The sequence below is a fragment of the Sphingomonas sp. DMC8 genome, from assembly GCF_056314185.1.
This window is the reverse complement of the sequence record NZ_JBQUYV010000002.1, coordinates 400,236-801,528: the sequence shown is the minus strand read 5'-3', so window position 1 is coordinate 801,528 and position 401,293 is coordinate 400,236. Positions and strand designations below refer to the sequence as shown.

Here is a 401,293-nt window from a genome sequence, read left to right as displayed (position 1 = left end):
GCCCCCGTCACCACGACCTCCCTCGTCATGGTCACCCATTGATTCAGAACATGATCAAAAACGCAACTGTAATGCTAGGTTGGGCGTGCGACACAACAGTCCGGCACCTTTTGGGGTTGGCGTCTTGGCGGGAGCGGCTATTGCCGGTCTGGAGGGAGCTGCAGGTTGACCGAGCGTGAGGCGTCGGGAAAGGACAAGGATATCGCCGAGGCGTTGCCGCCCATGGCGATGCTGCGGGCGTTTGATGCAGTGGGGCGCACGGGGGGCACTCGTCGCGCTGCCGAGCATCTCGGCATCGATCACGCTGCAGTCAGCCGGCATTTGCGTGCGCTCGAAGCCCTTGTCGGAACGCCCTTGATAGATCGTCACGGTGGCACCGCGCTCACCCCGGAAGGCATGCGCTATCATCGCGCCGTTTCTACCGCACTGGCGGACATCGCCGCCGAGACACGGCTTCTGCGCCATCGCGGCGATGGCCAGCTGACCCTATGGTGTGTTCCCGCTTTGCCTTCCACTGGCTTGCGCTGCATTGCTGGCGTTGTGACACTCAAATTCGGCCATTGACCGGGCTGCGTTGGGTGGTGGAACGCCTTCCGTTTCGTCCCAAAGACGGCCTTCCACTTCCCGTTTCTGACCGCTGCCGCAACGCTGCCTAGGCGGTGCACATATAATCAAGCGCGCGTGGGCGTGGTCTGAACGCGGGTGGAGCGCGGGCAGGTCAGCGCCAGTGCGCTTCCGATGCATAGCGCTCCGACGGCAAACATCAGCACGGCTCTTTGCAGCGAGCCCGATGCAGCGGTCAGCGCAACGATGATAATGGGACTCGCGAACTGCCCCGCCCAGAAGCTCGACTGCCAAAGGCCGGCGCCTTGGCCGCGTCTATGGAAGCTGAGGACTGCCATGGCCCCGTTGAGGAGCGTCGGCAGTGCAATGCCCCCCGCAAATCCGGCGAGTACCAGGCCGACCACGACCATCGCATGGGTTGTGGCGCAGGCCGCTATCGCAAGTCCGCCTGTCAGGAACAGGAACATGCCCATGCTCGTCAAAGGCAGAGGATACCGCCGGACCAGCGGGAAACACGCCGTTCCCGCGACCACGGCGGCGTTGGTGAGTGCGGAGACGAGCCCCACGGTGGAGGGTGGCACCTGCCCGATCGCGTTCAACAGGAAGGGAGTCTGGATCTGCCCGGCATAGAAGGCCAGCGACATGATTATGGTCGTCAGGCAGATCGTGGCGAGCGGTCCGATCGGGAGTGGGGCGGCGTCGGTTGTGTCGCGCGTGACGGATCGGCGATCGTTCGGCGCATCCGCCGGGACGAACGCAAGTACGAGCGGCAGCACCAGCAATGCGATTCCGTAAACGCCGATCGGTCGCGCCGTTTCCGGCATCGATCGTGGCGGCACGATCAGCTGGACATTCGGGCGCCAGCGTTCGGGGCCGGAGATTGGCAGGTTCTGAGAGTCCCCAAAGAGGTACCGGGATTCACCAGCCAGGACCTGTAACGGAAGCGGGAACAGGCGGATTCTGCACCACATGCAGACGCGCAAGACCCGCCATCAATTCTACCTTCCCGACGAGCTGTCGGCGAAGCTCGACGCGATGGCTGCGCAGCCGGGATCGTCGAAGACCGCGATCCTGACCGACGCGCTGACCGCCTGGTTCGATCGCCGTGCCGGTCATGAACTCGACCAGCGCTTCGGTGCCCGGCTGGACCGCCAGAACCGCGCCGCCGACCGGATGGAGCAGAAGCTCGACTACCTGACCGAAGCCCTCGGGCTCTTCGTCCGCCACCAGCTCACCCTTACGGCGCACCAGCCAGCCTTTGATACCGAGACCCAGCGCCTCGGACGGCTTCGCTACGACGCCTTCGTCGAACTCGTCGGTCGAGCAATCGCCCGGGGCGACACGAACAACCGCATCGCCAACCGTCAATCCCCAGAACTGGGGAGGGACAGATGAAGGAGCATCCCATGCGTCCTACGCTGAGCAAGCCGAATGTCCACCTGTCGCCCATCACGCTGCGGATTGCTGACGCCTGCCGCATCACCGGCATCGGCCGCTCTAAGTTCTACGAGCTGATCAAGGCTGGTGAGATCGAGGTGATCAAGGTGGGGGCAATCACCCTTGTGCCGATGTCCAGCATCGACGCGCTGCTTCAATGTGGCAGGCCGACCGCGGGCGACATCGCCAAGCCCCCCTTAGACGAGGTGATGCACCCATTCCTGGCCAACGCCATTTTGACAGCGAGCATTGCCTCGACCCCCGAGGCCGTCCGTCGCGATCTTTCGTCATCTGACGAGGGGAGGCGGGGGAAAGCTGAAGACGGCGTTGTGAAGCGTCTGATTTTGGCGCTCTATGGTCAAGACGACCAACCCGACGTAGTTCGTTGATCCCGCCTGATGGCACAGAGAGTAAGTTGATTGGTGACTCCTGCTCGGCGTGCAGATGAAAGTGGACGATCTACAGCTTATCTGAACGAACGCCCGCTCCTAAGGGGAATCCCGAGCATCGTGGAAGGTCGATAGCGGGCGCCTAATGGTCAAAACATCCCGTGATCTTCCAGCTCATCGAACTCTACTTGGATTGGGTGAGTAACGTAGCGAATACCATCGACTCGCATCCGCCACACATCATTGTCACCAATGCGCAAGGCAGGACCAAGATTGGGAACGGCGTTTATCGGGTCCCATAGGCCGGCCAGCCACTTATCCTCATTGTTCGGATCATGGGCTGGGGCGTTCGCATCGTCGGCGGCCGGGGCTTCGAAGGAGACTATGTCGCGGTCGCGCTGCTCGTCCTCGTCGGCATCCTCGTCATTACGCGCTGGGCGATGATGGAAGTAGCGGATCTTTCTATCGGTCTCCTCGTCTGCACCTTCGACCGAGGCCGCGTTCGGGAAGAGCACGACATTGTTGGCGGAGCCGGTGATCTGAGCAGAGCCGAACACGATTCCGTCGATCCTCGGCTCGGCGCGCGACCAGAGATATTCGGCGATGACTTGGGTCGGCAGATAGTCGAGCGTCTCACGCCCGGGAATGACCGCGCGCCTGATCTCAGCGTGGAAGCCGCGCATGAATGCCGAATAGGCCATGCGTTGAGCATAATGCTCGTCGAAATAGCTCATTCGCTCGGGATCGGCTTCGAGTCGGGTCAGGTCGAGCACACGCAACGGTTTCAAGATCTCGAACCGGCCGACGATCGCGAACCCGCCGACAGGAGTGCGCAGTTCGGCGACGCAGGTGTCCCGGTCAAACGAGCCGTAGAACACGCTGATCCCCGCAGCATTCATCCGCCCCGACCCTGCAACGCCGGGTGGTGGCGCGCCGAGCTGTCGGCGGCGCTGGCGGTAGATCTTCTCCTGCTCGCCGCGCTCGTTGGCTTCGCGGGCCCGAAAGATGTGCGTGTGGTCGGTGTCGGGGCCGATAGTGCGGATCGCGCTGCCCGGCGGCCATTCTTGTCGCAGTATCGGCCCGAAGATTTCGTCGAGAACATGCACGCTGTGGTCGAGGAAGAAGCGCCGCTGATGCTTCAGCTCGTCTGCAGAAGCTGTTCCAGCCGCGTCCGAACCTGTCATCTTCAGCGTCGAGGATGGTGTAAATTTCAGAGGTATCGTCATAAAAGTCGAATCCGCCATCGTTGACGTGGAAGCGGTGGTGTTTGGCGAGGGCAGAGACGAGGTCGCGGCCGATCTCGTCGGTGTCAGCCTCGAGGATCTCGGTCATGATCTGGCTGGGGTATTCGCCATTCGGCGCCCAGTCGGCATTGCCATCGCGCCCCACGAAACCGGCCTCGGCTTCGCCGACGATGTTCTGGAACACCGGATCGACCCGGCGAGCGAGATCGTCGATGCGTATCGCCGCCCTGCGCGTCCGGCAATAGCTGCAGGTGCGTCGCGGTTGATCGAGTCGGATTTCGGCGCTGACAATATCTTCGCCAATGCATTGCCAGCAGACGTTCAGCGGTGCTTGGCGGTTACGGTGGAGCGGGTGGCGCATCGTTTCAATTCATCATCGCGGTGATGCGATCGCAAGACAATTCACGAGCGCTACTTGTCATTGGGCAAGATGAACCAATCTTCTTTCTGGCATGGCAGCGGCAAGCGACGCCAGTTGGGGGAGGCGCGGGTCTGAGCAAGATTACATCGTCAGTCCGGTTCTCGCGGCATTTCGGTATCGATCCGGCGCGGCTTGCTGCAGCAGGCGTGCTCGATCCGACCCTCAACGTCGACACCGCCTTGTTCATCGACCCGATGCTACTCGAGCACAGTAGCCATGCCGAAATCCGCGAGGGAGCGCGCAACTCGTATGAGAAGCATTTCTCTATGGCGATCAAGTTGCTCGCTGCGACCAAGGGAAAAGGCGACGTGGCCTGGCGCAATGCCGAGCGGCTCCTTTCCTTCCCCGAGATCAACGGTACTTGCCTCGGCTATGGGACCGCTTCGGTCGCTGGAAGCGGATCGGGGCCGCAGGCGACCGCTAGCCTGATAGAAACAGCCCGCGACATCGTCGCGCTCGAAATCACCGATCCCGACCTCTTTGCCGCCATGGCGTTGTTTGAGGAAGGCTTCGGACCCGACCGCATCAGCGACATGACCACCAACGTCATCTTCGAGGACCTGCTGAGGTTTAACGCGCGCATCCTCGCAACGCTCGACGTACCCCTACAAGTACATATGCTACGTTTGAAGAATGGCAAAAGCTATTCCGCGAAGCTGCCCGTCAATCCGTTCATCCGGGGTGATGGCCCCGTCATCTTGGTGCCGGCGGACATCCTGCGGGCGCTACCGATCGCCAAGGACTGGGCCGACATTAGCACAGCCGCCTCACACAATGCCGAGTTGCGCTCGCGGGTGAATGATCACGTCGCCGCACTTTGGCAGGCCAAGACGCTCAAGGACAAAGAAGAACTCAAGCGCTGGGCGATGTCTGGTACCAGCGCGTTCGAGATCGTCCTAGAGATGCTGCACGGGGCAAACCCGAAGCCGTATGACATGGCAGGCGATCCATTCGGCGAGCTTGTCTGGCGCAGCATCGCCGAGGAGATCGCCGCCAGCGAACCGCGGTCGATCACCCCACTGCGGTCGCCGGATACCGCCGGCGTCTGCGCGGTTGTCGAGGACATCATTGCCCAGTTCCGCTTCCTGATCGAGGATCGCCGCTTGTCGGAAGAACTCTATTATCAGGGCAAGCCGCGCCCAGAGAAATCGGCCCAGCGCATCTTCTTCGCGATCGCCTACGCCTATTGCAAGGCGAACAATATAGACCTCACGCCCGAGGCCGATACTGGCAATGGTCCGGTCGATTTCAAACTCTCGAACGGTTTCGCCTCACGCGTGCTCGTCGAGATCAAGCTATCAACCAACACGAAGCTGGTCTCGGGCTATACCAAGCAGCTCAAACGATACTTAGCCGCTGAGGAAACTACCGCGGGCTATTACGTCGTGCTTGACGTAGGTCAAATGGGCCAGAAACACGAACGACTGATTGGAGCGCGCAACGATGCCATGTTGGCCGGACAGAAAGTGTCGGTGATCGAGTTGATCGATGGAACGCGCAGACAGTCGGCGAGCAAGCTCTGAACCGCGCGCATAATATGCCTCGTTGACCTCTATCAAGCCATCGCGGGTAGCCAACCCACGTTCCGAGTCACCGGTAACTGTACTCTCCTCTACTCGTTAAATAATGCACCTCGATAAACCGCGTCCTCGAGGGCGACTCCAGCACCTTTCACAGGCGCAAGAAATGGATGTTCTGCAACTCTAATCGGCAATCCCGTCTCGTCGCGGAGAATTCTAGGCATATCACTTAGAAGCGAGCCACCCCCGGTGATCATTATCCCATTGTCGACCACGTCCTCCACCAGCGCGGGAGCAAGCTTCATAAGCGCCGTCCGGACAGTTTCGATGATTGAATCGATAACTGGCGAGATCGCCACCGCTACATCGGCTTCGCTAACTGCGACTTCCTCCTGTAAGCCGCTTGAGAAATTGCGGGCACTCACAACTATGACCCGTCCCGGACCATCGTCCAGCCGGTCGGCGCGCGCCAGCGCAAGTTTGATTTCCCCGGCCGTCCGCTTGCTGATCTGCAGATTTTTCTTCCGCCTGAGATATCCGGCGATCTGCGCGTCGATTAGGTTACCGCCGCCCCGAGTAGCGATTGCATAAGTTTCGCTCCGCAGCGCTAGCACTGTCGCTTGGGTCTTGCCGCCCCCTAGGTCGACAATCATCGATCCGATCGGCTGTAGTACCGGCAGGTCGGTCCCAATCCCGGCGGCGAGGGCGGAATCAATAAAGCGAACTGTTCCTACGCCGCTATTCTCGATTGTGCGCCGCAAGGTCCGCCGCTCCAGCTGGGTCAAGCCACCGGGCATGCACGCAAGAACGCTAATCGACCGCAGGAAGCGGCGGGTGCCGGCGACCTTATTCAACATGTGCCGAACGAGGGCGCTCGCGGCCTCCTGATCAACTACAGCGCCCTCGCTCAGTGGCTCGATCAGATCTAGCGTGGCGTCGTTAGCTGCAAACGTAATTGCCGCTTCGCCAAAGGCCCGGTACGTTTTCCCGTCGCTGCCCTTTGAGACAGCTACGACAGACGGTTCGCTGAGCGCGATTCCATAGCCTTTCGCATAGATTCGGATGTTGGATGTCCCAAAATCGAGGGCAAAATCGTGCACGCGTGACAACACCCGCCCAGGTTTGGCGAAACCTGGTTCTCGAGGCGCGCCGTCGTCCAGCACGCTGGGGCCCCGCGCAGTTTCGCTCACTAAATTTCGGATTGGCGTAAGCGCCATTCCGATTGCCGTGCTGAATTCGGTAGTTGCCTCAGCAAAGACCCTAAAGCTTTCGTCCTGACCAAGCTGGCCGATTCTTCCTGTCGACAATGTGACCTCAAATCGAGGGCCGGCCAGAATGCGGAAATCGAGCTCTACGGATTCAGATAAACTCTGCCGCCCGATCGGATATTGGGTTGCCAAGCATCGTCGGAGCGCCAGCACAATGCCAGCGCGCAGCACGACGTCTTCAAAGCTTTTCGTTCCTAACGTTCGTCCGAGTTTATCAGTGAGGAATTCAAGGGCAGAACGGCTGGCCTCCGCCGCGGAAGCACCAGCTCCTAGCGCGAGGTCTAGAAAGGAGAGGGGTGCTCGTACGCGCAGCTCAGCCTGAGCTTCGCTAAATGCCTCAAGAATCTCGACCGGCGTGCCGGCTTCGATCTGGCCATTCCACAAAAAAACATCTTGCCAGGGGTCGCCCGGCGTTACTGTGATCCTTTTGGAAAGCAGACACGTGATTGGCTCATTGATGATTTCGAAGTAAGCAATCCTACTGCGGTGATCGCCGTCAATTTCCGGACGTGCCGCATACCAAGCGTTCGCTCCCTTCCCGTCAACTTGGTAGGCTGGGACGGCGAAACCATGCGGAGCCATCGGAAGATAGCCAGCGAGCAACATGCGCTCCTCCGGCGCACTCATGGCATAATCCCCTTTCGTCGATACCACTCACGGCAAATCCGCATGATGTCTTTCTGAAATTCATCCGGGGCGCGGTTGGGCTGCCAGTCGTAAATCTCAATGTCAGCACCGAGTGGAACCAGGCTGTCGAGGAGCGGCTGATTGCCTTCGAGATATTGTTTAGGTAGCACGATGAGCTGGACGTTCCCGGCTAGTTCGACGTTGTGCGAACTTGCTATCTCGACGGTCGATGCGCGCTTGTCGTGTTCGTTGCTTCCCTCAACGCCCATTCGGGCGATATCGAGGTAGCTGACGACCACGCTCTCATGGGGCTTAACCTCATCCTGCAGCGTTGCGCGTAACCGGCCGTCGAAATATGCGTCAAGGGTACCAAATGCCCAACTGATAAACTGCGATACGCCCCGATGACTAGGATCAAGCGCATAGTCTTCCAGCGGCACATACTTATCCGCCTGCTTGGAAAACGCGCCCTGCGCGGCTCCGCCGGTGTCGAATGGATAGGCGTGGCGCGGGTGCTTCACGGCGCCAGCGCGTAACACGAACACCACAGGAAAGCGCGAAATCTGGTGGGATTCCTCGGCTCCGAAGCGGCTCCGGTATGCGGGACGCAGTGCGAAGAAATACAGCAATTCGCTGTCGAAAACGGGACAATTCTTTGTAACCAGCTTCCCTGCCGCGACGATCTCTTTGGCCGGCCAGGCGGCGGTGACGTGAACCAGTGGAAGGTCTTCTCCCAGTGGCGCTTCACCAGCTCGTGCGATCAGCTGTCGATCGTAATTGCTGTCCGGTCGGCGCGGTACGCCACCGGGCCAGGTCTTCTTTCGCTTCGCTCCGCCCACCTTCGCCCCATACAGGCGGCCCCTCGCACGAGGGCCGCTCTTACATGCTGAATAACAGCCACCATAAGGGCCAATGTTGAAGTGAGTCGAGGCTGATCCTCCCGCCTCATTCTGGCGAGCACGCGGGCAGAGAAACAGTAGTTGCCGCTATCCCGCAGATCGTGGTGCCCGCTCGCTCGCGCCGATCCCGAAATTTGCCAGGCCGCATGGTCGTGATCCTAGTCGTGACGCTTTGGCGTATTCCGATCAACGCAGAGCCGCAAGCGGAGCGGACCCGCCGGGATTCTCCCCTTGTTGGGCGGGAGCCGCTAGAGCGGGATCATGATTTTCAGGCGCTGCCGCCCGTTGGAGCGATTAGAGCTGCCTATGGCCGCGTTCGGCCCGAGCGGTCGTTCCGACCCGCTGATGGGAATGGCTTATGTTGGCGAGAACTGTCGGAGCGACTCACCCATTGATGGTTCCCGGCGGCACGGCGACACCACGTTGAAGGGTTGAGCGTAACCATGAGTACCGGTCCAGCAAAGTCCGCTCGCGCCCGCACAAGAATATTTGATGAATATTTGACACCGGAAACGCATCAATGGCTAAGCCATTGAAAACGTTGGTGACCCCTACGGTTGCCGCAAAATCCAATTATGGCATTGATAATGAATGACAAAGTATAGGTGGTGATTGCTTGATACCATCAGAAGTACCATCAATTCCCGGCCCCATTTCGTTTCGATGAGCGGGGAAGGGGCCAAGGTTCAGACAGGAGGCAAGAGGCAAGCTCACGAATCGTCCGAAGGGGGCTTTTACGCATCTTCGTCGAACTGTCTGTGCCACGCTGAGCTTCGGTTCGCGGCTGCTCTCGACCAACTTAGGCCGTTCCTATGCTGGCTGGGAACGACCGCCCAGACCGAAAGCGGCCATAGAAGTCCTATTCGCCATCGAAGGCCGCGCGCTGAAATCGTGATCCACCCTGGCTGCCCGCGCCCACAACCGACGCGCAAAGTCCCCGCCTCCGCCTCGATCTCCACAACGTATCCCGCAAGGATCGGATCGCGGAAAAGGTCCGGACGGTCCCCAGCAAGGACGGACGGCATCGCGCACCTGAACCGCGTACAAGCAGGGCGGCCGCGCTTCGATCACCGCCGCGCTCAACAACCTATCACTTAGAACTTGGCCGAGAGGTTCACGCCCAATGTCCGCGGCGAACCGAACGCATAATTGTACAGGTTGATGGGCGGCCCCGCCGTAAATTGCGCGAACGTGATCGGCACATAATTTTCGACGTTGCGTACAAAAGCTTGAACGCTGTATTTTCGGCTGGAGTCCATCCAGGTTATTGACAGATCCGTTTGCGTATAGGCCTCTTGAAGATCGGCCGCATAGTTATACGACGTCAGGTGGTAGTCCGACTTGAAGCGGGTATAGGCGCCGGCACGAAGGCTTCCTGCCATGCCTAGATCGAATGTGTGGTCGTATCCAACCGCAATCGTGACCTTGGGCGCCTGTGGCGGCCGATTGCCCTTGAGATCAAGAACCGCCGTTCCTCCGTTCACGCCGGTCGCGAAGGCGTTGAACTTCGTGAATTTGGCGTCCAGATAATTAAACGTGACGCGGAACTGGTCGTTGGGCGTCAACGCTGCCGAAAAATCCGTGTCGACACCGTTGAAACGCGCCCTTCCGGCGTTGACGGTCGCGTGCCCGACCGTGGTGTTGATGAAGTTGTCGATCTGAAGATCGGTATAGTCATAATGGAATGCCGAGACGTTGAACTCGACCGTGTTGTGCAGGAAGCGATTTTTCGTGCCGATCTCGTACGACGTGATCTTCTCGGGTTGGAACGTGCCGACCGTTTGGCCATTGACGACGACGTTGGTGAGATTGTCGAAGCCGCCCGAGCGATAGCCCGTCGAAACCTTGGCATAGAGCAAATGACCCGCGCCCGGCGTCCACTCGGCGCCTGCCAGCCAGTTGACCTCGCTATGGTTGTAACACTGGTCGAGCGACTGGTAGTTGCCGCTATCGGCTTCCTTGCAGCGGCCGGGCCGGCCGGTCACGGCGAGAATGTCCGTGGCACTCGGGAAGGTGAGTCCAAAGCGAGCATTTACGAACCCAAGGCCGGAATTCACGTAGAGCGCGTGCTTCTCGTCGCGGGACCATCGCACGCCACCCGTGAGTTTCAACGTATCCACGATCGGGATGTCGCCCTGCAGGAACAGACCCGTGGAATCGAGATTGACGAACGGCCGATAGAAAATGTTGACGTATGCGTACTCGGAGCCCGGAGGGCCGAAGGGCGGGTTCAAGATTTGAATGCTCTGCGTGACCACCTGCTTTTCATGGAAATAAAAGGCGCCGCCCTGCACGAACAAGCCGCGTGGGCCGTGGTAGCTCAGGCGGAGTTCGTTGCTCCAATCCCTGGAGTCCGCATTCGGCTGGTTCGACACGAACTGCAGATAGTTCGGCGTTCCACTCAGCGGGACATAGGTGCCTGTCTTGTTGATCAGATAGCCGCCGACATACGACAATTCCAAACCGTCGCTGATGGTGTAGCGCAGGCTGCCGCGAAAGCTGATATTTTCGATGTTGGTGAAGCCGTCCGTGACAAGCGGGAAATCATGCTTTGGCAGCTTGAACGAACTGTTGCGCGGGATGAAATCGCTCCCGCCGCCGACGGTGGGTACTTGAACGACGCCCGGCGTGGTGGTGGTGATCGGAACGCCATATTGCGCGAAGGCAGAGGATCGCGAACGGACATATTCGCCCTGAAGGAAGCCGCTTAGCGTGCTCCCGGTATAGGCGAGCGTGGCCCTGCCGGCATCGGTCCTGTTGCCGTCGTTTCTGCCGGCGGTCCCGCCGTCGACGCTGTTGTTGCGATAGCCATCATGTTGCGTGTGTATCCCGGCTACGCGGAACGCGAGGCCGTCAGCGATCGGCAGGTTGACCGCGCCCTCGACATTCCACGCGCTGTAGTTGCCGTATCCGGCGCTCACATACCCGTCGAACCTGTCTTCCGGTTTCTTGGTGATGATGTTGATGGCGCCCGCGGTGGAATTGCGGCCGTAGAGCGTTCCCTGTGGTCCCTTCAGAACCTCGATGCGATCAAGATCGAAAAAGCTCGCATTCAGCGCCGCCGGCCGATTGATATATTCGCCATCGATGTTGACCGTCAGCGCCGCATCGGCGCCCTCCGCGATCGACTCCGCAGTAACACCCCGCAAGGACAGTTTCGTGTAGATCGTGTCCGTCGTCACGCCGAGATCGGGCGCCAGCCGCTGCAACCCGTTGACATCGGTGATGTTGGACGTCCGAAGATCGTCGCCACTGACGACGCGGAGCGCGATGGGCGTCTTCTGGACGCTGGACGCGGTTTTCTGGGCGGTGACGATAATTTCCTGAAGCCCGCCGCTGTTCGCGGACTGGCCTGCGGGATCCACCGTGTTCGCGACGGCTGGACCGTTGGCTGCCGCAGCGGCGTTTGCGGTGGTGCCGTCCGAGGCCGTCGAGCCCGGCGAAGCGGTGGTTTGGGCTGACGCCGCGCTGATGCCAATAAATGCGGCTGCGGTGCCGGAGAGCAATAGTATACGGCGCCTCATCAGTACATCCTCCCTATATCGTCGCTCGATTTCGGCGATCTATTTTTAAGGAACGGGCAATCGTCTGGAATTGGTCGTTATTTGATTATGAGGATCGAGTGATTTCGATCAGTTCCACGCCCGGTGCCGCCAGCGTGCCTTGGATGGTAATCGAACCGCCTTCGCCTTCCTGCGAGTCGAGGATGTCGCCGAAGTGATCCGCATCTGCCCGGTACCGAACCACTTTGTGGCGGCCCTGGCCCCAGGGCAGGTCGGTGATGTCGAGCGTATAGCCGGTATAGCCGGCACTTCCGGCGTGCACGCGCCTGGAAGGAACATTCAACGACATGTTCACCCGTTCGGTGCCGATCGGCACCTGGAATTCGAACACGTCGCGCTCTCGGGCGATCAAGTACGGATCGGGGATCGCATAATTGGCGATCAGCACGCGAATGACGTCCCCATTTGCGGTGCGGCCGGCCAGCACGGCAAATCCGTTCTCATCGCCACCCGTGCTGGGGAGGCGCTCCGTCGCGGCCAGCGTCTGTCCTACCAGGCGGAATGCGCTCGTTCTCGCATTCTCGCTGCCGTCGGCCTCGAAAATTCCGGCGGGATCCCTGAAATTGTAGTGAAAGTCGGTGCCAGTATCGGCGCGGAAGAAGATCGCCTGGTCGACCGCAGAGTCCTGCAAGTAGACGGCTGCTGCTGCGATGAACGCTGCATTTTCGGAATCCTCGAACTTGGCCGTCGGGATGCCGGTCATGCTCCAGTAGGAGAGCAGGAGCTGCGTATCCCCGAAGCCGTGCTTGTCGAGGATCGCGCGAACGTCTGCTGCAATCGTTCGAAAATCTAGTGGGTCGCGGGAATTGTCGGCGTACCACATCCAGGACAGGAAATCCAAAGGCAGCGACTTGTCTTTGATGAAGCCGAGAAAACCTTCGCGGAACGGACCTTCGTTCAGCGGAAAGGCGACACAGGGGCCGCCGAACTTCAGGCCGGCGTCGACACGCTTCACGGCGCGCGCGGCGGCCGCGTACATCGCGTAGAATTGATCCGGCGTGCCGGAGAAGTGCAGCGTCCCGAAGTCCGGCTGATCCCCGAATTCCCAGTGCGTCACAGCCCCCGTAAAGCCGTTGCCCCATCCGCATACATAGTGGCGGACGATATTTTCTACGACTTGCTCATACTTCGCCAAGTCCCCGATCGGTTGCTTGTTCGACGGGATCTCGCTGGCGATCGTGAAGAGGATATCCGCCCCGATCGAACGGACCTGCCGCACCCAGGAATCGGTCGCGTCGAAATTGTAATTGGCTGGATCACTGGGATCCGCCGACCAGTCGGGAAACAGGCTTCTCGGGTTGTCGACGGTGTCCAGCCTCGAAACCCAATCATACGACCGAACGAGCGTTACGTGCGCAGCCTTCCACACGTTCAGGATGTCGGGAACGCCGTCCGTTCCGGCCGCAGGGCCGGGAATGCCCGATGTTCCGTGCAGCTTGCGCATGTCGCCGATCGAAACGCCCGCATGGATCGACACCTTCGCGATACGGTTCGTGTTCATCAATATTCACTTTCCAGAATGCGGTGAATGTAATCGAGGACTTTCGGCTCCTCGTGCACGAGATATGCGAGGCGTCGATCGAGCGCCTCGGGTGTCGCGGAATCGAATTCCTCGTGCATCATCTTCAGCGACTGGTCCCAGATGGCTTTCACGCGCGGGTACCGTCTTGCCATGAACTTGGTTTGTACGTCGTAGAGCGTGTCGTCCGAACGCAGGAGCTTGGCAAAGACCACGCCGTCTTCAATGGCCATCGCCGCGCCCGATCCGAGATAGGGCGTCATGGCGTGGGCGGCGTCGCCCATGATCATGACCCGCCCCCGGTGCCACGGATAGGGAACCAGGACCGTATCGAGCGGCGTGTACGCAACGTTGGTGGCGGCGCGCAGCGAGTCGATTTCCGCCGCCATGAATGCGGAGTCTCCCATCATCTCCCGCGCTCTCTGATGCATGATTTGCGGGAAGGCAGCGGGGTCGTGACGCGGGCGGCCTGACTCGTAATGGGTGACGATCACGTACATCATGCCGCCGGCCAGCGGTACGAAGCCCACTTTGCCGCCAAAGCCATGGCAGAATATGGCGCCCTTCAGCGAGTCCGGGGCGCGTACCGGCGCACGCCAGGCGACGCCGCCGCTGCGAACGGGGACGTAGGTCTCGCCGAACAGGTAACGGCGAATACTCGAGTTGATGCCGTCAAAGCCGATCACCAGATCATATCGGTGCGACGATCCGTCGCTCAACTCCACCGTCACGCCGTCGGCATCCTCTTGGATGTCGGTTGCCGTCGTCGACATCCTGATCGAGCAGCCGGCCTCCAGGGCGCGGGCGCTGGCCATCTCCAGGAAGCCCAGGCGGGGGAGCTGGACGTTGTTGGGCATGCCGTCGAGCTGGCGCCCGTACGGGATGTCGACGACATGGTGGCCGTTCCTGTCGAAATAGGAAAGTGGCGGCGTTGGAAACCCGATCGACAGCGTCGGTTCGAGAAGGCCGATCTCGCGCAGCGCACGAAGGCCGTTGGTCCGCAGCCCCCATCCCACGCCAGCCACCGCGTTGTCCGGCTTGATATCGATGACGTCGACTTCCGCGCCGATCTGCGCAAGCGCTACCGCTGTGCACAGGCCGCCAATGCCCGCGCCGACAATGAGAATCCTGTCAGGCCTCGCCAATTCGACCTCTCCCAAAATTTCCGCGTGCGTAAGGCAATCGCCGGCCGCACTGCGCTGGTGATATATTACGATGGCATGCGCGCAAATTTAGGTCAAGGGTTCCAATCTTGCCAGTGCTGCTGGACGGGGGCATGGTTCGCCCTCGGCACGGTGCCGAGCAGGAGGTGCTGGATGGCAGAGGCCGAGGGACGAAAACAGACGCTGGCGGACCAGGCCTATGCGGTTCTGCGGCAGCGGATCGTGTCCCTCAAAATGCCACCCCGCATGCGGTTTACCGAGCGAGAGATATCAAAGGACATTGGCTTCGGGGCGATGCCGGTGCGGGAGGCCTTGGACCGCCTGAACCATGATGGTCTCGTCGAAACGATCCCCCGCCGCGGCTACCGCGTGGCTGGGCTTACGTTGAAGTCCGTGGATGACTTCTTCACGGCATGGAGCGCCGTGTCGCCGTTGATCATGCAGCTGGCACAGGAGCGAATCACGCCCGAGCAAAGCGCCTCTCTGGACGCCATCCAGCGCGAGCATTTGCGGGCGATCAGAAAGGCGAAGCTCAATCCCGAGCACTGGATTCAACTCTCGCGGCAACGGTTCGATCTGCTCGTGGAGGCTACGCGTAATCCGTACCTCGGCGCGATCTACCGGAACCTGTCTGCAGAAATGGACCGGATCTTCCACTCCATCAGCAATCACGGCGAGGATGTCCGTAGCATCTTCGAACTCGCAACGCGGTTCGACGCCGCCATTCCGTCGGTCGACGACACGAGCGAGTTCATCAGGATAAGCCGCGCGAAAATCGCGGAGATCATCATCGAGAAGGGATTCGACTACACGCAGGGCAGCTAGGCTTGGGCCTGACGAAGCATCCGCCTTGCCGCCTGCATCCTGAGGCGTTTGCGAGCCCCAGCGCTAGGTCGCGACGACAGGTCCCTTTGCCGAGTTTCCGCGCAGCAGTAGCGACCCGAGCGCGATCAGCATCCCCGCAAAGGCCATGATGCCGGCGACGGCAAAGGTGCCCTGCATGCTGCCGGTGGCGGTCTGCGCCAACGTGACGAGCGGCGGGCTCAGGAACTGCCCGAGAAAGAAGCAGCCGGTCCAGATGCCCATGCCGCGCCCGCGATGTTGGACCGGAAGCTCGCGCTGCGCCCATGCGACCAGCGCCAGGATCATCATTCCAGCCCCGGTCTGCTGGATCATCACCCCCGCGCTCATCCACTTCCAATCAGGAGCGAAACCGATCAAGCAGAGGCCCGCACCCACCAGCCCGAGCAGGAGGACGAAGGCGACTTCCGAGCGACGCTTGCCGGTGAGCCAGAAGATGCCGGCCCCGACGGAAACCATGAGGCTCGGCAGGAAGGTGATGCGGCCGAGTTCGTCGGACGAAGCCACGCCGACCTCGCGAAAGGCCAGGCCGCCATTCACGGCGTAAACATAATAAAGCGCCGAGCAGAACAGAGTCACCAAGCCGATCCGTCCGATCTTCCGGACCGGGAACGCAGGCCGGTCGTGCGGCCCCTGCTCCGCCGTCGCGCGGGGGGCGTCGACGTTCGGCTCGAAGACGAATGCCAGCATGGCGAGGAAGATCGGGAAGGCGGTGAGGTAGATGAGGAACACCCCGTTCCACCGCATGCCCGTGAGATATCCGGACCCAAGGATCAGCGCGCTGCCCAGGAACGGGCCAATCATTCCCTGGAGGCTGAGCCAGTGTCTTCGGCCCTGCTCGTCCCAATAGTCGGCGATCAGGGTGTTTACCGTGGTGAGAATTGCCGCTTCGGCGATACCGAGCGCGATGCGCGACAGGAACATGGCATTCAGGCTGGTGAGGAAGAAGGGCGCCGTCCCCGCCATCGCGTAGAGCAAGGTGGACCAGACGACCAAGGCGCGGCGTCCGAAGCGATCGATGAGCGCACCGGCGAAAGGCGCGATCACCGCGATCGCGAGGCCCGGGGCCGTGACCATCCACGGCACTTTCCAGCCTGCCGTCGGATCGTCGTGGAAATGGTCGATGATCGAAGGGACGGCGGGAAACATCGAGACGACCGCGATCATCGGCAAAAAGCCCGCGACCACCACGGTGAGTCCCTGCGGCACCCCCGCCCGGGGGCTCCGTTCATGCTGCAAGCTTGCCACGAGCCTCTCCACTAAGCCTGATTATCGGATATGTTTCCCGTAATATATCAAGAGGCGAGCGGAAGGCAACTAAATGGCTCGCTACCCGCCCCAGGGCGTGTTGTGCGCTCGATGGCGCTATCGCCGTTCAATGCGTCGCACCTTGCTCTGACGCTGACGTGAAGCGTGGAAAGGAACCATGACCGGAATGTCCGAAATTGGGCCCTTCGGCTTCCGTACTCATTGACGCTCCCTGACGTCTGGATGCGAACGTTCGAGGGCAGATTGGCAGCCCATCATCTGGCGCCTCTGGCGCTAATCTCCGCGACGAATCTGAGAGCGGCCAAAGCTGCAACCGGTCAGAGTCGGACAGAGGCGTGCGCCCGCAACCGCAGGGGTCCGGCCGTGTATATTTGACGTATATTTGACAAGTTTGCTGCTGATCCAGCTAAGCCATTGAAAAATGGCGCACCCGACAGGATTCGAACCTGTGGCCTCTGCCTTCGGAGAGATGTACCGAGCGAAACCTGCGCTGTTTCGCCTCGCTGGTGAGCAAGCATAGGCGCGAGTCCGCACCCGCAAGTGCAGAAACAGGCCTTCGTTACCTATGTGTTACCTAGAACCAGGATGCGCCCTGTTAGGTAACACCCATTTTCCCGATTTTTATGGCGCGCCCGGCTGGATTCGAACCAGCGGCCCCAAGCTTAGAAGGCTCGTGCTCTATCCAACTGAGCTACGGGCGCGCGCTCGATTCCCCTTAGGCGCAGATTGCGCGTCGGGCAAACCGCACGCATAGTATGGGCATGACCGAGGGGGCAGCAAGGCCGGCGCACGTCGCCGCGAGCAAGGTGGCCGGGGGCCATTTCCGCTATTATGATTTCGTGATGGCCGCCTTTGTGGCGATCATCCTGCTGTCGAACGTGATCGGCGCGGGCAAGGTCGCGCAGATCTGGTTGCCGGGAATCGGCTGGTGGCCGTTCGGGGCAGGCATCCTGTTCTTCCCGATTTCCTATGTGATCGGCGACGTCCTCACCGAAGTCTATGGCTATGCGCGGGCACGCCGGGTGATCTGGGCGGGGACCGGGGCCGTGATCTTCATGGCATTCATGTCGTGGGTGGTGGTGGCGCTGCCGCCGGCGCCGACCTGGACGAATCAAGCCGCCTATGAAGTGATTTTCGGTCAGGTGCCGCGGATCGTCCTCGCGTCGATCTGCGCCTTCTGGGCGGGCGAGTTCGTCAATTCCTATGTCCTTGCGCGCATGAAGCTGTGGACCGGCGGGCGCATGCTGTGGACGCGCACGATCGGATCGACGGTGGCGGGGCAGGCGGTCGACAGCCTGATCTTCTATCCACTCGCCTTCTGGAATGCCGAAGGGTGGACGCATGCGCTGGTGATCCAGGTGCTGATCACGCAGTGGGTGCTGAAAGTGAGCTGGGAAGTGCTGCTGACGCCCTTCACCTATCTGGTCGTCAATTTCCTGAAGCGGCGCGAGGGCGTGGACGTGTTCGACGAAGGGACCGACTTCACGCCGTTCGCCACCCGCGTCTGACAGCCCATCTGCGGCAGACGAGCGCGTTTCGCGGGCGCTGAAACGAAAACTATCTGGCATTGGCGGGAAATCCCGCCACTGTGGTAGGAAATAGATCAGGAACGGCCGTGCTCGCGATCAATCCGCTATATTCCCTTGCCGGGGTGCTCGTGGGGCTCCTCGTGGGCCTGACCGGTGTCGGCGGTGGTTCGCTGATGACACCGCTGCTCGTGCTCGTCTTCGGTTTTCACCCGGCTACGGCGGTCGGCACCGATTTGCTCTATGCCTCCGCGACCAAAACGGTCGGCACCGCAGTGCATGGCTGGCACGGCACCGTCGATTGGCGCGTGGTGCGCCGGCTGCTGGCCGGCAGTGTGCCGGCGACGATATTGACGCTACTGTTGCTGTCGTCGCTGCCGCCGTCGAGCGCGAAGGGCAGCGGTGTCATTACCACCGTGCTCGGCTGTGCGCTGGTCTTGACCGCCATCGCTACTTTCTTCCGCGCGCGGCTGATGCGCGTGCTCCAGCCGCGATTCGAGCGGATCGGGGAGGGCGGCATTGCCGGGCTAACGGTACTGCTCGGCGTAATCCTGGGGGCGCTGGTCTCGCTCACCTCGGTGGGCGCGGGCGCGCTGGGTATGACGGCGCTGTTGATCCTTTACCCGCATTTGCCGGTGAAGCGGCTGGTCGGGTCGGACATCGCCCACGCCGTGCCGCTCACCTTGCTGGCGGGCGCGGGACACTGGCTGCTGGGGTCGGTCAACCTCTCGCTGCTGCTGTCGCTGCTCGCGGGATCGGTGCCGGGGATCGTGCTGGGCAGCTTCCTCGCCACTCGCACTTCGGAACGAGTGCTCGTGCCGGTGCTGGCAACGACGCTCGCCGTCGTCGGTATCAAGATGCTGGGCTGAGCCGCGGTCAGGCGACCGCGGCGAGCAGACCTTCGAACAGGCGGCGGCCGTCGGTGCCGCCATGGGCGGCTTCGATCCGGCGTTCCGGGTGCGGCATCATGCCGAGCACATTGCCGGCGGCGTTGATAACACCGGCGATGTTGCGCGCCGAGCCGTTGATCGGATGGCTGTAACGGAACGCCACGCGACCTTCGCCTTCCAGCCGGTCGAGCGTCTCGGCATCGGCGAAATAATTGCCGTCATGGTGTGCCACCGGAATGGTGATCTCCTCGCCGGCGCGATAGGCGCTGGTGAAGATCGACTGCGAGTTTCCGACCGTCAGTGGCACGTCGCGGCAGACGAAGTTCAGCCCGGCATTGCGCATCAGCGCACCCGGTAGCAGCCCGGTTTCGGTGAGTATCTGGAAGCCGTTGCACACACCGATCACTGGCACGCCGCGTTCGGCCGCTGCCACCACCGCTTTCACGATCGGCGAGCGACCCGCAATCGCGCCGCAGCGCAGATAATCGCCATAGGAGAAGCCCCCGGGCAGGGTGATCAGCCCCAGGCCCTCGGGCAGTTCGCTGTCGCCATGCCACACCATGTGCGGCTTCTTGCCAGTCACGCTTTCCAGCGCGACGGCCATGTCGCGATCGCAGTTCGATCCCGGAAAGACGATGACCGCGCTCTTCACAGCTTTTCGATCCGGTAGTTTTCGATCACCGTGTTGGCCAGCAGCTTGCGGCACATCTCGTCTATGGCGGCATCGCTGGTCGCGTCGGCGACGTCCAGCTCAAAAATCTTGCCGGCGCGGACATCTTCGACGCCCTCGAAACCGAGGCCGCCAAGCGCGTTCTGAATGGCCTTGCCCTGCGGATCGAGCACGCCGTTCTTCAAGGTGACGATGATGCGGAGTTTCATGGCCGCGCCTATGGCGCGACAGGGCGAAAGTCGCAATCGGAAATCGTCGGGGGCGCCGATCCTCCCCGGAACGCGGAGAGGAATCGCGCGCCACCGGCGCGTGGTGGAGGGGGAGAACGACAAGGGACTCGCCTGTGGCGAGCCCCCCCACCATTCGCTGGCACGAATGGTACCCCTCCCCGTGCCGGGGAGGATCTAAAAGCTTACTTCCCCCGCCGCTTGCGGTGGGTTTCCAGGTCGAGCACGGCCGAGGCGTCGCCTTCCGGGAACAGGCCCAGCCGGCGCGCGACTTCCTGATAGGCTTCGACTTCGCCGCCCAGGTCGCGGCGGAACCGGTCCTTGTCGAGCTTTTCGCCGGTGGTCATGTCCCACAGGCGGCAGCCATCGGGGCTGATTTCGTCCGCCAGGATGATCCGAGCATAGTCATTGTCCCAGATCCGGCCGAACTCCAGCTTGAAGTCGACCAGACGGATGCCGATGCCGGCGAACAGGCCCGACAGGAAATCGTTCACGCGGATGGCCATGTCGGCCATGTCGTGCAGCTCTTCCTGGCTGGCCCAGCCGAAGCACAGGATGTGCTCATCGGTGACCATCGGGTCGCCGAGGGCGTCGTCCTTGTAATAATATTCGATGATCGTGCGGGGCAGCGGCGTGCCTTCCTCGATCCCCAGCTTCTTCGCCAGCGAACCGGCGACGACGTTGCGAACCACGACCTCGATCGGCACGATCTCGACCTGCCGGATCAGCTGCTCGCGCATGTTGAGCCGGCGGATGAAGTGAGTCGGGATGCCGATACCGCCGAGCAGCGTGAAGACATGCTCGCTGATGCGATTGTTGAGCACGCCCTTGCCGTTGATGGTGCCCTTCTTCTGGGCGTTGAAGGCCGTTGCGTCGTCCTTGAAATACTGGATCAGCGTACCGGGCTCCGGACCCTCGTAGAGAATCTTGGCCTTACCTTCGTAGATTTGCCGGCGGCGTGCCATGTCGGCCGTAACCCCTTGGAAATGCGTTGCCCCGGCGCTGCGGGATTTCTCCGCGCGACCGCCGGGGCTTTGGAAGGCCTCGCCCTATACCGGAAGGGGGGCGGGCGCGCAATCAGGCTTGCGGCGGCACGGTCCCGCGCCGACGCAGCAACACGACGATTGCCGCGCCGCCGCCGAATACTGCCGCCCAGGGCAGCAGATAAATTGCCAGCCACAACAGGGTCTGGAGGCCGCTGACGAACAGCGCTGCAGAGCCCTGGGCCGCTTCGCCGAGCACGGCCGTGGTTACGGTCGCCGAGGCGGGCGCTGCGATCCCGCTATAGTCGATTTGCACGTCGGCCATTGCCACGCGGCCCCGCAATTCGGTCAGCCAGGCGCGGGCCTTGTCGAGTTCCTCCTGCGCATTTGCGACGGTGCGTTCAGCCTCCACCAATTCGGCGACGCTGCCCTTGCGGGTGCGGAGCATCTCGGTGAGGCGGGCGACGAGGAGCTCGCGCTGACGGATGCGCGCGCCGGTATCGGTTATTTCCTTCGAGACATCCTCACCCGTTACCTTTGTATCGGTTGTGCGGCCGCCCGCAGCGCTGACGATCCCGCCGGCTTCGGCAGTGAAGGCGCGGACATCCGCAACCGCGACACGAAGCTTCCGCGAAGCGCCACCGTTCGCGGCGCTCCGATCGAGCGCGACAAGCTGGCAACGGGTGGGGCCCAGCTTTTCGCACAGCGCCTGATGGGCATCCTGTGCCTCTGCAAGGCGCGCATCGGGCAGCGTGAAGCCGAGGCGATAGCTATAGGCCAGTTGCGGTAGCGAGACCTGGAGCGGCGCCGCGCCGGGTTTGGCGGGCTGATCATCCTCCGCGGCGACCGTCTCCGTGGGCTTGGCGCCGCCTTGCTGACCTTGCGGAGCCTCCTCGGCCGAACAGCCGGCGAGCAGCGCGGCGCATCCCAGAATCATGACTTTGCGCATTCAACCCCTCCCTAGATGGTGCGGGTGAAATCCCATCATGGAAGTAGGAGAACGTCAAGCCATATTTTGGCCGTAATTGCGCCCAAAGTGTGGCGGCGAGTCGTTTCGTGCCCGATGGCGCGGCGCCGCATCGCCTGCTATTCAGCGCGGCGATGACACTCGACACCGACGTTTCCGAACCCTCCGGCGCCTCCGACGTCCCCTTCGACAGCGCACTTTCCGAGCGCTACCTTGTCTATGCGCTGTCCACGATCACTGCGCGGTCGCTGCCCGATGTGCGCGACGGGCTGAAGCCGGTGCATCGCCGACTGCTATGGGCGATGCGGCTGCTGCGGCTCGATCCGGCGAGCGGCTACAAGAAGTGCGCCCGCGTCGTCGGCGACGTGATCGGTAAATACCACCCGCATGGGGACGCCTCGGTCTATGACGCGATGGTCCGCCTCGCCCAGACCTTTGCGCTGCGCTATCCGCTGGTCGACGGGCAGGGCAATTTCGGCAATATCGACGGCGATAACGCCGCTGCGTACCGGTATACCGAAGCCCGGCTGACTCAGGTCGCGATCGATCTGATGGACGGGCTCGACGAGAATGCCGTCGATTTTCGCCCCACCTATAACGGGGAAGACGAAGAGCCGGAGCTGTTCCCCGGCCTGTTCCCGAACCTGCTCGCCAATGGCGCGGCAGGCATCGCGGTGGGCATGGCGACCAGCATCCCGCCGCACAATGCCGCCGAGCTGATGCAGGCCGCGGTCGCGCTGATCGACAATTCGCAGGCCGATGTCCTCGAATATGTGAAGGGCCCGGACTTCCCCACGGGCGGCATCGCCGTCGACAGCGCTGCCGCGATTGCGGAGGCCTATGCCACCGGGCGCGGCAGCTTCCGGGTGCGGGCGAAGATCGAGAAGGTCACCGAAAAGGGTGGTGGCTGGCACCTGATCGTCAGCGAAATTCCCTATGGCGTGCAGAAGGGCAAGCTGATCGAGGGCATCGCTGCCCTGATCAACGACAAGAAGCTGCCGATCCTGGGCGACGTGCGTGACGAATCCGCCGAGGACATTCGCATCGTCCTGGAACCGCGCAGCCGCACCGTCGATGCCGACACGCTGATGGACAGCCTCTACCGCCTGTCCGATCTGGAAGTGCGGGTGCCGCTCAACCTCAACGTGCTCGACAAGAACCGCACGCCGCGGGTGATGAGCCTGGCCGAGGCGCTTTCCGCTTGGGTCGAGCATCAGTTCGTCGTGCTGCGCCGCAAGTCCGAGCACCGGCTCGGCAAGATCGCCGATCGGCTGGAGCTGCTGCGCGGCTATATCGTCGCCTATCTCAACCTCGATCGCGTGATCGAGATCATCCGCACCGAGGACGAGCCCAAGCCGGTGATGATGGCCGAGTTCGACCTGACCGACCGCCAGGCCGAGGCGATCCTCAACATGCGGCTGCGCAGCTTGCGCAAGCTTGAGGAAATGGAGCTGCGGCGCGAGCAGGAAGGGCTGGAAAAGGAACAGGCCGAGCTGGAGACGCTGCTTTCCTCCGACGCGCGCCAGCGCACCTGGATGAAGCGCGCGCTCGGCAAGATGATCACCCGCTACGGGCAGGATACCCCGCTGGGGGCACGCCGTACTGCGATCATCGAAGCGGCGCCGACGCGCGAAATTCCGCTGGAGGCGATGATCGAGCGCGAGCCGATCACCGTCATCCTCTCGCAGCGCGGCTGGATCCGCGCGATGAAGGGCCATGTCGAGGATACCAGCGGCGAGGCGATGAAGTTCAAGGAAGGCGACGGCCCGTTCCTCGCCTTCCACGCCCAGACGACCGACAAGCTGCTGCTCGCCGCCGACAATGGCCGTTTCTACACGCTGGCGGCCGACAAGCTGCCAGGCGGCCGCGGCTTTGGCGAGCCGGTGCGGCTGCTGATCGACCTGGAGGCGGAGCGGCAGATCGTCGCCCTGTTGCCGGCGAGCGCGGCCGCCAAGCTGCTCGTGGCAGCCAGCGACGGGCGTGGTTTCGTGGTGGCCAGCCAGGATGTCCTCGCCGAAACGCGCAAGGGCAAGCAGGTGGTGACACCGCGCGCCGGCGCCCAGTTGAAGCGCGTGCGGCCGATTGCCGCCGAGCACGACATGGTCGCGGTGGTCGGCGACAACCGCAAGATGCTGGTCTTTCCGCTTTCCGAAGTGGCGGAAATGGCCCGCGGTCAGGGCGTGCAGTTGCAACGCTACCGCGATGGTGGCCTGTCCGACGTCGTTACCTTCGCGCAGGCCGAGGGGCTGCGCTGGCGGATGGGCGGAGAGCAGGAACGCTATCGCTCTGAAACCGACCTTACGCTGTGGCGCGCCGCGCGGGGTGCTGCGGGGCGGATGCCGCCTACCGGCTTTCCCCGCGATAATCAGTTTTGAACTGATAAGTCTGACCGGTCAATTTTGAACGGTCGAGTCCGAGAAGCGCGTTGCTTCAGTCGGCTTTAACCAATTCGGGTTAGCACCCGGATCGTGATGCCGTTTCTGAGGCCCCGGCCGGTTCCCAGGCGCGTTGAGGAGTGCAGTTCCTCGACGATGCCGGATAATAGCCATGGCCCAAGGGCTTATGGCGCGGTGCTCGATCTGTTGCCGGTGCCGTGCGCAGTCGTGTCGCTGGAGGGGGAGGCGCTGCATTTCGAGGCGCTCAATCGCGCCTTCCGGACCGCAGGCCTGGGCGTTACGCCTGCCGAATCACCGCTGATCCGCTTGCTGGGCAGCCGCATTCGCAAGTTCCTCGGCTCGGACGAAACCCAGTGCGAAATCGCCTGGCAGTTCGGGGATGAAGTCGACAGCCGTCATTTCCGGGTGATGATCGCGCGGCGGCCGAGCTCGCGCGGCACCGGTCGCTGCCTCGTTACGCTGGTCGACCAGACCTCTGAGCTGCGGACCGAGCACAGCCTTCGCCGCGAAATGGCGACCGACAGCCTTACCGGACTGCCCAATCGCGCCGGCTTTTCCGACGAAATAGAAAATCGTATCGGCCCCGATGATGCCGCGCGCCATGCCGTGCTGGTGATCAATCTCGACCGGTTCAGCCGTGTCAATGCCTGTGCCGGTGGTCTGGCTGGCGACGAACTGTTGATTTCGGTGGCGCGCCGGTTGAAGGGGGCGCTCCGCAGCCGCGATGTCCTCGCCCGGATGGGGGGCGATGAATTCGGCGTGCTGATGGTGCTCGACGACGGCACGAACGACGCGCTGCATGTCGCCAAGCGGATACACGCTGCTCTCGGCAATCCGTTCAGGCTATCGGACTTCGAGATTCGCGTAGATTGCTCGGTCGGCATTGCGCTGGGGGCCGATGCCGATGGCGATCCCGAAGACCTGATCCGTAACGCCCAGTTCGCGGTGAAACGGGCCAAGAAAAGCGGCCGTACCGAAATCTATCACACCCGCGCCTTCGATCTGGCGCGCGAGCAATTCGCGATCGAAACCGAACTGCGTCGCGCGATCGAGAATGGCGGGCTCACCTTGTGCTACCAGCCGATCTGCGACCTGGCGACGGGGCGGATCGTATCGTTCGAGGCGCTTGCCCGCTGGACCAACGAACATGGCGTGCGGGTGTCCCCCGACGAATTCATCCCCGTTGCCGAGGAATCGGGGCTGATCCTGCCGCTCGGCCGCTGGGCGATGGAAGAGGCGGCGCGTACGCTGGCCGGCTGGGATGCGCAGGCCGGCGGTGACTGCGGGATTCGCGTGGCCGTCAATCTTTCCGCGATCCAGCTCCAGCGCGACCAGATCCCGGCGATGGTTAAGGCCGCGCTCGACGCCCATCGGCTGTCTGGCGACCGCTTTACGCTGGAGCTGACCGAAAGCGCGATCGTCACCGATCCGGATCGCATCGCCCAGACGATGAAGGCCCTGAAGGATCTGGGCACCACGCTGGCGATGGACGATTTCGGTACCGGTTATTCCAACCTTGCCTATCTGCAGAAGCTGCCGATCGACATTTTGAAGATCGACCGCAGTTTCGTGACCGGCATGCTGGCCGACCGCGACAAGATCGCCATCGTCCGGGCGATCCTCAGCCTCGCCCAGGCGCTGGGCATGCGCACCACGGCAGAGGGCATCGAAACCAACGAGCTCGCCCAGACACTCGCTGCGCTGGGGTGCACCTTCGGCCAGGGCTTTCTCTATTCGCGGCCGGTGCCGGCGGACGAGGCCTTTTCGCTGATCGGCGTGCCCAGCATCTGAGCGACGATCGTGTCGGCGATGGCGTCGGCTCGGGCGGCATCGGGGAAGCTCTCCGCAATCCACTGATCCTCGACAGCGCGGAGCGCGCGCGCCACGTCGGGTCCGCGCGCCAGCCCCCGTTCGACCAGCACGCCGCCGCTGATCGGCAGCGTCGGGACCGTCCATGCCTCCAGTTCGCCCAGACGCGCAGGATCGGCATCGGACAGCAGCAGCCGATCGACTGCCTCGGCCACGCCGATGCGATAGGCAAGCGCGCGGATCGGCTCGCCCTGATAGGGCATCAGTGCCAGCACCAGCCGCTTGCGCTGCGCGTTTGAAAGCTTGAGCCGGGCGCCGATCGTCTCGCCCAGCATCGCATCGCGTGGCAGCAGCGAGGCCAGCCGGCGGATCGGGTCTGCCGCCGTGCCCGTCGCCGTCTCGCGCGCTGCGAGGCGGGCAAGCAGGTCGGCATCGGTGATCTCGGGTAGCACGGGCGCGAAAATGCCGCGTTCCAGCATCAGCCCGACCACCCTAACCGCATCGCGCGCAACGAGCAGCTTCAGCAGTTCGTCGCGGATCCGTTCGCGGCTGAGCGCCATCAGGTCGCGCGCGCGGGCTGTGCAGGCGTCGAGCCCGGCGGGATCGGGCGCGTCGCCGAACCGGGCGAGGAAGCGAAAGAAGCGCAGGATGCGCAGATGATCCTCGGCAATGCGGCGGAGCGGGTCGCCGATGAACCGCACCCGGCGCGCCGCCAGATCGTCGAGGCCGCCGAAATAGTCGTAGAGCGTGCCCGACAAGGGATCGGCATAGAGCGCGTTCATCGTGAAATCGCGCCGCGCCGCGTCTTCGCGCCAGTCATCGGTGAAGGTTACGGTCGCGCGCCGCCCGTCGGTAGAAACATCGCGGCGCAGCGTCGTTATTTCGACCGGACCGCTGTCCAGCACGGCAGTCACGGTACCATGCTCGATACCGGTCGGCACCGCGCGAATACCGGCGGTGCGGAGGCGGGCGATCACGGTTTCGGGGGTGAGCCGGGTGGCCAGGTCGATATCCGCCACTGTCAGCCCCAGCAGCGTGTCGCGCACCGCGCCGCCTACGAAGCGCGCGTCACCATCCTCCGCGCCCAGCACCTTAGTCAGCTGCGCCAGCCCGTCGCGGCGGCACCATTCGGCATCGGGCAGGATCATGGCTGCCACTGCAACCGCCGCGAAAGATTGACCAGCATCGCTGCCGTCGCGCCCCAGATTCTCCGCTCGTTCCACAATATCTCGTAATAGCGCCGTTCGCGGTCCTGGTAGAAGGCAGTGCGTTCGGCATGGTTGGCGGCGTCGAGCAGAAAGGCAAGCGGGGCCTCGAACACGTCGGCGACTTCGGCTTCGGAGGGCACGAGCGGCAGGTCGGGCGGCACGACGCCGATTACCGGCGTCACCTGATAGCCGGTGACGGTGCGATAATGCTCGACCGTGCCGATCACGTCGACGGTACGCCAGGGCAGGGCGATTTCCTCCTCCGCTTCGCGCAGGGCGGCGGCGACAGGGCCGCTGTCCTCGGGATCGATGCGGCCGCCGGGAAAGGCGATTTGCCCGGCGTGGCGGCGCAGATTGGGATTGCGCTGGGTGAGGATCACCCCCGGTTCGGCACGGTCGGTAACGGCGACCAACACGGCGGCGGGCCGGGTTTCCGCATCGGGATCGAAATCATAATGATCGCCCGGCAACAGGATCGGTGCCACCGCATGTTCCGTCGCCAGCGCTGTCCGCAGCCGTTCGGCCAGGGTCATGCATCCGGCTCCAGCGGAAAGAAGGCGCCATTGCTCCACACGCCCGGCGGAGTCGATCCATTCGACAGCGCCATATGGGCAAGCTCGTAATAGGCGGCGCGCGTAACCAGCGCCTCCAGGCCGCCGCGGACGTGCAGATAGGGGTGTGGTCCATCTTCGCGCGATTCGAAGCGCAGACCATGCTCCGGCCCCGCGACCACCAGCTCTTCGGTATTGAGCCGGAAGGCGAGCCGCGCCTGGGCGCCTTCGCCTTCCACCTTGAGTTCCACTGCCAGGAACGGCGCGTCCTCGACGGCAATGTCCAGCTTTTCGACCGGCGTGACGAGGACATGGCGGCCATCGGCTTCGCGCCGCAAAATGGTGGAAAACAGCCGTACCATCGCGGGCCGGTTGATCGGCGCGCCCTGATGATACCAGGTACCGTCGCGGGCGATTCGCATCTCGCTGTCTCCGCAATGCGCCGGGTTCCAGCTTTCGACGGGCGGCAGGCGATTCGCCTCGGCGAGCCGGGCAATCTCGGCGAGCGAGAGGCTGGCGAAATCGGGCGGGGGCGTCATCGGCATGGCAAACCCCTTAGACCGGAACCGCAGCCTTTGTCGAAGCCGGCGAAATCCCTAGGGCGCGGTGGTCAGGCTGCCTGGCGCAGTCGTGGCCCTATCATGCCGCTGCCTTCGGGCACCGCATCGCCGCGCGCGAGCAAACGGCGCGGCTCGAAAGGCCCGGGCAGGCGCCAGCCGGCCGTTCGATCGGCCGTGAAGCCGAAGAAGCGGCCATAATATTCCGGATCGCCTATCAGCATCGCGGCATCGGCGCCGGGATCGGCGGAGCTGGGCAGGGCAGCGAGGAGGCGTTCCATGAGCGCGCGGCCGATGCCGCCCTGCTGCAGCCTGGGTTCCACCGCCACCGGGCCGACCATCACCATAGGCGCGGCGCCGCCCCGGTCGCAGACGAGTTCGACCGGCCAGGCCTGTATGACCCCTGAAAGGCTGTCGTCTTCGCCCAACCGCGCAAAGCTCAAGCCCGCAATCGGCAGAGTCCCGCTGCGCACGCGATAGGCCGTTCGCTGGTGCCGGTCGACGCCGAACGCGCGATCGAGCAATGCCTCGACCGCGAGCGGATCCACCGAAGAGAGCGGCACCATCTTGTCCACGCCTGGGCCTTTCACCCTGTGTCCCCGGCACCAGTTGCAAGGGGCGGGGCGCTGTACCGTCCCGGCGGCGCGGTGCAAGTGCAAATTGCTGCGGGTGCGGTGCGCCGCATGCACCGGGCTTTCGCCCGCCGCCGCATCTGCTATGGCGCGCGCCAGTTTTTCGAAAGGTCCGTTGATTGCCCGACCTATTGCAGCTTCAGGTTCACGACCTGGAAGTGGACGTTCTGACCGGCGTCTATTCCGAGGAGACGCATCTGCCGCAGCCGCTCCGTATTTCGGTGACGGCCGACCTCGACCTTCCTAAGCGATTCGCGCCGGATACGCCGCTCAGCGCGTCCAAAAGCTATATCGATCTGAAGCACGCCGCCACCGACGCGCTGCCCAAGGACGTGCATTTTACGCTGATCGAGGCTGTGGCCGACCACATCTGCGAAACGCTCTTCATCTCCGATTCGCGTGTGCGCCGCGTCGAGGTGCGGATCGTGAAGCTGGCGATTGCCGAACAAGGCGAATCGATCGGCATCCGGCTCGTGCGGCACCGCCGCTGACGGACGGGCAGGGCGCTTTGGCCCCGCCCGCCGCAAGGGGTATCAGCTGCACGGCCCCAGGTCGCGCAGCACCAGCGCATAGTCCTCGCGCGCGGCGGCAGCGTTTTCCTGCTCTTCGGACGCGACTGCATCGTCGGGCAGGGTACGCGGCAGCCCGCAGGCCAGACGATACCAGAGCAGCGTGTCATGCGCCGGGGCACCGGCGGCATTGTCGACGATATCGCCCAGCGACACTGCCCAGCGCGTCTGTTCGCCCGGGCGGCGCAGGATTTGCAGCGAAATGGGCGCGCCCGTGGACGTTTTCAGAAACACCTGGGTCTCGCCTTCGCCGGGCAGCGTGCCGGGGACATGGAAAGCATTGCCCACACCCGTGACGGCCGGCGGCGCATTGGCGGCCAGAAGGTCACGCACGATCGTGCGCACGCGCTCGTCGAGCAGCGCCGACCAGGCGAACTGGCGGTCGAGCCCGGTGAGCTGCACCTGCCCGGGCTGTCCCGCGACGTCGCGCGCGAAAAGTAGCACGCGCTGCTTCTTCAGCTTGGGTACCTTGCCGCGAGAATCGAGCGGCACTTCTGCAAGGTAGCTGATCTGCGCGGGCAGCGGATGCGCGCCGCGAATCAGTGCCAGAACATCGGCCTGAACGTAGAGGCGAGCCCGTCCCGGGGCCAGTCCGGCAGCATCGCTGTCCTTGATTTTGATCACATCGGCAATGCGCGCGTCGATCACGAACGGGGCACTCGCGACAGCCGTGGCGACCGTGACATAGGTTGGTAAGACAGCCGGGGATTCCTGGCGGTTTTGCGGGATTTGCGCGGCCGCCGGCAGGGCCGCCACGCAACAAAAGACCATGGGGAGGAGGCGCTTCATGGCGCCGCCGTTAGCCGATTGCGCTGTGGTTATACAGAAATAATTCTGCCATGGTCCGCTTGTAGGACCAATTCGTCCGACAAAGAGTTTGCGTCGTTCGGATGCCCACGATACAGACTCGGCGCTCTCGCCGAAGAGGACGCATCTGCGATTCACGGCGGGCGGACTTGTGCGCGGCAGCCAGCCGTCCAGGGTCGCATGCAGGATTAGAGGGAGTGACGTTGCCGAATGGCTTACGCTGACCGTAATGTAAGTGGCAGCCGCGTCGTCGCGATCGTTATGGTCGCGATCATCGTCGCTGGCATGGGTTATGCCTTCGTCACAGGTCTGGCATACCAATACATCAAGAAAAAGGCGGAAGAGCTGAAGACCTTCGAGGTCGAAGAGCCGCCGCCCCCGCCGGAAGAGATTCCGCCGCCGCCGCCGCCGCCGGATACGCCGGTGCCGCCGCCCCCGACGCAGGTCGTGGTGCCGCCGGCCATCGTGCAGACGGTGTCGCCTGCGCCGCCGATCCCGACCACGCCGGTTATTCCGCCCGCGCCGCCGATTTCGCCGCCGGCACCGCCTGCTCCTCCTGCTCCGCCGGCGCCTGCCGCTCCGGTGATCAGCAAGGCTGCGGCTGCCAAGGGCAATCCGTCGTCGTGGGTTACGCCGGATGACTATCCGCCGTCGGCGCAGCGCGCTGGCGAGCAGGGCAGCGTGGGTATCGCGTTCCAGATCACTGCCGATGGCCGTATCGCCGATTGCTCGGTGACCAAGTCGTCCGGTTCGCGTGCGCTGGATGAAGCGACCTGCCGTCTGGTTACCCGCCGTGGGCGTTATTCCCCGGCACTCGACCAGGCCGGACACCCGACCCCGGGTGGCCGCAAGGCGCTCACCTTCACCTGGCGTCTCCAGGATCAATAAGGCCAACCTGGTTGGCCTCGGGTCAGCCGTGACAGATATTCTTGCAAGGGAAAGAATCGACCAATGCTCACGACCATTCTCGCTGCCGGCGCTACCGCAGCCAAGGGCGACAATCCGTACGGCCTCATTCCGGCGCTGAAGGAAGGTGGCCTTATTTCGCAGACGGTTTTCAGCATTCTGGTGCTGATGCTGTTCGTGTCGCTCTACATCTTCTTCACCAAGATCTTCGAGCAGCAGAAGATCATCAACCAGGCGAAGCGCGTCCGCGCAAGCTTCTGGAGCAGCACCAGCCTGCGTGAAGGCGCTGCGAAGCTCGAGAAGAACTCGGCCTATCGCCAGATCGTCGATGACGGCCTGGAAGCCCAGGATCACCACAAGCTGCTGACCGATCCGGTCGAAGCGCATGACTGGCTGCACGGCTCGCTGGCGCGTTCGGAAGCGTCGATCAACTCGGCGCTGAACGGCGGCCTGGCCTTCCTCGCGACCGTCGGTGCTACTGCGCCGTTCATCGGTCTGTTCGGTACGGTTATCGGTATCTACCGCGCGCTCATCAAGATCGGTGCGCAGGGTCAGGCTTCGATCGACGCCGTCGCCGGCCCGGTCGGTGAAGCGCTGATCATGACCGCGCTGGGGCTCGTCGTGGCCGTTCCGGCCGTGCTCGCCTACAACTTCCTGCAGCGCCGCAACAAGGCGATCGCGGAAGGCCTCAACGCCTTCTCGAACGACGTGCTCGGCTACCTGGCTTCGGAAGGCAAGGTGAAGCCCGCTGCCGCTGCGGTGAAGAAGGCTCCGGCCGCTGCCGCTGCCAAGCCGGCGACCACCACCGCCGGTCAGGCGGGCGGTGTCCAGACTCCGCGCTCGTAACGACTGAGGCGCGGGGCTGCCGGGATCGCGCAGCCCCGCCGCCGGTCCTCCCGGCCCGGCGAACAAGAAGGATAGGATAGCGCCCAATGGCGATTAGCACAGGCAGCGGTGGCGACGACACCCCGATGTCGGACATCAACACCACGCCCCTCGTGGACGTGATGCTGGTGCTCCTGATCATCTTCCTCATCGCCGTTCCCGTTGTGATCCAGACGGTCAACCTCACGCTTCCCAAGGTGCAGTTCGAGCCGACGGTCACCAAGCCCGAGAACGTTTCGCTCTCGGTCAAGTCGGGTCCGGATGGCTGCGAGGTCTATTGGGGCATGACGCGCGTCAACCATGGCGAACTGCTCGACAAGGCAGTTGCGAAGCTGAAGGCGGAGATCGAGCGCCAGGGCGGTCCGAATGCTGCCGGCCTCGAACTTCCCGAAGTGCACATCCGTGGCGACATCAACACGCCCTACAAGTGCATCGGCGGCACCATCTACACGATGCAGATGGCAGGGTTCGTGAAGGTCGGCTTCATCTCGGAACCGGAACCCGGTTCGACGACGACCCGGCTGTGACCGGCACCGTTTAGGGAGTTACTGAAATGGCAATGAGCGGTGGCCGCGACGACGGCGAACCGATGATGGAGATGAACACGACGCCGCTTATCGACGTCATGCTCGTGCTCCTCATCATGTTCATCATCACCATCCCGGTCCAAACCCACGCGGTGAAGGTCGACCTGCCCCAGCCGAACAACACGCCGCAGAACGTGGTCGAGCCGGACAAGAACAAGGTATACATCGACCCGCAGGGTAATGTGTACTGGAACAGCATGCCGATCGACGATGTGACGCTGCGCCAGTATCTGGACGCATCGCTGACCAAGTCGCCGGAGCCGGAGCTGCACTTCCAGCCCGATCCGCAGGCCCGCTACGACGTGGTCGACCGCGTGCTTGCGATCATCAAGCGCGCGAACGTGACCAAGCTCGGCTTCATCGGCAACGAGCAGTATCGCAACGATTTCTGATCGCGCTTCGGCCGTCGGAACGTGAAGCAAAGGGCGGTCCCGAAAGGGGCCGCCCTTTTTTTCGCATATGCAGATTTCCGGGGTTGCGAGCCTGCAACCAAAGTGTCACAAAATAGTCATTCCAGTGACATGAAAATGCAAGGCTGGTGTAACACGATCTAGGAGATTGCGATGCGTATCGAACTTGTGGTCGCGGCCGCTGCGCCGCTGATGCTGATGGCTACCCCGGCTGCTGCACAGGATGGGCCGATGGCGGCGAGGCAGATCCTCACCGGCGCCTTCCCGCAGGCCGAAAAGACCCTCGTCTCGGAAATGCAGGTGAACCCCGGCCGTCCCGAAGTGAAGCTTAACCTTGCCGCTGTCTATTATGCCACCGGCCGTCGCGACGAGGCGCGTGCCCTCTATCGTCAGGTGCTGGCGCAGCCCGACGAACAGATGCAGGTTTCGACCAACCATTGGCGCGGGTCGCACGAAATCGCCCAGACGGGCCTCCGTTATCTCGATTCTGCCCAGCGCACTGCTTCGCGCTAAACCATAGACCCCAGAGGGCGGCTGGCGACGTATTCGCGAACCAGCCGCACCGGGCAGACACTCCCCTTCATGTCGAGCCCACTACGCCGGATAATCTGCCCGTAGAAAGAACAGTCCGTCGGGTGGCGCATTGAGGCCCAGCTTGGTCCGGTCCTGCGCAGCCAGCGCGTCCCGTACATCCTCCACTGACCATCTTCCCTGACCGACCAGCGCGAGGCATCCGACCATCGACCGTACCTGATGGTGCAGGAACGACCGGGCAGAAGCGAACACGCTGATCCGCTCGCCTTCCGCTACCACGTCTAGCCGATCAAGCGTTCGCACCGGGCTTTCCGCCTGGCAATGCGCCGAGCGAAACGTGGTGAAGTCATGCCGTCCGACGAGATGCCCCGCCGCCGCCTGCATCGTCGCCACGTCGAGCGGGCCGACCACGCGCCAGGCTAGCCCTTTTTCCCAGGTGAGTGGCGCCCGCCGCGTTACGATACGATATTCATAGTGCCGGCCAAGGCACGAGAATCGCGCGTGCCAGTCATCCGCGACTTCCTCACACGACAGGATCGCCACCGGATCGGGCCGCAGGCGCGCGTTGAGCGCTTCCATCAGCCGGAACGGCGCGATCGGCTTGGCGATATCGAGATGCGCCCGCATGCCGAGGCCATGCACCCCCGCGTCGGTGCGGCCGGCGGCATGGACGACCACATCCTCGCCGGTCACAGCATAGGCTGCGTCCTCGATCGCCTGCTGCACGCTGGGGCCGTGATCCTGCCGCTGCCAGCCCATGAACGGGCGGCCGTCAAACTCCACGGTCAGGGCAAAGCGCGTCAAAGCTGTGTTCCCGCTGGAATCGGGAAACCGCGCAGCAGCTCGCCGACAGCCATCGCCCCGCGTCCGGCGCGCTGGATGAGCGTCGGGCGAATCGCGCCTTCGCTGCAATGGATCAGCAGTTCTTCCCCCACCGTGCCCGCTGGTCCGGTGGCGTCCACCAGATCGGCGGCATGGACCCGGAACCGCTCGCCACCCAACTCGAAAAAGGCGCCCGGCGCCGGGTTGAGCGCGCGCACCGCCCGCTCGACCTCGATCGCGCTGCGGGTGAAGTCCAGCCGCGCCTCCGCCTTGTCGATCTTCGCGGCATAGGTGATGCCCTCGTCCGGCTGCGGTACCGCCGGATGCGCATCGAAATCGGCGAGCACCTGCACCATCAGCCGCGCGCCCAGCTCGCTGAGTTCGGCCCGCAATTCGCCGGCGGTCTTGCGATCGATCGGCGTGCGCCCCTCCAGTCGCACCGGGCCGGTATCCAGCCCGGCCTCCATCTCCATGATCCCCACGCCCGTTTCCGCGTCGCCGGCCAGGATCGCCCGCTCGATCGGCGCCGCGCCCCGCCAGCGCGGCAGCAGCGAACCATGGACGTTCAGGCAGCCGAGACGTGGCGCATCCAGCACCGCGCGCGGCAGGATCAGGCCATAGGCGGCGACCACCGCGACATCGGCCTCCAGCGCCGCGAAATCGGCCTGCTCCTCAGCGCCCTTCAGGCTGAGCGGCGTGCGCACTGCGATCCCCAGTGTCTCGGCACGAGCATGGACCGGCGAGGGCGTCAGCGCCTTGCCGCGCCGCCCGCCGGGGCGCGGCGGCTGGCTATAGGCGGCGACGATCTCGTGCCCGGCGGCGACCAGCGCGTCGAGCACCGGCACGGCGAAATCGGGTGTTCCCATGAAGACGATGCGCATATGTCCCCTCAACCGCTTGGCAGGGCCGGGCGCAAGCCCCTATGTCTGCATTCATGGCGTCTCCCGAAATCGAAGCGCTCACCCAGGCCTTGTCGCGGCTGCCCGGATTCGGCCCGCGATCGGCCCGCCGCGCCGTGCTGCACCTGCTGAAAAAGCGGGAGACGGCGCTCGACCCGCTGCTCTCCGCCCTGTCGGCGGTCAGTCAGCGGCTGACGACGTGCCGCACCTGCGGCAATGTCGATACCAGCGATCCTTGCGCGATCTGCGCTGATCCGCGCCGCGACGATCGTTCGCTGTGCGTGGTGGAGGAAGTGGCGGACCTCTGGGCGCTCGACCGTGCGCGGCTATTCCCCGGCCGCTTCCATGTGCTGGGCGGGCGGCTCTCGGCGCTGGACGGCGTGCGGCCGGAGGATCTGCGGATCGACGCACTCGTCCGCCGGGTGGGGCAGGGCGGCATCGACGAAGTTGTGCTGGCGATGAACGCCACGCTGGAGGGCCAGACCACCGCCCACTATGTTTCCGAACGGCTGGAGGCGTTCCCGGTGCGGGTGACGCAGCTTGCCCACGGCCTGCCGGTGGGGGGCGAGCTCGACTATCTCGACGAGGGCACGCTGGCCCAGGCGCTCCGCGCGCGGCGGCCGGTTGCTTGACGCTGCGGGAGCGCGCTCCTAAATTTGGGGGATGGCCATCCTCCCCATCGTCGAAGTACCCGATCCGCGTCTGCGCCTTGTCTCCGAACCTGTGGAGACGGTGGACGATGATTTGTGTGCGCTGATCGGCGACATGTTCGACACGATGTACGACGCGCCCGGCATCGGCCTGGCCGCCATCCAGGTCGGCGTGGCGAAGCGCCTGATCGTGATGGATCTGCAGGAGGAAGAGGACGAGGAGGGCAAGCCGGTCCGGCACCCGCGCGTCTTCATCAATCCCGAAATTCTGGAGCCGTCGGAGGACCAGTCGGTCTATACCGAAGGCTGCCTGTCGGTGCCGGACCAATATGCCGATGTCGAACGCCCCGCGCGCTGCCGCGTAAAGTGGCTCGACGAGAATGGCGCGGCGCATGACGAAGTCTTCGAAGGCCTGCTCGCGACCTGCATCCAGCACGAGATGGATCATCTGCAAGGCATCGTGTTCCTCGATCACCTGTCGCGGCTGAAGCGCGACATGCTGATGAAGAAGCTCAACAAGGCCCGTCGCAGCGCCGCCTGAGGGCCGGGGCTTTTCGTTTCCCGCAGAGGCGCGGAGACGCGGAGAAGAATTTTTCTGCCGCGTAGCGGCTATTTTCCATTCGATTACCGCAGCGGTTGCGACCTGAAAAGCGGCTGACGCCGCAGCATGGCGTGAAACCTCCGCGTCTCCGCGCCTCCGCGTGAACATCCTTTTCTTATTCTACTCTGCGCTCTCTGCGCCTTTGCGCGCATAGTTCTTCTCAGCGTGAACCCATCCCCCGACCGGCTACCAGATCCACCCAAGCCAAGCCCAACCGAGCCCGCCCACCCTTGCGGGAAATCCCCCCGCGCGATAGGTTCGCCTTCTGTTCTGGAGGCGTGATTTGAACCCGTTGCTCATCGTTTTCGTGATCGTTGCCCTTGTCGCCGGCGTGGTACTCGGCTGGCTGCTCGGTGCCCGTGGCACGGCAGAGGCGCGGGCGGAGAGCGCGCGGCGGGAGGCGGATTTCAAGGCCGCCATCACCGATCTTGCCATGGCCGAGGAGCGCGCCCACCAGATCCCCGAACTGCGCGAGGAAGTGGCGCTGCTGCGCGACGAGCGTGACGCCGCCCGCATCGAGCTGGCCGAGCTCAAGGCCAAGGCCGGCGCGTTCGAGGAGCGGCTCGCCGAGTTCATCAACGCGCGGGAGGCGATGTCCGGCCAGTTCCGCGAAACCGCCGCCAAGATGCTCGACGAAACCCAGCGGGCCTTTCTCGAACGTGCCGAGGCGCGCTTCCACCAGGCTGGCGAGAAGAATGAGGAGCGGCTGCGCACGCTGCTCCAGCCGATCGACACCACCCTCAAGCGCTATGAGGAAGGTCTGCAGCGGGTCGAGAAGGATCGCAGCGACAGCTATGGCCAGCTCCGCGAGGCGATCAGCGCCGTCCATGCCAGCCTGGGCGAGACGCGCGCGGAAACCTCCAAGCTGGTCAATGCCCTGCGCGCCGCGCCCAAGACGCGCGGCCGCTGGGGCGAGCAGCAGTTCCGCAACCTGATCGAGATCGCCGGGCTGTCCGGCCATGTCGATTTCGCGTCCGAAGTCTCGGTCACCACTGAGGACGGCATGCTGCGGCCGGACTTCATCATCCGCTTGCCGGGCGACCAGCAATTGATCGTCGACGTGAAGTGCGTGCTCGACGGCTATTTGCAGGCGGCCGAGGCGATCAGCGCCGAGGAGCGCGCGGCGGCGCTCAAGGCGCACGCCAAGGCGATGAACACCCATGCCGAGGCGCTGTCGCGCAAGGCCTATTGGGCGCAGTTCGAAAAGGCGCCCGACTTCGTGATCATGTACATCCCCGGCGACAATTTCCTGTCGAGCGCGCTGGAAGTGGACATGGAGCTGTGGGAGCGCGCGGCGCGCAACCGGGTGATCATCGCCGGCCCCTCGGCCTTCCTGCCGCTTGCCCGCACAGTTGCGTCGATGTGGCGCCAGCAGAAGCTGACCGAGGACGCCCGCGAAGTCGGCAAGCTGGGCAAGGAACTGTACGAGCGGCTGGCGACGGCGGCGAGCCATCTAAAGCGCGTCGGCGGCGGGCTGAACAGCGCGGTGGAGAATTACAACAAGTTCGTCGCGAGCTTCGAAGGCCGGGTGATGGTATCCGCGCGGCGCTTCCAGGCGCTCAACGTGGATATCGGCAACAGCACGCTGGACGCGATCGACACGGTCGACGTGATCGCGCGGGCGCCGACGGCGGAACTGCCGGCGCCGGATGGGGGCGATGTGGCAGAGGAAGCGGCCGCGGCGGAGTGAGGGGGCTACTCGTAAGGTTGCTCCTTATCACCAGCTTCAAAAATCGGAGTTGTCGAATTGCTGGCGCTTCCTCGCGAAGCTTTGTATCGGTCTGAAATTTCTCGCAGTGTTTGTTTTTTTCGTACTTGTCGGACGACCTCAGCAATCGTGGGTAGATGGTTATTGGTTCCATATCTTTCAGGTTTATGGTGAGATTTCCAATATTGGTACCCTTCCTCATCGCTTTGTTCGAGAGGGTTGATTGGAGGCGACTTATTGTTATCAATTGAGTTTATCGCAGCTAGCTGATAAAATGATCTATTATGTATCAAGGAATTAAGCGATTATATTTGATTGCCTGTAGAGTTTTCGTATATAATTGCGAGCTCTATGTCGGCTGCGCTCGCTATTTTGTTTTGTTCTGCAAGAATTTTTGCCCGAGCAATGCCGTGTAATTTTTGCTGAATAGCTTTTTGTTCTTCTTCTCTTTCGCGCAAGAGGTGCTCCTGGTACTTTCCTTCTGTTTCTCGCTTTCTGTATTCGGCTTCTGCCGTTTCCGTAGATCTTATCGCGGCTTCTCGTTGTATCACCGCGTAGCCGATAAGCGCGCATGTAGCAGAGAGAGCGAGCAGCCCGCCGGCCGCAAGATTGCGGCGATTGCGCCTTATAAATGCTGGCGCTTGTCTTGCGGACTTTGCGAGGCGATTGTTGCCCGTTAGCGCAAACGTCAGTGCAAACGCTGCGCCAGTTAAGAGATCAATTGGCGCCCATGTGTCCTGTTGAAAACGAACTGGAAAGACTGGGTTGAACAAAAGTGCGAAAAACCCGAAACCAATTGAAACATTGCGCCAGCTTCTATGCCATAGGTAAAGGCACGTCCAAGTAGATGATGCGGACACAATCAGCCTCAGCAGCGTGTAATAACCGTAATCCGGATCGACGGGATTGGATGCGGCGATAAAAAGCGCGATTGAGGTTATTAGAAAGATTACTCTAGGCGGAGTTGGGAATTTCAAGACGGCTATCCCCCGGAAGTTTCGGGTGAAATATACGCTACCACTTGCACCAGCACCAGCGCATTTCCTTTGCTTCCAGTGCAGCAGCCGCCCAGCGCTTTGCAGCCGGTATAGCCGCTGATCCGCAGCCCCTCCAGTTTCAGCTGCGCATGGTTGCCGGGGAGGGTCGGGTGTCCCCCGATCCCGGTGATGCGCCAGTCGCCCAGGAGGCGCTGTTCGTCGGGGGAGAGCGGGGGTGTCTCGGCGCGGGGCTGCTCGCGGGCGGGGTGGGCTCGACGAGTTGCGCGGCGGCGGGGAGGGGGAGGAGGAGGGCGGGAGCGAATGCTTGCCCCGTGTTCCCCTCACCCTTCCCACTGCATTCGGCAGCGGGCCCCTTCTCTCTCCCACAGGGGAGAGGGAGAGATGGCGTCCTGCTCCCTCTCCCCTGTGGGAGAGAGAGGGAGCGCCGAAGGCGCGGAAGGGTGAGGGGGAGTGGGGTGAAACGGGGGCACCCCCATCCCATCACCCCCGCCGTATCTGGTTCCGCACCTCATAGGCCATCACCGCCGTTGCCACTGCCGCATTGAGGCTGTCGGCTTTGCCCAGCATCGGGATCTTCACCAGCAGGTCGCAGGCGGCTTCCATGTGCGGCGGCATGCCCTGCGCCTCGTTGCCGGTGAGCAGGAAGGTCGGCGCGGCGTAGCGCGGGGCCTGATAGTCATGGTCGGTATCGAGGCTCAGGCCGACGAGCTGGCCGGGGCCGGCGCGCAGCCAGGGCTCGAACTCATCCCAGCGGGCGCGGGCGACGGGGACGGTGAACAGCGCGCCCATGCTCGCCCGCACCGCCTCGACCGAGAAGGGATCGACGCAGTCGTCGAGCAGGATCAGCCCGCCGGCGCCAACCGCGTCGCCGGTGCGCAGGATGGTGCCGAGGTTGCCGGGATCGCGTAAGCGCTCCGCGACCAGCCAGATCGGCGCGGCGCTGCGGTCGATCTGGTCGAGGGACAGTGCGAACTCGGGGTACACGCCGACCACCGCGCCCGGATTGTCCTTGCCGGAGAGCTTCGAGAGGATGTCGGCATTGGTCTCGATCGCCTCGCCGCCCTGTGCCTCGGTGGCGGTGACGAGCGCCGTGACCAGCGGGTGGCGGGCGCTTTCGGCGGTGTAGAACAGATAGTCGGGGATACGCCCGGCCTCGCGTGCCTCGGTCAGGATGCGCAGTCCCTCGGCGAGGAACAGCCCCTCGTCGCGGCGATGGCGCTTGTCGCGCAGATTGCGGATGCGCTTGATGAGGGGGTTGGAAAAGGCAGTGATTTCGCGTGGCATCGGGGCCGTATAGGGCCGGATGGGGGCGGGGGCTAGCTGGGCGCGGAACCCTCGCCGCGCGCGTTCCCCTCCCGCTTGCGGGAGGGGCCAGGGGAGGGGATGGAACGTCGCAGCGCTTCTTCCGCGTCAGTCCCTCCCCCGACCCCTCCCGCAAGCGGGAGGGGAGCGTAAGTGGGAAGGGCTTCCCGCCGTTATTCCTCGTTGAACCGCGCTTCCACCAGTTCCACCACCGCCTGCACGGCGGCTTCGGCGCCTTCGCCTTCGGCGCTGATCGTGATCGTGTCGCCCTTGGCCGCGCCCAGCATCATCAGGTCGAGGATCGAGGTGCCGAGTGCGGTGTTGCCGTCTTTTTCCACGGTCAGCTCGACCGGCTGGGCGCTGGCCAGTGTGACCAGGGCCATGCTGGCGCGGGCGTGGAGGCCCCGGCGGTTTTCGATGAGGACGGTGCGGCTGATTCGGCTCATGCGTTCGGCGGCCCCAGCATTTCGGAAGCGACGGTGACGTATTTGCGGCCTGCATCGCGCGCGGCGAGCACGGCGTCGGTGACCGACATGGTCTTGCGGGCGCTGCCCAGGCGGATGAGCATCGGCAGGCTGATGCCGGCGATCACTTCGACCTTGCCCGCCTTCATCAGCGAGATGGCGAGGTTCGACGGGGTGCCGCCGAACAGGTCGCTGAGGATGATGACGCCTTCGCCCGAATCGACTGCCCGCACGGCGGAATCGATGTCGGCGCGGCGGCCTTCCATATCATCCTCGGGGCCGATGCAGATCGCCGCGATCTGTTCCTGCTTCCCCACTACATGTTCCATCGCGACGACGAACTCCTCGGCGAGTCGTCCATGCGTCACGAGCACCAGCCCGATCATTCTATTCTCCGCCCCTAGCCATGGACACCGGCGCCCCCTCCAGGGAGTCCTGTGGCGCGGTCTGCAAGTCTCGATGCGTCACCGTGGGCGAAAATCCTTCTTCGCGCAACCGGCGGGCCATCCGTTCGGCGACATGCACCGAACGGTGCCGCCCGCCGGTACAGCCGAACGCTACAGTAACATAGGATTTTCCTTCGGCCTGATAGCGCGGCAGCAGCAGGAGCAGCAGCGCCTCGATCTGCGCCATCGCCTGGTCGTAGGCGGGGTCGGCGGCGATATAGGCCGAAACGTCCGCGTCGAGCCCCGTGCCGGGCCGCAGCGCCGCATCCCAGTGCGGATTGCGCAGGAAGCGCATGTCGAGGACCAGATCGGCATCGCGTGGCAGGCCGCGGGAGAAGCCGAAGGATGTGATGGTCAGTGTCGTCTTGCCCGTGCCTTGCTGGCCGAACGTGGCGCGGATGGTGTGGGCGAGCTGGTTGGCGGTGATGTCGGTCGTATCGATCAGCCGATTCGACCAACGTCGCAGCGGGCTCAGCAACTCGCGTTCTTGGGCGATGCCGTCGGCGGCCGGCCGGTCCTGCGCCAGCGGATGGCGGCGGCGCGTTTCCGAATAGCGGCGGTCCAGCTCCGCGCCCGAGCATTCGAGGAACAGCGTGCCGACATCATGGCCATGTTCCTCGCGCAGCTTTTTGATTCGGCGAACGATGCTTTCGGCGTCGAAGCCGCGAGTCTGCGCGCCGATGCCGATCGCCAGCGGGCGCTCGTCATCCGGCTCGGCCCCTTCGCTGGGCGAGGTATCGAGCAGGCGGTTGAGCAGCAGCAGTGGCAGGTTGTCGACGACTTCCCAGCCAAGATCTTCCAGCGTGCGCAGCACAGTCGACTTGCCCGCACCGGACATGCCGGTGACGAGCAGAATCTGTTTGGGGCGACGGCGGCTCATCGGGCGAAATGCTGTAGCGCTAGCCGCGCCTTGGCAGCAGCGGCGATATCATTGGCGCGCAGGCCGAGCAGCGGGAGCTCGGCGCCGGCGATCCGGCGCACGGGAAGCAGGGTGGCGAGCTGCGGCTCTGGATCGAGCAGCGTCACGCACAGACGCACGGCAACGCGGTCCTGATGCGGTACGGTGATGCTGCCCAGGCCAGGCAGCTCGATACTCCCGCCGGTGCCCGCCGGCGCGGTGGCGAACAGCGCGTTGCCCTGGCGCTGGCAGATGCAATGCTCCGCCGCCACCAGCACGCCGCCGCGATCGATCAGGCGCAGCGCCAGATCGGTCCGGTCTGCCGCGCGGCCCTCGATCAGCACCGCAGCGCCGTCAAACGCAACGCAGGTTGCGCCCAGTGTCTCCGAAGAGACATCCGGTACCCGGAATTCCGCCATCAGCCGTACACCGCCATCGGCAGTCGCACTACGAATCGAGCCCCGCTCAATCGATCCTCCCGCGCTTCCACATGGATGCTCCCCTGATGGCCTTCGACGATGGTGCGGGCAATGGCAAGGCCCAGACCCGAATGCTGGCCGAATGCCTCGGTTTGCGGCCGTACCGAATGGAAGCGGCGGAAGATCGCCTCGCGCGCTTCCTCCGGGACGCCGGGGCCTTCATCCTCCACCCGCACTTCCAGCGTGCCGCCGACCGGCTCGGCCGAAAGCGCGACGAGCCCGCCAGGCGGCGAGAAGGACAGGGCGTTCTCGATCAGGTTTTCGAACACCCGTTCCAGCCGGGCCGGTTCGCCGAGCACCAGCATCGGTTCGGTGCCTGTCTGGTCGAACCGCAGGCGGATGTCGCCCGGCAGCCCGCGCGTCGCACGTTGCTCGACCAGGGCGCGGAGCATGCCGACAAGGTCGAAAGGCTCGAAAGTGGCGCGGCTGAGCTGCGCGTCGAGGCGCGATGCTTCCGAAATGTCGGTTATCAGCCGGTCGAGCCGGTGGACATCGTCGCGTGCAACGTCGAGCAGCCGCGTGCGCAGATCCGGATCTTTAACGTTGGAAAGCCCTTCGACGGCGGACCGCAACGAGGCGAGGGGGTTCTTCAGCTCGTGCGTCACATCCGCGGCAAAGGCCTCGGTCGCGTCGATCCGCGCGCGGAGGGCCTGGCTCATGTCGGATAGGGCACGGGCGAGCATGCCGATTTCGTCCCGCCGGTCGGGCAGGCGGGGGACGACCACTTCGCGCGCTCGGCCGAGCCGCACCCGGATCGCCGCACGCGCCAGCCGCCGCAGCGGGCGAACGATGGTGCGCGCGAGGAACAGCGACAGCAGCACCGACACCAGCGAGACGATCGCCAGCACCACGCCCAGCCGGTAGCGTTCCAGCCGCACCGTCTGGGTAATATCGCGCGCGTTGAACGTCGCCATCACCACGCCCAGTCCCGTGATAGGGGCGGCTGCCGTGATGACCGGCGTGCGATCGGGTGCGCGCCATACGGTCGCGGCGGCCGCATGGGTGTCGCGCGCGGTACGCACATCGGGCCAGTCGAATCCCTTGTCGCGATTATGCTCGCGGTAGAGCGGCGCGCGGTCGGCACCCGCCACCTTGTCGATCACCGCATCGAGGAAGCGCGCGGCCGTCTGCCCCCAGGGGTCCTTGTCAGGATCGCGCAGCACGACGTTGCGCAGCCCGAGTTCGCGGCTGTCGGCGATCATCTTGCCGTCTTCGTCATAGAGGCGGATGCGCGTGCCCATGTCGCGCGCCAGGCTGAGCACCAGCAGGTCGCGGCGCTTGTCGGTGGCGGAGGCAAGCGCCTGCGCAATCAGCCGTACTTCGCGGCTGGTTTGCTCCACGCGACTATCAACGATGCGACTGCGATAGCTGTCCAGATAGAAGAAGCCGCCGCACAGCAACGCCAGCGCGAATATGTTGACCGCCAGAATGCGCGGCGTGAGGCTGACCCGGCCCGACCATTGCAGCGCCAGGTCGCGCTCGTCATTCGTCCGAAAAACGGTAGCCCGCGCCATAGAGCGTCTCGATAGCATCAAATTCCAGATCGACCTGCCGGAATTTGCGGCGGACGCGCTTGATGTGGCTGTCGATGGTGCGGTCATCGACATAGATGTCGTCTTGATAGGCCGCGTCCATCAGCTGGTTGCGCGTCTTGACGATGCCGGGGCGCTGGGCAAGCGTCTCCAGGATCAGGAATTCGGTGACCGTCAGCGTGACGTTGGCGCCGTCCCAGGTGACCTTGTGGCGAGCGGGGTCCATCGTCAGCCGCCCGCGTACCAGGACTTCGGCCGGCTCGGCGGGTTCGCCCTCGCTGGTGGGCTGCATCGGCTCGGTCCGGCGCAGGATCGCGCGGATGCGGGCGATCAGCAGGCGCTGTGAAAAGGGCTTGGCGATATAGTCGTCCGCACCCATCGCCAGCCCCAGCGCTTCGTCCAGCTCGTCGTCCTTGCTGGTGAGGAAGATTACCGGAATCATGCTCTTTTCGCGCAGGCGGCGGAGCAGTTCGAGGCCGTCCATCTTCGGCATCTTGATGTCGAGCACCGCCAGATCGGGCGGATTGTCGATCAGTGCCTTCAGCGCGCTTTCGCCGTCCGAATAGACTCGTGTCAGGAACCCCTCGGTCTGCAGCGCGATCGAGACGGAGGTGAGGATATTGCGGTCGTCGTCGACCAGCGCGATCGTAGCGGTCATCGGGTGACGCGAACCTGGCTCTGGATCATCGTTGCAAGCGTTAGACGAAAGTTCGTGCCGCCTCAACCGACTGACAACGTTAACCCGGATTGACCCCCGCGACGGGCGCGTGCGAGGGGGGCGGCAATAATATTGCTCCACATGCGTGCGCATGCGGGTGCCCGGCCGTCACAGCGGCGGAAAATGATAAAGGAGAACTTGGGTGACTGATCGTGTTTCGCGCCATGGCCTCGATGCGCAGGGCATCGCGACAAAGGCGTCTCTCCACTGGAATTTGATCACTGCGCCGCTGGTCGAACATGCGATCCGGCGCGGCGAAGGCAGCCTCGCCGCCGAAGGCCCCCTCGTCGTCGCAACCGGCAAGCACACCGGGCGATCGGCGAAGGACAAGTTCATCGTTCGCGATGCCGAGACCGAGCAGACCGTGTGGTGGGGCAAGACCAACCAGGCGATGACGCCCGAGCACTTCGCCGCACTGAAGGCCGATTTCCTTGCCCAACTGGGTCAGCGCGAAGAGCTGTTCGTGCAGGACCTTTATGGCGGCTCGCAGCCCGAGCATCGCGTGCAGGTGCGCGTGATCAATGAACTCGCGTGGCACAGCCTGTTCATTCGCACCATGCTGGTCCGCCCGGAGACGGAGGCTCTGGCCGGGTTCGTTCCCGACTATACGATCATCGACCTGCCGAGCTTCCGCGCCGATCCCGCGCGCCACGGCACGCGCGGCGAGACGGTGATCGCTGTCAATTTCACCGAAAAGCTGATCCTGATCGGCGGTACTGCCTATGCCGGCGAGATGAAGAAGAGCGTGTTCGGGCTGCTAAATTACCTGCTGCCGGTGGATGGCATCATGCCGATGCATTGTTCGGCCAATATCGGTCCGCAGGGCGACACCGCTATTTTCTTCGGCCTGTCGGGCACCGGCAAGACGACGCTATCGGCAGATGCCAGCCGCACGCTGATCGGTGATGACGAGCATGGCTGGTCGGATACCGCGGTCTTCAACTTCGAAGGCGGCTGCTACGCCAAGATGATCCGCCTTTCGGCCGAAGCCGAACCTGAAATCTTCGCAACGACCAAGCGGTTCGGCACCGTGCTGGAAAATGTCGTTATGGACCCGGAAACGCGGGCGCTCGACCTCGACGATCCCAGCCTCGCCGAGAATAGCCGTGGCTCCTACCCGATCGACTTCATCCCCAATGCCTCGCGGGGCAATCTCGGGCCGGTGCCGCGCAACATGATCTTCCTCACGGCCGATGCATATGGCGTGCTCCCGCCCATCGCCCGACTGACGCCCGAACAGGCGATGTATCATTTCCTGTCGGGCTACACCGCGCGCGTCGCAGGTACCGAAATCGGCGTGACCGAACCTGAGGCGACTTTCTCCACCTGTTTCGGCGCGCCGTTCATGCCGCGTCATCCGTCGGTCTATGGCAATCTGCTGAAGAAGCGGATCGCCGAAGGCAATGTCGCATGCTGGCTGGTCAATACCGGCTGGACCGGCGGCATGTACGGCGTCGGCCACCGGATGCCGATCAAGGCGACCCGGGCGTTGCTGAACGCCGCGCTGGACGGCAGCCTCAATCAGGCGGAGTTCCGGGTCGATCCCTTCTTCGGCTTCCAGGTGCCGGTGGCGGTGCCGGGTGTCGACTCGGGTATTCTCGATCCGCGTGAGACCTGGGCGGACAAGGATGCTTACGACGCGACGGCGGCGAGGCTCGTCGACCTGTTCGTGGAAAACTTCGCCCAGTTCGAAGACCATGTCGAGCCGGGCGTCCGCGCGGCGGCGCCGAAGGTGCGCTTGCTGGCGTAAATCGGCCGACTGCCGCTGTCTTCGCTCCCCTCCCGCTTGCGGGAGGGGATGGGGGAGGGGAGAATGCCGAGCCCAGGGGGAAGCCCAGCTGGGAGCCGCCACGTCGCCCCCTTCCCTGTCCCCCCGCAAGCGGAAGGGGGATTAAGCTATTACCCCTTCCGCGCAGCAATGTGCCGGTCGACGATATGGCCCAGCACGGTCATCGGCACATTGCCCCCCAGCACCAGCGCATCGTTGAACGCGCGGAAGTCGAACTTCTCGCCCAGCGCGTTCTTGGCGCGGCCCCGCAGGCGGTTGATCTCGCTGTGCCCGACCTTGTAGCCGCAGGCCTGACCCGGCCAGGAGCAATAGCGATCGACTTCGCCTTGCACTTCATCCTCGGATGAGCCGTTGGTCTCCACGAACCACTGGATTGCCTGTTCGCGCGTCCAGCGCTTGGCATGCAGGCCCGTATCGACAACCAGCCGGCAGGCGCGGAAGCCCAGCGACTGAAGATAGCCGAGCTTCGCCGCCGGATTGGCGGCATAGACGCCCAATTCGTCGGCAAGCTGCTCGGCATAGAGCGCCCAGCCTTCGGAATAGGCGTTGAATTGCAGCATCGAGCGGATCAGCGGCATCTTGAAGGTGTATTCGCCCTGCCAGGCATGGCCGGGAATTGCCTCATGATACGCAAGATCGGGCAGGCTGAACCGCGTCCAGATGCCGGTCGAGCGCAGATTGATCCATAGCCGGCCTGGCACCTTGCCGTCGATCGTGCCGGGGCCACCATAGGCACCCGCAGCGCCGCTTTCCTCCACCGCCGGAATGCGCTTCACCTCGACATTGCCGGGCACCAGCGTGTGGAATGCCTGCGGCATCCGGCCGCGCATGTCGTTGATGCTGTCCTGCAGGATCTTGATGATCTCGGCGCGGCCTGCATCGGTTTCCGGGAAGGCGAAACGCGGATCCTTGGCAAGCGCGCGCATGCGGGCACCAACGCTACCCTGGCTATAGCCCTGCGCTTTCAGGATCACGTCCATTTCGGCTTGCAGCGCGCGGAGCTGGTCGAGGCCCATCTGGTGGACCTCGTCGGGCGTCATCGTCGTCGTGGTGCCGGCGCTCAGCGCCCAGGCATAATAGGCGTCGCCGTCCTTGAACTTCCACACACCCGCATCATGGGTGGCGCGGGCGCGATGGCGTTCGAGTTCCTTGATCTGGCGGTCGAGCGCGGGGGCAACGCGCTCGGTCGCAATCTGCCAGGCGCGCTGGCCATAATCGCCGCCCATGCCGGCACTGCGATTGGCGACGGAGGTGACGATGTCCCAGCCCGCCGGGTTGCCGCTGCGTGCCATGCGAATCTGCTTGAGGCATTTGTCGAGCAGGAAGTCCGGCGCGATCACGCCAAGGCCGGCTGCCTGTTTCAGTCGTTCCGTCTCGCCGTCGAGCTGATCCGGATAGGAATCGAGCCGGTCGCAATAGGCTTCTGCGTCCTCGCGCGACGCGATCTGGTGATCGCTGTCGAGCATGCGCGGCGTGTCGATATAGGCGCCGACATTCTGCGCGACGACATAGGGTGCGTTCCGCCAGCTGCCCACGGCGACATCGCCATAGGGGAAAGCCATGCCCTTCAGCGCATTGGCGTAGGCAGTCTGGATGACGTCGAGATGGACGCGCATGTCCGGCGAGACTGCGTTCACGTCGATCCGATCGATATCAGCGAGCGTGGCGCGGAGATGGGCGGCCATTTTTGCGACGCCGCCTGGGCTCCGGTCGCCGAGCGCATGCTTGAGGGCTTCGCGCTCCCCCTTGTCGATGCCCAGTGCCGTCGCGCCTTCGGGATTCAGTCGCAGCATTTCTTCGGCAGTGCGGTCGATTAGCCCCTGCGCCTGGGTTTCGGCGGGGGTGGCTCGCGCGGTAGCGGCCACCAGCCCGGTGGCCAGCGCTGCGCCGGATCCAAGCAACATTTCGCGACGGGAAGTACGCATCAATTCTACCTCAGGGGAATAATCAGGAAAGGGGAAGGGTCGCTACCGGCTCAACCAGCAAAGTGGCACCCATGGCGCCGGTGATCCGTACCCGGGCGCCGGCGGGCGCGTCGGCACCGCGCGCTGGCCATTCACCATCCGCGACCCGCACGCGGCCTTCGCCGGCCTCGATCGCGATGGTCACGGTGACCGTCTGGCCCAGTAGCTGCGCCACGCGGTCATTCAGCAACGGTTCGCTGCTCGGAACCGGAAAATCGCGATACCAGCGCTTGCCGATCAGCACGACAGCAAGCGACCATGCGGCGAAGCTGATCATCTGGCCGCCAAGCGTAAGCGCCGGGAAAAGCAACGCGATGGTGCCGGTAAGCACAGCCGCCACGGCGAAGAAGACGAGATAGACGCCCGGCAGCAGCAATTCGGCGATGGCGAAGGCGACGCCCGCGATCAGCCACAGTACTGCCGCCTGGTGCAGCCAGTCCATTGCGCGATCAGCCCTGTTGCTCGAACGGGCCCGGTCGGCGCAGCGGGGCGGGCGGAGTCGGCGCGTTGCCCGACAGTGCCTCCTTGGCCAGTTCGCCAATGCCGCCCAGCGTGCCGATGAGCTGCGTCGCCTCGACCGGGAAGAGGATCGTCTTGGCATTGGGCGAGGTGGCGAATTTGCCCACCGCTTCCACATATTTCTGGGCGATGAAATAGTTGAGCGACGCCGCGCTGCCCGACTCGATCGCATCGGAGACGAGCTGTGTCGCCTTGGCCTCGGCCTCGGCGGCGCGTTCTCGGGCTTCGGCGTCACGGAAGGCGGATTCGCGGCGGCCTTCCGCTTCGAGGATGCGTGCGGCCTTCTGCCCTTCCGCACGCAGGATTTCGGATGCGCGGGCGCCTTCGGCTTCGAGAATGTTGGCGCGCTTTTCGCGCTCGGCCTTCATCTGGCGGCCCATTGCGTTGACAATGTCAGCCGGCGGGCGGATGTCCTTGATCTCGACGCGGGTGATCTTCACGCCCCAGGGCGTGGTCGCATGGTCGACAACCGACAACAGCCGCGCGTTGATTTCGTCGCGCTTCGACAGCGTCTCGTCCAGGTCCATCGACCCCATCACTGTCCGCAGGTTAGTGGTGGTGAGCTGGAGCAGCGCGACATAGAGGTCGGATACCTCATAGGCGGCCTTGGCGGCATCGAGCACCTGGAAGAAGACGACCCCGTCGGTGGAGATCATCGCATTGTCCTTGGTGATGATTTCCTGGCCCGGAATATCTATCACCTGCTCCATCATGTTCACCTTGCGGCCGACGCGATAGAAGAATGCGGGGTAGAAGTTGAAGCCGGGGGTGGCGACCGTCGTGAAGCGACCGAAATGCTCGATCGTGTACTGATAACCCTGGTTCACGATCTTCACGCTGGACATGATGTAGAGCAGCACCAGCACCGCCAGCGCCACCAGAAACGCGGAAATGAGTTCCATTTTCCCCGACTCCCCTCGCAATCGGGTGCATTGCTAGCATAGAGAGGCGCCATGACCAGCATGCCTCTCGCGCCGCGCACCGCGCTTTTCCTGCCAGCATCCAATCCCCGTGCCGTCGCCAAGGCGCGGACGCTGCCGGTCGATATGGTCATCCTCGATCTTGAGGATGCCGTGAAGTCCGAGGACAAGGCCGCTGCCCGTGAAGCGGCGGTAGCCGCAATGGCGGAGGGGTTTGGCGAGCGGATCGCCGCTATCCGCGTCAATGGCATAGGGGACAGCGCCCATGCAGCCGACATTGCGGCGGTGGCCGGATCGGCGTGCGCGATGCTAGTGGTCCCGAAGGTGGAGGATGCCGCCGGTGCTGCTGGCGTGGCTGCCGCAGCGGGCAAGCCGATATTGGCGATGATCGAGACCCCCGCGGGCGCACTTCAGGCATCGGCGATAGCGGCGGCGCCGGGCGTCGCCGGGCTGATCGCGGGCACCAACGACCTAAAGGCGACGCTGGGGATTCCCGCCGGCGCCGGGCGCGACGGTCTGGCGCTGGTGCTGCAGACGATCGTGCTCGCTGCGCGTGCCGCAGGCGGCTGGGCGCTGGACGGCGTATTCAATGCGCTTGCCGATACCGAGGGGTTGGTCGCCGAATGCAGCGCGGGCAGGGCCATGGGGTTCGACGGCAAGACGCTCATCCATCCCGGCCAGATCGCGCCGGCGGCCGCGGCATTCGGCCCCACGCCCGAGGAAATCGCCGATGCTGAGGCGCTGATCGCTGCCGCCAGTGGCGGGGCAGAACGGTTTCGCGACCGGATGATCGAGGCGATGCACGTCGCCCAGGCGCAGGCGCTCCTTTCCCGAGCATTGCGCGAACGGAACGAATAATTTCCTCGTAAAACACCGCGTCGGGCCAGGCCCTTGCTATGTCTCCTGTATGATAAACATGCAGGAACTCGATACTACGCTGCTCCAGGCGATGGGTGCCGAAGAGACGTTCATGGCACGCAAGACCTGTGACGCTTCAGAGCTGTCGCGCCTGCGCTACCAGACCGCGCGCGTCATCTCCGCGCGCCGCCGGATTATCGACATCCTGTATAATCAGGCGCGCGGTCGCGGTGGCCGCCAGGCCGATGCAGCGCGGGAAGTGCGCGCCGGCGATCTTGATGTCCGCATGCGCTACAGCGAGCATGTCAGCGAATGGCCGATCACGCGCGTCGTCGAGGAGATGGATGAATATCGGCGTGCCTGTGCGCGGCTGGGAGAAGTGATCCGGCAGCAGCTCGCGGCGGAACGTGCGGCGCTTTATCCCGACCGAACCTATGTGTCGGACGTAAACCACTAGCGCAGCCCACTAGCGCACCCGCACCCTTGCGGTTACATGGGCCGCCAACTCTCGACTCAAGGATTTGGCGCTCCCCATGGAAATCCCTCTCGGCCTGACTTTCGACGACGTTCTGCTCTATCCGGGCGAATCCGAGATCGTTCCGAGCATGGCGGATACCCGGACGTTCGTCACCAAGAGCCTTGCGCTCAACATTCCGATCCTGTCCTCGGCGATGGATACCGTCACGGAAGGCGATATGGCGATCGTCATGGCCCAGCTGGGCGGTATCGGCGTGCTGCACCGCAACATGGAGATCGACGAGCAGGCTGAGGCGGTACGCGCGGTCAAGCGCTTCGAAAGCGGCATGGTCGTCAATCCGATTACAATGGCACCGAACGGCACGCTGGCAGAGGCGCAGGCGCTGATGGCGCGGCACCGGATCAGCGGCATTCCCATCGTTGAGGCCGACGGCAGGCTGGTCGGCATTCTGACCAACCGCGACGTGCGCTTTGCCGAGAACCCGCATCAGCCGGTGTCGGAGCTGATGACGCACCAGAACCTCGCGACGGTGAAGCTGGGCGTTGCGCAGGAAGAGGCGCGTCGGCTGCTCCATCAGCGCCGGATCGAAAAACTGCTAGTGGTCGACGATGCCTATCGCTGCGTCGGGCTGATCACGGTGAAGGATATCGAAAAGGCAGTCACCTATCCCCACGCCACCAAGGATGCGAGCGGCCGGCTTTGCGTCGCCGCCGCCACGACGGTGGGCGACAAGGGCTTTGCCCGTACCGAGGCGCTGGTTGACGCGGAAGTCGATCTGGTGGTGATCGACACCGCGCACGGCCACAACAAGGACGTCAGCCGCGCCGTCGAGCGGGTAAAGAAGCTGTCGAACCGGGTGCAGGTGATTGCCGGCAATATCGCGACGGCCGAGGCTGCCCGTGCGCTGATCGATGCGGGCGCGGACGGCATCAAGGTCGGTATCGGCCCGGGTTCGATCTGCACTACCCGCGTCGTCGCCGGCGTCGGCGTGCCCCAGCTTACTGCCGTGATGGAAGCGGCCGAGGAAGCCGCCAAGTCGGGCGTGCCGGTGATTGCCGATGGCGGCATCCGCACCTCGGGCGACATCGCCAAGGCGCTCGCGGCAGGCGCGGGCGCGGCGATGATCGGCTCGTTGCTGGCGGGCACCGAGGAAGCGCCGGGGGAAACCTTCCTGTATCAGGGCCGCGCCTACAAGTCGTATCGCGGCATGGGGTCGGTCGGCGCGATGGCAAAGGGCTCGGCCGATCGTTACTTCCAGCAGGACATCAAGGATCAGCTGAAACTGGTACCGGAAGGCATCGAAGGCCAGGTACCGTACAAGGGCCCGGCACGCGATGTGATCCACCAGCTGGTGGGCGGCGTGAAGGCTTCGATGGGCTATGTTGGCGCCGCGACGCTGCCGGAGTTCCAGAAGAAGGCGCGGTTCGTGCGCATCACCAATGCGGGCCTCAAGGAAAGCCACGTCCATGACGTGACGATCACGCGTGAGGCTCCGAACTACCCGACGCGCTGATGCTATGCCGGGCGCGGGGTTATCCCTGCGCCCGCAGACTTTCCGGCAGGGCGGGGGCAATCATTTCCGGTGTCGGCCGGACGATGCAGTTGCGACCTGCGCGCTTCGCCGCATAGAGGCCGCGATCGGCGATGCGATACAGCTGCTGGAAGTCGGTGGCGCCCTGTGCCTCGGCGACGCCGATGCTAACGGTGACGCGGCGGTCGCCCAACGCGGCGCCGTGATCGCAGGCGCCGATCTCGCTCCGGACATGGTCGGCGAACTGCATCAGCGGCATTCCGCCAAGCCCCGCGACCATCACCGCAAACTCTTCGCCGCCCAGTCGCGCGACCGCGCACATCGCCGATTCCCACCGCTCCAGCCGCGCGGCAATGGTCGAAAGCACCGTATCGCCAGCCTCATGGCCGAGCAGATCATTGATCGACTTGAAGCGATCAATGTCGATCAACAGCAGCGCCACCGGCGCATTTTCGCTACGGGCGAACTGCAGAAGCGGTCCGATCATGGTGATGAAGCCGCGGCGGTTGCGCAGGCCGGTCAGCGGATCTCGGCCGGCGAGCTCGCTGGCCTGCGCTTCCGCCGCCCGGGCGCGGTCGCGTTCGATGCGCAGGCGGGCGAGCCGCCGGCTCGCAGCGACCGATAACCAGATCGTCTGCCAAGATGCCGCGAAGAGCACCAGTAACTGTGCACCGCCACCCCACAGGCTCGATCCCAGATCGATGAATTGCGTAAGCGCGAGCGCAGCCATTGGCACGGCCCAGGCACCGGCAAGTGCGCGCGCATCACTGCTACCGCGCCGCCACGCTAAGCCAAGGCATAGTGCCACGGCGCCCAGAACGGCGAGCGTGAGGATGCTTAGCACCGCGCCGATCCATTCGATTGCCTGACTACGGACGAGCGCGGCGGGTATTCCCAGCAAGCCAATCGACAGGCCGAGCGCCAGCGTGGTCCAGCGCAGAAGGGGCGGGATCTCTTCGCCTTCGATCGACGTGACCGCGCTGATCGTCGCCAGCGTGACAGCCAGCGTGGCGAGAAAGGTGCAACATTGCGATGCCGGCGCCCCGGCCAGCCCGGGAAAGAGTAGCAACAGCAGTTGCGACCAGGTCGCCCCCCACAAGAGCATGCATGCTGCCCAGACGCCCTGCCAGGCCAGAAATTGTCGCCGTACGGCGAGGGCCAGTGAGCCGTTGTACAGCGAGCCTACCAGCAGCAGGGTAAGTGCCGCGCCGATCAGTCCGCCGAGCGAGGCGGACTGGATTTCGCCCCAGCCGTCGCGTTCCATCCGGATACGCAGAAACTGGTAGCTGGCGAGCCTGTCGAACCGCAACACCACCGCAACGGGCGCCACCTGGCCTCCCGGCGCGCGGAAGGCAATTTGAGCGCCGGGACGCCAATGCGTGCCGAACGCGCCGCTTCGCACGCTTTGCCAGGCAATATCGCCGTTCGAAGCAATGAAACCGACCGAGAGGCTGTCAAACCGGCTATGGTGTACGAGTATCTCGACCGGTTCCTCCGATCGGCCCGTTTTGGGAAGCGGCGCGCGGAGCCACAAACTGCCTTGCTGATAGTTGCTTGGCGTCCCGGTGCACCGAAAGGCCAGGCGCCTGGCGGCCGAAAGTGGCGCATTCAGGGAAGAGACGGCGTGACATAGCGGATCGCCCAGCGCCAGCGGGGTTGCCGCGGCCGGGCAGATGCCGGCGAACACTAGCGTCAGCACGAACAGCCATGTCGCACCGACAGCGCGCAATACGCTCCCCCCAGATCCCATGGGCAGGGGATGCCACCAGTTGGTGAGGAAATGCTTACCAACATAGCAATGCAGGCAAGGGCGCTAGGAATCTGCCGGCAATCCGCCTAGCGGGATGGCGTGATCCTGTCTTTCCTGCCCGAACCCTCTCTGTCGGCGTTTGCTTCCGGTTCCCCGTTACCGGAGAATCTCGCATGACACCGGCCGCAAGGCTGCAAATGGCGATTGACCTGCTCGATCGCATCATTGCCGCCGCGCGCGATCAGGGCGCGGCGGCGGACGTGCTGCTGGCGCGCTGGTTCGCCGAACGCCGCTTCGCCGGGTCGAAAGATCGCCGGGCGGTGCGCGAGCTGGTCTATGCGGCGATCCGCCATTGCGGCGAGCGGCCGGAAAGCGGCCGGGCGGCAATGCTCGCCCTTGCCAAGGCGCGGCCAGAACTGGCGGCGCTTTTCAATGGCTCTCCCTATGGACCTGCGCCGATCCGCCCCGATGAGTCCGTCGCCGAAGCCGGGGCCCTGCCGCGCTGGCTGGCGGAGCGCTTCGCCCAGTCGGGCCTCGGACCAGAGGAACAGGCCGCTCTGCTGGACCGCGCCCCGCTCGACGTGCGCATCAACCGGCTCAAGGCTTCCCCAGCTGCCGTGGCGGCTGAGCTACCGGAGGTGCAGCTGCTGCCGTTCGCGCCCGATGCGCTGCGGCTCGCCACAGAGCTGCAGGTTGAAACGCTCCCTGCATATCAGACCGGCGCCCTTGAAGTGCAGGATGCGGGTAGTCAGCTGGTGACGGCGCTCGCTGGCGCCCGGCCCGACGATCGCGTTGTCGATTTATGCGCGGGAGCAGGGGGCAAGACGCTGGCGCTGGCCGCGGCAATGGCAAATCGCGGCACCATCCTGGCATGTGACGTCGATCGACCGCGCCTGTCGCGACTGATGCCGCGCGCCGCGCGTGCGGGTGTCACGATTGCGGAGACCCGGCTACTCGACCCCAATCGGGAGGCAGAGGCGCTGGCGGACTGGCGGGAGACCGCCGATCTGGTGCTGATCGATGCACCCTGTTCGGGCACCGGTACCTGGCGACGCAACCCCGAAGCCCGCTGGCGGCTGACGCCGGCGGCGCTCGAACGCTATGTCAGCATTCAGGCGCGGTTGCTGCAGGTGGCAGCAACGCTGGTGCGGCCTGGCGGTACGCTGGTCCACATCGTCTGTTCGCTGCTCGATGCCGAAGGCGCCGGGCAGGTGCAGCGCTTTTTGGACGAGCATCAGGACTGGTCGGCCGTTCCGCTCGATGCCCCTGCCGGTACACCGCGCGGCCCGGGACTTCGGCTAACCCCGCTGAAGGACTCGACCGACGGCTTTTTTGTCGCGAAGATGGTGCGGCAATGATAGCGACACGACACTCGGTTTTGGAGAATGTGATGCGGATCACCGCAATTTCGGCGGCGGCCGGCCTGCTGTTGCTTTCGGTTTCCACCAGCCTGAGCGCGCAGCGTCCCGATACGCAGATCGATCCCCGCTCGATCGCGCTCGTCAAGGAAGCGCGCGCGGCACAGGCGGCCGGCAACGTCGAGGGGGCCAATGATCTGCTCGAAAGCGCTGCCACGGTCGATCCCCGCAATCGCGAGGCGTTCGTGCTGCTGGGCGATATTGCGCGTGCGCAGGAGTTGCCCGGCAAGGCGATCCGCTTCTATGGTGAGGCGCTGAAGCTGGAGCCGAACGATCCCGCCGCGCTGCGCGGTCAGGGTGAGGCGATGGTGGCCAAGGGCGCGATGCAGCGGGCGAAGGACAACCTCGCCACGCTCAAGATCATCTGCAAGGCAGGCTGCGCTGATTCTACTGCGTTGGCAGCCGCGATCGCCAAGGGGCCGCCGCCTAGCCCGCTGGCAGCCGCTGAGCCGGCGACGAAGGACCAAGGCGAGCCCTGATCGGGGTGCAGCCGGTCAGTTGCCGAGGGCGTGCGCGATGGCGACGAACTCGGCGACGCTGACCGTCTCGGCACGGCGGCTGGCGTCGATGCCCAGTTTTTCCAGCGCCGCCAGCGCGCCGGGGACGGGCTTCAGGCTCTGCCGCAGCATTTTCCGCCGCTGTCCGAAAGCCGCTGCCGTTACTGCCTCCAGCAGTGGCAACCGAACCTCCGCCGGCGCTTCGGTCGGGGTGATGTGGACCACCGCCGACATTACCTTGGGCGGGGGCGTGAAGGCGGAGCGATGGACATTCATCGCGATGCGGGGCGTGCTGCGCCATTGGGCCAACACCGCCAGCCGGCCATAATGTTCGGTGCCCGGCTGCGCTACGATCCGCTCGGCGACTTCCTTCTGGAACATTAGCGTCAGGCTTGCCCACCAAGGGTGCCATTCGGCGGAGAGCCAGCCGATCAGGAGCGCCGTGCCGACATTATAGGGAAGGTTGGAGGCGATGTGCGGCTTGCCCGCAAACAGCGTCGGCGCATCGACCTGCAGCGCATCGCCTTCGATGATGCGAAGCTGGCCGGGGAAATAGCCCGCCAGTTCCTCCAGCGCCGGAATGCAGCGCCGGTCCCGCTCAACCGCCGTTACCTTCGCCCCCGCCTGAAGCAGGGCGCGCGTAAGGCCGCCGGGTCCAGGACCTACCTCGAACACTTCGGCGCCCGCCAGATCGCCCGGCACCCGGGCGATGCGCGCCAGCAATTGCCCGTCGAACAGGAAATTCTGCCCCAGCGCCTTGCTGGCGCTGAGTCCGTAGCGGGCAATGACGTCGCGGAGCGGCGGCAGATCGGTCACTGGGCGCCGTCTGCCCTGCGCTGGGCGGCCTGCGCGGCCATGCGGAGCGCGGCAATCATCGCGCCGGGATTGGCTTCATTCCGTCCGGCGATGCCGAAGGCGGTGCCGTGATCGGGCGAGGTGCGGACGATCGGCAGCCCCAGCGTCATGTTCACGCCGTCGTCGAAATGCAGCGTCTTGATTGGGATCAGCGCCTGGTCGTGATAGAGGCAGAGTGCCGCATCGTACCCGGCACGCGCGCGGGCATGGAACATCGTATCGGCGGCATAAGGCCCGGTCGCATCGATGCCTTCCGCACGCAGCATCTCGATCGCCGGCGTCAATATGTCGATCTCTTCGCGGCCCAGCGCACCACTTTCGCCGGCATGGGGATTTAGCCCGGCAAAGGCCAGGCGCGGGCGCTCGATACCGAAGTTGCGGAACAGTCCACGTGCGGTCACACGGGCCTTGGCGACGATCAGTTCCACCGAAATCAGCGAAGGCACGTGTGCCAGCGCGACGTGAACGGTGATCGGTACAACGCGCAGAGTAGGGCCGGCCAACATCATCACGGCATTGTCGGCAGCAACACCGCAGCGCTCGGCGATGAATTCGGTCTGCCCTGGATGGGTAAAGCCGACCTTGTAGAGCTGGGCCTTGGAAACGGGCGCCGTCACCAGTCCGTCCGCCGCCCCGGCATTGGCAACGCCCACCGCAACTTCCAGCGATTGCAGCGCAGTGCGCGCACTTTCGACATCGGGCTGGCCCGGCTGGACGTCACCGGAATCGCTGATGGCAAGAACCGGCAGCGCTTCGGCGAAGACGCCCGCCGCTTCGGCCGGATCCCGGATCGCCGTTATCGGACCGTCCCAGACGCGCTGGACCGCCCGCAAATCGCCGATCGCGAAGAAAGGCGGCACCGAGTGTTCGGTGCGGGCGGCCCAGGCCTTGGCAGTGATCTCCGGGCCGATACCGGCCGAATCTCCCATCGCCACGGCAAGCGGGCGAGCCTGGGCTGCGCCCGCCGGCATATCAGCGATATTCGACGAGAGCGTCGCGGCGCAGGTCGCGCAGCATACGTTCGGCGCGCAGGTTGACGCGCTGATCTTCCATCTGCTGCTGCACCTGATCCACCGACGGCGTGTAGCTGGGGGGCGGATCGTCGCGACCGCAGATCACCAGCACGCGCACGCCATCTTCAACCGAGCCGAACGGCTGGGTTGCCTGACCGACCTGGAGGGGCAGGATCAGGTTCTGGAGCGCGACGGGCAGCTGGTTGATGACAACGCCGTCGCGGTCGACGACATCGGCGCGCTCGGCGGCCGCAACCTTGGCGACGTCACCGCAACCGCGAATGCCCTGGGTCGCCTTCGCGAAGTCGGCAGCGCGGGCGCTGGCCTGTGCTTCGGTCGTGCCCTTGGGGAATGCGATTGATAGCTGACGCAGGCTCAGCTTCGCCTCGCGCGGATCGGGAATGCCGACCTTATGCTTTTCCGCCAGATAAATGATGGAAAATCCAGCCGAGAGCGGGATTGGCCCGGCTACCTGGCCGACCTGCATCGTCTGCACGGCCTGCGCCAGCTGATCGGGCAACATTGCCGACTGGATCCAGCCGAGATCGCCACCGCGTGCGCGGGTCGAGCTCTGCGAATAGGTGCGGGCGAGATAGTCGAACGGCGTGCCCTGACGCATCTGTTCGATCAGCTGCTGCATACCGGAGGCGACTTCCTGCGCGCGATCCGGCGTGGCGTTCTGATAGATTTCGAAGACGTGATACTCGTCAGTGCCCCTCTGGGCGGTCATACGATCGATCATCGCCTTGACCTCGGCTTCGCCGACATTGACGTTTACCTTGCGACGCAGCAGCTGGCTCCAGGCAAGTTCGGCCTCGATCTGGCGCTTGATCGACCGTTCCGACGAACCGATCTCGCGCAGCCAGCCGCGCATCTGCTCCGGCGTGCGCTGATAGCGCTGCGCGACGCGAGCAAAGCTTTGCTCGATCTGTTTGGGGTCAACCGTGATGTCGTTCGACTTGGCTTCCTGAATTTCCAGGGTTTCGTCGATCAGCTGGCGCAGCATCGCAAGGCGCAGCTGGTCGCGCTCTTCCGGCTTCAGCGTCAGCTTCTGCATCGCGATCACCAGCGCAACCCGCTGGTCGACATCGGTGCCGGTGAGCACATAGTCGTTCACGATGGCGGTCGGCTTGCGAATATTGGGGTTCGCCTTGCCGAAAATTTCCAGATTGCTGGGCAGGTCCAGCGCTGTCGTCGGCATCGACTGGCCAGACGTGTCGGGAACCGTCTGCGCGATCGCAGTCGTTGCCAGCACCGCCACTGCGGCACCGGAAAGCAGCGTACCTCCGGCCAAAACCATCTTGCGAATGCCGATATTCACGTGAGAACGACCCTCATCCCAATTTGCCGGAGCGTTGCGCTTAGTCGCGAATTGTGCCTGAACCAAGGCTTAGCGTCGGGTAAGCCGATACGTCTAGCGTCCCAGATTCTTGAACGCGAGCGTCAGCAGATACGAATTGCCCGCCTTGGCGTCGCCGGTAGTGGCGTAATCGCGCCGCCACGTCACGCCGATGCGCAGGCAATCATCTTCATAATTGATCCCGAACCGGTGTCGCACGGGCTGAAAACCGTCGGCATTGGATAGGGGATCGGCGCTGTTTTTGGTAAGGTCGATCAGAGTCGATCCCGATGCCGACCAGAAACGGCCGATCTGGATGCGCCCCGCGAGGCGGATTTCCGATCGGTCCTGCAAGTCCTCGAGCGCGCTCGAGATGTTGCGGTTGAGGTTGATATAGCCGATCTGCGCATAGGTTGCGCGCGAACCGATCGACATGTCGATTTCGTTGCGCCGGACGGCGAAACTGTCCTTATCGATGCGGAAGCGGTGCGTGACGCTGAAGAAATCGCGGAAGCGGATCACGGTGCGACCCACAATGTCGGATACGCGCCCGCTCAGCCCCGTGCCGTCTGGGAAGAGGGACGCGCGCGACGACAGGCGATAGCTCTGGCCAATGTTGGAATCGATGCTGAGGCCAGGCAGATATAGGGCATAGTCCATGCCCCAGGTGAAGCGCGACGAATCCTCGAACCGGTCATAGCCGGGGAAGCGGTTGAGCGCGAAAAGGTTCGAATCCTCGAGATCGACTGCGCGGGCATCCTCATTGGGAATGCTCATATTGGCGATGTTGGGCGCCGCAACCACCTGGACGCGGGGCGTGATACGCTGGGTGCCGCCGAACAGCTCGCCGATCAGCGGCCATTTCATGTCCACTGCCGTCGCGGCGATGCCGCGAAACTGGAAGCCGGAGTTGCCGCGATAGCTCGGTACGGACGTCGCATCGATGTTCGAGGTGTTGTAGATGTCGCCCCGCGTATAGGCGGTCAGGGTGATTTCCTGCCCCCATGCGGTGAGCTTGCGCAGATGCCACTGCGCGACGGCAAAGCCTCGCTGCGTGTCCTGCCCGCCGGTGCGGGTGAGGGCCAGCGTGTTGAGCTGGAAATCGAACGTGCCGCCGATCAGACCCTCTTCGGCGCGGCGCCGATAGTCGATCTCGGGCAGGGCGACCGGCTGGAGGCCCTGACGATCGCCGACGCGAAGCGTTTCGACGAACCAGGCGTTGATCGACAGGTAGCTGTTCTCGTCGACCCGTTCGACCCGGACGTTGTTGCGCAAGCGGTCGTCGCGCGAAATGTCGTAGCGGCGCAGAAAGGTGCGGTCGCTGCTGAGCCGCAGCGAGCTGCTGACGCTCCAGTTCGGATCGAGCTGGAAGGTGCCGGCCAGGTCGAAATAGCCGCGGAAGTCGTTCCGCGACGTGGCGGCGGTCACCGGCACGGTCAGGTCGTCGGCGCGCCGGCTATAGGTGGCGTAGGCGCTGACGCGGAATGCGCCGAGGGTGTTCAGGTCGCGGAAATCGACCTGCACCAGCGGCAGCGCGGCCGAGTAGATATGCGGCGTGATGGTAAGGTCGCGGTTTGGCCCCATGGTGAAGACGTAGGGGGCGGCAAGCTGCAGACCGTTGGTGCCGCCATAGCGCACATCGGGCGTCAGAAAGCCGTTCTCGCTGCGATTGCCTGCCGGGTGAGAGAAGGCCGGCAGCGGAATGGTGACCACATTGAAGATCGAGATGCGGGCGCCGTTGTAGCGGATGCGCTGTCGTTTCGGGTCGTAGACAACACGATCGGCCGTGATCTTCCACGAAGGTTCCTTGGGGCAGCCCGCCGTGTCGGTCACTGCGCAGGGCGTGTAGGCGGCATGTTCCACCGTCACCAGCCCGCTGGGACTGCGAACGCCGCGCTGGGCGGCAACGCGCCCGCCCGCGTCGAGCACCAGCATCATATTGTCGACCACGCCATCCTTCAGCGAATCGGTCAACTCCATGCGGTCGCCATAGGCGGCATCGCCCTGCGGATTGGCGACGACGATATTGCCTTCGGCAAAGACCTTGCCGGTCTTGCGGTTCCAGGTCACCTTGTCCGCGCGCAACCGGTTGCTTTCGCGGTACATCAGCACGTCGCCGCTTGCCGTGACGACATCCTCGTTGGTGTCATATTCCAGCGTGTCGGCGCTGAACTGAACCTGTTCCGGGTCTTTCGGCAACGGTGTAGCCGATGGAGGAGGCGTTTCGACCGGGCGATCGTTCAGGTCCGGCCCGCGCGCCTGTTGCGGCGCCGCCGGCTGGATATCGCCCGACTGGGGGCGCTGGTCAGCCGCTTCCTGTGCGTGGACCTGGCCCGCAAGGCACAGGCCAAGTGCAGCCGGGAAGAGCATGGCCTGGCGCGTCACGTAATTTCCCACCTTTGATTTCAACTCCCCGGCACGCGGCATGCACTGCCCTATCGCAGCGGTTGCGGCATCGCAACGCCATGCACGTTGGCCCGAACGCGCATCGCGGCTATCAGGGGGCATGCAGGTTGATTTCTATCATCTTACCCGGCTGCCGCTGGATCGCGTGCTGCCGCAGATCGCCGAAAAGGTGGTCGCGGGCGGCGAGCGGCTTCTGATCGTGGCAGAGGATGCGGCGTTGCGCGCGCATGTCGACCAGCTACTCTGGACCTATCAGCCTGACTCGTTTCTGCCGCACGGCCTGGCTGGTGGAGAACAGGATGCCGACCAGCCGATCCTGATCAGCGAAGCGGCAGTGGCGGCCAATGGCGCAACCCATATCGCGCTTGTCGACGGACGCTGGCGAGACGAAGCGCTCGGCTTCGCGCGCGCTTTCCATCTGTTCGATGAAACCAATATCGATGCCGCCCGCACCGCGTGGCGAAGCTTGGGCGAACGCGCCGATGTGGAGCGGCGTTATTGGAAACAGGACGAAAATGGGCGTTGGGCCAAGATGGCCTGAGCTTGCATATCGGTCGCATGGGGACTAGGGAGCCGCGACTTCCCATAACACCAACTGCAGGAGCCGCACGGCCATGGCCGCGACCCGGACCTTTTCGATCATCAAGCCCGATGCAACCCGCCGCAACCTGACCGGCGCCGTCACCAAGATGCTGGAAGAAGCAGGCCTTCGTGTCGTCGCTTCCAAGCGCATCCAGATGACGCGCGAACAGGCCGAAGGCTTTTACGCGGTCCACAAGGAACGCCCCTTCTTCAACGACCTCGTCGAGTTCATGATCTCGGGTCCGGTCGTGGTGCAGGTGCTCGAAGGTGAGAACGCCGTGCAGCGCAACCGCGACATCATGGGCGCCACCAACCCCGCCAATGCCGAGCCGGGCACGATCCGCAAGGAACTGGCCGAATCGATCGAAGCCAATTCGGTCCATGGTTCGGATTCGGAAGAGAATGCGGCGATCGAAATCGCCTTCTTCTTCAAGCCGGAAGAAATCGTCGGCTGACGATCCGCTCCCTTTGCAAGAATGAGGCGGGGCCGGAAGGGAACTTCCGGCCCCGTTCTTTTACTTGGCGGGCGCGCTCGGCATTCCCGGGCACGCGGTGATTTCCTGGCCCGCAATCCGCTTGCCGCCGGCGCTGATATCGGGCCGTACGCGCATGCCCGCGGCGAACAGATGCGCCATGGCTGCGCGGGTGTCGTTGTCGCCGCACATGCCCTGGGTAAAGCCTGCTGCCAGCGCGCTGCTGTTGTCGGCCATTTCGGCGGGTACGTCGATCAGCACGATGAGCAGGGGGCCTTCGGCACGCGCTTCCATCAGGCGAACGCCTTCTCCCATATCCTTAGGGAGCGGTTGCATCATGCTTGCAATCTGCTTTGCCGCATTGGCGGGATCGATTGTCGGCGCGGCCTGCGCGGGCGCGGGGGGCTTGGCGGCGGTCGCGGCCTTGTCCTGCGCCCGGGCAGGCGTCGCGGCAAATTGCGCCAGCGCCAGCGCGCCGGCGGCGACCATGAACTTCAACATTTTAGGTTACTCCCCCTGCGGTTATTTGCGCAGGCTATCAGCCAGGGCAGCCCGCAACAAGCGGTGTGCGATCAGCGGGGGAGGGTAATTGTCGCCGCGAGGCCGCCGCCATCCCGATTGGTGAGAGCGATGGTACCGCCCGCGTCGTGCACAATGGCGCGGGCAAGCGCGAGGCCCAGGCCGATCCCGCCGGTTTCGCGATTGCGAGACTGTTCCAGTCGCGTGAAGGGGATGAAGACGGAGTCGAGCTTTTCTTCGGGAATGCCCGGTCCTCGATCGCACACTTCGATTGTGATCTGATGCCCTTCGGCGCGCAGCGCGACTTCCGCGCGGCCGGCATATTTCACCGCATTTTCGATCAGGTTGCGGACGGCGCGCCGCATCAGCGTCGGCCGTAGCCGTGTCGTTAACCGGGGCGATTCCTCGAAATGCACTTCGTGCCCCAGATCGCGGAAATCCTCGACGACAGCATCGACCAGCGCGGCAAGGTCCACGCCCGTGATCGGTTCGCTCGGCCGGCCCAGCCGCGCAAGCGAAAGAATGTCGTCGAGGGTCCGGCTCATCTCGTCGATCGTGTCTGCCATCCGGGCCCGGTCGTCTTCATCATCGACCGATTCTATCCGCACGCGCAGCGCCTGAAGCGGCGTGCGCAGATCGTGGCCGATGGCGCCGAGCATCCGGTCCTTTTCCTCCAGCATCGCCGTCACGCGGCGGCGGAGGGCATTGTACGCACCGATCAGCGCGCGGATGTCGCTCGGGCCCACCTCTTCGAGCGGCGAGGTGCCGTCGCCCGGGCGGAAACTGCGTGCCGCCTGCGTCAGTGTGCGGAGCGGACGCGCGATCCTGCCGCCGACGAGAAGCACCGGGATCAGCACGACAATGTAGAGAATCAGGGTTTGGGCAGCGAGCTGCCACACCAGCATCAGCTCCGTACGTGGCCAGGCAGAGCCCAGTGCCAGCCATCCCCGGCCGGGCAGCTCGACGGCAATCAGCAGCTCCGCACCCATTCGGCGCAAGCGCTCGGCATGAAAATGGTTGAGCCGGCGCAACGGCAGCTTGTTGGGGTCGACCGGCCGGATCACCGCGACGATCTGCCCGACATGGAGGCCCGCTTCCTCTAACCCGCGGCGAATATCGTCTTCGACTTCCCCCCGGCGCTCCATCGCAGGCGAGATCGGATTGGCCGGGTGCAACTGCACATGGGTGCGCTGGTCTGCGATGAACGTGCCGGGTGCCATACGCAGCGGGCCGGCATCGCCGCGCGAAACCACCAGGCGGTCGGCGGCGTCGGTCAGCCGCGTCACCGACGGCACGATCACTTGCGCGAAGCGTACGGCCTGACGCTCGCGCAGCAGCATCGCGAAATTGATCGCCTGCGCCGCAAACAGCGCGACGGCGACGAGAACCGTGATCTGCGCGATCAGGCTGGTCGGATAGAAGCGCTTCAAAGGCGGGTGACCTCGGCCGCAAGGGTATAGCCGCCGCCCCACACGGTCTTGATGATCGTGGGATTGCGGGCGTCGGGTTCGATTTTCTTGCGCAGCCGGCTGACCTGATTGTCGATCGCGCGGTCGAACGCGGCTGCCTCGCGGCCCTGCGTCAGGTCGAGCAGCTGGTCGCGCGTCAGCACCTGGCGCGGCCGCACCACCAGCGCATGCAGCAGATTATATTCGCCGGTCGAAAGCGGCACCGACACGCCTTCGCGGTCGACCAGCGCGCGCTCACCCGTCTTCAATACCCAGCCGGCAAAGGCGAAGGAGCCGGATTCCGGCGCATGCTGTTTCGCCACGCCGGCGGACCAGCGGCGCAGCACGACCTTGATGCGTGCAGCTAGTTCGCGCGGGCTGAACGGCTTTACGACATAGTCGTCGGCGCCCATTTCCAGTCCGACGATCCTGTCGGTTTCCTCGCTGCGCGCGGTCAGCAGGATCACGGGCGTGTCGCTGCTTTCGCGGATGTGGCGGCACAGGCTCAGTCCGTCCTCGCCCGGCATCATGATGTCGAGGATCACGAGGTCGATCGCGTAGGCATTCAGCCGCGCCCGCGCACTTTCGGCGTCGGCGCATTGGGTAAGGCGAAAACCCTGCTTGGTCAGATATTGCGCAAGCGGCTCGCGGATCGATCGCTCGTCATCGACGAGCAGCAGGTGCGGAACCTCGGACATGGCGGGACACTAGCAATTTATGGCGCAGAGGGAAGCGCCGGGCGGGAGGGAGGAGGTTCCGAAGTGCCGAAAAAAGAGCAAACGGGGTGCTCCTGATCCTGCGGGTACAGGTTCCGATCGGCGGCTGCGGCTCTCCCGCCCGGCACCGGGCGACTGGCGTCAGTCGCCCTTGGGCGCGTCGGCGGGCGGCGGCGGCGGGGGCATGTCGCCCTGCGCGTGCGGACCATGGTGGCCGCGCATCGACATCATCCGCTCGCGAAAGGCCTTGCGCTCGGCCGCGTCGATCTTGCCGTCGTGATTGGTGTCCATCCGGTCGAACATCTTGGCGGCATGGGCCTGCGCTTCGGCAAGCGTTTCGGGCTTCGGCGCGCGGCCGCCCATCCGGTCGGCCATGCGGGCACGCTGGGCCTCGTCATAGGCGTGCCGTTCTTCGGGGGTGACGGTGCCGTCGTGGTTGGCGTCCATCGCGGCGAAGCGCTTGGCCACCTGCGCCAGCATTTCGTCGCGGGTGATGACGCCGTCATGATCGGCATCGGCCTGCGCCATCGGACGATCCTGCGGCACTTCCTGGCGGGCATAGGCAGCACCGGCGAGCAGCGACGCTCCCAGGGCAGCAACGGTGAGGCGTTTCAGCATCGGTGACTCCGTTGGAGAAAAGGGGGTGCCGGGGAAGGGGGGCGGCTTCCCCGGCACGTCCTGTTTCTGCGGGCGGGCTGTCGCACGGGTTTGTCATTTCGCCGCCATTGTGTCGCAATTTGTCGCGCGCATTTCGGCGGCGGCTTATCCGAACAGCGCGACTGCCTGCGTACCTTCGGCCACCAGCATGCCCTCGCTGTTCCAGATATGCATGCGCTGGCTGGAGCAGCCGGACTGCGCCCAATCGGTGCGGCTGCCCAGCAGCCACCAGCCCCGATCGGTCGTGGGCGTTTCCGTCAGCAGGTTGAGCTGCCAGTTGAGCGAACTGACCGGCACCTTGCGCGATTCGACCAGGCGAAAGGCCGCTGGCGGCAGGGCATCGCCCATCAGCAGCAACTCGATCATCGGGTATAGCCCGGTGCGTTCGACCAGGCGCCCCCAGCGCAACCATTCTGCAGGGGCGGTTTCGGCGCGCGGATCGAAAAACTCGAAATTGTGCGTGAAGAAAGTCGGGTCAGGCGTGCGATGGAGCTGCGCGTCGGGCGCCGGGGGCGGGATGGGCGCCGGCGTCGTCGTCGAAAGGCGGGCGCTCGATTCCAGCGCAGACATGAACACGAAGGTCGCGCGCAAACCGAGGCCTGCCTCCGCATGAAGGTCCGTTTGGAGGAAGGCGGCGTTCCTGCCGCGCCGCAACCGGGTGGCTCGGGCCTGCACGGTGCCGGCAAGCGGCCCGATAAAGGCGATCTGCGCCGATCGCAGCGGCGGCAGATCAGGCTCCAGACGAAGCGCTGCATCCAGCGCAAGTGCCGCCGACACTCCGCCGAAAGCGGTGCGACCCTGCATCCAGTTGGGTGGAATCGTACAGGCAACGCCATCGTCTGCGGGGACTATGGCAGCGAGAATCTCGGCAACGCTGGTCATGCCCGCAAGGCTAGGCTGGCTGCTCCCGCAGCGCCATACGCAAAATTCGAAAGCCTTAGCGTGGTGCTGCGCGGTGTACTTTCGGTGCCACGCGCAGTTCGATGATCAGCAGCGCGGTGAGGGCGAGTCCGGCTGCGATCACGAAATTGCCGGCGGCGAACCCGCGCGCCGCGCCGAACGCCAGCGCCTGACTTAGGATCAGCGGCGCGAGGATCAGCGCGACGCTGTTCAGCGCCGACATGCCGCCCTGCAACGCGCCCTGATGCGAAGGATCGGTGAGCCTCGAAAGGAGCGCGTTCATCGACGGATAGGCCAGCGCCGAGAAGGCGCCGATCGCGATCAGGCAGTAGATCATCCAGCTTTCGCGGGCGAAGATATAGCCGGTGAAGGCGAGCAGTCCGGCGAGCATACCCAGCATCACCGTCCGTTCCTCGCCCAGCTTCTGAATAGCCCTGCCGGTGATGAGCGTTTGCACCAGGGCCATGCAAAGGCCACTGGCGGCCAGCGACCAGCCGATCTGCTGTTCGTGCCAGCCAAGCGCAATCTCGCCGAAAAAGGCCCAGGTGGCGGGATAGACCATGTGCGCGAACTGCCAGACGAATCCGGCGAGCAGCAGCGGCTTTGCTTGGCCGGCTTCGCGCAAGGGGCGGAAGGCTGCGAAGATATGCGCCTGTTTCAGGGAGAAGGCACGGCGACGATCGGCCGTCATCGTTTCGGGCAGCATGGCAATGATCCAGAGCGTGTTCAGCCCTGCCAGCGCCGCGGCCGCCAGGAATGGCGCACGCGGTCCCCAGGCGGCGAGCAGCCCGCCCAGCGCCGGGCCGAGGATGAAGCCGACGCCGAATGCTGCCCCCATAAGGCCGAACGTGGCGCCGCGCCGCTCGGGCGGTGTCACGTCCGCCAGAACGGCGTTCGCGGGGCCATATACTGCGCCCGCTGCCCCCGCGATCAGGCGGCCGACGAACAGCCAGCCGATGCTGGGCGCGGCCGCCATGAACAGATAGTCGATGGCAAAGGCGAGCATCGAGAAGAGCAGCACCGGCCGCCGCCCGACGCTGTCGCCCAGGCTGCCGAGAAGTGGTCCGGCAAAGAACTGGGTCACAGCGAAGGCTACCAGCATCCACCCGCCGATCCGGGCGGCATCATCCAGCCCGACATGTGCCAGTTCGACGATCAGGCGCGGCAGAACCGGCATGACGATGCCGAAGCCGATCGAATCGATCAGCACTGCGGCCAGCACGATCGGCACCGCGCGATGATGAAACGTCATGGCGTGCATTCTCCCCCGGTTCTCCCGCGCCAGTCTAGCGTGCGATCTCCTTTCCGTCATGCCCGTGCTTGACGGCTGCGATGGCATACCGCATCTTCGAAAGACAAGCAGAACGAGATGGAGAGGCGGCCATGGCCACCATTGCCGAACCGACGCGCACCGTCGAACCGATCGATGCCTTTCGCGCCCACGCCCGCGCTTGGCTCGCGGAACACTTCCCGCCTGCCTTGAAGGGCAAGGACAATGCGATGTCGGCGGTCGAGGGGCCGCACGAAAATTCGCCGGAAGAGGCTGCATGGCGGGAGGCGATGGGCGACAAGGGCTGGGGCGTGCCGACCTGGCCGGCCGAATATGGCGGCGGCGGGCTCAGCCGTGCCGAGGCGCGGGTGCTGCAGGAGGAAATGGCGCGGATCGGCGCGTGGAACCCGATCGGCGGCATGGGCGTGATGATGTTCGGCCCGACGCTGCTCGAATATGGCAGCGAGGAACAGAAGCACGAGCACATCCCGCCGATCGCGCGCGGCGAAGTGCGCTGGTGCCAGGGCTATTCAGAACCGGGCGCCGGCTCCGACCTCGCCAGTCTCCAGACGTTCGCCGAGGATGCCGGCGACCATTATATCGTCAACGGGCAGAAGACCTGGACTTCGGGCGGCCAATGGGCGGACAAATGCTTCATGCTCGTGCGCACCGACAAGACGCGCAAGCATGAGGGAATAACCTTCCTGCTCGTCGACATGGACACGCCTGGCATCGAAGTGCGGCCGATCCGGCTGATTTCCGGCGCGTCGCCCTTTTGCGAAACCTTCTTCACCAATGTTCGCGTGCCCAAAAGGAACCGCGTCGGCGAGGAAGGGCAGGGCTGGACGATCGGCAAGCGGCTGCTCCAGCACGAACGGACCAGCCTGTCAGGCGGCGGTTCGACCGCCGGCCGGATGTTTTCCGGCAAGCCGCTCGGGACAATCGCGAAGCAGCTGTTGGGCACGGATGCCGAGGGGCGGCTCGCGGATGGCGACCTGCGCAGCCGGATCGCGCGCCATGAGATGGACCTGCGGGCATTTATGCTCACCCTCCGCCGCATCGCCAGCGAGACGAAGTCTGCCCAGGGGCCGAGCGCGGCATCGTCGATCATGAAGAATGTCGGCGCGCGGATTCTGCAGGAGCGATCGGAACTGCTCATTGAAATTCGCGGCCTTGCCGGCTTGGGCTGGGAAGGCGAGGGGTTCGGCGAAGAGGAGCTGCGTGATGTTCGCAGCTGGCTCTTCGGCAAGGCGGTGTCGATCTATGGCGGCTCGACCGAAATCCAGAACAATGTGATCGCCAAGCGCATCCTGGGGATGCTCGACCACCAATAATTGTCTGCGGGCCGGCGGCCGGAAGGATCAGCGGAAATGGCACATCTCAGCGAAGAACAGACAATGCTGCGCGACATGGCGCGCGAATGGGCGGACAATGAAGCGCCGGTCAGCGCCTTCCGTGCGCTGCGCAACGCAGTACCCGCCACGGGCTATGACGGCGCGGCCTGGCAGGCGCAGGCCGAGATGGGCTGGGCGGGCATCCTCGTGCCTGAGGCGCAGGGCGGTTCGGGCATGGGCTATGTCTCGCTCGGGCTGGTGCTGGAGCAACTGGGCCGCAATCTGGTGGCGACGCCGCTTGCCGCCACGGCGGCAGCGACGAGTGCGCTACTGATGGGCGGCAATTCCGAGCAACAGGGTCGCTGGCTGCCGCAGATCGCCGGCGGTGAGGTGGTTGCCACGCTCGCGATCGACGAAGGCCCCCGGTTCAACCTCGATGCCATCACCACCAGGGTCCAGGACGGCCGTATCACCGGCACCAAGGCCTTTGTGAGCGAAGGCGACAGCGCAGACCTGTTCGTGGTTGCGGCGGTCGACGGCCTGTACCTCGTGCCGGCCGGGGAAGGCGTGACGCGATCGCCCCGTCATCTCGTGGACTTCCGCAGCCATGCCGAAATCGGTTTCCACGGCGCAGTGGCGGAGAAGCTGGGCGACCGCGATCTGGTCGTGCAGGTCGCGGACCGCGCCGCCGCGGCGCTGTGCGCCGAGATGCTGGGCATGGCCGAGGCCGCGTTCGAGCGCACCAACGACTATCTCAAGACCCGCGTCCAGTTCGGGCAGCCGCTGTCCACCTTTCAGGCGCTGCAGCATCGCATGGCGAAGATGTTTACCGAGCTGGAGCTGATGCGTTCGGCAGTCGAGGGTGCGCTGGAGGCAATCGATTCCGGTCGGGCCGATGTGCGTCAGGAAGTCAGCCTTGCCAAGGCGGTAGCCGGTGAAACGCTGCACCTTGTCAGCCGCGAGATGATCCAGCTCCACGGCGGCATCGGCATGACGGATGAGCATGATGCCGGGTTTTACCTGAAGCGCGCGCGGATAGTCGAAACGCTATGGGGAAATGCTGCATGGCACCGCGATCGCTTCGCGCGACTTGGCGGTTACTGACTGCTGAATGTTGCAAATTACCTCGTAACTATTGCAATTATGCAACATTGTGGAAACAGTCGCTTTTTGAAACCATTGTTTGGCTTGACGCCTCTCAGAAAACGCATTGTATTCGAGCTTCCGGTATGGAGCCGCCAAGTGCTCCAGCCGCGGTGGAGAGAGATATATGATGCGTCTATGCCTTTTGTCGGCCAGCGCACTTCCCGTGCTGGCCCTGACGCTTGCAGCAACACCGGCCAACGCCCAGCAATCGCCTGCCGCTGACAATGGTCGCGCCGCCGATCAGGCTGTCGATACCAACGAAATCATCATCACGGCGCAGGGACGCGCGCAGGTACTGGCGGATGTTCCCGTCGCCGTCTCCGCGATCAGTGCCGAGGCGCTGCAGCAGACGGGCGCCAACGACATTCGCGCGCTCAATCAGGTGGCGCCTTCGCTGCTCGTGTCCTCGACCGGCAGCGAGGCGAACGGATCGGCGCGCATTCGCGGCATCGGCACCGTCGGGGACAACCCCGGTCTGGAAAGCTCCGTCGCGGTGTTCATCGACGGTGTCTATCGCTCGCGCTCCGGTATCGGCCTGAATGAGCTGGGCGAGATCGACCGCGTCGAAGTGCTGCGTGGGCCGCAGGGCACGCTGTTCGGCCGCAATGCCTCGGCCGGTCTTATCAACATCGTGTCGAAGGCACCGTCGCCGAATTTCTCGGCCGGGGCCGAGGCGACCTATGGCAATTACAACCAGATCCGCCTGCAGGGGTATGTCAACGGGCCGGTGAGCAGCACCGTCTCGGCGCGGGTCGACGGTGTCTATGTGAAGCGCGATGGCTTTTATCATGATGTGACGAACAACCGGGACGTCAACAATCGTGATCGCTATTTCCTTCGCGGTCAGTTGCTGTTCGAGCCCTCGAGCGATCTGCGCATCCGGGTCATCGGCGACTATACCAAGCGCACCGAGGATTGCTGCGGCGCGGTCTATGTCACCAACAGCATCAATCCCTATATCGGCGGGCTGAACGATCCCGCGCAGAACAACATCGTGCGTGTGCTGCGCGATCTGGGCCAGCCGATGGCGGCGTTCCAGGACCCGTACAGCCGCAATATCTATGTTTCGCCGGGCCGAAGCTATGGCGGCAAGACCGAGGACTGGGGCGGATCGATCCAGGCCGACTGGACGCTCGGCAATGCCACGCTCACGTCGATTACCGGCTATCGCCACTATTTCGCGAGCCAGGGGTCGGATACCGACTATAGCTATGTCGACATTCTCTACCGCGCGCCCAATGCCAATTCGTCGCGCAAGTTCGAAACGTTCAGCCAGGAACTGCGGCTGAACGGCAAGGCGCTGGGGGACAAGCTCGACTGGCTGGTCGGCGGCTATTACGCCAACGAGGATCTGACGGTCGTCGATAATCTGCGCTTCGGCACGCAATATGGCCGGTTCGCGACCTGTCGTATCGTCTCGGGCAGCGCGCTCGCGGGACTCTATTCGCCTACTTCGGCGGGCTGTCTCGCCGCCCGACCGGCTGCTTTCGGCGCCGCCTCGCCGCTGATCTATGCCGCATTCGATCGGCTCGACAGGCTCAACGATCTCGGGTCGACGCGCGACTTCTATCTCCAGAACAGCCGCAACTGGGCGCTGTTCACGCATAATATCTTCCACGTCGCCAAGGGCTTGGATTTAACGGTCGGCCTTCGTTACACCAACGAGCGCAAGCGGCTGACCGCCACCTTCGGGAACGACAACACGGTCTGCACGGCGAACCAGTCCTCGCTGCTGCCGCTGCGATCGGTTGCGGCGCTGACCGGCGTGGTCGATGCGATTGTCGGACTTTCGTGCCAGGGCAATTCGACTGCCGAGCTGAACGGCGTTTCGATCCGTGACGTGCGCAAGGAGGACCAGTTCACCGGCACGGCGATCGTATCGTACAAGCCGACCAGCGACCTGCTTGTCTATGGCAGCTATTCGCGCGGGTATAAGGCCGGCGGTTTCAACCTCGATCGTTCGGCGCTCAAGGCTCCCATTGCGACCTTCGCATCGGTTGGCGGCGCGCAGGCGCTGGTCGGCAACCTGCAGTTCGCGCCGGAAATCAACGACGCCTTCGAAATCGGCCTGAAATATTCGACCCGCCGGTTCAGCCTGAACATCGCGGCCTTCCGCCAGCAGTTCAAGAATTTCCAGCTGAACACCTTCAACGGCACGGTCTTCCTCGTACAGAACATCAATGGCTGTTCGAGCGACCTGGCCGGCGGCGATCGGGACCAGAGCAAGTTCTCGACGGCGTCCAATTTCAACGCTGCGGCCGCCACGACCGGCGCCTGCAGCTCGGGCAATGTCGGCTATGGCGTGCTGTCGCAGGGTGTGGAGCTGGAAGCCAGCCTGGTGCCCGCGCGGGACTTCCGCGTCGGGCTGGGGCTGACCTATGCCGATACCCATTACCGCGACCAGCTTGTCGGCAATGAATCCGGGGCGCCGCTCGATCAGGCCCTGCGGATGCTGCCGGGCAGGGATCTGTCGAATGCGCCGGAGATCGTCGCGACGGCCTCGGTCGCCTGGACGCCGCCGCTTGGTAATTCGGGGCTGAGTGGTCTCGTCTATTTCGATACGCGCATGACCGGCGATTATAACACCGGGTCGGACCTGTTCCCGCAGAAGGGGCAGGACGGCTATGCAATCGTCAACGGCCGCATCGGCGTGCGGGGCAAGGACGAGCGCTGGGCAATCGAGCTGTGGGCGCAGAACCTGCTCAACCAGAACTACACGCAGGTCGCCTTCAATTCGCCGTTTCAGGAAGGCGCCGCCAGCGCCCCCTTCACCGATCCGCGCTATCCCGGCGGGCGGCAGCTGTTCTCTGCCTATCTTGCCGAACCGCGTACTTATGGCGTGACTTTGCGCACCCGCTTCTGACTTTCCTGGGGAGGAAAACCCTGGCCGGAGGGGCGACCCTCCGGCCTTTTTCGTGCTGTAGTGGCCTGAGTATCCTCCGTTTATTGTCTCGCGGAACTGCGATATGCTGACGCGAAAAATTGAGGGGGTTCCATGATGCGTCGTCGTGTCTTTCGTCTTGCGCTGCTGTTGGCATCCGCTCCGCTGCCGGCTCTGGCGCAAACCTCCGCCGATCAACTGGCCAAGCCGCCCGCCGATGCCCGCCACTTCGTGATCGAATCGACCGGCGGCAAACATGGTGATGCCTGGCTGTGGCGTGCTGGCGACGGCGGGCTGCTGTCACGTGAAAGCATGAACCTGCGCGGTCAGGTCTGGAACATGGACATCCGGATCGTGCCCGGCGCCGATGGTACGCCGCAGGTGCTGGCCATTCGCGGCGTGGCGCCTTCGGGCGACGCGACGGAAAGCTTCGAGCGAAAGGGAGCCCGTGGCGACTGGAAAAGCCCGGTGGATTCGGGCGGCAGCGACGAGGCGGCCGGCCGCTACTATATCAGTTACGGCGGTCTGGTCGCGACGAATGTCGATCTGGTCGAACGCCTGCTTGCAGCACCCGGTCAGCGCCTTAAGCTGTTGCCGGGCGGGGAAGCGCGCGCAGTGCGGTTGACCACTGCCGATGTCGGGGCGGCGGCAACGCGCCAGACGGTAACGCTTTGGGAAATATGGGGTCTTGGCAACACGCCGGTAGCGGTCTGGGCCGATGGCAAGGGCGGCTTCTTCGGGACGAGCTCGGGCATTGGCGTTTTACCGGAAGCCTATGCAGGCGAACTTGCGCATCTCGAGCAGGTGCAGACCGCAGCACAGTCTGCAAGCGCGGCGGCGATCGCAAAACAGTTTGCCGCGCTGCCCACCGGGCCGATTGCCTTCACCCATGTCCGGTTGTTCGATGCCGAGGGCCTGCGCTTTCTCGATGACCAGACGGTTGTGGTTGACAAGGGCCGGATCGTCGCAGTCGGCGCCGCTGCCACCGTAGCGGTGCCGCAAGGGGCGCAGACGATCGACGGCAAGGGCAAGACGCTGTTGCCGGGGCTGTGGGATTGCCACATGCATGTCGGCGACGACTATACCGGGCCGCAAGAGCTTTCGCTGGGCGTTACCTCGGTGCGCGATCCCGGCAACAATGACGCGCTGACGATCGACCGGCGCAAGCGCGTCGCGGCCGGCACGCTGCTGATGCCGCATGTCTATGCCTCGTCGCTGATCGACGGCAAGGGCGTCTATACGGCGCAGGTCGCCAATGTCGCGACCAGCCAGGACGAGGCGATTGCGCTGGTGCGAAAGGCCAAGGCGGGCGGATTCATCGGCGTCAAATTCTACGGCACCTTCGATCCCGCCTGGCTGCCCGCGGCTATCGCCGAGGCGCACCGGCTGGGCCTGCATGTCCACGGCCATATTCCGCACGGCATTCGCCCGAGTGAGGCGGTGCGCGACGGCTATGACGAGATTACCCATATCAACTGGATCGTCATGGAGGGCGTGCCTGCCGAGGTGCTGCCGGTCGACAATGGCATTGCCCGTTTCCAGGCGCCCGGTCGCTATGCCAAGGACATGGACATGCGCCATGGCCCGGTAGCTGACCTGGTCGGGACCATGGCGCGCAAGCACATCTATTCCGATCCCACCATGGTCGCGTTCGAGGGGCTGTATGTCGTCGATGGCGCGACGCTTGCGCCCGCCTATGCACCGTTTGTCGGCACCTTGCCGCCGACGACCGAGCGCGGTTTCCGCGGCGGTGCCTTCGCGCCGCCCGAAGGCGTGACCCGGGCCGATTATCGCGCAAGCTGGGCAAAGATGATCGCGCTGCTGGGGCAGATGCACAAGGCTGGCGTGCCGATCGTCGCCGGCACCGACGGGTCTGGCATCGAGATTATCCGCGAACTGGAAATCTATCGCGAGGCGGGGTTTAGCCCTGCTGAAGCCATTGCCGCCGCGACGATCGTGCCAGCGCGGCTGGTCGGCAAGGATGCCGAGACCGGATCGATCAAGACCGGCAAGGTTGCCGATCTCGTGCTGGTCGAGGGCGATCCCGAAAAGCGGATCGGCGATCTGCGCCACACGCGGCTGGTGATGCTCGACGGGCGCCTGCTCGATGCCGATGCGCTGCGCAGTGCGGCGGGCTTTGCCGGAATGCCGAAATAGGCGACGCCGGCGTCAGCCCGTCAGCGGGCGGTCGTCGAACAGGCCGAAGGCGAGCGTGGAAGCATAGAGCGCGACGGCACGCTCGCGCGGCATGGTGCTGGCCCATTTGCGCATGTCGAACGCAGCGTTCTGGATGGCCATCAGCGCCTGGCTGGCGACCAGCGGGTCGATCGGGCGGATCGTGCCTTCGGCGATGCCGTCGGAGAGCATGCCGGCGAAACGCCGCGCGATGCGGTTCGATCGGTCGATCATCGTGTTTCGCACTACCAGCGGCAGGCCGTGCAGCGCCGTCGTCCGCAACAGCGGGCCGCGCTCCGAAAACTGATAGTCGAGCAGCGTGGCAACGGCGCTTTCCAGCCTTTGCCAATGGCTGCCCGGATGGCGCTCCGCCAGTCGCTGCGCATCGGCGAGGATGTCGAAGCTGCGCTTGTAGCAGGCGATGACCAGATCGTCCTTGGCGTCGAGATGGTGGTAGAAGCTCCCCTTGGTTACGTTCAGTTCCGAGGCGATCCGCTGCACCGACGCGCCGCGATAGCCGAGCTCGTTGATCAGCCGGGTGGCGGCGAGCAGAAAGGCTTCGCGGCCTGGCTCCGGCTCCTCATGCACCAGCTCGAACAGGCGCGGTTCCCATTGCTGGCCGGGGGCGGCGACGCCGTGGCGGAACACGTCCATCAGCCGCGCCTCGACGCGCGGATATTCGTCGATTTCGTACCGGGTGATCCACACGTTCAGCCAGAAGCTGTTTTCCAGCAGCACATGCGCGCGGGCGCCGCGCAGATCGGTCTCTGCCCGGCTGCCGTCGCTGCCCCAGATGCTGCGCGTCTTGCGGAAGATGTTGCGCCAGCCGGTCATCAGATGGCTCTTCAGCGGCTCTTCCATCGCCCGCAGGTCGGACAGGATTGCGACTGCCTTTTCCTCGCCCCGGGCAATGCGCGACAGCCGCTCCATGTTGATCGCGAGGAAGCGTGCTACCCGCGCCTCCGGCGTCGGTTCTGCCAGCGCCTGATCCAGCACCGCGTCCAGCCAGGCCAGGGTCTGTTCGAACGCCGCGGCGGCAAGGTCTTCCTTGCGCTTGAAATAATAGGTGACCGAGGTGGTATTGAGCCCGACGCGCCGCGCCACATCGGCAAAGGTCATACCCTTGGCGCTCTGCTCGTTGATGGCATCGGCGGCGGCCGCCAGAATGGCGTCGCGCTTGGCCTGAAAGCGCTTGGTGCTGCTTGTCTCGTTCTTTTCTGGACCCTGCATCCGGCCAGCTTAGCCGTTTCCGGCGCCGGTCAAAACGGCTTTTTTGAAGATTGCGTGTGGCATTTTTGACCGCACGCAACCCTTTACCGAATATGCGGTACGCTATAAGCCGGTGTCCAAGAACTACAGGAGAGCGATGCCATGGACTTCACGCTGAGCGCGCGCGAAACGCAGTTCCGCGACCGGGTGAGGGCCTTTATCGATGCCGAGGTGCGGCCGCGCGACGCCGAGTATCGCGCGGCAGCCGCGGCGGGCGAACGCTGGTCAGTCAATCCGGTGCTGGAAACGGTGAAGGCACGGGCCAGGGCGGAGGGCCTGTGGAACTTCTTCATGCCGCCGCATTCGGGCCAGGCCCATGTCGACGACAGCTTCGTTTTCGAGGGCGAGCAGCTCACCAACCTCGAATATGCCCTATGTGCCGAGGAAATGGGCCGAATTGGCTGGGCCTCGGAGGTATTCAACTGCTCGGCACCCGACACGGGCAATATGGAAGTGCTGCACCGCTATGGCACCCGCGCACAGAAGGATGCGTGGCTGGCGCCGCTGATGCGGGGCGAAATCCGCTCTGCCTTTTTGATGACCGAGCCCGCGGTCGCTTCCTCCGATGCGACCAATATTGAAACCCGGATCGAACGCGACGGCGATCACTATGTGATCAACGGCCGCAAATGGTGGTCGTCAGGTGCCGGCGATCCACGCTGCAAGATCGCGATCCTGATGGGCAAGACCGATTTCGGTGCCGCGAAACATGCCCAGCAGAGCATGATCCTGGTGCCGCTCGATGCCCCCGGCGTCACCATCGAGCGGATGCTTTCGGTTTTCGGGTATGATCATGCCCCACACGGCCATGCCGAAATCACCCTGCGCGACGTGCGCGTGCCGGTCGACAATCTGCTGCTTGGCGAGGGGCGCGGGTTCGAGATCGCACAGGGTCGGCTAGGGCCGGGGCGTATCCACCATTGCATGCGCACCATCGGTGTCGCGGAGGAAGCGATTGTGGCGATGGCGAAGCGGCTGGTCAGCCGCATCGCGTTCGGCAAGCGGATCGCCGACCATTCGATCTGGGAACAGCGCATCGCCCGCGCGCGGATCGATATCGAGATGACCCGGCTGCTTTGCCTGAAGGCCGCCGACATGATGGACAAGGCCGGGAACAAGGCGGCCCAACTCGAAATCGCGATGATCAAGGTGCAGGCGCCGCAAATGGCGCTGCAGATCCTCGACGATGCGATTCAGGCGCATGGCGGGGCAGGGGTGTGCGACGATTTCGACCTGGCGCATAACTGGGGCAGCGTCCGCACGCTGCGGCTGGCGGACGGGCCGGACGAAGTCCACGCCCGCGCCATCGCCCGCGCCGAGTTCGGCAAATATGCGCCGGCAAAGGCGGACCGGGCGTCCTCGGGTGATCTGGGGGTTAGCCGGTGAAAGCCGCTGTTCTCTTCGAAGCCGGAACGCCGCTCCAGATCGAAGACGTCGCCGTCTCCAACCCCGGCCCGCGTGAGGTACTGATCCGCACCGCCGCGGTGGGGGTGTGCCGGTCCGACCTCCATTTCGTCGACGGCGCCTTCCCGCACCCGGTGCCGACCGTGCCCGGGCACGAAGCGGCCGGAGTGGTCGAGGCGGTGGGGTCGGACGTCGCGCATCTGCGCCCGGGTGACCATGTCATCACCTTCTTCACCGCATTCTGCGGATCGTGCGAGATGTGCGTCACCGGGCGCCCCTCGCTCTGCGTCGATCCCTCTACCCGCCGCGCGCCCGATGCCGAGCCGCGGCTCAAGCTTGCAAACGGGACGCCGCTCGCGCCCTTCCTCAATCTGTCGGCCTTTGCCGAAATGATGCTGGTCCATGAAAATGCCTGCGTCGCGATCAGCAAGGACATGCCGCTCGACCGCGCGGCACTGCTCGGCTGTGCGGTCATCACCGGCGCGGGCTCGATCTTCAACGACAGCCGGGTACGTCCGGGCGAAAGCGTCGCGGTTATCGGCGCAGGCGGCATCGGTCTCGCTGCGATCAATGCCGCAAAGATCGCCGGGGCAGGGCAAATCCTCGCGCTCGACCCGGTCGCGGAGAAGCGCGAACTGGCGCTGAAGCTGGGCGCCACGCACGCACTTGATCCTTTGGCTGACGGCATTGCCAAGCAGGTGCTGGGCCTGACCGGCGGCGGCGTCCATTACGCGATCGAGGCCGTCGGGCGCCCGGCTACTGCCGAACTCGCCTGGCAGATACTCCGCCGGGGCGGCACCGCGACGATTCTGGGCATGATCGCGCCGGGCCAGAATGTCAGCCTGCCCGGGCCGACCTTCCTGACCGGCAAGAAGATCCAGGGCTCGCTGCTCGGCAGCACCCGCTTCCCGATCGACATGCCGCGGCTGGTGCAGCTCTATCTTGACGGCAAGCTCGACCTCGACACGATGGTCGCGGAGCGGATTCGCCTGCCGCAGGTCAACGATGCGCTCGACAAGCTACGCCAAGGCACCAGCGTCCGCTCGGTGATCGAATTCGCATGAGCGATCTCGACGAAGCCCGCCTCGCGCATTGGGCGGTTGACCATGTAGTCGGCTTCGCGGGGCCGCTTACCGTCACCAAGTTCGCCGGCGGCCAGAGCAACCCCACCTACCGCATCGACGCGGCGAGCGGCGCCTATGTACTGCGCCGCAAGCCCTTCGGGCCGATCCTGCCTTCTGCCCATGCGGTTGAGCGCGAATATCGGCTGATCGCGGCGCTCCACCCCACCGGTTTCCCCGTCGCGCGGCCCTATGCGCTGTGCGAAGACACGGGCGTGATCGGTGCGCCCTTTTACCTGATGGAGATGGTCGAGGGGCGGACGCTGTGGGACGGGTCGCTCCCCGGCATGGCTCCGGCGGAGCGCACAGGCATCTACGAAGCGATCGTCGATACGCTCGCCGCGCTTCACAGCATCGATTATGCGGCGGTGGGTCTGGGCGACTATGGCAAGCCCGGCAACTATTTCGCCCGCCAGGTCGAGCGCTGGACGAAGCAGTATCGGGCCAGCCAGACTGACGATCTGCCCGAGGTGGAAGGGCTGATCGATTTCCTCCCCCGCACCGTGCCGCCGCAGACGCGCACCAGCATCGTCCATGGCGATTACCGCATCGACAACATGATCTTCGCGCCCGAAGGGCCGCGCGTGCTGGCGGTGCTCGACTGGGAATTGTCGACGCTCGGCGATCCGCTGGCGGATTTCTCTTATTTCCTGATGAACTGGGTGACCGACCCCGAAGGGCGTTCGGGCGTGAAGGGGCTGGCCGGGCCGGACACCGGTATTCCCACGATCGAGGCGATGGTCGCGCGGTATTGCGCCGCGTCCGGGCGCGACGGTGTGCCCGATCTCGACTGGTATTTCGCCTATAATCTGTTCCGCCTGACCGGCATCGTTCAGGGCATCAAAAAACGGATGATCGACGGCAACGCCTCCAGTGCCAAGGCGGCGGAGACGGTGGCGCGGCTGCCGGGGCTGGCGGCGGCGGCGTGGCATTTCGCGCAAAGGGCAGGGGCATGACGGCGCAGTTCGCCTTTACCGGCAAGGTGGCGGTGGTGACAGGCGCCGCCTCCGGCATCGGCCGGGCGACGGTGCGCGCCTTCGCGGCGGCCGGCGCGCAGGTGGTGGCGGCCGACCGGTCCGCCGCGGTGCACGACACAGTTGCCGGCCTGCCGCACGCGCTGGCGCTGGAAATCGATGCCGGCGACGAAGCCGATGTCGCGCGGCTGGTTTCGGCCGCGTGCGACCGGTTCGGCGGCATCGACATCTTCTACGCCAATGCCGGCATCTCCGGCGGCACGGCGGGAATTTTCGACGCGACCGTAGAGCTTTGGACCGAGGTGCTGCGAGTCAATCTCATTGGTCCGGCGCTGGCAATCAAGCACGCCGCGCCGCGCATCGTCGAGCGCGGCGGCGGGGCAATCCTGTGCACGGCCAGCGTGGCGGGGCTGCGTTCCGGCGCTGGGGGCACACCCTATTCGGCGTCGAAGGCAGGCGTCATCAACCTTGTCCAGACAGCCGCGCAGCAGCTCGCCACCTCGAGCGTCCGCGTGAATGCGATCTGCCCCGGGCTGATCGAAACCGGCATGACCCAGCGGGCCTTCGACTATGCCCGCGAACGCGGCAAGGAAGACCGGCTCGGCCAGCTCAACCCGCTGCGCCGCGCAGGCCGGCCGGAGGAAATCGCACAGGTGGCGCTGTTTCTCGCCTCCGACGCCGCCAGCTATCTGAACGGCCAGGCGATTGCCGTCGATGGCGGTCTTTCTTCGAGCCATCCGGTCACGCGGCAGGAGTTCGGCAAGGCAGCGTTTTGACGCCCACCACGGCTGGCCTTCCCGACGGCCGCGATAAGTGTTAGCGTTAACGGCAACACGAGAATTGCGAACGGGGGAGAGAATGCGCCACGGGCTGTTGCAAATTGCGATGATCCTTGCATCCGGGGCGCCGGCGATCGCCCAGGCGCAGACTGTCGCCCGGCCGATCACCATTGATGTCTCCGCGCCGCAGGGCGCCGTCGATCGCTTCTTTGATCTTTCCGTCGGGTCCGATTTCCCCGGCACGCTCGCCCGGCCCGACAGCCAGGCACAGCTCCAGACCGCGGTCGACGAACTTGGTTTTCGGTACATCCGCTTCCACGCGATCTTCCATGATGTGCTGAAGACCGTGCAGCGGCGCGACGGCAAAATCACCTATGACTGGTCGGAGATTGACCGCCTGTATGATGCCCTGCTGGCGAAGAAGATCCGCCCGTTCGTCGAGCTGAGCTTCACGCCCCAAGCGCTCAAGACGTCCGACAACAGCGTCTTCTACTGGAAGGGGAACACCTCGCACCCGCAGCTCGAAGGTTGGCGCGATCTTGTCGATGCCTTCGCGCGGCACCTTTTGCAACGCTATGGCGCCGAGGAGGTGCATCGCTGGTTCTTCGAGGTTTGGAACGAGCCCAATCTCGAAGGTTTTTGGGAAAAGGCCGATCAGGCCGCCTATTTCACGCTATATGATCTGACCGCGCGGACGCTGAAAACGGTGGACCCAGCGCTGCGCGTCGGTGGTCCCGCCACCGCTGGGTCGGCGTGGGTGCCGCCATTTCTGGCGCATGTCGCCGCGAGCAAGGCGCCGGTCGATTTCGTGACGACCCACACCTATGGCGTCGACGGCGGCTTTCTGGACGAAAAGGGCGAGCAGGATACCAAATTGTCGCCCTCGCCCGACGCGATCACTGGCGATGTGCGGAGGGTGCGGAGCGAGATCGGCGCGTCGGCCTTTCCTTCGCTGCCGCTCTATTTCACCGAGTGGAGCACCAGCTACACGCCGCGCGACCCGGTGCACGACAGCTATGTCAGCGCGCCTTACATTCTCACCAAGATCAAGGGCGCACAGGGCTTTCTCCAGGGAATGAGCTACTGGACCTATAGCGACCTGTTCGAGGAATCAGGGCCGCCGCCGGCGGCATTTCATGGCGGCTTCGGGCTGATGAGCCGCGACGGAATCCGCAAGCCGGCCTGGTTCGCCTACAAATATCTGAACGCTGTGCGCGGACAGAATCTGGCGACCGGCGACGCCTATAGCCTTGCTGCAACCGATCGGGGTGGAGTCACGGCGCTGGTGTGGGACTGGCACCAGCCTGTACAGGCGGTGAGTGACCGCCCCTTCTACAGCGCTTTGGTACCGGCGAAGGCGGAGGTGCCGGCGGTGCTGACGTTCACCGGGCTGAAGCGCGGCAGCTATCGGTTGCGGGTGCGACGGACCGGTTATCGTCACAATGATGCCTATTCGGCTTATATCGACATGGGACGTCCCAAAGACCTCAGCGCAGCGCAGCTGAAGCAATTGCAGGCGATGACTCAGGATCGGCCTGAGTTCGAACGCCTCGTCCAGGTCGGCGCACGCGGTCGCTTCGAATATCGCGTGCCGCTCCAGACCAACGATGTGGTGCTGGTAACGCTGGAGCCGGCCAAGCGCTGATGAGGCAGCGCGCTACGGAGCGTCTTTATCCGCTTAGGCCGGCTCCACCTTCGTAGCGGGCGCGGTGACGCTGCTCGATTTCCGTCGCACGAGTGACGTGATGGTCTCCGCGAAGGTGTAGATCGACGCGCGCGACCGTACGTTGACCATTGCGCGCAATGCATAGGGCAGGGCGCGGGCGGGATCGTCGAATAGCTCGAGATAAATCTGGGCTGTTTTCAACATATGGTAGGGGCGTATCCGGCGATCATAGTCGGGCGTGCGCTCTCGCATGGCGCTGAAAAAGGCTTCGTGTCCGGCCAGAACTGCCGCAGCGTTCCTGGATATCCGGTCGTTGGAATGGAGATGAAAGCGGACAAGTGGCGTCTGCTCAATCGCGAAGGGCCCCAACTCGAGGAGGCGCAGGTAAAGATCCCAGTCCTGACACGCCGGGAGGTCCGTGTTGAATGCCCCGGCTTCGATCAAAGCCTCTCGTTTTGCCAACAGGGATGATGTTGTTCCCAGTATGTTGCAGCGGGCGAGGTCGATTCTCTCCAGATGCTTAGGCGGGATACCGTTGGGTAAAACGCGGTCCGGGGCGGAATATTGCAGCGCAGTAAAGGCCGCTATCGCCGTGGGATTATTGGCTAGCGCTGCGCACTGTGCGGCGATCTTGCCGGGCAACCACTCGTCATCGGAATCGAGAAAGGCGATCCAGTCGCCTGTGCTGGCCTGAATGCCGGTGTTCCGCGCTGCTCCGCCGCCGCAGTTCACCTGATGCTGGATAATTCGAATGCGAGGGTCGATTGCCGCAATAGCGGCAGGGTCGATCGGATTTGGCGATCCATCTTCGACGACGATGATCTCGCAAATGCCAACATCGCCTTGCGCGATCACGCTCGCTAACGCCCGCTTTATCAACTCGGGTCGATTATAGACAGGGATAACAGCCGAAATACGCAGGCCCATCTCATGATTCCCCACAGATAGAACACGCTCAATGCAGGCAGAAGCCGAAGGCTTGCTATGCTCCTCTCGCACCATAGATCGGTACGTCAGGCATGCCCTTTTGTGCTCTAGGCGCTACGTTCCCGCCCATTGCTGCTGCGGCAGCAAGGTCGGAGCGCCGGGGGGATAATTTGTCAGTCACCAACGCCTCCCCCATGCCACCGCGACTATGTTTGGGACGGTAGTCCACGATTCACGCGATCTGATTCGAAGGTATTTAATGCAAAACCTATCGACACGCCAAATTTGATGCAGGCTTCTCTCTGTCAGGCTTGTCTAATTTCGATCGCGAGGGCGCTGGAATGTTTGGAATTGCGTGGCATCGGATGGGGTTAGCTAACATATCTGGGAAATTAATTGGCGGTCGCCGGCGTGCTCCAGAATCTCGACATGGAGGGCAGGGGAGGGCGATCCGACAGCGGGCGAGCCTTCTACCTGCTGCGTCTGTTCAGGGAGATTCCTATACGTTCTGCGATCCGGAAAGCTGCACCAGATCAACCGACGCATCCTGCAACTGCACGCCCGTGCGTTGGGAGCGCCGTGCCGCATGAAGCAGCGCAACGAGCGCCTCCGTTGCTTCCGGATAGTCCAGCCCGGCCGGGGGACGAATGTTGGAAATGCAGTTGCGCTCGCTGTCCAATCGGCCGGGGCGGGGGTTCCAGGTGAGATACATGCCGAGACTGTCCGGCGCGCTGAGACCGGGGCGCTCGCCGAGAATGATCAGCACGATACGCGCCTGTAGCGCCGCACCTGCTTCGTCACCCAGCGCCACCCGCGCGTGGCGGGCGATCACCAGCGGGGCGATCTGCCAGTCGGGCAGTGCCTCCAGGATGTTCGCGGTGAGCGCCGCCCCATGGGCATGGAGCGCGGTAGCCGAAAGCCCGTCCGCCAGCATGATCGCCAGATCATAGGGACCGTCCTTTCCGGCCTCCATCAGAAGCGCGGCACTATCGGGCGCCAGCCGGCGGCCGAGATCCGGACGGGTGAGATAGGTGGCGCGGTCGCTTGCCTGGCTTGCGACGAAAAGCGCCGGTCGCGGGAGCGCTGCCGCCACGCGGTCGGCGTCGAGCGGGCAGTGCACGGCGTCGCGGGCGCGGGCATGGTCGAGCTGGAAGGCCAGCGTTGCGTCCGTTGGCACGCCCCGCCCGGCGCGCCCAAGCCCGATCCGGGCCTGCGTCACCATTTGCCAGCGGGTGCGCAGGTCGGTCGGCGAACTCACTGGCTCTCCTCCGGCTCCGGCAACAGGGCATGGAGCGGAAAGGCGGGCAGCGCCAGCGCATCCGCCATCGCGTAGCGGGGGGCGCCATCGGCCGAAAGCAGACCCATGGCCGACAGCCAGGCGTCAAACTCGGGTGCCGGCTTCAGGCCCAGCAACTGGCGGGCATAGAGCGCGTCGTGAAAGCTGGTCGATTGATAGCCGAGCATCACATCGTCCGATCCGGGTACGCCCATCACGAAATTGACGCCGGCCACGCCGAGCAGCGTCAGCAGCACGTCCATATCGTCCTGATCGGCTTCGGCGTGGTTGGTATAGCAAATGTCGACGCCCATCGGCAGGCCGAGCAGCTTGCCGCAGAAATGGTCCTCGAGCCCCGCGCGCAATATCTGCTTCCCGTCGTAGAGATATTCGGGACCGATAAAGCCGACGACACTGTTGACCAGAAACGGGTCGAAGGCGCGGGCAACGCCATAGGCGCGCGCTTCCAGCGTCTGCTGATCGACGCCGTGATGCGCATCGGCGGAGAGGGCCGATCCCTGGCCCGTCTCGAAATACATCACCTGCTGGCCGACTGTGCCGCGGCCGAGCGCGCTGGTTGCCTCCCACCCTTCGTGCAACATCGCCAGCGAGATGCCGAAGCCTGCATTCGCGCCTTCGGTGCCGGCGATAGACTGGAACATCAGGTCGAGCGGCGCGCCGCGTTCGATTGCCGCGAGGCCCGAGGTGATATGGGTCAGCACGCAACTCTGGGTGGGAATATCGTAGCGCGCGCGGAGCGCGTCGAGCCGATGCAGCAAATCGATGGTCGCAGGCAGATCGTCACGGGCGGGATTGATGCCGATTACGGCATCGCCGCACCCCATCAGCAGTCCGTCGAGGATCGAGGCGGCGATGCCCGCCGGATCGTCGGTCGGGTGGTTGGGCTGCAACCGCACCGCCAGCGTGCCCGGCAGGCCGATAGTTGAGCGGAACCGGGTCACGACGCGGATCTTCGCGGCGACCGCGATCAGATCCTGGTTGCGGCAGAGCTTCGATACGGCGGCCGCCATTTCCGGCGTGATGCCCGGCGATACGGCGGCGATCGCGGCGCCGTCGGTCTCGTCTTCCAACAGCCATTCGCGGAATTCACCGACCGTCAGATGCGCAATGGCGGCAAAGGCGGCCGCATCGTGCCGGTCGATGATCAGCCGCGTCACCTCATCCCGTTCATACGGCACGACCGCATGGTCTATAAACGTGCGGAGCGGGAGGTCGGCCAAGGCATAGCGCGCCGCAACCCGTTCGGTGGCATCGGCCGCAGCGATGCCGGCAAGCACATCACCCGAACGGAGCGGGGTCGCCGCGGCAAGCAGGCGCGCGAGATCGGGAAAGGAATAGCGGGTTCCACCCAGATCGGCCGCGAGCCGCATCGCTGTCACACCCGCCCGGTCACGCGGTCTAGAAACCCGGTCAGCACGGCGAAATAGGCATCGGGCTCCTCGTAAAAGGGCATGTGCGAACTGTTGGGGAACACATGGATGCGTGCGTCGGGCATGGCGCGGAACATCTTTTCCGAACAGGCGGGCGTCAACTCGTCATGCACGCCGGTCAACACCAGTGCGGGCGCGCTGATGCGGTGCATGTCGGGCACTCGGTTCCAGTTGGTCATGTTGCCGGTGAAGGTGAATTCGTTCGGACCCTGCATGGTGTGGTAGGGGCCCATGTTCCAGTCCTCCAGCGCGCGGGTCAGCGTTTCGGGCCACTGCTTCAGCCGGCAGACGTGGCGATAGTTGAGGATCGTGATCGCCGCCTGATATTCGGGATGATCCATGGTGCCGGCGGCTTCGTGCGCGGCCATCATCGTCACGGTTTCGTGGCCGAGGCCGAGCTTAAGGCGCTTCAGTTCCTCGACGAGATGGGGAATGTCGCACGCGCCGTCGGCGAGGATCAGGCTGGCGATGCGTTCGGGATGCGTCAGCGCATATTCGGTGCCGAGCCAGGTGCCCCAGCTATGGCCGAGGAAATGCACCCGCTCCGCCCCGAAAGCGTCCCGCACTGCATCTGCCTCGGCAACATAGCGTTCGAGCGTCCAGAGGCTGGTGTCCTCGGGTCGGTCGGAATCGCCGCAGCCAAGTTGGTCCCAGGTGACGACGCGATAGCCCGCCTCGACCAGCCGCATGTGCGGAGCGCGCAGATAGAGGCTGGGCAGCCCCGGCCCGCCATTGGCGAGCATAACCGTTTCCGGTCCCTCGCCCGCGCAATAGCCGATGACGTGATGGCCGCCGGGAAGGGCGATGCGGATGCGGTCGGGGGTGGCGGACATGCGGGTCTTTTCCTGCTGGTTTGGATATTATGCGGAGACGGCTGCCGGTCGGGTCATGCGGCCGCGTGCACGCCACAGCATCGCGAGCGGCAGCAGCGCCGCGCACGCAACAAGCGACGCGCCGGCGTCAGTCGCCAGCATGGTCGGCAGCCCGCCATGGTCGAACGCCTGCCCATCGACCGCCTGCATATAGGTGATCGGCAGGCAGGTGGCGGCCTGCAGAAAGGCGAACTGGGTCGCCGCGAGCGGATTGTCGTTGCCGATGCTGCGGAACACGATTGTCGCCTCAACCGCGAAGGCCGCCGACTGGAAGATGTTCTGGCCGATAAGGGCCAGCGTGAAGATCGCCGGCGTGCGCGGCATGCCGATCAGGGAAAGCGTGAAGAGAGCGCCAGTCGTGCCGATCGCGAGGTAGAGATAGAGCGGCTCGATTTGTCGTACGAGCCGCGGAATGCACAGGGAGCCGACAATCCCCGCGCCGGTCACGCCGATCCCAGCCACTGTGGCGACGAAGGCTTCGGTAGCGCCGAAGCGCGCGCCGAGCCCGCCCAGCGTGTTGGTTAGTGCGAAAGAGGAGGCCGGCAGACAGAAAAGGAACAGCGTGCGCAACACCACCGGTTTGCGGACCAGCGCCGCCAGATCGCGCCCCAGCGTGGCGAAACTTTCGCGGGCACCGCGCTTCTCGCCGCTGGAGGCCGGGACGAACGGAAACAGCGCGAGCGGCAGCACGATCAGCAACGCACAGGCAATCGGCCCTGCAGGTTCCGGCAGGCCGCGCAGGAAGCTGATGAACAGGATCGCGCTGAGGCCGAAGCCAGCGACATTGCCGATGGTAAAGCCGGCCGCGAGCCGCCCTTCCTGCCCGGCGGGTACGACCAGGCTCAGCCAGCCGCCAATGGCGTTGTAGTAGAGATTGGAACAGAGATAGCCCGCGAACAACAGTATCGCGAGCCGATCAGGATGATCGAGACTGTGCAGCGCCGCCAGCGCGAAAAGCGCGCTCAGCACTGCAAAGACGATCGCATAGCTGCGCCGGTTGAAGCGCACGTCGAGAATGGGAGCCACCAGAAAGCCGGCAAAGGTGGGGAACAGCGCTATCGCGGTGATCGAGGAGATCATGCCCTGCGGCACGCCCTTGGCCGCAAGCAACTGCGGCATCGTCATCAGGCACAGGGCGCCATAGCTGCCGAAGCTGAGGTTGGTCAGTCCCATCAACGCGGGCGACAGATGAAAGCGTCTGCGGCTGTTCGACATGCATGCTCCCGCCAGCGCCGGGTTGACGCATTTGGTATTTAGTATCCGATTGTGATCGAAGGTCCAGCCTGATTGTTCCCCCGCCCATCATGCACAGGCTTCTTTGCGCCCGACAATGCCGATAAGGGGCGGGGCGGGGAGATAGACGCCAATGTCGTTGCCTGCTTCTGCTTCATCCGCCGGAACCGGCGCGGAACCCGACCAGCGCCGTAACGCTATCGCCGCCGCACTGCTGCTCGTGGCCACCTTGCTGGCGTTGGTGACGTGCGGCGGCCTGCTCGTTTATGGCGCTGGCCGGGGAATCGACCTGACCGACGAGATTTTTTACCTCGTCTGGGCGCGTGACCCGAACGCTTATCCGCTGCTGTATCAGCCCTTCGGCTATCTGCTGCATCCGCTGTTCCGGCTGGTGCAGGGCGATCTGCACTATTACCGGCTGGCGGGCTTCGGCGTCACTGCAGTTGCGGGCGGCCTGTTGGGGGCAAGCCTTGCGCCCGACGCAGGCGCGCGGCTGCGGTTCGTGCTTTTCGGCGCGGCAGCCGGCCTGACCATCTATTTTCCCTGGATCATCACCCCCAGCTATAACTCCGCCGCGAATGTCGGGGGCATGCTGCTGGTTGCCGGCATGGCTGCACTTTCCTCTCCGCGCGCAAAGATGCTGGCGGCAGCGTGTCTTTCGCTGGCGGCCGGGCTATGTCTCGCCCTCTTCGCCAAGCCGCCGCTGTTCGCGCTTTCGGTCCTGCTGATCCTGGCATTGGCGGGGTGGTGTTGGACCCGTGACCGCAACAAGCGCTGGACGCTATTGCTCGCGCTACTTCTGGGCGCAGGGCTGATCGCGTGTTTCCTGCCGCCCTGGCAGATGCCCGGCTTGATCGCACGGATGGCTAAAAGCCAGCACATACTGGCTCTCCCGAACACACCGCTGCGCTTGCCGATCAAGATCGCCCTCGATTGGCTGGCAGTGCCGCCGGCGCTCAGCGTCGCGGCGATCGCGTGCCTAGCCGGGCTGGTTCTGTGGCGGCATCGCTGGTCCGGCTGGCTCGGCGGAATCGCGATGGCGGCGGCGGCGTGGCATCTCGCCAGCGGCCTGCCGGATGTGCTGGATGCGAGCATTCCCGAGTTTGTCGGCCTCGCGCTCGTCCTGATCGCCTGCGGATATGCGCTCGTGACGCGCCCGGCAGCGCTTCGGGATCGACTGATGCTGCTCCTGCTGCTGGCCATGCCGACGGCGGTGGCGTTGGGGACGTTCAATAACCAATGGGCGCAGCTCGATTTCAGCATGGTCTTCCCGTTGCTGGCGCTGTTCCTGCTGGCGGCGCGCGATCCTGTTTGGTGGCGCAGCGGTGCGGCGCATCTGTTTTGCGTGCTGGCGCCCGGTGCGCTGATGCTGCTCGCGGCCAGCGCCCCCTACAGCCTGCCCGCGCCGATCTTCGCCCAGCAGATCCCCGTGCGGCACCCGATCACTGGCACGCGCATTCTGGTCGATCCGGAGACGGCGGATTTCGTCCGTGAAGCCGCAGGGCAGGCAAAGGGCGCGCTGCTGGTCGACCTGTCGGGCACGGGCCCCGGAGTGGCGGCGTCGCTGGGCGCCCAGGCGCCGGTGCTGCTCTGGCTCAATCCCGCCACGCCGACCTGGCCGGATGTCGTCTGGTCGCAGCTCGATGCCCCGGCGCGTGCCCGCGCCTGGTTTGTAACGCCGGTCTGGCCGCTGTTTCGCAATGGTGCGCCCGCGCGCTGGTTCGCCGCGCACCGGGCGCACTATTGCGCGACCGACTTGCCGGAGATGACCTTCTGGGAGGAGGAGCGCCAGCTTCAGCTGTGGCGCCCCTGCTCCGGGGCCAGATGACGGTCAGTGCGCCGCGCTGGTATCGACCGGTCGGGTCGGGCGCGGCGTGAACCAGATGATGCCGGCCGCGAACACGAAGATGATCGCCGACAGCAGGAAGATGTGCGTCGTCGCCAGTGTCAACGCTTCTCGGTCGACCTGCGTCGCGACCAGACTGCGCACCTGATCGACCGACATGCCATTGGCAGTGAGTGCGCGCAGCGTTGGATCGGTGTTCAGCCGGGATACGATTTCGCTGCGCGCGACCCGCGAACTGTCGTCCCACATGCTGGTCGAAATCGACGTGCCGATTGCGCCGGCCATCGTCCGCAGGAAGCTCATCACCCCTGCTGCCGAAGCGGTTTCGGCGGGCTCGACCGCGCCCAGCGCCAGCGTGGTGAGCGGGATGAAGAAGAACGGCATGCCGAAGCCCTGCAGGAACTGCGGGAAGGCAAAGGTCCAGAAATCGGCGCCGCTTGTCCAGTAGACGCGCAGCATTGAGGAGAGCCCGAGCCACAATATGCCGAACGATACCAGCAAGCGCGGGTCCATCCTGGTCGAAAGGCGAGCGACGATCGGCGACATCACCACTGCCGCCAGCCCCGACATCGCGGTCGCATAGCCGGCATCGGTGGCGGTATAGCCCAGGCTCGATTGTAGCCATTGCGGGATGATCACCGCCGAGGCGAAGAAGGTCGCAAAGGCGAAGGACAGCGAGATCACCGATACCGTGAAGCCGCGATGACGGAAGACGCGCAGATCGACGATCGGCTCGCGTTCGGTTCCTTCCCAGGCGAGGAAGACCGCAAAGCCGATTGCTGCGATTACCGCAAGCGACACGATCATGCTGCTGTTGAACCAGTCATGGTCACGGCCAAGGTCGAGCAGGATCTGCAGCGCGCCGATCCACAGGATCATTAGCGCCAGCCCGTACCGGTCGATCGGCAGCTTCGCGGTGTCGGTTTCGGCACGCAGCAACAGGCGGACGCCGCCTATCGCGCAGATCGCGGCAATCGGGATGTTGATGAAGAAGATCCAGTGCCACGACCAGTTGTCGCTGATCGTGCCGCCCAGGATCGGCCCCAGGATCGGCGCGACCACCGTCGTCATCGCCCACAAGCCCATTGCCTGCGCATGCTGGCTGGGCTTGAAGATGCGCAGCAGCAGCGTCTGGGTGAGCGGCATCAGCGGCCCGCCGCAAAGCCCCTGACCGATCCGGCACACGACCAGCATTGCCAGCGAGGTCGACATGCCACACAGCATCGAAAACACGCCGAACCCGATCATCCCGAAGATGAAGGTACGCACCGTGCCGAACCGCGCGGCCAGCCAGCCGGTCAGTGGCACGCACACCGCCTCGGCAACGGCATAGGAAGTGATGATCCAGGTGCCCTGGCTCGCCGAAATGCCGAGGCTGCCGGCGATATGCGGCACCGAGACATTGGCGATGGTGGTATCCAGCACGACCATGAAATTGGTCAGCGCCAGCACCAGCCCGGCAAGGATCAGTGACGGCCCCTCGAGGAAGCCGCCGCGCTGCATTTGCCCGTTCATGGGACCGGGTTCCTTACTTGGCCGAGGTATCGATCTCGGCGTCCATCGACAGGCCGACGCGCAGCGGGTGCGCCTGCAGCTCCTTGGGGTCGAGTGCCACGCGCACCGGCAGGCGCTGGACCACCTTGATCCAGTTACCGGTCGCGTTCTGCGCCGGGATCAGCGCGAAGGAAGACCCGGTACCGCCCGAAAAGCCGACGACGCGGCCATGGAACTTGACGCCGCCGCCATAGAGGTCGGAGGTCAGCTCGACCGGCTGGCCGGGCTTCACCCGGGTCAGCTGGCCTTCCTTGAAGTTGGCATCAACATAGAGCTGGCCGATCGGCACGATCAGCATCAACTGCGCGCCAGGTGCGACGCGCTGGCCCACCTGCACAGCGCGGCGCGTGATGACGCCGTCCATCGGCGCGCGGATCACGGTGCGCGAGAGGTCGAGCTTGGCCTGTTCCACCTTGGCGCGGGCGGCCAGCACCTCGGGCGCGGTCGTGGCATTCACGCCGCGGATCAGCGCTTGGTTCGCTTCAAACTGGCCGGTGGCGGCGCTGCGGGTCGAACCCGCCTGTGCGAGGCCGGCGCGGGCGAGCTCCAGATTGGCGCGTGCGGATTCGAACGCGTTGGTCGCGGAGGTCAGCTCTTCACCCGACACTGCGCCGTTCGGGGCAAGGCGCTGGCGCCGTTGCAGGTCGATACGGGCCTTGTCGTAATCAGCCTGCGCGGCGGCAACTTGCGCCTTCGCACGGATGATGTCGGCTTCGCGCGCCTGCACTTGCGCGGCGAGAGCGGAACTGGTGGCGCTGCTCTGGCCGAACTGGCGGCTGGCGCGGGCCAGCTCTGCCTCAGCCTGGGCCAGCGCAATGCGCGCATCACTGTCGTCGAGCTGGACGAGCACGTCGCCCTTGTGCACCATCTGCGTATCGGAAACCGCGACGCTGATGACCGGCGCGGCGACCAGCGGAGTGATGCTGGCGGTGTCGGCGCCGACATAGGCATTGTCGGTGCTGACATAATGGCTGCCGACAAGCGCATACCATCCACCAAAGCCGGCGGCGGCGAGTACCACTGCACCGCCAATGCCAAGCATCAGCCGCTTGCGCAGCGAAGCGCGGCCGGTGGTCGCCGCAGGTTCGCTGGCGGTCGGGGCAGGGGTGTCCGTATGGCGCGCGGCGTCGTTGCGGGCGGCGTGGATAGCGGGTTCGGCATCAGCCATGGGTCGAGACCTCGGAAGCGGCCGCAGCCGCATGGTTGGTGGAAAAGCCTCCGCCGAGCGCGCGGACGAGCTGGACGTCGAGCGCAAACGCGCGCGCTTCCAGTTCGGCAACGGCCTGACGGTTCTGCAACACCCTCTCCTCGGCGGTCAGAACATCCAGAAATCGCGACAGGCCGCCTTCATAGCGTTGCCTGGCGATGGAATAAGCCTGTTCGGAATCAGCGAGTGCCTGGCGGCTGTCGGCAAGTCGCGTGGCGAGCGCCTTCTGGCTGGTCACGGCATCGGCGACGTCATGGAACGCCTTGGTGACGCTGTTATCATAATTGGCGACGGCTTCGTCATAGGTCGCACGGGCACCGGCATATTGGCCGCGCAGCTCGCCACCATGGAAGATCGGCAGGCTGATCGCAGGCCCTGCCTGCAGCAGCGTGGCACCGTTGCCTTTGACAAGGTTGTCGATGCCCGGTGCGCCATAGCCGACCAGCGCGCTCAGCCGCAGCGAGGGATAGAAGGCGGCGCGCGCAACCTTGATCCGGCTGGCAGCGGCTTCGACGCGGGCGCGTGCTGCGGCGATGTCGGGGCGGCGACCGATTAGATCGGTGGTCACGTCCGCGGGCAGTGCGCGGGCTTCGGCCGGGGTGGTGGGCAGTGCGATGTCGAGCCCACGGTCCGGTCCCTGACCGAGCAGCGCGGCGATGCGGTTGCGGGTCAGGCCGATCTGCTCGTCGGTAGCGGCGAGGTCGGCGCGGGCGGCAGGCACGGCGGCGTCCGCCTGCTTCACTTCCGCACGCGTTTCCAGGCCATTGGCATAACGGTCGGCCACCAGCTTTTGTGTTTCCAGCCGGACCTGCAGCGCCCGTTCCTGCACCTTGCGGTCGGCGGAAAGGCGGACCAGATCGGCATAGGCAGCGGCGATGTTGGTGGAGAGCGCCAGCCGTGCCTGCGCCAGTTCGAGCCGCGCGGCGTCGGCGTCCGAAAGTGCAGCGCGCAGTGAAGCGCGGTTCTTGCCCCACAGGTCGAAGTCAAAGCTGAAATTGGCCGCGCCGAACCCGACATCCTGCCAGCTCGAGGGCAGCACGCCGGAAGGCAGCGCCCGACCGGCATTGATCTTGGCCTCGACAACCGATGCGGTGGCGTCGACGCGCGGCAAGCGTGCAGCGCCCGCCTGGACGGCATAGGCCTCGGCGGAACGCAGTCGCGCTGCGGCGACGTTCAGATCGGGCGTGCCGCGCAGCCCCTCTTCGATCAGCGCGGTCAGCTGCTTGTCGCCATAGGCGGTCCACCAATTGTCGGCCGGCCATTGCGCCTGAGTTGCGTCGCTGGCTAGCGAGCGGCTGGCGGCAAAGCTGTCTGCCGCGCGCATTTCCGGGCGTGCGCCCAGATTGGGCACCGGCGCGCAGGCGGACAGCGCCGCAGTCGCGACGGAGGCGAGCAACAGGGAGGCATGCAGCGGGCGAATCATCATTGATGCTAAAACCGTACTAATGGGTACAGGTTCCAGATGGGGACAGGGTCGAGCCTTGTCAACAGAAAATCGTACCCTATAGTATGGTTATGGAGAGTATGGTGACCCCGGCCGTTAGCAAACGCGAGGCACGCAAGCAGGATCGCCGTGCAGCGATCCTCTGCATCGCAAAACGGCATTTCATGGAACATGGCTATGCGGCCGTGTCGATGTCGGCGATTGCGGCCGAACTTGGCGGCTCGAAGGGCACGCTGTGGAGCTATTTCGCTTCCAAGGAGGATCTGTTCGCCGCCACGATTGACGAGGCGACCAAGAGCTATCGCGAGCAGTTGACCGCCTTGCTGCGCCCGTCGGACGATCTGCGAGGAACGCTCAAGGCTTTCGCGCTCAGCCTGATCCATAAAGTGACTTCGCGGGAAGCGGTGCAGCTGCACCGGGTGATTGCCAGCGAAGCGGCATGGTCGCCCGAACTGGGCCAGATTTTCTATCGTCGAGGCCCGCTGCGCACCCGCGAACTGGTGGCGGGGCTCCTGGCTGACGCCATGGAGAAGGGGCAGCTTCGTCGTACCGATCCGCTGCGCGCGTCGTTCGTTCTGTGCAGCCTGTGTGCCAGCGACCTGCACCAGCGTGCAGTGCTGGGCTGTGCGTTCAGCGAAACCGATGTCGAAGCGGAGGCCGATTATATCATTGACGTCTTCATGCGGGCATTCGGGCCGGAATCGGAAGCCGGCGCGTAAACGGAACAAGGCCGGCTTTCGCCGGCCTTGCCGCATCGTCCGGTATCAGGCGTCGACATCGCGCCGGAAGGTCTCCGGCAGGAAGAGCAGCCCGAACACCAGGGTCGCCGTCGCCACCACTACGGGGTACCAGAAACCGTAGTAGATATTGCCGTTCGCGGCGACCATCGCGAAGCCGATCGCCGGCAGCAATCCGCCCAGCCAGCCATTGCCGATATGATAGGGCAGCGACATCGAGGTGTAGCGGATGCGGCTGGGGAACAGCTCGACCAGCATCGCTGCGATCGGGCCATAGACCATGGTCACCAGCAGCACGAGGTAGAAGAGCAGCGCCACCACCAGCGGCTTGTTCATCGCGGCGGGATCGGCCTTGGTCGGATAGCCCACCTTGGCCAGCTCACCGGTGACCGCGGGCTTGGCGGGCTCGCTGCCCTTGGCGGGCACGGCCGGTGCGCCGATCACCTGGGCGGTGAAGGCGGCGATGGCCTTTTTACGGGCGTCGCCGGTCACCTGTTGCGGATCGGGCGCGGTGAAGCGCTTGCCGCCGATGGTGATGGTCGCCAGTGTGCCCGGTGCCGCAGCGACATTCTCGTAATTGATACCCGCTTTGGCGAGCGCATTCTTGACGATGTCGCAGCTGGTCGTGTCGAACTTGTTCTGGCCGACCGGGTCGAACTGCGACGAGCATTCGCCCTTATAGGCGGTGACGGTGACGGGGGCCGATGCCAGCGCCCGTGCAAGCCCCGGGTTGGCAGCGTTGGTCAGGGCATGGAACACAGGGAACAGCGTCAGCGCCGCCAGTGCGCAGCCGGTCAGGATGATCGGCTTGCGGCCGATCTTGTCCGACAGCCAGCCGAAGAACAGGAAGAACGGCGTGGCGAGCAGCAGCGCCGTGATGGCGAGGGTATTGGCTGTGAGGCCGTCGACCTTCAGCATCTTCTCGAGGAAGAACAGCGCATAGAGCTGGCCAGTGTACCAGATCACCGCCTGACCTGCGATCGCGCCGAAAAAGGCGATCAGCACGATCTTCAGATTGCCCCATTTGCCGAACGCTTCGGTCAGCGGCGCCTTGGATGCCGTGCCTTCCGCCTTCATCTTCTTGAACACCGGGGATTCGTGGAGCTTCAGGCGCAGCCACAGACCAACGGCCAGGAAGATGCCGGAAAGCAGATAGGGGACGCGCCAGCCCCACGCCTTGAACGCTTCCTCGCCCACGCCGGTCACGGGCGAGCGGACGGTAATGACGATCAGCAGCGCCATCGCCAGCCCGGCAGTGGCGGTGATCTGGATCCAGCTCGTGTAGAAGCCGCGCTTCCCCTCCGGAGCGTGTTCGGCGACATAGGTGGCAGCACCACCATATTCGCCGCCCAGCGCCAGCCCCTGGAACATGCGCAGCACCACCAGCATGATCGGCGCGGCGACGCCGGCCGTCTTGTAGGTAGGCAGGCAGCCGACCAGGAAGGTCGAAAGGCCCATCACCAGCAGGGTGATGATGAAGGTATAGCGACGCCCGACCATGTCGCCGATGCGGCCGAACACCAGCGCGCCGAACGGCCGCACGATGAAGCCGGCCGCGAATACCAGCAGCGCCATGATGAACGAAGTCGTCGGGTTCAGTCCGGTCAGGAACTGTGCGGCGATGATCGTCGTCAGCAGGCCGTACAGGTAGAAGTCATACCATTCGAATACCGTGCCCAGCGAACTGGCGGTAATCACCAGCTTCTCGCTGCGCGTCGCCTCATGATGCCGTGGCAGGGCATCGTCATAGGTGATTGCCATCGCACTCTCTCCCGTTGGGCGGGCGGCTGTTCTGTGTGATCGCCCGCGCTTGTTTCCGGCGCCGCTCAGAACCCGTATTTTGCGGCGAACTCTACGCGATCCAGTTGGCCCTTTGCGCCCGAGACCAGCTCGCGCTCGCCATGGCGATATTCGATGCCGACATCGACATTCTTGACCGGCGAGTAGAACAGGTTCGCACCCACGCTGAAGGCACGCTTGTTATACGCTGCGATACTGGCAAGCGGCAGCGCGCTTGCATAGTCGGCCTTCTGATACGCGCCCATCAGGTTGACGCGCCATTGTTCGGCCAGCGGAACCCGCACTGCCGCCATGGCCGCCAGCACATTGACATGTTCCAGCACGCCGCGGGTCGGGACATAGACCGCGTCCGGCGCGAAATTGAGCCCGACATAACGGCTGATGTCGCGCCCATAGGTGAGCATCAAGCGCAAGTCGGCGGTCTTGGCACCGTTGAGCCACAGCTTGCCGGCGCCCGACAGGCCATAGCCGCCCTGGGTCAGGCCGGCACCGGCTGCATCGACGCGGATCTGGCGGACCAGCCCGGCCAGCGACAATTCGCCGAAAGTACCGGCATAGGTGAGCCGCGCGGTCGCGTCGGGCAGATGGTCGGTGCCGTTTTCGACCAGGGTTGCGGTCCCGAGCGTGGCCGTGGCGCTTTCGGGGTTTTCGACCGAGACGCTGAGCGTCGCCGCCTTGGACAGCGGCGCGGTGTAGCGGATCTGCGGCTGGCGGCTGAACACCGTGCCTTCGACGCCGCCGACATAGTCGGTGCTTTCGGGCAGCGCCGCGACATATTGGAAGTTGGTCCATTCCTGGCCGATCAGCACGCGGTCGACCTGCAGCCACGCCCGTCGCAACGCCAGCGTATAGCCGTTGGTCGTACGCTGCGATCCGCCACCGGCAATCGCCGGGGCGGCATTGGCATCGACCTGAAAGTCGGTCTCGACATAGCCTTTCACTTGATGCCCGGCGACAGTCGAGGCCAGATTGAGCCACAGTCGTGTCTGCTTGGCGCTGAAATCGGTATCGGTGGTCGCCTTGCCGCCCACCGGGATTGTCTGCGCGAGGAAGAAGTCGCGGCCCAGCGAGTTGGTAGCGACCGTGCCGTCATCAAAGCGGCTGTTCGACGCCACCAGCTTGACGAAGCCACCCAGCTTGATCGTGGTATTGCCGCTGCGCATGCCCTCCGGCACCGGTTTGGCTTCGAGCGCGGCGACCTTGGCGGCGGTAGCATCGCTTTTTGCGGTCGCGGCGGCGGCGCTTGCCTTGGCTGCTTCGGCGATTTCGGCGCTGCGCTGGGCAGTGGCCGCCGCCTCGGCATTTTGCTGTGCCCGGCTGGCCTGCAGCGCCGCGCGCATCTCTGTCAGCTCCGCTTCCAGCCTGGTGAGCCGTGCTTCCAGCGCCGCCTCGCGTTCGCTTTGCCGCGCGTGGCGCGTGGATTGTGCCTGCACCGCAGCAGGCGCCACCAAAGCGGTCGCACCCATCAGTGCGGCAATCATCCTCTGTCGAGTTACGGCTTTCGAGCTAGCCATCATCCTCTCCCACTATGCGTTTTTCTGTGGGGGAGTGTGCGCCCCCCGGCCGGGCGCCGGCCAGCGGGACCATGGTCGACCCTCCTCGACCTTGGTCGGGGGTCCGAAGCGGCGTGGTGCGTCCTAGACTGGGCGAAATTGAAATGCCGGGGCGCGTTGGCCCTGCCCGTGAGGAGAGGAGAGCCCAATGTCAGAACTCGTCCATCCGGTGCCCGAGGCCTGGGCCAAGAATGCCTTGATCGATGCCGATCGCTATCAGGCGCTGTACCAGCAGTCGCTCGACGAGCCGGAAGCTTTCTGGCGGCAGGAAGCGCAGCGGCTCGATTGGATGCAGCCCTTCACGCGAGTGAAGCGCACGAGCTTCCATGAGGAGGACTTCGGTATACGCTGGTTCGAGGATGGCGCGCTCAACATCGCGGCCAATTGCCTCGACCGGCATCTTGCCGCCCGGGGCGACACCATCGCCATCCTTTGGGAAAGCGACGACCCCGCCGAGCCGGAGCGCCGGATCAGCTACCGTCAGTTGCACGAGGAAGTCTGCCGCTTCGCCAATCTGCTGGCGTCGCGCGGCGTCCATCGCGGCGACCGGGTGACGCTCTATCTGCCGATGGTGCCAGAGGCGGCGGTGGCGATGCTCGCCTGCGCGCGGATCGGCGCGATCCATTCGGTGGTATTCGCCGGCTTCTCGCCCGATGCGCTGGCCGGTCGCATCCTCGATTGCGGCTCGCGGGTCGTGGTGACGGCAGACGAAGGGCTGCGTGGCGGGCGGCGTGTGCCGCTCAAGGCCAATGTCGACGAAGCGCTGACGCATTGCCCGGATGTCGACAGCGTCATCGTACTGAAGCGTACCGGCGCCGGGGTGCCGATGCAGGCTGGCCGCGATGTCGACTGGCATGACGGCGTCGCCGCACAGCCGGTCGAGTGCCCGCCTGCGGCAATGAATGCCGAAGACCCCTTGTTCATCCTCTACACGTCGGGTTCCACCGGCAAGCCCAAGGGCGTTCTCCACACCACCGGTGGCTACGCCGTCTGGGCATCGATGACGCACCAGTACATCTTCGATTATCGCCCGGGGCAGATATTCTGGTGCGCGGCGGACATCGGCTGGGTCACGGGCCACAGCTATGTCGTCTATGGCCCGCTGATCAACGGCGCGACCACGGTGATGTTCGAAGGCGTGCCGAACTGGCCCGATCCCTCGCGCTTCTGGCAGGTGGTCGACAAATTCGGGGTCGAGATTTTCTACGGCGCCCCCACCGCACTACGGGCGCTGATGCGCGAGGGCGATAGCTGGGTGCAGAAGACCGGCCGTTCCTCGCTCAAGCTGCTCGGTTCGGTCGGCGAGCCGATCAACCCCGAGGCCTGGGAATGGTATCACCGCGTCGTCGGCGAGGGGCGCTGCCCGATCGTCGACACCTGGTGGCAGACCGAAACCGGCGCGGCGATGATCACGCCGCTTCCCGGGGCGACCGACCTGAAGCCCGGCTCCGCGAGCAAGCCGATGTTCGGGGTGCGGCCCCAGCTGGTCGATAATGACGGCAATGTCATCGAAGGTGCGGGCGAGGGTTGCCTGGTCGTCACCGATAGCTGGCCCGGCCAGATGCGGGGCGTGTGGGGCGATCCGGAGCGGTTCTTCCAGACCTATTTCACCACCTTTGCCGGCAAATATTTCACCGGCGACGGCTGCCGCCGCGACGCGGACGGCTATTACTGGATCACCGGCCGGATCGACGACGTGATCAATGTGTCGGGTCACCGCATGGGCACGGCCGAAATCGAAAGCGCACTCGTCGCGCATGAAGCCGTGGCCGAGGCGGCCGTGGTTGGGATGCCGCACGCGATCAAGGGGCAGGGCATCTACGCCTATGTCACCACCAATGCCGAGATCGAGCCCGACGACGCGCTGCGCCGTGCACTGGTGCAGTGGGTACGGCACGAGATCGGCCCGATCGCCACGCCGGACGTGATCCAGTTCGCACCCGGCCTGCCCAAGACCCGCTCGGGCAAGATCATGCGCCGCATTCTGCGCAAGATCGCGGAAAATGAAGTGTCGAATCTAGGGGATATCTCTACCTTGGCGGACCCGTCGGTTGTCGACAATCTGATCGCCAACCGTCCGCAACTCGCGGAGGCATGAACCGGAGAGGGATTTGCCCGGCGCCATCCTGATCGCCGACGATCACCCGCTGTTCCGCCAGGCGCTGGGTCTGGCGGTCAGTCGGGTTCGACCGGAGGCGCGGGTGATGGAGGCGGGTACGCTCGCGGCCGCCGCGCGGGCAGTTGAAGAGGTGAAGGCGTCGGGTGAGCCGCTGGCGCTTATCCTGCTTGACCTGAAGATGCCCGGCGCGGTCGGCTATTCGGGGATCGCGCTGCTTCACGCCGAATGCCCGGATGTGCCGATCCTCGTTATCTCTAGTGCCGAAGGCGCGGCCGCTGCCGAGGAAGCACGGGCCTTCGGGGCGATCGGTTTTCTGCGCAAGGACAGCGATCTGGGTGCGATTGAAACCGCCATCGGCCGCGCGCTGAGCGGCAGTGCGCGGCCCGTACCGGTGGAGCCCGCCGATACCGAGCTGGCGCCGGTGCGCGAGACGGTCGCAAAGCTGACGCCTACCGAACTCAAGGTGCTGCTCGCCGTGCTCGACGGCCAGCTCAACAAGCAGATCGCGCACCAGTTGGGCATCGCCGAAACGACGGTGAAGGCGCATATGACGGTTATCATGCGCAAGCTCGACGTCAGCAACCGCACCCAGGCGGCGCTGGTCGCGCGTTCGCTAGGGCTCGACCTGCGCCACTGACACCGTATCGAGGAAGCGTCGCAGCGCTTCCGGGTCGATCGGTTTCGCGTAAAGCGCGATGCTTTCCGCCGCCGCACGGGCGGCGAGCGCGGCGCCGGTTTCGGCGGTAACAAGCGCCGCGGGCAGGGCGGGCCAGGTTTCGCGCAGCGCGGCAATCAGGTCGAAGCCGTCGAAGCTGTCGTCACCCAGCCGCAGGTCGGCGATCACGGCATCAAACGGGCCCGGCGCCGCCAGCGCGGTTCGGCTGCCCTGTGCGGCAACCGGCATATGCCCCAACTGGTGGAGCAGTGCGACGCTGGCCTCGACAATTCGCGGGTCGTCATCGACCACCAGCAGCCGCAGCGATCGCCCGTTGGCCGGCAGGGCGTGCTCGGCGGCTGTGGTGGAGGGTGCGGGCGGGCTGTGCATCGCGAGGCGCAGGCTGAAACGGCTACCCCGGCCGGGCGCCGACCGTACTTCCACTGTGCCGTCGATCAGCCGGGCGATGCGATCGACCAGCGCCAGCCCCAGCCCCTGACCCTCGACATCGACGGTGCCGAGCCGAGTGAATTCGCCGAAGATGCTGCCGATCTGCTCTTCGGCGATACCGACGCCGGTATCGACCACATCGATCCGCCATTCCCGCCCGTGTCGCCGCACCCCGATCAGCACGCCGCCCTTGCGGGTATAGCGGATCGCGTTGACCAGCAGGTTCTGCACCACTGAACGGACCAGCCCTGGGTCACTCTTTACCGCGCCGGGCAGCGGGCCGATGCGCAGCGCCAGGCCTTTCGCCTCGGCCATCGGCCGCAGCCCCTCTGCAATATCGGTCAGGAACGGCGCCAGCCGGATCGTCTCCGGCACCGGCTGCACCCCGCCCGCATCGATCCTGCTGATGTCGAGCAGCGCGCGCAGCAGATCCTCGGCACCCCGGATCGATCCGTCGAGCCGCGACAGGATCGGTCGCATCGTCGGGGCGATGTCGCGCTCGAGTGCCGCCGCGAACAGCCGGGCGGCGTGGAGTGGCTGGAGCAGATCGTGGCTGGCAGCGGCGAGGAAGCGAGTCTTTTCCCGGTCGGCGGCCGCCAGCCGGCGATTGGCCTCCGACAGTTCGTGCGTGCGCTCCGCCACCCGGTCTTCCAGCGCCTCCAGCGTCTCGCGCAGCGCCTCGCGGGCGCGGGCCTCGCTGGTGACGTCGGTGAAGCTCATCACATAGCCGCCGCCGGGCATCGGTCCGCCGACGGTCTTGATGACGCGTCCGTCGGATCGCTTGCGTTCGAAGCTGTGCTCAAGACCGCGCCGCAGATGCTCGAGCCGCTTCTCGACATGAAAGTCGACACTGCCCGGCCCAAAATCGCCGCGCCGCGCATTGTGGCGGATCAGATCGGCGACGGGCGTGCCGATCCGGACCAGCCCCTCGGGATAATCGAACAATTCAAGATAGCGGCTATTCCAGGCGACGAGGGTAAGTTCCGAATCGACCACGCTGACGCCTGCGTCCATATTCTCGAAGGTCGCAGCGAGCAGCGGACGCGAGAAGCGCAGGCTCTGTCCCCCTTCGTCGAGCAGCCGCGTCACCTGGTCGAGCCGCATCGTGCCCCCGGCCAGTGCCGAGGCGACCAGCGTGCGTGCGGATGCTGCGCCGATCACGCGGGCGATCAGTTCCTGCGCCTTGCGGGCGGCGGCGCGCGTGACGGGCTGGTCGGCGGGCAGGTCGGCCAGCTCACTGGCGGCGCGCTCCTCGCCAACAAAGCTCGCCGTCAGTCGGGTCAGTTCGCCGATATTGGTGACGGGGCGCTGCTCGCGCAGGAAGCGGGGCAGGGCGGGCGGTGACAGCGTGCGCGCGGCCAGCACCGCATGCACCAGCAAATTGGCGCCCAGACTCCACGCCACCCCATGGACGAGCGGGGAGAGACCTTGCACGCCCAGCAGGTGGATGGGGTCGATCGGCGTTGCGGCCAGCGCCGCCAGCCACGCATCGGGCAGCACCGGCGGCAGCGCCAGCGTGTAGAGCCATAGCAGCAATCCGGTGGCGAGGCTGGCGCGCGCGGCCAGCGGGTCATGGTCGCGGCCATAGGCAGCGAGGATCAGGTGCGGCGTATATTGCGCGGTGGCGGCAAAAGCGATCAGCCCGATCGATGCCAGGGAGTTGCGCGCCGAAATGGCGAGGCCCCATGCCAGCGCCGCGAACATGATAGTCCCGATCGACGCCCGGCGAACGAACAGCATCCGCCGCCCGATCGAGCCCGCGCCGCTCGGCAGTCCCCGCCGGATGACGCTGGGAAAGATCAGGTCGTTCGAAACCATGGTGGCGAGCGCCGTGGTCTCGACCACCGCCATCGATGCTGCTGCACTCACGCCGCCCAGCAGCGCGCAGGCCAGGACCAGAGATGCGCCGCCGGCGGCGGGCAGGGCGAGCACATAGAGGTCCGGCGCCATGCCTGCCGGGAGGACGGTGATCCCCGCCAGCGCAATCGGCAGCACCAGCAGCGCCATCAGTGCGATATAGCCGGCAAGCGCAAAACGGGCGCGGACGAAATCCTGCGGCCGTTGGGCCTCGACCATACCCATATAGAATTGCCGGGGCAGGCCGATCACCGCGAGCGCGGAAATCAGACCGATCGTAATCGTGTCGACCGAGAGATGCTCGCCGCCGAACAATGCACCAAAGCGTGTGATGCCCGCCATGGCCACGGCACGGCCCTGGCCGAGCAGCACCCAGCCGGCAAACAACGTCACGACGCACAGCGCGGCGATCTTCACCAGCGAGTCGACTCCGATGGCATAGACGAGGCCCTCGCTCCGGCCCGACAGTTCGAACCGCCGCGCGCCGAAGGAAATCGCGAACAGCGCCAGCAGCAGTGCGGCCGCGATCATCACCGGCTGGACCATGTCGATGCCCGAAGCCGCACTGAGCGCGATGCCGATCGAGCGCAGCTGGAGCGCGACATAGGGAATCGAGCCGAGCAGCGCGATCACCGTCACCAGCCGTGCAACCACCGGATCATTGGCAAAGCGCGCGGCGATGAAGTCGGACACATTGGTTGCCTGCTCGCTGGCCACCGCCTCCCCCAGCCGGCGGAAGAATCGCGGCGCGAGCAGCAGTGCCAGGATCGGCGCGGCATAGATTGGCAGGTAATTCCAGCCGTCGCGCACCACGCTGCCGACGGCGCCGTAAAAGGTCCAGCTTGAACAATAGACGCCGAGCGCCAGCGCATAAGCGAGGTTGCGCATGCTGGCACGCGCAGGTCGTGCGCCGCGCCGTTCGACGATCGCGGCGATGCTGAACAGCGCCAGCACCAGGCCGATTGCCAGCAATGCCGCAGCGCCGGGGCCGATCATTTCCGCCCGTCTCCCTCTCCCGCCAAAAGCCTAGAAGCTCGCGAAAGGGGCGCAAGCGAAAATCAAAATCATGCCGATTCGGTGGTTTTGATTGGCCCGCGAACCGGCGGCATCGCACTGGTCCGCTCGAAACGCATGGAATTGCGCACCTTTGTAACATCTTTCGCCGCGGCAGACAAGAAAAGATGAAAATATTATGATGAATTTGCGCTGCAATGCGTCATGAAACCTTCCCGATCCTGAAATCTGCGGCGCCTAGAGCGCGCTCGGCCACGTAAGAACGGCTGGCACTCAGGGACGATATTCCACTAGGGGAAAATGAGATGAAGATTACCTCTTCGCAGCGGCGTTGGCTGCTCGCGAGCGCTGCGATGCTGGCGGCACCCCAGTTCGCCTACGCCGCGCCCGATCCCGAAAAGCAGCAGGCTCCGGCGCAGGCGCAGACCGCAGATCAGACGCCGACCGAATCGCTCGGCGAGATCGTCGTCACGGCGACCAAGCGCGAAACCAACCTGCAGCAGACGCCGATCTCGATCAGCGTGCTCAACACGCAGGGCCTGCAGGATCGCCACGTCCTCAGCCTGTTCAACCTGGCCGACGGCACCATCCCGTCGCTGCGCGTCGCGACCTTCGAAGCCCGCCAGTCGGCGCTGACGATTGGTATCCGCGGCATCGTCCCCTACGACCAGAACCAGACTGCGCGTGACGGCGGTGTCGGCGTCTATATCGACGGCGTCGCGCTGGGTAAGACGCAAGGCCTGAACGCCGCGCTGTTCGACATTGAGCGCATCGAAGTGCTGAAGGGCCCGCAGGGCACGCTGTTCGGCCGCAACACCGAAGGCGGCGCGCTGTCGCTGGTTTCGCGCGCGCCGAGCGGCGAATTCGGCGGCCGCGTCAACGCGGGCGTGGGTAATTATGGCAGCCACAATGCCGACGTGCACCTCGACCTGCCGGCCTTCTATAACGTCGCGCTGAAGTTTGACGGCGTCTACCAGCACCAGGATCCGACCGTGAAGAACCCGCTCCAGGGCTCGACCGGCTGGAACTATTATGACCGCAAGGGCGGTCGCGTTGCGGCACGCTGGAAGCCGATTGACGGCTTCACGGCCGACTTCGCCTATGACTATGCGAAGGACGAGAACACCCCGCAGTACAGCCAGCTGATCAACTACAATCCGAATGGCTATGCGGTCGGCACCTTCAACAACGGTGTGCTGCAGCTGAACGGCGTCAACTGCGGCGGCACCATCGCCGCGGGCAGCACCAAGCCGGTCTGCATCGCGCCGCGCGGTCCGCTCGTCGGCGTCCACTCCGATCGCCAGACGGTCGCCGATGTCGGCGTGCCGCAGCAGCCGAGCGTCGACATCACCCATGGCTTCTCGTCGAACCTGAAGTACAAGGCGGCGCCGTGGCTCGAACTGCGCTCGATCACTGCTTGGCGCGGCGTCAGCACCGATCAGTGGGATAACTCGGGCGGTCCGGAGCGTAGCTCGTTCGCGCCGTTCGTGCCGAACACCGCGAACCCCACCGCGATCAACACCACCGGCACCTTCAGCCGTTACAGCCTGTCGTTCCTGCGCCAGCACCAGTTCAGCCAGGAATTCCAGGCGGTCGGCAGCGTGCCCGAATTCGACTATGTCGTCGGCGCGTACTATTTCACCGAGCACGCCACCGAATATGCCGCTACGCCGCTGAGCAACCAGTGGAATTCGGACGGCACTGCCTACACGATCCGCAGCCCCATCCCGGGCAACTCCAGCGCGATCACCGGTGCGAACTCGGGCTATCAGCAGTTCGATCCGTCGTGCAACAACACGCTGGCGACGACGGTGCCGCAGTTTGCGAATAGCTGTCAGTTCATCACCCGCGCGAGCCAGGCGGTGGACCACAACTACTCGCTGTTCGGTAACCTGACCTACACGCCGGCGGCGCTGGGCAATGTGGTGCACGTCACGGTCGGCGGTCGCTGGACCAAGGACAAGCGTCATGGCACGCTCTATGTCGTGAACAACCGCGCTGATCTGGCGGTCCCGGGTACCGTGTCGCCGTTCGGCTTCAGCAACAGCATCAGCCGCTTCGATCCGATGATCAACATCGCCTTCGACGCGAGCCGCGACGTCCACCTTTACGCCAAGTATGCGACCGGCTTCCGCGCCGGTGGTGCGAACGACCGTTCGCTCCAGTTCAACGCCTTCGGCCCGGAAGCGGTGAAGTCGTATGAAGTTGGCGCCAAGATGGAATTCTGGGACCGCAAGGCACGCCTGAACCTGGCGGGCTTCATCATGGACCGTTCGAACACCCAGTTCGACTTCGACTATTTCGACACGAACGGCCAGAGCCCGACCAACGGCAGCCACATCGAGCAGACGACCAACGCCGGCCAGAGCAAGATCCGCGGCATCGAAGCGGATCTGACCGTGGCGCCGGTGCAGGGCCTGACGCTCAACGCCTCGTACGCCTACACCTACTGGCGTGCGCCGTCGGCGGTGAACCCGCTGACCCCGGGTGCCCCCGCGCAGCAGCTGTACATCGTCTATACGCCGAAGAACGCAGCGTCGGGCTCGATCGACTATGCGGTGCCGGTCGGCAACGGCGATGCGACCGTTCGCCTGCACCTCGACGGCAACTATTCGAGCAGCCAGTACAGCTTCCAGCTCGAGCCGACCAAGACCGATGCCAGCTTTGTGATGAACGGCCGCATCTCGCTCGCCGACATCCGGGTGTCGGATCACAACAAGGTCACCTTCTCGATCTGGGCACGCAACCTGCTCGACACGACCTACATCTATCGTCGCTCGGCAGCGAACTCGTCGCCTGTCCTCAACTATGGTGCCAATGGCCAGCTGGTTTCGACCAGCTACGGCGGCATCCTGGGCGACTATGCCAACTTCAACTCGCCGCGCACCTGGGGCGGCGAAGTCAGCGTGAAGTTCTGATAGGTCCAAACGGAAAAAGAGAGGGGCCGGCTGCTGTTGCAGCCGGCCCTTTTTTTGTTTCTCAATCAGTTTCATATGCGCATCCTGCGTGGATGGCGGCCCGTCCCCCATCCCCCGCGTCATGCCAGCGCAAGCTGGCATCCCCGCAGTTGCGCTTTTCCGGTATCGCCCAGCCCTGCGAGACCCCAGCTTTCGCTGGGGTGACGGCCGGTTGAGCGGATTGCGACACGCGGATGGGGCAGCATCACGCGCCCTCCATGCTCCGTCCCGCGCGGCTTGGTATCAGCTGCGGATCAGATAACCCACGCCGCGTACCGTAATGATCGGGCTGCTGCCGCCCTCGGGCGCCAGCTTCCGCCGCAGCGCGCGCACCTGCGCTTCGACGATGTTGGTGGCAGGCGGGCTTTCATAGCCCCAGATGCGCTGGAGCAGCACCGCGCGCGTCAGCACGGTGTCGCAATTGCGCACCAGTTCGGTGAGCAGCGCCAGCTCCAGCTTGGAAAGGTGGAGCGACCTTTCACCGCGCCAGGCGCGGTGGCGGGTGGGGCTGACGACAATATCGCCCGCGCGCAGGCTGTCGCCGTCGCCGGCCTGCCACCGCCGCCCCCGCACCAGGGCACGCAGCCGCGCTTCGATCTCGGCTGCCGCGGTCGATTTGAAGACCAGGTCATCGGCACCCGCATCCAGCGCTTCGATTGTCTCCAGTGTTTGGCCGCCTGCGCTCATCATCAGCACGGGCAGCGTCTTGCCGCCCCCGCGCAGACGCTCGATTACGCTGAGCCCGTCGAGCCGGGGCAGGGTGCGGTCGAGCAGTACGGCGTCGAACTGGTCGCGATCGACTGCCTCCAGCACCGCGCGGCCGTCTTCGACGCGCTCGACCTGATGGCCCAGCCGGGCCAGTGCATCGGCCAGCGTGTCGGCGAAAACCGGATCGTCATCGGCGAGCAGGAAATTCAAGGGGTCGCCTCGCAACATGCCGGTGCGGCGGTCATTCGCCTGTCGCCGGCGCATCACCCGCATCGAGCGCCGCCTTCAACGCCGTGCGGTCGAGCCCGCCTTCCCAACGGGCAACGACCAGCGTCGCGACGGCGTTGCCGATGTAATTGGTGAGGCTGCGGCATTCGCTCATGAAACGGTCGACCCCCAGAATGAGTGCCATGCCGGCAATCGGCACCTTGGGCACAATCGCCAGCGTGGCGGCGAGCGTGATGAATCCGGCACCGGTAACACCCGCGGCGCCCTTGGAACTCAGCATCGCCACGCCGAGCAGACCCAGCTGCTCGCCTAGCGTAAGGTGCACGCCGGTCGCCTGGGCAATGAACAGCGCCGCCAGCGTCATATAGATATTGGTGCCGTCGAGATTGAACGAATAGCCGGCGGGTACGACCACGCCGACGATTTCGCGGGCTGCCCCAGCACGCTGCATCTTTTCGATCAGCGCGGGCAGGGCTGCTTCCGATGAGGACGTGCCGAGCACCAACAGCAATTCAGCCTTCAGGTAGCGGAGCAGCTTCAGGATCGAGAAGCCGTTGAGCGCGCAGACCGTGCCTAGCACGACGAGCACGAACAGCGCGGACGTTAGGTAGAAGGTGCCGACCAGCGCCCCAAGGCTCAGCAGCGTGTGTATGCCATACCGGCCGATGGTGAAGGCCATTGCGCCAAAGGCCCCCACCGGCGCGGCCCACATCACGATTGCGACCAGGCGGAAGATCACTTGCGAAAGCCGTTCGAGCAGGTCGGTCAACGGGCGCGCCTGCTTTCCCACTGCGCCCAGTGCCACGCCGAACAGGATCGCCACCAGGAGCACCTGCAGGATCGAGCCGCTGGTGAAGGCTGATACGAGCGTGGTCGGGATGATCGCCAGCAGGAAACCGCTGAGCGTCGATTCATGCGCCTTTTCGGCAAAGCCGTGCACGGCACCGGCATCCAGCGTGCGCGGATCGACATGCATCGCCGCGCCCGGTTGCAGGACATGCGCGACGACCAGGCCGACGATCAGCGCCAGCGTCGAAAAGACGAGGAAATAGCCGAAGGCCTTTGCTGCTACGCGGCCCAGCCGTCCGACGCCGTGCGAGCCCGCAATGCCGGTCACGACGGTGAGGAAGATCACCGGCGGGATCACCATCTTCACCAGCGCGATGAACCCGTCCGCCAGCGGCTGCAGCGCCGTGCCCATGCCGGGCAGCCAATAACCGACCATCGCACCAGCGGCGATGCCGATCAGCACCCAGCTATAGAGCAGGCGCCACCAGGGGCGGCGAAACGCGGAATTCATCGAGCGGCCCTTTTTGTCGGCAAGCGTGCGCGGGTTCTTAGCCAGCGGCGGGGGAATACAAAAGGGGCGCCCCCACCGGGAGGCGCCCCCTATCGCATCTGCGCCGCGCTACAGGGCGCGGAGCCGGCAGATTACATCGCGTTGCCGGCCGGAGCAGTGGCGTTCGCGTCGGCGGCGTTGCCGATGGCGGCATCGGCCGCAGCATTGGCCTGATTGTCGGCGCCTTCCTGATAGATCGAAGCATTGGCTTCGGTCTGGTTGGCGGTGTCGGCAGTGTTGGTCTCGCCGCCGCCGCAAGCCGAAAGCGTGATCAGGCTGGCGACCGCAGCCATACCGAGAAGCTTCTTCATCCTGGTGCTCCTTTTTATCGTCGAAACGTTTCGCATCCGAGCCGAAAGCCCCGTTGCGTGCGCACTGACATAACGCCAGAGACGCAAGCGTCAATCACGAACCAGCCGCGATTGCCACATTTTGGTCAAAAATGGGGCAATCGCGGTCCTGATCTGCCGTCACTCGCGGCTGGCTGAGGCCACGGCGCCGATCTCCTCGGGGGCATTCGCGGCAATAGTCAGCATCGCCGCCCACGCTGCCACATTTTGTCGCAACTGCGCCGGATCGATCTTGTCGAGTGTATCGTCGGGGGTGTGGTGATAGTCGAAATAGCGCATGCCCGACTGGGAAAGGCCGATCGCGCCGACCTTGCCACGCAGGATCGGCTCCACATCGGTGCCGCCGCCGGCAACGCTGCGACCGCGCGAGATGCCGAGCGGTGCTAGCGCGGTCTCGATCCGGTCGGCGACGGCCTTGGCGCTTTCTGGCAGATTGACTTCGAACTTCCAGATGCGGTCGGCACCGAAATCGGATTCCATTGCCAGCACATGGTTGTCGGCCGCATGCGCCTTGGCATAGGCTTCGCCGCCGAAACCGCCCACTTCTTCGGCGCCGAACCACACGACGCGGATCGTGCGGCGCGGCTGGCCCGCCTTGGCGGCCTGGAGCGCGGCGGCGGTGGTGATTGCCACGCCGGCGCCGTCGTCGATCGCGCCGGTGCCCAGATCCCAGCTATCGAGATGCCCACCGACAACGATGATGCCGGCCTTGGGATCGCTACCCGGAATGTCGGCGATGACATTGCCCGATTCCGCCTCACCCTCGAATTGCGGCGTAACGACGAGGCGAAGCTTCACCGGCCCGCGCTTCACCAGCCGCTCGAGCTGTTCGGCATCGGGCACGGAGAGCGCGGCCGCCGCGATCGGCGTCACGCCCTTCGGCCAGTTGGTAACACCGGTGTGCGGGTTGCGGTGATAGTCCGTGCCGATCGACCGGATCAGGATCGCCGCGGCACCTTTCGAGGCTGCAAGCGCGGGGCCGGACCGCCGAACCGCGCCATAATAGCCATATTGCGAGCCGTCCTGGGTGGCGGTCATGCTGTGGCTGACAAAGGCAATCTTGCCCTTCAGGCTGCCCGCGGGCGCCGCCTGCAGATCGGCGAGCGTCGGGAAATAGACCACCTCCGCCTCCAGCGGCATTGCGCCGGTCGAGCCCGAATAGCCGAGCGCAGTGATCGTCAGCTTCTGGGCGGAGGAGCCGAGCACTTCGGCAGTCTCCACGCCGCGTACCCAGACCGGCATTCGATAGGTTTCGATATGGACGTTCTGGAACCCCAGCGCGGTCAGTTTCTTCACGCCCCAGGCCCGGGCCCGCGCCTCCGCCTCGGTCGCGGCGAGGCGCTGGCCCACCTCGGTGGTGAGACCCTCGACAACGTCCCAGGCGATCGTATCGTTCAGCGCCGCGTCGCGAACCGCCGCCGGATCGGGCGCAGTTTGGGCGAGAGCGGGCAGAGGCAGGGCGAGCGCGGCAGCGGCCGCGAGCAGTAGGCGTTTGGTCATGCGGCGGATGCTAGCCAGCGACGGCCCGATTGCAATGGGGCGCGGCCCTCCTCGTTGCCAACCCGCGCCCGCATCGCTACATGCCGCACGACTTTCCAGCATCCCGAATTTCGCAACGGAGACCCGCCACCGTGGCAGCGCAATACGCCTTCGTCATGAAGGACATGACCAAGACCTTCCCCGGCGCCCCCAAGCCGGTGCTGAACAACATCAACCTGCAATTCTATCAGGGTGCCAAGATCGGCATCGTCGGCCCCAACGGCGCCGGCAAGTCGACGCTGATGAAGATCATGGCCGGCATCGACAAGGATTTCGCCGGCGAGGCATGGCCGGGTGAGAACATCACCGTCGGCTATCTGCCGCAGGAGCCGCAGCTCGATCCGACCAAGAATGTGCTGGAGAACGTCAAGGACGGCGCGCGCGAAGTGGCGGACATGGTCGATCGCTTCAACGCCATTTCGGCCGAGATGGGCGATCCCAAGGACGACACCGATTTCGACGCGCTCATGGAAGAAATGGGCGAGCTGCAGGCCAAGATCGACGCGGTCGACGGCTGGACGCTCGACAACCAGCTCGAAGTCGCAATGGAAGCGCTGCGCTGCCCGCCTTCCGACTGGCCGGTCGAGAACCTGTCGGGCGGTGAAAAGCGCCGCATCGCGCTCACCCGCCTGCTCATCCAGAAGCCGTCGATCCTGCTGCTCGACGAACCGACCAACCACCTGGATGCCGAAAGCGTCCGCTGGCTGGAAAACCACCTGAAGGAATATGCCGGTGCGGTGCTGATGATCACCCACGACCGCTATTTCCTCGACAATGTGGTCGGCTGGATCCTCGAAATCGACCGCGGCAAGTATTTCCCGTACGAGGGCAACTATTCGACCTATCTCGAAAAGAAGGCCAAGCGCCTCGAGCAGGAAGACCGCGAGGCGACCGGCCGCCAGAAGGCGATCAAGGACGAGCTGGAGTGGATCCGGCAGGGTGCCAAGGCGCGCCAGACCAAGTCCAAGGCACGTATCAAGAAGTTCGAGGAACTGGTCGCCAGCCAGGAAAACCGCACGCCCGGCAAGGCCCAGATCGTCATCCAGGTGCCCGAGCGTCTGGGCGGCAAGGTGATCGAGGCCAAGAACATCTCCAAGGCGTATGGCGACAAGCTGCTGTTCGAGAACCTGTCGTTCATGCTCCCCCCGGGTGGCATCGTCGGCGTGATCGGGCCGAACGGCGCCGGCAAGTCGACGTTGTTCAAGATCATCACTGGCCAGGAAACCCCGGATTCGGGCGAGATCGATATCGGCTCGACCGTGCGCCTGGGCTATGTCGACCAGAGCCGCGACCACCTCGACGACAGCAAGAATGTCTGGGAGGAAATCTCGGACGGGCTCGATTATATGAAGGTCAACGGCCACGATATGTCGACCCGCGCCTATGTCGGCGCGTTCAACTTCAAGGGCCAGGACCAGCAGAAGAATGTCGGCAAGCTCTCTGGTGGTGAGCGCAACCGCGTCAACATCGCCAAGATGCTGAAGCGCGGCGGCAACGTGCTGCTGCTCGACGAACCGACCAACGACCTCGACGTGGAAACGCTGGGCGCGCTGGAAGAGGCGATCGAGAATTTCGCGGGCTGCGCCGTGGTGATCAGCCACGATCGCTTCTTCCTCGATCGTCTCGCCACCCATATCCTCGCTTTCGAAGGCAACAGCCATGTCGAATGGTTCGAGGGCAACTTCGAAGCCTATGAAGAAGACAAGCGCCGCCGTCTGGGCGATGCCGCCGATCGTCCGACCGCGCTGGCCTACAAGAAGCTGACGCGCTGAGCCGGCGATAGGGAAGGGGCGGGTTCACTCGCACCCTTCCCACTGTCTCGGTGGCGGCCCGTTTCCCTCTCCCTTTGGGAGAGGGAGGGAGGCGCGAAGCGCCGGAAGGGTGAGGGCGGCCGCCCGGCCCTCAGGCCGTAAACCGCTTGGTGAAGCCCTTGTGCGGCCGGTCTTCCGGAATCACCTGTGCCTCGACATGCTCGACGCGGGCGAGCGGGGGGCCTTCGCGGCAGGCTTCGACCAGCGCCTGCACCGCTTCTCCTTCGCCCGACGCCACAATCTCTACCCGGCCATCTTTCAGATTGCGGACCCAGCCAGTCACGCCGCTGCGCTGTGCGGTCCGCACCACCCAATCGCGATAGCCAACCCCCTGCACACGTCCCGAAACCAGAATACGCTGTTGCGTCATACGCCTCTTTCAAACGCACCGGTTCGCCCGGCGCCAATTACCTTAGCAGCCATGCCGGGCAGGGGAGCCGGGTATCGCCACCGTCCGCCGCAGCTTTGGCAGGCCCCATCGCGTCATGGGTAAACGATGGCAATTACTTCATATTCGCGTTCGCCGGCCGGCAGCATCACCTTGCGCAGATCGCCCACCGCCGCGCCGCGCAGCGCGCGCGCCAGCGGCGCATTCCAGCCGACCCGGCCCTTCCCCGCATCGGCCTCGTCATCGCCAACCAGCGTCAGCGTGCGGTGCTGGTCATCTTCATCGGCAATGGTGACAGTCGCGCCGAAGAAGACGCGGGTGCGATCCTCCTGCCGCGCCGGGTCCACCACCTTGGCTGCCTTCATCCGTTTCGCCAGCCAGCCCAGCCGGCGGTCGATCTCGCGCAGCCGCTTGCGGCCATAGATGTAATCGCCATTTTCGGAGCGGTCGCCATTCCCCGCCGCCCAGGCGATGGTGTCGACCAGCTTGGGGCGTTCTTCCGCGAACAACTGGTCATATTCCGCCTTGAGCGCGGCATAGCCGGCGGGCGTGATGTAATTGGGCCGATCGTGCATCGCCCGACCGCTATCAGCCCGGCTGGTTCTTGCCCAGATACCAGCTGAGATTGGCGGGGCCGCGGCTGCGGGCATGTTCCGGGTGCATCAGGTCGTACACCACGGCATTTTCCAGCACGCGCTGGACATAGTTCTTCGTCTCGAAGATCGGAATCTGTTCGACCCAGCGCACCATGTCACCGCCCGGCAGGCGCGGATCGCCATAGGCGCGCAGCCATTTGTTCACATTGCCCGGCCCGGCATTATAGGCCGCGACTGCCAGCGGATAATTGCCGCCGTACAGGTTCAGCATCCGCTGGAAATAGGTGGAGCCGAGCTGAATATTGTAATCGGTATTGGCGTTGAGCGCCGACGGATCATAGCTCATGCCCAGCTTGCTTGCCGTCTCGCGGGCGGTGCCGGGCATCAGTTGCATCAGTCCGCGTGCACCCGCATGGCTCACGGCGTCGCGGTCGAACTGGCTTTCCTGCCGGGCGATCGCATGGATGATCGTCCAGTAATCGCGCTGGTTCTCCGGCACCGGCACGGAAGGGTAGCCGGCGGCGGTATAGTCGGACAGGCCGTTCTGCAGCGCGCTGCGCCCTACCATCACGCCCAGATCAGGGCGGCCGATCGTGCGGCTCAGTTCGGCGGCGAGGATATGGTCGTCGTCGGTGCGGGCATCCTGCGCGATCTGGCGGATGAACAGGCCCTGGTCGGTGCGGTTGCCCATCGTGCCGAGTATCTGCGCCGCGCGCACCACTTCGCTGCGGTAAAAGGCGTCGCGTGCCGCAGCGCTGGCCTTGCGGGCGCTGAGATCGGGCGGCCCCTGCAGCGGGCGGCCGCTGCGCTCGACGGCCAGCTGGCCGTAATACAGGTCCGGATAGCCGCTGGCGCGGGCGTAATAGCCCTGCGCCAGTTCGCGGTTGCCTGCCATCTCGGCAGCGCGACCCGCCCAGTACAACCCCTTGGACTGAGTCTGCGGCGTCCGCGATCCGCGTGAATAGCGATCGAACATCGCAATCGCATCGGTCGGCCGGTGCAGATCGTACAGCGCCGTGGTGCCCGCGAGCCAGACCAGGCTGGTATAGTCGTCGCGCGGGCCGAGCGGCTGCTCGCTGATGTTGGTGCCGAGCGGATAGGCATCGTCGACCTGCGAGGCGATCCGATAGGCGAGGTCATATTGGCCGTCGCTTGCCGCGCCGCGTGCCGCGCCCAGCAACAGTTCAAACCATTTCTCAGGATCGGCCGGTACGCCCATCATTTGCCGTGGCTGAGCGAGATAGGCGCGCATCGCCTGAACCTGCCCGGTCTCGCGCAACCAGCGGGCGCGATCGGCAATGAAACCCGGGTCGCTGCGGCCGCGGGCCTCCGCCAGTGCCGCTTTGGCGGCGGCATCGGCGCTGTTGCTGCGCAAGGCGATCCGCGCCTCAAACAGCGGCCGGTTTTCCGGCGAAGTATAGGCAAGCTGGCGAACGGCGCTGGTGATTGCGCCCTGCCAGATCAGCTTGTCGGCCCGCGCGTCGTGGTCGGCGGGGCGCAGCGCACTGCCGAACATCGCGAACAGGCGGCTTTCATCGGCGACGCGCAGAATGCCCGATTGCCACGCGCGGCGCGCCTGATCCTCGGCATCGGCGCGCTGTCCCTTGGCGGCCAGCGCTTCGGCATAGCGGATGCGGCCGGCCGGCGTGATCGGTGGGAATCGCGTGAAGTAGCGGATCGTCAGGTCCGGCGCTGTGGCGCCGCTGTCGAGCACGGTCTCCGCTGCGGCACGCCGGCTCTTCTCGCCCGGCCAGCCCGGATGGGCGAGCAGGAAATTGGCATAATCGCTGAACGGCCAATTGTCCGATTGCTGCAGTCGTTTCCAGTCGGCGAGCGCTGTCGCCACCGGATCATATTGTGCCTGTGCCTGCGGCACCACGCCATGGGCAAGCGCCGCCAGCATCGCAGGCGTCACCTGCGAGGATGCTGCCAGTCCCGAAATCCCGGCAAACAACAACGCGCCTTTGATTACCGTACCGACCATGCTGGACATGATACGGAATCGCGCCCTATGCGCCAGCCCGTAATCGACGAAATAAGGATGATTCCGCGGATGTTTTCAGGTTCGATCCCCGCGCTGGTCACTCCGTTCCGGGGCGGCAGCTTCGCGGAGGAGGATTTCCGCGCCCTTGTCGAATGGCAGATCGAGCAGGGCTCGGCTGCGCTCGTGCCCTGCGGCACCACCGGCGAAGCGGCGACGATGCCCAAGGACGAGCATTTCGATGTCGTCCGCGTCTGTGCCGATCAGGCGAAAGGCCGGGTGAAAATCCTCGCCGGCGCGGGCTCGAACGACACCACCGTCGCGATTGCCAATGTCCATGCCGCGAAGGACGCAGGCGCCGACGCGGTGCTGATGGTACCGCCTTATTATAATCGCCCCAGCCAGGAAGGCATTTTCCGGCATTTCGAGGCCGTTGCGAACGCCACCGATCTGCCGATCGTGCTCTACAACGTGCCCGGTCGCACGGTGACGGACATTCTTCCGGCAACCATGGCGCGAATCGTTCAGGCATTCCCTGACCGCTTTGTCGGCGTGAAGGATGCGACCGGCAATCTCGGCCGCGTGTCGGAACAGCGCGCCTCCTGCGGCAACGGCTTCGTCCAGCTTTCGGGCAATGACGAAACCGCGCTGGCCTTCAATGCGATGGGCGGGGTAGGCTGCATCTCGGTGACGGCGAATGTCGCACCGCGCCTGTGCGCCGATTTCCAGGCCGCCTGGGCAGCGGGCGACACCGCAAAGGCGCTGGAACTGCACGACCGGCTCTATCCGCTCCATATCGCAATGTTCACTGATGCCTCGCCGGGGCCGGTGAAATATGCGCTGGGCCGTGTGCGGCCGGGGTTCCCGCAGGAGCTGCGCCTGCCGATGACGCCGGCGGGCGAGGCGAGCCGCAAGGCCGTCGATGCCGCGCTGGAATTTGCCGGCCTGATCTGACCGGAGTGCCCGGGCGCCAACAAACGTCTGGCGCTCGGGCCCGGCTGTCCCTACATCGCACGGCCTTATGGCCCGTCCGCGTCCCACAACTTTCGACAAGGTGAAGACCGTCGCCGAGAACCGGCGCGCGCGTTTCGACTATTTCATCGAACAGACTTATGAAGCCGGCCTGGTGCTGAGCGGTACCGAGGTGAAGTCTTTGCGCTTCGGCGAAGGCTCGATTGCCGAGGCCTATGCCGAAATCAAGAACGAGGGGGTGTGGCTGGTCAATGCCAACATCCCCGAATTCAGCCACGGCAACCGCTTCAACCATGAGCCGAAGCGCCCGCGCAAATTGCTGTTGCACGAACGCGAGATCAACAAGCTTCATGGCGCCGTTGCCCGCGAAGGCATGACGCTGGTGCCGCTCTCCATCTATTTCAACGGCAAGGGCCGTGCGAAGGTGGAACTGGCGCTGGCCAAGGGCAAGAAGACGCATGACAAGCGCGAGACGATCAAGGAACGGGACTGGAAGCGCGAGCAATCGCGCCTCCTGCGCGACCGTGGCTGAGGCGCCGCGCCCGGGGCGCCTGCAGCGGCTAGCCGACAAGGCGGTGCCCAGCCGCGAATCGATCGAAGGCAATCGCTGGCTGCGTCCGGTTGCCGGCCGGGTGATGCATTCCTCGCTGTGGCGTTTCACCCGCCGCTCGGTGCCGCGCGGCGTCGCTCTGGGCATGGTGACGGGTATCCTGATCCCGATGGGGCAGATTCCCGCCTCGGCTTTGCTGGCGCTGCCGCTCCGCGCGAATATTCCGGCCGCGGCGGCGACGACCTTCCTCACCAATCCCTTCACCACGCCGCCGCTCTGGGTGGCAGCCTATTGGCTTGGCAGCTGGATGCTGGGGCCGGCGGTGGTGGCGGAAGCGAGTGCGGCGCCCGGCTGGCTCGACTGGCTGCTGCGCGAGGCAGGGCCCGCGACACTTACCGGGCTGCTGACGATCAGCCTGGCACTGGCGACCATCGGCTATTTCGGCAGTGCATTGCTGTGGCGGCTGTGGATCGCCCGCAAGCGCCGGCGGCGGCTGCGCGATCGGCTACGCGGTGCGGCCATCGGGGCAGATTGACGGGCCGTATTAAGCGGTTAAGACGCGACATATTCTTTCACGAGAGGTTGTCGATGCGCCCGCTTCTGCTTGCCACTACCATTTTCGCCGCGCCTGCATTGCTGACTGCCTGCGCCACCGCGCATCAGGAAGCGCCGGCCCAGACTGCCGCTGCTGAACCTTCGCCCGCGCCTGCGCCCGCACCGGCGCCGAAGCCCAAGCCGCAATATGGCGATTTCGGTTTCGACACGGCCGGCATGGATGCCTCGATCCGTCCCGGCGACGATTTCTACGGCTATGCCAATGGCACCTGGGCGAAGAACACGCCGATCCCGGCGGACAAGTCCAACTATGGCGCGTTCAACGTGATCGACGATCTGTCGAAGCAGCGCACGCACGACATTCTCGAAGCCGCCAAGGCGGACCCCGCCTCGAAGATCGGCACGGCCTATGCGACCTATCTCGACACCGCCGCGATCGATGCCAAGGGCCTTGCGCCGATCCAGCCCTGGTTCGGCACGATCAAGGCCGTAAAGGCCAAGGCGGGGCTCCCCGCGCTCTATGCCCAGGCGGCACGCAACGGCGTCGCCGGGCCGTTCGGGGCCTATGTCGGGCAGGACGACAAGGAGCCGGAAACCTATGCGCTCTCGCTGGGCCAGGGCGGTCTGGGTCTGCCGGATCGCGATTATTATCTGCTGAAGGACGCGAAGTTCGCCGAGACGCGCGCCGCCTATGAAAAGCACCTCGCGGCCATGCTGACGCTGGCCGGCGAAGCCAATGCCGTCGCGCGGGCCAAGGCGATCCTCGCCTTCGAGACCAAGGTTGCCGAAGTGCAGTGGACCCGCGAGCGCAGCCGCGACGTCAACAACACCTATAACAAGATGACCGTCGCCGCGCTGGCCAAGCTGGCCCCGGGCTTTGACTTCAAGGCCTATTTCGCAGGCATCGGCGCGCCGGTCGATACCGTCATCGTCGCGCAGCCCAGCGCCATTGCCGGCATCGCCAAGCTGCTCCAGACCACGCCGATCGAGGTACTGAAGGACCAGCTGCTCGTCCGTTCGCTCAGCGCCTATTCGGACGTGTTGCCCAGCGCGATCGACAAGGAGGATTTCGCCTTTGAAGGCACCGTGCTGTCCGGCACGCCGGAGCAGGAAGCGCGCTGGAAACGGGCCGTCAACTTCACCACCGCCGCGCTGTCCGACGAAGTCAGCAAGGTCTATGTCGCCAAATATTTCCCGCCGGAAACCAAGGCTGCGGCCGACCAGCTGGTCAAGAACGTCATCGCCGCGATGGACGCGCGCATCGATCAGCTCGACTGGATGTCGCCCGAAACCAAGGTGAAGGCGCATGCGAAGCTCGCCGCCTTCACGCCGAAGATCGGCTATCCCGATCGCTGGCGCGATTATTCGGACCTGCAGATTGTCGCCGGCGATGCATTCGGCAATGCGCAGCGCGCCAACCAGTGGCAACACGCCTATAATATCGGCCATCTCGGCAAGCCGTTGCAGCGCTGGGAATGGGGCATGACGCCGATGGAAGTGAACGCCTATGCCAATTTCGGCATGGTCGAGATCGTCTTCCCGGCTGCGATCCTGCAGCCGCCCTTCTTCGATCCCAATGCCGATCCGGCGGTCAACTATGGCGGCATCGGCGCGGTGATCGGCCATGAATTGAGCCATCACTTCGACGACCAGGGCGCCAAGTACAACAAGGAAGGTCGCCTGACCGACTGGTGGACGCCGGCCGATGTGGCGGCGTTCAAGGCCCGCACCGATGCGCTGGTTGCGCAGTATGACGCCTATGAGCCGCTGCCCGGCATGCACGTAAAGGGCCGCAACACGCTGGGCGAGAATGTTGCCGACCTCGCCGGCCTCACCGTCGCCTATGACGCCTACAAGAAGTCCCTGGACGGCAAGGAAGCGCCGGTGATCGACGGTACCACCGGCGACCAGCGCTTCTATCTCGGCTGGGCGCAGGTATGGCGCCGCAACTACCGCGAGGCGAATCTGCGGCAGCGGCTGCTCACCGATCCGCACTCGCCGTCGCAGCAGCGCGCCTGGGTCGTGCGCAATCTCGATCCCTGGTACGGCGCCTACCAGCCTGCACCGGGCGAGAAGCTGTATCTCAGCCCGGACAAGCGCGTCCGCATCTGGTGATGCGCGCCTGTGTCCCCGCGCGATCTGCGGGCGGGGACACACTCGGCGCTTGACCCGCGTCGGGCGACCGAACATCGATAGCCCATGGCAACCTTGCCCGAAGACGTCGACCTGCCGCGCCCGTCGGTGCTGCTGCCGCTGCTTGCGGCGGCCGCGGCCGGCGTGCTGGCCGCCGGCGTCGTGCTGCTCACCATCGGCGAGCGCGCGGTAGCGGCAGGGTTCGTCGCTGCGACTGTCGTTGCGACGGGGCTGATGCTCGCGGCGACGCGGCTGTTCCGCGCGCCGCCTTCGCCTGCGCTGGTGACCGACTGGACGATCGCGCATGCCCTGGCTGCGGCAAGCGATGATGCCCTTGCCGTTACCGATCGCGCCGGCCAGCTCGTCTGCGCCAATCCGCGCTACGAGGCGTTGTTCGGCGGCTGGCCGACGCCACCCGGGCTGCCCGTGGGAGAGGCGGGGGAAACGGCGCTCGGCGCCTGCGCCCGTGCCGCCTGGCGTGACGGGGAGGCGCAGTGCGGCGAAATATTCGCCTTTGGCGCGCCGCTCACCGTACGGATTTCCCGTGTAGGCGACGAATCGCTTGTGTGGCGATTCATTGGCGTGCAGGCGCTCGATCTGGCCGTGCAGGTCCAGGCGCTGATCGGCGGTCAGGTGGGCGACCGGCTGGCTGGCGCCGGCGTGATGGCGGTGCTCATCTCGCCCGAAGGCCGCATCCGTTCGGCCAATCGAGTCTTCAGACTACGTGCGATGGGTAGCGCCGAAGCCACTGTAGAGGGGCGAGATTTCGCGCGCTTGCTGATCACGGATTCAGCCGGGCAGGTGCGTTTCGAGCGAGAAGGGGTGAAGGGCACGCCGCTGCGCGTGCTGCAGATCCCGTTCCTGGAGGGCGAGGACGCGCCGCTGCTCGTCGCGCTGCTCGACGAGGAAGTCAGCGCCGCGCCAGCCCCGGCGATCGGCGGCAGCGTCTCTGCGCATGTGCGCTCGCTGATCGCGCTGCTTCCCTCCGGCTTGGCGCTGGTCGATCGCGATGGCCGCTTCAGCAGCATGAACGACGCCTTTGTGCGAGCCGCCCGTGTCAATCCCGCCGCGCCGCCACTCTATCCGGGTGATCTGGTGGTGCGCGAGGACAAGGCGACGCTGGCGGATGCCGTGCGCCGCTTCGCCGCCGGGGCGCCGCAGTCGCTGGAAATCACCGTCCGTCTCAACGACGCGCCCGAAGAGCCGATCGCCATTACCATTGCCGGCGCGCGCGGGCTGGGCGACGCGGCGGTGCTGCTCAGCGTGCGCGACACGGGTGAAGAAGGGAAGTTGAAGCGCCAGGTGGCACAGGCGACCAAGATGCAGGCGGTCGGCCAGCTTGCCGGCGGCGTCGCGCATGACTTCAACAACATCCTCACCGCGATCATCGGCCATTGCGACCTGATGCTGATGCGCCATTCGCCCGGTGACAGCGATTATGACGACATCCAGCAAATCCGCGCCAATTCGAACCGCGCCGCCAGCCTGACGCGCCAGCTGCTCGCCTTTTCACGCCAGCAGACGCTGCGCCCGCAGGTGCTGCAACTGCCCGACGTGATCTCGGAAGTATCCAATCTCCTCAAGCGCCTGCTTGGCGAAACGGTGCTGCTCGACGTCAAGCATGGCCGGAATCTGGGGCCGGTGCGCGCCGATCCGGGTCAGCTCGAGCAGGTGGTAGTCAATCTCGCCGTCAATGCCCGCGACGCGATGCTGGCAAAGAACCCGAGCGGTGGCGGCACGCTGACGATCGAGACACTGGCGGTGCCGGCTGCCGAAGTGCGGCAGATGGATGAGGACGTGCTGCCGGTCGGCGACTATACCGCGTTGCGCATTTCCGACACCGGCACCGGCATTCCCGCCGAAATTCTCACCAAGATCTGGGAACCCTTCTTTACCACGAAGGAAGTCGGCAAGGGCACCGGCCTCGGCCTTTCGACCGTCTATGGTATCATCAAACAGTCGGGCGGCTACATCTTTGCGGAGAACGGGCCGGAAGGCGGCGCGCAGTTCACCATCTACCTGCCGGTCCATGCTGCGGCCGAAGCGGCGGTGGCCAAGCTCCCTGTTGTCAAGGAAAAGCCTGCCGATCTGTGGGGCACCGGTACCATCCTGGTGGTCGAGGATGAGGACATGGTCCGCGCCATTGCCGACCGGGCGCTCAGTCGTCAGGGCTATACGGTGATCACGGCCGCCAATGGCGAAATCGCGCTGGAGACGATAGAGACGATCGAAAAGCCGGATCTGCTGGTTTCGGACGTCGTGATGCCGGTGATGGATGGTCCCAGCATGGCGCGAAAGATCCGCGCGCGCTGGCCTGACCTGCCGATATTGTTCATGTCGGGCTATGCGGAAGAGCAGCTTCGCAAGTCGATTGATCTCGACAATGTCGCTTTTCTGCCAAAACCCTTTTCGGTCCAGCAACTTGCTGAAGCGGTACGGGATGTTCTCGCCGCCAAATAAGCACTTGGCGCTGGGCGCTTTTCCTGCAAAGGGCAAGACATGCAGGGGCCTCGCCAAATTCTCATCGTCGAAGACGAACCATTGATCGCGATGATGCTCGAGGATTTCCTCGATGCGCTCGATCGCGTCGCCGCCGGCACCTGCGACAATGTCGCCGATGCGCTGGACCGGATCGGCGAGGGCGGAATCGACGCGGCGATCCTCGACGTCAATCTGCGCGGCGGCGAGCAAAGCTGGCCGATTGCCGACATGCTGGCGGAACGCGGCATTCCGTTCGTGCTGGCCACGGGCGGCGCCGATGACAGCATCGTCGAACGCCATCGTGACCGGCCGGTACTGGCCAAGCCCTTCACGCTCGACCGCGTCGATCAGATCCTCGCCACGCTCGGCTGATCCGGCGGCTTATCAGGCCGGCAGCACGCGCACCGGGTCGCCCAGCCGGATCAGGCCGGGGCGGGCGGGGCCGGCATAGAGGCCATAACGATTGGCGAAGTGGCGGGCGAGCGTGCGCAGGATCGTCGGATTCTTGGCGCCGGTATCCGGATCGATCGTCACGAAAACGCAGCGGTCGATCGGGTCGGCGCATTGCACCACAGCGCCGTCCTCGCCGCTGCCGAAGGCCAGCCGCATTCCCTGCCACAGTTCGGGCACGAGTTCGCTTTCGATCGTAACGTTGATGCGGAAGCGGCGGGGATCGATGGCGCTGCCATGCGCGGTTTCCAGCGCGCGGTGGCCGGCATGGGTCTGGATCGAGACCGGCATCGAATCATAAATGCCGCGCGCGACCTGTATTAGCGTGGCAGGCTCGCCGGCGGCCCTTTCCAGGCGGGCAAGCAACTGCGGATCGTGTAGCGAACAGGCACCGCCATCGGGCGTGTCGACCAGAACGGCGCTGCGCTTGGGGCTACCGGGGTCGACGAATCGGGCGCGGTGCAGCGCCATTGCCGGCACCTGTCGCGCAGTTAGCCACGGAAAGCGTGTTCCGTTGGCGGCGCGGACAAAGGCATATTGCCGATCGCCCTCAATGCCCTGCCAGTCCATCTCGGCCACTGTCAGTGCTTCGCCCGCCATCGATTTGACCGGAAAACGCGCAAGCGCGGAGACATGGCCGACGATGCTGGTCATCGTAGCCCGGCTAGCGGGCGGGCAGGGGCATCGCAACCGTTATGAATGTGCCCAGCCGAAATTGACGAGTTCCCCTCTTGTTCTCGTGGAACAAATCCGATACACGCTTTTCCAACACGGTTGAATGCGTGGCACAAACCCTCTAGCGACGGGGCCTTCCAATGGCAGCATCCCTTAAGGTGATCGACGGCAATATGGCCATTTCCACGGACAAGCAGAAGGCGCTCGACGCCGCCCTCGCACAGATCGACCGCGCTTTCGGCAAGGGCTCGGCAATGAAGCTCGGCTCGAAGGAGACGATGCAGGTCGAGGCGATCTCTACCGGCTCGCTCGGGCTGGACATTGCGCTGGGCGTCGGCGGTCTGCCGCGCGGCCGCGTGATCGAAGTCTATGGGCCGGAAAGCTCGGGCAAGACTACGCTTGCGCTCCATGTCATTGCCGAGGCGCAGAAGAATGGCGGCGTCGCTGCGTTCGTCGATGCTGAACACGCGCTCGATCCGGTCTATGCGAAGAAGCTGGGCGTCAATATCGACGAACTGATCGTGTCGCAGCCGGATACCGGCGAACAGGCGCTGGAAATCACCGACACGCTGGTTCGCTCGAACGCGATCGACGTGCTGGTGGTCGACTCGGTCGCCGCACTGGTGCCGCGCGCCGAAATCGAAGGCGAAATGGGCGACAGCCATGTCGGTCTGCAGGCGCGGCTGATGTCGCAGAGCCTGCGCAAGCTGACGGGTTCGATCAGCCGCTCGCGCTGCATGGTGATCTTCATCAACCAGCTCCGCATGAAGATCGGCGTGATGTACGGCAATCCGGAAACGACCACCGGCGGCAATGCACTGAAATTCTACGCCTCGGTCCGCCTCGACATCCGCCGCACCGGCCAGATCAAGGACCGCGAGGAGATCATCGGCAACACCACCCGCGTCAAGGTGGTGAAAAACAAGGTCGCTCCGCCGTTCAAGCAAGTCGAATTCGACATCATGTATGGCGAGGGCATTTCCAAGATCGGCGAAATCCTCGATCTCGGCGTCAAGGCCGGGCTGGTCGAGAAATCGGGCGCCTGGTTCAGCTATGACAGCATCCGCATCGGCCAGGGGCGCGAGAATTCGAAGAATTTCCTGCGCGACAACCCCGAAGTCTGCGCCCGCCTCGAGGCTGCAATCCGCGGCCGCACCGAGCAGGTCGCCGAAGGGCTGATGGCAGGGCCGGAACCTGAGGACGACATCTGATCGGGATGGTAGTCGTCCGATGACGATAGCGCCTTTGTGCAGCGAGGGAGCGGCGGGAAGCGATCTTTCCGCCCGCACCCTCGCCGCACGGGCGTTTCTGCGCGGAGTATGGCCGGAGGCGCAGGAAGCGTCTGGCGAAGGGCAGCGCGGGCGCTATCTGTGTCTGCGCGATGTCGGGATGCTTGCCGATCCTGCGGTTCTCGCTCTGATCACTGCTGCTAAAGACAAGGCAGAGGCGCGATGAGCGTGAAGGACTGCGTGCCTCCGCCTTCTCGCAAAACGTGCGCGGGCCGCAACTTCCTAAACTTCGCAATAAAATTACACGGTTTTGAGCGGCAGAAACGCGCCTTGCGCGTCCGATGCGCCTGGCGCACCCTGCCGCAGTTCCGCCACTGCCGCGCCTGAGGGAAAGCCATGACGATCACGGTCCACCACCTCGAAAATTCCCGCTCGCAGCGGATACTCTGGCTGCTTGAGGAACTTGGTCTGCCCTATGAGGTGAAGCGTTACGAGCGGAACAAGGCGACGATGCTTGCGCCGCCCGAACTCAAGCGTGTTCATCCACTCGGCAAGTCGCCGGTGATCGAGGATGGTGGCACCGTCGTCGCCGAAACCGGCGCGATCATCGAATATCTGGTCGACAAGGCCGATGGCCGGCTGGGCGCACCGGCGCACCGGGACGACGCGCTGCGTTATCGCCATTTCCTCCATTATGCGGAAGGTTCGCTGATGCCGCCTTTGCTCGTCATGCTGGTGCTCGGCCGGGTGCCGGTGTTCGGCAAGTTGGGGCTGAAGAAGTTTCGCCCGATGGCCGAGGTGCATTTCGACTATGTCGAGGGCGAGCTTGCCGCCCGGCCTTGGTTCGCCGGAGACAACTTCACCGCAGCCGACGTGATGATGAGCTTTCCGCTGGAAGCGGCGGTGGCGCGTGCAGGCGCGCTGGATGGGCGCCCGCACATCGCCGCCTTTCTCGAGAAGATCCACGCCCGCCCGGCCTATCAGAAGGCGCTCCGGGCGGGCGGGCCTTATGCCTATGCGTGAGGTGCGCCGGGCTCAGTGCCCGGCATAGTCGCCGAAGCTGCGGGCGTCGCTCGGTCCTCCGGCGGGGATCGGCGTCACCGCCGGCTCGGCTTCGTCGGGTGCATCGAGCGTGCCTTCCCAGCGCGCCACAACTGCGCTGGCGACGGCATTGCCGATCACATTGGTCGCGGTGCGGCCCATGTCGAGGAAATGGTCGACCGCCAGGATCAGCAGCACGCCGGCTTCGGGGATGTTGAAATGGGCCAGTGTGCCGGTGATGACGACAAGGCTGGCGCGCGGCACCCCGGCGATGCCCTTGCTGGTGATCATCAGGATCAGCAGCATCTGGATCATCGTGCCCCAGTCGAGATGGATGCCGTATGCCTGGGCAATGAAGATCGACGCGAACGTCATATACATCATCGAGCCGTCGAGATTGAACGAATAGCCGAGCGGGAGGACAAAGCTGGCAATGCGCGGCGGCACCCCGAACCGGTCGAGCGCGTCGAGCGTGCGCGGATAGGCTGCCTCGGACGAAGCGGTCGAGAAGCCGAGCAGGATCGGGTCGCGCAGATAGCGGATCAGCTGGCCGGTGCGCGGACCGACGACCAGGAAGCAGGCGCCGAGCAGCACCGTCCACAGTACGGCCAGGCCCAGGTAGAAGCTGCCCATGAAATAGGCGAGGTCGCCGACGACGCCCAGGCCCTTGGTAGCGAGCGTCCGCGCGACGGCGCAGAACACCGCCACTGGCGCGAACAGCATCACATAGCCGGTGACGGTCAGCATCACCGAAACCAGCGCTTCCAGTCCGTGCAGCAGCGGCTTCGCCTTCTCGCCCACCGCGGCCATGCCGACGCCGAAGAACAGCGAGAAGATCACCAGCTGGAGGATGTCATTGCTTGCCATCGCGTCGATGGCGCTGGTCGGGACGATATGGGTGAAGAACTTGGCGGCATCGAAGGCGGTGCGGTCGACGCCGCTGGAGGCATTGGCCGGCGGCAGCGGCAGGTGCAGCCCCGTGCCGGGATGCAGCAGATTGACGAGAATCAGGCCCAGCGTCAGCGATATCAGGCTGGCGCAGACGAACCAGAAGAACGCCTTGAAACCCACCCGGCCGATGGCGCCGCTGCCGCCCATATGGGCAATGCCGACCACCAGCGTCGAAATCACCAGCGGCGCGATGATCATCTTGATCAGGTGGAGGAACATCTGGGTCGGGATGTCGAGCCCATAGGCGATGCGCTCGAGCAGCGCCTTGCCCTCCGGCGTGCCGCCATAGCCGAGATTCAGCCCCCAGCCGATCAGCCCGCCCGCGAGCAGCGCCGCCAGAATGAACCAGGTAAGTCGTTTACCCACAAATGCTCCCCCGAAGAATCGTCGCGCGACGGAACGGGATTGTCGGCGTCGGGTCAAGCCCGGCGGCCCTGTTGCGGCGAGGCCGCGCGGCGGACGAAGGGCGAAGCGCTTGCTGTCACGCCCTTATTCCCTCTACCCAGGCACCCGGTTCGAGATGGGGGGCGTGGCATGATGGCATGGGGAATGACGCGGCGGCATCTGCTGGGCGGCATGGCGACGGCGCCTTTGCTGGGTATCCCGGCGATCGTCCGCGCCGCCGAGCCCGATCTTGCCGGGCTGCAGGACATGGCCGGCACCGCGCGCCCGATTGGCCCCGAGGAACGCCGCGCCCGCCTGGTGAAGGCGCAGGCGCTGATGAAAGCTGCCGGAATCGGCGCGGTGCTGATCGAGCCGGGTGCGAGCCTGGTCTATTTCACCGGCATCCGCTGGGGGCGCAGCGAGCGGCTGACTGCTGCGGTGCTTCCGGTCGAAGGCGAGCCGTGCATCGTCACGCCCTTTTTCGAGGAGCCGCGCACCCGGGAGACGCTGGCGATCCCGGCGGAGGTGCGGGTGTGGCAGGAGGATGAAGATCCGCTCGAGACTGTCGCGGGATTTCTGCGTGACCGTAAGCTGGCGGGCCTGCCAGTCGGCATCGAGGAGACGGTGCGCTTCTTTGCGGTCGACGGGCTGCAGAAGAACGGGTTGCGTGTCACGTCGGCGAACCCGGTCGTGCGCGGCTGCCGGATGATCAAGAGCCCGGCCGAACTGGCGCTGATGCAGCTCGCAACCGATATCACTATTGCTGCCTATCGCTTTGTCTATCCTCGCGTTGAAAAGGGGATGCGTCAGCGCGACGTTGCAGCATTGATGGACGCGGCGACGCGGAAGCTGGGCGGCGATCCGGAGTTCAGCCTGGTGCTGGTGGGGGAGGGGGCCGCCTATCCGCACGGCACGAAGACGCCTTCCCCGGTCGCCGATGGCGCGATCGTGTTGATGGACTGCGGCTGCAACGTGATGGGCTACCAGTCGGACGTGTCGCGCACCTTCGTCCATGGCACGGCGAGCACTGCCCAGCGCAAGGTGTGGGATCAGGTGGCGAAGGGCCAGCAGATCGCCTTCGCCGCCGCAAAGCTTGGCGCTCCGGCGGGCAGCGTCGACGATGCGGTGCGTGGCTATTATGCGTCGCTCGGCTATGGCCCGGACTACAAGCTGCCGGGCCTGTCGCATCGCACCGGCCACGGCATTGGCCTCGATGGGCACGAGCCGGTCAATCTGGTGCGCGGGGAAAAGACGAAGCTGGCACCGGGCATGTGCTTTTCGAACGAACCCGGCATCTACATCCCCGGCAGTTTCGGCGTGCGGCTGGAGGATTGCTTCCACATGACCGAGGCGGGGCCGAAATGGTTCAGCACGCCGCCGCGGTCGATCGATGCGCCAATGGGCTGAGACTGTGATGATGCGTCCCCTTGCTGGCATACTGGTGCTGATCGTCGCCATCGGCGTCGGCGGTACGCTGTCGTCGGTATTCCCCGGCGACTCGGGCCTGCCGTTGCGGCTCGCCGCCGATCTCGCGCTTCTGTTCGTCAGCCTTCTCGTGCACGAACTCGGCCACGCGGCAATGGCGGCGCGGCTCGGCGCGCAGGTGCGGACGATCGCGGTGCTGCCGTTCGAATATGGTGTTGCCCGGGGGAAGATCCGGCTGCGGTGGCGGATGGGGCGCGGCGACCTCGGCGGGTATGTCAGTTACACGCTCGACGCGATCGATGCCCGCCGCAAGCATGGGCTGATTGCGGTCGCGGGGCCGGCGGCGAATATCGGCCTGGCACTTGCGGCTGGGGCGGTGGCGGGCGCCTATGGCAGCGTGATCGCGGCGGCGCTGGCCTTCCAGTCCAGTGGCATGGCGATTGCCAACCTGGTGCCGTTCGATGGCAGCGATGGCGCCGGGGTCATGAAGTGGCTTTTGCCCAAACGAAGGAAGGGCGCGGCGCGATAACGATGCGTTTTGCTTGAGCGAAACGCATCGAGCCCCTAAGTCGGCGGCTTATGACGTCGACCAATGATATCCGCCGCTCGTTTCTCGACTATTTCGAGGGCCAGGGCCATGCCCGCGTCCCCAGCGCGCCGCTGGTGCCGCACAACGATCCCACGCTTATGTTCGTGAACGCCGGCATGGTGCCGTTCAAGAACGTGTTCACCGGCCTGGAATCGCGTCCTTACAGCACCGCGACCAGCAGCCAGAAGTGCGTGCGCGCGGGCGGCAAGCACAACGATCTCGACAATGTCGGCTACACCGCACGGCACCACACCTTCTTCGAGATGCTGGGCAATTTCTCGTTCGGCGATTATTTCAAGGAACAGGCGATCACCCATGCCTGGACCTTGCTCACCAAAGTGTGGGGCATCCCGGCCGAGAAGCTGACTGTCACGGTGTACCACACCGACGACCAGGCGTTCGAGCTGTGGAAGAAGATCGCGGGCCTGCCCGATCACAAGATTATCCGCATCCCGACCAAGGACAATTTCTGGGCGATGGGCGCGGATGGCCCCTGCGGTCCCTGCTCGGAAATTTTCTACGATCATGGCGAGCACATCTATGGTGGCCCGCCCGGATCGCCGGAGGAGGATGGCGACCGCTTCGTCGAGATCTGGAACCTCGTCTTCATGCAGTTCGTGCAGGAAAATGACCAGATTATCGGCGACCTGCCGCGACCCAGCATCGACACCGGCATGGGGCTGGAGCGCATCGCCGCCGTGCTCCAGGGCGTCCACAACAATTACGACATCGACACGTTCCGCGCGCTGATCGACCAGTCGGCTGCGCTGACCGCGACCCCCACCGATGGCGAGCAGGCCGCGAGCCACCGGGTGATCGCCGATCACCTGCGCTCGTCGGGCTTCCTTGTCGCGGACGGCGTGCTGCCGGCGAACGAGGGGCGCGGTTATGTGCTCCGTCGCATCATGCGCCGCGCGATGCGCCACGCGCACCTGCTTGGTGCCAAGGATCCGCTGATGCACCGGCTGGTGCCGTCGCTGGTCGCCGAGATGGGCGCTGCCTATCCCGAACTCGTCCGCGCCCAGCCGCTGATCGAGGCGACGCTGCTGCAAGAGGAAACCCGCTTCCGCCAGACGCTCGCCAACGGTCTGCGGCTGCTCGATGAGGCAACACAGGGGCTGAAGGCCGGCGACACGCTGCCGGGCGCAACCGCGTTCAAGCTCTATGACACCTATGGCTTCCCCTACGACCTGACCGAGGACGCGCTGCGCGCCAACGAGATCGGCGTCGACCGCGCCGGTTTCGACGCGGCGATGGCCGAGCAGAAGCGCGCCGCGCGCGCTGCCTGGAAAGGCTCGGGCGAGAAGGCATCGGAAGAGCTCTGGTACGATCTCGCCGACGAACTCGGCGGCACCGAGTTCACGGGTTATGTCGGCACCGAAGGCGAAGGCCAGGTGGTCGCGCTGGTGAAGGATGGCGCGCGGGTGGAGAAGGCAGTCGCCGGCGACACGGTTACCATCCTGACCAACCAGACGCCGTTCTACGGCGAGAGCGGTGGCCAGATGGGTGACGCCGGCGTAATCTCTAACGACAAACTCCGCGCGGTCATTGACGATACGTCGAAGCCGCTCGGCCGTCTCCACGCGCACCACGCCAAGATCGAAAGCGGCGACGTCGCTGTCGGTGACGCGGTGCATCTATCGGTCGATGTCGAGCGTCGCGATCAGGTCCGTGCGAACCACTCGGCGACGCACCTGCTGCACGCCGCGCTGCGCAAGCGGCTCGGCACCCATGTCAGCCAGAAGGGCAGCCTGGTGGCGCCCGAGCGGCTGCGCTTCGACTTTTCGCATCCCTCGGCGCTCACGCCGGCCGAAATCGCCGACATCGAAGCGGATGTGAACGCGCAGATTCGCCATAACGGCGTGGTCGAGACCCGGCTGATGACGCCGGATGACGCCATTGCGGCGGGCGCCATGGCGCTGTTCGGCGAGAAATATGGCGACGAGGTCCGCGTGCTGTCGATGGGCCGCGGCGAGGATGCGTCTTACTCCGTCGAACTGTGCGGTGGTACGCACGTCAACGCCACGGGCGACATTGCGATCTTCAAGATCATTTCGGAAAGTGCGGTCTCCTCTGGTGTGCGCCGCATTGAGGCGCTGACGGGCGAAGGCGCGCGTCAGTGGCTCAACGCTCGCGACGAGCGGCTGCGCGAAGCGGCCGCCGCGCTCAAGACGTCCCCCGACGACGTGCCGGCGCGCGTGGCCGCGCTGGTGGAAGAGCGTCGCAAGCTCGAGCGTGAGTTGGCCGAGGCGAAGAAGGCACTGGCACTCGGCGGCGGAGCAGGCGCTGCGCCGGCGGGTCCGGAGCAGGTGAACGGCATCAACTTCGTCGGCCAGGTGCTCGACGGGCTGGAGGCCAAGGCGCTGCGCGGCGCAGTCGACGAGGCCAAGACGCGGATCGGCAGTGGCGTCGTAGCGCTGGTCGCGGTAAACGAAGGCCGTGCATCGGTCGCGGTCGGCGTCACCGATGGCATCGGCGTCAGCGCAGTCGATCTGGTGAAGGTCGCCGTCGCGGTACTTGGCGGTCAGGGTGGCGGCGGCCGTCCGGACATGGCGCAGGGCGGCGGACCCGACGGCACAAAGGGCGCGGAGGCGCTCGCGGCTGTGAAGGCGGCGCTGGCGGAAAGCCCGGTCGCCGCCTGACAGGGCAGGGGATCAGCCCGGGGCGTAACCGTCCTCGGGCATCACCCAGATGGCGTTCTGCCCCATTTCGGGGTGGAGCACGCCGTCGATGGTCACGTTGACGGTCATGCCGTCCCCGGTAGGCACGTCGCGATAACAGCGTTCGTGCCCGGCCAGCGGCTGCAGCGCCAGCATCAACTTGCTCCGGGTGCTTGCGGCCGCAACCGGGGCCAGCGGCGCACCGGCGCTGCTGAGCTTGCCCGCGTTGAAATCGGCCGGCCGGATGCGGCTGCACACCGCGCCGTCCCGGACCTGCCCGAAGGTTGTGTATTCGAGAACAATCGTGGGATCGCGACTGACGATACCCGTCACGAGCGCATCGAAGCTCCCGTCGCCGCGCGGCGTATAGCGGACGATCGTATTGCAGGTGCGGTTGGTGCGATCCGGATCGACACAGCGAATCCGCCCTGTCTTGGCAGGCGCCAGCGGGTCGGCGGCGAGATCGGACTGGAGCGGCGAAAGCAGCGCGAGGGCGAAAGAAAACAATATCATATTCAGGCCTTTGTCGGGTCGGCGGTCTGGTTCAGGCGGGACCGGTTCAGGCGGGGCTCGCGCTCGATTCCGGCCGCTTCCTTGATCGCACGCCGCATCTCATCGCGCTTCTCGTGGATCGACGCAATCACCGGACCAACCGGGATCCCGACATCGACCAGCAGCGCTTCGGACAATTGCAACGAGCTTTCCAGCGTCTCTGGCACGGCATCGGTCGCACCTGCCTTGTATAGTTCGGCGGCATGGGTCGCGTCGCGGGCACGGGCGATGATCGGCAAATGCGGTACCCAGCCGCGCACACGCTTGGTCAGCCGCACGGTCAGCACCGGATCGTCCATCGTCAGAACCAGCGCCTTGGCGCGGCCGAGCTGAAGCTGGTCGACCAGTTCGCTGCGTGTCACATCGCCGAACAGCACGTGAAAGCCGTCACGGCGCGCCCGGGTCACATTGTCGATGTCAGCGTCAACACCGACATAGGGTTTGCCGTGCCTTCGCAGCATGTCTGCCACGGTGCGGCCGACTCGGCCGAAGCCGATGACGACCGTGCCGCCTTCTACCTGTGCCACTTCCTGCTCCGTGATATCCTCGGCGCGCTGGCCCTCGATCAGCCGGGCGATCATCTCCCCCGCCTTGGCCAGCAGCGGCGTGGCCGTGAGGCCAATTGCCGTTACGGAGGTCCAGAAGGCAGTGGTGGCGGGCGCGATCAACCCGGCCGCACCCGCGACACCCAGCACGATCAGCGTCGTTTCGGACGGGCTGGCCATCAGCACGCCGGCTTCCGCCGCGGTTCCCATCCGTGCACCGGAAAGCCGCAGCAGCAGGGTTGTGACGCCGACCTTGACCACCATCACCAGCAAGCTTGCGCCGAGCAGCGCTGCCCAGTTGAGAACCACAAAGCCCAGGTTGAGCCGCATGCCGACGGTGAGCAGGAAGACGCCCAGTGCGAGGCCCTTGAACGGCGCGGTGATGGCTTCGACTTCACCATGATATTCGGTCTCGGCAATCAGCAGTCCGGCGATAAGGGCGCCGACGATCGGGGACAGGCCCGCGGCTGTGGTCGCAAGGCTGGCGACGATCACCACCAGCAGGCTGGCCGCCAGGAATAGTTCGGGGCTTTTGGTGCGCGCGGCCTGGGCGAACATACGGGGCAGGATCATCCTTCCGCCCAGAAACAGCAGCGCAACTGTGGCGATACCCACCCCCAGCGTGGTGAGCAGACCCGTCACGCCCGCGCCACTCGCCGACGGCCCGAGCGCGCCGAGCAGAAAGATAATCGGCACCAGCGCAAGATCTTCGAACAACAGCATCGCGAACGCCGCGCGTCCGACCGCGCTGGTGGTACCGGCGATCGGGATCACGAGCGCGGTCGAGGACAGCGCGAGCGCAAGCCCGAGGCCGATCGCGCCGCCCGTACTCAAACCGGTCAGATAGAGCAGGGCGGCGAGTATCAGCCCGGCGCCGAAGAGTTCGGCGGCGCCTACGCCAAACACCAGCGTGCGCATCGTCCAGAGCCGCCGGAACGACAGCTCCAGCCCGATCGAGAACAATAGGAGGATTATGCCGAATTCGGCAAAGGGCTCGATCGAGTGCGCGTCCGAGATGGTGAGATAATAGAGCCACGGCGCCTTGCTGACGAGGCTACCAAGCCCGAACGGCCCGACCAGCGCGCCAACGAGAATGAAGCCGATCACCGGGCTGATGCGAAAGCGCGCAAAGGCGGGGATAACCAGGCCCGCAGCGCCCAGAATGACCAGCGTATCGCTGAAGCCGTGGTTGGACAGGTTCAGCATGGCTGTATGCCTGGCAAGCAGGCGCTATGGTCAGCATCTTGAAGGAAGGAAGGCCGATGGCCGGCGGCGAGGGGAAGGCGCTCGGTCATGGTCTAAGGGCAGCACGCGGGGCCCGAAGATGCAAGGAAAAAGGCCGCCTTGCCCGCTATTTCGTCATGAAGCGATGGGGAGCCGTGCGGCTCCCCATGCGTTGCCAGCCGCAGCTTACTTCCAGCTGCCCATCGCGGTTTCGAGGTTGACGCGGATCGCCTCGAAGAACTGTTCGGTCGTCATCCAGGCCTGATCCGGGCCGATCAGCAGCGCGAGGTCCTTGGTCATCTTGCCGCTTTCGACGGTCTCGATGCACACCTTTTCCAGCGTTTCGGCAAAACGGGTCACCTCGGGGGTGTTGTCGAACTTGCCGCGATACTTGAGACCGCCGGTCCAGGCGAAGATCGACGCAATCGGATTGGTCGAGGTGGCCTTGCCCTGCTGGTGCTGGCGGTAGTGACGGGTGACAGTGCCGTGGGCGGCTTCCGCCTCGATCGTCTTGCCGTCCGGGGTCATCAGCACCGAAGTCATTAGGCCCAGCGAGCCGAAGCCCTGCGCGACCTGATCCGACTGGACGTCGCCGTCATAGTTCTTGCACGCCCAGACGAATTCGCCGTGCCACTTGAGCGCGGAGGCGACCATGTCGTCGATCAGGCGGTGCTGATATTCGATACCGGCGGCCTTGTACTGCTCGGCGAACTCGGCCTCGAACACTTCCTGGAAAATGTCCTTGAAGCGACCGTCATAGGCCTTGAGGATGGTGTTCTTCGTCGACAGATAGAGCGGCCAGCCGCGGCCGAGCGCATAATTCATCGAAGCGCGGGCGAAATCGCGGATCGACTCGTCGAGATTGTACATGCCCATCGCGACGCCGGCGTTGGGGAAGTTGAACACTTCCTCCTCGATCGTCTCGCCATTCTCGCCTTCCCACTTCATGGTCAGCTTGCCCTTGCCGGGCACCTTGAAGTCGGTCGCCTTGTACTGGTCGCCAAATGCATGACGACCGACGACGATCGGCTTGGTCCAACCGGGAATCAGGCGCGGTACGTTCGAGATCACGATCGGCTCACGGAAGATCACGCCCCCCAGGATATTGCGGATCGTGCCGTTCGGCGACTTCCACATCTTCTTGAGGTTAAATTCCTCGACGCGCTGTTCGTCAGGAGTGATCGTCGCGCACTTCACGCCGACGCCATATTGCTTGATCGCGTTCGCCGAATCGATCGTGATCTGGTCGTTGGTTTCGTCGCGCTTCTGAACCGAAAGGTCGTAGTATTTCAGGTCGATGTCGAGATAGGGGAGGATCAGGCGCTCACGGATCCATTCCCAGATGATCCGCGTCATTTCGTCGCCGTCGATCTCCACGACGGGCGTTGCTACCTTGATCTTCGCCATAAGCTCGCTTTCCTGAGACAGTGGTTTTGGCGAGCGTCTAGGGGCAAGGGCGGGGGGGATCAAGCGCCCGCTGAACGGAGGCTGCGATGATCCCCTGATCTACTAACGCTTCCACGCCCACCAGAGCTGGGCAGGCGGCAGGTTCCACCATTCGATCGCGTGGTCGATCTCATCCCAAAGGGGCGTCAGGAAGTGCCGGACATTGGGATTGTATTGATAGACGAGAAAGGCCCCGCCCGGCCGCAATGCCGCATGGGTGGCGCGAGCTATCGCGTCGCCAACCCCATCTGGCAGCGTTGAAAAGGGTAGGCCGGAGGCAATGAAGTCTGCATGGGCAAAGCCGTTGTCGTGCACGATCTGTTGAACGTCTGCAGCAGAGCCGAGCACAGCCACGAAGCGCGGGTCGTCGATCGTCTGACGCAGATAACGGATGAAGTCCGGGTTGGTATCGATCGCAATCAGTTTGGCGTCGGGGCCGAGATGGTCGAGGATCGGGCGGGTAAAGGTGCCCACCCCCGGGCCATATTCAACAAACAGCCGGGTATTTTCCCAATCTACTTTCCCGAGCATGCGGCGGATCAATCGGTCCGAGGATTGGGCCACCGCGCCGACCATCACTGGCCGCTTCAAAAATTGCTGGAGAAAGAACATCCATGGCGAAGGAACGTCTGCAGGGCGGGTGCGGCGATGGCTGCGTCGCTTCGCGGCGGCGGTTGGAAAAGGCATCGGCATCCTTACGATTGTTACAAACAGGCGACAGCGCTGCGCAAAATCCAACGAACATGCAAGCGGCGCGGTTGCATGGCGCATCGGAGTGCGAAAAATTCTGCGGAAAACTGCGTGCGGCGGAGGCTGGCAGCCTGATACGGAGCGGCTCGGTCTAGGAAATGAAGGCCGAGGGCGCTAGACCGGGCCGTATGACGTCGCTCGACAAGACCCCGCTCGGAACCACCACTGTGAAGTGGCGCTTCCCGGACATCCATCCGGAAGGCCGCAAATATGTCCTGATCGCCGCTGCGATCACTCTCGCCAGCCTGTGGATCTGGGATTTCATCACCTGGCCGTTGGTGTTCCTCACGCTTGGCGTCGCTGCCTTCTTTCGCGACCCCGTGCGTGTCACACCGGTTGGCGAGGGGCTTATCGTCTCGCCCGCTGACGGTCTGGTCACGAAGATCGAGCGGGTGCCGCTGCCGCCCGAACTGGCGGGACCGCATGCGCTGGGCGACGAGCCGATGGTGCGCGTGTCGATTTTCATGAGCGTGTTCGACGTGCATGTGAACCGTACGCCGATCACCGGAACGATCCGCCACGTCATCTATATCTCCGGCAAGTTCATGAACGCCGATCTCGACAAGGCGAGCGACGAGAATGAGCGCCAGCACATGGTGGTTGAGGACAAGAACGGCCTGCGCGTGGGCTTCACCCAGATCGCCGGGCTGATCGCACGCCGGATCGTCAGCTTCGTGAAGCCGGGTGATCTCGTGGTGACCGGACAGCGGGTCGGGCTTATCCGCTTCGGCAGCCGCGTCGATGTGTTCATCCCCGAAGGCTATGGCTGCCAGGTCGCGCTGGGGCAGCGCGCCGTGGCAGGGGAAACGGTAATCGCACGCCGCAACGTACCGAACGTCGCAGGCGTCGCGCAATGACCCCAACTCGTCCGCGCCCGGGGCGCGGAATACCGCTGCGGGCGGTGTTGCCCAACACCGTGACGGCGCTTGCGCTCTGTTCGGGCCTCACCGGTATCCGCTTCGCCATTCTCGGCAATTGGGAAGCGGCGGTGCTGATGGTACTGGCGGCAGCGGTGCTCGACGGCATCGACGGGCGCATCGCCCGGCTGGTCCGCGCCGAGAGCCGCTTCGGAGCCGAGCTGGACAGTTTGTCCGATGCAATCTCCTTCGGCGTGGCACCGGCGCTGATCCTCTATCTCTGGTCGCTCCAGACGCTCGGACGTTTCGGCTGGCTGATCGCGCTGCTGCACGCATTATTCTGCGCGCTCCGCCTTGCCCGCTTCAACGCCCAGATCGACCTGGAACATCAGCCGCACAAATCCGCCGGCTTTCTGACCGGCGTTCCGGCGCCGGCGGGGGCGGCGCTTGCGCTGACGCCGCTCTATCTGTGGCTGTGGACAGGGGAAGATGCCATCCGTCAGCCGGTGCTGATCGCAGCATGGGCCGCGTTCATTGCCGTGCTGATGGTCTCGAGCGTCGCTACATTCGGTCCGGCTATCCGGTTGCGGAGCCGAGTGCGGTTCGAGGCGATCGTTATCCTTGTCGGGCTGGTTGCGGCGCTCGTATCCGCGCCATGGACGACGCTGGCGATACTCACCCTTGCCTATCTGCTTTCTATCCCGTTCAGCATGCGCGCCTATCGCCGGGTCAGGCGGCTGCGCGCTGCGGCTGCGGGCGACGGAGCGGCAACCGGGCCGGCACCGCGCGAACCCGAACACGGCTAAGCTGCGGCGGGGCAGCGACAGGCGCGGACGCGGCTGCAAAGAGCTCGGCGAAGCGATGGCGCTGGGCGGCGATGCTCGTCACCAGCGTCCAGAGGGCGAGCGCGAAAGCCGCGCCGAAGAGCAATCCGATAGCGATCCCAGTCATCTTCCGGCTCCCAACCACACGCCACCACCGGCGAGAATCCAATATTCTCAACCCATTAGCGCGTCGTGCTGTTCCATGTGCGTGTTGTGAACTCTTTATGTTCCATTAACGTTCCATCGTCAAGCGGTGTTCTGAAAATGTTCTAGGCTTGCGCAGCTTTGGCAATTCGAGTAAGCGCGCCGCCTCAACCCCGCATGGGAAGCACCATAACCCGGTGTCCGGCGCTGTTCGGATGTCCGCTTCCCAGAGGATCAACCGGAAGGAGATATCCCTATGGCGGCACCTGTCGTCACCATGCAGCAGCTGCTCGAATCGGGCGCGCATTTCGGCCACCAGACCCACCGCTGGAACCCGAAGATGAAACCGTACATCTTCGGTGATCGCAACGGCGTTCACATCATCGACCTTTCGCAGACCGTTCCGCTGTTCGCCCGCGCGCTCGAGTTCGTCAGCTCGACCGTTGCCGCCGGCGGCAAGGTGCTGTTCGTCGGCACCAAGCGCCAGGCGCAGGAGCCGGTTGCCGAAGCAGCCCGTCGCGCGGGCCAGCACTTCGTCAACCACCGCTGGCTGGGCGGCATGCTCACCAACTGGAAGACTATCAGCCAGTCGATCAAGCGCCTCAAGACGCTGGAAGAGCAGCTTTCAGGTGACACGCACGGTCTGACCAAGAAGGAAGTGCTGCAGCTCACCCGCGAGCGCGACAAGCTGGAGCTGTCGCTGGGCGGCATCCGCGACATGGGCGGCATTCCCGACATCATGTTCGTGATCGACGCGAACAAGGAAGAGCTTGCGATCAAGGAAGCCAACACGCTGGGCATCCCCGTCGTCGCGATCCTCGATTCGAACGTGTCGCCGGACGGCATCGCATTCCCGGTTCCGGGCAATGACGACGCCAGCCGTGCGATCCGCCTGTACTGCGAGGCCATTGCGATCGCCGCGACCCGCGGTGGCCACGAGGCGCTGGCGCAGCAGGGCTATGACTTCGGTGCTGCCGAGCAGCCGCCGGTCGAGGAAGCCGTCGAGGCCGAGCGTCAGCTCGACGCCTGATCGCCTGCGTCATCGAACCGTAATCGGGGCGGGGCAGGGCGATACGCACTGCTCCGCCCGAATTTTAGCTGAGGAATAGGAAAATGGCCGAGATCACTGCAGCCGCCGTCAAGGAGCTCCGCGAAAAGAGCGGTGCCGGCATGATGGATTGCAAGAAGGCGCTCTCCGAGACCAATGGCGACATGGAAGCCGCAGCCGACTGGCTGCGCGCCAAGGGGCTCGCCGCCGCCGCCAAGAAGTCGAGCCGCACCGCCGCTGAAGGCCTGGTCGGCCTGGCCGTTGCCGGCACCAAGGGTGTTGCCGTCGAAGTCAACTCGCAGACTGACTTCGTCGCCAAGAACGAGATCTTCCAGAATTTCGTCCGTGAAACGACCGCGCTGGCGCTGGAAGCTGGTGACGACATCGCCACGATCAAGGCCGCCAAGATGGCGTCGGGCCAGACCGTTGACGAAGCGCTGACCGCCAACATTGCCACCATCGGCGAGAACCAGGTGCTGCGTCGCGCCAAGAAGGTCGAAGTCGCCAACGGCGCGGTGATCCCGTACGTCCACAACGCAGCGGCCCCGGGCCTCGGCAAGATCGGCGTGCTGGTCGCGCTCGAATCGGACGCCGGTGTCGACGTGCTCGAGCCGCTGGGCAAGCAGCTTGCGATGCACATCGCCGCGGCCTTCCCCCTGGCGCTCGACGAGAGCGGCTTGGACCAGGACGTTCTCGCCCGCGAGCGTGCGATCGCTGCCGAAAAGGCGGCCGAGAGCGGCAAGCCGGCCGAGATCATCGAGAAGATGGTCGATGGCGCGGTGAAGAAGTTCGCCAAGGAAAACGCCCTGCTCAGCCAGCTGTTCGTGATGGACGGCAAAACCCCGGTGTCTGACGTCATCGCCAAGGCGGCGAAGGACTCGGGCTCGGCGATTGTGCTGAAGGACTATGTCCGCTTCCAGCTCGGCGAAGGCATCGAGAAGGAAGAGAGCGACTTCGCAGCTGAAGTGGCGGCGACTGCCGGTCTCACCAAGTAACAGGGGCGCCGGGGCGGGCCGTCTGCACGGCTTTTCCCCGGCATCTCCGCTTGTTCGCGCGGCGCGGCACCTCTAAGGTCCGCGCCGCTTCGTTATCTGCCCCTTACCAAAGGCTCCCATGACCGCTCCCCGATTCCGCCGCATTCTCCTCAAACTGTCTGGCGAGGTCCTGATGGGGCAGGGTCAGTTCGGGATCGATCCCGCCACCTGCGAGCGGGTTGCGCTGGAAGTGAAGGAAGCCAAGGATAGCGGCCTGGAAATCTGCATGGTGGTCGGCGGTGGCAACATCTTTCGGGGCCTGGCCGGGGCGGCGCAGGGGTTCGACCGGGCAAGCGCCGACTATATGGGCATGCTGGCGACGGTGATGAACGCGCTGGCGATGCAGAACGCGCTGGAGAAGGTGGGCGTCGATACCCGCGTCCAGTCCGCCATTCCGATGGCCAGCGTGTGTGAACCCTATATCCGCCGCCGCGCCGAGCGGCACATGGAAAAGGGCCGCGTGGTGCTGTTTGCCGCGGGTACCGGCCTGCCGTTCTTCACCACCGACACCACGGCTGCGCTGCGCGCCGCCGAAATGAATTGCGATGCGCTGTTCAAGGGCACTTCGGTCGATGGCGTGTACGACGCCGATCCCAAGAAGGTGCCGACCGCAACGCGCTATGAAACGCTGAGCTACGATCGCGTTCTCGCCGATAATTTGAAGGTAATGGACGCCTCCGCCGTGGCGCTGTGCCGCGACAATCATATTCCGATCGTGGTGTTCAACATCCGGGGCGAGGGCAATCTCGCTTCGGTGCTGCGGGGCGAGGGTACTTCCACCATCGTCCAGAGCGCAGACGCCGCCTGAACCCTTTCGCAGGACTGAAAAGGAGAGCCGACAATGGCCGCTTACGACAAGGCCGATCTCGAACGCCGCATGGCCGGTGCCGTCGAATCGCTGAAGCACGATCTTGCCGGTCTGCGCACCGGCCGCGCTTCCACCTCGCTGCTCGACCCGGTGACGGTCGAGGTCTATGGCGCGCAAATGCCGATCACCCAGGTGGCGACGGTGTCGGCGCCCGAGCCGCGCCTGCTTTCGGTGCAGGTGTGGGACAAGTCGAACGTCGGCCCGGTCGACAAGGCGATCCGTTCCGCGGGTCTGGGCCTCAACCCGATTGTCGACGGTCAGACGCTGCGCCTGCCGATCCCGGATCTGACCGAGGAGCGCCGCAAGGAACTGGCCAAGCTCGCCGGCCAATATGCCGAAAAGGCCCGCATCGCCGTGCGCAACGTGCGTCGCGACGGCATGGACAGCCTGAAGACCGACGAAAAGAAGGGCGTGTTCGGCGAGGACGAGCGCAAGCGCCATGAGACCGAGGTGCAGAAGCTGACCGATTCGACGATCGCCGAGCTCGATGCGGCGGCGGCGGCCAAGGAAAAGGAAATCCTGGGCAAGTGATGCGCGGGGGCTCTCCGGTGATCGCCGGAAAGGCGCGTGCGCGTGGCTGCTAGGCCTGCCGAAGCGGCAGGCGACGGCACACCGCCGCCGCGCCATGTCGCCATCATCATGGACGGGAACGGGCGCTGGGCGAAGAAGCGCCTGTTACCGCGCATTGCCGGGCATCGCCAGGGCGTGGAGGCTGTGCGGCGTGTCAGCCGTGCCGCGCGCACGCTCGGCATCGAAGTCCTGACGCTCTACGCCTTTTCGTCGGAAAACTGGCGGCGTCCCGAAGACGAGGTCCGCGACCTGATGGGGCTGCTGCGCCATTTTCTGGCGAGCGAGCTGGACGAACTGGTGAGCGAAGGCGTGCGCCTGCGCGTGATCGGCGACTGGCGGCGGCTTTCCCCTGACCTGGTGGCGATGATCGACGCGGCCGTGGCGCGCACCGCCGACAATCCCGGCCCCACGCTGGTGATAGCGCTCAATTACGGCGCACAGGCAGAAATATTGACGGCGGTCCGCAGCCTTGCCGAACAGGCACGCGACGGCACGCTCGATCCGGCAACGATCGACGAACTGCGATTCGAGAATGAACTCGAGACGGCGGGGCTGCCGCCCCTCGATCTGTTGATCCGCACCTCGGGCGAGCAGCGGCTGTCGAATTTCCTGCTGTGGCAGGCGGCCTATGCCGAATTATTGTTTGTTGATACGCTGTGGCCAGACTTCACTGAACGTACGCTGGCCGAGGCGCTGGCGCAGTTCGGGCGGCGGCATCGCCGCTTCGGTGGATTGTGAGCAAGACGTCCGATCTCAAGACGCGGCTGATCGTCGGGCTGGCGCTGGTCGCGCTGGCGCTGGCGGCGCTATGGGCGGGCGGTTTCGGCTTCTGGCTGGTCATCTGTGTGGCGGCGATCCTGATGGTCGGCGAATGGGCCGGGCTGGTGCACGCCTCCGCGCGTGAGACGCGGCTCAGCCAATATGTGCTGTCGGTGCCGCTCGCGATACTGTGTCCGCTCGCGGCGGGCGTGAGCGCTTTCGCGCTTGGACTGATCGCGGGGGCCTTCTTTTTCATCGCCATCGTCACCCGCAATGCGAAGCTGGCGGCGGGACAGCTTTATGTCGGCATCCCCGTATTCGCACTGCTGCTGCTGCGCTCGCACCCGAACGGCTTTGCGATCACGCTGTGGAGCATGGCCATCGTCTGGGCATGCGATACCGGTGCCTATTTCGCCGGTCGGGCGATCGGCGGACCGAAGCTGGCACCGGCGATCAGCCCCAACAAGACCTGGGCGGGGCTGTGCGGCGGCGTTGCGGCTTCGGTGCTGTTCACCTGGGCCTTTGCTGCATCGGTGCCGGCGCTTGGCATGACTGCGGCGATGCTGCTGATGGCGCCCGTGCTGGCGGTTCTTTCGCAGATCGGCGATCTGTTCGAGAGTCATTTGAAGCGGGTTGCGGGCGTGAAGGATTCGGGCACGCTGCTGCCTGGCCATGGCGGCATTCTCGACCGGCTGGACGGGCTGGTGTTCGCGGCCCCGGCTGCGGGACTATTTTTCGCGCTGTACCATTGGGTGGCGCTGGGAGGTTTCTGGTGGTGAAACGCATCACCGTCCTGGGGGCGACAGGATCGGTGGGAAGCTCGACGCTGGATCTGGTCGAGCGCAATGCCGACCAGTTCGAAGTCGTCGCGCTGACCGCCAATAGCGACGTGGAAAAGCTCGCTGCCGCTGCGCTGAGGACGCGCGCGCGTTGTGCCGTGGTGGCGGATGAGCGCTGCCTGCCGGCGCTGCGCGAGCGGCTTGCCGGCTCTGGCATCGAGGCTCGGGGCGGGGCGGATGCCGTGTGCGAGGCGGCCCGCATGGGCGCCGACTGGACCATGGCCGCGATCGTCGGCACCGCCGGCCTGAAGCCGGTGATGGCCGCGCTCGAAGGCGGCGGCACTGTCGCGCTGGCGAACAAGGAGTCGCTGGTGTCTGCCGGCGACGTGATGATGGCGGCGGCGCAGGCGCACGGCACGACGCTGCTGCCGGTCGATTCCGAGCATAATGCCGTGTTCCAATGCCTCGATCGCACGGCGCCGAAGGGCGTTCGGCGGATCATCCTCACGGCCAGCGGCGGCCCGTTCCGCGAAACGCCGCTGGAGGCGATGGGCAGTATCACCCCGGCACAGGCGGTGGCGCACCCCAACTGGTCGATGGGCGCCAAGATTTCAGTCGATTCGGCGACGATGATGAACAAGGGGCTCGAACTGATCGAGGCCTTTCATCTGTTTCCGGTGCGGGCGGAGCAGCTCGGCGTGCTGGTCCATGCTCAATCGGTCGTGCATTCGATGGTCGAGTATGTCGACGGATCGGTGCTGGCGCAGCTCGGCACGCCGGACATGCGCACACCGATCGCCTATGCGCTTGCCTGGCCCGAACGGATGGAGACGCCGTGCGCACCGCTCGATCTGGCGGCGGTGGGGCGGCTGGACTTTGCCGATCCCGATTTCACGCGCTTTCCGGCGCTCAAGCTTGCCTTTGAGGTGCTGGCGGCCGGCGATGCCCGTCCGGCGATCCTGAATGCGGCCAATGAAGTTGCGGTTGCAGCTTTCCTTGCCGGGCGGCTTCGGTTTCTTGAAATTGCCGCAATCTCTGCCGATACGCTTGCACGCTATGACCCGGCCGCTCCGGATACGCTCGACGCCGTACTGGCCATCGACGAAGAAGCGCGGCGCTATGCGGTCGAGCGAGTGAAGGACTGCGTCGTTTGATCGAGACTCCCGGCATCCTGCTCACCGTTCTGGCGTTCGCGCTGGTGATCGGGCCGCTCGTTTTTCTGCACGAGTTGGGGCATTATCTCGCCGGACGGCTGTTCGGCGTGAAAGCCGAGGAATTTTCGATCGGCTTCGGCCGCGAAGTCGCCGGCTTTACCGATCGTCGCGGCACGCGCTGGAAATTCGGCTGGCTGCCGCTGGGTGGGTATGTCCGCTTCGCCGGCGACATGAACCCGGCGAGCCAGCCTTCGCCCGAATGGCTGCAACTGCCGCCGCAGGAGCGTGCGCGGACCTTCCAGGCAAAGCCGCTCTGGCAACGCGCGATCATCGTCGCGGCGGGGCCGATCGCCAATTTCATCATCGCCATCCTGATCCTGTCGGCTTTTGCGCTCGCCTTTGGCCAGAACCGCACGCCCAGCGTGGTGGGCGGGGTGGCGCCGCACAGCGCAGCCGCTGCGGCTGGGCTGCGGACCGGGGACCGGATCGTCTCGCTCGGCGGCCGCCCGGTCGAGACGTTCGGCGACATGGTGCAATATACCCAGCTTCGCCCGGGCGAGCCGGTCCGGATCGTCTATACGCGCGGTGGTGTCGAGGCGTCGGCCGATACAGTGATCGGCGTGCGAACCGAACAGGACCGGTTCGGCAACCAGTTCCGCATCGGCGTACTGGGCATCGCCGCCGGCGCACCTGTCTATGAACTGGTGAGCCCGCTTCAGGCCCCGCTGATTGGCCTTCGCATGACCGGCGAAATCGTTCAGAGCACGCTCGATGGGCTGGGCCAGATCATCAGTGGTCGACGCTCGGTGTCCGAACTGGGCGGGCCGCTGCGAATCGCACAGGTATCCGGCGAGCGGCTGGCGATGGGGCCGACCGAATTCGTTTTCCTGATTGCCCTGATTTCAATTAATCTGGGGTTCATCAATCTGTTGCCAGTCCCGGTTCTGGATGGCGGGCATCTATTATTCTACGCAGTCGAAGCGGTCCGCCGGCGCCCGGTGGAACCGCGTGTGATGGAATGGGCGTTCCGTGGCGGCATGCTCGCGATTCTCGCGCTCATGCTGTTGGTGACGCTGAACGATCTGGGCGCATTCGGTGTGTGGAGAAAACTGGCCGGCTTGCACGGCTGAAGGGGTTCGGGCAGGGGCGATACGCGCCTGTGCTGACCGGCATGAATTGGATTCCGACTGGGGTGGGATGGTGACTGCGATCAAGGCAAGCAATTTCGGCGCGCGGGCGACTGCCTCGCTTCTGGCGGGGACGATCCTGTCGGGCATCGCGGCGCCGGCAGACGCGCAGACTGCCGCTCCGGCAGCTGGCGCCAAGCCGCAGGCGGCCGCGGCGGCTCCGGCGGTGCCGCAGGCGGTGGTGCGGACGGTAAAGTCGATCCGCGTCGAAGGGTCGCAGCGTATCGAGCCGGAAACGGTGCTCAGCTACACGCGCCTGCGCGTCGGCGACAGCTATACGCCCGAGACGATCGACCAGACGATCAAGGAACTGATGGCGTCCGAGCTGCTCGCCTATGTGACGGTCGAGGGCGTCGAGAGCGGCGATCTGGTGTTCCGCATTCGCGAAAGTCCGGTGATCAACCGCGTTGTCTTCGAAGGCAACAAGCGGCTGAAGCAGGACAAGATCGACAAGGAAATCAAGCTCAAGCCGCGCCAGATCTTCACCCGCACGGCGGTGCGGGCAGATATCGCCCGCATCATCGAGCTCTATCGCCGTCAGGGCCGCTTCGCTGCGACCGTCGAACCGAAGATGGTCAGCCTCGACCAGAACCGCGTCGACGTGATCTTCGAAGTGCATGAGGGGCCGAAGTCGAAGGTCCGTCAGATCAACATCATCGGCAACCAGGTCTTCTCCGACAAGAAGCTGCGTGCGCAGATGTACACCAAGGTGGCGAGCTTTGCGCATCTGCTCAGCTCGAACACCTCCTATGACCAGGACCGCCTGACCGCCGACCAGTCCAAGCTGCGTCAGTTCTATCTGACCAATGGCTATGCCGACTTCCGCGTGATTTCGGCCGTGGCCGAGCTGACGCCGGACAAGAAGGACTTCATCATCACTTATGTGATCGAGGAAGGTCCCCGCTACAAGTTCGGTCCGGTCACCGTCGACAGCGCGATCCGCGACTTCGACGACAAGAAGCTCGCCTCGGCGCTGTCGATCAAGCAGGGCCAGTGGTATAACGCCAAGGCAGTCGAAGATACGGTCGAGCAGCTGACCGAAACCGCCGGCCTGTTCGGTTATGCCTTTGCCGATGTGCGCCCCGAGTTCCAGCGTGACAAGGACACGCTGACCATGGGGCTGAACTTCCACATCGGCGAGGCGAACCGCACCTATATCGAACGCATCAACATCACCGGCAACCGCCAGACGCAGGACAAGGTGATCCGCCGCGAAATGCGCGTGGCGGAAGGGGATGCGTTCAACACCTTCCTGGTGAAACGGTCGCAGGACCGCATCAACAGCCTTGGCTATTTCCAGGACAAGTTCGAGATCGAGCGCAAGGAAGGTTCCGCGCCCGACCGCATCGTGCTCAACGCCAATGTCGAGGAAAAGCCGAACGGCGAACTCACGCTGTCGGCAGGCTTTTCCAGCCTGGAGCGGTTCCTGCTGCAGGCGTCGATCCGCCAGCGCAACTTCCGCGGCATGGGCCAGACGATCGGCCTTTCGGCGGACTATTCGAGCTATTCGAAGTCGGTCGAGGCGAGCTTCACCGAACCCTATCTGTTCGACAGCAATATCGCGCTGGGTGGCACGATCTTCCGTCGCGATTACAACGCGTTCAACTATCTGGGTACGACTCGGAACACCACCTACAAGCAGGTATCGACCGGCTTTCAGATCGTCGCGGCGCTGCCGATGACCGAATATTGGACGCTGTCCGGGCGCTATTATCTCGCCAAGGACAATGTGACGCTCGATCAGAACACTTTCTACACCAACGGCCAGTGCGATCCGTTCAAGGCGGGCCGCTATTATTGCGAAGCAGTGGGCAACCGCCTGACCTCGCTGGTCGGCCTGTCGCTGATCTATGACAGCCTCAACAGCCGTATTCGGCCGACGCGAGGCCAGCGCCTGTCGTTCAATGCCGATGTCGCCGGCCTGGGCGGCGACGTCCATTATCTGCGCGGCAAGGTGAATGCCGACAAATATTGGGGTCTGGGCAAGGGCTTCGTCTTCTCGCTGAGCGGCGAGGGCGGCTATATCAAGAGCCTGGACGGCAACGATATTCGTATCACCGACCGCTTCATGCTGGGCGAACCGCAGTTCCGTGGCTTCGATATTCGCGGCGTGGGCCCGCGCGTGCAGCGCTACAGCTTCACCGGCGACCCGACCGCGGGCACGCAGATGCTCAACACGAACAAAGACCAGATCATCGACGACGCGCTGGGCGGCAAGGCCTATTACCTGACCAAGGCGGAGCTGGAACTGCCGCTGGGTTCCGGCGCGGCCGAACTGGGCCTGCGTCCGTCGATCTATGTGATGGCCGGTTCGCTGTTCGGCATTCGCCGGCCTGCGACCAATACCTATTTCACCCAGGCGACTGACTCGAACGGCAAGCCGCTGTTCAACAAGGATGGTTCGCCGACGCTTCTGACCAAGCTCACGCCCCAGTTCGATTCGACCGGCGCTCCGCTCTATGTCGTCAGTTCCGGCACGTCGGCCAATCTGACGACGCATTGTAAGGTCGGTTATGCGGCAGGCGCTACGGATCCGTGCGTCGGTACCTCCGTCAATTCGCCATATGTCATTCCGACGTCACCTTTCTACGAAATCTATCGCGACAGCACGGCCTCGCCGCGCATCACCGTGGGCTTCGGGGTGAACTGGAATTCGCCGTTCGGCCCGCTGCGTATCGACGTCGCAAAGGCGCTGGTATCGCAGCCGGGCGACGACAAGAAGCTTGTTACTTTCAACGTAGGGACGCAATTCTGATGATGACCAAGCGTATTTTCGCGGCGGCGCTCGCAGCTTCCGCGTCGATCGTCGCCGTCGCGCCGGCGCACGCCCAGGTGGGCGGCCTCGCGACGGTGAGCCAGATCGAAGTACTCACCCGCTCCAAGGCGTTCACCACCGCCGAAAAGCAGATCGAAACCACCTTCAAGCCGGTGCAGGATCAGATCAAGGCGCGCCAGGACAAGTTCCAGGCCGATGCCAAGGCGCTGATCGCCACCATCGACACCAACAAGGACGGCCAGGTTTCCGAGGAAGAGGAGCAGGCTGCGGCTGCCCGCAAGGATCCGAACTACGCCAAGCTGCTGACGCTGCAGAACCAGGCGAATGAGGACATGCGCAAGCTGCAGATGCCGTCGGTTCTGGCGGAGCTGTTCGCGTTCGAAAAGGTGCTGGCGCTGTATGACGCGGCCCAGATCCAGGTCGTCAATGCGCGCAAGATCAACGTGATCTTGCAGCCGGAAGCGGTGCTCTACGCGCCCGACGCGATCGACATCAGCGACGCGGTGCTGGCGGAGGTGGACAAGACCCCGACCGTTTCGATCACGCCGCCGGCAGACTGGCGCCCGCAGCAGCGGACCGTGCAGTTCCAGCAGCAGGTCAATGAGCTGAAGCGTCGTGCGTACCAGAACGCGCTGGCGCAGGCCCAGGCGCAACAGCAGCAGGGCGCAGCCCCGGCCGCCGGCGCCGCCAAGCCCACGCCGGGGAAGCCCGAGCCGCGATGAGCGAGGGCGAGGCACGGGGCAATATCGGCCCGCTCGATATCGGGCGGGTAATGGCGGCGTTGCCCCACCGCTTTCCGATGCTGCTGGTTGACCGGGTCGAGGAACTCATCCTCGACCAGTCGATCGTCGCGGTAAAGGCCGTGACGATCAACGAAGCGTTTTTCCAGGGGCATTTCCCGGGCCGGCCGATCATGCCGGGTGTGCTGACGGTGGAGGCGCTGGCTCAGGCGGCCGGCGTCCTCGCGGTGGAGTCGCTCGGCCTCGCCGGTTCCGGCAAGCTCGTCTATTTCATGGCGATCGACGGCGTGAAGTTCCGCAAGCCGGTGGAACCCGGTGTGTTGCTGAAGCTGCACGTCGAATTCGTCCAGAAGCGCGCCCGCGTCTGCAAATTCGCGGGCAAGGCGACGATCGACGGTGAAGTGGCGGCGGAATGCGAATTCACTGCCATGATCGCCGATCCGCCTAGCGCCTGACGGCGGCGACGATACACGCATAGTTGCATGGCGCGCGTTGCTCTGCTAGGCGCGCGCGTCCGCTGCCGGTCGGAAACCGGCGGCTTTTTCAAGGAATTCGATGTGAAGCAGAATATCCACCCCGATTACCACATGATCAAGGTGCAGATGACCGACGGCACCGTGTTCGAAACTCGCTCCACCTGGGGCAAGGAAGGCGACACGATGCAGCTCGACATCGATCCGCTGGCGCACCCGGCCTGGACCGGCGGTTCGCAGCGTCTGCTCGATCAGGGTGGCCAGGTCGCACGCTTCAACAAGCGTTTCGGCGGCCTTTCGCTCGGCAAGAAGTAATTTCATCGCGGGCGGGTTGCTTTAACTCGCCTTTAGCGCGCCCAGGCTAGTTTCTTTCCTGCGGGAGCAGGGAAGGGCGAGCATGGGCGCGTCTATTATATCAGGGCCGGCTAATAGTGCGACGCCAGTGTCGGGTGAGTCCGGCGTGGTTCGTCGGACCGACGTCTGTTTAACGCCGCCTGCATGCATTTTCCCGCATCGCCGGCGTGGATCCGGTCTTGCACGCGGTAGCCACCTGCGGCACTCTGTCGGTCCAACAGGCCGGGGAACGGCAATGGTTCGGGCAACGTGCGCGGTTATCCTGTTATGTTGCGTGCCGCTGCGGGCTGCGGCGGCCGACCGTGTGGGTTCCGCGCACGATAGCGCGGCGCATGGCGATGCCGATCCGGCAACCGCCGCGGCTGCCTCTACCGAAACGGCCAAAAGCGCGACTGCGCCCGCTGCAGCGCGGTGGCACGTCGTTACGCTGCGCAGCCCCGCCTTCGATCTGCGCACGGTCGACCGCCAGGCCTGGTCTGCGCCGGTCGACACGGACCTGACGCTCCATCACAGCGAAGCGGTGCCGGTCGAAGCCCACCCGCATGAGGCTGGTCTCGCCGAGGTGCGCGACAGCGCTCGCCAGGCAGTCGACGCCACGCTCGCAGACCACGCCCGCACCGGCCCGCCGCCGAGTGCACTGGATGCGCTGCTGGTGCTCCATCTGGACGGCCAGCCGCATCGCCTGCCCATCGGCCTTGGCGGCGGTGTCGCCGGTGCGGTGTGGGAAGCAAGCGCCAACCGCTGAGGGCGGGCAAGTGGCGGAGAGGGTGGGATTCGAACCCACGGTGAGCTTCCACCCACGGCGGTTTTCAAGACCGCTGCCTTAAACCACTCGGCCACCTCTCCGGATTCGGCCTCGCTAGTCGGTGTCGGGCGGCGGATCAATCCGGATGATGCCGCCGTCTGGCCGATTGTCGCGCAATTTCGTCGTTTTCCGCCTCCCGCGGGGTTTTCGTGACGCGATAGGGCGTGCAAAGGTGCGCGCATGCGGGGTTTGCGTTTCAAGTTCGCCCAGATGGTCGCCCTGGGCCTCTCATTGTCGCTTTCACGTGCTGCCGTCGCGCAGTCTGCGGGGCAGGAGGATGCTGGCTTCCAGACATATCTGCAAAGCCTCGCGCGTGATGCGCGGGCGCAGGGTGTCAGCCAGCGGACGATCGATGCGGTGGTGCCGGGGCTCAGCTTCAACCCCCGGGTTGTGGAGCTCGATCGGCAGCAGCCGGAGAGCCGGCCCAATGCACCGGTGCCGGCATTTGAACCCTATCGCGTCCGCCATGTCGATGCGGATCGCATCAACCGCGGTCGTGCCGCCTACCAGCGCAACCGGGGCCGTCTGGCGGCGATTGAGGCGCAGACGGGTGTGCCCGAATCGATCATGGTTGCCATTTGGGGGCATGAGACCAATTACGGCACGGTGATGGGCGGCTTCGATCTGCCGCGCGCATTGGCCAGCCTGGCCTATGAGGGCCGGCGCCGCGCCCTTTTCGCCGACGAATTCATCGATACGCTGAAGATGATCGATCGCGGCGTCCCGCGCGAAAAGCTGGTGGGCAGCTGGGCGGGGGCGTTTGGCGGTCCGCAATTCCTGCCGAGCGTATATTTGCGACTGGCGCGTGATGGCGATGGCGACGGCGTTGCCGATATCTGGAACAGCGATGCCGATACGCTGGCGTCGATCGGCAATTACTTCGTTAATGCCGGCTGGCGCGCCGGTCAGCCCTGGGGGCTGGCGGTTTCGGTCCCGCCGACTTTCGATCGCAGCGACTTGCGCAGCCGTGTGGTAAGCCCGCGCTGCCCGCGCGTGCACGAGCGGCACAGTCGCTGGCGTACCATCGGAGAGTGGCGAGCACTGGGACTGACGCCGCTTTCGCGCGCCTGGCCGGCGGACAATGTGCAGGCGACTCTGCTCGAGCCGGACGGGCCGGGCAAGACCGCCTATCTGCTAACGGGCAATTATCGCGTCATCCTCGATTATAATTGCTCGAATTTTTACGCTTTGTCGGTAGGCCTGCTTGCCGATGCAGTGGAACGCTAGCCTTATCATCGCCGCCATCGCTCTTGCCGGATGCAGCAAGGGCGAGGTTCGTCCCGAATATGGCATGGTCCCGGCGCCTGCCTATGCCCCCGATCCGCCGCCCGTGCCGGTGCAGGCCGCGCCGCCGCGACGAGCGCCCGATCCTGCAGACCCGACAGCGGGTATGGTGGGGCCGCGCGGCACGTCGCAAAGCGGACCGGGTGAGCCGCGCTATGATGCGGTCGGCTATGCCGGGATGCGCGGCGTCGACGGCGGCGGTACCCGCGAAGCGGCGGTGCTGGCGATTCACCCGAGCCTGCCGGCGAACAGCTATGTTGAAGTGACCGCACTCGACAGCGGCAAGACGATATTGGTGCTGGTGACCGGCAAGGGCGATACGGGCGGCGATGTGATCGAGCTGTCTGGCGGTGCTGTCCGTCAGCTTGGCCATGACGGCAGTCAGCCGATCCCGGTGCGGGTCCGCCTGGTCAATCCTCCGCCACAGGATCAGGCGGCATTGCGCGCCGGGGGGGCTGCGGATGCGCGGGTAGACGCGCCGGAGTCGCTGTTGCGCGCGCTGCGGAAGCAATTGCCGCCGCTGCCGGCGGCCGCGCGGACGCCGCCTGTCTCGAATCCCGACCGTACCGTTGTGCTCCGCACGCCGCCGGCGCCCGTGCGTGGGCGTTCGCCCGCGCCCAAACCGCCTGTTCATGCGGTCGCCGTGGTCGCGCATGGCAGATACCTGGTGCAGGTCGCCGCACTTTCTTCATCTTCGCGTGCACAGGCGCTTGCCCAAAGGCTTGGCGGGTCCGTAAAGGCGGGGGGCGGACTGTACCGCGTTCAGCTTGGGCCGTTCGCCACCAATGGCGAGGCGCAGGCGGCGAAGGCACGGGCCGCCCGGGCGGGATATGGAGATGCGCGCATACTCCCGGTCCGGTAGGGGATTATCACGCGTTCTGGACCGTATCGTATGAAGAAGCTCGCCGCCGTTTCGTTCCTGGCGCTCGCCATCGCCGCTCCCGTTCAGGCCGCCGGACCCGATTTCCCGACGCCTGCGCCGATCGCGTACATGGAAGACATGTCCTCGGGCGCGATCCTGTTCGCCAAGGATGCGGATCGCAAGATGCCGCCGGCATCGATGGCGAAGATGATGACGGTCTATGTCGCGTTCGACCTGATCAAGAAGGGGCAGCTCAAGCTCGACCAGAAGATCGAGGTGCGGCCCGAGACCTGGAAGAAATGGCATTCGCAGGGCTCCACCATGTTCCTCGGCGTCGGCGAGCAGCCGACCGTGGCGGACCTGCTCAAGGGTATTGTCACGCTCTCCGGCAACGACGCTTGTGTGGTGCTGGCCGAAGGCATTGCCGGTACCGAGGAAGGCTTCGTCAACCTGATGAACGATCGGGCGAAGAAGATCGGCCTCACCAACAGCCATTTCGGCACGTCGAACGGCTGGCCGGACGAGGGCCGCACCTATGTGACCGCACGCGATCTGGCGCATCTCGCGGCCGCGACGATCCGCGACTTCCCCGATCTCTACAAGCAATTCTACTCGCTGCCTACCTTCAGCTGGGGCAAGACGCTGGGCGCCGGTGCTGACATTACTCAGGCCAACCGCGACCCGCTGCTCGGCAAGGTACCGGGCGCCGACGGCCTCAAGACCGGCCATACCGAAGAAGCGGGCTATGGCTTCACCGGCTCGGCCGAGCAGAATGGCCGCCGGCTCGTGATGGTGATCGCCGGGCTCGACACGTATAGCGGCCGCGCCGATGAGTCGGTGCGCTTCATGCGCTGGGGCTTTGCCGCCTGGAGCACCAAGCCGGTGGTGGCGAAGGGCAAGGTGGTTGGCGACGTTCAGGTGCAGGGCGGCGATGCCAGTCATGTCGCGGTGGTGGCGCCGAACAACCTCAACATCACGCTGCCGTCCGGGCTGAACCCCAAGCTGACCGGCAAGATCGTCTATCAGGGACCGGTCAAGGCCGGGTTCCACAAGGGCGACCATATCGCCGACCTGATCATCGAAGGCGAAGGCATGCCGCAGCAGGTGCTGCCGCTGGTCGCGGCCGAGGATGTCGGCCAGGCCGGTTTCTTCCGCCGTGCCTGGGTTGGCCTGTTGTCGCTGGTGGGCCTCGCCTGACCGGCTTGCCCCGGGCGCCGGGCCGGGGGATAGTGGCACCATGACCGCTTTTGTCGGCAACCGTTCCGCGCGCGACGCGCTCGCCGCTGCCATGGCGAGCGGCGCGCTCCACCACGCCTGGCTGATCGCCGGACCTGAGGGGGTGGGGAAGGGGACATTCGCCCGTATCGCCGCCGCGCGGATGCTCGCGGAGGCCGGTGAGCCAGACCGGTTGATGCCCGGCTGGGACGTACCCGCCTCCACCCGCACAGCGGCGCTGATCGCCGCGGGCAGCCATCCCGACCTGAAGGTGCTGGCGCGGCTGCCCAAGGACGTCGACAAACCCGATGAGGCGCTGGCGCGTTCGATCACTATCGCGCAGGTCCGCTCGCTTCAGCCGCTCTTCGCGACCAAGCCTTCACTGGGGCCGCGGCGGGTGGTGGTGATCGATGCGATCGACGACCTCGAGCGGGCCGGTGCCAACGCGCTGCTCAAGAATCTCGAGGAGCCTCCGGCAGGCACGATCTTCCTGCTGGTGAGCCACGCGCCTGGCCGGTTGCTGCCGACGATCCGCTCGCGCTGCCGCCTGCTCCGCTTCGATCCGCTGTCGGATGATGAGGCCAGGGCCGTGCTTCAGGCACAGCTTCCCGAAGCTAGTGCTGCAGAGATTGCCGCACTGGTGCGTGCAGGCGAAGGGGCGCCGGGCCGCGCATTGCGGTTTGCCGGGCTCGACCTGTCGGCGCTCGAGGCGGATATGGCGGCGCTTGCCGATGGCGGTGATCGGGATAACGCAATCCGCAGCAGGCTGGCGCGTAGCCTGGGCAGCAAGGCGGCGCAGCAGCGTTACGAGGCTTTTCTGGAGCGAGCGCCCAGTTTCATCGCTGCCCGTGCGAAGCAGCTGCAGGGGGAAACACTGCGCTCGGCTCTCGATGCCTATGCTGCGGCACGCGAGCTGGGCGGTGCAGCGTTGGGCCTGTCACTCGACGCGGGCGCCACTGTGTTCGAAATGGCAGGAATCCTGACGCGGCTGGCGGCCCGCTAAGCGTACAGGTTGCCCCGTGCTGCGCCGCATCCTAAAGCGCGGGCATGGCTGACCCCTTCTATATCACCACCGCGATCCACTATCCCAACGGCAAGCCACATATCGGCCATGCCTATGAGATGATCGCCGCCGACGCGATCGCCCGCTTCCAGCGGCAGCAGGGTCGCGACGTATTCTTCCAGACCGGCACCGACGAGCATGGCCTCAAGATGGTGCAGACGGCCCGTGGCCGCGGCATGACGGCGCGCGAGCTTGCCGACGAAATGTCGAACTATTTCCGTGTTATGGCGGAGAAACTCGATATTTCGTGCGATCGGTTTATTCGCACTTCGGAGCCCGATCATTATCGTGCCAGTCAGGCGATCTGGGAGAAGATGGCCGCCAAGGGCGACCTGTATCTCGATCGCTACGAGGGCTGGTACTCGGTTCGCGACGAGGCCTTCTACGAAGAGAAGGAACTGGTCGAAGGGGAAGGGGGGCAGAAGCTCTCACCCCAGGGCACGCCGGTGGAATGGACCAAGGAAGAGACCTGGTTTTTCCGCTTGTCCAAATATCAGCAGCCGTTGCTCGACTTCTACGCCGCCAACCCGGACTTCATCCGCCCGGAAACGCGCCGTAACGAGGTGCTGCGCTTCGTCGAGGGCGGGCTTGTCGATCTCTCCGTCAGCCGCACCAGCTTCGACTGGGGCGTACCGGTGCCGGGTTCGCCCGGCCATGTGATGTATGTCTGGGTCGATGCGCTGACCAACTATCTGACCGGTGCCGGCTATCCCGACGATGCCGAGCGGCTGGCGCGCTACTGGCCGGCGGACCTGCACCTGATCGGCAAGGACATCGTCCGCTTTCACACCGTCTACTGGCCGGCCTTCCTGATGTCCGCCGACATCGCGCTGCCGAAACAGGTGTTCGGCCACGGCTTCCTGCTCAACCGGGGGGAAAAGATGTCGAAGTCGGTCGGCAATGTCGTCGATCCGATGGAACTGGCCGAAACCTATGGCGTCGATGCGCTGCGCTATTTCCTGCTGCGCGACGTCAGCTTCGGGCAGGACGGCACGTTCAGCGACGAGGCGATCGTCACTCGTGCCAATGCCGATCTCTCGAACAGCTTCGGCAATCTGGCGCAGCGCACGCTGAGCTTCATTGCCAAGAATTGCGAGGGCGCGGTGCAGGCCGGACGCGCCGACGATGCCGATGCGGTGCTGCTGACCGAAGTCGACACCGCCTGTGCCGCCTTCACCCGCGCCTTTCAGGACCTTGCGCTCAGCCAGGGCGTTGAGGCGTGGATGACCGGCGTGTTCGCCTGCAACCAGTATATCGACGCGCAGGCGCCGTGGACGCTCCGCAAGACCGATCCGGAGCGGATGCACGCGGTTTTGGGCACGCTGCTCAAGGCGATCCGGCGTCTTGGCGTCACGATCGCGCCGGTGGTGCCGACCTCAGCCGCCAAACTGCTCGCGCAGCTGGGGCCGGACGGCGATGCGGACTTCCGGATCGCGCCACCGACGCCGATCTTCCCGCGCCTTGAACTACAGGCTTCCGAGGACGCATGAAGCTCGCCGACAGCCATTGCCACCTGATCTACAAGGGTCTGGGCGAGCAGCAGCCCGAGGTGCTGGCGCGCGCCCGCGACGCCGGCGTGGTCGCGATGCTCAACATCTCGACGCGCGAGAATGAGTGGGACGACGTTATCGCCGTCGCCGAACGCGAGGCGGATGTGTGGGCGAGCGTGGGCGTCCATCCGCATGAGGCGGACACGCATCCCCATGTCGACACCGCCAAGCTGGTCGAGCGGGCGCGGCATCCGCGTGTGGTCGGCATCGGCGAGAGCGGGCTCGACTATTATTACGACCATAGCGACCGCGATCGCCAGCGGGCGAGTTTCCGCGCACATCTGGCGGCATCCCGCGAAACGCAGCTCCCGATCATCGTGCACACCCGCGATGCCGAGGCCGACACCGCCGAAATCCTGCGCGACGAAATGGGGAAGGGGCCCTTCCCCGGGGTGATCCATTGCTTCACCGCCAGCCGCGAATTTGCCGAGGTGGCGCTGGAACTTGGCTTCTACATTTCGATTTCCGGTATCGTGACCTTCAAGAACGCCAAGGACCTGCAGGAAACCGCGGCAGCGCTGCCGCTCGAACGGCTGCTGATCGAGACTGACGCGCCATTCCTTGCTCCCGTGCCGCACCGGGGCAAGACCGGCGAGCCGGCCTTTGTCGCCGATACCTGCCGTTTCCTGGCGGGTCTGCGCGGCGAGAGCCCGGAGGCACTGGCGGAGGCAACACGCGCCAATTTCCACCGCCTGTTCGCCAAGACGCTGGCCTGAACGGATCGGGGAGCGGCTTTTGCTGAAGGTCCGTATCCTCGGTTCCGGTACCTCCTCCGGCGTCCCGCGCATCGGCAATGACTGGGGGGCGTGTGATCCTGCAAATCCGCGCAACCGCCGTACCCGTGCCTCGGTACTGATCCAGAGCGCAACGACGACGATCCTGGTCGACACCAGCCCCGACATGCGCGAGCAATTGCTCGCAGCCGGCATTGCGGACGTCGACGCAGTGCTCTGGACGCACGACCATGCCGACCATTGCCACGGCATCGACGATCTGCGGCAAGTGATGCATGCCCGCGAAGGCAAACCGGTGCCGGGCTATGCCCGCCCTTTCACGCTCGAACAGCTCGGCAAGAGGTTCCCTTATATCTTTGAGGGAAGGGGGAAATTTTACCCTCCGGTGGTCAGCATCGCGCCGATGGCGGATCATTTCGTCATCGGCGACATTACCGTCCGCGTCGTCGATCAGCCGCACGGCGGCATCACATCTGCTGGTCTCCGTTTTGAGAGTAACGGAAAATCAATCGGTTACGCTACAGACTTCCATGAAATGACGAACCCGATGCTGGCCTTGTATAAGGGCCTGGACCTGTGGGTGGTCGATGCCTTGCGGAGAACGCCGCATCCGACGCATCCGCATCTGGCGGCCGTACTCGAATGGATCGTTGCCTGTGCGCCGCGCCGTTCGGTGCTCGTTCATATGGACAATAGCATGGACTATGCCGAGCTCGCGGCAGTGTTGCCGGAGGGGGTTGAGCCGGGCTTTGATGGCCTTGAGGCATGGGCATGAGCGGTTTGGACTCGTTTGACGGCATCAATCTGATCTGGCTCGTCGGTGGCCTGGTGCTCGTCGTCAGCGCGCTGGCGACGCGGCGCATTGCGTTTGGCGTGCTGCTACGTGCGGCTCTTGGTTGGGCCGCGATCGGGGTGCTGGCGGTATTTGCGGTGGCGCATCGCTATGAGCTTCAAGCAGTTGCGACTGCGGTCACTTCGCGGCTGGGCATCGATGACCAGTTCGTCGAGGGCGGCGTTGTGCGTATCCGGATGAGCCCGGACGGGCATTTTTGGGCGCGTGTGTCGCTCAACGGCGTCGAGCGGCGCATGCTGATTGACAGCGGCGCCACGATAACGGCCATTTCGCCCGAGACTGCGGCTGCCGCGCACCTGCAGGTCGGCGGTGGGCTGCCTGCAATCATCGAGACTGCCAATGGCAGCGTCACGGCGCATCGCTCGATCGTGGACCGGGTACGCATCGGTTCGCTCGGCACGCACGATCTTGGCGTCGTTGTGTCGCCGAACTTCGGCGATCTCGATGTCCTTGGTATGAATTTCCTCTCGCGGCTGCATAGCTGGCGTGTGGAGAACAATGTGCTGGTGCTGGAGCCTCGGGCTAAATCCGGTACGGGCAACGATGCCGGAAAACGGGGTGACAGCGACCTCGCCGCCTGATCGTGAATTTTACATAATGTATATTATCATTCCTATGGGCGCGTTGGCGCCGCAGGTAACCCGCGTTTTCCCCCTGGGCACAGCGTCGGGATAAAAACGCCACTTGAAAAGCGCGTTGCGGCCAATCTTTCACTAAAGTAGATCGCACTTCGCAGATCGCCGTTAGTGCTGAGTGCGGGTCAGAACCGTGCGGCGTCCGTTTGGTGAACTTTCTAGTTCGGGGTGCAACGGCGTGAGCAAAGCTTTTCCTTCGTTCCGGTTTCTGGCGCCGTTGGCGCTCGCGGCAGCCATGGCAGCGCCTGCCGATGCGGCCGCTGCCCCGTGCAAGGTCGGTATGATCGCGCAGTTGGCCGTGACCATGCAAGGTCTGCGGGCGATTGTTGAAACCAAGATCAACGGCCAGTCTGCGCCTTTCATTCTCGACAGCGGCGCGTTTTACAGCACGATTTCACCGCCGGTGGCCAAGGCGATGCATTTGCCGGCACAGCCGCTTCCGCCTGGCTTCACGGTCCGCGGGATCGGTGGTGTAGCCGAAAGCTGGGCCACGACCGTCCGCCATTTCGAACTCGCCGGTGTCGACATCCCCAATGTTCAGTTCATCGTCGGCGGCAGCGATGTGGGTCAGACGGGTGTTCTGGGGCAGAATGTGCTCGGCCTCGCCGATGTCGAATATGATCTTCCCGGCGGCGCCGTGCGGCTGTTTCGTCCGCAGGGATGTGGGAAGCTCGCCATGGCCTATTGGACCGATGGCAAGCCCTTCTTCGAACTGCCGATCGAGGACAAGGACACTTCCAGAAGCCACACCGTCGGCGAAGTCATGCTGGAAGGGGCGAAAATGCGCGCCGTGTTCGATACGGGCGCGCCAACGACAGTCGTGTCGTTGCGCGCCGCGGCGCGGGCCGGCGTGAAGCCGGGCGATCCGGGTGTTGAGGAAGCTGGCTGGTCCTCCGGGCTCGGCAAGCATGTCGTTCGCGGGTGGATCGCCACATTCAAGGTACTCGAAGTGGGCAATGAAGAGTTGCACAATGTGCGGCTCCACATTTCCGATCTGGGCGGGTTGGATACCGACATGCTGATCGGTGCCGACTATTTCATTTCGCACCGCGTCTTCGTCTCGAACGCCCAGCGGCGCATGTATTTCACCTATACTGGTGGACGGCTGTTCAGCTCGGCCGCGCATGTGGACGCGAAGAGCGAGATTGCTGCGCAGGGGGCGCCGGAAGCGGCTCCGAAGGACGCGGAGGGCTTTAGCCAGCGCGGGGCAATGTACCAGACGCAGAACGACCTGCCCCATGCGATCGAAGCCTTCACCAAGGCGATCGAGCTGGCGCCGAAGGAGCCGCGCTATTCCCGCCAGCGGGCCTTTGCCTATCTGGCGCAGCGGCGCCCGATCCTCGCGCTCGATGACCTCAATACCACGCTCTCGCTCGATCCGGCCGACACGCGGGCGCGGTTGGTCCGCGCCGAGATTCGGCTGCGGGCGGGCAATCCGGCAGGTGCCGTCGCCGATCTTGATGATGTTTCGGGACGGCTCCCGCGCGAGGATGCCGAGCGGTTGCGGGTGGCGCAGCTTTATTCGTCCGCGGACGCCTTCCCCGCAGCCATTGCGCAATTTGATCTGTGGCTAGCCGTGCGCCATCAAGATGCGCATCAGAGCTCGGGCCAGAACGGTCGCTGCTGGGCGCGTGCGCTCGCCAATATTGAGCTCGATCAGGCAAAGCGGGATTGCGACGCCGCCGTACGTGCCATCCCGAATAATCCCAATTTCCTCGACAGCCGCGCGCTGGTGGCCTTCCGGCGCGGCGACTATTCCGGGGCAGTTACTGACTATAGTGCCGCGCTTGCTATCAATCCGCGGATGGCGTGGGGACTGTACTGCCGCGGCCTTGCGGAGCGACACCTCGGCAAGACTGCTGACGCGGATCGGGATATCGCCGCCGCGACGGCGCTTGAGCCCAAGGTCGCCGCTCGCGCACAGCGTTATCACCTGGAGTGAACGCCAGCTAGGTAGTTTCCCGGTGGCATACATTATGCCGCGCGCAACCCTGGCGGTTCATGCAGGAATGCCAATGCCCGAAGGAAGCAGGCTGCCCGCGTGGATATTTCGCTCCAGAACACCATTCTAGAGCTCGTCGCCAAAGGCGTCGATTTGACCTCGGTGGCGGATCGCTTGTGCCGCGAGGTGGAAGTGCGGGCTCCGGACGTGATCTGTTCGGTGATGCGCGTCGACGTTGCCGGTCGTTTGCATCCGATTGCAGCCCCAAAGCTGCCGGAACATTATATGCGTGCCATCGACGGGTTGATGAGCGGGCCGAAAGTGGGTTCCTGCGGTGCGGCAGCCTTCCATGGCGAGCCGTTCATCGCCGAAGACATCGCGACCCACCCCAACTGGATCAAGTTCCGCGATCTGGCGTTGCCGATCGGATTACGCGCATGCTGGTCGAACCCGATCAAGAATGGGCGCGGTGAAGTAGTCGGCGTGTTCGCGCTCTATTACCGGGTGCCCCGCGGGCCGACGCCACTGGAACGCCGCATCATTCAGGTTTGCCTTCACCTCGGTGCCATCGCGATCGAGCATGATATATGGCGCGCGAAGCAGTTGCGGCGCGGTTTGCAGGACGGATTGACCGGTCTGCCCAACCGGGCGGCGTTCAACACGTCCGTTAGCGAATTGGATTGCAGCGAGGCAGGCGCCTGGGGCCTGATCCTGGTCGATCTGGATAACCTCAAGATTGTCAATGACACTTTTGGCCACGTCGCCGGAGATTCGCTGATCGTCCACGCCGCACGGCGCATCGCTGAAACCGTTGCACCGGATCGCACCTACCGTCTTGGCGGAGATGAGTTTGCGGTGCTGGTCCAAAGCGCTGACGCGGTTGCCGATCTTGCTGGCACTGCCAATCGCGTACTTGCGGCGGTGGCGGAGCCCATTCACGAAGGCGAGCGTAACCTGCTCCCCCGTGCGACGGCGGGAGGCGCGACAGTCGAACTGGGCGATACGCCCGACCAGGTGCGCCAGAATGCCGATCTCGCACTCTATCATGCCAAAGAAACCAGCCGGGGCGCGTTCGTCCACTTCTGGCGAGGGATCGCCACACGCATGGCCCGCCGGCTGGACGCAATCTCTTCCGTGGAGCGGGCTTTGGCGGAGGGGCGGCTCCTCCCCTATTATCAGCCGATCTTCGATTTGCGCAGCCGTGAAATCCTGGGCTTCGAGGCGCTGTGTCGGATGAAGGCCGCCGACCGTATCGTCCCGGCAGCCGAGTTTTTCGAAGCGACGACGGACGGACAGGTTGCCGGCGCGATCAGCGAAAGGATGCTGGACCTTGTCGCGCGGGATATGCGTCGCTGGTGCGACATGGGGATCGCGCCGAGGCACGTCGCGATGAACTTCGCGTCGGGCGACTTTCATGGCGAACGGTTGCGCGAGATCATTCCGGCCGCGCTCCGGCGGCATGGCGTACCCCTCCACCAGCTATCGTTGGAAGTCACCGAGAGCGTCTATCTGGGCCAGCGCGAAAGCGTGGTCGTCGATACGCTGCGTTGGTTCCGCGCACAGGGGCTTACTGTCGCGTTAGACGATTTCGGCACCGGCTATGCTTCGCTGACACATCTGCTTTCCATGCCCGTCGACTTCCTGAAGATTGACAAGGCGTTCGTCGATGGCCTGGTCGATTCCGGTCCGGGGCGCGCGATCGTAGAGGGGCTGGTGCATATCGCCCGTGAGCTGCAGATCCGCGTGATCGCAGAAGGCGTGGAGAGCGAAATGCAGGCAGATCTGCTCCGCGGACTCGGCTGCGCCTACGGACAAGGGCATCTTTTCTCGCCCGCGGTGTCGGCAGAGCGGGCAACCCAGTTGCTGCTGGACGCTACCATCCCGCCTGCCCTCGGCCGTGCAGCCGCCGGCTAGACCCCTTCCCCGTTACAGATGGCGCTTGTCGAGCTTGCGGGCGAGCGTACGGCGGTGCAGGCCCAGCCGTCGCGCCGCTTCGGATAGATTGTAGTTCGTATCCTCCAGCGTCTGGTGGATATGCTCCCACTCCAGCGTCTTGATGGAAGTCGGCCTGGCCTTCAGTTCGGTTTCGGCGTCGCCATCGACGCGCTCGAACGCGGCCTCGATGTCGTCCGTATTGGCCGGCTTCATCAGATAGTTGGTCGCGCCCAGCTTGATCGCTTCAACGGCCGTACTGATACTCGCGAAACCGGTTAGGACGACGATGCGCACCGCCGGATCGAGCTCGTGCAGCAATTTCACACAGCTAAGCCCGGAGGTGCCGCCGAGCCGCAGATCGACGACCGCCCGTGTCGGCGCGAACCGCTGGGCGGTTTCCTCCAGTCCATCGGGGCCGTGCAGCATCTCCACGGCATAGCCGCGGCGCTCGAACGAGCGGCCGAGCGTGCGCGCGAAAACGGCATCATCCTCGATGATAAGAAGCTTTTCGCTCATGCATCATCCTTTTCGAGCGCCAGAGCCGTAATCGGGACGCGCAGACGAACTTCTGCTCCGCCGGTGTCGGGATTGCGTGCCTCTAGCGTTCCTCCCAGCGTGCGCAGTACATTATGGGCGAGGAAGAGGCCCAGCCCCGCCCCCTGCCGCTGCTTGCTGCTATTATAGGGATGGCCGAGCCGCGGCAGAACCGTTTCGGGAAAGCCGCGACCGTCATCCCGCACGGTGAGTAAGAGCAACTCCCCTTCCCGGGCGACGACCAAACCGATGCGGGTGGCGCCAGCTTCGATTGCGTTGTCGAGCAGATTGACCACTGACTGGGCGAGCGCCCGATCGGCGACAATCGGCAGTTCTGCACCGATCCGGTAATCGAGCGTGACTGTGTCGTTGCGCGGCCAGGCTTCCAGCAGCCCGGTGACGAAACGGCGCAGTGTGGTTCGTTCGGGCGCTTCGCCGCTGACTTCTCCGGCCGCAAACAGGATACCGGCGACGATCGCCTTGCAGCGCGCGACCTCAGCCTGCATGTCAGCGACCTCGCCGGCCAGCTGTGGATCGGCCGCCACCTTCGCATCCGCGCGCCAATCACCCAATGCGACGGACAACGATGCCAGCGGGGTGCCGAGTTCGTGGGCGGCGCCGCTGGCTAGGAGACCCATGCGAACGATATGTTCTTCCTCGGCGGCGCGTTGTCGCAATTCGGCGAGGCGCTCGTCGCGGTCGCGCAAATTGCGTGCGATGCGGGTTACGAATTGCACGAGCAGCGCCGCCGTCAGCGTGTAGTTGAACCACAGCGCGAAGATGAAGGGGCCGGACAGCGTGCTGTGGATCGGCTGCGGCAATGCCAGCGGCCGATGCGCCAGCGCCAGCATCGCAACGGCAGCGCTGGTGAGCACGACCAGCCCCCAGCTCGACGTCGTATCGAGCAGCACGGCACCGAGCACGACCTGCAGCAGATAGAGCGACACAAAGGGGTTGGTGGCCCCGCCGCTGAGGTACAGGAGCACCGTGAGGCAGGCGACATCGACCAGCAGCCCGGCCAGCACTTGCCGGTTCGTCGCCGGACGCAGCGCGCGTGCCGGGAACATGACGAGGTTGAGCGCGATCAGCACGCCCACCGTGGCGAGCATCGGCACCAGCGGCAGCACCACGCCCAGCAGCAGATGCGCAACCAGGATGGTGGTCAGCTGCCCCGCCACTGCCAGCCATCGCAGCTGCACCAGCAGCAACAGGTTGCGCCGGGCTGCATCCTCCGGTGCGAAGGCCGTCATTCGCCGGCTCCGCTCCGCCATATCTGCACCGCAAACCAGCCGACCATCCCCGCCAGCGCAAACCAGGTCAGCGCATAGACAAGGTGGTTGTTGGGAAACCGCACCACGGTCATGCCGCCGCGGGGCCAGCCATCGCCCTGCCGGTCGGCGTCGATGAAATAGGGCGCAAGCGGCGAAAGCCCCTGCCCCATCGCCTGCACATCGCGCGAGAACCAGCGGTTCGCCCCGGGATCATTGCGGCGAAGAAAGCCGCCCCCGGGTTCGGTGAGGCGCAAAAGACCCGTGACGGTCACGGTCTGCGGGGGCTGGCTGCGGCAGGCGGGCAGCTGCTGCCCCTCGGGCAGGAAACCGCGATTGACGAGGACGGTGAAGCCGCTGTTCGCCACCAGAGGTGTCATCACCCATTTGCCGGAGCCGAGATCGGTAACGGCCTGCGACAATTTCGTCCGGCAGGGAAGGAAATGGCCGGTGACGCGCAGCTTGCGATAGGTGGCGTCGGTGCCGATGGCGTGCCATTCGGCCGGTCCGGGGGCGGGAACCGGCGCCATCGCCAGCCCCCGCTCAACCCGTTCGATCAGTGCGAGCTTCCATGTCCGCCGCTCGACCTGCCAGATGCCGAGACCTGCCAGCAATGCGATCAGCGGGATGAGCGCGATCGCGAACAGCGGACGGGAAGCGCGCCGGGTCACATGCCCGCGGTGCCCGGGGCCATCCCCGGCATCATGTTGAGGTTCATGTTGTACATGACCCACAGCGAGCCCGTCAGCGCGATCACGACGATGATGACCGTGAAGATCAGCGCCATCAGCGTCCAGCCCTGCTCGGACTTGCTGTTCATGTGGAGGAAATAGACCATGTGGACGACGATCTGAACCATCGCGAAGACCATGCAGATCCCCGCCGCCAGGTTCTTGTCGCTGATCCAGCCGCCCATCACGATCCCGAACGGAATCGCGGTCAGCACAACCGAAAGCAGGAAGCCGGTGATGTAGCCGCCGCGCGTGGAGTGCGGGGCGCCATGATCGTGATGGTCATGGTCGTGGTGGCCGGCGTGGCCGTGGGTATCCGCGCTCATCGCATGGCTCCAAGCAGGTAAACGAAGGTGAACACGCCGATCCAGACCACGTCGAGGAAGTGCCAGAACAGCGACAGGCATTGCAGGCGGCGCACATTTGCCGGGATCAGCCCCTTTTGCGCGACCTGCACCATCAGGGTGAACAGCCAGATCAGGCCGAAGGTGACGTGCAGACCGTGCGTGCCGACCAGCGTGAAGAAGGACGACAGGAACGCCGAGCGCCACGGACCCGCACCCTCATGGATGAGGTTCGAGAATTCGTAGAGCTCGATGCCCAGAAAGGCAGCGCCGAACAATGCGGTCAGGAGCAGCCAGGCCTGCACGGCACCCTGGCGCTTCTCCTGCATCGCGATCATCGCGAAGCCATAGGTGATCGACGAGAACAGCAGCATCGCCGTGTTCACCGCGACCAGCGGCAGCTCGAACAGTTCGTGCGCCGTCGGGCCGCCGGCATAGCTGCCTCCATAGACGCCCCATGCCGCGAACAGCATCGCGAAAATGAGGCAGTCGCTCATCAGGTACATCCAGAAGCCGAGCATGGTGCTGCCGCCGGCGTCGTGATGATGTTCCTCGGTCTGGTAGAAGACGGGCGTTTCGCCCGTATGTACGGTCGTTGCGCTCATCGCGTCATGCTCCCAGCCGCGCGAGCACCTGGGTGCGCGCATTCTCGGTTTCGGTCACTTCTTCTGCAGGGATGTAGAAGTCGCGATTATAGTTGAAGGTGTGGATGATCGCAGCGGCCACCAGCCCGACGAACGATGCCGCCGCCAGCCACCAGATGTACCAGATCATCGCCATACCGAACACCAGCGAGAAGCCCGCCAGAATGATGCCAGCGCCGGTGTTCTTCGGCATGTGGATCGGCTGGAAGCCATCCACCGGGCGCACCGCACCATGCGATTTCATGTCGTACCAGGCATCCAGATCGTGGATGATCGGCGTGAACGCGAAATTATAGTCCGGCGGCGGCGACGAGGTCGACCATTCCAGCGTGCGGGCGTTCCAGGGATCGCCGCTTTCGTCCTTCAGCGCCTCGCGATTGCGGATGCTGACGAAGATCTGGAGCAGGAAGGCCGCGATGCCGACGGCGATGATCGCGGCGCCAATGGCAGCGATCACGAACCAGATCTGCAGGCTGGGGTCTTCGAAATGGCGCAGACGGCGGGTGACGCCCATCAGGCCCAGGATGTAGAGCGGCATGAACGCCACCCAGAAGCCGATGACCCAGCACCAGAAGGACACCAGGCCCCACTTCTTGTCGAGCTTGAAGCCGAACGCCTTGGGCCACCAGTAGTTGATGCCGGCGAACAGGCCGAACAGCACGCCGCCGATGATCACGTTGTGGAAGTGCGCGACCAGGAACAGCGAGTTGTGCAGCACGAAGTCGGCCGGCGGCACCGCCAGCAGCACGCCCGTCATGCCGCCGATCACGAAGGTCAGCATGAACGCGACCGTCCACATCATCGGCAGTTCGAAGCGGATGCGGCCCTTGTACATGGTGAACAGCCAGTTGAAGATCTTCGCACCCGTCGGGATCGAGATGATCATCGTGGTGATGCCGAAGAAGCTGTTCACGCTCGCGCCCGAGCCCATCGTGAAGAAGTGATGGAGCCAGACGAGGTACGACAGGATGGTGATGACCAGCACGGCGTAGACCATCGAGGTATAGCCGAACAGGCGCTTGCCCGAGAAGGTCGCGGTGACTTCGGAGAAGATGCCGAACACCGGCAGGACCAGGATGTACACCTCCGGGTGGCCCCAGATCCAGATCATGTTCACGTACATCATCGGGTTGCCGCCGGCGGTGTTCGTGAAGAAGTGCGTGCCGACATAGCGGTCGAGGCTGAGCAGTGCGAGCACGGCGGTCAGCACCGGGAAGGCAGCGACGATCAGGATGTTGGTGGCAAGCGCGGTCCAGGTGAAGACCGGCATCTTCATCAGGCTCATGCCCGGCGCACGCATCTTGACGATGGTGGCGATCAGGTTGACGCCCGAGAGCAAGGTGCCGACACCCGCGATCTGCAGCGACCAGACATAATAGTCGACGCCCACGTCCGGCGAGTAATCCAGGCCCGACAGCGGCGCCATCGCCAGCCAGCCGGTCCGCGCGAACTCACCGATGAACAGGCTGGCCATCACGATCGCCGCACCCGCCGCCGTCATCCAGAAGCTGAAATTGTTCAGGAACGGGAAGCTGACGTCGCGCGCACCGATCTGCAGCGGCACCACATAGTTCATCAGGCCGGTGACGAACGGCATCGCCACGAAGAAGATCATGATCACGCCGTGGGCGGTGAAGATCTGGTCGTAATGGTGCGAATTGAGGTACCCCTCGTTCGCGCCGAACGCCATTGCCTGTTGCAGGCGCATCATGATCGCGTCGGCAAAGCCGCGCAGCAGCATCACCAGGCCCAGCACCATGTACATGATGCCGATGCGCTTGTGATCGACCGTGGTGAACCACTCCTTCCAGAGATAGCCCCACAGGCGGAAATAGGTGAGCGCGCCCACCAGGGCGACGCCGCCGAGCGCCACGACGCAGAAGGTCGCGACGACGATCGGCTCATGCAACGGCAGGCTCTCGAGAGAGAGCCGACCGAAGATCATTTTGATCAATGTGTCAGACATGGGGGTGCTCAGGCCTTGTGCTCGCCCGCGCGGCCGGGAAGCGCCGGCTGGTCGAGGCTCGTCATATTGCGGTTCGAATCCGATCCGGGCGCGGATTTGCCTTCGGGCTCGCCGTGCGGATGGGTCATGTGCGGGCTGTCGTGCATCTCGTGCGGGCCCTGCATGATGGCGCCCTTCGCGCCTTCGCCGGCCTTGTCGTTTACCGGCGGGGCCATTTCATGGGCACCTGCATCATGGTGCATCATCTGGGTGGTGCACACGCTGCCCGGCTTCACGCACATCTGGACGATCCGGTCGAACAGGCCGCCTTCGACAGTGCCATATTCGGTCGCCGGCACCTTCTCGCTCGGCTTTTCGAGCTGGAGATAGGTTGCCGCATCGAGCTTCTGGCTCGCGCCCTTTGCCTTCTGGACCCACTGGGCGAAACCGGCATCGTCGGTCGCGATGGTCGGGAAACGCATGTCGGAGAAGCCGGCGCCGCTATAGTTCGCGCTCACGCCCTGGAACTTGCCTGCCTTGTTCATCACCGCATGAAGCTTCGTCTCCATGCCCGGCATCGTATAGACCATGCCTGCCATCGCCGGCACGTAGAAGGTGTTCATCACGCTCGACGAGGTCATGCGGAAACGGACCTGGCGGTTGGTCGGCAGCACCAGCTCGTTGACGGTCGCCACGCCCTGTTCGGGGTAGATGAACAGCCACTTCCAGTCGAGCGACACCACCTGGATCTCCAGCGGCTTGTCGTTTGCGGCGATCGGCTTGCCCGGCGCGATGCGGTCGAGCGGCCGGTACGGATCGAGCTTGTGCGTCGCGAGCCAGGTGAGCGCGCCCAGTGCGATGATGATCAGCAGCGGCGCCGACCAGATCACCAGCTCGATGCGGGTCGAGTGGTCCCAATCGGGCTTGTACTCGGCATACTGGTTGCTCGCGCGATACTTGAACGCGAAAACGACCGTGAGGATCATCACCGGAATGATGATCAGCAGCATCAGGAAGGTCGACCAGAGGATCAGGTCGGCCTGTTGACGCGCGATATCGCCCGACGGGTTCATCACGACGAGATTGCATCCGCCGAGCAGCATCGGCGCCGCGACAGTGGCGATGCGCGCCATCGTGCTGCGGGCAGCACCATGGGCAAAAGAGAGGGGTCCAGACATAGCGCTCGCGAGTTAGAGTCGTTTGTGCGGGTGCGAAATAGGACAATTTGTCCCATGTCAATGCACCCGTGTTTTCCCTATGTGCGTTGGAGGTGCCGTTGGAGTATAACGGCACCATGGCTACCGCTGATTTTGGTTCGACCCGGATCGAACATGACGCCCGCCTGATCAACACCTCCAAAGGTGACGATCACCTCCGCCCCGGCGACATCGCCATTGGGGTAATCATCGGACGAACTAGCGAATTTTTCGACTTCTTCGTCTACGCCATCGCCTCGGTGCTCGTCTTTCCGGCGCTGGTTTTCCCTTATCTTGATCGACTTAGTGGCACGATCTGGTCGTTCGCCCTCTTCCCGCTTGCCTTTGTCGCCCGTCCGCTGGGCACCCAGATTTTCATGCGTGTCGACCGCCGCCATGGGCGCGGCGCCAAACTCACCCTCGCTTTGTTCCTGCTTGGTACCTCGACTGTGTCGATCGCATTCCTGCCCGGCTATGCCGAAGTCGGCCTCTGGTCGGCCGTGCTGCTGGGGCTTTTCCGAGTCGGCCAGGGCATCGCTCTGGGCGGTGCGTGGGATGGTCTGGCTTCGCTGCTGGCGCTAAACGCACCTGCAGCAAAAAGGGGCTGGTACGCGATGGTGCCGCAGCTCGGTGCCCCGCTAGGCCTGATGGTGGCCAGCGGCCTGTTCGCCTTCTTCGTGGGGCTGCTCGACAGCGCGGATTTCATGTCCTGGGGCTGGCGCTATCCGTTCTTCGTCGCGTTCGCGCTCAATGTGGTGGCGCTGTTCGCCCGCCTGCGCATGGTCGTCGCGCAAGAATATGTGTTGATGTTCAAGAGCCGCGAACTGACCCCCTCGCCCGTGCTGGCGACGATCCGGGCGCAGTGGCGCAACATCATCATCGGGGCATTCGCGCCCCTCGCCAGCTTCTCGCTGTTCCACATGGTAACGGTGTTCCCGCTTTCCTGGGTGTCGCTGTTCACGCAGGAAAGCGTGACGCGGTTCCTGCTCATCGAAATGATCGGCGGCGGGTTCGGCGTGATCGCCATCGTCGTGTCGGGGATGCTGGCCGACAGGATCGGGCGTCGCTCGCTGCTGGGCTACACTGCGGCCGCGATTGCGATGTTCTCCGGCTTCGCGCCGCAGCTGCTCGATGCGGGCAGCGTCGGTGAGACGGCGTTCATGATCCTGGGCTTCATTCTGCTCGGCCTGTCGTTCGGGCAGTCGTCGGGCGCGGTGACGAGCAATTTCCCGAAGCGCGCGCGCTATACCGGGGCGGCGCTCACCTCGGATCTGGCGTGGCTGGTGGGTGCCGGTTTTGCGCCGCTCGCCGCGCTGCTGCTCGCGCAGCATTTCGGGCTGATCGCGGCCGGCGCCTATCTGCTCTCCGGCGCGCTGGGCACGCTGGTGGCGCTCTACCTCAACAAGGAACTGGCGCGCCGGCTCGATTGAGCTGGCGGGCTTCCGCCCGGATCCGCGCGATCCGGGCGGCAGTTTCGGGTGCTGCCGCGAAGTCTTCGATGGCAGCCTCAAGGCTCGGCATCAGCCGTCCATATTCGCTTGCCAGCGGCACATAAGTGGGGCGTACCGCGCGCCATCCGAGCGATCTGCCGGGGGCGCTTTTCACCAGATCGGCGTTCAGGCCGCACGCTTCTGCCAGCGCGCGCGCGAAATCGTCCCAGCGGATCGCAGTGTGGTTGGTCAGGTGCAACAGCCCCGTCATGCCATCGATCAGCGCGTCGAGCGCGGCATTGCACAGATGCGGCACATAGCTGGGGCTGACGACCTGATCCTCCGCCGCCGCAAAGGCATCGCCGCGCGCTAATGTCTCGAGCGCGTGCACCGCGAAATTATGCGCGTCATGGGGTGAGAAGAAGGCGGCGGTGCGGACGATCAGGTGGCGCCCGGGCAGCGCACCGATCGCCGCCTCTGCGGCAGCCTTGCTGCGGCCATAGGCGTTGCGCGGGCTGGCGGGGTCGGACTCGCGATATGCTCGCGCTGCCGTTCCGTCGAACACCAGATCGCTGGAGAAGCCGAGTGTCGGTATGTCGCGTGCCGCGCAGGCCGTGGCGAGACGCTCTGCCCCGGTGGCATTGACGGCGTGGCATGCCGCTTCGGCCGCTTCGGCTTCGTCGACCCGGACCCAGCCGGTCGCGTTGATCACCGCCCAGGGCTGAAACCGGTCGAGCGCCGCATCGATGCTGGCCGGATTGCCGAGATCGAGGCGCGCGCGGTCGGTCAGTACATAGGCGAGATCGCGGGCAGTACAGGCACGGGCAAGGGCCTGGCCAAGCGTTCCCGTCGCACCGGCGATGAGGATCGGATGGGCGGGCTGTGCGGGTGCATCCATGCGCCGGTGCTCGGCCATGGGCGCGGGGCGCGGTACGGCGGGATGGACCAGCCGGTGCGCGCGGCGCCACCATCCCTGACCGGCAAGCGCCGGATGGTCGGGCGCCCTGCCCGCCGCAAGCGCCTGGAGCAGCGGCACCATCGCCGTCGCGCGCGGCGTGCCGGCGCGGACATCGAACACGCCGCATTCATAGCCGCCGGGCGCGGTGAGCAGCGTATCCCAGCCGACATTGCCGAACAGCGCCCAGGCGGTGACGGCCTCCACTTTTACGCCCTTCCGTCGGGCCGCCTGCGCATCCTCCCAGGCATCGCGCATCCAGCGCATCTGTTCCTCCCGCGTGCAGCCATTATGCACCTCGGTAATGGCGATGGGCGTGGCATAGCGTTCCCAGGTCTGGGTAAGCGCATGGGCCAGCCCCGGCGGCGGCGGATCGAGCGCGCGGACCGCTTCGGTATCGGCATAGCGCATCCTGCCATTGCCACCGCGCAAGTACGCCGGATAGCGGCGGATACGGTGATCGAGAAAGCGGTCGCTGGTCAGATAATGGTTGAGCCCGATCACGTCGGGCGGACAGGGCGCGGCGGCCAGTTGCTCCAGTCGCTGCGCAAGGCCGAAGCCCGCCAGATGTTCCCATAGCGGATGGCCGGGGACGGCGCGGCCGAACAGCAAGTCCCACCCCATCCAGCGCCGCGCATTGTCGAAGGCGGCCTGGTCCCGCACCGCCGCGGTGGCGTGGCTGGTGCCGAGATCGTCGGTCTGGATCAGCCGCGCATCGGGGCGCACCGCCCGGATCGCCTTCATGGCGGCAGCCGTCCCTTCCACCTGATGGACGAGCGCGCGCCAGAAGGCGCCTTCGTCGCGCGCATGGGGATACCAATGGCCGTACAGCGCGCTGAAACGGGCTGTCGTCAACGGCTCGTTGACCGGAGTCCAGTCGCGGACCCAGGGATAGCGCTCCGCCACCCGGGCAGCATAGTCGCCGAACTTCCGCGCAAAGTCGGGGTCCAGCAGGCTGGTGCGGCGCGGGCCGCTGCCATGATGGAGCAGCCCGACGATCGGCCGCACCCCCAGCGCGTGCAAATGCGCCAGCCGGACGTCGCTCCAGTCCCAATCGCATCGGGCCGCCGCTTCAGGCGACACGCGCTCCCACAAGACGGGAAAGCGCAGCGCCTGCACGCCCAGCGCCGCCACCCGGTCGAGATCGTCGAGCCGCACGGCGTGGCCGGTGTCGCGCAACTGGTCGCGATACCGGTTGCCGACCCGATTCACGGTGCATTCCGCGCCGCCCCATAGTTGCAAAGGTTCCAGAAATCCTCCGTCCCGCCGATCGCGTCTGTGCCCGAACGCGCCGCATTGCTCTTGCGTTCATCCCGCAAAGAATAGGCTGCAATTGATGCAAGTTAAGTGATTGATACGAAATGCTGTTTCGGAACATTGCCGGGGCCGCGCCGTTAAACCTGCCTCATCACAAAAGGTTCATGGCCATGGCGTCTGACGCGATTCATTCTTCCGCCCGAATTCAATCCCGCGTCGGCGATGATCCTGGCCTTCTTCTTTGTTTCAGTCATCTCCGATGGAATTTCGTCTTCCAGCGACCGCAGCATCTGATGCTGCGCTTTGCGCGGCAGCAGCGGACGATATTCTGGGAAGAGCCGATCATCGCGGACGTGCCGGCGCCGGAACTCGAGGTTCGGACCTGCCCGGACACGGGCGTCGTCGTCGCCACACCGCATCTGCCCGAAGGACTGGACGCAGCCGAAGTCGAGGGCGCGCTCCGCACGCTGCTCGACGGATTGCTTGCTGCCGAGAAGCCGCGGTCGCTGGTGCGCTGGTACTACACGCCGATGATGCTGCCCTTCTCGGCGCACCTTGAAGCGGACTGCGTCGTCTATGACTGCATGGACGAGCTGTCGAATTTCCGAAATGCGCCGCCCGAGCTGATTCCGCTGGAGAAGCGGCTGCTGGGCGAAGCCGATCTGGTGTTCACCGGCGGCTATAGCCTGTACGAGGCGAAGCGCGACCAGCATCCGGCCGTTCACCCCTTCCCTTCCAGCGTGGACGTCGCGCATTTCGGGCGCGCTCGGTTTGCGCAGGCGGAGCCGGCCGACCAGGTTGGCCTTCCGCATCCCCGGCTGGGCTTTTACGGCGTGGTCGACGAGCGGATGGACCTGGACCTGCTGGCGGCACTTGCCGATGCGCGCCCCGACTGGTCGCTCATCATTGTCGGCCCGGTGGTGAAGATAGACCCGGCCGATCTGCCGCAGCGGCCGAACCTCCATTATCTCGGCGGCAAAGCCTATGCCGAGCTGCCCGCCTATCTCAATGGCTGGGACGTGGCGTTGATGCCCTTTGCGATCAATGCGGCCACCCGCTTCATCAGCCCCACCAAGACCCCGGAATATCTCGCCGCCGGCCTGCCGGTGGTGTCGACGCCGATTACCGACGTCGTACGCCAGTATGATGCGCTGGAAGGTGTCCGCATCGCCGCTACGCCCGAAGCCTTTGTCGCTGCGTGCGAGGCAGCGCTGGCGTTGGCCGAGGGCGATGACGCCTGGCGCGGCGAAGTCGATGCGATGCTGTCGCGCATGTCGTGGGACGAGACCTTCGCCCGCATGGTTGCGCTGATCGGGGCAGTGACCGCCCGGGCCGGCGCGGTCCAGCCGATCGTCGCGCCGGCGCTGTGGCCGGCAGAGCGGACGCGGCGCTATGACGTGATGGTGGTCGGCGCGGGCTTTGCGGGTGCCGTGATGGCCGAGCGGCTTGCGGCGGGATCGGGTAAGAAGGTGCTGGTGGTCGATCAGCGCCCGCACGTCGCCGGCAATGCCTATGACTGCCGTGACGATGCAGGGCTGCTGATCCATCAATATGGACCGCATATCTTCCACACCAACAGCCGCGACGTGTTCGACTATCTCTCGCGCTTCACGGAATGGCGCGACTATGAACATCGCGTGCTCGCCGAAGTGGACGGGATGCGGGTGCCGATTCCGATCAACCGCACGACGCTGAACCGCCTCTATGGCCTCAACCTGCAGAGCGACGAAGACGCCGCTGCGTTCCTCGCAACGCGCGCGGAACCGCTGCCCGAAATCCGCACTTCGGCGGATGTCGTCATCTCGGCGGTGGGCCGCGACCTGTATGAGAAGTTCTTCCAGGGCTATACCCGCAAGCAGTGGGGCATGGACCCGTCCGAACTCGACAAATCCGTGACCGCGCGCGTGCCGACCCGCACCAATACCGACGATCGCTATTTCGCCGATACGTTCCAGGCGATGCCGGCCAAGGGCTATACGGCGATGTTCGAGCGGATGCTCGACCATCCGAATATCGACCTGTTGCTGGGCGTCGATTATGTCGAGGCGCGCGAGGCCTATCCCCACGACCATCTCATTTTCACCGGGCCGATCGACGAATATTTCGGCCATTGCTACGGCCGACTGCCCTATCGTTCGCTGCGTTTCGAGCACCGCACGCTGGAGCAGGAATGGTTGCAGCAGGTCGCGGTGGTCAATTACCCGGACGAAGCGGTGCCCTATACCCGCGTGACCGAATACAAGCACCTCACCGGCGAACAGGCTGCGCAGACCAGCATCACCTATGAGTATCCGAGTGCCGAGGGCGATCCCTATTACCCGATACCCCGGCCGGAAAATCAGGCGCTGTTCAAGCGTTATGAGGCGCTGGCCCTGGCGCAACGCGACGTCACGTTCGTCGGGCGACTGGCAACCTATCGCTATTACAACATGGACCAGGTTGTGGGTCAGGCGCTGGCCACCTGGCGCAAGCGCTTCGTCCAGCCTGCCCCTGCGCAGGTTGAGGCGGAAGCTGCCGCGGCATAATGGTTAACGGCTACGTTACTCCGCCCTAAGGAGACATCCTCAATTCACAATTCCGCGCTTAGATTCAAAAGCATGTCAACGAAAGTTGAAGGCCGGATCAGGCGCGGAGCAGTGACGATGGGCGATCGGTGGACGAAAGCAGCAGCGGCGGCGTGGCATGCGGCGCATCCCTGGATCATGGGATGCAACTTCACCCCGTCGAATGCCATCAACCAGCTGGAGATGTGGCAGGCCGCCACGTTCGATCCGCAGGCAATTGCGGACGAGCTTGCCCTGGCCGCGTCGGTGGGAATGAACGCCGTGCGCGTGTATCTGCACGACCTGCTGTGGGTGGACGATGCCGCCGGCTTTCTCGACCGCGTGGACCAGTTCCTGACCATCGCCGACGGCCATGGCATCCGCACCATGCTGGTGCTGTTCGACTCGTGCTGGAACCCCGAACCGGCGCTGGGGCCGCAGCCGCACCCCGCCCCCGGCGTCCATAATTCTGGCTGGGTCCAGTCCCCCGGCGTGCCTGCACTGCGCGATCCCGCGCAGCTCCCGCGCCTCGAAGCCTATGTGAAGGGCGTGGTCGCCCGCTTCGGACGCGATCCGCGCGTCCTCGCCTGGGACGTGTGGAATGAGCCCGACAATGGCCCCGAAGTGTCGCTGTGCGATGCCGGCGAACTGGGCGCGAAGGCCGATCTGGTACTGCCGGTGCTGGTCCAGGCGTTCGGCTGGGCCAGAGCGATGGCGCCGATGCAGCCGCTCACCAGCGGCATCTGGCTGGGCGACTGGTCCGCGCCCGAGCGGCTGACGCCGTTGCAGCGGGCGCAGACCGATCTTTCGGATGTCATCTCGTTCCACAATTACGGCGTCGCCGAGGATTTCCGCCAGCGGATCGGCTGGCTGCGCGCCTTCGGGCGGCCGCTGCTGTGCACGGAATTCATGGCCCGTCCCGCCGGCAGCACCTTCGAGGCGATTTTGCCGATCGCGCGCGAGGAAGGCGTGGCGGCGTTCTGCTGGGGGCTGGTTTGCGGCAAGACGCAGACGCACCTTCCCTGGGCCGCGTGGGAAAACCCGAATTTCGCCGGCCTGAAGGACAAGTGGTTCCACGACATCTTCGACACGGGCGGGACGCCGCATGATGCCGAGGAAGTCGAATTTCTTCGGTTGCTCGCCGCCATCGACAAGGGCGCGCCGCACTGGCCGATCGTCGCGGTTCGACCCACGGCATTAGGAAACAAGGGCTGGCCGGACTCCACCGCCGCCGCAGCCTGAGGTGGTTGCGGCGACGGGTGCTATTGCAGGGTACGCCTGAGCGCATCATGCCATCCGGCGAGCAGGGCATCGCGGCGATCGTCGGGCATGTGCGCTTCGAAACACGCCTCACGCGACCAGATTGCAGTGAGCGCGTCGAGCCCTGACCACAGACCCACGGCGAGGCCGGCCAGAAAGGCGGCACCGCGCGCGGTGGTTTCCAGATCGTCCGGCCGCTCGACCGTGACCCGGAGGATGTCGGCAAGGAAGCCGCACAGCCAGTCATTGGCCGCCATGCCGCCGTCGACGCGCAGCATCGCCGGACGATTGCCGCCGTCCTGCACCATCGCGGTCAGCAGGTCACAGGTCTGGTAGGCAACGGCCTCGAGCGCGGCGCGGGCGAGATGCGCCTGTGTCGCACCCAGCGTCAGGCCGAAGATCGCGCCCCGCGCATCGGGGTTCCAATGCGGGGCGCCGAGGCCGACAAAGGCAGGCACCATGTATACGCCGTGACTGTCCGACACGCGCGTCGCCATGTCGTTGGTCTGGCTGGCATGGGTGATCACGCCGATCCCGTCGCGCAGCCACTTGATCGCGGCCCCCGCGACGAAGATCGAGCCTTCGAGCGCGTAGCGCGTCTGCCCACCGATGCGATAGGCCGGGGTGGTCAGCAAGCGATGGTCCGATACAATCGCCTGCTCGCCGGTATTGAGCAGCATGAAGCAGCCGGTGCCATAGGTCGACTTCACGTCGCCCGGCGCGAAACAGCATTGCCCGAACAGCGCCGCCTGCTGGTCGCCCGCCATGCCGGCAATGGGAATGGCCGCGCCGAACAGATCGGGCGCGGTCGTGCCATAGACATGCGCATTGTCGTGAACGCGCGGCAGCAGCGCGGGCGGGATGCCGAACAGGCGGCAAAGTGCCGCGTCCCATTCGCCGCGATGGATGTTCCATAGCGAGGTGCGCGATGCGTTGGTGACGTCCGTTGCGTGCACAGTGCCGCCGGTCAGTCGCCATAGCAGGAAGCTGTCGACCGTGCCGAAGGCGAGTTCGCCCCGTTCGGCGCGTGCCCGCGCGCCCGGGACATGATCGAGTATCCAGCCGATCTTGGTCGCAGAAAAATAGGGGTCTAGGAGCAGGCCGGTCCGTTCGCGCACCAGCGCCTCCGCGCCATCCCCGCGCAGCCGCTGGCAATGCTCTGCGGTGCGGCGGTCCTGCCATACGATCGCGGGATAGAGCGGTTGACCGGTCGCACGGTCCCAGATCAGCGTCGTCTCGCGCTGGTTGGTGATGCCGATCGCCGCGATTGCGCCTGCGCCAAGGCCGCTTTTCGCCAGCGCATCGCGCGCGGTGGCGAGGGTGGCGCGCCATATCTCTTCCGGATCATGCTCCACCCACCCTTGCGCGGGATAATGCTGGGCGAGTTCGGCCTGCGCGGTCGCGACGCGGCGGCCGCGCGCATCGAATATCACGCTGCGGGTGGAAGTCGTTCCCTGATCGATCGCCAGGATGTGCGTTTGCGTCACGCGGGCCCCTCTCCTTTACTGTCCGAACGCTCATCGAGTTCGGCTTCCGGGTCAACGCTTTCGGTGCGGCGATGCGGCGGAAATGCAGTGGCCGGGGACGGGAGCGCGCGTTGCCGGGAGCTACGCCTTCAGGATGAGGCCCTTGCTGTCCATCCACCATCCGACCGCCCAGCAGAGCATCGTATAGGCGAGCGCACAGAGGAGCGAGCCCAGCGCGCCGGGCGCTATCCGCTGGAACAGATCGATGCCCGCCACCTCATACACATCGTGATCCGTGCCGGTGGGAACGAGGTTGATGGCGGTGACGAACAGTTCGGAAAACAGATAGATGGCGAGCGGATTGCGTCCGAGGATGGTGAAAAAGCGCGTGCCGCGCCGGAAGCCCGCCAGTTCGATGAGCGCGATGGTCGCGCCGAGCAGCAGCAGGTCGAGCCCAACCGTCAAAAGCACGTAGGAGCCGGTCCACAGCTTCTTGGCGATCGGGAACCATGGGGCCCAGGCGAGGCCCGCGACGATCAGCGCAGCGCCGACCAGTGCCATTGCCCGCACCGTGCGCGACAGGCTGGGACCGCGCACGATCGCCAGCCCGGCGAGGTAGCCGGCGAGCACGTTCACCGTTGCCGGCAACGTGCCGAGCAGCCCTTCGGGATCGAAACCGCTGTCCTTCTTGTACAGATGCCCCGGCCCCAGCAGCCACAGGTCGATCCGCGTGCCGATATTGGCGAACTTGTCAAAGGCCATGCCCGGCGGGCTGAACGCGACGAGAATCGCCCAATAGCCGGCAAGCAGGGCGATCGACGCCAATACGAGTTGCCGCGTCGACAACCAGCGGACCATCAGGCCCGCCAGAACATAGCAGAGCGCCAGCCTCTGGAGCACGCCGGGAACGCGGGTGAGCGCGAAGGGCTTGAACGCCCACCCGTCCGCCCCGTGCTGCACGAACGGGAACCAGTACATCAGATAGCCGAGCACGAAGATGATCGCGCCGCGCCGGAACAGCCGCGCCAGATAGGGACCGGTGGCGACAGGCTTGCGCAGCGCGAAGCTCATCGCGTTGCCCATCGCGAACAGGAAGGTGGGAAACACCAGATCGGCGAGCGTGAAGCCGATCCATTTGGCGTGGACCAGTTGCGGATAGGCCGGCGCGCCCGGGCCTGCGGTGTTCACCAGGATCATCAGGAAGATGGTCGCCCCCCGGAACACGTCGAGCGCGAGGAAGCGGGGCTTGCCCTGGAGCGTGGCAATGGTGGCGGCCTGGGTTTCGGTCATCAGCGATCCGTTTCGGCGAGGAGGGTGCGGGCAAGGGCAAGCGGCGCGGCAGGGCGGCGGCGGGGCCAGAGGCGCCCGTCCTTCAGCCAGCCGCTCTGCCAGTCGCGAATGGCGCGGGTGGTGGCTGCGGCATCGAGCGGCACATGCGCCAGCGCCGCGCGGCGCTGTGCGGCGAGGAATTGCTGCCAGCGCGGCAGGTAATAGCCTGCGTACAGCCCTTGCCACGCGCGCGAGGCATAGTCGGAAAGGTGGCCTGTGCCGCCCCAGACGGTTACGACGGCCTTGGCCTGCTCGACAAAGGCAGCTTTCTCCGCCGGCGTGTCGCCATAGGCGCTGGCGTCGGCCAGCCAGCTGCCCAGCGTTTCCTGCTGGTTGCCGGCCAGCGCGTCGATGGTGCCGGCAAGCTGCGCCATGCTTTCCGCCGCACGGTCGCCCGCGGGGACATCGCCCGACTGATAGGCAGCGATCGCGGCCTTGAGCCGGTCGTCCAGCTTCAGGCTGGCATAATGGCGGACGAGATCGACGACATCCTGTACGTAGAGGGGCTCTCCAGCCAGCGCCGGCGCTTGTGCGAGCAGCGCGTCGATGCCCTTGCGCAGGGCAGCCGGATCGCCCGGGCTTGGCGGATAGGCCGCGCCGTCGAGGGTCGGGAACTTGAAGAACAGATAGGCGCCGGCCTGTTCGTGCCACCAGCGCGGCGTCCAGTAGCGCGTGGCATAGGCACCGGCGATGGCGGTGCTCCAGGCTTCGACAAGTGGCTTCGCGCTGTGGCCGTACCGCGCGCGGCTATAGTCGGCGAGCCATTGATCGAGCGGGCGCGGCACGCCGTTGCCGTCGATCTCGCCCCAGGCAAGGTCATAGGCATAGGCATAGACGATCGGGTTGTTGTGCAGCCCTTCCGGAAACAGGCCGAACCCGCGCAACTGCCCCCGCCCGGCATTGGCGAGCGCCGCGGCGATGTCGCTGCGGTAGAATTTCAGATCGCCATAGACCGGATTGCTGCCGCCATAGTTATGGACATAGCCATAGACCCAGTTCTTGCCGAAAAAGGCCTGGGTCGCGTTCCAGATGCCGGGATAGCGATCATTGCCGATGTCGAGGATCAGCATGCGGTCGTTCGGCACTTTGGACAGGAAGGCCGCGATCGCATCGGGCGTCCAGAACGCCTTGTCCGCGCCGAACAGCCAGCCCTGCATCACCCATGTCGCATTCGGCGCGGCCGCCGTGATCGAGCGGTAGAGCCGCTCGCCATAGGCCGCCAGCCGCGCATCCCGCACCGGCTTGGGCAGCGCCGCAGCGCGCGTTGCCGCGCTGTTCGCAATCGAATCGCCATAGGTCGCGGCGCGCGCGTCGCTGCCGTCCTCGGCAATCGGCGGCACCATCTCGTTAAAGGCGTCCGCGAGGTAATAGCGCCCCGCGCCATAGGTGGCATTGTAGATCCCGATGAAGCGGGCAGCGAGCCGCGCGAACCACGGGTCGGACGGATCGAGCCAATAGGTTCCGGGAAACCCCTCCCAGGCGCGCATCTGGTAGATCTTCGCTTCCGGATGCGCCTTCGCAAAGGCTTCGGGGACATAGCCGGAAAAGGCGGGCAGCACCGGTTGCATCCCCAGCGCGCGCATCCGGGTGAGGATCTTGCGCTGCAGGGCGTGCTTCTTTTCGATCCAGTTGGCCGAGAGCGGCGCCCGATAGCCGGCAATATTGCCCATGCGCTGCCAGGGCAGGAAGGGCGCGGCGGAAAGGCTGTCGGCGATCTGTCCGTCACTCAGCCCCTGTTCGCGCCACAGCGCACGCCAGACATATTCCTGCCCCTCCATGGCGAGCGGCGTGTCGACGCCATGCGCCGCCATCCAGTCGATCTCGCGCTCCCACCGCGCCCAGGTCCACCAGGGCGTCGTGTAGCCATAGGTGCAGGTGTTCAGATAGGCGCGCAGCGCAAAGGGCGACGCCACCACGCCGCTGTCATAGCCATTGGCGACGTGCAGCGGGCGGTTGCGGACGCCGTCCCATCCGACGAACAGGCTCCCCTGCCCGCCCAGATAGCGCGTCGCGCCGCGGACCAGCGCGATGGCCGACGAACCCTCGATCCGCACGCGGCCGCCAATAGTGCGGACATGGAAATAGGGGGTGGGGCCCTCGTGGAGCGAAAGGTCGATTCGCCCGGTGTCGACCCCCAGCCGCGCGAGCACTGCGCGGGCGGCAGCAACGCCTTGGACGGCGTGCGGCACGTGGCGAGCGTGGGCAGCTTCGCGGGCGGAAACGGGCGCAGCGCCGCCAAGGCAAGGCGTGACCGCCAGGATCATTGCCATATACCGAGACCGCAACCCGTATTTCCCGATCATCGGCTGCCCCACTCACCTTCCGAAAGGACGTATTGACTGCCACCCGCCCCAAACTGTCAAGGCCAGTTTAGAACAAAATCGCGAATTGGCATGGCCAATCTGGGCACTCTCGTGGCGTGCGGGAGAGGAAATTGGCTCCATATTGGTTTGACGGCGGCGTGGTTTCCCAACCGCTTCCGGCACGCTAAGACGGAAAAGCGCGCAGCCACAAAGAGGTAACGGCAGGTTGAAATCCCTTGGTCTGGTCGAACTGGCGAAAATCGCCGGCGTGTCGGTTTCAACCGTGTCGCGCGCGCTTTCCGATCACCCGCGCGTGTCCAGCGCTACCAAGGCGCGTATCCGCACGCTGGCGACCGAACATGGCTTTCGCCTCAACCAGACGGCGAGCGCGCTGCGCAAGCGCCGCACCAACACGATCGGAGTGGTGATCCCGCTGGGGCACGAGGTCGACCAGACGCTCTCCGATCCCTTCTTCATGGGGCTGATCGGTCCACTGGCGGATGCGTTGGCCAGCAATGGCTTCGACCTGCTGCTTTCGCGCGTGATTCCGGAGGATGACCGCTGGCTGGAGGATGTGATTTCATCCGGGCGGGTCGACGGCATCATCCTGATCGGCCAGTCGAACCAATATTCGGCAATCGAACATGTCGCCAGCCGCTTCGCGCCGATGGTAGTGTGGGGTGCGCGGCGGCCGGATTCGCAGCAGATCACCGTCGGAACGGACAACGAAGCCGGCGGCGCGCTTGCCGCGCGGCACCTTATCGCGATCGGGCGCCGCCGCCTGGCTTTTCTGGGCGATCCCGGCGTGCCCGAATTTGCCGACCGCTATGCAGGTTTCCACCGCGCGATCGCGGACGCGGCGCAGGTCGAGGAAATGGTGCTGCCGCTGCACCTTACGGACAAGGGCGCCTATGCCGAGATGGCGCGTTTCCTGGCCGACCACGCGCCGCCCGACGGCATCGTCGCTGCTTCGGACGTGATTGCGATGAGCGCGATGCGCGCGATTGCCGATCAGGGCCTGCGCATCCCGCAGGATGTGTCGGTCGTCGGCTATGACGATATCAGCATCGCTGCGCATACCGTCCCGCCCCTCACCACCGTCCGGCAGGACATGGCGCGGGGCGCGCGGCTGCTGGTGGAATTGTTGCTGCGGCGTATCGCCGGGGAAGCAGCGGAGCCGGTGATGATGGCGCCCGAACTGGTCCTACGCGGATCGGCCTGACCGCACCCGCAACGTTGCGGCAGCGGCGCACAGCATCAGCGCACCCGCCAGCATGAGCACATGCCGGGGATCGCCGCCTAGCAGAGGGCGGTAGATCAGTGGCAGCACCGCTGTCTCAATCATCATCGGCACGACGATGAACATGTTGAAAATGCCCATATAGACGCCGGTGCGCTCCGGCGGGATGGCATCCGCCAGCATGACATAGGGATTGCCCATCAGGCTTGCCCAGCCGATGCCGATGCCGAGCATGGGCACGATCAGCCACAGCGGTTCGTGGATCCATGGCAGCGCCAGCATCGCCAGTCCCGACAGCAGCATCGCCGTCGCATGGACGTTGCGCGCACCCAGTCGCCGCGCGATCGGCACCATTGCGAAGGCGGCGATGAAGGCGACGAAGTTATAGAGCGCGCCAATCTGCCCGTTGAGCAGCGCCGCCTCTCGGAACCCGGCCGCCCCTGCATCCGCAGTGCCGAACACCGAACGCGCCAGCGCGAAGACAATGTACTGCCAATAGGCGAACATGGCGAACCACTGGAACAGCATCGCCAGTGCGAGCTGCCGCATCGGCAAGGGCATGGCGCGGAAGGCATTGCCCAGATCGGCAAGCGCAGCGCCCGCGCGCAGCCCCTGGCTCTTCGCGTGCGCGACGGTTTCGGCATCGATGGGCAGTTCGGGCACCCGGATCACCGACCACAGGATCGTCCCCAGCGAGAGCGCGGCGCCGATCAGAAAGGCGATGCGGGTAATTTCCGGAATGCCATTGGCATCGACAAGATCACCGCTGATCCCCGCCCACACCAACAACGAAGGCGACAAATAGGCGAGCGTCTGGGCCAGGCCGGTAAAGGCCGATTGCGACAGGAAACCGGCGGCGCGCTGGTCCTCGCGCAGCCGATCGCTGACATAGGCCCGATACGGTTCCATGGTCACGTTGTTCGCCGCGTCGAGGATCCAGAGCAGGCTGGCGGCCACCCAGAGCGCCGGGCTGTAGGGCATCGCCAGCAGGCCCAGGCTGCACAGCACTGCGCCGACCAGGAAATAGGGGGTGCGCCTGCCGAAACGCGTGATGGTGCGGTCGGAAAGGGCGCCGATCAGCGGCTGGACGAGCAGACCGGTCATCGGCCCCGCCAGCCATAGCAGCGGCATCGTCGCTTCGTCCGCGCCCAGATAGCGATAGATCGGCCCCATATTCGCCTGTTGCAGGCCGAACGAGAATTGCAGACCGAAAAAGCCGAGGTTCATCTCGACGATGCGCAATGCGCTGAGGCGGGGCTTGGCCATCGTCATCCGGTTCTTTCCTCTCCTTGTCCGCCTCTCCTGTCCAGTCGAAGATGCCGGCCACTGGATTTCTAATGGATTGCGCAAACGTTTGCAACTTCCCTCTTGGCAAACGTTTGCGCATGCGATACGCCAACCAATAACGAGTCGGCCCGAGAGCCGTCCATTTCGTGGGAGAGTGATAATGAAGGCGTTTTCCATCCTGCTGGCCGGCACCGCGCTTGCGCTTGGCGGCCCTGCGTTCGCCCAGACCGATTCCGCTCCGGCTGCGGCGCCCGATGCCGTGCCTTCGGGCGGCGATGAGATCATCGTGACCGCAGTGGCGAAGAGCAGCAACCGGCTCGACAGCTCGATTTCCGTCAGCTCGCTAGACGCAAATGCCATTCAGCAGAGCGCGCCGCGCTCCGTCGCTGAAGTGTTCCGCAATATTCCCGGCATCCGTTCAGAAAGCTCGGGCGGTGAAGGCAATGCCAATATCGCCGTGCGCGGCCTTCCGGTCGCGTCGGGCGGCGCCAAGTTCCTGCAATTGCAGGAAGACGGCATGCCGGTGCTGGAATATGGCGACATCACTTTCGGCAATGCCGACATTTTCCTGCGTGCCGATTTCAACGTCGCGCGCGTCGAGGCGATCCGTGGCGGCTCCGCCTCCACCTTCGCTTCCAATTCGCCGGGCGGCGTGATCAACCTGATTTCGAAGACCGGCGAGACGCAGGGCGGCGCCGTGCAGTTCAGCAAGGGGCTCGACTATGGCGAGAACCGCGTCGACTTCGACTACGGTGCCCATCTGTCGGGCAGCCTGCGCTTTCATGTCGGCGGCTTCTATCGGCAGGGCGAAGGCCCGCGTGCGGCCGGCTATGACGGCAACAAGGGCGGCCAGCTCAAGCTGAACGTCACCAAGGAATTCAGCGGCGGATTCATCCGTTTCTACGGCAAATATCTGGACGACCGCGCAATCGGCTATCTGCCGAACCCGGTGAAGGTAACGGGCTCGGACAGCAACCCGACCTACACCAATATCGCCAATTTCTCGATCAACCAGGATACGCTGCACTCGCGCTACATCACGCGCAACGTGACGCTGGACGGCAACAACAATCCCGTCGTCGACGATATCCGCGACGGCCAGCACCCGCTGGTCAAGTCGTTCGGGCTGGAAACCCAGGTCAAGCTGGGCAGCGACTGGACGCTGCACGAGCGGTTCCAGTTCTCCGACATTTCCGGCCGCTTCATCTCCAACTTCCCTGCGGCGGTGGATTCGGCGAGCACCATCGCAACCTCGCTGGGCGGCGCCGGCGCAACGCTCAGCTACGCCAATGGCCCCAAGGCCGGGCAGGCGATCACCAATCCGGGCGGGCTCAACGGCAACGGCTTGCTGGCCGAGATCGTGGTGTTCGACACTAAGCTCAACAGCCTCAATAACATCACCAACGATCTGCGCATCAGCCGTGACTTTGCGCTGGGGGCTGGCACCCTCTCCTTCACCGGCGGCTTCTACAAGTCGCGGCAGACGATCGATACCGAATGGCTGTGGACCTCGCTGCTGTCCGACGTGGTCGGCGGCGGCAATGCCGCGCTGGTCAACGTCACCAGCGCCGGCGGCACGCCGATCACCCAGAACGGCGTTTACGGCTATGGCGCCGCCTATTTCGGCGGATGCTGCCGCCGCACCTACAATGTCGATTACGATACCAACGCGCCGTTCGCCTCGCTGACCTACAGCGCCGGCAAGCTCACGCTCGACGGCAGCGCGCGCTATGATTTCGGCACGGCCAAGGGCAATGTCGCCGGTGCTGATCTGGGCGGAAACCGGGTCGGGACCACTTCGCGCGACATGAATGGCGACGGGGTGATTTCGAATGCGGAAACCCGCGTTTCGGTGGTGCCGGTGACGAGTGCGGCGCCGGTCGATTACAGCTTCGACTATTTCTCCTACTCGCTGGGTGCCAATTATCGCATCGCCCGCGACCTGGCGGTGTTCGGCCGCTACAGCGTCGGCGGCCGCGCCAATGCGGACCGCCTGCTGTTCGGTCCGGCAGTCAGCACCACCAACGGCAGTCTGGTGAGCAGCGATGCGGCGGTAGACATGGTGCGCCAGGCCGAAGGCGGCGTGAAGTATCGCAGCAACGGCCTTGCCCTGTATGCGACGGGCTTCTGGGCGCGCACCGAGGAACAGAATTTCGAGGCGACTACCCAGCGCTTCTTCAACCGCAAATATCGCGCCTATGGCGTCGAGCTGGAGGGCAGCTACCGGATCGGTGGCTTCAGCCTTTCCGCCGGCGGCACCTGGACCGATGCCAAGATCGTCAGCGATGTGCTGAACCCGTCGGTCGTCGGCAACCGCCCGCGCCGTCAGGCCGAGTTCGTCTTCCAGGCGACGCCGCAATATGAGACGAAGCTGTTCACCGTCGGCGCGAACTTCGTCGGCACCACGTCGAGCTATACCCAGGACACCAACCAGTTGAAGCTGCCCGGCTACACCACGGTCAATGCGTTCCTGCAGGTGCGTCCGGTCGATCGTGTCCAGCTGTCGCTGCAGGCGAACAACCTGTTCAACGTGATGGGCTTCACCGAAGCCGAGGACGCGACGATCCCGGCCAACGGCATCGTTCGCGCCCGCGCGATCAACGGCCGAACGGTGTCGGCTGCGGTCCGCCTCTCCTTCTGACGGACAGGACGGGCATGCTCGCACAGAACCCAGTCCCCCCGGGCGGGGCCGGCATCCAGACCTTCCACTGGATGTCGGCCCATGTGGCCGCAATCCGGCCCGGCGATGCCGCTGCGCCGCTATTCGGTCCGCAGGCTGCCGTGCTGCCCGGCATCGACCTGTGGGACCACTGGCCGGTGGTGGATCGGGCGAACCGGGTTGTCCCCTTCCCCGGCGGTCCGCTTGTCATTGCGCTGACTGCGCCGGTTCTTGAGGATCCCGACGCCCGGCACGCAATCGCGCGCCTGCGGTTGCTCCAGAAGCGTGAGGGGGGCTGGCGTGATTTCGGGCCGCTGCTGCCGGAAGGGCTGAACCCGGGCAGCCGCGAATGGGCAGGCACGGCGGTGCTGGAGGCGGATGGCACGACCCTCTCCTTCTACTATACCGCTGCCGGCGTGCGCGGCGAGGCGGAAACCAGCTTCCTCCAGCGCCTCTACTTCACCCAGGGCAGGTTGCGCTTTGCGGGCGATCGCGCGCAGGTGGACGGCTGGAGCGTGCCGCGCGAAATCGTTCAGCCCGACGACCATTTCTATCAGCGCGACATGGCCGGTGGCGGCGCGGTCGGCACGATCAAGGCGTTCCGCGATCCCTTTCCGGTCCGCAACCCCGGCGATGGCAGTGAGTGGGTCTTGTTCTCGGCCTCGCGACCGGGGGCGCCCTCGAACTGGAACGGCCTGATCGGCGCTGCACGGCGCGAGGGCGATGGCTGGGCGCTGCTCCCGCCGATCGTCGACGCGACTGGCCTCAATAACGAACTGGAGCGGCCGCATATCGTGACCCATGCCGGCCGGTTCCTGTTGTTCTGGTCGACGCAGAACAAAGTATTCGCCGAGGGTGATCCGAAGGGACCGACTGGCCTGTACGGCCTGATCGCGAATCGGCTGGAGGGGCCATGGCGGCCGCTGAACGGCACCGGCCTGGTTCTCGCCAACCCGCCCGAAGCACCCTTCCAGGCCTATAGCTGGCTTGTGCTTGATGACCTCAGCGTCTGGAGCTTCGCCGATCTGGTCGGGCTGTCCGTGCCGCCCGCCAGCGTCGCGGCGGCGCGCGCGGCCTTTGTCGGCACGCCGGCCCCGGTGGTGCAGCTTGCGGTCGAAGGCGACAACACGCGCATCCTCGGCGCCGTCTGACGCTCGACGGCCCGCGCCGTATTGCCTATCCGTCCTCCGAATCTTCGGGAGAACGCGCCATGACCAGCCCCAGCGGCATCGAACGCCTTGTCGCCATCATGGCGCGGCTGCGCGATCCGGAGCGGGGTTGCGAATGGGATACGGTGCAGACCTTCGCCTCGATCGCGCCCTATACGATCGAAGAAGCCTATGAAGTCGCCGATGCGATCGAGCGCGATGCGATGGACGAGCTGAAGGACGAGCTCGGCGACCTGTTGCTGCAGGTGATCTTCCACAGCCGCATGGCCGAGGAAGCGGGGCATTTCGCCCTCCCCGACGTCGTCACCTCGATCAGCGACAAGATGGAGCGGCGGCACCCGCATATCTTCGGCGATGTGGCGGAGGGCGGCCATCACCTGTGGGAAGCGATCAAGGCCGAGGAACGTGGTGCCAAGGGCGCATCCAGCGCGCTGGACGGCGTGGCGATCGGCCTGCCCGCCCTGCTCCGCGCCGAAAAGCTGCAGAAGCGGGCGGCACGCACCGGCTTCGACTGGCCCGACCCGGCAGGCGCGCGCGCGAAGATACTGGAGGAGCTGGACGAGGTGGAAACGGCGGTGGACGACGCCCATCGCGCCGAGGAAGTCGGCGACCTGCTGTTCGCGGTGGCCAACTATGCCCGCAAGCTGGGCGTCGAGCCCGAAGCGGCACTGCGCGCAGCCAACGGCAAGTTCGAGCGGCGCTTCCGCGCGATGGAAGATGCAGCGGGCGAAGCGTTCGTCGGTCTAAGCCTCGACGAGAAGGAAGACCTTTGGCAGGTGGTGAAACGGGGCTGAGGCTTGAGGCCCCTACCCCCGCGTCGCGAACCGCTCGTAATCGCGGGGCGCCATCCGCACTTCGTACACCGCTTCCTCGCCCTCGATATGCTGGTCGAGCACTTCGCCGTGCTGGTGCAGCCAGGCAGCCGCGGCGCCGTCGGCGGGGTCGAGCCGTAGCGTGTAGCGGCGGTGCCCCTCCGTCAGTCGCGCTGCGACGGCTTCTACGAGCGCCTCAACGCCCTCCCCGGTCATCGCCGAAATCGGCATCACGTCGCTGCGCCGCGCTGCGATGGCGATCAGTTCGTCGCGCGCCTCGCCTTCGAGCAGGTCGAGTTTGTTCCATGCCTCGAACCGGGGCGTCGCTTCCGACACGCCGATCTCGCCCAGCACCTTCTCGACATCGGCACGCTGCGCCTCGCTGTCGGGATGGGCGACGTCGCGGACATGGATCAGCAGGTCGGCCGACACTACTTCTTCCAGCGTCGCCTTGAAGGCGGCGACCAGTTGCGTCGGCAGTTCGGATACGAAACCCACCGTGTCCGACAGGATCGCCTTGTCGATACCCGGCAGGCTCACCTGCCGCAGCGTCGGGTCCAGCGTCGCGAACAACAGGTTTTCCGCCATGACGTCAGCGCCGGTCAGGCGATTGAAAAGCGTGGACTTTCCGGCGTTGGTATAGCCGACCAGCGCCACCACCGGCCACGGCGCCCGCTGGCGGCGTTCGCGGTGCAGCGTGCGGGTGCGGCTGACCTGGTCGAGCTCGCGCTTCAGCCGCGCCATGCGGTCGCGGATCAGCCGACGGTCGGCCTCGATCTGGGTTTCGCCCGGACCGCCAAGAAAGCCGAAGCCGCCGCGTTGCCGCTCGAGGTGAGTCCAGCTGCGCACCAGCCGGCCTGCCTGATAATCGAGATGCGCGAGTTCGACCTGCAACCGCCCCTCGGCCGTGCGGGCGCGTTCGCCGAAGATTTCGAGAATAAGCCCGGTGCGGTCGATGACCTTGCAGCCAAGCGCAGTTTCCAGATTGCGCTGCTGCACCGGCGTCAGCGCCGCATCGAACACCGCCAGTTGCAATTCCTGATCGCGCACCGTTTCGGCCAGCGCCTCGACCTGTCCAGAGCCGATCAGCGTGCCGGGCTTGGGCTTGCGGAGCTTTACCGCCACCTTTTCGCGCACCTCCACGCCGATCGCCGCGGCGAGGCCGGAGGTTTCCTCCAGCCGCGCCTCGGCATCGCGCGCGCTTGCGCCCATATCGGGATAGACGACGAGCGCCCGTGCGCCCCGTGTGAATTCGTCGGGGTCGCGCTCGAAACCAGTGCTCATGCAGGCGTCAATCGCCGTCGCCGCCGTTGGTTTCCTCGGCCAGGTTCAGCGGGTGTGCCGGCTGGATGGTCGAAACGGCGTGCTTGTAGACCAGCTGGGCCTGGCCCTCACGCTGGAGCAGCATGCAGAACAGGTCGAATGCCGCGATCTGGCCCTGCAGCATCACGCCGTTCACCAGGAACATGGTGACGGGCTCCTGCGCCTTGCGCACGGCATTCAGGAAGATTTCCTGCAGCACCGGGTTCTTGTGCTGGAACTCGCCAGCGGCATCGAGCAGCGCAGTCAGGTCGATCGGGCCGGAGGGCATGATCGTCGAAATGGCGTGCTTGTAGACAAGCTGCGACTGACCGTCGCGGCGGAGCAGCACCGAAAAATTGTCGAACCAGGTTACGATACCCTGGAGCTTCACGCCCTTCACCAGGAACATCGTAACCGGCGCCTTCGACCGGCGCAGCGAGTTGAGGAACAAGTCCTGAAGCGAGGTCTGCTTTTCGGCCACCGTCGCACTCCTTCTAATTCTTGGCGGGATTTGCCCGCGGTGCGCCGTTCCCGGCGTCGGGGTGGCGCCACCTCGGCGCCGGTGCGTAATCTAGGGTTTTCGGGGCCGGCCGTCCATAGGCAGCGCTCAGTCGTCGCGCGTGTCGGTAATGCCCAGCAGCTTCAGCTTGCGATGCAACGCCGATCGCTCCATGCCGATGAAGCTGGCAGTCCGCGAGATATTGCCCGAGAAGCGGCGGATCTGGACGCGCAGATATTCGCGCTCAAAGCTTTCGCGCGCTTCCTTGAGCGGTGCGCCCATGATCGCGCTGGAGCCGACGCCGCCGCCGGCATCCGCTGTCCGCCCCAGCACTTCGGGAGGCAGCAGGTCCAGGTCGATGCGGCCGATCCGGTCGCCAGGGGCAAGGATAACCGTGCGCTCCACTACGTTGCGCAACTGGCGGACATTGCCCGGCCATTCATAGCTTTGCAGCGCCACCATGGCGTCGGGTGCTATTTCGGGCGTCGGCACGCGGCGTTCGGAAGCGTAATGCGCGACGAAATGCTCGACGAGCACAGGGATGTCTTCGCGCCGGTCGGTGAGCGGCGGAATGCCGACGGGTACTACGTTGAGACGGTAATAGAGGTCTTCACGGAAGCGCCCGGCGGCAATCTCTGCCATCAGGTCGCGCGAGGTGGCAGAGACGACGCGCACATCCACCTTCACGGTCCGCGTGCCGCCGACGCGGCTGAAGCTCTGGTCGGTCAGCACCCGCAAGATGCGGGCCTGCGTCGCGACCGGCATGTCGGCAATCTCGTCCAGAAACAGCGTGCCGCCATGCGCCTGTTCGAGCAGGCCGGTGCGGACCAGATCGCCGCCCTCTTCTACCCCGAACAATTCCTCCTCGACGCGCTCGGGCGTCATCCGCGCGGCACTGACGATCACGAAGGGCGCATCGGCACGCTGGCTCCAGCCATGCAGCAGCCGTGCGGCGATTTCCTTGCCGACGCCGGGACCGCCGGTGATCAGTACGCGGCTGCCGGTCGACGCGACGCGCTTCAAGGTGGCGCGGACGGTGTTGATGGCGCTCGAAGCGCCGGTCAGGTCGGTGCTGCGGCCCGCCGAGGCGCGCAGCGACGCGACTTCGCGGCGGAGGCGTTCGGTCTCGGTCGCGCGCTCCACCATCAGCAGCAGGCGGCCGGCCTCGAACGGCTTTTCGATGAAATCGGCCGCGCCGCGGCGGATGGCGGCGACGGCGGTGTCGAGATTGCCGTGGCCCGAAATCACCAGCACGGGGATGGAGGAATCGCGCCGCTTGATCTCGTCCAGCAGCTCCAGCCCGTCGAGCCGCGACCCCTGCAGCCAAACGTCGAGCAACACCAGGCTGGGGCGACGCTCCGCGATCGCTTCCAGTGCGGAGTCGCTGTCGGCGGCGGCGCGGGTGGCATAGCCCTCATCCTCCAGCACGCCCGCGACCAGCTCGCGGATGTCGCGTTCGTCGTCGACGACAAGGATATCGAGGCTCATGACTTGTTTCCGGTTCTGGTAAGGGCGGCGGGTCGCGGATCATTCGCGCCCGGCGCAGGTTCTTGCGTGGCGATGCCGGCCAGCATCGTCGTATCGAAGCAAAGCGTGACGCATGTGCCGCCACCGGCCCGATCGCCGAACGCGATCGTGCCGAAATGTTCCTCCACGATCTTCTTGACGATGGCGAGCCCGAGCCCGGTGCCACGGCTGCGCGTGGTCATATAGGGCTCGACAATGCGGTCGCGTTCGACGGGAAGGCCGACGCCATTATCCTCCAGCGTCAGCACAACCTTGCCCTGCTGCCCGGTGATGGCGAGATGGACTTCACCCGGATCGATCGCCTCCCCTTCCCGCGCCTCGATCGCTTCGACGGCGTTCTTGACGATATTGGTGAGAGCCTGGCCGATCTGCCTGCGATCGCACACCAGCAGCGGCGCCGGGTCCGGCGCATCGAGCGTAAAGCGGATCGCCGGGTGGGCGACTTCGTGCAGAAACATCGACTGGCGCGCGATGTCGAGCAGCGATTCCTGGCGGAACAAAGGCTTGGGCATGCGCGCGAAGGAAGAGAATTCGTCGACCATCCGCCGCAGGTCGCCGACCTGGCGGATGATCGTGTCGGTCAGCCGCGCGAACACGCCGTCGCTCTGGTCAACCTGCTTGCCATAGCGGCGCTGGAGCCGCTCGGCGGCCAGCTGGATCGGCGTAAGCGGGTTCTTGATTTCGTGCGCAATACGGCGGGCGACGTCCGACCAGGCGGCGCGGCGCTGGTCGTTGAGCTGCTGGGTGATGTCGTCAAAGGTCAGCACCTGGCCGCCTTCGTCGGACGTCACCTTCACTGCCAGCGTCCGCGCCTCGCCTTCGGCCTGGACCTGGACGATACCTTCCCGGTCGCCGCTGTTGAGCAGTGCTTCCAGCTCGGGTGCGACGGCGGCTAGCGGTCGCCCGACAGGGTCTTCGGTGCCATGATGGAGCAGCGCCTTGGCGGACTCGTTGATCAGGCGGACGTTGCGCTGCGCATCGATCGAGATGACACCCGCCGACACCCCCGACATCACGGCCTCGATAAGGGCACGGCGGCTGTCCAGCTGGGCATTTGCAGTTACCAGCGCATTGGTCTGGTCCTCCAGCCGTTCGGTCATGCGGTTGAAGGCACTGCCGAGCGTAGCAAGCTCGTCGCCGGTCCGGCTGACCGGCACGCGCGCAGTCAGGTCGCCGCCGGCCACTTGCCGCGCTGCGCCCACCAAAGCGTTCACCGGCCGGACCAGGCGGTCCGCAACCGCGATCGCCGCGAAAACCACGACGCCGATCACCAGCAACGAAATGACGAGCAGCGCGATATTGAAGCGGATTTGCAGATATCGCGTGCGTTCGAGCAGCGATGAATAGTCGGTCAGGACGCTTTTCACCTGCGTCAGCCGGTCCGCCATTTCCTGCGCCCCGGTTTCGCGGGTCGCATAGAGATAATATTCCGTGCCGATCACGCGGGCCAGCGAGTAAGTCCGCTTTGCGTTGGTTCCGACAACGCTCTGGGTGCTCGCCTGGAGCTTCTTCACGTCCTCGAAACTGACATCGGCCATCGGGTTGCGATCGGAATTCTTGACGATGGCGATCGTCCGTACTTCCCCGTTGGAAGCGATGGTGAACAGCACCGCGTTGGAAAGACTTCGCTGCCACACATCCTGCGCGAAGGTGTTGACGAATTCGCGGCTCTCCGGCGACCAGTGATAATCGAGGAGCATCGTGCGCAAATCGTTCGCCATGGCGACATTCTCATTGTCGACATAGCTCATCAGCGCCTTGTACGACGCCGTTGCGAGTTGCTGCGAATTGTCGATCATCGCGCGGGTGCGCGGCGAGAACCAGAATTGCGCGCCATATTGGAACAGCAGCGACGCAATCACGGCGAGCAGCACCGTCGGCACGCTGGCCAGAATCGAGAAAATCGCCACCAGCCGCACATGGAGGCGCCCATCGCCCCCCGCGGCGGAACGGGAAGCGCGCCGACGCGCGATCCGCCTACCGGCAAGCACGATCAGCGACCCGAAGGCGAGCAGATTTGCAACGAGCAGCAGCGCCACCAACGGTGGGGTCAGCAACCGCTCCGAATCGCTGCGGCTGGCCACCACAAAATAGGTGCTGGCGGCCACAGCCATGGCAATTGCGAGCAGGCCGAGTTCGACGCCTGGCGTTACACCGAACCGCCTTGGGGGCGGTGAAACCTCAGCAATCGGCTCGACCAGTCTAGACATCGTTGCCGGAATACAACGCTTGCGTGGCGTAGAAAACACATATTTGTGCAGTCCGGCCTCAGACCGTGCCGTCCGGACGTCCGTTCCCCACATCGATGCCCAACGTATCGAGCCGCTTGCGCAGCGTATTCCGGTTGATGCCCAGCGCCCGCGCGGCCCGCAGCTGGTTGTTCTGATGGCGTGCCAGCATCATTTCGATCAGCGGCCGCTCCACTTCGCCGATAATGCGGTCATACAGGGTACCGTCATCCAGCGTCCGCGGCTCTTCGATCGCGATCCGCTCCAGCCGGGCGCGGATCGCCGCTTCGATGCCGGCATCATAGGCCACAGGCGCCGCGACACCCGGTTCTCCCAAGGCCCGCCGCAGGGCTGCCGCGTCGATCCACTCGTCACGCGAAAGCGCTGCCATGCGGCGCATGAGGTTTTCCAGCTCGCGGACATTGCCCGGCCAGTCGAGCTTTTCGAGCAACATCACCGCGTCCTTGTCGAGCTGCTTGCGTGGCAGTCCGTCTTCGGCGGCGCGGTCAAGGAAGTGGCGTGCGAGGAGCGGAATGTCCTGGCGGCGGTCGCGCAGCGCAGGCAGGCTGATCGGGACGACGTTCAGGCGGTAGAAGAGATCCTCGCGGAACTGGCCGAGCTGCACCAGTTGCCCGAGATCCTTGTTGGTCGCAGCGACGATGCGGACATCGGCACGGATCGTCCGCGCTCCGCCCACGGTGGTGAATTCGCCCGACTGCAATACGCGCAGCAGCCGGGTCTGCGCGTCCATCGGCATGTCGCCGATTTCGTCGAGGAACAGCGTGCCCCCGGCAGCCTGCTCGAACTTGCCCGCCACCCGGGTCTGCGCCCCGGTAAAGGCGCCGCGTTCGTGGCCGAACAATTCGGCCTCGATCAGCTCGCGCGGGATCGCAGCCATGTTGAGCGCGACGAACGGCGCGCGCCGACGCGGCCCCAGATCGTGGATTGCCCGCGCAACCAGTTCCTTGCCCGTGCCCGACTCGCCCGAGATCAGCACCGTCAGGTCGTTGGCGACGACCCGGGCGATCACCCGATAGACTTCCTGCATCGCCGGCGAGCGGCCGATCAGCGAATGGCCGCCGCCCTGATCGGCGTCGGGCAGATCGGCGGGGCGCCGCCGCCCGCGTGCCATCGCGCTCTGCACCGCATGGGTCAGCGCATCGAGGTCGAACGGCTTGGGCAGATAATCGAACGCGCCGACCTCGGTCGCCCGCACGGCAGTCGCCAGCGTGTTCTGCGCCGAAAAAACGATGACCGGCAGACTGGGATGTTCGCCGAGCAGGCCCGATACGACATCGAGCCCGTTACCGTCCGGCAGCACCACATCGGTGACGAGCACATCGGGTAGCCCTGTAGCAAGCGCGCGGTGCAGCTCGGCGATGCTGGCGGCGGTGACGACGCGATGCCCCTCGCGCTTCAGCGCCGCCGCGACGACGGTACGGATGGCGGCATCGTCATCGACGACCAGAACGGACCCGGGGCTGTTCATGCATTGGCTCGCGGCAAAAGGATGCGGAAAACGGTGAGTTCGGGCTCGCGCTCGCGGGCATATTGAATGATGCCGCCCATCGCGCGCACCAGCTTTTCGACCAGCGGCAGCCCCAGTCCCTTGCCCTCCGGTTTGCCGGAAACGAACGGTTCGAACAGATGCTCGGCAATATCGGCGGGGGCGCCGGGCCCGTTGTCCATCACCAGGATCTCGATCGGCAACGGCCGGCGGGGCTGGCCTGGCCCCGCGCTGACCGACATGCCGTGGCGATAGGCAGTCGACAGGATGATCCGCGGCTGCGCGAGCCCGCCAAGCGCCTCGGCCGCGTTCTTGAGCAGGTTCAACAGCACCTGCAGAAAGGCGTCATGATCGAGCAGCACGTCGGGCAACGAGGGGTCGAACCGCTCCTCGATCACCATGCCGCGCGCGAAGCCGGCCAGCGCGACGCGGCGGGCATGATCGAGCAGCGGATAGACGTTCGTCGGCACCAGCTTCAGCGGCCGTGTGTCCGTGAAGTCCTGCATCCGGTCGATCAGCGCAGCGATACGGTCGACTTCGGTGGTGATGAGGCGCGTGAGCTCGCGGTGCGTTACGGCGTCGCTGTCGCCTTCCAGCAACTGCGCAGCACCGCGAATGCCGGAGAGGGGATTCTTGATCTCGTGCGCGAGCATGGCGGCCGCCCCCACGGCGGCGCGAGCACCGGCGCTGCGGTCCATCCCCTGCGCCAACCGCCGTGCCTGGGGGGCGTGATGCAGCGTGACGATGCGCCAGCCGGGATGATCGGCCACCTGGGTTTCGAGAAAGTCAACGCGGATACGGGCGCCGCGCACTGCGGTGATTTCAGTGTCGAACGCGGCAAACCCCCGCCCGTCGCGCCGCTCCGAATAATCCTCGGGCGGAAGCAGAACGGCGTCGTACGGCTGCCCGACCATCGATGTTTCGCTATGATTCAGCAGCGTTTCGCAGGCGGAGTTCGCATGCGCGATGCGCCCATCCGGGTCGATGACGAGCACGGCGAGCGGCAGCGCGCCGAACAGCTCGCCGAAATTCGGTCCGCCGGCCGGGCGCGGCTTGGCGCGCCTCAGGCCGCCGCGCGGGAAAGCCACGGGCCGTAGAATTCTGCGAGCATGTCGAGCACCATCACCGCGTCGGCGACCTGGTTCACCTTGTTGCGGAACTCAGCCGAGCCCGGCAGCCCCTTGGTGTACCAGCCGAGGTGCTTGCGCATCATGTTGACGCCGACCTCGTTGCCATAATGGCTGAGCGTATCGACATAGTGCTCTGTAATAACGCGATATTGTTCTTCAACGGACGGTTCTGGTCGTTCGCCCTTTCCGGTCAGGGCGTCCATTACCTGGCGCAGGATCCAGGGCTTGCCATAGGCACCGCGCCCGATCATCACACCGTCGGCGCCCGACTGGCGCAGCGCTTCACGGGCATCCTCGACCGAACAGATGTCGCCGTTGACGATAACCGGGATCGTCACTGCGTCCTTCACGCGCCGAACAAAGCTCCAGTCGGCGCTGCCGCGATACATCTGGTTGCGGGTGCGGCCATGCACCGTCACCAGCTTGCAGCCGAGATCCTGCGCAATCCGCGCCAGTTCGGGCGCGTTGAGGCTGTCATGGTCCCAGCCCATCCGCATCTTCACCGTAACCGGCACGCGCACGGCATCGACGCAGGCCCGGATGATCGCCCCGGCATGGTCCAGATCGCGCATCAGCGCCGATCCGGCATCGCCGTTCGTCACCTTGCGGACCGGGCAGCCCATGTTGATGTCGATGATCGACGCGCCGCGATCCTCGTTGAGCTTCGCCGCCTCGCCCATTTCATAGGGCGTGCAGCCGACCAGCTGCATCGACACGGGCTCCTCGATCGGATCCCATGCAGCCTTCTGGATCGACTGGCGCGTCTCGCGGATCGCAGCCGCGCTGGCGATCATCTCGGTGACGTTGAGGCCCGAACCATAGCGCCGCACCGCGCGGCGGAACGGCAGGTCGGTCACGCCGGTCATCGGTGCAAGCAGCACCGGCGCTTCGACCCGGACCGGGCCGATCTGGATGGGGGCGAGTTCGCTCATCATTCTGCCTGAAAATTAAGCAGCGCATGTAGCGTCGCCAGCCGCCTGGGGCAAGGCAGGAGATTGGGAAGGCTCGCGAGCCCCTACCCCTTCGCATTCAACTCGGCTAACGGGCGCGGCCATGACGTCGCATCGCACTGCCGCAATCCTCGTCGCCGCCGGTAATGGTACGCGCGCCCGGGGTAGCGTGCCCAAGCAATATGCGCGGCTGGGTGGCGTTCCGGTCATCGCCCGGGCGCACGCCGCGCTTGCCGCCCATTCGGCGATCGAAAGCGTGCTGACGGTGATCGGCGCGGGACAGGAAGACCTCCTTGCCGAGGCGCTGGGCACGGTGCCGTTCGTGACGGGCGGTGCAACGCGCCGGGAATCGGTGTTGGCGGGGTTGGAATGCCTGGCCGATCAGGGCTTTACCCGCGTGCTGATTCACGATGCCGCCCGCCCCTTTCTTCCGGGGCGCGTGATCGACGATTTGCTGGGCGCGCTCGACTCCTTCGACGGAGCGATACCGGCGCTGCCGGTGGCTGACACGCTCGTCCAGGTTGACGGGCTTATGGGTGGCACCGTGCCCCGCGACGGCGTGTATCGCGTTCAGACGCCGCAGGCCTTCGCCTTCGAAGCAGTACTTGCTGCGCACCGTCAATGGCCGTCCGAACGTGAGGCTACCGACGATGCCCAGATGGTGCGCCACGCAGGGCATGGCGTAACCATCGTCCCCGGAGACCCGATGCTCGAGAAAATCACGCACCCCGCCGATTTTGCTGCCGCCGAAGCCCGTCTGGCCGCCGCGATGCGGGTGCGCACCGCCACCGGCTATGACGTGCATCGCTTCGCAGCCGGCGAGGCATTGTGGCTGGGCGGCGTCCGCATTCCGCATCATCAAGGGCTGTCCGGACATAGCGACGCCGATGTCGCGCTGCATGCCATAACCGACGCGCTGCTCGGCACGATCGGAGACGGCGATATCGGCACGCATTTTCCGCCAAATGACCCGAAATGGCGCGGTGCCGCCTCCGCACAGTTTCTCGAACATGCGGCGTCGCTGGTGACTGCCAAGGGCGGCATTATCGACTTTATCGACCTGACGCTGATCTGTGAGGCACCCAAGATCGGCCCGCATCGCGAGGCGATCCGCACCTCGATCGCGGCGATTCTGGGGCTGCGCAGCGATCAGGTGAGCGTGAAGGCGACCACGACGGAGCGGCTGGGCTTTACCGGGCGCGGCGAAGGCATGGCGGCGCAGGCGATTGCGACCATCCGCATACCGGAAACGGCCTGACCGCCGATGAACAGACTCGAAACGTCCCCAAGACGGTGGCAAGGCGAGTAAGCCATGGATACGATTCTCCCTCCCGAACTCGTCGATGCCGCCCGCAAGGTGCTGGAAGCGAACCGCGCCGCCGGCCGCCGTATCGCGGTGGCGGAAAGCTGCACCGGCGGGCTGGTCTCGGCCGCGCTGACCGAACTGCCCGGCTCGTCCGACGTGTTCGAGGCTGGCTTCATCACCTATTCTAACGACGCCAAGATGGACGTGTTGAAGGTGAGCCTGGACGTGCTCGAGACCTTCGGCGCCGTCTCGATTGCCGTCGCCTGGAGCATGGCGCAGGGCGCATTGCAGCGGACCAATGCCGATGTTGCCGTGGCGATCACCGGCATTGCCGGTCCCGATGGCGGCAGCGAGAAGAAGCCTGTCGGTACGGTGGTGTTCGCGCAGGCGATCCGCGGGGCGGACCCCAAGCATGTCGTTGCCGATGCGCGCCACTTCGAGAATAACGGTCGCGGCGGCGTGCGTCTTCAGGCGGCGTTGTGCGCGCTCGACTTGTTGATGCCGTCACCCGAGCCCGACGGCGAGCCAGAGGCATAAAGCTGCGCCGCGCGATCCTCGAATGCCTGGATCATCTTGCGGAGCGCGCGGTCGAACACCTGGCCGGCGAGCATCTCGAACACCCGGTTCTTGAACGCGAAATCGACGCAGAAATCGACATAGCAGCCGCCCTGCCCGTCGGGGCGGAACTTCCAGTCGTTCGTCAGGTGCTTGAGCGGCCCGTCGACATAATCGACATGCACGCTTTCCGGCCGCACCTTGGCCACCCGCGACGTGAACGTCTCGCGCAGGCTTTTGAAGCCGACGATCATGTCGGCAACCACTTGAGATTCCGTATCAGATCGAACCCGCATCGCACTGACCCAAGGGAGAAATTCCGGGTAGCGCGCGACATCGGCGACCAGATCGAACATCTGTTCCGGCGAATAGGGCAGCTGCCGGGTTTCGCTGTGCTTGGGCATCAGGCCTTGGCGCTCGCCTTGGCCAGCTTGGCTTCACGCGCCGCGCGCATCTCGGCAAAATCCTCACCGGCATGATAGCTGGAACGAGTGAGCGGCGACGAGGCCACCTGCAGGAAGCCTTTGGCCCGGGCAATCGCGCCATAGGCCTGGAATGCCTGCGGCGTGACGAACTCTTCCACCTTGGCATGCTTCGGCGTCGGCTGGAGATACTGGCCCATCGTGAGGAAATCGATGTCGGCGGAGCGCATATCGTCCATCACCTGATGGACCTCCAGCCGCTGCTCGCCCAGGCCCAGCATGATCCCGGACTTGGTGAAGATCGACGGATCGAGCTTCTTCACCATCTCGAGCAACCGCAGCGACGCATAATAGCGCGCGCCGGGGCGGATGGTGGGATAGAGCCGGGGCACTGTCTCCAGATTATGATTGTACACGTCGGGCCGCGCCGCGACGATCGCCTCAACGGCCGCCTCATGCTTGTTGCGGAAATCTGGCGTCAGGATTTCGATGGTGGTGGTCGGGCTCGCCTTTCGGATCGCCTCGATCACCTTCACGAACTGGCTCGCGCCACCATCGGGCAGGTCATCGCGGTCAACGGAAGTGATGACGATATGCTCCAGCCCCATCTGCACGGCAGCTTCCGCCACATGCACGGGCTCAAGCGGATCGACCTTGCGCGGCATGCCGGTCTTGACGTTGCAGAAGCGGCAGGCGCGCGTGCAGACATCGCCCAGAATCATCACAGTGGCGTGTTTTTTGGTCCAGCACTCGCCGATATTCGGGCAGGCCGCCTCTTCACATACGGTGACGAGGTTCTTGGAGCGCATCAGCGCACGGGTCTTGGCAAAGCCCTCCGACGTCGGCGCCTTGACGCGGATCCAGTCGGGCTTGCGGACGCGCTCCGGGCGCGACAGCGGAGTCTGCTCGTTCATGGCCGGCAGATAGAGCGCCGCGCGGCGTTTCGCCAGCCCCGGAAATTGCAACGTGCGCAACCACAAGTGAAAGCGATGAGCGGTACGGCAGCCGGTCGACAAGCCGCAGGTACGGGTATAGTCGGAGCGGCATGGCTGGATTTGATGCACTGGTGTCGGGCTATCACCGATTCCGCGAGCAGGGCTGGAGCGCGCAGCGCACGCGATGGGCAGAGCTTTCGGAGGGGCAAAGCCCCAAGGTCATGGTGATCGCCTGTTCGGACAGCCGCGTCGACCCTGCCCAGATCTTTGACACCTCGCCCGGCGAAATCTTCGTCGTGCGCAACGTTGCCAATCTGGTTCCGCCGTTCGAAACCGGCGGGGGACGCCACGGCGTTTCTGCCGCGCTGGAATTTGCCGTCACGCAGCTGGAAGTGCCCGAGATCGTCGTGATGGGGCACGGCGCCTGTGGCGGTGCCCATGCGGCGCTGACCCGCCGCTTTGCGGATGCGGAAAACGGCGAAGGCGGGTTCATTGCCCATTGGGTCGACATGCTCGACGGCGCGCGTGAGCGCATTGTCAACGAATTCGGCGAAGGGCCGGCAGCCGTTCGCGCGATGGAACAGGAAACCGTGCGGGTCTCGATCGCCAACTTGCGGACCTTCCCCTTCGTGCCGGAGCGCGAGGCGGCTGGGCGGCTGAAGATCCATGGCGCCTATTTCGCAATTGCAGACGGCGTGCTTCACCTGATGCGGGAAGACGGTAGCTTCGGCCCTGCCTGAACGGCTTTCCCGCAGGAATTTGATGCCGCCGCCGTGCCCGCGCGCTTGATCTTTGCTGCGGGTTGGTGTCTCGCGATCGCACATCAATCGAGAGGCAAAAGATGCAACAGCCCGTGGGCAAATTGCTGCTGTTCGGAGCCACCGGCGACCTCGCCCAGCGAATGCTGCTCCCTTCGCTCTATGCACTGCATGCGGACGGACTGCTCCCCGAAGGCCTGACCATCACCGGTACGGCCCGGTCGGAAATGGACGATGCGGGCTTCCGCGACTTTGCCCACAAGGCGCTCGACCAGTTTCTGCCCGCCGATCGAAAGGACGACAGCGCTGTCGCCGGCTTTCTGGACCGGCTGGCCTATCAGCCGCTCGACGCCTCGACGATCGATGGCTTCGCGGCACTGAAGGACAAGATCGGCGACATTTCCGGCGGCCTGGCGATCTTCCTGTCGACCGCGCCGTGGCTGTTCGGCCCGACGATCAAGGGGCTGCAATCGGCCGGGCTTGCGGGCGATAATGTTCGGATCAGCCTCGAAAAGCCGCTTGGCCGCGACCTCGAATCGAGCCGCGAGATCAACGACATCGTCGCTGCCGCCTTCCCCGAGGAGCGAATCTTCCGGATCGACCATTATCTCGGCAAGGAAACTGTTCAGAACATCCTGGCGCTGCGCTTCGGCAATTCGCTGTTCGAGCCGGTCTGGAACGCACGCGGTATCGACAGCGTGCAGATCACCGTGTCGGAGACGGTTGGCCTTGAAGGCCGCGCCGGCTTCTATGACGACACCGGCGCACTGCGCGACATGGTGCAGAACCACATGCTCCAGCTCGTCGCGCTGATCGCGATGGAGCCCCCTGCCCGGCTCGACGGCACTTCGGTGCGCGACGAGAAGGTCAAGGTACTGCGCTCGCTACGCAAGATCCCGGCCGCCGAAGCGCCCAACCTTACCGTCATCGGCCAATATGGCGGCGGCGCGGTGAAGGGCGAGATCGTCCGCGACTATACCACCGATCTCGGCAAGGACTCGCGCACCGAAACCTTCGTTGCGATCAAGGCGCATGTCGACAACTGGCGCTGGCAGGGCGTGCCCTTCTACCTGCGAACCGGCAAGCGGCTGGCCGAGCGCCGCTCCGAAATCGTCATCCAGTTCAAGCCGGTGCCGCATTCGATCTTCGCCGATCGTGGCGGGATGCTCCAGCCCAACGCGCTGGTGATCCGCCTGCAGCCGGAAGAATATGTCCAGCTGCTGGTGATGGCCAAGCAGCCGGGCCTCGACCGCGAAGGCTATCGCCTGCGCGAAGTGCCGCTGAACCTCAGCCTCGACGCGGAATTTGCCGGCACGCGCCGCCGCATCGCCTATGAGCGCCTGCTGCTGGACCTGATCGAAGGCGATCCCACACTATTCGTCCGCCGTGATGAAGTGGAGGCGCAATGGGAATGGATCGACGCGATCCGCGCCGGCTGGGAAGCCAACGACCTCAAGCCTAAGCCCTATGCCTCGGGTAGCTGGGGGCCCTCGCTTTCGATCGCGCTTACCGAGCGTGATGGGGTGCACTGGCACGAATGAGGGGGGGCGAGCGCCTTTCCTTCCTTTGCTCCCCTCCCGCTTGCGGGAGCGGTCGGGGAGGGGATGGCGGTTCGGCTTGGTCGAACGCCGGGAATGGAACCGCCACGTCGATCCCTCCCCCAGCCCCTCCCGCAAGCGGGAGGGGAGCAATGGCGGGATACTCACCCCATATCGGACCTGCACCGGTCCCCATCCGTTGAACCAACCCCACCGAATACCAAGGAGCTGACATGACGACCGAAATCGAATGGTGGGAGTATGACGACGCCGCCGAACTCGCCGATGCCGTAGCCGGCGACATCCAGTTCATCATCGAAAGCGCGATCGATGCGCGCGGCGCGGCCGTGATCGCGCTTGCCGGCGGCAAAACGCCGCTGCCGATCTATGAGAAGCTCGCCGCCGCCAAGCTCGACTGGAAGCGTGTGACGATCATTCCCGGCGACGACCGCATCGTTCCGCTGGGCGATCCGCTGTCGAACGTGACCGCTATTGGCAAGGTCTTCCTGCCCAGGGGCGCGCGGGTGATCCCGCTCGTCAGTGAAAAGGCCGAGGATTACAAGGCCGCCGGCCGCGCCGCCGATGCCCGGCTTCAGGATTTCCACTGGCCGCTCGACCTGTGCCTGCTCGGCGTTGGTGGCGATGGCCACTGCGCCTCGATCTTCCCCGGCCCCGATTTCGATGAGGCACTGAACGGCCCGCGCGAGCGCCGTGCGCTGGGTGTGCTGCCCGAGCCGCGGCCGCCCGAGGCGCCGGTCGCCCGCGTGAGCCTGTCGCGGGCTGCGATCGTCTCCGCCCGTGCGCTGATGATTGCGATCACCGGCCAAGCCAAGCGCGACGTGCTGGAAGCCGCGATCGAGCAGGGCGTATCCTCCCCCTACCCTGTCGGCCGCGTCCTGGCCGACGCCGAACTGCCTGTCGACATCCACTGGAGCCTCTGATGAGCACCCTCCACGCCGAAATCGCCGCCGTCACCGATCGCGTGATCGAACGGTCGAAGGCGAGCCGCGCCGCCTATCTCGAGCTGATCCGCCGCGAGCGCGAGTCGGGGAATGACCGGCCGAAGCTCGGCTGCGCAAACCTCGCCCATGCTTATGCCGGCACCGAGGAGCAGCGCGAAGAGCTGAAGACCGGTGCCCGGATGAACATCGGGATCGTCACCGCCTATAATGACATGCTTTCGGCTCACGCGCCCTATTATCGCTATCCGGAGCAGATGAAGATCTGGGCGCTGGAGGCCGGTGCCACGGCGCAGGTCGCGGGCGGCGTACCGGCGATGTGCGACGGCGTGACCCAGGGCTATCAGGGCATGGAGCTGTCGCTGTTCAGCCGCGACACCATCGCGATGGCGACCGCGGTATCGCTCAGCCACCGCGTGTTCGAAGGCGCGGCGCTGCTCGGCATCTGCGACAAGATCGTGCCGGGCTTGCTGATGGGCGCGCTGCGTTTCGGCCACCTGCCGATGGTGCTGATCCCCGGCGGGCCGATGCGCTCGGGCCTGCCGAACAAGGAAAAGGCAGCCGTTCGCGAACGCTTTGCAGAGGGCAAGGCGACGCGCGAGGAACTGCTGGAGGCGGAGATCGCCGCCTATCACGGCAAGGGCACCTGCACCTTCTACGGCACGGCGAACTCGAACCAGATGATGATGGAGGCGATGGGCCTCCATGTCCCCGGCGCGGCCTTTGCCAATCCGCAAACCAAGCTGCGGCAGGAGCTGACCCGCGCAGCCGTGCACCGGCTGGCGGAAATCGGCTGGAACGGCGACGATTACCGCCCGATCGGGCACGTCGTCGATGAAAAGGCGATCGTGAACGCCGCGATCGTGCTTCTCGCGACCGGCGGATCGACCAACCACCTGATCCACGTCCCCGCCTTTGCGCGCGCGGCCGGCATCACGATCGACTGGGACGATTTCGATCGTCTGTCGCGCGTCGTGCCGTTGCTCACCCGCGTCTATCCGAACGGTTCGGCCGACGTGAACCAGTTCGAGGATGCTGGCGGCCCGTCCTTCGTCATCCGCGAGCTGCTGCGCGGTGGCCTGATGCACGCCGACACGCTGACCATCGCCCGGGACGGCATGGCCGCCTATGGCCGCAAGCCCGACATCGAAGGGGATGCGCTGGTCTGGCGCGAACATGGCGCAGCCAGCAACGACGAGAATATCGTCCGCACCATCGATGCGCCCTTCTCGCCGGAGGGCGGCTTCCGCATCCTCAAGGGCAATATCGGTCGCGCCTGCATCAAGGTGTCTGCCGTCGAGCGTGAACGCTGGATCATCGAGGCGCCTGCCCGCGTCTTCTCCGACCAGGCGGAAGTGCTGGCGGCATTCAAGGCCGGCGAGCTGGAGCGCGACGTGGTCGTCGTGGTCCGCTTCCAGGGACCGCGCGCCAACGGCATGCCGGAACTGCACAAGCTCACCCCGCAGCTCGGCGTGCTGCAGAATCGCGGCTTCAAGGTGGCGCTGGTTACCGATGGTCGCATGTCGGGCGCCAGCGGCAAGGTGCCGGCGGCAATCCATCTGTCGCCCGAGGCGTTGGGCGGCGGACCGATCGGCAAGGTGCGCGACGGCGACATCCTCCGCCTCGATGCCGAAGCCGGCACGCTGGAAGCGCTGGTGCCCGCCGCAGAGTGGGACGCGCGCGAGCATGCCGCTCCTCCGCCCCCGGTTCAGGGAACCGGCCGCGAACTGTTCGCCATGCTCCGCAATCACTGCGACGAGGCGGAAAAGGGCGCCTCGGCAATGCTGGCCGAAGCCGGACTGTAACGCATGTAAATCGACTTGCCCGTCGCACCGGACTTTACATCCGGACGCCGGGCAGGAAGAAGGGCGCCACCGTCTGGCAACGTTGACAGAGGCGGTTTGGAGAGGAACGAAGAGCGGATGGAAGTCGTCGCGGTCGATATCGGGGGCACGCATGCCCGCTTCGCGGTTGCAGAGGTCGCGGAAGGCTGCGTCGTCTCGATGAGCGAGCCGATTACGCAGAAGGTTGCCGAGCATCCAAGCCTGCAGCTCGCCTGGCGCGGTTTTGGCGAACAGCTCGGGCGGCCGCTGCCAAAGGCTGCCGCAATCGCCGTCGCCTCGCCGATCAACAACGAACTTATCAAGCTGACCAACAATCCCTGGATCATCCGCCCGCCGCTGATTCCCGAACGGCTGGGTGCCGATACCTGGACGATCGTCAACGACTTCGCCGCCATCGGCCATGCGGTCGCGCAGATGGAGTCGGAAGCCTTTCTCCACTTGTGCGGTCCCGATGTCCCCCTGCCCGACAAGGGCTCGATCACGGTCTGTGGTCCGGGCACTGGACTGGGTGTGGCGCAGGTGTTCCGCCATCGTGGCGGCTATGACATCATCGCCACTGAAGGCGGCCATTCAGACTTTGCGCCGCTCGACCAGATCGAAGATGCCTTCGTCAAGCGACTGCGCCGCACCTATCAGCGCGTCTCGAAAGAGCGGATCGTGGCCGGCCCGGCAATCGTTTCGATCTACGAAACCCTCGCCGACCTGGAGGGCGTGCCGGTCCAGCGCCTCGACGACAAGGCGATCTGGACGATGGCGCTGGAGGGCAAGGACAGCCTCGCTGTGGCCGCGCTCGACCGCTTCTGCCTCAGCCTAGGCGCGGTGGCGGGTGATCTCGCCCTCGCCCACGGGCCCAGCGCGGTGGTGATTGCCGGCGGTCTGGGCTTGCGCCTGAAGGACCATCTGCTGCAATCGGGCTTCGGCGAGCGATTCGTTGCCAAGGGGCGGTTCCGCTCCCTGATGGCGTCGATCCCCGTCAAGCTGATCACCCATCCCCAGCCGGGCCTGTACGGCGCAGCCGCCGCCTTCGCCCAGGAGCATGCACTATGACCGACGCCGCCACCGGAATCGAAGCCATCATGCGCACCGCGCCGGTCATCCCGGTGCTGGTGATCGATGATGCCGCCAAGGCGCGTCCGCTGGCCGAGGCACTGGTGAAGGGCGGCCTGCGCGTGCTGGAAGTGACGATGCGCACCCCTGCTGCGCTGGAGGCGATCCGTGAAATGAAGAAGGTGCCGGGCGCGATCGTCGGCGCCGGCACGGTGGTAAATACCGACCAATTCGAGCAGGTGATGCGCGAAGACGCGGAATTCATCGTCTCCCCCGGCCTGACCGAGCGGCTGGGCGACGCGATCGTGCGGAGCGGCGTACCGTACCTGCCGGGCATCGCCAATGCGGGGGACATCATGCGCGGTCTCGATCTTGGCCTCTCCCATTTCAAGTTCTTCCCGGCTGAAACCTCAGGCGGCCTTAAGGCGCTGAAGGCACTCGCTGCCCCCTTCTATCAGGCAAAATTCTGCCCCACCGGAGGAATCAGTCTGGCGACTGCGTCCGACTGGCTGGCGTTCGATCCCGTGCTCTGCGTCGGCGGTAGCTGGATTGCCAGCGGAACGCCGGAAGAGGTCGAGGCCAAGGCGCGGGAGGCCGCAGCGCTGTCGCGATAATTTCGCGGCGGGATCCAGGTGAAACTAATCTACATTAGTTATAAACACCTGTTTTGATCAAAAACAATAGTAATACAAATATCACTATACTCGTATATATCCCAATATACACAGTATATGCCGAAGTTTTTGAGGTAATAATCTCCTTCGTTCGAAGGGGTTCTCCTATAATCCAGTAAGCTTCATCGACACCGGTCGTTTTGGGCGTGTCGCGCTGTAGCCAAGGATAATGGTGGGACCCCATGAACGTGATGCGTTTCCTGCAAAATATCAAATCGCTGCAGCGCAAGATCGCGCTGCTCGCCGGTTGCTGTGTCGCGGCGACGGTTGTGTTGATTGTGGCGATGAGCGCAGCTTCTGCCTGGTCGTCGCACAGTTTCGTGAGCGGCAGCGTTGACAAGATCGTCAGCACCCAGGCCAAGGATATGCTCGAGAACCGGGCAGCCGCCGAAGCACGATCGATCAAAGGTGCGCTCGACGTTGCTTTCGACGCTGCGCGAACGATGGGCCAGACCTTTGCGACGCTGGCCAGCGGCGACGGCGCGGCGACTGCAGCCGGTCAGCGCCGAACGCAGTTCAACGCCATCCTGCGGCGCGTGCTGGAGGAGAATCCCGCCTTCAACGGCACCTACTCCGCCTGGGAACCCAATGCGATCGATGGCGCCGATGGCGCTTTCGTCAACAATCACGCGATGGGGTCGGACCAGACCGGCCGTTTCCTTGCCTATTGGACCCGCGCAGCGAACGGCAATGTCGCGATTCAGCCGCTGGTAGAATATGACAGTGCGGAGCGGCACCCGAATGGTCTGGTGAAGGGCGGCTGGTATCTGGGCCCGAAATCCAACGGCCAGGAGAGCATTCTCGGCCCATTGCCGTACACAGTGCAGGGAAAGCGCGTATTCCTGGCGACCATGTCGGTGCCGATCATGGTGCACGGCAAGTTTATGGGCGTGGCGGGCACCGACTATAATCTAGACTTTCTCCAGAAGGTCGCCACCCAAACCAACCAGTCGCTGTTTTCGGGCAAGGGCACGGTGCTGATCGTCAGCGATACCGGTCTGATCGCCGCCAACAGCGCGGATGCCAATTCGATCGGCAACGCCGCTGCGTCCGCCGGTGAGCAATGGGCACAGGTCGCAGATATCGTGAAGGCCGGTGAGGCGAAGGTCGTCGACGATCCCAAGCGCGCAAATGTCGACGTGTACCACCCCATCCATCTCGGACGCAGCAAGACGCCCTGGTCGGTGGTGATCTCGATCCCGCGCGATCTGGTGCTTGCCAATGCGCGAGAGCTCAGCGGCTCCCTCAGCAGCCGCGCCGTTTCCAGCATGGTCCTGCAACTTCTGCTCGGACTGGGCGTGGGTGTGGCTGCGGTGTTCGCCATGTCCTATGCCGCTGCCAGCATTGCCCGGCCGATCAGCGCCTGCGCAGACTTCGCCAATGGCATTGCCCGCGAACAAATGGATCAGGCGCTCGACATTCGGCAGGCCGACGAGGTCGGCACACTCGCCGAGGCGCTCCGCAAGATGCAGGAAGACATCAAAACCAATATCGCGCGGCGCGCCGATGAGCAGGCAAAGGTCGAGTTCGTGGTGGAATCGGTTTCCACCAGCCTCGAAGGACTGTCGAACGGCGATCTGACCGTCGACATCGAGGCAGAGTTCCCCGATTCCTATCGCCGTCTCAAAGCCAACTTCAACAATGCGTTGGCGAGCCTGCGCAAGCTGATTGGAGCGGTCAGCGACAGCGCCGCTACGATCCGGAGCGGTTCGACCGAGATCGCCCAGGCCTCGGAGGATCTGGCCCGCCGGACCGAATCCAATGCGGCGAGCCTGGAAGAGACTTCGGCAGCGATCGCGCAGATGGACGCGAGGCTGAAAGCGACAGCCACGGCCTCTACCCAGACGGTAAAGCGCGCAGATCAGGCGATGTCGACGGTACAGGGCGGCCGCTCGACTGCGGACGAAGCGATGCAAGCGATGAACCGCGTCAGCACCAGCGCCGAAGGCATCGACAATGTGATCGAAGGACTCGACAAGATCGCGTTCCAGACCCGAGTGCTCGCGATGAACGCTGCCGTCGAAGCAGGCCGTGCGGGTGATGCAGGCAGGGGCTTCGCGGTCGTAGCCGACCTCGTCTCGGCGCTCGCAATGCGCGCGGAGGATGAAGCCCGCGTCGCCCGCGAGCAACTTACCATGACGCAGACCGACATCGGCGTCGCGGTGGAGGCGGTCCGGCGCGTTGATGACGCCCTGGTCAATATCTCGGATGATGTAGACGCGGTCCACAAGCTGCTGGGCTCTATGGCGGCAGACAGCCATGCCCAGTCGGGCGCAATCACCGAAATCAGTACTGCGCTGACGGTGATGGACCAGTCCACCCAGCAGAATGCAGCCATGGTCGAGGAAACCTCGGCAGCGGCGCGAAACCTTTCAAGCGAAGTTCGCTCGCTGAGCGACCAGGCTGAGTCGTTCCGCATCGAAAAGCCGGGCCATTCAGCGCCGTCCCGCGGCAGCGAACGGACCTCGTCAACACGCTCGACATCGCAGCACCGGCTGCAACCCGCCATGGTATGAATGGCAGACACCCCGGGGCGCCGGTCTCCGGGGTGTCCCAATTGAGGTGGCGGGACATGTGCCCCGGCAGTTCGCCTAGTCACTACAATATCGGCCTTACCAGTGCGGGAATGGGATGTTGCTCAAACCGGGCGGAAGCTCCTTTGGGTAATCTTTTTCGATAGGATTGCACGGTCAGGGTGCCCGAAACGGGCACATCGCAGGATCGGCCGGTGCCTTCCCCTCGCTACTTTCGAAACACCCTTTTTCCGCGGCTTTGCGCCGGCCGTTTAGACAATTGGTCCGGCAGATCTGTTCCCTCCCCAAAGTATCGCGCGAGTGGCCACCGTGTCCGCCACACATTGGTCTGACCGAATGCCCATTGACGGCCTTACCAAAGCATGAAAGATAGCGCTAACACGACCCCTGTTCGTTGAAGCAGGTGCGAACTGGGAGAGCATGTCTTGGCTCCACTACTATGCGCGCAGTGCACAAATTGTGCCGTTTCCGGGCAAGGATTAGCGGAATACGAACCGGGTGTTTCCCGCGCGCATCGTGCGTGCGGCTTGGGTGCCTTGCGACCCTTCACCGTCCTGCACGCTATTTCACAGAAGCAATAATTCCGCGCCGAACGATGCGGAAAACAAGAGGGGAACCTGACCAATGACCACCGATCTGCCCATTTCTGGCGCTACTCGCGCAGCTTTACTCGCCGCAACCGCCCTTTCCGTCCTGCTGACCGCCCCCGCCGTCGCGCAAACGGCGCCGTCTCCGGCGACGGAAGCGCCGCAAACCGCTCCCGCGACCGATCAGCAGGCGCAGGACATCATCATTACCGGCTACCGCTCGAGCCTTGCCAAGGCGACCAATGCGAAGCGGGATGCGACCGGCTTCACCGACTCGATCTTCGCGGAAGACATCGGCAAATTCCCCGACACCAATATCGCAGAGTCGTTCAACCGCATTCCGGGTATCACCATTTCACGGGACGTGACGGGCGAAGGCGTGAATGTGGCGATCCGCGGGCTCGGCTCGAACTTCACCAACGTTACACTGAACGGTGCGCCGATCGCGGTCGCTTCCTCTGGCGCGACCGACGCGCAGGGCACCGACCGTTCCGTCGACCTCAGCTTTTTCCCGACCGACCTGTTCACCAAGCTGACCGTGAACAAGAGCTACACCGCCAACCTGCTGGAAGGCGGCGCGGCCGGCAATGTCGACCTTCGGTCGGCCCGGCCGTTCGACCGCACCGATTCGTTCATCGCCTACAACATCCAGGGTTCGAACCAGACGCCCGAAAAGCGTGTCGGCGCGCGCGGCTCGCTGATCGGCAGCTGGCACAATGATACGTTCGGTATCCTCGCCGGTGTCTCTGCACAGCGGCTCTACACCCGCACCAACGGTTTTGAGACGATCGGCTATACCAACCCGGCGCTCACCGCGGCCCAGTGCGGCGCAGCCTCGGGTTGCAACAGCACCGGCGGCGGCAACTGGACGATCCCGGCAACAGTGCCGGCCAATGCCGGCGCTGGCCTGGTCGCCGGCACGGTGATCGACAAGAACTTCCTGCTCGCCAACAATCCGGGCGCGACGATCCAGCAGATCGACAACGGCCTGATCCCGCGCCTTGGCCGCACCGCGGACATTCGCGGACCACGCGACCGCATCAACGCGATTGCGAGCGCCGAATTTCGTCCGTCGGACGCGCTGCATTTCTACCTGGACGGCTTGTACGGCTATAAGCACAACGAACTGATCCGCGAGGACATGGCGTGGATCGGCCGCAACGGCGCAGCGATCCCGATCAACCTGAAGTTCGACAAGTCGGACTGCAGCAACGGCTGTACGGTCACCAGCGGTACCTTCGCCAACACCCAGTTCTTCGACGAATTCCGTCCCTATTACGAGACGACCGAGCTGTGGAGCATCAATCCCGGCGCAGAATGGACGATCAACGACAAGCTGAAGCTGAACCTGCAGGCCAATTATGCCCGCTCGACTTTCCACCGCGAGAGCCCGACGGTGGGCGCCACAACGCCCCTAGGCCAGGGCGGCACCGTCACCTACACCAATGATGGCGGCATCCCGAGCATCCAGAGCAGCCTCGACCTGAACAACCCGGCGAATTTCGGCTGGTACACCGGCAGCCGCGTCAACATGCAGGACGAGCGCCGCCTCAACAAGAACAAGGGCATCCGTGGCAACCTGACCTGGGGCGACCACGCGCTCAACCTCCAGGTCGGCGCGGCCTATGACGATACTTCGCGCCGGATCCGCGGCTATGACAACACCCAAGCGTGGCAGAACGCCGTCTGCGGCGACAATCCCAACGTGTTCGTGCCCGGCCCGAATTCGCAGCCTCCCTGCGAGGGCCTGAACGTCAAGGGAGCGGCTCCCGCAGGTTACCCCACCTATCCCGGCTATGGCACCGGCTATACCGCCGGCCAATCTGGCCCGATCACCTATGGGGGCTCGCTGATCCCCAACGCCGCCTTCCCGACCTATCTGAAGCCCGGCCCCGCCGGTTTCGTCACGGTCGACTGGGATGCATTCCGCAAGGCGAGCAACTATGACAGCTTCCACGACAACACACCGGAGAGCGGCGGCTCGAATACCGGCGCCAGCGGCGGCTATATTCGCGAAGTCGTCAAATCCGCCTTCGCCACGCTGAACGGCGAGCAGCAGCTCGGCGGGAGCATGTTGCGGTTCAACATCGGTCTGCGCTACGTCAACACGATCCAGACGATCCAGGGCCGCGTTTCGGTCGCCGATCCGCGCAACGTCAATTCGTCGGGCGCGCAGATCGCCGACGGCAGCCGCTATCCGAACCTCGTCACCATCGTCACCACCCGCAACAACTATACTCAGTGGCTGCCGGCGGCCACCCTCGCCTATGATGTGGGGCCGCACGCAGTGGTGCGCCTCGCCGCCTCGAAGACGATGACCCGGCCGGATCCGTCCGCGCAACTGCCGGGCGTGAGCTTCGGCGCCCCCTCGGCCGACCAGGCTACGATCGGCAATCCGGCGCTGAAGCCCTATCTGTCGACAAACCTCGACCTGGGCTTTGAATATTATACTGGCCGTGAGGGCGTGATCAGCTTCAATGCCTTCCGCAAGTCGATCGAGGGCTTCACCACCAACGCGAACAGCACCGTGCCCTTCTCGGCGCTGGCGCAATATGGCATCACCTATGACACGCTGAACCCGACCCAGCAGATCGCGATCAACTCGCGTGGCGGCCCGAGCCAGGCGACGGTGCTGGTCACCAGCCAGGTCAACGTGCCGAACAAGCTGAAGATCAACGGCCTGGAATTCCAGTGGGTGCAGCCGCTCGACTTCCTCACGCAGAAAATTGGCGTGCACGGCTTCGGCTTCAATGCCAACGCCACGATCGTCGACCAGACCAGCGACGGCCCGGCGCAGGCCTATGGCGTGGCACCCTTTACCTACAACATCACCGGCTATTACGAACGGAACGGCGTGATGCTGCGGGTGTCGGTTACATCGCGTGAAGGCTCGCAGAGCAGCGGCAATCCGCAGAACAGCATCCCCGCGGCTGCGTTGTTCAACGCCGATTACACCAGCTGGGATTTTTCCTCGGCGTTCGATCTCGACAAGCTGCTTGGGGTCAAGAAGGCGCCGCAGCTGACGATCAACGTGTCGAACTTCACCAATGCGACGCTGCGTTCTTACTTCCAGTTCCCCAACGCAACGTTCACCCAGTACAAGCCCGGCAGACAGGTCCTGATCGGCCTGCGCGGTACCTTCTGAGCGGAAGCGGGCCGGCCATGGCCGGCGCCGTCTATATATCAGCGGAACGCCGCCGTCCGGGGACCGGGCGGCGGCGTTCTGGGTCTCGGGTTTGCGAAACCGAACCGGCTTGGCGGCGCGGCCGGGGGATGGGGGAATGGGCCGGCGCACGCCGCCCGCCGCTGGTCTGGGGAACCAGGGGGCCGGATGGGTCCGCGTCCGGCGCGTCGGCGGCGATAGGGTTGGTAGGCTGTCGCCGGTCAAGCGCGCCGGCCCGGTGCTTTCGTGTAACGATGGAACCCTTCTCGCAAATTGCCCCATTGTTACAAATCTTGGCCGTCACGCCGCCAAGGCAGCAATCTTGCCGTTCGCGCCCGACAGTTCGACCGTATTGCCGCTGGCGCGACGACGCTGCAGCCAGTCCTTCAGCACTTCGGCGCAGCTATGGTCGAGAGCACCGAGCCGCGAGACATCGAGCCGAACCACAGCATCGCGCGGCACTGCCTCCAGCCTGTCGAGCAGCCTGGGCAAAGTGACAAAGGTCGCGGCGCCGTCGAGGGAGATCGTGCGAGCGCCGGCAACATCCTGTTCCACCACTTTCAACCCCAGGCGTCGAACGTGCGGAAGCAGTTCGAGCAGCGACAACGCGATACCGACCAGAACGCCGGTCAGCAGATCCTCGGCAACGACCAGGACGCAGGTGACGGCCCATATTGCCGCCGGCAACAGGCCATAATGGCCGAACAGGTGACGGACATGCTTGAGGTTTACCAGTTTCGCGCCGGTCACCACCAGGACCGCGCCTAGCGCCGCCATGGGTATCTCGCGCAACAGCCAGGGGAGCAACGCAACGAAGCCGAGTATCCAGACGCCGTGCAGCACCGCGGACCAGCGGGACTGCGCCCCCGCCTGCACATTGGCCGAGCTACGAACGATAACCCCGGTCATCGGCAAGGCGCCGGCAGCACCGCAAAGCAGATTGCCGATACCTTGTGCCCGCAATTCCTTGTTGTAGTCCGTGCGGACGCCGTCATGCATCCGGTCGACGGCCGCGGCTGACAGCAGCGTCTCGGCGCTGGCGATGAAGGCAAGTGCGAACGCAGCGGTAATCACCGTCGGATCCAGCCACCGGCCCAGAAACCCTGCTTCGGGCAGTGCGACGGCCGACACGATGTTCGACGGAACATCGACGCGCGTGACGTTGAGGCCGAAGGCGAAGGCGATCAGCGTGGCCGCTACCACCCCAACCAGCGCGCCCGGCACCAGTCGCAGCGCGGCCGGGCGCAGCTTGTCCCAGCCGAGCATGGTGACGATGGTGACGATACCCAGCAGCAGCGCGAGTTCGGCCGACGCAAGGTTCGGCGACAGGCCGAGCAGACGACCGGGCATGGCGGCGAGATTAGCCAGTCCGCTCGACAGCGGCTTCGCATCGAACAGCACATGGAACTGCCCGACCACGATCAGCACGCCGATGCCGGCGAGCATACCATGCACTACCGCAGGCGAGATCGCGCGAAACCAGCCGCCGACGCGCAACACGCCGGCGACGACCTGGATCAGACCGGCCAGGATCAGGATGGGCCCCAGTGCCGACAGGCCCTGTTCACGCACCAGTTCGAAGACGATGACGGCAAGGCCCGCCGCCGGCCCGCTAACCTGCAACGGCGAGCCGGCGAGGACGCCGACGACGATACCGCCGATGATGCCGGTCACGAGCCCCTTTTCGGGCGGGACGCCAGAGGCGACGGCAATGCCCATGCAGAGCGGCATCGCCACCAGAAATACGACAATCGACGCCGTGAGATCGCGGGCGAACCCCTTGGGCTTTTCGAGAGGCACGGCGCTGCTCACTCGGCCGCCTCCAGCATCGGCGCGTCGAGCGCGAGGCGCTGGCCGGCCGGCAGCGCCACCGGCAGCGGACGATCTTCGCGGATCGGCACGAAGCGGCCAGTCTGGCCGTCAAGCCCGAGCATAACGCCAGCGCCGATGTCGACGAACCAGCCGTGCAACGCGATTTCCCCACGCGCGATACCCGCGGCCACCGAAGGATGGGTGCGCAGATGGGCAAGCTGGACGACGACATTTTCTAGGCTGGCCGCGCGAACCGCGTCGGCATTGTCGAGGTCTGGATACCCTCGCTCGACCACGCATTGCGCAGCATGGCTGTGGCGCAGCCAGGCGGCGACATTCGGCATGCCGTCCAGCATTGCCGGGTTCATCAGCGCCTTCATCGCGCCGCAATCGGAATGACCGCACACGATGATGTCCCGCACGCCCAGGGCCGCCACAGCATATTCGACGGTCGAGGAAACACCACCATTCAGCGTGGCGAAGGGCGGGACGATGTTGCCGGCGTTGCGGCACACGAACAGATCGCCGGGCTGGGCCTGCATGATCTGTTCGGGAACCACGCGCGAATCCGCGCAGGAGATCATCAGCGCCTTGGGGCTCTGCCCGTCCGCCGCCAGCTTCGAATAAAGTGCGCTCTGGTTCGGGAAGACCTGCTTCTCAAAGGCGAATACGCGTCCGATGAGTTCGTTCACGGCATTGCTCCTGCTTCGGTGCCGTCCGGGGCGGACGACCTTGCCGACCGAAGCTAGGGATCAGGATTTGCTGCGTTGCGGCGCGTTGGTAAGAAAGTGTTGCTGCGTCAACAACTAGCGGCGCGGAATTGTCAATTCGGCGTGAAGCCCGCCGCCGTCGCGGTTACGGAGCATGAAGCGTCCCCCCTCTTCCTCCATCGCGCGCTGGACGATGGCGAGGCCCAGGCCGAACCCCACCGTGTCGCGCGAGCGTGCGCTGTCGAGTCGGACAAAGGGTTGCAGCACGCGGTCGAGCTCTTCGGGCGGGATGCCCGGGCCGCGATCTCTGACCGCGATGCTGATCTCCGTCTTCTTCGCCGTCAGCCGGATATGGGCGTGCCCGGCATAATGAACGGCATTCTCCACCAGATTACCGAGCGCACGCTTCAGCAGTACCGGGCGGAGGGCGATTTCCAGATGCGGAGGGCCCTCATAGGTTACGTCGCGGCCATGATCCGCCTGATCGTCGGCAATCGTCGCACAAAGCACGGCCACATCCACACGCGCCGGGACTTCCTTCTCCCCCTCCCCACCCAGAAACGCGAGCAGCGAACCGATCATCGCCTCCATCTCAGCCAGATCGGCTTCCACCGCCGCATGCACTTCCGTGTCCGCGATCCCGTCGGCGCGCAGCCGCAATCGCGCGAGCGGTGTACGTAAATCGTGGCCCACTGCCGCCAGCGCCTGGGTCCGATCGGCGATCAGGTGCTGTATACGCGCCTGCATCCGGTTGAAGGCTGCGATGACCCGCCGCAGCTCGCGAGGGCCGGCTTCTTCCACTTCCTGTACCTTCCCGGTGCCGACACGCTCTGCCGCTTCGGCCAGTCTTCGCATCGGCAGCAACATGCGGCGGACGAGCAGCCCGCCGATCAGGATGAGCGCCAACGCCGGGGTTAGCGCTAGCAGGATGCGGGCGGAACCGAGATCGGCCTGGTGCACCTGCTCGCGCGTGCGAAAATAGAGCCAGCTTCCGTCCGGCAGCGTCAGCGCCCCCACGATCAGCCCGTGGCGCCCTTCGGCGGTGAAGCGCAGGCGCAGGTCGGTGGCGACCAGCGCCGGCTCCCATAGCACGACCTGGTTGTGGATACGGTCGAGCTCCGATGCTGTGCGGAGCCCTGCCGGCAACGCACGCATCCACCGGATTTCGTAGCGCGATGTGGTAAGTTCGGCAGCCAGATCGCTGCGCGTAGCTGGCGGTTGCTCGGCGAGCAGCTTACGGGAAATCACCAGATGCTCTGCCAGGCGTCGTGCCTCGTCGTCGCGCACCGAAAACTGGCTCGCGCGCTCGTAGAGCAGCGTACTGATGCTGAATTCGATCAGGATCGTCAGCAACAATATTGCGAATATGCGGCCTATCAGGCCGAAGGGCGTATGCAACAGCCGTTTCAACGGCGCGTCGCGGGCACGTTGAGCGTGTAGCCGATGCCGCGCACGGTAACGATCGGCGCCGATTTGCCTGCATCGGACAATTTGCGCCGCAGCCGGCTGACCAACACGTCGATGCTGCGGTCGGAACTGTCGCCCAGCCGGGTGCGTGACAGCTCGATCAGCCGTTCGCGCGAAATCACCCGGCCGGCGTGATCGCACAGCGCCACAAGCAGATCGAATTCTGCCCCCGTGAGGTCGACCACTGCCCCGGTCGGTGAGAACAGCTCGCGGCGCGGCAGGTTCACGGTCCAGCCATCGAATTCGATCAGGCCGTGCTGGCGCTCCGCCGGATCGCACTCGGTGCCGCCCCTGCGGAGCACCGCGCGCACCCGCGCCACGAGTTCGCGTGTCCCGAACGGCTTGGCGAGATAGTCGTCCGCACCCAGCTCCAGCCCGACGACGCGATCGGTCTCGCTGCCCTTGGCGGAAATGAAGATGATCGGGATGGCGCTCTTCTGGCGAAGCGTGCGGCAAAGATCGATCCCGCTGGTGCCCGGCAGCATCACGTCCAGCAGGACTAGATCGGCCGGCCCCTGATCAAGCGCTAGCCACATTTCCGGCGCCGAGGCAGCGGGACGCACAGTATAGCCATGCTCCTGCAGCGCCCGCGCGGTGAGCGTGCGGAGCTGGGGATCGTCCTCGACCAGAATGATGGTCGGCTGGGTCATCACGGTTTCGCCTGCGAGCATCTCCGGGAGGTAGGTTTCAGGCCTCTGAGGGTCAACGCATCTTAGGCACACGCCAGGTTCCAGCAATATTTTGTTACGAAGCAGTGCAGCCGCAACGAACGCGAGTTCCATATTTGTTCGCATGACGGTATAGGATGGCGCGATGTCCGACACACCGATCCGCAAGATCATCCATATCGACATGGATGCGTTCTTCGCCTCGGTTGAACAGCGCGACGACCCTGACCTGCGTGGTAAACCCGTGGCGGTTGGGCATGGTGCCGCGCGCGGGGTGGTCGCAGCGGCCAGCTATGAGGCGCGGCGCTATGGCGTGCGATCGGCCATGGCTTCGGTCACTGCCGTGCGGCGCTGCCCCGAGCTTATCTTCGTACGCCCTCGCTTCGAGGTCTATCGCGCCGTTTCGCGCCAGATTCATGCGATCTTCGCCGACTATACCGACCTCATCCAGCCGCTGTCGCTCGACGAGGCCTATCTCGACGTTACCGACAATCGCCGCGGGATTCCCACCGCCTGGGCGACCGCGAAAGAAATCCGCGCCCGCATTCTCGCAGAAACCGGGCTCACCGCTTCAGCCGGCATTTCGTACAACAAATTTCTCGCCAAGCTTGCGTCCGATCACCGCAAGCCCAATGGCCAGTTTGCGGTCACGCCCGAGATGGGGCCGGACTGGGTGGAGGCGCTGCCGGTGTCCCGCTTCCATGGGGTCGGGCCTAAAACGGCCGCACGGATGGAGCGTCTGGGCATTCAGACTGGCGCGCAATTGAAGGCGGTCCCCATCGAAGTGCTGCGGCGCCATTTCGGCAGCGCGGCGGAATGGTATCACGCCATCGCACGCGGCGAGGATGACCGGCCGGTCGATCCCAGCCGCGAGCGAAAGAGCTCGGGCACCGAAACGACCTTCAGCACCGATCTGTTCGACGCAACCGCTATCGAGGCGGGTGTCGCCCGCATGGCCGAGGATGTGTGGGAATGGTGCAATCGCACCCGGATATTCGGTCGCACCGTCACGGTGAAGATAAAGTTTGCCGACTTTCGCATCGTCACGCGCAGCCGCAGCATGCCTACTCCAGTCCGCGATAACGGCCAATTGCACGCACTGGCACTCGAGCTGGTACGGCTGGTATTGCCGACGCAGACCGGTATCCGGCTGGTCGGGGTTACGGTTTCGAATCTCTCATCCGGGGACGCAGAAGAACCGCTGCCGCTCTTTGCTGGTTGAGCGTTAGCCGGCTGCTTCCTCGCCGATCGCCGCGCGCACCAGCCGGGCGAGCGCAGGTACATCGGTGACGGTGATCGCGCGGCGGCGGAGCGTGATGATGCCCTGCTGCGCCAGATAGCCGAGTTCGCGGGTGATCGCTTCTCGATGCGTGCCCACTCGCGCGGCGAACTCGGCATGAGTCGGCGCCGGCTCGATCCGGGCTTCGGCAGCGCCCGGTTCGGCCTGGCACATGCGCAACAGCTCACAGTGCAGACGGCTACGGACCGATAATGCGTTGAGTTCAAACACTCTTTCGGTAAGGGCGCGAATCTGGGCGGCGAGCCGGCGTGCCAGCCAAAGGGCAGCCTCCGGAATCTCGCTGACCGCCGTGCGAAAGGCGGCAGCATCGATGGTTACTAGCTGGCAGTCGGTCAGCGCGACGACAGAAGCGGAGCGCGGCGCGCCATCCAGCACCGCCAGCTCTCCAAACAATTCGTCTTCCCCCATATCGCGGAGGATAACTTCGCGGCCACCAAGCGAGTACAATGTTACCTGAACCCGCCCGCGCGCGACGATATAGACGTGGTCGGAAGGCCCCCCGAGCGACAGGAGCATCCGGCCGGCACGCGCAGACATCATTGCCGCTGTATGGGCCAGCCGATCGGCCAACAGCTTCGGGAAGACGCGCGCCATTATTTCGGCCGGCACCGTTGCCCCGCTCACTCGATACGTCCCCGAGAAACTGCCATATCGGCTGCATTAGCGTGGGTTAGTTGCGCTGCAAACTACAGTCCTGAACCGAATTGGGTGCTCAACCCGGTTGCCGCCCTGCCAACCTATCTCCAATAGAATGGCGGTCGGGGGTACCATGAAACCGTGTAAACTCGCGTATCCAGGGCTGTCTTCGCACAGCCAGTGCCTATGACTGCCGCTTCCGGATCAGCCGGAAAGCCCGCTGCGACACGGCGGTATCTCGCCATTCTCTTTGCCGATCTGTCGGGATCGACGGAACTCGCCGACAGGCTGGAAGCGGAGGAATATGGCGAGATCATTGGCGCCCTGCGGGAATGCTACGAACAGATCGTCGCACGACACGACGGTGCCGTCGCTCAGGTCAGTGGTGACGGCATGCTCGCCATCTTCGGTCATACCGGGACGCGCGAGGACGACGCCATTCGCGCGGTGGACACGGCGCTCGATCTGCATGACGCAGTGCGGGAAATGGATGGCCCCTGGCGCCGCGCCGGCATATCGCTGCGGCTGCATTCGGGCGTTCATTCAGGGCTGGTGCTGTTGCGGCAGGGTGACGAGCTGGGCGGCCGCTTCGAATTGCCCGGCGCCGCCACAAATATTGCTGCCCGACTGTGTGACGCTGCCGGGCCGGACGAAATTCTGGTCAGCGATGCTGGATTGGGCCCTGAACGGCATCGGTTCGATTTCCAGCGGCGCGCGCTGAGTATCAAGGGTAGAAAGACCCCGCTGCCTGCCCTGCTCGTGTCGGGCCGCTCCTCGGCGCACAGCCGTTATGCCGCCAGCGTGCGAAGTGGGCTGACGCCGTTCGTCGGTCGTTTGGCAGAGCGGTTGCGAGTCGAGGAAGCTTTTGCGCGGGCGCGGGCGAGCAATGCGGCTGTCGTGCTGGCGCTTGCCGGTCCGGCCGGAGTGGGCAAGACCCGGCTGGCCGACGAGTTCGTGCGGGAGGCAGGCGGAGGGGGCTACACCGCGCTGCGCGGAATATGCGAGATCGACGCGCCTCCCTTGCAGCCCTTCCAACAAATCGCGCGGGCGGCAACCACATTATTGCCGCTCCCGATTGATGGCGTTGTGGAGCCCATCCTTGCAGCGGCGAAAATGCGCCCAGCCATCCTGTTTATCGACGACTGGCATCTGGCCGACGATGCCAGCCGCGAAATGCTCGCGGCGATCTCCAGCAAGGCCGCCTTGTCGCTGCTGATCCTGCTGACGGTCCGCACGCCGGCCCCGCCCATTCCCGGCGACACGGTCGAATTGGCGCCGCTGGAGCGGGCGGAAGCTGACCGGGTAGTGCAGTCACTGGCACCGGCAGCAAACCCGATGCTGGTAACTGCCGTGCGCCAGGCATCGGGCGGCAATCCGCTGTTCATTGAGGAGCTTTGCCACTCAATCGACGCGGGCCGGTTCGAGGCTAGCCCCAGTCCGGCAAGTGCCTGGATCGATACGCTGATCGGTTCGCGTTATGCCCGGCTGCCGGCGCCGGAGGCCGCTCTGTTGCGCGCCGCGTCGGTGATCGGCACGGTCGTCCCCCACCCGCTCCTGTCGCGGGTTACGGGGCTGGCGGCGGATAGTGCGTTGCTCGAACGTCTGGCGGACCAGGACTTTCTGTTTCCCGGCGACGCAGCCGATACGCTGCGCTTCAAGCACGGCATCACGCGCGAGGCAGTGTATAACGCCATTGGCCTGCATGAACGACGCGATCTGCACTTGCGGATCGCGCGGACGATCCGGGAGGCGGCGGCTGAACAGGGCGAGGAGGAGCCGGTCGAGGCACTCGCCCAGCACTACGGCCAGGGCGGTGACGATCTCGCGACGGCCGATTATGCAGAACGGGCCGGAGACCGGGCGCTTGCGCTGTCCGCGCTCGACCGGGCGCAGGCACATTACCAGGCCGCGCTGTCTGCGCTCGACCGGCTACCGCCTACACCCGAACATGCCATGCGCTGGAGCCGGGTTGCCCAACGATACGGGCGCGCGGGCGTGTTCGACCCTTCACCCGAACAGCTTGCTGTCTTCCGCCGCGCGGTCGATCGGGCAGCGGAACGCGGCGATACGGCGGCCGGGGCATGGGCACTCTATTGGCTGGGGTTCATCCATTATGGCCTGGGCGACCTGGCCAGGGCGATCACACTGACCGAACAGGCGCTCGCTGCAGCGCTCGCAACCCAGGATCATGCCTTTGCCAGCCAAGTGCGCGCCTCTCTGGGACAGGCACGCACTGCGGCAAGCGACTATGTGGAAGGCATGGCGCTGCTCGACGAATCGATCGCCGCGCGTCGCGCCTCAGGAAACGGGCGAGGCTCGTCTGCGCTGGCCTATGCTTTGTCGTGCAAGGCTTTCGCGCTGGGGGATCTTACACGCTTTGAAGAAGCACACGCGCATTTCGACGCGGCGACGGCTGCAGCACGCGGAGCACCGAGCGAAATACAGATATCGATCCTTACGCAGCGCGCGGCAGTTTGCCTGTGGCAATATCGCTTTGAGGAAGCGACGACCCATGCGAAGGCCGCCGCCCAGCTTTCGGAGCGGATTGGCATCCGCTATTCGCTGGCGATGAGCCGCGCGATGCTTGCTTATGCGCGCTGGTCCACAGACAGCGACTTTGACCCCGTCCCGATTCTTTTGGACTCGCTCGGCTGGCTGGCCGGCAATGGACGCAACCAGTTCCTGTCGCTTGGCTATGGCTGGCTGGCAGAAGTACAGGCGATCGCCGGCGACGTCTCCGGGGCGCGGCGGCACGCCGCAGGTGCGCTGCGACGCGCGCAGCGCCACGACCATCTTGGCGAAGCGATGGCGCTTCGAGCGCTTGCACGGCTAGCGGAGCCGGGCGGCATTCGCCGCCCGGCCGACCATTATCTCGACCGTGCCGAGGCCGTCGCGCATGCACGCGGCGCCCGGCACGATGTAGCGGTGACGCAGTTGCTCCGCGCCACCCTCACCCCCGTCAACCAGCGTGCGCCGGGCAGCCTGGCGGCGGCGCTGGCTGCGCTGCGGGCGCTGGATATTGATCCGACGGCGTCGGTGCGGTTGTCGCCGACGGCACCACTACCGGATCAGTGAGCTTTATCAGTAGCGGTGCCGGTAGCGCCTCAATCCGCCCTGCTTCGAGCAAACCGCTCACCATGCCGAGCATTGTCCCCATCGCCGCCTTGTAGGCCGGGCAGGCGTGGAGCGGGAAAGGATCCGTAGCGCGATCGGCGGTGCGTTTGCCGCCAAAGATGGGGCCGATGTCTAGCACACCGTTCGCCGCGTCCTCAGACATTGCCGAGATGATACTGATGAACACCCGCTCGCCCTTGCGCACGGGCACGCCGCCCAGTTGGTGATCGGCCAGTGCGGTACGCCACAGCATGTCGGGCGACGGACGCTTCTGCATCGTCCGCGCAAACGGTTCCCACAGAGCCGCTTTGGCGCGAGCATAGGGTGAAGGGTCCGTTTGTGCGAGCAGTGCGTCCTGCACCCGCCACAATGTTTTTTCCTCCAGCCAGTCGTAAAAGGCCCAGCGCAGGCTGCCATCGGCGGGCGGCAGGAAGCCGGTCATCACGCCGATCAGCGTCCGCGCCAGTTCGTCGTCGTCGGGGAACATTTCCGCCATCGCCTTTGCGAGGCGCGCCTGCGGCACTTTGCCGAGCCGGCGCAGCGCCTGGAAATGCTCGCGTACCGCCGCCCGCAGTCCCTGCCCGTGCGCCTGGCCATAGGCCTGCACCCGCGGGTGGGGATCGGGATAGAAGCAATAGCGCGAAGGGGCCATGTAATCGCCGGGACAATGCGGCAACCGCTCGCCCGGACCGCTGCCGATCGGCTGCCAGCCCCAGCCGGCGGCATCGACATAGGTACGGTCGACCCGATCGAGCGCGTGTTCGTTGAACTGCGGGATCGGGAATCCGTCGGGGATGCCGAACCAGGCATTGCACACGCCCGCGAGGATGCGGTTGATGAAGTCGCGGCGCAGGTCGATTTCCACCCCGCCCTCGAACGCGCCATGCATTTCCTGGCGGACAAAGCCCAGCCACTGGTCGGTTAGCGCGCGTGAGACGGTGAACGCTTCTTCCTCACTGATCGCGAAGATTGCCGCATTCGTGTGATCCGCCTTCTCATGATAAAGCGGGCTTTCATCCATGCCGAGGAAGATTTCGCCGAACGAAGCGCGCATGCGCTCCATCTGGCCACACATCGAATAGACGCCGTCCGGGTCGTTATAGACCTGCATCACCAGTTCGCGATTGGCAGCCAGCACCACTTCCTCCTGGGGATTGCCATCCTCGGCCATGCCATAGGGCACGCGCAGCACGCCGCCATGGTCGGCACGGATTGCCGCCCACAGGCCGCGCGCCTCATCTTTTTCGCCCGGATCCTTGGCGGCGAAATCCTCGATCTCGATTTTCCAGGCGCGACCGGCCGCGATGCGCTCGTCGGGGGTGCCTTGCGCCCATGCCAACAGTTGCTGGACCTTGGGCCGCGCCTCGTCCGCCGCTGCGGCCTCTACGGCCGCCATGCGCGCGCCCTCATCGGCATAGCCCGGCATTTCGGCGATATGGCGGATCGCCTTCATCGACGGAACGAACAGATAGGCGCCCCATTGCAACCGCACGAAGGTCTCGGGCGTCACGCGCCGCACCTGGCCGTCTTCCAGGAACCGGAAAACGGAGGTCCCCTCGGCCGGTGGCACGCCCATCAGCGGATCGTTCTGCCACGACGCGACGCCGCTGGAATTGCCACCGTTGATCCAGCGCTGGATCGTCTCATATTGCTCGGACAGATTGGCATTGTAGCACATGAACATGATCCCGCGTTCGGCGGCGGGATCGTCGTCATAGAGCGGGCCATAGCTCATGCCGCGGCGCAGGATACGCGGGGTCGGCAGGTTGCTGGCATCCTGTGCCTTCAGGCGGGGATTGGTGCGGCGGATATGCGCCTGGAACGGGCAGCGTTCACCCTGCGGGTCATCGGCGTAATCGAAGCTGTTGGCACGGGCGCCAGCGTGCGGCGCAGCCAGCGGCGTACCATCGGGGTAGCGGCCCATCATTTTGCCGAGCAATTCCCATTCGGACGAAGCATTGCCGGCGGCGACTTCGTCCGCGACGAACTTGCGCAGCGCCGCCACATCCTGATGCAGCTTGCGCACCACCAGGAAAGTGCCGTTGTCGAGAATTGGGTTCGCGGGCGGCGCACCGTCAGTCCGGCTGTTGCCATAGCCCCAGAACAGGTCGCCGAGCGGCAGTGCGTGCGAATCCGCAGCGGCAGAAGTCGCAAAGTGCGGCTGACTGATACCGTCGGCGAAGCCGAAATGCTCGTTTCCGGTGCCCAGGCTGGTTCGCGACATCGGCTCGACCGACAGCAGCCGCACGCCGTTTGCCGCACCCAGATCGGCGATCTGCACGATTTCGGCGTGGAGCGGATGATGGGTATCGCCCACCCGATATTCGCCGCGATGGCGATGGGTGGTGCGCAGTTGCACGACGATATCGACTTCGTTCAACTCGACCACCGGCGCGCCTGCTGCGGGCACGCCGCTGGGCCAGTTGCGGGCCGGCAGCCGCCAGCGCCGCGGATGGTGTTCGCGCAGATCGCCGAGCAGGCCGGCACGATCCTCCATCCCTTCGCGGAATTCTTGCGGAAACTGCGCCAGATCTTCCGCCGCGATGCCGATATTGACGATGCCGTGGCGGGTAAAAGCAAGGTTGAGAAACGCCCCGCCCGCTTCCATCCCTGCTTCGGCATCGGCTTCGCTGCACACCGGCAGCGTGCCGACGAACCGCCGTGCAGCGACGGGATCGGTGATCCGCATCAAGAGCAATGCGCCATGCTGCACCGGGTGATGGTTGCGGCCATAGTTATGAATGATGCCGCCCTGGACATCGGCGGATTGATAGGTCAGCCGCTGCGGCTTGGGTGCCGTCTGGTCGGGCGCGCCCGGCTGCGCAAGCCATTGCAACTGCTCGGCCACAGCCAGCTTGTGGACCGGCGCAAGCGCATCGACATTCCAACCCTTCAGCAGATGCTGGGCGGCCCAGAGCAGATAGCGGCCGTCGCCCTCCCGATGGTCCGGGGGATAAACATCGGTCAGCCGATAGAGCGCAACCAGCGCCTCTACACCAATCCGGTCGCTTTCCAGCTTGGTAGCCGGGTCTTCGCGCAGACGCTTGGCGGCTAGCTCGGGATCCTCGATGGTAACGGTCGCCGGGTTCACCCCGGCCTGCGCCTCGCGCTCCAGCCGCTCGATATGCAGCGCATATTGCATATCGTCGATGCTGTTGCCGTTTGCGGAGAAGAAGAAATTGCTGTCGACTTGGCTCTGGCGCACCCATGCGAGATAGTCCGGAAAGCCATGCTCGGTGGCCGTGACATAGCCTTCGCAGTTACAAAAGATCAGGTCGAGCAACGGACCCAGCGGATTCCAGATCAGCCGCATATAGGGCTCGAGCGGGCGATCGAAGGTGGCACCCAACAACAACCGTTTCGGCTCTGTATCCAGGATGGCGATACGATAATCGAGCAGGGAGTGGATGCGTGCCGAGGTATCCACAAAGGGTTGCCGGGCGGAATGTTCGCGCGCAGTCGCACGAAGCTTGAACAACCCCTTGAGCACCATGCGCAGTCGCGATTCGAACGTAACGCTTTCGAACGCATCGACAAATCCCTGCCGGATCGGCGCAGTGAGCGTAAGATCGCTTACGGACTCAAGGTGTTTGCTGCTGATCATCTTGTGCATCGTACATCCCCCTCTTTGCGCAACGCGGCCACCACGCGATCCCGGCGAGAAGCTGCATCAAGGGAGTGGAAAATGTCTGTGGGTTTTCGCACGAGCGGTCACGACGCCCCCGTTCACATGTGCGAAAAATCACATTGAGACTGTGGCCTTGGCCACTGTTGCCGCCTTCAAACTGCGGCATGGAAAGCCTTGAGCAGCAGGGAAATTCGTTATGGTTATGCACGCCACACGCGATAATCGAAACGAAACGGTCCTGCCGCGCAAGCGGGTGCCGCGGGTGCGTAGCTGGCGGACGAACGAGACTACCGACCGGCGTATTGCTGCGCACCTTGAGGAAGCCACCATGTCCACGCCACGGCATCTCATCGACGCGCTGGAGTCGCTGTCCAGTGCCGTCATCGAGGCAACGGGAAGCTGGGCATTTCTCGCTTCCGAGCGCATCCAGCTCGTTGACGCCGCCCATAAGGCGGCGTGGTTGCTCGTGCGCGTCAACCGGAACGAAGGGTTGATCGCGCGCCACCCCGATCTCGCCGATGTCATCGCCAGCACCTATGCTGCCACCCACGCGCTGCATGGTGTCCGTCGGCTGGGACAAGGATCGGAAGCGCTGACCGACCTGTTGACGTTGTTGGTCCGGGTGGACGACCTGTTGCCCGTCAGCGCGCAGATCTATCAGTAAAGCCCCCCGGCTACAGCTCGTTCTGCCTCCGGCTTGATCGGCGGCTCCAAACCCCTTAACCCGTCACACGCGACCGGTTCCCCGAGAGGGGATTAAAAGGGAACGGGGTTCAAGACCCCGGCTGCCCCTGCAACTGTGAGCGGCGAGCCGTTCGGCCATATGCCATTGGGCGTTTCGATGCCCGAGAAGGCGGCCGGACTGAGGCATGGACCCGCAAGCCAGGAGACCTGCCGTTCGCGGTCGTTCCTCGGGCGGACAGGGTGCGCCGACCGGGCGGGGATTTCCTCGAGCGACGACAGCAAGGCTCGCGCGGCGTGGCGCGGGGCGCTGGCGCGCGTGATCGTGTTTCAGGCTGCTCCCGTCCAACGCCGCACGTGCATCGTGATGGCTCGGGAGTGGTTTTGATGGTTCGAGTTCGTGTTTTCATGTCGCATGCGGGCGCAGCGTTCAGCTGCGCGAGGGCGTCGCGATGACGATGCTGCGGCCCGTTGCCGATGGCGTCGCCATCGTTGCGTGCAGTACCTGCCGTCATGGCGCGGAACTGCGAGAGGATGCCGAAGGCGTACGCGGTGGCGCACGGCTTGCGGAAGCACTGGAGTCGCTGACGGCGGGAGACGAACGCTATAGCGGCATCGCAGTACATCGCATGCCCTGCCTGTTCGCGTGCGCCGAGCATTGCACGGTGCATCTGCGCGGTCCGGGGAGGATGGGCTATGTGCTCGGACGCTTTGCGCCGCAGAGCGATGATGCCCGCGCGATCCTCGATTTCGCGGCCGAATATGCCGCCAGCGAAGACGGGTGCGTCCCCTATGCGCGATGGCCGCAGGGCGTGCGAGGGCACTTCCTTGTCCGCACCCCGCCCGCCGGAATGCTTCCCGAATGAGCGGCTTTCCCAGCGTTGCAGCCTTTGAAGCCGTGCTGTCAGCGCTCCCCCATGCCGATATGCACGCCGCGGAGAAAGCGCGGGCGCGGCAGGCGCAGCTTACCAAGCCTGCGGGATCGCTCGGGCGGCTCGAGGAGATCGCACTGTTCCTCGCCGGATGGCAGGGTCGGCCCATTCCGCGCATCGAACGCGCGGAGGCGATTGTCTTCGCCGGTAATCACGGCATCGCCGCGCAAGGCGTCAGCGCCTTCCCGGCGGAAGTGACCGCACAAATGGTCGCCAATTTCGAGGCTGGCGGCGCAGCGATCAATGCGCTGGCGGATGCAGCCGATGTGGCGCTGAAGGTCGTCCCGATCGACATCGACCGCCCCACTGCCGATTTCACCATGGCTCCCGCGATGGACGAAGCGGAATGCCTCGCGGCCCTGTCGATCGGCGCACAGGCCGTCGATCCTGCCCTCGACCTGCTGCTTCTGGGTGAAATGGGCATCGCCAATTCGGCAAGTGCGGCCGCACTATGCCAGCGCAGCTTTGGCGGCGAGCCAGCGGACTGGGTTGGGCCGGGCACCGGCGTACACGGCCCCGCGCTCGAGGCGAAGCGGATGGCGGTCGCCCGCGCCATTACCCACCATGCCCGAGCCCCGCACAGCGCATTCGAGACGATGCGGCGCGTTGGCGGTCGCGAAATCGCGGCCATCGCCGGGGCGGTGCTCGCAGCACGGCAATATGGCATTCCCGTGCTGCTGGACGGATATATCTGCTGCGCGGCGCTGGCTCCACTAGCGGCAGCGGCGCCGGACATCACGGCCCACTGCATCGCCAGCCATTGTTCGGCGGAACCCGGACATGGCTTGCTGCTCGAACGGCTTGGGCTGGATCCACTGCTGCGCCTCGACATGCGCCTGGGCGAAGCCAGCGGCGCAGCCGTCGCGGCACTGCTCCTGCGCGCGGCAGTGAAGGTGCACGCCGAGATGGCAACCTTCGCCGAGGCAGGAGTGGCCGGCGCAGCATGAGCAGTGTACTGGTACACCTGTTACGGCATGGAGCAACCGAGGTGGACGGGCGGCTGATCGGCCGAACGGACGCCATGCCATCCCCCGAAGGCGTGCAATCCTGTCTGGCGCGCGCGATGCGGCTCGAGGTCGACAGCGTCCATTGCTCCACCTTGGCGCGGGCGCGCGCCCCCGCTCTCGCGCTTGCCGCCGCCTTCGACCGGCCACTGCACGAAGATGCCCGGTGGTGCGAGCTGGATTTCGGTGTGTGGGACGGCATGGCACTCGATGCCATCGATCCCGACGCGCTGGCGCGCTTTCGTCGCGACCCTTGTGGTACTCCGCCCCCGGGAGGCGAAAGCTGGTCCGCATTGGTTGCCCGCGTCGGTGCGGCGCTAGCAATGCTGCGGGGAACCGCGTTGGTGGTCGCCCACGGCGGGACGATGCGCGCCGCGCTTGCCGCGGCGTGCCGGATCGATTTCCCTTCGCTCTGGGCGTTCCACCTGCCCCATGCCGCGTTGCTGACCATAAGATTATGGCCTGGGCATCCCGGGGGCGGCGAAATTATTGGGCTAGTGGCGTGAAGCGCTTCCTTGTCGCCCTGCAGTTTCTGACGCGCCTGCCGCTGCCGCAAGTCCACGCCGACGCTGCCGATTTCGCAGCGTCGATACGGTGGTTTCCGCTTGTCGGCGGCGTGATCGGCGCTGTGATGACCGCACCAGCGCTGCTGTTTGCACCCGTAGATGGTTGGGTCGCCGCCCTGGCGGCTCTGCTCCTGTGGGTCGGCATCACGGGCGCGCTCCATCTCGACGGGCTTGCCGACATCGCCGATGCTGCCGGCGCCGCGCACAAGGGCCGCGAACGCATCGCCGCAGTGCTCGCCGATCCCCATGTCGGCAGTTTCGGCCTTGTCGCCGTTGTGCTGCAGCTGCTCGCCAAGCTCGTACTGTTGCATGCAGTGCTGACCGGCGGCGGCAGGTGGTACATCGCTCTGATCCCTGCCGCCGCACGGATGGGTCCGCTTGTCTGGGCGCGCTGGCTGCCGCCCTTGCATCAAGGGCTTGGCATGCGCTTCTGCGGCGCGGTCAGGCTGGATACGATCGGCTTCTGGGCCATCCTGTTGCTGCTGACCTTTGCCATATTGCCAGAACTGGCGCTCGCGCCGCTGCTGTTCTTCCTGTGGGGACGTTGGCTCTGCCGGACGATCGGCGGTATCTCCGGCGATGGCCATGGTGCCGGAATCGAGCTGGTTGAGACCGGCCTGCTCGCCGCCACTTTCGCTGGTCAGCTGTTGCGATGAGCGATGCGCTGACGCTACATGGTGGCGATATAGACGCAGCCATTGCCCGGTATGGCGGAGAGCGGGCCGACTGGCTCGATCTTTCGACAGGGATAAATCCCACGCCCTGGCCGGGCGCCGCGGCGGTTCCGATCGACTGGCAGACCCTCCCCACTCCCGCCGCCATCACGGCGCTCGAAGCGGCGGCAGCTGCGCATTTCGGGATCGACGCTGCGTATGTCTGCGCTTTACCCGGCAGCGAACTGGGTATGCGGTTGCTGGGGCGTGTGCTCGGCGGTGCCGCCTTCCATCCGGCCGACGGTTATCGCACCCATAGAGAGATGTTTCCTTCAAGCGCCCCAATCGAAGCGGGTGCGATAACGCGCTTGGGCGCGGCGACGCTCGTGCTCGCCAACCCTGCCAATCCTACGGGAACCATCCTTCCCCGGCCCGCGCTGGCCCAGATGGTGAATGGGCGGCTGGCAGGTGGCGGCTGGCTGGTGGTGGACGAAGCCTTTGGGGATGCTGTGCCTGGCGCTAGCATCGCCACGCTGGTCGCGAATGGTCGCCCGCTCGCGCTGTTCCGATCTTTCGGCAAATTCTTCGGGCTGGCGGGCTTACGCCTGGGCTTCCTGCTGGCCCCCGAGCCGCTTCTGACCAAAATGCGTGCAGCACTCGGCAGCTGGCCGCTTTCCGCCGCTGCGGTTGCGATCGGCGCCGCCGCGTATCGGGACCGTGCATGGATCGCGACGATGGCGGCCGAGCTGCCAGAGAGGGCCCGGCGGCTGGACGCATTGCTCGCTCGCCATGGCCTAACGCCTCGCGGCGGCTGCCCGCTGTTTCGGCTGCTGGAGACCGAGCGCGCGCCAGACCTTTTCGCCCAACTCGCCCGGCATCACATTCTCACCCGGCCCTTCGCTGCAAATCCGATTTGGCTGCGATTGGGCGTGCCGGCGGATGCGGCGGCGCTGCACCGGCTGGATAGGGCGCTAACCGATGGTTGAACCGGTCGGATTGGCAGCACTCGCGCTCGATGCTGCGTTCGGTTGGCCGGGATGGTTGTATCGCCGGATTGGCCATCCGGTCGGCGCATTCGCGCGGATCATCACCGCGTGCGAGGCGCGATGGAATTGTGCGACGCGCAGCGACACCATGCGCCGCTTGGCGGGGGTTGCGACCGTCCTCCTCTTGCTTGTGGTGGCCGCAGCGCCCGCGGTAGCAGTCGACGCACTTGCTGCCAGGGCGCGATATGGCTGGATGCTGGTGGCGCTTGCCGCTTTTCCGGGGCTCGCCCAGCGAAGTCTCCATGTCCATGTCGAAGCGGTGGCCGCGGCGCTGGAGCGAAGCGATATTGAAGCTGCGCAGAAGCATGTTGGCCATATCGTCGGACGCGACACGGCCCGGCTTACACCCAGCGGCATTGCACGTGCGGCGATCGAGAGCCTTGCGGAAAGCTTTTGCGACGGCGTCGTCGCGCCGCTTTTCTGGCTTCTGGTGGCGGGGCTTCCCGGCATCTGGGCCTATAAGGCGATAAACACCGCCGACAGCCTGATCGGCCATCGCGAGGCGCGCTGGCGTGCCTTTGGCTGGGCGGCAGCGCGAACCGACGATGCGATGAACTGGATTCCCGCGCGAATATCTGCAGTACTAATCTGTCTGGCGGGCGCTGGCGGCTGGCGCGTCCTTTGGCGCGATAAGCGGCTGCATGCTTCGCCCAACGCCGGCTGGCCCGAAGCCGCGATGTCAGGCGCGCTGGATGTTCGACTGGCAGGGCCAGTTCATTATGACGGCGTGCTGCATCAAAAGCCCTGGATTGGTGACGGTACCAGCACGGCCGATGCTGCGGACATCCGCCGGGGGGTGAGGCTGTACCGCGCGGCATGTGTGATGCTCTGGTTCATCGCGGGAGGACTTGCATGGCTGCACTGATGTTGCAGGGTACCGGCTCCGACGTCGGCAAGTCGGTGCTGGTGGCGGGACTGTGTCGCGCCTTTGCCAATCGCGGTCTCCGAGTGCGGCCGTTCAAGCCGCAGAATATGTCCAACAATGCTGCCGTCACGGAAGACGGGGGCGAGATCGGACGCGCCCAGGCATTGCAGGCGCTCGCCTGCCGGGTTGCGCCGCACGCAGATATGAACCCGGTGCTGTTGAAGCCACAGGCCGACCAGGCATCACAGCTAATCGTCGGCGGCAAGGTGCGTGGCACGCTCCATGCGGGCAATTTCCGGGAAGCGCGCGGAACCCTGTTGCCGGAAGTACTCGCTGCGTATGCCCGCCTCTCCGGCGAATGCGATCTGGTGGTGGTGGAAGGCGCCGGCTCGCCCGCGGAAATCAACCTGCGCGCCGGCGACATTGCCAATATGGGCTTCGCCCGTGCCGCCGGGGTTCCGGTGGTGTTGGTGGGCGACATCGATCGGGGTGGCGTGATCGCCGCTATTGTCGGCACGCGCGCGGTGCTCGATCCGGACGACGCAGCGATGATCCGCGGCTTCGTGATCAACAAGTTTCGCGGCGACCCAGCGCTGTTCGATGATGGCTATCGCGCGATTGAGCAGCATTCGGGATGGACGGGCTTTGGCGTCGTCCCATGGCTTAGTGACGCGGCACGGTTGCCCAGCGAGGATGCCGTGGTGCTCGAACGCAGCGCGGCCGCTACCGGCGGACGCACGCTGATCGCCTGCCCGATGCTGCCGCGCATCGCCAATTTCGACGATCTCGATCCCCTGAAGCTCGAACCCGGCGTGGCATTGGTTATGGTCCCGCCGGGCCAACCGCTTCCCGCCGACGCGGCTTTGGTGATCCTGCCTGGGTCGAAGGCGACGATCGCCGATCTGGCGGCGATGCGCGAACAGGGTTGGGACATCGACCTGCTCGCACATCACCGGCGGGGCGGCGCGATGCTGGGCATTTGCGGCGGATACCAGATGCTCGGCCGCAGCATCGCGGATCCGTCTGGCATCGAGGGGCCACCCGGTAGCGTCCTCGGCCTGGGGTTGCTCGCAGTCGATACCGTCCTCAAATCCGAAAAGGCACTGCGACCGGTCCGAGCGCGCGCCTTTGGTGCGACGTTCGAGGGTTATGAGATGCATATGGGCGAAACCCTTGGCCCCGACACGGCCACGCCTTTTGCCGAAACCACGGACGGGCGCGCCGACGGCGCCGTCGGCCATGGTGGATACGTGATGGGCACCTATCTCCACGGCCTGTTCGCGAGCAGCGCGCTGCGCAAGGCTGTGCTTGAGCGTATCGGTGTCGCGTCCACAGGCGCAGACTATCGCGCCTCGGTTGACGCAGCGCTGGACGGAATCGCAGCGACGCTGGAAACACATCTGGACATCCCAGCATTGCTGGCGCTGGGGAAGGAGGCGCGGGCATGACGCGATTGCTGGTGCTGGGCGGTGCGCGATCGGGCAAGAGCCGGTACGCGCAGGCACGCGCCGAGGCCCTCTCCGGGGCGCTCCGCTACATCGCGACCGCGCAGCCGCTCGACACGGAAATGGCGGATCGCATCGCCCATCATCAGCGCGATCGGGGCAGCCGCTGGCAGACGATCGAGGCGCCGCTCGATCTGGCGACCGCCGTCGCAGCCCACACGGCGCCCGAGACTATCTTGCTGGTTGATTGTCTGACTCTTTGGACGTCCAACCTGATGTCCGCCGCGCGAGACATCGAGGCCGAAACGCATGGCCTCGTCAGCGCCCTTACTGCGGCGACGGGGTCGGTCATCCTCGTCGCGAACGAAGTCGGGCTGGGTATCGTGCCCGACAACGCCCTCGCTCGCCAATTCCGGGATGCCGCCGGCCGGATCAACCAGGCCATTGCTGCGGCGGCCGATGAAGTTCAGTTTGTAGCGGCCGGCCTGCCGCTGCGGCTGAAATAGCCGCGCGGCAGGCGAGGCCTCAGAACTTCACCTGGGCGGACAACGTGAACGACCGCCCACGCGGATCGGCGACGCGCGGCTCCCACGAACTGCCGGCGCCGCTATTGCCGTCATAGGTGATCGCAAAGGGTGGATCGGTGTCGAACAGGTTCCGGACGCCCGCCGTGATCGTGTAGTGCGGCGCCAGTCCCTTGTACGTTACCGACAAGTTATAGATCACATAGTCGCTGACATACTGGTTATAGTCGGGCCGCGTTACGGTGCCTGCCGCAATGCCCGGCAATGCCTGGTTCTTGTACCCCGAGCGGAAAATCTGCGACAGCGATACCGCTACCTTGTCGTTCGACCAGCTGACAAACGCGTTATGTTTCCAGCGGTTTCCGATGTCGCCGGCGGTCGTATAAACGCCGATCAGGCTTGGCCCATAGGCCGCATTCGGCGTCAGCTTCTCGCGCTTCTTGAGAAGCAGCGTGCCATCCAGACCCGTGGTGAACTGGCCGTTGAGCAAGTTGAAACCTGCCCGTGCGGTGAACTCGATACCCTGCGTACGTCGCGAGCCGGCATTTACCCAGCGATCATCGATCGTCACGATCTCGTTGGTCGACGGATCGCGGATGAAGTTCTGCGGGAACAGCGAGGCGTTCTGGATCAGCTGCGTCAGCGTCAGCAGCTGGATGGTGTTGTCGACCGAAATCGACCACCAATCAACGGAAAGGCTGACATTACGGATCGGCTGCAGAACGCCTCCCACGCTGAATTGCTTCGCCGTTTCCGGCCCCAGCTTCAGGTTGCCGCCGGTCCAGATATTCGGCCGGATCAGCACGCATTTCGGGTCCGTAGCACTTGCAACGCCGCTAGGGCAGCGGATCGGGTCGACCAGGTCGCTGCCTGAATAGGGGCTTTCCGTGACACCGTTGAAGATCTGGTTGAAGCTCGGAACACGAAAACCGGTGTTATACGATCCCCGGAACATGATCTGTCGGATCGGCGTGAATTTGAACGACACCTTCGGGTTGGTCGTCGATCCGAAACCGGAATAGTCGTCCACGCGCACGGCACCCGTCAATTCAAGTTCCGGCAGCAGCGGTACAGATACTTCCGCATAGGCTGCTTTCACGTTCCGGGTTGCGTGCTGCAATGCATTCACATTGTCGAACGCCGCAAGGAAGATAACGGGCGCCGTCGCGGCAGCCGCCGCCGATCCGTTGAAGGTGTAGGTTTCGCGACGATAGTCGACGCCGGCAGCAACCTGCACTTCGCCGCCTGGAAGACGGAAGAGCGGCCCGGAGACCGATCCGTCGAACTGTCGTACCTCATAGCGACCACCATAGAGAGTGGTGCCGGCCGCGGAGATGGCATTGAGCCCGCTTATCGCCTGCGGCGTCTGTGCAATCGTGAACGGATTGAGGATGCCGCTGTTGAGCAGCCCGAACAAGCCGGGCGCGCTTGCCCCCGGCGCCGTTGGCGCCGACGGATCGGGCGCGCCGTTTGCCAACGTGCCGCGATAATAATAGCCCGAGCCCAGCACCGACGTGACATCGCTGCGCGCATAGGAGGCACCGGCGCGATAGTCCCAGTTCTTGAACAGCGGGCCTTCCGCCGCCAGCGCCGCGCGGAACGTCTTCGACTCCGTCTTGTACTCGCGATTGCCGCAAGCCACGCAACGCCAGCGATAGGCGATCGGCTTGCCGTAATTTGCCTGGATGCCGGCATTGGGGAATGCCGTGATCAGCGCGTTGTACAGCTGGTTGTAGGTCGCCGCCGTCAGCGAATTGAGCGGATAGGCGAGCGGGAGATTGCTGGTGTTGCCAGACACCTGCGCGTTGGAAAAGCTCTTTGCCGAATTGGCATCGGAGCCCGTCAGTTCGATCGAAACCTCGTGCAAGCCGCCGATGCGGGCCACCCCACGGGCATAATAGGTCAGCGTCTCAATCGGCTGCTGGATCACGGCTGCGCGGCCGGTGTCCCATGCACAGGCATATTGCGTGGTCGGCGCATTCCACAGCTGGGCATCATAGGCCATGCCGCCGTCCATGGTGCCGCAACCGGCGCCACCCGGCAGGTTAAGGGTATTGATGCCGCCCGACGCCTTGGCGCCATTTGCGCCCAGGCCCGGCAGCACCGTGGCACCGCTCGTCCCGCCGAGCAGCGTGCCGTTCGGGAAACCGCCTGCCGCGCTCGGGTTCAGCGGGAACATCGTCGCGATTGGCGTGCCGCGGGTGTCGATCGACAGGCCGCGATTGGGCTGGTTGCCGTTCACGAAATCGCGTTGGGAGCCCCGCAGGATCTCGTTCCAGCTATAGGAAACGGCACCCATGATGTTGAAGCCGTCATTGGAAAGATCGCCAAAGCCGGTCGTCCCCGACACGCGGTAGATGTTGCCGCCGCCATGCTGGGTGATGTCGTTGAAGCCATCGACCTCCAGACCTTTGAAGTCCTTCTTGGTGATGAAGTTAATCACACCGCCGATCGCGTCGGTGCCGTAGATAGCGGAGGCGCCGTCCTTCAGCACTTCGACGCGCTCGATCGCCGCGAACGGGATCTGGTTGACGTCGACCGCCGAACCTGAAAGCCCATGTGCCGCCACGCGCCGGCCGTTCAGCAGCACCAGCGTCGATGCACTCCCCTGCCCGCGCAGGTTCGCGGCAGAGAGGCCGTTGGTGCCGCGCTGCGCACCCGTGGTCACATCCGCGTTGGAGGCGAGATTGTCAGCACCCGAACCATTGCTGCTGAGGAACATGATCAGCTGCTCCGGGCTGGAAATGCCGTTTCGCTGGATTTCCTGCGAAGTAACGATCTGCAGCGGCAACGCCGAGCGGTTTGGATCCTGTTTGATCCGCGAACCGGTTACCAGCACTTCATTCGGGTCGGTGCGCAGGTCCTGATTTTGGTCCGATACCGGCAGCGCCGCGCCGGTCGGCGTTACGGCTTCCTGCGTCGTATCGTCCTTGGACTGCGCCTGTGCCGCCGTGGGCAGCGCGAAGCCTAGCGTGGTGATTGCGGTGCCTGAAATCAGCATGAGCTTGAAAGAACGTGCAGCGACCATTTTGCCCCCTCTGCACGCTCTCCCAATGCGTGCGGCGGCATTAAGTAACAATAATGTTGCGGCGCGCCATAGTTTGTGTTGCAGATTCCATAACGGTTGGGCATCGCCTGTGACGGAATTCGGCGGAAGCGTGCCGTTTCTGCATCATTTGCAGTCAGTCGGGGCATTGACGTAGCGCAACCTGCAGGCAAGCGTTGACCGATCATAAACCGTCTCCGGGCCGCCCCACCTTGTCCTCCTCCTCGACCGCTGACCCCGCTATTGGCCCCGCTTCAGCGGTCGCACGACCAGCCTGGGGTAAAATGGCGCTCTATCTGGTGCTGGGCTTTTCGGCCGGGCTGCCCTTCTACATGTTCTCCACCGTGCTTGCGGCGCGGCTGACCGAACATGGCGTTACGCTGGGGATCATCGGGTTTTTCGCCTGGGTCCAGCTGATCCCGACCTTCAAATTCCTGTGGGCGCCGTTGCTGGAGCGGTTCGACATTCCCGGCTTCTCTCGCTTTTGGGGAAAAAGGCGGAGCTGGATCCTGCTGTCGCAGCTCGGCATCTTCACGGCGATGCTCGCCATGGCGGCGACGGCGGGCGATGCCAGCTTGCCGCTGACGGCATTGTTTGCGGTGCTGCTCGCTTTCTGGACGACGACGCTCGAGATCGCCGCCGATGGTTGGCGCATCGAACTTGCCCCCACAGAGGCGGAACAGGGGCCGCTCGCCGCCGCGAATCTCTGGGGTTATCGGGCATCGATGGTTGCTGCTGCAAGCGGCGCCCTGCTGATCGCCGACATTCCCGCGCTCGGCTGGCCGGCGGCCTATTTCGCGATCGCCATCGGGGCATTCCTGCCCTTCCCCATTCTCTGCGCCACCGCGCCGGATAGCGCCCGAGGCAGCGGCCGGTTGGTCGCGTTGCTAACCGGGTTGCTGGCCAGCGCAATGATCCTGGGCACGTCTCTCGCTGTCGCGGCAGGTCTCGGCTGGCTGCTCCTCGCTGCAGCTGCGCATGCCGGCATGAGCGGGGACACCGACATCAAATATTACGTCTTCGTTCTCGCGATGCTGCCCTTTTTGCTGATGGCAGCGGCATTGCCCTGGATCGTTCGCGCAGGGCCGGAGTCGCGCATGCGGCAATCGGCGGCGATCGGGCCCTATGTCGATTTCTTCTGGCGTTATCGTTACGCCGCGATCGGGCTTTTAGCCTTTGTCTCGGTCTATCGCATGGGCGATGTGCTTGCGCTCAATATGTCGAAGCCGATGGTCCTCGGCCTCGGCTATTCCAAAACAGAGATCGGTCAGGCGGATGGCTTGGTGGCGCTGGTTTCAAGCATCCTGGGGGTCGGCGTCGGGGGCTGGATGGTCACGCGCTGGCGCAACGGTATCACGCTGAGCATTGGCGCAGTGTTCGCGGCGCTCGGCAATTTCGGCTTTGTCTGGCTTGCCCATCAGACACGCAGCGAAGCCGCGCTCTATGTCGCAACCGCCGCCGACCAGTTCGGCAACGGCATGGCAGGCGCGGTGTTCGTCGTCTGGCTGTCGATGCTGGTCAACCCGCGCTACCCCGGCGCGCAATATGCGTTCCTGTCGGGCTTTGCCTTTCTGCTTTCGCGCCTGATCTCAGGCGCGGGCGGACAGGTGGTGCAGCAGATCGACCGGATGGGCTATCACGGGTTCGATCTGTTCTTCTTTACCTCCGGCGTCGTCAGCCTTGCGGCGATCGCCTTCCTTCCTTTCCTCGCCGGGGTCCGCGCACGACCCGATGACCGCCCGGAGATGGCGCCATGATCGAACAGGCCTTCGCACCCGCCCGTGCTGCGGTCGATGCTCGCCGCATTCCGGGTGCGGCGCTGGGCGTTGTCAGCGTTGACGGACGCCGCTTCGTGACGCATCGCGGCATGGCGGCGCTGGTTCCGGAACCCGAACAGCTGACGCGCGACCACTGGTTCGACCTGGCTTCGGTATCCAAGGTGATCGCGACTACCACGATCATCCTCGCGCTCGCGGACCAGGGCAGGATCGACCTCGACGCACCACTGACCAGCGCAATTCCGGACCTGCGCCAATATGACGTCGCCCATGCCTATGAGCGCAAACTGACGTTCCGCGATTGCCTTGCGCATCGCTCGCTGCTGCCGGCGGTGGAGCCGATCTATACCTATAACGGCGATCCGGCCCGGCTGCGTGCCTTTGTACTGCAGCGGGAATGGAAGCTGATCACGGAACCAGTCTATTCGGATATCAACTTCATCCTGCTCGGCATTGCCATCGAGAGGATCACTGGCGCCCCGATCGGTGCCTGGCCGATCGGCAAGGGCCTGCGCTACGGGCCGATCACCGATGCGCATGTCGTCTCGACCGAGCATTGCCGCTGGCGCGACCGGGTGTTGCGGGGCGAAGTCCATGACGAGAACTGTTTCGCGATGGGTGGCCAAACCGGCCATGCCGGGCTGTTCGGCACGGTGGATGGCGTGCTCGATTTCGCCCTCGGCCTGCTGAACGGCAGCGGCGCGAGCCCGGCCGCGCTTTCGGCGATCCGCACGCGCCAGCAGGGCCACCGGACCTGCGGCTGGGAACGCAAGTTCGACGGCTGGTCGGGGGGGCAGGCCTGTTCAGACGAAACGATCGGCCATACCGGCTTCACCGGCACCGGTCTGTGGATCGATTTCGGACGCGGCATCGCCTGGACGCTGCTTACAAACCGAGTGCATCCGAGCCGCCACTCCGACAGCGGGATCTTCACGCTGCGCCCTGCGACGGGGGATGCGGTCGCGGCGGCCTGGACAGCGTAGCGCTGCCCTACTCCGCTGCTGCGATCACCTCGAGTGCCGCGTCCATCGCTCGGGTGGCCGACACGCCTTCGGGCACATCATTGGCATAGACAGCGAAAGTCAGCGTCCGGCCGCTCGCCGCCAGCATATAGCCGGCCAGCCCGTTGGTGGCATTGAGTGAGCCGGTCTTGGCGAATATCCGCCCTTCCAGCGCCGTTCCCTTGAAGCGACGGGCCAGTGTGCCGTCGACCCCGCCCACCGGAAAGCTCGCCCGCCATGCTGTCCCCCAGGACTGCGCGGCGCCCCAGCGCAGCAGCGCCACCGCGCCACGCGGCGTGATGCGGTTATAGGTCGACATGCCCGACCCGTCGTAGAAACTATAGGCCCAGCGCGGTAATCCTGCTTGCCCCAGCAGCGTGGAGACCACCGCCTGCCCGTCAGCTACCGATCCGCTGCCCTGCCGCGCGCTCACCCGGCGCAGCAGCAGCTCGGCATGGAGGTTCTGGCTGACCTTGTTGGTATGGATCAGGTCTTCGGCGAGCGGCGACGGCGTCAGCCGGGCGAGTGGCGGCGAATCGGCGGGGCGCACCACCGGCGCGTCGCCGCGAAGCCTCGGATCGTCATTGGGGCCGAGCGGGCGATGCCGCACCCGCACCGTACCTTCAGCCGTCACGCCGCGCGCCGCCAGCATCGCCTTGAACCGCCACGCGGCATAATCGGCGGGATCGTCTATACCGGTCACCAGGGTCACCGGCGCACCACCCGCGGCGATCGAGCCGGTGATGCGCAACCGCCGTTGCAGCGGCAGACGGTCATAGCCGAGGCCCGTCGCACCGGTAGCGGCGCTCGTCGCTCGGTTGTCGATCGTGATGTAGCCCGGCGCCTCGATACGCGGGGGCGTGCCTGCGGCGCCCGGCGTCACGCGGATCACCAGTTCGTTATCGTCCAACGTCAGTGCGGAAATGCCCGTGCCGGAGCGGGTGGGGATGTTGTTCCAGCTCATGCCTGAACTCCAGCGCTCGTCGGGAAAGGCGGTATCGTCACCGATCACGTCGCGCACACGCCGCGTCTTTGCGGCCACCGCATCGGCCAGCGTCGCGAGGCAATCGGTCTTGCAATCCTCCGCACTCGAAAGTCGCGCGTCGCCGTGCCCGGCCAGCACCACGTCACGCCCCTCGATCCGCACCGATGCACCACCCTCGGTATCGGGCGCATCAACCGGCAGCGTGGCATAGGCGGCGGCGGTGGTGAACATCTTCGTGTTCGAGGCAGGAATGAAGCGCTGATCGGGGTTGATCGCGACGATCTCGCGCCCCTGATCGTCCACCACGACCATGCCGAAGCGCAGTCCCGGGCCTGCCTCTTCCAGCTTGGTTTCCACCCGCTGTTGAAGGTCCGACTGGGCCTGGGCGGGCAGCGCGACGCACAGCGCAACAAGCAGCAGCGAGTTTCTCATGCGCGATCGGCTCCGCGATAGACGGTTTCGTCGAGTTCCCCCTCCAGCCGCGCGACGCAGGTCGCGACCGCCAGATTTGCCGAGGCGCTGGGTACGGTGCGCGTCATGTCGAGCAGCCGGTCGAACGGCAACACAAATCCCACCACCAGCGCGGTCTGCTCGGGCGCTACCCCCACAGCCGACAGCACTGCCGCCAGCATGAACAACGAGGCGGACGGCACCGGCGCGGTGCCGAATGCGGCAAGCGCGCCCGTCAGCAGCACCAGCCCATACACTTGCGGCGTCAGCGGTACGCCGAACGCCTGCAACGCGAACATGCTCAGCAGCCCGACATACATTGCCGTTCCATCCTTGCCGATGCTTGCGCCGAGCGGCAACACGGTGGAAAAGACCGGGCGGCCCAGCCCCAGATTGTCCTCCGCAACCCGCATCGCCACCGGCAATGTCGCTGAGCTGGAGGCAGTGGAAAAGGCGACCACCAGCGCATCGACGATAGCCCGGAAGAAGGGCAGCACCGGCAGGCGCGCGACCAGCCGCAGCAACAGGCTGTGAACCACCAGCATCTGGATCAGCGAGCCCAGCACGACCGCCAGTGCGAGCCAGCCGACATGCACGAACATCGCCGCGCCGTTCGCGGCAACGGCATTGGCGATCAGCGCGAACACCCCGAACGGCGTCGCCTCCATCACGATACCGACGATGCGCAGCAACACCGCCGACAGCGACTGCAGCAACACCGCAAACGGCTTGCCCGCCTCGCCCGCGACCACCGTGCCGCAGCCGGTAAGGATCGCAACGAAGATCAACGCGAGCATGTCGCCCCTGGCGAGCGCGTCAACGACGTTGAGGGGGATAATGCCAATCAGTTGGTCATAGGGCGTGACCGGCTTGCCCATCGCGTGCGGTGCGGCCGTGCCGAGCGGCGCGCCAAGGCCCGGCTGTACCAGCATTGCGACCAGCATTCCCACTGATACGGCGAGGGCCGTGGTAAGTGCGAACAAACCGACCGTGCGTCCCCCGAGACCGCCCAGCCGCTTCGGATCGGCAAGCGCGGTGATGCCCGCAGCGATCGTGACGAGAACGATCGGTGCGACCAGCATCCGGATCGCGCGGACGAACAGGTCGCCCAAGAACATCAGTTTCGGCGCAGCAGCAGGCCAAAGAATTCCGAACGCCAGGCCAAGCACCAGCGCGGCGAGGACACGCTGCCAAAGAGGGACGGTCAACCAGCGGCGGAGCAACGCCCTCACCCGCACGTACCGGCTCTGGGAGCATGCGGCAGCGCCCGCCCGCCGGCGTTGCCGGTTATCCCCCCCCCGTCGACCGCGACCACGCCATTGACCAGCACGGTCCGAACCCCGGCGGCGAGCAGCTTCGGTTCCTCGTACGTTGCGCGCGAAGCATAGCTTTTGGGATCGAACACCACGACATCCGCAAACGCTCCCGCGCGCAGATGCCCCCGATCCGTCAGCCCGAACCAGTCCGCCGGGAGCGCACTGCTCCGGTCGATGAAAGCCCGCAGCGACAACACCTTATCCGCCACGACATATTTGGCGTATTTCCGTGCGAACGTGCCATAGACGCGGGGATGCCCGCCTGAGGCATCGGAACCCGTCATCACCCAGGGCTGCGCCATGAAGGCGGCGATGTCGGCTTCGCTCTGGTTAAATGACACCACACTAGGGTCGGCGATGCGAATTACTGCGATCGCGGCGTCCACCGCATCCTTGCCCATTGCCTTCGCCACCGCCGCCAGCGTCTGGTTGCGATACTTGCCCTCGACGATCAGCAGCTTGTCCGCCCCGCCGCGCTTGCGCAGATTTTCGACGATCCCCGCGCGCAGCTTTGCCGCCAGAGCGGCATCATCGAAACGCTGGAGCAGTGCTGGCCGCCCGCCATCCTGCGCCCAGAGCGGCATCAGCGATGCGACCAGGCTCGTCCCGCTGGCGGACCAGGGATATTGGTCCGCCGTAACATCCTGACCGGAGGCCCGGGCGGCATTCACTTTGGCGATGATCGTTGGGGCCATGCCCTGCACATCGACGCCGAGCGCCTTGATATGGCTGATATGCACCGGCAGATGCGCCTCGCGTCCGATCTGCAGCAATTCGTCGATCGCTGCCGCCAGGCCGACGGTATAGCTGCTCTCGTCGCGGATGTGGCTGTCATAGACGCCGCCGCGCTTCCCCGCCTCTTCGGCCAGCGCCACCACTTCGTCGGTTTTGGAAAAGCTTTGCGGCGCATAGAACAGCCCGGTCGAAAGCCCCAGTGCGCCATGGCACATGGCATCGGCCACCAGCGCCTTCTCGCGCGTCAGTTCCTCGGGCGTCGGCGCCCGGTTGGCTTCGCCGATCACTTTCTCCCGCACGGCCCCGAAGCCGACATAGACGGCATAGTTGATACCCACCGGGCGGCTCGCCGCACTGCCCAGCACGCGCGCGACATTGGGGTCACCGCCGCCGTCGTTGCCGATAAAGGCCGTAGTCACGCCCTGCATCAGAAAGGCGGGGATCAGCCGGACCGTCGGGTCGGGCGAGGCAAGGTCGTCGCCCATATGGGTGTGCGGATCGATAAAGCCCGGCGCGACGATCATGCCGCGCGCATCCACGGTCCGTCTGGCCCGCACTGTCAGGTGCGGCCCAACCGCAACGATCCGGTCGCCGCGAACCGCGACGTCGCCGATAAAGGGCGTGCCGGCGCCAGGATACACGTTGCCCCCTTGGATCAGCAGGTCCACCTGTTCCGGCGCCGTGGCGGGCGCGGCGCCCAGCCCCAGCAGCGCCACACCCGACAGCAACGCGATCTTCATGCCGATCCCCAGAAATCCGATTGCGGCGGCAACAGATAGCCTTCCGCATCATGCACCCCGCCGGGTCGATCCTCGGCAAGCCAGAGCGGCCCGTCAAGATCGACGAAATCGCTGCGCCGCGCGATGTGCAGCGCTGCGACGATCGACAGCGACGTGGAGATCATGCAGCCGGTCATCAGCCCCAATCCCCGCGCCCGCGCTGCATCGGCAAGTTCCAGCGCTGCGGTCAGCCCGCCGGTCTTGTCCAGCTTGATGTTGACATGGCTGTAGCGCCCGACAATCCGGTCGAGATCGGCAGCGACATGCACGGCCTCGTCAGCGCAGATCGGCACCGCGCTGGTAAATCCTGCCAGCCATGCATCGGCATCGGCGGCAACCGGCTGTTCGAGCAAGGCGACACCGCATTCCACCAGCACCGGTTCCAGCGCGCGGAGCAGCCTTTCGTCCCAGCTCTCATTAGGGTCGACGATCAGCCGGGCATCGGGTGCGGCGCTCCGTACCGCGCGGATCTGTAAGTCGGGGATGGTCGCATCGACCTTCACCTTGATCAGTGGCGCGGCCGCCACAGCCCGCGCCGCAGCCGCCATGGCAATGGGCGTATCGATGCCAATGGTAAGCGCGCTGGCCATCGCGCGGGGCTCAGGCGCGCCAATCACCTGCGCAACCGAACTGTTGCGAACACGCGCTTCGAGATCCCAGAGTGCACAATCGACTGCATTGCGCGCGGCACCCGGCGCCATCAGTACCAGGACGTCGTCGCGCGTTGCACCCGCCTCCAGCGCGGGACGGGCCGCAGCGATAGCCGCCAGAGCGGTCTCGACGCTTTCGCCATAGCGCGGATAGGGCACCCCTTCACCCCGGCCGGTCACGCCATCGGCGGTGATCCGCACCGTGACGACATCGGCTACCGTCTTTTCCCCCCGCGAAATGCGGAAGGGGCGGCTGAGCGGAAACCGCTCATGGACAGCCTCAACCGTGCGACGCATTGAGCAGTTCGTCGAGGATTGCGTCCACACCGAAGGCCATCGGGTCGGTGCAGGGCAGACGCAGCCGCTCGGCCGTTTCGGCGCAGAGCCGCTCGGCGGCATCGCGGGACAGCCGCGAGGTGTTGAGCGCGATGCCTACCGCGCGCACCTCCGGGCTGGTGAGCCGCGCCATTTCCAGATTCAGCGCAAGGCATGCGGCAAGGTCGGGCAGCGGCCGCCCTTCGATACCGCGCATCGATTGCCGCACCGGATCATGGCACAGCACGATCGCTTCGGGCTGCGCGCCGTGGAGCAGGCCCAGTGAAACACCGGCATAGGATGGATGGAACAGCGACCCCTGCCCCTCGATCACATCCCATCCGCCATCGTCGCGGGCCGGCGCAAGCTGCTCGACCGCGCCGGAGATGAAATCCGCTACGACGGCGTCGATCGGCACGCCGTCGCCCGCAATCAGAATGCCGGTCTGCCCGGTCGCGCGGAAATCGGCCTTGGCGCCGCGCGCCTGCAATCCGCTGGTCAGCGCTATGGTGGTGTACATCTTGCCCACCGAACAATCGGTGCCGACCGTCAGCAGGCGCCGCCCCGCGCGCGGTTTTCCGCTGCCGACGGGAAGCGCAGCCGGCGGTTCGCGCACATCGAACAATTGCAGCCCCAGTTCCGCAGCCAGCGCGGCAAGGCGGGGGATGTCGCGGAGGCGGTGGTGGAGACCTGCGGCAACGTTCATGCCGGCCTCTAGAGCGGCGGCGGCGTCGGCGATGAGGGCGTCGTCCATTACCCCCCCCGAATTGGCGATTCCGAGCACCATCGTCCGCGCGCCGCGCGCTGCCCCCTCGGCGATCGACAGCCGTGCCAGCCCGAGCGTGAGCGGGCAATCGTCGTGGCGAAATTCGCCGACGCAGTCGCCGGGCCGGAACTCGGCGAGACCGCGCGAGGTCTTGATGCCGGCAAAGTCGGTGCTGTGGCCGAGATAGAGAAGGAACGGAGCGGGGATCATGCCGGCACGCTATCCTTTACGCGGCGTCCGCGCGCATAACGATCCACCCCGCCGCCATAGCCGGGCGTTATGCCCCGGCTCATGACAGGTCGATCACGCGCGCAAGCGTTTTCAGAAACTCGGTCGCCAGCGCCGTGGGCGGCCGGTTCAGCAGGAACATCGCATGGACGTCGAACGTCACCGGCGGCTTGAGCGGACGCATCGCCAGACCGGGGGCGAGGGACGCCTGCGCGGTGAAGCTGTCCACCACCGTCATCCCCACCCCCTGCGCGACGAGCGCAGTCGCGATGTAGAAGGTGCGCGCGGACACCACCTCGTCCGGCTCGACATTCGCCCGCTGCAGTTCCTGGGTAAACAGATGGCCGATCGGACCACTGGCAGCCAGGCTGATGAAGCGCTGGTCGCGCAACTGATCCAGCGTGATGCGCGCCGGCGCGTCGGGCATATCGGCTTCCCGATAGAGCACCACCAGTTCGCCCTCGCCCAGCCAGCGATGGCCGATCGGCGCGGCCGGCGGCACTTCATAGGCAATCGCAATGTCGGTCTCACGCTCGTAGAGCTTGCGCAGCAGGTCGTCGTGGTGGACCGTCTGCAGGTCGAACTTCACCTGGTCGTGGTTGCGCAGGAACCGCGCGACCGCAGTGGGCAACGCCGCCAGCGCCAGTGAGGGCAAGGCCGAGACGCGCAGCATCTGCCCGGCGCCGCGCTTCAGGTTCCGGCTCGCCTCGCGCAGCGCATAGACGCGGTCCTGGATCTCGCTCACCTCGCTGAACAGCATATGCGCGTCCTCGGTGGGCACCAGCCGGCCATTGGTCCGCTCGAACAGTGGAAAGCCGAGCAGCGATTCGGCATGGCGCAGCATTTTCGAGACCGAAGGCTGCGACACGTTGAGCGCGCGTGCCGCGCCGCTCACCGAACCGTTCACATAAACGGCGTGAAAAATTTCGATGTGACGCAGGTTCATGGCGCGACCCGTTTAGGCATAACCTTAGTCTATCGCCCGAACGGGTGCTGGCAATGGCGCAATGTAAGGCCTTGTGCGGAAGGCCTTGCAGTGCCGGCGACACCGGTTACCAAGACCGCATTTCCTTGCCATATCGGTGCCTATGTCTCCCGCGCTCTTCCAGATCGACCCCAGCGACGATGTTGCCACTGCCCTGCGTGACGTGGCGGCGGGTGAGCGACATCTCGGCGTTACCGTAACGGCCGACATTCCAAAGGGGCACAAGGTCGCCGTGCGCAACGTTGCAGCGGGAAGCGAGGTGCGCAAGTTCGGCTTCCCGATCGGCCGCGCGCTGTGCGCCATCGCTGCCGGCGAACATGTCCATGTCCACAATGTCGCCACCGCGCTCGCGACCAGCGGGGCCTATGGCTACACGCCGCGCTTCGCTGCGCCGGCGCCTGTCGAAGGGCCGCAATTTCAGGGCTATCGCCGCAGTGACGGCCGTGTCGGCACCCGCAATGAAATCTGGATCCTGCCGACCGTGGGGTGCGTCGGCCGCACTGCGGAGAAGATTGCCGCGCGGGCGGCAGAGCGATTTGGCGGACAGGTCGACGGCATTCATGCCTTCGCGCATCCCTTTGGCTGTTCGCAGCTCGGCGACGATCTGGAGGGCACGCGGGCGATCCTGACGGCGCTCGCCAACCACCCCAATGCCGGTGGCGTACTGCTTGTCGGCCTGGGATGCGAGTCCAACCAGATGCGCGGCATGCTGCCCGGCATCACCAATCCCAATATTCGCACGATCGGTGCGCAGGCAGCGGCCGACGAAATCGAGGAAGGGCTGGCGCTGGTCGAGGAACTGGTGGCTGTCGTCGGGCAGGCGACACGCACCCCTGCCCCGCTTGCCGAACTGGTCCTGGGCGTGAAATGCGGCGGTTCGGACGGTTTTTCAGGGCTTACCGCCAATCCGCTGGTCGGCCGGATGAGCGACGCGGTCACAGCCGCAGGCGGCACCGCGATCCTGACCGAAATCCCGGAGATTTTCGGCGCCGAACAACTGCTGATGGAACGCGCCGAAAACGCCGCGATCTTTGACCGCGTGGTGGCGATGGTCAACGACTTCAAAGCCTATTTCACGCGGCATGGCGAACCGGTTTCGGAAAACCCGTCGCCCGGCAACATCGCCGGCGGCATTACTACGCTTGAGGAAAAGTCGCTGGGGGCAGTGCAGAAGGCAGGCCATGCGACCGTTACCGACGTTATCGGCTATGGTGCGACCGTGCAACGGCGCGGGCTGACCCTGCTGGAGGCGCCCGGCAACGATGCCGTGTCCTCCACCGCGCTTGCCGCGGCAGGTGCGACCGCGATCCTGTTCACCACCGGACGCGGAACGCCGCTCGGTTTTCCGGTGCCTACCGTAAAGATCGCCTCGAACAGCGACCTCGCCGCCCGCAAGCCCGGCTGGATCGACTTCGATGCCGGCCAGGTTCTTGCGCAGGGCATGGATGATGCGGCCAGCGCCCTGCTCGACACCATCGTCGCGGTCGCGTCGGGCCAACAGACCGCCGCCGAACGCAATGGCGAGCGGGAAATTGCCATCTGGAAGCGGGGTGTGACGCTCTAGGTCGTAGACTCCTAAGTGCGGAGCCACAGCCGCATTGATGCGAGCTGGACCATGGCGAGGAAGTTCTCCGCCAACTTGGCGTAGCGTGTGGCGACGCGGCGGAAGTGCTTGAGTTTGGAGAAGAAGCGCTCGATCACATGCAATTCGAAGTCCGTCAGGTCGTATCGGCGCATGCCAACGCTGAATTATAGATTCGAGCGACGCGGAATTCGCCGACCTTAAACCTCTGGCGAACCAAGTCACACCATGGAAGTATGCCATCATGGCAGCGATAGGCTTTTTCGTTCTCGGTCTGGCGGCTTGGCTCGTGGCGCTATTCGCGCCTCCTTTCCTGGCGCTTTGGTTCTGGGGTCGGGCCACCGAGCGAGCGCGGCCATGGTTGGCTCACCTGCTCTTTCTTCCTTTTTCTCTAGCAACTGAGTGGGTGTCGGTTCGCGTAATCTTCTTCGCGGCTCACGATGACGGAGAAGGCCCCCCCGGGTTGGGCCTGCTCCTAATCCTGCCATTCGCGATGCTTCTTGGATCAATCGTCATCTACTATGCCACAGTGATTTGGCAGATCGTGCGCATGGCAATGCGTTCGGTCAGACGCGACTAGCGAGCAGCAGCACCTGGCCGTTTATGGTTCACGCTCTAAGCCTCTTGTCGTTCCCGCACTTGCGGCCAGCGCAGTCCGCGCTGCGGCAGTCCGCATTTTCCCAGCATTGCTGCCGTAAGCTGAACGGGTTAGGCCGCGTTCCGGGGAAAGACCGGGGTGGTGGAACATGACTGAATTTTTCGTCTTCATCTACGCGATGGCGTCAGGTTTCGTGCTGATGACAATGCAGCGCAATCGCCGCGAACAGCGGGCCGATGCACCGATTGTGACATTGGTCGGCTGGGGCCTGTTCTCGCTTTCCTCGACCCTCGCGGTTCTGATGGGCGCGGTCGCCCTCGCGCTGGCACTGGGAATGCACATGCCGCTCCCCGCCGGCTTCGACAGCGTGAGCCTCTGAGGCCGTGCCGCTCTATGCACTAGACGGCAAGGCGCCCCAGATCGCCGCCGATGCCTGGGTCGCCCCCAGTGCCGAACTGATCGCCGATGTCCGTCTGGGCGAAGGCGCCAGTGTATGGTTCGGTGCCGTGATCCGCGCCGACAATACCCCGATCGCAATCGGGGCCCGCAGCAATATCCAGGAAGGTGCGGTGCTGCATTCCGATCCGGGCGCGCCCCTGACCATTGGCGAGGAAGTGACGGTGGGGCACCGCGCGGTATTGCATGGCTGCACCATCGGCGACGGGACACTGATCGGAATGGGTGCCATCATCCTCAATAACGCGGTTATCGGCCCGGAATGCCTGGTAGGCGCAGGCGCACTGGTGACAGAGGGCAAGACGTTCCCTGCCGGCCATCTGATCGTCGGCAGCCCGGCGCGCGCCGTTCGCCCGCTGGATGACGCGCAGCGGGCATTGTTGCGGGCCAGCTCTGCGCTCTATGCCGCCAAGCAGCGCGACTATGCCGAAGGCCTTACGCGGATCGACTGAGTCGGCGATTCGCAATGGCGGTTCCTGAAAAGGTATCTGCAAACAAGGCGCTGCCGTAACGTCGCAGGCGCATGCCTAGACAGGCTTTGTCACTGCGGTATCAATTCCGGCATGGCACTTCCCCCGCTCTTCGACCGCTTGCGGCTTCCCGTCATCGGCTCGCCGCTGTTCATCATCTCGGTGCCCGCGCTGGTGATCGCCCAGTGTAAGGCGGGTATTGTGGGCGCCTTCCCGGCGCTCAATGCCAGGCCGCAGAGCCAGCTCGACGAGTGGCTGCACCAGATCACGGAAGAGCTTGCCGCGTGGGACCGCGACCACCCCGATACCCCTGCGGCGCCCTTTGCCGTCAACCAGATCGTTCACCGGTCGAACCCGCGGCTGGAAGAAGACGTTGCAACCTGCGCCAAATGGAAGGTGCCGATCGTCATCACCTCACTCGGCGCCCGACCTGAGCTTAATGATGCCGTCCATGGCTGGGGCGGCATCACGCTCCACGACGTGATCGACGACAAATTTGCCCACAAGGCAGTCGAAAAAGGCGCCGACGGACTGATTCTGGTCGCAGCAGGTGCAGGCGGCCACGCGGGTCGACTGAGCCCTTTCGCGCTGGTGCAGGAGGTCCGCGAATGGTTCGACGGGCCGGTGGCGCTTTCCGGCGCGATCGCCAATGGCGGCGCCATTCTGGCGGCGCAGGCGATGGGCGCCGACCTCGCCTATATCGGCTCGCCGTTCATCGCCACCGAAGAGGCGAATGCCGTCGAGGCCTATAAGCAGGCGATCGTCGACGGCCATGCGGACGACATCGTCTATTCCAATCTGTTTACCGGCGTGCACGGCAATTACCTGCGCGCCTCGATTGTCGCGGCCGGGCTCGATCCGGATAATCTGCCGGAGAGCGATCCCAGCGCGATGAACTTTGGCGGCGCCAAGGCCTGGAAGGATATCTGGGGTTCCGGCCAGGGTATCGGCGCAGTCCACGCTATCGAGCCGGCAGCAGTGCGGATCGAGCGGCTGAAGCAGGAATATGCGGCTGCGCGGGCGCGGCTGCTGGCCTGAACCCCCCGGAAAAGGCGGCTCAGAAGGCGCCGCTGAGGCGATCCAGCATACGGCGCGCGGGGCTGATGATCGCCACCGGCATTTCCAGCGAGGAATCGAGCCGGGCGACCCGGCGATAGAGATCGATGCTGGTGGAGATGATGCTGTGCGCCTGTGGCGGCATCGACGCGAGCGTGTCGGCTGCCGTTTCGGGTGCAGGCCCCAGCCGGCGCGACGGGGCCAGTGCATCCGCCGGCTCCAGCTCCCCCGCGTCGACAGCGCGCTGGGTGAGCAGCCAGGCGATGATGTGCATCAGCCGCGTCGTCACCTTCAGCGATTCGCAGGAAAAGGCGACGCGATCCAGCGCGTCCAGCGCGTCGCGTTCCTCACGCCCCATCTGGTCGAAATAGCCGCGCGCCTCGTCGGCAAGGATCATCGCCTCGACATAGAGCGAGTCGACCAGCTTGCGGTGAATCTGGGTGGCGGCCGGGTCCGTCATGGGCAGGGTGGTGCCACAGCTGCCCCGGGGCGGAAAAGACCCAATTTCCGCCGCGATGGGCAGAAAGGGGACGCTCAGGCGATAATGTCGGGGATAAGTTGATCCTCGAGCAATGCGATCTCGTCGCGAAGCCGCAATTTCCGCTTTTTCAGCCGCGCAATCTGCAACTGGTCGCTGGTTCCGGTGCCGAGCAAGGCCGCGATGGCAGCGTCGAGATCGCGATGTTCGGAACGGAGCGCCTCGAGCCTGCGCAGGATCTCGCTATCTTCCATGCCGATCCCTGCCCGCCTTCGCTTCGCTCAACCAACCGCAGACCGTCGTGTCTTTTTCGCAGCCCGTCGATCCGGGAATATTCTAGGCGCGACAAGAACGATTTTTCGTGATGTAGTCTGATCCCCCCGCAAATGTCCAAGGAGGACCGCTTCCATGCAGAACGCGCATTTTTCGGCACTTAGCGCCAAACATTCGCACCTGGACGAGCGAATCGCCGTCGAATCGCAGCGCCCCCTCCCCGATCAGATACTCATTGCGCACCTGAAGAAGCAGAAGCTCCGCGTCAAGGAAGAGATGACCGCTACGGTGGCTGTCCACAACTAAATTGGCGGAAGGCGGGCGCGGGGCGACAAACGCCTCGCGCCGGCCCACCCGAGCGCAATCCGCACGGTGCGCCCGCGCCGATGCGAAAGCGCCTGTCAGCGGCGCGTGATAATCGGCTTTACGAAAACCGGGGTGGTTTCACCCTTGCCCACCGGCTTGCGCGCGAGCTTCGGGTCGATCGGGTTGTCGAAAGCAATGCCTACCCGCCCTTCGGCGGCCCAGGCGATGCGGCCGCTGACCCAGCCGACGCCGCGCACTTCCACCTGCACCGGGGTGCGAATGCCGATCGGTGCGGAATATTCCGCCATCAGCCCACCGGCCGAGAGGTTGCGAACGCGCACCTGCCCGGCATCGCCGCCATCGACCAGCAAATGCGCCGCCAGCAGCAGGCTGTCCCGCGCATCACTGCGCTTCCCGGCAAAGTCGTCGGCCGAAAGCATCACTGGTGACAAGGGAGACTGATCCATTCTCGCTCTCAAACGCATTCCTGTCTTTGCGCGCGACTAAACCAGCAATCCTTATCGAATCGGTTAACCGAACCCGCCCTTGCGAAGATTTCTCGCGGGGCGGGCGGCATGGCGTCATTCGTCGCGGCTGATTTTCTCGTTCCGTTCGTGCCGTTCCTGTGCCTCGACGGTCATCGTCGCGGTTGGACGCGCTTCGAGCCGGGCAAGCGGGATCGGTTCACCGGTTACTTCGCAATAGCCATATTCGCCTTCCTCGATCCGGCGCAGCGCGGAGTCGATTTTGGCGATCAGCTTGCGCTGGCGATCGCGGGTGCGCAGTTCGATCGACCAGTCGGTTTCGCTCGATGCGCGGTCGGTAAGATCGGATTCGCGCAACGAGTCTGACTGAAGCTGGTTCAGCGTGCCTGCCGCTTCGCGATAGATCGCGTCCTTCCAGGCGTTGAGCTTCGCCCGAAAATAATCGAGCTGCCGCTGGTTCATGAAGGGTTCGTCAGCGCTTGGCCGATACCCGTCTTCGCCGTCATTGGCAGCAGGTGGTACGCCTTTACCCGGTTCGTCAAAACGATCCAAAACAGTAGCCATCCCCACTCTCCACACCAGTCTGCCCGGAGGTCAGCCACCGGAGACTGTCATTGCCCGGAGGGCCTATACTTTCGCGCGCCGCGGTTAACAAGCGCAGCCTTTTCGAAGGAACCGCGCTTTCCGACTTAAAATGGAGGAAATTAGCGGACGCTGAACCAGCCTGTTTCGGCAGGAAATGGGCGCGCCAACTGCGCGGCACGGGGCGGTCTGGCGAGCCCGATTGTGCCGAACCAGTACATTAACCCTGTTTGTTGGGGCTCGCGACACCTGATTTTAGGGATAAGGAGGTAAATGCAAAATTAGTGCTCTCGTGCGTAAAGCATTGGTTGGCTTTTTTCGGGCATCGACAAGGGGCGTCGTGGAAGTCCGAAAGGAAAGCGGCCGGGATCGGATGAGTGGGGCAAGATGTCTGTTCGTACTGCTTTGGCAAAACTCTGTGCCTGCGTATGCGGCGGCGCCGTTGTGGGCGGCGGCGGAGTCTATGTCGCACAGCGTAACGCGCAGCACCACGCCAGCGTGGCGCAGCGCGCCGTTGTCGCGAAGAAGCGCGTCGTTCACCGCGCTGTCGTCGCCCGTGCGGTGCGGCAGGTCAGCACCGTTCGCCGTACCGTAACTACCCGCACCCAGGGCCAGCCGCAGGTCGTGGTTCTTACCGCACAGGGCGCGCCGGTGCCCCTGCCCCCCGCAGTTGCAGCCGCTGCCGCCGCGGGCGGATCGGGCGGCAGCTATGCCCCGACCGTCATCGGCGGATCGAGCGGCGTCGGCTTCATGGGCGGCTTCTTCGCCGGCGGCTTTTTCGGCAGCTCGGGCGGCGGGAGCTCCGGCGGCAGTTCCAGCTCCGGGAACAGCAGCGGGATAAACATCACGATCTCGTCGACATCCTCGTCAAGCGGCGGGTCCACCTCGACCGGGGGATCGTCGACGGGCGGATCGTCGAGCGGCGGGTCTTCCACCAGTTCTTCCACGGGCGGATCGTCCACATCAACCGGGGGGTCTTCCACCTCCACCGGCGGCTCTTCGACCGGCGGCTCCTCGACCAGTTCCTCGACGGGCGGCTCTTCTACGTCGACCGGAGGCTCGTCCACTTCGACGGGCGGATCGTCGACTTCCAGCGGGATCTCCAGCTCCACCGGCGGCTCCTCCACCTCCAGCGGCGTGTCCAGCTCCAGCGGTGGCTCCTCAACCAGTTCGTCGACCGGTGGCTCGTCGACTTCCAGCGGGGTTTCCAGCTCCACTTCCAGCGGCGTGTCGAGTTCGACCTCGAGCGGCATATCCAGCTCTTCTTCCACGTCGAGCGGGGTTTCCAGTTCATCCTCGACATCGACTTCGAGCGGGGTCTCGACCTCTAGCGGCGTGTCGACCTCGTCGTCGAACTCCAGCGGTGTATCCACGTCGAGCGGTGTATCGACTTCGTCCTCGACCTCCGGTTCCACCTCGAGCGGCATTTCGTCGACTTCGAATGGCTCATCCAGCACGTCCAGCTCGACATCGAACGGCGGGTCGAGCGGGTGGAGCAACTCGAGCGGGTGGAACACGTCCAGCGGGTGGAGCAATTCGAGCGGGTCCAGCGGCCATAATGGCAGTTCCGGTGATCCCTCCAGCTCCGGCGCGAGCGGGGGTGCTTCGTCCGGTGATCCCTCCCCGGTGCCGGCGCCGCCGATGGTCCTGTTGTTCGGCGGCGCTGCTGCTGCACTGGTCGCCCGCAAGCGGCTTTCGCGCAGCAAGGAAGCCTGAGCCCGGGGCGGGGTTGCGCAGCGCCGGGTGCCTCGCCATAGGCTGGCGGCATGCACGACATCCGCTTCATCCGCGAAAACCCCGAAGCCTTTGACCAGGGCATGGCGCGCCGTGGGCTGCCGCCCTTGTCCGCCGAGCTTCTCGCGCTCGACGAACGCCGCCGCGCGCTGGTGACCGAGCTGCAGGCCGGCCAGGCACGCCGCAACGAGGCTTCAAAAGCGATCGGCGCCGCCAAGGCGCAGAAGGATGAAGCGACCACCGCCGCGCTGATGGCCGAAGTCGCCGCGCTGAAGGAGCGGCTGCCCGCGCTGGAGGCGGAGGAAAAGGCGGTCGGCGATGACCTGGAAGGCCGCCTCGCCGCGCTGCCCAACCTTCCCTATGCCGATGTGCCGCAGGGCGCCGACGAAAACGACAACGCCCTCGTCCACGAACGCGGCATGGTGCCGCAATTTGGTTTTCCGGTCCGCGAGCATGACGCCATCGGACCGGCGATCGGGCTGGATTTCGAAACCGGCGCGATGATTTCCGGCGCGCGCTTCACCTTCGTGCGCGGCGATGCTGCGCGTCTGCACCGCGCGCTGGGCCAGTTCATGCTGGACACGCTGACCGGCAGCCATGGCTATGAGGAATGCGTGCCACCGCTGCTGGTGCGCGACGAAGCCGTGTTCGGTACCGGGCAGCTGCCGAAATTCGCCGAGGATCTGTTCCAGACGACGGATGGACGCTGGCTGATCCCGACCGCCGAGGTGAGCCTGACCAACGCGGTGCGCGAAAAGATCCTGAGCGAGGAAGAACTGCCGCTACGCCTGACCGCGCTTACCGCCTGCTTCCGTTCCGAGGCGGGCGCCGCCGGACGCGACACGCGCGGCTATATCCGCCAGCATCAGTTCGAGAAGGTCGAGATGGTGTCGATCACCACGCCCGATCAGTCCGAGGCAGAACATGAGCGGATGACCGCCTGCGCCGAGGACGTGCTGACCAAGCTTGGCCTCGCCTTCCGCCGGATGAAGCTGTGCAGTGGCGACATGGGCTTCACCGCCGCGCGAACCTACGACCTGGAAGTCTGGCTGCCCGGCCAGGGCCGGTACCGCGAGATTTCGTCCTGCTCGACTTGCGGCGATTTCCAGGGACGGCGGATGAACGCCCGCTACCGGCCCGAAGGCGAAAAGGGCACGCGCTTCGTCCATACGCTCAATGGCTCGGGGCTGGCGGTCGGCCGCACGCTGGTGGCGGTGCTGGAGAATTACCAGCAGGAAGACGGATCGGTGGCAGTGCCGAGCGTGCTCCAGCCCTATCTGGGCGGGCGCAATCGCCTGGAACCGCGCATCTGATGCGCATCCTGCTCACCAACGACGACGGCTATCACGCGCGCGGCCTCACGGTGCTCGAACGCATTGCGCGGACGATCTCGGATGACGTCACCGTCATTGCACCGCAGGAAGAGCAGTCGGGCAAGAGCCGCGCGCTGACCTTGACCGAACCGTTCCGCGTGCGCCGCCATGCCGACAATCGTTACGCGGTCCGCGGCACACCGACGGACTGCGTGATGTTCGCGCTGGCCGAAGTAATGAAGGATGCCAAGCCCGATCTGATCCTGTCGGGCGTCAATCGCGGCGGCAATCTGGGCGAGGATGTCAGCTATTCGGGCACCGTTTCGGCAGCGATGGAAGGTGCGCTCGCCGGCATCCGCTCCGTCGCGCTCAGCCAGCGCTACGCCCAGTCGGGGATGGGGGATGCCGTTCCCTTCGCCACGGCCGAGGCCTGGGGCGAACGCGCGCTACGCCCGCTACTCAATTTGGCATGGGCGCCGCGCACCCTGATCAACATCAACTTCCCGCCGGTCGAGGCTGATGCCGTTCGCGGCATCAAGGTCGTGTCGCAGGGATTGCGTGATTACGGCCGGGTCGGTCTGGATAAGCGCATGGATCCGCGCGGTTTTCCCTATTATTGGCTGGCAATGGGAAGACTTCCGCATCAGCCGATGCCGAATACTGACCTGGAAGCAATCGAGCAGGGTTTCGTTACTGTCACACCGCTGCATCTGGATCTCACGCACCGCGAATCCATGCAAAATCTGGCAGCTCTTTACCTTTAGCTAACCATAACTCGGTAGTTCCAACCGCATTAACCATGAATGCGTGGGTCGGGGCTATGATGGGAATTCGGCTTTTGGTCGCCACTTTCGGCGCCATGCTATTGAGCGGCTGCATCCCGCCGAGCGGGGGCCATGGCTATAGTCAGACGCCGCCCCCGCCCGTTTCGGCGATGCAGACTGCCAGCGAAACCGGCTATGAGCATCAGTCGCTGGAAGGCGATACCGACGTACGCAGCCTGCCTGCGCCGCCGTCGGCCTGGGTGGCTCGCCCCGTAACCGCCGACGCGCGCCGCATCGCCGCCTCCAGCTGGACCGTTTCGCCGCGTGACACGCTGGGAAGCATCGCGCTGACAACGGGCGCCGGCGTAGATGCGATCGCGCATGCAAATGGGCTCACGCTGCCCTACACGATCGTCCCGGGGCAGAAGCTGACCATTCCGGCGGGCCGCTATCACCTCGTCCGCGGCGGCGACACCGGCATCGCAATCGCGCAGGCCTATGGCGTTTCCTGGAGCAAGGTTATCGCTGCCAACGGGCTGAACGAACCATTTCAGCTGCGCGCGGGGCAGCGCTTACTCATTCCCGACAGCCGCGCTGACGCCCGAACTGCGCGCGCCGCGCGCTTTCATGTCGATATCGATGACATTGTGACGGGCGGTCAGCCCGCGGTTGCCGATCGAAGCCAGCCTGCGGCACCGGCCGCCAATTCGGGCCGCGTACTGCCTTCCACCACACCGGTGGAATCACCCGCGCGCTTCGGCGGCGCATTCGACTGGCCCGTTCGCGGCGCCCTGATCGGCCGTTTCGGACCCCATCCCGGCGGCGAACGGAACGATGGCATACAGATTGCCGTTCCGGCAGGAACGCCTATTCGGGCGTCTGCAGATGGAGTCGTGGCCTATGTCGGCAATGAAGTGCCTTCGCTCGGAGGGCTGGTGATCGTGCAGCACGGAAATGGCTGGGCCAGCGTCTATGGCCATGCGAGCCAGTTGATGGTGCAGCGGGGCCAGGCCGTGAAGCAGGGCCAAACGATCGCGCTCGCCGGGCGCAGCGGCGGCGCGCCGCGGCCGGAACTGCATTTCGAGCTGCGTCAGGGTCGCACCCCGGTCGATCCACTCAGCCGGTTGCCGCGCCTGTGATCGATCGCCTTTTGCCGATCGGCCTGCTGCTCGTATCCAACCTGTTCATGACCTTTGCCTGGTACGGGCATCTCAAGTTCAAGAGCACCCCGCTCCTGCTGGCGATCGTCACCAGCTGGGGCATTGCCTTTATCGAATATTGCTTCGCAGTGCCGGCGAACCGCTATGGCAGCGCAGTCTATTCGGCCGCGCAGCTGAAGGGGATGCAGGAAGTGATTACGCTGACGATCTTCGCAGGCTTCTCGGTGCTGTACCTGGGGCAGAAGATCAGCCTGAACCACCTGATCGGCTTTGCGCTGATCGCAGCCGGCGCGTTTTTCCTGTTCCGCGCGCCGGCCTGACCGGCGCCGTCAGAACCGCGCTTCGAGCAGTACGACGCTGGGGTCGCCTTCCACCGGGCGGGCGGCGAAGCCCATTTCGCGTTCCAATTCGATCGCCAGATGGTTCTCCCGGCTCTCGATCGACAGCAACTTGCCGACACCGCGCCGCTTGGCCTCAGCAGTCAGGAACTGGAGCAGGCTCCAGCCAATCCCCTGCCCCTTGCGGTCTGCACGGATCGAAATCGCGACTTCGGCCGTCTCCATCGCCTTGTCGCAGGCGAGCATGGCAGAGGCGACCAGTTCGCCCGCGGCCGTGAACGCCAGGAAGCTTTCCGTCTGCCAATGGTCGACATGCGTCAGCGCGGCGGCCTGGGAGCGATCGATATGGGCGCAGGCGGTGAGGAAGCGGAACCGGCGGTCCTCATCCGACACGGCGTCAAAAAAAGCCTCCAGCGCCGCCTCGTCTTCGGCCGCCGCAGGGCGAACATCGATGACAAGGCCCGAACGGGTCTTGAGTTGGATGGGGTGATCGAGCGGTGCCGGGGCGGGCGAAGTCATGGCCTGTTCTCCATGCGAATATGGTGCCGCTGTAGCGCCTGGGAGGCGACGCCCGAATGCGTAATCCTCCGCAGGACGAGCGCGTTCCGGCCGCGCCCCTAGCTTTTCGGACGCACTCGCCCTATGTGCGCCGCCAATCATGGCAACGCGACTCCCCGAAGCCCCCAAGGTGGGCATGGTGTCGCTCGGCTGTCCCAAGAATCTGGTCGACTCCGAGCGTATCCTGACCAAGCTCCGTTCGGACGGCTATGCGCTGTCGCCGGACTATGCCGGCGCGGACGTCGTGCTGGTGAACACCTGCGGCTTTCTCGACAGCGCCAAGGAAGAATCGCTTGAGGCGATCGGCGAGGCGATTGCCGAAAACGGCCGCGTGATCGTGACCGGCTGCATGGGCAAGGAAGCCGAGGTCATCCGCGCCCGCTTCCCCAATGTCCTAGCCGTCACCGGCGCGCATCAATATGAGGAAGTGGTCGGCGCGGTGCACGAAGCGGCGCCGATGCCGCCCTCGCCCTTCGTCAACCTGGTGCCGGACAGCGGACTGAAACTCACGCCGCGCCATTACAGCTATCTGAAGATTTCCGAAGGCTGCAACCACCGCTGCAGCTTCTGCATCATCCCGTCGCTGCGCGGCGACCTCGTCAGTCGCCGGCCCGACGCGATCCTGCGCGAGGCGGAAAAGCTGGTCGAGGCAGGTACCAAGGAACTGCTGGTCATCAGCCAGGACACCTCGGCCTATGGCATCGACATTCGCAAGGAACCGCGGATGTGGAAGGGCCGCGAAGTCGTGCCGCACATGACCGACCTAGCCCGCGAGCTGGGCCAGATCGCCCCCTGGGTGCGGCTGCACTATGTCTATCCCTATCCGCATGTGGATCAGGTGATCCCGCTGATGGCGGAGGGGCTGGTGCTTCCCTATCTCGACATTCCGTTCCAGCACGCCGCGCCGAATGTGCTACGCGCGATGAAGCGCCCGGCCAACGAAGCCAAGGTGCTCGAGCGGCTGCGCGGCTGGCGGGAGATTTGCCCGGACATCGCGATCCGCTCCACTTTCGTGGTGGGCTTCCCCGGCGAGACCGAGGAGGATTTCCAGTATCTGCTCGAGTGGCTCGACGAGGCCCAGCTCGACCGCGTCGGCGCGTTCCGCTTCGAGCCGGTCGAGGGCGCCTCGGCCAATGATCTCCCCGGCGCGGTGCCGGAAGAGGTCAAGGAAGAGCGCTACGCCCGCATCATGGAAAAGACCGCCGCGATCAGCGCCGCCAAGCTGGAGGCGAAGATCGGCCGCACGCTGGAAGTGATCATCGACGCGGTCGACGAAGACGGCGGCGCCACCGGCCGCAGCCAGGCCGACGCGCCGGAGATCGACGGCGAAGTCTTCCTGCGCGACGCGGGCCATCTCGAACAGGGCGACATCGTCCGCGTCGAAATCGAGGACGCCGACGAGCATGATCTGTACGGGGTGCCAGTAGAGGATTGACGGCGTCGCCCCGGGCCCTTCAGGCCGGGTCTGTCGGTTCCTCTTCCGCTGACGAACGAAGACGCTCGGTACCCTTGTGTGCCTTGGGGGGCCTGGCCGTGTCGCCCTTCAGCGGCAGCCGGTCCATTGCTCGCAGGATAAGGAAAACGATCGCGATCAGCGGCACGCCGAATGACATGACCCAGGGTGCGAACGGCCCACCCTGAAAGCCAGAAGCGCCGAGCACAAGAAAGCCGATCGGGGTCACGGCCCACTGGCCGGTCGTCCAGTCGAGCTGGAACATGCCGAACGAAACCAGGGCGCCGACGCACCACAGCCACTTCAGACTCAGCCTGGGTGTGCGAAGCGCCAAAATGAATGCAGTGAGGCTGGTCACGAGCGCGGCCATCATCAGCGCCAGCCACAGAAAGTGGATGAAGCCCTTGTCCTTGAAGGTGAAGGCATTCGCGTCCAGCAGGGAGCGGTTCAGCGGCTGCACGAATACTGCATTGACCACCGGCTTCGGCCCATCGGTTTCAAGCACCACTTGAAGCAGCGCCCACTTGCCGCCGCCTGCCACTTCATAGACGAATTGCTTGAGCACAATCGGGCCCGCATTCCCCTGCATGCGCTGGACATTCACCGAGCCGAGCGCCGGCTGTCCCTGCGGCGCCAGCGTCTGCATGCGGTGGACCAGATCTGGGGTAAGCTGCGGGCGCAGTTCGAGATTGGCATGGCTGGCAAGCCAGTTCGCGTCGCCCTTCTGAACCGACGTCGCGGTCTGCAGCGCCAGCGCCTGCTCCTGCGGATTGCTGAACTGGTTGAACAGTTGCTGGTAGGAACAGGCTGCCAGAACCAGCAGTGCCAACAGCGCAAAAGCCCGACGCATGAAATCCCCCACCCCATGAGGGTGGCGAGCCTAGCAGGCTGCGGCGGGGTAGCAATGGCGTGGAAGAAACGCGGGCTGCGCAACTCTCCGTTGGCACAGGTATAACCAACGACTAAGCCCGGGGTGACGCCAGCGGGAGCACGTTCTACGCTCCCTTTCATTCCGGAGGCCCGATGTTCCGTACCGCCCTTGCCGCTGCCCTGTTGATCGCCACGCCTGCCGCTGCCCAGCAGCTCACGGCGGATCAGGCCGCGAAAGTCGATGCTATTGTCGGCGATGCGTTGAAGAGCTCGGGCGTGCCGTCCGCTTCCGTAGCGATCGTGCGCGACGGGAAAATCGTCTTCGCCAAGGCGTATGGCGATCAGGGCCCCGGTATCCGCAACGGCCCCGATGCGAGCGCCAAATACCAGATTGCGTCGATTTCCAAGCAGTTCACGGCCGCCGCGCTGCTGATGCTGGAGGATGAGGGCAAGCTGAGCCTTGACGACAAGGTCGCCAAATGGGTGCCGGACGTCACCGATGCCGACCAGATTTCGATCCGCGAACTGCTCAGCCACACCGCAGGGCTGCAGGATTACTGGCCGCAGGATTACAGCTTCAAGGCGATGGAAACGCCGGTGACGCCGCAGCAGATTGTCGATCGCTGGGCGAAGAAGCCGCTCGATTTCGCGCCCGGCACCGCCTGGCAATATTCGAATACCGGCTATGTCGTCGCCGGCATGATTATCGAGAAGGCATCGGGCATGAAGCTGCTCGACTATCTCGAAGCGAAGATCTTCAAGCCGCTGGGCATGCACCCGATCGATCAGGACAAGGCGATCGGCAAGGGCTTCCCGCAGGGCACGCACCGCTTCGCGCTCGGCCCGGTGCGCCCGGCACAGCCGGCGGCCGATGGCTGGCTTTGGGCTGCGGGCGAGCTGGCAATGAGCGCGAGCGACCTTGCCAAATGGGATATCGCCCGCATCAACCGCAGCGTGATGCCGGCCGATGACTGGGCGGCGCAGGAAACCGAAGTGAAGCTGACCAACGGCGCACCGACGCGCTATGGCCTGGGCGTGTCGCTGGGCGAGCACGGCGGCAAGCGCGAAGTCTCGCACGGGGGCGAGGCGGTCGGTTTCCTCTCGAGCAACATCGTGATCCCCGACGAGCGCTACGCCGTCGTCGCGCTGGTCAATGCCGATTTCGGCGGCGCGCAGGAAGCGATCGCGAACGGCATCACCGATCTGTTGCTGCCGGTGAAGGCCGAGCCCTCGATCGATCAGCAGCGCGATGCGCTGGCGCGCACGCTGTTCGACCAGTTGCGCGGGGGCACGCCCGATCGCGCGCTGATGACCGACGACGCCAACTACTTCTTCGATGCGACGGTGCTTGGCGACTATCGCGCCAGCCTGAGCGCGCTCGGCGAACCGCTGGCGTTTCTCCCGACGGGCAAGGCCCGGCTGCGCGGCGGGTTCGTCAACCGCAACTATGTGATCCGCTACAAGGATCGCGAACTGATGGCAGTCACCTATGCCGAGCCGGGCGCGGAGGGCAAGTTCGAGCAGTTCCTGGTGATGCCGCGCTGATGCTGAAGCTTGCCGCCCTTTCCGCACTGGCGCTTGGATCGCTGGCGATCACCGGCGCCGTGCCGGATCGGGCGGTGGTGTCGCGGGTCGATCCGCTGACGGTGGTGGATGACGATTTCTCCCGCCACCGCGACCCCGCCGAATGGCGGGGCCTGTCGGTTCGGCGGATCGAGTTCACGGCCGAACGCGGAAAATGGCGGTTGTGGCGGATCACCGATCCGCGGCACCCGCGCGGGCCGCTGTTCTTCGTGCCGCACGACAATGAGAATGCCGGGTTCGAAGCCGGACTATGGGCCATACGCCATTATGGCGGCGTGCTGATCGCCGTCGATTCCGGCATCGCGCCGGGCCATGATGGCGAGCGCTACAATGCCGCCGTCGCCTATGGAAAGCCGATCGACCCCAACCGCAATTTCGACAGCGCCCTTCCCGCCTATGCCGATCGCGTGCTGGCCGATCTGCCGCGCATCGGCGGGCCGATCATTGCGCTCCACACCAATTCGCCGGGGTTCGACCCGACCGATTCCAAATGCCATCGCGATGACCCCAAGGGCGAGGGCATCATCTCGATCCGCTTTTGCGACGACACGCTGACGCCAAGCCCGTCACAGGCGCGTGCCTGGCCGTTCGACGATGACGACACGGTTGCCTTCGCCACCTATCGCGCCTCGCAGCGGCCAGAAGATGCCTTTTGCCGCAACCAGATGGTCGGCGCCGATTTCAACGTCGTGCAGGAACGGGTCGTGGCGAGCGACGGGTCGCTATCCAACTATGCGGTGCTGCACCACATCCGCTATCTGAATTTCGAGACGCAGGAACGCGGGCTCGACCCCGTGCAGCTTGCCGGCGCCCGCGACCGGCTGACCTATATGATCCGCAACGCGCTCGCCCTTTGCGCGCCGGACGTGAAGCCGCGCAACGACTGACGCCCGGCAAATTCCTCACCCCGGCAGCGCATAGGCCACAACTTCGTCGCCCACCGGCGTCTTCATGAAATGATGGCCGCCGGCGTAGATGACCAGATATTGCTTGCCGCCGACCTGATAGGTGATCGGCGTCGCCTGCCCGCCGGCGGGCAACACGTCCTGCCACAGCGTCTTGCCGGTGCGCAGGTCGATCGCGCGGATCAGGTTGTCGGTTGCCGCGGCGACGAAGATGATCCCGCCTGCCGTTACCACCGACCCGCCGTTGTTCGGCGTACCGATCGTGAAGGGCAGCATCGAGGGGATGCCGAACGGACCGTTGGTGCGCGCGGTGCCGAGCGGGCGGTCCCAGATCGTCTTGCCCGTCGCCATGTCGATTGCGCGGATGCCGCCATAAGGAGGCTGTTTGCAGAGCATACCGGTGAAGGGCAGCTGCCAGCCGGCATTCACGTCGATTGCATAAGGCGTGTGCGCCTGGGGATCGCCCGCCCCTTCGGCGCCGCCGATGCTGCCCCGGGCCTGGTCGCGCGGCGCCCAGCCGCGCTTGTTCGCCTCGGCGCGCGGGACCAGCCGGACATAGTTGGGCATGTCGTTGTAATTGGCGACGATCACCCCGCGCTGCGGATCAACCGCAACGCCGCCCCAGTCGGTGCCGCCATTATAGCCGGGATATTCGATCGAGTGGCGATCGGCTTCGGGAGGCGTGAAGAAGCCGTGATAACTGGCCCGGCGAAACTGGATGCGGCAGACCATCTGGTCGATCGGCGACATGCCCCACATGTCCCGCTCGGTCAGGTCGGCTTTGCGCAGCGTATGCCATAGCGAGACCGGCTGGGTGGCGGCACGCTGCTGCGGTTCCACGCCGAGCTGCGGCGCGCGGATCTCGCCCACCGGCGTCAACGGGCGGCCGGTGCGGCGGTCGAGGATGTAGATGTCACCCTGTTTGGATGGCAGCACCAGCGCCGGCGTACCCTTATAGTCCACCAGCGTCGCCTGCGCGCCGAAATCATAGTCCCATACATCGTTGCGCACAGCCTGGAACCGCCAGCGCGGCTTGCCCGTAGTCACGTCGAGCGCGACCAGCGAGGTGGCGAACATATTCTCCTGCGGGCGACGAAGGCTCGAATAATAATCGGCCGAGGCATTGCCCATCGGCAGATAGACCAGCCCGAGCTGCTCGTCGCCGCTGGCGGTGGTCCACATATTCGGGGTGCCACGCGCCCATTCCTGACCGGCGGGCGGATAGCCGTTCCAGTCCGGGTGCATCATGTCCCAGGCCCAGCGGAGCTGACCGGTGCGCGCATCGAACCCCTCGATTACGCCCGAGGGCTCCCAGCGGTCCTGACCGTCGAGCACCTGGTGGCCGACGACAAGAATGCCGCGAACCAGCGTCGGCGGCGAATTGATCGAGACATAGCCGAACGGCACCTGCCCCATGCCCTTCTTGATGTCGGCCTGCCCACCCGTGCCGAAGTCTGCGCAGGGCCGCCCGGTGTGGGCATCAACCGCGATCAGGCGGGCATCAAGCGTCCCTTCGATAACCCGGGTGGCGCAAGGCTGGTTCGCCGCCATGCCGGGCACGGCATAATAGACGACACCGCGGCAGGCGGCCGTGTAGGGGATCGCCTTGTCGGAGACATTGGGATCATAGCGCCAGCGCTGGGCGCCGCTCGCCGCATCCAGCGCGATCAGGATGTTCTTTGGCGTGCAAAGATAGAGGCTGTCGCCGATCTTGAGCGGTGTGTTTTCCGCGCCATAGGTCTTCGCGATCTGCGGATCGCGCGGCATGTCGCCGGTGTGGATCATCCAGGCGCGCTTGAGCGACCCGACATTCGCGGCATTGATTTGCGCCAGCGGGGAGTAACGGCGGGCGCTGCCGGTGCCGCCATAGCTCGGCCAGTCCGCGCCGCTCTGCTGACCCGACGGATCGGCCATGCCGGTCGATCCGGGCGCGGGCAATGTGCCCTGCAAAACGGCGGGCTGCCCCGCTGCGGCGACCGCCAGATCCACTGCCGTTACTGCCACGGCAACGACCACTCCGATTCCGGCGAGCCGCCACCGCCCGGCGCGCCGGGTGAGCGACGCCATCGCCGCCAGCACCGCGAGCAGCAATACCGCCGGCGCGACGACCCGCGGCACCTGCGCCCAGGCATTGGAACCGACTTCCCACCACGCCCACAGGAAGGTCAGCACGACGATGGCGATGTAGAGCCACCCGCCCTCCACTTGCCCCCGCACCAGCAATGCGCCCGAAGCCAGCATCGCCACGCCCGTGACGAAGTAATAGGGCGATCCGCCGAGCAACAGCAGCCATGCGCCGCCGATGGCAAGAACCAATCCGATCAGCGCGACGACCGCGCCGACGATGCGGGCTGTCCAGCTGCCGGCGCGTCGGCGATGGTACCAGCTGGAACTGGATGATGCGCGAACGTCGGACATGAGCCGTTCTCCCGGCAAGGGCGGCGCGACCGGCGTGCTCACGCCACCGGCAAATGCGTCAGGAATAGCGCGCAAACCCAAGGGAACACGCGGTTGTTCCGAAACATCGCCAAAAAACCCCGCACAATGGCTAGGCGCGGGCGGTACGGCGCCCTAGATCAGCGGGTATGACGGACCCTACTACGCTTGTTCAGCCCGATCGCGGCCAGGCCGCGCGTTCCATTCACCTGATCGACCCCAAGGGTTTCGACGCCTGGCTTGCGGCCCAGCCGCCGCGCCACCGCGCAGCCGCGCTGGCGCAGAAGCTGGCACCGGTCGGCTATTCGAGCGCCATCCTGCCCGGCGACAATCCCGAGGACTGGGCGGTCATCAGCGTCGTCGCCAATGTCGACAAGCTCTCGCCCTGGTGCCTCGCCAAGCTGGCAGAGACGCTGCCCGAAGGCAGCTACCGCGTGGAAGGTATCGAGCCGGGCAAGGCCATTTATGGCTGGCTCGTCGCCCAATACCGGTTCGATCGTTACAAGAAGCCCGAAGCCAAGCCGCAGGGCGCCCGCGTACTGCTGACCGGCGACCCCGCCAAGATGGACGAGGCCGTCCGCCTCGCCACCGTCACCTGGAAGCTTCGCGACCGGATCAACACCGGCGCCAACGACATGAGCCCTGCCGATCTCGAACTGGCCGGTTCCGAACTCGCCAAGGCCTATGGCGCCAGCTTCAGCGTGGTGAAGGGCGAAGCACTCGAGCAGGGCTATGGCATGCTCTGGGCGGTCGGCAAGGCCGCCGGCAAGGGCCGCGAGCCGCGCCTGATCGAGCTGGAATGGGGCAATCCCGACCATCCGCGCATTGCCATCATCGGCAAGGGCGTCTGCTTCGACAGCGGTGGCCTGGACATCAAGCCCGCCAGCGGCATGCGGCTGATGAAGAAGGACATGGGTGGCGCTGCCCATGCGCTGGCGCTGGCCGAGCTGGTGATGATGAACCGCCTGCCCGTGCGGCTGCATATGCTCGTTCCCGCCGTCGAGAATTCGATTTCGGGCGAGGCGACGCGGCCCGGCGACGTGATGATCTCGCGCAAGGGCATCACCGTCGAGAATAGCAATACCGATGCCGAAGGCCGGCTCATCCTGGGCGATGCGCTGACAAAGGCCGAAGAAAAGAACCCAGAACTGGTGTTCGACTTTGCCACGCTCACCGGCGCCGCCCGCGTCGCGCTGGGTGCCGACCTGCAGGCGCTGTTTGCCAATGACGAAACACTGGCAGCCGAAATCCTCGCCGCTGGCGAGGAAGAGGCCGATCCGATCTGGCGGATGCCGCTCTACGATCCGTACAAGGAACTGCTGAAGTCGGACGTGGCCGATATGGTCAACGCCGCCGAGGGCCCGTTCGGCGGTGCGATCACCGCCGCGCTGTTCCTGAAAGAATTCGCCCCGACCGGCGCCCAATGGGCGCATTTCGACATTTTCTGCTGGAACGGCAGTGCCAAGCCCGGCCGTCCCAAGGGTGCCGAAGCAGTCAGCCTGCGCGCCACGTGGAAAGTGCTGAAGGACCGCTACGGCCGTAGCTGAGCCAATCAGGGGCGGCGGGCGTGGACAGCGCCGCGCCGCCCCAACCTTACCGGCTTAGCGACCGGTTTGCATCCGGCCTTACAGCAGAAACTTCGCCAAAGCCGCGTCCGCGCAGCCAGTTCTCCACTTCCTCAGCCGTCATGGGATGGCCGAACAGATACCCCTGTCCCTGCGCGCATCCCAGGCGCCGCAACCGGGTGGCGGTTTCGACCTGCTCGATCCCTTCTGCAATCACGGTCAGCTCCAGCATGGCGGCCAGGCCGATGATACCGCGCACCATCTTAAGGGCATCGGCATCGCGATCGAGTGACTCGACGAACGAGCGATCGATCTTGATCTTGTCGAACGGCAACATCCGCAAATGCTGGATCGACGAATAGCCGGTCCCGAAATCATCGAGCGATAGCTGAATACCCTGGTTCTTCAGGGATTCGACGACCTGCTTGGCGTTCTCGGCATCGACGATCAGCGCGTTTTCGGTGATCTCTACGGTAAGCCGATGTGCCGGAAAGCCGGTACGAGCGAGGATCGCCAGCATCTTCTGCGCGAGCCAGCCATCCTTCAGCTGCACAGGCGACACGTTCACGGCAATGGCGCAATCACTCGGCCAGCCGCGCGTTTCCGTGCATGCCCGCTCGAGCAGATGCAGCATCAGCTCATTGATGAGCCCACATTCCTCGGCGATCGGGATGAACTGATCCGGACCAATTCCGGCACCGGCCGGCCGGCGCCACCGCGCCAGCAGCTCGAACCCGACGACGCTGCCGCTCGCCAGTTCGACGATCGGCTGATAGCAGGGATAGAATTGCCCAGACGCCAGCGCGACGCGCATTTCGGCCTCGATCATCGATCGGCGGCGGATTTCAGCGTCCATTCGCGGGGCAAAGGCGCAGTAGCAGCCGCGCCCCGACTCCTTTGCCTTGTACAGTGCCACATCGGCGCGGCGCATCAGCGTTTCCGCGCCCTCACCGTCATCGGGCGACAGTGCAATCCCCACGCTGGCGCCAATGTGGTGCGTCTTGCCACCAATCGCGAAAGGCAGCTCCAGCGCACGGACAATGGCATGCGCCACGGCCAATACCCGATCCGCGCCGCCCGGAACGAACGGGACAGCAACCGCGAACTCGTCACCGCCCAGCCGATAGCTTTGTCCTTCTTCGCCGACGATCTCACGCAACCGGCGCGCCACTTCGCGCAGCAACTGGTCACCGGCCGGATGGCCGTGCACGTCGTTCACCGCCTTGAAGCGGTCCAGGTCGACGATGAGCAGGCCGAAGCAGCTGGCGCTGCCTGCAGCTCCAGCAGCCATGCCCAAAAATTCTTCCAGTGCGCGGCGGTTGGACAGCCCGGTCAGCGGGTCGTGATAGGCAAGCTGGTGCGCGCGCCCTTCAGCCAACCGGGCCCGGCGCTGCTCCGAAAGCATTTCGAGGCGCGAGGCGAGCGCGTCTATGAAGCTCGTATAGTTGGCGCTGAACATGCGCATGATAACCGCCGACACGACAATGATGTCGACGCTAAGTCCCGTAAGCAGCCAGTTGTGCGAGGTCATCAGGCACAAGGTGATCGGCAGTGAGCCGCATATGAGCACCAGGCGTGCCGCGTTCGGCAGTGATTGCAGGCAATAACAGCAGCTTATCGTGCCGATAAAGGCATAGAGGCCAATACAGGCGCGGCCGGGCAGATCGAGATGCTGGTATAACGCGACACCCCAGCCGCCAAAAGCGACGCTGAGCAGTCCGGCGACAATCGTGGTGCTAAGCAGGTTGCGGCGGATGCGGCGCACATCCGGAACACCATGCCGCCGGCGTCGCACCCAGAACGCGCTGCGAATAGCTGCAGCCAGTCCCAATAACAGCGGCACACCGAGGCTAAGTCCAGCGGGTGCAATTTCATAGGCTGCAAAGCTCAGGAACAGCGCATCCGCGAAAACCAGTGCGTACATCAGCGGAATCAGGCGGCTGAGCGTACGATATTGCTCGACCAGAATCGCGCGTTCTAGCTTTGTCTTGCCGGGAGGTACGAATCGGAACGCGCGATGCATGACGCTTGGTAGCGCCAATGCACCGACAAACCGTTAATCAGCCGACCTGCGCAGCCGCTTCGATTACGGGAACGAACTTCGCGGCCGAGAGGCTCGCGCCGCCAACCAGCGCGCCATCGACATTGTCGACCGCCAGGATCGAACCCGCATTGGCCCCCGTTACCGATCCGCCATACAGAATCCGCATTTCCGACGCCGATGCACCGATCATCGAGCGAAGCTTGGCGCGGATGATCGCGTGCATCGTCGCGATTTCGTCGAGCGTCGGCGTCTTGCCGGTGCCGATCGCCCAGCGCGGTTCATAGGCGACCGTCAGCCAGTCGGGGCCGGCAGCATCGGGCAGCGATTTTTCGATCTGCGACTGAACGATGCGCTCCGCCCGCCCCGCGTCGTGCTCGGCCTCGGTCTCGCCACAGCAGAGGATCACCCCAAGGCCATGGCGCCGCGCTGCCGCCGCCTTGGCCCAGGCATCGTGGCTCGTTTCATGCTGGTCGGCGCGGCGCTCCGAATGGCCGACGATGGTCAGTTGCGCGCCGGCCTCGGCCAGCATCGATGCAGAGATGCAACCGGTATGCGCGCCTTGATCCGATTCGTGCACATCCTGTGCGCCGATCGGCATGGCACCAGCAATCCGCGCGGCGTCGGCGATCAGCGTGAACGGCACGCAGAGCAGCGTATCGACACCCGGATGCGCCGCTGCGGCCGCGGCGATCGCCTCGACTTCCCCAAGCTGGGCGCGCAGCCCGTGCATCTTCCAGTTTCCAGCGACCAGCTTGCGGCGCATATCCATCCCCTTATTGTCCGTTACTGCCAGCCGTTAGCAATCCCGGCGCGCGGCACAAGCTTGAAGGCGCGCGACACCCGCCCTAAAGCGGGCGCCAAATCCTCGAACGAACGGCTTCCAATGCTCAACGCCTTCCGGAAATTCACCAAGTCGCGCTACGGACTGGTCGCGGTCTTTCTGTTTCTCGGCCTTCTCGCGATTGCCTTTGCGGCGAGTGACGTCACCGGTCTGCGTTCGATGAATCTGAGCGGCGGCAGCCCCGCGCTGGCGCGCGTCAACGGCCGGGACGTCACCGAAAAGGACGTGCGCGAACGGCTTGATCGCCTGATCCGCAACGCCCAGGCGCAGGGCCAGAATGTCACGATGGCGCAGGCACTTGCGCAGGGTGCCTTCGAGGCGGCGCTGGACGACGCGATCAATTCGGCGGCGATGATCAGCTATGGCAATCGCAACGACATGCGCGTCGGCAAGCTGCTGATCGACACCGATATCGCCAACAATCCGCAGTTCGCGGGGATGGACGGCAAGTTCAGCCAGCAGACGTTCGAACAGTTGCTGGCGCAGAACCGCATCAGCCCGGCCCAGTATCGCGAGGCGATCACCAACGAGCGCTACGCCAACTGGCTGCTTGGCCCGGCGACGATGCGCCTGCCCGCGCCGGAAGGGATCGCCCTGCCCTATGCCTCGATGCTGCTCGAACGGCGCACGGGCATCGTCGGCTTCATCCAGTCGGCAGCGATGGACCCTGGCGCCGCACCCGATGCGAAGACGCTTGCCGATTATTATCAGCGCAACCGCAATCGCTACATGGTGCCGGCGCTGCGCGTGGTCCGCTATGCCCTTGCCACGCCGGACCTGCTGAAGGCGCAGGCTACAGCCAGCGACGCCGAAATCGCCAAGGCCTATCAGACCAACGCCGCACGCTATGCCGCCAGCGAAAAGCGCAGCGTGGAACTGGTGACCGCCCTCGACCGCGCGACCGCCCAGAAGGTCGCCGATGCTGCCAAGGGCGGCGATCTCGCGGCTGCTGCGAAAGTGGCGGGGCTGGAGATGCGCAAGGTCGACTCCGTCGATCGCCCTGCCCTTGCCAAGCAGGTGTCGCAGGCATTTGCCGACGCTGCATTCACGGCGGGCGCCAACGCACTCACCGGGCCAAGTCAGCTTGGCGGCACCTGGTATGTGTTCCGCATCGCCAAGGTCGACAGGATCGCCGCCCGCTCGCTGGAGCAGGTGCGCGGCGAAATCGCGCAGGAAATCAGCCAGCGGAAGCTTTCGGGGCTGCTCGGCGATCTCCGCCAGTCGATCGACGACGGCATCGGCAGCGGCAAGAATTTCGACGAAGCCGTCCGCGACGCCAAGCTCACCGCGCAGCGCACGCCCGCGCTCACGGCAGCCGGCACCGATCCGCTGAACCCGGATACCAAGCCCACGCCGGCGATCAGCGCGGTAATGAAGACCGGGTTCGGCTTCGATCAGCCGGGTGACGAGCCGCAGATCGTTCCCGCCGGGCCCGATGGCAGCTTCGCCGTCGTCTCGCTGGAGCGGATCGTACCGGCGGCACCCCGTCCGCTCGCCCAGATCACCGACAAGGTGAAGGCCGACTATCTGCTAGACCAGGCGCTCGCGAAGGCGCGCGCGGCCGCCAATGTCGTGATGGCGAAGGTGCAGAAGGGCGTGCCGATGCAACAGGCACTGACCGAAGCCGGCGTGACCAAGGGCGCGCCGCCCAAGCCGTTCGACTTCAAGCGCTCCGAACTGCGTGACAAGGAAACGTTCATCCAGGCAGCCTTCGACATGAAGGTGAAGACGGCACGGGTCGTCGAGGCCCCGGCACGGGCCGGCTATTATGTCGTGTTCGTCGACACGATCCAGCCGGGCAGCGCCGCCGGCGACGCCGTGACGATGCAGCCGATCCGCAGCGGCCTCACCCAGATGGGCGCCGGCGAATATGCTCGCGAATTCTCGTCGGCCATGCGCAAGCAGCTCAAGATCACGCGCAATGAAACCGCGATCGCGCGCCTGCGAGCGGATCTGCTGCGCAGCGGCGCCGGCGACCAGTGATCGAGGGACTCGAGGCAGCCCGCGCCGCGCTGGCTGCGGGCAAGCCTGCGCTGATCTGGCGGCGCCAGATCGCCGACACCGAAACGCCGGTGGCGGCGGCGCTCAAGCTGATCGAGCCCGGGCGCGGCGACTTTCTGCTCGAGTCGGTCGAAGGCGGGTCGGTGCGCGGCCGCCACAGCCTGATCGGCCTCGCGCCCGATCTGGTGTTTCAGGCGACGGGGGCGCAGGCCGCGATCAATCGCACCTGGCTGACCGACCGCGAAGCGTTCGAACCCTGCACCGCACCAGCGCTGGAGGCACTGCGCGCGCTGGTGGCCGATTGCCGGATGGACGTGCCGGCGGCATTGCCGCGCGCGCTGGCCTGTCTGGTCGGCTATTTCAGCTACGAGACGATCGGCCTCGTCGAAACGCTGCCCCGCGCGCCGCAGAGCCCGGTCGGCGTGCCCGACATGATCTTCGTGCGGCCGACCGTGCTGCTCGTGTTCGATCGGCTGGCCGATGCGCTTTACCTCGTGGCGCCGGTCTGGCCCGGGGGCGATGTCGAGCAGGCGGCGGAGCGGATCGACGCCGTCGCCGCCCGGCTGGCGAGCGCGCCCCTGCCCGCGCCGGTGCGCGCGGAACCCGAACCGGTCACGCCGCACCCCGTGCTCCCCCCCGGCCGCTATGCCGAGATGGTGGCGGCAGCAAAGGACTATATCACCGCCGGCGATATCTTTCAGGTCGTGCTCGCCCAGCGCTTCACCGCACCGTTCACGCTGCCGCCGTTCGAGCTTTACCGGTCGCTGCGGCGGATCAATCCCTCGCCGTTTCTCTATCATCTCGACCTGCCAGGCTTCGCGCTGATCGGCTCCAGCCCGGAGATTCTGGTGCGCGCGCGCGACGGCGAGATCACCATTCGCCCGATCGCCGGCACCCGCCCTCGCGGCCGCACCGCGGCCGAGGACGAAGCGAACCGCGCCTCGCTGCTCGCCGATCCCAAGGAACGCGCCGAGCATCTGATGCTGCTCGATCTGGGCCGCAACGATGTCGGCCGTGCCGCCGCGCCGGGCAGCGTCCGCGTGACCGACAGCTACACGGTCGAGTTCTACAGCCATGTGATGCACATCGTGTCGAACGTCGTCGGCCGGCTGCGCGACGGCGCGGATGCGATCGATGCGCTGTTCGCCGGATTTCCGGCCGGCACGGTCAGCGGCGCGCCCAAGGTCCGTGCCTGCGAGATTATCGCCGAGCTGGAACCGGAAACGCGCGGCCCCTATGCCGGCGGCGTCGGCTATTTCTCGCCCGACGGATCGATGGATTCGTGCATCGTGCTGCGCACCGCACTGGTGAAGGACGGGACGATCCATGTGCAGGCCGGCGCCGGCATCGTCGCCGACTCCGATCCTGCCTATGAGCAACGCGAATGCGAGGCCAAGTCGGGCGCGCTGTTCGCCGCCGCGCGCGAGGCGGTGGCGCGGGCGAGCGAGGCGGGCTTCGGCCAATAGGCCGGGCGCCCGCCACCCTGCATCAGGGCTTGGGCGGGGTGTCTGCCGCTTCCTTGTCCAGCTTCTCCTGATACCATTGCTGGATCATCTTGGCGGTGCAGCCGGTCTGGCCTCCCGATCCGACCGGCGAGCAGCTATTGGGCAAGCCTGCGCGGTTCACTTCCTCCACCACTTCCATGCGGCGTGTCCACGAGGTCGAAGGCGCGTCGTGCTTCGCCTGATCGCGGAAGCGCTTGGGGATGCGATAGGGCGATTCGCCGGCATTGGCGCACACCACCACTTCGTCTGGCGTGGTCGCCTTGGGGCAGGCTTCATCGCCATAGAGCAGCACGCTGCGCACGCGCTTCGGCGGCCGTTGCGTCGCGGCGCCCTGATCCTGCGCCTGCGCCTGGGCGAGAGCCGGTGCGGCGAGCAGCGCTGCGGCGGTGATCAGTCTGGCAATCATCGGGTTACTCCTTGCGCGGCGTTGAACGCCCCTGTTGCACCAGCGTTGCCCCGGCACTGTGGCGGTGCCAAGGCACAAACATTGTCGAGCCGCCGCAAAGCGCCTAACGCGGCTCCCATGATCCTCGTCCTGGATAACTACGACAGCTTCACCTGGAACCTGGTGCATTATCTGATGGACCTCGGTGCCGAGGTGAAAGTGGTGCGCAACGACTCGCTGAGTGCGCAGGAAGCGATTGCCAGCAACGCCCAGGCGTTCCTGATTTCGCCTGGCCCGCGCACTCCCAGCGAGGCCGGTATAAGCCTCGATCTGGTTGCAGCCTGCGCCGCCACCGGCAAGCCGCTGCTGGGTGTGTGCCTGGGTCATCAGGCGATCGGCCAGCATTTCGGCGGATCGGTGGTCCGCGGCGGGCTGATGCACGGCAAGACCTCGCCCGTGTCGCACGACGGCACCGGCCTGTTCGCCGGCCTGCCCTCGCCCTTCACCGCGACTCGCTACCATTCGCTGATCGTCACCGACATTCCTGCCAGCCTGGTGGTGAACGCCACCGCAGGGGACGGCTCGGTCATGGGGTTCCACCACGCCGAACTGCCCATTCACAGCGTGCAGTTCCACCCCGAAAGCATCGCCACCGAGCACGGCCATGCGATGTTGGCCAATTTCCTGCGCATCGCCGGCATCGAGGCGAAGGCAATCGCCTGAACGAATGCGGAATTTCAGCGCCCGTTCATCGCGAATATGCTACGACTCGGGCCATGAAAAAGCTGCTCCAGACCCTGCTCGCCGGTGTCGCGCTCGCCGCGGCGCCAGCTGCGCTCGCCCAGGGCGACCGCAGCACCCCTGAAGCCCAGTTGCAGAAGCTGCTGGCCGGCCGTGTTGCCGGCAAGCCGGTCGACTGCATCAGCCTGCCGATGACCGACAGCACGCGGATCATTGACCGCAAAGCGATCGTCTATGGCAGCGGCGGCACGCTCTATGTGAACACGCCGCGCGCCGGCGCCGACCAGCTGGACGACGATTCGATCCTCGTCACGCATACTTATGGTTCGGAGCTGTGCAGCATCGACAGCGTGCGGCTGGTCGATCGTGCTTCACAGTTCCAGCGCGGCTTCGTCATCCTCGACAAGTTCGTGCCCTATACCAAGCCGAAAAAGGCCAATTGATCCTTCGGGGCCGTGGCACGTGCTGCGGCCCCAGCAAGGATTTGCTCGACAAGGCCGCTCTCCCCTCGAATAGAGACGGCGTGACTCGCCTCTCCCTGCTCCCCGATCCGTCTTCCCCGCTTGCCCGCGAAACCGCCGCGCAGGCCTTTGCCGACATGCTCGACGGCACCGCGCCCGAAGCGGATATCGAAGCCTTTCTGATCGCGCTTTCCGAGCGCGGTGAAACCAGTATCGAAATTGCCGAGGCGGCGCGCGCCCTTCGCGCCCGGCTGATCCCGATCACCGCGCCCGCCGGCGCCATCGATGTGTGCGGCACCGGCGGAGACGGCCACCACACGCTCAACGTCTCGACCGCCGTCAGTCTGGTGGTCGCCGCCGCCGGCGTGCCGGTGGCCAAGCACGGCAACCGCGCCGCCTCGTCCAAGGCAGGCGCCGCCGATACGCTGGAGGCGCTGGGCCTCAACCTCGACCGCGCGGCCGCTCGTGCGGAAGAAAGTCTGCACGAAATCGGCATCGCCTTCCTGTTCGCGCAGCATCACCACCCCGCGCTGGCGCGGATCGCGCCGATCCGCCGCCGCATCGCCCGTCGCACCATCTTCAACCTGATGGGCCCGCTTGCAAATCCGGCGCATGTCACCCGCCAGCTTATCGGCATCGCCCGCCCCGATTATGCGCCAATCTATGCCGAGGCGCTCGAACAGCTCGGCGCCGAAGCGGCCGCGATCGTTTCCGGCGAGGACGCGCTCGACGAGCTTTCGACCGAGGCGGCGAGCGTCGTCGTCAATGTCGGCCGTGCCGCATTGCCCGGCCGGATCACGCCCGAAGATGCGGGGCTTCCCCGCCACCCGCTCACGGCGATCCGCGGCGGCGACCCGGCCTATAATGCCCTCGCCCTGCGTCGCCTGCTCCAGGGCGAGCACGGCCCCTATCGCGACGCGGTGCTGCTCAACGCCGCCGCCGCGCTGATGGTGGCGGGGCGCGCCGACGATCTGCCGCAGGGCGTCGAGGAAGCGGCAGAAGTCATCGACAATGGCCTTGCCAACGCGCTGCTCGACTGCTGGATCGCGTTCGCATGAGCACCATTCTCGACACGATCCTCGCCACCAAGCGCAGCGAAGTCGCTGCCCGCAAGGCCGCGCCCCGCAGCTACCCGACGCCGTCGGCGCCGCGCGGCTTCAAGGCCGCCCTCGATGCGCGCGCCGCTGCCGGCGGCTACGGACTGATCGCGGAGATCAAGAAGGCCAGCCCGTCCAAAGGGCTGATCCGCGCCGATTTCGATCCGCCGGCCCATGCCCGTGCCTATGCGGCCGGCGGCGCCGCCTGCCTGTCGGTGCTGACCGACCATGACTATTTCCAGGGGCATGAGGACTATCTGATCGCGGCGCGCGCGGCGTGCGACCTGCCGGTGATCCGCAAGGACTTTCTGGTCGATCCCTGGCAGGTCGGCGAATCGCGCGCGATGGGTGCCGATGCGATCCTCATCATCGTCGCCGCGCTGGAGGACGGCCAGATGGCCGAAATCGAAGCGGCCGCGATCGAGGCCGGCATGGATGCGCTGGTCGAGGTGCACGACGCTGCAGAACTGGACCGTGCGCTGAAGCTCCGCTCGCGCCTGATCGGCGTAAACAATCGCAATCTCAAGACGTTCGAGGTCGATGTCCAGAAGACCTATGAACTCGTCCGCCATGCGCCGGGCGACTGCACCTTCGTCGCCGAATCAGGGCTGAACGGGCGCGACGACCTGGATGCGATGGCCGAACACGGCATCCGTTGCTTCCTGATCGGCGAGTCGCTGATGCGGCAGGCCGATGTAGAGGCGGCGACCCGCGCCCTGGTGGGATGAGCCGTCTCACCCATCTCGATGCCGAAGGCGCGGCACATATGGTCGATGTCGGCGGCAAGGCCGTCACCGCGCGCGAAGCGGTGGCGCAGGGCCGCATCACCATGTCCCCGGAAGCGGCAGCGGCGATCCGCGAGGGCAGCGTCAAAAAGGGCGATGTGCTCGCCACCGCCCGCATCGCCGGCATCATGGCCGCGAAGAAGACGGCCGAGCTGATCCCGCTGTGCCATCCCCTGCCGCTCAACCGCGTCGCGATCGACCTCGCGCTCGACGAAACCGGCGTGACGGCAACCGCGACCGCCACGACCGAAGGCAAGACCGGCGTGGAGATGGAGGCACTGACCGCCGTCTCGGTTGCGCTGCTGACGCTCTACGACATGGCCAAGGCGCTCGATAAGGCGATGGTGCTGGGCGACATCCGGCTGGTTTCCAAGACCGGCGGCAAATCGGGCGACTGGCACGGCTGAAACCAGATCGCGAACCCATAAAGGACCGCTATCGGCGGAAGCGGACGTGACCGCTTTCGGAGAAGAACCAGGCATAGAGTTGCCGTTAAGCCGGTTCGCCTTGGGGCATCTTCCGACCAACTATCGCCGTTCCAATTACGACTTTGATTGTCCGCTCACGCCGGGGCCGGCCGGTCTGCCAGGTAGCGTATATCGGGAGCGACTGACCCACAGCAGGAATCGCCAGAGCCCTTGACTCTTAAATCTACATATGTTGTTTATGGCACATGGTTCGTAAGCGGCAACCCTCCAGGCAGATGCGCCTCCTTCTCCGCGCCCTTCTGGAGTCGCGCGATGAATGGCGGCATGGCTATGATCTGATGAAGGCCACGGGCCTCCTGTCGGGGACGCTCTATCCACTGCTGATGCGCATGACGGAGCAGGAACTCGTTGAGGCAGAATGGCGTGAGCCGGAGCAACCAGGGCGGCCGGCACGACATGCCTATCGCCTGACATCGGCAGGTGCTGCGCTAGCCCTCGAGCTTGCAGGCAGCGCGCCGCAACCACCATTGCAAGGAGCCTGGGCATGAAGGTGTCGTTCGCGCGCATCATGTTGCGCTTCGCTGCCGCCCTTTTAGGTGAGCGTAATCGCGACTGGGCACGGGCGATGGAGGCGGAACTGGAAACCGCTGCTGCGGAAGGTGCGCCGTTGCAGTTCGCCTTTGGTTGCATCCTCGCCGCAGGGCGCAGCATGCTGACTGCCGAAGAGGGCAGGTTCGTCCTTACCAGCTATGCATTGGTCCTGGGGGTGATGCTGCCGGTCGCAGCGTTGCAGATCGGGTGTGCGCTGTTCGACCTGCCCTATCTGTACCCGGGGCATCATGGATTGGGCGGAGCCGTGATCGACGGCAGCGTGCAGGAAAGCCGACTGCGCGGCGTCTACCAGGCAGCCGTCCCCTCCCTGGCATTGCTGCAGCTACTGATCGGCCTTGGACATGTGCGGATTGCGTGGGTTGTGCTGGACCGGAACTGGAGGGCGGCACTTCGCTGGGGCAGCCTCAGCCTCTCTGCATCGGCGACCCTCGTGCTGTTTATGGGCGTGTTGTTCATCGATGGCCGCCAGGCACTATTGCAAGGCGCCGTGCTCGTGATCGAGCTTTTGACGATCGCCCTCGTGGCGCAGTGGCACGCGCAGCTCACGACCGTCCGCGAGCATCGGCTGGTGCGCTAAGCGCATCGTACATCGACTGCGCTGAACCAATCTTCGGGTGCACCGCCCCGGAGCGTGAGGCCGCATGGCCGTGCGCGGTGCCGTAAAGCGACACGATGGTCGCGATAAGCCCCGCTGCAACCGCGGGGGACGAAGGAGAAGATGCATGCGAACCGCACTCTGGCGTTCCGTTCTGTGCTGCGCGACCGGTGCCATTGCCCTCTTGGCCAGCGCACCGGCTGTTGCTCAGCCAGGGAATACGGAGCGCTCGCCATTCCTCGGTACATGGGAACTCGACCTCGGTAGAATGCCGGACAGCTATGGTCCGCCGCCCAAGCGCGTCCTCTTCAACTTCGAGGATGTGGGCGCCGGACAGTGGCGAACGACCGTCGACATCACCGCGCAGGACGGCAGCGTGCGGCACATGGCAGTGCGATACGCGCGCGACGGATCGGCTGCGCCCAGCGAACAGGACAATTCGGAGGCTGACAGCGCAGCAATCATCCTGCCCGCGCCCAACATACTCGTCATGAACCTGTCAAAGAACAAGGTGCTCGGTTCCGTCCGCGTTTATGTAATCTCGGCGGATGGCAGCGAGATGACGGAATCTGCTGCGGGGATGAGCCCGGCCGGAGCGCCCTTCGTCCGGAACTTCCATTTCAGGCGCCTGCGCTGAAAGCGAACTGTGCCCGCGGGCACGTGAAGCAAGCGGTACGCAGCCGACCTCTCTGAGTGTTGGCAGTCGCTCATGCGCGACTGCCGCGATATCGATCACGGAGAAAGACCATGAAGTTGTTGGTGCTCTTCTGCGCCGCGCTACTGCCGAGTCGCGCCCTAAGCAAACCTGCTGTTCCGCTGTCACCGCGAATGGCCTTGGCGTACGGCGATCTTCGCCTCGACACCACCGTCGGTCGAGCGGCTCTCGTGCAGCGTGTGGAGAGCGCCGCACACAGCTTTTGCCGGGCCTACGACCCGATGGATCCGGAAGCCATTTTCGATGTGCGCCTGGCAAGCGAGCGGCTTTGTCCCGAAGCCGCAGCCGCCCTGCTGTCCAGGCAAATGCCCGTCGCGATCCGGCGTGCTTACCGCACCGGTGTCCGAGAGCGATTGCTCGGCGGGACTGAGGGTAACTGAATCAGCAAGACTGGTGACCACATCCCGCTATTGAGAAGCCACAGCCCAGCCTCGATCAATCGAGTATTATATCCATCCAATGCTACAGCTGCTCCCCCACGAAAGCCGTCGTTCATCCGTGGGCTTGTGAACTGCAGCTTCGTCCCGAACCTCGTCATTCCAACTTTCGCCGTCGGAGATGAACCAACGGCGGGTTTCAGCTCCACGATTGGGACGCTGGACCACTGGGATCGGGGCGTCTCCTGCCAGTTCGCTTTATGCGTCGACAGCCTGACATGCTCTGACGGAGGCGCATCCTGCCGTACGCTCGTCATCCCGGCGAAAACCGGGATGACGAGCGTTTCCTTTAGCGCCGCTGACCCATGCGATTGCCCCCGGGAGCCGCGCTTTCGCCGGGGCGAGCGCGCGTGGAGCGGGTGGAAAACAGGGACGCGCACGCATCGACGCCGCCTCGCATGCGCCGTTCCCGGCCCGTTAGTATTTCCGCAACCCTCTCGCTTAACGGCCCCTTCAGCGGCCCCCGCCACAGTGGCGACAACCGGGCGGGAAGGCCAAATGCGACAATATCTTACGTCCGATACAATCTTCAGTCTGGGCGGCGAGCGCCCCTATCCTCCCACGAACGATCCCTCCGCCGGCGCAAGTGATTCGCCCGCGTTGGATTGCGGCACCTTGTCGGTGGACGATGCCCGCCAGAACTGCGCGATCCGCTGGCTGAGCGCAGCCGGCGCGGTACTGCGCCTCGCCGATGCCGTAGCCGACGAGGCGGCGGCAGTACTCGATCTGGCGAACGGCCTGCGCCTGCCCGGCCATATCGCCTGGTCGCACGGCGGCGAAGCTGGGCTGATCTTCGATACGCCGATCGACGTGGTGGCGATGCTCGCCCGCAATCTCGCCAATCTTCCGGCCGAACGCCGGCTGCTGCCGCGTATCGAGCTGCGCCAGACCGTAGGCATCGTCAGCGGCGACCGCGCGGTGCTGGTTTCCACGCGCAACATCTCGCAGGGCGGCGTCGGCGTGGAGGGCAGGTTCTCGCTGGCCGAGGACGACGCGGTCCAGCTCATCTTCGACGGACTGCGGCCCATGGCCGGGCATGTCCGCTGGGTGCGCGACGCGAGCGCGGGCATCGCCTTTGCCGAGGAACTGGGCTGGCAGACCTTGCTTCCGTGGTTGCGGGAGCTGCAATCGCTGGCGGGTGCGAGCGCGCACGCCGACGGCGAACTGCTGATCCCCGACAAGGGGGCGATCCGCCTGGACGCCGCGGCGCGCGTGCGCGAAGGCGTCCGCTGGTGGAATGTCCGGGTGCGGGCACTGACCCAATATCTGGTCGAATTCGAGGCGCGACATGCCTTTGCCTCGGGCGCGCAGCTATGGATTGCCCTGCCAGGCATCGGCGGCGGCCCCGCCCGCGTCGTCGAAACCGGCCAGAACCGCGCGCTGTGCGAATTCCGCCTGCCGCTGCGGCCCGACGATTTGCGCAGCGTGTCCGGCGGCAACCGGGCAGGCTGAAACGCTTGCACGCCCCCGCGTGCCGGGCCAAGGCACTGGCATGACGCCGCTTCTTCCCATCGCCGAGGCTCAGGCGCGCCTGCTGGCGCTGGGCACGCCCGCCGCCGTGGAGCAGGTGCCGATCGCGGAAGCGGCCGGGCGGTGGCTCGCCGGGGATGTGGTCGCGCTGCGGACCCAGCCCTCGGCCGATCTCTCGGCGATGGACGGCTATGCCCTGCGGTTTGCCGATCTGCCGGGGCCGCTTCGGGTTATCGGCGAAAGCGCTGCGGGACGCGGCTTTGCCGGCAGCATCGGGCCGGGGGAAGCCGTGCGGATATTCACCGGTGCGCCGCTTCCTGCCGGGGCCGACACCGTGCTGGTGCAGGAAGAGGCTGCGCGCGAGGGCGACCGTCTGCTGCTGGCCGGCGAAGGCCCCGCCGCGCGCGGCCGGAACGTGCGCAGGCGTGGGCTGGATTTCTCGGAAGGCGAACGGCTGATCGCCGCGGGGGAGCGCGTGACGGCGGCACGGCTAGCGCTCGCTGCGGCGGCAGGCCACGCGACCTTGCCGGTACGCGCGCCCGTGCGGGTAGCGATCGCCTCGACCGGCGACGAGCTGGTAGCGCCGGGCGAACCGGTCGGCCCGGCGCAAATGCCCGAATCGAACCGGGCGATGCTCGCCGCCTTGCTGGCCGACCTGCCAGTGACGATCATCGACCTGGGTATTCTTCCCGATGACGTCGCGCAGCTCACGCGCAGCTTCGCCAGCGTCGATGCCGATATTCTCGTCACCACCGGCGGCGCCTCGGTCGGCGACCATGATCTCGTCCGGCCCGCGCTGGAAGCGGCCGGCGCCGTCATCGATTTCTGGCGAATCGCGCTGCGCCCGGGCAAGCCGATGATGGCGGGCCGTCGCGGCACGACTGCCGTGGTGGGGCTGCCGGGCAATCCGGTATCGGTGTTCGTCACCGCGCTGCTATTCGTGCGGCCGCTCATCGCGCATATTGCCGGCGCGGCGGATCCTTTTCCGCATACGCGCCCCGCCCTGCTAGGCGAAGACCTGCCCGCCAATGGCGACCGCACCGATTATCTACGTGCCGTACTGGTCGACGGGCGGGTATTTGCCTCCACGATCCAGGACAGCTCGATGCTGCGGACACTGGCCCGCAGCAATTGCCTGATCGTCCGCGAACCCGGTGCGGGCCCCGCAAAAACAGGCGACTCCCTGGAAATCCTCGACATCGCTTGACACGCGCCCGGAACATTGCATAAACGTTCCCAGTCTGTTCTAGACCCGGAGGATTGGATGCTCACGCGCAAGCAGCACGAGCTGATCTGCTTCATCGCCGATCGCCTGAACGAAACGGGCGTATCGCCCTCGTTCGAGGAGATGAAGGAGGCGCTGGACCTTAAGTCCAAGTCAGGTGTGCACCGCCTGATCAGCGCACTGGAGGAACGCGAGTTCATCCGTCGCCTGCCGAACCGCGCGCGCGCCCTCGAAGTGCTGCGCATGCCGGAGCGGGGTGAGCGCAAGCCCGCGCCCAAGCCGAAGGTCAGCGCGCCCGCCGCACCGGCGGCCACCGTGCCTGCGCCGGCGAACGACGTGGTGGAAATTCCGCTGCACGGCCGTATCGCCGCCGGTACCCCGATCGAGGCGCTCGAAGGCTCGACCATGCTGCCGGTTCCCGCCGCGCTGCTCGGTTCGGGTGAACATTATGCGCTGGAAGTCGCGGGCGACTCGATGGTCGAAGCCGGTATCCTCGATGGCGACTATGCGCTGATCCGCCGGACCGAAACCGCCCGCGAGGGCGAGATCGTTGTCGCATTGATCGACGATGCGGAGGCGACGCTCAAATATTTCCGCAAGGAAGGATCGATGGTCCGCCTCGATCCCGCCAACCGCGACTATTCCCCGCAGCGCTACCGCCCCGACCAGATTCGCGTGCAGGGGCGCCTGGCTGGATTGTTGCGGCGATACTGACGAGCGGGCGGGACGCTGGGCAGCGATCGTCACTTTTTCGGGGTCGATCGCTGCAGTTCCGCCTCAAAGTCCGTCTGGGCAGCCTCGACGCGGCGGTGTAATTCGCCGGGATCGACAAAAGCCTCCGGATTTCCGGCGAGCAGTTTTGCGCGTTTTGCGTCGAAATCGAACTGCGACGGGTGATAGCTCAGAAAAACGTCCGCTTGCATCGCGCCGAGCTTGGCAAAGGTGGCGCGGAAATCGGCCGGTGCAGCGTCATAGCCATGCCCGGGCGTCAGTGGCTGGTCGGCAACGGTGAGGCTGCAGGCGAACAATACCGTCAGACTGTCGCCGCCCGAGGGGACTTCCAGCGTGAAGCTGGTGCACCCTTTGGTGTGACCGGGCGTGAGGTGCGCTACCAGCGTGTTGGTGCCCAGGCGAATTTCCTGCCCGTCGGCAAGAACGCCGTCGACTTTCACGGGTGGCGCAGTGATGGAAATGTCGGGGCGATAGTCCGATCGACCAAGCTCCAGCGCCGGTACCTCGGCAGCGCTTGCCAGCAACCGCGCGCCAGTCCTGCGCTTCAGCTCGGCGAGGCCGCCCGCATGGTCCCAATGCGCGTGGTTGATCAGCAAAATCTTCACGTCGCTCAGTTTGAAGCCGAGCTTCTCGATGTTCGCAGCGATCAGCGGCGCGCTTTCGGGCATGCCGCCATCGATAAGGATATGCCCCTGCGGGCTCGTGATGAGATAGGCAGCGATGCCCGCGGTGCCCACATAATGGACATTGCCCAGAATACGGAAGGGCGCCACGGGCTGATTCCATTCGGCCCGTGTCTTCGCCCAGTCGGTCTGCGCCGCGGCCGCAGGTGCAACGGTCAGCGCGATTGCGAGCATCATCTTGCGGATCATCGTCTTTCCACTCCTTTCCCCGCGAATGGCGGCTGCACCGTCGGCGGGTCAAGCCAGGGTTGTCTTCCCTCCCCGCGAACGGTCCGAACGGTGCCGTCGGCAAGGCGGATCGCGACCCCGCCGCTTTGGGCCAGCGTGGTGCGGTCGAGCCGCAGCCAGCGCGGATGGCACGCGCGCGGCAGCCTGCGTTCGCTGATTACCAGATCGCTCGTTCCGCATAGCGCGACCATGTCGGCCCAGCGCAGCGGATAGGCGCTGCGCGTAGCGGCGATGCGCCAACGCCGACCGCCGCGCGTCAGATCTACGACGCAGGCATCCTGGCTGCACCGCGCCTCAGGACGGCCATCGAGCAGGTCGAGCCCGGCTTCTTCCACCCCTGCATTCTCCCCCAGCGCCGCGCGCGTGAAGTCGCCGGTGCGGTCCCGCAATAGCGCGAGCCGCCCGTCGGCCGTGCGCACGGCAACATGGCGGCCGTCGCCGGTTACCAGCAGATCAGGCGCCGGTGTCAGCAGCGCCCACAAGGCTCCCAGTAAAATTGCCGCGAAACCGGCGATCCGCACCCTTGTGCGCCACAAGCCCAGCCACAAGCCGCCGGCCACGATCAGGGCGAAGGCGCCTGTCGGCATCGCGGGCAATGCCGCCACTGCGCCGGGCGCGTCGCCAACGGCATGGGCGAGCCACAACAGCAAGTCGAGCGCCCGCGCGGTCAGCCACCACAAAGGGGCCCCCAGCCCCGCGAGGTCGAGCAGCAAAGCGCCTGCCTCCAGCGGCATCACGACAAAAGTGGTGAGCGGTATGGCGATGATATTGGCGACCGCACCGTACAGACCGGCCTTGTGAAAATGGAACAAGCCTATCGGCATCAGCACCAGTTCGACGAGCAAGCCGGTCAGCAAGAGCGATACGCCCGCCCGCGCCGTGGCAGCGACGCGCGATTCTTCCCGCGCTTCGAACCAGCCGCGCATATGCGGGCTTTCGTGCAGCGCGATGATCGCCGCCACCGCAGCGAAACTCAGCTGAAAGCTGGGACCAGCCAGCGCCTCCGGCCAGCAGCACAGCACCACCACCGCCCCTGCCGCGACCAGGCGCAGCGTCACTGCCTCGCGCCCCAGGGTGAGCGCCGCGAGCACGAGCAGCGATGCGACGCAGGATCGTATTGTCGGCACCTGTCCGCCGGTCAGCCAGGTATAGCCGATCGCAGCAACCGCACCCGCCCCCGCTGCGATCAGCGGCAATCGCACGCGGAGCGCCAGCCACGGACTGAGCGCGAGCAGTCGAAGGACCAGCAACATGGCCGCACCGGTTGCAGCGGTGACATGCAAACCGCTGACCGAAAGCAGATGCGCCAGGCCGGCCCGGCGCATCGCATCCGAATCGGACTGCGTGATGGCGCCTTCGTCCCCGGTTGCGAGCGCACTGGCGATGCCGCCCGCGCTCCCCGGCAGCCGCGCCTGAATATGCGCCGTGAGTGCCGCGCGCAGATCCGCCGCCGCGCCTGCAGCTGGCCGCTCGACCTTGACCGGGCCGATGGCCTTGCCGGTGGCGCCGATCCCCGCAAACCATGCCGTCAGCCTGAAATCATAGGCTCCCGGAACCGATGGCCCGGGCGGCGGCACCAGCCGCGCCCGCAGCGAGAGCTGCGCTCCGGCGGCGATGCCCGAGACCCGATCGGCATCTGCGATGTTCAGGCGGATATGCGCCGGCAGGTCGGGTCGCCCGATCGGCGCCAGCAACAGACGGGTGGATTCGCGCGCCGGCAGCGGCTCGACCCGTTCGACCGTTGCCGCAAATTGCGCGACTGCCGGCCTTGCCAGCACCGGCGCGGACACCGACTCGGCTCGCCACCAGATCAGCAGGCACCCGGCCGCCATTGCGAGGCCGGTAACGAGCAACACGCGCCCTGCCCGTCCGGCAAGCACCGCGCCCAGCCCCGCTATCCCGACCGCGGCGCAGAGAAATGCTGCCCACCGGGGCGCATCCGGTAACAGGAACCAGGCCGAAATTCCCGCCCCCAGCGCCACGGGTATCCAGAGCACGAGTTGGCTGCGCTCTGCTTCCAGCCAGCGCTCTATGGATGCGTGCCCCTTGGGGAATCGCCACCCTGCCCCCATTTGAAGGCCAGAGTACCCCGTGCTAGGGCCCGCGGCGGCTGAACTGGCCATCGATACAACAGACTGGGAGCATGCGCGCTTGAGCGCAACATCAGATACCACCGGCGCCAAGCCCGTCGTCACCCGCTTCGCCCCTTCGCCGACCGGCTTTCTGCACATCGGCGGTGCCCGCACGGCGCTGTTCAACCTGCTGTTCGCGCGGCACCATGGCGGCAAGTTCCTGCTGCGCATCGAAGACACCGATCGCGCGCGTTCGACTCAGCCGGCAATCGACGCGATCCTCGACGGGCTGCGCTGGCTTGGGCTCGACTGGGATGGCGATGCCGTGTTCCAGTTCGCCCGCGCCGCCCGCCATGCCGAAGTCGCGCAGGCGATGCTGGAGAAGGGCGCGGCCTATCGCTGCTACCTGACGCAGGACGAGCTGGCGGCGATGCGCGCCGAAGCGGAGGCGGCGAAGAAGCCGCTGCGCATCCGCTCGCCGTGGCGCGATCGTAACGATGGCGATCCCGCCGTGCCGCACGTCATCCGGCTGAAGGCCCCGACCGAGGGCGCGGTGACGATCCGCGACCACGTTCAGGGTGAAGTGACCGTGCAGAATGCCGAGATCGACGATCTCGTCCTGCTGCGCTCGGATGGTACCCCCACCTATATGCTGGCCGTAGTGGTCGACGATAACGACATGGGCGTCACCCACATTATCCGCGGGGATGACCATCTCAATAACGCGTTCCGGCAATTGCCGATCTATCGCGCAATGGGCTGGGACGAGCCGAAATATGCGCACATCCCCCTGATCCACGGTGCTGATGGTGCCAAGCTGTCGAAGCGGCACGGCGCGCTGGGCGTCGATGCCTATCGCGACGAACTCGGCCTGCTGCCCGAAGCGGTTTCCAACTATCTGCTTCGGCTCGGCTGGGGGCATGGCGATGACGAGATCATCAGCCGCGAACAGGCGATCGAATGGTTCGATCTGGCGGGTGTCGGCAAGTCACCGTCCCGGTTCGATCTGAAGAAGCTCGAAAACCTGAACGGCCATTATATCCGCCAGTCCGACGATGGCCGCCTGGCCGATCTGGTGGCCCCGTGCATGGGCTTTTCGCTCAGCGACTCGCAGCGCGAACTTTTGCATCGCAGCATGGCAGCGTTGAAGCCGCGCGCCGCGAATCTCCTTGAGTTGGCCGATGGGGCGGCGTTTCTGTTTCGCACCCGCCCACTCGAAATGGACGAAGGCGCAGCAGCTCTGCTAGAGGGCGATGCACGTGCCTTGCTGGCTCGGGTTCACACCGCGCTTGACGGATTGGAAGCCTGGGATACGGAGGCGCTCGAAGCGGCGGTACGCACCGTCGCCGAGGATGCGGGCGTGAAGCTTGGTGGACTGGCGCAACCGTTACGCGCCGCGCTCACCGGGCGACGCACCTCGCCGGGCATATTCGACGTTCTGGTTCTGCTGGGACGCGAGGAAAGCCTGGCCCGCATTGCAGACCAGATACGCGAACCCGCTTGATAAGAGGGTCGAAGGAAAGGACGACGTTCAATGAGCGATACCGCCAAGCTGCAGATTTCCGGCAAGGAAGTCGAATTTCCGGTCCTGTCGGGCAGCACCGGCCCGGATGTCGTCGACATCCGCAAGCTGTATGCGCAGACCGGCGCCTTCACCTACGATCCCGGGTTCACCTCGACCGCGAGCTGCGAGTCGGGCCTGACCTTCATCGACGGTGACGAAGGCGTACTCCTGCATCGCGGCTATCCGATCGGCCAGCTCGCCGAGCATTCGAGCTTCATGGAAGTTTCGTACCTGCTGCTGAACGGCGAACTGCCCAGCCAGGACGAGCTGTCGAAGTTCGAAAACACGATCACCCGCCACACCATGCTGCACGAGCAGCTGGCGACCTTCTATCGCGGTTTCCGCCGCGACGCGCACCCGATGGCAGTGATGTGCGGCGTGGTCGGCGCGCTCTCGGCCTTCTACCACGATTCGACCGACATCACCGATCCGCAGCAGCGCATGATTGCGTCGCACCGCCTGATCGCCAAGATGCCGACCATCGCGGCGATGGCGTACAAGTACAGCGTGGGCCAGCCGTTCCTCTATCCGAAGAACGACCTGAGCTACACCGGCAACTTCCTGCGTATGACCTTCGGCGTTCCGGCCGAGGAATATGTGGTGAACCCGGTGGTGGAAAAGGCGCTCGATCGCATCTTCATCCTCCATGCCGATCACGAGCAGAACGCCTCGACCTCGACGGTGCGTCTTGCCGGTTCGTCAGGCGCCAATCCGTTCGCCTGCATCGCGGCGGGCATCGCCTGCCTGTGGGGTCCGGCGCATGGCGGCGCGAACGAAGCGGCGCTCAACATGCTGCACGAAATCGGCCGTCCGGAGCGCATCCCCGAGTTCATTGCCCGCGCGAAGGACAAGAACGACCCGTTCCGCCTGATGGGCTTCGGCCACCGCGTGTACAAGAACTATGATCCGCGCGCGACGGTGATGCAGAAGACCGTGCGCGAGGTGTTCGCGGCGCTCAACGTGTCCGATCCGGTGTTCGAAGTTGCGCTGCGGCTCGAGGAACTGGCGCTGAAGGACGATTATTTCGTCGAAAAGAAGCTGTTCCCGAACGTCGACTTCTATTCGGGCGTGATCCTGTCGGCGATCGGCTTCCCGACGACGATGTTCACGGCGCTGTTCGCGCTCGCTCGCACCGTCGGCTGGGTCGCGCAGTGGAACGAAATGATCTCGGACCCCGCCCAGAAGATCGGCCGTCCGCGTCAGCTCTATACCGGCCCGACGCAGCGCGATTACGTGCCGCTCAGCCAGCGCTGATCCGGCCGGCAGCACAAGAAAAGACGGCGTCTCCGTTCCAAGCGGAGGCGCCGTTTTCTTGTGTCCAAGCTGAACCGCCGCCTACAATCGAGTTCAGGCTGACGAAGCATTGCCTCCGCTAGACCGTTGATACGGAAAGAGACGGAGGATCATCATGAAGATGCTGAAGATCATCGCCGCTGCGGGATTTGCCGTTACTGCCCTTGCCGGCGCCACCAGCGCCAGCGCCCAGGACTGGCGCGGGGATTACCGCGATCGCGAGCGCTATGAGCATCGCTGGGATCGAGATCGCTACGAACATCGTTGGGATCGCCGCCATTATGGCTGGGATCACCATCGCCGCCCGGTCTGCTGGACCGAATGGCATCACCATCACCCGGTACGGGTCTGCCGCCGCTAAGCGGCAGCAGGACTGACCCGAAGGGGGCGCCCGCAGGAGGAGGCGGGCGCCCCTTTTCGCATCGGGTCAACCTCTGAGGGGCAGCATGAATACGAAGCGTGCGCCCTGCCCGGGCGCACTATCCACGAACAGATCGCCCCCCATTGCCCGCGCGAGCTTGCGGGCAATGTAGAGCCCGAGCCCGCTTCCGCCCGGCTCGCTCATGTCCACGCGCGCGAATTTCTCGAAGATGCGGTCCTGGTCGGCTAGCGCGATGCCCTTGCCCTGGTCCGCCACGATCACGCAGCCCAAATCGCCCTCGCGCTCCAGCCGGATCCATACCGAGGCTCCTGCCGGCGAATAGCGCACAGCATTGCCGATCAGATTGACCAGCACCTGCAACGCCCGCCGGAATTCGCCGGTGACAGGCAGCGTCTCATCCACCGCCGGCCGGTCGATCCGAACTTGCGCCTGGCCCGCGCGGACGGAGAGCAGGCCGGCAGCCCGGCGGGCGACATCGGCCAGGTCGATCGCCTCGCGTGCAGGCGCAAAGTCGGGGCGTTCGATCGCCTGGAGATCAACCAGGTCTTCGATCAATCCCAACAGATGCCGGCCCGCGCTGGCGATGTCCGCGGCATAGCCCGCATAATCCTCACGCACCGGGCCTTCGGTCTGGGCGCTGATAGAGTCGGCATTGGCGATAATCTTGCTGAGCGGCCCGCGCAGCGCCCGATCGAGCCTGCGGCTGAACGACGGCGGAAAACCACCAGGGCGGTCTGCCTCTTCCTTCCCGCCCCCCTCGGCGGGCAGCGGCGGCAACATGCCCGGACCGTCTCCCTCGTCCAGCATATGCGCGGCACCGATGAAGCCGACAAAGCGCCCTGCGGGGTCGCTGCGCGGGCTGGCATCCAGCCGAAGCGTCCGGCCGGTGCCGCGCAATTCCGCCTTCTGGCCATCAAACCGCGCCTGCGCCGCAACCGCGCTCAGGATCGGCAGATTGCCGGTTTCGTCCTGCTCCAGCGCAAACAGGCGGGTGATCGGCTGACCCAGCATATCGCGGGCATCGAAGCCGAAGCGCTCTCCCGCATCGATCGAAAGGAAGGTGAAACGAAGCGAAGCATCGGTCTCCCAAAGCCAATCGCCCGACGCACGATAAAAGTCACCGTCGCGTTCTGCCTCGGCAGCCGGACGCCATGCCGGCCGCGGTCGCCAGCCGCTCACTTCCAGCCGCACACCGCCGTGATCCGGCCCCGCCCGCACCCACAGGTCGATATCGTCCTCACCGTCGGCGGCAATGACGTTCCGCGAAATGGGAATGCCCAGCCGCTGTGACAGGCGGGCGATGGCCGCAATCTGCGGCACCGCCAGCGGCGCGCCGATACTGCCGCCGGCGCGCTCGTTCAATTCGCGCAGTCGCGGCTCGGCGTCCAGCAGCCTGCCCGCCGAATCGAGCCGCCCGATTGCCACCGGCAGCACGGGATCGAGCACGTTGAGGTTCATGCCCCGCCCTCCTGCCGCTTCAGCGCGGCGCGGGCGGCGCGATAGTCGGGGTCGAGCGACAGCGGGGCCAAGGCGGTCCGGGCCTGTTCCGCGCTCATCGTTTCGAGCGCGTCGACCGCATCGGCCAGTGCATGCAGATCGCGGCGAGGATCAGCCTCGCACAGCGCGTAGCCGATCTGCGCAAGCGCCTCACGCGGCACGTCGAGCGCATGCACGGCGAGCAAAAGGCGTTCACCGCCGGGTTCGATCACCAATGCCCGCGCATCGGCATAGTCGAGCCGGCAAGCATGAGCGAGCAGCGCCGTGAACAACTGTATCCGCCGGTCGCGCAGTGCCTCCACCAGCAGGGCGGAAAGTTCCGCCCGCGCCGGATCGACTCGGCTGGCGAACAGCATCGCCGCTGTCTCGATTCCCGCCTCACCCGCAGGCTCGGCGATCGCGCGGCGCGCCGCTTCGCACAATACCAGGTCGATTGCTGGGTCGGCGGGCATGGCGATTGTGTCACGCATGGCGGCTGCAACGGCCCAGATCAGCGCCCGCTGCACTTTGGCGGGCAATTCCACCTGTCCCAAATCGGGACTATGGCGGCGACTCTCGGCAATCAGCACGCCGCGGGCGGCGTCGCCAATCGCCCGATCGGGATGCTCGACGAATCGCGCGACCAGACTAGGGCGCTCCGGATCGTCGGGGGCCTGCGAGGGCAAGGCTGCGCCCATCTGATCAAGCCGCACCCGCGCCAGCAACGCCCCGATCAGCTCGGGCTGGTGCAGCAGCTCGCTTGTCTGCAGCCGTTCCCAGGCAGTGCCCGGCGCCGGCAAGCCCGCCTGCGCATCTTGCCCGACAAGTGCCGAAAAATGGCTGAGAACCGCGCCTTCTGCCGCATGTACGGCGCCGCGAAGCAGCCAGTGCGCCTCTGCGCGCATCCTTTCGTCGAGGCGCAGCGTATCTGGCAGGAAGAAATCGTTCATTGCTGCGCGCAGTCCGTGCCGCGCATGCGCATCCGCCGCCGCGGCACGCGCCAGCAGCTCCCCGGCGCCGATGGGGTCGCCATCGCGCGTGTCGACAAAGTCGCCCGACATGCACCTCGATTAGCGGAACTGTGATTAAGATGAGCCTAAGGCTTTTCTCGGGTTGCCTCAATTGCCGCCGCAAGCGTCGCAAGCCCGTAAACCACGATTCCACCCAGACCGAACACCGCATGCCCGACCAGCGCGAAGGGCGTCAGCAACAGCAACTGCGCCGACGGGCTCGCCCACCAACGCCGGTGCCGCGGCGGAGCACGTTCGATCAGCAACTGTACCGCGACGCCGGTAAGCGCCAGCACGGCCGGGGTGGCGGTGCCAAGCGCCCGGTATTCGCGCCAACCGCTGGCCAGCGTGAGCAGCGAGAACAGGAGCAGGATCGCCTGTTCGACCTGCTGCGCCCGCCGCTCTTCGCCGCGCAGGGCCGCATGCCCCGCACCGGTCGCGAAGGCCGCCGTGGCAAAAAGACCGCCGATCAGGCCCACGCCCTGATAGCCCACGAGCGATAGCACCAGGGCGATCAGCCCCAGCACACCGCCCGTCGCGACGATCGCCCAGCCGGGAACATTGCGCGCGACCAGTTCGGGCAGCGCGAGCCGCGCGGCGCGAGTGAATACCCAACGATCTGCCCAATCGCTGCGACGTTCGCTGAGCGCCGTCAGAACACCGGCGTTGCGCATCGCCAGCCCTTCGGCGCTCCGCTCGACAGCATGGCCGCCGCGCAGCCAGCGCGCGGCCAGCGGCACATGCACGGCGCCGGACTGCGCCGCGATGCGCAGCAGTGCCGACTGGAAATCATAGTCCTCGGGCATCTGCGCGATCTGGATCAGTTGCGCGGCGGAGATCCGCGCAACCCCGGCCCAGCAGTCATGCATGTCGAGCCGTTCGATCGCAGCAGGCGATTCGGCATCGTCGGTGACAAGCAGCGCCTCGCGCGCCTCGCCCGCCATCCGGTCCATCACCGGATCGGTGGTGACGAGGCCATCCGCCATCACCAGCACCTGCGCGTCCGGTTTCATCCGCTCGGCCGCCTCTTCGGCGGAGCGGACCACTTCGATCGCCAGATCGCGCTTGGCGGCACGATTGACCGCCGCAAGCAGTGCAGGCGTGACCCTGCCCACGGCGACCAGCACCTGTTCGGCACCGGCGCCCGCGAGCAGGCGTATCTGATATTCCAGCAGCGTCATGCCGCCAAAGGGCAGGCTGGCGACCAGCGTGCCAGGGCGATCCTCAGCCTCTTCGACGGCGAAGATCAGGCCGGCGAGCGTACGGGTGGGTGCGACCATTACCGGTGCCTCAGTACAGCAGATGCGGTGCGCGGACGGCGCGCCAGGCGCCCTCGTCCTGCCCCGTCAGCGCATCGAGATCGGCAGGTGCGGCCGCTGCATCGTCGACCCATGTCCGCAGCCCCGGGCCACCGTTGATCACGTCGATCGCCAGCTTGTCGAAGACATATTCGTACGGAAAATCACGCCACAGCTCATAGTCGGGATAGAGCGTGCGGATCGCCTTGAAGCCCAGCGCCTGCACCCGCCACGGGCGGAACGCCGCATGGTCATAGCTTGGCCCATCCGCATGCAGAAACACGCCTGAGCAGAGCTGCCCGACATGTTTGTGGAAAGTCGGCTGGAACCACATATCGCGCAACGTACAGCCGGTCAGCCATTCAGGTGCCAGTCGCCGCATTTCGGCGATAACTGCCCGCGCATCGATGTCCGGCGCGCCGAACAATTCGAGCGGCCGGGTGGTCCCGCGCCCTTCGGACAAGGTCGTCCCCTCCAGCATCACCGTGCCGGCATAGCCGCGCGCCATGTTCACATTGGCGGCGTTGGGGCTGGGGTTGATCCAGGGGCGCTCGGGTGGCCAGCCGAAGCCGGGTGCCGTCTCGGGGGCCCAGCCTTGCATCGCGACCACCTGATACGCGACATCCAGGCCGTAGTGGGCGATGAACCAGTGCCCCAGCTCGCCCAGTGTCATGCCGTGCCGCATCGGCATCGGCCCCGCGCCGACAAAGCTTTCCCAGCCGGGCAGCAGCGTCATCCCCTCAACCGGCCGTCCCGCCGGATTTGGCCGGTCGAGCACCCACACCGTCTTGTCATGCTTCGCCGCCGCTTCGAGCACGTAGAGCAACGTCGTGACGAAGGTGTAGATGCGGCACCCTACATCCTGCAGGTCCACCAGCATGACGTCGAACATGTCCATCGACGCATCGGTAGGGCGCCGCACTTCGCCGTAGAGGCTGAACACCGGCATGCCATATTGCGGGTCGGTGAAGTCCGGGGACTCCATCATATTGTCCTGCAGGTCACCGCGCACGCCATGCTGCGGGCCGAACACGGCGGTGATGTTCACCCCCGCCGCAATCAGCGCATCCAGGCTGTGGGTCAGGTCGCGCGTTACCGAAGCGGGATGCGCGAGCAGCGCGACGCGCTTGCCCTCCAGGGGTTTGCGCAGGTCGGGTTCGGCAAGAAGTCGATCGATTCCGAAAAGCATGAGGATCAGTCTGCTGGCGGCAGTTCGAGCACAAAGCAATCGGGATCGTGAAAATCCGGCTTGTCCGCGCCATGACGCAGCGCCCAATAGGAGAATGTCCCCGATTTTTCTTCGATGACGGCGGTGAGGGACAACCGCAACCGGCCGGCGCCGATGCCGTCGAGTTGCACCCTCACGCCCAGATACTGGCCTTCGTCATAGACGCGCACCTCGGGCGGCGTGGCGATTGCCAGCGGGGCCATGCCTTCGCGCGGCCCGCTGAACGCATAAGCGGCCCAGGCGCCGGAGGGGGAAAAGTTAAATTCCCGATAGGCGCCGGCCTCGCCCGCGACGAACAGCTCGAAGCAGGTCGAGCGCCACAGTCCGTCGGTCCGACGGGGCGAAGCCGGAGCCGGCATAACCAGCGCGTCAACATCGCCATACAGCCGCCACAACAGTGTCAGGGCGTGTTGATCGCGTTGCACCAAGCCGTCGATCCGACGGATCGCTTTGCCGGGCGTCGTGCTGTGGGGTGTCAGCGCAAATTCCATGGGGGCATTTCTAACGCGAAATGGCTGCTTTGGTGAGTGCTGTCATTTCCTCCACCAGAACATCGAATACCGCGCGGCAGCGAGCATTGGCACGCATATCTTCGTGCATCACCACCCAGGTCTCAAGCTCGAGCGAGAAGGCATCGGCGAGTACGGGCACCAGTTCGGGTTCGCGGGCGGCAAGGACCGCCTGACAGATGCCGATGCCGAAGCCGGCGCGTATCGCCGCGAATTGCGCAGCATCGCTCTGCACCCGCAAGGCAAAGGCTTCGCGCCGCAATATCGGGTAGCGCGCAGCGATTGAACGGATTGCCGGCGTTTCGACGTCATAGCCGATCAGGTCATGCGCCTGCAGCGCGTCCATCGTCGCGGGCACGCCGCGCCGAGCCAGATAATCGCGATGCGCATGCAACCCCACCCGAAGCGCCCCCACCCGCCGCGCCACCAGCGCCTGTTGTTGTGGTGGCACCATACGAATGGCGATGTCCGCCTCGCGCCGCAGCAGATCGTCGACGGCATTGGACAGCGACAGTTCGATCACCAGCGCCGGGTAGCGCGCGCGCAGGCGCGTGAGGATCGCGGGCAGGTGCGCAACACCCACCATTTCGCTCGCGGCAATGCGCACCGTCCCGCGCACTGCATCCCTGCCGCCCTGCGCCGCACGCAGGAGCGCTCCCGACGTGGCGGCAAGAAGATCGGCGTAGGGTTGCAGTTCCAGCGCGCGGTCCGTGGGCGAAAGGCCACGCGGGGTGCGCAAGAACAGGCTGGCGCCGATCGCCGCTTCCAATGCATCAATATGCCGTGCGACGCTCGGCTGGGTTAAGTTCAAAGCGCGCGCGGCCCCGGATAGCGACCCTTCGCGCAGCACAGCCTGAAAGCTGCGGTACAAATCCCAACTGGGCGCTTCATTCATCTATTTTCGTATAACAGATCGACATATTCAGGCAATTTCGTTGAACTCTTGCCTGCGCGAAATCCCGGTCCGGCAGCAATGGAGGACTCGATGGAAACGCGGACGGCATTGGTATTGGGCGCCACGGGCGGCATTGGCGGCAGCGTGGCCGGCCGGCTTGCGGCGGAAGGCTGGCGTGTCCGGGCGCTCCACCGCAACCCCCGGCCGGAACAGGATGCGCGGTTCGAATGGATTAAGGGCGACGCCATGTCTGCCACCGATGTCGCCGCATCGGCCGACGGGTGCGACCTGATCGTCCATGCTGTCAATCCGCCCGGCTATCGCGACTGGGACAAGCTGGTCCTGCCGATGATCGACAACAGCATCGCCGCCGCGCGCCGCCGCACTGCCCGCATCCTGCTGCCGGGCACAGTCTATAATTACGGGCCCGATGTGTTTCCCGACATCTATGAGACAGCCCCTCAAAACCCGCGCACCCGTAAGGGTCGCATTCGCGTCGAAATGGAGATGCGACTGCGCGCAGCGGCAGAACGCGGCGACGCAACGGTTCTGATCGTTCGTGCTGGCGATTATTTCGGCCCCGGGGGCGCGAACAACTGGTTCGGCCAGGCACTCGTACAGCCCGGCCGCCGACCCACCGTCATCCGCTATCCGGGCAAGCGTGGCATTGGGCATCAATGGGCCTATCTTCCCGATGTCGCCGAAACCATGGTGCGGCTGATCGCCCTTCCCGCGCTACCAGCCTTTGTCGACGTGCACATGGCGGGCCATTGGGATGCCGACGGAACGCAGATGCTGGCCGCCATTCGGCGCGTGCTGGGCGACGCGGCACTCAAGGTCCGACCGATGCCGTGGGGCCTGATGCGCCTCGCCGCACCCTTTGTTCCGCTGCTGCGCGAATTGATGGAGATGCGCTATCTCTGGCGGCAGCCGGTCCGGTTGCGCAGCTCCCGCCTGGAGGCGTTGATCGGCGCCGAGCCGCATACCCGGCTGGACGATGCGGTTCGGGAGACTCTTGCCAGCCTTGGCTGCCTTTGCTGCGTTGGTCCTGGGAACTGATCCTGGGCCTTGCCTGTCGCCCGCTGCCCGATCAAAGCGACCTGGCACCGCAACGAGTCGCAGGGGCAGCGCCGATGAAGTTCCTCCACACGTTCCAGCTCGCTGCCTATTGCGATACGCTGATCAGTTATACGCTTGCCCTTTTGCTCGGCGCGGCAATCGGGGCGGAGCGACAGTTCCGCCAGCGGACAGCGGGTCTGCGCACCAATGCGCTCGTCGCGCTTGGATCGGCGGCGTTCGTCGATCTTGCACAGCGGATCGCAGGCGATCTGGAGGCGGTGCGGGTGATTTCCTATGTCGTCTCCGGTATCGGCTTTCTAGGCGCCGGTGTGATCATGAAGGAAGGAATGAACGTCCGCGGTCTGAACACCGCCGCAACCCTCTGGTGCTCGGCGGCGGTCGGCGCCTGTGCGGGGAGCGACATGGCGGCCGAGGCGGCGACGCTCGCGGTGTTCGTGATCGCCGGCAACACGCTGCTCCGCCCGGTCGTCAACGCCATCAACCGCGTACCGCTGGCCGGGGGACAAGTGGAGGCGACCTACTTCGTCACGCTGACGGCCGAAACCGGCGAAGTCGACCGGCTTCGCGACCTGCTGACCGACCATCTCGAACTCATGCGCTACCCGGTTGCGGAGACCGAAACGACCGAACGGCCGGACGGACTGATGGAGTTGCGTGCCCGGCTGGTTTCCACTGCGGCGCTCGACGCCGACCTTGATGCGATCACGCATCATCTGGCCAGCCGCCATGACGTGCAGCATGCCACCTGGGAGTTGCAGACCCAGGATTGAACGCCGGGGATGACGCAGCCGCGCGCATTGGCTATGCGCGCTGGCACCATGACCGAATACAAGTCCGATCTGCTTCGCCTGCTCGCCACGCGCGGGTACATCCATCAGGTGACCGACGCCGAGGGCCTCGACGCGCTCGCCACCAAGCAGATCGTGCCCGGCTATATCGGCTTCGACCCCACCGCACCGTCGCTTCATGTCGGCAGCCTGGTGCAGATCATGCTGCTACGGCGGATGCAACAGAGCGGCCACAAGCCCATCGTGCTGATGGGCGGTGGCACCGGCAAGATCGGCGACCCGAGCTTCAAGGACGAAGCGCGCAAGATGCTGACGCTCGACACGATCAGCAGCAACATCGCCTCGATCAAGACCGTGTTCGAGAACTTCCTGACGTTCGGCGACGGCCCGACGGACGCGGTGATGGTCGACAACGCCGACTGGCTCGACAAGCTGGAGTATATTCCCTTCCTGCGCGACATCGGCCGGCATTTCTCGATCAACCGGATGCTGAGCTTCGATTCGGTCAAGCTGCGGCTCGACCGCGAGCAGTCGCTGAGCTTCCTCGAATTCAACTACATGATCCTCCAGGGCTATGACTTTCTGGAGCTGTCGCGCCGCGCCGGATGCCGGTTGCAGATGGGCGGTTCGGACCAGTGGGGCAATATCGTCAACGGCATCGAGCTGTCGCGTCGCGTCGACGGTACCGACGTGTACGGCGTCACCACGCCGCTCATCACGACGGCGGACGGCGGCAAGATGGGCAAGACCATGTCCGGCGCCGTATGGCTGAATCCGGACGCCCTGCCACATTATGATTACTGGCAGTTCTGGCGGAACACCGACGACCGTGACGTCGGCCGGTTCCTGCGCCTGTTTACCGACCTGCCGCTCGACGAGATCGCCCGCCTGGAAGCGCTGGAGGGGGCCGAGATCAACGAGGCAAAGAAAATCCTCGCCAATGAAGCCACGGCCATGTGCCGCGGCCGCGCGGCGGCCGAGGAAGCGGCCGAAACCGCCCGCAAGACCTTTGAGGAAGGCGCAGCCGGCGGTGCACTCCCGACGCTGTCGGTGGGCGGCAGCATCAGCGTGGTCGATGCACTGGTGGGCCTGGGCTTCTGCGCCTCCAAGGGCGAGGCGAGGCGGCTGATCAAGGGCGGTGGCGCGCGTGTAGAAGGCGAAAAGATCGACGACGAAGCCGCCATCATCACCGTATCAGGCGAGGTCCGCATTTCCGCGGGCAAGAAGCATCACGGCCTGCTGACGTCGGGCGCATAACCCGTCGTTAAGCACGGTTTTTGTCGGACCATTCACACGCGCCACCTATCCCTTTCAGCGTACCTCCGGTTTCGATGAGGCGCCTGTGGGTTTTGTGTACGGAAATCTGGCTTTTGCTGACAATCGCCTCGTCGACCGGGATGAGGTGCATTTCCGTGCCCGCGCATTCGGCCCGGATGCGCGCCAGCTCACCTTCCTGATCGTCAACGTTTCGCCGCACGGGCTGATGGCGCGGTGCGAAGGACATTTCAAAGCGGGTGACCGCCTGCGCGTGCGCTTGCCCAAGGTCGGAGTGGTCGTCGCCGAAGTTCGCTGGGCATTGGGCGGGCGGATCGGCTGCCAGTTCGAACGCGCGATCGATCTTGCCGGCTATTACGAGCTGCTGGCAGTAATGCTCGGCAAATAACCATCAAACCTTTCCCAGGGCTGCCTGGGCAAGCCTTGCCACTTCGGAATCGAGCTCAGGCGGTGTCATCGGCACATGCGCCTCCAGCTGGTCGGCAATCGCCGTCAGCGCGGCGATCCGTCCGGCCTTCTTGTCGTTGCCGTCGATCACCGTCCAGCGCGCGTGCGGCGTGTTCGTCTCGCGGAACATCGCGTGCATCGCTTCCAGATAATCCGCCCGGCGCGCGCGGTTGCGGAAGTCCTCCGCACCTATCTTCCAGCGCTTCCACGGATGCGTCACCCGGTCACGCAGCCTTTTGTCCTGCGTCTCCTGCGTCACGTGCAGGAAGATTTTCACCAGCGTCGCGCCGTTGTTGACCTGTTGCGATTCGAAATCGTTGATCTCCGCAAAGCCACGCCGCCACTCCGCCTCGCTGGCCAAGCGCTCGACCCGCTCGACGAGCACCCGGCCGTACCAGGTCCGGTCGAACACCGCGATATTGTGCTGGGCGGGCAGGCGCTGCCAGAAACGCCACAGAAAATGGTGCGAAAGCTCTTCCTGCGTAGGCGCGGCGATCGGCCACACCTCGTAATAGCGGGGATCCCATTCGGCGGTCAGCCGCTTGATCACCCCGCCCTTGCCGGCCGCGTCCCAACCCTCGAACGCCACGATGGCGCGGCGCTTGTGGACGATATGCGCGGTCTGGATATGGCTCAGCCGCCGTTGCAGCTTCGCCAGTTCGGCCTCATAATCGCCGTTGAACTTCTTGCCGGATTCATAGTCCGATAGATCGATCATGCCGCCTGCCTTCCTGCGGCGACATCAAAGGCGGGGCGCGGCGGCTTGGCAAGGGGCCGCCGCGCCCGTTCGCCTCAGTTCGCCTTCGGATCTACACCCGGTGCGAGGCGGATGTGCAGTTCCTTGAGCTGCTTGTCGCTGACGATCGACGGTGCGCCCATCATCAGGTCTTCGGCCTTCTGCGTCATCGGGAAGGCGATAACCTCGCGAATGTTCGGTTCGTCGGCGAGCAGCATCACGATGCGGTCGACGCCCGGGGCCGAGCCGCCGTGCGGCGGTGCGCCGAACTTGAAGGCATTGATCATGCCCGCAAAGTTCGTGTCGACATCCTCGCGGGTATAGCCGGCGATCTCGAACGCCTTGTACATGATCTCGGGCTTGTGGTTCCGGATCGCGCCCGAAGACAGCTCGATACCGTTGCATACAATGTCGTACTGATAAGCGAGGATGTCGAGCGGATCCTTCGTCTCCAGCGCTTCCAGCTCGCCCTGCGGCATCGAGAAGGGGTTGTGGCTGAAATCGACCTTCTTCGCGTCCTCGTCATATTCGAACATCGGGAAGTCGACGATCCAGCAGAACTCGAAGCGCTTCTTGTCGATCAGCTCGAGCTGGTCGGCAACGCGGGTACGGGCGAGGCCGGCGAGCTTCGCCGCCTGCGCTTCCTTGCCCGCGGCGAAGAAGATGCCGTCGTTCGGGCCAAGGCCCATCGCCGCGGCAATTGCCTTCATGCCGTCCTGGCCATGGTTGTTGGCGATCGGACCGCCGAATACGCCATCCTTCTGCGTCGCATAGCCGAGACCGGGGAAGCCTTCCGACTGTGCCCAGCTGTTCATGTCGTCAAAGAACTTGCGGCTCTTCTCGTGGGTGCCCGGTGCCGGGATGGCGCGAACGACATCCCCGCCCTCGACGATCGAGGCGAACCGACCAAAGCCTGAGCCCTTGAAGAAGTCCGACACGTCCGTGATTACCAGCGGGTTGCGCAGGTCCGGCTTGTCGTTGCCGTACTTGAGCATCGACTCCCGGTACGGAATGCGCTTGAACGGCAGCGCCGACACGCTGCGGCCCATGCCTTCCCAGTCTGCAAACTCTTCAAACACGCCGTGCAGCACCGGCTCGATCGCTGCAAAAACATCGTCTTGCGTGACAAAGCTCATTTCGAAATCGAGCTGGTAGAATTCGCCTGGGGACCGGTCGGCGCGCGCGTCCTCGTCGCGGAAGCAGGGCGCGATCTGGAAATAGCGGTCGAAGCCGGCGACCATCAGCAGCTGCTTGAACATCTGCGGCGCCTGCGGCAGCGCGTAGAACTTGCCCGGGTGGACGCGGCTGGGAACCAGATAGTCGCGCGCGCCCTCGGGGCTCGATGCGGTCAGAATCGGCGTCTGGAACTCGGTGAAGCCTTGGTCGATCATCCGGCGGCGCAGCGACGCGATCACGTTCGAACGCAACACGATGTTCTTGTGAACCTTCTCGCGACGCAGATCCAAATAGCGGTTCCGCAGGCGGATCTCTTCCGGATATTCCTGGTCGCCGAATACCGGCATCGGCAAATCGGCGGCGGCCGACTGCACGGTCACTTCGGCCGCACGGACCTCGATCTCGCCGGTCGGCAGGTTGGGGTTCACTACGCTTGCGTCGCGCGCGACCACCGTACCGGTGACGGTGATGACGGATTCGGAACGCAGCGACTCGATTGCGGCAAAGGCCGGGCCGCTGACGTCGGTGACGATCTGGGTGATGCCATAATGGTCGCGCAGATCGACGAACACCAGGTCGCCATGGTCGCGCTTGCGGTGCACCCAGCCCGACAGGCGGACCGTCTGCCCGACATCGGCGGTGCGAAGCTGGGCGCAGTTGTGGGTGCGATAGGCGTGCATGTTCCTCGACTTCTCGATTTGTAACTCGTGGAGGGCGCATTCCGGTCACACCCCACTTTTGTCAACCCGAAGACCGGTATATGGGCTTCGGATGCATATTCATGGTCTGATCGAAGACAGCGCTACTCTCGCCGATCTCTGCTCCCGCCTCGCGCAATCCGACTACGTCACGGTCGACACCGAATTCATGCGCGAAAACAGCTACTGGCCCGAACTCTGCCTGATCCAGGTGGCGAACGACAAGGAGGCCGCGGCGATCGACCCCAAGGCGCCCGATCTCGACCTTGGCCCCCTGCTCGACCTGCTGGTCGACAATGAGGAGGTGCTGAAGGTCTTCCACGCCGGCGGCCAGGACATCGAGATCGTCTACAACCTGACCGGCAAGACGCCGCATCCGATGTTCGATACGCAGGTGGCGGCCATGGCCCTCGGCCAGGGCGAGCAGGTCGGCTATTCGAATCTGGTCGACGCCTATCTGGGCATCACCGTCGACAAGGGCGCGCGCTTCACCGATTGGGCGCGCCGGCCGCTCGACAAGCGGCAGATCGATTATGCGATCGCCGACGTGACGCATCTGTCAAAGATCTTTCCGAAGATGCTCGACAAGCTGCGCAGAAGTGGCCGCGGCGCCTGGCTCGACCAGGAAATGGAGCGGATCAGCAATCCCGAAAATTACCGCAACGACCCCGACCAGGTCTGGCAGCGTGTGCGCATCAACAGCCGCAAGCCGGAGGTGCTGGGCCGATTGAAGGCACTGGCGCGCTGGCGCGAGCTGGAAGCGCAGGGCAAGGATCTGCCACGCGGGCGGATTATGAAGGACGAGACGCTCGCCGATCTCGCCGCCAATCCGCCGCGCAAACAGGCCGATCTCGCCAAGGTACGCGGTCTTTCTGCCGCCTGGGCAGGCAACGACATCGGCGGTCGGCTCATGGAGGCGGTGGCGGAATCGAAGCCGATGCCGGCCAGCGAAATGCCCGGCCGCGAGGAGCGCAAGCCCGCGCTGGGCAAGGACGGCGCGCTGGTTGCCGATCTGCTGAAGCTGCTGCTCAAGATCCGCGCCAAGGAAATCAACGTGGCCGCGCGGCTGCTCGCCCGCTCCGAGGATCTGGAAGCGCTGGCAGCGGGCGTGCGCAAGGACCTGCCGATTCTGGAAGGCTGGCGCTACGAACAGTTCGGCCGCGACGCGCTGGCGCTGGTAGAAGGACAGCTCGCCTTTGCCGTACGCAACGGCAAGCTCAAGATGAGCCGCACCGAGGAGCCGGCATGATCCGGGGCGTGGCGCTGCTCGTCGTAGCCGGTGTCCTGGCTGGCTGCGCGCCTGCGAAGGTCAAGCCGCTGCCACCGGGAATCGAGTGCGACGCCAACCGGGTGCTGTACCTCAAGGGCAAGCCGCGTTCCGCTGCGATTGAAGCGGAGGCGATGCAGCATTCCGGCGCCAAGCGCGTGCGCTGGGTGGAACCCGGCTCCGCCGTGACGATGGACTTCCGGCCCGACCGGCTGAACCTGCATGTCGATGCGGGCGGGAAAATCACCGACGCGCGTTGCGGGTGAGCCTTCCCCACAAACTTCCCACCTACTCCGCTCCCGCTTGCGGGAGGGGCCGGGGGAGGGATCGACGTGGAAGAAGCGCTGAGGGGGATCAGCCCCTCCCCTAACCCCTCCCGCAAGCGGGAGGGGAATAGCGCTTACGTCTCCAGCACCGGTTCGCGCCCCATCGCGGCCGCGAGCGCCCGGTGGCGCTTTTCGACTGCTTCGCCGTACAGCGGCTCGTCGCCATCAGCGACGCTCAGCACCAACGCGTTTTCCTCAAGCCGCAGGCGCGAGCGTTTGAGCGGCGCAGCAACGCCTCCGCTCAGGCGCTGCCCCAGCCGCATCGCGAGGCCCCAGCGCTTGGCCTCGGCCAGCGCCTCGAGTGAGGCCAGCCTGGTCAGCGGCACCGGCGTGTCGAGCGCACCGCCCAGCGAGGTGTAGAGCGCCTGCGCCACCATCGCCCGTCCGGCTGCGTCGATGCCGACCCAGTTGCCGTGCAGCCCGATCTCCATGCCGCGTTCAGCCCGGAACTCCGGATTTGCGCGCCAGCCCACATCGGCCAGCAGGCATGCCGTATGCCGCAACCGCGCCCATTCGGGGCTGTCGTGGAACAGCGGTGCCAGCCAGGCATCCAGCAGATCGCCATGTTCAGGAAACCGCCCGAGCCGCTGCCCTTCCTCGCGCGCGGCAACGATCAGCGGGTCCTGCCGACGCTGTGCTGCCGAAAGGCGCTGAAACAGCAATCCCTCACGCAAGCCGTATGCAGAGACGATGGCCCCGGCGCTGCCCAGTTGCTTGCCAACCGCCACCAGCACCGCCGCCGCGTCGGCCAGCGTCGGAATGCGCGCGCTCGACAGGTCCGGAACGGTGCGCAGATCGGCCTTGGTCGCACCTTCGACATGGCGACCCAGTTCGGCCACCCGATCGATAGCGAGCGAATATTGGTGAACGATCGGCAGCGGGTATCCGGACAGGTGCATGTCCAGCTTGGCCAGCGACCGCCAGGAACCACCCACCAGATAGAAGGGCAACCCCTTCCCCCGCCCCCTCCAGCCAGCCGCCTCGATCAGCCGGGCTACCTCGCGGTCGAGCGCGGTCTTTCCACGCGCACGGATCGCACCCAGACGTAGCACGCCCAGCGGGAAGGAAACGCGGTCGGTCACCGTGCCCGCAACCACGCGCACCAGCTCCAGACTGCCGCCGCCCAGATCGCCCACGATACCATCGGCATCGGGAATGCCCGACAGCACCCCCATGCCCGATGCGGTCGCCTCTTCTTCACCCGATAGAAGCTCGACCTCGAGATCCAACGCTTCCGCGGCCGCGATCAGTTCGCCGCCGTTCGTCGCGTCCCGCACCGCCGCCGTCGCGACGGTACGCAGCTCGCTGACCTGCATTTCGCGGGCGAGCAGCGCGAAACGCGCCAGCGCCGCCCGCGCAGTGGCCAGCGCCGCCGCATCGATGGCGCCCGTTTCGGCCAGCCCCCGGCCCAGCCCGGCCATCACTTTCTCGTTGAACAAGATGGCCGGCAGCCGCGCCGGGCCCTCATAAACAACCAGCCGGACGGAATTGGACCCGATATCGATGATCGCCGTGCGCGGGCGGGCAGAGGCTGCCTCCGCGCGCGGCTTGCGGAACAACATCGTCGTCACCCGGCTCAATCGCCCTTCGCCATGGCGGCCCGGCGCTTGCGCGGCGACAGCTTGGGAACCGGCTTGCGCGACCCAAGGGCGGCGCCGCGACCCGACAGCGAGGGGTTGGTCATGAAATAGCGATGCAGGTTGAATTCCCCATCTTCGCCCGGCTCGACGCGGTCATAATGGCCATCGGGCGCGAGCAGCCAGCTTTGCTCATTGTCCAGCAGGTTCGCCACCATCACCTGATCGAGCACCTGATCGTGCACGGTCTTATTGAGGATCGGCAACATGAACTCGACGCGACGGTCGAAGTTGCGCTGCATCCAGTCGGCCGAGGAAATGAACACCTTCGCGCCGTCGTTCGGCAGTGCCTTGCCGTTGCCGAACACCCAGATGCGGCTGTGCTCCAGGAAGCGGCCGACGATCGACTTGACCCGGATATTCTCGCTCATGCCCGGCACGCCGGGGCGCAGGCAGCAGATGCCGCGCACCACCAGCTCGATATGCACGCCGGCGCCGCTCGCCTCGTACAGCTTCTCGATGATCGCCGGATCGACAAGCGAGTTCATCTTGGCCCAGATCGTCGCCGGCTCACCCGCGCGGGCATGGGCGATTTCCTCGTCGATCAGGCCACCCAGCCGGTTGCGCAGGTCGCGCGGCGAGATGCCAAGCAGCTCGAGATGCTGGGGCTCGACATAGCCGGTGACGTAGTTGAACAGCTGCGCGGCGTCGCGGCCCAGCCGCGGATCGGCCGTGAAGAAGCTCAAGTCGGTATAGATACGCGCCGTGATCGGGTGGTAATTGCCCGTGCCGAAATGGCAGTAGGTGCGATAGCCATTGCCTTCGCGCCGCACGACCATCGACACCTTGGCGTGCGTCTTCCAGTCGATAAAGCCATAGACCACCTGGACGCCGGCGCGCTCCAGTGCGGTCGCCCAGTACAGATTTTGCTCTTCGTCGAACCGCGCCTTCAGTTCGACCACGGCCGTTACCGACTTGCCTGCCTCGGCCGCCGCGATCAGCGCGTTGATAACCGCAGGCTGCTTGCCGGCGCGATAAAGCGTCTGCTTGATCGCCACCACGTCCGGGTCGGCGGCCGCCTGCTGCAGGAAGCTGAGCACCACGTCGAACGTTTCATAGGGGTGGTGGACGATGATGTCCTTGGCGCGGATGGCGGCGAAACAGTCGCCACCATATTCACGGATGCGTTCGGGAAAGCGCGCGGAGAAGGGCGTGAACTTCAGGTCGGGCCGGTCCTCGTCGACCAGCAGCGACAGGTCTCCGACGCCGAGAAAGCCGCCGGTTTCGGTAAGCAGCGCCTCGCTGCCGCCCAGTTCTTCCTTCAGAATGGCTTCGAGATCGGGCGCGATCCCCTCTTCCATCTCCAGGCGGATCACGCGGCCGCGACGGCGACGCTTGATCGCCGAGCGGAAGGTCAACACCAGATCCTCCGCCTCTTCCTCGATCTCGATGTCGCTGTCGCGAAGCACGCGGAAGGTGGCGGCCCCCAGCATCTCGTACCCGGGGAAAAGCAGGCCGGAGAAGTGCTTGATCAGGGTTTCGATCGCGACATAGCGGGCAGGGCTGCCGGGCAGGCGCACGAACCGCTTCATCGTCGTCGGCAGCATCACCAGTTCCTGGATCGGCTCGCGGTCGGACTTGCGGACAAGGTTGAAGATCACGCTCGATCCCTGGTTGGGGATGAACGGGAACGGGTGGGCCGGGTCGAGCGCCTGCGGCGTCAGGATCGGGAAAATCTGTTCGCGGAAATGCGATTCCAGCCACGCCTCGGTCTCGCCGGTGATCGCATCGGCTTCGAGTACGAAGATGTCGGCGAGCGCGAGCTGGGCGCGGATGTCGACCCAAACCGCCTGCTGCTCGTCGGCCAGCGTCGCGGCTTCGGCGGAAATCGCAGACAGCTGCTGGGCAGGCGTGAGGCCGTCCGCCGAGCGCGTATCGATATTCTGGAGCTGCTGGCCCATCAGCCCGGCGACACGCACCATGAAGAATTCGTCGAAATTGCTGCCCGAAATGGAAAGAAAGCGCAGCCTTTCGAGCAGCGGATGGGCGGGGTTGCACGCCTCCTCCATCACCCGACGGTTGAAGGCGAGCCAGGAGAGTTCGCGATTGAAATAGCGGGGACCGGCGTCGGCGGCGGGCGCGACGGCGGCAATGGCGGCGGTGGCAGAATCGGTCATTCGCTCTCGCTATCGTCGGAATGCGTCAAAAGGCTTGCAGCCTTGAGTGTAGATCGCACGACCGGCAGCGACAAACGGCCATCGGTCTCGGTCTCTAATAGGTCGGCCACCCGCAGGATGGCGACATGGCTGCGCTCGATCCGCTTCGCGATCCAGGCGATCACCGCGGGCGAGGCATGGAGCAGATGCCGTGCAAAGGCCCGGTCGAGCAATTGCGGGATCAGCGCATCGTCCGGCGGCCCTATCTCCAGCAACGGCGAGGCGGCGAGGCGAGAACGCAGGTCGGGCAGCCGTACCGCCCATGCCGGCGGCGCGGCATCGGCGACGATCAGCAACGGCTTATGTTCCGACTGCGCCCGGTTCCAGGCATGGAAGATGTCGGCCTCTTTCACGCGCTCGGCATCGTCGATGATCGTCGCACCGCTTTTCGCGGCGAAGATCCTCGCGAGCAGGCTCCGCCCGGACTTCCGCGGACCGACCAGCACGGCCGCGAGCACCGGCCAGGTACCCCAATGTTCAAGCTGATGGACGGCGCGGGCGTTCGAGTCGCTGATCAGGAACTCCGTCTCGCACGCTTCCGGCAAACCGAGCGGCAGGCGGAGCTGCGTCATTGGTCGCGTGGGCTGGGTGAGGGCCGCGGCGTGGCGCCGGTGCGGGGCATTCCCGATGCCTGCGGCGAAGCTGCCCCACCTCCCCGTCGGACGCGGAGCACGCCAGGGCCTTCCTGCACGCTCCACCCACGCGCCTCTAGCGAGGCGCGCAGGCTGGCCTGCGATCCGTCGAAGGTGACGCGCATCACGCTGATCCCGCCCAGCGCAAGGCTGGTAGTATTGGCGGTGCGCACACCGGGCACGCCGCGAATCGCTGCCTCGGATGCCGTTACCGCCCCGGCATTGGGCGTTTCGAACTGGACGCTGATCGTTGCAAGCGACGAAGCCGAAGGCGTGGGAGACGGGGTATCGACGCTGTCGTCCCCTTCCTCCTCTGCAACCGCCGGCTGTGCGAGCGGCGGACGGGCAGACAACACCGAGTCCGTGCGCAGCTGCCCGCTTGCCAAGGCGGCCTGATAGGCCTGGTCGATCCGCTGGACGCCCGCGTCGAGCAGCGCGTCGATCGCGTCACCATTGTCGATTCGCAGCGCGAATCGCGCAACCGGCAGCCGGTCCGGCCCGTGGCTGGCGGCGAACGTGCCCACCACCGGACCGCCCGGATATTCGCGCCGCAACTGCACTTCGGCGACCAGCACATCGTTGGCGCCATATTGGTCGAGGATGGTCCGCCACCAGTTGCGGCCGCGGCGCAGCGTCTGCCCCGCATTGACCAGGAGCGAATCGGGTCCGGTGCCGCGCAGGCGGACGTAATCGATCGTGCTGCCACCCGCGCGGAACCGATTCCACGCGCGCGCCCAGGCCGTCTCGCGCTCAAACACCTGTGCGGTACCGGCCGAAATCTGCAACGGCACCAGCAGCATCGGCGGCGAATGGGTCACGGCGATCGAAACGCCCAGAATCGATCCTGCCTTGGCCCGATCGAACAGAACACCAAGCCGCCCGATATAGCGCGAAGGGCCAACCTGCTCCCGCTCCACCACGATGCCGGTGACAATCGAATCGAGCACCGAATCGGGCAAGCTACCGGGTTGGCCGGTCAGCTTTCGCGAGAGCATGTCCCAGCCCTTGCGCTGCGCGAGACGCCAGCCACCCTGCCGCGCAATATCCGCATCTTTCCCGGAGACGTCGACCTGCACACCGGGCACTTCAAAGCTGTTCACCGCGTCGGCGGGCGCGGCCGGCCCGCCACCCTGCGATTCAGCCATCACCACCCCTGCACCGGCAAGCGCGAGCGCAGAAGCAGCAAAAATGGCGAGGGGACGGCGGCGAAACTGCATGTGGGCGCCCTTTTGGCGAACCGGGCGTGGAAATCCAAGCGCGTTGTGGCTAGGCGCTTCTTTCATGAGCGACACGAAAGCGGGCGACGGCCCCTACACCTATGCCCAGGCGGGCGTTTCGATTGCAGCAGGCAATGCGCTGGTGCGCGCGATCGGCCCGCTTGCCCGTTCCACCCGGCGCGCCGGCGCAGACGCCGATCTGGGCGGATTTGGCGGCATCTTCGATTTGAAGGCAGCCGGCTTTACCGATCCGCTGCTGGTCGCCGCGAATGACGGCGTCGGCACCAAGCTGAAGCTGGCGATCGAGCACAACCATCATGACGGCGTCGGCATCGACCTCGTCGCGATGTGCGCCAACGATCTGATCGTCCAGGGCGCGGAGCCGCTGTTTTTCCTCGATTATTATGCCAGCGGCAAGCTCGACAATGCCGTTGCCGAGCGCGTGATCGCCTCGATCGCGGAAGGCTGTCGTCAGGCGGGCTGCGCACTGATCGGGGGCGAGACCGCAGAAATGCCGGGCATGTACGCCGCTGGCGATTACGACCTGGCAGGCTTCTGCGTCGGCGCGGTAGAACGCGACCGGTTGCTCGACGGCAAGGCAATCCAGCCGGGCGACGTGCTCCTCGGCCTGGCTTCGACGGGCGTGCATTCGAACGGCTTCTCGCTCGTCCGGCGACTCGCTGCCGACAAGGGCTGGAAGCTCGACCGCCCTGCCCTGTTCGATCAGGACCGGCTGCTCATCGACGCGCTGATGGCGCCCACCCGCATTTATGTCGCCAGCCTGTTGCCGGAACTGCGCAAGGGCACGATTCGCGGCCTTGCCCACATCACCGGCGGCGGGTTGCTCGAAAACGTCCCCCGCGTGCTGCCGGCAGGATGCCATGCCCGCATCGATGCCGGCGCCTGGCCGCTGCCACGCCTGATGGCGTTCCTGCAGGCACAAGGGAATATCGAGCCCGAGGAAATGGCCCGCACCTTCAACTGCGGCATCGGCATGGTCGCGGCGGTCGCGCCAGATCAGGCCGAGGCGGTCGCTGCCTCGCTCGCCGAAGCGGGTGAAACCGTCTTCACCATCGGTACTGTCGAAGCCGGCGAACGCGGTTGTACCGTGTTCGGGGCGGACGAAGTCTGGAGCGCGCGCAGCGACTGGAGCGCCACCCATCATGGGTGAATGCGCAACGCCAACCAACTGCGCTCCCCTCCCGCTTGCGGGAGGGGTCGGGGGAACGACTGGGCGCTCGGCCATGTCTTCCTTTTTAATGGCGGCCCCTCCCCTAACCCCTCCCGCAAGCGGGAGGGGAATGTGAACAAGAAGAAGCTCGGCATTCTCATTTCAGGGCGCGGATCGAACATGGCGGCACTGGTCGAGGCCGCTGCTGCACCCGATTGTCCGTACACCGTAGCATTGGTCGCCAGCGACAAGCCCGAAGCGGCAGGTCTCGCCTGGGCCGCCGAACGCGGCGTGCCGACCTTTGCCCAGTCGCCAAAGGGCATGCCCAAGGCAGACTATGAGGCGAAGATCGACGCGGCCCTGCGCGAGGCGGGCGTCGAAGCGATCGCGCTCGCGGGCTATATGCGCCTGCTTTCCGATGCGTTCGTCGCCAACTGGCGCGACCGCATCGTCAACATCCATCCCTCGCTGCTACCGAAATACAAGGGGCTCGATACGCACGCTCGCGCCATCGCCGCCGGTGATGCGGAGGCCGGCGCGTCCGTCCATGTCGTGACCGAAGAGCTGGATGGCGGTGCAGTTCTGGGTCAGGCGCGGGTGGCGATCGAGCCGGGCGACACGGCCGATGCGCTCGCCGCCCGCGTGCTGAAAGAAGAACATCGCCTGTACCCGCATGTGCTGGCCGAATGGATTGCGACTTTGGCCTGAATCCTGCGGAAATTTGCTGCGACTAGGGCGTTTCTTGCCGCTCAACCTGCGCGACATAAGCGCTTTGCGGGAGGAGACGCAGCCATGCACCCGGAGGACTCGCCGCTGAAGCCCGAGCGCGAAGGCGGCGTCGCCAGCGCCGAGCAGGGACTGGTGCTGCTCGATGGCCCGGACGGCGTGGCCATCGCCATGACGCCCGAGGCGGCGATTGCCACGGGCAACAGCCTGCTCGCCGCCGCGCGCGAAGCCGAAGGGCAGCGCGCACGGGGTGAGGGCAGATACTGACCCCCTTGCCGAAGCCGCCCCGCGGACCCGATAAGGCAAGCAGATGATTACGGTAGCCAGTTACAATATGCGCAAGGCGATCGGCACGGACCGCCGCCGACGCCCCGAGCGCACGCTGGAAGTGCTGCTCGAAATCGATGCAGACGTAATCGCACTGCAGGAAGCGGATCGCCGGTTCGGCCGGCGCGAAGCGGTGCTGACGCAGGCCCTTCTTGCCGAGCACAGCCCGTGGAAACCGGTGCCGCTCAACATGCGGGCCCGATCGATGGGATGGCACGGCAATGCGCTGCTCGTGCGAAAGGAGGCCGAAATCCTTGGCTGTTCAGCGCTCCATCTGCCTACGCTCGAACCGCGCGGGGCTGTGATGGCGGACCTGCGCGTGAACGGCGTTGCGATGCGCGTGCTGGGGATGCATCTCGACCTGTCCGGCCTGTGGCGGCGGCGGCAGGCCCATGCGATCCTCACCCATCTTTCCGCCGCCGTCCCGCCGCTGCCGACGGTGATGATGGGCGACCTCAACGAATGGAGCGCCCATTCGGGTTGTCTGCGCGATTTCGCGGCGCATTTCGCCTTTGCTGAAACCGGCAAAAGCTTTCACGCGCGCCGGCCGATGGCGCGGCTGGACCGCATTATGGCGTCTCCCGATCTGGACATCGTCGCTGCCGGTGTTCACCACAGTCTTGCCGCCCGCACCGCGTCCGACCACCTGCCCGTCTGGGCAAAACTGCGGCCGCGTTGATGGCGGAGCGGCACGAAAAGGAACTGCGTCTCGCGCTGGTCTGCTATGGCGGGATCAGCCTTGCCGTTTACATGCACGGCATCACCAAGGAAGTCTGGCATCTTGCCCGTGCGAGCTGCGCCGTCCGAGACGGCAACGGCCCGCAGGACGTGTACCGGCGGCTGATCGAGGAAATTCACGAGACGACCGGCATCAACCTGCGCGTCCTTGTCGACATACTGTCGGGCGCCAGCGCCGGCGGGATCAACGCCGTGTTTCTAGCCCAGGCGATCTCCACCGGCCAGTCACTCGATCCGCTGACACGCATGTGGCTCGACTATGCCGATGTCGAAGCACTGCTGGCACCGACGCAGGCGCCGTCGCACCGACTGGCCAAGATCTGGGCCACGCCCATTGCGTGGATGGTCGCCAATCGCGCCCAGACCATCGACGAAACCGTCGAGCCCGGCGCCCGCGAGGAAGTGCGCGGCAAGCTGGAGCGCTTCGTCCGTTCGCGCTGGTTCGAGCCTCCCTTTGGCGGCCAGCAACTGCTCGGCACGCTGCTCGATGCCTTCGATGCGATGGCAAGCGGCCCCGTCGACCAGCGACTATTGCCGCCCGGCCAACCGCTAGACCTGTTCGTGACCGCGACCGATTTCCGCGGCCATCCCGAGCCGTTGCGGCTCAACTCGCCGCCGCAGGTCATGGAGAATGAGCATCGGCTGGTGTTCGGTTTCACCGACCATGGCGATATAAACAGGCCGCTGGCCGACCCCGCCGAACTGGCGTTCGCTGCGCGGGCTACGTCGAGTTTCCCCGGCGCCTTCCCGCCGGTCACGGTCGAGGAAATCGACACGCTGCTGGCCGAGCGCGGGCGACCCTGGCCCGGCCGCGATGCGTTTCTGGAACGCGCCCTGCCCCGGCAGTGGGCCGAAAACCGCGCGGAGCATGCCGTGCTCATAGACGGATCGGTGCTCGCCAACGCCCCGTTCCGCCCGGCGATGGAGGCGCTGCGCGAGCGGCCGGCGCGGCGGCAGGTCGATCGCCGTTTTGTGTTCATCGATCCGGTGCCCGGCTTCCGCTTCGACTTCTATGGCAAGGCCCAGGAGCGGCCCGGCTTTTTCAGCACCATCCTCGGCGCATTATCGGAACTGCCGCGCCATCAGCCGATCCGCGACAATCTCGAAGCGATTGCCGAGCGATCGGCGCGGATCGAGCGCATGCTGGGAATCATCGCTGAGATCCGCGCCGAAGTTGAAAGCCAGGTCGAGTCGCTATTCGGTTATACGCTGTGGCTCGACTATCCGACGCCCAAACGGCTTTCGACCTGGCGGCGGCGCGCGCAGGTCGCGGCCGCGAACCGGGCGGGGTATGGCCATACCGCCTATGCCCTGCTGAAGGTCGACGGCGCGATCGAACGCACCGCCCGGCTGCTTCACGGCCTCGCCCGGGGGCAGCCGCCCGAACATCTTCACACCCTGCGCGAGACGATCGGCCGCAGCGTGCGGGCGCGCGGAGGCGACCGGTTCGGGGCGGCCCTGCCCAATGGCGCAGCACCCGAGGCGCTGGACTTCCTGCGCAGCCATGATCTCGGCTTCCGTGTTCGCCGCCTGCGCTTTCTGGCGCGGAGACTGGCGGAGCTGGAAGTGGCGGAGTCGACGGCGCCGCTGCGCCCGATGCGCGATGCCATATACGATTCGCTTGCCGCCTATCTGGAACTGAAGCGTACCGACACGTTTGCCGATCTCCGCGAGACGGCACGCGGGCTAAGCGGCGATGCCGGGCCGATACTCGACTTGCTCGCGCAGCGCATGCGGCTGCGGACGCTGGATGCAGATACGGACACGCGGCTTTCCGCCGGGTTCAGTGTACTGAGCAAGGATCTGCGTCGCCCGATGCTGCTCGCCTATCTGGGTTTTCCCTTTTTCGACATTGCGACATTGCCGCTGCTGCAGGGCGAAGGGATGGACGAATTCGACCCGATCCGCGTCGATCGCATCGCCCCGGACGATGCCTCCGCGATCCGCAAGGGCGGTGCGGCGGCGACGCTGAAAGGCGTGCAGTTCAACAATTTCGGTGCCTTTTTCAGCCGCGCCTATCGCGAGAATGACTATCTGTGGGGGCGGCTTCACGGCGCGGACCGGCTGATCGACATTGTGCTCTCGACCGTCGATCCCGCCGACCGGCCGCCCGAGGAGCGCATCGCCGCGATCAAGCGGGAAGCCTTTCGCGCAATCCTCGATCAGGAAGAGCCGGTGCTGACCGCCATCCCCGCCCTGTTCGCCGAACTGCGCGCCGAAATCGGGTGAGGCTGGCAAAGCGGGGCCTCCCGGCCTACAATGTCGGTCCAAGGCAATGCGGGAAGGGATGGAATGCGGTTTCTGAAGGTGCTGTTCTGGCTCCTGATCGGGGGGCTTTTCACGGCCTTCGTGATCTATAATGGCGACGAGCGCGTCAGCATCCAGCTCTCGGGCGGACTGATCGCCGATGTGAGCCTGCCGCTCCTGCTGGTGCTGGTGTTCCTGGCCGGGTTCCTGCCGATGCTGGTCGCGTATCAGACGCTGCGCTGGCGGATGCGCCAGCGCTTCGCGGGGCTGGAGCGCGCACTGGCGGACCTCCGCACCATCACGCCGGCACCCGCTATCCGCAGGGACAACCCATCCACCGATGGTCTTCCGCTCGCAGACGAGGCCAAGGCATGAGCGGCCGCATCTATGTCGCGCTCGATACGCCCGAACTAGAACGCGCGAAGGCGCTGGCGCAGAAGGTCCGCAACCATGTCGGCGGCATCAAGCTCGGCCTTGAGTTCTTCATGGCCAATGGGCGCCACGGCGTGCACGAAATGGCCGAGATCGGCCTGCCGATCTTCCTCGACCTGAAATTCCACGACATCCCGAATACGGTCGCCAAGGCGATCCAGGCGCTGCGGCCGCTCAACCCGGCGATCCTGACCGTACACGCCGCCGGTGGCCGGGCGATGCTGGAAGACGCCAAGGCTGCCGCGCCGGAAGGCACCAAGGTGGTGGCGGTGACGATGCTGACCAGCCTGGACGGCAGCGACATGGCCTCGATCGGCCTGAAGCCCGATCCCCACGAGCAGGTCGTCCGCCTCGCCGAACTTGCCCGCTCAGCCGGTGTCGACGGCATCGTCTGCTCGGGCGAGGAAGTGAAGGCTGCCCATGCCGCGTGGAAGGACGGGTTCTTCGTCGTTCCCGGCGTACGCCCGGCAGAAGCAGGTGTCGGCGACCAGAAGCGCGTGGTGACACCGCGCAAGGCTATCGACGCGGGCGCCTCGATCCTCGTCATCGGCCGCCCGATCACGCAGGCGGCCGATCCCGACCAGGCTGCCCGCGCGATCGAAGCAACGCTGTAGAGACTAGCCGATAGGCAACTGCGCCAGCGCAGCCGGCAGGTCGGCGACGCTGTCGATGACGATATGGGCACCCGCTGCTTCCAGACGCGCGCGCGCTGCGGCAACGCGCTCGGCGCGCTCGGCTTCCGGTAGCGCGGTATAGTCCGCCAGCGACAGGCCAACCGCATTGCCGCTCGCCGCGACACCGACGGTCCATACCCCAGCGCTGCGCCCCTCGGCGATGCCAACCTCGGCATCGTCCACCTTGACGCAGGCGGTCGCGGGCCAGGCGCCCAGTTCGACGAGGTTCTTCCACAACATCAGCGGCGACGGCCGCCCCTCGGCGGTGTCGCCTGCGCAGACGAGCATATCGGGCGCATAGCCCTGTTCCGCAGCGCGCGGCAGGATGTCGACCATCATGTCGCGGGTATAGCCGGTGCAGGAGCCGATCCGCACCCCGGCGGCCTTCAGACCCTGCGCCACCTCCGCCGCGCCGGGGATCAGCACCGCGCATTCGCGGGCAGCCTCGCGCATCATCGGTTCGATCTGTGCGAACAGAGCGTCGATGGCCGCATCGTCAGCAGGAGCGCCGTGCAGGGCGGACCAGGCATCCGCCACGCGCGGCTGGCTGAGCAGCGCGCGAATATGATCGCGCTTGGCGCGCCCCATATCGGCGCGGGCCTCGGCTTCGCTTACCGGCACGCCGGCGCCTTCGAACAGCTTGCACAAGGCGAGCACCGGCGCGCGGCTACCAAAATCGATCATCGTGCCGGCCCAGTCGAACACGACGGCCTTCAGTCCGGGTATCATCCTCATTTCCCCCACAAGTCAGTGATTACGTCTTCGGCCAGCGCGAAGCTGGTAGATGCGCCGGTCCCGCTGGTAACCACGACCAGCCGCACGCCCGCTGCCGGTGTTCGCACGATGCTGTGGCCACCTGCCGAGGCATAGGTTCCGGTCCAGCGCGCCAGCACGGGCGGCGGCGCGCCCAGCACGTCCTCGAACGCCTGCAGGATCAGCCGATCGACCGGCTCGGCCGAAAACGGGTCGGGCGTCGGCGCATAGTGATGGCTGTCACCCACGACCAGCGTGCCGTCGGGCGCCTGGACCGCGATCAGATGAATGCCATGCACCAACATGTCGGGCTGCTCTGCCTCGATCCGCGCGCGGAGCGCCGCCGCTTCGGGCAGATCGGCATAGCCCAGATAGCGCACCATGCTGAGATCCGCCATCACGGGCGATGCCAGGCGCCAGCCGGGCGCAGCCAGCCGCAGCATCTGCAGCTTGCAGCGCTGGATGCCGGCGGCGCGGTATTCCTCCGGAAACAGCGTCGACCAGTCATCGCCGGGGCACACGATGACGGCATCGGCCTGATGCACGCCGATCGTCGAATGGACGCGCCCCGCTTCCACGCCATGGACGGCGACGCCATAAGCGAAGTCGACGCCATGCGCCTCGGCCAGCCACGCCGCGAGCCGGGGAATTGCCTGCACCGATTCCACGCGAAGATCGAACGGACTGGTCAGCCCCGCGCGCGCGTTCCGCACCATCGGCCAGTGGGCGGCGAGCTCCGCCGGACCAAGCCGCCGACACTCGCGGCCCATTTCGCTTTCCAGAAAGGCATCGAGCACCTGCTGGGCCTCGGCACGCTGTGCGACCAGCAACAGGCCTTCCTGCGCCACCGTGATGCCGGCAGGTTCGGCAATCTCGCGCCAGATCGCCGCGCTGCGCCGCGCCAGTTCCCAAACCCGGCCCCGCTCCTGCCCCGTGACCGTGACGAAGCCGAAATTGCGGATCGAGGCGCCGTTCGCCTGCGCGTCCCGGTCAAGCACCAGCACGCGCTTGCCGCGCCGCGCCGCCGCCAGCGCATGGGCGAGGCCGACAATGCCGGCACCGACGACGATTATATCATGCTGCGACACGCCCGCGCCTCCGCTCCGCCGTCCAGACAAAGGTGACCGCCGACGCCACCGTCACGCCGGCGACGAGCAGCGCCGTGCCGTAACTGATGCCGATGAAGAATTGCAGCCAGGCCATTTTCGGTGCCGCAAGACTGCGCACCAGCAGCAGCGCGACGCTGCCGACATAGCCCGAGGCATCGGCGACATAGATCAGAAAACCCGCATTGCCCGGCTTGCCCGTCGCCGCGATCATCCGGTCGAACAGCATCGCGTTGAACGGCGTGTAGGCCAGGTACAGGCCCGCACCCGTCAGGATCATCCACGGCAAGGGCGCCAGCAACCCGGCCTGAAAAGCGAGCGTCGAAAGCCCCAGCACCACTGCCCCAAGAATGATCGCCCCATGCATCGCCAGCAGGGCGCGCAGATTGTCGCGCACCAGCATCAGTGCCGCCAGCGCGGCCAGGCTGATCACTGCGACCGGCAATTCGCTCGCGGAGAACACCGAAGCCTCGCCACCAAAACCCATCGCGGTCCACAGCTCGGCAGCGAAATTGTCGCGGAAATCCCGAATCGCCGTCAACAACACATAGCCTGTGACGAGCAGCAGCATCGAAAGCCCGTGCGCGCGCAGGAAAGCTGCGCGGTCTGCCTTGAGCATCGGCACGCGCTCCACCCGCTCGGCCACGTCGCGGGCATCGGGCGGCGGCAGGCGTTCCAGCCACCAGAGCGAAACAAGCAACACCGGCACGAAGGCACCGCCCGTCGCAAACGGCATCCAACGCTCCGCAACGCCGGCGTGCAGCAACAGCACCGCCACCGACTTCACCACGCCCGAGGAAAGGATGAAGCTGGCGCAGAGCATGGAACCGAGCAGTTCGGAGACCCGCCGGCCCTCGACATAGGAAAAGACCAGCCCCCAGATCATCCCCAGCGGCAGCCCGTTTAGGAACAGGCAGGCGACATTCCACGGAGCAGGCAGCAGCGCGAACAGCAAAAGGGCCGCCCAGGCCGAGCCGATCAGCAGCAGGATCAACCGCGCACGCCCGACCCGGCCGAATTCGGCGATCACTTTCACGCCCACCAGCTTCGACAGTGCATAGCCGAACACCTGCGCTATCAGCAGCGTCGTCTTGTAATCGACCAGAAAATGCCAGCCGGCGACATCGGCGTAGGTCGCTGCGGCAAACGGCTTGCGGAAGGCATACATGGCGAAATAGGCGCTGAAGGCGGCAAGTCCGCCTAGAAGCAAGGTAAGCGGCCTGGCGCTACTGGCCGTGCCTGGAATCGTATTCGCGGTCATTGCGCGCTCCCCACTATTTCGCGCCGCCTTGCGACGGGTGCACGACGATCCTGTGACAATGCGGGCACACAATTGCGCATCCCGGCACTGCGCGGCGTCAGATGCAGCCGGTCGCGCACCGTTCCTCCCAGATCGCGTATCTCTATGTCGAGCGTGTCGCGCCACAGCCGGAACAGCCCGACATGGAATCCATCGTACAGCGCAGCGATTTGCGGCGGCCGAAGCGCGGCGGCATGCTCCGTATCCCCGCCGCCGCCGCCCAACTGGATATAGGTGACACCGCCGCATACGGGTGTGCCACCGATCAACGGCCAGCTCCGCGCATAGCTGTGGATATGGCCGGACAGCACCAGATCGACGCCATAGCGCTCGTACAGATCGACGAAATCGCGACGGATCTCCGGATCGCCAGCGGTGGTAGCGCCGGCGCGGCTGTCGCCATAATCATCGTCGTCGGCGCTCCAGGCCGGCTGGTGGTGGACGGCGATCTTCCACCGCGCCGTCGAACGCTGCAGCGCCGCTTCCAGCCAGGCGCGCTGGGCCGCGCGAAAGCCGGGTTCCCACCGCGCGCGCATCGCCAGATTGCCGTCGAGCACAAAGAATTCGGCGTCACCGATGCGCCGGGCATAATAGCCACGGCCGCCGTCAGGCTGGTTGTGATAGCGCGAGAAATTGTCGAAAACGCGCCGGTCGGTCGCCGGATCGACGAGATCGACATCGCCATTGCCGCGTGCAGCGAGTACCGGCACGCGCGAAACCAGCGGCCCCATGCCGACAAAGAACTCGTCGGTCCAATGCCAGCGCCGCTCGTCCTCCTCGCCGCCTATCAGGTCGCCGGCGAGAATCAGAAAATGCGGGCGCTGCTGCCAGACCAGTTCGGAAAGATGGAAATTGACGAAGGGCCGCTCCTGCGTGTCGCCCATCGCAGCAAACACCAAAGGCGCACCTGACGCAGGCATCGTGCGAAACTGGAGCACGCCGCTGTCCAGCACCGTGCCGTCGGCGGCGCGGGCGGTGACGCGATAGAAATAGCCAGTATCTGGCTTCAGCCCCGGCATATTCGTCCGGTGCAGGCGCGCCGCCTCCGTGAACTGCTGTGCGTGGCCGAACGCCGCCGTCTCGCCCCATTGCACCGCGCCCTTGGCGGGCAGGTTCGTTTCCCACAGCAGCGCCTGCTCGCGGTCGCCCGGCGGTGTCAGATAAGGACCAGCGGTAAAGCGCAGGCCGGGTTCATTGCCCCGGCTCGCCGTCACGATCTCCCCCTTTCGCGCGGCAAAGGCGTTCGCGACCTCGGCGGGCGAAAGCGCATGATCGTGCAACCATGCGTCCCGCACCAGATTGGGGAGCCGCATATAGGGTTCGCTACCCAGATACCCCGCGAGGCGCACGCGCGAGAACGGCGCCGGCGGGCCATCCCCCTCGCCCACAAGAACGCCATTGTGATACAGCCGCCAGCGCTGGCCGTCATAGGTACCGACCAGATGGTGGAGATAGCTGCGCCACGGCGAAAGGGGTCCGCCGGCGCGGCCAGGATGCACCTCGACAGGCCCGAAACGCAGCGAGGCGCCCGCGGCGAACTTGTCGTTGCCCAGCGCGCTCATATAGCCGAGCGACCAGGCCATCGTCCCATCAGCCGCCACCCCCGCCATCAGCGCACCGACGGGGTGATTGACATGGTCATCCACCCACAGCTCGACACTGAACGCGCCCGATGCCGGTTCGGCCAGCGCCAGCAGGTCGCTGCGAACATCGTTCGCCTGCAGCCCGAACAGGCGCGGCGGCACCCATTCGGGCGGGCTGAGCATTGGCAGGCGCGAAAGCGGGCCGCCCTCCACCCAGTCGGGGGCACGGTCCAGGCGATAATCGGGCTCGAAATGCCAGTGGCGCTCCGGCGCCGGTGCCAGCAATGCCCAGCCCCAGCCAATCGCAGCGGCAATCACCACGGGCGGGCCGCCAGCGCATGCGCCTCGGCAGCGCAGCGCTGCGAGTCGGGGCGAAAGCTGCCGGGGCGGATGGCGGCGAGCTCGGCCGATGCTGCTGACAGGTCGCGCTGGAACGCGGGGCTCGACTGCAAGGCCGCCAGCGCGACCGAACCGGCCGTCCACCCCGCCTGCACTGCGCTCCACGAATGCGATCCGCACACCACGCGGCTCTCGCCAAAGGCGCGAGCGCGGGCCAGGATCGCCGTTGCCCGGGCAGGCAGCAATTGCGCGAGGACCAACCCTTCCATCCAGCCATTGGCGGCGTGCCCGGAAGGATAGTCGCCATTGCCGGCGAGATGCGCCGTCCTCGCTTCGCAGATCGGCGCATCGGTGCCGAGATAGGGGCGTTTGACCTGATAATAGGCCTTGGCGCGCCCCACGATCGGCCCGGTTCCCATCCGATCGAGCAGATGGGCGAGCGCCGGCGCCTTGGTCGCGTCGAGCCGAAGCCCCATGGCGCAGCCATAGCGCTCCAGCGGATCGTTGGTGACGTCGTCCGTGGCGATCCGCCAGCGCGGCGTGCCGACCAGCGCGCGCGTCTTCCAAAAGATCGCGCTGTCGGCCTTGGCCGCATCGCTGTCCGGCGCCGGCGGCGGGGGCAGGATGGCGACCCCGTCGGGCATGTCCGCATCGGGCACATAGGGGCCGGAATCCAGCCCCTGCCCCGCCGCGCCCAGCAGCAGGCAACAGGCCGCCAGCAGCACTGCCTTGCCACGGGCGATCATACCGTCACCCGCATCGTGCCGATGCCCGGATCGGTGCGTCCCGGCTTGCCCGTTTCCAGCTTGCCGGCGAAGCGGCGCAGGAAATGGCGCTCACCGTCGAGAGTGACAGTCAGGTCGTACCAGTGATCGCTCTTCGCGAGCGGCCAGAGAATGCTGCCATGCCGTCCCGGCGCCAGCTCCAGCCGACGCGCAGCATTGCCCTCGACCGGATAGGCGGCATCCATCACCGCATCGAAGGCGAGTGGCTTGCCGCTGTCGTTGAGCAGCAACAGCTCGACCGAGCCGCGTGCCGGCTGCTGCACCAGCGCAACCTCGCATCGGGCTGCAACCGCATCGAGGCTCCCGGCAAAGCGGCGCCAGAAGCCGTTCGGCCCCCGCACCGTCAGATCATAGTCGGTGAGCGGACCTGCCTCGTGCCAGGCCTCGCTGGCATGGCGATCGCCGGCCCCGATGGTGAAGTGCCAGGGCTCCTGCCGGTCCTGATTGTCATGGACGGTGAAGGTGGCCCCGACCGTTCCCCGGTTGACGAATTCGATCCGCAGCCGACGCTGCGGCGTAACCATCGCCACGGCATCGACGGCATAGGGCAAGGGCCGATGGCGCCGCTGACCGGGCATCTGCACCGTCGGGGCCTGCACCTTGGGGATCGCGTTGGCGCTTCCCGCCAGCGACTGCGCGACCCGCTCGCGGAAATCATCTGTCGCCGGAAGCTTCGGCGTCAGCGGCGCCGACGGCTCCCGTCCGAAATCAAATGCCGAAGTCAGATCGCCGCATACCGAACGGCGCCACGCACTGATGTTGGGCTCCGCCACGCCGAAGCATTTCTCGACGAATTGGAGCACCGACGTGTGATCGAACAGCTCCGAACAGACATAGCCACCGCGGCTCCAGGGGGACACGATCACGGCAGGCGTCCGAATGCCCAGACCGATCGGATGGGCGCCGGGGGACAACACGCCCGTCTCCGGCCAATGCTTGGTCTCGCCATCGGTGGGCACGGTGGAATAGCCGCAATAGCTGCCGACCGGCGGCACCGGCGGCGGGCTATGGTCGAAAAAGCCGCCCGCCTCGTCGTAGATCAGCAGGAACACGGTGTTGGCGAACACTTCCGGATGGTCGACCAGCGCCTCGATCAGCTTGGCCGTGACATGCTCGCCCTTGGACGGTTCGGCAGTGGGATGTTCGGACAGGTCGGCCGCGGTCACGATCCACGAAACGGCGGGCAGTTCCCCCGCAGCAATGTCGCGCCGGAACGCCGCCACCAGTTGCTCGCCGTCAGAGCGGGTCCGGTCCGGGCCCGTCTTGTGCTCGCTCACCCACGATCGCCCGCGGCGATAGAGTTCCGATGCCGGATCACAGGGCCGGAACGGCGGGAATACCGACAGCAGATTGTCGCCGAAATTGTCGTATTCCTGATAGACTTTCCAGGATACGCCCGCCGCCTGCAGCCGCTCGGCATAGGTGGTCCAGCGATAGGCATCCGGCCTTAGCTGCTTGTCCTCACGCATGTCCGCGCTCGGCGTTTCGTCTTCGCCGTAATTGTGCATCTGCGGGTCGCCGCCCACCGTGCCGCCGCCATTGCACCCGCTGAACAGATGCAGTCGGTTCGGATAGGTCTGCGTCATGGTCGAGCAGTGATATGCGTCGCAGACGGTGAAGGCGTCGGCCAGCGCGTAATAGAAAGGAAGATCGCCCGGGCCGTAATGCAGCATCCGGTTGTGCAATTCGCCGCTATGCCCCGAGCGGTCGTAGCGGCCGCGGTTGAACATATGGATGTTTTCCTGGTGCGACTGGTCGGCACCATCGACCTTGAACGAGCGCGTCGTCTTCGAGTCGCCATGATAGGGCAGCACATAACCGTCGCCGTGCTGGTTCGACGGCTGCGCCCACACGCTGCGCCCGCCCGGCAGGCGCAGCGGACGCGGATCTCCGAAGCCGCGCACCCCGCTCAACACCCCGAAATAGTGATCGAAAGAGCGGTTTTCCTGCATATGGATGACGACGTGCTTCACGTCCTTCACGCTGCCCGTGGCGCGATTCGCCGGTATTGCCAGCGCACGATCCACCAGCCCGGCAAGGGCCAGGCCCGCGCCCGCTCCTTGTAGAAAATGCCGTCTCGTCGACTCCATGTGACCCTTCCCCTGGCAGCAGAAACAGGCTAACGCCGCCGCCATTGGTATAGTCCACATTCGCTACAATCTTGCGACACTGGGAATCGATTCGGCGCCGGCTCCGCCTGCGCTGCGCAGTTCCCGGGTCGGCTCCAACTCCGTGAGGCCGCATGACCGCTACTGCCATCGACCAGATTTTCGCGCTTTTCGAACGGTTCGGCACGCAGCATTACGGGGAGGATGCATCGCAGTTGCAGCATGCGCTGCAGACGGCAGAGCTTGCCCGGCGGAACCGCTGCTCGGACGCACAGATTGCGGCATGCCTGCTCCACGATGTCGGCCAGTTCCTTGACGATGCGGGCAACGCCGCCGAGTCGCTCCATGTCGATGCACGACATGAAGTTTCCGGCGCTCACTTCCTAAGCACCTGGTTTTCTGAGGATGTTACCGAACCGGTACGCCTTCACGTCGCCGCCAAACGCTATTTGTGTGCGGTGGAGCCACCCTATCTTGCCGGCCTGAGCCGCGCCTCGATGATCAGCCTGGAGCTTCAGGGCGGCCCGATGCGCGACGCCGAAGTCATGGCCTTCGAAGCCGAACCCTTCTTTGCAGAAGCGATCCAGCTTCGCCGCTTCGACGATATGGGCAAACACCCGAACTGGCCTGTCCCCGATCTAGAAAGCCACCGCCAGCGACTCGAATCGCTGCTTGGCACCGTCGCCTGAAACCAGCCTCGGCAACATCAGCCGACAGCAGGAAGCCCGGTTCGCGACCTTCGCGGGCCGGGCTTCTCCGTTTCTCGCGCCATTAATAAAAATCATTTCGACTCTGATATTTGTCAAAGAATCAGCCAAAAATCAGCACGGGCCAGGCGCCGCTGTCATGCGGATGTCATCGCAAACTGGTTCAGACCAATTCGCGCCGGCTTTGAGTCGGTCAGTCGATAAGCAGCGTATCGCCGCAGGCGCGAACGACCCGCGTCCCACCCAGGGTGCGGCGGCGATGGCGTGCGGCCTGCTTCTGCCCGGGAGGGGGCGAAAGGTTCTGAATTTCGAAGAGGGGAACAGCCATGACCAGACATCACGCAGTTCGATCGAGCATCTTGCATAGTGCAGCAGCGGCGGCGCTGATCGCGGCGACTGCCGCTCCCGCCTTGGCCCAGAGCCAGTCGGGCAACGAAACCAGCCCGGAAGAGGTGCTGATCAACGGGCAGCGCCTGAGCACCGCGAACGCCATCGCCGCCAAGAAAAAAGCCGACAACGTCTCCGAATATATCAGCGCCGACGATCTGGGCCGCATGCCCGACGCGAACGTCGCCGATGCGCTGGCCCGCGTCGCCGGCGTCAACGTCATCGTCAATCAGGACACCGGCGAAGGCGAATATGTCACCATTCGCGGCATGTCGGGCACCTATAACGCCGTGACGATCAACGGCGTGCGCGTCGCCCAGACCGATCCCAGCAGCCGCGACGTTTCGCTGAGCGTGCTGCCGCCCAACGGCCTGGCGGCGATCCGCGTGTCGAAGACGCTCACACCGGATATGGACGGCGATGCGATCGGCGGCGCGATCGACTTCCGCACCCCCACCGCGTTCGACTTCTCGAAGAACTCGATCTTCCGCGTCTACGCCAATGGCGGCGTCAACGGCCGCGCCCATTCGGCGGGCGAGGATTCGGCGCTGTACCAGGGCCAGGTCGATATCGGTAAGCGCTTCGCCGACGATCGCTTCGGCTTCTTCCTGTCCGCCAATTACGGCGTCTCGCACGGCAACGGCCAGGAAACCGAGAACGACGGCGAGTGGGAACCCTATGTGTGGCGGAAGAACTCGACCGAGACGATTTCGCAGACCAACATGCACCTGCCCGGCATCGACCTCGACTATCGCCGGCTGAAGCAGACCCGCTATGGCGGCAACTTCTCGTTCGACTATCACGGTGACACCACCCAGCTCTATCTGCGCGGGCAGATTGCACGCCAGGAACTGGTCGGCACCAACGACACCACCGATTACCGCAACCGCAAATCGAAGCGCCTGACTCAGGTGAACCCCGACGACACGTCGCTGATCCAGCCAGACAAGGCGGTCATCGGCACCGGGCCGAAGGGCCGCATCTACAGCTACACGACGTCACAGATCGTCGACGTAGACGGCGACGGCGTGATCACCGACGCTGATCGCAACTCCAACCAGTATTGGTCACTCAACGGCCGTTCGGGCGTGTGGAACCCGCAGCAGTTCCAGTTCGCGCGCAACATGAGCGTGATCGACGTCAACCAGACGTTGGCCACGATCAACCTTGGCGGTACCTCGAAACTCAACAAGCTCACGCTGACCTATGATCTCAGCTACAGCGGCGGTCTGCGTGAGGCGCCGAACAATTACTCGATCAGCTATAATTGCGACCACTGCACCTATCCGCTGAACGCGACGGGCATCGACTGGGTATCGAACGATCCGCGCTTCCCGCACGCCAGCCTGCCGGCCTTCGCGCAGTCCGTCGAACATGACTCCAGCCTCTTGCCGCTCGACAGCGCCAGCCTCAGCCGCTGGAAGCAGACCGACGACCGGTTCGCCGCGAAGTTCGATGCGCGTTACGATGTCGGCGGCGTGCTCGATCACCTGCAGGCAGGGGCCAAGTGGATCCGCTCCAAGCGCCATTATGATTATACACCGGTGTGGAGCGGCGACTTCAGCGGCACGCCACTGGACGGCAAGAACCTGAAGGCGTCGGGGCTGGTGCTGAAGGAAGTGACCAGCACGCTCAACGGCCAATATTATTATGGCGACATCTTCAATCGTCAGGCCGTGCAGAACGCCATCGACGCCGCGATCAAGGCGCAGGGCAGCAACGCTTCAGCGACCGACCTGGTCAGCAGCGACAAGTGGAGCACCGAGAATATCTATGCAGGCTATGGCCTGGCCGATTTCCGGTTCAACGACGTGCAGGTGATCGCCGGCGCGCGCATCGAGCACCGCGACACCTTCAATAAATTTTGGGTGAGCGATACCAACAGCGGATTCGGCACCACGAACAAGGGCTATACCGTCTTCCTGCCGAGCGTGACGGCCAATTGGCGGCCGAACGACAAGACCACGTTCCGCGGTGCCTTGTGGACCGGCTATTCGCCGCCCGAATATGGCTCCATCGCCGGTGGTGAGACAGTTACCCGCCAGCCGGGCACCAACGAGATCATCGCGATCAGCCGCGGCAACCCGGATCTGCGCCCCGCGAAATCCTACAATGCCGATCTGTCGCTGGAATATTATCCCGACGCAACCAGCATCCTGTCGGGCACGGCCTTCTACAAGCACATCGACGATTTCATCTTCACCAACGGCAATCAGGTGAACGCGCCGACGCAGAGCGGCACGGTCGTGATCACCCAGCCGAAGAACGGCCAGAGCGCCGAAATCTACGGCATGGAACTGACCCTCATCAAGAATTTCCAGGGCCTGATCTCGCCGTTCGATGGCTTCGGCTTCGAAGGCAATCTCACGCTGCAGCACAGCTCGGCTGAAACCGGCCTGGATTACCGCAAGGGCCACCCCATCCGGTTCATCAATACGCCAAACGTGCTGTATAACGCCGCGCTCACTTATCAGAAGTACGGCTTCCAGATGAAGCTGTCGTACAATTATCGCGGCAAATATATCGAAGACCTGCGCGACAATGCCGTGGACAAGTGGGTGCAGCACAACCGCAGCGTCGACCTCCACACCCGCTATGTGTTCAATCCGCACATCTCGCTGGACTTCGATGTCGGCAATCTGCTCGACGACTGGAAATACTATACAACCAAGGGTGATAACCCCAGCTACCAGAAGGATTATATGGAGCCGGGCCGCACCTACCTGCTGCGTTTGAACTACGTGTACTGATCCCCTGGGGCGACGCCCGCAACCTGTGGGGGGAGGTCATCCGGCCTTCCCCCCTTTTTCTCGCCTTGACCACAAGGGCCCGCGCTTGCCATCTCGCTGCGGGCCATGATGCGGCCCAAGCCCTTCCGCCTGACGGGAACCATGCGAAACGACGTTGAAATGCCGCTCGCACGCAGCGAACCCTCCGAAGGGCCTCAATATCTCGCGCTGCGTGACCAGATCGCGAGAGGGATCGAGATGGGCCGACTCGCCCCCGGCTCGCGCCTGCCGTCCGAACGCCGGCTGCAAGGTGATACCGGCGCCGCACGCGGCACCATCCGCGAAGCGCTTTTTCAGCTGGAAGCCGAGGGACTGATCTATCGCCGCGACCGCAGTGGCTGGTATGTGTCGCCGCCGGCAGTCACCTATAATCCCACCCGCTGGTCCGGCTTCATGTCCTATGTCGCCGAACAGGGGCGCGTGCCGGCGACCGAAACGCTGGCCAAGGAAACCACCCCTGCCCCGCCCGCCGTCGCCGATATTTTCCGCACCGCGCCGGGCACGCCGCTCTACGACATCCACCGCCGCCGCTCGATCGACGGCCGCGCAGTGCTGGTCGAGCGGATCATGGTCGATCCCATGCTGGCGCCGGGGTTGCCGGACCATTCGCTGGACGGTTCACTGACCCACATCCTCACCAGCGTCTATGGTCTGACGGTAGCACGTAACCGCGTCGACATGCGCCCCTGCGCGCTGGTGAAGTTCGCGGCCGACGCGCTGGGCGTAAAGCCGGGTACACCGGGATTGCTCGTCGTCCGCACCAGCCTGGCCGCAGACGGGCGCGTCGTTGAATATGACCAGGAATATTGGCGCCACGACGCGATCCGCGTGCATGTCGATCTCGACGTGCGGGGATAGGGTGGGACATTCTGCCCGGTGACACCCGCGCTTGCGGGCGTTAGAACCGCGGTCGTGGGCAGATTCCGCAAGCTTCTACGGGCGCGGCCGGTTCTGGCGTTGTGGCTGATTGCCGCGGCGCTGGCCGTGCGTGCGATCGTGCCGCAGGGCTATATGATCGTGCCCGGCAAGACGCTTACGGTGGCAATGTGCTCGGCAGCCGGCGCTACTGCGATGACGATCGACGTGCCGATGCAGGCCGGCAAGGCTGACCGGGGCCAGGAACGCAAGCTCCAGGACTCGGCCTGCCCGTTCGGTGGCCTGAGCCATGCTGCGATGGCCGGTACCGATCCGGTGTTGTTGGTACAGGCGATCGCGTTCGTGCTCGCGCGCGGTGTGGCGCCGACAGAATCGCCGGACATCGCCGCCCCGCCTCGCCTGCAGCCACCGCTTCGCGGTCCCCCCAGCTTCACCTGAAACCCCGATCGTCGCCGGGGCGCTTGCCGCGTCCCGGTCGTGTGTTCCGGAGCGTGGGTGCGTCGTCGCCCGCGCCATACAGGTGTCGTTACATGCAATATTCCCGTCTGGCGCTGGCGACAGCGCTTGCCCTTTCCTGCTTCCCGCTCGGTGCCGCTCTGGCGCAGACCGAAGGGGCTCCCGCCGAGGCCGACAACATCCTGATCGTCGGCCAGTCGAGCGCACCGATCAGCCTCGATCCGCGCGGCCTGTCGGTCAGCCTGGGCGCGGACCAGTTCGCCGGCGTCAACGCCCAGAATGTCGAAGATCTGATGAAATACGCGCCCGATTTCTTCGTGCGGAAGCGCTTTGCGGGCGATTCGAATGGCGTGCCCGGCTTTCGCGGTACGCACTCGACGCAGAGCGCGCGCACGCTGGTGATGGTCGACGGCTTCGTCGTCTCCAACTTCCTCGGCAATTCGTTCAACTTCACGCCGAAATGGGGCGTGGTGGGCCCGGGGGAAGTCGAGCAGTTCGACATCGTCTATGGCCCCTATTCGGCGCGCTATGCCGGCAATTCGATGGGCGGCGTGGTCAACATCACCACCCGCTCGCCGGAAAAAACCGAGGCGTTCGCCACCGTTCAGGGGCTCGCCCAGCCCTATCGCCAATATGGGACCGACGCGACCTATCTCGGCTGGTCGGGCGAGGCAGGCTTCGGCTGGCGGCAGAAGGACGGCCCCTGGTCGCTACGCATCTCCGGTCGCCATTTCCGTAACACTGGCCAGCCGATGATGTGGTACGGCCTGACACCCGCCAGTGGATCGGGCGGAACGCCGGTAACCGGAGCAGTAATCGACAAGGGACAGGCTATCCCCAATGCGCCCGGCACGGCCGCCAGCCCGATCGCAGCGGCACAAAGCCCCGCCACCATTACCCAGGACCAGGGCAAGCTGCGCATCGGCTATGACGGCAACACCATCACCGGCGAGGCGCTGTTCGCCTATTGGCACAATCTCGACGCGCAATATGCGCCCGAATGCTATCTCCGCGACGCGGCGGGCAACAAGGTCTGCGAAGGACTGGTGCAGACGCTGGGCCGGAGCTGGAACGCCAGCGGCGCGCGCTGGTCGCGCACGGTTCGCGACGAATATCTGGCGGGCGTGAAGCTTGCCGCGCCGATCGGCCGAAACGTGACGGCCAAGCTTAACCTGTCGACCTACCAGATCGCGCGGTCGGACGGCTTCACCTCGAACAGCTATGCAACCGGCGCGTCCGGCGGTGCCGGCACGCTGGCGCGGCAAGGACCGACCGCCTGGTACACCGCGGATGTGTCGCTCGATGGCAAGGCCGGCCCGCTGGCGCTCGCCGCCGGGGTGACCGCCAGCCTCTACCAGACCGACCTGATCAACGACACGCTTCCCAACTGGCGGAGCGACGCCGGTGCGACCTTCTCCAGCCGTACCGCCGGCAAGACCCGGCAATTCTCCGGCTGGGCGGAAGCGCGGTTGCCGGTCAACGCCTTCACCTTCACCCTCGGCGGGCGGATCGAGGACTGGCGGGCCTATGACGGGCTGATTGGCCGTACCGGCACCGGTGCCGCGGCGGGCCGGCCGGTCTATGGCAGCTATGCCACACGTCACGACAGCAAGCTTGATCCCAAATTCTCGGTGGAATGGCGGCAGGACGGCACCAGCGTGCAGTTGAGCCTGGCCAAGGCGACCCGCTTTCCGACTGTGGGTGAGCTGTACCAGGGCAGCCTGAACGGTGACGGCAGCTTCAACGTCAACAGCTTCGATCCCAATCTGAAACCGGAGCGTTCGACCGACGCCAATCTGCTGGTCGGACACCGCTTCGGCCGGGTGAAGCTGACCGGATCGCTATTCTGGCAGCGAGTGAACGACACGATCTTCCAGTTCACCGGTTTCAACCAGAATGGCGTCACCACCTCCTCTTTCAAGAATATCGACGTGACCCGGCAGGTCGGCAGCGAACTGATCGTCGAGGCGCGCGAGGTGCTGCCGGGCCTGGATGTCGATGCAAACGCGGCGTGGATCGATTCCAAGACAGTGCGCAACACCAGCGCCCCCGCCGCCGAGGGTGTGCAGTTCCCGCGCATCCCGCGCTGGCGGCTGAACGCCAATCTCCGCTACCAGGTGACGCCGACGGTGCTCGCCTCGATCGGCGCGCGCTATGCCAGCCGCCCCAACACCGATCTGTTCGGTCTGCAACGCGGCGACACCTATGGCTACACCTCGGAGCTGTTCGCGCTCGATGCGCGGGTGAACTGGCAGGCAACCCGCCAGCTCCGCCTGAGCGCGGGCGTCGACAACATCACCAACGACCGCGCCTGGGTCTATCATCCCTATCCCCAGCGCAGCTTCCTGATCGAGGCAGGGTGGAAACTATGAAGACCGGAGCAGCAACGATGCGGCAGGAAGCCTGGTATCGCGCGGTGTGGCGCTGGCATTTCTATGCCGGGCTGTACTGCGTGCCATTCGTGCTGTGGCTGTCGGTGACGGGCGGACTCTACCTGTTCAAGCCGCAGATCGAGGACTGGCTCTACGCGCCCTATCGCCATGTCGCCGCCGCCGGTCAGCCGATGCTGGCGCCGTCGCGCATCGTCGCGGCGGGCACGGCGGCGGTGCCGGGATCGGTGCTGCACAAATATGTGCTGCCCGAAAGCCCGGACGACGCCGTGCAACTGCTGGTGGGCGTCGGCAAGGACGAGACGCGCGTCTGGGTGCATCCGCAAAGCGGCGCGGTGCTGAAGGCAGTGCCCGAGGAGAGCCGCTTCATGCGCGTGCTGTTCCGGCTGCACGGGGAGCTGCTCGCCGGACGCTGGGGCTCGGCACTGGTCGAGATCGCCACCTGCTGGACGATCGTGATGCTGATCACGGGGCTATTCCTGTGGTGGCCGCGCAAGGGCAATCATGACGGGCTCGCGGGGCTGGTCTATCCTCGCCTTCGCCAGGGCCGACAGCGTTTCTGGCGTGACCTGCACGCGGTGACCGGGCTGTGGATCACCGTCGGCGCGCTGTTCCTGATCCTGTCCGGACTGCCCTGGGCGAAGAACTGGGGCGACTATCTGCGCGAGGTCCGCACCCTCACCGGCACTGCGGTCGCGCGGCAGGACTGGTCGGCCGGATCGGAAGCCGATGCGAAGGCGCGCGCCGAGCTCGACAAGGGCGCGCGGATGATGATGGGCGAGCACGCCGAACATGGCGGCATGGCGATGCCGCATGTCAAGCCGGCGGCCGGATCGCTCGACGCGGTGGTGCGGCGGGCGAGCACGCTGGGGCTCGCCGCGCCCGCAGAGGTAAGTCCGCCGACCAGCCCGCATGGCCGCTGGCTCGCCCAGTCGCAGGCCGAGGACCGCACCCGGCGCGTGCAGGTCCAGCTCGCCGGCGACGGCAGCGTGATCGGCACCGTGACCTTCGCACAGCGCCACTGGATCGATCGCGTGGTCGGCTTCGGTGTCGCGGTGCATGAGGGCGCCTGGGCCGGCCTCGCCAACCAGCTGGTGAACCTGGCGGTGCTGATCGGCCTCGTAACGCTGGCGCTGTCGAGCATCGTGCTGTGGTGGCGGCGGCGGCCGCAGGGGGCGCTCGGTGCCCCCGCCAGCAGAGGCCCGCTGCGCCATAGCTGGGCGCTGGTCGGCCTGGTGCTGCTGCTCGCGGTGCTGATGCCGATGTTCGGCATCACGCTGGGCATCATGGTCGCGCTGGAAGGGCTGGTCAGGACGCAGGCCGGACCGCTGGCGGCATGGCTCGGCCTGCGACGGCCGACCGCTCAGTAGCCGGCTTCGATGGCCATCCGCACTGCGTCCGCCGCGGTGCGGACGCCCAGCGCCTTGAACATCGCCGCGCGGTGCATCTTGATCGTCCGCTCGGTTAGACCGAGGTCATAGGCGATCTGCTTGTTGAGCTTCCCCGCCGCCATCGCGATCAGCACGCTACGCTGGCGGGGGGACAGCCCCTCTATCCGTTCGCGTGCAGCCGCCGAACGGCTCTTGCCGCCCTCGCCCTGATCCTCGATTTCCATCTGCGAGCCGAGAAAATATTCCAGCTCGCCGTCCGCACCGAAAATCGGCGCAACCAGCACGGCGTTGCGAAACGGGGTGCCGTCCTTCTTGTAATTGAGGATTTCCACCATCACCGGGCGCTTCTCGCGCACCCCGGCGCTCAGCGCTTCGCTCAGCCAGGGCTCGGTGCGGTCGCCGGACAGGAAGCGGCAATTGCGCCCGAGAATCTCTTCGCGCGCATAACCGGTCAGCGCCACAAAGGCTTCGTTGCATTCCACAATGGGATTGTCCGGCAGGCGTGGATTGCTGAGAACTGCGGCTACTGCGCTTCCGGCGATCATTTCGGCAAGGGGCATGGTGTTGCCTTCTGCATGCTCTGGGTCGCGACGTCCGGTACCCTTTGGTGCAGCTTGCTGGCTAGCACCCAGACGCCGATGAAAACAACGCTCGAAAACAACAGGCGCGTGGGACCGCGCCGCGCGAAGCGGAAGGTAGGCGCGATGAACTTCATCTTCAACAAGCTGGAACGGGAACGTCCCGAGGACGCCGAAGTGCCCGAAGCGGTACAGGACGCGGTCCGCACCCTGATCCGCTGGGTAGGCGAAGATCCCGACCGCGAAGGCCTGGTCGATACGCCGCGCCGTTATGCCAAGGCGTGGCGCGAATATTGCCAGGGCTATGAGGAAGATCCAGGCCTGCACCTCGCGCGCACGTTCGAGGAAGTCGCCGGCTATGACGAAATCGTCCTGCTGCGCGACATTCCCTTTCAGTCGCATTGCGAACATCATCTGGCGCCGATCACCGGCAAGGCGTCGATCGCTTATCTGCCGCGCAACCGGGTGGTCGGCATCTCCAAGCTCGCGCGCGTGCTGCAGGGCTATGCCAATCGCCTGCAGATCCAGGAACGACTGACGGCGCAGGTCGCTCAGGCGATCTGGGACCATCTCCAGCCTGCCGGCGTGGCGGTGGTGATCGACGCGCAGCATGGCTGCATGACCGGCCGCGGCGTGCGCACGCCCGGGGTCGGCATGGTCACGAGCCGCCTGCTCGGCTGCTTCCTCGATGACAAGAGCAGCCGGTCCGAACTGCTGTCGCTGATGGGCTATTGAAGACCGGGCGACGACCATGGATGTGGTGATCCTCGGTGCAGGCATTGCAGGCCTCGCCTGCGCCGACAGGCTGCAGGCAGCCGGCCATTGCGTGACGCTGTTCGATAAGGGCCGCGGCGCCGGTGGGCGCATGGCCACACGGCGCGTAACGCTCCCGGACGGGCAGTTGCAGTTCGACCATGGCGCGCAATATTTCACCGTGCGTGACCCGCTGTTTCGCCGGCAGGTGTCCTTGTGGGGCGAGCTTGGCCTGGCCGCGCTCTGGCCCGAGGCCGGATTCGATGCCTGGGTAGGCACGCCGGCGATGAATGCGCCGCTGGGGCATATGGCAGCGGCGCATGACACGCGGTTCGGCCATCATGTCGTTGCGCTCACACGCGGGCCGACCGGCTGGACCGTCCGGCTGGAGGATAGCCAGCACGGCCCATTCGATGCGGCAGTCGTCGCGCTGCCGGCCGAGCAGGCGGCGGCATTTCTGGGTACCCACGATCTGATGATGGCGGCTGACGCCATGGCGGCACGCTCGCAACCCTGCTGGACCGCGATGATCGCCTTTGAAGACCGGCTGCCGATTGCCGCCGACACGATCCGGCAGAGCGGGATCATCGGCTGGGCCGCCCGTGACAACGCCCGCCCTGCCCGCCCGAGCGGCGAACGCTGGGTGGTGCAGGCGCAGGGCTCGTGGTCAGCGGCGCATATCGATACCGATGCAGAAGCGGTGGCGGCCATCCTGCATCGTGCCTTGCTCGCACATGCGGAGGGACCGGTCGTGCCGGCCACGCGGCATCGAACGGCGCACCGCTGGCGTTTCGCCATGACTCCCGGCATCGGCAAGCCGATCTTGTGGAACCCGCGCCTTAGGCTGGGTGCCTGCGGAGACTGGCTGCGCGGGCCGCGCGTGGAACTGGCGTGGCTGTCGGGCCACCAACTCGGCGAAACAATCGCCGCAAACGCTCGCGCAGCCGCCTGACGCGCTGCAATCCGTCGCAAAAACACTGTAGAAGCGGCAAACAGTTGCATGGATGCGACTTCCTGCCCTTTTGGCGACAAAAATCTGTGGCTAGGACAAAAGCAATGCGCGCCTTGCTTCTTGTCCTGCCGCTGTTGCTTGCCAACACCGACGATCCGCCGGTCATCCCGGCGACGATAAAGTCGATGCTGGACGCGGCCATGAAGGCGGGTAGCGAAACCGACGTTGCCGTTATCGTCAAATATGCCCAGACCGCCGACCCGGCCAGCGCGCCATTGGTCGCGAAACTTGCCGCCGACTGGCGCAACCGCCGGCGGGAACTCGCGCAGCAGAAATTGCGCGAGTCGCATTTCTTCGATCTGGTGAAGGGCCATGCCGAACTCGGCGGCTATCTCACCACCGGCAATACCGAGAATGTCGGCGTGACGGCGGCGGTGGAACTGCGCCGCGAAGGCGTGGAGTGGCGGCACAAGGTGCGGCTGCAGGCCGACTATCAGGAGAGCCTGGGCGTCACCACGCGCGAACGCTATCTCGCCGCCTATGAGCCGAACTGGAAGTTTGACAGCCGTGCCTATCTCTACGGCGCGGCCCAGTGGGAAAGCGATCGCTTCTCCGGTTTCAGCGATCGTGTGTCGGTATCGACGGGTGCCGGCTACAGCGCGATCAAGAATTCGGCCGTGAAGCTCGATCTCGAGCTTGGCCCCGCCTATCGCTACACGCGCTTCATCGGCGAGCCGGTTGAAAACAACGTCGCGGCACGCGGATCGCTCGATTTCGGCTGGAAATTGTCGCGCGGCATTTCGGTAACCCAGACTGCATCGGCCTATATCGAGAAGCAGAACAGCACGGTCTCGGCCAAATCGGCGCTGCTCGCCCGGCTGATCGGGCCGCTCTCCGCGCAGCTAAGCTACACGATGCAATATGAAAGCGCGCCGCCCATCGGCCGCACCACCACCGACACTACCAGCCGGGCGGCATTGGTCGTCGATTTCTGAACCGGCGGCTATGCCGCACGCAAACATGCATAACGGCGCCGGGGGTGTTCAAACCCGCCGGTTCCGCGCTACCAAGCAGGCATGAGCGAGCTTACGGCTATCGAACGCGCGGCAGTCGAACACGCGCAGGCGGCACCGATGCTCAGCCGAGTCGAAACATGGTGCGCGGTGAACAGTGGCACGCGCAACCTGGCCGGGCTGGCCGCCATGGCGGATCTGCTGGGCGATGCGTTTTCCGTGCTGCCCGGCGAGCTGGCGCTGGTGGCCCCCGATCCGGTCGAGACGGTTACGCCCGCAGGTCTTCGCGAGCCGCTCGACCATGGCCGACACCTGCATCTGGTCGTCCGACCCGAGGCGCCGGTGCAACTGCTGTTCACCGGCCATATGGATACGGTGTTCGGCGTCGACCACGCCTTTCAGGCGAGCCAATGGCTGGCGGACGGAAGGCTGAACGCGCCGGGCGCCGCCGACATGAAGGGCGGGCTGTCGCTACTGCTTGCCGCGCTGGAGGCGATCGAGCGCAGCCCGCTCGCGTCGCGCTGTGGCTACAGTGTCGTCATCAATTCAGATGAGGAAACCGGCTCCTTCTCCTCGCGCGCGCTGATCGAACGGGCTGCGCGCGGCAAGGCTGCTGCGCTCACCTATGAACCTGCACTTCCCGACGGAACGCTGGCAGGTGCCCGTGCCGGTACCGGTAACTTCTCGCTCACAGTCCACGGTCGAAGCGCCCATGCCGGCCGCAACCCCGAGGAGGGGCGCAACGCACTGGTCGCAGCCGCAGCGCTGGCGGTGCGGCTAGCGGATGCCCGCGCGCCAGGTCTTTCTGTGACCCCCGCGCGGATCGACGGCGGCGGCCCGAACAATGTCGTGCCCGATCTCGCCATTCTCCGCGTCAACTTCCGCCCGCATTCGCACGATGCCATCGCCCGCGCCCAGGCGGCAATCGACGATGCGATCACCGCAGTCGCTGCTGAGCACGATGTCCGCATCGCGCTGCACGGCAGTTTCAACCGGCCGCCGAAGCCGATCGATCCCGGCGCAGAACGGCTGTTCGCACTGGTGCAACAGGCCGGCGCCGATCTCGGCATTCCTGTCACGTGGAAAGCCACGGGCGGCGTTTGCGACGGCAACAACATCGCCGCTTGCGGCGTGCCGGTCGTCGACACCATGGGCGCCCGCGGCGGCGCCATTCATTCTTCGGAGGAATTTCTGATCCCGGACAGCCTGCCAGAGCGCGCCGCGCTCTCCGTCCTCACCATCCTTCGCCTGATCGAGCGAGGCCGGCCATGAGCTTCCGCATCCGCGCCGCGCGCGACGAGGATCTTCAGCATCTGTACGAAATGGCGAAACTAACTGGCGGAGGTTTCACGAATCTTCCTCCAGAAAAGGCTGCACTCAAGACGAAGCTGCAGCGCAGCCACCTCGCCTTTGAGCGCGCCGAGGATTCGGACGCGCATGACGATCTGTTCGTACTGATTCTGGAGAATGTGGACACAGGCGACGTGCGCGGCACCTGCCAGATCTTCACCCGCGTGGGCCAGACCTGGCCGTTCTACAGCTATCGCATCGGCACCGTGACCAAGCACAGCCAGGAGCTGAAGCGCACGTTTCGCGCGGAAATCCTCAGCCTCGTCAACGATCTGGAAGGGTGTAGCGAAGTCGGTGGCCTGTTCCTGCACCCCGGCGAGCGTGCCGGCGGGCTGGGGCTGCTGCTGGCACGCAGCCGCTACCTGTTCATCGCCCGCCACCGTGCGCGCTTTGCCGATCGCATTCTGGCCGAGCTACGCGGGGTTATCGACGAAGCTGGCGGCTCGCCCTTCTGGGACGGGGTTGCGGGTCGCTTCTTCGGCATGAGCTTCCAGCAAGCCGACGAATTCAACGCCACCCATGGCAACCAGTTCATCGCCGATCTGATGCCCAAGCACCCGGTTTATACCGCGATGCTGAGCGAGAGCGCGCGGTCGGTGATCGGCCTGCCCCACCCCTCTGGCCGGGCGGCCATGCGAATGCTGGAGCATGAAGGCTTTGCGTTCGAAAGCTATATCGACATCTTCGATGGCGGCCCGACCATGACCGCTCGCACCGACCAGGTTAAGACGATCCGCGAGGCCACCGAGGCGCCCGTCGTCGCCATCGCACCGGGCGGCGAACCGGCATTGATCGCGACGGGGCGACTGGCAGCATTCCAGGCGACGCTGGGCAGTATCACGCCGAGCGAAGGCGGCGTGGTGATCGACCCAGTCGCTGCCGCGGCGCTGAATGTGAAGGAGGGGGACATGGTTCTCCATGTGGCGCGCTGATGCTGGTAGAAATCAACTTCGATGGCATTATTGGCCCAAGTCACAATTATGCCGGGCTGAGCCACGGCAACCTCGCCGCCACGCGCAACCGCGGCCACGTCTCGCAACCGCGCGCCGCAGCCTTGCAGGGCATCGCCAAGATGCGCGCCAATCTGGCGCTCGGGCTGCCGCAGGGCATATTGCTGCCCCATGCGCGGCCCGACCATCGCTGGCTGGCGCAGCTCGGCACCAGCTATGAGCATGCGCCGCCGCACACCCAGGCGCAGGCGCTTTCTGCCTCGGCGATGTGGGCGGCGAATGCTGCCACGGTCTCACCGGCCCCGGATACCGCCGACGGCCGCTGCCATCTGAGCGTCGCCAATCTGGTGACGATGCCGCACCGCAGCCACGAATGGCCGGAAACGCTGGCCCAACTGCGCCTTACCTTCGCCGACGCTGCCTTTGCGGTGCATGGGCCGGTGCCGGCACCCTTTGGTGACGAGGGCGCCGCCAATCATATGCGGCTTGCCGTTACCCACGATGCTCCGGGCGTAGAGGTGTTCGTCTATGGCATTTCGGGCGGTCCCTTCCCCGCCCGTCAGCATCCCGATGCCAGCGCCGCCATCGCCCGCCGTCATGGCCTCGCGCCCGATCGCACGCTGTTCGTTCAGCAGTCCGAGGAGGCAATCGCCGCCGGCGCCTTCCACAATGATGTTGTGGCGGTGGCAAATGGCCGCGTCCTCTTCACGCACGAGCACGCCTTTGCCGACAAGGAGCGATTCTACGACGCGCTGCGCACCGCGCTTCCCGAGGTTGAGATCGTCGAGGTGCCCGCCGCGCAGGTGAGCCTGGCCGATGCCATCGCCTCCTATCTGTTCAACGCCCAACTGGTCACGATGCCGGACGGCAGCATGGCCCTCGTGCTCCCCGGCGAGGCACGCGACACACCCTCGGTATGGAACTGGCTGCAAGACCATGTTGCCGGTAACGGGCCGATTCGGCGGCTGGAAGTGGTCGATGTGCGTCAGTCGATGGCCAATGGCGGCGGCCCGGCCTGTCTGCGCCTGCGCGTCGTGGCTGATCCTGCGACCATCGATTCGCGTTTCCTGGTCGATGCCGCCAGGTTGGACGCCATCGCTGCCGTTATCACTGAATATTGGCCCGAAGCGATCGGCCAGGACGAGATCGGCGACCTGGCGCTCGTCGCCCGGATCGAACAGGCCCGCCGCGCGCTGCTCGAGACGCTAGGAATTGTCGAATTAATTGACAATCAACCATAGCCGTTAAGACGAAAACCGCGGTTTTCCGGGCTTGGCCCAAGGCTTGCTTAACCTTTGGCATGTTGTATCGCGTCAGCCGCCTGTTCGTCATCAAATCGAAGTTCGAGGCCTTCCTCGTCATCTTCGGGCTGGCGAATGGCGCGGTGGAGCGCGGCGTCCATTATCTTGGGCAATATCCGGGCTGGGGCGGCTGGCTGCTGTTCGCCGCCTGCCCGATCGCCGTGTTCATGGCCGGCGCGCGTATTCTCGACAGCTTCGACGCGGCCGACTGAAGCAGCCCAAAACATAAAAACCCCGCCAGGCCCATTGGCCGGCGGGGTTTTTAATGGCGCGCCCGGAACGATTCGAACGTCCGACCCTCAGATTCGTAGTCTGATGCTCTATCCAGCTGAGCTACGGGCGCGCTGTGGAGGCGTGCCTTTAGAGGCGCTTTTTGAAGAGCGCAACCCCGTTGCAGCAACTTTTCCACAGGCATATGGCAATCCCCATGCAATCGCCCCTTCTCCGCGCCCTTCCGCTGCTGCTGCTGGCGGCCTGCAGCCACAGCACCACCCAATATCCGTCGTTATTGCCGCGGGCGAACGAAGGCGAAGGCTTTGCCGAGCCGGTGCGCCCTGCGCCCGTCGCAACGCCCGACGCGACCCTCGACGGGCGAATCGGCAAGCTTTCCGCCGCGCTCGATTCGGCGAATGCCGCCTATCTCGCAGCGGTGCGTGATGCCGAGGCAAAGGTCGCCAGCGCCAAGGGCGCGGCAGAAGGCTCGGACCGCTGGCTCATCGCACAGTCAGCGCTCAGCGCGCTGGACAATCTCCGCGCGCCCACCAAGTCGGTGGTGGCAGATCTCGACCGGCTGGCAATCGAACGCGGCACCGCCGGCGAACCGCCCTATCCCGCGCTCGACCTTGCCCTCACCCGTGCAACCGAGATCGATTCGGCACAGGAACAACAGCGCAGCCAGTTGATCCGCGCCCTCGCCGGGGATTGAGCGCCCACGGTGGGCTATCAGGGCCGCGGAATCGCGTAGGCTACACTGGCCTGTCGATGGTCGCCCGGGGGATGAGCCGGATGATCGAAATCGGCGAACCAATGCATTCCCAGCCGGGTCATCAGGTCGCGACTCTTTGTGTTTGACGCCGCCGTGATCGCGACGATTCGGGGGGCATCCCGGTTCGCCCATCCCCAGGCGATACTCGCCTCGGCTGCCTCGCGGGCATAGCCCTTGCCCCAAAAGGACCGGGCGAGCATCCAGCCGATCTCCAGTTCCCCTGTAATCGGGGTATCGGGCGCACCAGGCTTCAGGCCGCAAAAGCCCGCCACGGCGCCGTCGCTGCGCTGCTCGACCACCCAGAAACCCAGGCCGTGGCTCGCGCCATAGCCGAGATGGCGTGCGATCGTCGCTTCGCTGTCAGCCCGCGTCTTGATCGGGCCAAGCTCGCGCATCACTTCGGGATCGCTCCACATGGCGTGCAGCGCCTCAAAGTCGCGCGGCTCCGGTCGCCGCAGCAGCAAACGCGCCGTTTCGATCACGCGCCGAGCAAGCGCGCCGCCAGTGGCGCGTGGTAGGTGAGAACGCCCGAGCACCCCGCCCGCTTGAACGCCATCAGCGTTTCGAGCACCAGCGCATCGCGGTCGCCCGCGCCAACGGCAGCCGCCGCCTCGATCATCGCATATTCGCCCGACACCTGATACGCGAATACCGGAACTTCAAAGGCATTCTTCACACGGACTATGATGTCCAGATAGGGCAGCCCCGGCTTCACCATCACGCTGTCCGCACCTTCGGCCAGGTCTAGTGCGACTTCGCGCAGCGCTTCCTCGGCATTGGCGGGGTCCATCTGATAGGTCTTCTTGTCGCCCTTCAGCAGCCCGCGCGTATCCACCGCATCGCGGAAGGGACCGTAGAAGCCGCTCGCATATTTGGCGGCATAGGCCATGATCTGCACTTTGACATGGCCGGCGTCCTCCAGCGCGGTGCGGATCTGGCCGACACGGCCGTCCATCATGTCGCTGGGCGCGACGATGTCGGCGCCCGCCTCTGCCTGTACCAGCGCCTGCTGGGTCAGCACCGTCGCGGTCTCGTCGTTCAGCACATAGCCGGCGGCATCGACGATCCCGTCATGACCGTGCGTGGTGTACGGATCGAGCGCCACATCGGTCAGCACGCCGATATCCGGCACCGCATCCTTGATCGCGCGGATGGCGCGGCACATCAGATTGTCGGGATTGAGCGCCTCGCGACCGTCCTCCGTGCGGCGGTCGCGCGGCGTGTTGGGGAACAGCGCCAGGCACGGAATGCCCAGGCTCTGCGCCTCGCGCGCGCGCTCGACGATCCCGCCCAGTCCCCAGCGTGATACGCCCGGCAAAGAGGCGATCGGCTCCTCCGCCTCGCCTTCCGTCACAAACAGCGGCCAGATCAGATCGGCGGGCGTCAGCACATTTTCCGCATGCATCCGCCGGCTCCAGCCGGAAGCACGGGGGCGACGAAGGCGAAGCGCAGGATACTGAGTCATGCGGCGCGAAATGCGCCCTTAGTTGCCGGGTTGCAAGCGCCCCGCGGGCTCTCCGCCGGACAGGCTTTGCTCTACGGCCTCGGCAGGGCGCAGCATCGCCCCGCGCCGCCAGCCACCCCAACGATAATAGACGGCCGCCATCGCCAGCGAAGCAAGCGACCCGATCGGGAAGCTCCACCACAAGGCATCGCCGCCCAGCACAGGCTCCATCCCGATCGCGAAGCCGAGGCGTACCGGATAGAGCCCGACAATCAGGATCGCGAGTGGCATCAGCACGGCGCCATTGGCGCGAACCGTCGAGAACAGCACCATCGTCAGGCCGAACAGGGTGAAGTTCCAGCTCGCGATCAGCTGGATGTGCCGCGCAATCGGCAGCGCCGGGCTGTCGCCGCCGAGGAACAGCGCCATCACCGGCCGGTCGAACGCCAGCACCGCGCCGACCATCACGCCGGTCATCGCCAGCGTCATCAGCAATCCGGCGCGGGTGATGCCTTCCACCCGGTCCCACGCGCCGGCGCCGATATTCTGTGCCGCCATCGCGCTCACCGCCGCGCCCACCGCCATTGCCGGCATCTGGATATAGGTCCAGAGCTGCTGCGAGACGCCATAGGCAGCGACGGTATCGACACCCAGGCGGTTGACCAGCCCGACCATGGTGAGCCCGGCGAACGACATCACCAGCATCTGCGCCCCCATCGGCAATCCCTTGCCGACAATGGCGCCGATCAGCGCGCGACCGGGTATCAGGTAGCCCAACTCCGCACCCGCCAGCCGGATCGGCAGGCCACGAATATAGATGGTGAGGAGCAGACCGAGCGCCGAAACATGGTTGGCGATCAGCGTAGCGGTGGCCGATCCGGCGATCCCCAGCCGCGGCGCCGGCCCCAGCCCGAGGATGAAGACCGGGTTCAGCCCCGCGTCGAGCACCACGCTCAGGATCATGAACCAGAGTGGCGTCATGGCGTCACCCACGCCCCGCAGCGCCATCATCAGCAGAACCAGCAGCATCGCCGCCGGCACGCCCAGAAAGGTGACGCGCAGATAGGCGAGCGCCAGCGGCATCGCGTCGGCGGGCGTCGCCAGCAGGTGCAGGATCGTCGGTGCGAGGAACCAGCCCAGCGCCGCCATGACGATCGCCCCGCCCAGCACCAGGCCCAGCGCCGCGCCGAACGCCCGCTTCGCGCCATCGGGGTCGCGCCGCCCCATTGCCTGGCCGATGAGCACGGTCGCCGCCATGCCGAAGCCGAACACCGCGCCGAACACGAGGAACATGATGATATTGGCGTTCGACGTCCCCGCCAGCGCGCTCTCACCCAGGAACCGGCCGACCCAGATCGTGTTGATCGAGCCGTTCAGCGACTGAAGAATGTTCGACCACAGCGTCGGCAGCGCGAAGAACAGCAGCGTCCGCCCGATAGGGCCCTTGGTCAGGTCGTGGCGTTGGGCGGGTATGGCCATGCGCGTGCATTCTCTCCCTCGCGCCGCGTCGCAGCGGCTGGCCGGATCGCGCCGGCTTGATGCGCGTTAGGGATTTTCGGACACGCAGGAAAGCACAGGATGCAAAATCGAGCGGCGGCGATGGTCGTCAACACCCGGTCGCGCCATGGCCAGGCATGGTTCGATCGCGCCCGCGCCCGCTTCAAGGAGCGCGGGCTGCGGGTAGAGGCACAGGCGGTAGACGATCCCGCCGATCTGGAAGCGGCCGTGCGCGAGGCGCTGCGCCGCGAACCGGGCCTGATGATCCTGGGCGGCGGCGACGGAACGATCAGCGGGCTCATCGACCTGCTGGTCGGCCGCAAACTGCGGCTGGGGGTATTGCCGCTCGGGACCGCCAACAGCTTTGCCCGCGCGCTGGGCATCCCGCTCGATGTCGATGCCGCGGTGGACGCCATTCTCTATGGCCAGCCCCGGCGGATCGACCTGGGAATGATTGACAATGATTATTTCGCCAGCGCCGCCGCGATCGGCCTGTCGCCGCGCATCGCCGAAACCGTGCCGCACGCGGCGAAGCGCTGGTTTGGCCGGGCGGGCTATCTCGCCTGGGCGGCTTGGCAGTTTGCACGGTTTGAGCCGTTCACCGTCATCGTCGAGGGTGAGCGCCTGCGGGCGCTGGAGGTACGGATTTCGAACGGCCCCTATCATGGCGGCACCGAACTGGTGGACGCGGCCCGGATCGATAGCGGCGAGATCGTCGTGCAGGTGGTGCGCGGCGAAGCGAAATATCGGCTGGCCCGCAACTGGATCGCCGCCGCGCTGCGATTGCGCGCGCGGCACGCGGATACGGTGACGTTCCGTGGCAAGGCGCTGCGGGTGGCGACGGAACCGCCGCTGCCGATCTCGATCGACGGCGAAGTGCTCGCGCAAACACCGGTGACCGCGCGGATCGCGCCCGGGGCGATCGAGGTGATGGCGCCGGCGTAACGTCATCCCCCTCACCCTTCCCACCGCCTTCGGCGGCGCAAGGTGAGGGACTAATACCGGGCTGCGTTAATGCGGGCTCATCCGCGTGTCTCAATCCTCTCCACCAGCCGTCACCCCAGCGAAAGCTGGGGTCTCCCGGGGACCGGGTGAAAACGGAACAGTATTATTACGGGAGATGCCAGCTTGCGCTGGCATGACGCTGGGGGATGGGTCGCCATCCACGCAACTTGGTATAAATTTTACCCCAGCCGCGCCACCGCAGCGGACAGCCGTTCCGCCTCGGCGCTCTTCTCCGCATGGTCCGCCCGCGCCTTTTCGACCGCTTCGGGCTTGGCGCGTTCGACGAAGCTGGGATTGCCCAGCCGCCCGGCAAGCGCGTCGCGTTCCTTCTCCGCCGCGGCGATCGCCTTGGTCAGGCGGGCGCGTTCGGCTTCGAGATCGACGACATCGCCCAGGGGCAGCACGAAGGTCGCCTCGTCCACCACGATCTGCAGCGCACCGCCGGCCGGCGCGTCCCCGGCCGTCTGGTCGACGCGGGCAAGCCGTGCCAGTGCTGCCTCCTGCCGCACCAGCCGCGCCGCGGTTTCGGCCGAGGCATCGCGCACATGGATCGGCAGGCGCGCCCCCGGCGGCACGTTCAGTTCCGTCCGCGCCGCGCGGATTTCGCTCACCAGCCGGATCAGCCAGTCGACTTCCTGCGCCGCCGCCGGATCGAGCGCCCGCGCATCGGCCTGCGGCCAGCGCGCGACGATCAGTTCCTGCTCGCGCGACCCCATCTTCGACCAGAGCTCTTCGGTGATGAAGGGCATGAACGGGTGGAGCATGACGAGGATCTGGTCGAGCACCCAGCCGGCCACCGCCCGCGTCTCTTCCGCGCCGGTAGCGCCCTCGCCCTGCAGCACCGGCTTGATCAGTTCGAGATACCAGTCGCAGAACCGGCTCCACACGAACTGATAGATGGTGTTCGCCGCCTCGTCGAAGCGCAGGTCGGCGAGCGCGAGGTCGAGAGCCTGCACTGTCGCAACCGTTTCCGCAATAATCCAGCGATTTGCCGCCAGCTCCGCAGACGGCGCCTCAAGTGTTGTGCTCGCACCGATGCCGTTCGACTGGCAGAAGCGCGCGGCGTTCCACAGCTTAGTCGCGAAGTTGCGATAGCCCTCGATCCGCTTCTCATCCATCTTGATGTCGCGGCCCTGGCTTTCCATCGCCGCCATGAAGAAGCGCAGCGCATCGGCGCCGTACTTGTCGATCAGGCCCAGCGGATCGACCGTGTTGCCCTTGGACTTGGACATTTTCTGGCCGTCGGCTGCGCGGACAAGACCGTGGAGATACAGGGTCTTGAACGGCACTTGCCGCATGAAGTGCAAACCCTGCATCATCATCCGCGCATCCCAGAAGAACAGGATGTCGAAGCCGGAGATCAGCACATCGTTCGAATAGCGGCCGCCCAGCGTCGGGTCGCCATCCTCCGGCCAACCGAGCGTCGCAAACGGCCAGAGCGCCGAGGAGAACCAGGTGTCGAGCACGTCGGGGTCGCGGGTCAGCGCGACGCCCTCACCGGCCTGGGCCTGTGCCTCTTCCTCGGTTTCGGCAACATACGCCTTGCCGTCGGCGTCGAACCACGCCGGAATCCGGTGCCCCCACCAGAGCTGGCGGCTGACGCACCAGGGCTGGATGTTCTCCATCCAGTTGAAATAGGTCTTTTCCCAGCTCTTCGGGACGATCTTAGTCGCGCCGGAGCGGACCGCCTCGATCGCCGGCTGGGCCAGCGTCTTGGCGTCGACATACCATTGGTCGGTCAGCCAGGGCTCGATCACCTGCCCCGAGCGATCGCCGAACGGCGTCTGGATCGTGCGCGGCTCGGCGTCATGCTCGACACCTTCCTTGTCGGTCCAGGGGACGAGGAAGCCCTCGTCCTTCAGCCGCGCGACGAGTGCCTTGCGCGCCTCGAACCGGTCGAGCCCGATCAGGTCGGCGGGGACCAACCCGTCCTGCGTCTGGCAGATCGCCGCCTTGGCATCGAGCATGTTGAGCATCTCGCCGGCTTTAATGCCAGCGCGAACACCAACCTCGAAGTCGTTGAAATCATGCCCCGGCGTGATCTTCACCGCGCCCGAGCCGAGTTCCGGATCGGCATGTTCGTCGCCGACGATCGGGATCAGCCGGCCGGTGATCGGCAGGCGGACCTGCTTGCCGATCAGCGCCTTGTAGCGCTCGTCTTCGGGATGGACGGCAACCGCCATGTCGGCCAGCATCGTCTCCGGCCGCGTCGTCGCGACCTGGATGAAGCCCGATCCATCCGCCAGCGGATAGCGCAGGTGCCAGAATTTTCCGGCGACTTCCTTGGTCTCCACCTCCAGGTCGCTGATCGCGGTGCCAAGGCCGGGATCCCAGTTCACCAGACGCTTGTCGCGATAGAGCAGGCCCTGGCGGTACAGCGCGACGAACACCTTGAGCACGGCCCTGGAAAAGCCGGGGTCCATGGTGAAGCGCTCGTTCGCCCAGTCCATCGAACAGCCCAGCCGGCGCAGCTGGCGGGTAATCTCGCCGCCGCTTTCCTCTTTCCACTTCCAGACGAGGTCGACGAACTGTTCGCGCGTATAGTTGGTGCGCTTGTCCTGCCGCGCGTTGAGCTGGCGTTCGACCACCATCTGGGTGGCGATGCCGGCATGGTCGGTGCCAACCACCCAGCGCGCATCCTTGCCCTTCAGCCGCGCATGGCGGACCAGGATATCCTGCAGCGTGTTGTCGAGCGCATGGCCGATATGCAGGCTGCCGGTGACGTTGGGCGGCGGGTTGACGATCGTCCACGGGTCGGCGCCTGGGCGTTCGGGATGGAACAGGCCCTTTTGCTCCCAATGGGGATACCAGCGGGATTCGATTTCGGCGGGGTCGAAGGTCTTGGGAAGCTCGGTCGTCATGCCGCTGCCTTAGCGGCGGGGGCGGGCCAAGTACAAGCACCGTAGCGCCCCTCCCGCTTGCGGGAGGGGTCGAGGGAGGGAACGATGTGGAAGCAGCGCTACGTCGTTCCAGCCCCTCCCCTAACCCCTCCCGCAAGCGGGAGGGGAACCATATCTCACTCGCCCTTGGTGTACTTCCCCAACCAGCCGAGCACTTCGCCATACCATTGCAGCGAATTCTTCGGCTTGAGCACCCAATGGTTCTCGTCCGGGAACACCAGCAGCTTCGACGGGATTTCGCGCCGCTGCAGTGCGGTGAACGCCGCCAGCCCCTGGGTATAGGGGATACGGAAATCCTTCTCGCTGGTGATCACCAGCTGCGGCGTCTTCCACGCGGCGACATGGTTGACCGGGTTCCATTTCTCGAACGCCTGCGGGTCTTCGAAATAGGCCTTGCCGCCATGTTCCCACTCGTCGAACCACAGCTCCTCGGTCTCGTATGCCATGGCGCGGGCGTCGAACACGCCGTCATGCTGGACGATGCACTTGAACCGGTCGGGCCACTGCCCCTCGATCCAGTTCATCATATAGCCGCCATAGGAGGCACCGAGCGCGCAGGCATTGTTCGCGTCGAGGAACGCGAACTTGTCGGTCGCCGCCTTCAGGCCCTTTTTCAGATCCTCAAGCGGCCAGCCGCCCCAGTTGTTGTGGATCGCATCGGTGAAATTCTGGCCGTACCCCGTAGAGCCATGGAAATCGACCGACACCACCGCATAGCCGGCCCCGGCGAACACCGCCGGGTTCCAGCGATAGGACCAGCTATTGTTCATGCTGCCCTGCGGCCCGCCGTGGACGATGAAGGCGATCGGCGCCTGGCCCCCTGCGGCCAGCCCCGCCGGCTTTGCGACATAGCCCCAGACGGTATCGCCATTGGCGCCGGCGAAGTTGAACTTCGTCACTTCCGGCATCGCCACGCCGGCCAGCTTTTCGGCGTTCACGGCCGTGAGTCGCTCGCTCTTCTTGCCCTTCAGGAAATAGAAGTCGTCGGGCGCGGTCAGGCTGTTCAGCGCATAGACGATGCCGCCCCTGGTCGGCACCACTGCCGAAACCGTGCCCTTGTCGGTCAGGCGCGACACCTTGCCGCTGAGGGGATCGACCGACCAGATCGGCGTTTCCTGCACGTCCTCGGCCGTGACGTAGATCGTCTTCGCATCGGGCGCCCAGGCGATCGAGGCGACCGAGCGGTCCCAGTCCGCCGTCAGCGCGCGGACTTCGCCGGTGGCGAGGTTGCGCAGCATCAGCACCTGCCGATCCGCCTCATAGCCCGGCCGCGCCATCGCGAACCAGGCGAGCCATTTCCCGTCGGGCGACGCGGTCGGCAGGTTATCCATGCCGTGATTGGCTTCGGTCAGGTTGACGGGCTTGGCCGATCCGTCGGCAGGTACGGCGAAGATGTCGAGATTGGTCGATAGCGATTCGATCCGCCCCGCCTCGCGCAGTGCGAAGAACACGGTCTTGCTATCGGCCGACCAGCTCACTTCCTCGCCGCCGCCGAACGGCTTGGAGGGCGAATCGCCGACCAGGCCGCCCTCGATCGCCACGCCATTGCCGGTCGCACCCTTGGGGCCGAACGGCACGACGAACAGCTGCGAGCGCGTGCCGTCGGCCCATGTGTCCCAGTGGCGGACGAAGAGCTGGCTATAGACCCGGCCCGAACCCGCATTGGCGTCCTTCTTCTCCAGCGCCGGTTCCAGGCTCGGCGCGCCGAGCTTGCGATCGGCCCAGATCAGCAGCTTGGCGCCGTCAGGCGAAACCTTGAAGCCGCTGAACCCGCCCGGAATATGCGTCAGCTGTACCGGCGCACCGCCCGTGACCGCCACGCCCCACACCGCATCCTCGCCGCCCTTGTCGGACTGGAACCATATGGTCTTGCCATCGGCGGAGAATTGCGGGCTGGTTTCGTTGACATCGGCTTCGGCGACCAGCTTTTCGGGCCTCGCACCCTTCACCGTCAGGTCGAGCCGCCACAAATCGTAGCGCCCCTTGTTGGCGGCCAGATCGGTCTCGCGCTGTTGCCAGACGAGCCAGTGGCCGTCGGGCGAAACAGCCGGCGCGCCGACGCGGGAGAGGCCGACCACGTCCTGAATGGTGAGATCACGCGCCGATGCAGGCGCGACGGCGGAAGCGAGCGCAACGCCCGCGAGCAGGAAGTGCTTCATATGGCGGAGACTAGCCATAAGCGCGGCCGGCGCACAATCGCCGAAACCGCGTTTAAGCGGGGTTATTTGCCGCCGGTGATGCGCTCGATCTCGCGGCTGACCATCGTCTCGACGATCCGCGGCAAATTCTCGTCCAGCCAGTCACGCAGCATTGGCTTCAGCAGTTCGCGCACCAGCCCTTCCAGCGTATCGGCGCCGGCGACCTGCGGCTTAACCACCATGCGCGACAAGGCTTCCAGCTTGTCGCGGCTGACTTCGGCGGCACGATCGGAAACGATCGATTCGCGCGGCGCCGGCCGGGCTGCAGCGCGCGGCGCCGGTTCCGGCTCCGCCACGCGCGGCGATTCGACAGGCGCTGCTGCGGTCGGTGCGGGAATGTCCCGAACCGGTTCGCGCAGTTCCAGCACCTCGTCTTCGTCCATGTCGTTCTCGACTGCCTCACGCACGCGCGCCGCCGGCGCCTGCCGCGCGGGCCGCCGGGGACGCGATGCGGCGCTGACCGCCCCATCGCCTTCCTCGGCGATGATGCGTTTGATGGACGAGAGAATCTCCTCCATCGACGGCTCGCTGCTGATATCCCCCATTGCTGCCACTCGCTTTCTGGTGCGCTCGGGGTGTCTCAATCAGGGATTCGGGCGGGTCGTGTCAACAGGGCGTTGCAAAACAGGGTCGAGCGAGTCGCCCCGAACGTCTGCCCCCTGCGCCGGCGTGCCCCGAGTCGAAGTGGCGACACCGGCGGGCGCCTTGTCGTCGTTCCAGTCGCTCCAGCGGTTACGCACCCGCTTGTAGTTCGCCGCCGGATCGTAGAGCGGGCCACCATCCAGATTGAGTGCAGATGCCTGCGCCCGGCCCATTGCCGCCAGCAGGCTGAAACCGGCGACATAGGCATCACGCTCGGCCGTGACATACTGGACCTGCGAATTGAGCAGTTCCTGCTCCGCGTTCAGTATGTCGAGGATGGTGCGCGTGCCGACGCTGTTTTCTGCCCGCACGCCCTCCAGGCTTAGCTGGTTGGCCTGCACCGCCACGCGCGACGACTCGATGACCCGGAGCGCCGACTGGTAGCTGGCATAGGCCGAACGCGCCTGGGCGATCACGCCGCGTTCCGTAAGCGTGACATTCTCGATCGCCGATGCTTCCCGCGCCTGTGCCTGCCGCACCTGTGCGGCGGGGCGCCCCCCCTGGAACAGCGGCAGCGTGACCTGCAAGCCCAGCGTCGTCGAAACGCCGTTGTTGGTCAGTCCGCTCTGACGGCCGAGACTGCTGACCGAGCCCAGATAGTTATAATAGGACGCGCCTGTCCCCACGCTCACCTGCGGCAGGCGCCCCGCCTGCGCGACGCGAGTATCGTAGTTCGTCGCTTTGCGCTGCAGTTGCGCCGCTTCCAGAAACGGATTGTTCGCCAGCGCGACCTGCTCTGCCGTCGCCGCGTCGTCGGGCAGATTCGGCAGCGGCGGCGGCGGGGCAAGCACGCCGGGGGGCGAGCCGACCACGCGGATATAGGTTTCGCGGCTGCCGATCAGATTGGCTTCCGCACTGCGCAGCTGCGACTGGGCCAGCGCCAAACGCGCCTCGGACTGCGCCACGTCGGTACGGGTCAGGTCGCCCACCTGAAAGCGATCGCGCGTCGCCTGCAGGTTCACTTCGAGAACATGGACGTTTTCCTGATTCAGCCGGACGATCGACTCGTCGCGAATCACATTCAGATAGGCAGTGACCGTCTGCGTGAAGACATCGGCCTCGACGCCGCGCAGATTGGCGCGACCGGCATCGACCCGCACCTCCGCTGCCCGCACCGAATTGCGAACGCGGCCGCCGCTATAAACCGGTTGCGAAAGATTGATGCCCAGCTGCCCCTGGCGCGTGGGCGACAGCGGCGTCGCGTCGCTGTTGTACAGGCTGTCGTTTACCGACCCGGTGCCGTTGACCGACGGCAGACCCGAAGAGCGGGCGATCGGCACATTCTCGTCGTTCGCGCGCTGGTTGGCGCGCTCGCCCTGCAGGTCCGGGTTGCTGTTGTAGGCCTGGAGCAGCGCATCGCGCAGCGTCGTGGTCGGCGCTGCGGTTGCGGCCGCGGGCGCAGGTGCCGCGGTCTGTGCGGCCGCCGGATGGGCCAGGGCAATGAGGCTCACGCCGAAAACAAAAGGAGTAATTCGCATGAGCCTCATCATCTTCCCCGTCAGAATTTAAACGTTCTCGGCTTTTCGAATCCGGGCAGAATCGCGCATTCCACGTCCGCGAAATCCGCCAGGCCGAATCCACCTTCGCTACGGCGGCCGATGGCGAGCCGCGTGACACCGCGATCGTTCACGCCGGTGGCGACACAGCCTCCCGGCTTGAGCTGGGCGAGCAGCGCATCGGGCAGTGCTTCGACTGCGCCGTCGATGACGATCACGTCATAGGGCGCACCCGCTGCCCAGCCGGCCGCAAGCGGCCCCTGCACCAGCTCGACATTGGCAATTCCGGCCAGACCGCCACGGGCGATCGCAACCAGCGAATCTTCTTCTTCCAGCGCCACGACGCTCGTCACCAGCCGCGAAAGCACCGCTGCACCATAGCCGCCGGCGGCACCGACCAGCAGCGCACGATAGCCGGGCTGCAGCTGCGCCTCGGTCAGCAGGCGCCCCAGCACCAGCGGCGCGTTCTGGCGCCGGCCATTGCCCAGCGGCACCTGCGTATCGCGATAGGCCATCGCCCGCTGGTCGCTGGGCAGGAACACTTCACGCGGCACCAGCGCCATGGCTTCCACCACGCGCGGATCGTTGACCGCGTTGGTACGCAGTTGGCTTGCCACCATCGCGTGGCGCATCGCCTCGAAACGAGCAGTCTCGACGGGCGCAGGGTCGACCGAAAGGGCCATCATAACTCCGCTTTTCTTACACAACCGTATTAGCCGTGCAATACACTTGTTGGGTTCGCGGCGCTTGTATCGCGGCGCGACCGGTCCGCCAAGCGACACGGAAGCGAAATCGAAAGCTTATTGACATCCGCCGGTCCCCCCGTGCATTGCGCGCCCCTCACCGGGCGGCCCGATGGCGGAGTGGTGACGCAGCGGACTGCAAATCCGTATACGCCGGTTCGATTCCGGCTCGGGCCTCCATCTCCTTGCGAGAACATGAAAAAGGGCGTCTGCGATGCTACATCGCAGACGCCCTTTTCAATCTAGTTAACGATGGGCTTACCGGTTGGCGCGGCAGTTCCCGCCGTCAACCTGGCGGCCCGCCAGGGCGCCGACCCCTGCACCGATGATGGTGCCGGTGCCGCTCCGGTGGTAGGAGTCGCCCCGTCCGATCTCACCGCCCAGCAGGCCGCCGGCAATCGCACCCAGAATGGTGCCGGTGGTGCCGTCGCTGCAGCGACGCGGATAATAGTAGCGATCCCGATAATTGTCGCGATAGACATAGCGGGTGCGGTCCGGGCGATAGTCGCGATAATCCCGATACTCGCGATATTCGCGATAGTCGCCGTCATAGCCGCGATAATCGCGCTCATACCGGCTATAGCCATAATCCTGTGCCGCAGCCGGGGTTGCAGTAACCGCACCGGTGAGCAGGGTCGTCGCAATCGCGGCGCCGATCAGAAACTTCTTCATAACTTGCCTCCTCACGGGGCTCTTGTGCCGCCGTCGAGAGACTGTTTGCCCGATTCGGAATGTTACGAGCCTGAACGTCATCGTTAGCTCGCGTTCAGCAAATCTTCGTCGCGGCGGCGTTGCCGCCCGCTGTGGCCTGCCCGACACTATCGGCGCTGATTCGTTTTCCCTCCGGAACTGTCCCGACTCGGCGACGTTCCGGTACAGCAAGCAACGGGGAGTTGGCCCATGTACGACTTCGGTATCCGGCGAGCGCTCAGCGGCTATCGTGTCGCCTATCATCCGCACGAGACGAATCACTGTCCTGGCTGCGGCAATTCGCACTGGATGATCGGGCGGATGACGGCAGAATGCGCCTTTTGCGCCACGGCCCTGCCGCTCCACGCCGGCGCGAGTACGGGCCAGGGCGCACTGCGCGGTACGCCGCGCTCGGGACGTTCGCCGCTCGCCGCCTGAACGGCAGGATGCGGAACTGGTTGGGAGAGGAAGGATGACCGGTATTTCGGTGACGTCACCCGTCGAACGCATCGCCCGCGTGCTGGCGGCCGAAATGCTAAGCCCCAACGGCGAAGGTGCAGGCGATCTTTCGCAACCGGTGAGCGACGTGGTCGACACGATCTGGCCCCGCGAAGTGCCCCGGGCGCTTGCGGTGCTGCGTACCCTGCGCGAGCCGACGCCGGAGATGATCGAGGCCGGCCGTGCAGCGGGCAACGACCCGGCGCGAATCTGGTCTTCGATGGTGCAGATCGCGATCGAGCAGGAAACTGCCCTCACGGCCTGAGCGGCTGCGCCGCCGCTTCGTTCGGCGGGTTTGTACGCGGCGCCGGTTTCGCTATGGGCATGCCATGCACGACGCTCCGCTCACGCTCTACAATTCGCTTTCCCGTTCGCTCGAGCCGTTCCAGCCGCTCGATCCCGACAAGGGCGTGCGCGTCTATTCGTGCGGGCCAACCGTCTACAACTATGCCCATCTCGGCAATTTGCGCGCCTATGTGTTCACCGACACGTTGAGCCGGGTGCTGCGCTGGAAGGGCTACCCCCTCACCCACATCATCAACATCACCGATGTCGGCCATCTGACCTCCGATGCCGACGCCGGCGACGACAAGATGGAAGCCGCCGCGCGCGCCCAGGCCAGGAGCATCTGGGACATCGCGGCGCATTATACGGCGGCGTTCAAGCAGAACATCGCCGACCTCAACATTACCGAGCCGAGCAAATGGTCGGTCGCGACCGATCATATCCAGCAGATGATCGCCTTTGCCGAGAAGATCGCGCCCGCGCATTGCTATGAGCTCGATTCGGGCCTGTATTTCGACGTGACGACCGTGCCCGACTATGGCCGCCTCGCCGGCGCTGCCGATGACGCGGCGGAAGGCCGGATCGATCCGGTCGACGGCAAGCGCCATCCGCAGGACTTCGCGATCTGGCGGAAGTCGCCGCCGGGCGAACAGCGCCAGATGGAATGGGATTCGCCCTGGGGCAAGGGTGCGCCGGGCTGGCATCTCGAATGCTCGGTGATGAGCATCCAGTATCTCGGCGCGCCGTTCGACATCCACACCGGCGGCATCGACCACCGCGAAATCCACCATCCGAACGAAATTGCGCAGAACCAGGCCTATTGCGGCTGTGGCGACACGGGTGCGCATTTCTGGATGCACAATAACTTCCTGGTCGACCGCCAGGGGAAAATGTCCAAGTCGAAGGGCGGCTTCACCACCCTGCAATCGCTGATCGACGCGGGTGTGCATCCCCTCGCCTATCGTCTGCTATGCCTGCAGGCGCAGTATCGCAGCGAGCTGGAATTTTCCGCCGAAAGCCTTGCCGCCGCACTCACCCGGCTGAAGCGGCTGGTGATGACGGTGACGGCACTGAAGGCACGCGCGGAAGGTCAAGGCAATGCGCCGGCGGTATGGCTGGAACGGCTCGACGCAGCGGTGTCGGATGATCTCAACACGCCCAAGGCGCTGCCGGTGCTCGACGAGCTGCTCGCCGACAAGCGCACCGCTCCCGCCGACCGGCTGGCGGCGCTCGTCGAGTTCGACAAGGTGCTGGGTCTGCGGTTGTCCGAACTGACCCGCGAGGAACTGCGCATGCAGCCCAAGGGCGCGACGATTACGCCGAAGGAAATCGACGACCTGCTGGTCGAGCGCAAGGAAGCGCGCGTGGTGAAGGATTTCCAGCGCTCTGACCGCATCCGCGACGATCTGGCGGCGGCCGGCATCGAAGTGATGGACGGCGATCCGCTCGGCTGGGACTGGAAGCCCGCGCTGTAAGGCAATCGGGGGAGAGCATCCCCTCCAAATCCCTCTTGCCTTGAGCCCCCCTCGTCCGCCAGAAACCGCAGCGGCATTTCGGGGGAAGGCATGCGCGGGCAGGTGTTGGGGGTCGATCGGGCAAGCGGCGAGGGCCAGATTTCCGGCGAGGACGGCGTCCGCTACAGCTTCCTGCGCGACGACTGGAGCGACAGCCGCAATCCCGGCGTCGGCGCCCGGGTCGATTTCGAGGCGGACGGCACGCGCGCCCGCAAGATCTTCCGGCTGCTGGAGGCCGGTGAACGCCCGGCGGTGCAGACGCCCGCCAGCGACCGCAACAAATATGTCGCGGCGCTGCTCGCCTTCTTTTTCGGCACGCTCGGCATCCACCGTTTCTATCTCGGGCGGAACGGCACCGGCGTGCTGATGCTCATTTTGTCGCTGACAATCGTCGGACTGCTCGTAACCGGCCTTTGGGCCTTTATCGACGCGATACGCTATCTGCTTATGTCAGATCGCGAATTCGCGCATCGCTACGCAAGGCTATAGCGCGGTGAAGGCCGTCCTCCCCGCGCTGGCAAAACCGCTCATTGAGCAGCACCTGCCGGCGGAGATCACGGCCGAATGGTTCGTCACCCCCGACGAAGCGGTAGCACTGGCCGGCGATGCGGAAATCGGTTGGCTCGACATTAACCGGCCAGACCAGTGGGCGGAGGCCGTTGCGGCGGGAGCGAAGCTGCGCTGGCTGTCGACCATCTATGCCGGCATCGACCCGCTCGACATCCCGTTGCTGCGCCAGCGCGGCACCCGCGTCACCAACGGCAGCGGCGTCAACGCCCATGCCGTCGCCGAATATGCGGTGATGGCCTGTCTGGTCGCCGCCAAGCGCTATGACCAGGTGCTGCGCACCGCCGAGCGCCGCGAATGGCCCGGCGACGCACCCGGCAAGCTCGAAATGTTCGAAAGCAAGGCGCTGGTCATCGGCTATGGCACGATCGGCCGGCTGATTGGCACGCGGCTGGCGGCGTTCGGCGTCGAAGTCACCGGGGTAACGCGATCGGGTGCCGAGGGCACGTTGACGCCGGATGCATGGCGCGAACGGCTGGGCAGCTTTGACTGGGTAGTCCTCGCAGCCCCCGCCACGGACGCGACCCATGCTCTGATCGGCGAGGTGGAATTGCAGGCGATGAAGCCGGGCGCCTGGATCATCAATGTCGGCCGTGGCGAGCTGATCGATCAGGACGCCCTGATCGGTGCTGTTTCGCGCCGACGGATCGGCGGAGCATTTCTCGATACCGTCACGCCCGAGCCGCTGCCGCCAGACCACCCGCTTTGGTCGACGCCGAACATCCTGTTGTCGATGCACCTGTCGGGGCGCAGCCAGACGCGGATGTTCCAGCGCGCGACCGCGCTGTTTCTCCAAAATCTGCGCGCGTTTCTCGACGGCGCCCCCCTTACCAACGAAGTCGACCTCAGTGCCGGTTACTGACCGAGGAACGCCGGCACCAGCGCCCAGACCTGATCGAGCTGCTCGCGTGTAATACTGTAGGGCGGCATCACATAGACGGTGTTGCCCAGCGGCCGGAGCAGCACGCCGCGCTCGCGCGCAAAGGCCATCAGGCGCGGGGCGATGGCGGAGAGATAGCCGCTCTCCGGCTGCTCGATCTCCAGCGCGGCGATGGTGCCCATGCAGCGATGGTTCGTCAGGCCCGGAACGCCCGCGAGCGCATCCAGCGCCGCCTGCTGCCATTCGCCCAGCCGCGCTATCCGCTCCAACACCGGCTCCTCGCGCCAGATCGCCAGATTGGCGACGGCAGCCGCACAGGCGATCGGGTTGGCGGTATAACTGGAGGAGTGGAAGAACATCCGTCCCCGGTCCTCCGACCAATGCGCCTGAAAGATCGGTGCGGTCGCCAGCGTTACTGCCAGCGGCACCGCGCCGCCGGTAAGGCCCTTCGACAGACACAGGATGTCGGGCACGAGGCCAGCCTGTTCGCACGCAGTAAGGGTGCCGGTCCGGCCCCAGCCCGTCATCACTTCGTCAGCGAGGAAGAGCACATCATGCCGCGCACAGATCGCGCGCATTTCGGCAAGGATGGCGGGGGTGTAGAAAAGCATGCCCCCAGCGCCGAGCACCAAGGGCTCGACGATGAACGCAGCAGCACCCGCGCGGCATTCTGCCTCCAGCGCATCGAGCGTCGCCTGTTCAGCACCCACACCGGGAAAGGGTATGGTGCCGACATCGAACAGCAGCGGCTGATAGGGTTTGTTGAACACGCCCCGGGCGCCCACCGACATGCCGCCGATCGTGTCGCCATGATAGCTGTGCTCCAGCACCAGGATGCGGCTGCGATCCTGCCCAAGTTGGTGCCAGTAGCCGAGCGCCATCTTGAGCGCGACTTCCACCGCGGTGGAGCCGCTATCGCTGAAGAAGACATATTCGAGCGCGTCCGGCAGTATCCCGCGAAGTCCCGCGGCGAGCAGCTCGGCCGGTTCGTGCGTCCAGCCGGCGAAGATGATCTGGTCCAGCTTGGCCGCCTGTTCGGCGATCGCGGCCATGATACGCGGGTTGCAATGGCCGTGCGTCGTCACCCACCAGGACGAAATCGCATCGATAAAGCTGCCGCCATCGGCAGTGTAGATCAGCGCGTCGCGGGCGTGGCTGACCTGTGGGATAGGCTCGCCCAGGCCGTGCTGGGTGAACGGATGCCAGACCGAGGACATCAGCTGAAATCCCTCAGGTCGAAGGCGGCGCCAAACGCCTGCGCCAGCGCGCCGGGGTTGAGGTCCGGAAGGATCGGCAGGCGCCCGAGTCGCCTGACCTTACCCATGGCAGCGATCGTCGCCTCGCTGTCCTCGACCTCGTCACCCACGAACGCGATGCCATGGATCGGCACGCCGCGCGCCCGCAGCGCTTCGATCGAAAGCAGGCTGTGGTTGATCGTGCCGAGCGCGGTTCGCGCGACGAGCACCACCGGTTTGCCCCAGCGGCCGAACAGGTCGGCGTAGAGGATATCCCGCGTCACCGGCACCAGCGCACCACCCGCGCCTTCCACCACCAGCGGTCCTTCGACCTGCGGCAGCGCGAGGCGCCCGAGGTCTATCGTCACGCCGTCAATTTCCGCGGCGCGGTGGGGCGAGCAGGGTGTCACGAGGCGGTATGCCTCGGGAAGGATATGCGCGGGCGGCAGGCCCGAGAGCGCGGCAGTGCGTTCGCTGTCGCTGCCGTCATCGAGCCCGGCCTGGATCGGCTTCCAATAACGGGCGCGCAGCGCGCCGGCGAGCGCCGCAGCGAACACGGTCTTACCGATGCCGGTATCGGTGCCGGTGACAATGAAGGTCTGGCTCATGCGGCGATTGTCTCGCTTTCCGGGATCAGGACCGCGAGCCGCGTCGCAAGTGCGGCGATGTCGGCCGGATCAACATTGTTGGTAATCGAAATACGCAGGCGTGAGGTACCGGCGGGAACCGTCGGCGGGCGGATACCGCGCACATCGAAGCCGCTCTCCTGAAGTGCACCGGCGACTGCCATGGTCCGAACATCGTCGCAAAGGATCAGCGGCAGGATCTGGCTTTCGCCGGCCGGCACGCCGAGCGGCGCCAAAGCCAGCCGAGCCGCAGCAATCCTGTCGAACAGCGCGGCGCGAAGCCCGCCCCTCGCCGCGACGATCCGCAGTGCCGCGCGCACGGCAGCGGCCATCAGCGGCGACGGCGCGGTCGAAAAGATGAACGCCCTTCCGCGGTTGACAAGGAAGTCGCGGACCACTGCCGGTCCGGTGACCAGTGCCCCCTCGCACCCGAGCGCCTTGCCGCAGGTGTGCAGGGTAATGAGATTGGCGGTCGGCAAGCCATACGCCAGCCCCTGACCCTGCGGCCCGTAAACCCCGGTGGCATGCGCTTCGTCGACCAGCAGAACCGCGTCCTCGACCTGCGCGAGCGCCGCCAGCTCGGCAAGCGGGGCGAAATCACCGTCCATGCTGTACAGGCTCTCGACTGCGATCCACACACGCCCTGCCCCGCCCTCACGGCGCCATTGGGCAATGGCCGCGGCAAAGCCGGCGACATCATTGTGCGCCACCGACCGTGCCTCCGCCCGGCCGAGCTTCATCCCCTCATGCGCACTGGCATGGACGAGTGCGTCAAACAGCACCAGCTCGCCCCGTTGCGGCAGCGTGCCGAGCAAGGCGGCGTTGGCGGCATAGCCACTGGAGAAGTACAGCGCCGATTCGCGCCCGAAAAACGCCGCCGCCTCGGCTTCCAGCGCCTCGTGCTCGGGATGGTTGCCGCGCAGCAATCGCGATCCACCCGAGCCGATCGGGACGCCGCGCGCCAGCGCCGCCGCGACCGCTTCGGTCAGCAGCGCCGATCCAGCCAGCCCCAGATAATCGTTAGACGCAAAATCGGCGCCGTCCCGGCCGATCAGCCGCCTTCCTCTTCCCCGCGCTGCCAGTCCGGCCAAATCGCGCGCCTGTGCCTCGAATAGGTGCATGAGGCGGGCGGCTACACCCATCCGGCATCACAGGCAATTCGCGCTCCATCAATTTACCCCGACCAGGTAAGATAACGCTTGCACATCTTTACCCGCTGCGGGTAAGTGACACCCATGATGACGTTAGCCGGTTCCAAAATCCGCCACTATCGCGAGGAGCGCGCACTCACTCGTGCCGCGTTCGGTGCCTGGTTCGACACGCCAGGCTCCACCGTGCAGGGTTGGGAGACGGACGGCAAACGCGCCAATACCAAGGTAATGAACCAGATTGCGGCGATGGGTATCGCCGATCATGCGGACTGGCACGTCGCCGTCCGCGACGTGGAGAGTGCAATGGCAAGCTGGACCCCCGATAGCTGGACGCGCGCCGAAGCGCGCCAGATGCCGCAATATCCCGACAAGGGCGCGCTGGATGCGGCGACGCGGCAGCTCAGCAGCTATCCCCCGCTTGTGTTCGCCGGCGAGGCGCGCGAGCTGACCGGCGCGCTCGCCAAGGTGGCGCGCGGCGAGGCGTTCCTGCTCCAGGGCGGCGACTGCGCCGAAAGCTTCGCCGAGTTCCACCCGAACAACATCCGCGACACCTTCCGCGTCATCCTGCAGATGGCAGTCGTCCTCACCTTCGCGTCGAAGCTGCCGACGGTGAAGCTCGGCCGCATGGCCGGCCAGTTCGCCAAGCCGCGCTCGTCCGATACGGAAGTGATCGACGGCGTGGAGCTCCCCAGCTACCGCGGTGACAATGTCAACGACATCGCCTTCACCCCCGAAGCGCGCATTCCCGATCCGCAGCGCATGGTGCAGGGCTACAGCCAGTCGGCGGCGACGCTAAACCTGCTGCGCGCCTTCGCGAACGGCGGCTATGCCAACCTGCATCAGGTCCATAAGTGGACGCTGGACTTCATGGGCAAGAGCCCCTGGTCGACCAAGTTCGCCGATGTCGCGGACCGGATCGGCGAGGCGCTCGACTTCATGGAAGCGTGCGGGATCAACCCCGATACCGTGCCGCAGCTCAAGGGCACCGACTTCTACACCAGTCACGAAGCGCTGCTGCTTCCCTATGAGCAGGCGCTCACCCGGCAGGACAGTCTGACCGGCGACTGGTACGACACATCGGCCCATTTCCTGTGGATCGGCGACCGTACACGCTTCGAAGGTTCGGCCCATGTCGAGTTCCTGCGCGGCATCGGCAACCCGATCGGCATGAAGTGCGGCCCCAGCCTTGAGCCCGACGCGCTGCTGCGCCTGCTCGACACGCTCAATCCTGGTCGGGTCGCCGGGCGGATGACGCTCATCACCCGCTATGGCCATGACAAGATCGAGGCACAGCTGCCCAAGCTGGTCCGCGCCGTAAAGCGCGAGGGCCATCCGGTGGTGTGGAGCTGCGATCCGATGCACGGCAATGTCGTGAAGGCCGCCAACGGCTATAAGACACGGCCGTTCGACCGCATTCTCGCCGAAGTGCGCGGCTTCTTCGCCGTTCACCGCGCCGAGGGCACCTATGCCGGCGGCATCCATGCCGAAATGACCGGCCAGAATGTTACCGAATGCACCGGCGGCGCCATCGCCATCACCGAACAGGGTCTGGCGGACCGTTACCACACGCACTGCGACCCGCGCCTCAACGCGGGCCAGAGCCTGGAACTGGCCTTCTTGCTGGCGGAAATGCTGAACGAGGAAATGGCCGAGCGCCGCAAGGCTGCGGCCTGACAAAAACGGGGGCGGCGGTCAGCCGATCAGGGCGCGCACCGCCGTCACCGCTCCCCAACCGAGCGCAATCACGACGCCCCAGCCGAGAAAAGCACCGCCGGCGATGATCGCAAGCCGGACGCGCGGTGAGTATTTCCCTTCGCTGGCGCTCTCGTCCGAAGAGGCTGGCGTCGGCATCCGCGTGCCGGGAAAGGCAATCGGCTGGGCCACAGGCGCTGCCAGCGCGGTGCGCAGCTCCGCATCCGACAGCGGGATTGCAAATTCGCACCCGAAGCTGCTGCCGTCTCCCCAAATGACTTGCGCCTTGCGCGTGCCGATGCCCGCAATGCCAAGCGCAATTTCGTCGCCAGCCAGCAAATCGAGTTGGGTCGCTACGCGAAAGCCGCCGTTCGACAGCTCTTCCACCGCTACGTCATTCGGCTGCTGCGTGCCGTCGCGCAGCGTCGCGTCGAGTTCGACCGCGTGGCGCTCTGCCCAGCGGCCATCCTGATACAGCCTTGCCGCAATGCCCATGGTTCGCTCCGCCGATACTCTTTGGGTCTCCTTGCGCTGAAATTGGTAACCAAGAGGTGAAGCCGGCGCCGCCAAATGTACGGAAATGCGGGATTCCTGCGACAGACTGGGGAATTTGAGACCAATTGCCCAGAATTGCCTGCCGCAGCGCAACGTAGCGACATGTAGCTGCAACATCCGGGATGCACAGCCCCCTTTGTCGGCGCGTCTCGTTCCCCCTCGCGTCGACTCTCCCCGAACTACGGGGCAGTCGCGCAGCGGCTGCCCCGGCCTTTTCAGGGGAGCGCTCTCCGCCCCTTTCTCGGCGATGTGTCAGGCGCGGTTATCACCCCCCAGGCAATAAAGGTCTGCGCCGCAAAATAGCTGGGCCAGACGAGCAAGTCCGGCAGTACCGAACCCGCCAGCGGCCCCATTCGCGCGAAGAGCAACAGGTCGGACGCCGCGAACAGCGCGGCTCCAAATTTCACTGCTATCGGAAAGCGACTGGTTACGGCGCTGCCGGTCATCGCTCCCAGCCCCAGCGCGTAGAATGCAATCCCAGGCGCCGCGGCTCGGTCCTCAGGCAACGCCCAGGCGAATGCGGCGATCGCCAGCGCGATGAGCACGGCCGCCCAAGCCCGCCAGCGCGACGAAACCGTGCGAGCGTAGAATATTGCCGCGACAACATGACCGCTGAGAAACGCGATGGCACCAATCGTCAGCCCATGCGTCTCAAGCAGCACATCGCCCGCTGCGCCCAGCGACAGAACCAACACGATCGGCAGTTTCGCCCGATCGTGCAGATTGCATGCCGCCCAAAGCGCCAGCAGCGCAACGCCAGCACCCTTCCAGGAAACCTGCCAGCCAAGGGGAATCGGCACCCAGCGTGCCCAGCAATAGCTGATACCGGCAATCAGGGCTGCAAACAGGATAAGACGTGCGCGAGACGGCATGCCGCGGATCATAGGCGATTGTCGGCCTTTGTCATCGTCGCGTCATGACGCTATGCGCCCGCCTGTGACTCACGACATCCATATCATCGGCGGCGGCCTGGCCGGCTCGGAAGCCGCGTGGCAGCTTGCGCAGGCGGGCTACAAGGTCCGCCTGTCCGAAATGCGCGGTTCGGGCAGCATGACTCCCGCGCATCAGAGCGATCGGCTGGCAGAACTCGTCTGCTCCAACAGTTTCCGCTCCGACGATGCCGACAGCAACGCCGTCGGTCTGCTCCATCAGGAGATGCGCGCGCTCGGCTCGCTGATCCTCGCCCAGGGCGACGCCCATGCCGTACCCGCCGGGTCCGCGCTGGCGGTCGATCGCGATGAGTTCGCGGATGGCGTCACCGCCGCACTGGCAGGGCATCCAAACATCACCATCGTTCGTGAGCGCATCGATACGCTGCCTTCGGAGGGCAGGACGATCGTCGCCACCGGGCCGTTGACGGCGCCATCGCTGGCAGACAGCATCGGCCACGCGACGGGCAAGGACAGTCTCGCCTTTTTCGATGCGATCGCACCGATCGTCCATTTCGATACGATCGACATGGAGACCGCCTGGTTCCAGAGCCGCTGGAACAAGGGATCGGGCAAGGATTACATCAACTGCCCCATGTCGAAAGAACAATATCTCGAGTTCCACGCCGCGCTGATGGCGGGCGAGAAGACCGAGTTCCGCGAATGGGAGAATGTCCCGTATTTTGAAGGCTGCATGCCCATAGAAGTGATGGCCGAACGCGGCGTCGACACGCTTCGCTATGGCCCCATGAAGGGCGTAGGCCTCGACGATCCCCGCACCGGTCGCTGGCCCTATGCCGTGGTGCAGTTGCGACAGGACAATGCAAGCGGCACGCTGTGGAATATGGTCGGTTTCCAGACCAAGCTGAAATATGCCGAACAGGTGCGTCTGTTCCGCACGATCCCCGGGCTGGAAAAGGCCGAGTTCGCCCGGCTGGGTGGGCTGCACCGCAACACGTTCATCAAATCGCCCGAACTGCTCGATGGCACCCTGCGACTGAAGGCTTCGCCCCATATCCGCTTCGCCGGGCAGATCACTGGATGCGAGGGCTATGTCGAAAGCGCTGCGATCGGCTTGCTAGCGGGTCGCTTCGCGGCCGCCGAGATCGCCGGCACCGCCCTGCCCCCGCCACCGCGCGAAACGGCGCTGGGCGCGCTGCTCGCCCACATAACCGGGGAGGCCGAGGCAGAGACCTATCAGCCGATGAACGTCAATTTCGGGCTGTTCCCCCCGATCGAGGGTCGCACACGCAAGGCCGATCGCAAGCGCATGTATACCGATCGCGCCCGGGCGGCACTAAAAGGCTGGCTAGCCGCCTGAAACGGCGTTTCAGTCGTCGTCGGCCCTGCTTTCGGGTTCGGGTGCCTTCTTTGTCGGCGCGCAGGCGCAGCGCGGCCCCGGCGCCTTGCGCTTCGGTGCCGTAGTCAGAAACTCGGCGCGCGTGAGCGTGCCGGATCTGTCTACATCGGCGGTGGAGAACTTGCCGATCGTCTTGGCAGCCCATTCCTCGAAGCTCAGCCTGCCATCGCCATTCGTGTCCAGCTTCGCGAATGCCTTGTGCCGCGAGGCCAGATATTCCTCGCGGCTGATCGCTTCGTTGCGATCCTTGTCATAGCGGTCGAAGCGCTTCTGCTCGCGGGTGCGTTCGCCTGCCTCGGGCGCGGCATCAGGCAAGCTGGCTGCCGGGGCACTGTTCGCCATGGCAGGCGCGCGCGGCAATATCGATCGCGCGCCGGCGGGATCGGTCCCGCGGAACAGGAACATTGCACCGAACGCCAGCAACAGCGCCGCAGCCGCTCCCACGAAATAACGCCACATGGACTTGCCCCCCGGTCAAAGTCTGCACGTATCGTAACCCTACGCGCTCTCCGGAGTGTGGCAAGGATTTAGCGGCCGGTCAGACGATGGAAAAACAACCGCGCCACGCGGCCAGGTGCACCAACCGGAATCGGCTGCTCCGATGGGACGGAAAGGTTCATCCGCGCCTGATGCGCCAACGCCCCCAGCGCCCGCGCCTGGCGGCTCCAGCGCCGGCTGAGCGCCGGTCCGAGCAGTGCCGCAGCCTGCTCCTGCGCCAGCGCCGCCTCTTGCGGATCGGCGAGGTGCCGCGCGAGGTCCGCGAGCGCCCACCCGGCACCAGCTTTGGCCAACGGATCGCGAGCAGCACCCAAAGCAGCACCCGCCGCAACGAACAACTGCCCGCGTCCCGCGCCAAAGCGCTGCAACGCCGCGCCGTCCAGCGCCTCTTCCTCGATCAGCACTTCCCAGCCATGAACGATCGACACCAGCGAAGTGCCAGAAACGCCGCGCGGCAACACCGCCTCAGCCAGCCCCTGCAGCACCGGCTCGGCTGGCGGCGGTGCATGATCCAGCTTCGCCAACGACTCCCGCCACCAGGCCAGCCGCAACTGGCCTACTGCCGGCTGGCTGGTCGTGCGCAGCAACTGCGCGAGACTATCGTCGAGCGCGAATAATGCTGCCAGGGCGGGCCGATCAATTAACCGTGCATAAGTCAGGATCAAGTCACGCTCAGGATTAATCATGGAAGATAGGGAGTTATTCACCTTTTTCCCTTAGTTAATTCGCAGTTGCTTTGGCGGGGGGCGCCGCAACGGCCGAATCATCGCAAGCGCGATGTGTGAGGTGCGGGGGATGAACAGCGACTGCAAGCACCATGAACGCCGCTTCCTAGGCGCGCTGCGAAATTTTGTCGCGCGCTTTGGTCGGGACATTGTGGGCAATACCATGGCGATCATGGCGGTGGCCATGGTGCCGCTGACCTTCATCGCCGGCTCCGCGATCGACACCGCGCGCATTTATTATGTGAAGAGCCGCCTGCAGCAGGCCTGCGACGCGGGCGCGCTGGCCGGGCGCAAGTTCATGGTAGGCACCAGCTTCGACGATGTGGCGAAGGCGCGCGCCAATGCCTTTTTCACCAACAATTTCCGCGACGGCATGTTCGGCGCGAAATCGACCAGCTTCACGCCCACCGGCACCGCGGACAATCAGGTCCATGGCGTCGCCACCACCACCGTGCCGATGACCATCTCAACGCTGATGGGTGCGCAGCCCCAAACAATCAGCGTGGCATGCGACGCACGGCTGGAAATTCCCAATGTCGATGTAATGTTCGTGCTGGACACCACCGGATCGATGGCCGGCTCGTCCATCACGGCGCTGCGGGCGGCCGTAATGAGCTTTTACGATACCGTCGAAGGCTCGCGACAGGCGGGCACGCGCGTGCGGTACGGTTTCGTGCCCTATTCGAGCAACGTGAACGTCGGCATGTTGCTGAAGCGCGAATGGATGGTGGACAAGTGGACCTATCAGTCGCGGATCCCCGATGGTTCGACCACCACCACGAGCACCGGCACGACAACCACCACCTATGGCGCGTCGAGCTACACCGGAAGCGCGGTGACGACGACGGTTTCGTCCGGTACGTCCGAGTATTGCGTCGCTCCGCCAAACGAAAACTATTCTAGTGTCTATACTACGGGCACGATCAGCAACAGCGGCGGAACGCGGGTCTGGTGGGAGCAATGGGTCTATAATGGCTCGACCTATTCAGCGAGCTTCGCCAGCGGTACCTGCACGATCAAGAAAACGACCTACACCAACTACACCCAGTACAGGCAAAATACCACCAAGCCGTGCACCAACAACTGTTACAGCACCTCAACCACCTATTACTGGAAATACCAGCCGGTGGAATTCGACGTATCGGGCTACAAGGGCAGCAACCCCAACGGGCTCATGTCCGGTGGAACGATTCCCTTCCAGATCGGCAATAACCAGAGCTGGACCAACGTCACTTGGAACAGCAGCAACGCCTGCATCGAAGAACGCCAGACCGTCCGCCAGTCGACCTATCCCAGCATCCCCAGTGCTGCGTACGATATGGATTTCGACATGATCCCGGACCCCAGCAAGCCGGAGACCCAGTGGAAGCCATGGCTCGCGCCGCTGATCTATGCGCGCAACAGCCCGACAAACTGGAACACGGCGACGGTGCGGACCTCGTCGAATCTGCAGCAGATGGTGAACTATTACAGCGGGGCCTACACCACCTGCCCGTCGCCGGCACGCAAGCTGGATACGATCAGTCGGTCGGACCTGCAGACCTATCTGAACGGTCTCGTTGCGACCGGCGCAACCTATCACGACATCGGTTTCGTCTGGGGCGTGCGCCTGATTTCGCCGACCGGCCTGTTTGCGTCGGAGAACGCGACAGCGCCCAATGGCGGCGATATCTCGCGCCACATCATCTTCATGACCGATGGCGGGACCGACACCGACATCGCAGTCTATGACGCCTATGGCCTTTCCGCGCTGGATCGTCGTCGCACCGATCTGTCGGTGCTGCCGACCAAGGCGCAGCAGGATACCCTTGTCGCAAACCGGCTGACGGCGCTGTGCACCGCCGCCAAGCAGCGCAACCTGACCGTGTGGGTGATCGCCTTCACCACCACGCTTACGCCCATGCTCCAGAATTGCGCCTCGGACGGCCGCGCCTACCAGGCCGCCGACTCCACCCAGCTCAACAACGCCTTCAAGAATATCGCGGCGCAGATCGCGAAGCTGAGGATCTCCAAATGAGGCGACGACTTTCCCCCGCGCGTCTTCGCTCCGACCGGCGCGGGTCGGCCGTCACCGAATTCGCGCTGATCAGCCCGGTGATGCTGCTGGTGCTGTTCGCGCTGTTCGACCTGTGCTTCCAGATCTACGCCCAGTCGATCCTGTCGGGCACGGTCCAGCGCGCGGGCCGCGACTCGGCGCTGGAGGGCAATTCGGCCAACACGCTCGCCGCGCTCGACCAGAAAGTCGCCGCGTCGGTGCACACGCTGATCTCCAGCGCGAACGTGTCGAGCTCGCGCAAGACCTACGCCAATTTCTCGAACATCGCGCCGGAGCCGTTCACCGACACGAACAAGAACGGCCAGCGCGACGCGGGCGAGTGCTTCTCGGACATCAACCAGAACGGCACCTGGGACGCTGACGCCGGCACCAGCGGCCAGGGCGGCGCGAACAACGTCACCGTCTATACGGTCACGGTCCAGTACCAGCCCTTCTTCCCGATGCTGCGCCTGCTGGGCCGCGACACCACCCAGACGCTCACTGCGACGACGGTGCTGAAGAACCAGCCCTATGGCACCCAGTCCAACGCCACGCCGCCGACGGTGTGCACATGAGGGGCGCCATGCTGCGGTCGATCCGCGACTTTCTCGCTGCACGCCGCGCAGTGGCGATGCTCGAATTCGCGCTGGTACTCCCGGTGTTCCTGCCGCTCGGCATGTATGCGGTCGAACTGTCGAACTACAGCGTCGTCCAGATGCGGGTGAACCAGATCGCGCTTACGCTCGCCGACAACGCCTCCCGCGCCGGCGTGGACACCGCGCTCGCCACCCAGCAACTCCGCGAACTCGACATCAATGACGTGTTCCAGGGCCTGCGCATCCAGCAGGGCAAGCTGGACATCGGCAATCGCGGGCGCGTGACGATCACCAGCCTGGAGACGAACAGCGGTGGCGGCCAGTGGATCCACTGGCAGCGCTGCATGGGCAAACGCGCCGGAACGGGGTATGATTCGATCGTCACGGCCGGCATGGGCGCATCGAACAACGGCTTCCCCGGCATCGGATCGGGCGCGACGCTGGTGACGGCGCCGCTCAATTCGGCGGTGATGTATGTCGAAATCAACTATGACTATCAGCCGCTGGTCTCGGCCTATTTCATCGCCACGCCGAAGATTACGGCCACCGCGTCATTCATCGTCCGCGACAATCGCGACCTCGCCTCCGGCGTCACCAATCCGTCGCCGGTGCAGACCTCGATGACCTGCGACAAATACACCGCCTGACCAAACAGAAAGGGGCGCCGAAGCGCCCCTTTCCTTTTCATAAACCGGTCGCCCGCGTCAGCCGCGATAGGTGACCTTCTTTACCGTGGCGACCACCTTGTCGGCATTCACCAGCGCGATCTTTTCCAGGTTCGCAGCATAGGGCAGCGGCACGTCCTCGTTGGTCACGCGGAGCACCGGCGCGTCGAGGTCGTCGAACCCTTCTTCCATCACGAAGGCGGCGATTTCCGACGCGATCGAGCAGACCGGCCAGCCTTCCTCGACCACCACAAGGCGGTTGGTCTTCTTCAGGCTTTCCAGCACCGTCGTCTTGTCGAGCGGACGCAGCGTGCGCAGGTCGATCACTTCGGCGTCGATGCCTTCGGCCGCCAGCTTCTCGGCGGCTTCAAGCGCGACACCAACGCCGATCGAATAGCTGACCAGCGTCACGTCCTTGCCCTCGCGGACGATACGCGCCTTGCCGATCGGGAGGACATAATCGTCGAGCTTCGGAATTTCGAAGCTGCGGCCGTACATCAGCTCGTTTTCGAGGAATACGACCGGATCTTCCGAACGGATCGCCGCCTTTAGCAGCCCCTTGGCGTCGGCCGCGTCATAGGGCGCGATCACGATCAGACCGGGCACCGCTGCATACCACGGGCCATAGTTCTGGCTGTGCTGCGCTGCCACGCGGCTCGCCGCCCCGTTCGGGCCACGGAACACGATCGGGCACCGCATCTGGCCGCCCGACATATAGTTGGTCTTGGCTGCCGAGTTGATGATGTGGTCGATCGCCTGCATGGCGAAGTTGAACGTCATGAACTCGATGATCGGCTTCAGGCCGCCCATCGCCGCGCCGGTACCGACGCCGGCGAAGCCGTACTCGGTGATCGGCGTGTCGATGACGCGCTTCGGGCCGAATTCGTCGAGCAGGCCCTGCGTCACCTTGTAGGCGCCCTGATATTCGGCGACTTCCTCGCCCATCACGAAGATGCGCGGATCGGCACGCATTTCCTCGGCCATCGCGTCGCGCAGCGCTTCGCGGACCGTGACCTTCACCATTTCGGTGCCGGCAGGCACTTCGGGATCGGCCGGACGCGCCTTTTCGACCGCGGCGGTGAGCTGGGTCGTGCCGGTCTCCGGCGCCTTTTCCACCGGGGCGGGCGTCGGTTCGGTCTGCTGGCTGGCGGGTGCCGGTGCGGCAGCGGCGGAGGCATCTTCGCCCTCGCCCGCGATCAGCGCGATCACGGTGCCGACCTTCACATTGTCGGTGCCTTCGGCGACCAGGATCTGGGCGATCGTGCCCTCGTCCACGGCTTCGAATTCCATCGTCGCCTTGTCGGTTTCGATCTCGGCCAGGATGTCACCCGACTTCACCACGTCGCCCTGCTTGACCAGCCACTTGGCGAGCGTTCCCTCTTCCATGGTCGGCGAGAGCGCCGGCATCTTGAGTTCGATCGCCATCTCAATAGGTCTCCACCAGCACGTCGGTATAGAGTTCGGCCGGATCGGGCTCCGGCGTCTGTTCGGCGAAGTCCGCCGCCTCGTTCACGATCTTGCGGATTTCCGCGTCGATCGGCTTCAGATCGTCTTCCTTGACGCCGAGCGCTTCGAGTTCGCGCTTCACCGCCTCGATCGGGTCGGACTTGTCGCGGACCGACTGGACTTCCTCGCGGCTGCGATACTTGGCCGGGTCGGACATCGAGTGGCCGCGATAGCGATAGGTCTTCATCTCGAGGATGATCGGCCCCTTGCCGGCGCGTACCCAGGCGAGCGCCTCTTCGGCTGCACCGCGGCAGGCAAGTACGTCCATGCCATCCACCTGGATGCCGGGGATGCGGAAGCTTTCGCCGCGCTTGTACAACTGGTCTTCGGCCGAGGAGCGGTTGACGCTGGTGCCCATGGCGTACTGGTTGTTCTCGATCACATAGATGATCGGGAGCTTCCACAGCTCGGCCATGTTGAACGATTCGTACACCTGGCCCTGGTTCGCGGCGCCGTCGCCGAAATAGGCCATGGCGACGCCGCCATCCTCATTATACTTGTGCGCGAAGGCGAGGCCGGTGCCGAGCGACACCTGCGCCCCGACGATGCCATGACCGCCGTAGAACTTCTTCTCGGTCGAGAACATGTGCATCGAGCCGCCCTTGCCGCGCGAGATGCCCGCGCCGCGGCCGGTCAGTTCGGCCATGATCACCTTGGGGTCGATGCCATAGGCCAGCATGTGGCCATGGTCGCGATAGCCGGTGATGACCGAGTCCTTGTCGCCGTCGAGCGCGGACTGCAGGCCGACAGCGACGGCTTCCTGGCCGATATACAGGTGGCAGAAACCGCCGATGAAGCCGAGGCCGTAAAGCTGGCCCGCCTTTTCTTCGAAGCGGCGAATCAGCAGCATCTGGCGATAGAATTCGAGCAGTTGCTCCTTCGAGGCCTCGAACCGCTGCGGTTCGTCCGGTCGCTCGCGATTCGGAACTGCGGGTGGGGTCGGTGCTTTGCGTGCCGGTGCTTTGGCCACGATAGAGAGTTCCTCGTCCGGGGAGGGGGAAAGGCGGCTGCCTATAAGCGCGTTTTTGCACGCTGTGCAACTAACGCGCGGGGAAAGAAGCCGCTCAGGGTGCACAAGGCAGTGCGGGGCCGGAAATTTCCTGTCCGCGCCAGCCTTGTAAGCGCTCCCCTCCCGCTTGCGGGAGGGGTCGGGGGAGGGAACGACGTGGAAGCAGCGCTACGTCGTTCCAGCCGCTCCCCTAGCCCCTCCCGCACGCGGGAGGGGAACACCTATCGGGAGGTCAGGGCTATGCCCCCTCAGTTCTTGTCGAGCGGGATGATCACTTCGTCCGGCCTGACGACGTTGAGCTGCTTGCGAGCAAGCTCCTCGACCATGTCCGGATCGGCACCATGCTTCGGATCGAGCAACTGCACCCGATTCTTGAGCTCGGCGCGGTGCTTGTCGAGTGCGGCGAACTCGCGCTTCTTCGCATCGAGCTCGCGCTGCACCTCCTTCGCCGCAACGATGCCGTTCGGCCCCAGCACTGCATTATACGCAAAGAAGCCGATGGCGATCAGCACCGCAGCGGGCAACCCCGCACGGCGCAGCAGCATGGTCATGGGCGATACGCGCTTCATCATCCTGACTTTTCGCTTAACCATCGGCTTCAATCAAGAGTCGTACTGCTACTTATTTTGCGCGACGCAGCACAGACTTGCCGGCATAGATCGCAGCGTCGCCCAGTTCTTCCTCGATGCGGATGAGCTGGTTGTACTTTGCGAGCCGGTCCGAACGGGCAAGGCTGCCGGTCTTGATCTGCCCGCAATTGGTGGCGACGGCCAGGTCGGCGATCGTCGCATCCTCGGTTTCGCCCGAACGGTGCGACATCACCGCAGTATAGGACGAGCGCTGCGCAAGGCTCACCGCCTCCAGCGTCTCGGTCAGCGTGCCGATCTGGTTGACCTTCACCAGCAGCGAGTTGGCCAGGCCCTGCTCGATGCCCATCGCGAGTCGCTTCGGGTTGGTGACGAACAGATCGTCGCCGACGAGCTGGACCTTGCCGCCGACCAGATCGGTGATCGCCTTCCAGCCTTCGAAATCATCTTCGGCCATGCCGTCTTCGATCGAGAAGATCGGGTAGCGCGCGACGAGGTCAGCCAGATAGCCCGCCATCTCCGCCGGCGACAGGATCTTGCCCTCGCCCGAGATGTGATAGGCGCCGTCCTTGAAGAATTCGGTCGCGGCGCAATCGAGCGCGATCATCACGTCGTCACCAGGCGTGTAACCCGCGGCTTCGATCGAGCCCATGATGAAGTCGAGGGCGTCGGTGGTCGAGGCGATGTTGGGGGCAAAGCCGCCCTCGTCGCCCACGCCGGTCGCCAGGCCCTTTTCGTGCAGCTTCTTCTTCAGCGTGTGGAAGATTTCGGAGCCGCAGCGCACCGCCTCGACGATGTTTTCCGCGCCGATCGGCACGATCATGAATTCCTGGAAGTCGATGGGGTTGTCGGCATGTTCACCGCCGTTGATGATGTTCATCATCGGCACCGGCAGGACATGCGCGTTGACGCCGCCGACATAGCGATAGAGCGGCAGGCCGCGGGCATCCGCCGCCGCCTTGGCCGCAGCCAGGCTGACACCCAGGATCGCGTTTGCACCCAGCCGCCCCTTGTTGGCGGTGCCGTCGAGTTCGATCATCGTGCGGTCGAGATCGGGCTGGTCCTCTGCGTCCAGGCCGACGACTGCCTCGGCAATCTCTCCATTCACCGCATCGACGGCGCCTTCGACGCCCTTGCCCATCCAGCGCGACTTGTCGCCATCGCGCTTTTCCACCGCTTCATGCGCGCCGGTCGAAGCGCCCGAGGGCACCGCCGCGCGGCCGAAGCTGCCGTCTTCCAGCAAGACATCGACTTCGACCGTGGGGTTGCCGCGGCTGTCGAGAATCTGGCGTGCGTGGACGTCGATGATTGCGGTCACGTCTTGTTCTCCGTAAACTGTCTGGGAAGAGGCGCGCGTGCCTCTAGCGTCTCCGCAGGGAACTCGCAAACGGGGCCGTGGTTGTTTCGACGAGGCATGGAGGGTTTTTGATCATGACAGACGAAACGACGGGCAATCCGGCCGAAACGCTGGTGCAGGATGCAGCCGGCGCCGCGACCGGGGCCGATACCGAAACCGGCGCGAAAAAGGGCGCCGCCGACACGATCCGCGAAGAAGCTGCAAAGCTGGGTGAGCAGGCCAAGGAACGCGCCCGCGCCTTTGCCGGTGAAGGCAAGGAACGCGCCACCACTGCGCTGGACGAAGTCGCCAATCTGATGCGTACTGCGGCCGGCGATGTCGATGCCAAGCTTGGCGAGCAATATGGCCAATATGCCCGCAGTGCGGCGGACGGCATTGCCGGTTTCGCCGATTCGCTGCGCGGCAAGGAAGTCGAAGACCTGCTCGCCGACGCGACCGATTTCGTTCGCAAGAGTCCGGCGATTGCCGTCGGGACGGCGGCGGCGCTGGGGTTCGTGATGGCGCGGCTGATCAAATCGGGCATCGAGGCCGGTTCGCAGGCCAAGACTGAGGCCCCTGCGGCTGAACCTGCCCCGACCGAAGGCTGAGGCAGGCAGTACGGGGGGATGACCGAACCGGAAACCGAACAGCCGGGCATCGGTGCGCTGCTGGGCCAGCTCACCGAAGACGCCAAGGCCTATGCGCGCGCCGAAACCGACTATTGGCGCGCGCTGGTGCAGGCGAAATTGCTGGCACTGCGGGGTGCGCTGGTTGCGGGCACCATTGCGATCGTGCTCGTCGTTGGTGCGCTCGTCGCACTGGTGGTGGGCGCAGTGTTGACGCTTGCCACGCTGGTCGGGCCCGGCTGGGCGACGTTGATCGTGGTAGCGGTGCTGCTGGCGGTCGCAGCCTTGCTCGGCTGGCTGGCTGCCCGCGGCTTCCAGCGCGCGATGGGGACGGAAGCGTGAGGACGCGCCCCGATCCTTCCTCCGCCCGTTTGCGTGCCGCTGCTGCCCGCGCCCGCCTGTTCGATACGCTGGGCACCGTGCAGGAACGGCTGAAGCCGACCAATCTCGCCCAGGACGCCGTGGAGAGTGCGAAGCAGGGCGTCGCGCATGCAGCGCGCGAAGGGGCGCGTGCCGTGCGCTCACGCCCCTGGGTCGTCGCTGCGGCCAGCGGCGCTGTCGGGCTGCTGCTCGCACGCGGCTGGATCGCGGACATCGTTCGCGGTCGCGCCAGGACGGAAACCGACGAACCCGCTGCGGGTTTGGACCACAGGAACAGCAAGGCAAAAGGATAAAGCCATGAGCGATTCCCGCGAAACCGCCAATCAGGGCCAGGGGCTCACTGAAAATCCCGCACTGCTGATCGCCGGTGGCGTGGCGGTGGGCGTGGTGATCGGCCTGTTGCTGCCCCGCTTCGAACGCGAGCGGGCGGCGCTGGAACCGGTCGGCCGCCGCATCGCCGACGGCGCCTCCGCCGCCGTAAAGGCAGCGCGCGAAGCCGGCCGCGAGCAGATCGAGTCGCTGATCCCCGGCGGCGACCAGGCCAAGGAAAAGGTCTCGGCCCTGTTCGGTACCGTGATCGAGGCAGCGAAGGGCTCGAAGGGCTGATCCGGCCTATAAGGGGGTTGAGCCCCGCCGCAGACCCGCTAAGGGCTGCGGCGTTCCCTCACCCCCAGGAGGCCTGATGAGCAAGCTGCACCTGGTTTTCGGCGGCCGCGTGGCTGATCCGACGACCCTTGATTTTATCGATCCGTCGAAGCTCGACGTGGTCGGCATCTTCCCCGATTACGCCAGCGCCGAAAAGGCGTGGCGCGCCGCCGCCCAGCGCACCGTCGATGACGCGGAAATGCGCTATGTTGTCGTGCACCTGCACCGCCTGCTCGATCCCGATCAGGAACAGTCGGCGGCCTGAGGGCCTCCAGCCCTTCCGCTTACGCGCCCCTCCCGCTTGCGGGAGGGGAATTTACGCCCCGCGCCAGTGCCATAGCAGCAGCGGGCGCGCGAGCAGCAGGCCTGCGAGAAACCCGCCGATATGCGCCGCAGCGGCAATCGCCACGCCGCCGCGCAGGAACGCCCAGCCCATCAGCAGGTTGAGGCCCGTCCAGGCCAGCGCCAGCCACACGACATGCACCAGCCAGGCCGGAATCGGCCCGATCGCCTTGGCCCGCTGGCGTCCGAAATAGAGCGAATAGGCACCCACCACGGCAGAGGTCGCGCCACTGGCGCCGATCATCGGCACGGGCGACATCGGCCCGGCGGCCCATTGCGCAGCCGCGGCGGCATAGGCGCCGACCAGATACAGCACGACGATGCCCTGGGCGCCGATCACCCGCTCGGTCTCGCGGCCGGTGAACCCTAGCATCAGCATGTTCATGCCGAGGTGGAACAGCCCGGCGTGGATCACCGCCGCGCTGAGCGGCGTCAGCCACACGGGCACCGCGATCATGCCGGGAAAGCCGGCACCGGTGCTGATCCGGGCGGGGATGAACCCGCCCAGATATTGCAGCACCTCGCTGTCGGGCGAAAGGCTGACGAGCACGCTCGCCACCACCGTTACGGCGAGGATCGCCGTGGTGGCGCTCAGGCGTTGCACCGCCGCCTCAGATGAATTCGATGCGCGAGACCAGATAGTAACGGTCGCCGGCGGGCACCGAGACTTCGACCTCTTCGTCCACCTTGCGCCCGATCAGCGCCCGGCCGATCGGCGAATTGTACGAAATGCGGCCCTTGCTCGCATCCGCCTCGGTCTGGCCGACGATCTGGTAGCGGATCGGCTTGTCGTCCTCGTCGAGCAGCGTCACCGTCGCGCCGAACACGATCTTGTCGCCCGAAAGCTCCTTCGGGTCGATGATCTGGGCGCGGCTCAGCTTGTCCTCGATATCGGCGATCGACGCCTCTACCTGGCCCTGGCGCTCCTTCGCCGCATGATATTCGGCGTTTTCGGAAAGGTCGCCATGCGCGCGCGCTTCCTCGATTGCGTCCACGATCAATGGCCGCTCGGCTTTCAGGCGCTTCAGCTCTTCGGTGAGCTTCTGATAGCCTTCCGCCAGCATCGGCATCTTTTCGACCGTCGCCATACGCGCAAAATCCTTCGTCAAAACGCCCCGGAACCGACCGTCCCATGGACAGGACGCCCGCACACTTACATCGGTTGGGGAAGTCGATTGTGCGAATGCGAATTGTAAGGTGCAGGGAAAGAAACATCAAGGCAGGGGCAAATAAAGCCAATTAAGGCCCGCCTATCCACAATCGTTCCCCTCCCGCCCGCGGGAGGGGACCCCCTCACCCCCGCGAAGCGAAATAGGCCTGGATCGGCTGCACCTCGATCGGGTTCGTCCGCAGCGCCGCGATCGCCCGTGCCGCCGCCACGCTTGCCGGCGCCGTCGTGAAATACGGCACCTTCTGCGCCAGCGCCGAGGCGCGGATGCTCATCGAGTCCTTCAGCGACTGCCAGCCTTCGGTGGTGTTGAAGATCAGCGCGATGTCACCGTCCTGGATTCGGTCGACGATGTGCGGCCGCCCCTGCGCCACCTTGTTCACGCGCTCGACCGCAATCCCTTCGGCGGCGAGGAAATCGGCAGTGCCGCCGGTCGCGACGATGCGGAAGCCGAGATCCGCGAGAATCTTCACCCCCGGCAGCACCACGGCCTTGTCGCCATCCTTCACGCTAACGAACACCGTGCCGCCCTGCGGCAGCACCGTACCCGCACCAAGCTGCGACTTCGCAAAGGCGGTGGCGAAGTCCTTGTCGATGCCCATCACTTCGCCGGTCGACTTCATCTCGGGCGACAGCACCGGATCGACGCCGGGGAAGCGCGCCCATGGGAACACCGCTTCCTTCACTGCGATATAGTCGATGTCGCGGTCGATCTTCGGCAGCGCTGCCAGATTCTCGCCCGCCATCACCCGGCTGGCGATCTTGGCGATCGGCGCGCCGATGGCCTTGGCGACGAACGGCACCGTGCGGCTGGCGCGCGGGTTCACCTCGATCAGATAGACCTCGCCGTCCTTGACCGCGAACTGGATGTTCATCAGCCCCTTGACCTTGAGCGCACGCGCCAGCGCCACCGTCTGGCGCTCGATCTCGGCGATGATCTCGGCGGGCAGGCTGTAGGGCGGGATCGAGCAGGCGCTGTCGCCCGAATGGACGCCGGCTTCCTCAATGTGCTGGAGCACGCCCGCGACGACCACGTCGGTGCCGTCGGCGATGGCGTCCACGTCCACCTCGATCGCGTCGCGCAGATACTGGTCGATCAGCACCGGCGAGTCGCCCGATACCTGCACTGCGGTCTGGATATAGTCGTCGAGCTGCTGGAGGCTGTCGACGATCTCCATCGCCCGGCCGCCCAGCACATAGCTGGGCCGCATCAGCACCGGATAGCCGATCCGCTCGGCCACGCGCACCGCCTCGTCGCGGCTGCGGGCGATGCCGTTGGCGGGCTGCTTGAGGCCCAGCTTGGCGACGAGATCGGCGAAGCGCTCGCGGTCCTCGGCCAGGTCGATCGCGTCGGGGCTGGTGCCGAGGATCGGGATGCCCGCATCCTCCAGCGCCTTGGCGAGGTTGAGCGGGGTCTGGCCACCGAACTGGACGATCACGCCGACCAGCTCGCCCTTCGACTTCTCGACCTCGAGGATCTCGAGCACGTCCTCGGCGGTCAGGGGCTCGAAATAGAGCCGGTCCGAGGTGTCATAGTCGGTGCTCACCGTCTCCGGATTGCAGTTGACCATGATCGTCTCATAGCCCGCATCAGCCAGCGCGAAGCAGGCGTGGCAGCAGCAATAGTCGAACTCGATCCCCTGCCCGATCCGGTTCGGACCGCCGCCGAGGATCACCACCTTGCGGCGGTCGCTCGGCTCGGCCTCGTTCTCGGGCTCGCCGAAGCTCGGCGCCTCATAGGTGGAGTACATGTACGGCGTCTTCGCCTCGAACTCGGCCGCGCAGGTGTCGATCCGCTTGAACACGGGGCGCACGCCCAGCCGGTGGCGCAGCTTGCGCACCTCCGCCTCGGTCACGCCGCCGGAGATGGCGTTCGCGATCTCGCCGATCAGGCCCGAGCTGCGCGCCATGGCCTCGCTGCCGGAACGCAGGTTGACCGACTTCAGCGCCAGATAGGCCAGCCGCTTGTCGCTGAAGCCCATCGCCTTCAGGCGGCGCATGCCGGCAGCGTCCTGCGGCAGGCCGTTGGTGGCGACGTCCTTCTCCGCCTCGATGATCTCGGCGATCCGCTCGAGGAACCAGGGGTCATAGCTGGTGAAGCGCTGCACCTCCTTGACGGTGAAGCCTTCGCGCAGCGCCTGCGCCGCGATCAGCAGCCGGTCGGGCGAGCGCACCGCCAGCGCCGCCTCGATCACGTCGCGCGGCGCGCCGACCAGCCGGTCGACATCGTTGAAACCGCTCAGGCCGGTTTCCAGCCCGCGCAGCGCCTTCTGCATCGATTCATGGATCGAGCGACCGATCGCCATCACTTCGCCGACCGACTTCATCGCCGTGCCCAGCACCGCCTCGGCGCCCTTGAACTTCTCGAAGGCGAAGCGCGGGATCTTGGTGACGACATAATCGATCGTCGGCTCGAAGCTCGCAGGGGTGGCACCCGTGATGTCGTTGTCGATCTCGTCGAGCGTATAGCCCACCGCCAGCTTGGCCGCGACCTTGGCGATCGGGAAGCCGGTCGCCTTGGATGCCAGCGCCGAGGAGCGGCTGACGCGCGGGTTCATCTCGATCACGATCAGGCGGCCGTCCTTCGGATTGACCGCGAACTGCACGTTTGAACCGCCTGTTTCGACACCGATTTCCCGAAGGCACGCGATCGATGCGTTGCGCATGATCTGGTATTCCTTGTCGGTAAGCGTCAGCGCCGGCGCGACGGTGATCGAATCGCCGGTGTGCGTGCCCATCGGATCGATATTCTCGATCGAGCAGACGATGATGGCATTGTCGTTCCGGTCCCGGACGACCTCCATCTCATATTCCTTCCAGCCGAGCAGCGATTCCTCGATCAGCACCTCGGTGGTGGGCGACAGGTCGAGGCCCGAACGCACGATCGCGATGAATTCCTCGCGATTATAGGCAATGCCGCCGCCCGATCCGCCCATGGTGAAGCTGGGGCGGATGATCGCCGGCAGCCCGACATAGTCGAGCGCGGTCAGCGCCTCGGCCTCGCTATGCGCGATCGCCGAGCGGGCGCTTTCGAGCCCGATCTTGGTCATCGCGTCCTTGAACTTCAGCCGGTCCTCGGCCTTGTCGATCGCATCGGCATCGGCGCCGATCATCGTCACGCCGAACTTCTCCAGCGTGCCGTCGCGGAACAGCGCGAGCGCGGTGTTGAGCGCGGTCTGGCCGCCCATCGTCGGCAGGACGGCGTCGGGCCGCTCCTTCTCGATGATCTTGGCGACGACCGCGGGGGTGATCGGCTCGATATAGGTCGCGTCGGCCAGCTCGGGATCGGTCATGATCGTCGCCGGGTTCGAATTGACCAGGACGATGCGATAGCCCTCTTGCCGGAGGGCCTTGATCGCCTGCGTGCCCGAATAATCGAACTCGCACGCCTGACCGATGACGATCGGCCCCGCGCCGATGACGAGGATGGAGGAGATGTCGGTGCGCTTGGGCATTAGCTTTTGAACACACTTTCGATTAAAAGGTCGAGCAGCTTTTTCGCTGCGTGAGCAATTGCTTGGTCTTTATACTTCTCAATGAGGCCATTAAGAAGCGAAACCCAAGTCTGCTGAAGTATAAACAGGCGAAAAACCTGAGCCCTGATTAGTTCCCGACCCGCCTTCAGCTGCCCTACGACCAACTGACGCAGGTCGGAGCTGCCCTCTAGCGAGTTTTCTCGTTCGACCGCCGCTATCAACTCATCAGAAGCGTTTTCAATTTCTCGCTGCTGATTATGGTTTAATGACACAAGGCGCCCGGCAGCGGGGATGAGAGAGTCCTCGGGCGCGGGCCTAAGTCTCAAATCTTTCCAATCGGAGCTAGGAGCAGACCTTAAAGTCTCTGCAGCATCCTCTGCGTACGGCGAGCCCTTCCGGGCATAAGCCAGCAAGATCGGATAGTTGGCCGTCAGACTGCGAGTGGCATTATATTCCGCAGGATCATCGTTCTGATGAGGATGCTCCTCCAGAAAATAATACCTAAAGTTGTCGTAGACGATGGACCAGAAGCCATCTGTCAGAGGGCTGTACTCCATCTCAGCAGCGCCGAACTGCTCCAAGATAGCGACTGCCTGCGAAACATCTTCGGCGGTTACGAATGAGCCAACCGAATCTGCCAGCTGATCGACAATCCTTCGAACTGAGCCATCGTATGCCTCACCGGGCATCCGCTTCGCGCGATCCAAAAGGATCGCTGCGATATACTGGCTCAAATAGTTCACGCCATCATCCCCACGAACCGCTCGAACAGATAGAGGCTGTCCTGCGGGCCCGGGCTGGCCTCGGGGTGGTATTGCACGCTGAACGCCGGGCGGTCGGTGAGTTCGATGCCGGCGTTGGAGCCGTCGAACAGCGACACATGCGTCTCGCGGGCATTGGCCGGCAGGCTCTCGCGCTCGACGGCGAAGCCGTGGTTCATGCTGGTGATCTCCACCGCGCCGTCTTCCAGCCGCTTGACCGGATGGTTGGCGCCGCGATGGCCCTGGAACATCTTGGTGGTCTGGGCACCCACCGCGAGGCCGAGCAGCTGGTGGCCGAGGCAGATGCCGAACAGCGGCTTGCCGGTCTCGAGCAGCTGGCGGATCACCGGCACGGCGTACTCGCCGGTCGCCGCAGGGTCGCCCGGGCCGTTGGAGAGGAAGAAGCCGTCCGGATTGAACGCCATCACCTGCTCGAAGGTCGCGGTGGCGGGCAGCACGGTCACGTCCGCGCCGGCCTGGACCAGGTTGCGGAAGATGTTGCGCTTCGAACCATAGTCGATCGCGACGACCTGCGGGCGCTTGCTCTCGCCGCGGCTGGTGTCGTAGCCGGCGCCGAGCTTCCACACGCCGCCTTCCCAGCCGAAATGCGTCTCGCACGAGACGGTGATGGCGAGGTCCATGCCCTCCAGCCCCGGCCAGCCGCGCGCCTTCTCCAGCAGCGCGTCGAGGTCGAACTTGCCCTCCTTCGAGTGCGCGATCACGCCGTTCGGCGCGCCGCCCAGCCGGATGCGGCGGGTCAGCGCGCGGGTGTCGATCCCGGACAGGCCGATGCGGCTGTGCTTCGCCATCCAGGCATCGAGATGCTCGGTGCTGCGGAAGTTCGACGGCTCGGTCACGTCCTGGCGGACGATCATGCCCAGCGCATGGGGATCATCGGCCTCGATATCGTCAGGGTTGGCGCCGACATTGCCGATATGCGGGAAGGTGAAGTTGATGATCTGGCCAGCGAAGCTCGGGTCGGTCATGATCTCCTGATAGCCGGTCATCGCGGTGTGGAAGCACACCTCGCCGACGGCCTCGCCCTCGGCGCCAAAGCCTCGGCCCCACAATATCTCGCCGCTCGCCAGAACCAGAACGCCCGTGGCTCCAACGGGCATGGACAAGGGTTTGGCGTCGGCCATTTGGGGCGGGCACTCCTGACTTGGGTTTTGGCGATGTTGCTAAGGGCCGCCCGCTACCCCCCCGGGCCCCATGCGTCAATCTGTTAAGTTTCGCAGGCCTCGGCTATGCTCCCCGGCTTTCCGGACAAGATCGAGAGAAACGATGATTCGCGACGACATCAAGGCTGCGCTGGTGACCGCCATGAAGGGCGGGGACAAGGATACCACCGCGACGATCCGCCTGATCCAGAGCGCGATCAAGAACCGCGACATCGAGGCGCGTACCGGCGGCGCCCCGGCGGACGACGACGCGCTGGTGGTGGAAGTGCTGCAGAAAATGGTGAAGCAGCGCCGCGAATCGATCGACATGTATGTGAAGGGCAACCGCCAGGAACTCGCCGATGCCGAGGCGGCCGAGGTCGTGGTGATCGAACGCTTCCTGCCCGCCCAGATGAGCGAAGCGGAAACGACCGCCGCGATCGAGGCGATCAAGGCCGAGCTGGGGGCCAGCGGCATGAAGGACATGGGCCGGGTGATGGCCGAGCTGAAGGCGCGGCACGCGGCACAGCTCGACATGAGCAAGGCGAGTGCGCTGGTGAAGGCGGCGCTTAGCTGACGGTAGCCATCTGCGCGCCCATCCCGCTTGCAGGAGGGGCCGGAGGAGGGAATGGAAGCAGGTACCTACGCCCGCAAGTTGCGAAACAACCCCACGGATGCCGAACTGGCACTGTGGCAGGCATTGAGCGCGCGGAAGCTGGGCGGGGTGCGGTTCAACCGTCAGGTGAAAGTTCCGCCTTATATCTGTGACTTCGTAGCGCGCAGTCTGAAGCTGGTCGTCGAGGTCGATGGCGGGCAGCACGCAGTCAATGCGGCGGAAGATGCCCAGCGGACGCGATGTATCGAATCGAAAGGCTATCGCGTGCTACGGTTTTGGAACAACGACGTGCTGGGGAATCTCGAGGGCGTCGTCGCGGAGATTGAGCGGGTGATCGCGACAATGGCGCCGGTGCATCGTTCTCGAAGCGAGGTATCGGACGGACAACGCCCCTCCCCCAGCCCCTCCCGCAAGCGGGAGGGGAGCAATAGAACCGAAGCGTCGCAGCCTGCGCTCCCCTCCCGCTTGCGGGAGGGGTCGGGGGAGGGGCTGGCCACCCGCGGGAGGGGGAGCGCTTAACCCATGTCCCTCACCCCCGCCTTCCTCGACGAGCTTCGCGCCCGCACCACGCTCTCCACGCTCATCGCCAAGACGGTGAAACTGCAGCGCGCGGGCAAGGAATTCCGCGCCTGCTGCCCGTTCCACAACGAGAAGTCGCCCAGCTTTTACGTCAATGACGACAAGGGCTTCTACCATTGCTTCGGCTGCGGGGCGCATGGCGATGCGATCCGCTGGATGACCGACCAGCGCGGCCTGCCCTTTATCGACGCGGTGAAGGAACTCGCCCAGGCCGCCGGGCTCGACATGCCGGAGCAGGACCGCCGCGCCGCGCAAAAGGCCGAGCGCGCCAAGGGCCTGCACGAGCTGATGGGTGACGCCGCGACCTGGTTCAGCGAGCGACTGAACGGCATCGAGGGTGCCGAGGCGCGCGCCGTGCTCCAGCGGCGCGGCATCCGCGAGGAGACTGCCCGCAGCTTCGGCCTCGGCTTCGCCCCCGATTCGCGCGGCAAGCTCAAGGAAGCGCTGAAAAGCTATGGCGATCCGATGCTGGTCGAATCCGGCATGCTGATCGCGGTCGAGGGCAAGGAACCGTACGACCGGTTCCGCGGCCGCCTGATGATCCCGATCCGCGACGTGCGCGGGCGGGTGATCGCGTTCGGCGGCCGCATCATCGGTGACGGCGAGCCCAAGTACCTGAATTCGCCCGAGACCCCGCTGTTCGACAAGGGCCGCACGCTCTACAATCTCGATCGCGCCCAGGCCGCCGCGCGCAAGGCGAACCGGGTGATCGCGGTCGAAGGCTATATGGACGTGATCGCCCTCGCCCAGGCCGGGTTCGGCGAGGCGGTGGCGCCGCTCGGCACTGCCCTCACGGAGCACCAGCTTGAGCGGCTGTGGCGGCTCTCCGATGTACCGCTACTCTGCTTCGACGGCGATTCGGCCGGACAGAAGGCCGCTCTCCGCGCCGCCCACCGCGCCCTGCCGATGCTGGCCCCTGGCCGCAGCCTCGCCTTCGTGACGCTGCCCCAGGGCCTCGACCCCGACGATCTGGTGCGGTCGCAGGGTCCTGCCGCGTTCGAGGCGCTGCTCGGCAAGCCGGAGCCTTTGGTCGATCGCCTCTGGGCCAGCGAAGTCGCCGCCGAACCGCTCGACACGCCGGAGCAGCGCGCCGGGTTCAAGCGCCGGCTGGCCGAACTTGCAAACCAGATTCAAGACAATACCGTAAAGCACGAATATATCTCAGAATTTCGTGCCAGAGCGGACGAGCATTTCGGTCGCTCCGTGCGCAACGTTCGTCACGATAGCCGCCCTGCCCCGCCCCGCCCGCAGCGCGGCAGCCGGAATGCCCGGGGCGTCTGGCAACCGCCCGAGCAGCCGCCCTCGCCGCTGATCCGCGGCGTGCAGGCCAGCGGACTCGACCCGATCCTCGCCCGCGCCGTTCTCGCCGGGCTGATCCGCCACCCGGCCGAAATCGCCCGGCACATGGAAGTGCTCGGCAGCCTGCGCAGCGCCTCCGATGCGCTCGGCAAGCTGTTCGAAGCGGTGATTGATGTCGCGCTTGCCGACAGGCAGCTTGATAGCAGCAAAGTCCTCACCATATTGGCGCGGTCTGGATTCGATTCAGTGGCTGCTGACTTGCTCAAGGCGAGCACGTTGCCCTTCTCCTTTACGCGCCAGGGTGGCGACGAGGCGAAGGCGCGTGACGATTTGAGCGAGGCAATCGCCGTCATGGTCGCGCAACCCGCGGTAGATGCCGCACTTGCGGAGGCCACGGCAGCGATGCGCGAGGATTTTGACGATGCAGCTTTTGCCCGCCAGGTCGCGTTGGTACGGCAACGGCAGGAGCTGGAAGCACGGCTTGCAAATCTGATGCTTGCGGACGACGGCGTTTTTGAGGAATAGAGGCGGTGTAAAATAGCCGCCATCTGAGTTTCGAGGAATTTGATGGCGAAGGCGAACATGGCAGACGTCACCGACGCAGGCGATACGAGTGACGCGCCCCTGATCGATCTGAACGAAGGTTCGATCAAGAAGCTGATCGCGCGCGCGAAGAAGCGCGGCTATATCACCGTCGACCAGCTGAACGAGATGCTTCCGCAGGATCAGATGACCTCGGAGCAGATCGAGGACATCATGGCCGCGCTCAACGACATGGGCATCAATGTCGTTGAAAATGAGGACGCCGGCGAGGACGCAGAGCCCGAAGACGAGACGGTCGACGAAGTCGATTCGTCCGATTCTGGCGACGACTCCGCACCTGCCTTCGAAACCGCGAAGAAAAAGGAAACCGTCGATCGCACCGACGATCCGGTGCGCATGTACCTGCGCGAGATGGGCGCCGTGGAGCTGCTCAGCCGCGAAGGCGAGATTGCGATCGCCAAGCGGATCGAGGCCGGTCGCGACACGATGATCCTGGGCCTGTGCGAGTCGCCGATAACCTTCAACGCGATCATCGGCTGGTCCACCGCGCTCAATGAAGGTACGATGCAGCTCCGCGAGATCCTCGATCTCGACGCGATGCTTTCCAAGGGTCCGTCGGCCGAACAGGTCGAAGGCGCCGAGGACGACAATGGCGAGATCAGCGAATCGAACGCCGGCCCGTCCTACAAGGAAGAAGAGGATATTGAGGAAGAGTCGTCCGACGAGGATGACGAGCTCACCGAACGCCGAGCGCGCCGTCCGTCGGACGACGAGGAAGAGGATAACACCCTCTCGCTCGCGCAGATGGAAGAACAGCTGAAGCCGCAGGCGCTCGAAAAGTTCGCCAATATCACCGCGGTGTACAAGAAATTCGCGAAAATGCAGCAGCAGCGGCTCGATGCGATGGCGTCGGGCGGTGAGATGCCGGCTGCCGAGGAAAAGAAATATCAGAAGCTGCGCGAGGAACTGACCGCCGAGGTTGAATCGGTGCAGTTCCACCAGGCGAAGATCGAATATCTCGTCGACCAGCTCTACAGCTTCAACCGGCGCCTCACCGCGCTGGGGGGCCAGATGCTCCGCCTTGCCGAACGCCACAAAGTCAGCCGCAAGGACTTTCTCGACCGCTATGTCGACCATGAGCTGGACGAGAACTGGCTGCAGACCGTCGCGACGCTCGACAAGAAGTGGAAGAACTTCGCCGAGAACGAAGCCGGTGCGGTCGACCGCATCCGCACCGAGATTTCGGAAATCTCGCAGCAGACCGGCATGGCGCTCAGCGAGTTCCGCCGCATCGTGAACATGGTGCAGAAGGGCGAGCGCGAGGCGCGTATTGCGAAGAAGGAGATGGTCGAGGCCAATCTTCGTCTCGTGATCTCGATCGCGAAGAAGTACACCAACCGCGGTCTGCAGTTCCTCGACTTGATTCAGGAAGGTAATATCGGCCTGATGAAGGCGGTGGATAAGTTCGAATATCGCCGCGGCTATAAGTTCAGCACCTATGCGACGTGGTGGATTCGCCAGGCAATTACCCGCTCGATCGCCGATCAGGCGCGCACCATCCGCATTCCGGTGCACATGATCGAGACGATCAACAAGTTGGTGCGCACCAGCCGCCAGTTCCTCCACGAGCAGGGCCGCGAGCCCACGCCGGAGGAAATGGCCGAGCGCCTGAGCATGCCGCTCGAAAAGGTGCGCAAGGTGATGAAAATCGCGAAGGAGCCGATCAGCCTCGAAACGCCAATCGGCGACGAGGAGGATTCGCACCTCGGCGACTTCATCGAGGATAAGAACGCGATCATCCCGGTCGACGCGGCGATCCAGGCGAACCTGAAGGAAACGGTAACCCGCGTCCTCGCCAGCCTCACCCCCCGCGAGGAGCGCGTGCTGCGCATGCGCTTCGGCATCGGCATGAACACCGACCACACGCTGGAGGAAGTCGGCCAGCAATTCTCGGTGACGCGCGAACGTATCCGCCAGATCGAGGCCAAGGCGCTTCGCAAGCTGAAGCACCCCAGCCGCAGCCGCAAGATGCGCAGCTTCCTCGATCAGTAACTGCCGCGACGATCGCGATCGACAAAGGGCCTCGCCAGAAACTGGCGGGGCCCTTTTGATATCAGCGCGATATGCACAGATCCGAAGACATCGCTGCCGTTATGGTTAAACGCGCGAAAACCACGTTCCTACGCGGTTCAGTAGATTTCCCTAGCTTATAGAACGGCTCCGCACTTCGCGGGACTTTGCCACTGCTTTTTTTGGGGCGCGTATGCCGTTTGATTCCGTTCAGATTGCCCAACTCGGTGCCGCCTGGAGCACCATGGGTTCGCTGGCCGAAGCCGATGGCAGTGCCAACCACTCCTATTTGCGCTCCCTGCGCGTAAGCGATGCGCCGATACGCGACCTTTCGGACGCGATCCATTATATCTGCCGCCTGCACGCGCGCCATCCCGGGATGATCGACCATGCCCTGCGCCAGGCGCGCCAGCCGATCGAAACCGGCTGGCTCGAAGCCTGTGCGGACGCCTTTTCCGACGAGCGCGCCTATATGGCGCGACTGGTGGCCGCCGCCGGCCCGCTGCCCAGCACGCCCGGCCATGCGGAGTCGGAGGCGGCTGCGGCGGCCCAGCGCCACGCGCTGGACATGCTAGCCCAGTCTGGTCGCGCCGGTTGCGCGACCGGTGCCGCGGTGGCGCTGGTAATCGATTGGGTGGAGATTCGCGCCACGCTTGATGCCGCAGCCCGCCGCTGGGGCGTGGCCATCGCACCGGCCCAGTTCCCCCTCGCGGCGGAGACCGTCAGCATGGTCGACGCTCTAGCCCGTGAGGGTTCGATCGAGCGCGCAATGCTGTTCGGCGCGCAACAGGTCTATGCCCAGCATCGCGGCCTGTGGGATCTGCTGGAGGCACGGGCCGGGGCTCGCGGCCGGCACTGAGCCTTGCCACCGGCGCCCTTCGGCCGGTACACCCTGGGACATGCGCTTCGAAGGTACCCAGAGCTACGTCGCGACCGATGACCTGAAGGTCGCCGTCAACGCCGCCGTCACGCTCCGCCGACCGCTGCTCGTCAAGGGGGAGCCCGGCACGGGCAAGACCGTGCTCGCCTATGAGATCGCCAAGGCGGTCGGCGCGCCGCTGATCGAATGGAACGTCAAATCGACGACCAAGGCGCAGCAGGGGCTGTATGAATATGATGCCGTTGCCCGGCTGCGCGATGGCCAGCTCGGCGACCCGCGCGTCCACGACATCGCCAATTATATCCGCAAGGGGAAGCTGTGGGAGGCGTTTACCAGCCCCACCCTGCCCGTGCTGCTGATCGATGAGATCGACAAGGCCGATATCGAGTTCCCCAACGACCTGCTTCAGGAACTCGACCGCATGGAGTTCCACGTTTACGAAACCGGCGAGAATGTTCGTGCCGCCGAACGGCCGATCGTCGTCATCACCTCGAACAACGAGAAAGAACTGCCCGACGCCTTTTTGCGCCGGTGCTTCTTTCACTACATCAAATTCCCCGATCGCGAGACGATGCAGGCGATCGTCGACGTCCATTTCCCCGGCATTCAAAAGCTGCTGGTCGGCAAGGCACTCGACCTCTTTTATGAAGTGCGCGAAGTACCAGGACTCAAGAAAAAGCCCTCGACCAGCGAGTTGCTCGACTGGCTGAAGCTGCTGCTCCACGAGGACATGCCGCTGGAGGTGCTCCAGTCGCGCGATCCGACCAAGGCGATCCCGCCGCTCCACGGCGCGCTGCTCAAGAACGAGCAGGACGTGATGCTCTTCGAACGGCTCGCATTCATGGCGCGGCGCCAGCGGCCGAGTTGAGCCGGCAGGCCCATGTTCCTCGCCTTCCTCGACGCGCTGCGCTCGGCGGGCATTCCGGCCAGCCTGAAAGAACATCTGCTGTTACTAGAGGCGCTTGATCGGGACGTGATCGATCGATCGCCCGAGGCCTTCTACTATCTCGCCCGCGCCACTTATGTGAAGGACGAGGGCCTGCTCGACCGGTTCGACCAGGTTTTCGCGCATGTCTTTCGCGGCATCGAAACGCGCTTCACCGATGGCCGACCCGACATTCCCGAAGAATGGCTGCGCGCAGTCGCCCAGAAGTTCCTGACACCAGAAGAGATGGCGGCAATCGAATCGCTCGGCTCCTGGGAAAAGATCATGGAGACGCTGAAAGAGCGCCTCGCCGAGCAGCAGGAGCGGCACGAAGGCGGCAATCGCTGGATAGGTACCGGCGGCACCTCCCCCTTCGGCAATGGCGGCTATAATCCCGAGGGCGTTCGCATCGGCGGCGAGAGCAAACACGGCCGTGCAATCAAGGTCTGGGAGAACCGCGAATTTCGCAACCTGGATTCGACGCGCGAACTCGGCACCCGCAACATCAAGATCGCGCTGCGCCGCCTGCGCCGTTTCGCCCGGGAAGGCGCCGCCGACGAGCTGGACATCGATGCGACGATCGCCGGTACTGCGCGTCAGGGCTGGCTCGACGTGCGCATGCGCCCCGAGCGCCACAATGCGGTCAAGCTGCTGCTGTTCCTCGACGTCGGCGGTTCGATGGACCCATTCATCAAGCTATGCGAGGAACTGTTTTCGGCTGCGACCGCCGAATTCAAGAATCTCGAATTCTTCTATTTCCACAACTGCCTGTACGAAGGCGTGTGGAAGGACAATCGCCGCCGCGCCACCGAACGCACCCCCACGGCGGAAATCCTGCACAAATACGGGCACGACTATAAAATCGTGTTCGTCGGCGATGCATCGATGAGCCCCTATGAGATCACGCACGCGGGCGGATCGGTCGAGCATTTCAACGAGGAAGCGGGAGCAGTGTGGCTGCAGCGCGTCGTAGATACCTATCCCGCGACGGTCTGGCTTAACGTGCTGCCGGAGGCGCAGTGGAGCTATTCGCAATCGGTGGGCATGATCCGGGGGCTGATGCGCGACCGCATGTACCCGCTGACGCTCGACGGCCTCGACGCCGCAATGCGCGAGCTCAGCCGAAAGCGGTGAGGCTCAGAGTCGCTCGACCGCGCGTTCGATCCGGCGGAGCAACGTCCTGTCCTGCGCTGTGCGCGATACGGCTTCTTCAGCCAGCGCCATCAAGCGGACCGCGCCAAAGCTGGCAGCCAGGCTCTTGAGCCGCAGTGCTGCGGTTGCCCATTGCTGCGCGCCTTTTGCGGCTTTCAGCCCTTCGAGCGCGCTGCGGACGCCCGCCAGAAACTCCGCGCGCAGTTCGGCAATGAGCACGGGCTCATCTCCCACCGCCGCTGCGAGCGTCGCATCGATAGCACCCGGATCATAGGCCATGAAAACGATCTAGCGCGGCAGCGTTAACCCTTCGTTTCAGCGTCAAATTCGCTGTCCGCTATTGGTCGTGCGTGCAATTATGGTACATCAGGAGGCATGACAGGGGGCAGAAGGGCCAGAATGGCGCCCGGCGCAGAAGTTTTGCAACATGAGGAGCTGGTTCTGAGCGAACCCGCCTTGCCATCCGACGTGGTGGATGAATCCGCAACCTGGGACGATGCGGAACCTGCTCGACCGCGCCGCGCCGGTTGGCTGGCGCCTGTAATTGCGTGGATCGCCGCCTTGGCCAGCGTCGGGGGGATGCTCGCTCTGCTTTGGCCCGCCCTCCGCGCCGGCATGACGCCGCCGCAGCTCGTCCAGTCGGTCGCTGCACTCTGCGTCCCACCCGTGCTGGTCGCGCTTCTCTACTTGCTGGCGCTGCGTACCAGCCGTGCCGAGGCACAGCGTTTCGGCGCCACGGCCCGGGCAATGCGCGCCGAGGCATCCTCGCTGGAGCGCACGGTCGCAACCCTTGCGGCCCAGATCGACGCCAATCGCGTCGCCCTCGCTGAACAAGCGACTGCGCTGCAGGATATCGGCACGCGCGCCGTCGAGCAAATCGCCGTTGCCGCTGAAGCCGCAGCCCGCCAGGCCCAGGCAGTCCAGTCCAGCGTGCAACAGCTTGGGGACACGACCGCCGATGCCGAGCGGCGCGTGGCGGTGGTCCTTTCCACCCTTCCCAAGGCCCATGACGAAATGCGTGGGCTGGCGGAGCGCGTCGATGCCGCCGGGCTCCTCGCCAGTGAACGCGCTGCAGCGCTGGATGCGCAGCTTTCCGCGCTCGGTGAGCGTGGTCGCGAGGCCGACCAGATCGCCAGCGGTGCTGCCGAGCGGCTGGCCGCCAATATTGCCCGGATGGAAGCCAGCAGCGCCGCTGCCAGCAGCCGTCTGGAGCAGCTTACCGGTCAGATGTCCGCCGATGTTGACGCGGTGCTCGAACGCGCATCGCAGGCAGTCGACGAATCCCGCCGCGGCATCGCGGCCACGGGCGAAGCGATGCTGGCGATGGTCGCCGCCAATCAGGCCTCGCTGGAGCGCGCCGGGCTGGAAAGCACGACCGCGATGGGCGACCGAATTGCCGCCATCGAGGAAGTCATCCAGCGCATCTCTTCGCGCCTCAGCGAAGAAAAGATGCGCAGCGACGCGCTGTTCCAGCGCCTGGCGGACGGCGCTGCGCAGCTCGATCGCGAACTCGACGCGCTGCACGCGACCGGCATGGAGCGCACCCAGTCGCTGTCCGCGACCATCAGTGTCCTCCATCAATCGATGGATGCGATGACCGACGCGATGCGCGCAGGCGACACCACGGCCCGAGTCGTTATCGGCACCGCTGAGGAACTGCTGACCGCGCTCGACGCCGCCGCGCGCGAGATGGACGAGACGATGCCGGAGGCGCTGGCCCGGCTCGACGCGCGAATCAACGACAGCCGCAAGGTCGTTTCCGCGTCCAAGCCCGAGCTGCTTGCGCTGGTCACGGCCGCCGAGAGCACGCACGATGCGATCGAAGCGATCGCCGATGTTGTATCGAAGCAGCGCGACACCCTGGCGAAAACGCAACAATCGCTGCTGGATACGCTGGCGACCGGTGGCGAGCAGGCCGAAACGCTGGGTCGCATCGTCGACGAGACAATCGCGACGACGCGACGCTTCACCGACAGCGCCGCGCCCGACCTCGTCGAAGCACTGGTGCGGGTGCGAGAGACCTCGCACGCCGCCGCCGACCACGCGCGCGAAACGCTCGCCGCGATCGTGCCTGACGCTGCCCGTGCGATCGAGGAAGCAAGCGGCGAGGCACTGCAACGCGCCGTGGAGAATTCCGTACAGTATCAGTTGCAAGCGTTGCAGCGCGAAACGGATGCCGCCGTGCAGGCTGCGGCCCGCGCCTCAGGCCGCCTCAGCGATCAGATGCAGGCTCTCAGCGACGCCAGCAGCGCGCTGGAGGCACGTATCGAGGAAGCGCGCGAGGCGCAGGAGCGCGCCGACAGCGATTCCTTCTCGCGCCGCGTGTCGCTGCTGATCGAGGCGCTGAACTCGGCCTCGATCGACATCGCCAAGACTTTCTCCGCCGAAGTGACCGACAGCGCCTGGGCGGCCTATCTCAAGGGGGACCGCGGTGTCTTTACGCGCCGTGCGGTACGCCTGCTCGATCCGCAGGACGCGCGGGAAGTGCTGCGCCTCTATGACGGCGACGAGACCTTCCGCGACAATGTGAACCGCTATATCCACGACTTCGAGGCCATGCTGCGCCAGATCCTCGCGCTGCGCGACGGATCGCCGCTGGGTGTCACCTTGCTGTCGTCGGATATGGGCAAACTCTATGTCGCGCTTGCCCAGGCAATCGAGCGGCTGCGCACCTAAGGCTTGCGAGCGCCCGGGCCGACGCCCAGCTTTTCTGCACAAGGAGTCTTGCGAACGATGATCCAGCGTCACCGCTAAGGCGGCAATGCACAAGCGGGCGGCCCGGCGCCGTCGCGGCTGGACTCTATCTGCGAGACAATCATGCAAAGACTGAACGGCAAGACCTGCGTCGTAACCGGCGGCGCGCGCGGCATCGGCCGCGCAATTTGCGCGCGCTTCCTGGCCGAAGGCGCCACCGTGATCCTGACGGACCGCGACATCGATGCGGGTGCGACGGCGGCGGCAGCGCTTGGCTGCGATTTCATCGAACTCGACGTGGCGGAGGAAACCGACTGGGAGCGGCTGGCGCAACTGGTACCCACCGCCGATGTGATGGTGAACAATGCCGGGATCACTGGCTTTCAGGACGGACCCGCCGCCCATGACCCGGAGCATGCAACACTGGCGGACTGGCGAGCGGTACACCGCGTCAATCTCGACGGCACCTTTCTTGGCTGCCGCTATGCGATCGGCGCGATGAAGGACCGAGGCACCGGCTCGATCATCAACCTCTCGTCGCGCTCGGGATTGGTGGGCATTCCCCTCGCGGCCGCCTATGCCTCCTCCAAGGCGGCGGTGCGCAACCACAGCAAAAGCGTCGCGCTCTATTGTGCGCAGCAAGGTTGGCGAATTCGCTGCAACTCGATCCACCCGGCGGCGATTCTCACGCCGATGTGGGAACCGATGCTCGGAGACGGGCCGGATCGGGAAATCCGCATCGCCGCTTTCGTCGCCGACACGCCGCTACGGCGCTTCGGCACGGCCGAGGAAGTCGCGGGGGTCGCTGCGATGCTGGCGGCCGATGAATCGGCCTATGTCACCGGCGCCGAATTCAACATTGATGGCGGCCTGCTCGCCGGATCGGCGGCCGCGCCCGGGTGAATACCGTCAGTTTCGCCAGCGAGAATTGCGCGCTCGCGGGCGATCTCCTGCCGCAACTTGCTGCGGATTACCGCCGACGCACGACAATAACCGGCCCAGTCACTGCTTACCCGTCGCAAGGTCCAGGTGCCGATATGATGGCTCGATTCAGCGCGCGAACGGCGTGTGTCGTCCCGCAGTGCGACGATCGATGCATCGCCGCGCCCTTCGGCAATTGCGCGCTCGCAAAGGCTGGTAACGCATTGCCGACGGGCGGTGCTCAAGCGCGTCAACCGGTAACGCCCGGCCATTACCGCTTCTTCCTCGCAGCGCGACGCCAGGCACAGCCGCTCCATCTCATCGAGCGCGGCAAGCATCTGAACATGCAGGCTATTTAAGGCGTCCATCTCTTCTTTATAGAAGAGGCACCGCCTCTGGCTGGTAGTACGAAGCTAATTCGCGTTGGGCATGTGCACCCAGTCGAGCATATCCGGCGTCAACCAGCCATAGACATAGTTGAGGTAGAATAGCGCGAACAGCACGGCCGACACGATCGTCGTCCGCAGCGCGATGCGCCCCGCATTGAACTGGTGCGGCGCGCTGGGTGCCTGGCCCGGAACCAGCGGAACGCCGGCTTCCTCGCTCGTCCGTACGCCGAACGGCAGCACAAAGAAGACCGACATCGCCCAGAACAGGAAATAGATCGCAAGCGCCGACTGCCACTTCATGGGCAGATGCTACGCCTCGATCAGCAGCACGTCCACCACCGGTTTCTTGCCAGTGAAGCGCGTCGCCACTCGCCGTACCGCCAGCCGGAGGGCCTCGCGCAGCTTCTCGCGGTCGCGGGTCTCCTTCGCCACGGCTTCCGTGGCGGCATCGGCAGCGGCGTCGATCAGATCATCGCGATCTTCCTCCACCGGCACGCCCTGAATGCGGATCTGCGGGCTGCCTAGCAGCCGCCCCTTGCGATCGATCGCCACCGCAACCGACATCTGGCCATAGAGCGCGATGCGGCGCCGTTCGGTCATCGTCGCGCCGTCGGCTGGCAGGATAACGTCGCCGTCGAGCACCAGTCTACCGGCAGGCGCAAAGCCGATCTTCTCCGGCTTGCCCGGCGCCAGCCGAACGATTTCGCCATTCACCTGCGTAACCGCCTGCGGCACGCCCTGCGCCAGCGCGAAGCGAGCCTGTTCGTGCATGTGGCGGATCTCGCCATGGACCGGGAGGATGATCTCCGGCCGAATCCACTTGTACATCGCCGCAAGCTCGGGCCGCCCGGGGTGGCCGGAAACATGGACGAACGCCTGACGATCCGTGACGATGTCGACACCCTTGTCCGCCAGCGTGTTCATGATCTTGCCGATCGCGATTTCGTTGCCCGGAATCTGGCGCGACGAGAAGACGACCAGATCGCCCTGGTGCAGCTTCAGCACATGGCTGCCCTCAGCAATGCGATTGAGCGCGGCACGCGGCTCGCCTTGGCCGCCAGTCGCGACGATCAGCACGCGCGAGGCGGGCAGCGTCATCGCGGTTTCGAAATCCACCGTCTCGGGGAAATCGCGCAGATAGCCTGTCGCCTTGGCGACGCGGATGATCCGGTCGAGCGAGCGGCCGGCGACGCACAGCTCACGGCCGGTATCGCGCGCAACTTCGCCAAGCGTCTGCAGGCGTGCTGCATTCGAGGCAAAGGTGGTGACGAGCACCCGCCCCTTGGCGGCGCCGATCACTTCGTCGAGCCCCTTGCGGACCTCTGCCTCCGAGCCTGAGGCCTCGGGATTGAACACGTTGGTCGAATCACAGACCAGCGCCAGCACGCCGCGATCGCCGATCGCCGTCAGTTCTTCGGCGGTAGAGGCGCCACCCAGCGACGGGGCCTCATCCAGCTTCCAGTCGCCGGTGTGGAACACGTTGCCATAGGGCGTTTCGATCAGCACCGCGTTGCCCTCGGGAATCGAGTGCGCCAACGGCGTGTAGGTGATTCGGAACGGGCCGATATCGAACGGCCCTTCCTCGTCGACCACGTTCAGCTCGACGCGGTCCTCGATGCCCTCTTCGGAAAGCTTGCCGTGGATCAGCCCGGCGGTGAACGGCGTCGCGTAAAGCGGCACGCCCAGATCACCCGCCAGATACGGCAGCGCGCCGATATGGTCCTCGTGCCCGTGGGTCAGCACGATCCCAAGCAGGTCGTCCAGACGATCCTCGATGAACTGCAGGTCGGGCAGGATCACGTCGATGCCCGGATAGCTGGCATCGCCAAAGGTAATGCCGCAATCGACCATCAACCACTTGCCCTGGCAACCATAGAGATTGACGTTCATGCCAATCTCACCCGACCCGCCGAGCGCGAGAAAAAGCAGTTCGTTTCCTGGAGTCACTTAACTTCCTTGCTGGCTGCGTTCCCACAGCATGGAGAGGCCCTGGATCGTCAGATCGGGCTCGATGGCGTCGAACACCGATATATGCTTTTCGAACAGGATCGCGAGGCCACCCGTCGCAATTACCTTGAGCGGACGGCCCACCTCGGCCTTCAACCGCGCGACCAGCCCCTCGATCATCGCGATATAGCCCCAATAGATGCCGATATGCATCTGATCGACGGTGTTGCGGCCGACAACGCTGGTGGTTTCCGGCGCGGTGATGGCGATGCGCGGCAGCTTCGCAGCGGCCGTCACCAGCGCGTCGAGCGAGAGGTTGATGCCCGGCGCGATGATCCCGCCCTTATAGGCGCCGCGATAATCGACCACGTCGAATGTCGTCGCGGTGCCGAAATCGATGATGATGAGGTCGCCCTCGTGCCGCGCATGGCCGGCGATGACGTTGAGGGCCCGGTCAGCGCCCAGATTTTGCGGCTCGTCGACATCCAGCGCAAAGCCCCATTCGGCGCGGCCCTGACCGGCGATGACCGCTTCGGTGCCGAAATATTTCGACGACAACACCTGCAGATTGTGGAGCGCGCGCGGCACCACCGTGCCGATGATCACCGCGCTTACGACGCTGCGCTCAAATCCTTCGAGCGCCAGCAGCTGGCTGAGCCAAACAGCATATTCGTCGGC

Annotated in this window: 353 protein-coding genes, 4 tRNA genes, 1 pseudogene and 1 riboswitch (1 of these 359 running past the window's edge); of the genes and pseudogenes, 192 read left to right on the top strand and 166 right to left on the bottom strand. The window is 65.1% G+C overall.

Going from position 1 to position 401,293, the window contains the following annotated elements; translation table 11 throughout:
- Positions 1–165 precede the first annotated feature (165 nt).
- Entirely contained in the window at positions 166–564 is a 399-nt protein-coding gene (locus ACT53K_RS07655) for a LysR family transcriptional regulator (RefSeq protein WP_476227965.1), read from the top strand.
- Positions 565–671: 107 nt separating this feature from the next.
- On the opposite strand, the gene ACT53K_RS07650 is transcribed toward ACT53K_RS07655, so the two are convergent.
- Positions 672–1,535 (bottom strand): MFS transporter, encoded by an 864-nt coding sequence (locus ACT53K_RS07650; RefSeq protein WP_476227964.1) that lies wholly within the window; start codon positions 1,533–1,535, stop codon positions 672–674.
- Between ACT53K_RS07650 and ACT53K_RS07645 the strand changes: the two genes are divergently transcribed.
- Both ACT53K_RS07645 and ACT53K_RS07640 read left to right on the top strand, forming a co-directional pair.
- A complete protein-coding gene (locus ACT53K_RS07645; protein ID WP_116468266.1) occupies positions 1,534–1,959 on the top strand; it encodes a CopG family transcriptional regulator in 426 nt (141 codons plus the stop codon). The genes ACT53K_RS07650 and ACT53K_RS07645 overlap by 2 nt on opposite strands.
- Positions 1,956–2,390, top strand: coding sequence for a helix-turn-helix domain-containing protein (locus ACT53K_RS07640; RefSeq protein WP_476227963.1), 435 nt, complete (start codon positions 1,956–1,958; stop codon positions 2,388–2,390). Before ACT53K_RS07645 ends, ACT53K_RS07640 begins: the two co-directional genes overlap by 4 nt.
- Positions 2,391–2,539: 149 nt before the next feature.
- On the opposite strand, the gene ACT53K_RS07635 is transcribed toward ACT53K_RS07640, so the two are convergent.
- Positions 2,540–3,616, bottom strand: coding sequence for an RES family NAD+ phosphorylase (locus ACT53K_RS07635; protein ID WP_476227962.1), 1,077 nt, complete (start codon positions 3,614–3,616; stop codon positions 2,540–2,542).
- Positions 3,617–3,641: 25 nt separating this feature from the next.
- Here ACT53K_RS07635 and ACT53K_RS07630 point away from each other — a divergent pair, with 25 nt between their 5' ends.
- Positions 3,642–4,019 carry a hypothetical protein gene (locus tag ACT53K_RS07630; protein ID WP_476227961.1) on the top strand — a complete coding sequence of 126 codons (378 nt, stop codon included), beginning with the start codon at positions 3,642–3,644 and terminating at the stop codon, positions 4,017–4,019.
- Positions 3,962–5,578 (top strand): hypothetical protein, encoded by a 1,617-nt coding sequence (locus ACT53K_RS07625; RefSeq protein ID WP_476227960.1) that lies wholly within the window; start codon positions 3,962–3,964, stop codon positions 5,576–5,578. The genes ACT53K_RS07630 and ACT53K_RS07625 overlap by 58 nt, the downstream gene beginning before the upstream one ends.
- An 89-nt stretch (positions 5,579–5,667) precedes the next feature.
- Here the strand turns inward: ACT53K_RS07625 and ACT53K_RS07620 are convergent, their stop codons facing one another.
- The 5 genes from ACT53K_RS07620 to ACT53K_RS07600 all read right to left on the bottom strand — a co-directional run bounded on the left by ACT53K_RS07620 (position 5,668) and on the right by ACT53K_RS07600 (position 14,596).
- Complete coding sequence (locus ACT53K_RS07620; RefSeq protein WP_476227959.1) at positions 5,668–7,470, bottom strand: rod shape-determining protein; 1,803 nt, start codon at positions 7,468–7,470, stop codon at positions 5,668–5,670.
- On the bottom strand, positions 7,467–8,309 hold the full coding sequence (locus tag ACT53K_RS07615) for a hypothetical protein (protein ID WP_476227958.1): 843 nt from the start codon (positions 8,307–8,309) through the stop codon (positions 7,467–7,469). Before ACT53K_RS07615 ends, ACT53K_RS07620 begins: the two co-directional genes overlap by 4 nt.
- Positions 8,310–9,463: 1,154 nt before the next feature.
- Positions 9,464–11,893, bottom strand: coding sequence for a TonB-dependent receptor (locus ACT53K_RS07610; RefSeq protein ID WP_476227957.1), 2,430 nt, complete (start codon positions 11,891–11,893; stop codon positions 9,464–9,466).
- An 85-nt stretch (positions 11,894–11,978) separates the two neighbouring features.
- Positions 11,979–13,433, bottom strand: a complete 1,455-nt coding sequence (locus ACT53K_RS07605; protein WP_476227956.1) for a GH39 family glycosyl hydrolase — start codon at positions 13,431–13,433, stop codon at positions 11,979–11,981.
- The gene (locus ACT53K_RS07600) at positions 13,433–14,596 is read right to left on the bottom strand and encodes an FAD-dependent monooxygenase (protein ID WP_476227955.1); all 1,164 of its coding nucleotides are present in this window, start codon (positions 14,594–14,596) and stop codon (positions 13,433–13,435) included. The genes ACT53K_RS07605 and ACT53K_RS07600 overlap by 1 nt, the downstream gene beginning before the upstream one ends.
- Positions 14,597–14,767: 171 nt before the next feature.
- Between ACT53K_RS07600 and ACT53K_RS07595 the strand changes: the two genes are divergently transcribed.
- Positions 14,768–15,439: a GntR family transcriptional regulator gene (locus ACT53K_RS07595; protein WP_476227954.1), complete on the top strand. Its 672-nt coding sequence runs from the start codon at positions 14,768–14,770 to the stop codon at positions 15,437–15,439.
- A 63-nt stretch (positions 15,440–15,502) separates the two neighbouring features.
- On the opposite strand, the gene ACT53K_RS07590 is transcribed toward ACT53K_RS07595, so the two are convergent.
- Together ACT53K_RS07590 and ACT53K_RS07585 are read right to left on the bottom strand one after the other, a co-directional pair.
- Positions 15,503–16,666, bottom strand: coding sequence for an MFS transporter (locus ACT53K_RS07590; RefSeq protein WP_476227953.1), 1,164 nt, complete (start codon positions 16,664–16,666; stop codon positions 15,503–15,505).
- A gap of 702 nt (positions 16,667–17,368) precedes the next feature.
- A tRNA-Arg gene (locus tag ACT53K_RS07585) sits at positions 17,369–17,445 on the bottom strand.
- A gap of 60 nt (positions 17,446–17,505) precedes the next feature.
- Between ACT53K_RS07585 and ACT53K_RS07580 the strand changes: the two genes are divergently transcribed.
- The gene (locus tag ACT53K_RS07580) at positions 17,506–18,252 is read left to right on the top strand and encodes a queuosine precursor transporter (protein ID WP_476227952.1); all 747 of its coding nucleotides are present in this window, start codon (positions 17,506–17,508) and stop codon (positions 18,250–18,252) included.
- Between the two features lie 107 nt (positions 18,253–18,359).
- On the top strand, positions 18,360–19,139 hold the full coding sequence (locus ACT53K_RS07575) for a sulfite exporter TauE/SafE family protein (RefSeq protein ID WP_476227951.1): 780 nt from the start codon (positions 18,360–18,362) through the stop codon (positions 19,137–19,139).
- 7 nt (positions 19,140–19,146) lie between these two features.
- Here ACT53K_RS07575 and purQ read toward each other — a convergent pair whose 3' ends face one another.
- The 4 genes from purQ to ACT53K_RS07555 form a co-directional block, all read right to left on the bottom strand.
- Positions 19,147–19,812: a phosphoribosylformylglycinamidine synthase subunit PurQ gene (gene purQ, locus ACT53K_RS07570; protein WP_476227950.1), complete on the bottom strand. Its 666-nt coding sequence runs from the start codon at positions 19,810–19,812 to the stop codon at positions 19,147–19,149.
- Positions 19,809–20,039 (bottom strand): phosphoribosylformylglycinamidine synthase subunit PurS, encoded by a 231-nt coding sequence (gene purS / locus ACT53K_RS07565; RefSeq protein WP_476227949.1) that lies wholly within the window; start codon positions 20,037–20,039, stop codon positions 19,809–19,811. The genes purQ and purS overlap by 4 nt, the downstream gene beginning before the upstream one ends.
- 203 nt (positions 20,040–20,242) lie before the next feature.
- Positions 20,243–21,022: a phosphoribosylaminoimidazolesuccinocarboxamide synthase gene (gene purC, locus ACT53K_RS07560; RefSeq protein WP_476227948.1), complete on the bottom strand. Its 780-nt coding sequence runs from the start codon at positions 21,020–21,022 to the stop codon at positions 20,243–20,245.
- A gap of 112 nt (positions 21,023–21,134) precedes the next feature.
- Positions 21,135–21,989: a DUF4349 domain-containing protein gene (locus ACT53K_RS07555; protein ID WP_476227947.1), complete on the bottom strand. Its 855-nt coding sequence runs from the start codon at positions 21,987–21,989 to the stop codon at positions 21,135–21,137.
- Positions 21,990–22,141: 152 nt separating this feature from the next.
- Here ACT53K_RS07555 and parC point away from each other — a divergent pair, with 152 nt between their 5' ends.
- Together parC and ACT53K_RS07545 are read left to right on the top strand one after the other, a co-directional pair.
- The gene (gene parC / locus ACT53K_RS07550) at positions 22,142–24,382 is read left to right on the top strand and encodes a DNA topoisomerase IV subunit A (protein WP_476228008.1); all 2,241 of its coding nucleotides are present in this window, start codon (positions 22,142–22,144) and stop codon (positions 24,380–24,382) included.
- A 156-nt stretch (positions 24,383–24,538) separates the two neighbouring features.
- Entirely contained in the window at positions 24,539–26,194 is a 1,656-nt protein-coding gene (locus tag ACT53K_RS07545) for a putative bifunctional diguanylate cyclase/phosphodiesterase (RefSeq protein WP_476227946.1), read from the top strand.
- Here ACT53K_RS07545 and ACT53K_RS07540 read toward each other — a convergent pair.
- The 4 genes from ACT53K_RS07540 to ACT53K_RS07525 all read right to left on the bottom strand — a co-directional run bounded on the left by ACT53K_RS07540 (position 26,134) and on the right by ACT53K_RS07525 (position 29,094).
- Positions 26,134–27,360: a CCA tRNA nucleotidyltransferase gene (locus ACT53K_RS07540; RefSeq protein WP_476228007.1), complete on the bottom strand. Its 1,227-nt coding sequence runs from the start codon at positions 27,358–27,360 to the stop codon at positions 26,134–26,136. The genes ACT53K_RS07545 and ACT53K_RS07540 overlap by 61 nt on opposite strands.
- Positions 27,357–27,953, bottom strand: coding sequence for a CoA pyrophosphatase (locus ACT53K_RS07535; protein WP_476227945.1), 597 nt, complete (start codon positions 27,951–27,953; stop codon positions 27,357–27,359). Before ACT53K_RS07535 ends, ACT53K_RS07540 begins: the two co-directional genes overlap by 4 nt.
- Complete coding sequence (locus ACT53K_RS07530; RefSeq protein WP_476227944.1) at positions 27,950–28,516, bottom strand: DUF1285 domain-containing protein; 567 nt, start codon at positions 28,514–28,516, stop codon at positions 27,950–27,952. The genes ACT53K_RS07535 and ACT53K_RS07530 overlap by 4 nt, the downstream gene beginning before the upstream one ends.
- A 65-nt stretch (positions 28,517–28,581) precedes the next feature.
- The gene (locus tag ACT53K_RS07525) at positions 28,582–29,094 is read right to left on the bottom strand and encodes a GNAT family N-acetyltransferase (protein ID WP_476228006.1); all 513 of its coding nucleotides are present in this window, start codon (positions 29,092–29,094) and stop codon (positions 28,582–28,584) included.
- 185 nt (positions 29,095–29,279) lie between these two features.
- Between ACT53K_RS07525 and ACT53K_RS07520 the strand changes: the two genes are divergently transcribed.
- Positions 29,280–29,651 carry a dihydroneopterin aldolase gene (locus ACT53K_RS07520; RefSeq protein WP_476227943.1) on the top strand — a complete coding sequence of 124 codons (372 nt, stop codon included), beginning with the start codon at positions 29,280–29,282 and terminating at the stop codon, positions 29,649–29,651.
- 42 nt (positions 29,652–29,693) lie between these two features.
- Here ACT53K_RS07520 and ACT53K_RS07515 read toward each other — a convergent pair whose 3' ends face one another.
- Complete coding sequence (locus ACT53K_RS07515; RefSeq protein ID WP_476227942.1) at positions 29,694–30,518, bottom strand: hypothetical protein; 825 nt, start codon at positions 30,516–30,518, stop codon at positions 29,694–29,696.
- A 228-nt stretch (positions 30,519–30,746) separates the two neighbouring features.
- Here ACT53K_RS07515 and ACT53K_RS07510 point away from each other — a divergent pair, with 228 nt between their 5' ends.
- From ACT53K_RS07510 to ACT53K_RS07490, 5 genes are all read left to right on the top strand, one after another.
- Positions 30,747–31,424, top strand: a complete 678-nt coding sequence (locus ACT53K_RS07510) for an energy transducer TonB (protein WP_476227941.1) — start codon at positions 30,747–30,749, stop codon at positions 31,422–31,424.
- A 63-nt stretch (positions 31,425–31,487) separates the two neighbouring features.
- Positions 31,488–32,288 (top strand): MotA/TolQ/ExbB proton channel family protein, encoded by an 801-nt coding sequence (locus ACT53K_RS07505; protein WP_476227940.1) that lies wholly within the window; start codon positions 31,488–31,490, stop codon positions 32,286–32,288.
- A gap of 86 nt (positions 32,289–32,374) precedes the next feature.
- Positions 32,375–32,854 carry an ExbD/TolR family protein gene (locus ACT53K_RS07500; protein ID WP_476227939.1) on the top strand — a complete coding sequence of 160 codons (480 nt, stop codon included), beginning with the start codon at positions 32,375–32,377 and terminating at the stop codon, positions 32,852–32,854.
- A 26-nt stretch (positions 32,855–32,880) separates the two neighbouring features.
- Positions 32,881–33,306 carry an ExbD/TolR family protein gene (locus tag ACT53K_RS07495; RefSeq protein ID WP_476227938.1) on the top strand — a complete coding sequence of 142 codons (426 nt, stop codon included), beginning with the start codon at positions 32,881–32,883 and terminating at the stop codon, positions 33,304–33,306.
- A 171-nt stretch (positions 33,307–33,477) separates the two neighbouring features.
- On the top strand, positions 33,478–33,837 hold the full coding sequence (locus ACT53K_RS07490; RefSeq protein WP_476227937.1) for a tetratricopeptide repeat protein: 360 nt from the start codon (positions 33,478–33,480) through the stop codon (positions 33,835–33,837).
- 81 nt (positions 33,838–33,918) lie between these two features.
- On the opposite strand, the gene truA is transcribed toward ACT53K_RS07490, so the two are convergent.
- On the bottom strand, positions 33,919–34,662 hold the full coding sequence (gene truA, locus ACT53K_RS07485; protein WP_476227936.1) for a tRNA pseudouridine(38-40) synthase TruA: 744 nt from the start codon (positions 34,660–34,662) through the stop codon (positions 33,919–33,921).
- Positions 34,659–35,561 carry a methionyl-tRNA formyltransferase gene (fmt, locus tag ACT53K_RS07480; protein ID WP_476227935.1) on the bottom strand — a complete coding sequence of 301 codons (903 nt, stop codon included), beginning with the start codon at positions 35,559–35,561 and terminating at the stop codon, positions 34,659–34,661. The genes truA and fmt overlap by 4 nt, the downstream gene beginning before the upstream one ends.
- Before the next feature lie 53 nt (positions 35,562–35,614).
- Between fmt and recR the strand changes: the two genes are divergently transcribed.
- The 3 genes from recR to ACT53K_RS07465 all read left to right on the top strand — a co-directional run bounded on the left by recR (position 35,615) and on the right by ACT53K_RS07465 (position 38,520).
- Positions 35,615–36,211: a recombination mediator RecR gene (recR, locus tag ACT53K_RS07475; protein WP_476227934.1), complete on the top strand. Its 597-nt coding sequence runs from the start codon at positions 35,615–35,617 to the stop codon at positions 36,209–36,211.
- Positions 36,212–36,242: 31 nt separating this feature from the next.
- Positions 36,243–36,770, top strand: coding sequence for a peptide deformylase (gene def, locus ACT53K_RS07470; RefSeq protein WP_476227933.1), 528 nt, complete (start codon positions 36,243–36,245; stop codon positions 36,768–36,770).
- A 343-nt stretch (positions 36,771–37,113) separates the two neighbouring features.
- Positions 37,114–38,520 carry a DNA recombination protein RmuC gene (locus ACT53K_RS07465; RefSeq protein WP_476227932.1) on the top strand — a complete coding sequence of 469 codons (1,407 nt, stop codon included), beginning with the start codon at positions 37,114–37,116 and terminating at the stop codon, positions 38,518–38,520.
- 323 nt (positions 38,521–38,843) lie between these two features.
- Here the strand turns inward: ACT53K_RS07465 and ACT53K_RS07460 are convergent, their stop codons facing one another.
- From ACT53K_RS07460 to ACT53K_RS07425, 8 genes are all read right to left on the bottom strand, one after another.
- Positions 38,844–39,515, bottom strand: coding sequence for a DUF6804 family protein (locus ACT53K_RS07460; protein WP_476227931.1), 672 nt, complete (start codon positions 39,513–39,515; stop codon positions 38,844–38,846).
- A 501-nt stretch (positions 39,516–40,016) separates the two neighbouring features.
- Positions 40,017–40,820 carry a TrmH family RNA methyltransferase gene (locus tag ACT53K_RS07455; protein ID WP_476227930.1) on the bottom strand — a complete coding sequence of 268 codons (804 nt, stop codon included), beginning with the start codon at positions 40,818–40,820 and terminating at the stop codon, positions 40,017–40,019.
- Positions 40,821–41,011: 191 nt separating this feature from the next.
- On the bottom strand, positions 41,012–41,284 hold the full coding sequence (locus tag ACT53K_RS07450) for an HPr family phosphocarrier protein (protein ID WP_476227929.1): 273 nt from the start codon (positions 41,282–41,284) through the stop codon (positions 41,012–41,014).
- A complete protein-coding gene (locus ACT53K_RS07445; RefSeq protein WP_476227928.1) occupies positions 41,281–41,688 on the bottom strand; it encodes a PTS sugar transporter subunit IIA in 408 nt (135 codons plus the stop codon). Before ACT53K_RS07445 ends, ACT53K_RS07450 begins: the two co-directional genes overlap by 4 nt.
- Position 41,689: 1 nt before the next feature.
- A complete protein-coding gene (gene rapZ / locus ACT53K_RS07440; protein WP_476227927.1) occupies positions 41,690–42,628 on the bottom strand; it encodes an RNase adapter RapZ in 939 nt (312 codons plus the stop codon).
- Complete coding sequence (locus ACT53K_RS07435; RefSeq protein ID WP_476227926.1) at positions 42,625–43,065, bottom strand: HPr kinase/phosphorylase; 441 nt, start codon at positions 43,063–43,065, stop codon at positions 42,625–42,627. Before ACT53K_RS07435 ends, rapZ begins: the two co-directional genes overlap by 4 nt.
- Positions 43,065–44,639, bottom strand: a complete 1,575-nt coding sequence (locus ACT53K_RS07430) for a sensor histidine kinase (RefSeq protein WP_476227925.1) — start codon at positions 44,637–44,639, stop codon at positions 43,065–43,067. Before ACT53K_RS07430 ends, ACT53K_RS07435 begins: the two co-directional genes overlap by 1 nt.
- Entirely contained in the window at positions 44,608–45,315 is a 708-nt protein-coding gene (locus ACT53K_RS07425) for a response regulator (RefSeq protein WP_476227924.1), read from the bottom strand. Before ACT53K_RS07425 ends, ACT53K_RS07430 begins: the two co-directional genes overlap by 32 nt.
- A 202-nt stretch (positions 45,316–45,517) precedes the next feature.
- On the opposite strand from ACT53K_RS07425, the gene ACT53K_RS07420 reads away from it, so the two are divergent.
- Positions 45,518–47,125, top strand: coding sequence for a phosphoenolpyruvate carboxykinase (locus ACT53K_RS07420; protein WP_476227923.1), 1,608 nt, complete (start codon positions 45,518–45,520; stop codon positions 47,123–47,125).
- Positions 47,126–47,274: 149 nt separating this feature from the next.
- Here ACT53K_RS07420 and ACT53K_RS07415 read toward each other — a convergent pair whose 3' ends face one another.
- From ACT53K_RS07415 to ACT53K_RS07405, 3 genes are read right to left on the bottom strand one after another with little or no spacing between them, the layout of a single operon-like run.
- Complete coding sequence (locus ACT53K_RS07415) at positions 47,275–49,089, bottom strand: DUF885 domain-containing protein (protein ID WP_476227922.1); 1,815 nt, start codon at positions 49,087–49,089, stop codon at positions 47,275–47,277.
- 22 nt (positions 49,090–49,111) lie between these two features.
- Positions 49,112–49,570, bottom strand: a complete 459-nt coding sequence (locus tag ACT53K_RS07410) for an NfeD family protein (protein WP_476227921.1) — start codon at positions 49,568–49,570, stop codon at positions 49,112–49,114.
- Positions 49,571–49,577: 7 nt separating this feature from the next.
- Entirely contained in the window at positions 49,578–50,549 is a 972-nt protein-coding gene (locus tag ACT53K_RS07405) for an SPFH domain-containing protein (protein ID WP_476227920.1), read from the bottom strand.
- A 51-nt stretch (positions 50,550–50,600) separates the two neighbouring features.
- Here ACT53K_RS07405 and ACT53K_RS07400 point away from each other — a divergent pair, with 51 nt between their 5' ends.
- From ACT53K_RS07400 to guaB, 3 genes are all read left to right on the top strand, one after another.
- A complete protein-coding gene (locus ACT53K_RS07400; protein WP_476227919.1) occupies positions 50,601–51,425 on the top strand; it encodes an HpcH/HpaI aldolase/citrate lyase family protein in 825 nt (274 codons plus the stop codon).
- Positions 51,426–51,483: 58 nt separating this feature from the next.
- The gene (locus ACT53K_RS07395) at positions 51,484–51,882 is read left to right on the top strand and encodes a hypothetical protein (RefSeq protein ID WP_476227918.1); all 399 of its coding nucleotides are present in this window, start codon (positions 51,484–51,486) and stop codon (positions 51,880–51,882) included.
- A gap of 76 nt (positions 51,883–51,958) precedes the next feature.
- Positions 51,959–53,416: an IMP dehydrogenase gene (gene guaB / locus ACT53K_RS07390; RefSeq protein WP_476227917.1), complete on the top strand. Its 1,458-nt coding sequence runs from the start codon at positions 51,959–51,961 to the stop codon at positions 53,414–53,416.
- Between the two features lie 19 nt (positions 53,417–53,435).
- On the opposite strand, the gene ACT53K_RS07385 is transcribed toward guaB, so the two are convergent.
- The gene (locus tag ACT53K_RS07385) at positions 53,436–55,163 is read right to left on the bottom strand and encodes a sensor domain-containing diguanylate cyclase (RefSeq protein ID WP_476227916.1); all 1,728 of its coding nucleotides are present in this window, start codon (positions 55,161–55,163) and stop codon (positions 53,436–53,438) included.
- A 194-nt stretch (positions 55,164–55,357) separates the two neighbouring features.
- Between ACT53K_RS07385 and ACT53K_RS07380 the strand changes: the two genes are divergently transcribed.
- Positions 55,358–56,542, top strand: a complete 1,185-nt coding sequence (locus ACT53K_RS07380) for an RsmB/NOP family class I SAM-dependent RNA methyltransferase (RefSeq protein ID WP_476227915.1) — start codon at positions 55,358–55,360, stop codon at positions 56,540–56,542.
- A 32-nt stretch (positions 56,543–56,574) separates the two neighbouring features.
- On the top strand, positions 56,575–57,081 hold the full coding sequence (locus ACT53K_RS07375; RefSeq protein ID WP_476227914.1) for a tetratricopeptide repeat protein: 507 nt from the start codon (positions 56,575–56,577) through the stop codon (positions 57,079–57,081).
- Between the two features lie 15 nt (positions 57,082–57,096).
- On the opposite strand, the gene rsmA is transcribed toward ACT53K_RS07375, so the two are convergent.
- The 4 genes from rsmA to ACT53K_RS07355 form a co-directional block, all read right to left on the bottom strand.
- The gene (gene rsmA, locus ACT53K_RS07370; protein WP_476227913.1) at positions 57,097–57,915 is read right to left on the bottom strand and encodes a 16S rRNA (adenine(1518)-N(6)/adenine(1519)-N(6))-dimethyltransferase RsmA; all 819 of its coding nucleotides are present in this window, start codon (positions 57,913–57,915) and stop codon (positions 57,097–57,099) included.
- Complete coding sequence (pdxA, locus tag ACT53K_RS07365) at positions 57,912–58,925, bottom strand: 4-hydroxythreonine-4-phosphate dehydrogenase PdxA (RefSeq protein WP_476227912.1); 1,014 nt, start codon at positions 58,923–58,925, stop codon at positions 57,912–57,914. Before pdxA ends, rsmA begins: the two co-directional genes overlap by 4 nt.
- A gap of 1 nt (position 58,926) precedes the next feature.
- A complete protein-coding gene (locus ACT53K_RS07360; protein ID WP_476227911.1) occupies positions 58,927–60,267 on the bottom strand; it encodes a peptidylprolyl isomerase in 1,341 nt (446 codons plus the stop codon).
- A gap of 114 nt (positions 60,268–60,381) precedes the next feature.
- Entirely contained in the window at positions 60,382–62,676 is a 2,295-nt protein-coding gene (locus ACT53K_RS07355; RefSeq protein ID WP_476228005.1) for an LPS-assembly protein LptD, read from the bottom strand.
- Between the two features lie 136 nt (positions 62,677–62,812).
- On the opposite strand from ACT53K_RS07355, the gene ACT53K_RS07350 reads away from it, so the two are divergent.
- Both ACT53K_RS07350 and ndk read left to right on the top strand, forming a co-directional pair.
- Positions 62,813–63,253 (top strand): DNA polymerase III subunit chi, encoded by a 441-nt coding sequence (locus ACT53K_RS07350; protein WP_476227910.1) that lies wholly within the window; start codon positions 62,813–62,815, stop codon positions 63,251–63,253.
- A 73-nt stretch (positions 63,254–63,326) separates the two neighbouring features.
- Positions 63,327–63,749 (top strand): nucleoside-diphosphate kinase, encoded by a 423-nt coding sequence (ndk, locus tag ACT53K_RS07345; RefSeq protein ID WP_476227909.1) that lies wholly within the window; start codon positions 63,327–63,329, stop codon positions 63,747–63,749.
- Positions 63,750–63,809: 60 nt separating this feature from the next.
- Here ndk and ACT53K_RS07340 read toward each other — a convergent pair whose 3' ends face one another.
- The 6 genes from ACT53K_RS07340 to ACT53K_RS07315 all read right to left on the bottom strand — a co-directional run bounded on the left by ACT53K_RS07340 (position 63,810) and on the right by ACT53K_RS07315 (position 69,259).
- A complete protein-coding gene (locus ACT53K_RS07340) occupies positions 63,810–64,268 on the bottom strand; it encodes a hypothetical protein (RefSeq protein WP_476227908.1) in 459 nt (152 codons plus the stop codon).
- A 71-nt stretch (positions 64,269–64,339) separates the two neighbouring features.
- Positions 64,340–65,716, bottom strand: coding sequence for a sensor histidine kinase (locus tag ACT53K_RS07335; RefSeq protein WP_476227907.1), 1,377 nt, complete (start codon positions 65,714–65,716; stop codon positions 64,340–64,342).
- Positions 65,713–66,432 carry a response regulator gene (locus ACT53K_RS07330; protein WP_476227906.1) on the bottom strand — a complete coding sequence of 240 codons (720 nt, stop codon included), beginning with the start codon at positions 66,430–66,432 and terminating at the stop codon, positions 65,713–65,715. The genes ACT53K_RS07335 and ACT53K_RS07330 overlap by 4 nt, the downstream gene beginning before the upstream one ends.
- Before the next feature lie 159 nt (positions 66,433–66,591).
- Positions 66,592–67,068, bottom strand: coding sequence for an EF-hand domain-containing protein (locus ACT53K_RS07325; RefSeq protein WP_476227905.1), 477 nt, complete (start codon positions 67,066–67,068; stop codon positions 66,592–66,594).
- 144 nt (positions 67,069–67,212) lie between these two features.
- Entirely contained in the window at positions 67,213–67,989 is a 777-nt protein-coding gene (locus tag ACT53K_RS07320; RefSeq protein WP_476227904.1) for a thioesterase family protein, read from the bottom strand.
- 55 nt (positions 67,990–68,044) lie between these two features.
- On the bottom strand, positions 68,045–69,259 hold the full coding sequence (locus tag ACT53K_RS07315; RefSeq protein WP_476227903.1) for an MFS transporter: 1,215 nt from the start codon (positions 69,257–69,259) through the stop codon (positions 68,045–68,047).
- A 131-nt stretch (positions 69,260–69,390) separates the two neighbouring features.
- Between ACT53K_RS07315 and ACT53K_RS07310 the strand changes: the two genes are divergently transcribed.
- The 4 genes from ACT53K_RS07310 (at position 69,391) to ACT53K_RS07295 (ending at position 76,795) form a co-directional block, all read left to right on the top strand.
- Positions 69,391–70,611: an acyl-CoA dehydrogenase family protein gene (locus ACT53K_RS07310; RefSeq protein ID WP_476227902.1), complete on the top strand. Its 1,221-nt coding sequence runs from the start codon at positions 69,391–69,393 to the stop codon at positions 70,609–70,611.
- 36 nt (positions 70,612–70,647) lie between these two features.
- On the top strand, positions 70,648–71,715 hold the full coding sequence (locus ACT53K_RS07305) for an acyl-CoA dehydrogenase family protein (RefSeq protein WP_476227901.1): 1,068 nt from the start codon (positions 70,648–70,650) through the stop codon (positions 71,713–71,715).
- A 166-nt stretch (positions 71,716–71,881) separates the two neighbouring features.
- Positions 71,882–74,620, top strand: a complete 2,739-nt coding sequence (locus tag ACT53K_RS07300; protein ID WP_476227900.1) for a TonB-dependent receptor — start codon at positions 71,882–71,884, stop codon at positions 74,618–74,620.
- A 132-nt stretch (positions 74,621–74,752) separates the two neighbouring features.
- Complete coding sequence (locus ACT53K_RS07295; RefSeq protein ID WP_476227899.1) at positions 74,753–76,795, top strand: amidohydrolase family protein; 2,043 nt, start codon at positions 74,753–74,755, stop codon at positions 76,793–76,795.
- Positions 76,796–76,807: 12 nt separating this feature from the next.
- Here the strand turns inward: ACT53K_RS07295 and ACT53K_RS07290 are convergent, their stop codons facing one another.
- Positions 76,808–78,043 (bottom strand): TetR/AcrR family transcriptional regulator, encoded by a 1,236-nt coding sequence (locus tag ACT53K_RS07290; RefSeq protein ID WP_476227898.1) that lies wholly within the window; start codon positions 78,041–78,043, stop codon positions 76,808–76,810.
- A gap of 141 nt (positions 78,044–78,184) precedes the next feature.
- On the opposite strand from ACT53K_RS07290, the gene ACT53K_RS07285 reads away from it, so the two are divergent.
- From ACT53K_RS07285 to ACT53K_RS07265, 5 genes are all read left to right on the top strand, one after another.
- On the top strand, positions 78,185–79,468 hold the full coding sequence (locus ACT53K_RS07285) for an acyl-CoA dehydrogenase family protein (RefSeq protein ID WP_476227897.1): 1,284 nt from the start codon (positions 78,185–78,187) through the stop codon (positions 79,466–79,468).
- Complete coding sequence (locus tag ACT53K_RS07280; protein ID WP_476227896.1) at positions 79,465–80,550, top strand: Zn-dependent alcohol dehydrogenase; 1,086 nt, start codon at positions 79,465–79,467, stop codon at positions 80,548–80,550. Before ACT53K_RS07285 ends, ACT53K_RS07280 begins: the two co-directional genes overlap by 4 nt.
- A complete protein-coding gene (locus ACT53K_RS07275) occupies positions 80,547–81,563 on the top strand; it encodes a phosphotransferase family protein (protein ID WP_476227895.1) in 1,017 nt (338 codons plus the stop codon). The genes ACT53K_RS07280 and ACT53K_RS07275 overlap by 4 nt, the downstream gene beginning before the upstream one ends.
- Complete coding sequence (locus ACT53K_RS07270; protein WP_476227894.1) at positions 81,560–82,357, top strand: SDR family NAD(P)-dependent oxidoreductase; 798 nt, start codon at positions 81,560–81,562, stop codon at positions 82,355–82,357. The genes ACT53K_RS07275 and ACT53K_RS07270 overlap by 4 nt, the downstream gene beginning before the upstream one ends.
- A gap of 109 nt (positions 82,358–82,466) precedes the next feature.
- Positions 82,467–84,005, top strand: a complete 1,539-nt coding sequence (locus ACT53K_RS07265; protein ID WP_476227893.1) for a GH39 family glycosyl hydrolase — start codon at positions 82,467–82,469, stop codon at positions 84,003–84,005.
- 33 nt (positions 84,006–84,038) lie between these two features.
- Here ACT53K_RS07265 and ACT53K_RS07260 read toward each other — a convergent pair whose 3' ends face one another.
- From ACT53K_RS07260 to ACT53K_RS07240, 5 genes are all read right to left on the bottom strand, one after another.
- Positions 84,039–84,953 carry a glycosyltransferase family 2 protein gene (locus ACT53K_RS07260; protein WP_476227892.1) on the bottom strand — a complete coding sequence of 305 codons (915 nt, stop codon included), beginning with the start codon at positions 84,951–84,953 and terminating at the stop codon, positions 84,039–84,041.
- Positions 84,954–85,452: 499 nt separating this feature from the next.
- Positions 85,453–86,211, bottom strand: a complete 759-nt coding sequence (gene eutC, locus ACT53K_RS07255) for an ethanolamine ammonia-lyase subunit EutC (protein WP_476227891.1) — start codon at positions 86,209–86,211, stop codon at positions 85,453–85,455.
- Positions 86,208–87,620, bottom strand: a complete 1,413-nt coding sequence (locus ACT53K_RS07250) for an ethanolamine ammonia-lyase subunit EutB (protein ID WP_476227890.1) — start codon at positions 87,618–87,620, stop codon at positions 86,208–86,210. Before ACT53K_RS07250 ends, eutC begins: the two co-directional genes overlap by 4 nt.
- A gap of 5 nt (positions 87,621–87,625) precedes the next feature.
- Positions 87,626–88,513, bottom strand: a complete 888-nt coding sequence (locus ACT53K_RS07245) for a proline iminopeptidase-family hydrolase (RefSeq protein ID WP_476227889.1) — start codon at positions 88,511–88,513, stop codon at positions 87,626–87,628.
- A gap of 27 nt (positions 88,514–88,540) precedes the next feature.
- Positions 88,541–89,767, bottom strand: coding sequence for an MFS transporter (locus ACT53K_RS07240; protein ID WP_476227888.1), 1,227 nt, complete (start codon positions 89,765–89,767; stop codon positions 88,541–88,543).
- 151 nt (positions 89,768–89,918) lie between these two features.
- On the opposite strand from ACT53K_RS07240, the gene ACT53K_RS07235 reads away from it, so the two are divergent.
- On the top strand, positions 89,919–91,613 hold the full coding sequence (locus ACT53K_RS07235; RefSeq protein ID WP_476227887.1) for a hypothetical protein: 1,695 nt from the start codon (positions 89,919–89,921) through the stop codon (positions 91,611–91,613).
- A gap of 3 nt (positions 91,614–91,616) precedes the next feature.
- On the opposite strand, the gene ACT53K_RS07230 is transcribed toward ACT53K_RS07235, so the two are convergent.
- The 3 genes from ACT53K_RS07230 to ACT53K_RS07220 are packed head-to-tail and all read right to left on the bottom strand — an operon-like array spanning position 91,617 to position 95,818.
- Positions 91,617–93,146: a DHA2 family efflux MFS transporter permease subunit gene (locus ACT53K_RS07230; protein WP_476227886.1), complete on the bottom strand. Its 1,530-nt coding sequence runs from the start codon at positions 93,144–93,146 to the stop codon at positions 91,617–91,619.
- Between the two features lie 13 nt (positions 93,147–93,159).
- On the bottom strand, positions 93,160–94,353 hold the full coding sequence (locus ACT53K_RS07225) for an EmrA/EmrK family multidrug efflux transporter periplasmic adaptor subunit (RefSeq protein ID WP_476227885.1): 1,194 nt from the start codon (positions 94,351–94,353) through the stop codon (positions 93,160–93,162).
- The gene (locus ACT53K_RS07220; RefSeq protein ID WP_476227884.1) at positions 94,346–95,818 is read right to left on the bottom strand and encodes an efflux transporter outer membrane subunit; all 1,473 of its coding nucleotides are present in this window, start codon (positions 95,816–95,818) and stop codon (positions 94,346–94,348) included. The genes ACT53K_RS07225 and ACT53K_RS07220 overlap by 8 nt, the downstream gene beginning before the upstream one ends.
- 98 nt (positions 95,819–95,916) lie before the next feature.
- Here ACT53K_RS07220 and ACT53K_RS07215 point away from each other — a divergent pair, with 98 nt between their 5' ends.
- Positions 95,917–96,555 (top strand): TetR/AcrR family transcriptional regulator, encoded by a 639-nt coding sequence (locus ACT53K_RS07215; protein ID WP_476227883.1) that lies wholly within the window; start codon positions 95,917–95,919, stop codon positions 96,553–96,555.
- Positions 96,556–96,600: 45 nt separating this feature from the next.
- Here the strand turns inward: ACT53K_RS07215 and ACT53K_RS07210 are convergent, their stop codons facing one another.
- A complete protein-coding gene (locus ACT53K_RS07210; RefSeq protein ID WP_476227882.1) occupies positions 96,601–98,334 on the bottom strand; it encodes an MFS transporter in 1,734 nt (577 codons plus the stop codon).
- Positions 98,335–98,399: 65 nt separating this feature from the next.
- Positions 98,400–99,854 carry a DcaP family trimeric outer membrane transporter gene (locus tag ACT53K_RS07205; protein WP_476227881.1) on the bottom strand — a complete coding sequence of 485 codons (1,455 nt, stop codon included), beginning with the start codon at positions 99,852–99,854 and terminating at the stop codon, positions 98,400–98,402.
- Positions 99,855–100,074: 220 nt separating this feature from the next.
- Between ACT53K_RS07205 and acs the strand changes: the two genes are divergently transcribed.
- Positions 100,075–102,024 (top strand): acetate--CoA ligase, encoded by a 1,950-nt coding sequence (gene acs / locus ACT53K_RS07200; RefSeq protein WP_476227880.1) that lies wholly within the window; start codon positions 100,075–100,077, stop codon positions 102,022–102,024.
- Positions 102,025–102,037: 13 nt separating this feature from the next.
- On the top strand, positions 102,038–102,682 hold the full coding sequence (locus tag ACT53K_RS07195; protein ID WP_476227879.1) for a response regulator transcription factor: 645 nt from the start codon (positions 102,038–102,040) through the stop codon (positions 102,680–102,682).
- Here the strand turns inward: ACT53K_RS07195 and ACT53K_RS07190 are convergent.
- On the bottom strand, positions 102,659–106,003 hold the full coding sequence (locus tag ACT53K_RS07190; protein ID WP_476227878.1) for a hybrid sensor histidine kinase/response regulator: 3,345 nt from the start codon (positions 106,001–106,003) through the stop codon (positions 102,659–102,661). The two genes, ACT53K_RS07195 and ACT53K_RS07190, sit on opposite strands and share 24 nt — an antisense overlap.
- Positions 106,004–106,326: 323 nt before the next feature.
- On the opposite strand from ACT53K_RS07190, the gene ACT53K_RS07185 reads away from it, so the two are divergent.
- Positions 106,327–108,939, top strand: coding sequence for a TonB-dependent receptor (locus ACT53K_RS07185; protein ID WP_476227877.1), 2,613 nt, complete (start codon positions 106,327–106,329; stop codon positions 108,937–108,939).
- 282 nt (positions 108,940–109,221) lie between these two features.
- Here ACT53K_RS07185 and ACT53K_RS07180 read toward each other — a convergent pair whose 3' ends face one another.
- From ACT53K_RS07180 to ACT53K_RS07165, 4 genes are all read right to left on the bottom strand, one after another.
- Positions 109,222–109,959 (bottom strand): response regulator transcription factor, encoded by a 738-nt coding sequence (locus ACT53K_RS07180; protein WP_476227876.1) that lies wholly within the window; start codon positions 109,957–109,959, stop codon positions 109,222–109,224.
- Positions 109,928–111,214, bottom strand: a complete 1,287-nt coding sequence (locus ACT53K_RS07175) for a dicarboxylate/amino acid:cation symporter (RefSeq protein WP_476227875.1) — start codon at positions 111,212–111,214, stop codon at positions 109,928–109,930. The genes ACT53K_RS07180 and ACT53K_RS07175 overlap by 32 nt, the downstream gene beginning before the upstream one ends.
- A 131-nt stretch (positions 111,215–111,345) precedes the next feature.
- Positions 111,346–111,564 carry a hypothetical protein gene (locus ACT53K_RS07170; protein WP_476227874.1) on the bottom strand — a complete coding sequence of 73 codons (219 nt, stop codon included), beginning with the start codon at positions 111,562–111,564 and terminating at the stop codon, positions 111,346–111,348.
- 159 nt (positions 111,565–111,723) lie between these two features.
- A complete protein-coding gene (locus tag ACT53K_RS07165) occupies positions 111,724–113,103 on the bottom strand; it encodes a M20/M25/M40 family metallo-hydrolase (protein ID WP_476227873.1) in 1,380 nt (459 codons plus the stop codon).
- Between the two features lie 131 nt (positions 113,104–113,234).
- Here ACT53K_RS07165 and ettA point away from each other — a divergent pair, with 131 nt between their 5' ends.
- Complete coding sequence (gene ettA / locus ACT53K_RS07160; RefSeq protein WP_476227872.1) at positions 113,235–114,914, top strand: energy-dependent translational throttle protein EttA; 1,680 nt, start codon at positions 113,235–113,237, stop codon at positions 114,912–114,914.
- A 130-nt stretch (positions 114,915–115,044) separates the two neighbouring features.
- Here ettA and ACT53K_RS07155 read toward each other — a convergent pair whose 3' ends face one another.
- The 3 genes from ACT53K_RS07155 to ACT53K_RS07145 form a co-directional block, all read right to left on the bottom strand.
- A complete protein-coding gene (locus ACT53K_RS07155; RefSeq protein ID WP_476227871.1) occupies positions 115,045–115,323 on the bottom strand; it encodes an acylphosphatase in 279 nt (92 codons plus the stop codon).
- Between the two features lie 113 nt (positions 115,324–115,436).
- A complete protein-coding gene (greB, locus tag ACT53K_RS07150; RefSeq protein ID WP_476227870.1) occupies positions 115,437–115,916 on the bottom strand; it encodes a transcription elongation factor GreB in 480 nt (159 codons plus the stop codon).
- 13 nt (positions 115,917–115,929) lie between these two features.
- A complete protein-coding gene (locus tag ACT53K_RS07145) occupies positions 115,930–117,921 on the bottom strand; it encodes a lytic transglycosylase domain-containing protein (protein WP_476228004.1) in 1,992 nt (663 codons plus the stop codon).
- 69 nt (positions 117,922–117,990) lie between these two features.
- On the opposite strand from ACT53K_RS07145, the gene dapA reads away from it, so the two are divergent.
- The 6 genes from dapA to ACT53K_RS07115 all read left to right on the top strand — a co-directional run bounded on the left by dapA (position 117,991) and on the right by ACT53K_RS07115 (position 124,981).
- Positions 117,991–118,872: a 4-hydroxy-tetrahydrodipicolinate synthase gene (gene dapA / locus ACT53K_RS07140; protein WP_476227869.1), complete on the top strand. Its 882-nt coding sequence runs from the start codon at positions 117,991–117,993 to the stop codon at positions 118,870–118,872.
- 67 nt (positions 118,873–118,939) lie between these two features.
- Positions 118,940–119,422 (top strand): SsrA-binding protein SmpB, encoded by a 483-nt coding sequence (smpB, locus tag ACT53K_RS07135; RefSeq protein WP_476227868.1) that lies wholly within the window; start codon positions 118,940–118,942, stop codon positions 119,420–119,422.
- Positions 119,415–119,975, top strand: a complete 561-nt coding sequence (locus ACT53K_RS07130) for a DUF2062 domain-containing protein (protein ID WP_476227867.1) — start codon at positions 119,415–119,417, stop codon at positions 119,973–119,975. The genes smpB and ACT53K_RS07130 overlap by 8 nt, the downstream gene beginning before the upstream one ends.
- Before the next feature lie 53 nt (positions 119,976–120,028).
- Entirely contained in the window at positions 120,029–122,110 is a 2,082-nt protein-coding gene (locus tag ACT53K_RS07125; RefSeq protein ID WP_476227866.1) for a M13 family metallopeptidase, read from the top strand.
- Positions 122,111–122,194: 84 nt separating this feature from the next.
- A complete protein-coding gene (locus ACT53K_RS07120) occupies positions 122,195–124,588 on the top strand; it encodes a hybrid sensor histidine kinase/response regulator (RefSeq protein ID WP_476227865.1) in 2,394 nt (797 codons plus the stop codon).
- A 39-nt stretch (positions 124,589–124,627) separates the two neighbouring features.
- On the top strand, positions 124,628–124,981 hold the full coding sequence (locus ACT53K_RS07115) for a response regulator (RefSeq protein WP_476227864.1): 354 nt from the start codon (positions 124,628–124,630) through the stop codon (positions 124,979–124,981).
- 12 nt (positions 124,982–124,993) lie between these two features.
- Here ACT53K_RS07115 and ACT53K_RS07110 read toward each other — a convergent pair whose 3' ends face one another.
- Positions 124,994–125,713, bottom strand: a complete 720-nt coding sequence (locus ACT53K_RS07110; RefSeq protein WP_476227863.1) for an MOSC domain-containing protein — start codon at positions 125,711–125,713, stop codon at positions 124,994–124,996.
- Between the two features lie 161 nt (positions 125,714–125,874).
- On the opposite strand from ACT53K_RS07110, the gene recA reads away from it, so the two are divergent.
- The 3 genes from recA (at position 125,875) to ACT53K_RS07095 (ending at position 127,986) form a co-directional block, all read left to right on the top strand.
- Positions 125,875–126,945, top strand: a complete 1,071-nt coding sequence (recA, locus tag ACT53K_RS07105; protein WP_476227862.1) for a recombinase RecA — start codon at positions 125,875–125,877, stop codon at positions 126,943–126,945.
- Between the two features lie 19 nt (positions 126,946–126,964).
- Positions 126,965–127,189, top strand: coding sequence for a hypothetical protein (locus ACT53K_RS07100; RefSeq protein ID WP_476227861.1), 225 nt, complete (start codon positions 126,965–126,967; stop codon positions 127,187–127,189).
- A 170-nt stretch (positions 127,190–127,359) separates the two neighbouring features.
- Entirely contained in the window at positions 127,360–127,986 is a 627-nt protein-coding gene (locus ACT53K_RS07095) for a glutathione S-transferase family protein (protein ID WP_476227860.1), read from the top strand.
- 12 nt (positions 127,987–127,998) lie between these two features.
- Here the strand turns inward: ACT53K_RS07095 and ACT53K_RS07090 are convergent, their stop codons facing one another.
- Entirely contained in the window at positions 127,999–129,321 is a 1,323-nt protein-coding gene (locus tag ACT53K_RS07090) for a dicarboxylate/amino acid:cation symporter (RefSeq protein ID WP_476227859.1), read from the bottom strand.
- A gap of 171 nt (positions 129,322–129,492) precedes the next feature.
- Between ACT53K_RS07090 and ACT53K_RS07085 the strand changes: the two genes are divergently transcribed.
- Genes ACT53K_RS07085 through alaS form a run of 3 tightly spaced genes read left to right on the top strand, consistent with a single transcriptional unit; the run spans position 129,493 to position 133,995 of the window.
- The gene (locus ACT53K_RS07085) at positions 129,493–130,746 is read left to right on the top strand and encodes a M24 family metallopeptidase (RefSeq protein WP_476228003.1); all 1,254 of its coding nucleotides are present in this window, start codon (positions 129,493–129,495) and stop codon (positions 130,744–130,746) included.
- Between the two features lie 7 nt (positions 130,747–130,753).
- Positions 130,754–131,293, top strand: coding sequence for a site-2 protease family protein (locus tag ACT53K_RS07080; RefSeq protein ID WP_476227858.1), 540 nt, complete (start codon positions 130,754–130,756; stop codon positions 131,291–131,293).
- A gap of 50 nt (positions 131,294–131,343) precedes the next feature.
- Positions 131,344–133,995: an alanine--tRNA ligase gene (gene alaS / locus ACT53K_RS07075; protein ID WP_476227857.1), complete on the top strand. Its 2,652-nt coding sequence runs from the start codon at positions 131,344–131,346 to the stop codon at positions 133,993–133,995.
- Between the two features lie 12 nt (positions 133,996–134,007).
- Here the strand turns inward: alaS and ACT53K_RS07070 are convergent, their stop codons facing one another.
- From ACT53K_RS07070 to ACT53K_RS07055, 4 genes are all read right to left on the bottom strand, one after another.
- Positions 134,008–134,526, bottom strand: a complete 519-nt coding sequence (locus ACT53K_RS07070; RefSeq protein WP_476227856.1) for a hypothetical protein — start codon at positions 134,524–134,526, stop codon at positions 134,008–134,010.
- Positions 134,527–134,528: 2 nt separating this feature from the next.
- Positions 134,529–136,316, bottom strand: a complete 1,788-nt coding sequence (locus ACT53K_RS07065; RefSeq protein ID WP_476227855.1) for a cation:proton antiporter domain-containing protein — start codon at positions 136,314–136,316, stop codon at positions 134,529–134,531.
- A 204-nt stretch (positions 136,317–136,520) separates the two neighbouring features.
- Positions 136,521–137,741 (bottom strand): NADP-dependent isocitrate dehydrogenase, encoded by a 1,221-nt coding sequence (locus ACT53K_RS07060; RefSeq protein WP_476227854.1) that lies wholly within the window; start codon positions 137,739–137,741, stop codon positions 136,521–136,523.
- A gap of 102 nt (positions 137,742–137,843) precedes the next feature.
- Positions 137,844–138,467 carry a class I SAM-dependent methyltransferase gene (locus tag ACT53K_RS07055; protein ID WP_476228002.1) on the bottom strand — a complete coding sequence of 208 codons (624 nt, stop codon included), beginning with the start codon at positions 138,465–138,467 and terminating at the stop codon, positions 137,844–137,846.
- 191 nt (positions 138,468–138,658) lie between these two features.
- Here ACT53K_RS07055 and ACT53K_RS07050 point away from each other — a divergent pair, with 191 nt between their 5' ends.
- The 15 genes from ACT53K_RS07050 to ACT53K_RS06980 all read left to right on the top strand — a co-directional run bounded on the left by ACT53K_RS07050 (position 138,659) and on the right by ACT53K_RS06980 (position 152,842).
- A complete protein-coding gene (locus ACT53K_RS07050; protein ID WP_476227853.1) occupies positions 138,659–139,387 on the top strand; it encodes a phosphatidylserine decarboxylase in 729 nt (242 codons plus the stop codon).
- Positions 139,384–140,193, top strand: coding sequence for a CDP-diacylglycerol--serine O-phosphatidyltransferase (gene pssA, locus ACT53K_RS07045; RefSeq protein WP_476227852.1), 810 nt, complete (start codon positions 139,384–139,386; stop codon positions 140,191–140,193). Before ACT53K_RS07050 ends, pssA begins: the two co-directional genes overlap by 4 nt.
- A 418-nt stretch (positions 140,194–140,611) precedes the next feature.
- Positions 140,612–141,385, top strand: a complete 774-nt coding sequence (gene rpsB / locus ACT53K_RS07040) for a 30S ribosomal protein S2 (RefSeq protein ID WP_476227851.1) — start codon at positions 140,612–140,614, stop codon at positions 141,383–141,385.
- Between the two features lie 83 nt (positions 141,386–141,468).
- The gene (gene tsf / locus ACT53K_RS07035; protein ID WP_476227850.1) at positions 141,469–142,398 is read left to right on the top strand and encodes a translation elongation factor Ts; all 930 of its coding nucleotides are present in this window, start codon (positions 141,469–141,471) and stop codon (positions 142,396–142,398) included.
- A 118-nt stretch (positions 142,399–142,516) separates the two neighbouring features.
- Positions 142,517–143,245, top strand: a complete 729-nt coding sequence (gene pyrH / locus ACT53K_RS07030; protein WP_476227849.1) for a UMP kinase — start codon at positions 142,517–142,519, stop codon at positions 143,243–143,245.
- Between the two features lie 33 nt (positions 143,246–143,278).
- Positions 143,279–143,836 (top strand): ribosome recycling factor, encoded by a 558-nt coding sequence (frr, locus tag ACT53K_RS07025; protein WP_476227848.1) that lies wholly within the window; start codon positions 143,279–143,281, stop codon positions 143,834–143,836.
- Between the two features lie 108 nt (positions 143,837–143,944).
- Positions 143,945–144,613 (top strand): polyprenyl diphosphate synthase, encoded by a 669-nt coding sequence (uppS, locus tag ACT53K_RS07020; RefSeq protein ID WP_476228001.1) that lies wholly within the window; start codon positions 143,945–143,947, stop codon positions 144,611–144,613.
- The gene (locus ACT53K_RS07015; protein ID WP_476227847.1) at positions 144,610–145,413 is read left to right on the top strand and encodes a phosphatidate cytidylyltransferase; all 804 of its coding nucleotides are present in this window, start codon (positions 144,610–144,612) and stop codon (positions 145,411–145,413) included. The genes uppS and ACT53K_RS07015 overlap by 4 nt, the downstream gene beginning before the upstream one ends.
- Positions 145,410–146,567 carry a 1-deoxy-D-xylulose-5-phosphate reductoisomerase gene (dxr, locus tag ACT53K_RS07010; RefSeq protein ID WP_476228000.1) on the top strand — a complete coding sequence of 386 codons (1,158 nt, stop codon included), beginning with the start codon at positions 145,410–145,412 and terminating at the stop codon, positions 146,565–146,567. Before ACT53K_RS07015 ends, dxr begins: the two co-directional genes overlap by 4 nt.
- Positions 146,564–147,697: a M50 family metallopeptidase gene (locus ACT53K_RS07005; protein ID WP_476227846.1), complete on the top strand. Its 1,134-nt coding sequence runs from the start codon at positions 146,564–146,566 to the stop codon at positions 147,695–147,697. The genes dxr and ACT53K_RS07005 overlap by 4 nt, the downstream gene beginning before the upstream one ends.
- A 67-nt stretch (positions 147,698–147,764) precedes the next feature.
- On the top strand, positions 147,765–150,509 hold the full coding sequence (gene bamA / locus ACT53K_RS07000) for an outer membrane protein assembly factor BamA (RefSeq protein WP_476227845.1): 2,745 nt from the start codon (positions 147,765–147,767) through the stop codon (positions 150,507–150,509).
- Positions 150,509–151,252 (top strand): OmpH family outer membrane protein, encoded by a 744-nt coding sequence (locus ACT53K_RS06995; RefSeq protein WP_476227844.1) that lies wholly within the window; start codon positions 150,509–150,511, stop codon positions 151,250–151,252. The genes bamA and ACT53K_RS06995 overlap by 1 nt, the downstream gene beginning before the upstream one ends.
- The gene (gene fabZ / locus ACT53K_RS06990; protein WP_476227843.1) at positions 151,249–151,725 is read left to right on the top strand and encodes a 3-hydroxyacyl-ACP dehydratase FabZ; all 477 of its coding nucleotides are present in this window, start codon (positions 151,249–151,251) and stop codon (positions 151,723–151,725) included. Before ACT53K_RS06995 ends, fabZ begins: the two co-directional genes overlap by 4 nt.
- Before the next feature lie 102 nt (positions 151,726–151,827).
- Entirely contained in the window at positions 151,828–152,058 is a 231-nt protein-coding gene (gene rpmE / locus ACT53K_RS06985; protein WP_476227999.1) for a 50S ribosomal protein L31, read from the top strand.
- A gap of 274 nt (positions 152,059–152,332) precedes the next feature.
- Positions 152,333–152,842 carry a hypothetical protein gene (locus ACT53K_RS06980; RefSeq protein ID WP_476227842.1) on the top strand — a complete coding sequence of 170 codons (510 nt, stop codon included), beginning with the start codon at positions 152,333–152,335 and terminating at the stop codon, positions 152,840–152,842.
- A gap of 11 nt (positions 152,843–152,853) precedes the next feature.
- Here the strand turns inward: ACT53K_RS06980 and ACT53K_RS06975 are convergent.
- Positions 152,854–152,943, bottom strand: a tRNA-Ser gene (locus ACT53K_RS06975).
- A gap of 169 nt (positions 152,944–153,112) precedes the next feature.
- Between ACT53K_RS06975 and ACT53K_RS06970 the strand changes: the two genes are divergently transcribed.
- The 10 genes from ACT53K_RS06970 to ACT53K_RS06925 all read left to right on the top strand — a co-directional run bounded on the left by ACT53K_RS06970 (position 153,113) and on the right by ACT53K_RS06925 (position 164,954).
- The gene (locus tag ACT53K_RS06970; RefSeq protein ID WP_476227998.1) at positions 153,113–154,129 is read left to right on the top strand and encodes a lytic murein transglycosylase; all 1,017 of its coding nucleotides are present in this window, start codon (positions 153,113–153,115) and stop codon (positions 154,127–154,129) included.
- Complete coding sequence (locus ACT53K_RS06965) at positions 154,113–155,048, top strand: SPOR domain-containing protein (RefSeq protein ID WP_476227841.1); 936 nt, start codon at positions 154,113–154,115, stop codon at positions 155,046–155,048. The genes ACT53K_RS06970 and ACT53K_RS06965 overlap by 17 nt, the downstream gene beginning before the upstream one ends.
- 30 nt (positions 155,049–155,078) lie before the next feature.
- The gene (locus tag ACT53K_RS06960) at positions 155,079–156,245 is read left to right on the top strand and encodes a D-alanyl-D-alanine carboxypeptidase family protein (RefSeq protein ID WP_476227840.1); all 1,167 of its coding nucleotides are present in this window, start codon (positions 155,079–155,081) and stop codon (positions 156,243–156,245) included.
- Between the two features lie 40 nt (positions 156,246–156,285).
- Positions 156,286–157,266, top strand: coding sequence for an AAA family ATPase (locus ACT53K_RS06955; RefSeq protein ID WP_476227839.1), 981 nt, complete (start codon positions 156,286–156,288; stop codon positions 157,264–157,266).
- A gap of 44 nt (positions 157,267–157,310) precedes the next feature.
- Entirely contained in the window at positions 157,311–158,816 is a 1,506-nt protein-coding gene (gene metG / locus ACT53K_RS06950) for a methionine--tRNA ligase (RefSeq protein ID WP_476227838.1), read from the top strand.
- Positions 158,813–159,592, top strand: a complete 780-nt coding sequence (locus ACT53K_RS06945; RefSeq protein WP_476227837.1) for a TatD family hydrolase — start codon at positions 158,813–158,815, stop codon at positions 159,590–159,592. The genes metG and ACT53K_RS06945 overlap by 4 nt, the downstream gene beginning before the upstream one ends.
- 22 nt (positions 159,593–159,614) lie before the next feature.
- On the top strand, positions 159,615–160,385 hold the full coding sequence (locus tag ACT53K_RS06940; protein ID WP_476227997.1) for an MBL fold metallo-hydrolase: 771 nt from the start codon (positions 159,615–159,617) through the stop codon (positions 160,383–160,385).
- Positions 160,382–161,044: a retropepsin-like aspartic protease family protein gene (locus ACT53K_RS06935; RefSeq protein WP_476227836.1), complete on the top strand. Its 663-nt coding sequence runs from the start codon at positions 160,382–160,384 to the stop codon at positions 161,042–161,044. The genes ACT53K_RS06940 and ACT53K_RS06935 overlap by 4 nt, the downstream gene beginning before the upstream one ends.
- 232 nt (positions 161,045–161,276) lie before the next feature.
- Positions 161,277–163,040 (top strand): aspartyl protease family protein, encoded by a 1,764-nt coding sequence (locus ACT53K_RS06930; protein ID WP_476227835.1) that lies wholly within the window; start codon positions 161,277–161,279, stop codon positions 163,038–163,040.
- Between the two features lie 99 nt (positions 163,041–163,139).
- Positions 163,140–164,954: a putative bifunctional diguanylate cyclase/phosphodiesterase gene (locus ACT53K_RS06925; RefSeq protein ID WP_476227834.1), complete on the top strand. Its 1,815-nt coding sequence runs from the start codon at positions 163,140–163,142 to the stop codon at positions 164,952–164,954.
- 12 nt (positions 164,955–164,966) lie between these two features.
- Here ACT53K_RS06925 and ACT53K_RS06920 read toward each other — a convergent pair whose 3' ends face one another.
- Genes ACT53K_RS06920 through cyoA form a run of 7 tightly spaced genes read right to left on the bottom strand, consistent with a single transcriptional unit; the run spans position 164,967 to position 171,574 of the window.
- Positions 164,967–165,491 (bottom strand): response regulator transcription factor, encoded by a 525-nt coding sequence (locus ACT53K_RS06920; RefSeq protein ID WP_476227833.1) that lies wholly within the window; start codon positions 165,489–165,491, stop codon positions 164,967–164,969.
- On the bottom strand, positions 165,488–166,759 hold the full coding sequence (locus ACT53K_RS06915) for an ATP-binding protein (RefSeq protein WP_476227832.1): 1,272 nt from the start codon (positions 166,757–166,759) through the stop codon (positions 165,488–165,490). The genes ACT53K_RS06920 and ACT53K_RS06915 overlap by 4 nt, the downstream gene beginning before the upstream one ends.
- Positions 166,756–167,448 (bottom strand): SURF1 family protein, encoded by a 693-nt coding sequence (locus tag ACT53K_RS06910; protein ID WP_476227831.1) that lies wholly within the window; start codon positions 167,446–167,448, stop codon positions 166,756–166,758. Before ACT53K_RS06910 ends, ACT53K_RS06915 begins: the two co-directional genes overlap by 4 nt.
- Positions 167,445–167,834 (bottom strand): cytochrome o ubiquinol oxidase subunit IV, encoded by a 390-nt coding sequence (gene cyoD, locus ACT53K_RS06905; protein ID WP_476227830.1) that lies wholly within the window; start codon positions 167,832–167,834, stop codon positions 167,445–167,447. The genes ACT53K_RS06910 and cyoD overlap by 4 nt, the downstream gene beginning before the upstream one ends.
- The gene (cyoC, locus tag ACT53K_RS06900; protein ID WP_476227829.1) at positions 167,831–168,457 is read right to left on the bottom strand and encodes a cytochrome o ubiquinol oxidase subunit III; all 627 of its coding nucleotides are present in this window, start codon (positions 168,455–168,457) and stop codon (positions 167,831–167,833) included. The genes cyoD and cyoC overlap by 4 nt, the downstream gene beginning before the upstream one ends.
- Before the next feature lie 4 nt (positions 168,458–168,461).
- Positions 168,462–170,462 (bottom strand): cytochrome o ubiquinol oxidase subunit I, encoded by a 2,001-nt coding sequence (cyoB, locus tag ACT53K_RS06895; protein WP_476227828.1) that lies wholly within the window; start codon positions 170,460–170,462, stop codon positions 168,462–168,464.
- Between the two features lie 8 nt (positions 170,463–170,470).
- Entirely contained in the window at positions 170,471–171,574 is a 1,104-nt protein-coding gene (gene cyoA / locus ACT53K_RS06890) for a ubiquinol oxidase subunit II (protein ID WP_476227996.1), read from the bottom strand.
- Positions 171,575–171,735: 161 nt separating this feature from the next.
- Between cyoA and ACT53K_RS06885 the strand changes: the two genes are divergently transcribed.
- Complete coding sequence (locus ACT53K_RS06885) at positions 171,736–173,067, top strand: MFS transporter (protein ID WP_476227827.1); 1,332 nt, start codon at positions 171,736–171,738, stop codon at positions 173,065–173,067.
- Here ACT53K_RS06885 and ACT53K_RS06880 read toward each other — a convergent pair.
- On the bottom strand, positions 173,036–175,234 hold the full coding sequence (locus ACT53K_RS06880) for a family 1 glycosylhydrolase (protein WP_476227826.1): 2,199 nt from the start codon (positions 175,232–175,234) through the stop codon (positions 173,036–173,038). The two genes, ACT53K_RS06885 and ACT53K_RS06880, sit on opposite strands and share 32 nt — an antisense overlap.
- A 338-nt stretch (positions 175,235–175,572) precedes the next feature.
- On the opposite strand from ACT53K_RS06880, the gene glf reads away from it, so the two are divergent.
- The gene (glf, locus tag ACT53K_RS06875; protein ID WP_476227825.1) at positions 175,573–177,804 is read left to right on the top strand and encodes a UDP-galactopyranose mutase; all 2,232 of its coding nucleotides are present in this window, start codon (positions 175,573–175,575) and stop codon (positions 177,802–177,804) included.
- 117 nt (positions 177,805–177,921) lie between these two features.
- Positions 177,922–179,064, top strand: coding sequence for a cellulase family glycosylhydrolase (locus ACT53K_RS06870; protein ID WP_476227824.1), 1,143 nt, complete (start codon positions 177,922–177,924; stop codon positions 179,062–179,064).
- A gap of 20 nt (positions 179,065–179,084) precedes the next feature.
- Here the strand turns inward: ACT53K_RS06870 and glpK are convergent, their stop codons facing one another.
- The 3 genes from glpK to ACT53K_RS06855 form a co-directional block, all read right to left on the bottom strand.
- Entirely contained in the window at positions 179,085–180,569 is a 1,485-nt protein-coding gene (gene glpK / locus ACT53K_RS06865; RefSeq protein ID WP_476227823.1) for a glycerol kinase GlpK, read from the bottom strand.
- Between the two features lie 120 nt (positions 180,570–180,689).
- Complete coding sequence (locus tag ACT53K_RS06860; protein WP_476227822.1) at positions 180,690–181,838, bottom strand: acyltransferase family protein; 1,149 nt, start codon at positions 181,836–181,838, stop codon at positions 180,690–180,692.
- Positions 181,838–184,141: an alpha-N-acetylglucosaminidase gene (locus tag ACT53K_RS06855; RefSeq protein WP_476227821.1), complete on the bottom strand. Its 2,304-nt coding sequence runs from the start codon at positions 184,139–184,141 to the stop codon at positions 181,838–181,840. Before ACT53K_RS06855 ends, ACT53K_RS06860 begins: the two co-directional genes overlap by 1 nt.
- Before the next feature lie 265 nt (positions 184,142–184,406).
- On the opposite strand from ACT53K_RS06855, the gene ACT53K_RS06850 reads away from it, so the two are divergent.
- Entirely contained in the window at positions 184,407–185,402 is a 996-nt protein-coding gene (locus ACT53K_RS06850; protein WP_476227820.1) for a LacI family DNA-binding transcriptional regulator, read from the top strand.
- On the opposite strand, the gene ACT53K_RS06845 is transcribed toward ACT53K_RS06850, so the two are convergent.
- Positions 185,385–186,686, bottom strand: a complete 1,302-nt coding sequence (locus ACT53K_RS06845) for an MFS transporter (RefSeq protein WP_476227819.1) — start codon at positions 186,684–186,686, stop codon at positions 185,385–185,387. The genes ACT53K_RS06850 and ACT53K_RS06845 overlap by 18 nt on opposite strands.
- Positions 186,687–186,867: 181 nt before the next feature.
- Here ACT53K_RS06845 and ACT53K_RS06840 point away from each other — a divergent pair, with 181 nt between their 5' ends.
- Genes ACT53K_RS06840 through mazG form a run of 3 tightly spaced genes read left to right on the top strand, consistent with a single transcriptional unit; the run spans position 186,868 to position 191,329 of the window.
- A complete protein-coding gene (locus ACT53K_RS06840) occupies positions 186,868–189,348 on the top strand; it encodes a TonB-dependent receptor domain-containing protein (protein ID WP_476227818.1) in 2,481 nt (826 codons plus the stop codon).
- 14 nt (positions 189,349–189,362) lie between these two features.
- The gene (locus ACT53K_RS06835) at positions 189,363–190,517 is read left to right on the top strand and encodes a glycoside hydrolase family 68 protein (protein WP_476227817.1); all 1,155 of its coding nucleotides are present in this window, start codon (positions 189,363–189,365) and stop codon (positions 190,515–190,517) included.
- A 59-nt stretch (positions 190,518–190,576) separates the two neighbouring features.
- On the top strand, positions 190,577–191,329 hold the full coding sequence (gene mazG / locus ACT53K_RS06830) for a nucleoside triphosphate pyrophosphohydrolase (protein ID WP_476227816.1): 753 nt from the start codon (positions 190,577–190,579) through the stop codon (positions 191,327–191,329).
- Between the two features lie 12 nt (positions 191,330–191,341).
- Here mazG and hflX read toward each other — a convergent pair whose 3' ends face one another.
- The 7 genes from hflX to dusB all read right to left on the bottom strand — a co-directional run bounded on the left by hflX (position 191,342) and on the right by dusB (position 200,472).
- Entirely contained in the window at positions 191,342–192,631 is a 1,290-nt protein-coding gene (hflX, locus tag ACT53K_RS06825; protein ID WP_476227815.1) for a GTPase HflX, read from the bottom strand.
- A gap of 7 nt (positions 192,632–192,638) precedes the next feature.
- On the bottom strand, positions 192,639–193,160 hold the full coding sequence (gene hfq / locus ACT53K_RS06820) for an RNA chaperone Hfq (protein WP_476227995.1): 522 nt from the start codon (positions 193,158–193,160) through the stop codon (positions 192,639–192,641).
- 96 nt (positions 193,161–193,256) lie between these two features.
- Complete coding sequence (gene ntrX / locus ACT53K_RS06815) at positions 193,257–194,636, bottom strand: nitrogen assimilation response regulator NtrX (protein WP_476227814.1); 1,380 nt, start codon at positions 194,634–194,636, stop codon at positions 193,257–193,259.
- Positions 194,633–196,885, bottom strand: coding sequence for a sensor histidine kinase NtrY-like (locus ACT53K_RS06810; protein ID WP_476227813.1), 2,253 nt, complete (start codon positions 196,883–196,885; stop codon positions 194,633–194,635). Before ACT53K_RS06810 ends, ntrX begins: the two co-directional genes overlap by 4 nt.
- Before the next feature lie 58 nt (positions 196,886–196,943).
- Complete coding sequence (gene ntrC, locus ACT53K_RS06805) at positions 196,944–198,392, bottom strand: nitrogen regulation protein NR(I) (RefSeq protein ID WP_476227812.1); 1,449 nt, start codon at positions 198,390–198,392, stop codon at positions 196,944–196,946.
- The gene (locus ACT53K_RS06800; protein WP_476227811.1) at positions 198,389–199,498 is read right to left on the bottom strand and encodes a two-component system sensor histidine kinase NtrB; all 1,110 of its coding nucleotides are present in this window, start codon (positions 199,496–199,498) and stop codon (positions 198,389–198,391) included. Before ACT53K_RS06800 ends, ntrC begins: the two co-directional genes overlap by 4 nt.
- The gene (gene dusB / locus ACT53K_RS06795; protein ID WP_476227810.1) at positions 199,474–200,472 is read right to left on the bottom strand and encodes a tRNA dihydrouridine synthase DusB; all 999 of its coding nucleotides are present in this window, start codon (positions 200,470–200,472) and stop codon (positions 199,474–199,476) included. The genes ACT53K_RS06800 and dusB overlap by 25 nt, the downstream gene beginning before the upstream one ends.
- Positions 200,473–200,593: 121 nt before the next feature.
- Between dusB and ACT53K_RS06790 the strand changes: the two genes are divergently transcribed.
- Positions 200,594–201,748, top strand: coding sequence for a bifunctional 2-C-methyl-D-erythritol 4-phosphate cytidylyltransferase/2-C-methyl-D-erythritol 2,4-cyclodiphosphate synthase (locus ACT53K_RS06790; RefSeq protein ID WP_476227809.1), 1,155 nt, complete (start codon positions 200,594–200,596; stop codon positions 201,746–201,748).
- Between the two features lie 54 nt (positions 201,749–201,802).
- On the top strand, positions 201,803–202,333 hold the full coding sequence (locus ACT53K_RS06785) for a CinA family protein (RefSeq protein WP_476227808.1): 531 nt from the start codon (positions 201,803–201,805) through the stop codon (positions 202,331–202,333).
- Here ACT53K_RS06785 and ACT53K_RS06780 read toward each other — a convergent pair.
- A complete protein-coding gene (locus ACT53K_RS06780; RefSeq protein WP_476227807.1) occupies positions 202,264–202,755 on the bottom strand; it encodes a type II toxin-antitoxin system RatA family toxin in 492 nt (163 codons plus the stop codon). The genes ACT53K_RS06785 and ACT53K_RS06780 overlap by 70 nt on opposite strands.
- Positions 202,755–203,687 carry a lipoyl synthase gene (gene lipA / locus ACT53K_RS06775; RefSeq protein ID WP_476227994.1) on the bottom strand — a complete coding sequence of 311 codons (933 nt, stop codon included), beginning with the start codon at positions 203,685–203,687 and terminating at the stop codon, positions 202,755–202,757. The genes ACT53K_RS06780 and lipA overlap by 1 nt, the downstream gene beginning before the upstream one ends.
- A 131-nt stretch (positions 203,688–203,818) precedes the next feature.
- Here lipA and ACT53K_RS06770 point away from each other — a divergent pair, with 131 nt between their 5' ends.
- The 8 genes from ACT53K_RS06770 to ACT53K_RS06735 all read left to right on the top strand — a co-directional run bounded on the left by ACT53K_RS06770 (position 203,819) and on the right by ACT53K_RS06735 (position 216,794).
- A complete protein-coding gene (locus ACT53K_RS06770; RefSeq protein WP_476227806.1) occupies positions 203,819–204,448 on the top strand; it encodes a carbonic anhydrase in 630 nt (209 codons plus the stop codon).
- A gap of 101 nt (positions 204,449–204,549) precedes the next feature.
- Positions 204,550–206,007, top strand: a complete 1,458-nt coding sequence (gene zwf / locus ACT53K_RS06765) for a glucose-6-phosphate dehydrogenase (RefSeq protein WP_476227805.1) — start codon at positions 204,550–204,552, stop codon at positions 206,005–206,007.
- Positions 206,008–206,237: 230 nt separating this feature from the next.
- Positions 206,238–206,945: a 6-phosphogluconolactonase gene (pgl, locus tag ACT53K_RS06760; RefSeq protein ID WP_476227804.1), complete on the top strand. Its 708-nt coding sequence runs from the start codon at positions 206,238–206,240 to the stop codon at positions 206,943–206,945.
- A complete protein-coding gene (gene edd, locus ACT53K_RS06755; RefSeq protein WP_476227803.1) occupies positions 206,945–208,768 on the top strand; it encodes a phosphogluconate dehydratase in 1,824 nt (607 codons plus the stop codon). The genes pgl and edd overlap by 1 nt, the downstream gene beginning before the upstream one ends.
- A 117-nt stretch (positions 208,769–208,885) precedes the next feature.
- Positions 208,886–209,854: a glucokinase gene (locus ACT53K_RS06750; RefSeq protein WP_476227993.1), complete on the top strand. Its 969-nt coding sequence runs from the start codon at positions 208,886–208,888 to the stop codon at positions 209,852–209,854.
- Entirely contained in the window at positions 209,851–210,468 is a 618-nt protein-coding gene (gene eda, locus ACT53K_RS06745; RefSeq protein ID WP_476227802.1) for a bifunctional 4-hydroxy-2-oxoglutarate aldolase/2-dehydro-3-deoxy-phosphogluconate aldolase, read from the top strand. Before ACT53K_RS06750 ends, eda begins: the two co-directional genes overlap by 4 nt.
- A 242-nt stretch (positions 210,469–210,710) precedes the next feature.
- Entirely contained in the window at positions 210,711–213,044 is a 2,334-nt protein-coding gene (locus tag ACT53K_RS06740; RefSeq protein WP_476227801.1) for a methyl-accepting chemotaxis protein, read from the top strand.
- A 642-nt stretch (positions 213,045–213,686) separates the two neighbouring features.
- Positions 213,687–216,794, top strand: a complete 3,108-nt coding sequence (locus ACT53K_RS06735; RefSeq protein ID WP_476227800.1) for a TonB-dependent receptor — start codon at positions 213,687–213,689, stop codon at positions 216,792–216,794.
- A gap of 318 nt (positions 216,795–217,112) precedes the next feature.
- Here the strand turns inward: ACT53K_RS06735 and ACT53K_RS06730 are convergent, their stop codons facing one another.
- The 4 genes from ACT53K_RS06730 to ACT53K_RS06715 form a co-directional block, all read right to left on the bottom strand.
- The gene (locus tag ACT53K_RS06730) at positions 217,113–218,624 is read right to left on the bottom strand and encodes a SulP family inorganic anion transporter (protein WP_476227799.1); all 1,512 of its coding nucleotides are present in this window, start codon (positions 218,622–218,624) and stop codon (positions 217,113–217,115) included.
- Complete coding sequence (locus ACT53K_RS06725) at positions 218,621–219,316, bottom strand: carbonic anhydrase (RefSeq protein ID WP_476227798.1); 696 nt, start codon at positions 219,314–219,316, stop codon at positions 218,621–218,623. Before ACT53K_RS06725 ends, ACT53K_RS06730 begins: the two co-directional genes overlap by 4 nt.
- 114 nt (positions 219,317–219,430) lie before the next feature.
- Entirely contained in the window at positions 219,431–220,735 is a 1,305-nt protein-coding gene (locus ACT53K_RS06720) for an ATP-binding protein (protein WP_476227992.1), read from the bottom strand.
- A gap of 5 nt (positions 220,736–220,740) precedes the next feature.
- Positions 220,741–221,451 (bottom strand): response regulator, encoded by a 711-nt coding sequence (locus ACT53K_RS06715; protein WP_476227797.1) that lies wholly within the window; start codon positions 221,449–221,451, stop codon positions 220,741–220,743.
- A 163-nt stretch (positions 221,452–221,614) separates the two neighbouring features.
- On the opposite strand from ACT53K_RS06715, the gene dinB reads away from it, so the two are divergent.
- A complete protein-coding gene (gene dinB / locus ACT53K_RS06710; RefSeq protein ID WP_476227796.1) occupies positions 221,615–222,691 on the top strand; it encodes a DNA polymerase IV in 1,077 nt (358 codons plus the stop codon).
- A 3-nt stretch (positions 222,692–222,694) separates the two neighbouring features.
- Here the strand turns inward: dinB and ACT53K_RS06705 are convergent, their stop codons facing one another.
- On the bottom strand, positions 222,695–223,393 hold the full coding sequence (locus tag ACT53K_RS06705) for a Crp/Fnr family transcriptional regulator (protein WP_476227795.1): 699 nt from the start codon (positions 223,391–223,393) through the stop codon (positions 222,695–222,697).
- Between the two features lie 198 nt (positions 223,394–223,591).
- Between ACT53K_RS06705 and ACT53K_RS06700 the strand changes: the two genes are divergently transcribed.
- Entirely contained in the window at positions 223,592–226,480 is a 2,889-nt protein-coding gene (locus tag ACT53K_RS06700) for an ATP-binding protein (RefSeq protein WP_476227794.1), read from the top strand.
- On the opposite strand, the gene ACT53K_RS06695 is transcribed toward ACT53K_RS06700, so the two are convergent.
- The gene (locus ACT53K_RS06695) at positions 226,365–230,132 is read right to left on the bottom strand and encodes a hypothetical protein (protein WP_476227793.1); all 3,768 of its coding nucleotides are present in this window, start codon (positions 230,130–230,132) and stop codon (positions 226,365–226,367) included. The two genes, ACT53K_RS06700 and ACT53K_RS06695, sit on opposite strands and share 116 nt — an antisense overlap.
- A 343-nt stretch (positions 230,133–230,475) precedes the next feature.
- Here ACT53K_RS06695 and ACT53K_RS06690 point away from each other — a divergent pair, with 343 nt between their 5' ends.
- The 9 genes from ACT53K_RS06690 to cobU all read left to right on the top strand — a co-directional run bounded on the left by ACT53K_RS06690 (position 230,476) and on the right by cobU (position 237,845).
- Positions 230,476–230,811, top strand: a complete 336-nt coding sequence (locus ACT53K_RS06690; RefSeq protein WP_476227792.1) for a hypothetical protein — start codon at positions 230,476–230,478, stop codon at positions 230,809–230,811.
- Positions 230,812–230,868: 57 nt separating this feature from the next.
- A riboswitch (cobalamin riboswitch) is annotated at positions 230,869–231,060 on the top strand.
- Positions 231,061–231,286: 226 nt separating this feature from the next.
- Entirely contained in the window at positions 231,287–231,694 is a 408-nt protein-coding gene (locus tag ACT53K_RS06685) for a DUF1636 domain-containing protein (protein WP_476227991.1), read from the top strand.
- On the top strand, positions 231,691–232,707 hold the full coding sequence (gene cobT / locus ACT53K_RS06680; RefSeq protein WP_476227791.1) for a nicotinate-nucleotide--dimethylbenzimidazole phosphoribosyltransferase: 1,017 nt from the start codon (positions 231,691–231,693) through the stop codon (positions 232,705–232,707). The genes ACT53K_RS06685 and cobT overlap by 4 nt, the downstream gene beginning before the upstream one ends.
- Positions 232,704–233,270 (top strand): histidine phosphatase family protein, encoded by a 567-nt coding sequence (locus ACT53K_RS06675; protein WP_476227790.1) that lies wholly within the window; start codon positions 232,704–232,706, stop codon positions 233,268–233,270. The genes cobT and ACT53K_RS06675 overlap by 4 nt, the downstream gene beginning before the upstream one ends.
- Complete coding sequence (gene cobS, locus ACT53K_RS06670; RefSeq protein WP_476227789.1) at positions 233,267–233,986, top strand: adenosylcobinamide-GDP ribazoletransferase; 720 nt, start codon at positions 233,267–233,269, stop codon at positions 233,984–233,986. Before ACT53K_RS06675 ends, cobS begins: the two co-directional genes overlap by 4 nt.
- Positions 233,983–234,969 (top strand): aminotransferase class I/II-fold pyridoxal phosphate-dependent enzyme, encoded by a 987-nt coding sequence (locus ACT53K_RS06665; RefSeq protein ID WP_476227788.1) that lies wholly within the window; start codon positions 233,983–233,985, stop codon positions 234,967–234,969. Before cobS ends, ACT53K_RS06665 begins: the two co-directional genes overlap by 4 nt.
- Positions 234,962–235,894 carry an adenosylcobinamide-phosphate synthase CbiB gene (gene cbiB, locus ACT53K_RS06660; protein WP_476227787.1) on the top strand — a complete coding sequence of 311 codons (933 nt, stop codon included), beginning with the start codon at positions 234,962–234,964 and terminating at the stop codon, positions 235,892–235,894. Before ACT53K_RS06665 ends, cbiB begins: the two co-directional genes overlap by 8 nt.
- On the top strand, positions 235,882–237,342 hold the full coding sequence (locus ACT53K_RS06655) for a cobyric acid synthase (RefSeq protein ID WP_476227786.1): 1,461 nt from the start codon (positions 235,882–235,884) through the stop codon (positions 237,340–237,342). The genes cbiB and ACT53K_RS06655 overlap by 13 nt, the downstream gene beginning before the upstream one ends.
- Positions 237,339–237,845 (top strand): bifunctional adenosylcobinamide kinase/adenosylcobinamide-phosphate guanylyltransferase, encoded by a 507-nt coding sequence (cobU, locus tag ACT53K_RS06650; protein WP_476227785.1) that lies wholly within the window; start codon positions 237,339–237,341, stop codon positions 237,843–237,845. Before ACT53K_RS06655 ends, cobU begins: the two co-directional genes overlap by 4 nt.
- A gap of 19 nt (positions 237,846–237,864) precedes the next feature.
- On the opposite strand, the gene ACT53K_RS06645 is transcribed toward cobU, so the two are convergent.
- The gene (locus tag ACT53K_RS06645) at positions 237,865–240,891 is read right to left on the bottom strand and encodes a TonB-dependent receptor domain-containing protein (RefSeq protein ID WP_476227784.1); all 3,027 of its coding nucleotides are present in this window, start codon (positions 240,889–240,891) and stop codon (positions 237,865–237,867) included.
- A gap of 302 nt (positions 240,892–241,193) precedes the next feature.
- On the opposite strand from ACT53K_RS06645, the gene ACT53K_RS06640 reads away from it, so the two are divergent.
- Together ACT53K_RS06640 and ACT53K_RS06635 are read left to right on the top strand one after the other, a co-directional pair.
- A complete protein-coding gene (locus ACT53K_RS06640; RefSeq protein ID WP_476227783.1) occupies positions 241,194–242,666 on the top strand; it encodes an MFS transporter in 1,473 nt (490 codons plus the stop codon).
- On the top strand, positions 242,663–243,670 hold the full coding sequence (locus ACT53K_RS06635) for a serine hydrolase domain-containing protein (RefSeq protein WP_476227782.1): 1,008 nt from the start codon (positions 242,663–242,665) through the stop codon (positions 243,668–243,670). The genes ACT53K_RS06640 and ACT53K_RS06635 overlap by 4 nt, the downstream gene beginning before the upstream one ends.
- Before the next feature lie 7 nt (positions 243,671–243,677).
- Here the strand turns inward: ACT53K_RS06635 and dacB are convergent, their stop codons facing one another.
- The 6 genes from dacB to ACT53K_RS06605 form a co-directional block, all read right to left on the bottom strand.
- Positions 243,678–245,105: a D-alanyl-D-alanine carboxypeptidase/D-alanyl-D-alanine endopeptidase gene (gene dacB / locus ACT53K_RS06630; RefSeq protein WP_476227781.1), complete on the bottom strand. Its 1,428-nt coding sequence runs from the start codon at positions 245,103–245,105 to the stop codon at positions 243,678–243,680.
- Entirely contained in the window at positions 245,102–246,346 is a 1,245-nt protein-coding gene (locus ACT53K_RS06625; RefSeq protein WP_476227990.1) for a dicarboxylate/amino acid:cation symporter, read from the bottom strand. Before ACT53K_RS06625 ends, dacB begins: the two co-directional genes overlap by 4 nt.
- A 5-nt stretch (positions 246,347–246,351) precedes the next feature.
- Positions 246,352–247,914 carry an N-acyl-D-amino-acid deacylase family protein gene (locus tag ACT53K_RS06620; RefSeq protein ID WP_476227780.1) on the bottom strand — a complete coding sequence of 521 codons (1,563 nt, stop codon included), beginning with the start codon at positions 247,912–247,914 and terminating at the stop codon, positions 246,352–246,354.
- The gene (gene dgcA, locus ACT53K_RS06615) at positions 247,911–248,900 is read right to left on the bottom strand and encodes an N-acetyl-D-Glu racemase DgcA (protein WP_476227779.1); all 990 of its coding nucleotides are present in this window, start codon (positions 248,898–248,900) and stop codon (positions 247,911–247,913) included. The genes ACT53K_RS06620 and dgcA overlap by 4 nt, the downstream gene beginning before the upstream one ends.
- Positions 248,884–249,894 (bottom strand): N-acetyltransferase DgcN, encoded by a 1,011-nt coding sequence (dgcN, locus tag ACT53K_RS06610; RefSeq protein ID WP_476227778.1) that lies wholly within the window; start codon positions 249,892–249,894, stop codon positions 248,884–248,886. Before dgcN ends, dgcA begins: the two co-directional genes overlap by 17 nt.
- A gap of 79 nt (positions 249,895–249,973) precedes the next feature.
- Positions 249,974–250,858 (bottom strand): LysR family transcriptional regulator, encoded by an 885-nt coding sequence (locus ACT53K_RS06605; protein ID WP_476227777.1) that lies wholly within the window; start codon positions 250,856–250,858, stop codon positions 249,974–249,976.
- Positions 250,859–251,000: 142 nt separating this feature from the next.
- Between ACT53K_RS06605 and ACT53K_RS06600 the strand changes: the two genes are divergently transcribed.
- Complete coding sequence (locus ACT53K_RS06600; protein ID WP_476227776.1) at positions 251,001–252,461, top strand: UxaA family hydrolase; 1,461 nt, start codon at positions 251,001–251,003, stop codon at positions 252,459–252,461.
- An 11-nt stretch (positions 252,462–252,472) separates the two neighbouring features.
- On the opposite strand, the pseudogene ACT53K_RS06595 reads toward ACT53K_RS06600, so the two are convergent.
- Positions 252,473–252,607 (bottom strand): annotated as a pseudogene (locus ACT53K_RS06595) (IS5/IS1182 family transposase); the annotation flags it as partial.
- 618 nt (positions 252,608–253,225) lie between these two features.
- Between ACT53K_RS06595 and ACT53K_RS06590 the strand changes: the two are divergent.
- The 3 genes from ACT53K_RS06590 (at position 253,226) to ACT53K_RS06580 (ending at position 255,041) form a co-directional block, all read left to right on the top strand.
- A complete protein-coding gene (locus ACT53K_RS06590) occupies positions 253,226–253,456 on the top strand; it encodes a hypothetical protein (RefSeq protein WP_476227775.1) in 231 nt (76 codons plus the stop codon).
- Positions 253,457–253,460: 4 nt separating this feature from the next.
- Positions 253,461–253,985: a gamma carbonic anhydrase family protein gene (locus ACT53K_RS06585; RefSeq protein ID WP_476227774.1), complete on the top strand. Its 525-nt coding sequence runs from the start codon at positions 253,461–253,463 to the stop codon at positions 253,983–253,985.
- A gap of 111 nt (positions 253,986–254,096) precedes the next feature.
- Complete coding sequence (locus tag ACT53K_RS06580) at positions 254,097–255,041, top strand: NAD(P)H-dependent flavin oxidoreductase (RefSeq protein WP_476227773.1); 945 nt, start codon at positions 254,097–254,099, stop codon at positions 255,039–255,041.
- 19 nt (positions 255,042–255,060) lie between these two features.
- Here the strand turns inward: ACT53K_RS06580 and ACT53K_RS06575 are convergent, their stop codons facing one another.
- Positions 255,061–255,519: a DUF1465 family protein gene (locus tag ACT53K_RS06575; protein WP_476227772.1), complete on the bottom strand. Its 459-nt coding sequence runs from the start codon at positions 255,517–255,519 to the stop codon at positions 255,061–255,063.
- A gap of 74 nt (positions 255,520–255,593) precedes the next feature.
- Positions 255,594–255,791 carry a YdcH family protein gene (locus ACT53K_RS06570; protein WP_476227771.1) on the bottom strand — a complete coding sequence of 66 codons (198 nt, stop codon included), beginning with the start codon at positions 255,789–255,791 and terminating at the stop codon, positions 255,594–255,596.
- 154 nt (positions 255,792–255,945) lie between these two features.
- Here ACT53K_RS06570 and ACT53K_RS06565 point away from each other — a divergent pair, with 154 nt between their 5' ends.
- The gene (locus tag ACT53K_RS06565) at positions 255,946–256,116 is read left to right on the top strand and encodes a YdcH family protein (RefSeq protein WP_476227770.1); all 171 of its coding nucleotides are present in this window, start codon (positions 255,946–255,948) and stop codon (positions 256,114–256,116) included.
- A gap of 95 nt (positions 256,117–256,211) precedes the next feature.
- Here ACT53K_RS06565 and ACT53K_RS06560 read toward each other — a convergent pair whose 3' ends face one another.
- From ACT53K_RS06560 to ACT53K_RS06550, 3 genes are all read right to left on the bottom strand, one after another.
- Positions 256,212–256,583 carry a PilZ domain-containing protein gene (locus ACT53K_RS06560; RefSeq protein WP_476227769.1) on the bottom strand — a complete coding sequence of 124 codons (372 nt, stop codon included), beginning with the start codon at positions 256,581–256,583 and terminating at the stop codon, positions 256,212–256,214.
- 114 nt (positions 256,584–256,697) lie between these two features.
- On the bottom strand, positions 256,698–257,165 hold the full coding sequence (gene dksA / locus ACT53K_RS06555) for an RNA polymerase-binding protein DksA (protein ID WP_476227768.1): 468 nt from the start codon (positions 257,163–257,165) through the stop codon (positions 256,698–256,700).
- Positions 257,166–257,890: 725 nt separating this feature from the next.
- The gene (locus ACT53K_RS06550) at positions 257,891–258,871 is read right to left on the bottom strand and encodes a hypothetical protein (RefSeq protein ID WP_476227767.1); all 981 of its coding nucleotides are present in this window, start codon (positions 258,869–258,871) and stop codon (positions 257,891–257,893) included.
- 78 nt (positions 258,872–258,949) lie between these two features.
- Between ACT53K_RS06550 and serS the strand changes: the two genes are divergently transcribed.
- Genes serS through ACT53K_RS06530 form a run of 4 tightly spaced genes read left to right on the top strand, consistent with a single transcriptional unit; the run spans position 258,950 to position 262,474 of the window.
- Positions 258,950–260,230, top strand: coding sequence for a serine--tRNA ligase (gene serS, locus ACT53K_RS06545; RefSeq protein WP_476227766.1), 1,281 nt, complete (start codon positions 258,950–258,952; stop codon positions 260,228–260,230).
- Positions 260,230–260,994: a 5'/3'-nucleotidase SurE gene (gene surE / locus ACT53K_RS06540; protein ID WP_476227765.1), complete on the top strand. Its 765-nt coding sequence runs from the start codon at positions 260,230–260,232 to the stop codon at positions 260,992–260,994. The genes serS and surE overlap by 1 nt, the downstream gene beginning before the upstream one ends.
- A gap of 56 nt (positions 260,995–261,050) precedes the next feature.
- Positions 261,051–262,133: a peptidoglycan DD-metalloendopeptidase family protein gene (locus ACT53K_RS06535; protein ID WP_476227764.1), complete on the top strand. Its 1,083-nt coding sequence runs from the start codon at positions 261,051–261,053 to the stop codon at positions 262,131–262,133.
- On the top strand, positions 262,130–262,474 hold the full coding sequence (locus ACT53K_RS06530) for a DMT family protein (protein WP_476227763.1): 345 nt from the start codon (positions 262,130–262,132) through the stop codon (positions 262,472–262,474). The genes ACT53K_RS06535 and ACT53K_RS06530 overlap by 4 nt, the downstream gene beginning before the upstream one ends.
- Before the next feature lie 9 nt (positions 262,475–262,483).
- Here ACT53K_RS06530 and ACT53K_RS06525 read toward each other — a convergent pair whose 3' ends face one another.
- Positions 262,484–263,011, bottom strand: a complete 528-nt coding sequence (locus tag ACT53K_RS06525) for an N-acetyltransferase family protein (protein ID WP_476227762.1) — start codon at positions 263,009–263,011, stop codon at positions 262,484–262,486.
- A 139-nt stretch (positions 263,012–263,150) separates the two neighbouring features.
- Here ACT53K_RS06525 and rimO point away from each other — a divergent pair, with 139 nt between their 5' ends.
- Positions 263,151–264,485: a 30S ribosomal protein S12 methylthiotransferase RimO gene (gene rimO / locus ACT53K_RS06520; RefSeq protein WP_476227761.1), complete on the top strand. Its 1,335-nt coding sequence runs from the start codon at positions 263,151–263,153 to the stop codon at positions 264,483–264,485.
- A 19-nt stretch (positions 264,486–264,504) separates the two neighbouring features.
- On the opposite strand, the gene ACT53K_RS06515 is transcribed toward rimO, so the two are convergent.
- A complete protein-coding gene (locus tag ACT53K_RS06515; RefSeq protein ID WP_476227760.1) occupies positions 264,505–265,353 on the bottom strand; it encodes a hypothetical protein in 849 nt (282 codons plus the stop codon).
- Between the two features lie 173 nt (positions 265,354–265,526).
- Between ACT53K_RS06515 and ACT53K_RS06510 the strand changes: the two genes are divergently transcribed.
- Both ACT53K_RS06510 and ACT53K_RS06505 read left to right on the top strand, forming a co-directional pair.
- Entirely contained in the window at positions 265,527–266,918 is a 1,392-nt protein-coding gene (locus tag ACT53K_RS06510) for a serine hydrolase domain-containing protein (protein ID WP_476227759.1), read from the top strand.
- Entirely contained in the window at positions 266,918–267,844 is a 927-nt protein-coding gene (locus ACT53K_RS06505) for a hypothetical protein (protein ID WP_476227758.1), read from the top strand. Before ACT53K_RS06510 ends, ACT53K_RS06505 begins: the two co-directional genes overlap by 1 nt.
- 15 nt (positions 267,845–267,859) lie before the next feature.
- Here ACT53K_RS06505 and ACT53K_RS06500 read toward each other — a convergent pair whose 3' ends face one another.
- Entirely contained in the window at positions 267,860–270,280 is a 2,421-nt protein-coding gene (locus tag ACT53K_RS06500) for a membrane-bound PQQ-dependent dehydrogenase, glucose/quinate/shikimate family (protein WP_476227757.1), read from the bottom strand.
- Positions 270,281–270,447: 167 nt separating this feature from the next.
- Between ACT53K_RS06500 and ACT53K_RS06495 the strand changes: the two genes are divergently transcribed.
- Positions 270,448–271,845, top strand: a complete 1,398-nt coding sequence (locus ACT53K_RS06495; RefSeq protein WP_476227756.1) for a leucyl aminopeptidase family protein — start codon at positions 270,448–270,450, stop codon at positions 271,843–271,845.
- Between the two features lie 46 nt (positions 271,846–271,891).
- Here ACT53K_RS06495 and ACT53K_RS06490 read toward each other — a convergent pair whose 3' ends face one another.
- Both ACT53K_RS06490 and tpiA read right to left on the bottom strand, forming a co-directional pair.
- Entirely contained in the window at positions 271,892–273,886 is a 1,995-nt protein-coding gene (locus ACT53K_RS06490) for a putative bifunctional diguanylate cyclase/phosphodiesterase (protein WP_476227755.1), read from the bottom strand.
- A gap of 37 nt (positions 273,887–273,923) precedes the next feature.
- Positions 273,924–274,670, bottom strand: coding sequence for a triose-phosphate isomerase (gene tpiA / locus ACT53K_RS06485; RefSeq protein ID WP_476227754.1), 747 nt, complete (start codon positions 274,668–274,670; stop codon positions 273,924–273,926).
- A gap of 120 nt (positions 274,671–274,790) precedes the next feature.
- Here tpiA and ACT53K_RS06480 point away from each other — a divergent pair, with 120 nt between their 5' ends.
- Both ACT53K_RS06480 and ACT53K_RS06475 read left to right on the top strand, forming a co-directional pair.
- The gene (locus ACT53K_RS06480) at positions 274,791–276,731 is read left to right on the top strand and encodes a peptidylprolyl isomerase (protein ID WP_476227753.1); all 1,941 of its coding nucleotides are present in this window, start codon (positions 274,791–274,793) and stop codon (positions 276,729–276,731) included.
- The gene (locus ACT53K_RS06475; protein ID WP_476227989.1) at positions 276,731–278,215 is read left to right on the top strand and encodes an anthranilate synthase component I family protein; all 1,485 of its coding nucleotides are present in this window, start codon (positions 276,731–276,733) and stop codon (positions 278,213–278,215) included. The genes ACT53K_RS06480 and ACT53K_RS06475 overlap by 1 nt, the downstream gene beginning before the upstream one ends.
- A 22-nt stretch (positions 278,216–278,237) precedes the next feature.
- On the opposite strand, the gene ACT53K_RS06470 is transcribed toward ACT53K_RS06475, so the two are convergent.
- Complete coding sequence (locus ACT53K_RS06470) at positions 278,238–278,660, bottom strand: hypothetical protein (protein WP_476227752.1); 423 nt, start codon at positions 278,658–278,660, stop codon at positions 278,238–278,240.
- Between the two features lie 117 nt (positions 278,661–278,777).
- Between ACT53K_RS06470 and ACT53K_RS06465 the strand changes: the two genes are divergently transcribed.
- The 12 genes from ACT53K_RS06465 to lexA all read left to right on the top strand — a co-directional run bounded on the left by ACT53K_RS06465 (position 278,778) and on the right by lexA (position 287,919).
- A complete protein-coding gene (locus tag ACT53K_RS06465) occupies positions 278,778–279,362 on the top strand; it encodes an anthranilate synthase component II (protein ID WP_476227751.1) in 585 nt (194 codons plus the stop codon).
- A gap of 53 nt (positions 279,363–279,415) precedes the next feature.
- Positions 279,416–279,823 (top strand): hypothetical protein, encoded by a 408-nt coding sequence (locus ACT53K_RS06460; protein ID WP_476227750.1) that lies wholly within the window; start codon positions 279,416–279,418, stop codon positions 279,821–279,823.
- A gap of 80 nt (positions 279,824–279,903) precedes the next feature.
- A complete protein-coding gene (gene trpD / locus ACT53K_RS06455; RefSeq protein ID WP_476227749.1) occupies positions 279,904–280,899 on the top strand; it encodes an anthranilate phosphoribosyltransferase in 996 nt (331 codons plus the stop codon).
- Entirely contained in the window at positions 280,896–281,666 is a 771-nt protein-coding gene (gene trpC, locus ACT53K_RS06450) for an indole-3-glycerol phosphate synthase TrpC (RefSeq protein ID WP_476227748.1), read from the top strand. The genes trpD and trpC overlap by 4 nt, the downstream gene beginning before the upstream one ends.
- The gene (gene moaC, locus ACT53K_RS06445) at positions 281,663–282,130 is read left to right on the top strand and encodes a cyclic pyranopterin monophosphate synthase MoaC (RefSeq protein WP_476227747.1); all 468 of its coding nucleotides are present in this window, start codon (positions 281,663–281,665) and stop codon (positions 282,128–282,130) included. The genes trpC and moaC overlap by 4 nt, the downstream gene beginning before the upstream one ends.
- Positions 282,131–282,396: 266 nt before the next feature.
- Entirely contained in the window at positions 282,397–282,699 is a 303-nt protein-coding gene (locus ACT53K_RS06440; RefSeq protein WP_476227746.1) for a PadR family transcriptional regulator, read from the top strand.
- Positions 282,696–283,340, top strand: coding sequence for a hypothetical protein (locus tag ACT53K_RS06435; RefSeq protein ID WP_476227745.1), 645 nt, complete (start codon positions 282,696–282,698; stop codon positions 283,338–283,340). The genes ACT53K_RS06440 and ACT53K_RS06435 overlap by 4 nt, the downstream gene beginning before the upstream one ends.
- A 145-nt stretch (positions 283,341–283,485) precedes the next feature.
- Positions 283,486–283,995, top strand: coding sequence for a hypothetical protein (locus ACT53K_RS06430; RefSeq protein WP_476227744.1), 510 nt, complete (start codon positions 283,486–283,488; stop codon positions 283,993–283,995).
- 110 nt (positions 283,996–284,105) lie between these two features.
- Entirely contained in the window at positions 284,106–284,453 is a 348-nt protein-coding gene (locus ACT53K_RS06425) for a UrcA family protein (RefSeq protein WP_476227743.1), read from the top strand.
- A gap of 555 nt (positions 284,454–285,008) precedes the next feature.
- Positions 285,009–285,962, top strand: a complete 954-nt coding sequence (locus ACT53K_RS06420; RefSeq protein ID WP_476227742.1) for a PilZ domain-containing protein — start codon at positions 285,009–285,011, stop codon at positions 285,960–285,962.
- 40 nt (positions 285,963–286,002) lie between these two features.
- Entirely contained in the window at positions 286,003–287,187 is a 1,185-nt protein-coding gene (locus ACT53K_RS06415) for a molybdopterin molybdotransferase MoeA (RefSeq protein ID WP_476227741.1), read from the top strand.
- A 57-nt stretch (positions 287,188–287,244) separates the two neighbouring features.
- Positions 287,245–287,919, top strand: coding sequence for a transcriptional repressor LexA (gene lexA, locus ACT53K_RS06410; protein ID WP_476227740.1), 675 nt, complete (start codon positions 287,245–287,247; stop codon positions 287,917–287,919).
- Between the two features lie 29 nt (positions 287,920–287,948).
- On the opposite strand, the gene bla is transcribed toward lexA, so the two are convergent.
- Together bla and ACT53K_RS06400 are read right to left on the bottom strand one after the other, a co-directional pair.
- Positions 287,949–288,809 carry a subclass B3 metallo-beta-lactamase gene (gene bla / locus ACT53K_RS06405; RefSeq protein WP_476227739.1) on the bottom strand — a complete coding sequence of 287 codons (861 nt, stop codon included), beginning with the start codon at positions 288,807–288,809 and terminating at the stop codon, positions 287,949–287,951.
- Positions 288,806–290,920: a ComEC/Rec2 family competence protein gene (locus ACT53K_RS06400; RefSeq protein WP_476227738.1), complete on the bottom strand. Its 2,115-nt coding sequence runs from the start codon at positions 290,918–290,920 to the stop codon at positions 288,806–288,808. The genes bla and ACT53K_RS06400 overlap by 4 nt, the downstream gene beginning before the upstream one ends.
- Before the next feature lie 79 nt (positions 290,921–290,999).
- Here ACT53K_RS06400 and gltX point away from each other — a divergent pair, with 79 nt between their 5' ends.
- From gltX to ACT53K_RS06385, 3 genes are all read left to right on the top strand, one after another.
- Positions 291,000–292,424 (top strand): glutamate--tRNA ligase, encoded by a 1,425-nt coding sequence (gene gltX / locus ACT53K_RS06395; protein ID WP_476227737.1) that lies wholly within the window; start codon positions 291,000–291,002, stop codon positions 292,422–292,424.
- Between the two features lie 30 nt (positions 292,425–292,454).
- Positions 292,455–293,738: a citrate synthase gene (locus tag ACT53K_RS06390; protein WP_476227736.1), complete on the top strand. Its 1,284-nt coding sequence runs from the start codon at positions 292,455–292,457 to the stop codon at positions 293,736–293,738.
- Between the two features lie 154 nt (positions 293,739–293,892).
- On the top strand, positions 293,893–294,138 hold the full coding sequence (locus tag ACT53K_RS06385) for a hypothetical protein (protein ID WP_476227735.1): 246 nt from the start codon (positions 293,893–293,895) through the stop codon (positions 294,136–294,138).
- A 66-nt stretch (positions 294,139–294,204) separates the two neighbouring features.
- Here ACT53K_RS06385 and ACT53K_RS06380 read toward each other — a convergent pair whose 3' ends face one another.
- From ACT53K_RS06380 to ACT53K_RS06355, 6 genes are read right to left on the bottom strand one after another with little or no spacing between them, the layout of a single operon-like run.
- Positions 294,205–295,617, bottom strand: a complete 1,413-nt coding sequence (locus ACT53K_RS06380) for a sensor histidine kinase (protein ID WP_476227734.1) — start codon at positions 295,615–295,617, stop codon at positions 294,205–294,207.
- The gene (locus ACT53K_RS06375; protein WP_476227733.1) at positions 295,614–296,696 is read right to left on the bottom strand and encodes a DUF2336 domain-containing protein; all 1,083 of its coding nucleotides are present in this window, start codon (positions 296,694–296,696) and stop codon (positions 295,614–295,616) included. The genes ACT53K_RS06380 and ACT53K_RS06375 overlap by 4 nt, the downstream gene beginning before the upstream one ends.
- A gap of 35 nt (positions 296,697–296,731) precedes the next feature.
- The gene (locus ACT53K_RS06370; protein ID WP_476227732.1) at positions 296,732–297,925 is read right to left on the bottom strand and encodes a hypothetical protein; all 1,194 of its coding nucleotides are present in this window, start codon (positions 297,923–297,925) and stop codon (positions 296,732–296,734) included.
- Positions 297,926–297,935: 10 nt separating this feature from the next.
- A complete protein-coding gene (locus ACT53K_RS06365) occupies positions 297,936–299,132 on the bottom strand; it encodes an exo-beta-N-acetylmuramidase NamZ family protein (protein ID WP_476227731.1) in 1,197 nt (398 codons plus the stop codon).
- Positions 299,133–299,137: 5 nt separating this feature from the next.
- The gene (locus ACT53K_RS06360; protein ID WP_476227730.1) at positions 299,138–299,662 is read right to left on the bottom strand and encodes a DOMON-like domain-containing protein; all 525 of its coding nucleotides are present in this window, start codon (positions 299,660–299,662) and stop codon (positions 299,138–299,140) included.
- Positions 299,663–299,672: 10 nt separating this feature from the next.
- Positions 299,673–300,575 (bottom strand): LysR family transcriptional regulator, encoded by a 903-nt coding sequence (locus tag ACT53K_RS06355; RefSeq protein WP_476227729.1) that lies wholly within the window; start codon positions 300,573–300,575, stop codon positions 299,673–299,675.
- A gap of 90 nt (positions 300,576–300,665) precedes the next feature.
- On the opposite strand from ACT53K_RS06355, the gene ACT53K_RS06350 reads away from it, so the two are divergent.
- From ACT53K_RS06350 to ACT53K_RS06335, 4 genes are all read left to right on the top strand, one after another.
- The gene (locus ACT53K_RS06350; RefSeq protein ID WP_476227728.1) at positions 300,666–301,634 is read left to right on the top strand and encodes an NAD-dependent epimerase/dehydratase family protein; all 969 of its coding nucleotides are present in this window, start codon (positions 300,666–300,668) and stop codon (positions 301,632–301,634) included.
- A 74-nt stretch (positions 301,635–301,708) separates the two neighbouring features.
- The gene (locus tag ACT53K_RS06345; RefSeq protein ID WP_476227727.1) at positions 301,709–302,425 is read left to right on the top strand and encodes an MgtC/SapB family protein; all 717 of its coding nucleotides are present in this window, start codon (positions 301,709–301,711) and stop codon (positions 302,423–302,425) included.
- Between the two features lie 48 nt (positions 302,426–302,473).
- Positions 302,474–303,700, top strand: coding sequence for a tyrosine--tRNA ligase (tyrS, locus tag ACT53K_RS06340; RefSeq protein WP_476227988.1), 1,227 nt, complete (start codon positions 302,474–302,476; stop codon positions 303,698–303,700).
- A gap of 85 nt (positions 303,701–303,785) precedes the next feature.
- Positions 303,786–304,106 carry a PilZ domain-containing protein gene (locus tag ACT53K_RS06335; RefSeq protein WP_476227726.1) on the top strand — a complete coding sequence of 107 codons (321 nt, stop codon included), beginning with the start codon at positions 303,786–303,788 and terminating at the stop codon, positions 304,104–304,106.
- A 3-nt stretch (positions 304,107–304,109) separates the two neighbouring features.
- Here the strand turns inward: ACT53K_RS06335 and ACT53K_RS06330 are convergent, their stop codons facing one another.
- Both ACT53K_RS06330 and aspS read right to left on the bottom strand, forming a co-directional pair.
- Positions 304,110–304,883, bottom strand: a complete 774-nt coding sequence (locus ACT53K_RS06330; RefSeq protein ID WP_476227725.1) for a polyphosphate kinase 2 family protein — start codon at positions 304,881–304,883, stop codon at positions 304,110–304,112.
- Positions 304,884–304,957: 74 nt separating this feature from the next.
- Positions 304,958–306,757, bottom strand: coding sequence for an aspartate--tRNA ligase (gene aspS, locus ACT53K_RS06325; RefSeq protein WP_476227724.1), 1,800 nt, complete (start codon positions 306,755–306,757; stop codon positions 304,958–304,960).
- A gap of 91 nt (positions 306,758–306,848) precedes the next feature.
- Here aspS and rnd point away from each other — a divergent pair, with 91 nt between their 5' ends.
- The gene (rnd, locus tag ACT53K_RS06320; protein ID WP_476227723.1) at positions 306,849–308,024 is read left to right on the top strand and encodes a ribonuclease D; all 1,176 of its coding nucleotides are present in this window, start codon (positions 306,849–306,851) and stop codon (positions 308,022–308,024) included.
- On the top strand, positions 308,021–308,308 hold the full coding sequence (locus ACT53K_RS06315) for an I78 family peptidase inhibitor (protein ID WP_476227722.1): 288 nt from the start codon (positions 308,021–308,023) through the stop codon (positions 308,306–308,308). The genes rnd and ACT53K_RS06315 overlap by 4 nt, the downstream gene beginning before the upstream one ends.
- Positions 308,309–308,442: 134 nt before the next feature.
- Here ACT53K_RS06315 and ACT53K_RS06310 read toward each other — a convergent pair whose 3' ends face one another.
- The 4 genes from ACT53K_RS06310 to ACT53K_RS06295 are packed head-to-tail and all read right to left on the bottom strand — an operon-like array spanning position 308,443 to position 314,010.
- Positions 308,443–309,930 (bottom strand): Ppx/GppA phosphatase family protein, encoded by a 1,488-nt coding sequence (locus ACT53K_RS06310; RefSeq protein WP_476227987.1) that lies wholly within the window; start codon positions 309,928–309,930, stop codon positions 308,443–308,445.
- A 14-nt stretch (positions 309,931–309,944) separates the two neighbouring features.
- Complete coding sequence (locus ACT53K_RS06305) at positions 309,945–312,122, bottom strand: RNA degradosome polyphosphate kinase (RefSeq protein ID WP_476227721.1); 2,178 nt, start codon at positions 312,120–312,122, stop codon at positions 309,945–309,947.
- Positions 312,119–312,733 carry a P-loop NTPase family protein gene (locus ACT53K_RS06300; RefSeq protein WP_476227720.1) on the bottom strand — a complete coding sequence of 205 codons (615 nt, stop codon included), beginning with the start codon at positions 312,731–312,733 and terminating at the stop codon, positions 312,119–312,121. Before ACT53K_RS06300 ends, ACT53K_RS06305 begins: the two co-directional genes overlap by 4 nt.
- Positions 312,730–314,010 carry a heavy-metal-associated domain-containing protein gene (locus ACT53K_RS06295; protein ID WP_476227719.1) on the bottom strand — a complete coding sequence of 427 codons (1,281 nt, stop codon included), beginning with the start codon at positions 314,008–314,010 and terminating at the stop codon, positions 312,730–312,732. The genes ACT53K_RS06300 and ACT53K_RS06295 overlap by 4 nt, the downstream gene beginning before the upstream one ends.
- A 64-nt stretch (positions 314,011–314,074) precedes the next feature.
- Between ACT53K_RS06295 and purM the strand changes: the two genes are divergently transcribed.
- The 7 genes from purM to pyrF all read left to right on the top strand — a co-directional run bounded on the left by purM (position 314,075) and on the right by pyrF (position 320,265).
- Positions 314,075–315,181: a phosphoribosylformylglycinamidine cyclo-ligase gene (gene purM, locus ACT53K_RS06290; protein ID WP_476227718.1), complete on the top strand. Its 1,107-nt coding sequence runs from the start codon at positions 314,075–314,077 to the stop codon at positions 315,179–315,181.
- A 132-nt stretch (positions 315,182–315,313) separates the two neighbouring features.
- The gene (purN, locus tag ACT53K_RS06285; protein WP_476227717.1) at positions 315,314–315,889 is read left to right on the top strand and encodes a phosphoribosylglycinamide formyltransferase; all 576 of its coding nucleotides are present in this window, start codon (positions 315,314–315,316) and stop codon (positions 315,887–315,889) included.
- Between the two features lie 84 nt (positions 315,890–315,973).
- A complete protein-coding gene (locus ACT53K_RS06280; RefSeq protein WP_476227716.1) occupies positions 315,974–316,174 on the top strand; it encodes a hypothetical protein in 201 nt (66 codons plus the stop codon).
- Between the two features lie 43 nt (positions 316,175–316,217).
- Positions 316,218–316,913, top strand: a complete 696-nt coding sequence (locus ACT53K_RS06275) for an endonuclease/exonuclease/phosphatase family protein (RefSeq protein ID WP_476227715.1) — start codon at positions 316,218–316,220, stop codon at positions 316,911–316,913.
- A complete protein-coding gene (locus ACT53K_RS06270; RefSeq protein WP_476227714.1) occupies positions 316,913–319,201 on the top strand; it encodes a patatin-like protein in 2,289 nt (762 codons plus the stop codon). Before ACT53K_RS06275 ends, ACT53K_RS06270 begins: the two co-directional genes overlap by 1 nt.
- Before the next feature lie 63 nt (positions 319,202–319,264).
- Positions 319,265–319,594 (top strand): LapA family protein, encoded by a 330-nt coding sequence (locus ACT53K_RS06265; protein ID WP_476227713.1) that lies wholly within the window; start codon positions 319,265–319,267, stop codon positions 319,592–319,594.
- On the top strand, positions 319,591–320,265 hold the full coding sequence (gene pyrF, locus ACT53K_RS06260) for an orotidine-5'-phosphate decarboxylase (RefSeq protein ID WP_476227712.1): 675 nt from the start codon (positions 319,591–319,593) through the stop codon (positions 320,263–320,265). The genes ACT53K_RS06265 and pyrF overlap by 4 nt, the downstream gene beginning before the upstream one ends.
- 3 nt (positions 320,266–320,268) lie before the next feature.
- On the opposite strand, the gene phnX is transcribed toward pyrF, so the two are convergent.
- The 6 genes from phnX to ACT53K_RS06230 are packed head-to-tail and all read right to left on the bottom strand — an operon-like array spanning position 320,269 to position 328,281.
- Complete coding sequence (gene phnX, locus ACT53K_RS06255) at positions 320,269–321,054, bottom strand: phosphonoacetaldehyde hydrolase (RefSeq protein ID WP_476227711.1); 786 nt, start codon at positions 321,052–321,054, stop codon at positions 320,269–320,271.
- 2 nt (positions 321,055–321,056) lie between these two features.
- The gene (locus ACT53K_RS06250; RefSeq protein WP_476227710.1) at positions 321,057–322,166 is read right to left on the bottom strand and encodes a TIGR03364 family FAD-dependent oxidoreductase; all 1,110 of its coding nucleotides are present in this window, start codon (positions 322,164–322,166) and stop codon (positions 321,057–321,059) included.
- Positions 322,153–323,445, bottom strand: a complete 1,293-nt coding sequence (locus ACT53K_RS06245; RefSeq protein WP_476227709.1) for a DUF5690 family protein — start codon at positions 323,443–323,445, stop codon at positions 322,153–322,155. Before ACT53K_RS06245 ends, ACT53K_RS06250 begins: the two co-directional genes overlap by 14 nt.
- Positions 323,442–325,388: a metallophosphoesterase gene (locus ACT53K_RS06240; RefSeq protein ID WP_476227708.1), complete on the bottom strand. Its 1,947-nt coding sequence runs from the start codon at positions 325,386–325,388 to the stop codon at positions 323,442–323,444. Before ACT53K_RS06240 ends, ACT53K_RS06245 begins: the two co-directional genes overlap by 4 nt.
- Positions 325,382–326,152: an acid phosphatase gene (locus ACT53K_RS06235; protein ID WP_476227707.1), complete on the bottom strand. Its 771-nt coding sequence runs from the start codon at positions 326,150–326,152 to the stop codon at positions 325,382–325,384. Before ACT53K_RS06235 ends, ACT53K_RS06240 begins: the two co-directional genes overlap by 7 nt.
- A complete protein-coding gene (locus tag ACT53K_RS06230) occupies positions 326,149–328,281 on the bottom strand; it encodes a phosphocholine-specific phospholipase C (protein WP_476227706.1) in 2,133 nt (710 codons plus the stop codon). The genes ACT53K_RS06235 and ACT53K_RS06230 overlap by 4 nt, the downstream gene beginning before the upstream one ends.
- A 152-nt stretch (positions 328,282–328,433) precedes the next feature.
- Between ACT53K_RS06230 and ACT53K_RS06225 the strand changes: the two genes are divergently transcribed.
- The 6 genes from ACT53K_RS06225 to ACT53K_RS06200 all read left to right on the top strand — a co-directional run bounded on the left by ACT53K_RS06225 (position 328,434) and on the right by ACT53K_RS06200 (position 337,274).
- On the top strand, positions 328,434–328,988 hold the full coding sequence (locus ACT53K_RS06225; protein ID WP_476227705.1) for an HD domain-containing protein: 555 nt from the start codon (positions 328,434–328,436) through the stop codon (positions 328,986–328,988).
- Between the two features lie 344 nt (positions 328,989–329,332).
- The gene (locus ACT53K_RS06220; RefSeq protein ID WP_476227704.1) at positions 329,333–332,143 is read left to right on the top strand and encodes a TonB-dependent receptor; all 2,811 of its coding nucleotides are present in this window, start codon (positions 329,333–329,335) and stop codon (positions 332,141–332,143) included.
- Positions 332,144–332,284: 141 nt separating this feature from the next.
- Positions 332,285–333,040 (top strand): UTRA domain-containing protein, encoded by a 756-nt coding sequence (locus tag ACT53K_RS06215; RefSeq protein WP_476227703.1) that lies wholly within the window; start codon positions 332,285–332,287, stop codon positions 333,038–333,040.
- Positions 333,041–333,094: 54 nt separating this feature from the next.
- Entirely contained in the window at positions 333,095–333,496 is a 402-nt protein-coding gene (locus tag ACT53K_RS06210) for a DUF2946 family protein (protein WP_476227702.1), read from the top strand.
- Positions 333,497–333,588: 92 nt separating this feature from the next.
- A complete protein-coding gene (locus tag ACT53K_RS06205; RefSeq protein WP_476227701.1) occupies positions 333,589–335,886 on the top strand; it encodes a TonB-dependent receptor in 2,298 nt (765 codons plus the stop codon).
- Positions 335,883–337,274 carry a PepSY-associated TM helix domain-containing protein gene (locus ACT53K_RS06200; protein WP_476227700.1) on the top strand — a complete coding sequence of 464 codons (1,392 nt, stop codon included), beginning with the start codon at positions 335,883–335,885 and terminating at the stop codon, positions 337,272–337,274. The genes ACT53K_RS06205 and ACT53K_RS06200 overlap by 4 nt, the downstream gene beginning before the upstream one ends.
- On the opposite strand, the gene ACT53K_RS06195 is transcribed toward ACT53K_RS06200, so the two are convergent.
- Positions 337,268–337,855, bottom strand: a complete 588-nt coding sequence (locus ACT53K_RS06195) for a response regulator transcription factor (RefSeq protein WP_476227699.1) — start codon at positions 337,853–337,855, stop codon at positions 337,268–337,270. The genes ACT53K_RS06200 and ACT53K_RS06195 overlap by 7 nt on opposite strands.
- Positions 337,856–337,999: 144 nt before the next feature.
- Here ACT53K_RS06195 and folE point away from each other — a divergent pair, with 144 nt between their 5' ends.
- The 7 genes from folE to ACT53K_RS06160 all read left to right on the top strand — a co-directional run bounded on the left by folE (position 338,000) and on the right by ACT53K_RS06160 (position 344,404).
- A complete protein-coding gene (gene folE / locus ACT53K_RS06190) occupies positions 338,000–338,608 on the top strand; it encodes a GTP cyclohydrolase I FolE (protein ID WP_476227698.1) in 609 nt (202 codons plus the stop codon).
- Between the two features lie 16 nt (positions 338,609–338,624).
- Positions 338,625–339,578: an NAD(P)/FAD-dependent oxidoreductase gene (locus ACT53K_RS06185; protein WP_476227697.1), complete on the top strand. Its 954-nt coding sequence runs from the start codon at positions 338,625–338,627 to the stop codon at positions 339,576–339,578.
- A gap of 104 nt (positions 339,579–339,682) precedes the next feature.
- Positions 339,683–340,573: a DUF481 domain-containing protein gene (locus ACT53K_RS06180; protein ID WP_476227696.1), complete on the top strand. Its 891-nt coding sequence runs from the start codon at positions 339,683–339,685 to the stop codon at positions 340,571–340,573.
- 81 nt (positions 340,574–340,654) lie between these two features.
- Positions 340,655–341,863, top strand: coding sequence for a hydrolase (locus ACT53K_RS06175; protein WP_476227695.1), 1,209 nt, complete (start codon positions 340,655–340,657; stop codon positions 341,861–341,863).
- Positions 341,860–342,873, top strand: coding sequence for an arginine N-succinyltransferase (locus ACT53K_RS06170; protein WP_476227694.1), 1,014 nt, complete (start codon positions 341,860–341,862; stop codon positions 342,871–342,873). Before ACT53K_RS06175 ends, ACT53K_RS06170 begins: the two co-directional genes overlap by 4 nt.
- The gene (locus ACT53K_RS06165) at positions 342,870–344,132 is read left to right on the top strand and encodes an N-succinylarginine dihydrolase (RefSeq protein WP_476227986.1); all 1,263 of its coding nucleotides are present in this window, start codon (positions 342,870–342,872) and stop codon (positions 344,130–344,132) included. The genes ACT53K_RS06170 and ACT53K_RS06165 overlap by 4 nt, the downstream gene beginning before the upstream one ends.
- 59 nt (positions 344,133–344,191) lie before the next feature.
- On the top strand, positions 344,192–344,404 hold the full coding sequence (locus tag ACT53K_RS06160) for a hypothetical protein (RefSeq protein WP_476227693.1): 213 nt from the start codon (positions 344,192–344,194) through the stop codon (positions 344,402–344,404).
- A 54-nt stretch (positions 344,405–344,458) separates the two neighbouring features.
- On the opposite strand, the gene ACT53K_RS06155 is transcribed toward ACT53K_RS06160, so the two are convergent.
- Positions 344,459–344,535, bottom strand: a tRNA-Arg gene (locus ACT53K_RS06155).
- Positions 344,536–344,619: 84 nt separating this feature from the next.
- On the opposite strand from ACT53K_RS06155, the gene ACT53K_RS06150 reads away from it, so the two are divergent.
- Positions 344,620–345,117 (top strand): hypothetical protein, encoded by a 498-nt coding sequence (locus ACT53K_RS06150; RefSeq protein ID WP_476227692.1) that lies wholly within the window; start codon positions 344,620–344,622, stop codon positions 345,115–345,117.
- 17 nt (positions 345,118–345,134) lie between these two features.
- On the opposite strand, the gene ACT53K_RS06145 is transcribed toward ACT53K_RS06150, so the two are convergent.
- The 3 genes from ACT53K_RS06145 to ACT53K_RS06135 are packed head-to-tail and all read right to left on the bottom strand — an operon-like array spanning position 345,135 to position 348,100.
- A complete protein-coding gene (locus ACT53K_RS06145; protein WP_476227691.1) occupies positions 345,135–345,659 on the bottom strand; it encodes a GNAT family N-acetyltransferase in 525 nt (174 codons plus the stop codon).
- Positions 345,656–346,642, bottom strand: a complete 987-nt coding sequence (hemB, locus tag ACT53K_RS06140; protein ID WP_476227690.1) for a porphobilinogen synthase — start codon at positions 346,640–346,642, stop codon at positions 345,656–345,658. Before hemB ends, ACT53K_RS06145 begins: the two co-directional genes overlap by 4 nt.
- Positions 346,643–346,660: 18 nt before the next feature.
- Positions 346,661–348,100, bottom strand: coding sequence for an MATE family efflux transporter (locus ACT53K_RS06135; protein ID WP_476227689.1), 1,440 nt, complete (start codon positions 348,098–348,100; stop codon positions 346,661–346,663).
- A 99-nt stretch (positions 348,101–348,199) separates the two neighbouring features.
- Between ACT53K_RS06135 and ACT53K_RS06130 the strand changes: the two genes are divergently transcribed.
- Positions 348,200–349,063: a diacylglycerol/lipid kinase family protein gene (locus ACT53K_RS06130; protein ID WP_476227687.1), complete on the top strand. Its 864-nt coding sequence runs from the start codon at positions 348,200–348,202 to the stop codon at positions 349,061–349,063.
- A gap of 239 nt (positions 349,064–349,302) precedes the next feature.
- Here ACT53K_RS06130 and ACT53K_RS06125 read toward each other — a convergent pair whose 3' ends face one another.
- From ACT53K_RS06125 to ACT53K_RS06105, 5 genes are all read right to left on the bottom strand, one after another.
- Positions 349,303–351,984, bottom strand: a complete 2,682-nt coding sequence (locus ACT53K_RS06125) for a valine--tRNA ligase (RefSeq protein ID WP_476227686.1) — start codon at positions 351,982–351,984, stop codon at positions 349,303–349,305.
- A gap of 155 nt (positions 351,985–352,139) precedes the next feature.
- A complete protein-coding gene (locus ACT53K_RS06120; RefSeq protein ID WP_476227685.1) occupies positions 352,140–354,182 on the bottom strand; it encodes a S9 family peptidase in 2,043 nt (680 codons plus the stop codon).
- Between the two features lie 62 nt (positions 354,183–354,244).
- Positions 354,245–354,766 carry a DUF2497 domain-containing protein gene (locus tag ACT53K_RS06115; RefSeq protein WP_476227684.1) on the bottom strand — a complete coding sequence of 174 codons (522 nt, stop codon included), beginning with the start codon at positions 354,764–354,766 and terminating at the stop codon, positions 354,245–354,247.
- A gap of 39 nt (positions 354,767–354,805) precedes the next feature.
- Positions 354,806–356,341 (bottom strand): TolC family outer membrane protein, encoded by a 1,536-nt coding sequence (locus tag ACT53K_RS06110; protein ID WP_476227683.1) that lies wholly within the window; start codon positions 356,339–356,341, stop codon positions 354,806–354,808.
- A 20-nt stretch (positions 356,342–356,361) separates the two neighbouring features.
- The gene (locus tag ACT53K_RS06105; protein WP_476227682.1) at positions 356,362–357,045 is read right to left on the bottom strand and encodes a protein-L-isoaspartate O-methyltransferase family protein; all 684 of its coding nucleotides are present in this window, start codon (positions 357,043–357,045) and stop codon (positions 356,362–356,364) included.
- Between the two features lie 163 nt (positions 357,046–357,208).
- Here ACT53K_RS06105 and ACT53K_RS06100 point away from each other — a divergent pair.
- Positions 357,209–357,282: transfer RNA gene (locus ACT53K_RS06100), tRNA-Cys, on the top strand.
- 78 nt (positions 357,283–357,360) lie between these two features.
- Here ACT53K_RS06100 and ACT53K_RS06095 read toward each other — a convergent pair.
- Positions 357,361–357,774, bottom strand: a complete 414-nt coding sequence (locus ACT53K_RS06095) for a DUF4179 domain-containing protein (protein WP_476227681.1) — start codon at positions 357,772–357,774, stop codon at positions 357,361–357,363.
- A 228-nt stretch (positions 357,775–358,002) separates the two neighbouring features.
- Here ACT53K_RS06095 and ACT53K_RS06090 point away from each other — a divergent pair, with 228 nt between their 5' ends.
- The 5 genes from ACT53K_RS06090 to ACT53K_RS06070 all read left to right on the top strand — a co-directional run bounded on the left by ACT53K_RS06090 (position 358,003) and on the right by ACT53K_RS06070 (position 361,518).
- A complete protein-coding gene (locus ACT53K_RS06090; protein WP_476227680.1) occupies positions 358,003–358,230 on the top strand; it encodes a hypothetical protein in 228 nt (75 codons plus the stop codon).
- A 34-nt stretch (positions 358,231–358,264) separates the two neighbouring features.
- Positions 358,265–358,555: a hypothetical protein gene (locus ACT53K_RS06085; protein ID WP_476227679.1), complete on the top strand. Its 291-nt coding sequence runs from the start codon at positions 358,265–358,267 to the stop codon at positions 358,553–358,555.
- Between the two features lie 64 nt (positions 358,556–358,619).
- The gene (gene cysS, locus ACT53K_RS06080) at positions 358,620–360,050 is read left to right on the top strand and encodes a cysteine--tRNA ligase (protein WP_476227678.1); all 1,431 of its coding nucleotides are present in this window, start codon (positions 358,620–358,622) and stop codon (positions 360,048–360,050) included.
- Positions 360,051–360,140: 90 nt separating this feature from the next.
- On the top strand, positions 360,141–360,578 hold the full coding sequence (locus ACT53K_RS06075; RefSeq protein WP_476227677.1) for a TM2 domain-containing protein: 438 nt from the start codon (positions 360,141–360,143) through the stop codon (positions 360,576–360,578).
- A gap of 4 nt (positions 360,579–360,582) precedes the next feature.
- Positions 360,583–361,518 (top strand): D-2-hydroxyacid dehydrogenase, encoded by a 936-nt coding sequence (locus tag ACT53K_RS06070; protein WP_476227675.1) that lies wholly within the window; start codon positions 360,583–360,585, stop codon positions 361,516–361,518.
- On the opposite strand, the gene ACT53K_RS06065 is transcribed toward ACT53K_RS06070, so the two are convergent.
- Genes ACT53K_RS06065 through ACT53K_RS06055 form a run of 3 tightly spaced genes read right to left on the bottom strand, consistent with a single transcriptional unit; the run spans position 361,512 to position 364,518 of the window.
- Entirely contained in the window at positions 361,512–362,753 is a 1,242-nt protein-coding gene (locus tag ACT53K_RS06065) for an adenosylmethionine--8-amino-7-oxononanoate transaminase (RefSeq protein ID WP_476227673.1), read from the bottom strand. The genes ACT53K_RS06070 and ACT53K_RS06065 overlap by 7 nt on opposite strands.
- Positions 362,753–363,379, bottom strand: coding sequence for a dethiobiotin synthase (gene bioD, locus ACT53K_RS06060; protein ID WP_476227671.1), 627 nt, complete (start codon positions 363,377–363,379; stop codon positions 362,753–362,755). Before bioD ends, ACT53K_RS06065 begins: the two co-directional genes overlap by 1 nt.
- On the bottom strand, positions 363,376–364,518 hold the full coding sequence (locus tag ACT53K_RS06055; protein WP_476227670.1) for an 8-amino-7-oxononanoate synthase: 1,143 nt from the start codon (positions 364,516–364,518) through the stop codon (positions 363,376–363,378). Before ACT53K_RS06055 ends, bioD begins: the two co-directional genes overlap by 4 nt.
- Positions 364,519–364,851: 333 nt before the next feature.
- Between ACT53K_RS06055 and ACT53K_RS06050 the strand changes: the two genes are divergently transcribed.
- Positions 364,852–366,222 carry a class II 3-deoxy-7-phosphoheptulonate synthase gene (locus tag ACT53K_RS06050; RefSeq protein WP_476227985.1) on the top strand — a complete coding sequence of 457 codons (1,371 nt, stop codon included), beginning with the start codon at positions 364,852–364,854 and terminating at the stop codon, positions 366,220–366,222.
- 18 nt (positions 366,223–366,240) lie between these two features.
- Here ACT53K_RS06050 and ACT53K_RS06045 read toward each other — a convergent pair whose 3' ends face one another.
- Both ACT53K_RS06045 and ACT53K_RS06040 read right to left on the bottom strand, forming a co-directional pair.
- Positions 366,241–366,735 carry a PilZ domain-containing protein gene (locus tag ACT53K_RS06045; protein WP_476227668.1) on the bottom strand — a complete coding sequence of 165 codons (495 nt, stop codon included), beginning with the start codon at positions 366,733–366,735 and terminating at the stop codon, positions 366,241–366,243.
- Positions 366,736–367,010: 275 nt separating this feature from the next.
- Positions 367,011–367,667 (bottom strand): lysoplasmalogenase family protein, encoded by a 657-nt coding sequence (locus tag ACT53K_RS06040; protein ID WP_476227667.1) that lies wholly within the window; start codon positions 367,665–367,667, stop codon positions 367,011–367,013.
- 64 nt (positions 367,668–367,731) lie between these two features.
- Between ACT53K_RS06040 and trmFO the strand changes: the two genes are divergently transcribed.
- Positions 367,732–369,045: a methylenetetrahydrofolate--tRNA-(uracil(54)-C(5))-methyltransferase (FADH(2)-oxidizing) TrmFO gene (trmFO, locus tag ACT53K_RS06035; protein WP_476227666.1), complete on the top strand. Its 1,314-nt coding sequence runs from the start codon at positions 367,732–367,734 to the stop codon at positions 369,043–369,045.
- Between the two features lie 9 nt (positions 369,046–369,054).
- On the opposite strand, the gene ACT53K_RS06030 is transcribed toward trmFO, so the two are convergent.
- Both ACT53K_RS06030 and ACT53K_RS06025 read right to left on the bottom strand, forming a co-directional pair.
- Complete coding sequence (locus ACT53K_RS06030) at positions 369,055–369,543, bottom strand: EF-hand domain-containing protein (protein WP_476227665.1); 489 nt, start codon at positions 369,541–369,543, stop codon at positions 369,055–369,057.
- A 68-nt stretch (positions 369,544–369,611) separates the two neighbouring features.
- Positions 369,612–370,247, bottom strand: coding sequence for a squalene/phytoene synthase family protein (locus ACT53K_RS06025; protein WP_476227664.1), 636 nt, complete (start codon positions 370,245–370,247; stop codon positions 369,612–369,614).
- Positions 370,248–370,377: 130 nt separating this feature from the next.
- Between ACT53K_RS06025 and ACT53K_RS06020 the strand changes: the two genes are divergently transcribed.
- Genes ACT53K_RS06020 through ACT53K_RS06010 form a run of 3 tightly spaced genes read left to right on the top strand, consistent with a single transcriptional unit; the run spans position 370,378 to position 373,585 of the window.
- On the top strand, positions 370,378–372,324 hold the full coding sequence (locus tag ACT53K_RS06020; RefSeq protein ID WP_476227663.1) for a TadE/TadG family type IV pilus assembly protein: 1,947 nt from the start codon (positions 370,378–370,380) through the stop codon (positions 372,322–372,324).
- Positions 372,321–372,917, top strand: coding sequence for a TadE/TadG family type IV pilus assembly protein (locus tag ACT53K_RS06015; RefSeq protein WP_476227662.1), 597 nt, complete (start codon positions 372,321–372,323; stop codon positions 372,915–372,917). Before ACT53K_RS06020 ends, ACT53K_RS06015 begins: the two co-directional genes overlap by 4 nt.
- 8 nt (positions 372,918–372,925) lie before the next feature.
- Positions 372,926–373,585, top strand: a complete 660-nt coding sequence (locus ACT53K_RS06010; RefSeq protein ID WP_476227661.1) for a TadE/TadG family type IV pilus assembly protein — start codon at positions 372,926–372,928, stop codon at positions 373,583–373,585.
- Between the two features lie 57 nt (positions 373,586–373,642).
- Here the strand turns inward: ACT53K_RS06010 and ACT53K_RS06005 are convergent, their stop codons facing one another.
- The 4 genes from ACT53K_RS06005 to eno all read right to left on the bottom strand — a co-directional run bounded on the left by ACT53K_RS06005 (position 373,643) and on the right by eno (position 378,023).
- Positions 373,643–375,028 (bottom strand): pyruvate dehydrogenase complex E1 component subunit beta, encoded by a 1,386-nt coding sequence (locus ACT53K_RS06005; protein WP_476227659.1) that lies wholly within the window; start codon positions 375,026–375,028, stop codon positions 373,643–373,645.
- A gap of 1 nt (position 375,029) precedes the next feature.
- The gene (gene pdhA / locus ACT53K_RS06000; protein ID WP_476227658.1) at positions 375,030–376,079 is read right to left on the bottom strand and encodes a pyruvate dehydrogenase (acetyl-transferring) E1 component subunit alpha; all 1,050 of its coding nucleotides are present in this window, start codon (positions 376,077–376,079) and stop codon (positions 375,030–375,032) included.
- 287 nt (positions 376,080–376,366) lie between these two features.
- On the bottom strand, positions 376,367–376,687 hold the full coding sequence (locus tag ACT53K_RS05995) for an FtsB family cell division protein (RefSeq protein WP_476227984.1): 321 nt from the start codon (positions 376,685–376,687) through the stop codon (positions 376,367–376,369).
- A 52-nt stretch (positions 376,688–376,739) separates the two neighbouring features.
- The gene (gene eno / locus ACT53K_RS05990; protein WP_476227657.1) at positions 376,740–378,023 is read right to left on the bottom strand and encodes a phosphopyruvate hydratase; all 1,284 of its coding nucleotides are present in this window, start codon (positions 378,021–378,023) and stop codon (positions 376,740–376,742) included.
- 113 nt (positions 378,024–378,136) lie between these two features.
- Here eno and ACT53K_RS05985 point away from each other — a divergent pair, with 113 nt between their 5' ends.
- The 5 genes from ACT53K_RS05985 (at position 378,137) to ACT53K_RS05965 (ending at position 379,958) form a co-directional block, all read left to right on the top strand.
- A complete protein-coding gene (locus ACT53K_RS05985) occupies positions 378,137–378,649 on the top strand; it encodes a hypothetical protein (RefSeq protein ID WP_476227655.1) in 513 nt (170 codons plus the stop codon).
- 18 nt (positions 378,650–378,667) lie between these two features.
- Positions 378,668–379,009, top strand: a complete 342-nt coding sequence (locus ACT53K_RS05980) for a phage holin family protein (RefSeq protein ID WP_476227653.1) — start codon at positions 378,668–378,670, stop codon at positions 379,007–379,009.
- Entirely contained in the window at positions 379,006–379,341 is a 336-nt protein-coding gene (locus tag ACT53K_RS05975; RefSeq protein WP_476227652.1) for a hypothetical protein, read from the top strand. Before ACT53K_RS05980 ends, ACT53K_RS05975 begins: the two co-directional genes overlap by 4 nt.
- Before the next feature lie 4 nt (positions 379,342–379,345).
- Positions 379,346–379,654 (top strand): hypothetical protein, encoded by a 309-nt coding sequence (locus ACT53K_RS05970; RefSeq protein WP_476227651.1) that lies wholly within the window; start codon positions 379,346–379,348, stop codon positions 379,652–379,654.
- Positions 379,655–379,730: 76 nt separating this feature from the next.
- Positions 379,731–379,958 carry a DUF4170 domain-containing protein gene (locus tag ACT53K_RS05965; RefSeq protein ID WP_476227649.1) on the top strand — a complete coding sequence of 76 codons (228 nt, stop codon included), beginning with the start codon at positions 379,731–379,733 and terminating at the stop codon, positions 379,956–379,958.
- 51 nt (positions 379,959–380,009) lie between these two features.
- Here ACT53K_RS05965 and ACT53K_RS05960 read toward each other — a convergent pair whose 3' ends face one another.
- From ACT53K_RS05960 to carA, 5 genes are all read right to left on the bottom strand, one after another.
- Entirely contained in the window at positions 380,010–380,639 is a 630-nt protein-coding gene (locus tag ACT53K_RS05960; protein ID WP_476227648.1) for a rhomboid family intramembrane serine protease, read from the bottom strand.
- Positions 380,640–380,646: 7 nt separating this feature from the next.
- On the bottom strand, positions 380,647–381,123 hold the full coding sequence (gene greA / locus ACT53K_RS05955) for a transcription elongation factor GreA (RefSeq protein ID WP_476227647.1): 477 nt from the start codon (positions 381,121–381,123) through the stop codon (positions 380,647–380,649).
- Between the two features lie 205 nt (positions 381,124–381,328).
- Positions 381,329–384,658 carry a carbamoyl-phosphate synthase large subunit gene (carB, locus tag ACT53K_RS05950; protein ID WP_476227646.1) on the bottom strand — a complete coding sequence of 1,110 codons (3,330 nt, stop codon included), beginning with the start codon at positions 384,656–384,658 and terminating at the stop codon, positions 381,329–381,331.
- Positions 384,658–385,422 (bottom strand): hypothetical protein, encoded by a 765-nt coding sequence (locus tag ACT53K_RS05945; protein ID WP_476227645.1) that lies wholly within the window; start codon positions 385,420–385,422, stop codon positions 384,658–384,660. The genes carB and ACT53K_RS05945 overlap by 1 nt, the downstream gene beginning before the upstream one ends.
- Positions 385,419–386,582, bottom strand: a complete 1,164-nt coding sequence (carA, locus tag ACT53K_RS05940; protein ID WP_476227644.1) for a glutamine-hydrolyzing carbamoyl-phosphate synthase small subunit — start codon at positions 386,580–386,582, stop codon at positions 385,419–385,421. Before carA ends, ACT53K_RS05945 begins: the two co-directional genes overlap by 4 nt.
- 142 nt (positions 386,583–386,724) lie before the next feature.
- Between carA and ACT53K_RS05935 the strand changes: the two genes are divergently transcribed.
- From ACT53K_RS05935 to ACT53K_RS05905, 7 genes are all read left to right on the top strand, one after another.
- Positions 386,725–387,177 (top strand): GatB/YqeY domain-containing protein, encoded by a 453-nt coding sequence (locus ACT53K_RS05935; protein WP_476227642.1) that lies wholly within the window; start codon positions 386,725–386,727, stop codon positions 387,175–387,177.
- Positions 387,178–387,228: 51 nt separating this feature from the next.
- A complete protein-coding gene (locus ACT53K_RS05930) occupies positions 387,229–387,735 on the top strand; it encodes an endonuclease domain-containing protein (RefSeq protein ID WP_476227641.1) in 507 nt (168 codons plus the stop codon).
- Between the two features lie 3 nt (positions 387,736–387,738).
- Positions 387,739–389,619, top strand: a complete 1,881-nt coding sequence (gene dnaG / locus ACT53K_RS05925) for a DNA primase (RefSeq protein WP_476227640.1) — start codon at positions 387,739–387,741, stop codon at positions 389,617–389,619.
- 42 nt (positions 389,620–389,661) lie between these two features.
- Entirely contained in the window at positions 389,662–391,689 is a 2,028-nt protein-coding gene (rpoD, locus tag ACT53K_RS05920) for an RNA polymerase sigma factor RpoD (protein ID WP_476227638.1), read from the top strand.
- A gap of 211 nt (positions 391,690–391,900) precedes the next feature.
- Positions 391,901–392,566: a DUF6975 family protein gene (locus tag ACT53K_RS05915; protein WP_476227636.1), complete on the top strand. Its 666-nt coding sequence runs from the start codon at positions 391,901–391,903 to the stop codon at positions 392,564–392,566.
- 40 nt (positions 392,567–392,606) lie between these two features.
- Entirely contained in the window at positions 392,607–393,455 is an 849-nt protein-coding gene (locus tag ACT53K_RS05910) for an AAA family ATPase (protein ID WP_476227635.1), read from the top strand.
- Between the two features lie 12 nt (positions 393,456–393,467).
- The gene (locus ACT53K_RS05905) at positions 393,468–394,646 is read left to right on the top strand and encodes a vWA domain-containing protein (protein ID WP_476227633.1); all 1,179 of its coding nucleotides are present in this window, start codon (positions 393,468–393,470) and stop codon (positions 394,644–394,646) included.
- Between the two features lie 3 nt (positions 394,647–394,649).
- Here the strand turns inward: ACT53K_RS05905 and ACT53K_RS05900 are convergent, their stop codons facing one another.
- Positions 394,650–394,943 (bottom strand): Hpt domain-containing protein, encoded by a 294-nt coding sequence (locus ACT53K_RS05900; protein WP_476227632.1) that lies wholly within the window; start codon positions 394,941–394,943, stop codon positions 394,650–394,652.
- A gap of 300 nt (positions 394,944–395,243) precedes the next feature.
- Between ACT53K_RS05900 and ACT53K_RS05895 the strand changes: the two genes are divergently transcribed.
- Together ACT53K_RS05895 and ACT53K_RS05890 are read left to right on the top strand one after the other, a co-directional pair.
- Entirely contained in the window at positions 395,244–397,340 is a 2,097-nt protein-coding gene (locus tag ACT53K_RS05895; RefSeq protein ID WP_476227631.1) for a coiled-coil domain-containing protein, read from the top strand.
- 141 nt (positions 397,341–397,481) lie between these two features.
- On the top strand, positions 397,482–398,261 hold the full coding sequence (locus tag ACT53K_RS05890; RefSeq protein WP_476227630.1) for an SDR family oxidoreductase: 780 nt from the start codon (positions 397,482–397,484) through the stop codon (positions 398,259–398,261).
- On the opposite strand, the gene ACT53K_RS05885 is transcribed toward ACT53K_RS05890, so the two are convergent.
- The 4 genes from ACT53K_RS05885 to ACT53K_RS05870 all read right to left on the bottom strand — a co-directional run.
- On the bottom strand, positions 398,192–398,617 hold the full coding sequence (locus ACT53K_RS05885; RefSeq protein WP_476227629.1) for a hypothetical protein: 426 nt from the start codon (positions 398,615–398,617) through the stop codon (positions 398,192–398,194). The genes ACT53K_RS05890 and ACT53K_RS05885 overlap by 70 nt on opposite strands.
- Positions 398,618–398,692: 75 nt before the next feature.
- A complete protein-coding gene (locus tag ACT53K_RS05880) occupies positions 398,693–398,968 on the bottom strand; it encodes a DUF1467 family protein (protein ID WP_476227627.1) in 276 nt (91 codons plus the stop codon).
- A gap of 9 nt (positions 398,969–398,977) precedes the next feature.
- Positions 398,978–400,615 carry a ribonuclease J gene (locus tag ACT53K_RS05875; RefSeq protein ID WP_476227626.1) on the bottom strand — a complete coding sequence of 546 codons (1,638 nt, stop codon included), beginning with the start codon at positions 400,613–400,615 and terminating at the stop codon, positions 398,978–398,980.
- Positions 400,616–401,293, bottom strand: the 3' portion of a protein-coding gene (locus ACT53K_RS05870) for a type III pantothenate kinase (RefSeq protein ID WP_476227624.1). It continues 105 nt past the right edge of the window; only the last 678 of its 783 coding nucleotides appear in the window; the start codon falls outside the window, past its right edge; the stop codon is at positions 400,616–400,618.

What these genes read in the sequence shown, in the direction of transcription:
- ACT53K_RS06645 (WP_476227784.1), bottom strand. Translation starts at nt 240,891, where the DNA reads ATGGTCGCTGCACGTTCTTTCAAGCTCATGCTGATTTCAGGCACCGCA.
- ACT53K_RS06305 (WP_476227721.1), bottom strand. Translation starts at nt 312,122, where the DNA reads ATGACCGATTCTGCCACCGCCGCCATTGCCGCCGTCGCGCCCGCCGCC.
- ACT53K_RS06735 (WP_476227800.1), top strand. Translation starts at nt 213,687, where the DNA reads ATGACCACCGATCTGCCCATTTCTGGCGCTACTCGCGCAGCTTTACTC.
- ACT53K_RS06375 (WP_476227733.1), bottom strand. Translation starts at nt 296,696, where the DNA reads ATGTCGGGCGACTTTGTCGACACGCGCGATGGCGACCCCATCGGCGCC.
- ACT53K_RS05890 (WP_476227630.1), top strand. Translation starts at nt 397,482, where the DNA reads ATGCAAAGACTGAACGGCAAGACCTGCGTCGTAACCGGCGGCGCGCGC.
- ACT53K_RS07450 (WP_476227929.1), bottom strand. Translation starts at nt 41,284, where the DNA reads ATGAGCCGAATCAGCCGCACCGTCCTCATCGAAAACCGCCGGGGCCTC.
- hemB (WP_476227690.1), bottom strand. Translation starts at nt 346,642, where the DNA reads ATGACTCAGTATCCTGCGCTTCGCCTTCGTCGCCCCCGTGCTTCCGGC.
- ACT53K_RS06495 (WP_476227756.1), top strand. Translation starts at nt 270,448, where the DNA reads ATGACGGACCCTACTACGCTTGTTCAGCCCGATCGCGGCCAGGCCGCG.
- ACT53K_RS07095 (WP_476227860.1), top strand. Translation starts at nt 127,360, where the DNA reads ATGACGATCACGGTCCACCACCTCGAAAATTCCCGCTCGCAGCGGATA.
- ACT53K_RS06655 (WP_476227786.1), top strand. Translation starts at nt 235,882, where the DNA reads ATGGCTGCACTGATGTTGCAGGGTACCGGCTCCGACGTCGGCAAGTCG.
- ACT53K_RS06065 (WP_476227673.1), bottom strand. Translation starts at nt 362,753, where the DNA reads ATGTCCTCGGTCTGGCATCCGTTCACCCAGCACGGCCTGGGCGAGCCT.
- surE (WP_476227765.1), top strand. Translation starts at nt 260,230, where the DNA reads ATGCGCATCCTGCTCACCAACGACGACGGCTATCACGCGCGCGGCCTC.
- hflX (WP_476227815.1), bottom strand. Translation starts at nt 192,631, where the DNA reads ATGAGCACTGGTTTCGAGCGCGACCCCGACGAATTCACACGGGGCGCA.
- ACT53K_RS06570 (WP_476227771.1), bottom strand. Translation starts at nt 255,791, where the DNA reads ATGGAAGATAGCGAGATCCTGCGCAGGCTCGAGGCGCTCCGTTCCGAA.
- ACT53K_RS07330 (WP_476227906.1), bottom strand. Translation starts at nt 66,432, where the DNA reads ATGTCCGAGGTTCCGCACCTGCTGCTCGTCGATGACGAGCGATCGATC.
- zwf (WP_476227805.1), top strand. Translation starts at nt 204,550, where the DNA reads ATGCAACAGCCCGTGGGCAAATTGCTGCTGTTCGGAGCCACCGGCGAC.
- ACT53K_RS06460 (WP_476227750.1), top strand. Translation starts at nt 279,416, where the DNA reads ATGAAAAAGCTGCTCCAGACCCTGCTCGCCGGTGTCGCGCTCGCCGCG.
- ACT53K_RS06965 (WP_476227841.1), top strand. Translation starts at nt 154,113, where the DNA reads ATGCAGTGGAACGCTAGCCTTATCATCGCCGCCATCGCTCTTGCCGGA.
- ACT53K_RS07300 (WP_476227900.1), top strand. Translation starts at nt 71,882, where the DNA reads ATGATGCGTCTATGCCTTTTGTCGGCCAGCGCACTTCCCGTGCTGGCC.
- rimO (WP_476227761.1), top strand. Translation starts at nt 263,151, where the DNA reads ATGGCAACGCGACTCCCCGAAGCCCCCAAGGTGGGCATGGTGTCGCTC.
- ACT53K_RS05930 (WP_476227641.1), top strand. Translation starts at nt 387,229, where the DNA reads ATGGAAGCAGGTACCTACGCCCGCAAGTTGCGAAACAACCCCACGGAT.
- ACT53K_RS06200 (WP_476227700.1), top strand. Translation starts at nt 335,883, where the DNA reads ATGAAGACCGGAGCAGCAACGATGCGGCAGGAAGCCTGGTATCGCGCG.
- ACT53K_RS06130 (WP_476227687.1), top strand. Translation starts at nt 348,200, where the DNA reads ATGCAAAATCGAGCGGCGGCGATGGTCGTCAACACCCGGTCGCGCCAT.
- ACT53K_RS06470 (WP_476227752.1), bottom strand. Translation starts at nt 278,660, where the DNA reads ATGATTGCCAGACTGATCACCGCCGCAGCGCTGCTCGCCGCACCGGCT.
- pyrF (WP_476227712.1), top strand. Translation starts at nt 319,591, where the DNA reads ATGAGCGGCCGCATCTATGTCGCGCTCGATACGCCCGAACTAGAACGC.
- ACT53K_RS07580 (WP_476227952.1), top strand. Translation starts at nt 17,506, where the DNA reads ATGACCGAGGGGGCAGCAAGGCCGGCGCACGTCGCCGCGAGCAAGGTG.
- ACT53K_RS06535 (WP_476227764.1), top strand. Translation starts at nt 261,051, where the DNA reads ATGATGGGAATTCGGCTTTTGGTCGCCACTTTCGGCGCCATGCTATTG.
- ACT53K_RS07115 (WP_476227864.1), top strand. Translation starts at nt 124,628, where the DNA reads ATGCAGGGGCCTCGCCAAATTCTCATCGTCGAAGACGAACCATTGATC.
- ACT53K_RS05895 (WP_476227631.1), top strand. Translation starts at nt 395,244, where the DNA reads ATGCTCGCTCTGCTTTGGCCCGCCCTCCGCGCCGGCATGACGCCGCCG.
- ACT53K_RS06885 (WP_476227827.1), top strand. Translation starts at nt 171,736, where the DNA reads ATGGCTACCGCTGATTTTGGTTCGACCCGGATCGAACATGACGCCCGC.
- ACT53K_RS07455 (WP_476227930.1), bottom strand. Translation starts at nt 40,820, where the DNA reads ATGCCACGCGAAATCACTGCCTTTTCCAACCCCCTCATCAAGCGCATC.
- ACT53K_RS07640 (WP_476227963.1), top strand. Translation starts at nt 1,956, where the DNA reads ATGAAGGAGCATCCCATGCGTCCTACGCTGAGCAAGCCGAATGTCCAC.
- ACT53K_RS06515 (WP_476227760.1), bottom strand. Translation starts at nt 265,353, where the DNA reads ATGCGTCGGGCTTTTGCGCTGTTGGCACTGCTGGTTCTGGCAGCCTGT.
- ACT53K_RS06275 (WP_476227715.1), top strand. Translation starts at nt 316,218, where the DNA reads ATGATTACGGTAGCCAGTTACAATATGCGCAAGGCGATCGGCACGGAC.
- ACT53K_RS07180 (WP_476227876.1), bottom strand. Translation starts at nt 109,959, where the DNA reads ATGCGGGTGATGCGCCGGCGACAGGCGAATGACCGCCGCACCGGCATG.
- ACT53K_RS07295 (WP_476227899.1), top strand. Translation starts at nt 74,753, where the DNA reads ATGATGCGTCGTCGTGTCTTTCGTCTTGCGCTGCTGTTGGCATCCGCT.
- ACT53K_RS07445 (WP_476227928.1), bottom strand. Translation starts at nt 41,688, where the DNA reads ATGATCGGGCTGGTGCTCGTGACGCATGGACGACTCGCCGAGGAGTTC.
- ACT53K_RS07275 (WP_476227895.1), top strand. Translation starts at nt 80,547, where the DNA reads ATGAGCGATCTCGACGAAGCCCGCCTCGCGCATTGGGCGGTTGACCAT.
- ACT53K_RS05915 (WP_476227636.1), top strand. Translation starts at nt 391,901, where the DNA reads ATGCCGTTTGATTCCGTTCAGATTGCCCAACTCGGTGCCGCCTGGAGC.
- ACT53K_RS07065 (WP_476227855.1), bottom strand. Translation starts at nt 136,316, where the DNA reads ATGCTGAACCTGTCCAACCACGGCTTCAGCGATACGCTGGTCATTCTG.
- dnaG (WP_476227640.1), top strand. Translation starts at nt 387,739, where the DNA reads ATGTCCCTCACCCCCGCCTTCCTCGACGAGCTTCGCGCCCGCACCACG.
- dgcA (WP_476227779.1), bottom strand. Translation starts at nt 248,900, where the DNA reads ATGCGTCGCACGGTTGAGGCTGTCCATGAGCGGTTTCCGCTCAGCCGC.
- ACT53K_RS07205 (WP_476227881.1), bottom strand. Translation starts at nt 99,854, where the DNA reads ATGATTGCCGCACTGATGGGTGCGACCGCTTTGGTGGCGCCTGCTGCG.
- ACT53K_RS06665 (WP_476227788.1), top strand. Translation starts at nt 233,983, where the DNA reads ATGAGCGATGCGCTGACGCTACATGGTGGCGATATAGACGCAGCCATT.
- ACT53K_RS06640 (WP_476227783.1), top strand. Translation starts at nt 241,194, where the DNA reads ATGGCGCTCTATCTGGTGCTGGGCTTTTCGGCCGGGCTGCCCTTCTAC.
- ACT53K_RS06115 (WP_476227684.1), bottom strand. Translation starts at nt 354,766, where the DNA reads ATGGGGGATATCAGCAGCGAGCCGTCGATGGAGGAGATTCTCTCGTCC.
- dusB (WP_476227810.1), bottom strand. Translation starts at nt 200,472, where the DNA reads ATGAGCGAACTCGCCCCCATCCAGATCGGCCCGGTCCGGGTCGAAGCG.
- cyoD (WP_476227830.1), bottom strand. Translation starts at nt 167,834, where the DNA reads ATGAGCGCGGATACCCACGGCCACGCCGGCCACCACGACCATGACCAT.
- ACT53K_RS06400 (WP_476227738.1), bottom strand. Translation starts at nt 290,920, where the DNA reads ATGGGGGCAGGGTGGCGATTCCCCAAGGGGCACGCATCCATAGAGCGC.
- ACT53K_RS07110 (WP_476227863.1), bottom strand. Translation starts at nt 125,713, where the DNA reads ATGACCAGCATCGTCGGCCATGTCTCCGCGCTTGCGCGTTTTCCGGTC.
- ACT53K_RS06135 (WP_476227689.1), bottom strand. Translation starts at nt 348,100, where the DNA reads ATGGCCATACCCGCCCAACGCCACGACCTGACCAAGGGCCCTATCGGG.
- ACT53K_RS07145 (WP_476228004.1), bottom strand. Translation starts at nt 117,921, where the DNA reads ATGGTCGGTACGGTAATCAAAGGCGCGTTGTTGTTTGCCGGGATTTCG.
- recA (WP_476227862.1), top strand. Translation starts at nt 125,875, where the DNA reads ATGGCAGCATCCCTTAAGGTGATCGACGGCAATATGGCCATTTCCACG.
- ACT53K_RS06770 (WP_476227806.1), top strand. Translation starts at nt 203,819, where the DNA reads ATGGCTGGATTTGATGCACTGGTGTCGGGCTATCACCGATTCCGCGAG.
- ACT53K_RS06225 (WP_476227705.1), top strand. Translation starts at nt 328,434, where the DNA reads ATGACCGCTACTGCCATCGACCAGATTTTCGCGCTTTTCGAACGGTTC.
- ntrX (WP_476227814.1), bottom strand. Translation starts at nt 194,636, where the DNA reads ATGAGCCTCGATATCCTTGTCGTCGACGACGAACGCGACATCCGCGAG.
- ACT53K_RS06170 (WP_476227694.1), top strand. Translation starts at nt 341,860, where the DNA reads ATGAGCTTCCGCATCCGCGCCGCGCGCGACGAGGATCTTCAGCATCTG.
- ACT53K_RS06205 (WP_476227701.1), top strand. Translation starts at nt 333,589, where the DNA reads ATGCAATATTCCCGTCTGGCGCTGGCGACAGCGCTTGCCCTTTCCTGC.
- tpiA (WP_476227754.1), bottom strand. Translation starts at nt 274,670, where the DNA reads ATGCGCCGCAAGCTGGTCGCTGGAAACTGGAAGATGCACGGGCTGCGC.
- ACT53K_RS07545 (WP_476227946.1), top strand. Translation starts at nt 24,539, where the DNA reads ATGCCGGATAATAGCCATGGCCCAAGGGCTTATGGCGCGGTGCTCGAT.
- rpoD (WP_476227638.1), top strand. Translation starts at nt 389,662, where the DNA reads ATGGCGAAGGCGAACATGGCAGACGTCACCGACGCAGGCGATACGAGT.
- moaC (WP_476227747.1), top strand. Translation starts at nt 281,663, where the DNA reads ATGAGCCGTCTCACCCATCTCGATGCCGAAGGCGCGGCACATATGGTC.
- ACT53K_RS07505 (WP_476227940.1), top strand. Translation starts at nt 31,488, where the DNA reads ATGCTCACGACCATTCTCGCTGCCGGCGCTACCGCAGCCAAGGGCGAC.
- ACT53K_RS06505 (WP_476227758.1), top strand. Translation starts at nt 266,918, where the DNA reads ATGCTGAAGCTTGCCGCCCTTTCCGCACTGGCGCTTGGATCGCTGGCG.
- ACT53K_RS07525 (WP_476228006.1), bottom strand. Translation starts at nt 29,094, where the DNA reads ATGGTGCCGCTCTCTTCGGTGGATCCGCTCGCGGTCGAGGCATTGCTC.
- ACT53K_RS06075 (WP_476227677.1), top strand. Translation starts at nt 360,141, where the DNA reads ATGCGCGGGCAGGTGTTGGGGGTCGATCGGGCAAGCGGCGAGGGCCAG.
- bioD (WP_476227671.1), bottom strand. Translation starts at nt 363,379, where the DNA reads ATGAGCCAGACCTTCATTGTCACCGGCACCGATACCGGCATCGGTAAG.
- ndk (WP_476227909.1), top strand. Translation starts at nt 63,327, where the DNA reads ATGGCCGCGACCCGGACCTTTTCGATCATCAAGCCCGATGCAACCCGC.
- alaS (WP_476227857.1), top strand. Translation starts at nt 131,344, where the DNA reads ATGACGTCGACCAATGATATCCGCCGCTCGTTTCTCGACTATTTCGAG.
- cbiB (WP_476227787.1), top strand. Translation starts at nt 234,962, where the DNA reads ATGGTTGAACCGGTCGGATTGGCAGCACTCGCGCTCGATGCTGCGTTC.
- ACT53K_RS05985 (WP_476227655.1), top strand. Translation starts at nt 378,137, where the DNA reads ATGACAGACGAAACGACGGGCAATCCGGCCGAAACGCTGGTGCAGGAT.
- cobU (WP_476227785.1), top strand. Translation starts at nt 237,339, where the DNA reads ATGACGCGATTGCTGGTGCTGGGCGGTGCGCGATCGGGCAAGAGCCGG.
- ACT53K_RS06750 (WP_476227993.1), top strand. Translation starts at nt 208,886, where the DNA reads ATGGAAGTCGTCGCGGTCGATATCGGGGGCACGCATGCCCGCTTCGCG.
- ACT53K_RS06390 (WP_476227736.1), top strand. Translation starts at nt 292,455, where the DNA reads ATGAGCGATACCGCCAAGCTGCAGATTTCCGGCAAGGAAGTCGAATTT.
- ACT53K_RS07605 (WP_476227956.1), bottom strand. Translation starts at nt 13,433, where the DNA reads ATGAACACGAACCGTATCGCGAAGGTGTCGATCCATGCGGGCGTTTCG.
- ACT53K_RS07380 (WP_476227915.1), top strand. Translation starts at nt 55,358, where the DNA reads ATGACACCGGCCGCAAGGCTGCAAATGGCGATTGACCTGCTCGATCGC.
- ACT53K_RS06350 (WP_476227728.1), top strand. Translation starts at nt 300,666, where the DNA reads ATGGAAACGCGGACGGCATTGGTATTGGGCGCCACGGGCGGCATTGGC.
- ACT53K_RS07100 (WP_476227861.1), top strand. Translation starts at nt 126,965, where the DNA reads ATGACGATAGCGCCTTTGTGCAGCGAGGGAGCGGCGGGAAGCGATCTT.
- ACT53K_RS06020 (WP_476227663.1), top strand. Translation starts at nt 370,378, where the DNA reads ATGAACAGCGACTGCAAGCACCATGAACGCCGCTTCCTAGGCGCGCTG.
- ACT53K_RS07515 (WP_476227942.1), bottom strand. Translation starts at nt 30,518, where the DNA reads ATGAAGCGCCTCCTCCCCATGGTCTTTTGTTGCGTGGCGGCCCTGCCG.
- ACT53K_RS07085 (WP_476228003.1), top strand. Translation starts at nt 129,493, where the DNA reads ATGGCATGGGGAATGACGCGGCGGCATCTGCTGGGCGGCATGGCGACG.
- ACT53K_RS06230 (WP_476227706.1), bottom strand. Translation starts at nt 328,281, where the DNA reads ATGGAGTCGACGAGACGGCATTTTCTACAAGGAGCGGGCGCGGGCCTG.
- ACT53K_RS06220 (WP_476227704.1), top strand. Translation starts at nt 329,333, where the DNA reads ATGACCAGACATCACGCAGTTCGATCGAGCATCTTGCATAGTGCAGCA.
- ACT53K_RS07060 (WP_476227854.1), bottom strand. Translation starts at nt 137,741, where the DNA reads ATGGCGAAGATCAAGGTAGCAACGCCCGTCGTGGAGATCGACGGCGAC.
- ACT53K_RS07375 (WP_476227914.1), top strand. Translation starts at nt 56,575, where the DNA reads ATGCGGATCACCGCAATTTCGGCGGCGGCCGGCCTGCTGTTGCTTTCG.
- ACT53K_RS07050 (WP_476227853.1), top strand. Translation starts at nt 138,659, where the DNA reads ATGACGTCGCTCGACAAGACCCCGCTCGGAACCACCACTGTGAAGTGG.
- ACT53K_RS05995 (WP_476227984.1), bottom strand. Translation starts at nt 376,687, where the DNA reads ATGAAGCGCGTATCGCCCATGACCATGCTGCTGCGCCGTGCGGGGTTG.
- ACT53K_RS06490 (WP_476227755.1), bottom strand. Translation starts at nt 273,886, where the DNA reads ATGCATCGCGCGTTCCGATTCGTACCTCCCGGCAAGACAAAGCTAGAA.
- ACT53K_RS07155 (WP_476227871.1), bottom strand. Translation starts at nt 115,323, where the DNA reads ATGACGCAACAGCGTATTCTGGTTTCGGGACGTGTGCAGGGGGTTGGC.
- ACT53K_RS07340 (WP_476227908.1), bottom strand. Translation starts at nt 64,268, where the DNA reads ATGTTGAAGTTCATGGTCGCCGCCGGCGCGCTGGCGCTGGCGCAATTT.
- ACT53K_RS06440 (WP_476227746.1), top strand. Translation starts at nt 282,397, where the DNA reads ATGGTTCGTAAGCGGCAACCCTCCAGGCAGATGCGCCTCCTTCTCCGC.
- ACT53K_RS05965 (WP_476227649.1), top strand. Translation starts at nt 379,731, where the DNA reads ATGAGCAAGCTGCACCTGGTTTTCGGCGGCCGCGTGGCTGATCCGACG.
- ACT53K_RS07165 (WP_476227873.1), bottom strand. Translation starts at nt 113,103, where the DNA reads ATGACCAAACGCCTACTGCTCGCGGCCGCTGCCGCGCTCGCCCTGCCT.
- ACT53K_RS06150 (WP_476227692.1), top strand. Translation starts at nt 344,620, where the DNA reads ATGCAATCGCCCCTTCTCCGCGCCCTTCCGCTGCTGCTGCTGGCGGCC.
- aspS (WP_476227724.1), bottom strand. Translation starts at nt 306,757, where the DNA reads ATGCACGCCTATCGCACCCACAACTGCGCCCAGCTTCGCACCGCCGAT.
- metG (WP_476227838.1), top strand. Translation starts at nt 157,311, where the DNA reads ATGGCTGACCCCTTCTATATCACCACCGCGATCCACTATCCCAACGGC.
- ACT53K_RS06915 (WP_476227832.1), bottom strand. Translation starts at nt 166,759, where the DNA reads ATGACGGCCTTCGCACCGGAGGATGCAGCCCGGCGCAACCTGTTGCTG.
- ACT53K_RS07070 (WP_476227856.1), bottom strand. Translation starts at nt 134,526, where the DNA reads ATGATATTGTTTTCTTTCGCCCTCGCGCTGCTTTCGCCGCTCCAGTCC.
- guaB (WP_476227917.1), top strand. Translation starts at nt 51,959, where the DNA reads ATGGAAATCCCTCTCGGCCTGACTTTCGACGACGTTCTGCTCTATCCG.
- ACT53K_RS07405 (WP_476227920.1), bottom strand. Translation starts at nt 50,549, where the DNA reads ATGGAACTCATTTCCGCGTTTCTGGTGGCGCTGGCGGTGCTGGTGCTG.
- ACT53K_RS06010 (WP_476227661.1), top strand. Translation starts at nt 372,926, where the DNA reads ATGCTGCGGTCGATCCGCGACTTTCTCGCTGCACGCCGCGCAGTGGCG.
- ACT53K_RS07635 (WP_476227962.1), bottom strand. Translation starts at nt 3,616, where the DNA reads ATGACGATACCTCTGAAATTTACACCATCCTCGACGCTGAAGATGACA.
- ACT53K_RS06235 (WP_476227707.1), bottom strand. Translation starts at nt 326,152, where the DNA reads ATGATCGCCCGTGGCAAGGCAGTGCTGCTGGCGGCCTGTTGCCTGCTG.
- ACT53K_RS07225 (WP_476227885.1), bottom strand. Translation starts at nt 94,353, where the DNA reads ATGGCTGATGCCGAACCCGCTATCCACGCCGCCCGCAACGACGCCGCG.
- ACT53K_RS07320 (WP_476227904.1), bottom strand. Translation starts at nt 67,989, where the DNA reads ATGACCAGCGTTGCCGAGATTCTCGCTGCCATAGTCCCCGCAGACGAT.
- ACT53K_RS06015 (WP_476227662.1), top strand. Translation starts at nt 372,321, where the DNA reads ATGAGGCGACGACTTTCCCCCGCGCGTCTTCGCTCCGACCGGCGCGGG.
- ACT53K_RS06105 (WP_476227682.1), bottom strand. Translation starts at nt 357,045, where the DNA reads ATGATGGCCCTTTCGGTCGACCCTGCGCCCGTCGAGACTGCTCGTTTC.
- ACT53K_RS06810 (WP_476227813.1), bottom strand. Translation starts at nt 196,885, where the DNA reads ATGTCTAGACTGGTCGAGCCGATTGCTGAGGTTTCACCGCCCCCAAGG.
- lexA (WP_476227740.1), top strand. Translation starts at nt 287,245, where the DNA reads ATGCTCACGCGCAAGCAGCACGAGCTGATCTGCTTCATCGCCGATCGC.
- cyoA (WP_476227996.1), bottom strand. Translation starts at nt 171,574, where the DNA reads ATGGCGCGCATCGCCACTGTCGCGGCGCCGATGCTGCTCGGCGGATGC.
- ACT53K_RS06995 (WP_476227844.1), top strand. Translation starts at nt 150,509, where the DNA reads ATGATGACCAAGCGTATTTTCGCGGCGGCGCTCGCAGCTTCCGCGTCG.
- ACT53K_RS06685 (WP_476227991.1), top strand. Translation starts at nt 231,287, where the DNA reads ATGCTGCGGCCCGTTGCCGATGGCGTCGCCATCGTTGCGTGCAGTACC.
- ACT53K_RS06110 (WP_476227683.1), bottom strand. Translation starts at nt 356,341, where the DNA reads ATGCGAATTACTCCTTTTGTTTTCGGCGTGAGCCTCATTGCCCTGGCC.
- ACT53K_RS07415 (WP_476227922.1), bottom strand. Translation starts at nt 49,089, where the DNA reads ATGCGTACTTCCCGTCGCGAAATGTTGCTTGGATCCGGCGCAGCGCTG.
- ACT53K_RS06835 (WP_476227817.1), top strand. Translation starts at nt 189,363, where the DNA reads ATGCTCGCACAGAACCCAGTCCCCCCGGGCGGGGCCGGCATCCAGACC.
- ACT53K_RS06675 (WP_476227790.1), top strand. Translation starts at nt 232,704, where the DNA reads ATGAGCAGTGTACTGGTACACCTGTTACGGCATGGAGCAACCGAGGTG.
- ACT53K_RS07305 (WP_476227901.1), top strand. Translation starts at nt 70,648, where the DNA reads ATGGCACATCTCAGCGAAGAACAGACAATGCTGCGCGACATGGCGCGC.
- ACT53K_RS06295 (WP_476227719.1), bottom strand. Translation starts at nt 314,010, where the DNA reads ATGCAGTTTCGCCGCCGTCCCCTCGCCATTTTTGCTGCTTCTGCGCTC.
- ACT53K_RS06700 (WP_476227794.1), top strand. Translation starts at nt 223,592, where the DNA reads ATGACTGCCGCTTCCGGATCAGCCGGAAAGCCCGCTGCGACACGGCGG.
- fmt (WP_476227935.1), bottom strand. Translation starts at nt 35,561, where the DNA reads ATGCGCATCGTCTTCATGGGAACACCCGATTTCGCCGTGCCGGTGCTC.
- def (WP_476227933.1), top strand. Translation starts at nt 36,243, where the DNA reads ATGGCCATCCTCCCCATCGTCGAAGTACCCGATCCGCGTCTGCGCCTT.
- ACT53K_RS07125 (WP_476227866.1), top strand. Translation starts at nt 120,029, where the DNA reads ATGCGCCCGCTTCTGCTTGCCACTACCATTTTCGCCGCGCCTGCATTG.
- pgl (WP_476227804.1), top strand. Translation starts at nt 206,238, where the DNA reads ATGACGACCGAAATCGAATGGTGGGAGTATGACGACGCCGCCGAACTC.
- ACT53K_RS06435 (WP_476227745.1), top strand. Translation starts at nt 282,696, where the DNA reads ATGAAGGTGTCGTTCGCGCGCATCATGTTGCGCTTCGCTGCCGCCCTT.
- ACT53K_RS07530 (WP_476227944.1), bottom strand. Translation starts at nt 28,516, where the DNA reads ATGCCGATGACGCCCCCGCCCGATTTCGCCAGCCTCTCGCTCGCCGAG.
- ACT53K_RS06330 (WP_476227725.1), bottom strand. Translation starts at nt 304,883, where the DNA reads ATGATCGATCTATCGGACTATGAATCCGGCAAGAAGTTCAACGGCGAT.
- ACT53K_RS05935 (WP_476227642.1), top strand. Translation starts at nt 386,725, where the DNA reads ATGATTCGCGACGACATCAAGGCTGCGCTGGTGACCGCCATGAAGGGC.
- ACT53K_RS07290 (WP_476227898.1), bottom strand. Translation starts at nt 78,043, where the DNA reads ATGCAGGGTCCAGAAAAGAACGAGACAAGCAGCACCAAGCGCTTTCAG.
- ACT53K_RS07400 (WP_476227919.1), top strand. Translation starts at nt 50,601, where the DNA reads ATGACCAGCATGCCTCTCGCGCCGCGCACCGCGCTTTTCCTGCCAGCA.
- ACT53K_RS06265 (WP_476227713.1), top strand. Translation starts at nt 319,265, where the DNA reads ATGCGGTTTCTGAAGGTGCTGTTCTGGCTCCTGATCGGGGGGCTTTTC.
- ACT53K_RS07355 (WP_476228005.1), bottom strand. Translation starts at nt 62,676, where the DNA reads ATGCTCTTCCCGGCTGCACTTGGCCTGTGCCTTGCGGGCCAGGTCCAC.
- pyrH (WP_476227849.1), top strand. Translation starts at nt 142,517, where the DNA reads ATGACCGCTCCCCGATTCCGCCGCATTCTCCTCAAACTGTCTGGCGAG.
- ACT53K_RS07190 (WP_476227878.1), bottom strand. Translation starts at nt 106,003, where the DNA reads ATGATCGGCCCCGGCGCTGCGGCATTGCTGGCAATCGGCCTGGTGCTG.
- ACT53K_RS06120 (WP_476227685.1), bottom strand. Translation starts at nt 354,182, where the DNA reads ATGAAGCACTTCCTGCTCGCGGGCGTTGCGCTCGCTTCCGCCGTCGCG.
- ACT53K_RS06050 (WP_476227985.1), top strand. Translation starts at nt 364,852, where the DNA reads ATGGCAAGCTGGACCCCCGATAGCTGGACGCGCGCCGAAGCGCGCCAG.
- ACT53K_RS06525 (WP_476227762.1), bottom strand. Translation starts at nt 263,011, where the DNA reads ATGACTTCGCCCGCCCCGGCACCGCTCGATCACCCCATCCAACTCAAG.
- ACT53K_RS06365 (WP_476227731.1), bottom strand. Translation starts at nt 299,132, where the DNA reads ATGCTTTTCGGAATCGATCGACTTCTTGCCGAACCCGACCTGCGCAAA.
- ACT53K_RS06180 (WP_476227696.1), top strand. Translation starts at nt 339,683, where the DNA reads ATGCGCGCCTTGCTTCTTGTCCTGCCGCTGTTGCTTGCCAACACCGAC.
- ACT53K_RS06960 (WP_476227840.1), top strand. Translation starts at nt 155,079, where the DNA reads ATGAAGAAGCTCGCCGCCGTTTCGTTCCTGGCGCTCGCCATCGCCGCT.
- ACT53K_RS07510 (WP_476227941.1), top strand. Translation starts at nt 30,747, where the DNA reads ATGGCTTACGCTGACCGTAATGTAAGTGGCAGCCGCGTCGTCGCGATC.
- purM (WP_476227718.1), top strand. Translation starts at nt 314,075, where the DNA reads ATGAGCGACACGAAAGCGGGCGACGGCCCCTACACCTATGCCCAGGCG.
- ACT53K_RS07435 (WP_476227926.1), bottom strand. Translation starts at nt 43,065, where the DNA reads ATGGCGGAATTCCGGGTACCGGATGTCTCTTCGGAGACACTGGGCGCA.
- ACT53K_RS06560 (WP_476227769.1), bottom strand. Translation starts at nt 256,583, where the DNA reads ATGGATCAGTCTCCCTTGTCACCAGTGATGCTTTCGGCCGACGACTTT.
- ACT53K_RS06740 (WP_476227801.1), top strand. Translation starts at nt 210,711, where the DNA reads ATGAACGTGATGCGTTTCCTGCAAAATATCAAATCGCTGCAGCGCAAG.
- ACT53K_RS06510 (WP_476227759.1), top strand. Translation starts at nt 265,527, where the DNA reads ATGTTCCGTACCGCCCTTGCCGCTGCCCTGTTGATCGCCACGCCTGCC.
- cysS (WP_476227678.1), top strand. Translation starts at nt 358,620, where the DNA reads ATGCACGACGCTCCGCTCACGCTCTACAATTCGCTTTCCCGTTCGCTC.
- ACT53K_RS07325 (WP_476227905.1), bottom strand. Translation starts at nt 67,068, where the DNA reads ATGCTGAAACGCCTCACCGTTGCTGCCCTGGGAGCGTCGCTGCTCGCC.
- purS (WP_476227949.1), bottom strand. Translation starts at nt 20,039, where the DNA reads ATGAAACTCCGCATCATCGTCACCTTGAAGAACGGCGTGCTCGATCCG.
- ACT53K_RS07495 (WP_476227938.1), top strand. Translation starts at nt 32,881, where the DNA reads ATGGCAATGAGCGGTGGCCGCGACGACGGCGAACCGATGATGGAGATG.
- ACT53K_RS06970 (WP_476227998.1), top strand. Translation starts at nt 153,113, where the DNA reads ATGGTCGCCCTGGGCCTCTCATTGTCGCTTTCACGTGCTGCCGTCGCG.
- ACT53K_RS06790 (WP_476227809.1), top strand. Translation starts at nt 200,594, where the DNA reads ATGACGTCGCATCGCACTGCCGCAATCCTCGTCGCCGCCGGTAATGGT.
- ACT53K_RS06580 (WP_476227773.1), top strand. Translation starts at nt 254,097, where the DNA reads ATGGCACTTCCCCCGCTCTTCGACCGCTTGCGGCTTCCCGTCATCGGC.
- ACT53K_RS06860 (WP_476227822.1), bottom strand. Translation starts at nt 181,838, where the DNA reads ATGACCGAAACCCAGGCCGCCACCATTGCCACGCTCCAGGGCAAGCCC.
- dgcN (WP_476227778.1), bottom strand. Translation starts at nt 249,894, where the DNA reads ATGATCCCCGCTCCGTTCCTTCTCTATCTCGGCCACAGCACCGACTTT.
- ACT53K_RS06980 (WP_476227842.1), top strand. Translation starts at nt 152,333, where the DNA reads ATGGTTCGGGCAACGTGCGCGGTTATCCTGTTATGTTGCGTGCCGCTG.
- trpC (WP_476227748.1), top strand. Translation starts at nt 280,896, where the DNA reads ATGAGCACCATTCTCGACACGATCCTCGCCACCAAGCGCAGCGAAGTC.
- ACT53K_RS06175 (WP_476227695.1), top strand. Translation starts at nt 340,655, where the DNA reads ATGAGCGAGCTTACGGCTATCGAACGCGCGGCAGTCGAACACGCGCAG.
- bla (WP_476227739.1), bottom strand. Translation starts at nt 288,809, where the DNA reads ATGATCCGCAAGATGATGCTCGCAATCGCGCTGACCGTTGCACCTGCG.
- acs (WP_476227880.1), top strand. Translation starts at nt 100,075, where the DNA reads ATGTCAGAACTCGTCCATCCGGTGCCCGAGGCCTGGGCCAAGAATGCC.
- ACT53K_RS06690 (WP_476227792.1), top strand. Translation starts at nt 230,476, where the DNA reads ATGTCCACGCCACGGCATCTCATCGACGCGCTGGAGTCGCTGTCCAGT.
- uppS (WP_476228001.1), top strand. Translation starts at nt 143,945, where the DNA reads ATGGACGGGAACGGGCGCTGGGCGAAGAAGCGCCTGTTACCGCGCATT.
- ACT53K_RS06590 (WP_476227775.1), top strand. Translation starts at nt 253,226, where the DNA reads ATGACTGAATTTTTCGTCTTCATCTACGCGATGGCGTCAGGTTTCGTG.
- ACT53K_RS06345 (WP_476227727.1), top strand. Translation starts at nt 301,709, where the DNA reads ATGAAGTTCCTCCACACGTTCCAGCTCGCTGCCTATTGCGATACGCTG.
- recR (WP_476227934.1), top strand. Translation starts at nt 35,615, where the DNA reads ATGGCGTCTCCCGAAATCGAAGCGCTCACCCAGGCCTTGTCGCGGCTG.
- ntrC (WP_476227812.1), bottom strand. Translation starts at nt 198,392, where the DNA reads ATGAACAGCCCCGGGTCCGTTCTGGTCGTCGATGACGATGCCGCCATC.
- ACT53K_RS06715 (WP_476227797.1), bottom strand. Translation starts at nt 221,451, where the DNA reads ATGACCCAGCCGACCATCATTCTGGTCGAGGACGATCCCCAGCTCCGC.
- ACT53K_RS06045 (WP_476227668.1), bottom strand. Translation starts at nt 366,735, where the DNA reads ATGGGCATTGCGGCAAGGCTGTATCAGGATGGCCGCTGGGCAGAGCGC.
- ACT53K_RS07425 (WP_476227924.1), bottom strand. Translation starts at nt 45,315, where the DNA reads ATGACCGCTACGATCGCGCTGGTCGACGACGACCGCAATATCCTCACC.
- ACT53K_RS07650 (WP_476227964.1), bottom strand. Translation starts at nt 1,535, where the DNA reads ATGTGGTGCAGAATCCGCCTGTTCCCGCTTCCGTTACAGGTCCTGGCT.
- ACT53K_RS06565 (WP_476227770.1), top strand. Translation starts at nt 255,946, where the DNA reads ATGCAGAACGCGCATTTTTCGGCACTTAGCGCCAAACATTCGCACCTG.
- ACT53K_RS06785 (WP_476227808.1), top strand. Translation starts at nt 201,803, where the DNA reads ATGGATACGATTCTCCCTCCCGAACTCGTCGATGCCGCCCGCAAGGTG.
- ACT53K_RS06030 (WP_476227665.1), bottom strand. Translation starts at nt 369,543, where the DNA reads ATGTGGCGTTATTTCGTGGGAGCGGCTGCGGCGCTGTTGCTGGCGTTC.
- ACT53K_RS07645 (WP_116468266.1), top strand. Translation starts at nt 1,534, where the DNA reads ATGCAGACGCGCAAGACCCGCCATCAATTCTACCTTCCCGACGAGCTG.
- ACT53K_RS06355 (WP_476227729.1), bottom strand. Translation starts at nt 300,575, where the DNA reads ATGAATGAAGCGCCCAGTTGGGATTTGTACCGCAGCTTTCAGGCTGTG.
- ACT53K_RS06280 (WP_476227716.1), top strand. Translation starts at nt 315,974, where the DNA reads ATGCACCCGGAGGACTCGCCGCTGAAGCCCGAGCGCGAAGGCGGCGTC.
- ACT53K_RS06380 (WP_476227734.1), bottom strand. Translation starts at nt 295,617, where the DNA reads ATGAACCTCAACGTGCTCGATCCCGTGCTGCCGGTGGCAATCGGGCGG.
- carB (WP_476227646.1), bottom strand. Translation starts at nt 384,658, where the DNA reads ATGCCCAAGCGCACCGACATCTCCTCCATCCTCGTCATCGGCGCGGGG.
- dapA (WP_476227869.1), top strand. Translation starts at nt 117,991, where the DNA reads ATGTTTTCAGGTTCGATCCCCGCGCTGGTCACTCCGTTCCGGGGCGGC.
- ACT53K_RS07285 (WP_476227897.1), top strand. Translation starts at nt 78,185, where the DNA reads ATGGACTTCACGCTGAGCGCGCGCGAAACGCAGTTCCGCGACCGGGTG.
- ACT53K_RS06315 (WP_476227722.1), top strand. Translation starts at nt 308,021, where the DNA reads ATGATCCGGGGCGTGGCGCTGCTCGTCGTAGCCGGTGTCCTGGCTGGC.
- carA (WP_476227644.1), bottom strand. Translation starts at nt 386,582, where the DNA reads ATGGCCGACGCCAAACCCTTGTCCATGCCCGTTGGAGCCACGGGCGTT.
- ACT53K_RS07080 (WP_476227858.1), top strand. Translation starts at nt 130,754, where the DNA reads ATGATGCGTCCCCTTGCTGGCATACTGGTGCTGATCGTCGCCATCGGC.
- ACT53K_RS06195 (WP_476227699.1), bottom strand. Translation starts at nt 337,855, where the DNA reads ATGCCCCTTGCCGAAATGATCGCCGGAAGCGCAGTAGCCGCAGTTCTC.
- ACT53K_RS06945 (WP_476227837.1), top strand. Translation starts at nt 158,813, where the DNA reads ATGAAGCTCGCCGACAGCCATTGCCACCTGATCTACAAGGGTCTGGGC.
- ACT53K_RS07250 (WP_476227890.1), bottom strand. Translation starts at nt 87,620, where the DNA reads ATGCGGCTCGCGGCCGATCTGGGTGGAACCCGCTATTCCTTTCCCGAT.
- ACT53K_RS06160 (WP_476227693.1), top strand. Translation starts at nt 344,192, where the DNA reads ATGTTGTATCGCGTCAGCCGCCTGTTCGTCATCAAATCGAAGTTCGAG.
- ACT53K_RS07500 (WP_476227939.1), top strand. Translation starts at nt 32,375, where the DNA reads ATGGCGATTAGCACAGGCAGCGGTGGCGACGACACCCCGATGTCGGAC.
- ACT53K_RS06415 (WP_476227741.1), top strand. Translation starts at nt 286,003, where the DNA reads ATGACGCCGCTTCTTCCCATCGCCGAGGCTCAGGCGCGCCTGCTGGCG.
- ACT53K_RS07215 (WP_476227883.1), top strand. Translation starts at nt 95,917, where the DNA reads ATGGTGACCCCGGCCGTTAGCAAACGCGAGGCACGCAAGCAGGATCGC.
- rpsB (WP_476227851.1), top strand. Translation starts at nt 140,612, where the DNA reads ATGGCGGCACCTGTCGTCACCATGCAGCAGCTGCTCGAATCGGGCGCG.
- ACT53K_RS06040 (WP_476227667.1), bottom strand. Translation starts at nt 367,667, where the DNA reads ATGCCGTCTCGCGCACGTCTTATCCTGTTTGCAGCCCTGATTGCCGGT.
- smpB (WP_476227868.1), top strand. Translation starts at nt 118,940, where the DNA reads ATGGCCCGTCCGCGTCCCACAACTTTCGACAAGGTGAAGACCGTCGCC.
- ACT53K_RS05900 (WP_476227632.1), bottom strand. Translation starts at nt 394,943, where the DNA reads ATGGCCTATGATCCGGGTGCTATCGATGCGACGCTCGCAGCGGCGGTG.
- ACT53K_RS07410 (WP_476227921.1), bottom strand. Translation starts at nt 49,570, where the DNA reads ATGGACTGGCTGCACCAGGCGGCAGTACTGTGGCTGATCGCGGGCGTC.
- ACT53K_RS07315 (WP_476227903.1), bottom strand. Translation starts at nt 69,259, where the DNA reads ATGACGTTTCATCATCGCGCGGTGCCGATCGTGCTGGCCGCAGTGCTG.
- ACT53K_RS07610 (WP_476227957.1), bottom strand. Translation starts at nt 11,893, where the DNA reads ATGAGGCGCCGTATACTATTGCTCTCCGGCACCGCAGCCGCATTTATT.
- purC (WP_476227948.1), bottom strand. Translation starts at nt 21,022, where the DNA reads ATGGCACGCCGCCGGCAAATCTACGAAGGTAAGGCCAAGATTCTCTAC.
- ACT53K_RS06125 (WP_476227686.1), bottom strand. Translation starts at nt 351,984, where the DNA reads ATGACGACCGAGCTTCCCAAGACCTTCGACCCCGCCGAAATCGAATCC.
- ACT53K_RS06215 (WP_476227703.1), top strand. Translation starts at nt 332,285, where the DNA reads ATGCGAAACGACGTTGAAATGCCGCTCGCACGCAGCGAACCCTCCGAA.
- ACT53K_RS06095 (WP_476227681.1), bottom strand. Translation starts at nt 357,774, where the DNA reads ATGAAGAAGTTTCTGATCGGCGCCGCGATTGCGACGACCCTGCTCACC.
- ACT53K_RS06420 (WP_476227742.1), top strand. Translation starts at nt 285,009, where the DNA reads ATGCGACAATATCTTACGTCCGATACAATCTTCAGTCTGGGCGGCGAG.
- mazG (WP_476227816.1), top strand. Translation starts at nt 190,577, where the DNA reads ATGACCAGCCCCAGCGGCATCGAACGCCTTGTCGCCATCATGGCGCGG.
- bamA (WP_476227845.1), top strand. Translation starts at nt 147,765, where the DNA reads ATGGTGACTGCGATCAAGGCAAGCAATTTCGGCGCGCGGGCGACTGCC.
- edd (WP_476227803.1), top strand. Translation starts at nt 206,945, where the DNA reads ATGAGCACCCTCCACGCCGAAATCGCCGCCGTCACCGATCGCGTGATC.
- ACT53K_RS07595 (WP_476227954.1), top strand. Translation starts at nt 14,768, where the DNA reads ATGGCAGAGGCCGAGGGACGAAAACAGACGCTGGCGGACCAGGCCTAT.
- ACT53K_RS05905 (WP_476227633.1), top strand. Translation starts at nt 393,468, where the DNA reads ATGTTCCTCGCCTTCCTCGACGCGCTGCGCTCGGCGGGCATTCCGGCC.
- pdxA (WP_476227912.1), bottom strand. Translation starts at nt 58,925, where the DNA reads ATGCCGGCGGGCGCAGCCCAGGCTCGCCCGCTTGCCGTGGCGATGGGA.
- ACT53K_RS06425 (WP_476227743.1), top strand. Translation starts at nt 284,106, where the DNA reads ATGAAGTTGTTGGTGCTCTTCTGCGCCGCGCTACTGCCGAGTCGCGCC.
- ACT53K_RS07620 (WP_476227959.1), bottom strand. Translation starts at nt 7,470, where the DNA reads ATGAGTGCGCCGGAGGAGCGCATGTTGCTCGCTGGCTATCTTCCGATG.
- frr (WP_476227848.1), top strand. Translation starts at nt 143,279, where the DNA reads ATGGCCGCTTACGACAAGGCCGATCTCGAACGCCGCATGGCCGGTGCC.
- ACT53K_RS07240 (WP_476227888.1), bottom strand. Translation starts at nt 89,767, where the DNA reads ATGTCGAACAGCCGCAGACGCTTTCATCTGTCGCCCGCGTTGATGGGA.
- cobT (WP_476227791.1), top strand. Translation starts at nt 231,691, where the DNA reads ATGAGCGGCTTTCCCAGCGTTGCAGCCTTTGAAGCCGTGCTGTCAGCG.
- ACT53K_RS06245 (WP_476227709.1), bottom strand. Translation starts at nt 323,445, where the DNA reads ATGACCGCGAATACGATTCCAGGCACGGCCAGTAGCGCCAGGCCGCTT.
- ACT53K_RS07535 (WP_476227945.1), bottom strand. Translation starts at nt 27,953, where the DNA reads ATGACCCTGGCCGAACGGCTGCGGACAGCGCTGGCGACGGAACATGCG.
- ACT53K_RS07270 (WP_476227894.1), top strand. Translation starts at nt 81,560, where the DNA reads ATGACGGCGCAGTTCGCCTTTACCGGCAAGGTGGCGGTGGTGACAGGC.
- ACT53K_RS06370 (WP_476227732.1), bottom strand. Translation starts at nt 297,925, where the DNA reads ATGGTCGCACCCACCCGTACGCTCGCCGGCCTGATCTTCGCCGTCGAA.
- ACT53K_RS07350 (WP_476227910.1), top strand. Translation starts at nt 62,813, where the DNA reads ATGCAGGTTGATTTCTATCATCTTACCCGGCTGCCGCTGGATCGCGTG.
- ACT53K_RS07395 (WP_476227918.1), top strand. Translation starts at nt 51,484, where the DNA reads ATGCAGGAACTCGATACTACGCTGCTCCAGGCGATGGGTGCCGAAGAG.
- ACT53K_RS06870 (WP_476227824.1), top strand. Translation starts at nt 177,922, where the DNA reads ATGGGCGATCGGTGGACGAAAGCAGCAGCGGCGGCGTGGCATGCGGCG.
- ACT53K_RS07185 (WP_476227877.1), top strand. Translation starts at nt 106,327, where the DNA reads ATGAAGATTACCTCTTCGCAGCGGCGTTGGCTGCTCGCGAGCGCTGCG.
- greA (WP_476227647.1), bottom strand. Translation starts at nt 381,123, where the DNA reads ATGGCGACGGTCGAAAAGATGCCGATGCTGGCGGAAGGCTATCAGAAG.
- rapZ (WP_476227927.1), bottom strand. Translation starts at nt 42,628, where the DNA reads ATGAGCCGCCGTCGCCCCAAACAGATTCTGCTCGTCACCGGCATGTCC.
- ACT53K_RS07120 (WP_476227865.1), top strand. Translation starts at nt 122,195, where the DNA reads ATGGCAACCTTGCCCGAAGACGTCGACCTGCCGCGCCCGTCGGTGCTG.
- ACT53K_RS06005 (WP_476227659.1), bottom strand. Translation starts at nt 375,028, where the DNA reads ATGGCGATCGAACTCAAGATGCCGGCGCTCTCGCCGACCATGGAAGAG.
- ACT53K_RS07245 (WP_476227889.1), bottom strand. Translation starts at nt 88,513, where the DNA reads ATGTCCGCCACCCCCGACCGCATCCGCATCGCCCTTCCCGGCGGCCAT.
- ACT53K_RS07265 (WP_476227893.1), top strand. Translation starts at nt 82,467, where the DNA reads ATGATCCTTGCATCCGGGGCGCCGGCGATCGCCCAGGCGCAGACTGTC.
- dksA (WP_476227768.1), bottom strand. Translation starts at nt 257,165, where the DNA reads ATGGCTACTGTTTTGGATCGTTTTGACGAACCGGGTAAAGGCGTACCA.
- dacB (WP_476227781.1), bottom strand. Translation starts at nt 245,105, where the DNA reads ATGAGAAACTCGCTGCTGCTTGTTGCGCTGTGCGTCGCGCTGCCCGCC.
- ACT53K_RS06480 (WP_476227753.1), top strand. Translation starts at nt 274,791, where the DNA reads ATGCTCAACGCCTTCCGGAAATTCACCAAGTCGCGCTACGGACTGGTC.
- ACT53K_RS06840 (WP_476227818.1), top strand. Translation starts at nt 186,868, where the DNA reads ATGAAGGCGTTTTCCATCCTGCTGGCCGGCACCGCGCTTGCGCTTGGC.
- ACT53K_RS06185 (WP_476227697.1), top strand. Translation starts at nt 338,625, where the DNA reads ATGGATGTGGTGATCCTCGGTGCAGGCATTGCAGGCCTCGCCTGCGCC.
- ACT53K_RS06600 (WP_476227776.1), top strand. Translation starts at nt 251,001, where the DNA reads ATGTCTCCCGCGCTCTTCCAGATCGACCCCAGCGACGATGTTGCCACT.
- ACT53K_RS06695 (WP_476227793.1), bottom strand. Translation starts at nt 230,132, where the DNA reads ATGCACAAGATGATCAGCAGCAAACACCTTGAGTCCGTAAGCGATCTT.
- pssA (WP_476227852.1), top strand. Translation starts at nt 139,384, where the DNA reads ATGACCCCAACTCGTCCGCGCCCGGGGCGCGGAATACCGCTGCGGGCG.
- ACT53K_RS06085 (WP_476227679.1), top strand. Translation starts at nt 358,265, where the DNA reads ATGACCGGTATTTCGGTGACGTCACCCGTCGAACGCATCGCCCGCGTG.
- ACT53K_RS05970 (WP_476227651.1), top strand. Translation starts at nt 379,346, where the DNA reads ATGAGCGATTCCCGCGAAACCGCCAATCAGGGCCAGGGGCTCACTGAA.
- ACT53K_RS06360 (WP_476227730.1), bottom strand. Translation starts at nt 299,662, where the DNA reads ATGGAATTTGCGCTGACACCCCACAGCACGACGCCCGGCAAAGCGATC.
- ACT53K_RS07235 (WP_476227887.1), top strand. Translation starts at nt 89,919, where the DNA reads ATGTCGTTGCCTGCTTCTGCTTCATCCGCCGGAACCGGCGCGGAACCC.
- greB (WP_476227870.1), bottom strand. Translation starts at nt 115,916, where the DNA reads ATGCACGATCGGCCCAATTACATCACGCCCGCCGGCTATGCCGCGCTC.
- ACT53K_RS06385 (WP_476227735.1), top strand. Translation starts at nt 293,893, where the DNA reads ATGAAGATGCTGAAGATCATCGCCGCTGCGGGATTTGCCGTTACTGCC.
- glf (WP_476227825.1), top strand. Translation starts at nt 175,573, where the DNA reads ATGCTGCGCTTTGCGCGGCAGCAGCGGACGATATTCTGGGAAGAGCCG.
- ACT53K_RS07260 (WP_476227892.1), bottom strand. Translation starts at nt 84,953, where the DNA reads ATGGGCCTGCGTATTTCGGCTGTTATCCCTGTCTATAATCGACCCGAG.
- cyoC (WP_476227829.1), bottom strand. Translation starts at nt 168,457, where the DNA reads ATGAGCGCAACGACCGTACATACGGGCGAAACGCCCGTCTTCTACCAG.
- ACT53K_RS07220 (WP_476227884.1), bottom strand. Translation starts at nt 95,818, where the DNA reads ATGATGATTCGCCCGCTGCATGCCTCCCTGTTGCTCGCCTCCGTCGCG.
- ACT53K_RS06780 (WP_476227807.1), bottom strand. Translation starts at nt 202,755, where the DNA reads ATGCCCAAGCACAGCGAAACCCGGCAGCTGCCCTATTCGCCGGAACAG.
- eda (WP_476227802.1), top strand. Translation starts at nt 209,851, where the DNA reads ATGACCGACGCCGCCACCGGAATCGAAGCCATCATGCGCACCGCGCCG.
- tyrS (WP_476227988.1), top strand. Translation starts at nt 302,474, where the DNA reads ATGACCGAATACAAGTCCGATCTGCTTCGCCTGCTCGCCACGCGCGGG.
- ACT53K_RS07210 (WP_476227882.1), bottom strand. Translation starts at nt 98,334, where the DNA reads ATGGCAATCACCTATGACGATGCCCTGCCACGGCATCATGAGGCGACG.
- ACT53K_RS07555 (WP_476227947.1), bottom strand. Translation starts at nt 21,989, where the DNA reads ATGCGCAAAGTCATGATTCTGGGATGCGCCGCGCTGCTCGCCGGCTGT.
- dinB (WP_476227796.1), top strand. Translation starts at nt 221,615, where the DNA reads ATGTCCGACACACCGATCCGCAAGATCATCCATATCGACATGGATGCG.
- ACT53K_RS07360 (WP_476227911.1), bottom strand. Translation starts at nt 60,267, where the DNA reads ATGGTTTTGGCCGGAGGTACGCTGCTTTCCGGTGCCGCAGTGGCGGTG.
- lipA (WP_476227994.1), bottom strand. Translation starts at nt 203,687, where the DNA reads ATGAACGAGCAGACTCCGCTGTCGCGCCCGGAGCGCGTCCGCAAGCCC.
- ACT53K_RS06465 (WP_476227751.1), top strand. Translation starts at nt 278,778, where the DNA reads ATGATCCTCGTCCTGGATAACTACGACAGCTTCACCTGGAACCTGGTG.
- tsf (WP_476227850.1), top strand. Translation starts at nt 141,469, where the DNA reads ATGGCCGAGATCACTGCAGCCGCCGTCAAGGAGCTCCGCGAAAAGAGC.
- ACT53K_RS06430 (WP_476227744.1), top strand. Translation starts at nt 283,486, where the DNA reads ATGCGAACCGCACTCTGGCGTTCCGTTCTGTGCTGCGCGACCGGTGCC.
- ACT53K_RS06500 (WP_476227757.1), bottom strand. Translation starts at nt 270,280, where the DNA reads ATGTCCGACGTTCGCGCATCATCCAGTTCCAGCTGGTACCATCGCCGA.
- parC (WP_476228008.1), top strand. Translation starts at nt 22,142, where the DNA reads ATGACACTCGACACCGACGTTTCCGAACCCTCCGGCGCCTCCGACGTC.
- ACT53K_RS07310 (WP_476227902.1), top strand. Translation starts at nt 69,391, where the DNA reads ATGGCCACCATTGCCGAACCGACGCGCACCGTCGAACCGATCGATGCC.
- ACT53K_RS07430 (WP_476227925.1), bottom strand. Translation starts at nt 44,639, where the DNA reads ATGGCGCGGGCTACCGTTTTTCGGACGAATGACGAGCGCGACCTGGCG.
- ACT53K_RS06620 (WP_476227780.1), bottom strand. Translation starts at nt 247,914, where the DNA reads ATGAAGATCGCGTTGCTGTCGGGTGTGGCGCTGCTGGGGCTGGGCGCC.
- ACT53K_RS06955 (WP_476227839.1), top strand. Translation starts at nt 156,286, where the DNA reads ATGACCGCTTTTGTCGGCAACCGTTCCGCGCGCGACGCGCTCGCCGCT.
- phnX (WP_476227711.1), bottom strand. Translation starts at nt 321,054, where the DNA reads ATGATACCCGGACTGAAGGCCGTCGTGTTCGACTGGGCCGGCACGATG.
- ACT53K_RS07170 (WP_476227874.1), bottom strand. Translation starts at nt 111,564, where the DNA reads ATGAAGAAGCTTCTCGGTATGGCTGCGGTCGCCAGCCTGATCACGCTT.
- ACT53K_RS05880 (WP_476227627.1), bottom strand. Translation starts at nt 398,968, where the DNA reads ATGAAGTGGCAGTCGGCGCTTGCGATCTATTTCCTGTTCTGGGCGATG.
- ACT53K_RS07490 (WP_476227937.1), top strand. Translation starts at nt 33,478, where the DNA reads ATGCGTATCGAACTTGTGGTCGCGGCCGCTGCGCCGCTGATGCTGATG.
- ACT53K_RS07055 (WP_476228002.1), bottom strand. Translation starts at nt 138,467, where the DNA reads ATGCCTTTTCCAACCGCCGCCGCGAAGCGACGCAGCCATCGCCGCACC.
- ACT53K_RS05980 (WP_476227653.1), top strand. Translation starts at nt 378,668, where the DNA reads ATGACCGAACCGGAAACCGAACAGCCGGGCATCGGTGCGCTGCTGGGC.
- ACT53K_RS06635 (WP_476227782.1), top strand. Translation starts at nt 242,663, where the DNA reads ATGATCGAACAGGCCTTCGCACCCGCCCGTGCTGCGGTCGATGCTCGC.
- cyoB (WP_476227828.1), bottom strand. Translation starts at nt 170,462, where the DNA reads ATGTCTGACACATTGATCAAAATGATCTTCGGTCGGCTCTCTCTCGAG.
- ACT53K_RS06090 (WP_476227680.1), top strand. Translation starts at nt 358,003, where the DNA reads ATGTACGACTTCGGTATCCGGCGAGCGCTCAGCGGCTATCGTGTCGCC.
- ACT53K_RS06845 (WP_476227819.1), bottom strand. Translation starts at nt 186,686, where the DNA reads ATGGCCAAGCCCCGCCTCAGCGCATTGCGCATCGTCGAGATGAACCTC.
- ACT53K_RS07230 (WP_476227886.1), bottom strand. Translation starts at nt 93,146, where the DNA reads ATGAACGGGCAAATGCAGCGCGGCGGCTTCCTCGAGGGGCCGTCACTG.
- serS (WP_476227766.1), top strand. Translation starts at nt 258,950, where the DNA reads ATGCACGACATCCGCTTCATCCGCGAAAACCCCGAAGCCTTTGACCAG.
- ACT53K_RS06855 (WP_476227821.1), bottom strand. Translation starts at nt 184,141, where the DNA reads ATGATCCTGGCGGTCACGCCTTGCCTTGGCGGCGCTGCGCCCGTTTCC.
- fabZ (WP_476227843.1), top strand. Translation starts at nt 151,249, where the DNA reads ATGAGCGAGGGCGAGGCACGGGGCAATATCGGCCCGCTCGATATCGGG.
- ACT53K_RS06055 (WP_476227670.1), bottom strand. Translation starts at nt 364,518, where the DNA reads ATGCACCTATTCGAGGCACAGGCGCGCGATTTGGCCGGACTGGCAGCG.
- ACT53K_RS07540 (WP_476228007.1), bottom strand. Translation starts at nt 27,360, where the DNA reads ATGATCCTGCCCGATGCCGAATGGTGCCGCCGCGACGGGCTGGCGCAG.
- ACT53K_RS05910 (WP_476227635.1), top strand. Translation starts at nt 392,607, where the DNA reads ATGCGCTTCGAAGGTACCCAGAGCTACGTCGCGACCGATGACCTGAAG.
- ACT53K_RS06310 (WP_476227987.1), bottom strand. Translation starts at nt 309,930, where the DNA reads ATGTTGTTCCGCAAGCCGCGCGCGGAGGCAGCCTCTGCCCGCCCGCGC.
- folE (WP_476227698.1), top strand. Translation starts at nt 338,000, where the DNA reads ATGAACTTCATCTTCAACAAGCTGGAACGGGAACGTCCCGAGGACGCC.
- ACT53K_RS06270 (WP_476227714.1), top strand. Translation starts at nt 316,913, where the DNA reads ATGGCGGAGCGGCACGAAAAGGAACTGCGTCTCGCGCTGGTCTGCTAT.
- ACT53K_RS06920 (WP_476227833.1), bottom strand. Translation starts at nt 165,491, where the DNA reads ATGAGCGAAAAGCTTCTTATCATCGAGGATGATGCCGTTTTCGCGCGC.
- ACT53K_RS06605 (WP_476227777.1), bottom strand. Translation starts at nt 250,858, where the DNA reads ATGAACCTGCGTCACATCGAAATTTTTCACGCCGTTTATGTGAACGGT.
- ACT53K_RS06935 (WP_476227836.1), top strand. Translation starts at nt 160,382, where the DNA reads ATGAGCGGTTTGGACTCGTTTGACGGCATCAATCTGATCTGGCTCGTC.
- ACT53K_RS06575 (WP_476227772.1), bottom strand. Translation starts at nt 255,519, where the DNA reads ATGACGGACCCGGCCGCCACCCAGATTCACCGCAAGCTGGTCGACTCG.
- rnd (WP_476227723.1), top strand. Translation starts at nt 306,849, where the DNA reads ATGCATATTCATGGTCTGATCGAAGACAGCGCTACTCTCGCCGATCTC.
- ACT53K_RS05885 (WP_476227629.1), bottom strand. Translation starts at nt 398,617, where the DNA reads ATGCTTGCCGCGCTCGATGAGATGGAGCGGCTGTGCCTGGCGTCGCGC.
- ACT53K_RS07175 (WP_476227875.1), bottom strand. Translation starts at nt 111,214, where the DNA reads ATGAATTCCGCGTTTCGCCGCCCCTGGTGGCGCCTGCTCTATAGCTGG.
- ACT53K_RS06300 (WP_476227720.1), bottom strand. Translation starts at nt 312,733, where the DNA reads ATGACGCAGCTCCGCCTGCCGCTCGGTTTGCCGGAAGCGTGCGAGACG.